This is a genomic window from Janthinobacterium sp. TB1-E2 (assembly GCF_036885605.1).
Lineage (GTDB): Bacteria > Pseudomonadota > Gammaproteobacteria > Burkholderiales > Burkholderiaceae_D > Janthinobacterium > Janthinobacterium aestuarii.
In genome coordinates this window covers 5,151,206-5,605,243 of record NZ_CP142523.1, presented here as the reverse complement: position 1 = coordinate 5,605,243, position 454,038 = coordinate 5,151,206, and the positions used below count along the sequence as shown (strand labels likewise).

Here is a 454,038-nt window from a genome sequence, read left to right as displayed (position 1 = left end):
TTTTCAATGCCGAAATGAATGCGCAAATCGTCGAGCGGGCCAGCCTGGAGCAAGGCTTGCGCGAGGCATTGGGCCGTGATGAATTCGTGCTCGAGTTCCAGCCCGCGCTCGATGTGGCCAGCGGGCAGATCCTCGGCGCGGAAGCGCTGCTGCGCTGGCGCCACCCGCAATTGGGCGTGCTGCCGCCCGAGCGCTTCATCGCCGTGGCCGAGGAATGCGGCTTGATGGTGTCGATCGGCAACTGGGTGCTGCGCCACGCCTGCCTGCGCGCACGCGCCTGGCACGATGCGGGCCATGCCTGGAGAGTGGCCGTGAATCTGTCGCCGGCGCAATGCATGCATAATAATTTATTGCTTAGCGTACAAGAAGCGCTGGCCGTGTCCGGTTTGCCTGCCGCCAGCCTGGAACTGGAAGTGACGGAGGCCTTGCTGATGAAGGGCGGCGCGCGCCTGGCCGGCGTGCTGGCGCAGTTGCGTGCGCTGGGCGCCAGACTGGCCATCGACGACTTCGGCACCGGCTATTCGCGCCTGGCCAATCTGCGCCATTACCCGGTGGACAAACTCAAGATCGACCCCTCGTTCCTGCCCGCCGCCGCGGACGGCGCGGCGGGCGAGTCCGACACGGCGGTCGCCGCCACCATCATCGCCATGGCGCGCGAGCTGCAATTGACGGTGATCGCCGAAGGCGTGGAAACGGCGCAGCAACTCGCGTATCTGCGGGGGCAGGGCTGCCAGCAATACCAGGGGCGCTTTGCCAGCGCGCAAGTCGAGGGCAGCGCGCTGGCGAGGTTGCTGCATTAGTTAATTAGTGGACATTTCCCAGCAGCCTGATGCGCGCCAGCACCTGGCCATGGTCGGATGCGTGCGGCAGGCCCAGCAGCAAATGATCGTTGAGATACGTCACTTCCTGCAGCACGCCGATGGCGCGCGGCGAGGCCGGATGAAAATGTTCGGACACGAGGATGTGGTCGATCGTCATGTAGGCGCTGTCGTGGATATTCGTGTAGCCCACGTGGCGCAAGGCATCCTGGCGCAGCTGGATGGCGTTGGCGTCGTACAGGCGCGCGCGCATTTCCGGCATGTCACCATGCGGTTCGCACGGCGCGCCCGCGCCCATGACGATGGCCGTGGTGACGGCATTGGCGATGTCGTTGAAGTCGCCCAGCACGATGCGGGGACGGCCGCTATGGCCCAGTTCGCTTGCCAGCACGCGCAGGGCCACGGCTTCCGCGCCGCGCCGCTGCAGCGAGCGCAGGTTGGCCAGCGCGTAAGCGGCCGCATCGTTGCCGTCGCCATGGCGGTAGTCGGGCCGGCGCGATTTCAAGTGCACGACGACCACGTCCGTGAGCTGTCCGCCAGGCAAGATGACCTGGACGTGCAGGGGCGCGCGGGCGAAGCGGCAGGCGTTGTCCTCGGCGGAGACGCTCACGCCGGCGGGAAAATCCGCCCAGGCCACACCGGCGCCCACCAGGGGCAAGCGCGACACGAGCGCCACCGTGGGCAGCATGCGTCCGGCAATATCCATTGCGTCGTAACCGGCCACGGTGGCTTCGCGGTAATGGCGCGTGCGCGACAGGACGTCACGCAGGGCCGCTTGCGAGAAAATTTCCTGGAATCCGATCACGTCGGCGTCGAGCAGGTCGATCTGCCGCGCCGTCCACTCCGCCTTGGCTGCGTATTGCGCCGGGCTCAACGGTTCTAGGTTGTCATACAATTTCGCCCCGGCGGGGGCAAGGTTGCAGACATTGAATGTGGCAAAGCGGATTTCTTCCTGCATAATTAGCACTCCTCACTGAACGATCAGCGTATCACGCATGGCTAAAAAAGAGCATATTTCCGAAACCCAGGCGACGCAGTTGCTGCGCAAGCATCAAGTTTCCTTCGAAGAACACCCGTATCCGTACGAAGAGCACGGCGGCACCAGCGTGTCGGCGCGCGAACTTGGCGTGCCCGAGCACGATGTGATCAAGACCCTGGTGATGCAGGACGAGGCGGCCAAGCCGCTGATCGTGCTCATGCATGGCGATTGCAAGGTGTCGACCAAGAACCTGGCGCGCGGCATCGGCTGCAAATCCGTCGAGCCGTGCAAGCCCGACGTGGCGCAGCGCCATTCCGGCTACATGATCGGCGGCACCTCGCCGTTCGGCACGAAGAAGACCATGCCCGTGTACGTGGAAGCGTCGATCCTGGACTTGCCGCGCATCTACATCAATGGCGGACGGCGCGGTTTCCTCGTCTCGTTGGCGCCACAGGTGCTTGTTGACTTGCTGCAAGCCAAGCCGGTGCAGTGCGCCTTGCAGGATTAAGAAAACCAGTCCCCGCCCTGTCCGTAGGCGGGGTGCTGGTGTATATTCTGCTGCGCCAGCCTCGATGCTGGTGTAATAAACACAATAAAGGGAAGAAATGAATCCAGTAATCACAACCGTGGCAATGACAGTGGCCGCTTACTTGCTCGGCTCGATATCGTTTGCCGTGGTGATGAGCAAGGTCTACGGCATTGCCGATCCGCGCACCTATGGCTCGAAAAATCCGGGCGCCACCAACGTGCTGCGCAGCGGCAACAAAGGCGCCGCCATCATGACCCTGCTGGGCGATGGTGCCAAGGGCTGGCTGGCCGTGTTCCTGGCCGACCACTTTGCCGGCGCGCTGGGCGTGGGCGACACGGCCGTGGCCCTGGTGGCCATCGCCGTCTTCCTCGGCCATCTGTGGCCCGTGTTCTTCCGCTTCGTCGGCGGCAAGGGCGTGGCGACGGCCCTCGGCGTGCTGCTGGGCATCAATCCATGGCTGGGCCTGGCGACTCTGGCCACCTGGCTGATCATCGCCTACGCGTTTCGCTATTCTTCGCTGGCAGCGCTGGTGGCGGCCCTGTTCGCGCCGTTTTACTATGGCTTGCTGTTCGGCGTCGATCCCATCTTGCTGTCCGTCATCGTCATGAGCGTGCTGCTCGCTTACCGCCACAGCCAGAATATCGCGAACTTGCTCTCTGGCAAGGAAAGCAAGATCGGCGGCAAGAAGGATGCGGCCAAGGCGCCCGTCAAGAAAAAGTAAAATGCCGGGGTCAGACCCGCCGGGTCTGACCCCAACCTTGCGGCGCCGCGCGGTGCGGCCGCCACCGACTCGCGCAAAGGCTGCCCACCATGACTGTTTCTACCTCCTCCGCCACACCCACTCCCGTCCGTATCGATTTCGTTTCCGACGTTTCCTGCCCCTGGTGCGTGGTCGGCCTGAAATCGCTGGAGCAGGCGCTGGACAAGCTGCAAGACACCGTCCAGGCCGACATCCACTTCCAGCCTTTCGAGCTGAACGCCAACATGCCGCCCGAAGGCGAGGATGTCGGCGAACACATCGCCCGCAAATACGGTTCCACCCCGGAACAGATGGCGCAGTCGCGCGAAGCGATCCGCGCGCGCGGCGAGCAGCTGGGCTTTACCTTCGCCATGGACAAGCGCGGCCGCATCTACAACACGTTTGACGCCCACCGTCTGCTGCACTGGGCCGCTCTGGAAGGGCGCCAGAAGGAACTCAAGATGGCGCTGTTCGATGCCTACTTCACCCAAGGCCAGGATCCATCCTCGCACGAGGTGCTGCTGGCCGTGGCCGGCAAAGTGGGGCTGGACACCGCGAAAGCGGCCGACGTCCTGGCATCCGGCGCCTATGCGGACGAGGTGCGCGCGCAGGAACAGTTCTACCAGCAGAACGGCATCAACTCGGTGCCGGCCGTCATCATCAACGAGCGCCATTTGATTTCCGGCGGCCAGCCGCCTGAGGTGTTCGAGCAAGCCTTGCGCCAGATCATCGCCGGCGCCTGAACCAGGCGCCAATGGCGCGCGCCATGACGGTTAATTTCGGCTACACTCCGCAGTGAAGGAGGATAGCCAAATGCCAACAGCCCGCTGGAATGGCGCCGTCATCGCGCAAGCGACCGATGCGCAGGTGCAAGTCGTTGAAAACAATATATATTTTCCTTTGTCGGCCGTGACGCAGGACTACCTGCGTCCCAGCAGCCACACGAGCATCTGCCCGTGGAAGGGCACGGCCAGCTATTACGACCTCGTCGTCGACGGCCAGGTCAATGCCAACGCGGCCTGGTATTACCCCCAGCCCAAGGATGCCGCCAAGCAAATTGCTGGCCACGTCGCCTTCTGGCGCGGCGTCAGCGTCGAGCGCTGACACTTTCTTTCCATACTAAAAATCAATAGAAAGCAGACGATGGATTTACGCCTCGCCGTGTACCAACTCGCCTCGGCCCATGCGCTCGATGCCCAACAAACCCGGCAGTTGCAGGAAGTGGCCGGTTTCCAGCGCGAACCGGCGCGCCTGGCCCACTGGCTGCCGCGCGGCGTGGCCGTGCTGGGGGCCGCCTTGCTGGGCATGGGCCTGATCTGCTGGGTGGCCGCCAATTGGGAAGACTTCGGCCGCATGGGCCGCTTTGCCCTGCTGCAAGGCATGTTTGCCGCCGCCTGCGTGGGCGCGTTTGCCGTGCCCAAGGCGCGCGTTCCCTTGTTGTTGCTGGCCTTGCTGGCCATCGGCGGCCTGTTCGCGTATTTCGGCCAGACCTACCAGACGGGCGCCGATCCATGGCAGCTGTTCGCCCTGTGGGCCGTGCTGGCCTTGCCCCTGTGTTTTGTCGCGCGCAGCGACGTGCTGTGGACGCCGTGGATGCTGGTACTGTCGACGGCCGTCACGCTGTGGATGCAGGCCCACGTGCGCCATAGCTGGCGCATCGATTCGTCCGACCTGAGCATTTTCCTCAGCGGCTGGCTGGCCGTGCTGCTTGCCTGTGCGTTTGTCTCGCCCCTGCTGGCGCGCTGGACGGGCGCGGGCAGCTGGGCCCTGCGCCTGGGCCTGGTGCTGGCCACCATCCTCATCACGGGCACGGCCGTCAGCGCCCTGTTCGGCAATGAGATCGAATCGCCGTACTGGGCCGGACTGGGCTTGCTGCTCGTCGCCGGCGTCCTGCTGGCCACCGGCCGGTTCTTTGACGTGTTCGGCCTGAGCGCCGTGGCGCTCGGTATCAACACCTTGCTGGTGGGCGGCCTGACGCACGTGCTGTTCAACGGCCATGGCGATGGCGTCGGCGCGCTGACCGTGCTGGGCTTGCTGGCCGCCGTGCTGCTGGCGCTGACCGTGCAAGGCATCCTGTGGCGCACGCGCCGGGAGGCGGCATGAGCAATATCAATACTCAACGAACCGATGCGCTCGCCACCCTGATCGACGACGCCACGCGCGCGGGCCTGTTGCCGCCCAACGCCACCCGCCCCGTGCAGGATGTTCGGCCGTGGCCGCTGGTGCTGATGACGGCATTCGGCGCCTGGCTGGCCGCCATTCCCCTGATGATTGCGCTGGGCGTGGGCCTGGAAAGCATCGTGCGCCACGGTCCCGGCGCGTATGTCGTGGCCGCCATCGTGCTGGTCGTGGCCGTGCTGCTGATCCGCACGCGCGGCGTGGCGCTGTTCGTCGAACAACTGGCCGTGCCCTGCCTGCTCGTGGGCGGCGGCTTGCTCGGCTATGCCCTGTACCGCGACTATTCCACGCAGACGGCGTCGCTGCTGCTGTGCCTGGCGTGCCTGGTGGTGGCCGCCGCCTTGCCGCGCGACTGGCTGCGCGTGCTGCTGGGACTGGTCGCCTGCGGCTTGCTGGGGCTGGGTATCGTCGATAGCACGCGCGACTGGATTTTCGAGAACGATCCCACACAACTGTATCTGGCCTGGATGCTGGCCCTGGCACTGTGGCTGGCCGCCCACTGGCTGCAGAAGCAAGCGTTCAATGATGGCCGCGGCGCGCCCGTCGCCGCCTTCCTGGAATCGCTGTCGACGGGGTGGGTATTGGCGATCTTGCTGGGGCTGGTCTTCTGGTCGGGCATGACCTTCATGCTGGGCGGTGCCTTGGGCGGTGGCTTTGCCGGCGAAGTGGCGCGCGAAGTGACCCGGCACCAGGGTATTGCCTGGTATGCGCAGGCCTTGAATGGCGTGTCGCTCGTGCTGGCCGCGGCGGCTGCTGCCTGGACGGGGTGGCGCTGGCCGGCGCTGCGCCAGTTGCCCGCCATCGGCGTGGCGCTGGTGCTGATCGTGCTGGCGTGGTTCATGCCGGGGCTGGGGCCCGTGCTGCTGATCCTTGCGTATTGCGTGACGAGCGGGCGCTCGCGCGTGGCCGTGGCGGCCGTGCTGGCGGCGGCGTGGATCATCGGCAGCTTTTATTACCAGCTGGCCTGGCCGCTGGCCAGCAAGGCGGCGCTGCTGGCGATCGCGGGCGCCGTGCTGTGCGCCCTGTCGTGGCTGGCCACGCGCGGCGCCGTGCTGCACCTGGTGGAAAGCAAACCGGCGGGCGTGGCGGTCGAACGCCGCTTCTTGCGCCTGGGCGTGCTGGGCGGATTGCTGCTGGTGTTGTTGGTCGCCAATGGCGGCATCTGGCAAAAAGAGCAGCTGATTGCCAAGGGGGAAGCAATCTTCGTGGCGCTGGAACCGGTCGATCCCCGCTCGCTGATGCAGGGCGACTACATGCGCCTCAATTTCGTCAACCTGGGTGTGCTGAGCACGTTGGCCAGCGTGGAGCGGGCGCCCGGCCGGCCTTTCGTCGTGGCCAGGCGCGATGCGCGCGGCGTGGCGGAACTGCTGCGCCCCTACACCAAAGAGGCGCTGGCGCCCGGCGAATTCCTGCTCGAGCTGACGCCGAAGGATGGGAACTGGGTGCTGGTCAGCGATGCCTGGTTCTTCAAGGAAGGCGAGGCGGCGCGCTGGGAAAAGGCGCGCTATGGCGAGTTCCGCGTGCTGCCCGATGGCCGCGCCTTGCTGGTGGGCATGCGCGGGGAAGATTTACAGGCGCTGTAGCCGCTTGATTGAACAAATCCAATGGCAGAATCCGGGGTCGTAACCTGAGGGTACGACCCCAGCCTTTGCTCTTGGGGTGGCCGCATCCTGTAAAATTGCCCGATGGATAATATTACGCATTCGGTCATCGGCCTCGGGGTCGGCGAACTGGTACACCGCAGCCTGCCGCCCGAGCCGCAACTACCCGCGCAGCGCACCCGGCGTGCGCTGTTTCTATTTTCGGCATGGTTTGCCAGCAACGCGCCCGACCTCGACCTGGTGCTGACCAAGTTGTTGCCGCGCCCGTTCGGCTACATGCTGCACCACCGTGGCCACACGCATACCTTGCTGCTGGCCTTGCCCCAGGCGCTGATCTTGCTGGCCTTGCTGTGGCTGCTATGGCCGGGCGCGCGCCGTCTGCTGAAGGAAAGCGTGCCCGCCCGCATCGGCCTGGCCGCCTGCCTGCTGCTGGGATTCTGCTTGCACATGAGCATGGATTTTCTCAATTCCTATGGCTTGCACCCGTTTTATCCGTTCGACAGCCGCTGGCTGTATGGCGACATGGTCTTCATTGTCGAGCCGATGTTCTGGGTGCTGCTGGGCGTGCCCGTGATCATGTCTGTGCCTTACGGCATCGTCAAAAGCGTGCTGCTGGCGGGGCTGGCGGCGGCCCTGTGTTTCTTCACCTATAAAACCTATCTGGCGCCCGCCTCGCTGGCCGTGCTGCTGGGGCTGGGCGTGATCCTGGCCGTGCTGCAGGGACGGGCTGGCGAGCGGGGGCGGGGACCACTGCTGCTGGCCTTTGCGCTGGCCGCCACCTTCATCGGTACGCAGGGCGTGGCTTCCGCCCTCGGCCGTACGCGCATCGAGGCGGCCGTGCAGCGCCTTGACCCCGGCACGCGCGTGTGGGACGTGGCGATGACGGCTTTCCCCAGCAATCCGCTGTGCTGGATCTATGTCTCGCTCGACAGCAAGACGGACGTGTACACCTTGCGGCGCGGCACCCTGAGCCTGCTGCCCGCATCGCTGGCGCCCGCCGCTTGTCCGGCCGGGCTGGCCGAGACGGGCAAGAAGGAGCAGCAACTGGCGCCCGGCATCGCCGTGTCCGCCCGGGCGGCGGGCAGCCTGGCCGCCTTGCGCGCCTTGCAGGAAGACAATTGCTATGTCGATGCCTGGTTCCGCTTTGCGCGCATGCCCAGATTGAATGCCGACAAGCTGACGGACGTGCGTTTCAATCCTGGCATGCAGCCCAATTTCACGACCGTCGAATTGCAACAGTTCCGCAGCCGGCCATGCCCCGCCTACGTGCCGGGCTGGGACCGTCCCCGCGCGGACATGCTGGCGCCGCCGAAATAGAGAACGGCTGTGTTGCTTTTAGGCAAAAAATATCGCGGGTGCGCCTGTTTTGCCACGACCCAGCATGCAATAATTGCCAATTCGGCATGGATATCATTAAGTTAGGACTATTTTGGAAGAGCAGCACGCCTTACCGTATTTGCGAGAAACCCTGCTGTTTCTCGCCCTGGCCGGGATTTTTATCCCGCTATTGCAACGCCTGAAGGTCAACCAGGTGCTGGGCTTCCTGGCCGTGGGCGCCCTGTTCGGCCCGTTCGGCTTCGGCCTGTGGGCCGGCGATTTTACGTGGCTGACGTATTTCTCGTTCGTGCGGGCCGAGCAGGTGAGCGGCCTGGCCGAGCTGGGCGTGATGTTCTTGATGTTCATGATCGGCCTGGAGCTGTCGACGGAACGGCTGTGGGCGCTGCGGCGCTGGGTGTTCGGCGCGGGCGTGGGGCAGGTGGCCGTCAGCGCCTGCCTGATCGGCGGCGTGGCCTACTACTTTGGCCTGTCGCTGGAAGCGTCCATCGTGCTGGGCCTGGTGCTGTCGCTGTCGTCGACGGCCGTCGTGATGCAGTTGCTGACCGATCAGCGTTCTTTGCAGACGCCGGCCGGCCAGGCGGGTTTTTCCATCTTGATGTTCCAGGATTTGATGGTGGTGCCGCTGTTCATCCTGATCGACGTCTTCGCCAGCGGGCGCAGCGACGACCTGGCCTACCTGCTCAGCTTTGCGGCCGTGAAATCGGCGGGCGCCATCCTGCTCATCTATCTGCTGGGCCGCCGCGTGATCCGCCCGCTGTTCCAGTTCTTTGTCAAGAAGCACCAGCCCGACGTGTTCATGGCCCTGACCTTGCTCAGTACCCTGGGCATCGCCGGCCTGACGTATCTGGCGGGCCTGTCGATGGCGCTGGGCGCCTTGCTGGCCGGCCTGCTGCTGGCGGAAACGGAATTTCGCCACGAAGTGGAAGTGACGATCGAGCCCTTCAAGGGCTTGCTGATGGGGCTGTTCTTCATGTCCGTGGGCATGCAGATCGACGTGCGTGAAATCCTCAAGTCGCCCGTGCTGATTCCCTTGGCCGTGCTGAGCCTGTTTGCGCTGAAGACCTTGGTCATCAGCGTGATTTTCCGCATCGGCGGCTTTCACTGGGGGCGCGCCGTGGAAACGGGCGTGCTGCTGGGTCAGGGCGGCGAATTCGCCTTCATCGTCGTCGCGTATGCGCTCGGCACCAAGCTGATCGGCCCGCAGGTGGCGCAGTTCGTCATGCTGGTGGTGGGCCTGAGCCTGTTTGCCACGCCGGCCTTGGCCAAGGCGGCGCGCGCGTTCGGCAACTGGTGGGAACAGCGCCACCACCATCAGCTGGCCGACCTGGCGCACGGCGCGCTGCCGCCGCAGGGCAGCACCGTCATCATCGCCGGTTTCGGCCGGGTGGGGCAGTTGCTGGCCAAGGTGCTGACGGAGCAGGATATCGCGTATGTGGCGATTGAAAACGACGCGCGCCTGGTGACGACCCTGCATCCGCGCGGTTTCCCCGTGTATTTCGGCGATGCGTCGCGCGCGGAACTGTTGCAAAAGGTGAATGCGGACCGGGCTGCCGCCGTCGTGCTGACGATGGACCATGCGGCCTCCGTGCTGCATGCCGTGAAATCGATCCGCCGCGAATATCCGCAGCTGCCCGTGTATGCGCGGGCCCGTGACGAGGCGCATGCCGTGGCCCTGATACTGGCGGGCGCCACCCTGGTCGTGCCCGAGGCGCTGGAGTCGGCGCTGCAGCTGACGGCCACGGTATTGCACGAGGTAGGCCTGTCGGAAGCGCGCACGACGGACATCGTGCAAGCCGAGCGCGACCGGCGCAATGCCGTGCTGCTGGCGAAAAAGCTGTCATAGTGCTGCCGTAGCGCAACAGTGCGTGTCGCCGTGCTTTGTCAATTATCTATACAATAATAGTATATGAGCACATCAACCACATGAAAGCCGCGACGAAAAGCGGAGCGGCGCCCCTGACGCCGCAGCAGCTGGCGGCGCAGGAAACGCAGCAAAAATTTGGCAAGCCCGAGCGGGGCTGGCGCGAGAAGGTGTACACCGTCATCTTCGAGGCGGAAACGCGCACGGGCCGCGCCTTCGATTTGCTGCTGATCGCCGCCATCCTGATCAGCGTGACGGTGGTCGTGCTCAGCAGTGTCGCCTCCGTGGCCGAGCGCTATGGCACCTGGCTGACGGCGCTCGAATGGTTTTTCACGATTTTATTCACCATCGAATACTTCGCCCGCCTGGCGTGCCTGCAGCATCCGGTGCGCTACGCCAAGAGTTTCTTTGGCGTTATCGACTTGCTGGCCATCGTGCCAACCTACATCGGCTTGCTGCTGCCGGGCGCGCACGTGCTGATCGACGTGCGCATTTTGCGCCTGCTGCGCATGTTCCGTATCCTCAAGCTCACGTCGTATGTGCATGAATACACGGTGCTGGGGCGGGCCTTGCTGGCCAGCCGGCGCAAGATCCTCATCTTTCTGTCATTCGTCATGATGGTGGTCTTTCTGCTGGGCACGGTGATGTACGTCGTGGAAGGGCCGGAAAACGGTTTCAGCAGTATCCCCACGTCGATATACTGGGCCATCAGCACCATGACCACGGTGGGTTTCGGCGATATCACGCCGAAGACCGACATCGGGCGCACCATCGCCTCGTTGATGATGTTGCTGGGCTGGGGCATCCTGGCAGTGCCTACCGGCATTATCAGCGCCGAGATGACGGTACAGCGCAGCTCCAAGCTGGTCACCACGCGTACCTGCCCCACGTGCCTGAAAGAAGGGCTCGACGACGATGCCAATTTCTGCAAGAACTGCGGAGTCGCATTGCCGCCGCTGGCCCGCGATTAGCGCCTGAACCCTTCATCCACCGTATTTACTTTACTTTTTTAAGGCCAACATGATTCCAGTTCGCCTGATCGCGACGGGCAAAGCCGTGCCGTCGCACAGCGTTACCTCCGCCAGCCTGGACCTGAAACTGGGCCATCCGGCCGGCTACACCTTGCGCAAGAGCGGCGTGCTGTCGCGCTTTGTCGCCGCGCCCGATGAGTCGCAAAGCCAGCTGGGCGCCGCCGCTCTGCTCGATGCGCTGAAGAATGCCAGCCTGCGCCCGGCCGACATCGATCTTCTGATCTGCGCCTGCGGCGTGCCCGAGCAGGCATTGCCGAATACGGCCTGCTTCGTGGCCGAACATGCGGGCTTGCCGCCTGGCACGCAAAGCTTCGACGTCAACGCCAGTTGCCTCAGTTTCATGGCCGCCTTCCGCGTGGCCGCGTCCATGCTGGCCGGCGGCGCCTATCGGCGCATCGCCATCGTTTCGTCCGACCTCGCGTCGCGCGGCGTGGACTGGAGCGAGCCGGAAGCGTCGATGATCTTTGGCGACGGCGCCGCCGCCGTCATCGTCGAGCGGGGCGACGGCAGCGCGGGCATCCGCGCCTACAAGATGGGCACGTATCCGGAAGGGCGGCGCTACTGCGAAATCCGCGGCGGCGGCACCGAGCGCAACCCACGCAACGGCTGCGAACCGGGCGACTACCTGTTCCGCATGGATGGCAAGGCCGTGTTTCGCCTGGCCGTCAAGGTGATGCCGGATTTCCTGGCGGAATTGATGCAGGAGTCGGGCGCGGGACTGGACAAGGTCGACGTCGTCGTGCCGCACCAGGCCAGCCCATTGGGGCTCGCGCATGCGGCGCGCATCCTCGACGTCCCCGATGCTAAAATCATCAAGATCTTTGAAACGCATGGCAACCAGGTGGCCGCGTCCTTGCCCACCGCCCTGCACGAGGCGGTGATGACGGGGCGTGCCGTGGCAGGCCAGCGTTTGCTGATGATGGGCACGGCCGCTGGCCTGACCATCGGCGGCATGATACTTGACCTGTGAAGGTGGGGCAATGAGGCGGATACTGGTCACGGGAGCGACGGGCGGGCTGGGACGCAATGCCGTGCGCACCCTGCTGGCGCAGGGCGTGGAAGTGCGCGCCACGGGCCGCAACGCCGCCGTGGGCCGCGAACTCGAACGCATGGGCGCGCAATTCGTCGCGCTCGACCTGGCGCAGGCCACGCCGCGCCAGGTCGACGAACTCGTGCGCGGCATGGACACCGTCTGGCACTGCGCCGCGCTGTCGTCGCCCTGGGGCGCGGAACGCGACTTCATCGCCGCCAATGTCACGGCCACGGCCCAGCTGCTGCGCGCGGCCGCCAGCCTGCACGTGGCGCGCTTCGTGCACATCTCCACCCCGGCCATCTATTTCGACTACCGCAACCGCTACGAGGTGCCGGAATCCTTCCGCCCCGACGCCTTCGTCAACGCCTACGCGCGCAGCAAGGCGATGGCGGAAAAACTGGTGCAGGAGTGCGTCGACCGCCAGCGCGGCATGACGTGCGTGATCCTGCGACCACGCGCCATCTTCGGCCCGCACGACCAGGTCCTGATTCCGCGCCTGGCGAGGGTGCTGCAGGAGCGCGGCGGCAAGCTGCCGTTGCCCAATGGCGGCGCGGCCACCATCGACGTCACCTATGTGGACAACGTCGTGCATGCGATGTGGCTGGCCACCGTACACAAGACCATCGCTTCGGGCGCCGCCTTCAACATCACGAATGGCGAACCGGCGCGCTTGTGCGACATCTTGCGCACCCTGTTCTGCGACCATCTGCAGCAGCCGTTCGAGATCGTCAGCGTGCCTTACCGCGTGCTGGCGGCGGTCGCGCGCCTGATGCAGTTCGCCTCGCGTTTTACCCGCCGCGAGCCATCGCTGACGCCCTACAGCATCGGCGCGCTCAGTTTCGACATGACGCTCGATAACGCCAAGGCGCGCAAGGTGCTCGGCTACCGTCCCATCGTCAGCCTGCAGGACGGCATTGCCCGCACGGCGCAGTGGGTGCGCCAGGAAGCGGCGGCGCACAAGGTGGGCAAGGAGCGCAATGGCTAGCATCACCGCGTTTCGCGTCGGCCATTGCACCCATCCTTCGTGCATGGTCCTGAAAGGCAGCGGGCTGTCCAGCCGCTGCTTCCCTTCGCGCGCCTACCTGATCGAGACGCGCGCGGGCCCGTACCTGTGGGACACGGGCTACGCCGAGCACTTCCGCGCCGCCACGTCGAAAGGCGTGTACCGCATGTATGCGTGGGTGACGCCGATTTTCTTCGACGAGAACGAGTCGCTGCAGGGCCAGCTGCGCGCGCATGGCGTATCGCCCGGCGACATCCACACCCTGCTGCTGTCGCACTTTCACGCCGACCATATCGCCGGCATGCGCGACTTTCCCGGCGCGCGGCTGATGGCGTCCAAAACCGGTTGGGACGCCGTGCGCGGCCTGTCCGGCGTGGCCGCCGTGCGCCAGGCCTTCGTGCCCGAGCTGCTGCCGAACGATATCGCCGACCGCCTCGCCTTTGTGGAAAGCGTGCCCGAAACGGCCCTGCCGGCGGCCCTGCTGCCATTCACGCACGGGCGCGACGTCAGCGGCACGGGCGAGATCTACATCGTTGACTTGCCCGGCCACGCCATCGGCCATCTGGGCGCCTTCGTGCTGCAGGAGGGCGGCTGGACCCTGCTGGCGTCGGACGCGGCCTGGGTGCCGGAAAGCTTCCAGCAGTTGCGCGGCCCATCGGAACTGTCGTTCATCATCCAGCACAAGCGCGCGCCGTACTACGCCACCCTGAACCGGCTGCACCAGTTGCACCAGTCGGGCAATGCGCAGATCCGCATCACGCACGAAGATACGGTCGACTACATTGCCGTGGCGGGCCGCCCGTGAAGCGTATCGTCTGGCTGTTGCTGTCGTACTGGCGCACGCGCCGCTTGCGTTTCGCGGACCGCGCGCAGCTGGACGCCTATCAGCAGCGGCAGCTGGCCCGTTTCATCGATGTGCTGTGCGCGCGCAGCCGCTACTTCGCCCCATACCGCAACTTGCCGCTGGCGCAGTGGCCGACCATGAACAAGGCGCTGATGCTCGAGCATTTCGACGCCATGAACACGGAAGGAGTAACTTTGGCGCAGGCGATGGATGCGGCCATGGCGGCCGAGCATAGCCGCGACTTCACGCCGGCCGTGGGCGACATCACGGTGGGCCTGTCGTCGGGTACCTCGTCGCGGCGCGCCGTGTTTACCGTCAGCCCCCGCGAAAAGGCGCAATGGGCGGGCGTGATGCTGGCCAAGGCGCTGCCCGACGGCCTGTTTTCCGGCGAACGGGTGGCGCTGTTCCTGCGCGCGAACAGCAATCTGTACACGGCCGTGCGTTCGCCGTGGCTGACCTTTGCGTTTTACGATCTGTTCGAACCGTTCGACGCACTGTGCGCGCGGCTGGCGCAATACCGGCCATCCGTCATCGTCGCGCCGGCCCAGGTACTGCGCCAGCTGGCCTTGCGCGTCATCGACGGCAGCCTGGCGCTGGCGCCGAAAAAAGTCATCTCCGTGGCCGAAGTGCTGGAAGCGCAGGACCGCGCGCTGATCGTGCAGGCGTTTGGCGCCGTGCATGAAATCTACCAGGCCACCGAGGGTTTCCTTGCCAGCAGCTGCGAACACGGCGTGCTGCATTTGAACGAAGAATACGTGCACATCGAGCCGCAGTGGCTCGATGCGGAACAACGCCGCTTCGTACCCGTGATTACGGACTTTACGCGCATCACGCAGCCCATCGTGCGCTACCGCCTGGACGATATCCTGATCGCGCGCGCCACGCCATGCCCGTGCGGCCGCGCCACGCGCGCCATCGATGGCATCGAAGGGCGCTGCGACGATATGTTGTTCTTGCCATCCTTGCCATCGGCGAACGGCGGTGAACCGGTCGCCGTGTTTGCCGACGTGCTGACGCGCGCGTTCGCGCAAGCCTTGCCGCCGGACGCCGATTACCGCCTGTTGCAGTCGGGCGATAGCGCCTTGCAGCTGCATGCGGCGCTGGACGATGCGGGCCTGGCCGCCCTGCGCGCGCACCTGGCAACGGTGCTGCAGGGCCTGGGCGTGGCTGTCGATAGCCTGGCCTGGACGACGAGCAGCGAACTGCCTCCTTTTGACCCCACCATGAAACGGCGCCGCATCCGGCGTCTTGCCACCGCATGAAATCTGTAGACACCATGACGCTGTATTCCCGCCTGCTGCACTTGCTGGCCGGCTGGGGCAGCGTCGGCCTCGTGTATTTTTCCAGCGATTTGCTGCAAGGGCAGGGGGTACTCTTGCCCGAAACGGCCATCGACCGCGCCATTCCCTACAGCGACTCTGCCATCTGGCTGTACCTGTCCTTCTTCATCCTGATCCCGTACACCTACCTGGCGGCCGATGCGGCCCGCGTGCGCTGGCTGGCGCGCGCCATGGCGCTTTCCGCCGTCCTGTGCGGCGTGGTCTTCCTGCTGTATCCGACCACGCTCGCCTACCCGCCCGTGGGCGAGGGCAACGCGTGGAGCACGCAGGCGCTGCGCATGCTGCAGGCGGCGGATTCCACGCAAAACTGCCTGCCGTCGCTGCACGGCGCCCTGACCCTGCTGTGCGCGTGGGCCCTGTGCGACAAACGCCACCTGGTTCGTTCCGCGCTGGCCCTGGTGCTGGGCGTGGCTATCTGCTACGCCATCATCGCGCTGCGCCGGCACGTGAGCATCGATCTGGCCGCCGGCCTGTTTGTCGGCATCGCTGGCGGCATGCTGGCGAAAATGCAGGTATCCTTGGCTGCCCGCCGCGCCGTTTCCATCAAAACCGCACCATGATGAATCCATTTGCCCTGTCGTTCCTGATCATGCTGGCCTTCGTGCTGGCCGAACTGCTGATACTCAAATGGGTACGCAAGACACCCGTGCCGTGGAAGGACGTGATCTTCAATCTCAATTCCGGCCACATCCTGATGTGGGTGTTCCGCGGCGTGGAAGTGGCGGCCTTCGCCCTGCTGCTGCGCCATGCGAACCTGCACGTCGTCGACCAGTGGCCCGTGGCGGCGCAATGGATATTCGCGTTTTTTGCCTGGGACTTGTGCTTTTACTGGATGCACCGGCTGCACCATAAAATTCCGCTGCTGTGGGCCGTGCACGTGGTGCACCACCAGGGCGAGCATTTCAACCTGTCGCTGGGCGTGCGCAATTCCTGGTATTCGTCGCTGACGAATTTCCCCTTCATCGCCATCCTGGCTGTGCTGGGCGTGCCCCTGGAAATCTTCCTTGTCGTCTCGTCGCTGCATTACACGGTACAGTTCTACAACCACAATGCGCTGGTGAACAAGTCCGGCATCCTCGATCGTTTCATGGTCACGCCGTCGCACCACCGCGTGCACCATGGCACGGATAAACGCTACATCAACCGCAATTTCGGCGGCACCCTGCTGCTGTGGGACAGGCTGTTCGGCAGCTTCCAGCCCGAACTCGAGGGCGTGGAAATGCGCTATGGCGTGAAGGGCATGACACCCACGCATAACCCGCTGCTGGCCAGCAACGGGAAATTGTTCAAATGGCTGCGCGCGCGCTTTCCCCACTGGCAGTCGCGCGGCACCTTCCACGTGCCCGAGCTGTTCATCGGCACGGGCGGCGTGATCCTGTTCGGCCTCGTGATCTATTACGTCAACCATGAAGCGGTGCTGGCCGGTGCGCAGCAGGCCATTCTGTTCGCGCTGATCTTCGGCGGCACCCTGGCGCTGGGCGGTCTGTCCGACGCGCGCCGCTGGGGCGCCATCGCCTGGGTCGCCATCGCGCTGGCCATGCCGGCCCTGTACCTGGGCTGGTATGGCGCGCGCGACGTGTGGGGCATGGTCTTCCTGGCCACGCTGCTGGCGCATGGCCTCGATGGCGCGCGCCGCCTGTGGTGGCCGGCGGCAGCGGGGACGCGCGCGTGACGCAGCCTGTGCCTTCGCTGCCGCCGCTGCGCTTCCAGCCCGCCCGCGATTCCGCCTTCCGCCGCGAATTGCGCGCACGCGCCGACGCCTATCTGGCGGATGAAGGAACGCACCGCTTTGGCGACGCGCGCCTGCATGCGAAAACCGTCTTCCTGGCCGCGCTGACGGTGGGCCTGTATGCGCTGGCGCTGAATGCCGGCAGTACCTGGCCGTTTGTCGCCAGCTATGTCGCTTGCCTGGTCGCGGCCATGGCGCTGGCCATGAATACCCTGCACGACGCGGCCCACAGCGCCGTCTTCCGCCGGGGATTCCTGAACCGCGTGCTGATCCGCCTGGTGGGCTTGCCCGTGGGCGTGGATACGGATTTCTGGACCATCCGCCACGTACACTTTCATCACACGTATGCGAACGTGGAAGGCTATGATCTCGACACGGAGCCGAACCCCTTCCTGCGCCAGACGCCGTTTCAACGCTGGTCGCCCCAGTACCGCTATCAATACCTGTACTGGCCCGTGGTGGCGGCCCTGTCGCTGCCGTACCTGAACTGGTATGGCGACTGGCTGGACCGCTTCGGCAAGACGCCGGTGGCCGCGCACAGCCGCTTGCAGGGCTGGCGCGGCTGGCTGTCGTTCCTCGGCTGGAAGCTGGGCCACGTGGCGCTGGTGCTGGCGCTGCCCATGTGGGTGCTGCAGCAGCATGGCATCGCCTGGAACGTGGTGCTGGGCGCGTATTTCCTGGGCCAGATGATCGCCTCGTGCGCGCTGGTGGCGCTGATCCTCGGCACCCACTGGGCCGAAGTGGAATTCTTCCAGCCGGGTCAGGACGGCACCTTGCCGCACGACTGGTACCAGCACACGTTTTATACGGCCTGCGACTGGACGCCGAAACCGCGCGTGCTGCGCTGGCTCGGTTATTGGCTGGGCGGCTTGAATCTGCACCTGACGCACCATTTGTTCCCCACCTGGAACCATCGCCACTATCCGGCGCTGGCGCGCATCCTGGCCGAACTGGCGCCGCGCCATGGCCTCGTCTACCGCGAACTCGGTTACGGCCAGCTGCAAGAGTCGCAGCAGCAATTCCTGCGCGCCATGGGCCAGCCGCCCACTCGCACCTGACGAATCGTGCTTGACTCGGTTTCCGTTCCGTCTTACATTTCTGTAACGACAGAAATTAGAGAAAATCATGGAACTGAGTCCGACCACGCAGAAGTACATTTTGCACTGGGGCGAAATGGGCACGCGCTGGGGCGTCAACCGCACGGTGGCGCAAATCCACGCGCTGCTGTTCCTGGCCAATGAACCGCTGACGGCGGAAGACATCGCGGCCAGCCTGAACGTGGCCCGCTCGAACGTCAGCAACAGCCTGAAGGAATTGCAAAGCTGGGGCCTGGCGCGCAGTACGCACGTGATGGGGGACCGGCGCGACCACTTCGTCGCCCTGCAGGATGTGTGGGAAATCTTCCGCGTCATCATGGAGGAGCGCAAGCGGCGCGAGATCGATCCCACCCTGACGGTGCTGCGCGAATGCGCGATCGAGGGCGAGCACGATGCGGCCATTCCACCGGCCACGCTCGAGCGCATGGGCGAAGTGCTGGCCTTTCTGGAAATGCTCAGCAGCACCTATAGCGACTATAAAAATCTGCCGCCGGCGACCCTGCAGCGCATGCTGTCGATGGGCGGCAAGGTGGCCAAGTTCCTCAGCCCGGAAGACAAACCTGGCAAGCGCGCAAAATCATGAACAGCCCCTCGGAAGGAGAACTGTTCAAGAAGGTGATGGGCGCACAGTGGCTGACCCTGCACCCCGATATCCGCCGCCGCTTCGAGAAAAATCCCGCGCCGGGCCAGCCCCTGTATTACCGGGGCGAGCTCAGTGAACTCACCAGCTCGCGCCTGGGAAAATTCCTCGGCTGGCTGACGCGCCCCTTCATCGATGGCGCCCTGATTCCGCATGACGATCACGATTTTCCCGTCGATATCGAAGTCTATTCGCGCCCCGGCTGCCCGTTCATTTTCAAGCAGCGCACCTACCGCTTGCATGGCCGCGCGCCGATCCGCTTCACCTCCTATATGGCGGAAAGCGCGAAGGGCGAAGTGCTCGAATACGTGGGCATGGGCCTGGGCATGAAGCTGGTGCTGCACGTCGAAGACGGCAATCTGCATTTCACCAGCGACGGCTATTTTTGGGATCTTTTCGGCTGGCGCCTGCCGCTGCCCGGCGTGCTCACGCCCGGAAAAACCTTTCTGTGCCACCGCAATGAAACGCCGCAGCAGTTCAACATCCGCATCGAGATTCGCCACGCGCTGTTCGGCACCACGTTCACGCAGGCGGGCGTGTTCCGCGAATCGGCCGCACCGGAAATGAAGGAGACACCATGAATACGCATCTGCTGGCCCTGCAACTGATGGCGGCGCAAGGCTGCCTGGGCGCCTTCGACACCATCTACCACCATGAAATTACGGAGGCGCTGCCGCAAAAGGCATCGGCGCGCCTGGAGCTGACGATCCACGCGACGCGCGCCCTGATCTACAGCCTGCTGTTCGTGGGCCTGGCGGCCTGGGAGTGGCATGGCGCCTGGGCCTGGGTGCTGGTGATCGTGTTTGGCGTGGAAATCGTATTGACCTTGTGGGACTTCGTCGTCGAAGACCGGACGCGCCTCTTGCCCGCCACGGAGCGGGTCACGCACACGGTGCTGGCGATTAACGCGGGCGCTTTCATCGCCCTGCTGGCCCTGAACAGCAGCGAATGGGCGAGCTTGCCGACGGCCCTCGTGTGGCAGCCGTATGGCTGGCTCAGCGTCTTCCTCGCCCTGTGCGGCGTGGGTGTGGGCTTGTCCGGACTGCGCGACGCGTATGCCGTGTGGCAGCTGGGACGGCGCAAGGTGCAAGAGACAGCAGAGCAAGAGGAACACCTGCGCTTTGCCAGCACGCCGCAGTCCGTACTGGTGACGGGCGCCACGGGTTTCATCGGCCAGCAGTTAGTCAGTGCCTTGCTGGCCGACGGCCATGCGGTGACGGTGCTGACGCGCCAGCCGAAGCAGGCCGCGTGGACCTTTGATGGCCAGGTGCGCTGTATCCAGTCGTTCGACGAATTGGCGGACGCGCAGCGCATCGACATGGTCGTCAATCTGGCCGGCGCGCGCATCGTCGGGCGGCGCTGGACGGAGGCGCGCAAGACCGCCTTGCGCCGCAGCCGCGTCGCGCTGACGCAGGCACTGGTGGCGTGGATCGCCCGCGCGCAGCACAAGCCGCGGGTGCTGCTGTCGGCGTCGGCCATCGGCTACTACGGCGTGCAGCTGCAGGGCGACGACACGGAATTGACGGAGGAGAGCACACCGCAAGCCATCTTCATGTCGCAGCTGTGCCAGGAGTGGGAAGCGGCCGCGCGCCAGGCGGAGAAATTTGGCGTGCAGGTGGGCTGCATGCGCTTTGGCCTCGTCTTCGGTCACCAGGGTTCGCTGCCGCAGATGCTCTTGCCGGTCCGCTTTGGCGTGGGCGGCCCGCTGGGCAGCGGCAGGCAATGGGTCACGTGGGTGCATGTGCGCGACGTGATCCGCGGCATCGCCCATCTGGCGCGCCGCAGCGAAGAGCAGGCGGTGAGCGGTGCGTATAACTTCTGCGCGCCGGAAGCCATAGCGCAGCGCCGTTTCGCCCAGGTGGCGGGCGCCGTGCTGCACCGCCCCAGCTTCATGCCCACGCCGGCCTTCGTCATGCAAGCCTTGCTGGGCGAGCAGGCCGATTTGCTGGTCGAAGGCCAAAGGGTCGCGCCGCGCCGCTTGCTGGCCGACGGCTTTGTCTTCCGTCATCCGCAGCTGGAAGGGGCGCTGCGCAGCCTGTAGCCGCCGTTCTGAGCGTAGAATGAGGCATGCTCCGGGGTCAGACCCGCCGGGTCTGACCCCATCAGGAGACGCCCATGCCCTCATTCAGCCATACGATAGACAGCCATACCTATACGTTCGCCAGCCTGAAGGAGCTGCTGGCCAAGGCCACGCCGCTGCGTTCGGGCGACGTGCTGGCCGGCGTGGCGGCTGCCAGCGCGCGGGAGCGGGTGGCGGCGCAGCTGGCGCTGGCCGACGTGCCGCTATCGCTGTTCCTCAGCGAGGCGCTGGTGCCGTACGACGAGGACGAGGTCACGCGCCTGATCATCGACAGCCACGAGCGCACCGCCCTTGCGCCGATTGCGCACCTGTGCGTGGGCGATTTTCGCGACTGGCTGCTCGATGACGCGACGGATACGCAAACGCTGGCGCGCGTCGCCGCCGGCATCACGCCGGAAATGGCGGCCGCCGTCTCAAAAATCATGCGCTTGCAGGACCTAGTGCTGGTGGCCCGCAAGTGCCGGATCGTGACGGCCTTTCGCAATACCCTGGGACTGGAAAACCGTTTGTCCACGCGGCTGCAGCCGAACCACCCGACGGATGACGCGACGGGGATTGCCGCCTCCATACTCGATGGCCTGCTGCTGGGTAGCGGCGACGCCGTGATCGGCATCAATCCCGCCACCGACAATGTGGCGCAGGTGGTCTCGCTGCTGCACCTGCTCGACGCCGTCATCGACCAGTACCGGATTCCCACGCAGTCATGCGTGCTCACGCACATCACCAATACCATCGAGGCGATACGCCGCGGCGCGCCCGTCGACCTCGTGTTCCAGTCGGTGGCGGGTACGCAGGCGGCCAACCGCAGCTTCGGCATCGACCTGGCGCTGCTGGCCGAAGGGCAGGCGGCGGCCCTGTCGCTGGGGCGCGGCACGGTGGGCAACAACGTCATGTACTTCGAGACGGGGCAGGGCAGCGCGCTGTCGGCCGGTGCGCACCACGGCATGGACCAGCAGACGTGCGAAGCGCGCGCGTATGCGGTGGCGCGCGCGTATCAGCCGCTGCTGGTCAATTCCGTCGTCGGCTTCATCGGCCCCGAATATCTGTACGACGGCAAGCAGATCATGCGCGCGGGGCTGGAAGACCATTTCTGCGCCAAGCTGCTTGGTCTGCCCATGGGCTGCGACGTGTGTTACACCAACCATGCGGAAGCGGACCAGGACGACATGGACGCCTTGCTGACCATGCTGGGCGTGGCCGGCTGCAATTTCATCATGGGCGTGCCGGGCGCGGACGACATCATGCTCGGCTACCAGAGCACCTCGTTCCACGACGCCCTGTATGCGCGCCGGGTGCTGGGCTTGCGCCCTGCGCCGGAATTCGCGGCCTGGCTGGCGCGCATGCGGATCACGGATGGGCAGGGCCGTTTGAACACGGCGCTGGCGCCGGCCTTCCAGGCAGCCCTGCTGCGCCTGGACGATTAGGGAGCACGCATGGATGAAAACTATCCTTGGCAGGCGCTGCGCGCGCATACGGCCGCCCGCATCGCGTTGGGACGCCGTGGCGTGAGCGTGCCGACCAAGGCGCAGCTGGCGTTCCAGCTGGCCCACGCGCAGGCGCGCGACGCCGTGCACCTGGCGCTCGATGGCGAGGGCCTGGCGCGCGTTCTCGCCGCGCAGGGGCAAGATTGCGTGCAGCTGCACAGCGCCGCCGCCACGCGCGCCGACTATCTGCAACGCCCCGACCTGGGGCGCCGGCTCGACGAAGGCTCACGGGCGCGGCTGGCCACCGCTGCTACGGGAGTCGACCTGGCGCTGGTGGCGGCCGATGGCCTGTCGGCGCTGGCCGTGCAGCGTCACGCGGCACCGTTCCTGGCCGCCCTGCGCGAAAGGCTGGCGCTGGAGACGTGGACGCTGTCGCCGCTGCACATCGTGGCGCAGGGACGGGTAGCTGTCGGCGACGAGGTGGGGGAATTATTGCAGGCGCGCGCCGTGCTGGTGCTGATCGGCGAGCGGCCCGGCTTGACTTCTCCGGACAGCCTGGGCCTGTACCTGACGTGGGCACCTGCAGTGGGCTTGCTGGACGAGCGCCGCAACTGCATTTCGAACGTGCGCCCCGAAGGGCTGGCGTATGCGCAGGCGGCGTACCGGCTGCATTATTTGCTGTCGCAGGCGTTCAGCCGGCAGCTATCGGGCGTGGGATTGAAGGATGAAACGGTGGCGGAAGGGAGCGTGGCTGCGGGGCGGAATTTTTTGCTGGCGAAGTAGGCGCTGGAGAAAAAGCGACAAACGGCAGGGGACAGGCCCGACGGGACTGTCCCCAAACGATTAAACTTCGCGGATTTCGTCCAGCGGCCAGCGCGGGCGCACGTTGAACGAGTAATCGTGCTTGGCGGCGTCGGGATTGATTTGCAGGCGCATGGCGCCCGCAAAAGCGATCATGGCGCCGTTGTCGGTACAGAATTCCAGCTCCGGGTAATACACCTTGAAACGCTTCTTGGCGGCGGCCGCGTTGAGCGAGGCGCGCAACTGCGCGTTGGCGCCCACGCCGCCGGCGATCACCAGGCGTTTCAAACCCGTGTGCTTGAGGGCCGACACGCATTTGGCCGTCAGCACGTCGACGATGGCGTCGACGAAGCCGCGCGCGATGTTCGCTTTGTCCTGTTCGCAGATATTCGCGATGACTTTTTCTTCATGGTTTTTCACCACCGTCAGCACGGCCGTCTTCAGGCCGGAAAAGCTGAAATTGAAATCCTTCGAATGCAGCATCGGGCGTGGCAGTTTATACGCGAGCGGGTCGCCAAATTCTGCCAGGCGCGAAATGGCGGGGCCGCCCGGATAACCGAGTCCCAGCAGCTTGGCCGACTTGTCGAACGCTTCGCCGGCCGCATCGTCGAGCGTTTCGCCCAGCATCGTGTACTGGCCCACGCCGTCGACGCGCATCAGCTGCGTGTGGCCGCCCGAGACCAGCAGGGCGATGAAGGGGAATTCCGGCGGTTCCGAAGCCAGCAAGGGCGACAGCAGATGGCCTTCCAGGTGGTGGATGCCCAGCACCGGCTTGTTGATGGCCAGGCCCAGGCTGCAGGCGACGGAGGAGCCGACCAGCAGCGCGCCGGCCAGGCCTGGACCTTGCGTGTAGGCGATGGCGTCGATCGCGGGCAGGGTGATGCCGGCCCTGGTCAGGGTTTCTTCGAGCAGCGGGATGGCGCGGCGGATATGGTCGCGCGACGCCAGTTCCGGCACCACGCCGCCATATTGCTCGTGCATGGCGACTTGCGAATAGAGGGCGTGCGACAGCAGGCCGCGTTGCGTGTCGTACAAGGCCAGGCCGGTTTCGTCACAGGAGGATTCGACGCCAAGAACAATCATGAAGGTGCTAAATAGGGAGGAGTAATCCGCCATTGTAATGGAAAGCCCAGCAGCAGGCTCCAGGGTGCAAGCGCCGCGTGGCATTTGCACCCATGCTCAAGCGTGATCAGGCAGCGCGCGCGCGTTGACGGCGGCTGACGACCCATGGCAGCAGCAGGCCGCCCAACAGCATCATCCAGGTCGACGGTTCTGGTACCGGCAGAGCGGTGGTATGGATAGTCAGGAAGGAATTTTCGGCGCCCAGCCAGCCACTCGATGATATTTTCCGTTCGTCGCCAAACTCATTGTAGTAGTAGCCATAGCCCAATTGGAGGAACAGGTTGCCTTCGAGGCTAAGGCTGACAGTATCAGGCAGATCCAGCAGGCCGGTATTAAAGCTGAGCAGGCCGCTTCCATTGATATTTTCCTCCTTCGCTCCCACGAGACTGAGCTGCTTGCCATCTGTGCCGCGCACAGACAGATAGGCCGTGGCGACGCTGGTGGCATGGCCAGGTTGTCCGCTGTAACCTGGCGGCGCCTCGCTGTCCTGCAATAGACCGGACAGTTGCGATGAATAGGAGAAGCCGGTGATCTTGTAGCCAGGCTTTGCCGTCAGTTGGAATGATTGCGTGCCTAGGAGGGGAACCGAGTTGTACTTGTTCAAGCCCGCGCCGAAATCCAGGGTAGCCGCTCCCGGTGTGCTGGAAACGAGCGTGGGACTTGCAGGTTTGTCGAACCAGTATTGAACTTCCGCCGGATAGTTGATGGTGATGGAGCCGAGATCGGCGGGAGGAGCCGCATGCGCGCCAGGCATCATCAGGAAGGCGGCGAAACCGATTGCGGCAAGTCGTGTGGAAGGATGCATATAAACCTCTTTGTTGGAGAAGTGGGAAGTTTTCAGTGAAAGTATTAAAAATGCATGCTAATAATACATGTAATTATCAAAATAACACTGGAATAGTCTTTCGTTTTTGGCATTGCATTTATTTCCATGCACCGCCGCCGACTATTTTTGCGCACTGATGGTGCATGCTGGTCTTGGGTAGCGGAATATCGCCTTGGAGTTTGCCCCTCCGGCACTGGCACCGCTCTTGCTTATGCAAGCGTGTACCTTTCTCGAGGGAGCTTGCGATGTCGGAACAATGGAAAATGATTTGCCGCCTGAAGGACATGCCGCTGGCGGGCGCGCGCATGGTGCAGCGGGGCCTGGCGTGGCAGGATTTACCGGGCGTGGCGCTGTTTCGCGCAGCTGACGATACGGTGTACGCGCTGCTCGACACGGTGCCTTGCCTGGGCGGCCCGCTCGCGCAGGGAGTGCTGATGGAGAAAAACCTGATGGGGCCGAAGAACAGCTGGATCATCGAGCTCGATTCGGGCCGCCTGGTGGCGCCCGTGCAGGGCTTGGCGCGTATGTACGCCGTGCGCATCCTGGACGGACGCATCTACCTGGACATGAATGAATTGAATATCCCGGCCAGCAAGGCGGAACAGGCGCTGGCGGGATCGTTTGCCGTGCTGCCGCATGTGCAGATGGCGTGATATGTCTCGTGGTGGTGTCGGCTTACGCGCTGTGCGCTAAGCCGACCTACGCATTGAAGCGGCCGGCCGGGTAGGTCGGATTAGCGCGCAAGCGCGTAATCCGACAATACTGTTGGCAGTAACTACGATAGTTACGCAGGGCGGTTCAGCAGGTGCGCATGCGCATCGCGCAGCATGGTCGCCGTCGTGTCCCAGTCGATGCAGCCGTCGGTGACGGAGCAGCCGTAGGTCAGTTGCGACAGGTCTTGCGGGATCTTCTGGTTGCCGCCAACGATGTTCGATTCGATCATCACACCCACCAGCGAGCGGTTGCCCTGGCGGATCTGGTTGATCACGTCGCCCATCACCAGCGGTTGCAGCTCCGGCTTTTTGTAGCTGTTCGCATGCGAGCAATCGACCACCAGGTTGGCCGGCAGCTTGGCCTTGGCCAGCGCCTGTTCGGCGATGGCGATCGACACCGAATCGTAGTTCGGACGGCCGTCGCCGCCGCGCAGCACGACGTGGCCATACGCGTTGCCGCGCGTGCGCACGATGGCGACGTTGCCTTCGCCATTGATGCCCAGGAAGGAGTGCGGATGCGCCGACGACAAGATCGCGTTTACCGCGATGCTGATGTCGCCATCGGTGCCGTTCTTGAAGCCGACTGGCGTCGACAGGCCCGACGACATTTCGCGGTGCGTCTGCGATTCCGTCGTGCGCGCGCCGATGGCAGTCCAGGCGATCAGGTCGCCCAGGTATTGCGGCGAGATCGGGTCCAGCGCCTCGGTGGCGGTGGGCAGGCCCAGTTCGCACACGTCGAGCAGGAACTGGCGCGCCTTTTCCATGCCTTCGTTGACCTTGAACGAATCGTCCATATACGGGTCGTTGATATAGCCTTTCCAGCCCGTGGTGGTACGCGGTTTTTCGAAATACACGCGCATCACCAGCAGCATCGTGTCCTTGACTTCCTCTTGCAGCGCTTTCAGGCGGCGCGCGTAATCGAGGCCGGCGACGGGGTCGTGGATCGAGCATGGGCCGACGACGACGAACAGGCGCTGGTCCTTGCGGTCGATGATGTTGCGCAGCGCTTCGCGGCCGCGGCTGACGGTGTCGAAGGCGCTCTCCGACAGGGGCAGCTTGGCGTGCAGTTCGGCCGGTGTCGGCATGGGCGCGAAAGAGGTGACGTTGATATTTTCGATGTCTGGCGTATTCATGATTCTGGCTCGGCTTTCGCGATTGCGTTCTTTAAGAGGCAATAGTGTAGCGGAAATGCGGCCTGGCGGCGGGGATGGAGCAAAAACGGCAATGCTTCAGTTGTTTTTATGGCAGGACCGGCACGCTGCCGGCCCCCGTGCGTTCAATGGCCGCCGGCCAGGCTGGCGCCAACGCTGTAGCGGGCGATGCGCTGGTAGTTGCCGGCCAGCTCGGGCGGCCGGGGCAGGCCGGGATGGCGCTTCACATGCTCGAGGATGGCGCCTTCGTGCTGGCGTATCTGCGCGTCGAGGCAGGCGATCTGCTGGCGCAGCAAGGCGTGCAGCGCATGCTGGCCAGCCTGCAGATGCACATTCAGGCGCGCCGATTCCTGCTGGCGCACGCCTTCGATGGCGTGCAGGCGGCGCAGCCACAGGCGCAGTTCCACGTAGGCGGGCGAGGGCGGCGTCCAGCGCGCGGGGCGCCTGTGCGCACAGTAGTTGGCCAGCACCACGGCGCTGTGCGCCGCGTCATCGGGCAAGCCCTGGCCGCGCAGATAGTCGTCCAGTTGCGCGGGCTGCGCATCGCAAACCACCATGCCCATGTCGGCCAGCATGCGGGCGGGCGCCTCGCTGTACGGCATATCAAGGCGCATGCAGACGCGCAAGCCGATGACGGGCACGTCGTTCCTTTGCAGCCAGCTGCGCAGCCAGCGGTAGCCGGCCACGTCGTTTTCAAGCACTTTGCACAGCACTTCGTTACCCGAGAGCAGCACGGCTTTCAGCAGCAGCTTGCTCGTTTCGATGCCGACGAAGGCCGTTTCCCGTTTGATCGCGTGTTCCATGATGAGTCCCCCTGTGCAGTCTTATACGTAGCGGTGGCGCGTTTGGATGCAGCCGCGATGCGGATTCATTCAAAAAAGAGCTTGAAAGACTGTTGCATACTCGCCTAAGCCGCCTGCCTGCCCGTCTGCAAGGGGAAAAATCCGTGTAAGCTGGCGCCATGACGACTGTTTCCATACCCCATACCGATGTGGCCGGTGAGCCATTCCCCGCAGCACGTTTCATCAAGGAAATAGGACGCGGCAAGAACGGCGCGCGCAGCATGACGCGCGACGACGCCCGCGCCCTGTACCGCGCCATGCTCGAGGGCCGCGTGTCGGACCTGGAGCTGGGCGGCATTTTATTGTCGATGCGCATCAAGGGCGAGTCCGTGGACGAGATCGCCGGCTTCCTCGACGCTGCCGAAGCCTCATTCGCCCCGCTGGCTGCGCCGGCCGGCGAATTTTCCCCGATCATCATTCCCAGCTACAACGGCGCGCGCAAGATGGCCAATCTGACGGCCTTGCTGGCGCTGCTGCTGGCGCGCGCGGGCGCACCCGTGCTCGTGCATGGCGTGACCAGCGATCCGGGCCGCATCACGACGGCCGAAGTGCTGGCCGCGCTGGGCGTGCCCGCTTCCAAGGACCATGCGCAAGCCGAGGCCACCATGGCGCGCGGGGAGGCCGCCTTCCTGCCCATCGAGGCCCTGGCGCCGGGCCTGGCCTGGATGCTGTCGCTGCGGCGCGTGCTGGGCGTGCGCAATTCCACGCATACCCTGGTGAAAATCATGCAGCCGTTCGCCGGTCCCGCCCTGCGGCTGGTGTCGTACACGCACCCGGAATACCTGGAAATGCTCGGTGAATATTTCCTCACCGCCTCAGATCCCACGCGCGGAGACGCTTTCCTGATGCGCGGCACGGAGGGCGAGACGGTGGCCAACGCCAACAAGGCGCAGCAGATCGACTGGTTCCATGGCGTGGAGCGCACGGTGCTGGTTGAAAAGCAGTTGCTGGTGGAAGAGTTGCCACATTTGCCCGCCGAGCGCGATGCGGCCACCACGGCGGCCTGGATCGCGGCCGTGCTGCGCGGCGAGGTGCCCGTGCCGCCGTCGATCGCCGAGCAGGTGACGCAATGCTTGACGGCATCGCGGCAGATTGCGGCACGGCCGCGCTAGCCGCGTCGCCGCAGTTTACAATGGCGTCTTTGTAATCAGCGGTGACCGGAATTCTTATGGCAAAACAATTTGATGTGGCAGTGATCGGCGCGGGCGCGGCCGGCATGATGTGTGCGGCGGTGGCCGCCCAGCAGGGCAAGCGCGTGGTGTTGATCGATCACGCGGCCAAGCTGGCCGAAAAGATCCGCATCTCCGGTGGTGGACGGTGCAATTTCACCAATATCAACGCCACCCCGCAGAACTTCCTCTCGGAAAACCCGCATTTCTGCAAGAGCGCGCTGTCGCGCTACACGCCGCAGGATTTCCTCGCGCTGGTGAAAAAATACCGGATCGGCTACCACGAGAAGCACAAGGGCCAGCTGTTTTGCAATGAATCGGCTGAGCAGATCATCGACATGCTCAAGGACGAGTGCGCCGCTGGCGGCGTGCATTGGCGCATGCCATGCAAGATCGACAACGTTGTTCAGCAAGCGGATGGCGGCTTCGTGCTGCAGACCGATAGCGGCGACATCGAGACGGCCAGCATCGTCATCGCCACGGGCGGCCTGTCGATCCCGAAGATCGGCGCCACGGATTTTGCCTACCGCATCGCCAAGCAATTCGACTTGACGATGGTCGAACCGCGTCCGGCCCTGGTGCCGCTGACGTTCGATGCAGCCAGCTGGGCGCCGTTCGCGGAATTGTCCGGCATCGCCTTGGAAGTGGATGTGGAAACGGGCAGTCTGAAAGGCCGCAAGGCGACGGGCGCGCGTTTCCGCGAAGACTTGCTGTTCACGCACCGCGGCCTGTCGGGCCCGGCGATCCTGCAGATTTCCAGCTACTGGCTGCCGGGCGAGCCCATCGTCATCAATCTGTTGCCGGAAGTGGACGTGGCGCAGACCTTGATCGAAGGCAAGGGCACCTTGAAGAAGCAGCTGGGCAATATCGTCGCCCAATGGCTGCCGCAGCGCCTGGCCGACTGCCTGCTGGCCGTCAACGGCTTGGCGCCGGACGCGCGCATCGCCGACATGCCCGACGCGCAGCTGCGCAAGCTGGGGCTGGCCATCAATGCCTGGTCCATCGTGCCGAACGGGTCCGAAGGTTACCGCAAGGCCGAAGTGACGCGTGGCGGCATCGACACGCGCGAACTGTCGCAGCAGACCATGATGGCCAATAAGGTGCCGGGCCTGTATTTCATCGGCGAATCGGTCGACGTGACGGGCTGGCTGGGCGGCTACAACTTCCAGTGGGCCTGGGCTTCCGGCGTGGCGGCAGGTATTGCCTTGCAGTAAGCAAGTCTGTAGGATGAGGTTCTGGCGCCCTGTGCGCCCACCCCGGTGCGTGGTTTACGCCACATTCCGGCAGCGACAGCAGGCTGCATGCCGCACGCAAGTGGGGGAGGGGCTTCCCTTTCCGAATAAAAGCTGCTACTATCTATCTCTTCCTATACACCACCTCAACGGTTTGAATTTTACATGACCACTATTCGCCTTAAAGAAAACGAGCCGTTCGAAGTCGCAATGCGTCGCTTCAAACGCACCATCGAAAAAACGGGTCTGCTGACCGAATTGCGCGCACGCGAATTCTACGAAAAGCCAACAGCTGAGCGCAAGCGCAAGCTGGCAGCTGCTGTCAAGCGTCATTACAAACGCATCCGCAGCCAACAACTGCCGAAAAAATTATTCTAAGACTGTTCAGTCAGAACCAACCCGGGTAGTTCGGCGCATTGTTCGCCACGGGTTTTGTTTTGATTCGCCTGGAGTGATACTTCAGATGAGTCGCATACCCGCTCCGGTTCGCCGCAGCGGGTTTTCGCTTTTGTGGCCCGCTGATGGTAGCCGCGCACGAGCACCCACCTACTGACCAACGAGGATTGCCATGAGCTTGAAAGAACAAATTACCGAAGACATGAAAAACGCCATGCGCGCCAAGGAAGCGGGCAAGCTGGGCACGATTCGCCTGTTGCTGGCGGAAATCAAGCGCAAGGAAGTCGACGAGCGCATCGAATTGACGGATGCCCACGTGACGGCCATCGTGGAAAAGATGATCAAGCAGCGCAAGGATTCGATCACCCAGTTCGAAGCCGGTGGCCGCGCCGACCTGGCCGACATCGAAAAAGCCGAGCTGGTGCACCTGACGGGCTATATGCCCGCCGGTCTGTCGGACGAAGAAGTGGCGGCCGAAGTGGCTGCCGCCGTGGCCGCCTCGGGCGCCGCCGGTCCGCAAGACATGGGCAAGGTCATGGCCATCGTCAAGCCGAAGCTGGCTGGCCGCGCCGACATGACGGTGGTATCCGCCCTGGTCAAGAAAGCCTTGACGCCGGCAGCGTAAGCAACAATAGTAGCAAGGGCTGCCCGCCGTCGCGCTGGCAGCCTGTTAACAGCCCACACGTTGACCTGGCTCAACCTCAGGCCACGTGCGGTAGTATAGTCTGACCTATAACAAGACCCGCCCTAGCCAGTGATACCTCAATCCTTCATTTCCGATTTGCTCAACCGCGTCGATATCGTCGATGTCGTGGGGCGCTATGTGCAACTGAAAAAAGGTGGCGCCAATTTCATGGGCTTGTGCCCGTTCCACAGTGAAAAATCGCCCAGCTTTACCGTCAGCCCCACCAAGCAGTTCTATCATTGCTTCGGCTGTGGCGCGCATGGCACCTCGATCGGCTTCCTGATCGAGTACTCGGGCATGGGCTTTGTCGACGCCGTCAAGGACCTGGCGCAGAACGTGGGCATGGTCGTGCCGGAAGCGGATGACAAGATTCCGCCGGCCCAGCGCGCGCAGATCCAGGCGCAAAGCCTGGCCCTGTCCGACGCCATGACGCAGGCGTGCGATTATTACCGGGGGCAATTGCGCCACGCGCCGGAAGCCATCGCCTACCTGAAGAACCGTGGCTTGACGGGCGAAGTGGCCGCTCGCTTCGGCATGGGTTTCGCGCCTGGCGGCTGGGATAATCTGCGCTCCGTCTTCCCCGAATACGACGTGGTGGCCCTGGCCGAGGCCGGCCTCGTGATCGACAAGGTCGATGAAGAGGGCAATAACCGCAAGCGCTATGACCGTTTCCGCGAACGTATCATGTTCCCGATCCGCAATACCAAGGGGCAAGTGATCGCCTTTGGCGGCCGCGTGCTCGACCATGGCGAACCGAAATACCTGAACTCGCCGGAAACCCCCTTGTTTTCCAAGGGTTTCGAACTATATGGGTTGTTCGAAGCGCGCCAAGCCATCCGCGACGCCGGCTACGTGCTGGTGACGGAAGGCTATATGGACGTAGTGGCGCTGGCGCAGATGGGTTTCCCGCAGGCAGTGGCGACCCTGGGTACGGCGTGCACGCCGACCCACGTGCAAAAACTGCTGCGCCAGACCGATAACGTGATTTTCAGCTTCGATGGTGACAAGGCCGGCCGCCGCGCCGCCCGCCGCGCGCTGGAAGCGAGCCTGGCCCACGTGTCGGACAATAAAACGATCAAATTCCTGTTCCTGCCCTCGGAACACGATCCGGACAGTTATATCCGCGAATTCGGCGCCGAAGGGTTTGAGCAGCAAGTGCATGAAGCCATGCCGCTGTCGCAATTTTTACTGAAAGAAGTGTCGGGCGAGCATGACCTGTCGGAACCGGAAGGGCGCGCCCGCGTGCAGTTCGATGCCAAGCCGCTGCTGCAGCTGATGGCGCCGTCGTCGCTGCGCCTGCAGATCGTGCGCGGCCTGGCACAGCTGACGCAGTCCACGCCGGCCGAGATCGAAGCCCTGTTCGAGCTGGCCAAGCCTGTTGCGGTGGCGCACCGGGCGCCGCCGAAATCGGGCCGCCCCGTGCCTGTCGGGCTGGAATTGAAGATCATGCGCATGCTGGTGGCGCATCCGCCGCTGACGATGCGCATCGACGAAGCCGCCCTGGCCGCCTTCCAGCACCTGGGGCCGGACGCGGCGCACAGCCTGGGGCAGCTGGTGGCCGTGGGCCAGGCCTTGGGCGAGCACGGCAGTTTTGCCGCGCTGGCGCAGCAGTTGAAGGAACTGGGCAGCGAGTACGACGAGATCATCGGCGAGATCGCGGCCGGCACGGAATCCGATTACGACAGCGAATTGTCGTGGCTGGTGAGCACCATCCGCGAGATCAAATTGAATGCCTTGAAGGCGGAATTGCAGCAATTGTTTGCCTCGGGTTTGCCATCGGAGAAAATTGGTGTACGCTACCGCGAAATCATGCAGGAGCAGGGGGCGCTGGAACGCGAGCGCGATGCCGAGTTGGTGAATCGCTAACCTTGCTCTGAGGGTATGGCGCGCACTGGAAAAACATTTTTCGCGTGCTATAATTAAATGCTAAGTATTGTGTGCTTTGGCAAGCTAGTTCTGTTTCGTAAATAGTATTTGTTTTCAGTAAGTTAGGCTCTTGATCGGCGCGGTGGATCGTGTCGGCAGCCAGGGCCAACAGGCGCTTTCGGCGTTGCGGGCAAGGCTCGCAGACGCTGGCAAGCCGCGCCAGGCTCTCGCTCCCAACGCGGTCGATGCAGGAATTTTTGCCGAGGCGGCTGGCAACAGCCGGTGGACAGGAATTGCTGCGCTTCCCGCGGATCGTGGCCGATGAGGTGTAAGTAACGTAACAGTGTCGAATTTGCGTAGTCGGCAGGTTCGAAGATGGTGGTTCCCGCAGGTAGACAGGGAACTGGCAGCAAACTTTATCCTAATCCACCGTAAAGCAAGTCGTTGTGTAATCGAAAGCGCCTGTGCCAATCAAGAAACCCGAATCCAAAGCGGCTGCAAAGCCCACTAAAGTTACCACGAAAGCCGAAAAGGCGCTCGACCGGCCAGAAGCGCGCGTCACCAGCGCGCCTGTGGTCAGCCAGACCACCGACGCCGCCACCCTGGCCGCGATCGATACGTCCGGTTATGTCTTGCCGTCGGTAAAAGTGCCAGGCCGCCGCGGCCGCAAGCCAAAAGAATTCCAACCAGAAAATGATGAAGTCGCCGCCCTGAATGCCGTCGAGCGGGCCGAACTGAAGGCCGTCGACAAGGCCAAGGCCAAGGACCGCAAGGCGAAAGAGCGCGCGCTGCTGAAAGATGCGTTCTCGTCCGATACGGAAGCGAGCGAGGAAGAACTTGAGCGCCGGCGCCAGAAACTCAAGACCCTGATCAAGTTCGGCAAGGAACGCGGTTTCCTGACCTACGCGGAAATCAACGATCACTTGCCCGAAAACATCGTCGACCCGGAAGCCATCGAAGGCATCATCGGTACCTTCAATGACATGGGCATCGCCGTCTACGAGCACGCGCCCGATGCGGAAACGTTGTTGCTGTCCGATAACGTTGCCGTCGTCACCAGCGACGACGAGGCGGAAGCAGCGGCCGAGGCCGCATTGTCGACCGTCGATTCCGACTTCGGCCGCACCACCGACCCCGTGCGCATGTACATGCGAGAGATGGGCTCGGTCGAGCTGCTGACGCGCGAAGGCGAGATCGAGATTGCCAAGCGCATCGAAGATGGCTTGAAAGACATGATCCAGGCTATTTCCGCCTGCCCCGTGACGATCGCCGAGATCATCGCCGCTGCCGACCGCATCGCCAACGAAGAGATCAAGATCGACGAAATCGTCGACGGCCTCGTCGATGAAAACGAACCGGTCGCCGCCGCCCCTGTCGTGGCCGCTCCCGTCGAAGAAGACGAGGAAGAAGGCGAAGCGGAAGAAGAGGAAGAAGAAGAGGAAGAAGAAGCGAGCGCTTCGGGCGCGGCCGGTTTCTCGGCCGAACAGCTGGAAACCCTGAAACGCACGGCGCTGGAAAAATTCGCCATCATTTCGCAGCAGTTCGACAAGATGCGCCGCGCCTTCGAAAAAGAAGGCTACAACTCGAAACCGTACGCCAAGGCACAGGAAGCTATTTCGCAAGAGTTGCTGGGCATCCGCTTCACGGCCAAGGTCGTGGAAAAGCTCTGCGACACCCTGCGCGGCCAGGTCGACGAAGTGCGCCATATCGAGAAGCAAATCCTCGACGTGGCCGTGAACCGCTGCGGCATGCCGCGCGCCCACTTCATCAAGGTTTTCCCGGGCAATGAAACCAACCTCGACTGGGTCGATGGCGAAGTCAACGCAGGACACGCGTACAGCGCCATCCTGGGCCGCAACATTCCGACCGTCAAGGAACTGCAGCAGCGCCTGATCGACCTGCAAGCGCGCGTTGTATTGCCGCTGCCGGATTTGCGCAACATCAACCGCCAGATGGCGGCCGGTGAAATGAAGGCGCGCAAGGCCAAGCGCGAAATGACGGAGGCCAACTTGCGCCTGGTCATTTCGATCGCCAAGAAATACACGAACCGCGGCCTGCAATTCCTCGACCTGATCCAGGAAGGCAATATCGGCCTGATGAAGGCCGTCGACAAGTTCGAGTACCGTCGAGGCTACAAGTTCTCCACGTATGCGACCTGGTGGATACGCCAGGCCATCACGCGCTCGATCGCCGACCAGGCGCGCACGATCCGTATTCCCGTGCACATGATCGAGACGATCAACAAGATGAACCGCATCTCCCGCCAGATCCTGCAAGAAACGGGCGCGGAACCCGATCCGGCCACCTTGGCGATCAAGATGGAAATGCCCGAGGACAAGATCCGCAAGATCATGAAAATCGCCAAGGAACCGATCTCGATGGAAACGCCGATCGGCGACGACGACGATTCCCACCTGGGCGACTTCATCGAGGACAACAACACCCTGGCGCCGGCGGACGCGGCCCTGCACGCGTCCATGCGCGGCGTCGTCAAGGACGTGCTCGACTCCCTGACGCCACGCGAAGCGAAAGTGCTGCGCATGCGCTTCGGCATCGAGATGTCCACCGACCACACGCTGGAAGAAGTGGGCAAGCAATTTGACGTGACGCGCGAGCGCATCCGCCAGATCGAAGCCAAGGCGCTGCGCAAGCTGCGCCACCCATCGCGCTCCGACAAGCTGAAAAGCTTCTTGGAAGGCAACTAGAAGCCAATAGGGCTTGACGTACGCCCCTGATACCCCTATCCTCGCGTGTCCGTTTCCAAAACGGCCGCACGAGGCGGGCATCAACAGCGCCGCCACGCCGCAGTCCCCTGGGCCTCTAGCTCATGCTTGGTTAGAGCAGCGGACTCATAATCCGTTGGTGCCGTGTTCGACTCACGGGAGGCCCACCAGAATTATGATTAAAATCAAGGAGTTGCGATTGTTCGCAACTCCTTTTTTTTATCCATTTTTAAAAAGGTTCAACGAAAGTTCAACGCGTAAGTTGCAGACTTCTCTGCTTAACTTAGCTGAGCCGAGAGAGTGGATTGAGGTGACGTGTTTCTTGTAAATGCTCTGGTGAAAGATGTGCATATCGCATCGTCATCGTGAGACTTTGATGCCCGAGCACTTTTTGCAACGCAAGTATATTTCCGCCATTCATCATGAAGTGGCTTGCAAACGTGTGCCTGAGAATGTGGTGTTCGTTTGCTGGCCGGATTGACCCTCTCAGTTTGACCCTCCCTCCATGTCCTCGCGAACGCCGCGACCCTGTCGTAAGACCCCTCAAATCCCAATTCCTTCAAGTCTTCATGGATCTGTTTCAGCGTGCGCCGCTGCTTGCGTGATCGCGCCGCCTCGGTTTTTAGGAGCGCAGAAAGCTGAAACGCGTATTTGTCGATGGCCCGGACGGAGCGCCGCTCAGAGTAGGCTGGCTCAATGGTTTCCGATCGCAGATAGCGTCGGACGGTGTTTCTAGAGATGCCCAAACGCCTGGCGATCTCTCTCAAAGGGACCTGGTCGCGAATGTGCCAGCGTCGAATAATGCCTAGTAATGCCACGTCGATCACTCCAATTCCCCACTCAATGTCATGAGCAGGATTGTGTCTTATACGTGGGTCAGTTTCGTGTGCAAATTATGCGGTGAAGTGGGTCAGATTTCGCTGCAAATCAACACGGAACCCTTTTTACTCCACGGTGGCATGTAGGAGCGTTTTGGCCGGTCGTCCCGGCCAGCGACGATGCCAGCCGGTTGTTGTCGCAAGTTTGGAACCCGGTAATATTTAGACGCTTTGTAAATTAGTCAATGCGACGTTTGCCGACAACTACAGCACCACGCGTAATTGAAAAGCCGACATCTCCGACGTAATTTCCATTAGATTGCGTACAATTTTCTGACTGCCCTATTGTGATAGGTATTACGTTTACAACGTCATAGCCGTTCTCGTCCAATTCTTCATATTTTTCTGCAATCAGGTGAGAAAATTGATCTAAGTCGACAAGGCGATGGTTTGAATATTCTACAACTTCTTTAAAAATAACCCCTTCTTTTTTCTGATAGGTGGATAGTGGAGCATAGAACCAGGTAGCAACGAACTTCTTAGTCATGAACACCTTTCGATAGTTGTTAATGAGGAATTCATGTTTCCCCAATGAAACTATATTTACATGAAATTACTTTTCTGTCAAGTAATTTGGTACTGCATTCGTATGATGGTTGAGGTGAGACACGCATCAGATTACTTAGGAATGTGGCTCTATACTGAAGTGGAGTACATCATGTTCAAGAGTGGTATGCGTCCTGTCCACCCAGGCGAGATCCTAGTAGAGGACGCTAGCGTTGGCTGCTTGATTCAAGGTAAATCGCCCATAGCAATATCTGGCATGCCTGATAAGCCAAGTGTAATGAGAAGGCCAGTATGGTGCCAGTTGGTAGTGGCGTATTACATCAAGTGGTTCTCGTATTGCTTGCCACCCCTGGTGCTAGCGTACCGAAAAAAGGGCGATTTGAGGCGCGTGAGGGCTGAAGCGAAGCGGAACCCTTTTTGCCCCACGGTTGCATGTAGGAGGGTTTTGGCCGGTCTTGCCGGCGAGCGACGATGCCAGCTGGTTTGCTATACGCAACCGCTAGACAACGAATGAAAATGACAGTAAAAACTACTGGTTTTTTAAACAGTAAAAAATTTTGCTTGTGTGTTGTATATTTGCGACGGTATTTGCAATTAGATGTGTGGTTATGTGTGAGTAATTGCTCTCGTGGAGCGTACGCGGCAGAGCAAGTTTGAGAAAGTCAAGCGGAAATGCTGTAAAAAAATCTACACGGGTATGACAACCAGAGAGAAGAATGGCCTACAATTAGGGTAATCGTTGGCTTTGGTACTACATCTAGTGGTGTGAGGCGAGGGAGGTTGGGGGAAGTTCCTTAGAACAACCCCCACAAAGAATACCCGTTTGGATATGCTTCGACGTGGAAATCAAAGTTTATCTAGCTGATGGCGCTTGTCAATCGCCAAATGAGAAGAACGGGACTATTTTATTGTTTCTATGTCATCAACTCAAAGGAGCTTTGATATGGCTGATTGCCAAATTACTTGTATTAACTTGTCTCATACCAATGGTCGCCATGAACATATCACTCATGTTGGAAACCCAGGGGTTTGGAGTTCGCGCCTTACTGTGGCACAAGCTGTCGCAATGATCAGAAACAAAGAGCATACGTTTTATGTGAAAGATGCTCGTGGCAACCGTGCTAACGTAGGTGTTGTTGATGGTCAGCCACCTTACCTGCGTACTTACGCTGATGGAGTTTGGTCGGATAACTTGCTTTCTCTGCAATTTTGTCCGATTTAAATTTTATAAGTTGAGTCAAGCCCGCACAAATGCGGGCTTTTTTTATCTGTAGGTGCAGTTGGCTGGTAGCTGTTCAGAAGTAACCGCATAAAGCTGGGTTCAACAAAGGTTCAACCACATAGTTGTGTAACGCAGTGGTAAAGTGCTACAAAGGATGCTAAGTCCTTGTAAAGTAACGTAAAGTTGGATATTGTTGTGCGTCAGTAGGGACTCATAATCCGTTGGTGCCGTGTTCGACTCACGGGAGGCCCACCAGAATTTAGCAAGAATAGAACGAGCCCCGACAGGTGACTGCCGGGGCTTTTTTCGTGCTGTCGTACAATCGCGGCATAGCGATTGATGAAGGATGAAACGAGATGACGGCTGAAGTGAAGATGGAAGATATCGTGGTGGGTGATGGCAAGGCGGCGGCGCGTGGTGCGCTGGTGACTGCTCACTACCGGGGCTGGCTGGAAGATGGGACGGAGTTTGACTCGTCGCACGAGCGGGGCGAGCCTTTCCGCTGTGTGTTGAGTAATAACAAGGTGATTCAGGGCTGGATTTTGGGTTTGCACGGCATGCAGGTGGGCGGCACGCGCAAGCTGTGGGTGCCGGCGGCGCTGGCATATGGTGAGCGGCAGGTGGGATTGATTCCGCCGCATTCCAATTTGATCTTCGAGATTGAATTGCTGGAAGTGCTGACGCGCGATTGATGCCTGGATGGTGTCATCAGGCAGATACGACGCCGGCCTTTTTCAGCAGCAGTTGCTCGATGTCGGCGCGCAGCGCCTGCTGGGTGGGGAAGGTGAGATAGCGCAAGGTCACATAGCCTGCCAGCCTGAGCATGGCGTCGCGCTCCCTGTCCTGGCGTTCGCGGCCGGCGTGGCTGCGGTCGTCGAGCTCGATGACGGCAATGACGTGCAGTTGCTGGCTGCACAGAACAAAATCGGCCACCTTGCGGTCAAAACGGTTTCTGTTTGCCCATCCCTTCGCCGTCACCAGCGCGGAAAATGCCACTTGTGCCAGTACCGTGCACTCCGGCAAGGCCGTATGCAGCAGGTGGTACATCTGTTGTTCGCGCGCCGTCATGACGGGTTTTCTTTGCAGCCTCAGCGGCTTGCGCGACTTGGCAGCCTGGCGCGTGGCCAGCATGGCAAAGAACAGGATCAATGCCGCGATGGCGAGCAGGACGGTGTAGGAAGGCATAAGCTGGCACCAATATGGACGAGTCCTGATGGTACGCGAGTAGCGGCGCGTTTTCGTGCCGCTGCCAGCGTATTTCAGGTGCTGCGCTTGTTGGCGATCAAGCCTGTTTCAAGTTCACCGGTATCACGTCCAGCGCCGGCACGATGTCATGCAGGCTGGCCACTTCATAGGTGGGAATGGCGGCCGAGGTATTGGCCATGCTGTCCGGGTTGAACCAGCAGCTGGCTATGCCGTAGCGGTTGGCGCCCAGGATGTCGGCGTCCAGGCGGTCGCCGATGATGATGGTCGTATCCTTGCTGAATGCGCGCGCCATGTTGGCGGCGTATTCGAAGAAGCGCACGTCCGGCTTGGCATGGCCGCACGCTTCGGAGGTGGCGACGAAGGAGATGTAGTCGCTCAGGCCGGAGGCGGCGATGCGGCGGTTCTGGATGGAGTCGACGCCGTTGGTGATGATGCCCACTTCGCCGATGCGCGACAGCGTTTCGCACACTTCTCTGGCGCCATCGATGAGCACGACCGTGTCCGGCAGGGAGTCCAGATATAAACGGCTGGCCAGTTCCGGATCGATGGCGATGCCGTTCAGCGCAAACGTCTTGCGGAAGCGCTCCACTTTCAGGAAATCTTTGGTCACGTCACCCGTTTCGAAACGTCTCCACAGGTCGACGTTGATCGCCTGGTATTGGGAAAACAGCGCGTCGATGTTGTCGCGCAAGCCCAGTTCGTGCATGGTGTGCAGGAACGAGCGTTTTTCGGAGGCCCGGAAGTCGAGCAGGGTATCGTCGAGGTCAAACAGGAATAGCTTGTATTTCATGGCGTGTCATTGAAAGGAACTTGTCTTGCATCGTAGCACGTAGCGATGAGTTCGGTTGGCCGTGCCCTGCGCGGGCGATCCGCTACTACTGCTGCCAGACTTGTCACATGCACTCCGTTTTTCCCATGAGCATGCATGAGAAATTCGGCCCAGCGCACTATTTGCACTGAAAACTTATTATCTTTGTTCGCTGTTGAATGGCTGCGGTGCACTGTTTGACTCCAGGCAAATCCATGCGCAGGTAGCGTTCGGTACCGGCATACAGGCAGTCCACTTGGAACAGATAGTGGGGAGCATCGAAATTGATATTCCAGCGTTGATACAAGGTGCCGGCACGTGTCCACTCCCTGATCGGGGCCAGGATAGGCAAGGCTCCGCCATCCACCGGAGGCTGATCCGCCGGATAGGACAGCACGCGCACGCTGTCGAGCCTGGTGACGGACAGGTTCCAGGTCGATGGAGCTGCTTGCGGGCAAGAAAGAGGGGCTGCTGCAGTTGGCTGCATCGTCGTGGCCGCGATAGCCAATGCCAGCAGTGCGAGCGGCTTCATTCGACCACCGAATAGAGCTCAGGGCGATTCGATGCTCCTGCCGCCGAACGGCCAAAGTGGATCACGCGGGCGCTCGGTTTGTGGTTGCGCCACTGGTCGAAAATTTCAATGCCGCCAGGCACCTGGCGAATGAAGAGCGCTGCATGGTTACCCTGCCGCAAATTCTGATAGCGGCCATTGACGAAGGTGGCAATCAGCGTGCCTTTCGCGATGCCACCTTTTTCCAACAGGTCCGGCACTTTGTCTCCTTCGCTCCAAAGCGATGAGGCACGGGCGCCAGTGAGGTGCCTGGCGAGGGTGACGCATTCGCCATTTCCTACGATCTCTTTTTGCTTTGCATAGTCGGCACGCGCAATGTAGGGCATAGCGTTTCTCTCTGTGGTTGACGGTAGAGAGAGCGTACGCAAGATGCGGGCCGGTATCTTGATGTGCGCCAGGGCAATACGACGCATTGACGTGTGTCATGGCCCCGCCTGGCGCACGGGCAACCTTACATATCCACCCACCAGTTGAGCAAGGTTTCATCATCGTCGTCATCGAGGTTGACGTAGATATTGGCGAAGTACCACTCCACGCCCGTCGCTTCGCGGAAGGCGTCGAAGGGACCGTTGATGCTGTAGATGCCGTGGTGTCCCGGCACGCTGAAGGTGAGGTTGCCCTTGTACTGGCCGTCCATGGTGCCGCCGAGCTGGCTTTGCACGTCGCGTTCGAGCTGGTCCACTGCCTCTTGCGACACGTCGTCGGCATAGATCTGGATGCAGAAGTTGCCGCCGCGTTTTAATACTTCGGCGGGGGCGAGCGGGTCGGCGATGCTGACGATGTCGCCGCGCGCCAGGTTCAGGGTCAGGCCGGGCGAGGCCAGCAGTTCGTAGACGTGCTCGTCGATCTGGCGCGCCGGCAGGGTCTCATACACGGGGCCGTCGGTGTTTTCGCCTGCCAGTACGCGGATGTGCGGCAAGCCTTCGCAATTGATGTCTTCCATTCATTCTTTCATGGTGCCGGCGCGCCGCGCTGTTGGGCGGGCCAGATAGGGGAATACCAATATTGTACCGGGTGCGTGCCTGCTGGGGCCGCACCTGCCGCAAGCAGTTCGCCCGGTGGTTCAGACTGGCGGCGTGGCCAGGAAGGAGGGCAGGGTTTCCGCCGAGCGCGTATAGGCGTGGATGGCCGGGTAGTCGGCCGGTTTGACGATATCGGGCGTTTCCAGCTGGGCGAAGCTCCAGCCGACGGCGATGGTCACGCCCACCTGGTCGATGGTGCCCGTCTCGCCAGGCAGAGGCAGGCGCGCGCATTCCTGTTCCAGCAGGTTCCACGCGGCGTGCAGTTGCATGCTGACCCGTTCCAGCCATGGCGCGTGCTGCTTGTCGAGCGGGCGCAACTTGCGTTCGTAGACGATTTGCACGGCCTTTTCATAGGCGGCCAGCGCCAAGCCTGTCAGGCGCAGTGCGCGCACGCTGTCGGCGAGTTCAGGGACGGAAGTGGCGGGGCGCAGCAGCGACAGATAGTGCAGGATCAAGGTGGAATCCATCAGCACTTGCCCGTCGTCCAGGACCAGGGTCGGCACCTTGATGACGGGGTTGATCTCACGCACGGCATCCATGTTGCGGAACACGGACAGCGGCAAGTGCTCGTAGTTAATGCTCTGCAGTTGCAAACAGATGGCGACCCTGCGCACATAGGGCGAGTCGAGCATGCCGATCAGTTTCATGGCTAGTCTCCGGGGAAGTCGGCGGGAATGCCTACGATACCCGCTTGCCTGCCCGTTTGCCAGCATGCTGCTTAATTGTGTGCGCTGATGCCGCTGCGGAATTGTTCGAAACCGGCGCGGGCTGCCTTGTAGCAATTGCCGGCGGCCGCTTCCAGGCCTTCGCGGTCGAGTACTTCGACCGTGCCGCGGCGGTACTGGATCAGGCCTTCGTCCTGCAGCTTGCGGGCCGTGACGGTGATGCTTTCGCGGCGCACGCCCAGCATGTTGGCCATGGTGTCTTGCGTCACCTTCAGCTCGTTCGACAGGGAACGGTCGAGGCGGTCCAGCAGCCAGCGGCACAGTTTTTGTTCGATGCTGCAATGGCGGCCCCCCACCACGTTCTGCGCCATTTGCGCAAACATGGCGCTGGTGTAGCGCATCAGCAATTGCGCCAGGGCGCCGCCTTCATTGAACACTTCGCGCAGGAAGGCCGTTTTCAGGCGGTAGCCGTAGCCGGCCGTTTGCACGATGGCGGTGCAGGTGGCGCGCTCGGCTTCGTACAGCACCACGCCAGCCACACCTTCGCGGCCGACGACGGCGATCTCGGTGGTGGCGCCGTCTTCCATCACATACAGCAGGGAAACGATGGCGTTGGTGGGGAAGTACGTGTATTCAATCTTGCCGCCGCAATCGAACAGGTGCTTGCCGGCAGGCAAAGCGACCAATTCCAATTGGCAAAACAGGCGCTCCAGATCGGCGCGCGACAAGGCGCGCAGCAATTCGTTCTGTTGCGCACCCGTGATGCTGATCATCGGTGTGGCGGGCGCGCTTTGCCAGTTGTGCTGGGCGGCTGCGTGGGCATTCGTTGCTGGTGTCAGGTTGCTATAAGCTTTGTACATGGTAGGGCCTCGTCTTCTGATTTTGTTGGATGGCGCTGCTTTTATGGCTTGCTAGCGTTGTGCTGAATCTTGTATCCACTATAGAACCAGGGGGCGCCGGCGGGCATCGGATGAGCCGACGTGCTTATGTAGGCTAGGAACATTGCCTCGTGTCATCCGACTCCTACGCCTGCTACTGCATTTTTCCTTGTGGAAACAAACGTGTTTGGGCAAAAAATGCCGTGCTGCCCGCTATGCGCGAACTTTGGCCGTATGTCGTGATCAAACCACTCTGCGCTGCAGTACGACGGTGATAAAATGTTGCATTGCGGAAATTCGATTTGTGTGCCGGTATGAACTTGCTCTCCATCACTGCTCACTTTGTCCCGTTTGTTTAATGAAGGAAAGCAACGCATGAAATGGTTTTTTGATTTGAAAATTGCCACCAAGCTGATCTTGTCGTTTGGCGGCGTGCTGTTATTGACGGCGGCCTTGGGCATGTCGGCGATCTTGTCCATGGCGCGCATCAATACCGCGTCGACCGACCTGTCCGACAACTGGATGCCCAGCGTGCTGACGGCCATGAATATGCGCAGCGATGTCAGCGATTTCCGCCGCTGGGAGCTGGCGCACATGCTGGCCGCGCAGGATGCCGACATGGTGCAGAACGAAACGCGCATGACGGAAACCCAGGCCAAGCTGAAGGCCGATGCCGACAAGTACCGCAGCCTGATTTCCGCAGCGGGCGAGAAGGAAGCGTTCGAGCGCTTCCTGGCGCTCAACGATGAATTCATGCGTCTGCATGCAACCATGCTGAGCCTGTCGCGCGAGATGAAAAAGGAAGAGGCGCGCGCGCTGGCTGTGGGGCCGTCGGCCAAGGTCATGACGGACATGATGGCGGCCCTCGATAAACTGGTGTCGGTTAACACGGACGGCGGCGTGCGCTCGAGCGCCAGCGCCGATGCAACCTATGCGGCCTCGCGCGCCAGCCTGATCGGCTTGGTGATAGGTATCGTCGTCATCGGCATGTTGCTGGCGCTGTGGGTGGCGCGCAGCGTGGCGCGTCCGCTGATCGAGGCCGTCGGCGTGGCGCGCCAGGTGGCGGCCGGCGATCTGACGGCGCATATCGTTGTGCAATCGCAAGACGAAACGGGGCAATTGATGCAGGCCCTGAAAGACATGAATGCCAGCCTGCAAAAGCTGGTGGGCCAGGTACGCAGCGGCACCGATACCATCGCCACGGCGTCGAGCCAGATCGCGGCCGGCAACCAGGATTTGTCGTCGCGCACGGAAGAGCAGGCCAGTTCGCTGGAAGAAACAGCTTCGTCGATGGAAGAGCTGACGTCGACCGTGAAGCAGAATGCGGACAATGCGCGCCAGGCCAACACCATGGCGCAGACCTCGTCGAGCATCGCCATCGAGGGCGGCAAGGTCGTCGGCGAAGTGGTGGGGACGATGGCGTCGATCAACGAATCGTCACGCAAGATCGTCGACATCATCGCCGTCATCGACGGCATTGCTTTCCAGACCAATATCCTGGCCCTGAATGCGGCCGTCGAGGCGGCGCGTGCGGGTGAGCAGGGGCGCGGCTTTGCCGTCGTGGCCACGGAAGTGCGCAACCTGGCGCAACGCTCGGCTGCGGCAGCCAAGGATATCAAGGTCCTGATCGGCGATTCGGTCGAGAAAGTCGAGGCGGGATCGAAACTGGTGGACCAGGCGGGCCGCACGATGGATGACATCGTTGCCAGCATCACCCGCGTGACGGACATCATGAGCGAGATCACGGCCGCCAGCAGCGAGCAGAGCGCCGGTATCGAGCAAGTTAACCAGGCCATCGCCCAGATGGACCAAGTGACGCAGCAAAATGCGGCCCTGGTGGAAGAGGCGGCCGCGGCAGCCGAATCGATGCAGGAACAGGCTGCCAGCCTGAGCGCCGTCGTCAGCGTCTTCAAGCTTGACGTGGCCAGCGCCGCCGCGAACCGGCCGCGCGCACCCATCACCGTCAAGACGCCGGCAGCCGTGACGCCGGTACCGGCGCCGCGTCAACTGGCCAGCACGGCGCGTCGCGCGGCACCAGTCGATGAGTGGGAAAGCTTTTAAGTGAATGAAGTCAAGCGCGCTTGCGCGGCTTCTTGACGCCTGCGGTAGCGGGCGCGGCAGCGGCTTGCTGGCGCTGTTGCCAGGCCTTCAGGGCTTCTTCGTAGGCGGCCAGGTCTTCCTGGTACATTTCCAGCACGCAAAAGGTACAACCGCTATGGCAGCACTCGTCATTGCCCGGTTTACTGGGTGGCTGCGGTTGCGGATCGTGGGCTAAGGGCGGGGTGGGCATGGTGAGGGCAGGGGATGGAGCGGCAGGGATCGGAGCAGGCATTGGAACGGCATCATACGGCATTCCCGCAGGGCATTGCTGGAATGCTTTTTGCTCAAAAATCACGGTTTCCGTGTACAGTTGCGGTGAATTAGGGTATCGTTTACAGCACTGATATTGTATCTTCTGCGCGCGATGTTCCGCCGGCGCGATCTCCGCCGCCATCGCAGCACATCTCTTCGACGCTCCCGCATACGCCTTCCAGCATGTCCCGGAGCACGGAGATGCCGCAAGAACAATGATCCATGGCTTGCAAGACGGAGCTGCCTGTGCCCCGAAATGTTGTTTATTGAGAAAGCATGGCTTCCGCAGTGCGGAGGCACACCAGAAAATTTATGTCTGAAACCGAATCGACTCCTACGCCAAGCCCGGCGATTGCCCCTGAAGCGGCGCCCGCCGCCGCTGCGCCTGCACCAGCACCTGCCGCATCCGCTGCTCCCAGCCTGACTTTTGCCGACTTCGGCCTCGCGCCTGAAATCCAGCGCGCACTGACCGACCAGGGCTACACCCATCCGACACCGATCCAGGAACAAGCGATTCCCGTCGTGCTGCAAGGCCGCGATGTGATGGGTGCCGCGCAAACGGGCACCGGCAAGACGGCCGGTTTTTCCTTGCCGATCATTCAGTTGCTGATGGCGCATGCCAGCAGCAGCATGTCGCCGGCACGCCACCCGGTGCGTGCGCTGATCCTCACGCCGACGCGTGAACTGGCGGTGCAGGTGGCCGAAAACGTCAAGGCTTACGCCAAGCACACGCCGCTGCGCTCGACCGTCGTCTTCGGCGGCATGGACATGAAGCCGCAAACCGTCATCCTGCGCGGCGGCGTGGAAATCGTCATCGCCACGCCGGGCCGCTTGCTCGACCATATCGAGCAAAAGAACATCAGCCTGAGCCAGGTGCAGATGCTGGTCATGGATGAGGCGGACCGCATGCTGGACATGGGCTTTTTGCCGGACTTGCAACGCATCATCAACTTGCTTCCGAAACAACGCCAGAACCTGATGTTCTCGGCCACGTTCTCGCCAGAGATCAAGAAGCTGGCGGCCACCTTCCTCAACGATCCGCTGACGATCGAAGTGGCGCGCAGCAACCAGACGGCCGACAAGGTCACGCAAGTGGTCTACAAGGTCACGGAAGACCAGAAGCATGCCCTGGTAGCCCATCTGCTACGCCAGCGCGACCTGAAGCAGGTTATCGTCTTCTCGAACACCAAGATCGGCGCCTCGCGCCTGGCCCGCGTGCTGGAACAGGAAGGCATGAGCGCCACGGCGATTCACGGCGACAAGAGCCAGCAGGAACGCATGGCGGCGCTGGAATCGTTCAAGAAGGGCGAGATCGACGTGCTGGTAGCCACCGACGTGGCGGCACGCGGCCTGGATATTTCGGACTTGCCTTGCGTCATCAACTTCGACTTGCCGTACAACGCGGAAGACTATGTGCACCGTATCGGCCGCACGGGCCGTGCCGGCGCCTCGGGCGACGCCATCTCGATCTACTCAGATAAAGACGAGCGCTTGCTGGCCGATATCGAGAAACTCATCAAGCAAAGCATCAAGCGCGGCGAATTGACGGGCTTCAATCCCGCTCCTGCCCGCAGCAGCGACAGCGAGCGCCGCCCACCGCGCCGCACCGAAGGTGGCGAGGCGCGTCCCGCACGCGCCCCGGAGAGCCGCCATGCCGGCGAGAGCCGCGACAGCCGCTCCGCCGAGCGCGGTGCGCGTCCCGCCTTTGGTCCCGGCGCCCGCCGCGAAAAGGCCGATCCCTGGTTCTTGAAGCCATATGAGCCCGCCAAAGCAGCCGCTCCCGCTGCCGCCAGCATGGCGCCTGCCGCGGCCAAGCCGAAGCAGAAGGTGGCGGCGTTGTTGGGTGGGTTGCTGAAGAGTTGATGCTTTTTTGTCGCGACTAACTATTGCATGTTGTAGTTCGGGTAGCAACAGTCCCTGAATTGATGAATGAAACCCAAAATGTCCAATGCTGACTTTTTGGGTTTTTTTATGAGCGGAAGCTAGCGTGCGCCGCGATATGGCTGTGGTGGCCGGACGCAAGGAAATTCAGACGCTGTGGCGGCGACGGCCGGTATTGACGGTTGTCAAACCAGTTAGTAGCGCTAGTGCCGCGTGTACTATCGTAATCAGCCTTGCAGTTGTTGACGATTATTCTGCCACCAGCGACGTCCCAGCACAAAAAAGATAGAGATACCCAAGCCTGCAAGCAGGCTGCCTAGCAGGGCGATTGACGTACGGGTTGTCCGATTCTTTGGCAGGCTAGGACCGGCAATAAACCGTGTTTTTTCCAGATAAAGACTAATTGCGGAACTATTATCGACACTGATCTTGTTATAGACTTCCTTGATCGTTTCGTCTTCCATATCCTTATTGCTAAAAACGGTTTTCTTGATTGGTTCCAGTCCTCGCAGAATGGCTTCGCCAGATTTTGTGCTCTCAGCCAATGCTTTTGCGCGATCATAATATTCTGCAAGAATCATGTACTGTTTTTGTTCCCGCTTTGCCTTGTAGATGGCTTCATTTGCTTCATTAATCTCGACTTCGCTAGTCATCAGTTGGCTAAGCGGCGAGAGGTAGCGTGCCGTATCTTCGGTGATTGATACAAGCTGGCGGGAAGCCTGACCGGCAGCGTCCGGATAGCGCGTAACGATCTGCTTCAGCTTGGCGCCTGTGCGCTGATACGAGTCGATTTTTTCCTTGTTTTCAATGATTTTATTATCCAACTTGGTAATGGCAGCGGAAATTTCGGAATTTTTAAAGCGTAAAATATCCGTATAAATCATGTAAACAATAGTGTCGACTGTGTATCGTCCAAGCAATCTCACCGCTTGTTGCGCGCTTTCCGGTGTCTTGGCCGCATAGTTGATGGAGACGGCGATGACATTGTTGTCGGAATCCTTGGTGCTACTCATCAATTCTTTTGCATCAAGCTTGGTGAACGGAAAGATCGGTTCGATCACCTTCGCAATCCCGCCGCGCGAGGCAAATGTCTGGCTCAAAGCGATAACAGTAGGGTCATTTTCTATATTGTTTTGCCTGGCAAATTCATTAAAACGTTCACTGGTGTTTAATGGTGAGGAATAGCGCTTGTAGTCAGCTAAAGCGATACCGGGTGCTTGTTCTTTTATTTCTTTTCCGTCTTTCTCTATTTTTTTCTCAGGAATAGCACCTCCAAATTGTAAAAAACCCTCACTTTGGTATCGGCTAAGAAATAAGGCGCTGGAAGTGCCAAGTAACGTCACTAAAGCAGTTCCCGCTAGGATAACGCCACGCGATTTCCATAAGATAGAGAGGAAATTTGTTAAGTTGAAGTCATCGTCTTCAACGTAAAATCCCACTTCATTTAATTCGTCATGTTTTTCCATAATTTCTCTTTTTTAATTTTCCAGCTTGCCATTTCTTAACGGTGAAGATGGCAAGGATGTTTCAAAGGGCTACCCTGTTATCTCGCTCAGTCTTGCCTGAAGATGTCGAACTGATATGCCTTCGCAGTATGCCGTATTTGATGGGCATCTGTTTTATACGGCTATTTCTGACGAATAAGTCAGTTGCTATTGAGTGAAAGTATTTGGTTTCAATTCAAGGGTAATACACGATGTTAATTTTTCTGTTTCGATGTTTTTTCGGAGAGCAGATTTTTTCACAAAATATTATAGGGAATAATGAGGGGCGTGAAATAGGCATTTGTTACAATTTGTGAGCTTCCTTGTCTCGCTGCCTGCATTTTTCCCCATTTTTATTCAGAGCAGTCTTCAGTTTCTCGTAGGCTTCATGTCAAAAAATTGGTATCCTGGAGCGATGGCGACTTATCTTGTGACGTAGCCTGTTGACGCTGCTGTTCCGTCCAGATAAGGTCTTCGATACCACATTGCGGTACATATTCGTGAACAGCCCGCAGCAGCAGATTCCGTAATGCCTCGAAATTGAAGTTGTTGCATGCAAGATCCATTTCCTCCAAGATATTTTTCAAATCTTGCCAAGGTACTTCCGACTCCTCTGCCCGCATGATGAGGGGATGTTCAGTGCCTTCTACATTGCCTCCAATCAACAACTCTTCATAAAGCTTTTCTCCTGGGCGCAGGCCTACATGCTGTATTTCGATACCATCCGGGGCTGACTTGCTCTTCACTTCCAGTCCACTCAAATGGATCATGCGTTCAGCCAGATCCATGATTTTCACGGGCTCGCCCATGTCAAGAACGAACACATCACCGCCGGTACCCATGGCGCCGGCCTGTAAGACAAGTTGGGCGGCCTCTGGAATGGTCATGAAATAGCGTGTGATTTCCGGATGCGTCAGGGTGATGGGACCACCGGCCTCGATCTGCCGACGGAACAAGGGAACAACAGAACCAGACGAGCCCAAGACATTGCCAAAACGCACCATACAAAAGCGCGTGTGGCTCTGTTCGCGTGTAAATGCCTGCAAAATGAGTTCCGCGAGGCGCTTGGTTGTGCCCATTACATTGGTTGGACGTACCGCTTTGTCCGTGGAAATCAGGACAAAATATTTGACATGGGCCGCCATCGCCGCCTTGGCAATGCTGAGCGTGCCGAATACATTGTTACGTACTCCCTCAATGGGGTTATGCTCTACTAACGGCACGTGTTTGTAGGCCGCCGCATGATATAGCGTCTCCACCGAGAAGGACTGCAAGATGCGCTGACATTTTTCGGTATCGAGCACGCTGCCGAGGAAGGGCAGTATATTGACTCCTAACTCATATCCTTCATTGATGCTCTTTAACTCCTGCTTGATCGAATACAAAGCAAATTCGGACATGTCCAGCAAGACGAGACGCGAGGGTTTCAATCGGATGATCTGGCGACACAATTCGGAACCGATTGAGCCGCCAGCGCCCGTTACCATGACGGACTTCCCGATAATGCAACTGGATATCAGCGACAGATCGGGCGACACCTGGTCACGGCCCAGCAAATCTTCAATTTCGATGTCGCGGACATCTTGCACGCGTAATTCACCACTGACCAGGCTTTCCACGGGCGGGGTAACCTTGATCTTCACTTTCAAGTGTTCAAGGCTATTGAGAATTTTTTTCTGTTCGCCTTTGTTCAAGGCCGGCATGGCCAGAAGTATCTCGTTCACCCCATATTTTTCGATCACGTCGGCAAGCGCATTGGATGGATGGACTTTGATGCCAGAAATAGTTGCATCGCGCAATTCCTTCATATCATCGATGAATGCCACTGGCATGTACTCGCGGCCTGCACGCAAGGCACTGGCCAATTGCACGCCCGCTTTGCCTGCTCCATAGATGGCGACGCGAGTATAGCGGCGTCCCATCTGGTGTAGCAGCACACCCCGTGCGAGAAAGCGACTGGCCACTACATAGGTCAAGGCACTCACCCAATAAATGCCAAATACGCCGCGTGAGACTCCTGCCATATGCGTCAATAACCCTGCCAATGCCAGTAAAACAGCAACCGACAGCGTGACACCGAAGATGACCACATACACGATTTTCTGATCGATGAAGCGGATGACGGCGCGGTACAGGCCGATTTTGATAAAGATGGGGATGGCGACGATGGGTGCCGCAACGATGATCCAAAAATAGCTGAGGAATAAGTTCAGGTTAACTACATCGTAACGCAAAATAATCGCCAGACAAAAGGTCAATGGCAAGAATATCAAATCAGCTGTAACAGCGATGAGCTGTTTTTTAAAGCGTGACAAATCAATAATTAATTTCATTTTGACGAATAATTACTTTAGAAAGGATAAGGGTTAGCATTGGTTTTACTGCATACTGTTGGGATATTGCAAGAACCATACTGGTTTCCAATGTAAAACTCATCAATGCGTGACGCCATCACGGCGTACAACCTTGAGTGCCGTCAGGATGATAATTTTCAAGTCGAATAAGAATGACTGCTGCTGCATATAGGCTAGATCAAGTTTGACCTTTTCTGGAATCGGCAATTCATCGCGCCCATTGATCTGTGCCCAGCCGGTCAGGCCGGGTAGTATGCGGTCGACGCCGTACTCCGTCCGCAGCGCGATCAAATCCTGTTGGTTGAACAGGGCAGGGCGAGGACCGACAAAACTCATGTCGCCGCGCAGAATACTCCACAATTGCGGTAACTCATCAAGGCTGGACTTGCGCAGGAAGGAGCCTATTGGCGTGAGGAACTGTCCAGGATTATTTAGCAAGTGCGTTGCCACAGCCGGTGTGTCTATACGCATCGTACGGAACTTTGGCATGCGGAAGATTCTGTTACGCACTCCAACCCGGTCCGACCAGTAAATGGCAGGCCCTGGGGAGGTCAGTTTGACAAGGATGGCGACAATCATAATAGGGACGGCAAAGGCCAGCAGCACTACGGCCGAAAGGGCGAAATCAAATAATCTTTTCATTGGAGTATTTTTATTGTTTTGAAATAAAAGAAGTCACCGTCTTATTGATGGCTTCCTGCATTGCATAGGGAGGCTGCCAGTTCAGTGTGCGTTTGGTCTCGCTAATATCAACCTGCAATGAGTCAAGCAGCCGGCTCGCATCCATCGATTTCCCTGCCAAGCACGCCAACGCCACAATCAGGGCGGGAGGAATGGGTATCAGCCAAATATATTTTTTCATGCCTTTTGCCAACATACGCAGTAATTGTGCAATGCTGACATCGTGGTCATCTGACACTAGGAATATTTTCCCCGGTGCCTGTGCATGCCATGTACTGAGTGCAATCAAATCAACAAAATTCTCTAGTGCAACCATACTGCGGACATTGTGTACGGCGCCGAATGGTAATGGTACACCGCGCTGTACCAAACGCATCAATCGTTCGAAATTAGCGCGTACACCAGGCCCATAGATTAGCGGTGGACGCAGAATAACGATTTCCATGCCCGTTTCGCGTCCAATGGCCAGTAGCGCCTGTTCGGCTTCGTGTTTGGAGATGCCGTAGGGGTCTTGTGGATTCGCAGCATCATTGGCTTGAAACGGGTGTCCTGGCCGCGTCTGCTCCCCATTCACCTTTAATGAACTGATGAAGATGAATCTGCGGGTACCGGCATCCGCTGCCTGGCGGGCCACATTGATGCTGCCTTGCACGTTGATACGACGAAATTCATCTGCTGGAGACGCTGCCGTGTCCTGCATGACGTGGACTCTGGCTGCAAGATGAATGACCACTTCCACACCGTTGAGCGCCGTGTGCCAATCCTGTGTTTCAAGCGCATCGTTGCATTGGAAGAACGTCATGTTTGGCGCCGTGCATGGGATGTGGCGACGGGCAGCGCACACCACGTGCGTTCCGGCTTGGGCGCCCAGATACTGTGTCAGTGCCCTGCCGACAAAACCTGAGGCACCTGTCACAAGAAAACTGTGGGGATTAAAAGATGTGTGCATAGCCGCTCGAAATTCTGTCCCATGTATACAATTGATCCGCCAATTGTTTCATCTGCTGTCCCAAGAGCATCAGCTTGGCCTCATCCAAGCTGTTCAGCAGTTCAGTTAATTCCACTGACGTGTCAAAAAAATAAGCCTGCTGATTGGTCGTTTCTCGGTTGAAGATGCAGCCATAGGCAAGCACTGGCAAGCCCAGGCTCATCGCTTCGACCAAGGATGGATTGGTTCCACCGGCGCTGTGGCCGTGGACATACACTTGGCAAGCAGTGCGCAACTGATTCAGGATGGTGTGATCGTAGATTGGGTCGAGTAAATGTAAATGGGCAATGCCGGCATATTTTTGTCGTAATTGCTTGCCATATTCGCTATTGTCCCAGTTTCCCACGATGACAAGATCCATCATGGGGGCACTGGCGAATGCCTCGATAATCATGTCGATATTGTTTTCAGGTTCGATACGGCATACTTTAAATGCGTATTTCACGCGATCGAGTTCATATTTTGCTAGTATTGCATCATCCCGCTGTGGGCGTACGGCATGGTCGCCACCATAGGCGATCAGTGCACTATCGCGTCCATATTGCGTTTTGACATAATCTTGAATCGCTTTATTGTCCGTCACGACCTGATCGGCATAGCGTACGGCGGCGGACTCCGATAGTTTCAGGAACCATTTTGCAAAGCCACTCCATTTGGCCCGGCGCCACTCAAGGCCATCAATATTAATAACAAATTTTTTGCGCGATATGAGCTTCAGCACAGGCATGAAGACGCAGCCGGATACCCCCAACACCACGATCGTATCGGCATAACGGACCGCTTTCAACATCGACCACAGGTCATAGATGATACTTTGCATGCCGTTGGCATCAAGGTTGATGTAGACCAGCTTGGCGCCATTATAGGTTGCCAGTTTCTCCGGATATTTTTCAGCGCAGCAATACACGGTGAACTCAAAGGAAGTGGACAAGCGCGTCGTCAGGTGGTCGACAAGTGTTTCCCATCCTCCATATTTGGCTGGTAATCCGACGGAACCTACGATAGCGATTTTTTTCATATTAATGTGAACCTGTTTTTTTTGTTGCAAGAAAGCTTGAGAAATAACCTAATACAATGTAAGAAAATACGGATTCATTGCTGAATATGCCGCAGATGACCATGTTGGACAGTAAAAGTCCCGCGATGCTGCCGAGTATCATGACTCTGCCACTGGTATCGACACAGTGCTTGGCCCGCCTGAATATTTTTACCAGGAAAGTGAGATAGCACAGCATGCCAATCAATCCACTCTTGATCAGAATGTAAAAATAACCATTGTGCATCCAGGGAATTTCCGAATACTCGCCACCACCCAGTACGACTGAAAAATCCAAATGCACCAAAGCGCCAAACCCACCACCAAGGATTTTATTGATAAAAGGATAGTTTTTAAATTCATTAAACGCGGCAAAAATCTCGTAGGCACGATAACTGGTGCCCATGTCTTCCTGAGTCCAATCGTCATTGAAATGCAATTCAGATATGGCTTTATGCAGAGTCTCGCCAATTAAATCATACAAGCCAAAAGCTCCCGCTATGAGCGCGGCGATGAAAAAAAAGGCGATGGCTCGCCACATTATTTTTCCGTCTACGATTTTCTTTCCGGATAGAAAGAAAAATGCCGCCAGAATAATTACATATGTGCGTGAAAATTGTGCGAGGAAGACGGCGTGCACGGCAATGAACCAGGGGTTATGCAAGAGATTTTGCCATGATTTTCGTTTTTCATACAGCAGCACGATACAGTAAACCAGCAAGAAGCTGCCAGGGCTGACAAAATCACGTATCTCCAATACACCTATGAATCCCATTTCATACCAGAAGAAACATAGAAGCAACAGGAAAATAACGCAGTATATTTTTGAGTAACCAAAAATCAACGCCCGAATATTTCCCCCTTGCTTGAAAAACCTTTTACCTGCCAAAAAATAAATGTATGGAATGAGAAAGAATAAAATATCCCGGACCGCATCGGCGAGATGGTTTTTCCACGCAAAAAAAATACCAATGACGCATGGTAAAAGCAAATAAAATTCGAGCCTTTCCCCACGGTAGCGCCGGATCTTTTTTACAGGCAGAAAAATATAAAGCCCCATCAGGAACAGGCTGCCCAGCTTGAGATAGTTGGAACTGAAAAAGAGGCCAAGCACAGACAGCAGGAGTCCCCAGAATAGGAATTGCGACGGCGCACCGATCTGACGTGGTGTATGGATTATTTTACTGATTAACAAACTATTTCCCGTTATATTGAAGGGCACGTCTTATAATTGGGCCGGTGTGTTGCGCTTTATTGTATTTTTTGTATGACGCTTCTGAGTGCCTGAGAAAATTTTTCTTTTGAAAAATTGTCCGCTCTGCGACGTGCGGCTTCCGACATGGATTTGCACAGGGCCGTATCGTCTGCCAGGGTGAGCGTTCTTTGCTTTAACATGGCGAAGTCACGTGAGTCGACTAGAAAACCTTCTTGCATATCGTGAACCAGTTCTGCAGGTCCGCCCACTGGCGGTACCAGTACCGGTATGCCAAATGCCATTCCTTCCAGAACCGTGAGGCCGAATGTTTCAATCCAGCTGTCGATGCGCGAGAGATTGAACAGGACGCCGGCGCGTTGGTAAAACATGGCTGGATTGTCGGTGCGAGGATAAATTCGCAGGTTAGCCGTGACGGGTTTATTGGCGAAATATTGATCGATGGCCGCCTGGTCATCATTGACAACCAGTTCAAATTGCACATCCGCGCGGTCGGTAAGCGCAGCGGCAAGCGCCACCATTTCTGGTACGCCCTTATAGTCGCGCAGCGAAGCCAGCATCAGCACAGTAAATATGTCGTCGTGTCGCGCCTGATAGACGGCTTGGGCAGCGATTGCCGTGAAGTCGTCGTCAAGCGCATTGTAGATTCGCACGGACTGCACGCCAGCGATGGGTAAGGCATCCGCATGTGAATTTGAGACATAAATGTTATAGGCAGAGCAGATTTGCGCGATAGTACATAAAAACACGCGCAACGGCTTCGGTTCTATCGAAATCTCATGCACGTGATAGATGACCTTACGTCCGGTGAGCTTGCCATACAGTGCGCCGCCGAATGGTAGCAGGGTATTCACATAGATAACGGCATCCTTGGCAATCTGTCGCTCGCATAGCAAGGAAAACAGCAGAAATAGCTGGCTGAGTATCAGATTGAACAGGGTAATGATACGAAACTGTGAGCGGTGGTACCAATAGCGGCGGATGGGAATGCCGCAGTTTTCCAGCACACCGCGGCCCTGGGAGCCGACAAACAGCATGGCGCGCGCAGGATCGTCCACCAATGCCTTGATCGTTCCACGCAGGACGCGTGGACTGCCCGACGCATCATTTAACAAATGACAAAAAACCAGGTCGATTTTTGCGTGGTCCGCGCGAGGGATGGGAGTAGTTTGTGTCATGCGATAAGTGATTTTAATTTACGCGCAGGAACACCGCCATATACGGCATTGCCTTCATATTCTCCCGCCGTGACGACCGCACCAGCGGCGATGACAGCGTGGTCGCCGATACGTGCGCCGTCAAGTATGGTGGCTTTGGCGCCGATCCAGCAGTTTTTCCCAATGTGTATGCCTTGCTGGGTGACGCCTTGCAGGCGTATAGGGATATCAAGGCGTTCGAAATTATGGTTTTCGGAATGCATGCTGACAAAATTTCCCAGTATCGTGTTATCGTCAATGCTGATGCCACCCGCACAACCCAGGAAACTGAAGGAACCAATGCCGACATTATTGCCCGCAGAAAAACCTATGCCTAAGGTGGCCAGCGAACCCGTACATTCAATGGAGGCACCCCGTCCCAGGGAAAAATTGTTACCCAGCCTGATGCCATCGCGCGACAGGGCATCTACATAGCATCCGGAAGCGAATTTAATGAAGCGACCCGTACTGATTTTCGATGCGCACAGAATCTCGACTTTCTTGCCGATAAAAATACGCGCATTCAGTCTCCGGAAGACGAGCACGCCCCGCAGGAGGTCAATGACCTTAGTCAAGAAAAAACGCAGCAAGTAGGAGCGAGGCACGTCCGGATCGATGGCGAATTTCTCCTTCCTCGCCCGTGAGGCCAGTGCCGAGAAAAAATCACTCATGTGATACCTTTTCGTAGAGGTCGCGCACCTGGCGAAGGCTGATATCCCAATGTAATTCCTTTTGGCGGAGTAGGACATTGGTCTTCATGAGGTCGACGGTGGCGTGGTTATCGAGACAGAACGTTATATGCTGTGCCAATTGTTCGACGATTTCTTCCAGCGTATTGACGCTCACTTTGAAGCCTGTTTCTGCCGTTATCAGGTCATGCGCGCCAAATTGGTCCAGAGCAATACTTGGCAAGCCCATTTCAAACGCTTCCAGCAAAACAGTCGGATTGCTGTCCATGATCGAGGGCATGATGTGCACATCTGCTTCGCGCATAATGCGCAGCACTTCCTCGCGCTGGACCTGGCCATGCCAGAGTATCTGCTTGTCCAGCTCGGATACCACGGCCCTGGCCTGCAGCATGGATTTGATCGGTCCGTCGCCGATCACGTGCAAGCACCAGTCTGAACGGGACGGCAATTGCTCGAGGGCACTAAACAGCAGATTCAATGCCTTGCGCTCGTCGACGCTGCCGGCCCAGACGAACTGCACCTGGGCACCTGTAGGCTTGATCGCGTCCTTCATGTTCAGCACCGAATTTTCGCGGATGACCTGGCAATCCACATTGAGAAACCGTCTGAAGTTGTCGCGGTCCGCCGAGGTGGCGCAAAAAACCGCCTTTGCAGTTATTGCTGCATTCCTGACGCGTGCTGAATGCCGCAGAAAATATCGGTTTGTCCAGTTACGCAGCTTATTTCGTAGGTAATTTCCTTTGCTGAGGATGGGGAAAAAGATATCGTTCAAATCCGAACTCCCGCCGACCGGGCCCCATACATATGGCAGGTCGAGTTTCCACAAAAATCCAGGATGACGAAAACCAATGGTGTTCAACTGATGCACCAGGCTGTAATCTTCATTTTTTTTCAACTTTTTTGCAGTTGCCAGTACTTGGCGTTGCCATAACATGTAAGAAAAGGAGAAAAACAGCGGCGTTACCGAACGGTTCATCCAGTCGAAGAGGCGCACCAGTGCATTCGGCTCGACGTAGACATACTTGACGCCATCCGCAGGCTGGGATTGCAGATAGGCGAGCATAGCATCGCGATTGCCCATGCAGACTCCAGAGGTGCCGTACATGACGGTAATGTCATAGAATTCGCTTAACTTGGAAACAAAATTCCATCCCACGCCGAATTCCGAGCCGGAATAAGGAGAAATAGCGTAGGCAGCAATCAGTATCTTTTTCTTCTGCGAAATTTGGGAAGTCATGAATTTATTTTTTATAAAAGTATTGCTGAACGTATTTCAATATGGCGACGATCCGGTTACCGGCAAACGAGCAGCCACAAACGCAATGCCAGCCGGCTAAAATGGTAAAAAGGAAATATTGGCAATTCCGTCAAGCCGTGTTCACGGCGCAGGCGGTCTAGGTCAAGCTCGACATTCCAGAAGCTTTTATATTGTTTTATCGTGGTCAACGCATAGAGTTGTGCATAAATGCGCAACAGCGAAGGCGGCGCCTTGACATGCTGTTCAAGGCTCCTGCGTAATTGTAGATTTTTTGCGATAAAACCTTCACCGGTACTCGGGTTGGCGGTTTCATTTTCATGAATGCGGTAATAAGCCAAGGTCTTGTTCAGCCTGCTAGCGCCAAAGCGAAGGAAATACATCGTAAAAAATACGTAGTCCGAACTGGGAAAGGCCGCCGCTTTATAACCACCTATCTCCATAGCATTGCTGCGTTTGAAAATGAGGCCGAGAGCGCTTGATGGCGAATCCATATACACGTGTGAAATCGGGATCGCGCTCAGGCGCGGCATCAGCCAGGTATTCTTGATATTTTTCAGGCCCTGTTTTACCGTGCTTTTGAGCTTTCTGGCAAAGTTTCCGCGATCATCCATGAAAATGGAACGACAATACAACATGCTAATTGCAGGTTTTTTCTCCAGCACTGAAAACATTTCGTCGACAAAGTTCGGATGTAATAAATCGTCGTCGTTGAGGATGGAAATCCACTCACTGCGCGCCAGTTCAATACAGCGGTTCCAATTGCCGAACATACCCAGATTTTCGCTGTTGCGGAACAGGCGCAGACGATCATCTGCAAATTGACGAATCAGTTCGTCAATTTGTTTGCTCATCGAATGGTCATTGTCCACCACGACGATTTCAAAGTCGATATCGCTTGCCTGGGCTAGTACCGAACGAATCGCCTGCGCCAGCATGTCTGGGCGGCGATAGGTCGGGATCATGATGGACAGTATTGGCATGATGTGCTTGCCGCCATCAATGATGAGTGACGAAGGACGATCTGCACAAATGGCAAATTGGTCTTCAATATCAAGAATATTCAAACGTTACACTTTCATTTGATGGTGCGAGGAGGCGGCAGGCGACGCTTTATTGCGGTACAGTTCGAGCCAGACCATGTATGGCCATTTCCAATTGTTATAGACGAGTTGTACTGTAAATTGACTTGCAATGAGCCACGTCAGGCCCATGCCCCCCAAACGCAAGCCTAGCCATGAGAGCGCCACAATAGCCACCCCGGAGACGAGTGCTGGTTTGACAAATGGCACACGGTTACCGGTAACAATGACGCTGGCGGCCAGCGAATGGTTCAATTCCAGCAACACCATGATTCCAACCCAAATCAGTAGCGGTAATGCCAGCAGCCCGGTTTGACCGCCGATCCATTCGATCATGGTCGGGCCAAAACACACCAGGACGATCGATCCACAGAGAAAGATCCCAATTGCACAGCCGATTCCGATCTGTATGGTATGACGCAGGCGCTCGGGTTCATTCGCCACACGGTATTGCGCAAGTTTAGGTTGCTGGATATTGAACAAAACCATCGACATGTTTTGCAAGACGGAATAGACCTGCAGCGTCAGCGCATAAGCGGCGGTGGTGGCCAGGCCTAGATAAGCTGACGATAGCAGCGTATTGGCCCTGAGTATCAGGAAGGCACCGATGACCCCCAGGCCCATGCGCCATGCGTTATGCCAGAGAATACCGAAGATATCGCGCGTGGAAATGCTGGAAGGCGGCGCTTGACGCAGGGCTGCCTGGAAAGACTGATCGTGGAAATAGTACCAGCTGAGCCAGCGTCCAATGAGCGCCGAAGCAAGATATCCTAATGCCACTGCCAGTAAGGTCAGGTCACATTGCAAAAGTACGGCCGTAACAATCACGAAACCGAGATTGGACAGGGCACTCGATTTGTAGAATGCGGCATACAGGCCGCGTCCTTGCAGCAGTGGCGTATAGTATTTGTAATACAGATTGATTACTGTAGCGACAACAAACACACCCCAGGCAAGCAATACTTCTTGCGCGGGGATCTGACCTTCCGATACATGCACGATGTACCAGCTTCCCAGAGTCGCCAGCAGCAGGAAGGCACAGCCGGCCAGCACCATGAAGATGCGCCGTGCTGCGTGAATGATGGCATTGAACAAGCTATAGTCGACAGCGGATGGCGTGGTTAATACCTCGAAACCATCCTTTAGCAAACGTTTCGCGCCGCCCAAGACATAACTGACATTGCGCGCCAGCGTGGGCGTGAAGCCGAGGTCGAGCATCGTCACCAGTGCCGATATCGTCATGAAGACATACCAGATGCCTAGCTCTGCACTACTCAGTTTTCTCAGTAATAATGGAAGGACCAGCAAAGCTGCGCCGTACTGCAAAAACTGAGACAGATAGCCCCAGAGCATGTCTTTTTTCATTTATTTTGTCCGACCAGCAAGCCCTCGATGAGCGTGTCGGCTTCCATGCGCGCAATTCCCTGCTGCAACGTAATGTGTGGCTGCCAACCTGGCAGACGAGGTTGACGCGTACACGGTTGCATGGTTTCACGTGGACGGTAAGGCAGGCCACCCCATTCGATCTGCAGGTTTTTGCCTACGACGGCACCATAGACTTGAACCAGATCTTTCAAGGTCAGACGGTCAGGGTTGCTGACGGCATAGCATTCCGCTACGCCAACTGAGGGGAGGCGGTGCATGGCCAAAAGGTAGGCATCGAGCACGTCATCGATGTACACGAGGTCGAGCAGTTGCTCTCCAGGTGACATGCGGAGGTTGACGCCGCTGCGGGCTGTCTTGCGCAACAGACTGAACAGTTTTGCACGGGTATCGCCGGGGCCGTAAGTGTCGAACAGCTTCAATGTGATGGCTTGAAAACCGTGTGCGGATACATAATAGGCCAGCAAATCCTCGAATGCTTGTTTGGTTGCCGCATACAGGTTAACGGGGTTGTATGCAGCACTTTCAAAGTGCTGCCAGGACGTGCCGGTATTAATCAGACGACGCAATCCCAACTGTTGCATGGCTTCAAGCAACTGTGTGGGCATGCCGAGATTTGACTCGATCAAGCGGTTCACATCTTCCGGCTTATGCTGTGCCAGGAACAAGGAGGCAACGTGGCAAACGACGTCTGGCTGAGTTTGCTCTAGTGCAGCATATACGGAGGGATAGCTGCCATCATGGATATGCACGCTAATCTTTGGTAAAGCATCTTGCAATACGCTGAGATCGGAATGCTGACGTACCAGGATTGCAACCTCGTGATTATCGGCAAGCAGACGTTTGACTAGCTGACTGCCTATAAAACCGGTAGCGCCGGTAAGGAAAACTTTCACGGAAGATATCCTATTAAAACGGAGAAATGAAATCGGCAAAGACGCTGTGTTGTTCATCGCGCACGGACAGGACCGGTGCCGTCACTTGCCAATCGAACCCGAAGCTGTCCCAATGTATGCCGCAGTCGGCAGACGGGGTGTGCACCGTGCTGGTCTTGTACAACATCAACGCTTCGTCTGTCAGCGCGACAAAACCATGGGCTATTCCCTTTGGAATAAAGACCATCAGGCCGTTTTCTCCAGACAGGTCCACAGAAGCCACTTTGCCGTAACTTGGTCCTTTTCGCAGGTCTAACAGTACATCGCGGACGGCACCGCGAGTACAGTAAACCAGCTTGTCATGATCGTGGGGTGGCAGCTGAAAATGCATGCCGCGAATTACGTCCTTGCGTGAAATAGAATAGAACTCCTCTTGTATATCCAGATTTGCGCCTAAATTTTTGCAGATGCCTTCATGATAGGTTTTAACAAAGGTACCTCGCGCATCTTCAAAGCGGCTAGGTTCAAGTAGAAAACAGGCGGGAAGGAGTTCTTTTACTAGTTTCATAATGTAATTTAGAAATTCACACCAAAGAATTCTTCAATCTTGCTGATCGAGAAGTCCATCATTTCCTTGGTCAGGCCAGGGAAGACGCCAATCCACAACGTGTCATGCATGATACGGTCGGTATTCGTCAGCTCGCCCGAGACGCGGTAGTTACGCCCGATCATGTACGGTTGGCGCGTCAAGTTGCCGGCAAACAACAAACGCGTACCGATCTTGTTTTGGTCCAGGAATGTCAGCAGGCTGACACGGTCGACGTTTGCTTCCGGACGGAGGGTGATGGGGAAACCGAACCACGATGGGTCCGAGTTCGGCGTCGCTTCCGGTAAGATCAGGAATTCCGCACAGCTTTGCAGGCCGTTTTTCATGTAGTGGAAATTGTCCTTGCGCGCCTGCACGAAGCCGGCCGCGCGGTCCATCTGTGCCAGGCCACAAGCGGCCTGCATGTCCGTGATTTTTAGGTTGTAACCGAGGTGGCTGTAGGTGTACTTGTGGTCGTAGCCGTCTGGCAGGGTACCGAGCTTGCAGCAGAAACGCTGGCCGCAGGTATTGTCCTTGCCCGGCGCACAATAGCAGTCGCGGCCCCAGTCGCGGAATGACTCGGCAATCGCTTTCAGTTCCGGATTGTTGGTAAACACCGCGCCGCCTTCGCCCATGGTGATGTGGTGCGCAGGGTAGAAGCTCATGGTGCCGATATCGCCAAAGGTGCCGCACATCTGGCCGTTGTAGGTGGCGCCCAGGGCGTCGCAGCAATCTTCCACTAGCCACAGATTGTATTTCTTGCACAGCGCGACGATGACTTCCAAGTTGAATGGATTGCCCAGGGTATGGGCCAGCATGATGGCCTTGGTCTTGTCCGTGATGGCCGCTTCAATTTTCGAGGCATCGATGTTATAGGTGCCCAGCTCGACGTCGACGAAGACGGGCACGGCGCCAAATTGCAAGATCGGGTTGACGGTGGTCGGGAAACCCGCCGCCACACCGATGACTTCGTCACCTGGCTGAATGGCACGCGCGCCCAGTTTTGGCGAGGTCAGCGCCGAAAAGGCCACCAGGTTGGCCGATGAGCCAGAATTGACGGTGATCAGGAATTCGACGCCGATGAACTTGGCCAGGCGTTTTTCAAATTCGTCATTGAAGCGACCGGTGGTTAGCCAGGCGTCGAGCGAGGCTTCGACCATCAGGCCCATTTCAGGCGCACCGACTACTTTGCCGGCCGGTGGAATCACCGTCACGCCCGGTTCGAATGGTTTCGGTACGCTGGCCAGTGCGCCGTATTGCGCTACCAGGGCAGCGATCTGTTCGCGGATTTGTTGTTGGGTCAGTTGTTCGCTCATGATACAGCCTTCAATTTGTTAAGTATTTTGATAAGTCGTGATTTGCGCCAGCGTCATTGCACGCATGTCGGCGCCCTGGTCGCAGGCTTTATGCCATTCGACGATGTTGGCGATGGTCTGGCCGATATCCCAACGCGGATGCCAGCCCAGCTGGCCGCGCGCCTTGGAACAATCGAGCTTCAGATAGGTAGCTTCGTGTGGATGGTCCTGGCCATCGAGCGACCAGGAGGCGCCGGCGCCCCACTCCTGCGTCATGCGCTCGATGATCCATTCGACGGGCTTGGCATCGGTATCGTGCGGGCCGAAGTTCCAGCCCTCGGCATGCACGGGGCCTTCCGTGTACAGTTTTTCCGCCAGCGTCAGATAACCGCTCAGCGGCTCGAGCACGTGTTGCCACGGACGGATGGCGTGAGGATTGCGGATCATCACCGGCTCGCCGGCGCCAATGGCGCGCAGCATGTCGGGAATCAATCGATCCAGCGCCCAGTCGCCACCACCGATGACGTTGCCGGCGCGGCCGCTGCCCAGGGCAATGCCGTGCTCGGCGTATTTGTCCGCATGGAAGAAGGAACTGCGATAGCCAGCCGTGACGAGTTCGGCGCAGCCCTTGCTGTTGCTGTAGGGATCGTAGCCGCCCATCGCTTCGTTTTCACGGTAGCCCCAGGGCCACTCGCGGTTTTCGTAACACTTGTCGCTGGTGACATTGACCACCGCGCGCACGCCAGGCGTGGCGCGCACGGCTTCAAGCACATTCACCACGCCCATGACGTTGGTGGCATACGTTTCCACCGGGTTCACGTACGAGTAGCGCACCAGTGGCTGTGCCGCCATGTGAATCACGATGTCCGGGCGCGCGATCGCCATGGCGCGCTTGACGGCTTCACCATCGCGCACGTCGCCGATGATCGATTGCATGCCGTGCGCGACATTGGCGACCTCAAACAGGCTGGGCGTGGTGGGCGCTTCCAGCGCGTAACCGGTCACGTCGGCGCCAAGCTGTTGCAGCCACAGGCTCAGCCAGCCACCCTTGAAGCCGGTATGGCCGGTGAGGAAAACGCGCTTCCCTTGCCAGAATGCGGGATTCATCAAACCGCCTTCCAGGGCGCCTTGCCCGATTGCCACAGCTCTTCCAGATGCACCTTGTCGCGCAAGGTATCCATCGGTTGCCAGAATCCGTGATGGAAGTAGGCATCGAGCTGGCCTTCTTGGGCGAGGCGCTCCAATGGCTGCTTTTCCCACACGGTGCTGTCCTCGGCAATATAGTCGATGACTTGCGGCGACAGCACGAAATAGCCGCCGTTGATCCAGGCGCCATCGCCCTGTGGTTTTTCCTGGAAACTGTTGATCTTGTTGCCATCCAGATTCAGCGCGCCAAAACGGCCTGGCGGCTGGGTCGCGGTCAAGGTGGCGAGTTTGCCGTGCGCTTTGTGGAAGGCGATCGATTCGGTAATATTAACATCGCTCACGCCATCGCCGTAGGTGAAGCAGAACGCCTCTTCGCCTTCCAGGTAGGGCTGAACGCGCTTCAGGCGCCCGCCGGTCATGGTTTCGTCGCCGGTATCGACCAGCGTAACCTTCCAGGGCTCAGCGTTGCGCGCATGCACTTCCATCTGATTATTCTCCATATCGAACGTCACGTCCGACGTGTGCAGGAAATAATTGGCGAAATATTCCTTGATGACATAGCCTTTGTAGCCGCAGCAAATCACAAAATCGTTGATGCCGTGGCTTGAATAACTTTTCATGATGTGCCACAAAATTGGCTTGCCACCGATTTCAATCATGGGCTTAGGTTTGGTGTGGGTCTCTTCTGAGATCCGGGTGCCGAGGCCACCCGCAAGAATGACTGCTTTCATTTTTATTATTCCTGTTGAACGAAGTAAATTTGCCTGCTTTATCGAGTTGCAGGCTAGCGCCCGTACAATTGACCGGCCAGCGTGCCTGGCGGAAAAGTATAAGTTCGGTGTGTAGGTCAGGCAACACGCCACCATGTCCGCTCATGTCCCTGCCTTCCCGCATCGCTCAATTTGATGCATTGGTCCTGCCATCATCCTGCAATGTGCGTAAGCGTGGCGCCCCTGAAGGCGTCGCGATAACAGGCGATTGTCTGCGTCTACCCGAGTGCTGTCCAGTGCCCAATCATGTGCCATGTAACTCTTCTGGTCCACGGCCTGCTCGTGTAGCCTTCTTTTTTCTTGTGGAAATTCTAGCAACGTGAGCATCACGAAACTGGTTGCTAAATAGCCAGATTGACTGAACGCCTGCTGTGCAACTTTTCTGCGTAAGCGTGCTTATCACATCAATTACAGATTCATCGTTCTGTGCAAGCCGATTCAGCATGAAGTGAAATCACAAAATAATAAACTTCGACGCGCCTGTTACCAAAATCATCTAAAATTTCCTGTGAGAAAAATACAATTAGCTCTTGATTATAATTCAGAATACATGGAATTGCCATGTATGCATTGCTTCAACGGGCGCCGCCCGGTTACAGGCTGATCGGAGAGAATACGAAATAAAGCACGAAATAATACCTGATATTAAAAAATATCCAAACGGCAATTATTATGGTGGAGACGAACAGTGTTTATTAAAATCCCAAGTAAATCCAATGTTGTTACATTTGCTTGCGTTTGAAGCGAGAGCAGGACGAGTATCTGGTGGAATATCTAACGATGTTGAAAAATCCACTATTTAATCATCGCGTGGGAGACATTGCAGTGCGCTCACTGCAATGTCTTGGAGCCCCAAGGCATGCGTGTTGCGCCTTTGTGGTCAACAAGTCACGCATCCCTTCGCCATGATTTGTGTTCACGTTACTCGGCGATTTTCTTACCGTAGCAATGCGGGCAAGACACCTCATACACATATTCCGGCGCCAGTTGCTGGCGCGGCGTGACGACGGCGCGGCAGACGAAACATTGCACGGTTTCCGTCGGTTCCAGTTTCGGGTTCAGGGCCGTGCGGTAGTCGAACACGAAGCAGTCGCCCGTGTAGTGCTCGCCGCCCACTTCTTCAAAATATTTCAGGATGCCACCGTCGAGCTGGTACACGCTGTCGTAGCCGATTTCCTTCATGTGGATCGCGGCCTTTTCGCAGCGGATGCCGCCCGTGCAGAAGGTGACGACGGTTTTGCCTTCCAGCTCGTCCTTGTGGGCGGCGGCCACGGCCGGGAATTCCGTAAACTTGTCGATCCGGTAATCGAGCGTGTTGTTGAACGTGCCCACGTCCACTTCAAAGGCGTTGCGCGTTTCCATCATGACCACGGGTTTGCCCGCATCGTCGACGCCGGCATCTAACCAGCGCTTGAGCGTGTGCGCGTCGACGGACGGGGCGCGGCCCAGTTCCGGCTTGATCAGCGGCATGCGCATGGTGATGATTTCTTTTTTCAGCTTGACCAGCATGCGCTTGTGCGATTGCTCGTTCGACAAGCTTTCCTTCCATTCCAGATCGGCCAGACGCTCATCGCTGCGCACCCAGGCGAGGAAGCTGTCGATATGCTCGCGCGTGCCCGACAGGAACATATTGATGCCTTCCGGTGTCAGCAGGATCGTGCCCTTCAGCTCCAGCGCCAGGCATTGCTCCTGATACAAGGGGCGCATGGCTTCCGTATCGTCGAGCGTGATGAATTTATACGCGGCGATATTGACAAACGTGGCGGCCAGCGGGCTGGCGGCGGTGGAAACGGCGGGTGTTGCTGGGGTGATGGCTTGCATGATGGCGATCGGCTTAGACTGAACAGCCGATATTATAAGCCCGACAGGCCAGGCAGGATACCCGGTCCGTACGCGCGACGCGGTAGAATAGACCCCATTGAATTTTGCACGAAACGGTACACAGGATGGAAATGGTAATGCAAGAGGCCGGCGCTCCGGCAGGTTCACAGCAAGCGATGCAGCCCGGTCCTGCTTTCGTCCATTTGCGCGTGCACTCGGAGTACTCGATCGTCGATGGCCTGGTGCGCATCGACGACGTCGTCAAGGCGGCGGCGAAGGACAAGCAGGTGGCGCTGGCCGTCACCGACCTGTCGAACCTGTTTGGCATGGTCAAGTTCTACAAGGAAGCGCGTGGCAAGGGCATCAAGCCCATCGTCGGCGTCGACGTGTGGATCACGAATGACGATAACCGCGAAAAACCATCGCGCTTGCTGTTGCTGGCGAAGAACCGCATGGGCTATCTGCAGCTGTGCGAACTGCTGTCGACGGCCTGGCTGACGAACCAGTACAAGGGCCGCGCCGAGTTGCGCATCGAGTGGCTGCAGGCGCTGGCGACGAATACCTACGACTTGTACCCGGGCGAAAGCGCGGCCAATGGCTTGATCGTGCTGTCCGGCGCGCACTTCGGCGATGTCGGTACCGCCATCGAGAATGGCAACCTGGCCCTGGCCGAGCGCAACGCGCAGCGCTGGGCCGAGATTTTCCCCGGGCATTTCTATATCGAAATCCAGCGCGGCGGCCAGGCCAACCAGGAAGCGCAGGTGCGCCATGCGGTGGCGCTGGCGGCCAAGCTGGGCTTGCCCGTGGTGGCCACGCATCCCGTGCAATTCATTTCCCCTGAAGAATTTATTGCCCACGAAGCCAGGACCTGTATCGCCGAAGGCGAAATGCTGGCCAACGCCAAGCGCGTGAAACGGTTTAATGACAGCCAGCGCTTCCTGTCGCAGGCTGACATGGCCGAACTGTTCGCCGACTTGCCGGCTGCGCTGGCCAATTCCGTGGAAATCGCCAAGCGCTGCAATTTGACCTTGACCCTGGGCAAGCCGCAGTTGCCGAACTTCCCCACGCCGGACGGCATGACGATCGACCAGTTCCTCGTCGCCGAATCGCAAGCGGGCCTGGAAAAGCGTTTGTTGCAGTTGTATCCCGATCCCGAGCGCCGTGAAAAGGAGCGTCCGCGCTACGAGTCGCGCCTGAAATTCGAGACGGATACGATTTGCAACATGAAATTCCCCGGCTACTTCCTCATTGTGGCCGAGTTTATCCAGTGGGCCAAAGAAAACGGCGTGCCCGTCGGTCCGGGCCGCGGTTCGGGCGCGGGTTCGCTGGTCGCGTATTCGCTGCTCATTACCGACCTTGATCCATTGCAGTACAACTTGCTGTTCGAGCGCTTTTTGAATCCCGAACGCGTCTCGATGCCCGACTTCGATATCGACTTTTGCCAGGAAGGGCGCGACCGGGTCATCCAGCACGTCAAGGATTTGTATGGCAAGGAGGCCGTCTCGCAGATCGCCACCTTCGGTACCATGGCGGCCAAGGGCGCGATCCGCGACGTGGGCCGCGTGATGGATTTCGGCTATAACTTCTGCGACGGCATCTCGAAGCTGATCCCGTTCAAGCCGGGCAAACCCGTGTCGATCGCCGACGCCATTGAAGAGGAACCGCTGCTCAAGGAGCGCCTGGAAAACGAGGAAGAGGTCAAGCAGCTGCTGGACCTGGCGCAGCAAGTCGAAGGCATCACGCGCAATATCGGCATGCACGCGGGGGGCGTGTTGATTGCTCCCGGCAAGCTGACGGATTTCTGCCCGCTGTACACGCAGGGCGGCGATTCCGGCGTTGTGTCGCAGTACGACAAGGATGACGTGGAGGCCGTCGGCCTCGTGAAGTTCGACTTTTTGGGTCTGACGACCCTCACCATCCTTGACCGCGCTGTGCGCTACATCAAGCAGCTCGATCCGGCGCAGGCCAATTTCGACCTGGCCACCTTGCCGCTGAATGACAAGCCGTCGTACGACTTGCTGACCAAGGCCAAGACCGTCGCCGTGTTCCAGCTCGAGTCGCGCGGCATGCAGGGCATGCTGAAAGACGCGCGTCCCGACCGTTTCGAAGACATTATCGCGCTGGTGGCCTTGTACCGTCCGGGCCCGATGGACCTGATTCCCGACTTCTGCAAGCGCAAGCACGGCGAACGTTTTGATTATCCCGATCCGCGCACGGAATCGATTCTGTCCGAAACCTACGGCATCATGGTGTATCAGGAGCAGGTGATGCAGATGGCGCAGATCGTCGGTGGCTACTCGCTGGGCGGCGCCGACATGCTGCGCCGCGCCATGGGTAAGAAGAAGGCCGAAGAGATGGCCGAGCACCGCGAGATCTTCCGCGCCGGTGCGGCGAAAGACGGCTTGACGGCGGAAAAGGCCGACGAGATCTTCGACTTGATGGAAAAGTTCGCCGGCTACGGTTTCAATAAATCGCACGCCGCCGCCTACGCCTTGCTGTCGTACCACACTGCTTACCTGAAAGCGCACCACACGGCCGCCTTCATGGCAGCCAACTTGTCGCTGGCCATGGATGACACGGACAAGATCAAGATTCTGGTGGAAGACTCGCTGGAAATCTGCAAGCTGACCTTGTTGCCGCCGGATATCAACGAATCCGATTACCGCTTCACGCCGAGCGGTGCGCCGCCGTCCGTGAGCGGCAAGAAAGTCACGCAGATCCGCTATGGCCTGGGCGCCGTGAAGGGTTCGGGCCAGAATGCCATCGAAGCCATCATCGCCGCGCGCGAAGCCGGCGGGCCGTTCACGAGTCTGTTCGATTTCTGCAAGCGCGTGGATAAAAAACAGATCAACCGCCGCACCATCGAGTCCCTGATCCGCAGCGGCGCCTTCGATTGCCTGAAGGTCGACCGCGCCATCCTGCTCGCATCCGTCGCGTTCGCCATGGAATGCGCCGACCAGGCCGCCAAGGCGGCCAACCAGGTGAGCCTGTTCGGCGGCGACGACAGCGACATGGTGGCGCCGCCCGAGTACGTCAAAGTGCCCCTGTGGACCGATAAACAGCGATTGACGGAAGAAAAGATCGCGCTGGGTTTCTATTTGTCCGGCCACCTGTTCGATTCGTATGCGCCCGAGGCGCGCCGTTTTGCTCGCACGAAATTGTCGGAACTGTCGCCGTCGCGCGAACCGCGCATGATGGCCGGCGTCATCACGGGCTTGCGCACGCAGATGACGCAGCGCGGCAAGATCCTCATCGTCACCCTGGACGACAAGAGCGGCACGGTGGAAGTGACGGTGTATGGCGAATTATTTGACTCCAACCGGAAAATCTTCAAGGAAGATGAATTCCTGGCCGTCGTGGGCAAGGTGTCGGAAGACCGTTTTTCGGGCGGCTTGCGTATCACGGCCGAGAGCGCCTTCGACATCATCGCCGCGCGCGTGCAGTATGGCCGCCAGCTGGGCCTGACCTTGCCGGCCACCCTGGATGCCAAGCGCATCCGCGACGTGATCATGCCGCACCGGGCCGAAACGGGCTTGCCGATTGCCGCGCGGGTCAGCCCGCAGGGCGTCAGTTGCGTGCTGCAGTTTGGTGATGAGTGGAAAGTGGCGCCATCGGATGAGTTGCAGATGGCGCTCGAGCAAATGCTGGGCGCACAAGAGGTGGCGGTCGAATACTGACCGGCACCGTCTGGCGCATACAACAAAGCCAAACCGCAGACATGCTGGTTTGGCTTTTTTCGTTTACATGTCTTTCAGGCCCGTGATCGCATAGCCTTTGGCGGCGATCTGCTGGTGCGGCTGTTCGATATGGTAGTCGGGCAAGATCTCGGCATCGTCGGCCACTTCGCTGGCGCGTGCTTCGAGCTGCCAGTCGGTATTGGTCACTTCTTCCGGAATGAGCTTTCCTTCCGGCACGGCGAGGTAGGAAAAAATGCCGTCGTGCTCGGCCCGGCGGTAGATGTCTACGCGCATGAATGCCTCCTAGTAAGCGTTGGGGGAACCGGTGCACCGCAGTGCATGCCGATAGCGCTAGCGTAACAGGATTGTGCCGTGCACGGGTTGTAGCGTGTGCCGCAGGAGCGGGGACGCTCAGGCGATGGCGGAAGCGTAGTCGTCGTCTTCGTCGAGCATGACCGATTGCCGCACCTCGCCGGCGGCGGCAACCGCGCCTGCGGTGGCGGCTTGCAGCGGGCTGCGATGGGCGTCGAGGCCGCTGCGCAGGCTGGCGATCATGGCAAGCGTCATTTCATGGCGCTTGCGTGCTTCCGAGCGTTTTTTGGAAGGAATTTCTTGTAGCGCCGGCAAGGGCAAGTTTTCGCACGCCAATTCAAAATCGCCATCCTGGCGCACTTGCGCGCCTAGTTCTTGCCATAGCGCATTGTAGTCGGCGAATAGACGGCCTTTCTTGGCGGAATGATGCACGGCGCGGTTGATATTGCCGACAAGCAGCATCTTGCGGCAGCCGTGTTCGTATCCCAGCTGGCGCACCAGGCGCACCATCAGGGTCTTCGGACGCATGCCGTGCAAGTCGCGCGTTGCCTCGCGCACGCGGTGCGCGCTGTCCTCGCCCTTCGGGCCTTGCAGGCAGCCGATGCGCATGCCCAGGGTGGCGCGCAGCTGGCTGCCGAAGAAGGAAAAGGCGATCGAATACAGCACGTCGTCGTCATGCATCAGCTGCAGCACCATCTCGCCTTCGCGGTCCATCGGGTGCAGCGAACACAGTTGCAAATGGTAGGGTGCACCCGACTTGCCCGCCACCGTGCTCAGGCGTACGGGCCCGTGCGCCGCTTGGCTCATCAGCTTGCCCCAGCCCTGCTGCAAGATGAAATGGTAGTGCTCGGTCAGCAATTCCACGCGCTGCTGGCAATTCAAGGTCAGGCTCAGGTACGGGCGGTAGACCTTGTGGATCATGTGCGGATAGGCTTGTACCAGATCATGAAACGCCGGATGCGAGTTCAGCAGTTGTAGCCAGCGGCGGGTCTGGCGCTGTTGCACGCGGGCGCGCAGATGCAGCTTGAGCAGTTCGCGCCAGCGGCGCATGCCACTCGGCATCGCCATCAAGCCGTCAGACAGGGTAATAGTTGGCATCATTGTGGCGTGGAGTTACAAGGCAAGGCGTGCCGCATGCATGGGAGGGATGGTCATGGTCGGAAAACCATGTCATCTTATGCACGCCATCTCCTCCTGTAAATTGGCGAAACAGCGTACGTGTTCCCCTTATGCCAGCCCTGTTTTAATAGCGGTAGGTGACATACACGGCGCCGATCGGCGAGGTCTTGCGCTGCACGATTGGGCTCTTGGCCGCGTCGCCCAAGCGGCTCTCGACGCCGACCAGGGTATTGATGCCCCAGCGCGCATCGAAGCGGTGCTCCCAGTTGACGGTGGCTTGCGCTTCATAGAAACCGGCCTTGGGCGTGTATTGCTTGAACGAGGTGTTCGCGGCCTGGGTGGCCGTGACGCCATACATGGTCTGCACGTATTTGCGCTCGCCCCAAGCCAACTGGCCGCCGATGGTCACGCTGTCCTTCTGCACGCCCTTGGCATCGGACCTGCCGTAGACCTGGCCCGTCGCTTCGAAATGCACGTTCGCACCGTTTTCGCGGTTCGACAGGGGAATGTCGCTCGACACGCTCAGCGACAGGCCCGGCAATGGCGAATAGCCCACGCTGAGCAGGGCGCTGGCGTTGCCCTTGACTTCGCCCATGCCTTTCAGATAATCGCTGCCGCCCCAGCCGTTGGCGCCATTGCGTTTGTGGTCTTCGCGGTTGCCTCGGTAGCCCAGCGCCGCGCTGTAGCTGAGGGGGCCTGCCTGGCCGCCATAGCCGATGCCGCGCGACGTGCTGAAGAACAGGCCATTGGCCATGGCGTAATCGAGAATGATCAGCGGCGAGGCCGACAGCTTGTCGGCGCCGGAATAGCTGGACACGGCGGCGACACCGCCGCCGATGGTGAAGACATTTTCCGCAGCCGGTTCGGCCGCCGCGGCAGCCAGGGGATTCAAGCTCAGGCCGCAGGCCAGCGCCAGCGAGGTCAACAAGGTTGTAGATGCGTGCATGGATTTTTCCGTCAGGTGGAGAACCGAGGCCGGAGTGGCTCGATTGACTGCGGACAGTATCTATCCTTGCCATGAAGGAAAAATGAGCCTTTTATTAAGATTTCATGAAGACCGCTTCTTTACCCTTTCTTCAGCTTGCGGTGGTTTAATACTGACCATGAAGATACTGCTGATTGAAGACGATATGGACCTGGGCAACGGCGTGCGGATCGCCTTGCGCGACCAGGGCATGCAAGTGGTCTGGGTGCGCAGCCTCGAGGATGCGGCGCGCAGCATCGAGCACGACAGTTGCGAGCTGGTGCTGCTGGACCTGGGCTTGCCCGATGGCGATGGCCTCGATTTGCTGGCCCGGCTGCGCGCGGCCCGTTTGCCGGTGCTGATCCTCAGCGCCCGCGACACGCTGGAACAGCGCTTGCGCGGCCTCGATGGGGGCGCCGACGATTACCTGGTCAAGCCCTTCGTGCTGGCCGAGCTGCTGTCGCGCGTGCGCGCGCTGGCGCGCCGCAGCTATGGCTTTGACGGCGACACCATCGAGTTGCGCGGCCTGCTGCTGCAGGTGCCCACGCGCCGTGTCAGCGTGCACGGCCGGCCTGTGGAACTTACCGCCAGTGAATATGCGCTGCTGAAGACCTTGCTGATGCGCGCCAACCGGGTCATCACGCGCCGCGTGCTGGAAGAACACATCCTGCCCGGCGGGCTGGCCAATGCCAGCAATACCCTCGATGTGCACATGGGCAACCTGCGCCGCAAGATAGGCGAAGGGTATATCCGTACCGTGCGCGGCGTCGGCTATGTCATCGACCAGCAGGGCGAACCGCCCACCGCGCCAGGTGCTGGCGCATGATGGGGCGTTTCTGGGCCATGCTGCGCCGGCCTACCCTGGTACGCCGCCTGATGATGGCGCAAATGCTGATGCTGACCATGGTGTGGAGCCTGGCCGTGGCGTATGTGATGGTCGAGGGAGCGGACGAAGCGAGCAATGTGAGCCGCGGCGTCCTGCACGCCATTATCAGCGTGGCCGATAACCTGGCCGAGCAGCCGCAGCGCCAGGAACAAAGCTTGCGCGCCATCGACGAAGCCTTGCGCGAAGAGTTTGAAACGGGACAGGTGCCGGAACTGGCGCCGCGCATCCTGGTCTGGCGCGAAGGCAAGCTGGTCTACAAGTCGCCCGATGCGCCCAGCGGTATCCGCAGCGCCGGCCCGGAGCAGATGGAAGTGGTGTACATCAAGGGCCAGGCCTGGCGCAGCCGCAGCCTGGCCGAGGGCAACACGCGCGTGACGGTGCTGGAAGCGGGAGGCGCATGGCAATTGTTCATCACGATCAATTCACGCGGTTACTACCTGCTGCCGTTGCTGATCAGTCTGCCGTTCCTGCTGGTGCCGGCCTGGCTCTCGATCCGCCTTGCCATGCGTCCGTGGCGCAAGCTGGCGCAGGAGGTGGCGGCGCGCGGGCCGCAGGATTTGCGGCCGCTGGCGTTCAAGCCGCCGCATGGCGAACTGGCGGCACTGGTCGACAATATCAATGCACTGCTGCAGCGGGTCGACGCCAGCGCCGCGCGCGAACGCAGCTTCATCGCCGATGCCACGCATGAGCTGCGCACGCCTCTGGCTGCCATGCGCGTGAATGTCGAGGCCTTGCAGGGCCAGGTACATGATGCGCGCCAGCAAGAGCTGCTGGACGGTATCTTGAATAGCGGCAACCGGGCCGCGCGCCTGGTGGGCCAGCTGCTGCAGCTGACGCGCAGCGAAGTGCAGGCGGGCGCGGGCGAGTTGCCGCGGCGGCAGGCGCTCGATACCTTGCTGCAAGACCGCCTGGCGGCCCTGTCCGGACTGGCCCAGGCGGGCGATATCGAGCTTGAGTTGCAAGCCAGCGTCTCGCTCAGCGTGCCAGGACAGCGCGAGAGCCTCGTTTCGCTGATCGACAACCTGGTGGAAAACGCCATCAAGTACAGCCCGCGCGGCAGCAGCGTGACGGTGTCGCTGCATGCGGAACGAGGCCAGGCCGTGTTGCATGTGGCGGACCAGGGACCGGGCATCGCGCCGGCCCTGTATGAGCGCGTGTTCGACCGCTTTTTCCGCGCGCCGCAGCAGGTGCAGCCAGGCAGTGGCCTGGGCTTGTCCATCGTCGCTTCCGTCGTGCGCCAGCATGGCGGCACGATTCAGCTGCACAGCGGTAACGGCGGCCTGGGCTTACTGGTGGAGGTGCGCTTGCCCTTGGCCGTGGCCTGACTGCGCTGATAGGTCTTGCGATATTGCATGAAAATTATTTCATGTGCATATAACGCAAGATGGCATGGCGTGGCGCACGCTTGCGATGCATAATGCGGGACAGTTAAAAAAACACCGTTATGCGTCCATTCCTGTCCCGCTACCTGCCGTATCCCGCCTTTGTCGGCCTGTATCTGCTGTTTGACTGGGCCACGTATATCGACCCGATGTACGGGCTGAACATTACCCCGTGGAATCCCGATCCCGCGCTGGGCCTCGTGTTTTGGCTGATCCATGGCCGCAAGGCGGCGCTGCCATGGTTCATCGCCCTGGTGGCCGGCGAGGTGCTGGTGCGCGGCATGCCGGCAGGCCTGCCCCTGACCTTGCTCTGTTCGGCGTGGCTGGTGCTCGGCTATGGTGGAATCGGCGCAGTCCTGCGCCGCAGTTTCAGCAGCAGCGACATCTTCGACAACCGGCGCCGCCTGAGCGCCTGGGTTCTCATCGTGCTGCTGGGCACCGCGCTCAATGCGCTCGGCTATATTTCATTGCTGTCGCTCACGGGGCGCATACCGGCCGGTGAATGGGGCACGGCCGTCTGGCGTTTCGGCATCGGCGACACGGTCGGCATGCTGGTGTCGATGCCGCTGATCTGGGTGCTGTTCAGCGAGCGCGGGCGCGAACGCCTGCATGCCGCCGTCTGGCGCTGGGAAACCCTGGCCTACCTGGCCCTGGCCAGCTTCGTGCTGTGGAGCCTCTTCGGCTCCATCGTGCGTTCCGAATACAAGCATTTCTACTTCCTGTTTCTTCCCGTCATCTGGGCCGCTTCGCGCCAGGGCTTGCACGGCGCCATGCTGGCCGTGTTTGTATTGCAGCTATGCATCATCACCCTGGTGAAATGGACGCATGCCGTCGATATCCAGTTTTATGAATTGCAGCTGCTCGATGCCGTGCTGGCGCTGGTGGGCTTTTTTATCGGCATCGTCGTCGATGAAATGCGGCAAGTGGCCGACGAACTGAAACACACGCTGCGCCTGGCTGCCGCCGGCGAAATGGCGGCCGCCCTGGCGCACGAGCTGAACCAGCCGCTGACGGCCTTGTCGACCTATGGCAAGGCGTGTGAATACCTGCTGGAACGGGGCGAGAGCGGCGCCTTGCTGCAAGGCGCCATCGGGCACATGATCGTCGAATCGGGACGCGCCGCGGACGTGGTGCGCCGCCTGCGCGACTTTTTCCGCACGGGCGCGATGCAGCTCGAGGCGGTGCGGGCGAGTGAGCTGATCGAGGGCCTGGCACGCCAGTTCACGCCGCTGTTCCATGAACACGGTATCGAGCTGGCGCTTGCGCCGCCGTCGCCGCTGGCCGTCAACGCGGACCGCCTGCAAATCGAACTGGTATTGCGTAACCTGCTGGCCAATGCACAGGATGCGGTGATGGGCCAGCCGCGCGGCCAGCGCCGCATCACGGTCTCGGCCGAGCCGCTAGAGGGCGGGCGGCTGCGCCTGTCCGTGGAATATAGCGGGCCCGGCATTTCCAACAGCCTGGCCGCGCGCCTGTTCGAACCGTTCGTCTCGACCAAGGCCAGCGGCCTGGGGCTGGGCCTGGTGCTCAGCCGCAGCATCGTCGAAGCGCATGGCGGCCAGCTCTGGGCCGAAGTGGGCAAGCATGGCATGTTTCGTTTTATCCTGCCCCTGGCACACGCCGGTGCAGGCGCTACGGGAGAGTATGGTGACAAGTAATTTGACGGTGTTTATCGTGGACGACGATCCCGCCGTGCGCGATGCGCTGGGTTTGCTGTTGGGCATACGCGGCTACCGCACGGCCCTGTTTTCCTGCGGCGAGGATTTCCTGCACAGCTGGCGGCCCGAGTGGGCCGGCTGTCTGCTGATCGATATCCGCATGTCGGGCATGGATGGCCTGAGCCTGCAGCGCCGCTTGCTGGAGCGCAAATGCCTGCTGCCCATCATCATCATTACGGGGCACGGCGACGTGGCGCTGGCACGCCAGGCCTTCAAGGCGCAAGCCAGCGATTTCCTGGAAAAACCATTTGATCACGACAAGCTGCTGGCCGCTATCGATGAAGCGTTTTCGCACGAGGCGCATGCGCGCGGCCAGTTGCAGCGCCAGGTGGACGGGCTGGCCTTGCTGCGCGCCTTGACGCCGCGCGAGCGCGAAGTGATGCAACTGGTGGTAACGGGCCAGCACAACCGCGATATCGCCCCGGCGCTGGGGATTTCCGTGCGCACAGTGGAAGTGCACAAGGCGCGCCTGATGGACAAGCTGGGCGTCGATAATGTGGCCGACCTGGTGCGCATCAGCATGCTGGGCACTGGTTAGCCACTGAAGCGTTCTCTAGGCGATGGTCTGCAATACCTGATCGCTTGAAATCGCTTTGACCCAGTCGCTGCGCCGCGCCACCGTGATGACGGTGCTGTTGGCGCTGTCAAAGGGAGCCCATTCCGGATTCTTCTTGCGCATCAATGCCACCACGGGCACATGCACGGCGTTCGCCAGATGCATGATCGATGTTTCCACCGAAATAATCAGGTCGCATTGCGCCAGCATGGCCGGCAACTGGAAAAAGTTGTCGACGGCACTGAAGGCCTGCGTGCGCGGCAAATTGTGCGCCTGCACGACGGCATTCACCTTGGCCAGTTCCTGCGGCATGGCATTGATCAGGAAGCAGGCATTTTTCCACTTCGGCATTGCTTGCATGCGCGCGATCAGCTCGGCAATGCGTTCCAGGGGCCAGCCACGCTTGTGCGACTTGGCAAACGGATTCAAGAGCACGAGCGGACCCTGGCGCGGGGCAAAGCCCCAGCTGGCCAGTTGCTCCTTTGCCTGCTGCAGCGCTTGCTCGGGAATGTGCACGAAGGGATAGCGTTCGGCCACGGGAATGTCGAGTCCCGTCAATTGATGGAACCAGTCCGCATACACGCTGCTGATATGGTGTTCGCCGGCATCCTGTCCCGCATACGAGGCCAGCACGGCATCGATCTTGCGGTACGCCAGATAATGCCAGGGGCGAAGCGGACTGAACGGCTTGCGCGTACCGATCACGAGCCCGTGCGGGCTGATTGCGCGGGCAAGGTCCGCATATTGCTGCGGCCGTACGTGGGCCAGCGACACGACCACAGGATAGTGCTCCGCCTTGGCTTCGCGCAGTGACTCTTCGTACAGCGCGGGGCTGTAGGTCTTGCGGTACACCTTGGAAAACAGGCCCGACTGTTCGACCCAGTCGTACAGCGAATAGGTGCGCAAGCTTTCCCATTGTTTGGCGTCTGACGTGCGCCGTACTTCGTCGACCCACAGATGGATCTGGATATGCGGGTAAGCCGCGGCAAAGGCGCGGAAACCGTTTTGCAGGTAGGTAAAGTCTCCCAGCGCCAGATGGGCGATGAACAGAATTTTCTCCGACTTTTGTAGAAGTTCGGCGGGAATCAAAGGCGTCATGTATCAGTACGATTTCAGGTATTCATTCGATGGTGTCATACCACTTGCTGGGAAAATTGCAGGCGATGGAGATTGGCATACGCGCCGTTGGCATCCAATAATTGCTGGTGACTGCCGGTTTCCCTTATTTTCCCATGTGACAATACCACGATACGGTCCGCACGTTCAATTGTTGATAGCCGATGAGCAATAACTAAGGTGGTTTTTCCTTGCATAAGGTGCTCCAGTGCCGCTTGCACGGCCCGTTCCGCCTCCGTATCCAGTGCCGAGGTGGCTTCATCGAGGATCAGGATGGGCGCATCCTTGTAGATCGCGCGGGCGATGGCCACGCGCTGGCGCTGGCCGCCGGACAGGCGCGAACCGTTATCGCCCAGGCGCGTTTCCAGGCCGTCGGGCAAACCGTCGATGACGTCCGACAGAAAGGCGGCCGCGGCGGCCGCTTCGACGCGCTGCCGGTCCGGGGCCGCATCGCCATACGCGATGTTGGCGGCCAGGGTATCGTCGAACAACACCACCTGCTGGCTGACCATGGCGATCTGGCTGCGCAGGCTGGTCAGGGCGATGGTATCGATATTCTGTCCATCGAGCAAGATTTCACCGCTGCTGGCCGAGTAAAAGCCGGGCAGGAGGCTGACCAGCGTCGATTTGCCGCCGCCGGACATGCCCACAAAGGCGACCGTTTGTCCGGGCGCGATACTCAGGTCGATATGTTGCAGGGCCGGCTCCGGATGTCCGGGGTAGGCGAAGCTCACGTCCTTGAACTCGATGCGGCCGTTGCTGCGGCCAGCGAGCGGCTTGCCGCCCGTGCGTTCCGGTGTCTTGTCGATCAGCTGGAAGACTTCCTCGGCGGCGGCCATGCCGCGCTGCAGGGGGCCGTTGACTTCGGCCAGCTGCTTTAAGGGCGTCAGCAGCATCAGCATGGCCGTGATGAAGGAAACGAAGCCGCCGACCGTGATCTGCCCCTGTTCCGACTGGAACAGGGCCATCACGATGACCAGGGCCACGGCCGCGGCCGTGATTACCTGCGTGATGGGCACGGTGGCGGAAAAGGTCGTCGTCATGCGCATGCTGTAGCGGCGCAATTGTTCGGCGCGCTCTTCAAAGCGCGCTTTCTCGTAGTTCTGGCCGCCGAAGATCTTGATCACTTGCTGGGCGCGCGTGGTTTCCTCGATGACCTGGGTCAGCTCGGCATTGACGGCCAGCGAGTCGCGGTTGAGTTTTTTCAGGCGCTTGCCCGTGGTGCGCACGACGATGGTCAGCAGGGGCAGCAGCACCAGGGTCACCAGGGTCAGCACCCAGTTCAGGTACAGCAGCCATGCCAGCAGGCCCAGCACCGTGAGCGAGGAGCGCACGATCGAGGTAAATACCTTGGTCACCATTTCGATGATCTGCTGCACTTCGAACATGATGGAGTTGATGACTTTGCCCACCGTGTGCGTGTTGTAGAAGTCGATGGGCAGATTCAGCATGCTGGCAAACATCCGGCGCCGCAATTCGTTGAGGATGCGCGTGGAGACATAGCTCATCAGGTAGCTGCTGGCAAACGTCGAGGCGCCGCGCATGGCAAAGATGCCGATGACGATCAGCGGCACGAGCCAGAAGGAAAAACTCACCTTGCCGCCAAAACCATTGTCGAGCAGCAACTTGAGCGCATACGGCAGCAGCGGCTCCGTGGCCGCCGTGACGACCATCGCCAGCAGGGCCAGAGCCAAATGTTTCTTATAGGGCGCGTGCAGCGCGGTGAGGCGCTTCAGGTCTGGCGTCAGCATCGGTATGGTTCCTTGCAGGGACAACAAAAACGGTCAGGCGGAAAACAAGCTCAAGCAGTGCGCTCTTGCTGGCGCAGCATGGCCCACAGTATCACCATCGGGAAGACCAGCATGATGATGCCGATATTCAGGGTAAGTGAGCTCGTCGTCAGACCGAAAATCATATAGCAAGTGCACAGCATCACGCCAGCCAGCGCAAATGGGTAGGCTGCAACGGTGCTGCGCAGCAAGGCGCACGCAAACAGGGTCAATGGCAGCAGGAATAGCAGCAGTAGGGCCAGCAAGCCGAAGATGCCACGTTTGACCAAGGAGTCTATGTAATCGTTATGCGCATTTGTGTAATGCAACACGATTTCGCTCATTTTTCCTTTTGTTGACAGCTCTTTCTTTGCATCTAAATAGCCGTTACGTCCCATGCCGAGCCATATATGGTCCTCCGATAAAGTTAGTGCGGTACGCCACATTTCCAGCCTTTGGCCGACGGATGTGCTGACGTTGTCACTCCCTTCAAATTTTTTCAAATCTTCTACGGCATCTGTCGTTCGCTCAAGTACAGGTGAATTGGGCACTGCATAGGACAATACAGCCACGGCCAGTAGCACTGCCAGCAGTCCAGTCATATAGCGCTTGCCGCGTGTTCTCGCATAGTGGACGACAAATATGCATCCGCAGACAGGCAGCGCCAGCCAGCCACCGCGGCTGCCGCTGATAACAGAACCGAAAATTCCGATGAGGCCGCCGACCAGCAGTAATACGCTCCAGGCGATTCGGTGACGCTGTTTGATGGCCCATTCGAGCCCACATAGCGATAGCATGCCAAACAGCATGCTGACATTGCCATAATGAATAGCGTTGCTGGTGGCGGCCTGTGGCCGGAAGGGGCTACTTGGAATAAATTGTGTGGCCGCTAAGGCCGCGCCCGCGATAGCACCGATTGCCAAACCGCTCCACCAAGCCTCTGGCCTCGGCGGATACGCAATCAGCAGCAGCAGCACGGGCACCGCCAGCAATGCCCGCAGGGGCATGTCGAGTTCGCGTGCCGGATCGCCGTGATACAGCATATTGGCGGTGAAGATGGCGAAGTACAGCAGCAGGGTGCCCAGCAGCAGATAATCGCGCCGCTGCAGATTCAGACGGGGGCGTTTCCATAACAGCCAGCTGCTGGCCAGCAGCAGCACCAGTGCGCCAAGGGAATATCCGCTGTTGACAGCCAGCGCCAATGCCGAAAAGAGAAAAACACAAACAGAGGTCAGGCCGAGCATGAATATCCTTGGTAACGCACGTATCGCCATTATGGCAACTGTAGCAACATAAAGTAGGCGTCATTGTAATCGAAGGTGGCTGCAAAAACGGCTCTCTGGAATTAACTCTTCGATAACTATGTAGACGGTCTCAAGGGGAAGAATGAAAAAAACCATGGTTTTTAGCCATGGTTTTTTTGTAAGCAATGGTAACTTGCTGTTATTTTGCCAAGGCCGCAAGGCCCGTCATGCGTCTCAGGCGGTGGCTGGCACGCGCGTGGCGACGCCGGTGGCGATGGCCGCTTGCGACACGGCAGGCGCGACCCAGCTGCGCAGGCGTTCATCGAACGGCGATGGAATCAGCTGCAGCGGCGTCAGCGCGCTGCTCTCGTGGCCCGGCAGCGGCTCCTTGGCCAGCGCGGCAATGGCGCGCACGCAAGCGAGCTTCATTTCTTCGTTGATGGTGGTGGCGCCCACGTCGAGCGCACCGCGGAAGATGTACGGGAAGCACAGCACGTTGTTGATCTGGTTCGGGTAGTCCGAGCGACCCGTGGCCACGATGGCGTCGTCACGCACGGCATGCACTTTTTCCGGGGCGATTTCCGGATGTGGATTGGCCAGGGCGAAGATCAACGGCTTGGCGGCCATCGATTCGACCATCTGCGCGCTGACCACGCCGCCCTTCGAGACGCCGATGAAGATGTCGGCGCCGGCCATGGCATCGGCCAGGTCGCGGTCGCTCGTATCGTTCGCGTAGCGCGCCTTGTTCTCTTCCATGTTGACATCGCGGCCCGGGTAGATCACGCCCTGGCTGTCGCATACTTTCAGCAGCGACTTGTTCAGGCCCAGCGAGACGAGCAGGTCCAGGCAGGCGATCGAGGCCGCGCCCGCACCCGAGACGGCGACCTTGACGTTGCCGATATCCTTGCCCACCAGTTCCAGGCCGTTCAGGATGCCGGCCGCGACGATGATGGCCGTGCCGTGCTGGTCGTCGTGGAAGACGGGAATGTTCATGCGCTTGCGCAATTGCTGTTCGATGTAGAAACAGTCTGGGGCCTTGATGTCTTCCAGGTTGATGCCGCCGAAGGTCGGCTCCATGCGCACCACGGTGTCGATGAACAGGTCGGGATCGTTCTCGGCCAATTCGATGTCGAACACATCGACGTCGGCGAACTGCTTGAACAGGCAAGCCTTGCCTTCCATCACCGGTTTGCTGGCCAGCGGACCGATATCGCCCAGGCCCAGCACGGCCGTGCCGTTGGTGATCACGGCCACCAGGTTGCTGCGCGACGTGTAGATGCCGGCCGTGCGCGGATCTTCCACGATGGCTTCGCAGGCAAACGCCACGCCCGGCGAGTACGCCAGGGTCAGGGCGCGGGCGTCGCCCAGCGGTTTGGTGGGCGTCACGGAAATCTTGCCTGCGCGGGGTTCCGCGTGATAGGCGAGGGCGGCTTCTTTCAGGTTGAAGGTTTCGCCGTTCTGTTCGGCGTGCTTGCTGTGCGAAGTAGACATAGGAATTCTGGGAAGGGCATGCATGGCCCGAGTGGTAAGTCCGAGCCATGGTATGCAAGCGTTTGCACGCTGTCAAGGCTGGATTGTACTTAAGCGTAACAAAACCGCTTTGGCCAGCGGCATTATTTCAATGCAAGCGTTTGCTCGGTTTTTGACGGAATGGGCATTTTTTGCGATAAAATCACGGTATTGCGATCCGGGAAGCCCATGACAAACAAGAACCCCACCTTAAGTGACGTTGCGCGGGCCAGCGGCGTACACTTTTCCACCGTATCGCGCGTGATGAACCCGGCAACGCGGCAAATGGTCAGCGCCGAGGTGGCCGCGCGCGTGCTGGCCGAGGCGGGCCGGCTCGGCTACCGGCCCAACCGCGCCGCCTCCACCTTGGTTACGCGCAAGTCGCGCATCATCGGCGTGGTCTTGCCCGACATTACCAACGCGGTTTTCCCGCCGATTCTGCTGGGCATCGAAGAAGGCTTGCGCAAACATGGCTACCTGGCCATCGTCGCCAATGTGGGCGCCGACGAGGAAGAACAGCTGTTCGTCATCAATCGCCTGCTGGGGCAGCAGGTCGATGGCCTGATCCTGGCCACGGCGCGCCGCGACGATCCCGTCATCAAGATGTGCATCGACCAGAACGTGCCTGTCGTGACCGTCAACCGCAGCGATGAAAACGGCGTGGCGTCCTGCGTCGTCAGCGACGACGTGGTCGGCATGCGCCTGGCCGTCGAGCACTTGCTGGCGCTGGGCCACCGTCATATCGCGCACATCGCGGGCCCGGAAAATTTGTCTACCGGCCACGTGCGCCGCCTCGGTTTTCTGGCCGCCATCCAGGCCAGCGAACTCGCTCCTTCGCAAGCGTTCGTCTTTGAAAGCAGCGGCTATTCGCGCGAATGCGGCAAGGCGGCCCTGCTGGAACTGCTGAGCCAGTCGCCGCAAACGACGGCCGTGGTGACGGGCAGCGACCTGGTGGCCCTCGGCTGCTACGACGCCATCCGCGAACTGGGCTTGAGCTGCCCCGAAGATATTTCCGTCGTGGGCCACAACGACATGCCGTACATGGACATGATCCGCCCGCCTCTCACCACCATCCGCATCCGCCACCACGGCATCGGCACGGAAGCGGCCCGGCTGATCCTGCAAACCATCGCCTCGCCCGATTCCCCGGTGCTCGACGTGCGCCTGAAACCCGAACTGGTGGTGCGCGAATCGACGGCCGCGCCACGCGCCTGACACCTTCTTGCCCTTCTTTCTGCCGAGTATGTTTAAATCTTGATATTGATAATGATCAAGGCAACGCCATGCAGACGAGAGCCAAGCAAGCACAGCAGGGAGGCCGCTGATGCCGAAGAATTTCGGCATGCCCGGCAACGCCTGGCGCTATGCGCTGGACAGCGACTATGGCTATTGCTCGCCCTTGCTTGACGGCATAGAGTTTGAAAACGAGTGGGTCACCATCCGCGAATCGGCGATCCGCATCCGCGCCGGCTATGCCTGGGATGGCTGTTCGCCCTGTATCAGCGTGCTCGGCCTGTTTTATGTGGGCACGCCCGATGGCGCGCAGCATCTGGGCTTGCCGGCCACCTATCACGCCAGCCTCGTGCATGACGTGCTGTGCCAGTGGCGCGCCGACATTCCCGTCACCCGTGCGCAGTCGATCGCCATTTTCCGGCAGTTGCTCAGGGAGGTGCGCTTCCCCTTGGCGGGACTGTATGCGGGCGCCGTCTTCCTGTTCGGGCCACGGCGTGGCTTCATACGGCCTGTCGCGCGCACCGCGGTGGCCGCCCCGCACCCGCCAGGCGCAACATTAAAGCGGCGCTAACGCCGCCGCCGATGCGCCATGATGTTAAACTGGCGCCCCTCATCGTTTCTCTTGCCCTCTACCGCCATGACCAAAACCAACACGCCTTCCCCAAAACGCCGCGAAGAGGGCGTCGCCAAGCTGACCGTCAATCCCTTCCTCGACGCCGAGTTTTACGCACGCATGCGCGACTACACGGAGCGCGATGCGGCCATCATCAAGGAATTGAAGGCGATCGCCGAGATCCGCGCCGGCAACAAGCAGCCCGATCCTCGCCTGGCGCCATCGCTGCAAGCATTGCGCGATACTGTCAAGAAAGGTTTGACCTTTGGCGAGATGCTCGACCGCATGGCCGCTGGCAAGGAAAAAGGCTTGTGGGAACCGTGGATGACCACGTTCGGCATCGAGATCCGCGCCGTCAACTACGGCGCCGGCCCGCGCAACGCCTGCCTGGTGCTGGACCTGGCCGCGAACGCGCCCGCGCATGCCATGTTCGCCAAGGCCGGCATCCAGAACTGGCGCAGCCTGGCCGCCGACGACTGCTCCGTCGTGCGCTCGGAAAAAGCCACGGAAACGACGCCCTTGAAGGTGTATGCCGTGTTTTACCTGGATCCGCTGCCGGCCTGAATCAGTAGCCCTATCGCCAACGCAATCAGCATCACGCCCGACAGCCGTTCCAGCAACGGCAGCGCGCGGGCAAAGCGCTGCCGCAGGACGCTGCTGCCGATGGCCAGCGCCACCGCCATATCCCACGCCAGCACGGCAAAGACCATCCACGCGCCATACGCCGCCATCGCGGCGGGGCTCGTTTGCCTGGCGGCTAGCACGGTGGCCAGGCTGACGTAGAACAGCGCATTCTTCGGGTTCAGGATGGCCGAGACAAACCCCATCACGACACCGCCGCGCCAGCGCGCCTTGCCGGTGGCGGGCGCGGCTTCCAGGCGGCTCTTGCCCGCATGGCGCAGGAACAGCCAGCCCAGGTACAGCAGATAGGCGCATCCCGCCAGTCGCACCACCATGAAGGCCGTACTGCCCGCCTTCAGCACCGACAGTCCGCCAAACGCCGCCACGATGAACACGGCATTGGCCACGGTAATGCCCACGCACGTGCCGGCGGCGCCGCGCCAGCCATGGGCCAGCGAAGTGCGCGCGATCAGGAAAAAATCGGGACCGGGCGACAGCAGGGAAAGAAAGTGGGCGGCGGCGATGAAGAGGAAATCCTGCATATAAGTCGGCTTCGGCAATGGCGATGCGCGAGTATGCAGGGGCAGGCGGCAGCCTGTATTGAAGAAAATTGCAGCTTAGCGGTAGCGTCCCGGCGTGATGCCCGTATGGGCTTTGAACACGCGCTGAAAATGGCTCTGGTCCGCAAAGCCCAGCTCATGCGCCAGTTGCGCCAACGCCGTCCCCGCCTGCAGGCTGCTGCGCGCGCGGTTGACGTGCGCGTTCAACTGGTAGGCATGCGGCGTCATGCCCGTGGCGGCGCGAAAGGCGCGGATCAATTGATACGGGCTCAAGCCCGCCGCTTGCGCCAGTTGCCGCAGGCTGGCCGAGGGCCGTGCCTGCAGCGTTGCGAGCACGGGCGCCAGCCGTTGCGGCACCGGCTTGCGTTCCGAGGGTAGCAAGTCTGCACGGGCGCTGGCGCAAGCGTCCAGGAACGCCAGCAGCGCCGCATCTTTCTCCGCCGCACCGGCCGTGGAAAACAGCAGCGCATTCATGGCGCAAAACTGCGCATACAGCAGCGGGCAGTGCAGCACCGTCGCCGTGTCGCCATCGAGCGCCGGCGCGTGTGCCTGCAGCCACTGTGCATCGAGATGCAGCATCTGGTAGCTCCACAGGGCGTCAGGCAGGGGATTGCAGGCATGTACGCAGCCGGCCGGCACCAGCACCAGGCTGCCATTGGCGAGCACGGCCTGGCCGTCCTGGCTGCCCGTAAAGACGCTGCCACCAGCGTCGACGGCGCCGATGGAAAACGTGGGATGGCTGTGCGGCTTGTAGCACGCCCGGCTGTGGCAGGCGCGCCGGCTTTCCACGTGGGGCAGAGCCGGGTCGCGCCAGAAGGCGGTGGTGCCCGGCATGGCTACATCAGGATGACGTCGTACTGCTCCTGGTGGTAGGCATTCTCCACCTGCAGCGAAATTTTCTTGCCGATGAAGTCACCAAGCATGGCCAGGTGCTGCGATTCTTCTTCGAGGAACAAATCCACCACTTCCTGCGACGCGAGGATGCGGAATTCGCGCGGGTTGAACTGTTTCGCTTCGCGCAGCAGTTCGCGCAGGATTTCATAGCAGATGGTGCGCGACGTCTTGACTTGTCCCTTGCCGGCGCAGGCGGGGCACGGTTCGCACAGGATGTGGGCCAGCGATTCACGCGTGCGCTTGCGCGTCATTTCCACCAGGCCCAGCGGCGAGAAGTTGCTCACCGAGACCTTGGTACGGTCGCGCGACAGCGTGCGCTTGAGTTCGGCCAGCACGGCGTTGCGGTGCTCGGCATTGTCCATGTCGATGAAGTCGAGGATGATGATGCCGCCCAGGTTGCGCAGGCGCAGCTGGCGCGCGATCGCGTGCGCCGCTTCCAGGTTGGTCTTGAAAATCGTGTCGGCGAAATTGCGCCCGCCGACGAAACCACCTGTGTTGACGTCGATGGTGGTCATCGCTTCCGTCTGGTCGACGATCAGGTAGCCGCCCGATTTCAGGTCGACCCGGCGGCCCAGCGCGCGCAGGATTTCCTCTTCCACGCCATACAGGTCGAACAGCGGGCGCTCGCCCGTGTAGTGCTGTAAGCGTGTCAGTTCGCTGGGCGTGTAGATCTCCGCGAATTCGCGCAATTTCACATAGTTTTCGCGCGAGTCGACCTGGATGGTGGCCGTTTCATCGCCGACGAAGTCGCGCAGCACGCGCTGCGCCAGGCTCAAATCCTGGTGCAGCAGGCTGGTGGCGGGACGCGTGCGCGCGCCGTGCGTGATGGTGCTCCAGGTTTTTCTCAGGTAGTCGACGTCCGCCTTCAGGTCCGCGTCGGACGCGTCCTCGGCCATGGTACGCACGATGTAGCCGCCCTTTTCATCGGGCGGCAGCAGGCTTTGCAGGCGCACGCGCAACTGCTCACGCTCCGCTTCCTTCTCGATCTTCTGCGAGATGCCGATGTGCTTGTCTTGCGGCAGGTACACGAGCATGCGCCCGGCGATGGAAATCTGCGTCGACAGGCGCGCGCCCTTGGTGCCGATCGGGTCCTTGATCACCTGCACCGTCAGCACCTGGCCGTCGAAGAGAATTTTTTCAATCGGCGCCGGCGTGGCGTTCTGGCCGTCGTGGCCGCGTGCTTCCCAGATGTCGGCCACGTGCAGGAAGGCGGCGCGCTCCAGGCCGATATCGATGAAGGCCGATTGCATGCCCGGCAACACCCGCACCACCTTGCCGGAATACACATTGCCGGCCAGGCCGCGCGTGAGCGTGCGCTCGATGTGCAATTCCTGCACGGCGCCCTGCAGGATGAGGGCGACGCGCGTTTCTTGCGGCGTGATATTGATCAGGATGTCTTCGTTCATGGAGGCGCGGGAGTGGAGGCAACGAATGACATCATACCCGGGATCAGGGCAGGGGCAAACCTGCTTCACGCAGCAATTGCGCCGTCTCGTACAGGGGCAGGCCCATGATGCCGGAATGGCTGCCTTCGATATGCTCGACGAACAGGGCGGCGCTGCCCTGGATGCCGTAGGCGCCGGCCTTGTCGTACGGTTCCGGCGTGGCGCAATACGCGGCGATCGAGGCGGGCGAGAGCACGCCGAAGCGCACTTGCGATACCTGCGTGCGCTGCTCGGCGAAGTTTTTGTAGTGCACGGCGATCGAGGTGAGTACCTCGTGCGTGCGGCCCGACAGCTGCTCCAGCATCGCCACGGCTTCGGCGCGGTCGGCCGGTTTGCCGAGGATGACGCCGTCGATGGTGACGGTGGTGTCGGCCGCCAGTACGGGACGCGGGGTCAGGTGGCGGCGGCGCACGAGGTCCCACGCGAAGGCGGCTTTTTCATTCGATACGCGGGCGACATAGTCGAGCGCCGATTCGCCGGGGAGGACTTCCTCGGTGACGTCGGCGCCGCGCGGGCCGTCGCTGCGCAGCAGCAGCAATTCGAAATCGACGCCGATCTGGCGCAGCAGTTCGCGCCGGCGCGGGCTTTTGGAAGCGAGGTAGATCTTGTGATCAGCCGTTTTCATGGGGGAGTTCAGACGCGGTGATAGGGGTGGTTTTGCGTGATCGACCACGCGCGGTAGAGCTGCTCGGCGAGGATCACGCGCACCACGCCGTGCGGCAGGGTCATGCTGGAAATGCGCAGCATGCCTTCGGCACGTGCCTTGAGTTGCGGATCGAGGCCGTCGGCGCCGCCGATCAGGAATGCGGTGTCGCGGCCATCCTGCTGCCACGCCATCAATTGCTGTGACAGGCCGACGCTGGTCAGGTCCTTGCCGCGTTCGTCGAGGGCGATGATGCGCACGCCCTTGGGCAGGACGGCTTCGATGCGTTCGCGTTCGAGCGCCATCGCCGTGGCGGCGGTCTTGCTGCCGGAACGCTCCACCGGCTTGATTTCTTTCAGCACGATGCGCAATTCCGGCGGCATGCGCTTCGCGTATTCTGCGAAGCCCGTCTCTATCCAGGCCGGCATTTTATGGCCGACCGCAGCGATGATGAGCTGCATCGAGGCTTACTCTTCGACTTTTTTGATACGCTTGATCACGGTTTTTGCCGGTGCAGCATCGGCTGCCGGCTTGGCCGCGCGTGGGGCGCGTACTTTTTTCTCTGGCAGTGCTTTCAGTGCTTTCACGGCAGCCGCTTCGGTCTTGGTTGGCGCGACTTTCACGGTCTTGCCGACGGCTTTGGAAGCGGTAGCTTTTTTCGCCGGGGCTTTCTTGGCGGCGGTGGCAGCCGTGGCTTTCTTGGCCGGTGTCTTTTTCTCGATCACGGGCGTCGCTTCCACATTGGCCTTGCTTGCCGCCAGATGGCCGCTGACCTTTTTCGGCTCGTCGCCGGCCGCTTTTTTCGGCGCGCGCTTGGCGGCGCCCAGCTTGACCGGCGTGTCGCCCCAGATTTCTTCCAGGCGGTAGTAGGCGCGGATAGGCGCTTGCATGATGTGGACGATCATGTCGCCCAGATCGACCAGCACCCATTCACCGGTTTCCTCGCCTTCCATGCCGATGATCTGGCCGCCGGCATCCTTGACCTTGTCGCGTACCGAGGCGGCCAGCGCCTTGGTTTGACGGTTCGAGGTGCCGGAGACGATCGCGATGCGGTCGAACAGGCTGGTCAGGTGACTCGTTTCGAAGACGGCGATGTCTTGGCCTTTGACGTCTTCAAGGGCGTCAACGACGAGGGTTTGCAGTTTTTTGATGTCCATTTAGCTTTTGTATAAATTATGTTGTTCAATATAGTCTAGCACTAGCGGGGAAACAAGCGAGTTTGCCCGATTCCCCCGTTGTAATGCCGCACGTATTTCGGTGGCGGAGATATCCACCGCGAAGTCCTGTGCCAGATAAGTCAGACCGTGCGGCGTGTTGCGGATGCTTTCCAGAGACCCCAGGCGGCGCGAAAATTCGTCGGCGACCACTTGCGGTACTGCTGTGTCATTCAGCGCGAAGCCGGGGCGGGCCGCGACGCAGATATGCGCGTATTCAAATAATTGCTGCCATTCGCGCCATGTCGCGAGCCGCTGCAGCTGGTCGGCGCCCATCAGGAAAACGATGGAAGCGCGCGGTCCCAGCTCGGCGCGTACCTGGCGCAAGGTATCGATGGTGTAGCTGGCCTGGCCATGTTCGCTGCGCTCGATTTCCTGGCGGTCGATCACCACGGGTAGGGGCAGCCCGGCAAAGGCCAGGCCGGCCATCTCGGCGCGCTGCTGGCCGGTGGCACCCAGGCTACCCTTTTGCCAGGGCGCGCCCGCCGGAATCACGCGCAGTTCATCGGCGTGCAGCAGGCTGGAAAAATGCGTGCCCAGCGCGACATGGCCCATATGCACCGGATCGTAGCTGCCGCCGAGCAGCGCCACGCACGCCGTACTACCGTCGGTCACGCCTGCAGCCAGTCGCGATGCACGAGGAAGTCAGTATACAACGCCGCTTCCGGACTGCCCGCTTCCGGGTGCCAGTCGTAGCGCCACTTGACCACGGGCGGCATCGACATCAGGATCGCCTCGGTGCGTCCGCCCGACTGCAGGCCGAACAGGGTGCCTCGGTCGAAGACCAGGTTGAACTCGACATAGCGTCCGCGCCGGTAGCACTGGAAATCGCGTTCGCGTTCACCGTAGGGCGTGTCCTTGCGGCGCGCCACGATCGGCACATAGGCCTCGATGAAGGCGTCGCCGGCGCTGCGCATCATGGCGAAACTGTCGTCAAAGCCCAGGGCGTTGAAGTCGTCGAAGAAGATCCCGCCGGCGCCGCGCGCTTCGCGCCGGTGCTTCAGGTAGAAATAATCGTCGCACCACTGCTTGAACTTCGGATGCAGCTCGTCGCCAAACGGCGCCAGCGCATCGTGGCACACCTGGTGGAAATGCTTCACGTCGTCCACGTCGCCGTAATACGGCGTCAAATCCATGCCGCCGCCGAACCACCATACGGGTGCGCCATCGGCATTCACGGTGCTGAAAAAGCGCACGTTCATGTGCACCGTGGGCGCGTAGGGATTGCGCGGATGCAGCACCAGCGACACGCCCATCGCTTCCCATGCCTTGCCACCCAGTTCAGGGCGCGCGGCCGCTGCCGATGGCGGCAGCGCGGCGCCGGTGACGTGCGAAAAATTCACGCCGCCACGCTCGAACACATTGCCTTCCTCGATCAGCCGCGAAATGCCGCCGCCGCCCTCGGGGCGCTGCCAGGCATCGGTCAGGAAGGGCTTGCCGTCCTGCGCTTCGAGCGCCTGCACGATACGGCTTTGCAAATCGAGCAAATAAGCCTTGACGGCCGAAGGGGAGGGAGTTGACGACATCGCGTGGGCCGACGAGGCCGAAATAAAAAAGTAAGGACGGATTGTACCCTGTTACGCGTTTTTGTGATAGGGCGGCGCTGGCGCTGTGGTTTTGCGGCCAGCGCCCCTTACAGCATGCGCAACTGCTGCAGCACAGGCAGTTTCTCACGCAGGAATTCCTCGATGGCTGCGTTGAGCAGCTGCTGGTGCGCCGCCTCGTCGTCGCATGCCGCGCCCTCATTGAGCAGGCGGCGCCCGCAGTGCGCCATGGCGCTGGCCGCCTGTGCCTGCAAGGTGGCCAGATCCGGCTGTTCCCCTTCCTGGATGAGCAGCGAAAACAGCAGCCGGTCGATGAATTCCGTGTCGATGCCGCTGCCTGCCAATGGCGAACACAGGACACGATTGCCGTCGCCGTAGCGCAGCTGCGCGCCGATGGCCTGGTTCAGGCGGCGCGCGGCCGCGTCGCCGCTGCCGTCCTGCGCCCCAGCCGGGAAATACATCACGACCTGGCTGCCGGTGACCAGCATGGCCGCCACCTCCGCCAGGCTTTGCACGCTCTGTCCGGGCAAGGAGGGCAGTGCGGCCAGGTCGGCCAGACTATGCGGGCCGGTCGCCAGCGCATCGCAGACGGCGCCGTAGACCTGCTCGTTTCCTGTCACGACGCCCGCCTTGGTCTGGAAGGTAAAGACCATTTTTTCACGCGGCACCAGCATGGCCAGGTGCACGCTGGCGAGGCACTCGGCCTGGCGCACGGCCCCCATGCGGCGCGCGCCCCGCACCAGCACATCCTTGCGGAAGCTGGTATTGAGAAAATAATCCTTCATCATTTCGCGCATGGCGGCGTCGGGCAGCAAGTCGATGGTGGCTTGCTGGTCGGCGTTCAGATACAGCGCGGGAAAGGCAAAAGGCAGGTCGGCGGAGCCGGCAAAATCGAGCTTGGCGCCCGCCACATCGCGCATCACGTCCGTGTGGTACAACGGCTCCCAGTTCTGGTTCAGGTATTCATGCACGCTGTAATGGGGATCGCTGTTGATGAGCGCATTGAGGCGCGGCGCGAGTGCGGGATTGTCTGCGATGTAGCCGGCCTGCAGGTTCTGCAGCTGCTGCACGTAGGCGATGCCAGCCTGCATCTGCAAGTCGCTGCGGCCGGGGAAGCTGGCGGCAAACTCCAGCAGCAGGCGCTGCAGGGGCAGGGCGGAACTCCATCCAGGCATGGCGTTATAGCTGAGCGAAACGATGCCGCCCGGTTTCAGGTAGCGTGCGATGAAGTCGACGATATGCTGGCGGTTCTCGCGGTTGACCCAGGTGTAGATGCCGTGCAGGGTAATGAAGTCGAACTGCGGCAGATCGGGCACGCGGCCCTGGGCCAATTCTTCAAAGCTGTTTTCCAGCAGGGTCAGATTGCTCGACTGGGCCTTGGCCGCCAGGGCGCGTGCGCCAGCGACATGGGCCGGGTTGAAATCGTTGCCGTAGAACCGGCCGTTGGCATTGGCGGCCGCCAGGACATGGAGCGTCTGGCCACGGCCGAAGCCCAGTTCAAAGTAGGTGTAGGGCTGGTCCAGGGGCACCGGTTCGACGCCGTTGAGGATGCAGCTGAAATTGAGGTGATGCGGACTCAGGTCGCTGTAAAAACCGTTGGTGTACTCGATATCCGACACGTATCCTTCATTCCAGGCCATGGCTTCCCCGCATTGGTGGCAAAACGGCAGTATGCCATCATGGCCGCCTGCGCGGGAAGTGCGTTGTGGTTCAAGGCGCCGGCGGCGTGGCGCCGTCCTGCACGACGGTGATGGACAGGTCCGGCCCGGCGCCGGGCAGGCGCGCGCTTTCGACGGCGTGCGCGGCGTTCTGCTGCAGCTCAGGCCGCTCGACGCCCTGCTCGGCGATGGTGGCGGGAGCGGGGGCCTGCCGGGACATGATGGCGCGGCCGGCAACGGCCAATACCACCACCAGCAGCAGCGCGGGCATTACCCATGTCACCGGGCGCGCATACGCGGGGCGATGGGCCCGCTGCGCGGCGCCATCGACGATGATGCGGCCCAGCTCCGAGCCGCGCTGGCGAGTGCGCAGGCGCAGCGCCTCGAATTGGGGCGCGGACAAGATACCTTGCCGTAGCATGTCGCGCAGGGCGGCGACCGGCGAGGCGAGCAGGCGGTCCGCCGGCAAGCGGGCGTGCGCGGCGTCGCGCTGCCACTGGTCGATCAGGTCTTCGTCGTACAGGGTGTCGATGGCCTGGCGGTTGACTTGCCGCAGCGCGTCGGCGGCCAGTTGCTGGCGTTCGAGTAGGGCCGCGCCGCCATGCTGGCGCGGCAGGTCGCGCACCCGCTGCAAAAAGTCGTCCTGTGGCAGCAGGTCCGTGAGCAGCAGCCATGCCAGGGTGTCGACAAGCCCCGCGCCAGCGGCCAGTTCCGGCACGTCGATGCCTTCTTCCTCGTTATGCTTGCGCTGCAGTTCGATGATCTCCAGTTCGGCGATGGCGTCGTCGAGTTCATCGTCCGTGATCAGACCGAGCTGGCGTACCTGGGCGAGTGAGGGATGAATGTGGCTGGGGTTGGGCATGGGCGGCAGTTTTGTCTGAAAGGCAAAATCTTAGCGCAAAGCCCGTTTTCCCGGCGCGCCAATTAAAACGGGGCCGGGGCGGATGACTTCCGCGCCGGCCCCGCCGTTTGCCGCTAAAGGGCTGATCAGTGTTTCAAACCGCGCCAGCCGATGTCGCGGCGGTATTGCGCGCCGTCGAAATGGATTTTTTCCACGGTTTCATACGCCTGCTTCTGCGCCATCTTGATGCTGTCGCCCAGGCCGACCACGCACAGCACGCGCCCGCCATTGGTGACCAGGCGTTCGCCGTCGATGCGGGTGCCCGCATGGAAGGTGACGGAGTCCGGCGTTTCGGCCGGGATGTCGCCGATCGCCGTACCCTTGACAGGATCGTCCGGGTAGCCGGCGGCGGCCATGACGACGCCGACGGCCGTGCGGCGGTCCCATTCCAGTTCCACGGCGTCCAAGGTGCCGTTGACGGCGTGTTCCATGACGGTGACCAGATCGGTCTTCAGGCGCGCCATGATCGGCTGCGTTTCCGGGTCGCCCATACGGCAGTTGAATTCCAGCGTCTTCGGCGTGCCCTTGTCGTCGATCATCAGGCCCGCGTACAGGAAGCCCGTGAACGTGATGCCATCCTTGGCCATGCCCTGGATGGTCGGCACGATGATTTCGCGCATGACGCGCGCATGCATGGCCGGCGTAACGATCGGCGCTGGCGAATACGCGCCCATGCCGCCCGTGTTCGGGCCCTGGTCGTGGTCCTTCAGGCGCTTGTGGTCCTGGCTGGTGGCCAGCGGCAGGATGTTCTTGCCGTCGCACATGACGATGAAGCTCGCTTCTTCGCCTGCCAGGAATTCCTCGATGACGATGCGCGCGCCGGCGTCGCCGAACTGGTTATCGGACAGCATCATGTCGACCGCCTGGTGCGCTTCTTCCAGGGTCATGGCAACGACGACGCCCTTGCCGGCGGCCAGGCCGTCGGCCTTGATGACGATGGGCGCGCCCATGGCGTCGATGTAGGCATGCGCGGGAGCGACGTCGGAGAACGTCTGGTAGGCGGCCGTCGGGATGCCGTGGCGCTGCATGAAGGCCTTGGCGAAGTCTTTCGACGATTCCAGCTGCGCCGCTTCCTTGGTCGGGCCGAAGATTTTCAGGCCGCGCGAGCGGAACAGGTTGACGATGCCCGCTGCCAGCGGCACTTCCGGGCCGACGACCGTCAGGCCGATGTGTTCCTGCTGAACGAAGTCGGCCAGCAATTGCGGGTCGCTGATGTCGAGATTGACCAGGCGCGCATCGCGCGCGGTGCCGCCGTTGCCCGGCGCGACATACACCATCTGTATGCGTTCGGACTGGGCCAGTTTCCAGGCCAGGGCGTGTTCGCGGCCGCCAGAGCCGACTACCAGAATTTTCATAGGGACCGTTCGTTCAATGTGGGTTGCAGGGCGGCGGTGCCGCCCTTGAGTACAGAGTGATTAATTCTCTATTAACGCGTTGGTAAACACTTCCTGCACGTCGTCCAGCAGTTCCAGCGCATCGATCAGCTTTTGCATCTTGATGGCGTCGTCGCCCGAGTACACGGTTTCCGTCGCCGGTTTCATGATGACTTCGGCCACTTCGGCCTTGAAGCCGGCCGCTTCCAGCGCTTCCTTGACGGTGGCGAAATCGTGCACGGGGGTCACTACTTCGAAGCCGCCTTCTTCATCGGCGATGACGTCGTCGGCGCCCGCTTCCAGGGCCGCTTCCATCAGCTTGTCTTCGTCGGTGCCCGGCGCGAACAGCAGCTGGCCGCAGTGCTGGAACATGAAGGCGACGGAACCTTCGTTGCCCATGTTGCCGCCGTTCTTGTTGAAGGCATTGCGGACTTCGGCCACCGTGCGCACCTTGTTGTCGGTCATGCATTCGACGATGACGGCCGCGCCGCCCACGCCATAGCCTTCGTAGCGCACTTCTTCGTAGTTGGCGCCATCGACGCCGCCGCTGCCGCGGTTGATCGCGCGCTGGACGTTGTCTTTCGGCATATTGGCGTCAGCCGCCTTGTCGACCGCCAGGCGCAGGCGCGGATTGGTGATGGCGTCGGCGCCGCCCATGCGGGCCGCGACCGTGATTTCCTTGATCAGGCGCGTCCAGATTTTGCCGCGCTTGGCATCGGTGGCAGCCTTTTTATGCTTGATATTGGCCCATTTGCTATGTCCTGCCATGTCGAATCTTCCTTAGACGGGTGTTCAATTGTGGCCGACATTTTAGCATATCGGCCCCTTGGCAAGCGGCATGGCCCCGTCATCAGGATGACATAATCTGTTGCTAAAGTGACGCGCTTTCACCATATCGAGGGCGCGACATCATGGCAAGTCAAATGGACAGACGGCAATTTCTGAAATTGGGCGGCTTTATCACGGTCTCCGTGGCCACCGCCGGCCTGGCCGCCTGCGGCAGCACCGATTACAGCGATCCTGGCGTACCGCTCGCTTCGGGCGGCGACTGGAAATTCCCGCAAAGCGTCGCGTCGGGCGACCCGCGCGCCGACAGCGCCATGCTGTGGACACGCGTCGTGCCCGCCAGTTTCGACGCCGTCGCGCCCGCCGTTGCCGGCAAGTCCGACGTTGCCGTGCGCCTGATCGTCAGCGCCAGCGACAATACGGCCGCCCTGGGCAGCAATACGGCCCTGGCGGGCACGCCCATCGTCGACGCGAAATTGCCCCTGAAAGCCGATTTCGACAATACCTTGCGCCACAAGGTGACGGGCTTGCAGCCGGGCCAGGTGTATTTTTACCAGTTCATCGCCGGCGACGTGCGCTCGAACGTGGGCCGCTTCAAGACGGCGCCCGCCGCCACGGCCGACGTGCCGCAGCTGCAGTTCGCCTACCTGACGTGCCAGGACTGGAGCATCAACCACTGGGGCGCGCTGTCGCACATCGCCGCCAATGAAAGCCTCGATTTCATCGTCCACCTGGGCGACTACATCTATGAAACGGTGGGCGAAGCGTTCCAGAGCGGCGCCGTGGAAAGCCGCCACGACCAGCTGAAACTGCCCGACGGCACCTTCAAAAGCGGCGCGTCCGGCGCCAAATACGCGACCACGGTGGCCGATTACCGCTACCTGTACAAGAAATACCGCACCGATGTGCGCCTGCAAGCCGTGCACGAGCGCTTTGCCTTCATCGCCGTCTGGGACGACCATGAATTCACGGACGACGCCTGGCAGGACGCGTCCACCTACGAAGGCATCGTGGCCGCCGACGGCTCCGATCTGCATCAGCCTGCCCGCCGCCGCAGCGCCAACCAGGCGTGGTTCGAATACATGCCGGCCGACGTCACGTTCGATAGCGCCGCGACCACGTTCCAGAATATCCAGATCTACCGCGATTTCCAGTTCGGCAAACTGATGCAGCTGGTGATGACGGACGAGCGCCTGTACCGCGCCGACCATGCGATCGCCGAGTCGACCATCAACCCGGCCACGGGCAAGCCGCTGGGCAGCATCGGCAGCCGCTACCTGGTGCCGCAAGCGCTGTTCGACAGCGTGGAAGGGCAGAAAATGGCGGCCGCCACCAAGGCTGGCGCCGACCCGCTGGCCGCTGTCGGCATGCTGGGCAGCACGCAGCGCGACTGGTGGAAAAGCAAGATGAAGGCGGCGACCTCGACCTGGAAACTGTGGGGCAATGAAGTGTCCTTGCTGCGCATGGGCTTGAATGGCACGGATGCGATCGCCACCTTGCTGGCGTTGAGCGCCATGAGCAAGGTGGGCCAGGCCATCGCCAGCACCCTTCCTTTGGTGGGCGGCAGCGTGCCGCTGGCGTCCGCCATCGTGGCAGCTTCCACGGCGGGCGCGGCGCAAAACGTGGCGCAGGCGGCGGCCATGGCCATTGCCGGCGCGGCAGCGAACGCCAGCGCCCAGGGCGCCGCTGCCGTGGGCGCCGGCTTGAGCGCGGTTCAGGCCGGCATCACGGTGGCCGCCTACAACAGCGCTTCGCCGGCCGCCGCCGCGCAAGTGATCGCCTTTGGCTGGATCAAGCCCGACGTGCAGGCCAAGGGCGCCGGATCGAGCTTTGTCGCCGCATCGGGCCAGCAAGCGGCGCTGGCGCCGTTCTTCACGCGCTTCCTGCTCAATTGCGACCAGTGGGATGGCTACAACAGCGAGCGCAAGAACCTGATGTCGCACCTGAAAACCAATGCCATCGGCAACGTGGTGGCGCTGACCGGCGATATCCACTCGTTTTTTGCGGGCACCGTCAGCGACGATTTCGACGCGGCAGGCGGCGGCACGCCCGTCATGGTGGACCTGGTGTCGGCCGGCGTCAGCTCGGACTCCTTCTTCAGCTACCTGAAGTCGGCCGCCGGCAGCATGGGCGATATCGGCACCCTCGTCAGCTACCCGCTGGCCATTCCCGTTACGGGCCTGGGCACGGTCAATCTCGACGTCAACCTGCTCGACTACACCATGGGCAAGGCAGCGCCCACCGTCGACAGCCTGCTCGAGCAATTGCGCGTGCAGTTGCGCGGCGCCCTGGCCGCCAAGGGCGTTCCGGAAGCGCAACTGGACGCGACGGTCGCTGCCGTGCAGGCTGGCTTGAAAGCGAGCACTGACTTCAGCACGACCCTGCTGGGCCTGGCGCAGCAATTGTCCGGCCTGGGCAACAACCCGTGGATCAAGCATCTGAACACGGATGCGCAAGGCTACACGGTGGTGACTTTGACACCAGGCAAGCTGGTGGCGCAGTTCAAGCAGGTGAATAAACTGATCGGCACGGCGGCGCCGGCGAACGTGATTGCACGGGTGACGACGGCGACCGTGACGGCGGGTGCGGCGGCGGTGGTGGTGGCGTAAAGGCGGGCAATGGTGGTGTTGTCGGGTTACGCCCTTTGGGCTAACCCGACCTACGCTTGAGCTGCGCGCTATTTGGGGGTCAGACCCGCCGGGTCTGACCCCAGCACTCAGCTTCCTTTCGCTTTTGCCATTACAATCTGGACATGAGCTCCAGTTCCCCGCAAGCAACCCCTGCATCGCTTCCCCGTTCCGTCTACCTCGGTGGCCTGGCCATCGCCGTGGGCGGGGCGGTGCTGTTTTCCACCAAGGCCATCGTCGCCAAGCTGCTGTACCGCTACCAGATCGACGCCGTCACCCTGATCGCCTTCAGGATGATCTTTTCGCTGCCCGTGTTCGCCGTCATCGCCTGGTGGAAGATGCGCACGGAGCCGCCGTTATCAAACAGCGACCGCCTGCGCCTCGTCGGGCTGGGCCTCGTCGGCTATTACCTGTCCAGCTATCTGGATTTCCTGGGCCTGCAATACATTTCCGTGGGACTCGAACGATTGATCCTGTTCCTCACGCCCACGTTCGTGCTCCTGATTACCACCGTGTACTTCAAGCAGAGCATCAGCCGCTTGCAGTGGCTGGCCTTGCTGACCTCGTACTGCGGCATCGTGCTGGTGTTCGTGCACGACTTGCAGGGCGGCGCCAGCAATGTGGCGCTGGGGTCGACCCTGGTGCTGGGCTCGGCCTGCTCGTATGCCGTGTATCTGCTGGGCTCTGGTGAATTGGTGAAACGCATCGGCTCGATGCGGCTGGTTTCCTACGCGATGTGCGTGGCCAGTTTTGCCTGCATCGCCCAATTCTTCATCCTGCGCCCCGTCGAGCTGCTGATCCAGCCCATGCCCGTGTATGGCTTGTCCTTGCTCAATGGTATCTTTTGCACGGTGATGCCCGTCTTCATGACGATGATCGCCGTCGAGCGCATCGGCGCGCCCGTCGCTTCGCAGGCGGGCATGATCGGCCCCGTGTCGACCCTGTTCTTGGGCGCCATGATCCTCGATGAACCGATCACCAACTGGCAATTGGCGGGCACCAGCCTGGTATTGGCCGGTATTTACTTGCTGTCGAAAAAGAAATAATTCCTCCACCCACTGAAAAGTCCTCACCATGAAAACACGCATCGCCCTGATTGCCCACGACAAGAAAAAAGATGACATGATTACCCTGGCGGGCGAATACCTGGATTTTTTGAAGGGCTGCGAACTGTCGGCCACGGGCACCACGGGCGGGCGCCTGATCAACGAGCTGGGGCTGGCAGTCGAGCGCAAGCATTCGGGCCCGTTCGGCGGCGACTTGCAGATCGGTTCCCTGCTGGTGGAAGGCTTGATCGATTGCGTGATCTTCCTGCGCGACCCGATGACGCCGCAGCCGCACGAGCCGGACATCAACGCCCTGGTGCGCGCCTGCGACGTGCACAACGTGGCGTGCGCGACAAATCTGTCGTCGGCGCACCTGGTGCTGTCGCAACTGCAGGCGCGGGCCAACGCGGCCGCCTGATTCACCCAGACAAGGAGATGAGCATGAGTGCAACGATTACCACCAAAGCTATCCGCGTACAGCGCACGGGCGGCCCGGAAGTGATGGAATATGTGGACGTGGAACTGCCGCCGCCCGGTCCCGGCGAGGCGCGCGTCAGGCACGAGGCCATCGGCCTCAATTTCATCGACGTGTATTTCCGTACGGGCTTGTACCCGCAGCCGCTGCCCAATGGCCTCGGCGTCGAGGGCGCGGGCATCGTCGAGGCGGTGGGCGAGGGTGTCACGGAAGTGAAGGTCGGCGACCGGGTGGCGTATGCGGCGCGCATCAATGGCGCGTATGCGCAGCAGCGCAACCTGCCGGCGGCCCTGCTGCTGGTGCTGCCCGAGCGCATCGCTTTCGACACGGCCGCCGCCATGATGCTGCAAGGCTTGACGGTGCAATACCTGTTCCACCGCACGGTGGCCCTGAAGGCGGGCGACACCATCCTGTTCCACGCGGCTGCGGGCGGCGTGGGCCTGATCGCCTGCCAGTGGGCGAAGGTACTGGGCGTGAACCTGATCGGCACGGCCGGCTCCGATGAAAAGGTGGCGCTGGCCAAGGCGCACGGTGCGGCCCACGTCATCAACTACAACACGGAAAACTTCGTCGAGCGCGTGCGCGAGATCACGGGCGGCAAGGGCGTCTCGGTGGTTTACGATTCCATCGGCAAGGATACGTTTACGGGCTCGCTCGACTGCCTGGCGCCGCTGGGAATGATGGTCAGCTTCGGCAACGCGTCCGGTCCCGTGCCCGCGTTTACCCTCGGCGAATTGGCCTCGCGCGGCTCGCTGTTCCTCACGCGCCCGGCTCTGTTCAGCTACGCGTCGAACCGCACGAACCTGGAAGAGATGGCGACCTCGCTGTTCGGGGTCGTCAGTAGCGGTGAAGTGCAGATCGAGATCAACCAGCGCTACAGCCTGGACAATATCGCCCAGGCGCACACGGACCTGGAAGCGCGCAAGACGACGGGCTCGACCATCATCGTGCCATGAGCGGCGGCAGTGACGGCACGCCGAAATTCGGCCGCCTGCTGATCGTGCTGTTATTGGCCGTCGCCCTGATCGGCGCGCTGACCTTTGCGGCCGAGGCGTATTATTCTTAGGTGAAAAAAAACCGGCTGGCGCATTGCTGCACCAGCCGGTTTTTGTATTGCCGCGTCATTATTCTATCTTGACTTCGACTTTCCTGGGTACGCCGCTTTGGCCGGGGAAGTCGGCAAAGGCGCTTGCCACCATGGCCGGCATCACTTGCGACGTGGCGCGCTTGTTGCTTGTCGATTGCACGGTCACGTCGTACAGTTTCTTGCCGTTGCGGTCATTGATCGTGATGCGCAATTCGCGTTCGTATTTATGGCGCACGCTTTCTTCGAGGTCCAGCGGACCATACCAGTAGGGGTTGTAGCCGAAGCGGCCATAGCCTGGCCAGGCGCCGTAACGGTAGCCGTAGCGGCCAGGCCAGTAGCCTGGACCATACCAGAATGGATCGGTGGCTTGCAGCACGCGCTCAGGATAGTCGACGGTCGAGAAATTCATCGCTACGCGCAAATTGGCTGCCGCAGGGCCGGAAGCTTCGCCAAAGCCGTGCTTGGCAAGTTCCGCGCGCACCAGGTTCTGGTAGCTGCGGTATTCCAGCGTATCGTTTTCCGCCGCTGGCGCTTCAAACGCATACGACTTGTCCTGTAATTGCGCAGGCCACTCATGGAAGACGGTGACATCGCTGCGTATGGTGGTGGCGCATCCGGTCAGCAACACGGTCAATGCGGCCATCATGATGGTGAGATAACGTTTCATTGCATGACCTCCTGATTAGTAGACACAATTCATCGCTTAGTATTATAAGAATAGTTCTATTTGTTTCTATTCATTATTACAGAATGTTACGGAGCATGTCGGCGTGTAAGGGAATCCAACATTCCTGAGCTGAATCGCGACTATCGGGGGCTGGTGTTGGTAAAATAGGCTTTTGCCTCCGCTCCCACCCAAATCCCTATGCGCACAGACAGCCCTCAGACGATTTACCGCAAAGATTACACGCCGCCCAGCTTCCTGGTCGACAGCGTCGAACTTGGTTTCGATCTTGATCCCGCCCGCACAGTGGTGGCGAGCCGGATCCATCTGCGCCACAACCCGGCCAGCGCCAGCCGCAGCATTGAATTGCACGGCGAACATATCGAACTGGTGATGGTACGCCTGAATGGCAAGGTGCTGAAGCCGTCGCAGTACAAGCTGACGGCCGGCATGCTGACCATCCCCAAGGCGCCGGACGAGGTGCTGCTCGATATCGAGACCGTGCTGGCGCCGCAGGACAACACGTCGCTGTCGGGCCTGTACGTATCGAACCATAATTTCTTCACGCAGTGCGAAGCGGAAGGCTTCCGCCGCATCACCTTCTTCCCGGACCGTCCGGACGTGATGGCCAAGTACACGGTCATGCTGCGCGCCGACAAGGAACAATATCCGGTGCTGCTATCGAATGGCAACCTGATCGAAGAGGGCGACCTGGGCGACGGCCGCCATTACGCCAAGTGGGAAGATCCGTTCAAGAAACCGTCCTACCTGTTCGCGCTGGTCGCCGCGCGCCTGGTGTGCCAGGAAGAGCGCTACACCTTGAAGTCGGGCCGCGAAGTGCTGCTGCAAGTGTGGGTGGAAGACGGCAACCTCGATAAGACCGACTACGCCATGCAGTCGCTGAAAAACTCGATCCGCTGGGACGAGGAGCGCTTCGGCCTGGAGCTGGACCTGGACCGCTTCATGATCGTCGCCGTGGGCGACTTCAACATGGGCGCCATGGAAAACAAGGGCCTGAATATTTTCAATACCAAGTACGTGCTGGCCAATTCGCGCGTTGCCACCGACGTCGATTACGCGGGCATCGAAGCGGTGGTGGGCCACGAATACTTCCACAACTGGACCGGCAACCGCGTGACGTGCCGCGACTGGTTCCAGCTGTCGCTGAAGGAAGGCTTGACGGTATTCCGCGACCAGGAATTCTCGGCCGACATGATCGGCACGGACACGGGCCGCGCCGTCACGCGCATCGACCAGGTGCGCACCTTGCGCCAGGCGCAGTTCCCCGAAGACGCGGGTCCGATGGCCCATCCCGTGCGTCCCGACTCCTTTGTCGAGATCAATAACTTTTATACGGTCACCATCTACGAGAAGGGCGCCGAAGTGGTGCGCATGTACCAGACCCTCGTGAGCCGCGACGGTTTCCGCAAGGGCATGGACCTGTATTTTGAGCGCCACGATGGCCAGGCCGTCCAGTGCGACGATTTCCGTGCCGCCATGGCCGATGCGAATGGCCGCGACTTCACGCAATTCGAGCGCTGGTACAGCCAGGCCGGCACGCCGATAGTAAAAGCCTCCACGCGCTATGACACGGCCAGCCGGACGTTCGAGCTGACCCTGGCGCAAAGCTGTCCCGCCACGCCGGGCCAGGCGAAGAAACTGCCGTTCCACATTCCCGTCACCGTCGGCTTGCTGGCTGCCGATGGCCGCGACCTGCCGCTGCACGTCGATGGCGTGGCAGCTGATGGCGCCACCAGCGTCGTGCTGGAATTGACGCAGGCGTCGCAGACTTTCCGCTTCACGAACGTGGCGGAAGCGCCCGTGCCGTCGCTGCTGCGCGATTTTTCCGCACCCGTGGTGCTCGAATACGGCTATACCGATGCCGAGTTGCTGCACCTGTTCCGCCACGACAGCGATCCCGTCAACCGATGGGAAGCGGGCCAGCGCCTGGCCATGGAGCGGCTGCTGAAACTGACGGGCGCCGTCGCCGCCGGCGAGACCCTGGCGCTGGACGACACCTTCATTGCAGCGCAGCGCGCCTTGCTGGCCGACGACACGCTCGATCCCGCCTTCCGCGAGCTGGCCCTGATCCTGCCGTCGGAAACCATCATCGCCGAGCGCATGGCGCAAGTCGACCCGCAAGCGATCCACGCGGCGCGCCAGTTCATGCGCCGCACGATTGCTGCGGCCCTGAAGCCTGAATGGCTGGCGCAGTACCACGCCAACCAGACGCCGGGCGAGTACAGCCCCGACGCCCTGTCGGCCGGCAAGCGCGCGCTGAAAAACCTGGCCCTGTCGTATCTGCTGATCGCGCCCGAAGCGGCGGAGCTGGACCTGGCGCGGCTGCAGTTCGACAATGCCGGCAACATGACGGACCGGGCAGCAGCGCTGGCGGCGCTGATTCATTCCGGCTCGCAGCCGCATGCGCAGGCGGCTTTGACCAGCTTCTATAGCGATTTCGAGAACGAAGCGCTGGTGGTCGACAAGTGGTTCGCCATGCAGGCGGCCGCGCCCACGACCGATGTGCAAGCCGTGCGCCAGCTGATGACGCATCCGGCCTTCACCTTGAAAAATCCGAACCGCGCGCGCAGCCTGATCTTCAATTTCACCAACGGCAATCCATCGCAGTTCCATGCACAGGATGGCAGCGGCTACGCCTTCTGGGCGGAACAGGTCATCGCGCTCGACGCCCTGAACCCGCAAGTGGCCGCGCGCCTGGCGCGCTCGATGGACCGCTGGCGCCGTTACGTGCCGGCGCTGCAAGGCTCCATGCGCGACGCGCTGGAAAAAGTCGCCGGCCAGGCCAGTTTGTCGAATGACGTGATGGAAGTGGTCAGCAAGGCATTGGCCAATTGATTGCACGTCGGATTACGCCCTGCGGGCTAATCCGACCTACGCGCATGCATGGGCATTCATCATTTTGTAGGTCGGCTTAGCGCCAGGGGCGCGTAAGCCGACAGGCACCGAACGAGACGTATTTAAAACTAACGAAGGGGTTTCATGAAACGCATCAGTCTTACGCAATACCTGGTTGAAGAGCAGCGCTCGAACAACAGCATTCCGGCCGAACTGCGCCTGCTGATCGAAGTCGTCGCGCGCGCCTGCAAGACCATCAGCCACGCCGTCGGCAAGGGTGCGCTGGGCGAAGTGCTGGGCACGGCCGACACGGAAAACGTGCAGGGCGAAGTACAGAAAAAACTCGACATCATCTCCAACGAGATCCTGCTCGAAGCGAACGAATGGGGCGGCCACCTGGCGGCCATGGCGTCAGAAGAGATGGAATCGATCCACCCGATCCCGAACCGCTATCCGAAGGGCGAATACATGCTGCTGTTCGATCCACTCGATGGTTCGTCGAACATCGACGTCAACGTCTCGATCGGCACCATCTTCTCCGTGCTGAAAGCGCCGGACGGCATGGGTCAGCCGACCGAGCAGGACTTCATGCAGGCAGGCAGCAAGCAAGTGGCGGCCGGCTACGCCGTGTACGGCCCGCAAACCATGCTGGTGCTGACCTTCGGCAATGGCGTGAACTGCTTCACCCTGGACCGCGAAATGGGTTCGTGGGTCCTCACGCAAAGCAATATGCAGATTCCGCCGACGACGAAGGAATTCGCCATCAACATGTCGAACGCGCGCCACTGGCATCCGCCCGTGAAGCGCTATGTCGACGAACTGCTGGCCGGCGACACTGGCCCGCGCGGCACCAATTTCAACATGCGCTGGATCGCCTCGATGGTGGCTGACGTGCACCGCATCCTGAACCGCGGCGGCATCTTCATGTACCCGGCCGACCTGCGTGACACGTCGATGCCGGGCAAGCTGCGCCTGATGTACGAAGCGAACCCGATGGCCTTCATCGTCGAGCAAGCGGGCGGCGCGGCCACCGACGGCCAGCAGCGCATCATGGACATCGCCCCGCACAAGCTGCACCAGCGCGTGCCCGTCTTCCTCGGTTCGAAAGACGAAGTGGCCCGCGTCACGGCCTACCACGCTGAGTAAAAAAACCGCACTTTTCCACGATTTTTAGCGGCGCGCAGCCAGGCCGCTAAAAAAATGCAAAAAAGTTCGCGTTGACACTAGCAAATTTTGTGCATTGTTTGTAGAATGTGGGTCTTCGCCGTTGTAGCTCAGTTGGTAGAGCAGCACATTCGTAATGTGAAGGTCGCCAGTTCGATTCCGGCCAACGGCACCAAGTTTCATCAGAAAACCCGCTTACTTGCAAAAGTCAGCGGGTTTTTTGTTATTTGTCGCTTTCCTGTTTCAGATCCACTGGTCGTTCTCCACCGTGCGTTCGCCCGCGCCGCCGTCGCCCGTGTTGACCACGCCGCGCGGTTCGATCAGCAGCAGCCTCGTTTCGGCAAGGGCGCACGGCTTGTGTTCGACACCCTTGGGCACCACGGCCAGCTGGCCGGCAGTCAGCACGATGGCGTGTCCTTCCGCATAGCCAGGGCCGCGCACGGCGATGCGCAATTCGCCGTCCAGCACGATGAAGGTTTCATCCGTGTCGGCGTGCCGGTGCCACTGGAATTCGCCCAGTACCTTGACGACCTTGAATTGGTAGTCGTTCATTTCGGCGATGACGCGCGGTTGCCAGTGCCCGTCGATCAGGTCGATCTTGCCTGCCAGGTCGATGGATTGGCCCTGGCCGCGCGTGGTGGTGGTAATGGTAGTGTCTGGCATGCTGTGCTCCGTTCAAGTGGCGATGCAGCCAGAATACGCAGGTGCTTGCCGGCCGTATTGAACGATCGTGGGTGTTTTCAGCGTGTGCTGGCGCCGCCAGCATAGCGCAGCCAGCGGCCGGGGGTGATTCCATGGGTTTTCAGGAAATGCCGCGTCATGTGGCTCTGGTCGGCAAAGCCTGCCGCCATGGCGGCCGAGGCGAGCGTGGCGCCACCCAAGAGCAGGCACCGCACCATCTCCAGACGCCGCATCGTCAGATAGCGGTATGGGCTGGTGCCATAAAACACGCGAAAGTCGTGCGACAGGCTCCAGCGGTCGCGTCCCGTTGCCGCTTCCAGTTCCTCCAGGGTGACGGCGCGCGTGCAGTGCGCCTGCAAGTAGTCGCGCGCGCGCCGCGCCGCCAGGAAGTCGCCTTTTGGACGCTGCGCCGGCGTGCCGGCCGCCGCCGCCAGCGCATGCGCCAGTTCGGCCAGCGCCTCGCTCTGCTCCAGCGCTTCGAGCGGATGGCCGTCGTGCGGCAGCAAGGCGCAGGTGGCTGTCGCCAGGCGGGGATCGGTCGACACGCCACCTTCGATGAAGGGCAGCGCGCGGCCGCCCAGCACGTCCTGGAACAACGCCGGTTCGATATACAGCATGCGGTAACGGAAGCCGGCGTCGGTACCCGCCTGGCCATCGTGCGCCTCGTCGGGATGCAGGATCATGGTATTGCCGGGCAGGCTGTCGCGCTGGCCGCGGCGGTAGCTGAAACGCTGCACGCCGGCCAGCGTGCGGCCGATGGCGTAGGTATCGTGGCGGTGCATGGCATAGGCCTTGCCCTGGAACCACGCCTCGATGCGTTCGATTCCCTGTACCGGTTCGGCGCACTTGACCCAGTCGCCAAGCGCCGGCGCTGATGCTCGCTTCATGGTGTCTGTTCGCAGATGCCTGCCCTGGTTGCGGAACGAAGACTGTACGCGCCGCGCGCAGGGCTGTCCATGAAAACCGTGCCTCAGAAGTTGTGCTTGATGCCCAGCGCCACGCCCGACAGGGTGGCGCCTGCAGCACCTGTTTCGCGTCCGAGGCTGTTGATGGCAAAGCCGGCGATGCCGTTGCGGCCGTTGGCCAGCCGCGTGTAGTAGGCAAACAGGCTGCTGCGTTTCGACAGCTGGTAGTCGTAGCCGATGGTGGCGTGGGTGGCGCCCGTGCCGGCTCCCGCGCGCACGGTGCCGATGGTTTCCAGCGCGCTGCCGGTGGCGCTTTGCGCGTGGGCCAGGCCGACACGCAAGCCATGGCGGCCGAACTGGCGCGTGGCGGAGGCATACACCGTGCGCCGGCGCAGCTCTCCCGTCGCTGTGGCATAGCGCAGGCTTTCCAAGGCTAACGCCAGTTGCGTGGCGCTGTCGATCCGCCACGCGATGGCCAGCTTGCTGCCACGGTCGCTCAAGCCCCGTCCCTGGTAGTCGTGGTGCTCTTCATGCGCCAGGCTGGCGTACAGGTCGCCACTGTCGTAGAGCAGGGCGGCCGACGTCAGTGACGGATGCGCACCGTTGGCCGGCCGTTCTTCCGCCATGCCGCGCGCCACGCGCAGCGACCAGCCCTGCCACTGCGGCGTCCAGTAATGGACGCTGTTCTGCTGGCGCCGGTCGAACGAATATGCGTTGCTGGTATTGTTTTCGGTGGCGCCCGCGCCATTGCCCATCAAGCTCATGTAGCCCGCCGTGGTGGGGTAGAACGGGTCGAGCGCCGAGGTGGCGCTGTTGTAGGGCAGGGTCCAGTTACCGGCAAACAGCGTGCCCCACGGGCCGGCAATGCCGACGCGCGTGTCGCGCGCGGCAATGGAACCCGCGCCCGTGTCAGGCGACAGGGTGCCCTCGACCTGGAACAGCGCCTGCCAGCCGCCGCCCAGGTCTTCGCTGCCGCGAACACCGAGTACCGAGCGGTTGTTGGACAGGCGCTGCACGCTGTCGCCGCTACCGGACGAGCGCAGCGCTTCGAGCGCCACGTTCAGGCGGCCGTACAGCTGCACATTTTCCTGTGCCGTAGCGGGCAGGGCCGCCGCCAGTGCCAAGGCACCGGCGGCGCATGAAAACACGCGCGCCATACGCACCTCAGAACGCAAAGCAGCTGCACCCCAGCGCGCCCCAGAAGCCGGAGTGGCTGGACACGGGTACGGAACTCTTGCGCGCCACGTCGTGGGCGTGGGCATGCACGCCGCAGGCGCCCTGGCACTGGTGCTGCTGTATGACGCTGGTTTTTTGCGGCGGCGCGGAGCGGTAGTGGCCGGCCACGTTTTTCACGGGCGACCAATCGGGCAGCACGGGAATGGCAGGCGGCGCCAGCTTGGTAAATTCCGCCTGGCCGTAGACGATCTTGCCGCCGACGATGGTGAGCACGGACTCAATCGACTTGATCGCCTCTTCATCGATGCTGAAGAAATCCGCGCTCAGCACGGCCAGGTCGGCCAGCATGCCTTCCTGGATGCGGCCCTTCTTGCCTTGCTCGCTGGAGAACCAGGCGCTGCCCGCCGTCCACAGTTCCAGCGCCGTGTCGCGCGACAAACGGCTGCCCGCGTCGTACAGGCGCAAGCCGCCCACCGTGCGGCCCGACACCAGCCAGTACAGCGCCGTCCACGGGTTGTAGCTGGCGACCCGGGTGGCGTCCGTGCCGCCGCCCACGGGCACGCCAGAGGCAAGCATGCGGGCGATGGGCGGCGTGGCCTTGGCCGCTTCCGCGCCGTAGCGGTCGACAAAATATTCGCCCTGGAAGGCCATGCGGTGCTGAATGGCGATGCCGCCGCCCAGCGCCTTGACCCGGTCGATGTTTTTCGGCGTGATGGTTTCGCAGTGGTCGAACATCCAGTGCAGGCCATCGAACGGGATATCGCGGTTGACCTTTTCAAACACCGTCAGCATGCGCTCGATTGATTCATCGTAGGTGGCGTGCAGGCGGAAGGGCCAGCGTTTCGACACCAGGTGGCGCACGACCTTTTCCAGTTCGTCGTCCATGCCGGGCGCCAGGTCCGGGCGCGGCTCTAGGAAATCCTCGAAGTCTGCGGCGGAAAACACGAGCATTTCGCCGGCGCCGTTATGACGGTAGTAATCGTCGCCCTGGCCCGGCGTGACCATCTCCGTCCACTTCTGGAAGTCTTGCAGTTCCGCGCCCTTGTTTTGCGTGAACAGGTTGTAGGCGATGCGTATCGTCAGCTGCTCTTTTTGCGCCAGTTCCTCGACCACCGCGTAGTCTTCCGGATAATTCTGGAAGCCGCCGCCCGCGTCGATGGCGCTGGTCAGGCCCAGGCGGTTCAGTTCGCGCATGAACTGGCGCGTGGAATTGACTTGCAATTCGCGCGGCAGGGTTGGACCCTTGGCCAGGGTCGCATATAAAATCATGGCGTTCGGACGCGCGATCAGCATGCCCGTGGGGTTGCCGGCCGCGTCGCGCACGATTTCGCCGCCGGGCGGGTTCGGCGTATTTTTATCGTAGCCGACCACGCGCAGGGCGGCGCGGTTGAGCAGGGCGCGGTCGTACAGGTGCAGGATGAAGACGGGGGTGTCCGGTGCGGCCGCGTTGATCTCGTCCAGAGTCGGCATGCGCTTTTCTGCGAACTGGAATTCGTTCCAGCCGCCGACGACGCGCACCCACTGCGGGTTCGGCGTGCGCAAGGCTTGCTCTTTCAGCATGCGCAGGGCGTCGGCCAGCGACGGCACGCCTTCCCAGCGCAATTCCAGGTTGTAGTTCAAGCCGCCGCGGATCAGGTGCAGGTGCGAGTCGTTCAGGCCGGGAATCACGGTGCGGCCACCGAGGTCGATCACGCGGCTGTCGGGCGCGCGGTGGCGCATGACGTCGTCTGCGTCGCCCACGGCGAGGAATTTGCCGTCGGCGATGGCCACCGCGCTCGCTTGCGGGCAGCTTTTGTCGACGGTATGGAAGCAGCCATTGAGCAGTATCAAGGGTGCGGCGGCGGGGAGGGTGTGTTCTGGCATGGTGCAGCTCCATGGTTGCGGTGCGGGGGAGGGCCGGCGTGCGCGGCGCGAAAGTCACGTCGGCCAGTGTAGCTGGCATTCCGCGCTTGAACACGGGCCAAAAGATCAGGTGAAGCGGGCCGCACTGGCCGAATGGCGGGGGCGCAGGCCGGCCGCATGGCTTACCATGCAGGCAGTGGCGCCGGGGCGCTTCCCTGGCGCGTTTTTTGTTTTTTAGTGCATTGCACGGTATCGGGAGTCATTCGATGGATCAGCCACCACACAGCCGCTTGTTCGGCACCAGCCTGGGATTTTTAGCCGGGTATGTCGATACCCTGGGTTTTATTGCCCTGTTTGGCCTGTTTACGGCCCATGTCACGGGCAACTTCGTGCTGATCGGCGCCGCCCTGGCGGACGCATCGCGCGCCTCCATCCTGCTGAAGTTTCTCGCTTTTCCCGCCTTTATCGCCGGCGTGGCCGTCACGCGCCTGATGGTGCTGGCCGTCGAGCGCCGCGCCGGCCCGTCGCTGACGCTGGCCATGCTGCTGCAGTGGGCCTTGCTGGCCGGCTTCATGGTGTTTGGCATCCTGGCCGAACCGATCGGCAAGGACGTCAGTTCCATGGCCATGGCGGCGGGCTTGCTGGGCACGGCCGCCATGGGCGTGCACAGCGCCACCAGCCGGCTGCTGCTGGCGCACCTGGCGCCCACTTCCATGATGACGGGGAACGTGACGCAGATCGTCATCGACACCGTCGACGTGCTGCGCGGCGCGGCCGATGCCGCCACCCATGCGCGCTGCGGCAAGTTCTTCTGGCCGCTGGCAGCCTTCGCCCTGGGCGCCATCGCGGCCGCCTTTGCCTACCTGGCTTTCGGCTTCGTGGCGCTGGCCGTGCCCTTGCTGCTGCTCGCCGGCCTGATCATCGTGCAGCACCGCAGCGGCCACGCGGCCGTGCCTGCCGCCTGACCGGCCGTGCGCCTGCCCGTCCTGGCCGCGCTGTGCTGGCTGCCCTTGCTGCTGCTGTTCAGCCCTCCCGGGCTGGCCATCGACGCGGCGCGCGGCATCCACCAGCTGCAGCACACCAGCTGGACGTCCAGGGATGGCGCACCGGACGATATCAGCGTCATCGCCCAAGGGGGCGACGGCTTCCTGTGGCTGGGCACCCATTCGGGCCTCGTGCGTTTTGACGGCCTGCGTTTCGCGCCCTTGCGCGCGCGCCAGGGCGCGTTTCCCGATACGGTGACCCTGGCCCTCAAGCGCGCGGCCGATGGCGGCATGTGGGTGGGCTGGCAAGTGGGTGGTATCAGCCATGTCAAGGATGGCTTGGTGCGCAATTACGGCGAGGCGCAGGGCGTGCGGCCCGGTTCCATCTGGGGTTTTGCCATCGACGGCACGGGTGCCGTGTGGGCCGCCGGCGTGGCCGGGGTGTCGCGCTTCGACGGCCGGCGCTGGCAGGCGATGGGGCCGGCGCAGGGCTACACGGCGCAAAAGGCCTCGGCGGTGTTCGCGGACCGCGACGGCAGGCTGGGCGTGTTCAGCGAACAGGGCCTGTTTATCTGGCAGCCGGGCCAGGCGCGCTTCGCGCCGCCCGTGGGCCGCCTCGACTTGCGCGCGCCGCCGCAGCAGGGACCGGACGGCCGCCTGTATCTGCTGGAGCTGCGCGGCATCCGCATCATCGACTCGCTCGAGCGCTACGACCAGCTCGACCATCGCTGGATCTACCGCGATACGAGCGGCACCAGCGGCAGCATGCTGGTCGACCGCCAAGGCACCTTGTGGTTCGACAGCCAGTTCGGCCTGCACCGCACGCGCAGCGCCGGCGCGCTGGAGCCGCAACAGCTGGGCATCAGCGGCGACACGGAATCGTTCCTGCCCCGCGACGGCTTGAGCAATGTGCTGATCGGTTCCCTGTGCGACGACAATGAAGGCAATGTCTGGGTTGCCACGTATGCTGGCCTGGACCGCTTCCGCCAGGCCGCGCCCGTGATCCTCAGCGCGCGCGCGGGACCCGAGGCGCCCGAAGCCTTCCGCGCGCAGCAGCTGTCGCCCGGCACGGGAGGGCGCATGTGGCTGTCGAAGGAGGGCGATACGCCGCTGATGCTGGCGGCGCCCGACGGCAAGGTGCTGCGCGCGCCCGCGCTGGGACCGATCACGGCCATCATGGCGGCGCCGGGCGGCATCCGCGTGGGCACCCGCGCCGGCCTGCTGCGGCTCGCTGGCGACGATGGCCGCGTGCTCGACACGATTGCCTATCCGCCGGAAGCGGCCGCCTTGAAACGGGTGCGCATGGCCGTGAACGCGCCCGACGGCAGCCTGTGGGCGATTTTCAGCGGCGCCGGCGTATTCCAGTACGCGGACGGTGCATGGCGGCGCGAACCAGCCTTGCCCGAGGGCGGGCGCAAGGTGCCGCTGGCGCTGCTGGCCGATGCGGCCGGCCGCCTGTGGCTGTCCTATCCGGACGGCAGCGTGGCCGTGCTTGAGGACGGGCGGCTGGCCAGCTATGGTCCCGCACAGGGCCTGGACCTGGGCAAGGTGCCCGCGCTGCTGGAGACCGGCGGCCAGCTGCTGGCGGGCGGCCAGCATGGCCTGGCGCTGTGGCGCGATGGGCGCTTCGTGCCGCTGCGCGCTGCGGCGCCCGGCGTTTTCGATGGCGTGGTTGGGATGCTGCGCGCGCGCGACGGCAGCCTGTGGCTCAATACGGGCAATGGCGCCGTGCGCGTGGCCGCGGCCGAAGTAGCCCAGGCCCTGCGCGATCCGTCGCATCCCATGCAGGCGCAGTTGTACGATGGCGCCGATGGCTTGAACGGCAAAATGAGTTTGCTGCATAACGACTCGATTGCCGAAGCGGATGATGGCAGGATCTGGTTTTCGCGCCAGAGCGCGACCTTCTGGATCGACCCGCGCCAGCCGGCGCCGCCACTGCCGGCGCCGCGGGCCGAGATCGGCGCATTGATGGTCGATGGCGAGAACGTTGCCGCCGCCGATTATGAGCGCCTGCCGGCCGGCACGCGCGACGTGCAGTTCGCCTACAACGCCAGCAGCCTGGGCGCGCCGTCGCGCCTGCGCTTCCGCTACCGGCTGGAAGGCTACGACAGGGACTGGCAGCATGCGGACGAGCGGCGCCAGGCGCAATACACGGGCCTGGGGCCGGGTGCCTACCGCTTCCAGGTGATGGCCATCAATGGTGACGGCGTGGCCAGCGCGGTGGCGCAATTGCCGTTCCGCGTGCTGCCCGTCTTCTACCAGACCTGGTGGTTCCGCAGCCTGTGCGCGGCGGCGCTGCTGGCGGCCGCGTATGGCGTTTGCCGCTGGCGGCTGGGCCAGCATGCCGCGCGCCTGCAGGCGCGGATGGAGGCGCAGCAGGCCGAGCGCGAACGCATCGCGCGCGAACTGCACGATACCCTGCTGCAGGGCACGCAGGCGATGATCCTGCACTTTCACAATGCCAGCATGGCCATCGCCGAGGATGATCCCGCGCGCGCCGCCATGCTGCGCGCGCTCGACGACGCCGACCGCATGCTGGGCGAGGGGCGCGACCACGTGCACGACTTGCGCGCCGGCGACGATGCCGGCGCCCGCTGGAGCGCCATCCTGCAGCGCGAAGGCGAACGGCTGGCGGCGCAGCACGGCATCGTCTTCCGCTATGCGGAGGAAGGCGAGCCGCGCATGCTGCATGCGCGCGCCGCGCATGAAATCTACCGCATCGCCAGCGAAGCGCTGCGCAATGCCTTCCAGCATGCGCGCGCGCAGGTGGTCGAGGTGGCGGTGCGCTATGCGTGCGGCGGCATTGAACTGCTCGTGCGCGATGATGGCCAGGGCTTGCCGCCCGTGGTGGCGGCCAATGGACATATTCCCGGACACTGGGGCATGCCCGGCATGCGCGAGCGCGCCGCCAGGCTCGGCGCGCGCCTGTCCGTGGGCGGGCGCGACGGAGGCGGCACGCAGTGGCACCTGCGGGTGCCGGCGCGCCGCGCCTGGCCGGTGGCGCACGGCCCGCTGCGCCGCTGGTGGCAGCGCTGGCGCCGCTCAGGCGTCGAGGATGCCGCGCCGTAGCGCGATGGTGACGGCATGGGTGCGGTCCCTGGCGCCCAGCTTGGCCAGGATGGTGCTCATGTGCGCCTTGACGGTTTCTTCCTTGATCTGCAGCAGAGCGCCCGTTTCGCGGTTGGAATTGCCTTGCGCCACCTGTTTGAGTACGTCCAGTTCGCGGTTCGACAGCACGTCGCTGCAGGCATACAGCGCCAGCTCCGCCTCGATCTCGGGCGTGATGTGGCGCCGCCCCGCGTGCACGTTCTGTATCGCCGCCAGCAATTCGTGGCGCAGCGCGCTTTTCAGCACATAGCCGCAGGCGCCCGCGCGGATGGCGCGCAGCACTTGCGTGTCGCCCTTGTAGGTGGTCAGCACGATGATGCGCGCCTGCGGATGGCGCGTGCGGATGGCGCCGATCGCGTCGAGTCCGCTCATGACCGGCATCTGCAAATCCATCAGCGTGACATCGGGCCGCAGCGCGTCAAATTGCTGTGCCGCCTGCTGACCATCGGTCGCCTGGCCCACCAGCACCACGCCGGGAAAGGCGCGCAGCAGGGCCGCGATGCCGTCGAGCAGCAACTGGTGGTCGTCGGCGATGAGGACGCGTATCGGTGCCGTATCGCTGCGCATGATGTTGTCTGGCAAAGAAGAGTTATCGATCAAGAGTCGTCGGAACATGGTAAGCAAAAGGTATTTTACCGCAGCGCCCGCCCTCCTGTAGGAGCTATTTCCCAGAGGCAATCAACATGCCAGCCTATATTTAGATAGTGGTGCGGGCGCGGCGCCAGGCATACGATGCACGGCAGTACCCACTCAACCCCAACCTTCATGGATGACATCATGACCAATCCGAAACTGGAAGTCCTTACCCCCGACAATTGCCAGATCATCTTCATCGACCAGCAGCCGCAAATGGCGTTCGGCGTGCAGTCGATGGACCGCCAGGCGCTGAAAAACAATACCGTGGGCCTGGCCAAGGCCGCCAAGGTGTTCAACATCCCCACCATCATCACCACGGTGGAAACGGAAAGCTTCTCCGGCCACACCTATCCGGAACTGCTCGACGTCTTCCCCGGCAAGGATATCCTTGAGCGCAGCTCGATGAATTCGTGGGATGACCAGAAGGTGCGCGATGCGCTGGCCGCCAACGGCAAGAAGAAAGTCGTCGTGTCGGGCCTGTGGACGGAAGTGTGCAACAACAGCTTCGCCCTGTGCGCGATGCTCGAAGGCGACTACGAAATCTACATGGTGGCCGATGCCTCGGGCGGCACGTCGAAGGAAGCGCACGACTACGCCATGCAGCGCATGATCCAGGCCGGCGTGGTGCCGGTGACGTGGCAGCAGGTGCTGCTGGAATGGCAGCGCGACTGGGCGCACAAGGCAACCTATGACGCCGTCATGGCCATCGTGCGCGAACACTCGGGCGCCTACGGCATGGGCGTCGACTACGCCTACACGATGGTGCACAAGGCGCCGCAGCGCATCCATGGCGAACACACGACCCTGGCGCCGGTGCCGGCCAAGTAATCGCCGCGCGGCTATGCCATGCGCCGCGCGCCTGACCGCGCGCGGCGTTTTTTTTCATCGAAAGGAATGCGCCATGAAGTTATATGTGATTTCGCTGGCTGTGGGCTTGTTGGTTGGCATCATCTACGCCGTCTTGCAGGTGCGCTCGCCGGCGCCGCCCGCGATAGCCCTGATCGGCCTGCTGGGCATGCTGATCGGCGAACAGATCGTCCCCAGCGTCAAGCGCCTGATGGCGGGTGAGCCTGTGACGGTATCGTGGCTGCGCAGTGAATGCGTGCCGAAGATCAGCGGCGTGGAAGCGAAGCCAACGCTGGCCAAGGCCGCGGCAAAGTTGGATGATGATGCAGCGTAAATGCTGGGGTCTGACCCCGGTTCCCGGCAGCTAGAACGCGCCCAGCAAGCCGCGCCGGGCGGCCACCGTGGCCGCCTCGGTGCGGCTTGATACGTTGAGCTTGGTCAAAATATTGTTCACGTGGAATTTGACGGTGCCCACCTCGATGCCGGCGCTGCGCGCGATCATCTTGTTGCTCTTGCCTGCGGACAGGTGCAGCAGAATGTCGTGTTCGCGTTTCGACAGGCGGTTCGCGTCAATGCGGCTGGCCTGTTGCGCCGCCAGTTCCGGCGGCAGGTAATGTCTGCCGGCGGCCACCTGGCGGATGCACTGCGTCAGTTGCAGGAAGCCGGAATCCTTCAGCAGGTAGCCGCGCGCGCCGGCGCCCAAGGCCCGGTGCACGCTGTCCTCGCCCTGGTAGCTGGTGAGGATGACGATCTTCGCTTGCGCGTCGTCCGCGCAGATGCGCTCGATCGCCTCGATGCCATGCATCTCCGGCATGTTCAAATCCATCAGCACCACGTCGGGCCGCAGCTCCCGGTACAGCTCCACGGCGGCGAGGCCCGTGCCGGCCTGGCCCAGCAGGCGCAGTCCAGGCAGTGATGCGATCAGCGAGGCCAGGCCGGCCAGGATCAGCGGGTGGTCGTCGGCGATCAAGAGGGTAATCGGCGGATCCGCCGGGGGCGTGGTCATGTCCATGGTTGTCCTCATAACGCTGGCAGGGTGAAGTGGAAGACGCTGCCGCGGGGCGCGCCGGGCGCATGCCACAGGCGGCCGCCATGCGCGTCGACGATGCGGCGGCAGATGGCCAGGCCCATGCCCATGCCGTCCGGCTTGCTGGAATACAGGGCGTCGTACAGGCGGCCGGCTGCCTGCGGCGCGATACCGGCGCCATTGTCGGCGATGCTGAAATGCTGCACGCCCCCATCGAGGCGCGAGGACAGCAGCACCGTGCGCGGCCTGCCGCTGGTGCCCTGCAGGGCTTCGATGGCGTTCATCAGCAGGTTCAGGAGGACTTGACGGAATTGCACCGGGTCGGCGTGCAGCAGTGGGCGGCCCGGTGCCAGTTGCGTTTCCAGGTGGATGGCGTGGCGTTGCAGTGGCGCGCGCAGCAGCGGCAGCAGGTCCTGCACGGCGTCGTCGGCCACAAAATGATCGTGGCTGCCCGGCGTCTTGCAGGCCAGGCCATGCACGCTGCGCAGCACGGCGCTGGCATGGCTGCCGGCGCTGGCGACCAGGGCCAGCGCCGCGCGCGCCTCGTCGAGGCGGGGCGGATCGTGGTCGAGCCAGCGCAAGGCGGCATCGGCATTGAGCGCGATGGCCGCCAGCGGCTGGCGCACCTCGTGCGCGACCGATGCGGCAAATTCGCCCATGCCGTCCATGCCGCCCATGTGCTGCGCGTGCGCCAGGCCGGCGTCTTGCTTCTGAGGGAAATAATGCATGCTCGCCATCGCCGTGCTCCTGTCGCTGTCGCGGCGTATGCCGCATTGCAACAAGTATGCACGCGCCGTCAGGCAAGGCAGTTATACGAATGGGGGAGGCGGGCGGGTTTTTTATGCGGCGGAGGCGATAAACACCGCCGGGCGGGCCGGCGGTGCGGGGAGCGAAGAACGATCAGGACTTGATAAAGGCCAGCAAATCTTCGTTCAGGCGGTCCTTGTGGGTAGCCGGCAAGCCGTGCGGCGCGCTTTCATAGATGACCAGCTTGGCGTTCTTGATGAGCTTGGCCGCGGCCTTGCCGGACGCGTCGATCGGCACGATCTGGTCGTCGCCGCCGTGCACGACCAGGGTCGGCACGGAGATTTTCTTCAGGTCGGCCGTGAAGTCCGTCTCGGAAAACTGCTTGATGCAATCGTAGGCGTTCTTGATGCCGCACTGCATGCCCTGCAGCCAGAAGGTGTCGCGCATGCCTTGCGACACTTTGTTGCCGGGACGGTTGGCGCCGAAGAACGGCACGGTCAGGTCCTTGAAGAATTGCGAACGGTCGGCCAGCACGCCGGCGCGGATGCCGTCAAACACCGACATCGGCAAGCCGCCGGGATTGGTGTCCGACTTGACCATCTGCGGCGGCACGGCGCCCACCAGCACGGCCTTGGCCACGCGTTTTTCGCCATGGCGGCCGATATAGCGCGCCACTTCGCCACCACCCGTCGAATGGCCGACCAGGGTCGCGCCCTTGATGTCGAGCGCGTCGAGCAGGGTGGCCAGGTCGTCGGCGTAGGTATCCATGTCGTTGCCCTGCCATGGCTGGCTCGACAGGCCGTGGCCGCGGCGGTCATGCGCGATCACGCGGTAGCCGTGGCTGGCCAGGAACATCATCTGGTCTTCCCAGGCGTCGCCCTGCAATGGCCAGCCGTGGCTGAAGACGACGGGCGTGCCCGTGCCCCAGTCCTTGAAGTGGATGACGGTGCCGTCCTTGACGGTGACGCTGTTGACGGTGAGCTTGCCCGGTGCGGCAGCGGCAGCGGCAGGCTTGGCGGCGGCGCTGGCGCCACCGGCGGCCAGCAGGCCCGCACCGGCGGCGACACCGGCGACGCTGACGAGCAGCTTGCGGCGGGAAGTGACTTCTTCGGCTTCGATTTTCTTCGACATGATGCATTTCCTTCGGGGATGGGGGAGGGAGGCCGGTTACGGCCTGGACCAGTGATGGCATCGGCCAGTCTAGGCCTTCGCGCGCGCCGGCGCCTCTGCCAAAAGACCAGTCGCGCCCACGTGTCCGCCTGCCTATGATGGCTGGCAGCGGCGCGCCGCGCCGACTGGCTTTCCCACTGGAGCGATCATGAAGAAAAACTGGATGGCGGCGCTGGCCGGCCCCTTTTTACCCGATGCGGGTATGCTGTTTGCGCGCCTGACGGGTGCGCTGCTGGTGCTGCACGTGCACGGTCTGCCCAAGCTGCTGCATTTTTCCGATGAACTGGCGCATATCGACGACCCGCTGCACCTGGGCCGCGCTGTCACCCTGTACTGCGCCCTGTTCGCGGAAATCGTCTGCCCGCTGCTGGTCGCCGCCGGCTTGCTGACGCGCCTGGCCTGTCTGCCATTGCTGTTCCTGCTGGGCGTGTCCATGCTGCTCGTGCACCCGGACTGGAGCATCGCCGACGGCCAGTTCGGCTGGCTGCTGATCATCGTCTTCGGCACCATTGCCATCAGCGGCGCTGGACGCTATTCGCTCGATGCGCGGTTGCGCCTGCGTGCTTGACTCAGGTATTGGCATGCATACCAGTTTCATGGTCCAAATATAATTTCTTATTTTTAATGCCACGATGCCGTTTATCTGGATACAATATTCAGGTGCCGTTGTCATTTCGTCGGGCTTTATTTCAATGAATGGGAGTTGGCGGACCATGAAGACATTTGTAATCACCACTTTGGGGACCGCCACGGGCAGCCTTCTCTATACAGGCCTGATGAGCGATACGCATGCATTCGACTGGCACCGTGCCGTCTTTGTAGGCGTGTTTTGTGGTATATGCTCGGCCATATGGCCAGGGAAGAAAACCGACCAAAAAACTCCCTGAAAGCCTGCCTGGCAAGTAACCGTTGTTGGTTACCAGGAGCAGATGGTGTGGTTTTTATCTTGATAAGAAGAGGTGCACCGTGTCGTCGAAATCCTTCTTTCCGATGGCCGCGGCGCTCTTTGCCGCCGCTGCAGCCGCTGGCGCAAGTCAGCCGTGCGCCCCTGTCGTATCCGTTCAGTACAACGTCAGCGAAAGTTTGCCCGAGCAGTTGATGACTCTCATCACGACTCCGCTTGAACAGTCTTTTTACAAGCTCGAGCGCGTAGCGCAAGTCAATTCCAGCACCAGCCATGGAAGCGTTGAGATAGAAATTCAATTCGATGGCGTAACATCCGAACAGGATTTAACGCGGGTCATTCGTCAAGTTGAACAGCTCAATTTTAGCGGCAGGGTCCACGTCATTTCTCGAGCCATCTTGCTTCGGCCACGTCGTCTGACGCACGCTGCCACTCCCCTGCAACCTTGACAGGCAAGGGTTTATATCAATGTCAACGCCATTTTTTAAAATTTTGCTAGCGGTGGTTTCCGGGGGCGCCTGCTGGGTCGTTAACCTGCCTGCAAATGCGCAATTTGTTAAAGACACAGGATTTGGCCAGCAGGCTTCCAGCATTGATGGCAGCATTGGCGCAAGTTGCCGGAAACCAGTTTACCCGCGTGCCGCGCAGCTTAAACAAGCAGAAGGCACAGTCACTTTGAGCTTTTTGATAGGCGTCAACGGAAAGGTTTTGGATGCCAAGGTGAAAAAATCAAGCGGCAATGCGGATTTGGATGATGCTGCGTTGATTTCCTTGTCTAAATGTCGATTTGAACCTGCCGTCATCGATGGAAAAACGGTTGAGGCTTGGTCCTATATCCAATATGTATGGAGTCTTGAAGAGACAGGTTTCTGATATCGGAACGCCTGGCCCATCGTCCTTGCTATAGAAGCAGCCGTTCGCGCCGTGGTTTCTTTCTTCGATGGATGCCGTCGTTGCGCGTGTGACTGGTGCCGGTGAGGACGATGCGGATCACAACACGCGTTCTCTTCGCTGCGCACGCCGGCCAGGCCTGCCAAACTCACCTCCATCCCCGTCCGCCCCACCAGGCCGGCGGGGATTGTTATTTCCAACAGGAATTTAAGTCTGTGTCTCAAGGTGTGGCAGCGCACGGTGGCGCGGGGTGGACGCAGTTAAGGTAGTGCCAACAGCTTGCTGCTGATCCACTGTTTGATATGGCTCAGCCCGGCAGCGTTTAGCCGCTTCTTTTTCCCCGAAGCGAGGAGAATCATGATTCGGTCACGGCATCGAGCATGGTTGAAATTATTCACTGTTAAAGGAAACCATCATGAACGCGATTGAAAAAACCAGCTCCGATATGAATGGCACCGCCCAGGATACTCGACAGGATTTGCACCGTACCATCGACAAGGTGGCAAGCCAGGCCCAGCCCCTGGCCGACAAGGTGGCCACGCGCGCCCATGACAGCGTGGACCAAGTGGGCGACCGCCTCGGCCAGGTCAGCGACAGCGTCAACAAGGCTTCCGAACGCCTGATGGCGCGCGGCAAGCAATTGGGCGCCGCCTGCCAGCGTGCCGGCGAAACGGGCCGCGGTTATGTGCGCGAACGCCCGGCCGTGTCCCTGCTGATCGCGGCAGCGGCTGGCTATGGCCTGTCGAAACTGCTGGGTTCGCGTAGATAAGTTCTGCGCCTTCCTGGAAGGTACTGTCGTGGGCGCTGTTCCCTCCGCCGTCATGGCGGGTGGGCCGGCGCCCATGCGCACAAGGTAGTAGCAAGCAGTAAAGGAGAGTGATGATGCGCTCCATTTTGTTGTGGTTGATCGGCATACCTATTCCCATCATTATTTTGATTGCCCTGTTCGTGCGCTGAATGAGGGAGTTGTAGCGTTACTTCCCGGGGCAAACTACTCACAGGAGATGTAATGGCTACCAACAAGAAAACGCCGTCCACGGACGGTGCGGGTTCCGTATTGAGCAGCATGTCCGGCCCATCCGATAGCAATGCGCCGCACAGCCTGGGCGCGGACAATGACGTAACCCGCGCGCTGCTGCAAAAGACGGCCGCCGGCCAGCAGTTGTCCGCCGCCATGGCCGTCAATCCCAAGGAAGATGGCCAGTATGGCGACGCGGCGCGCACGCCGGTCGAAGGCGTGCATGTGGCAACGGGCGAACCGCTGGCCACGGCCAGCACCACGGGCGAAACGACAGCGTCTCCTAAGACGGGCGACGGTCACCCGGCACTTGGCGAAAATGCGCGTAACGCCTCGCTCGACGGCGCCCGTGCCGACGACAGCGGCCGCGTGCTGACGACGAACCAGGGCGTGCCCGTGGGCGACAACCAGAATTCCTTGAAGGCGGGCTTGCGCGGCCCCACCCTGATGGAAGATTTCATCCTGCGTGAAAAGCTCACGCATTTCGACCATGAGCGCATCCCCGAGCGCGTCGTGCATGCGCGCGGTTCGGCCGCCCATGGCTATTTCGAATGCTACAAGGAACAAAGCAAGCTGACGCGCGCCGCGCCGTTCGCCAAGGCGGGCAAGCGCACGCCCGTCTTCGTGCGCTTTTCCACGGTGGCCGGCGAACGCGGTTCGACCGATACGGCGCGCGACGTGCGCGGCTTCGCCGTGAAGTTTTATACGGACGAGGGCAACTGGGATTTGGTCGGCAATAACATCCCCGTCTTCTTCATCCAGGATGCGATGAAATTCCCCGACGTGGTCCACGCCGTCAAGCCCGAGCCGCACCATGGCATGCCGCAGGCGGCCAGCGCGCACGACACCTTCTGGGATTTTGCGTCGCTGTCGCCGGAAATCACGCACATGCTGATGTGGGTCATGTCGGACCGCGCCATCCCGCGCAGTTATCGGATGATGCAGGGCTTCGGCGTGCACACCTTCCGCCTCGTCAATGCCAAGGGCCAGTCCGTGTTCTGCAAATTCCACTGGTCGCCGATGGCCGGCACGCATTCGCTCGTGTGGGACGAAGCCGTCAAAATCAGCGGCGCCGATTCCGACTTCCACCGGCGCGACCTGTGGGAAGCCATCGAGTGCGGCGAGTATCCCGAATACGAGCTGTCCTTCCAGGTTTTCACGGAAGCGCAGGCGGAAGCGTTTCCCTTCGACGTGCTCGACCCGACCAAGCTGATTCCCGAAGAAGTCGTCCCTCTGATCCCCGTCGGGAAAATGGTCCTGAACCGCAATCCCGACAATTTTTTTGCCGAGACGGAGCAGGTGGCCTTCTGTACGGCGCACATCGTGCCCGGCATCGATTTCAGTAACGACCCGCTGCTGCAGGGGCGCATCCACTCGTATGTCGATACCCAGCTGACGCGCCTGGGCGGCCCCAATTTCCATGAAATTCCCATCAATGCGCCACTGGCGCCCGTGCATAACAACCAGCGCGACGGCATGCACCGCCAGGCCATCAACCGGGGCCGGGTCGCGTATGAACCGAACTCGCTGGCGGGTGGCTGTCCGTTCCAGGCGGGCGTCAAGGGTTTCAACAGTTTTCCTGCTTCCGCCGAAGGCGACAAGGTACGCGGCAAGCCCGAGAAATTCGCCGAGCATTATGGCCAGGCGCGCCTGTTCTGGATCAGCCAGACGCCTGTCGAACAAGAGCACATTGTGCATGCGTTCCGCTTTGAACTGAGCAAGGTGCAGACGGTGGCCATCCGCCAGCGCATCGTCGCCATGCTGCGCAATGTCGACGAGACCCTGGCGCAGCGCCTGGCCGATGGCCTGGGCCTGGCGTTGCCGCCCGTCATGCCGCGCGCTTCCCTGGATCCGCTGCCCGCGTATCCGCCATCGCCAGCCCTGTCGCTCTTTTTCCGCCCTGGCAAGACGGGCATCCATACCCGGCGCGTGGCAATCCTGGTGGGGCCGGGCAGCGATGGCGCGCAGGTGCGCAGCATCTATGCCGCGCTGCTGGCCGATGGCGCCGCGCCGCGCCTGGTGGGCAGCCACCTGGGCAAAGTCGATACGAGCGGCGGCGCGCCGCTGGACGTGGAAATCTCGCTCGAAGCAGGGCCGGGGGTATTGTTCGACGCCGTCGTGGTGCCCGACGGCCAGGGCGCCGTGCAGCAGCTGGGCAGCGACGCCAACGCGCTCGACTTCCTGCGCCTGCAATACCGCCACTGCAAGCCGATGCTGGTCATCGGCGCAGGCAAGGACTTGCTGGACAAGGCGGGCGTGCCGGTGACCCTGCCCGACGGCAAACCCGATCCCGCCATCATCGTCGCGCCTTCCGGCGACCTAGCGAAAGCCGTGGCTGCGTTCAAGAAAGCGCTGGCCGCGCACCGGGCGTTTGCGCGCGAGACGGATCCGCCGCGGGTGTGAGTGACTGCGTCTGCACAGGGGCCGGATCCGCCGGCCCCGCTGCATACCCTGTTTGCGTTTCGTGCGCAACGCCCTGCAACAATGTAAACAATAAAAACGTCCCGCGGTGATATGCTGCTGACTAGAACTGTTCATTTGCAACTATTTCTATAACAGCAGCAAGGAACGGCTTCAGCAAACCGGATCGCGATTACCGCATGGACAAGTACACACCTCGCACCTGGGGGCCGGGCGAACGCCCGACCTTGCCCGGGTCGCCATCGATGCCCGAACATTCGACGCCCAAGCGTGTCGCGTATTTCATCGTCGGCCTGATCGTCGCGCTGACGGGGGGACTGGGCAACGGCCTGGTGACGGCCAATTTGCTGAACCTGCAAGGTTCGCTGGCCGCCTATGCCTATCAGATGCAGTGGCTGCCGGCCGCCTATGTGATGACCATCGTTTCCATGAATCTGCTGCTGGTGAAGTTCCGCCAGCAGTTCGGCCTGCGCCTGTTTACGGAAGCGTTCCTGGTGCTGTATGCGCTGGTGACGTTCGCCCACTTGTATGCCAATACCTTGCCGTCGGCGATTGCCGTGCGCGCCGCGCATGGCATGGTGGGCGGCGCGCTTGGGGTGCTGGGGCTGTACTACACCTTGCAGGCGTTTCCCGCACGGCACCGCCTGAAGGGCGTGGTACTGGGCCTGGGTTTTGCCCAGCTGGCGCTGCCCCTGGCGCGCATCTTCACCTCCGAACTGCTGCAGATCGGCGAATGGCACGGCTTGTACCTGTTCGAACTGGGACTGGCCCTGCTGGCGCTGGGCTGCGTGCTGGCCCTGAAACTGCCGCCCGGCGACCGGGTGCAGACGTTCGAGCCGCTCGATTTCCTCACCTTCATCCTGTTCGCACCCGGCGTGGCCCTGCTGTGCGCCGTGCTGGCTCAGGGGCGCACGGCGTGGTGGATGGAGTCGGAGTGGGTGGGCGTGTGCCTGGCGTGCTCCATCGTGCTGATCGCCGCCTCGCTGGCCATCGAGCATAACCGCGCGCGCCCGCTGCTCAACACGCGCTGGCTCACGACGGGCAAGATCGCCAAGCTGTTTTTATCGGTGCTGCTGTTTCGCATCGTGCTGTCCGAATCGACGGGCGCCGTCGGCTTTCTGCAGGCGCTGGGCCTGAACACGGACCAGATGCAGAACCTGTTCGTCGTGGTGCTGCTGGGCAGCGTGGCGGGCCTGGTGGTCAGCGCGCTGACGATCAATCCGGCGACCTTGAACCGCTCGCTGATGTTCGCGCTGCTGCTGATCGCCGCCGGCGCCCTGATCGACGCGCACGCCACCAGCCAGACGCGCCCCGTCAACATGTATGTGAGCCAGTTCCTGCTGGCCTTTGGCGGCACGTATTTCCTCGGTCCCACCATGGTGGCCGGCATGGGCGCCGTGATTGCCGAACCGCGCAACCTGGTGAGCTTTTCCGTGATGTTTACCATGACGCAGAACCTGGGCGGCCTGCTCGGTGCGGCCATCGTCGGCACCATCCAGACGGCGCGCGAAAAATACCATTCCAGCTACCTGGTCGAGCACCTGAGCATGCTGGATCCGCAGGTGGCTGCGCGCGTGCAGTCGGGCGCCGCAAGCTATGGCGGCGTACTGATGGACCCTGCGTTGCGCAGCGCCCAGGGCGTGGCGCGCCTGGGCGCCGTCGCCACGCGCGAAGCCAATGTGCTGGCCTATAACGACGTTTTTTTGATGATCGCCGGCGTTGCCATCGCCACCCTGATCTGGATGCTGGTCAGCCAGTCCTGGACCCGCATCACCACCGGCGCGCGCCGCCTGGTCGGGCCCGTGCGCGATGCGCAGACGGCCATGGCCATCGTCCCCATTACCAATTCGGAACCGAGCAATGACAGAAAATAATACTCCGCCACCAGCACCGACAACGCCCGCAGCCGCGACCACGCCGGCGCCAACCACTTCCACGGCGCAGCCGGACCGGCGCCACCAGTGGCTGTCCGCGCTGGCCTTTGCCGCCGTGGCCCTGGTGGGCGTGCTGATCGTGCTGTACGCGTGGCGTCTGCCGCCGTTCACGAGTCCCATCGTGACGACGGAAAACGCCACCGTGCGCGGACAGGTGACCATCATCGGCACACAGCTGTCGGGCTATGTGGTGGAAGTGACGGTGCAGGATTTCATGGACGTCAAGGAAGGCCAGCTGCTGGTGCGTATCGACGACCGCATCTACCAGCAGCGCTACGAGCAGGCGCAGGCCCAGCTGGCCGCGCAGCAGGCGGCGCTGTCGAACTGGGCGCAGCAAAAGGCCAGCGCACAGGCGGGCATTTCCGTCAGCGAGGCCGTGATGGCGAATGCGGAAGCGCAGGCGCGCAAGGCCAGCGCCGACCTCAATCGCGTGGAACAGCTGGTGGCCGATGGCTCGCTGTCGCAGCGCGAACATGACCAGTCGCGCGCCACGCAGGCGCAGATGGCGGCGGCGCTGGCGCAGGCGCGCGCCAATCTCGACATCGCCCAGCAAAGCGTGCATAGCGTGGTGGTCAACAAACAGGCGCTGGAAGCGGCCGTGGCCAATGCGCAGGCGGCCGTCAAGGCGGCCAAGATCGACCTCGATAACACGCGCATCGTGGCGCCATCCGATGGCCAACTGGGCCAGGTGACGGTGCGCCAGGGCGCATACGTGAATTCGGGCGCGCAGCTGATGGCGCTGGTGCCGCGACAGATGTGGGTGATCGCCAATTTCAAGGAAACGCAGATGAACGGCGTGCAGGAAGGGCAAAGCGCCACTTTCCACGTCGACGCGCTCGACGGCGCCGTGCTGACGGGCCAGGTGGAGCGCATTTCGCCGGCCACCGGTTCCGAGTTTTCCGTGCTGCCGGCCGATAACGCGACGGGCAACTACCTTAAAATCGCCCAGCGCATTCCCGTGCGCATCCGCATCGATCCGGGGCAGGCGAATGCGCGCCGGCTCGTGCCCGGCATGTCGGTGGTGGTCAGCGTCGATACGTCTGCCGTGCTGAACGACTCGGCGGACAATCCGGCGCCGCCACCGCCGCCGAAGAAGGCCAAGCCATGAAGCGCCGTTTCCTGCTGATGGCCGGCGCGCTGGCGCTGGCCGGTTGCGCCGCCAACGCGCCACCGCAGCCTGCGTCGGCACTGCAGCTGCCATCCGGCTGGCGCGCGCAAGCGGCCGGTGCGCCTGCGGCGACCGAGGCCCATGTCGAGCAGTTGTGGTGGCAAGCCTTTGGCGACCCGGTCTTGAGTGACCTGGTGGGCGAGGCGCTGGCGCGCAATGGCGACTTGCGCGTGGCGCGCGCCCGCTTGCAGGAATACCGCGCGCGCCTGGCGCAGGCCGACGCCAACCGCGCACCCAGCCTCGCCTTCGACGGTTCGCCCACGCGTACGCGCACCCTGGCGTCCAGCGGCAAGCCGTATGTGACGAATGTCTTCCAGGCGGAACTGCAGGCCAGTTATGAGATCGATGTGTGGGGCCGGCTGGCGAGCCTGAGCGATGCAGCGGGCGAGAGCTACCGCGCCGAGCAGGCGAGCCTCGATGCGGCGGCCCTGTCGATCGCCGCCAGCGTGGCGACCGCTTACCTGAATCTGCGGGGACTCGACGCGCAGCTGGCGCTCACGCAATCGACCCTGCAGCTGCGGGAACAGTCGCGCGAGCTGGCGCGCAAGCAGTTCGAAGTGGGCTACAGCTCGCGCCTGGAATGGCTGCAGGCGCAATCGGAATACCATGCGGCGGCCGAACAGGTGCCGCAGCTGCAGCGGCAGATCTTCGAACAGGAAAACGCGCTGGCCATCCTCGTCGGCGGCAATCCGGGCCCCATCGCGCGCGGCTTGCCGCTGGCCGAGCTGGCGGCGCCCGACGTGCCGGCCGGACTGCCATCCGAATTGCTGCGCCGGCGGCCCGACATCGCGCGTGCGGAACACAACCTGGCGGCCGCCAACGCCAGCCTGGCCGCCACGCGCGACCAGCTGCTGCCCTCGTTCAAGCTGACGGCCGTCGGCGGCGGGCAAGCCACGACCCTGACCGATTTTCTGCATGCACCGACCGCCCTGTGGCGCCTGACGGCGCTGGCGGCCGGCCCCCTGTTCGATGGCGGCCGGGTGCAGGCGCAGACGGATGCGGCGGGCGCCCAGCGCGACCAGCTCGTGTACACATATGAAAACGTGGTGCGCAATGCCTTCGCCGAAACGGAGAACAGCCTGGGCGCCATCTACCGGCTGCGGCAGCAAGCCGTGGAAAACGATGCGCGCCGCGCCACGGCGGCCGACACTTTGCGCATCGCGCACAACCGCTACCGCAACGGCTACGCCTCCTACCTGGAAGAACTCGACGCCCAGCGCACCCTGTACAGCGCCGACGTGGGGCTGCTGCAGCTGAAGACGCGCATCCTCGTCGCCTCGGTCGACCTGTACCGCGCCATGGGCGGCGGCTGGTCGGCCAAGGCGCAATAGGCGCGTGTGCACGGCGCGGCCAGTGTAATATTCTGAGCAGGGAAAGCGGCGGCATGGTGCCAGCTGCTCCCATCACGAACGAGGTCGCAGCATGACGATTTTTGGCATAGGCATCCACATCCTGATCGCGGTATTTTTTGCGATCCATGTGGTGCGCAACGGGCAGCAGCTGTACTGGCTGCTCATTTTATTCATGTTTCCGCTGCTGGGCAGCGTGGTGTATTTCTTCGCCATCTACCTGCCCAATTCGCGCCTGCCGCAAGGCGCGCGCAAGGTCGCTTCGGTGGCCGTGCAGGTGCTCGATCCGAACCGCGAATTGCGCGAGGCGAAAGCGGCCTTCGAGTATACGCCGACGGCGCAAAACCAGATGCGCCTGGCCAGCGCGCAGCTCGAGGCGGGCGATGCAAAGGAAGCGGCATCGACGTACGAAGCCTGCCTGCAGGGGGCGTTCGCATCGGACCTGGAAATTCGCCTCGGTGCGGCGCGCGCCTACCTGGAGTGCGAACGTGGCGCCGAGGCCTTGACGCACCTCGAATTCATCCGCCGCACGGATATGCATTTCCGTCCCGAGATGGTGTCCCTGCTGACGGCGCGCGCGCTGGCGCAAAGCGGGCGCCAGGTGGAAGCAAAGGCGGAATTCGACGATGCGCTGACGCGCTACAACAGTTTCGAGTGCCGCGCGGAGTGCGCGATCTGGGCGCTGCAGCAGGGCGACAAGGTATTGTCGGAACGCCTGCTGCTCGATATCGACAGCGCCATGGCCCGCTGGAGCAGCCATACGCGTGCCATGTATGCGCCGCTGCTGGCGCGCCTGGAAGCGGCGCGCAAGTAGCTGGCTTACGTGGGGTCAGACCCGGCGGGTCTGACCCCATTACACGCCAGGCACCGTGTTCTTCCCTTCAATCAGTTTATATCCCTTGCCATCGAAGCCGTAGCGCGCGTGGTTGTTCAGGGGCGTGGCGATGCGCGGCGGGTCTTCGTCGGGCTTGACCGTGACGCCGGGCTTGATCTTCTCGGAGGCGCCCTTGAAATCGATCAGCAAGTCATCATAGGCGCCGCCATTGCGCGCCGGCGCGAAGCGCCAGTTCCCCTTGACCATCCAGCACTCGTCCGTCTCGGGCCCGCAGGCGCCCATATTGTCCGAATACAGGTCGATGGCACCATCGAGTGAGGTGACCTTGCCGTCGCCGATTTCAAACAGGGCCAGTTGCGTGATGGTGTAGCCCTGGCCCGTATAGCCATGGCGGATCGCCAGTCCCGGCTTGTTCGCGCTCAGCATGACCCAGTGGACTTCGCCGAGCTGCCCCGACGAACCCAGGGCGGCGATGTTTTCCAGGCGTTTCACGACTTGCCACTGGCCGTCTTCCGGCTGGCCCTTGGGCGCCAGAAAAAAGACATTCAGCAGCCCCGGTGAAGCATGCGCCGATTCGGCCGTGCCTTCCGTGTTGGCCGTTTCCGCATTCGCCACCAGGATGGCGCTGCCATCGGGCAGCAGCTTGTGGCTGACGGCGCTGACCACGTAACTGAGCTTGTCGACGTGGTTATCGGGATCGGGCAGGTCGGCCAGCGCATCTTCGCTGTCGCTGCGGTAGTCCTTGCCGAAGACGGCGCGCATCATGCCCACTTCGCGCTCGCGCGCCTGGGGCGTGTTCATCGCTTCCGTCCGAGGGGCGGTGGCGGCCGGCGGCGGCACGTGTTCGGCCGATGCGGTGTCTGCTGCGGCAGCGGCAGCGGGGACTTCGGTGACCACGTCAGCTGCCAGGTCGGCGCTGGCGGGGGCGGTCTTGTCCGAGCAGGCGCCGAGCAGCGCGGATGCCATCAGCAGGACGAGCGGAGTGCGGTAATTCATAGGCAGGGCAGATTGCGTTCATGGAGAATGGGCGCAGTATGCCAGATAGATGAAAGCGAGGGAGCGCGGCCTGGCGGCCGGTCCCTCGTTTCCTTGCCCGCAGGGGGCGATTTTGCAATTGACCGTGGCGCTTATTTTTCCAGCGCCACCTTGTCATCGCGCCGCAGCGGCGCCTTCTGGCGGCGCAGTTTCGCCATGCCGCGCTTGAGCAGGTGCTCGAGGTCGTCGATGTAGGTGAACACGGCCGGCACCACCAGCAGGCTCAACAGGGTCGACGTGATCAGGCCGCCGATGACGGTAATGGCCATCGGCGAACGGAAGCTGGGGTCGGCGCCCCAGCCCAGCGCCAGCGGCATCATGCCGGCGCCCATGGCGATGGTCGTCATCAAAATCGGGCGGCTGCGCTTGTGGCAGGCGTCGACCAGCGCATCGAAGCGGTTCATGCCGGCCTGGCGCGCCAGGATCGCATAGTCGACCAGCAGGATCGAGTTCTTGGTGACGATCCCCATCAGCATGATCAGGCCGATCATCGAGGGCATCGACAGGGCGCTGCCCGTAATCAGGAGCGCCACGAAGGCGCCGCCGATCGACAGCGGCAGCGCCGCCAGGATGGTCACCGGCTGCATGAAGTCCTTGAACAGCAGCACCAGCACGCAGTAGATGCACAGCACGCCGATCAGCATGGCCAGGCCGAAGCTGGCGAACAGCGAGGCCATCTCCTGCGCGTCGCCCAGTTCGGCGATCTTCACGGACGGCGGCAAATTCTTCATCGACGGCAGCGCACGCGCCTCTTCATTCAGTTCGCCCAGGGTGCGCGAACCGAGTTCCACGTCGAGGGTCACGTTGCGGCTGCGGTTCAGGCGGTCGATCTGCGCCGGGCCGCTTTCCATCGTCACCGTGGCCACGTTCGCCAGGCGCACGGGGCCATTCTTGCCGGGCACGGTCAGGCGCTCGATGGCGGCCAGGTCGGCGCGCACGCTATTGGGCAGCTTGACGCGGATCGGTACTTGCCGCTCGGGCAGGTTCATTTTCGTCAGGTCCGTGTCGTAGTCGCCGGCCGTGGCCACGCGCACGGTTTCGCCGATGGCCGCCGCCGTCACGCCCAGGTCGGCCGCCTTGGCGAAATCGGGACGCACGATGATTTCCGGGCGCACCAGCGAGGCGCTGGAATTGACGTTGCCGATGCCCTTCAGGCTACGCAGTTCGCGCTCGACCTTTTGCGCCGCCGCCATCAGCGCCACCGGGTCTTCCGAGCGCAGCACCAGCTGCATCTTGACGCCCGTGTCGGGCGGTCCCACCGTGAAGCGGGCGCCGGGGATGGTATCGAGCTTCTGGCGCAGCTGCGTTTCCAGGTCCGCCATCGATTCCTTGCGCTCCGTGCGGTGCACGGTGGTCAGGGTCAGCACGGCGCGGCGCGCCTCGGCCGCAGCGCCGGGGGCGAAGGCGTCGCCGCTGGAGCCGCCGCCGATCGAACTGAAGACACCCTCGATGCCCGGCGTGCGCATGGCCGCATCGCGCGCCAGGGCCGCCACGGCCTGCGTTTCGCCCAGGGTGGAGCCGGGTGGCAGTTCCAGGTTGATCTGCGTCTGCGCACGGTCGGCGGCCGGCACGAAACCGGTCGGCAGCAGCGGCACGAGCGCGATGGCGCCGACAAAGAACAGGGCCGCGGCGATGGCCGTGATGCCGCGGTGGTTCAGGCACCAGCGCATGACCGTCAGGTAGCGCGTCATCAGCCAGCCATCCTGCTCTTCCTTGTGCGGCAGCGGTTTCAGGATATAGGCCGCCATCATCGGCGTGAGCAGCCGCGCCACCACCAAGGACGCCAGCACGGCCAGCACGGCCGTCCAGCCGAACTGCTTGAAGAACAGGCCGGGGATGCCGCTCATGAAGGCCGTCGGCAGGAACACGGCCACCAGCGCGAAGGTGGTGGCGATGACCGCCATGCCGATTTCGTCGGCCGCCTCCATGGCCGCTTCCATTGGCGACTTGCCCATGCGCAGATGGCGCTCGATGTTTTCGATTTCCACGATGGCGTCGTCGACCAGCACGCCGACGACGAGGGCCAGCGACAGCAGGGTGACGGTATTGAGCGTGTAGCCGAACCAGTAGATGCCGAGGAAGGCGGGCATCACGGACAGGGGCAGGGCGGCGGCGGCCACCAGGGTGGCGCGCCAGTCGCGCAGGAACCACCACACCACCAGCACGGCCAGCAGCGCGCCTTCGTACAGCAGCTCCATCGAGCCGTCGAAGTTTTCCTCGACGGGGAAGGCATTGTCGATCGACTGCTGCAGCACCACGTTCGGGTTTTCCTTCTGCAGGTCGGCGATGGCGTCGCGCGCGCCCTTGGCGACAGCCACTTCGCTGGCGCCCTTGGTGCGGAATACTTCAAAGGCGACGACCGTCTTGCCATCCTGCTCGGCCAGCGCGCGCGGTTCGGCGATGGTGTCGCGCACGGTGGCTACCTGGTCCAGGCGCACATGGCGCCCGTCCGGCAGCGGCACTTCCACGCGCGACAGTTCATCGGCCGTTTTCACTGTGGCGATGGTGCGCACCGACTGCTCGGCGCCGCTGATGTCGCCCCGCCCGCCAGGCGCTTCGCGCTGCACCAGGCGCAGCTGGCGCGACACGTCGAGGGCCGACACTTTCAATGCGGCCATGCGCGCCTCGTCGAGTTCGACCTGGATCTCGCGGTAGACGCCGCCGACTCTGGTGACGGCGCCCACGCCGGGCACCGTCAAGAGGCGCTTGGCCACCGTATTGTCGACGAACCAGGACAGGTCGGGAGAGTCGAGCGGGTTGTCCACGCCCGGTTTCGCCGTGGCGATAAAGGTCAGCACGACCCTGCCGGCCGTGGAAGCCTTGGTGACGGTGGGGTCGCGCAGCTCGGCCGGCATGTCCGCCTTGACGCGGGCGACGGCGTCGCGCACATCGTTGACGGCTTCGGCGATCTGCTTTTCCAGGATGAATTCGACGGTCACCGTGACGACGCCATCGAGCACCTTGGTGTAGATGTTTTTCACGCCTTGCAAGGTGGCGACGGAGTCTTCGATCTTGCGCGCCACTTCTGTTTCCAGCTGGGCTGGCGCGGCGCCGGGCAGCACCGCGCTGACGGTGACGATGGGCAGTTCGATGTCGGGGAAATCCTGCACCGGATTGGCCTTGTAGGCCAGCAGACCGGCCAGGGTCAGCAGCGCGAACAGCATGATGGCCGGGATCGGGTTCTTGATCGAGAGGGAGGAAAAATTCATGGCCTCTCCTTACTTTTTCGCTGCCGGTGCTACAGCAGCCTTGGCCGCTGCCGGAGCCGGTACATTCCGTACCAGATCGCCGTCATTGAGGAAGCCTGCGCCGCTGACGACGATGGTGGTGTCGGCCGTGATGCCGCCAAGGATTTCAATGCGGTCGCTCAGGCGCCGTCCGGCCTGCACCTTGATCTGGCTGACCCGCTGGTCGGGATTGAGGCGGAAGACATAGCTGAAGCCATCGCGCACGGCAATCGCCTGTTGCGGTACCGTCAGCGCGCCCGAGGTGCCCAGTTCGAATTCGCCGCTGGCGTACATGCCGGCCTTGAACGGCGCGTTGCTGCCCGTGCCGGCAGGCAGGTCGACATACACGAGGGCGGAACGCGTCTGCGGATCGACGGTAGGGGCGATCATGCGCACCTTGCCCGTCAAGACGCTGCCGTTGGCTGCCTTCACTTGCGCCAGGGTGCCCGGCTTCAGATTCAGCAGCTCGGTGGCCGTCACTTCGGCGCGCCATTCGAGGCGGCCCTGGCGGATCATGCGGAACAGTTCCGTGCCGGCGCCCACCACCGACCCCACGGTGGCCGAGCGCGAAGAGATGATGCCGCTGTCGGGCGCCACCACCTGCGTGTATTTCAGGCGCAGCTGCTGCGACGCCAGCTGCGCCTTGGCGGACGCGATGCGCGCGTTGGCCGTCTGTTCTGCCGTCAGGTACTGACTGATCTGCTGCGCGCTGATGGCGCCCGTGCTTTGCAGCGAGCGGGCGCGCTGCGCGTTGGCGGCCGCTTCCGCCGCATTGGCTTGCGCTTCCAGCACGGCGGCCTTCGTTTGCGCCACGTCGGCGTTCACCGTGTCGTTCGAGAACACGGCCAGCACCTGGCCGGCGCGCACGACGTCGCCCACGTTCACGCGCACGTCGGTCAGGCGCAAGCCGTTCGATTCGCTGCCGATGACGGCTTCCTGCCAGGCGGCCACGTTGCCGTTGGCCTTCAGCTTGATGGGCAGGCTGGCCGTCTGCGGCTTGGCCGTGGTGACGGTGAGCGCCGGTTTTTGCGTCGCGTTTTTATCCTTGGCGTCATCGGCCGCCGTAGAGGAAGGAGAGTACAGGGCCACGCCCGCACCCAGCATCACGCAAAGGGCGGCAAGGGCGAACGCCATCGGTTTCAAGGTCAGTTTTTTCATGTTGTGTATCCGTCAGGGGGCGTTGTTGGCGATGGCGCTGCTGGTCCAGCCGCCGCCGGCGGCGCGGTACAGCGCTACCCAGGCGGCACTGCGTTCGCGCTCGAGGTTGACCACCGTGTTTTCGGCGGCCAGGCGCGTGCGGCGCGCGTCTTCCAGTTCGATCAGGCTGGCCAGGCCATTCTTGTAGCGGTCTTCCGTGGCGACGAACGACACGCGGTAGCCTTCCAGTGCCGTTTTCGCATGGCCGCTGCGCTCGTCCGTGCTGGCCAGGTTGACCAGTGCTTCTTCCACTTCGCGCACGGCCTGGCGCACGCCGGCGCGGTATTTCACCACGGCTTCGTCGTAGCGCGCCGTGGCCGCATCGATCTGCGCGCGGCGCGTGCCGCCGTCGAAGATGGGCAGGCTGACGGCCAGCGGGCCGATGCTCCAGGTGCTGGCCGTGATGCTGGTGCCGCCGGCGCGGATATTGCCCTTGCCGATGGAGCCGGCCAGGCTCAGGCGGGGATAGCGCTGCGCCTGCGCGCCGCGCACTTCGAAGCTGGCCGCCGCCACTTCGCGTTCGGCGCTGTAGATGTCGGGACGCTGGCCCAGGGTTTGCGCCGGCAGTTCCGCAATCGCCACGGGCGAAGGCAGGATGGCGGGGCTGGCCGCCAGCTTCTGACGCAGCGACGCTTCCGGCATGGCCGACAGGGCCACCAGCGCCTTGATATTCACGTCGCAGGCGGCCCGCTGTTCGATGGCGCGGCTGGCGCCTTCGGCGGCGCTGGCGCGGGCCAGCGCGGCATTGGCGGGCGGCTGGAAGCCGGCGCCGGCGCTCAGTTCCGTCAGGCGCGCCGAGTCGCGGCGCGAGACGGCGTCCTGTTCGGACACGGCCTGCAATTGCTGGCAGGTGCGCAAGGCGTAATATTGGTTCGCCACTTCGGCGGCCACCGAGACGCGGGCTTCATGCCAGAGCGCGCGGGCGCTGTCGTAGCGCTCCTGGGCCGCGTCGCGCGTGGCGCGGTTGGCGCCGAACACGTCGATTTCCCACGACGCCTGCAGCGCGGCCTGCGAGGTGGTGCCGCTGGGCTGGGCCGATTGCTGGCTGGTGCGCACCACGCTGCCTGTCGCGTCCAAGGTGGGCGCCAGCGCGGCGCCGCTGGCGATGCGGTCCGCGCGCGCTTGCACGATGCGCGTGCCTGCGGCGGCGATGGTCGGGCTGACCTGCTGCGCGTCGTTGATCAATTCCACCAGCAGGCTGTCGCCCTGGCCCTGCCACCAGCTGGCCAAGTCCGTCAGCTTGCCGTTGTGCGGCAGCGGCGCCTGCCACTGCGCGGGCGCGCTGGCGGGCACCGCCGCGGGCGGCCCCTGCAGGGCGCAACCGCCCAGCGCCAGCACGATGCTGGCGGCCAGGGCGCGTTGAACGGTGCATCGAATAGTCGTCATGCTGGTCCTTCTGCTTGTTGTTGAGGTGTAGAGAGTGAGGGAGGAATTGCCAGGCGCCGGCGCTCGACGTCGGCCATGGCCAGCGCGTAGTCGGTCAGGCGCGCCAGCCAGGTGTCGATAGCATGCGGCGATTCCAGCAGTTGCGGGCGCAAGGTGTGCAGCACCTCGGTGCCCACCATGTGCTGCAGTGCCAGCGAAGCGATGGAAAACGCCAGCCGATGCATGTCGTCGCTGTTGTCGGGGGCGCCCAGGTGGCGCGCCAGCACGCGCGTGAGCGCTTCGTGTTCGGGGCGGATGTTCTGGTCGATTTCGCGCGCCCACAGGCCAGTCGGTTCGAGCATTTCGCGGCACCACAGGCGCATGCAGTCGCGCGCGATGTCGCCCTGCTGCATGGGAGCGAGCAATTGCGCATAGAAGCCTTCCAGGCTTTGGCGCAAGGTGAAATGCGGTTGCTCGTACAGGGCGATATTGTCTTGCGGGTCCGCTGACTGCTGCGCAAAGGCGGCGCGGTACAGTCCCGCCTTGTCGCCAAAATAGTAGCTGATGGCGGCCGCGTTGGTGCCGGCCGCCTGCGCCAGCTCGCGCGTGGACGTCTTGGCGTAGCCTTGCTCGGCAAACAGGCGGATGGCGCTATGCAGCAGCCGCTCGCGCGACTGCTCGCCGTCGGAACGGGGCTTGCGCCCGTCGTCGGCATGGGAAGTGGGGATGGCGTTTTTTTCAATCATGCCGGGGATTTAATCATATATCTCAAACGATTGATATAACTAAGCCGGTTGATTTAGTTAAGAAAGGATGAAGATAATGAAAAACGCAGGCAAAAAAAAGCCCGCGGTTGTATTCGCGGGCTGAATCCAATGTTCGGAGAACGAATTGGAGGAGACAGTTCTACTATAGCGCTGAAAATGGTGCGGTGCAATACCGTAGAACTACTGTATCGGCCTCTTTTCGATGGCAAAAAGCCCGTATTCCATGCTGCGGCGCACAGAAGCTCAGGTCTTGCTGCGCAGGGCCAAGGTAAACGTGCTGCCCGAGCCGTAGTCGCTGTTGAAGAACAGGGCGCCGCCGATGGCGTTGGCCAGGTTCTGGCACAGGTACAGGCCCAGTCCCGCGCCTTCCACGTGGCGCGTGGAGGTGGAATCGAGCTGCGAGAAGGCCTGGAACAGCTTGGCCTGGTCTTCTTCCTTGATGCCGGCGCCGCTGTCGGCGATGCTCATTTCCGTCACCAGCACGCCGTCTTCGTCGCGCTGGGACAGGCTGATGCGCACCGTGCCCTGTTCCGTGAACTTGATGGCGTTGTTGAGCAGGTTGATGAGGATCTGTGTCAGTGCGCGGCGGTCCGTCTCGATGATGGCGGGCGGCTGGCCTGGCTCGCCCAGTTCGAGTTCCAGCGCCAGGCCTTTTTGCTGGGCCAGCGGGCGCAGGGTGTCGGCCACGTCGGCCATCAGCTCCTGGCAGTGCACGGGCTCGATCGATAGCGTCAGCTTGCCCGCCTCGATCTTGGCCACGTCGAGGATGTCGTTGATCAGCGAGAGCAGATGGCGCGCGCTGGCGCGGATGGTGTTCAGCTGCTTGTCCTGGTCGGACGTCAGTGGGCCGGGCAGTTTCATCAGCAGCGCGCCCGTGAATCCGATGATGGCGTTGAGCGGCGTGCGCAGTTCATGCGACATATTGGCGATGAAGGCGGACTTCATGCGGCTCGCTTCGGCCAGTTCCAGGTTTTTCAGGGCGATTTCGCGGTTGATGGTTTCCAGTTCGGCCGCATGGTGCGCCAGGCGCATGTTCAGCTCGATCACCTGGCGTTCGCGCGCCTGCAGTTCGCCGTTGACCTGTACCGCCTGTTCATAGGTGGAGATCAGCAGGTCGAGGATTTGCTGGCGTTCCGCATTGATGAAATGCTTCTGGTCGCCCAGGTACAGGGCGATGCCGATTTCCACGTTCTGGTTCTTGCGCAGCTTCTGGTTCATCAGCATGTGGCTGATGCGGTTGAGCAGGTAGTCTTCCGCGTAGGGCTTGCGGATGAAATTGTCGGCACCGCACTCGATGCCGCGGATGATGTCCTTCGGATCGTTGAGCGAGGTGACGAGGATCACGGGGATGTCGCGCAGGGTCGGATCGGACTTGATGGCGCGGCACAGGTCGTAGCCATTCATTTCAGGCATGACGATATCGGACAGCACCAGGTGCGGCTTGCGCTCGCGGATGGCGGCCAGGGCCAGCTGGCCATTCGCCGCCACGCGCGCGTTGTAGTGCAGCGACTGGATCAGGCGGCGCAAGCGCTCCGCCTGGGTCGGGCTGTCCTCGACGATCAGGATCTCGATTTCGTCAGGCTTGATTTGGTTGTTGGAGTCCACAGACCTCTCCTAGGATTTCAGTGTGGTGATGCTGGGCGCCGTGAGCGCGCAATATCGACATCGTATGACTATATCGGATTTAGGTCTGCAAAAGTAACTTCCAAGTAACTATTTTGGCCACAGGCAATGCTGTGGCCGCCTGTCAGTTTTCGCCCTGGAACTGGCCTGCGCGATAGGTCAGCACGAGGGTGTCGCGGTGGCCGTGCTCGCCGACGGGCTGGATCGGCGTCGATTCGTGGATGACGGCAGCGTCGTCGAGCAGCAGCAGCGACCACGGCTCGGTCAGGGTAAAACGCTTGCCGTTGGGGCCGTCCGCTTCGAAGATGCGCGTCTCGCCGCCCTTGACCTGTTCGCGCCCGATCAGCAGCACGGCGACGAAATCGACGCCATCGCGGTGCGCGCCTTCCGGCGTGGGGCGGCCGATGCCGTCCGTCGTATCGATGCGGAACTGGTGCGCCTCGATGAACCACGGCTGGCTGCCCTTGACTTGGGAGCAGACGTCGCCCAGCGCGCGGATCAGCTGCTGCCAGGCCGCTTGCGCGACGATAGCCGCTTCGACCGGTTCGAACAGGCGGTGCATGCCCCCGTGCAGGGCGTTGTATTCCACCGGTTGCCAGTGCGGACGGTGCGCCGTCTGCGTCAGGCGCCCGCCATCCTGCACGAAGCACGAGTGGCGCCGGCGGCGATAGCGGCCGCCATCCTTCAGGTAATTGTCCAGCGCCAGGGTATTCCAGCTCCCTTCCAGCGCGCGCAATGCGTCCAGCGGGCAGCCGGCCAGCGCGGCCATGTCCTGCGGGCGCAGGACGGCATAGCCGTCATCGCGCAAGGCTTCCTTGACGTGGGACGGGTCGGTAAAGATCGGTGCGGAAGTGCTCATGGCAGTGCGGCCGCAACGCGGCCTGTCTCAGTTTATCCAGCCTGGCATTCTACGACTTCGCGGCGTTTCCTGTGCAGTCCGATAAGAATTATTCTTGTTTACTTAAAAATTCTTTACCAGGGTCAGGCGCAGCGAGCGCGATTCCACCGGATGGAAGTGGATGTCGTCGACGGGCTGCGCCTCGCCGGGCAGGCGCGAGGCATAGTAGTAATCGATGGCCGAGTCGCGCCGGTTGGCCAGGTTGTAGCCTTCGACCTCCACGCGCAAGGTCTTGTCGATCTGGTAGGCGATGCGCCCGTTCAAGCCCACGCTGGCCGACGAGCGCACGCTGTTGTCTTCCACCAGCGGGCGCGGACCGAAGTAGCGCAGGCGCAAGGAGCCCGACCACGGCCCTGGCGGCGTCACCGTCATGGCCAGCTGGGCCACGCCTTCGATGGCGCCGGGGATGAAGTCGCCCGCCGGGTCGCTGCCGCGCGAGCGTGCGCGCGCATACGCGAGGTCCAGGTCCAGCGACAGCCATCTGGCCGCCTTGTAGTAGCTGGAAAACTCGATGCCGTAGCGGCGGCTGGGGCGGCCCGCCTCGGTGGCGCCCGCGTCGCCGATGAACAGCAGTTCGGAATCGAAGTCCAGGCGGTACAGCGACAGCGACGTTTGCAGGCCGGCGATGGCGGCGCTGCGCAAGCCCAGTTCCAGTCCGCGCGAGCGCACCAGAGGCGTGACCTTGTCGGCAGCTTCGCCCGTTTTCGGGTCGACCGTGATCGTCGTGCCGCGAGCGTCGTTGCTGTGAAACCCATTGCCAATGTTGATATACGCTTCCGTATCGCGCCACGGTCCGGCGATCACGCTCAGGCTGGGACTGAACAAATGGTCGCTGGCCTTGCCTGAATTTTCCGGCCGGTCGCTGCGCACGTCGAAGCGGTAGGCGTCCGCGCGCAGGCCGGCCACGGTGCGCAGCCAGCGCGACCAGCGCGTGCTGTTTTCGCCATACACGCCGATGCTCGATTCAACGATATGGTCTTGCCGCGTGGTCGACACGGTCTGGCGCTGCCGCGTGTTGTACAGGCCATTGCGGATATTGTCGTTCTGGAGCTGCAGGCCGATGGTGGTGTCGCTGCTGCCCCTGTCCGTGTGGCGGTGCCAGGTGTGGCTGGCGTCGAGGCCGGCCGTCACGCGCCGGTCGGGCTGGGCGAACTGGTCGCCGTTATCGGGGGCGTCCATCGCATACGTAAAATTCGAGAACAGGGCCAGGCGGTTGGCGATCACATACGCGCTGACCCTGGACGACACGTCGTCCGTCGTCTGGCGCCAGGCGCCCGACAGGCTGTAGCGCTGCGCCTTGCCGCCGTCGCTGGCATCGATGGCGTCGAAGCGGCCCAGGGTGCCATCCTGCACGGCGCGCAGCGGAATCTGGTCGGTGGCGTTCCAGCTGGCGTCATACGCCATGGCCGTGACGTTGAAGCCGTTGTTGGCATAGCCTTCGCTGTAGCGCAGCACGCCATTGCGCTTGCGGTAGCGGTCCGGCTGCGTGAACGGGCCGTCGTTGTGCTGCGCTTCGAGCGCGTACAGCAGGCTGCCGTCACCCGCATCGAGCGAGTCGGCCAGCAGGGCGCGGCGAAAACCGTTTTGCCCGACGCCCACGCTGGCGATGCCCTGCGTCAGGCGGTTCGCGTAGACGACGGATGCCGCGCCGGCCGAGGAGAAATCGCCTTGGGCCGCCGAATACGGCCCCTTTTTGTAATCGAGGCGCATGGCCAGTTCGGGGATCAGAAAGTTCAGGTCCGTCCAGCCCTGCCCGTGGCCATGGCTGCGCTGGTTGACGGGCATTTCGTCGACCGTGGTGCGCAGGTCCGTGCCATGATCGAGGTTGAAGCCGCGCAGGTAGAACTGGTTGGCCTTGCCTTCGCCGCTATGCTGGCTGACGATCAGTCCCGGCACGGCTTCGAGCAATTCGCCGGGCCGGTAGCTGGTGCGCGCGTCGAGCTGCTGTTGCGTGACGCTGCCCGCGTTGGCCGAATCGGCCACGCCCAACTGGTTCAGGCGCGAACCGTCGATCAGCACGCGCTGGAAGATGTCGTCGGCACGGGCGGCGGTGGCTGAAAACAGGGCGGCAAGGAGCAAGGGAAGAGAGCGTGGCGTCATGGATGTAATAGGGGGCGGGCCTTAGCGGATCGGCAGTTCCGTGTTCTGGCGGTCGAAAATCAGCGTCTGGATGGCGCCGCTGTCCTGCACGTTGAGGGTATTGCGCTGGCTGGGCAGGAAGTCGATCAGCAACTGGTTGTGGATGCGCGTGGCAGGGGCCAGGCGCGTGCGTTCGAGCTCCTGGAAGATGACCACATTGTCGGCGTTGACCTTCATGCCGACCCAGTTCAGGCGCAAGCGCTTGCCATCCGGCCCTACGAGGTAAAACTGTTTTTCCACATAGCGGCGCAGCGCCGCTTCGCTGTCTTCCTGGCCCAGGTCGAACTGGCGCTGGTACAGGTTCGTCAGCAGCGCCTCGACGTCGTGGCCCGTGTAGGTGTGCACCACTTCCGTGCTGCCGCTGGCCGCGTTGTAGCTGATGTCGGCGATACCCATGTGGAAGTTGTGGGCGCCGGCCGCCATGCTGGCGCAGGCCAGCAAGGCAGCGCCCAGCGCGCGCCAGCAGTTCATGCCTCGTCGCCCTTGGACGCGCCGCCGTTGTGGCCTTTCAGCGGCGTATGGAAATCGCGCATCAGGTTATCCTTGGGCGACTTCTCGCTCTTGAACAGCTCCAGGCGCGATGGCGTGATCTTGCGCGGCCAGCTATTGTTGCTCGTGTCGATGTCGGCCGTTTCCCAGTACGGGTCTTGCACCAGGCCCACCATCGGCTCGTCCGTGATGACGACCTTGGTGATTTTCTTCGGCGAGTAGCGCCACACTTCGGCCGGCACGCGCTCGACGTATTTCTTGCCGCTTTTCAGTTCGATCTCGAGGATCAGGGGCATGACCATGCCGCCCACGTTCGACAGGTCGACCAGGTACAGGTGCTTGCCCTGTTTCAGCAAGTCCTTTTCCCACGGTTCCAGGCTGGCCAGCGCTTCGGCGTAGGCGTTGCGGTCCTTGTTGGTCACCGTGAAATCGTCGTGCTGGTTATAGAAATCCTTGAGCTCCGGATGCGCATCGACGCGGCGCGGCATGCCCTTGTTGGCGCGGCTCGTGACGGATTCCGGCTGGGCCTCTTTCTGCGTCTTTCTCCACGCTTTTTCCGTGGCCGGATCTTTCGAGCTCACGCCGTATTCGCTGATGCCGTCGATGCTGATGTCGACCGGGTCGGACGTATAGAACCAGCCGCGCCAGAACCAGTCGAGGTCCGTGCCGGAAGCGTCTTCCATAGTGCGGAAAAAGTCGGCGGGCGTGGGGCGCTTGAACTTCCAGCGTTGCGCATATTCCTTGAACGCGTAGTCGAACAGTTCGCGCCCGAGGATGGTCTCGCGCAGGATGTTCAGGCCCGCCGCCGGCTTGGCGTAGGCGTTGTTACCGAACTGCAGCAGGGACTCGGAATTGGTCATGATGGGCACCTGGTCGCGGCTGCGCATGTAGTCGACGATCTCGCGCGGCTCGCCCCGTGAGGCAGGATAGTTTTCTTCCCACGCCTGCTGCGCCAGGTATTGCACGAAGGTGTTGAGGCCTTCGTCCATCCACGTCCACTGGCGCTCGTCCGAGTTGATGATCATCGGATAGTAGTTGTGGCCCACCTCGTGGATGATCACGCCGATCAGGCCATACTTGGTGCGTTTCGAGTAGGTCAGCTCGCCCGTCTTCTTGTCTTTCACCGGACGGGGGCCGTTGAACGAGATCATCGGATACTCCATGCCGCCCACGGGGCCGTTGACGGAAATGGCCGTCGGGTACGGGTAGGCTATGCTGTACTTGTTGTACTGCTCGATCGTGTGCACGATGGCTTGCGTGCTGTACTTTTCCCACAGCGGATTGCCCTCTTTCGGATAGTAGGACATGGCCATCACATCGCTGCCGCCCTTCTTGTAGCCCTGCGCATCCCAGATGAACTTGCGGCTCGAGGCCCAGGCGAAGTCGCGCACGTTGGCCGCCTTGAAGTGCCACGTTTTTTGCGCGCGGCTGACGGATTTCTCGGCCGCTTCCGCTTCCTTTTGCGTGACGATGACGACAGGCTTGTCGCTGCCGCGGGCTTTTTCCAGGCGCTCGCGCTGCGGGGACGACAGCACGTCCTGCGGGTTTTGCAGCTGGCCCGTGGAGGCGACGATATGGTCGGCAGGCACCGTCAGTTGCACGTCGTAGTCGCCAAACTCCAGCGTGAATTCGCCCGAGCCGAGGAACTGCTTGTGCTGCCAGCCGGCCGCGTCGTAATAGGCGGCCATGCGGGGAAACCACTGCGCCACTTCGAACAGGGCGTTCTTGTCGTCGAAGACTTCATAGCCGGCGCGCCCGCCCAGCACCTTCTGTTCGTTGATGCGGTAGTCCCAGTCGACCTGGAAGACGAAATCCTGGCCCGGTTTCAAGGGCTGCGGCAGGTCGATGCGCATCATGGTGCGGTTGACAACGTACTTCAGGGGCTGGCCATCGGCGCTTTTCAATGCGCGGATATTGAAGCCGCCCTGGAAGTCGCCGCGCGCGAGGATGCCGCGCAAGCCTTCGAATTTCATCGTGTCTTCGCCCGTCGTCTTGGCCCACGCCTGGCGCGACGGCGCCGTGGCCATGCGGCGCGCGTCGGAATCGGGCTTGTAGATATTCTGGTCCAGCTGCACCCACAGGTAGCCGAGCGTGTCGGGCGACTGGTTGTGATAGGTGATGGTGCCGCTGCCGGCGATTTCGCGTTTGGCTTCATCGAGGGTGGCGCGGATCGTGTAGTCGGCGCGCTGCTGCCAGTAGGCGTGGCCTGGCGCGCCGGAGGCGGTGCGGTAGGTATTCGGGGTGGGCAGCACTTCTTCGAGCTGGCGGAACTTGTCGTCGAATGGCTCGGCGGCAAAGGCCGATACGGTAAAGCACAGAGCCAGCGAAGCGACGGAGCCGAAAGGTATGCGCATGATCACCCTGATGTTGTTGTAAGGAAATAGTGGCAACTATTCTATACGCAGGGTGGGGCCATCCATGTATCGATTTGTAATAAAGAAAGGCGGATTTCGCGCCAGCTTTTGCGTGGCGCTGTCAGGGCAATGCTTTGCCTGATTTTGCTCGGAAAAGCGGTGCTTTCACTCACTTTTCATCAGGCTGTCGCGCAACTGGTTCAGTTGTTGTTTCATGTCCACAACCTGCTCCACGCTGCAGTGGCTGGCCGCCAGGATGGCCTCTGGCAGCAGGGCCGCCTCGTGGCGCAGCTGGTCGCCCTGCTGCGTGAGGGAAATGATGACCTGGCGCTCGTCGCTGGCGGCGCGCGTGCGCGTGAGCAAGCCCGATTGCTCCATGCGCTTGAGCAAGGGCGTCAGGGTGGCCGAATCGAGGAACAGGCGCTCGCCCACTTCCGATACCGTCAAGCCGTCGCGCTCCCACAACACCATCATCACCAGGTATTGCGAATAGGTGAGGCCGAGCTTGCGCAGCAGCTTGCGGTACAGCTTGTTCATGGCAAGCGAGGTCGAGTACAGCGCAAAGCACAGCTGGCCGTCCAGGCGCGGCACCTGGTGCAAGGGGTTGGTAGTGGTAGTGGTATCCATGGGCACAGTATATATAGTGCGCTACTTAGTTGCAAGCGACCTCAATGCCGCCAGCGCCTGTGCATCGAGCCTGAGCGCGCCGGCCGCGACGTTTTCACGCAGATGCGCCACCGACGAGGTGCCGGGAATGACCAGCATGTTCGGCGCGCGCTGCAGCAGCCAGGCCAGCGCCACCTGCATCGGCGTGGCTTGCAGGGCGGCCGCCACCTGGTTCAAGGTATCGGACTGCAGCGGCGAAAAGCCGCCGAGGGGGAAGAAGGGCACATAGGCGATGCCTTGCGCAGCCAGGGAGTCGATCAGCGCATCGTCCGCGCGGTGCGCCAGGTTGTAGTGGTTCTGCACGCAGACGATGGGGCTGATGCGCTGTGCCTCGGCCACCTGGGCCGCATCGACATTGGACAGGCCGATATGGCGCACCAGGCCTTCGCGCTGCAGCTGCACCAGCGTGTCCAGCGGCCCGGCAAGCGACGAGCCGTCCGGGCCGGCCATGCCCGGCGCGCGCAGGTTGACCACGTCGAGCACGTCCAGTCCCAGATTGCGCAGGTTGTCGTGCACGGCGTCGCGCAGCTGCTGTGGCGATGCGGCCGGCAGCCAAGACTGGTCGGCGCCGCGCACGAAGCCGATCTTGGTGACGATGGTCAAGCCGTCGCGGTAGGGATGCAGCGCTTCGCGGATGATCTGGTTGGTGACGTGCGGGCCGTAAAAATCCGACGTGTCGATATGGTTGACGCCCAGTTCGATGGCCTCGCGCAGCACGGCGACGGCGGCGGTGCGGTCTTTCGGCGGTCCCCAGACGTGCGGGCCGGCCAGTTGCATGGCGCCGTAGCCGAGGTGGTTGAATACGATGTCGCAATGGGCGGGCGTGAATTGGTCGCGGGCGGGGGAAGGCGTGTGCATGGCAGCTCCTGTGTGGTGGTCGAGTAAGGGAGCAGCCATCGTAAGGCCGATTGCGCTGTATGATAATCGGGTCAATCCGGCACAGGCTGTACTCATTTACGCACAATGAAAGCTCTTCCCATGCATGCAGACAGCCCTTCCATGGCCGATTTGTCCGCCTTTGCCCTGGTGGCCCAACACCGGGGTTTCCGTCAGGCCGCGCGCGCCAGCGGCCAGTCCGCGTCCGCCATGAGCGAGGCGCTGCGGCGGCTGGAGCAGCAGCTGGGCATCCGCCTGCTGGAACGCACGACGCGCAGCGTGACGCCGACGGCGGCCGGTGCGCTGCTGCTGACGCGTTTGCGCCCGGCGCTCGATGAAGTGAGCAGCGCGCTCGATGTGCTGAACGACTTGCGCGATAGCCCGCGCGGCACCTTGCGCCTGAACGTGCCGGTCAACGCGGCGCGCTTCTTTTTGCAGCCCATGGTCGACCAGTTCCTGCGCGCCTATCCGCAGATCAGGGTCGAGCTGGTGGTCGATAATAATTTTGTCGATGTCGTCGCCAGCGGCTGCGACGCGGGCATCCGCTATGGCGAGCGGCTGGAGCAGGACATGATCGCCATCCCCATCGGCCCCCGCACGCAGCGCTTCGCGGTGGCCGGCTCACCGTCCTACCTGGCGCAGCGCGGCGTGCCCGTGCATCCGCGCGACCTGCTGCGGCACGCCTGCCTGCTGGGGAAATTCCTCAGCGGCGCGGTTCCACCGTGGGAGTTCGAGCGGGACGGGCAAAAAGTGAGCGTGGAGCCGGACGGCCCCGTGATCGTCACGCCGACGGCGGCCGATTTTGCGGTCAGCATGGCCATCGCCGGCCATGGCCTCGTCTATCTGTTTGAAGAGTGGCTGCAGCCATATATCGATGCGGGCCAGCTGCAGCCCGTGCTGGAAGACTGGGCGATGCCCTTTCCCGGCCCGTTTTTATACTATGCGGGCCGGCGCCATCTGCCAGCGCCGCTGCGCACCTTCATCGATTTCGTGCAGGCCAATTTTGCGCAGTTTCCTCAGTCCGTCGGATAGCGCTGGCGTAAAAGCTGCAGCATCGCGACGTTCTGTTCCCACGCGTCGCTCACGGGCTGCTGCGTCCACGGCAAGGTTTGCGTGTACGGCGCGGGGCCGAATTCCGGCGTGAACGTCATGCGTTCGGCGCCGGCCGCGCGGCGCAGGGCGACGATGGCGTCCCACCAGGCCAGGTGGGCGTCGAGCGCAGGTTTCGCTTCCGGTGCGCGGAAGTCGGCTACTTGCGGCCCCTGCGCATGGCCCACGCGCGCGTGCACGTGGCGCACCAGCGGCAGCACTTGTGCCAGCGTGTGCGGCTGGTCTTCCAGCAGCGATTCGCAGGCGCAGCACCAGTGCGACAGGTCGGCCGTCAAGGGCAGATCGGGATACTGCCGCAGATACGGCAGCAGCAGCATCGGGTGGCCGCTGAAACGGCTGCGGTGGATTTCATGCACGATGGGCACGCCGTGCCTGGCCGAGATGGCGGCGGCCAGGTCGAGCAGTTCTGCGTTTTGCACCTGCGTATAAAAATCCTTGCCCGTGTGCGTGTTGACCAGCACGGGGCGTGCCAGGCAGGCGTTTTCCAGCAGCTCGGCGAGAGCCGCGCGGTGCAGCGCGAAGTCGCTGTGGAACACGGTTTCCCACTGCGCGGCGATCAGTTGCAGTCCCGCCTTGGCGATGCGGTCCGTCCATTCCTCGCGCAGGGCGGCGTCCAGCGGTAGCGACATCTCGATGCCATCGAAGCCGGCATCGAGCACCTTGTCGATGAAGACCTCGGGCGGCAGCGCGTTATTGCCCCAGTGGGCGGCGAAGACGTCGATGCGCATCAGACGAAGCCCCGCACGGGGAAGGAGTCGTCGCGCTGGATCCAGTTGTGGGCCGCGTATTGTGTCCGGCCGTCGGTGGCGTGCAAGGTGTAGGCGTGGCGCGACACGGGCGAGCGGTTCGGCGCGCTGTAATGGGGCAGCAAGCCGTGGAAGCAGACGAGGGCGCCCGCCTTCACTTCCAGCGGCACGGCCGTGCTGTCGTCGGGCCACGGCATGGCATCGAGTTTTTCCACGCGCACCTGGTCGCCGTTGCGGATGAAGCGTTCGCGCAGGGGACCGCGGTGGCCGCCCGGTTCCGCCCACAGGCAGCCGTTGTCGAGGGTCGCGTCTTCCAGCGCGAACCAGAAGGTGGTCACGCTGATCGGCGTGGTCTCGAAATACGTGGCGTCCTGGTGCCAGCGCACTTCGCCGCCGATGCCGGGCTGCTTGAAGATGTACATCGATTGCCACACCTGCGCGTCCGCCAGGCCCAGGTCGCGTGCCACTTCAGCCAGTTTCGGATCGGCCGAAAAAGCGCGGAAGACGGGGTCCAGGTCGTGCATGGCGTGGCCGATCTTGTTGATCGACAGCGATTTGGCCTGCTTCAACTGGCCGTCCGGACCGAACGCTTCTTCCTCGAAGAAGCAGCGGATGGTGTTGTCGGACGCGAGGAAATAATCGTTGGTGTTCTTTGCCTGGTCGCGCGTGGTGAAGATGGATTGACTCAGGCTGGGATCGAATTCGTTGACAATCTGCTCGGCGCGCGCGCGCAGGGCGGCGATGTCGTCTGCACCCTTGAAACCGGGCAGGATGATGTAGCCGTCGCGTTGATACTGTTCTTGTTGTTCGATCGTTAGCATGGTGGCGGCTCCTGAAGTCAGTAGAAAGCGCCATTGTAGGATGGGCGAGGGCGGCAAACAATCGCCCAGCGGTTGACAGATTGTCGCCAAAACGCAGACAATCTTTGACATGGATCAATTAAAAGCGATGGAAATTTTTGTCGAAGTGGCGCGCCAGCGCAGCTTTACGGTGGCCGGGCAGCGCCTGGGCTTGACGCGGGCCATGGTCAGCAAGACCATCATGCAGCTGGAAGAACGCCTGCATGCGCGGCTGCTGCACCGCTCCACGCGCGAAGTGAGCTTGACGGACGCGGGCCGCGCCTATCTGGCGCCGTGCATGGCCACCGTCAGCCAGGCGCAGGAAGCGGCGCGCATGGTGGCGCACGTGGCGCAGGCGGGAGCGGGAGCGGAGCTGGCAGGGCCGCTGCGCATCCAGGCGCCGTCGAGTTTCGGCAGCGCGTGGCTGGCCGACGCCGTCGCCCGTTTCAGCCTGCGGCACCCGCAGGTGCAGGCCGAGTTGTTTGTCGACGATGCGCTGCTCGACCCGATACGCCACGGATTTGACTTGACGATACGCGTAGGCGGCATCCCGGACAGCAGCGCGCTGGCCATGCGGCCGCTGGCGCCGTGCCGCGCCGTGCTGTGCGCCAGCCCCGCCTACCTGGCGCAATGGGGCGTGCCGCAGACGCCGCAAGAGCTATTGCGGCACCAGTGCCTGCATTTCAGCCACCTGACTGATGGCACGAACTGGCATTTCCAGCGTGGAGAAGGCAAGTCGCGCGAAGACGTGAGCGTGCGCGTACAGGCGGGTTTTACAGCAAATAACGGGCTGGTGCTGCACCAGGCGGCGCAGCGGGGTCTCGGCATCGTCTACAGCACCACCTTCCTCGCCTGGCGTAATCTGCTCGATGGCAGTCTGGTGCCAGTGCTGACGGACTGGGAGCTGCCCCTGAATCACTTGAGCGCCCTGTATCCGGCCAGCCGCCAGCCGTCGCCCAAGGTGCGCGCGCTGATCGATTTCCTCGTGGCCGAATACCAGCCCGTGCCGCCATGGGACCGCGAGCTGGAAGCGGCGGGTTTTTTTAACTGAAGGCGACCGGCTCCACCGTCCACGCGCCATCGGCGTACACGCGCTCGTCGTCCAGATAAACTGCTTCGGTGACGGCGAAGATATCGACGTGGTAGCGCGCATCCTTGCGCTTGAATTGCGGTTTCGTGTAGACGCCGTGCTTGGCGCCCAGCGACAGATGGATGCCGCACATGCGTTCATACGTGCCGATGTCGTTGACCAGCTGTTCGCGCGAAAAGGCGCGGTTCATGCCGAAGCCCAGTTCGCGCACCCACACTTCGCCTTCGTGCGCGCGGATGATCTCCAGCATGGCGGTAAATTCCGGCGTGGCGTTTTCCGTCCCCGTCACTCTGCCCTTGTCGATAATCAGCGTGATCGGCGTGTCGGGGCGGTTGACCATGAAGTGCGTGTCGCCAAAAACAAAGATGCGCACGCGCCCGTTCACGGCTTCCAGGTCCTGCGCTTCCGTGAATACTTCGCCCAGCGGAAGCTGGCCGCCGATATTGTTCATGCCGCTGTAGTCGCCGATATTGAGCTTGGCGCCCTCGAATGGCGAAGCGAACACCAGCTGTTCGCCGCCGCTGTCGACCATGCCGTGGCGGGCCCCGTCGATGCGCGCTTTCAAGGCGTGGCCTACACCCCGGTAGTAGGCGGGGTCGTAGGCCAGCGAGGCGATGTAGTGCAGCCCCTGCACGCCGGGCATGCGCGACAGATGCACGTGCTCGATCACTTTCAGGCCGCGCTTGAACAACTCGATGCGGATGCGGAACGCTTCCAGGCGGAAGCTGGTCGACTGGATCAGCACGACGAGGCTGCCGGCCGGCAGGTCGGCAAACGCGGCCAGTACGGCCTCGGGCGTGACCTCGTCGAAATCGATGAAGGCCGCGTCCGGCAAGGCCTGGCGATACGCTTCCGTCAGCACGACGTTGAGCCAGCTGCGCTTGTCGCAGACGATCAGGGACGGTTCGTCCGGGCGGTGGCAGATGGCCATGGCCAGCAGGTCGGCCACGTTTTGCGCGGCCACTTCGGTGGCGGCGGCGCTGATGGCGTCGAGCCGGCTGGTGTCATTCTCGGGAAGCGTCATGGTGCGAAGGTGTCGGGCGTGAAGTAAACACGGCATTATAAGGCGATTGCCGCGGGCGCCGCCATTCGCCATCGGGCGTAGGGCCGCTTGCCTGTGGCGCTGGTGATCTTGTGTAGTGCCACACGGCAATGTATTATTGATAAACCGCTTGACGGCGAGCTTGGACAGAGCGGGGAGCAGCGGTAGAGCCCGTTTGCGCCCGGCGCGGTTCCACAGAATCATATCAATACAACAGGCTGACAAGCCAGAACTAAGAGTGTGATGCGATGAGCATAATCGGACAAGATATTCCCATGGAGCGGCCGGATACGGATGGGCGCGCCGCCGTCTTCGTTCCCGTCACGGGCGTCAAGGAAGATGTCCTGTTGACCATACGCAAGGGTGCGGCCATCGTCGGCTTTGCCAACCACGACCGCACCATCACCGTGTATTTTGAAAGCAACCGCTTTGACGACCCCGTGCTGGCCAAGTGGGAGCACAAGGCGCGCAAGGCCTACGACCGCCTGGTCGACAATGCGCCCACCGTGTCGAAACTGACCACCAGCCCCGCCAATTTCGAGCAGATCGGCTACATCAATGGCAAGGGCATCACGATTCGCCGCATGGAAAGCCTGCAACGCTGGCTTGCGTATTCGGATGCGATGGATACTTGCCCGGCGACGGATATTATTCCTCGTACCCTCATTGCCAAGGCTGAAAGCGTCAAGGTTTAAGAACGGCTGATACAAGGCCGGGGAGATGTTGCCTGCCCCAGGATACTTCCTCTGTTGCCTTTCGCGTGCGCGCGGTGCCAACAATGTTGTCGGATTACGCGGGGCTTTGCCCCGCTAATCCGACCTACGCGACCTACGCCTGACCTCGCTTCTTACTACACCACGACGATATTCGCCTGCGCCTTGAGCGGGCAGGGCAGGGTGTCGTCGAAGGTGATTTCGATGGCGCTGGCGACGAACATGCCGCCGATGTGCTGGGCGGCGATTTCGGGCGGCGTGCCGGGCTTGGTCAGGTTGACGTCCTGGGCGAAGACGAAGACTCTCCACGTGCCATAGACCTTTTGATCATATTGCAGCAGTGTGCGGTAAGCGCGCTTCAAGTCCAGGCTGCCTGCGTAGACGCCATCGTTGGCGCCCGGGTCGAAGCCCAGGCCGTTGTCGGTCAGCGATTCGACGAAATACAGGCCTTGCGGCGCCTGGAATAGCACGAAGGCATACAGTTCCGTGCCGCGGAAGACATTGCCATTGTCGCGCCTGAAGCTGGCGCGTATCCACAACGGTTCATAGGCCTGCACGACGGCGGGCGTATCCGTTTCCACTGGCCCCGCCACGTGGATGTTGACTTGCGTTTCGGTGACGGCATGCTGGTAGGTGGCGCCCGTCGTGAAACGCTGATATTCCCAGCTGATGTCGGCCGTGTAGGGCAAGCCCGCGTTCGGCGCTTCCGGCAACACCCATTTCGCCACCACGCGCTCGGCCAGGGTCAGTTCGCCGGCGGCCGGTGGTGTTGCTTCCTGGCCACGCCAGAACGGGTCCGCGATATCGGAGCAGGCGACGGCGATGGCGCCCGAGGCGATGGCCGAAGCCACGCCCGCCACCGTGAATTCGGGCTGGCCCGAGCCGGCCCCCTCGAGTGAGCAGCAATCGACGCTGGGATCGGTTTCCTCGAAGGTGCCGCCCACGCTGAAGCTGGCCTTGCCCGAACCGAGCGCGGCGGCAATGATGGCCACCAATGCGGCGATGATGGCAATGATGATGGCGAGCACTTTCCACCACGGGTCGGAAAACGGCAAGTCTCCGTGCGTGCCCGCATAAGCGGGGTTCGGCGTCCAGACGAGGGTCATGCCGGTCGGCACGATGGGACCCAGGCCGGGCGGGCAGCGGCACTCCTTCCCATCCGTGCCCGTGCTGCCCCAGCGCTTGCCCGGCAGGTGGCCTTGCGGTTTGGACAGTTCCAGCGTGCCTTCCTCGACCGTGCACGTGTAGGTGTTGGTGGCGCTGTCGAAGCGCGTCTGCGACACGAAGATTTGCTGGATCGAGCGGTGCGGCGTGTGGCCGTCCGCCTTGGCGACAAAGCTGACCAGGCGCTTGCCGGGCGCCGCATGCTGGAAGTCGGCATCCCACATGACCAGCATGGCCGCGCCGGCGGGAATGCTGGCAAAGAAAAAGGTGTGCGCCACGGGCACGATGCCGGGGTCGCCCACGCTTTCCAGGTACACGGTGACATTCGTCAGGGCGCTGCCGGACATATTGGTGACGTGGGCGGCGATGCGCAAGCCATAGATGGCATTGTCGAAGATGCCATCGGGCAGCATGATATTGGTGACGGGCTCGATCGCGAACGGCCGCGTCAGCACCTGCAGGGGGGTATCGCTCATGATGCTTGCTCCTCGGGGCTGTGCTGTTCTTGCGCGGGCTCTTGAGCTTGCTCGTTCTCGAGATCGGTGACGACATACGTAACGCCACCCATGACCTTGCCGTCGCGCGTTTCCAGCACGCGCAGCAGCGCATACTGGCGTGGCGGCAAGGCTTCGGCGCGCACGCTCAGGTACACGGCCTGCGCCTGGCCGCGCGGCACTTCCAGCACCAGCTTTTGCTCACCGGGCGCATCGCCATTGCAATGCGGCGTGCGCACCAGGCCCGCTACCAGGCGTGCGTCCCTGGCCGGCTGCCACCGCTCCAGCCCCAGGGTGGCCAGCAGGCGCTCGGGCAGCTCGCCGCCATATTCAATCTGCAGCTCCACTTTTTTCGTCGCACGGGGCAGGGCCGCCACCGCGATGCTCAGCAATTGCGCGCGTCTTGCCGCCAGCACGACGGTGACATTGCGCTGGGCGATCTGCTCGTGCTGCTTGGGCTGGAAGGGAAAGCCGTTGGGAAGGGGATCGGGCAGCGGGTTGACGTCGCCCGGGCCATGGGCCACGGCCAGCAGGCATTCGTGGCCGCCATTGACGATGACGGGGATCCACGGCACCAGACACAGCACTTCCTGCGTGGCGCCCGGCGGCAAGTCCGCAAACGCGGAACCGACCTGCGTGGCGGCGCCGACGGCGATCTGGCCGGAAGGATCGGCCCAGTAAAAATCCACGCGCACGCCGTTCGAGGCGCTGTTGCCCGTGTTGTGCACGCGGCCCCACAGGTAATTGCTGGTGCCGGCGATGGGCGCACCCGGCGGGCCATTCGGATCATTGCCCGGCACGACCCAGATATCGGCGCTGTCCCACCAGGGCTGGCCGTCTTCGATGATCAGGTGGGCTGGCATGGCGTTCTCCTTGTCCTTGGCCGGTGCTTCCAGCTTAGGCTGCGGCGGCCGATGCTTTTTGATCGGTATCAAGGCTGTGGAACACGGTGCGGGTGCGCCGTTGTGATGCTTGCGTAAGGTAATATTGCGGCAGAACGCAGTGGAATGACTCCAGGAAAAGGTTGGAATGTGCTTGAAACAGTGAATGACGTTTGCATCAACGCCGCTTGCGGCCAACCCTTGCCGCTGCGCGTGGCGCATTGCCCGTTTTGCGGCGCGCGCCAGGTGGCGCAAGCGCCTGTTCTGGAGAAAGCGGTAGCGCCACCCCCGGTACCCGTGGCTCCGCCCATTCCCGTGCCGCAGCCTGCACCGCAGCCCGCTGCCGCGCCTGCTCCCAAGCCTGACCCTCCAGTACCCTTGCCGCCAGCGCCTGCCGTGCCGGCCAAGGCGCCGCCCGCCAAGCCTGCCGGCAAGGGTTCGGTGCCGCCGCCGCGCCCGCCCGTGCGCTTGCGCACGTGGATTGCCGCGGCGGTGGTGCTGACCGGTATCTGGTTTTATAACAAGCCCGCCGACAAGCCGGCCAGCGTGGCGGAACAGGTCGAGGCCGCCACTGCGCTGGCGGCGCAGTGCGACCTCGATGGGGCGCGCAGCGCGCTGGCCGTGCTGAAAAGCGCCAAGGCGCCCGCCGCGCACATCAAGCGCTTGCAGGCGAGCATTACCAAGTCCGCCGCTACTTGCGAGAAGCAACAACAGCGGACGCAGGCGTGGACGGTGCTGCAGGACAGCGTCAACCAGGCGCTCGACGCGGGCAAGCCGGACCTGGCCGCCACGCGCCTGGCCATCTACGTGAAACGCTGGGGTGACGATCCCGACACCCTGGAACTCGACGCCAAGGTGAAAGTGGCGCAAGCGAGCGCCCAGCTCGACCTGGCCGACGCTTGCCTGGCCAGGGGCGACCGCATCTGCCTGGAAAACAGCCTGATCGCCGCCGAGCGCTACAAGCGGCCGGAACTGGCGGCACGCACGCAGGCGCTGCGCACGGCGCTGTCGCAATTGCTCGAACGCTCGCTGCTCGATGCGTCACCGGGGCAGTAGCGCCAACAGGTAAAACGCCCGCCGCGGCCAAGCCGGGCGGCAGAATTTTTTCAGCCTTACTCAGCCTTACTCTTGCGGCACCAGCGCCAGCGCGGCGCTGAAGTCGCCCATCGGCTTGCCGCCATTGGCCACCAGCGCCTTGTCGCGCGTGCTCAAGCCATCGAGCACGGGCAGGGCGAAGCGGTGCGTGATGGCGCGCAGGATCGAGGCTGAATCGTATTGCGTATGGTCGACCAAGCCCTTTTTCACGTATGGCGAGACGAGGATGGCCGGCACGCGCGTGCCCGGACCCCAGCGGTCGCCCTTCGGCGGCGCGGCGTGGTCATAAAAGCCGCCGTTCTCATCGTAGGTGACGATGACCAGCATGTTTTTCCATTGCGGACTTTTCTTCAGCTGGGCGATGACGCTGGCGATGTGCGCGTCGCCGTCGGCCACGCTGGCGTAGCCCGGGTGCTGGTTCAAATTGCCCTGCGGCTTGTAGAAGGTCACGGGCGGCAGCTTGCCGGCGCCCGCGTCGCTGAGGAACTGGCTGTCGAAGTCGCGCAGGTGGGCGGCGCGGTAGGCGGGCGCCTTTACGGGGTCCATGTTGGCAAAGTAATTGAACGGCTGGTGGTGGAACTGGAAGTTCGGCGGATTCGGGAAGCTGCCGGCGCGCGCGCTGGCCGTGGCCAGGGCCGACGTGTCCTTCCAGGCGCCCGCATACCAGGCCCAGTCGATGTTCTTGCCAGAGAGCAGGTCGCCGATATTCGTCTGCGTTTGCGGCGGCAGCGTATTGGCCTTGCCCGTGTCCGCAAACAGCTTGCTGCTGTCGCCCGAGGCGGGCGCGTTGCTGCTGGGCTGGAACGGCGGCTGCATGGTATTGACGGCGTAGAACATGCCCGTGCTGTCGGCCGGCGTCAGCGCTCCATCGTTGGCATAGGCGGGCGCACCGTTCAAGACCGTGCTCGGCGCCGTGGCGGATGGCGTCAGGCGCACGAAGTTGCCGTTGGCGTCGACGTCGATCTTGGCGATCGAACCCTTGGCCACCGAAGTGTCCGCGTTCGGATACGTGGGCGCGCACGCGCAGATCAGGTACTGGTGCGTGAGGAAGGAGCCGCCGAAGGCGCCGATGAACAGGTTGTCGGCCAGCGCATATTGTTTCGCGATGTCCCACAGCTGCATCTTGCTGCCGTCGTAATAGCCCATGCTCAAACCACCTGCATCGGAATAGGCGGCGAACTTGTCGTTGGCGCCGCCGTTGATCTGCATCTGGTTGTTGTAGAAGCGGTGCACCAGGTCGCGCGTGATCACCGATTGCGGCAGGTACAGCGGGCTGCTGGCGTCGTCGATCTGGAACGGCTTGTTCGGCAGGTTGGCCGATTGCGCCTGCGTGATGACGGTGCTCTGGCCGGCCGCCGTCATGCCGCCCCAGGTGGGTGGCAGCACGGGCAGGGTGCTGCCGTCGATGTCTTTCTGCGGCACATAGGCGGCGCTTGACGTGGGGTTGACGCCCGGTACGCCGTTCGCGCCCGGGAACAGGCCGTACAGATTGTCGAAGCCGCGGTTTTCCGCATAGATGACGACGATGGTCTGGATATTGTTCAGCGCCAAGCTGCTATTCAGTGCGGCCAGCGTATCGGCGGGCGCCGCCTGCGTGCTGGCGCTGGCGATCAAGGCCGTCACGCTGGCGTTTTCCGCCTTCAGTTTCGCCAGCTCGTCGCCGCTGGCCTTGTTGAAGTCCGACGCCAGGCCCGCTTCGGACACGCCGATGCGCGCGGCCAGCTTGCCGCTGGCGGATGCAAAGTCGCCGCCATTGCCATCCATGACTTGCGCCAGTTCCGTCGACAGGGCGCTGACGAAGGTGCTGTGGCCGGCAGGGGCGCGCAGCAGCAGTTTTTGCGTGACCTTGGTGCCTGCGTCGCCGACGACTTCATGGCGGATGGCGTCCGTGCCGATGGTCACCAGCACGGCGCCCTGGCCGTCGAGTGTGTAGCTGCCGTCGGCGGCCGTGCGCACGGGGCTGGAAGCGCTGTCGCACGTGAGCTTGGCGCTGGCGCTTTCGAGGCATACCTGCGCGTTTTCATAGTAGCTGCCGATCACCTGGCCCGTGGTGCTGGGCGTGATCGCATAGTTGCTGCCGCAGGCGGCCAGGCCCAGCGACAGCAGAATAGGCAGGGGACGTAAGACAGGGTGGGAGTGCGGTTTCATGTGCATGCCTTTTGGGTGGAAAACGTCGCATGCTAGGCAGCCAATATGTCAGCTGCGTGACATGTCAGCCCCTGTTACATGACGTAATGTACGGACTTGATACATTAGGTTTTGCAGGGTTTTGTCACGCAGCTGTCACATGCCGTTGCTACGCTGCCAGCCCATGATGAAAACGAACTCCACCTTGCTGCTTGCCGCCGTGGCCGCCTGTCTGCTGGCCGCCTGCCATCCTGCAGCGCAAAAAGAAGCCGTCGCCAAGCCCGCCTATCTGTCGGGCGCCTACGCGCCCACCCTGCAACGCCAGCCTTCCGTGGCCCAGATGACGGCCATGGGACGGGCCATGTTTTTCGAGCCCAGCCTGTCTGTCTCAGGAAAAATGTCGTGCGCCAGCTGCCACAGTCCCGAGCACGCGTATGGCCCGCCGAATGGGCTGGCGGTGCAGCTGGGGGGACCAGAGCTAAAAGATGCGGGCACGCGCGCCGCGCCCTCGCTGCGCTACCTGCAGACGGCGCCCGCCTTCACCGAGCACTATCACGACGACGATGGCGACGACAGCGTCGACGCGGGGCCCACGGGCGGGCGCAACTGGGATGGCCGCGCCCAGTCCGGCCACGAGCAGGCGCTGGCGCCCTTGCTCTCCAAACGCGAAATGGGCAACCGCGATGCGGCCGCCGTCGTCGCCAAATTGCAGGCCGGCCCCCTGGCGGCGCAGTTCCGCCAGACGTATGGCGCGGATATCTTCGCGCAGCCGGGCCAGGCGCTGCGCTGGGCGCTGATGTCGCTGGAAGTGTTCCAGGAAAGCCCGTTGGACTTCTATCCGTACACGAGCAAGTACGACGCCGTGCTGCGCAAGCAGGCCGTTTTGAGTCCGCAGGAAGCGCGCGGCCTGGCCCTGTTCAACGATGAACGCAAGGGCAATTGCGCGTCCTGCCATATCAGCCAGATTACTTCCGGCGGCGCCTTTCCCCAATTTACCGATTACGGCTTGATCAATATCGGTGTGCCGCGCAATGGCAAGCTGCCTGTCAACGCGGACCCCGCGTACTTCGACATGGGCTTGTGCGGTCCGGACCGCACCGACTTGATGGAACATAAAGAGTACTGCGGCAGCTTCAAGACGCCGTCCCTGCGCAACGTCGCCCTGCGCAAGGTGTTCTTCCACAACGGCAGCTTTACCAGCCTGGAGCAGGTGCTGCGCTTTTACGTGCAGCGCGATACGGCGCCGCAAAAATGGTATCCGATGGATAAAAACGGCAAGGTGCGCAAATACGACGACCTGCCGCTCGGCCTGGCGGCGAACGTGAACGTGGAAGCGCCGTTCGACCGCCAGCCGGGCCAGGCGCCAGCCCTGAACGACAGGGAGATCGCAGACGTGATCGCCTTCCTGCACACCCTGACGGATGGCTATCGGGAACCTCGCCCGGCACAGGGAAAACATGGCTAAAAGATATCAAGATACCATTGCTTACAACTACGCCACAAAAGCCTGTTTTTATGTGCGTTAGCGCACGCTAGAAAATTTTAGGCAGGTGTATATTGCGAACTGATCTGTGTCTTTTGATAACAATGAAAGGGAATACCATGAAAGCAAGCAAAAATTGGATGACCGTGTGCGCCGCCGGCATGATGGTTGTGGCACTGGCTGCCTGCCAGAAGAAGGATGATGTTGCCGCCGCCGGTCCTGCGGAACAGGCTGGCCAGAAGATCGATGCGGCCGCCGCCAAGGCTGAAGCCGACATCAAGGATGCCGCTACCAAGGCCGACGCTGCCGTGAGCCAGGCCGCTGCCGATACGGGCGCCAAGATGGACCAGGTCGCCGCTGACGCGGACAAGAAAATGAGCGAAGCGGCCGATGCCGTGGGCAAGAAAGTGGAAAAAGCCGGCGAAAAGATGCAGGACGCCGCGCACAAGTAAGCACGCCATCAGCGCGCCCCGCAGCTGCCGTCAGGTGATGGCGGCTGCGGCGACGCCTTCGCTGGCTTGGCCGTCTGATACGGCCGTCTCCGTCTTGTCCATCCCGTCCGCTCCCCCCAGTACCACGCTCAAATCGACAAAGCCGTCGCGCCACGCGCGTTCCAGGTCTTGCTCCACCGCTTCCAGTGTCGTTCTTTCCACCTGCCGAAAACCGCGCAAGCCATATGCCCGGTTGCGCCCGTGCGCCTTGGCCAGGTACAGCGCCATGTCGATCAGGTTGACGCTGCGTTCCCACGTGAGCGGCCGTCCCAACGGCGCCAGCGGATAGGGCGCAAAGCCGACGGACACATGCACCTGGATGGTTTGCCCCTGGTAATGGATGACTTGTGCTTCCATGCCGTTGAGGATGCGCCGCGCGATGTCGTCGAGCCCGTCACGGGCGACGGCCGGCAGGAAAGCGAGGAATTCCTCGCCGCCCCAGCGTACGATCATGTCCGTTTCGCGCAACACGTCGTGCAAGGTTTCGGCGATCGTCGTCAGCACGAGGTCGCCCGCAGCATGGCCGTAGCCGTCGTTGATGTGCTTGAAATGGTCGACGTCGAGCAGGAACAGCGCGCCCACGACATCGCCGCCGGCATAGGAAGGCTGCGGCTTGCCCGCATGGCTGCGCATGAATTCCTGGAAATGGCGGCGGTTGTACAGGGCCGTCAGCGGGTCGCGCGAGCTCTGGCGCTTGAGTTCCTGGTTTTTCACCTTCAGCTGCACGTTCGCATGGCGCACCTTGCGGTACAGCAAACCGACGATGGCGGACGCCATGGCCAGCACCAGCGCCAGCAGCCACCACACGCGCTGCTGCAGGCGGCGGTTGTCGATTTCCGTGCTCTTCAGCTGATTCTCCCTGCTCAGCAGTTCGATTTGGCGCTGTTTCTTTTCCGCCTCATACTTTTCTTGCAGCTCATACACGGCCTTTTGCCGCTGCTTTTCGAACAGCTGGTTGGAAATGCCGCGCTCGCGGTGGTACGCCGTGACGGCGCCGCGCAGGTCGCCCGCCTTTTCCAGCGCCATGCCGTATTCCAGCAGCACGGCCTGCATTTCCGGCTGGTTGGCCGTGCGTTCGTAGTAGGCCAGGCCCGTGTCCACGCTTTGCTTGCCTTCCTGCAACCGTCCCTGGCCGATCAGCGCCTGGCCGATATTGAGCCGCGCCGTCGCTTCCACCTGTTCGTCGTTGACGAGGCGCGCCGCCGTGATGGCTTCATTCGCGTAGCGCAAGGTTTGCCCGTAGCCTTCTTCCTTCAGGTAGCTGTCCGACAGATTGACGAGAGTGACGGCGACCATGCCGCGCGCCCCCAACTGGCGTTCCAGCGCCAGGGCCGCCAGCAGGGCGCGCTGGCCCCGCTGCGGCTGCTGCGCGTCGAGCGCCAGCCCGTACTCCGTATTCTTCGCCTGCGCCATGCGGCCCGGCGATGCCAGGGTGCTGGACACGGCCAGCAGTTCGTCGAGCACCTCGAAACCCTTGTCGTATTCGCGCATCTGCGTGTACAGCAGGGTGAGGGCGTTCAGGGCGGCGGCCAGGCTGGACGGGGATTTGCTCTGGCGCGCCAGGTCGACGGCCGCCTGCAGCTTGGCCAGCGCAAACGGGAAATTACCTTCCTCGGCCCACGACTGCCCTGCGCTGATGGCCGCCTGCACGCGCACGGGCAGGTCGTCCGTGCGGTTGGCGATCTTTTCCGCCTCAAAGGCCAGCAGGTGCGAGGCGCGGCGCTCGTTCCGGGCAAACGTGATGTAGGCCTTGTTGAGCATGCCTTTCGCCAGCGCCACGTCGCTCTTGTTCAGGCGGGCGTAGGCGATCAGCTCTTCGGCCAGCTGCATGGCGATATCATTCTGCCCCAGGCGCATGCGGGCGTGGCTCAGTTGGGTCAGGAATTCCGCGCGTACGGGCAAGGGAGCGCTGCGCGCCTGCGTCTCGACTTCTTGCAGGCGCTGCAGGGCGCGCGCGGGCACGAAGCGGCCATCGTCGCGCACGGCGGTCAGATACTCCTCGAGGTTGCTGCCGGCCTGGGCGTGCGCGGCAGGCGGCAGCATGCAGGCCAATACCAGCAGCCAATGCGCCTTTCGCCATGATGCCCGTCTCTGTCTGCCTGCCAACGTCCCGCTCCCGCAATGACCACCTGTCTGTAACAGATTATATTCTGTTGCAATCAAGAAATATCATGCGCACCGCAGAAATTTGCGAAAGTGCACACGGCCGGCATTGACAAGGCGCTACTACTGGGCCAACTGCTGCAGCAGGTACAGGCGCTGGTACAGGCCGCCTTCGATCTGCATCAGGGCGTCGTGCGGCCCCGCTTCCGTGATGCGGCCGTGATTGAGTACGATGATACGGTCGGCCTCGCGGATGGTCGACAGGCGGTGGGCGATGGCGATGATGGTGACCTTGCCGCGCAATTCGTTGAGGGCCAGCTGCACGATCTGCTCCGTCTGGCTATCGATGCGCGATGTCGCTTCGTCGAGCAGCAAGATGCGCGGCTGGCCGGCCAGCGCGCGGGCAATGGCGATCAGCTGCTTCTGCCCCGACGACAGGCGCGAGCCGCCTTCGCCCAGCGGCGTGTCGTAGCCGTGTTCCAGCGCCGCGATGAAGTCGTGCGCATGCGCGGCGCGCGCGGCCGTCTCGATCTGTGCCTGCGTGTGGCCGCGGCCCATGTCGATGTTTTCGCGTGCCGAGGCGGCCAGCAGGAACGGGTCTTGCGGCACCAGGCCCACGTCGGCGCGGAAGTGCTCGTTGTCGATGCTGTCGAGGGCCACGCCGTTGATGGCGATGCTGCCCTGCGTGACGGGGTAAAAGCGCAGCAGCAGCGACAGCAGGGTCGACTTGCCGCTGCCCGTGTGGCCGACGATGCCGAAGAAAGCACCTTGCGGTATCGTCAGCGACAGGTCGTGCAGCACGGGCTGGTTTTCCACGTAGGCGAACGTCAGCTTCCTGATGTCGACGGCGGGCAGTTCGCTGCCCGCTGTCGCATGCCGCAGGGCCGGTGTTTCCCTTCCCTGCGCATGTTCGAGCGCTTGTGCTTCGTCGAGCAGGGCCGAGACGCGCGCCGTGGCCACCACCGACTGCTGCAACTGGCTGAACTGCATGGTGATCTGGATCAGCGGCTCGATCACGCGCGCGATGTAGCTGATGAACGCATACAGCACGCCCACTTCCACGGCGCCCATCTCGCGCCGGCCGAAGCTGAAGATGACGACGGCCAGCAGCACGATATTGAGCATGTCGAGCGCGGGGCGCAGCAGCCAGGCGTTGGCGCGCAATTCCTGCATGCGCGCTGTGTAGTGGTCCTGGTTGATGCCCGTGAAGCGGGCACCGAAGCGCTTTTCCGCGTTATTCGCCTGCAGCACGCTCATGCCGCCGATCGATTCGGCGATCTGGCCGTTGATCTCGCTGCGCAGGGCGCGTGCGCGCGTGACGGCCGGCGCGCTCCAGCGCTGGTACAGGAAGACGATGACCAGCACGGCCGGCAGCAGGGCCAGCACGATCAGCATCAAACGCCAGTCGAGGAAAGCCATGGCGGCCATGGTGCCGACCAAAACGATGGAGCTGTCGAGGATGACGAACAGCACCTGCACGTACAGCGATTTCACGGCTTCCGTGTCGTTGGTGACGCGGCTGACCAGCTGCCCCGTGATGGCGCGGTCGAAAAAACTCATCGGCAGGCGCAGCACGTGCTGGTAGACAGTTTCGCGCAGGCGCTGCACCGAGCGCATGGCCAGGCCGGACAGGCGCACCAGCTGCAGATAGCGCAGGCCGGACGCGACCCAGCCCGTCAGCAGGCAGCCGCCCAGCAGCAGCGACATGCGCGTCCAGTCGAGGTGGCGCGGCAGCAGGTGCTGGTCGATCAGGGCCTTGCCCAGGATCGGTCCCGTCACTTCGAGCGCGGCGGCGATGATCAGCCAGAACGTGGCCCAATATAAATGGCGCAGGTCGGGCGCGGCGGCGCGGCGCAGCAGGCCGATCGCTTGCGCGGCCTGGCGGCGCACGGATTGGGTGGCTGTATCTGTTTGTACTGTCTTAGATGGCATCGAGGCTGGCCTCCAGTTGTTGATAGCGCCACTGGCTGGCATACCAGCCGTCGCGCTGCATCAGCGCGTCGTGGTTGCCCGTTTCCGTGACGTGGCCGTCGCGCAGGACCAGGATCAGGTCCGCGTTGACGACGGCGCTCAGGCGGTGGCTGGCGATGATGGCGCTGCGCTCGGGGCGGCGCGCGCGCAGTTCTTCCAGGTGCTGCAGGATGCGCGTTTCCGTGCCCGTATCGACGGCGGACAGCGCGTCATCGAGCAGCAGCAAGCCGTTGTCGGCCAGCAGGGCCCGTGCAATCGCCACGCGCTGGCGCTGGCCGCCGGACAGGGTGATGCCTTTCTCGCCCACGTGGGTGGCATAGCCTTCGGGAAATTGAAGGATATCGTCGTGGATGTCGGCCAGCTGCGCTGCCCGTTCCACTTCCTCGCGCGTGGCGCCGGGACGGGCCAGGGCGATATTGTCGGCGATGGTGGCGGAGAACAGGAACGACTCCTGCGGCACCCAGCTGATGGCAGCGCGCAGCGCGTGCAGGGTGTAGGCGTCGAGCGGCTGGCCATTCCACGTGGCCGTGCCCGATTGCGGCGTCACCTGGCGCAGCAGCACGCGCAGCAGGGTCGACTTGCCGCTGCCCGTCGGACCGACGAGGCCCAGGGTCTGGCCCGGTTGCAAACGCAGCGAGATGCCGGACAGCGCCGGCGCCGTCTGGCCCGCGTAGGCAAAGCCGACGTCCTGCAATTGCAGGGGGCCGGGCGTGAGCGTGGCGATAGTGCCGTGGTCGTCGATGGCCAGCGGCGCGTCCAGCATCGGCTGCAAGCGCTGCCAGGCGGCGCGGCCCCGTTCGATCAGGGACAGTACCCAGCCGGCGGCGAACATGGGCCAGATCAGCTGGCCCAGGTACATGGAAAAGCTTGTCAGCGCGCCGATGGTCAGCTGGTCTTGCCACACGAGGTAGCCGCCCAGGCCCAGGGTCAGAGCCGTGGCGGCCGTCAGGGTCAGGCCGACGGCCGGTTCGTACGCCGCTTCCCAGCGCTGCGCCGTCAGGCTGGCGTTGGCTGCGTGGCCGGCCAGCGTGGAAAACTGCTTGCTGCTGCGCTCTTCCAGGCCCAGCGCGCGCAAGGTGCGCACGCCCGACAGCGATTCCTGCACATGGTCGTTCAGCGCGGCAAAGCGCTTTAAGGAATCCGTCGACGCCGTGTGGATATGGCTCGAGATGCGCCAGAAGGCCAGTCCCATCAAGGGGAAGGGCAAGAGGGCGATGCAGGCCAGGCGCCAGTCCACGCCCAGCAGCATGATGCCGAGCACCATCAGCAGGGTCAGGGTGCCGTCGAAGCCGGCCAGCATGGCTTCGCCTGCGGCCATTTCGATGGCGTCGATGTCGTTCGTCGCCAGCGCCATCAGGTCGCCCGTGCGCTGGTTCTGGTAGAACGACGCGCCCTGCTGCGACATGCGCGTGTAGAAGCGCGTGCGCAGCATCACGCCCAGCTGGTAGGCGGCCTTGAACAGGGTGATGCGCCAGCCCACGCGCAGGAAGTAGATGACGACGCCGACGGCGAGCAGGGTCAGCAGCTCAAGCCACAGTTCGGCCGCCGTCATGCGGTGGGCGGCCAGCGCGTCGATGATGGCGCCCACGCGGCGCGGGATCCAGACGGTCAGTGTTGCCACGCCTGTCAGCATGACGGCAGCGGCGGCATACGCCGGCCAATGCTGACGCACGAAGCCGGCGATGAGCCTCGATAAACTCATGGTTACCTTTTGTTTTTAGTAATGGGGTGTCGCGGGGCGGAAGGACGGGCACGCGGACGGAAAGTACGCGTAGGATACAACAAGGCGGAAAAGCGCGCTGTGGACGGGCACGCAAAAAACGGGCCGTAGCCCGTTGTTTTGCTGCGTCAGTGCTGTGCGCGAGGCTTACTTGCGGCCGCTGCCTTTGGCGCCACCCAGCATGTCGAGCTGTTTCGATGGCGTGCCTTTGGGCGCTGCCTTGGCTGCCGGCTTGGCGGCTGGCGCAGGGGCGTGCTTCACGGCGGCCTTGGCCACGGTCTTGCCGGCGGCGCTGGCTGGCTTGGCGGCCGGTTTGCTCGAAGGAAATGGTTTTGCGGCAGGCTTGGCCGGTGCCGGCGCGGCGGCTTTCGCTGGCGCTGGTGCAGCGGCAGGTGCGGGCTTGGCCGCTTCCGGCTTGGCTGCCGGTTTGGCCGCCGGCTTGGCTTCCACCGCTTTCACGGCTGGCTTGTCGGCGGCTTTCTCGGCAGCCTTGGCAGGCGCTGCTTCTGGTTTGGCCGCCGGCGCGGCGGCAGGCTTGGCTACTTCGGCAGGCTTGGCGGCAACGGGCGCTGGTGCCGCTGCTGGCGCTGGCGATGGTGCAGGCACAGCGGCAGGCGCAGGTACAGCTGCCAGCGCAGGCTTGGCTGCGGCAGGAGCGGGTGCGGCGACAGGCGCGGCTTCGTCGAGGCGGGCCTTGGCCGAAGCCAGCAATTCCGCCTGGGTGCTCGAGGCGATGCCGAACAGCTGGCGGCTGTAGGCCAGCACGCTTTCGATGTTCGGTTGCGCCTGGCTGGTGCTGTAGCTGAAGAAGTCGCGCGGGTCCTGCGTTACCAGTAGCTGCTGCGCCGTTTCCGCCGTCTGCGAGATGGCGGCCTTGCCGGCGTTCAGGTTCAGCGCGATGATTTTCTCGGCGCTTTCAAAGACTTTGCTGGTGAGGGTGCTGAAGATTTGCAGCTGGCTTTCCAGTTGCGACTTGGCGGCGCTGGAAAATTGTTCAGGAAGCGGAAACATATTTACTCCTTTGTACGGATTAAAATGCTGGCAAAACGCTCTGCAAAATCCCGAAAACCAGAGTTGGCCGCGTTTTGTAAAGTAGGTAGCGTGCTAAACAGCTGATCATAGACTTTTTATGATGCAACGCAATATGAATATTCTAGCGGTGATTCGAGTTAGTTGAAAGCTATTTTCTCAAGGGCGTGTACCGCGTGCCGGCTTCATTCATGCGCCTGGCAGCATTTGCGGTAAGTTTGCGCGTGCGCAAAGCGTTGTCAGGGAATCTATGGCTACGCTTTTGCCAGTGACTGTATTCTTGCACTGCAGCATGCTTGAAAAGATACGATGACAATGCACTCGAAACACCAGGTATCGTAGTCAACCGAAGGAGTGTCCGCATGGACCTTGTCATCCGCAATGCCAGTCTGCCCGACGGGCGCCGCGCCATCGATATCGCCATCGAGGGCGGCCGCATCGCCGCCGTCGGCACCGCCTTGCCCGTGACGGGCGCGCAAGAGATCGACGCCGAGGGCGACCTCGTCACGCCGCCGTTCGTCGACGCCCACTTCCACATGGACGCCACGCTCAGCTATGGCTTGCCGCGCGTAAACGCCTCCGGCACCCTGCTCGAAGGCATCGCCCTGTGGGGCGAGCTGAAGCCGCAATTGACGCAGCAGGCGCTTGTGGATCGCGCCTTGCAGTATTGCGACTGGGCCGTGGCGCGCGGCTTGCTGGCCATCCGCTCGCACGTCGATATCTGCGACCCGCGCCTGCTGGCCGTCGAAGCGCTGCTCGACGTCAAGCGGCAAGTCGCGCCATATCTCGATTTGCAGCTGGTGGCCTTCCCGCAGGACGGCATCCTGCGCAGTCCCGGCGCCTTCGACAATCTGAAGCGCGCGATCGCCATGGGCGTCGACGTGGTGGGCGGCATCCCGCATTTCGAGCGCACCATGGCGGACGGCGCGGAATCCGTGCGCCTGCTGTGCGAATTCGCCTGCGAACGTGGCCTGATGGTCGACATGCATTGCGACGAGTCGGACGACCCGCTGTCGCGCCACATCGAAACCCTGGCCTTCCACAGCCAGCGCCTTGGCATGCAGGGCAGGGTGACGGGCTCGCACCTGACGTCCATGCATTCGATGGACAATTATTATGTGAGCAAACTGCTGCCCCTGATCCGCGAGGCGGGCGTGGCGGCCATCGCCAATCCGCTCATCAACATCACCTTGCAGGCGCGCCACGATACGTATCCGAAGCGGCGCGGCATGACGCGCGTGCCCGAGATGCTGGCCGCTGGCATCCCCGTCGCCTTTGGCCACGACTGCGTGATGGACCCGTGGTACAGCCTCGGTTCGGGCGACATGCTGGAAGTGGCGCACATGGGTTTGCACGTGGCGCAGATGACGGGCCAGCAAGCGATGCACGACTGCTTCCTGGCCGTGACGGAAACGCCGGCGCGCATCCTGGGCCTCGACGGCTACGGCATCGCGCCCGGCTGCCATGCGGACTTGCTGATCCTCGATTGTGGCAGTACCGTGGAAGCGCTGCGCCTGCGCGCGGCGCGGCGCCTGGTGCTGCGCCGCGGGAAAATCGTCAGCGAAGCGCCGCGCGCGCAATCGCGCCTGCACTTGCCGGGGCGTCCGGACAGCGTGAACTTCCGCCTGGGCCGCTGATACAATCAGCCATCACTTGTTATCGGGAGCACCGACTTGAAAGAAATTGATATCCGCCCGGCCAGCGAAGCCGATTTCGACGCCATGTGGCCGATCTTCCAGACCCTGGTGGCCGGCGGCGACACGTATTCCTTCCCCGCCGATACCACGCGCGAAGCATGCCACGCCTACTGGTTCGGCCCCGGCGTGCAAAGCTTTGTCGCCACCATGGGCACGGAGCGCCTGCTGGGCATGTACAAGCTGGTGGCGAACCAGCCTGGCCATGGATCGCATGTGGCCAATGCCTCGTTCATGGTCGACCCGGCCGCGCAGGGCGTCGGCGTGGGCCGCCTGCTGGGCGTGCACTGCATGGAAGAAGCGCGCCGCGCGGGCTATCTGGCGATGCAGTTCAACTTCGTCGTTAGCACCAATCTGGCCGCCGTCACCTTGTGGAAAAAACTGGGCTTCACGGTGGTCGCCACCTTGCCGCTGGCCTACCGCCACGCGCAGCTCGGCTATGTCGACGCCTACGTGATGTACCAGCTGCTGACCGACCCGATGCAGTGGCCGGCATGAGCGGCGCCGTCACCGTGATCGAGACGCCCCGTCTGCGTCTGCGCACCGCCAGCGTCGATGACGCGGCGTTTTTCCTCGGGCTGGTGAACGAGCCGACCTGGCTGGCCACCATCGGCGACCGCCAGATCCATACCGTGGACGCGGCGCGCGCGGCGCTGGAAACGGGGCCGATCGCGCAGCAGCAGGAACTCGGCTACTCTTTCTATATCGTCGAGCACCGCGCTGACAACGTGGCAATCGGCATGTGCGGCCTGATCAAGCGCGCCACCATGCCGGGCCCCGATATCGGCTACGCGCTGCTGCCCGCGTATTGCGGCCAAGGCCTGGCCTGGGAGGCTGCAGCTAGCGTGCTGCGCCATGCGCGCGACGTGCTATGCCTGCCGGCTGTGTATGGCCTCGTGTCGCCGCAGAACCAGCCTTCGATCAACTTGATCAACAAGCTCGGTTTGCGCTTCGAACGCTTTTCGCGCCAGCCCATCGTCGGCAAGGACATCAATATCTATCGCAAGAGTTTTTCTTAGTCCTTGTGTTGTGTGAACGAAAATATCAAATACTGAAGAGAATAAGGAATTAGATGGCCACAAGTAAAAAAGCAGTTCTCCCTCTCGAAAGCATGCTTGCCGAGTTGCAAACTCTGGCCCACCGCATCAGCAATGCCGATGCGGGGAATGATGCAAGGAGTCTTAAGAAAATTCGTTTGGAGCTGGAAAAGGTGGTCTCGGAGATCAAGGCTACTACGGAGAAGCTGGATCCCGTCTGGCGGCCGGAGTCAATTTTCGATCCATCCGATCCCAACACCGCCGGCAGGGTAGTGGCTTTGACCATGGTCGCGCAGGAACGGCATTCGCTGGCGGCCATCCCTGACTTTTATGGCGCGGGTGTGTATGCGATCTATTATCGAGGTGATTTCCCGCCGTACCTGCCGCTCAAGGACATGGATCATCCCATTTATGTGGGAAAGGCCGACCCTGATCGGCAAGGCGCGAAGGATGCGGTGACACAAGGAACCAAGCTGTCGGCGCGACTTAATGAGCATGCCAAAAGTATTCGAAAAGCGACCACGACGCTGAAGATTGAAGATTTTGAATGTCGCTTTTTGATTGTGCAAAGTGGCTATCAAAAATCGGCTGAGGACTATTTGATCAATTTTTTCAAACCGATCTGGAACTCGGAAACAAAGATTTGCTTTGGTTTGGGAAAGCACGGCGACAGTTCTGATACGCGTGTCAATAAACGATCCCCTTGGGATACTATGCACCCAGGGCGTGAGTGGGCCGACAAAACTTTTGAAAACCAGAAATCACCCGAGACGATTAATGACCAGATTGCCGGCCACCTGACACGTCACTTGCCTTACACGGACGTTCATCAGATTTTCGAGCGCATCATGAGCGATATGCGTCAGATTAACCGAGAGCGTTTCTTTACCCCTGCAAAAGGGGGTGTTTTGTTCGATCAGGTCGCAGCGGAAGTCAGCACGCCTTCGGATAAGTAACGAAGATTTTGCCTGATTTTACTCTTCAAATTGACAGGAAAATCGCATGTTCTTCATGCCTTTTTCTGCACTGTCAAAAACCAATTTCACTCTCTTAACAACTCACATACCCCACGAGCCATCGCTGCCGCCAATTTGACAGGCACGGCATTGCCAAGCTGGCGCATGGTCTCGGACCATGTCCCTTCAAATATAAAGTTGTCAGGGAAAGTCTGAATGCGTGCTGATTCCCTTACCGTAAAGTACCTCACCGAACCGTCGTTGTGGCGTAGCATGTTTTCTCCGCCAGGAACGCCGTGATCACCGGCCTTGAGCGCTTTGGCAGGTTCATCAATTGGGCTGCCGGTATGCCCCGCATAAGCCCTCGCACCGGGTTGGAATCGGTGCGCTTGGAAGAGCGTCTTCGCGGAGGATAGTTCTGGATCGGGCAAATCGGAGATGGCATCTCTAACGGTTTGCCAGGCAAGCATGTTGGCGCCATGATCCGCATCCAGTATTTTCTGGATCTTTTTATCGATGCCATCAGGTCGTGGCGGGCGGTGTTTGGATGCGATGCGGTGACGTTCCCAGTAGCTTCCACTTGCCCATTTTGTCAGTATTAGCGCATCACTGCTATGCGTTTCTGCAGGGAAATCCCAAGGTTGATGCACATCGGCTCTGAATCCTACGAAGAAGATCCGCATACGCTTTTGAGGAACACCATAGTTCGCCGCATTGACCAGGCGATGATAAACATGATATTCGCTTGCCGCGCCATTGGCCTTGTGTTTTTGTAGTCTTGCCAAGTGTTCCGTCCATAGCTCTTTCGCTTTGGCTACTTGGGAAGGAAATTCGAGTTGCAGCAGGATATAGCTGAAGTAATCGGCGAACGCGGCACGTTTGAGTCCCTGCACATTTTCAAAGGTGAAAGCTCGTGGCCTTGCCTCTCGGACAGCCCGTACCGCTTGCGGAAACATATCTCGTTCATCAAGAAAACCACCGTGCTTGCCGCCCATGGAAAAAGGTTGGCACGGTGGTCCACCGGTGATCAGATCGATGTTGTCATGATTCGCGTAGTTGAAATTGCGCACATCCCCTTCCGTCACGTCGGGCCAATAGCTGACTGGCGCCACCCGATGAAGCTTGTTATTGCGTAGGGTGTTGCAGGCATGGCTGTTCCATTCGACGACCGCACGATGTTGAACATCATTGCTGGAGAACCCAAGCGCCAAGCCACCCGCGCCTGCGAATAGCTCAATTGACTCGATGAGGCGAGTGTTTGCCACCGGCATTTCTGGTGGGACTAAAAGGGCGGGCGTGTTATACATGGTCATTTGGAATGGCTGAAACGATGCTACTTTTGCGCGAAATTATGAGTCGGTATTGTTTATTTAAAGATAATATTTCGATTTTGCAACTAGCAACTTCGCCAGCAGGCTTAGTTGCGAATGACACATTCATTTTGGATATACTTGAGCAGTGCAGCAGTATAAAGCAATGAACCAGAGAGCAGCGAATCGATGAAAAATTGTTCTATTTCATTGCAGTTGATGCAATGTCAAATTAGTTGATTCATTTTACTGTGTTTTTATACAGTACTCAATGACTTGACTTGTTTCGTCTCAAATTACCCTTGAAAAGCACAAAAAATGACCTTAGGTTTGGGGTTTCATGGGGGGCGTCATGGTCGATACGCTAGACCAGCCGTCGCGTAGCAGAGTGATGGCGAGGGTTAAAGGAAAAAATACCGGTCCCGAGCTGCTGGTTCGAAAAATGGTTTTTGCCGCAGGATATCGCTATCGGATTCACGTCAAAGACCTTCCTGGTTCGCCGGATTTGATATTTCCAGGCAAGAGGAAGGTCATCTTCGTGCACGGGTGTTTTTGGCATCGGCATGATGGATGTAAGTCGGCGCGCATGCCCAAGTCGCGTATCGATTTTTGGAGCGCGAAACTCAACGGCAATAAGCTGCGCGATACGCGAACATTCGATGCCTTGCGTCGGTCGGGATGGCAGGTCATGGTGGTATGGGAGTGCGAACTTCGCGACCTTGAAGGAGTGGCGAAAGCAATACAAATTTTCCTCGATGCACCTCTTAGCTCTTCACCGAATGCTACGTAAGTGATCCACCAACCCCAACCTTCTCCGTTGATCTTGTCAGCGGCTTGCTGTTGGCGTTGAAGTTGACGGCTCGCGAGCCGGACCAGCTTGTTTAGGTGGTTCTGTCGTATTGGCGCTCGTCGGCAGGCCGATCAGGTAAAGCGAGGTGTTCAAGATCAAGAGCGGCTGGGGAACAACGCGACAGAGTTTTTACTTGAGGAACAGATCGCGGTCCGGCGCGAAATGCGCGTACAGGGGCAGGAAGGCGCCGCCAACGGCGCGCGCGTCGGAGCCGACGGTGCCGCCGAGTACCTGCGGCCGGGCGATGCCCTCCCAGCTATAGCATTCCAGCGCGTGCTCGACCTGGGCCAGCAATTGTTCGAGCAGGCCGCGGTCGAAGGAGCCGTCGATAATCACCCCCTCCAGGTCGAGCAGGCAGGTGGCGCTGGTGATGCTCAGCGCGATGGCCCGCGCCGCGTCGTCGAGCCAGGCTGCGGTGTGCGTGACGAACGGTTCCTGCAGCGCCCGCCCGTCGTGGGCGGCGGCCGGGTCCAGCCCGGCCAGGGTGTACAACTGCTCGAGGTTGAACAGGGAAGCGTCGCCCAGCAGCTGGCCCGGCGGATGCCTGGCGCCGGCCGTGGCCATGCCGAGCGGCAAGGAGCCGACCGCGCCGGCGTTGCCGTGCAGGCCGCTGTGCAAATGGCTGTTGATGACCAGGCCGCCGCCGATGAAGATATCGACGAAGATGTACAGGAAGTTCTTGATGCTGCGCCCGCGCCCGAGCACCAGCTCGGCGACGCAGGCGGCGGCCGTGTCCTTGGCGAACTCGACCGGCAACGCCGTCATCGCCTGCACGCGCTGGCCGATGTCGATGCTGTCCCACGCGTTGGCCTGCTCCGGCGCCATCTCGAGCAGATTCTGCCAGCCGCCCAAGCCCAGCGGCGCGGCGATGCCGACGCCGCACAGGCGCGGCAGCAACTTCGGTCCCAGCAGCACGGCCATGCTTTTCAGCGCCGACTCGATCTGGCCGAACACGGTGTCGGGGACGGGAAAGGAGTAGGGGAACGACAGGCGCTCGCGCGTCTTGCCGACGAAATCGACCAGCAACACGTCGAGGCTGCGCCGGCCGATCTTGATGCCGATCGAGAAGGCGCCGTCCGGATTGAGCATGATGGGCACCGACGGCTGGCCGACCTTGCCGCGCACGGGCGCGCGCTTGCTGACCAGGCCGTCGTCCAGCAGGCGGTTGATGATCAGGGATATCGTTTGCGTGCTCAGATTGGTCAGCCGGGCCAGGTCGGCCTTCGGCATGCTGCCGTGCAAGCGTACGGCCTGCAGCACCACCCGCTCGTTGAACTGGCTCATGCCCATCTGGTTCGAGCCGCGCGGCTGCAACCATTGAACATCGTCGATGGCTGCTTGCGGCGCGCACGCCTCTTCGGTAAAGCTGTCTGACATGGCGGGGCGGGTCCGGTTTCTACAGGCGTAAAGAAGGACATTTTATTACATATCCACCGCCCCGCCAGTGAAGCTCCAGATGGCTGGAGCTCCCGTGCAGCTTTAGCGCTTGGCCCAGATCGACTTCAAAGGCCAGATGGTCAGCTCTTTCAGTGTTGCCGCGCCGCCCACGGCGAACAGCGCGACACCGTTGCTGGACGGTTGCGGGAAGATCTGGTCGGTCAACACCACCTCGTTGCCCGCAAATACCATCACCGACGAGGTGTCGACCACGATGCGCAGGTCCACCGTGCCGGTGCGCAGCGGCAGCGGGGCGGTATGGCGGGCGGCAAAGCTGGCGTTGAAGCTGGCGTCGCCCGATTTGCTGCGGTCGATGTAGACCTCGCCCGCTACCGCGTCATAGCCGATGACGGTTTCTTCGCCATTCGTGCCGGTGCGCACCTTCAGGCCAAAACCGGTGGCGCTGCCCGGTTGGAATTTGGCCACGATGTCCAGGGCCTGGCCCGGGGCGGGGGCGATAGCGAGCGTTTGCACGCCGGCGGCCACGGAACGGTCCTGGGCGCTGTACAGCGCTTTGCTGCGCAGTGTGCTGAAGTTGTCCACCGGCTGCTGCACCAGCCGCGCCTGGCCGGCTATGGTGCGCAGCGTGAATTCCCGGGCGAAGGTCTGCGCGCTGCGCCATGGGGTGGTGGGCGTGTTGCCGGCGTAGTCCCAGTTGCTCATCCAGCCCAGGCCGATGCGCTTGCCATCGGGTATGCCGTTCCAGGTCACGGCGGCATAGAAGTCGGCGCCGTAGTCGAGCCAGTTGGCCTCTTCCTTGGCGCTGTCCGAAAAGACGATATGGTCGACCAGGATATGGCCCCAGCCGCCCGTGTTGTTGTCCACCACCTGGATCTGTGCGCTCTTGCCCCGGTAGGCGTCCACGTTCCAGCTGCGCCAGTTCAGGGTTTCGGCATTGGCGCCGGTTGCGCTTTTGACCACCTGGCCGTTCACCAGCAGGTTGACCGTTGTTTCATCGCTCACGGGCTTGGCCGGTTGGTCCGATGCCTCGAACACGTCGGCAAGAATGTGTCCCCAGGCCCCGTCGTTGTCGTCGATGATGACGATCTGGGCCTGCTGTCCGGCGAACTCGCGCACGTCCCAGTTTGTCCAGTTCAGTTCGGAGTCCGCCCCGGTGGCGCTGCGCACCACCTTGCCGTTGACCTTGAGCACTACCGCCACAGGATTCGGGCTGTCATAGGGATGGTTTCCGCCCCCGACGAGGAAGTTGATATAGGCCCTGGAGATGGTGAAGGTGGGCGACGTCAGGCTGCCCTTGGGCGTGTCGCCGGCACCGAAGAAGGAATTGAACACACCCGCGCCCAGCTTGCCGGCTGCCGCTTGCCGGTCGGCGTCGCTTCCGGTGGCAACCTTTTGCCCCACGAGGTCGCCGGCGGGCGTCCAGCCCAGGTCGGCGTAGGTGGCATTGGCCGGGCCTTCAAAACCGGCGCCCGGGAACAGCAAGGTTCCCGCAGGCACCGTGCCATCGCCCGCACCGGCCAGACGCGGATGGCGCCCGCCGCCGACCATCAGATTGATGTACTTGCTGGTGACGGTAAAGGCGGGCGAGGTGAGCGTGCCCGTGGCGCCGTCATCCTTGCCCAGCCGGTAGGTGTCGAGCAACTGGCTGCCTTGGTTGTCGGCCACGCCATGCGAGGGGACCACGGGCGTCTTGCCTGCAAAGTCGCCCGTCGATGCCCAGCCGGTGGCATCGAAGCTGGCCGCTTCAAAGTCCTGGTAGACGGTGCCCGTGGGGGGCTTCTTGTCGATCACGCTGTTGGCGTCGGCCACAAAGCGCGTGCCGTCGAATTTCCCCACAAAATAATGCGCTCCGGAACCACCGGCCACCGAGCCAGGGTTGATGTTGATGTTCATCACCCATTTGCGTTTGCTTGCGTCGCCATCGACGGGCAGCTCGAACAGGTCGGGACATTCCCAGATGCCACCGACCGCGTTGGCGGGGCCAAAGGCGCTCATGTAGGTCCAGTCGCGCAGGTTTTTGGACGAGAACAGCAGCGCCTGGTGCTTCTCCGAGGCCACGGCAACCATGACCCATTTTTGCTCCGGTGCATACCAGAAGACTTTCGGATCGCGGAAATTTTGCCCTTCGGTTTCAAACGGCGCCGGTGGCGCGGCAATCACCGGGTTGGCGGCGTACTGCGTCCACGTGCGTCCCCGGTCCAGGCTGTAGGCGATGGACTGGGACTGGGTGTTGGGGGCGAGCACCTGTCCGTTGGCCAGCGTTTTTCCTTGCGGGTACACACTGGTATAGATGGCCACCATGGCAGGCTTGCCGGCGCTGCCAAGGCCGCTGGTATTGTTGGTGTCGACCACCACGCTGCCGGAGAAGAACATTTGCGTGAGCTTGCCGCCAGCGTCTTTTTCCGCCGTCAGGGCGACGGGCAGCTCGTTCCAGTGCAGCAGGTCGGTGCTGACGGCGTGGCCCCAGGACATGTCGCCCCAGGTATTGCCGTTCGGGTTGTACTGGTAGAACAGGTGGTATTCGCCGTCGTGGTAGACCAGTCCGTTGGGATCGTTCAGCCAGTTTTTTGCGGCGGTGTACGAGAGCTGGGGGCGGTAGGTTTCCAGGTAGCTGGACTGGGGCGGTCCGCTGGTGCTGTCGCTATCGCTGCCGCAGCCCACCAGCAGGGTGGCAAGGCAAGAGGCGAGAACAGGGAAGTACTTTGACATGGTTGTCTCCTTTATTTTATGTTTTATTCCAGCTGCACGTTTCTCAGCCCGCCAGCGGATCGCTGATCACACCCTTCTTGAACAGGAAATTGGCGTACGGCTGCATTTCGCCGGTCTGCACGATGGCGTAGGCGCCCTTGACGCGTTCGTAGAAGGCGAAGCGCTCGACCGCCTCGCATTGCTCGGGCGTGGCGGCGCCGGTGGCGGCGATCTGCTCGAGCATGGTGCGCTGCAGCGCAGACAGGTAGCCGTCGGCGGTGTTGCATACCTTCATGAAGGCGACCGGCTGGTCGACCATGGCGTCGAGCGGAAACACCGACAGCAGCGCCGCGCTGGCGCGCTGCAGGTCGATGCCGGGCAGGCGCACGAGCGGCTTGCCCTGGCCCAGGGTCTGGCTGGTGAAGTTGGCGTCGACCAGCACAACTTCCTCGCCATGGCCCATTTCGCACAGGATCTTCAGCAATTCCGGGCTGAGCAGCGGATCGATTCCCTTAAGCATGGGCTTCCTCCGGAAAGTCTTCGGCGCTCTTCGCGCCCGTCATCACTGCCACCGTGTCGGACATGCTGATGTGCTTCGGGTTCAGCACGGCGACGCGCTTGCCCAGGCGTTGCACGTGAATGCGGTCGGCGATCTCGAACACGTGCGGCATATTGTGGCTGATCAAAATTACCGGCAGGCCGCGGTCGCGTACATTGCGTATCAGTTCCAGTACCATATTGCCCTCCTTTACGCCGAGTGCGGCGGTTGGTTCATCGAGTATCACGACATGCCTGGCAAACGCCGTGCTGCGCGCCACGGCCACGCCCTGGCGCTGGCCGCCAGACAGGGTGCCGACGGCTTGCTTCATCGAACGGATGCCGATTTTCAGATCGCGCATATGGGCTTCCGCCTCGGCCAGCATCCGCTTCTTGTCGATGCAGCGCAGGAAGCGCGACAACATGCCCTTGCGCAGCAGTTCGCGGCCGAGGAACAGGTTCTCGGCGATCGTCATGGCCGGCGCCACGGCCAGGTCCTGGTACACCGTCTCGATGCCGTAGCGGCGGGCGTCGATCGGGGACTTCAGATGGATCGGCTTGCCGTCGAGCAACATCTCGCCCTCGTCGGGTACGAGGGCGCCCGACAGGGCCTTGATCAGCGAGGACTTGCCGGCGCCGTTGTCGCCGATCACGGCGAGTATTTCACCCGGCAACAAATCAAAATCGGTGCCGTCGAGCGCGGTCACGCTGCCGTAGCGCTTGACCAGGCCGCGGGCCTGGAATACCGGTTGCACATGCGTCGTCATGTTCATCAACCTTTCTTGTGTGTCAGTTGATCGGTGGCCACGGCCAGGATGACCAGGATGCCCGTCACCAGGATCTGGTACACCGAGGACACGCCCATCAAGGTCAGGCCGTTGCGGAACACGCCGACGATCAGCACGCCAACGAGGGTGCCCATGATCGAGCCGCGCCCGCCGAACAGGCTGGTGCCGCCGAGCACGACGGCGGTGATGCTGTCGAGGTTGTCGGTCTGGCCGCCCTGCGGGTCGCCCACGCCCATGCGCGCCACCGACATCAGCGCGGCGATGCCGTAGCACATCCCGGCGATCATGTAGACGCCCAGCAAGACTTTATTCGTGGCGATGCCGGTCAGGCGGGCCGCTTCCGGATTGTTGCCGACGGCGTACAGGTGGCGGCCGGGCGCGGTTTCGCGCAGGTACAGCCAGGTCAGCACATACATGCCCAGCATCAGCACGGTGCCGTAGGTAAAGGTGGCCTGGCCGAGCTGGAAGGTGTTGCCGAAATATCCCATTGCTTCCGGCAGGCCGGTGACCGTCTGGGCCTGCGAGTACAGCTGCGTGACGGCGAAGGCAATGTTCATCGTGCCCAGCGTGACGATAAACGCCGGCAGCTTGACCGAGGTCACCAGCGCGCCGTTGATAAAGCCGATCAGCACGGTGACGGCAATGCCGCACCCGATCGCGAGATAGGGGTTCATGCCGAGGTCGACGGCGAATTTGGTCATGATGACCGAGCCCAGGGCCATGGCCATGCCGCAGGACAGGTCGATGCCGGCGGTCAGGATGATCAGGGTCTGGCCGATGGCGATGATGCCGACGACCATGACTTGCTGCAAGATCAGGGAAAAATTCTGGCTGCTGAGGAAGCGGTCGCTTTGCGACGCAAAGAAGACGCAGGCGGCAAGCAGGGCAATGACCGGGCCCAGTTTAGAGAGCGGCGGCATAAATGTCGGAACGGTGGAACGCATCTGTTATCCATATTCAAGAGGGGAAAAAGGAGGCGCGCAGGCGGCCGCGCGCCGGCAAGGCAGATCGCCTTGCCGAACGTGGCCGCCTGCGTGGATTTATTTACCCCAGCAGGAGTTCAGGCCGAACGCCGTGTCGCGGCTCTCGACGCCCGCTTGCTGCTTGTCGCTGATCAGGGTGACGCCGGTATCGACGTAGCCGCTGGCCTTCTTCCCGTTCTTGGCGTACTCGACGCCGGCTTCGACGCCCAGGCCTGCCATGTTCAGCGGATACTGCTGCGAGGTCGCCGCGATGACGCCGGCCTTGACGTCGCGCACGCCGGCGCAGCCGCCGTCGACCGAAACGATCATCACGTTCTTTTCCTTGCCCAGGGCCTTGAGTGCCTTGTAGGCGCCGGCGGCGGCCGGCTCGTTGATGGTGTACACCAGATTGATGTCGGGATTTTTCTGCAGGCAGTTTTCCATCGCCGTCTGGCCCTTGCCCTGGTCGCCGAAACTGTCGGCCATGCACACCACGTCGGCGGTTTTCGCCGGCCCGACCGTCTTGGCGCTGATGCCCGGCGCGCCAAAGCCAGCCAGGAAACCGTTGTGGCGGGCTATGCCCACCGGATGGCCGGGGAACAAGTCCAGCATGGCGATCTTGACGGGCTTGCCGGCGAAGGCGGCTTTCGCATATTGGCCGATCAGCAAGCCAGCCTTGTAGTTGTCGGTGGCGAACAGCGCATCGGTGGCGTCCTGCGGCTCGGTCGGGCTGTCGAGGGCGATCACCAGCACGCCGGCCGCGCGCGCCTTCTTGATGGCGGGCACGATGGCTTTCGAATCGCTCGGGGTGATCATGATCGCCTTGGCACCGGCGGCCACCATGTTCTCGATCGCCGTCACCTGGCCGGCGTTGTCGCCGTCGGCGCGCCCGGCCGCCGTCAACAGCTTAGCGCCCTTCAGTTTCGCGCGTTGCTGCGCGCCTTCTTTCATCTTCACGAAGAAGGGGTTGGTATCGGTCTTGGTGATCAGGCCGACGATTGCTTCCTCGGCCATGGCGCCGCCGCCGGCTGCCGTCAGGACAGCCAGTGCGATGCATTGTTTGACGTTCATTGTGTTGTCTCCAGAATCTATTTATTTTTTACCGGGAGGCGATTGCCTCGGCCTGGGGGCGGCCGTCAATGCGGTGCCCGAGCCAAATATACGCCCGGCTAATTAATAAATCAAGCGGCTTTATATATTGTGTGTGGTAAAAAAGATCAGCCCATCGCGGCCGGCATGGAGGCCTTTTTGCTGAAAAATAGTATTTGAAAACTCGCCGCTTTTGCAGTGGTGGCAGATGGACTTTGTTTTTATAGTTGGCATACCGGTGGAAAACCGCCGGATTATAAAAATGGAGACGTGTTATGAAAATCATGACTGCTGTTGCATGGGGCACCCTCATGTCCGCCGGGTTTGCAGACGCCTCGGCGCAAAGCTGCTCGGTGCCCGTGATCAAGGTGCTGGCACAAAAAAGCCTGGGCTTGACGGTGATGGAAAAGACCCTCGCCGAGTATGAAAAGAAAAGCGGCACCAAGGTACAAATCAGCTATTTCGGCGAAAACGACCGCCGCTCGAAAGCCCGCCTCGACGCTTCCACCAAGGCCGGCTCCTACCAGATCTATTACATCGACGAAGCCAACGTGGCCGAATTCGCCACGGCCGGTTGGGTCGTCCCCCTGCTTAAATACCTGCCCAAGGACGCCGATTACGACGACTTCCTGCCGGGCCGCCGCGCCGTCGCCTCGTACAAGGGCGTAGCGTATTTCGCGCCCCTGATCGGCGGCAGCGACTTCCTGTTCTACCGCCGCGACCTGCTGGAAAAAGCCGGCATCGCCGTGCCGAAGACGCTCGATGAACTGGTCGCCGCCGTCAAGAAAATGAATAATCCGCCGAATGTGTATGGCTGGGCGGCGCGGGGCCAGCGCGGCTCGGGCATGAATGTGTGGCGCTGGGCGCCGTTTATGCTGGCCGCCGGCGGCAAGTGGGAAAACAATGGCGTGCCGGCCTTCAATTCGCCGCAGGCCGTCAAGGCCACCACCCTGTACCGCGAGCTGTTCAAGTATTCGCCGCCGGGCGGCGCCACCTACGACTGGAGCAATGCGCTCGAAGCGTTCAGGTCGGGCAAGGTGGCGTTCATGATCGAGTCGACGCCGTTTGCCGACTGGATGGAAGACCCGAAAAAATCCTCGGTGGTCGACAAGGTCGGCTATGTGCGCCCGCCAGCGCCGCTGCCATCGGCCGCGTATGGCCACGGCCTGGCCATCTCCGCCACCGGCGCGAAAGATGAATGCACGCGCCAGGCGGCCGGCAAGTTCATCGCCTTCGCCACGGGCAAGGAGCAGGAGCAGGCGCGCCTGAAGGACAACGTCTTCAGCGACTATAACCGCACCAGCACCATCAACAGCGACTACTTCCGCAAGCACGTCAAGCCGCAGATCCAGGCGGGCCTGACGGACACCACGCCCGTCTCGCGCGTCACCATCTGGCCCAGCCCCGAGTGGCCGGACATCGGCGACAACCTGGGCGTAGTTTTGGAGGAAGTGTTTACGGGCACGCGCGGCGACGTGCAAAGCGCGTTGGATGAGGCGAATGAGTATGCGACCGAGGTGGTTTCTCGGGCGAAGAAGCGCAAATAAGCCCCGGGGTCAGTCGCTTCGCGATCGGATTGCGCCCCACTGGTGCGCAATCCCCCGGCGGGTCTGACCCCAGCTCTTGCCTTGGGGCTAAAGCCAGCGCTTGCCCGTTCTCGTTTGAAAGCTGATTCCTATGCCACACTCCATCCATAAAAAACGCCACACCTGGCTGCCGGCCGTCTTCCTGACCTTGCCGCTGCTGGTCCTGCTGATACTGGGCCTGGTGCCCAGTATCGCCGCCATCAACCTGGCCCTGCAAAACCGCGTGCTGCGCTACAGCGACAGCGATTACGTCGGCTTTGCCAATTTTCTCCGCCTGTTCGGCGACCGCCGCTTCCTCAATGCCGTGCAGGTGTCGGCCATCTGGGAAGTGGTGACCGTGGCCGGCTCGCTGATCGTCGGCGTGCTGCTGGCCGTGTTCCTGTTCGAGAAGGTGAAGGGACGCACGCGTGACATCATCGCGCTGCTCTTGATCGTGCCCGTGCTGCTGCCGCGCGTGTCGGCCGCTTTCATCTGGAAGTTCATGTATTCGCCGCTGATGGGCATCCTCAACTGGATGCTCGAATGCGTGGGACTGGGCGGCACGGCCCTGCTGTCCGACCCTGCCACGGCCCTGTACGCGGTGGCGCTGGTCGATATCTGGCAGTGGGGCCTGTTCTTCGGCGCCGTCATCCTGAAGCTGCTGGAAACCCTGCCCGGCGAACCGTTGGAAGCGGCGCGCCTCGACTACGCCAGTACGCTCCAGGTGTATGCCTACATCGCGCTGCCCATGCTGAAGGTGCCCATCATGAGCCTCGTGTTCATCAAGATGGTCGAGTCGCTGCGTTCGTTCGACCTGATCTACGTGATGACCAAGGGCGGCCCCGGCATCTCCACCGAAACCCTGGACATGTACGCGTATGCGCAAGGCATCGGCCTGATGGGCAAGGTGTCGTACGCATCGAGCATGGCCGTGCTGATGATGCTGGCCACGACAGTAATATTCACCCTGCTCTGGAAGCGAGTCGCCAAATGGGAAAACTGACTATCCGGCGTGGCGTGGACCATGCCGCCACCACCGCCATTACCACCGTGATTATCTTGGTGGCGCTGTTCCCCATCCTGTGGGCCGTGCTCAATTCCTTCAAGGAGCTGATGGACATCGTCACGCCCGTGCCGCGCTTTTTCTTCAGCCCGACACTGGCCAACTACAAGCAGGTGCTGGCCAGCCCGGAAGTACTGACGGGGCTGGGCAACAGCGTGGCCATCGTCGGCGTGGCCGTGCTGCTGGGGGCCGTGCTGGGCGTGCCGGCCGCGTATGCGATCGCCCGCTATCCGATTCCCGCCAAGAAGGATATCCAGTTCTTCCTGCTGTCGCTGCGCTTTTTGCCGCCGGTGGCCGTCGCTATTCCCTTGATCTCGATCTGGATCGACCTGGGCCTGTACGACTCGCGCCTGTCGATGGTGGTGACGTATCTGCTGGTGACCCTGTCGACCATCATCTGGCTGTCGATTCCCGCGTTTGCCCGCATCCCGAAAGAGATCGAGGAAGCGGCCGCGCTCGATGGCTACGGCCCTTACCAGGTGTTCTGGTACGTGGCCCTGCCCGTGGCCTCCAAAACCCTGATGGGCGGCATCGTCTTCAGCTTCGTGCTGGTCTGGAATGAACTGATGATCGCGCTGGCGCTCACCTCGTCGAAAAGCATGACCCTGCCCGTGGTGGCGTCGGCATTCACGTCGATGGGCCAGGAAGTGCCGTGGGGCGTGGTGAACGCCTCCACCGTGCTGCTGGCGCTGCCGCCGCTGCTGTTCGTCGGCATCCTGGGACGGCTGCTCAACTCCATGCTCAAACATAAATAAGGAAACCCATCATGCAAGCACTCGTACTGGAACACGCGCATTCCATCACCCTGCGCGACATCGATTTGCCGCTTGCCGTCGGCCCGCGCGACGTGAAAATCAGGATCCATACCGTGGGCATCTGCGGCAGCGATGTGCATTACTTCAAACATGGCAAGATCGGCCCCTTCGCCGTCGAAGCGCCGATGGTGCTCGGCCACGAGGCGTCCGGCGTGGTGGCGGAAGTGGGCGCGGAAGTCACGCACCTGAAGGTGGGCGACCGCGTCTGCATGGAGCCGGGCGTGCCGCAGTTCGATTCGCCGGCCACCATGCGCGGCCTGTACAACCTCGATCCCGCCGTGCGCTTCTGGGCCACGCCGCCCATCCACGGCTGCCTCACGCCGTATGTCGTGCATCCGGCGGCCTTTACCTTCAAGCTGCCCGACAACGTCAGCTTCGGCGAAGGCGCCATCGTCGAACCGCTGGCCATCGGCCTGCAGGCGGCCAAGAAGGCGGCCATCAAGCCGGGCGACGTGGCCGTGGTGATCGGCGCCGGCACCATCGGCGCCATGAATGCGCTGGCTGCGCTGGCGGGCGGCTGCTCGCGCGTGATCCTGGCCGACCTGGTGCCGGAAAAGCTGGCCCTGTTCGCGGACAATCCCGCCGTGACCACGGTCGACGTGCGCCACGCCAGCCTGTTTGATACGGTGCGCGCACTGACGGACGGCTGGGGCGCCGACATCGTTTTCGAGGCCAGCGGCAGCATGCGCGCCTACGACAACATCGTCGACCTGCTGTGCCCGAACGGCTGCCTGGTGCTGGTCGGCATGCCGCCCGAAAATGTCCCTTTCGATATCGTTGCCATCCAGGCGAAGGAAGTGCGCATCGAATCCGTGTTCCGCTACGCGAACATCTTCCCGCGCGCGATCGCTTTGCTCGCCTCGGGCAAGATCGACGTCAAACCCTTCATTTCGCGCACCTTCGGCTTTGCCGACGGCGTGCGGGCGTTCGAGGAAGCGGCCAAGGGCCATCCGCGCGACGTCAAGATCCAGATCGAACTGGCAGGAGACTAACACCATGGCAAACATCGCTTGCAGGCAGTTGCACAAAACCTATGACGAGAAGACGGCCGTGCTGCAGCCGTTCGACCTGGAGATAGCTGACGGCGAATTCATCGTCCTGCTGGGGCCATCGGGCTGCGGCAAGTCGACCTTGCTGCGCATGATCGCGGGCCTGGAAGACATCAGCGGCGGCGAGCTGCACATCGGCGGCGCCATCGTCAACGATTTGCCGCCGCGCGCGCGCAACGTGGCGATGGTGTTCCAGAACTACGCGCTGTATCCGCACATGACGGTGTACGACAACATCGCCTTCGGCCTGCGCCGCCTGAAGGTGCCGAACGACGAGATCGAGCGCCGTGTGCGCGAGGTGGCGGCCATCCTCAGCCTGGACAGCCTGTTGGAACGCAAGCCGCGCGCCATGTCGGGCGGCCAGCAGCAGCGCACGGCCATTGCGCGCGCCATGATCAAGACGCCGCAAGTGTTCCTGTTCGACGAACCGCTGTCGAACCTGGACGCCAAGCTGCGCGCGCAGCTGCGCGCCGACATCAAGCGCCTGCACCGCCGCCTGCGCACCACCACCCTGTACGTCACGCACGACCAGCTGGAAGCCATGACCCTGGCCGACAGGGTGGTGCTGATGAAGGGCGGCCATATCGAGCAGATCGGCACGCCGGCGGAACTGTACAACCATCCGCGCACCCTGTTCGCGGCCGGGTTCATTGGCACCCCTGCCATGAACTTCATCGATGGCGTCGTCGAAAAAGAGAGCGGGCAAACGGTGCTCGTGTGCGCCGGCTACCGCTGGCCATTGATATCGCCCCGCTTTACCGCGCTGGCCGAGGGCACGCGCGTGGTGTTCGGCTTGCGGCCGAATCACTTGCGCGCGGCGCTGCCGCAGGAGCAGGCAGGCACGCATGGCCTGGCGTGCGTGATCGACCTGGTCGAGCTGCTGGGCGCCGAAGCGCTGATCAGCTTCCAGTGCGGCGCCCTGACCTTGTCGGCGCTGCTGCCGGCGAACGCGGCCAACAGCGCGGCGCAGGTGGGCCAGACCCTGGCGCTGGCCTTCGACGAAGAGCACATGCACCTGTTCGACGCCGACAGCGGTCTGGCTTTGGCGCTCAATGCCCAGGTAAGTGGTTAGAATAGCTGGCAACGAGACCGCGCAAGGAACTGCCGTGACGCCTGACCTGGAACTGATCCACAAACCGATCCATGAATCGTTTCGCGCGTGGGCGCACGGCTTTCCGCACACGGTGGCGAAATGGCATTTTCATCCCGAGTACGAACTGCACTTCATCATCACGTCAAACGGCAAATTTTTCATCGGCGACCATATCGGCAGCTACGGGGCGGGCAATCTGATCCTGACGGGGCCGAACCTGCCGCACAACTGGGTCAGCGAACTGCCGGAAGGCGTGGTCTTGCCCGAGCGCGACCTGGTGCTGCAGTTTTCCGGCGACTTCATCGAACGCTGCGCGCTGCTGTTCCCGGAAATGGCGCCCCTGAAAGCCCTGCTGGGCGAGGCTGCCAGGGGCTTGCAATTTCCCGATGCGCTGGGCCTGCGCCTGGTGCCGCTGATGAAGGAATTGACGACGGCGCAGGGCTTGCGCCGGGTCGAACTGTTTACGCGCCTGTTTGGCGAGCTGTGCGACTGCCGCGAGCGGCGGCCCCTGGCCAGCGTCACCTATCTGGCGCAGGCGGGCCGCTACATGTCGTCGACCATCAACCTGGTGCTGGCGTATATCAAGCAAAACATCACGCTCGATTTTTGCGAGCAGGACGTGGCCGACGTGGCGGAAATGAATACCTTGAAATTCACGCGTTTCTTCCGCAAGCATACGGGCACCTCGTTCATTCAATATGTGAACCAGGAGCGCATCGCGCTGGCCTGCGAACTGCTGATGAACACGGACATGAAGGTCACCGATATCTGCTACCGCACGGGCTTCAACAACCTTTCCAATTTCAACCGCCAGTTTTTGGCGCACAAGCACATGTCGCCGTCGAAATTCCGCTCCTGCCTGCTGATGAACATGCCCGATCCATCCGGCGACGGCCATTCTTAACTTTATTCTGGAATCAAATGACTTATCTCGGTATCGATATCGGCACTTCCGAAGTCAAGGCCATCCTCACCGATGACGCGCAAACCATCGTTGCCAGCGCCGGCGTGACCCTGCGCGTGTCCAGCCCCCATCCCGGCTGGTCGGAACAGAATCCCGAAGACTGGTGGCACGCCACCCTGGACGTCATCGCCGCCATCCGCGCCGCCCAGCCGGTGGCGTTTTCCGGATTGCGCGGCATCGCCCTGTCGGGCCAGATGCATGGCGCCACCCTGCTCGACAAGCAGCAGCACGTGCTGCGCGCAGCCATCCTGTGGAACGACACGCGTGCGTTTGCCGAATGCGTGGAACTCGAGGCGCTGGTGCCCGAGTCGCGCGCCATCACGGGCAACCAGGCCATGCCCGGCTTCACGGCGCCCAAGCTGCTGTGGCTGCAAAAATACGAGCCATCGCTGTTCCGCGCCACGGCCAAGGTCTTGCTGCCCAAGGATTACGTGGCCCTGCGCCTGACGGGCGAGTATGTGTCCGACATGTCCGACGCTTCCGGCACCCTGTGGCTGGACGTGGCCAAACGCGACTGGTCCGAGCGCATGCTGGCCGCCACCGGTTTGACGCGCGAGCACATGCCGCGCCTGGTCGAAGGCAGCGCCGCCGCCGCGCAGGTGCGGCCCTCGCTGTGCCAGGAATGGGGCATCGCGCACCCGGTGCTGCTGGCCGGCGGCGCGGGCGACAATGCGGCGGCGGCTGTCGGCCTGGGCGTGGTGGAGCCGGGCGCCGGCCTGCTGTCGCTGGGGACGTCCGGCGTACTGTTCGCCGGCAGCGACGGCTTTGCACCGAATCCCGGCCAAGGCGTGCACGCGTTCTGCCATTGCCTGCCCGAGCGCTGGCACCAGATGAGCGTGATCCTCAGCGCCGCGTCCAGCCTCAGCTGGGTGGCGCGGCTGACGCAGTCGAGCGACATCGGCGAATTGGCCAGCCTGGCGGAAAACGTCGAGGCGCGCACGGCGCCCGTCTTCCTGCCTTACCTGAGCGGCGAACGCACGCCGCATAACGACGCTTGCGCGCGCGGCGTGTTTTTCGGCCTGTCGACGGAACACGGGCGCGCCGAGCTGGCATACAGCGTGATGGAAGGCGTGGCCTTTGCCATGGCCGACGGCAATGCGGCCCTGCGCAGCGCCGGCACACAGCTGGAAGAAGCGTCGTTCGTGGGCGGCGGTTCGCGCAGCCGCTTCTGGGCGCAGCTGTGCGCGAATGCCTCGGGCTTGAACGTGCTGCGCCACGACCACGGCGCGGCTGGCGGCACCATGGGCGCGGCGCGCCTGGCGCAGATGGCCGTGACGGGCTTGCCGCCCGCGCAGGTGTGCACGCGGCCAGCCGCGCAGGAGACAATCGCACCGCAAGCGTCGGCCGTGCTGGACGAACGGCTGGCGCGCTACCGGCGTTTGTATCCGCTGCTGCGCGCGGAGTTTGCGGGAGCGGCTGCGGTGTAGCGCTGAAGCGACCGGCAAGATTGCCGGCCTGACCATGCTGCGAGCGTGTCACTATGGCCAGGCAGTCAACCTTTCCTTGTAATTTGTTGTTTCTATGTTGAAAGTGTTTCTCTAGCGAAAGCGTTGCTTGGTTTTTCATGGGGCGCGCCTCATGATTTCCCCATTTGGTGAGAATTGGATAGTTTTGGCGGCGCCTTTGTTGCCATCCTGTTCTTGCCGCCGGGAGAAACCCATGCAACTCGCGAATCTTAAAATCTCCATCCGCCTCGGTCTGTTGGGCGCCTTCTTCTTTCTTGCGCTGGTGTTCGTCGGTGCGCGTGGCTGGAGCGCGCTCGACGCGGCCAGCGCGCGCAGCGCGGACGCCATGCAGCGTTCCGTGGCCCTGACGGAAGCCGTCGATGCGGCGCGCAGCGCGCAGGTGGAATTCAAGATCCAGGTGCAGGAGTGGAAAAATATTTTGCTGCGCGGCGGCGATGCGGCCGCCTTCCAGCGTTACCGCGAAGCGTTTGTCGCCAGCGGCGCGCAGACGCGCAAGGAATTGAAAAGCCTGCAATCGATGATGGCGGCGCTGGGGCTCGACACGGCGCCCGTGGCGCAGGCGCTGCAGGCGCACGATGCGCTGGGCGTGAGCTACCTGGAGGCCCTGCAAAAATTCGATGGCGCGCGCGCCGACAGCGCCCACGTGGTCGATGCACTGGTCAAGGGCATGGACCGCGAACCGACGCGCCAGATCGATGCCATCGTGACGACCATCGGCAAACAGTCGCACAGCCTGATGGCGCAGATGAAGGAGCAGGACGCGGCCGCGCACCGCAGCGCCAGCATCGCCATGCTGGCCACCGTGCTGGTGACCCTGGTCGTCGGCAGCGTCACCGTGTGGTGGCTGATCCGCAGCATCACGGTGCCGCTGGGCGCGGCTGTCGGCATCGCCCAGCAAGTGGCGGCCGGCGACCTGCGTGCCGTGGTGGCCGATGGCAGCCGCGATGAAATCGGCGATCTGCTGCGAGCCCTGAAAGCGATGAGCGGCAACCTGGCCGCCATCGTGGGACGTGTGCGCACCGGTACGGACGCCATCGCCACGGCCTCGGCGGAAATCGCCAGCGGCAATATGGACCTGTCCTCGCGCACGGAAGAACAAGCCAGCTCGCTGGAAGAAACGGCCGCCTCGATGATCGAGCTGACGTCCACCGTGCGGCAGAATAACGACAACGCCGACCAGGCGCGCCAGCTGGCTGGCGGCGCGTCCGACGTGGCGCAGCGCGGCGGCGCAGCCGTGGCGCAGGTGGTGCAGACCATGAGCCATATCAATGCTTCGTCCAAGCGTATCGTCGACATCATCGCCGTCATCGACGGCATCGCCTTCCAGACGAATATCCTGGCCCTGAATGCGGCTGTGGAAGCGGCGCGCGCGGGCGAACAGGGGCGTGGTTTCGCCGTCGTGGCGACGGAAGTGCGCAGCCTGGCGCACCGCTCGGCCGCGGCGGCCATGGAAATCAAGCAGCTGATCGGCGAATCCGTGCGCACGGTGGAAGAGGGCAGCGTGCTGGCCGGCCAGGCGGGGCGCACGATGGATGACGTGGTGAGCAGCGTGCAGCGCGTAAACGCCATCATCGGCGAGATCGCCGTGGCCAGCGTGGAGCAGCGCGACGGCATCGAGCAGATCAGCATCGCCATCAGCCAGATGGATGGCGTGACGCAGCAGAACGCGGCCCTGGTGGAGCAGGCCGCCGCCGCCGCGGACGCGCTGCAGCAGCAGGCGGCCAGCCTGGCCGACGCCGTCAGCATCTTCAAGCTGCACGGCACGCCCGGCGTGGCCGCAGCGGCGGGCGCCGCCCCGGCCCGGACGCTGTCGCTGGCCTGAAGCGGGCGTGCCACGCGCCGCTTGATGCCAGTCAAGCGGCGCCCGATCAGGCAAATATCGCGCCAAAATTCTTATATTATTTCCTTTCAGCATGTATCTGCGCCCGGCCGCATGGCGCACGTTGCAAAGGAAAACCATGTTCCGTACTTTCCGCCTGCCGGGTGACGCATGACGGCGCTGCTGCTGGCGCTGTGCCTGGCCCTGGCCATGGTGCTCGCCGTGCTGCTGGCCTGCCAGTGGCGGGCGGCGCGCATGTGGCGCATGCGCCATGCGACGGGCGTGGTGCTGCAGGCGGCGCAGGCGCAACGCATGGCAGATGCGCTGGCGCTGCTGCATGCGCTGCCGGCGGCCGTCATCGGCACCGACCACGATGGCGTGGTGCGGTACCTGAATCCCCGCGCCAGCGCCATGGGCGGCTTGCAGAGCGACGATGGCCCGGGCCAGGCCGTGACGCAGCTGCTGCCGCTTTTTCATGATGGCACGCCCATCGATGCGGCGCGCCAGGTGCGCGACTGCGTGGCGCGGCAGGAAGTGCTGGAAGTGGCGCGCGGCGCCGTGCTGCTGCGCCATCTCGACGGCAAGCGCATCGACGTGCAGTACAGCTGCGCGCCGCTGGCGCAGGGCGGCGCGGTGCTGCTGCTGCACGATGTGTCGGCCCGCCGGCGCGCCGAGCAGCAGCTGGAATTCATCGCCCACCACGACGGCTTGACGGGTTTGCCGAACCGTTTGCATTTCCAGATCCGCTTCGAGCACGGCATCGCCTACGCGCGCCGCCACCAGGGGCTGCTGGCCGTGCTGTTCGTCGACATCGACCGCTTCAAATCCATCAACGACAGCCTGGGGCACGACGTGGGCGACCAGGTGCTGACGGAGTTCGCGCGCCGGATCCAGCAGTGCGTGCGCAAGGTCGATACGGTGGCGCGCCAGGGCGGCGACGAATTCATCATCCTGCTGACGGAACTGCGCACGGCACACGATGCCGAGCGGGTGGCCGAGAAAATCGTCCGCGCCATCGCCGCCCCCTTCGTCATCGGCGAATACAGCCTGTCGGTGGCGGCCAGCGTGGGCGTGGCCCTGTACCCGGACGACGATGACGACGTCAATGCGCTGATTGAAAAGGCCGACCTGGCCATGTATGCGGCCAAGCGCCACGCGCCCGGTACCTGCCAGCGCTATGCGCCGCGCATGCAGACGCAGTCGTATTCGCGCACCATCCTCGAGACGGCCCTGCGCCACGCGCTCGAACGCAATGAATTCGTGCTGTACTACCAGCCGCGCATGGACTTGAAGACGCGCAGGATCACGGGCGTGAAGGCGCTGCTGCGCTGGAAGCATCCGGAACTGGGCCTGATGATGCCGCTCGACTTTTTGCCGGTGCTCGAGGAAAGCGCCTTGATTCTGCCGGTCGGTGCCTGGGTGCTGGCCACGGCCGTGGAGCAGGCGCGCAGCTGGATCGCGCAGGGGCAGATGCTGACCGTGTCCGTCAGTCTGTCCGCGCGCCAGTTCTACCAGCGCGATATCGCGCGCAATTTCGCCGCCGCGCTCGAGGCGGCCGGCGTGCCGGGCCATTGCATCGAACTGGAAATCGCCGCCGGCATCCTGATCGACAGCAACCAGAACTGCGAACTGATACTGCGCCAGTTCCGGCAGTTGGGCATGGCGATCGCCATCAGCGATTTCGGCACGGGCGACGCTTCGCTCACTTACCTGAAACGCTTTCCCACGGATGCTGTGAAGATCGAAAAGTGCTTCGTCGACGACCTGGGCAAGCCGGGCGGCGATAGCGCCGTGGTGCGCGCCATCGTGGCGATGGCGCCCACGCTCGGACTGCGCACCATCGCCGGCGGCGTGGAAAGCGGCGAGCAGCTGGAACTGCTGGCCGAGATGGGCTGCGACGAAGCATTCGGCTATTTTCTCGGCCGCGCCGTGGCGCCCGAGGACATCGAGGCGCTGCTCAAAAGTAGCGAAGCCATTCAGAACTGATAGCGCAGCGCCAGCATCGCGTTGCGCGGATCGCCGTAGTAGCCGCCCATGCCCGTCGAATAGTACTTCTTGTCGAAGACGTTATTGACGTTCAGGGTCGCCACCAGCTGCCTGCTGACCTGGTACTGCGCCATCAGTCCCGCCACCGCATACGCCTTCTGCGTGAAGCGTTCGCCATTCGGTCCGCGGTCATCCATGTAGATATCGCTCTGCCAGTTCACGCCGCCGCCCAGCACCAGGCCCGGCACGCCTTGCGCCAGGCGCCAGGTGCTCCACAGCTTGACCATGTTTTGCGGCTGGTTGGTCTGGATGCGTGCGCCGGCCGCATTGCGGATGCGGCTATGCGCATAGCTGGCCGTCAGCTGCCAGTCGGGGCGCAACTGGCCCGATACTTCCGCCTCGAAGCCGCGCGTGGTGGCGCCCTTGACCGTGTGATAGGCGTAGGAGCCGCCGCCCGTGCCGATGATCCAGACATTGCCCGGATCGGCTTCGGCCAGGTTTTCCTGCTTCAGCTGGAAGAGGGCGGCGCTGGTGGTGAGTTTGCCGCCGAAGAATTCGCCCTTGGCGCCCACTTCGTAGTTCTTGCCTTCCAGCGGCGCCAGGAAGCGGCTGTTGACGTCGCGCTGGCTTTGTGGCGTGAAGATGCTCGTGTAGCTGGCATAGGCCGACCAGTTTCGGCCCAGATCGTAGACGAGGCCCGCATACGGCGTGACCTTGCCGTTTTCGCGCATCGCGTCGTACAGGTCCGTGTCGGCATCGTAATCGCTGCGGATGTCGCGCTTCCAGTACGACAGGCGCGCACCCAAAATCACCGACAGCGCATCCGTCGGGCGCAGGCGCAGCGTCGAATACAGGCCGCTTTCGCGTTCCTTGTCGTACGAGCTGCCCAGGCGCGTGCCGCTGTAGTCGGGCACCGGCATATCGCCATTCCAGGCGTGGATATTCGGCACCGCATGATCATAGCCGGCGAGGCGCCAGCCCGGATAGATGGGGCTATTCGTCTCGAGTTCCGAGGCGCTCACGCCCAGCACCAGTTCGTGCTGGCGGCCGAAGGCCCGGAACGGTCCGCTGACGTACGCGTCGAGCGAGGTCTGTTGCGGCTTGCTGTGCCAGTTGGCCAGCCACAGCCGCATGCCGCCGCCCGTCATGCGGTCCGGGTAGCCATTGCCGGAAAAACCCTGCAAGGCGTCGTACCGGTTGCTGCTGCGGCTGACGGCCAGCTTGGCGATCCAGTCGTTGTCGAAATAATGGTCGAGCGTGGCAAACAGCATGTTCTGCTCGCGGTCATACGTGCTCCACGCGGCCGTGCCGTTCATCGAGCGGGGGAAGCGGGTCTGCGAGCCGTCGGCATAGAACATGGGAAAGTCGCGGCCCGCGCCCTTGAGCTTTTCCTGCTGGTAGTTGATGCCGGCGCTGAGCACCGTCGACGGCGTCAGGTCCGCTTCGACGATGGCGTACAGCACGTCCTTTTTCTGCCGGTAGCGGTCGATGAACGAGCGCTGGTCTTCATGCGCGGCGACGAGGCGCGCGCGTACCTTGCCGTCCGCCGTCAACGGCGTCGAGACGTCGCCTTCGATGCGGTAGCGGTCCCATGATCCCAGCTGCGCGCCGGCCGTGGCGGCAAAAGCGCGGCCCGGGCGCTTGCGCACCAGGTTGACGGCGGCCGACGGGCTGCCCGTGCCGCTGATCAGGCCCGTGGCGCCGCGGATGATTTCGATGCGGTCGTAGATGGCCATGTCGTAGGTGCGCGCTTCCAGGTTCTTGCTGGTCGGGATGCCGTCGAACATGTACGACGTCACTTCGAAGCCGCGTGAAAATACCTGGTCGTATTCGCGCGTGCTCGACGAATGGTCGACCGTGATGCCGGGTGCCTGCACCAGCACATCCTGCAAGGTGCGCAAGCCCTGGTCGTCGATCTGCTGGCGCGTGATGACGCTGACGGCCTGCGGCGTTTCGCGCAGCGACAGGTTCAGGCGCGTGGCGCTGGTCAGGCCCGCGTAGCCGCGCTTGCCTTCCGTGGTGCCGTCGCGCAGGGCGCTGGAACTGACGGCCACTTCGTCCAGGGTGGCGGCAATCGGCGCGCCGGTCGATGCGGCACCGGCCTTGCGCAGCACGTAGCTGCGTTCCCCGCTGGGCAGCGCCTCGAGGCCCGTGCCGGCCAGCAGGCGGGCCAGTGCCTGCGGCACCGTGTAGCTGCCGCTCAGGCCCGGCGTGCGCACGCCTTGCAGCAGTTCGGCCGCCGCGCCCACGCTCACTTTTGCTTCGATGGCAAAGCTGGCGATGGCGGCGGACAGTTCGCCGGCCGGCACGTGGAAGACCGTTTGCGCTGCGGCTGGCGTGGTGGCATCGGCCGCCATGGCCGGCGCCTGCGCCAGCGACAGCAGGATCAAGGCGCTGCCGATGGCGCGCGCGAGGGGAGTCAAACGGGGTGGGTGCATGGTGTGGCCTTTCCGGTGGGTGTCGTTGTCGTACTTACAGGACAGGCCATGCCGAAAAAAGGGGCCAACTTTTAACAATTATTTTTTGCGGGCCGCGATGGTGACCCAGTACGGGGTGCGATACAGCACGTCGACGGGCAGCATGCGCGCCAGGCTGTCCAGCACGGCGCCCGTGTCGTCGAGCTGGAAGGCGCCCGACAGGCGCAAGCCCGCCACTTGCGGCTCCACGCGCAGCAGACCCGGGCGGTAGCGTGACAATTCGGCAGCGAAGGTATCGAGTCGCATGTCCTGCACCGCCAGCATGCCGCGCGCCCACGCATCGGCTTGCAGCGGCGCCGGCGTGGGCAGGCCCGCGTGATTGGCGTCGAAGCGGCTGTGCTGGCCCGCCACGAGCGTGCGGACGGTGGCCGATGCCGCGCGCGGCGTGATTTCCACCGCGTGTTCGAGCACCGTCACGCGGCTGTCGTCGTCGTCGACGCGCACGGTAAAGCGCGTGCCCAGCGCGCGGATGCGGCCATGGCAGGTGGCGACGATGAAAGGGCGGCTGCCCGCATGGTCAGGGCGCGTCTGCACGAGCACTTCGCCGCGGCGCAGCGTCAGCCGTCGTTCGCCGGCGCCATACGCCACATCGACGGCGCTGTCCGTATTGAGCACCACGGTGCCCCCATCGGGCAGCGAGACTTCGCGCCGTTCGCCCACGCCGCTGCGGTAATCGGCCAGCATGTCGTGGCGTACCAGCAGCCAGGCGGCGGGCGCCGCCATCAGCGCCAGCAGCACTTGCACTGCCACGCGGCGCTGCGGCCGGCGCAGCACGGGCACGGCCAGGTCCGGCGGCAGCAGGCCTGCCGTCTGGCTCACCTGCTGCACCCTGTTCCAGGCGCGCGCGTGTTGCGGGTCGCGTGCACGCCACTGGGCGCTGGCGGCCAGGTCGTCCGGCGTGGCCTGGCCCGACTGCTCCAATAAATACCATTCGACGGCCTGGCGCGCCACCTTGCGCGACAACGGTGGATATGGCGAAGTGGCCGCGCTCATGCCGGCAAGTCCTGCGCCAGCAGCACGCATTCGGTCAGCGCCTCGGCCATGTAGCGTTTCACGGAGCGCTCGCCGATGCCCAGCTGTGCGGCGATGTCCGCATAGGCATGGCCTTCGATCTGCGCCATGATGAAGACGGCGCGCACCTTCGGTTTCAGGCCGTCGAGCATCGTGTCGACCGCTTGCAGCGCCTGCAGGATTTCCGCGCGCTGCTCGGTCGATGGCACGTGCTGTTCGGGCAGGGCGGCCAGCGCGGCCAGCCACGCGCGTTCCAGCGACTGGCGGCGCAAGTGGTTGATCAGCAGGTGTTTGGCGACGGTCGCCAGGTAAGCCTTGGGCGCGCGCAGGGCCGGCGTGTGCGACTGCATGGGCGCGCCGGCCAGCAGGCGCGCGAAGGTGTCGTGCATCAGGTCGGCCGCCTCGGCAGCATTGCCCAGGCGCCGCTGCAGCCAGTGCGCCAGCCAGCCGTGGTGCGCGCGGTAATGGCTTTCCAGCTGCGTGGGCAGCAGGGGTGGCATGGCCATGATAATTACAGTACTGCCAGCGCGACGGCGGCCAGCAAGGCCGCCACGCCGATGATGCGCGCCAGGCGCATGGCCTGGTGGGGCGCATACGGCAGCAGCCAGATCAGCAGCAAGCCGCAGCCCGTCAGGCTGCCGACCCAGTAGACGAGGCCATAGCCGCCGCCCGCGACGTGCATGGCCCAGGCCAGGGCCGCCGCCAGCGCCAGCCAGCCTGCCCATTGCAGGCGGCGGCGCAGCGGTGCGGGCGGTTCGGCGCCGCGTCCGTGCAGGTCGGCGTAATGGCGGTCCATGGCCAGACACAGCGAAGACAGGCCCGCATAGCACAAGGCGAAGACGAGGAAGTTCGACAGCAGCTCCATCACGCGGCCTCCATCGTCTGCGCCGGTTGTACTGGCGCCGCCTTGGCCGCTTTCACGGGCAGCGGCTTCAACTTGAACGCCGCATACGCGAGGCCCAGGCCCAGTACCAGCACCACCAGGTCGAAGGCGGCCACCGCCACCGGGCCACGGCCCAGGAACAGTGTGACGCCCAGGTGCGAATTGGTGGTAAAGACGTTCAGCACAGGGAGCGACGCCAGCAGGAAGGCGCCGGCGGCCAGCTGCATGCGCCACATGGCGCGTGACGGGCGCAGCTGGGCGATGATGGCGGCCAGGGCCCAGGCGCCGAAGAAGCAGGCGATTTCCTCTTGCGGCCGGTCTTCCATCGCCACCGGCAGCAGGCGGTTGGCCCAGAAGTAGGCGCCGAAGGCGATCGGGATGCCGGCGATGGCGCCGATGTTGAGCGCCTCGACCAGGCGCAGGCCGAAGCTGGCGCGCTTGCCGGCGGCCAGCGCCTTGGCCTGCTTCTGGCGCGTCTTGACGGCCCATAGCAGGGCGCCCGTGGCGACCATGGCGCAGCCGGCCAGGCCGGACAGGAAGAACAGGGCGCGCAGCAGCGGGCCGCCGAAATGCGCGACGTGCAGTCCCACCATCACGCCTTGCGTGGCGGCCGCGCCGGGCTGTGCGTCGCCGTCGGTCGACAGCAGCTTGCCGGAAACGCCATCGAATTCCATCGATGGCTGCTTCGACGACATGTCGCGCCCGCCCGCGCGCGTCAGTGAAATGGTGGCGTTGGCGTCACCCGGATGGCTGACGGAAATGCGTTCGACCTTGCCGCCGCCCCAGTGCTGTTCCGCCTGGCGCACGAGGGGCGCGAGCGCCGTCAACGGCGCGGCCACGCCGGCCGGCTTGCTGTCGCCCGAGCGGCCGGGAAATGCCTCGGCGAAGAACGCGTCCTTGTCGCCCTTGTAGGCGGCCGTGGCGCCCGATGGCATGTACAGGAACATCAGCGTGACGAGGCCCGTGTAGGTGATCATGATGTGGTAGGGCAGGGCCAGCACGGCCGTCACGTTGTGCGCATCGAGCCATGAGCGCTGGCCCTTTTTCGGCCGGAAGGTAAACAGGTCCTTGAAGATGCGCTTGTGCGTGACGATGCCGCTGATGATGGAAACGAACATGAACATGGCGCAGAAACCCACGATCCAGCGGGCCCAGATGGCCGGCATGTAGTGCAGGTCGAAGTGCAGGCGGTAGAGGAATTCGCCGCCCCGCGTCTCGCGCGGCTTGGACAGCACCTCGCCCGTGGCCGGATCGGCTTTTTCGCTATGAAAATTGCCGCGCCGTCCGCGTTTCTTTTCGCCCGGTTGCGACGGCTTGCTCCAGCCCAGCTGCGTGGCGGCGCTGCGCTCGCCGGGCAGGCTGATGAACCAGCGCGTGGCGCCCGTGGCCCGCTCTTCCATCGCTTTTTGCGCGACCTTGGCCGCTTCCTCGGTGCTCACTTCGCTGGCGGCGGCGCCATGCAGTTCGGGCTGCATCCACAAGGTGATTTCATTGCGGTAGTAGCTGGCCGTGCCGGCGCAAAACACCAGCAGCAAGATCCAGCAGACGAGCAGGCCGGACCAGGTGTGCAGCCATGCCATCGACTGGCGGAAACCTTCTTTCATGCGAGACTCCAGGATAGTGCGTCCATCCACTGCAGGATGGCGGCGATGACGGCGGCAGGCATCAGAAGGCCAAGCCAGGCGCGCAGCGCGCTGCGCGTGGCGAAGACCCACATCACGGCGCAGGTGTAGATGGCAAACGACAGCAGGGTGGCTGTCATGACGGCTTCGGAACGGGCCATGGGCAGGCTCACCGACAGCAGCATGGTGACCAGCGCGGCCAGCACATAGCCGCCGACGATGGCCGCCACGCTGCGCGAGGCCACGCCGAGCCGGTACACGGCGCCGGCGGAGAGCCGCAGGCGCGCGATTTTAGTGATGGCTGGCGCTGGCATGGTCAGTCGTGATCCTTGCTGGGCGGCAGGGCCGTGCCGGCCGGCAGCGGCGTCACGCCTTGCGGCTGCACCAGGCTCAGGGTGGTCACGAACATCGCCTTGTCATAGGCTTGCGCGCCGCGCTGGCCGGCCGTCTTGTCCGTGTGCTGCACTTCCAGCACATAGGTGCCTTTCCAGGGCAGCGGGAAGCTGACCAGGCCTTGCGCATCGCTCCACGCTTCCTTGCCCCAGCCCGACTGCACCACGGCGTTGACCTTGGCTTGCGCCAGCGGCTTGCCCTGGTAGCTGACCTGGAACTGGCCTGGTTTGCCGGTCGGCACCAGGTCCAGGGTCAACGCTGGCGTCTGCGCCTTGCCGTCGGCGATCAGGCGCGCGGCCGGGACCCACACGGTGCGTGTGGCCTTGCCATCCTTTTTCTCTTCCCACGACGGGTAGTTGTCTTCCTCGACGATGATGCTTTCTCCGGCGCCCACTTTGCCATTGAGGAGGAACGCGCCGGCCGTCTTGCTTGCCTGCAGCGGTTGTGCGCCCTTGGCCGATACCCACGTCACGTTCTTGATGCTGAACTTGTCGAGCAGGCCGGGCGACGCTTCGCGCAGGTTGTCGCCGAATTCGCCGAAGTACACGCTGGCCGCCTTGCCGTCCTGCTGCAGCCAGATCTGGTGCGCGCTGGCGCTGCCGGATGCGATGGCCGCGCCCAGCAGGGCGGTGGCGAGGGCGCCGAGGCGCGCGGTGGAAGTGATGTGCATGGTGTATCCCTTATCTTGTTATGTGAATGGAAAATCGGCTCGTATCGTGCGTCAGTACTGGTAGCGCAGGTTCAGCGCCACGTTGCGCGGCTCGCCGTAATAGCCGCCGTTATAGAAGCCCACGCGGCGGAAATTCGTCTTGTCGAACAGGTTGTTGACATTCAGGCTGGCAGACAGTTTCGGGCTGATCTGGTAGCGCGCCATCAGGTTGGCCAGCACGTAGCTGCCCTGGCTGACCCGGATCTTGCTTTTGTTCGGCAGGGTGGCTGTCGTGTAGATCTCGTTCTGCCAGTTCAAGCCGCCGCCGACGGTGACGTTTTGCAGCTCGCCCGGCAGGCGGTAGGTGGTCGAGACGCGCAGCATATTGGTCGGCTGGATGGTGTTGGTCACCACGCCCTTGCCCGTCTTCGATTTGTTGTGCGTGTAGCCGGCGAACAGCTGCCAGCCGCTCAAGGGGCTGCCCGACACTTCCGCTTCGTAGCCTTTGCTTTTCGTGCCCTTGCCCGAAGAGACATAGGGACGGCTGCCATCGGGCAGCACGAAGGTCAGCGGCACCGATTTGTCTTCCTCGCCCAGGTTGTCCTGCTTGGCTTCATACACGGCGAACGAAGCATTCACGGCGCCGTCGAAGAATTCGCTCTTCACGCCCGCTTCCACGTTGCTGCCCGTGATCGGGTCGAGGAAGGCGTTGTTCTTGTCCTTCAGGTTTTGCGGCTTGAACAGGTCCGTGTAGCTGGCGTACAGCGAGGTGCTCTTGCTGACGTCGAGCACCAGGCCCGCATACGGCGTGACGACGTCGTCCGTCTTGTAGGCGGAGCTGCGCTTCACGAAACGGCCCTGGGTGTCGATGCGGTCGTTATATGTTTCCCAGCGCGAGACGCGCGCGCCGGCCAGCACCTTGAAGTTGTCCGTGACGTTGATGCGCGTGGCGATGAAAGCGCCCGACTGCTTGGTGGTGGCGATGTCGCGCGCGCCCGTGCGCGTCAGTACCGGCTCGGGCACGTCGCCCGTCCAGTGGCGGAAGTCGGGGATGGTGGTGGCGTAGGGCAGCGGATCGGGCAGCAGGGTTTCATTCGTCGTGCCGGTGCGCTTCCAGCCGTTCACGCCCAGCACCAGATCGTGCTGGCGGCCGAGCAGGGTGAAGGCGCCATTGGCCGACAGGTCGAAGTTGTCCTGTTTTTCATCGTAGGGGAAGGCGCCGCTCCAGACTTCCAGGCCGCTGCCATCGCGGTTGGGAAAGCCGCTGCCGCCGTAGAACAGCTTGCCGTTCGAGGAGCTGTCCAGGCGCCCGTAGGCAGCCTTGATCTTCCAGTCGTTGGCGAAGCGGTGCTCGAGGTAGACGTATTTGTTTTCGAATTCACGCTCCCAGCTGCTCCACTTGGCCGCCATGTTGAACGAGCGGGGCATGTTGGCCGAGGTGCCGTCCGAGAAGAACAGGGGCGTGGTGCCCCAGCTCGTGCCTTTCGGCGTGTTCCTTTGATAGTCGATGCCGGCCGTCAGCAGAGTGTCCGGCGTCAGGTCCGCCTCGACGATGACGGCGCCCACCAGCTTGCGTTCCTTGTACAGGTCCATATAGGAATGGCGGTTCTGGCCTGCCACGACGACTCTTCCGCGGATGCTGCCGTCGGCATTCAGCGGCGCGCTGATGTCGCCTTCGAGGCGGACTTTGTTCCACGAACCGACGGTCAGGCCGGCCGAGGCGGCGAACTCCTTGCCTGGACGCTTGTGCAGCATGTTGATGGTGGCCGACGGGTCGCCATTGCCGCTGACCAGGCCCGTGGCGCCGCGCACGATTTCGATGCGGTCATAGATGGCCGTGTCGAACAGCGCATTGCTGCCGGAATTGACGGCCACGCCGTCGATCTGGTAATTGCCGATGGAAAAGCCGCGCGCCGAAAAGCTCGTGCGTTCGCTGTCGTTTTCCTGCACCGTCACGCCCGTCGACTGCACCAGCACCTCGGCCAGGCTGTTCAGCCCCATGTCGTCCATGCGCTGGCGCGTCACCACGGAAATCGATTGCGGCGTTTCGCGGATGGAAAGACCCATGCGCGTGGCCGTGGCCATCTGCTTGGTGGTGTAGGAACCCGTGTGCTCGGTCGACGCCTTGTCTTGCTGGGCTTGCACCTTGATTTCGCTCAAGGTGGCTTCTTCGGGCTTGGCGGGCGCTTCCGCTGCCAGGGCCGCGCCCGCGCCCAGCGCCGCCGTCAGCAAGGCCGAATGCACGGCGATGGCCAGCGGGCGCATGGCAACCTTGGAAATCGGTGGGGAAAACGGGCCGGCAACCATGCCGGCCAGCGAACGTGCTCGCGCCATGAAACATCCTTCTTCTCGTGCGCCTGCCTTTGTGCGGCACACAGGTATTGATAGGGGAAGGCTTGCTTGGCGTAGTGCCTGGCTGGCGCAGCGTGTCATCCAGCTGCGCACCAGCCGGTGACTGCGTGCAGACTCTGGTGAGAGCCTAAATGTGAATGAGAACTATTCTTATTATAGTGCGGGGTTGCGAGACATGCAAGAGTGAGGAGCGGCATTGCCGCAGCCAGCGTAAGCGGTTTACCGCACCGTGGCAGACGTACAACGCTTTGCCGCCAGCCGCGCATGCGTTAACATGCAAAGTTAACATGGAGGCAAGATGGCTATTCAAATCATCAATACGGCGCCGATAGCCGGCCAGCGGCCAGGCACGTCGGGCCTGCGCAAGAAAGTGGGCGTGTTCAGCCAGCCGCAATACCTGGAAAATTTCGTGCAGAGCGTTTTTGACACGCTCGGCGACTGCCGCGGCCAGACCCTGGTGCTGGGCGGCGACGGGCGTTACTACAACCGTGCGGCCATCCAGACGGTGCTGCGCATGGCGGCCGCGCACGGCTATGCGCGCGTGCTGCTGGGGCAGGGCGGCATCCTGTCGACGCCGGCCGTCAGCTGCGTGATCCGCAAGCAGGGCGCCAGTGGCGGCATCATCCTGTCGGCCAGCCATAACCCGGGCGGCCCCGATGGCGATTTCGGCATCAAGTACAACATCGCCAGTGGCGGCCCGGCGCCCGAAAAGGTCACCGAAGCCATGTTTGCGCGCACGCAGGCTATCACCGAATACCGGATCAGCGACGCTGCCGATATCGACCTCGATACCCTGGGCACCGTGCGCATCGAGCAGATGACGGTCGAAGTGATCGATTCCGTCGCGGACTACGCGGAACTGATGCAGCAGCTGTTCGATTTCGACGCCATCCGCGTCCTGTTCGCGGGCGGCTTGCGCATCTGCTTTGACGGCATGCACGCCGTCTCCGGCCCGTATGCGACGGCCATCCTGGAAGGCATGCTGGGCGCGCCGAAGGGCAGCGTCATCAACGGTCTGCCCCTGGAAGACTTTGGCGGCGGCCATCCGGACCCGAATCCCGTCAACGCGCAGCAGCTGATCGCCATCATGGCCGGCGCTGATGCGCCGGACTTCGGCGCCGCCTCCGATGGTGACGGCGACCGCAACATGATCGTCGGCCGACGCTTCGACGTGACACCCTCGGACAGCCTGGCCATCCTGGCCGCCAACGCCAGCGTGGCGCCCGGCTACCGCGCCGGTTTGTCCGGCATCGCCCGCTCCATGCCGACGTCGGGCGCGGCCGACCGGGTCGCTGGCGCGCTGGGCATACCGTGCTACGAGACGCCGACGGGCTGGAAGTTCTTCGGCACCCTGCTCGACGCCGGCATGGCCACCTTGTGCGGCGAAGAAAGCTACGGCACGGGCTCGAACCACGTGCGCGAAAAAGATGGCCTGTGGGCCGTGCTGTTCTGGCTCAACCTGCTGGCAGAGAAGAAGCAATCGGTGGAAGACATCGTGCGCGCGCACTGGGCCATGTATGGCCGCAACTACTATTCGCGCCACGACTACGACGACATCGACAGCGCTTGCGCGGCGCAGCTGATGGAGGCCGTGCGCGGCCAGCTGGCCGCCTTGCCGGGCCAGGTCGTCAATGGCTACACGGTGGCGCTGGCCGACGACTTCAGCTACACGGACCCCGTCGACGGCTCCGTGGCCACGCAGCAGGGCATCCGCATCATCATGACGGACGGCGCGCGTATCGTGCTGCGCCTGTCCGGCACGGGCACCGAAGGCGCCACCCTGCGTTTGTACCTGGAGCGCTACGAAGCCGATCCGGCACGGCACGCCATCCCGACCCAGGAAGCGCTGGCGGGGCTGATCGCGGTGGCCGAGCAACTGGCGCAGATCCGCGAGCGCACGGGGCGCGATGCGCCCACGGTGACGACGTAAAAAAGAAGAATGCGTAGGTCGGATTAGCGTGGCATCGCCACGCGTAATCCGACGACATTGTCAGCAGCGTTGTCGGATTACGCCCTTCGGGCTAATCCGACCTACTTGTATGATTACGCTTTGCCCGGCACCACCGCCTGGCGGTAGTTGTCGACCATCTTGTAGCGCTTCGCATACAGGCCGAAGGCCAGCATGGCCACGGCGGCGAAGGCGGCGAAGAAGAACATCTGGAAGGCCGTCACACTGATGCCGCTTTCGGCGATCTTGCCGATCACGCCTTCGTTCATGACGCTGCGGTTGACGATCAGCACCCACAGGTTGCCCACCGTCGTCGACAGATTCCAGAAGCTCATGATGGCGCCCTTCATCGAGACGGGCGCCTGGCTGTACGCAAACTCCAGTCCCGTCGCCGAGACCAGCACTTCGCCGAACGTCAGCAGTGCGTACGGCAGGATCTGCCACATGATGGAGACGGCGCTGCCGCTGTCGAGGGCCAGCTGCAAGAGGCCAATGACGATCCATGCCAGCGAGGAAAAGCCGATACCTGCCGTCATGCGGCGCAGGGCCGTCGCTTCCCAGCCGAAGCGGTTCAGCATCGGGTACAGCACCAGGTTGTTGAACGGGATCAGGAGCATCACCAGCATCGGGTTCAGCGCCTGCATCTGCGCCGGCAGGAACCAGCTTGGTTTTTCCATGGTGTTCGCTTGCACGATCCACGTCGAGGCCTTCTGGTCGAACAGCGAGAAGAACGGCGTGACGAGGGCGAAGATGACGAGGATGCGCAGCACGGCGCGCACGCCTTCGACGGCTTCGTCAGGATGGATGCCGCGCGCGCGTTCCAGCTGCATTGCCGTGCCGATGCTGCCGAAGGCCAGCAGCAAGACCAGCGCGGTACATGCGGAAATCACGAAGCCCCATTCGGGAATGCTGTAGAACGCATACAGGGCGCCGATCACGCCGACGTAGGCCACGTACAAGCCGGGACGCGAACCGCCATCGACACGCGCCAACAGGGCCGTGCGGGCCACGCGGGTAAACGAATCGGGGTTCGGCGGTGCTGGCGGCACGTGCACGTATTTCTTGGCGCCCATCCAAAAGACGATGGTGGCGGCCAGCATCATCAGGCCGGGAATGCCGAAGGCGATCGAGGGACCGTAGTCGCGCAGGAACATCGGCATCAGCAGCGACGCGAAGAAGGAGCCGAAGTTGATGATCCAGTAGAACAGGTCGAAGACCAGCTTGGCCTTGTGCTTGTTGGTCTGGTCGAACTGGTCGCCGACAAACGAAGCCACGAGCGGCTTGATGCCGCCGGAACCGAAGGCGATCAGGAACAGGCCGAAATAAAAGCCGTTGACGCTGTTTTCAAACAGGGCCAGGCAGGCATGGCCGGCGCAATACACGAGGCTGAGCCAGAAGATGGTGTTGTACTTGCCGAAGAAGCGGTCGGCCAGCCAGCCGCCCAGCAGCGGGAAGAAATACACGCCGATGACGAAGGTATGGAACACGTGCTTGGCTTCGCCCGTGCGCTGGTCGATCGGGATCATCAGCAGCAAGGTGCTGATGAGGAATGGCGTCAGGATGTTGCGCATGCCGTAAAAGCTGAAGCGTTCGCAGCCTTCGTTGGCGATGATGTACGGTATTTGCCGGGGCATTTTGCCCGTGGCGGTTTGTGTCTCGGCCGATGACATTGGCTCTCCCCAAGTTTTTTTTGTAAGCCGCGATGCTAAGGCCTGCCGCGTTTGCTTGCAACAGAAAAAACGGCCTGTCCGCTATTTCGCAGGGATTTGTAAGGTATTGATTTTCATAAAGACATTACTTTCGGCACTTGCACGGGCAGGGCGGGGCAGCAACAGTTGCATTTGCAGCATGCCGTCCGATGCGGGACCGTCCGCCAGGGTAAAACCGCAGCCCAGGTACAGGGTCAATGCCGCTTGGTTGTCCTGCGCCACGGCCAGGCGCACGCGGGCCAGTTCGGGTACGCCGCAGGCGTGCGCGATGGCGGCCCGCACCAGTTGTCGCGCCGCGCCGTGCCCGCGCGCCTGCGGCGCCACGTACACGCTCCACAGGCTGGCCTTGTCATGCACGACGGCGATCGGTTCGCGGCGCAGGCCGGCAATGCCGATCAATTGTTCCTTGTCGAAAGCGCCAAATATTATTTGGTGAGATGTGGCGCGCAAGCGCTCGGCTATCCGTGCCAGCGGCAAGCCGCTTTCCGCCGCATGCGTGGTGCAGAAGGCGGCAGGCAGTTCGGCGATGCCGGCCAGGCGCAGCGCGCGGTAGGCGCTGGCGTCGTCTGGCGTGAGGGGGCGGACAGTGATGGCGGGCATGTGGGGGAGTATCGGTCTTCGATGCCAGAAAGTAAAGCTTGCGCTGCAACGCCAGCGTCCCGCCGCAAGGCTCGCCGGTGTAGGGCGTTACTGCGTGGCGATGCGCTGCATGGGCGCGTTGTCCTTGCGCCATTGTTCCAGGCTGATCAGGTCGCCGCTGACGGTGTCGTCGACGAGGATGCGCTTGCCGTCGGGCGTGACGACGAAACTTTCCCAGCGGTGCGCCGCATCGGGCGTGCTTTCGAAAAAGCTCAGCTGATAGCAGGCGACACCATCGACGAGGCGCGTCTCGGGCGACGTTTCCATCACGGCGCCGTGTGCGCGGCCGCCCGAGGCCTTTTCGATATGCGCCGACCAGGCCTTGATTTCCGGCAAAGCCAGCAAGGCATCGACGGCGCGCGCGTTCTGCTCTTGCGCCGTCGTCTGGCTGCGCGCGGCAGGGGCATGGTCACCATGCGGCGCGGATTGCTGGTGCAGGTAGAAAGCGCCGAGCCCGGCGGCCAGCAAGCCGGCCAGGATGCCGGCGATGATGGTGGTTTTGGAAGACGAGGCGCGTGGCGGCATGATGGTGGGATAAGAAAGAACGACGATGGCGGCCATGCTAAAGCAAAACGGGCAGGCGGGCAATCGCCGGGTTTGCCAACGGGTTTGCGAAACGGGTTTGCCAAATCCATAGACGAAAAAAAGCCACCTTCCGTAGAAGGTGGCTTTCGGGGCCGCCGGGGAGGCGCTGGCAGCTTTTGGTCTGCCAGCCCTGTCCCGGCGTATGCGGCCAGTCGCGCCGTCGCCTGCGCGACTGGCCGCCGGACATTACATCATGCCGTCCATGCCGCCCATGCCGCCCATACCACCCATGCCGCCGCCCATGCCGCCGCCTGCTTTGTCGTCAGCGATTTCGCAGACCATGCAGTCGGTCGTCAGCATCAGCGAAGCGATCGAAGCGGCGTTTTGCAGTGCCGAACGGGTCACTTTGGCTGGGTCCAGAACGCCCATCTCAACCATGTCGCCATACGTGCCGTTGGCAGCGTTGTAGCCGTAGTTGCCCGTGCCAGCCAGTACGGCTGCCACGACGACCGAAGCTTCTTCCCCAGCGTTTTGCACGATCATGCGCAGTGGCTCTTCCATTGCGCGCAGGACGATCTTGATACCAGCGTCTTGATCAGGATTGTCGCCCTTGACCGTGATGTTGGCGCGTGCGCGCAGCAGGGCTACGCCGCCGCCTGGCACGATGCCTTCTTCCACGGCAGCGCGGGTAGCGTGCAGTGCATCTTCAACGCGTGCTTTTTTCTCTTTCATTTCGACTTCGGTGGCTGCGCCAACCTTGATCACGGCAACGCCGCCAGCCAGTTTGGCGACGCGCTCTTGCAGTTTTTCACGGTCGTAGTCCGAGGTCGCTTCTTCGATCTGTACACGCACTTGTTTCACGCGTGCTTCGATCGAGGCAGCTTCGCCGGCGCCATCGATGACGATGGTGTTTTCTTTGCCCACTTCGATGCGTTTCGCTTGGCCCAGTTCGGCCAGGGTCACTTTTTCCAGGGTCAGGCCGACTTCTTCAGCGATCACTTGGCCGCCGGTCAGGACAGCGATGTCCTCCAGCATGGCTTTGCGGCGGTCGCCGAAGCCAGGGGCTTTCACTGCGCAAGTTTTCAGGATGCCGCGGATGTTGTTCACAACCAGGGTCGCCAGCGCTTCGCCTTCGATGTCTTCCGCGATGATCAGCAGTGGACGGCCAGCTTTTGCGACTTGTTCCAGTACCGGCAGCAGGTCACGGATGTTCGAGATTTTCTTGTCGCACAGCAGGACGAATGGGCTGTCCAGTACGGCAACTTGTTTCTCTGGGTTGTTGATGAAGTATGGCGACAGGTAGCCGCGGTCGAACTGCATGCCTTCAACGATGTCCAGCTCGTCGTTCAGCGACTTGCCGTCTTCCACGGTGATGACGCCTTCTTTACCGACTTTTTCCATCGCTTCAGCGATACGCTCGCCGATCGAGTAGTCCGAGTTCGCCGAGATCGCGCCAACTTGGGCGATTTCTTTGGTCGTGGTGCAAGGACGGGCGATTTTCGCCAGCTCTTCGACGGTCGCAGCAACTGCCTTGTCGATACCGCGCTTCAGGTCCATCGGGTTCATGCCGGCGGCAACGAACTTCATGCCTTCGCGCACGATGGCTTGTGCCAGCACGGTTGCGGTGGTGGTGCCGTCGCCGGCGTTGTCGCTGGTGCGGGAAGCAACTTCCTTGACCATTTGCGCGCCCATGTTCATGAGCTTGTCTTTGAGTTCAACTTCTTTCGCTACCGACACACCATCCTTGGTGACGGTAGGGGCGCCGAACGAGCGCTCCAGAACGACGTTGCGGCCTTTCGGGCCCAAGGTGACTTTGACTGCGTTGGCGAGGATATTGACGCCTTCGACCATCTTGGCGCGCGCTGCGTCGCCGAATACTACTTCTTTAGCTGCCATGTTCAATTCTCCTGAGTTTCGGGATGTATCTGTCTACAACGTGGAAACAATTACTTGACGACGATCGCCATGATGTCTTCTTCGCGCATGACCAGCAGCTCATCGCCGTCAACTTTGACGGTTTGGCCAGCGTATTTGCCGAACAGGACGCGGTCGCCTACTTTGACATCCAGAGGACGGACTTTGCCGTCGTCGAGAATCTTGCCATTGCCTACGGCAAGGACTTCGCCTTGATCCGGTTTTTCAGCAGCTGCATCAGGAATGATGAGGCCGGACGCAGTTTTGGTTTCCTGGTCGAGGCGTTTGACGATGACGCGATCGTTCAATGGGCGCAGATTCATACAAAACTCCTTAAAGTTCAATGGATAGGTGTTGCTAAATGAATACATGCCTGGCACAGCGCCAGGCGTGCTTTCAGTGACCGCCGTTGAAAGCAGCCCGCAACGGTCAAGCAAACCCCATGTCATCGGGTGCGTGCCAGCTAGGCAGTGGTGGCATCGCGGCGTCGCCCGCCGCGTAGCGTTCCCTGCTGTTGCCCGGCAGACACCATCATGTCCTGAGGATTGCTACGAAAGAGTTTGTTAGCACTCTCTACTAACGAGTGCTAATTATAGGGACGGTAGGGGGCTTATTCAAGGGCTTATTCTCCGGGAAGATAAGCTTAGACGTTCTGCGCAGCCTGCATTTACGCAGGGTTTGCGCAAACGCAAGCCTCGTTCCCGGGCGTCAGCAACAGGCGCGACTCTAGCATGCCCGTCAGGCGAACGGCGTTCCTGTACGCACAGGAAACAGAGTTTTGCTATGGACTTTGATAAGATGATTGTAATTGCATATCAATATCACCATATATCGCCACCTGCACGAGAAAGCACGCCATGCCATCGACCACTTCCCGTACCGCCCTGCGCCTGTTGGGCGCCACCGTCATCGGCCTCGCCTGCCTGGGCAATGCCGCCGCGCAAACGCCCACCATCGCCGACGAGATCACCGTAGCCGCCCTGACGCCGCAGCAAAAGGAAATGCTGCTGGGCGACCTGTTCAACGATCTGAACAAGGATGACGACGACCAGGAAGCGCACGTGTGGGACAACGGCGGCGACCGCAGCGTGCTGGTCAAAGTCACATATAACTTCAGCAACTCCGGCATGACGGAACACAGCCTGAAGGCGCACATCTGCCGCGACCTGAAATTCGTCGTCACGGCGGGCGGCAAGTCGCAGGACCTGAGCCGCCGCACCTGTTCGCAGAGCAGCGGCCGCTGGGATGTGCAGGGCAAGGATCCGGCGCCCGTCGTGTATCCGCCTTTCCTGTCCGACGTCACCATCGCCAAACTGAATGCCAAGGAAAAGCAAGCCCTGTTGACGGCCGCCGTGCGCACCTTGAAAGATGAAGAGGATGGCAAGACGCGCCAGTGGAGCAACAAGGGACTGGGCAATGCGGTACCGCTGGCAGTGCGCCTGACGCCCTCGGGCACGGACGCCAAACCTGGCAGCTACGGCCGTACTTGCCGCGATTTGACGATGGTGCTTGACGGCAAGAGCGGACAACAGACGCTGACGCGCCGCTCTTGTGAAAACCGCTATGGCGGACTCGATATCGAACCCGATTACGTCGACGAGTAAAACGCTGCCATCACGGCGCTGGCAGATGCGCGCACTTGGCGAAAAGCGCCGGAAAAAGCGTGTATTTCACGGCAACTGACCTGCATTGATGTAAATATGTGTGACAGCGGCGTGATTCGATTGACGCCCATGGAGCGTCCGCCCTATAGTGGCGGGATGATTTCCGAATTCAACGAATTATCCGACAAAATAGGCCTGCTGGCCGAAATGACCCATGCGCTGCGCCGTGAAAACGCGCAACTGCGCAAGGATAACGCCGCGCTGGCCGCCGAGAACGCCCTGTACGTGCAGCGCATGCGCGAGGCGCAGGAGCGGGTCGAAGCCTTGCTGGAAAAAATTCCCGAACTGGTGCAAGCCGGCCTGGAGCAAGCCGCTTCGGAAGCGGGCGCCTATATTGCCGAGAACGAGAAGGAAGCGTGATGCCGCGTGTCGATGTCAATATCATGGGCCAGTCCTACAGCATGGTGTGCCGCGACGGCGAAGAGCGCGCGCTGCGCGAAGCGGCGATCTATCTCGATAGCAAAATGAAAGCCATCCGCGACGCGGGCAAGGTCAAGGGCAACGACCGCATCGCCGTACTGGCCGCCCTGGGCGTGGCCGCGGAGTTCCTCTCCGTGAAGTCGCCGCAAGGTCCGCTGTCGGAATTGACGATCCTGGAAGTGAAGCAGAAAATCTCGGCCATGCATACTGTCCTTGATAGCGCTCTGACGCCCCAGGAAAACCTTTTTTAAGCGTGCACGCGACGATTTGTCTTTGCGATGCGCGATCAAAGGAGTAAACTTGGGTCTACCCTGCGGTGTTCGCGATTGCCATATATTCCTTGAACCATTTATGCGCATCGGTTGCGAATTTTGTTTGATGGGAGTGAGCGTCGCTCGTTCGACGAACCCGAAATTGAACTAACGTGACCACCTTGAACCGTTTGGTTCGGGATGCCGGCATAGCGGCACAGGCGGGGCCCAATTCGCAGTAACTTGGTAGTACAACTGAAAACGGTTGCAGCATTGATGCGCAACCGTTTTTTTACGCCTGTCGCTTTGATACGGAGTCTGCATGAAACAATACTGGCTGATGAAATCCGAACCCGATGAAGTGAGCATCGACGACCTGATGGCGGCGCCCCAGCACACCATGCCGTGGTTCGGCGTGCGCAACTACCAGGCGCGCAATTTCATGCGCGATGGCATGCAGCCAGGCGATGGCGTGCTGTTCTATCACTCGAGCTGCCCGCAGCCGGGCGTGGCGGGCGTGGCCGAAGTGGCCAGCGGCGCGTATCCCGATCACAGCCAGTTTGAAGAGGGTGGCAAATATTTCGACCCGAAGGCCACACAGGAGCAGCCGCGCTGGATCAGTGTCGACGTGCGCGGCGTAAAGAAGACAGCATTGCTGCCCTTGTCCGAGATGCGCCAGATGCCGGAACTGGAAGACATGCTGCTGCTCAAGAAAGGCAGCCGGCTGTCGATCACGCCCGTGACGCCGGCGCAATGGAAAGTGATTACCAATAAGCTGAAAGGCTAGCTTTCGACCCGGTTGCGGCCATTCTGCTTGGCCCGGTACAGGGCCTGGTCGGCGGCGGCCAGCAATTGTTCCGGCGTCTGGCCGCCGTCACTCAGTGCCAGGCCGATGCTGGCCGTCACCAGGCCGCCGCGCGACGGCGCGTGGACGATGGCGGCCGCGGCGATCGCTTCCTGCATCTTGTGCGCCACGGCCAGCGCGCCGTCGCCATCGGTGGCGGGCAGGATGGCGGCAAACTCCTCGCCGCCGAAGCGTGCCGCCAGGTCGCTGGCGCGCGGCAGCGCCGAGTGCAGGGCGGCCGCGATCCGCACCAGGCAGGCGTCGCCATACGGGTGGCCGAAAGTATCGTTGAGGCTTTTGAAGAAATCGATATCGATGATCAGCAGCGCCAGCCCTTGATGGTTGCGCGCCGCGCGCTGCCACTCCAGCTGCAATGTCTGGTCGAAGCAGCGCCGGTTGGCGATGCCCGTCAAGCCATCTGTCAGCGACAGCTTTTCCAGTTTGTCATGCGCGGCGCGCAAGGCCAGTTCGCTTTGCATGTAGCGGCTTTGCAGGGTGGCCGAGCGCAGCGCGTGGACCAGCAGCGCGACGAACAGCGACGCCGCCGCCAGGTAGAAATGCGCGCGCATGACGGCAAAGCCCAGGCCCAGCAGGGCGGCCGTAAAGAAGATGGGACTGAAATTGTCGATCAGCAGGGTCAGCTTTTGCAGGGCTTGCTGCGCCTGCGTATTTTCGGCTGCCGACTGCGCCGCCGTGACGCGCGTGGCCAGCAGCACCAGCAGCAGGAACGGCAGGCTGGGCAGCACTTCGCTCCATGCTTGCGTCACGCCATGCAGGGTCAGATAGTTATACGCGGCCGCGCAGCCCGCATAGCACCACAAAAACACCGTCAGCAGCAGGTAAAAGCGGCCTTGCCCGCCATCGCGGCGGTGCGCCAGCAGGCGCAGCGAAGCGCAACAGGCCAGGACCAGGTTTTCCACGTTGTAGGTCAGCACCAGCAGGCTGGCGGGAATCGGCGCGATCGAGCGCTGGTCGAATGGCGACACGGAAAAGATGGCCGTATAGGCCAGGTAGGCCGCCAGCAGCACCTGCACGGCGTCGAGCCATTGCAAGGTGCGCGAGGGATGGTTGTGCGTCACTGACGAGATGGCCAGCAGCAGGGGCGCGCCATACATGAAATAGGCGAAATCGGAAAAATACGTGGCGTCGGATGCCACTTGTCCGCTCAGATCCTGCCAGGCCGACAATATCATGCCCGTGCTCCAGAACAGCATGGCCACGGCGAACAGGGCCCAGCCTGTCCTGGCGGCGCCCGCCGCGTTGACGTAGGCGCAGCGGCAACAGGCCGCCAGCGCCAGCAGGGGCGCGACAATGTTGAACGCATAGCTGACGTACGGCGCGTGCGTGCCGGCCCAGGCCGTCAAGGCCAGCTGCGCCAGCACATAGCTGGCGCCCAGCGCAATCGAGTACGTCAGTTGTTGTCCGGCAGGCGGCATGGCAAGGCACTCCCCGGTGGCGGCATGAAAACGATGATGCCGAGATGTCAACAGCAAGTCTATTCCGCGAGGAAATTTAATTGTGTTGAGGGAAATGTTGCCGGGAGGCGGGGGAGGGAAAGTGGCGCGCCTGCCTGGCGCGCCACCTGGGAACAGCGGTTTTACGTGTTTGCCGGGCGGACCTTGGTGGGCGGCGTGCCCATCACCTGGCTTTTATATGCCCACACCAGCAGCGCGATGGCGCCGACGATCATCGGCAGGGACAGCATCTGGCCCGAGGTGATCGGCACGCCCAGCCACACGACTTCCCAGTCCGGCGTGCGGAAGTATTCCGTGAAGAAGCGCGCGCAGCCGTACAGCAGGGTGAACATGGCGCCCACGGCCATGCGCGGGCGCTGCTTGCGCGCAAACAGCCACAGGATGATGAACACTAAAATGCCGTCGACCAGCATCTGGTAGATCGGCGACGGGTGCACGGGATAGGGAATGCCCGGCCACTGCATGGCCCACGGCAGGGTGTCCGGCGCGATGCGGCCCGGCAGTTCGGCATTGATGAAGTTGCCAAGGCGGCCGGCCGCGTAGCCGAGCGGCACCAGCGGGGCGATGAAGTCGAGCACGTCGAACAGGTTGCGGCCTGCCTTGCGGCTCCACAGATACATGGCCACGATGACGCCGAGGAAGCCGCCATGGAAGGACATGCCGCCATGCCAGACCATGAAGATCTCGAGCGGATTGTGCATGAAGTATTCAGGACGGTAGAACAGCACTTCGCCCAGGCGCCCGCCGATCACCACGCCCAGCATGCCGTAGAACAGCATGTCATCGAGGTCTTCCTTCTTCCAGCCCAGTACGGCGATGTGCGGCTGCTTGATGCGCACTCTGCCCAGGATAATGAACAGGGCAAAGGCCAGCACATACATCAGGCCGTACCAGTGCACGGCGAGCGGGCCGATCTGGATGGCTATCGGGTCGGGCATCGGGTGTATCAGCATGGGGTTTCTTTCTTTGTTTAAAGCCAAGGTTGCGTAGTATGGGGGCGCTGGCCGTTTTTTGTCTTAGCGGCCACTTAATTTTAATCGGCGGTAGCGCCGATCTGCTTGCGCAGCAGCGCCAAAAAACCTTGCAGCACGGCGGACGGATTGTCGCGGCGCCAGGCCAGGCCTGTTTCCACCAGCGGCGTGGCGTCCTGCAGCGGCCTGTATTCTACGCCCGGGCGCATCAGATTCGATACCGATTGTGGCACAAGCGCGATGCCCATGCCAGCCGAGACGAGGCTGACGATGGTCTGCATCTGGATCGCTTCCTGGCCGATCTGCGGCGTGATGCCGGCCGCGCGGAAGACGCCCAGGATCGCGTCATGCAGGGCGGGAGAAATGGCGCGCGGGAAAACGATCAAGGGCAGGGGCGGCACGTCGCGCAGGCGCACGGGTCCCGGCGTATTCAATATGTCGAGGCCGGACGGCGCGGCCAGCACCAGCCCTTCGGCCAGCACGGGCAGGTAATCGAGTTCCCCTTTCGCTTTTTCGGGCAGGGGCGGGATCAACAGGCCCGCATCCGTGCGCCCGGCCAGCAATTCATCGAGCTGCAGGTCCGACGTGGCTTCCTGCAGGGCGATCTGCACTTGCGGATAGGCCGCCTGGTAAGCGCGCAGCAGGGGCGGCAGCACGCTGTAGTCGGCCGACGAGACAAACGCCAGGCTCAGACGTCCCGCCTCGCCCTGCGCGGCCCGCAGCACCAGCGCGGATAAATCCTGCGCCTGCGCCAGCAGCCGGCGCGCCTCGGGCAGCAGGGCCGTGCCGGCCGGCGTCAGCTGCACTTCGCGCCGCGTGCGCACGAACAGCGGGGCGCCCAGCAGTTCTTCCAGCGCCATGATGGTTTGCGACAAAGGCGGCTGCGTCATGTGCAGGCGCGCGGCGGCGCGGCCGAAGTGCAATTCCTCGGCGACGGTGACAAAGTAGCGCAGCTGGCGCAGTTCCAGGTTCATATGTGTTTCCATGCGGATTGATTGCTGTGATATGTAAAACGACTCACAGACACGTGCATCATATATTTGACAGTGGGGCGCGCGCAAGGCAATCTGGCGTACCCCCACTGCATGCAGGGTTTTGTTGAAAATCCGGGCAGTCAGGCATTATTCATTTCTCGGAAGGTCCCCATCATGCCGCAATACCGCTCACGCACCACCACCCACGGCCGCAACATGGCTGGCGCCCGCGCCCTGTGGCGCGCCACCGGCATGAAGGACGGCGACTTCGACAAGCCGATCATCGCCGTCGTCAACTCGTTCACCCAGTTCGTGCCCGGCCACGTGCACCTGAAGGACCTGGGCCAGATGGTGGCGCGCGAAATCGAAAAGGCTGGCGGCGTGGCCAAGGAATTCAATACCATCGCCGTCGATGACGGCATCGCCATGGGCCACGGCGGCATGCTGTATTCACTGCCGTCGCGCGACCTGATCGCCGACTCCGTCGAATACATGGTCAACGCCCACTGCGCCGACGCCATGGTCTGCATCTCGAACTGCGACAAGATCACGCCGGGCATGCTGATGGCCGCCATGCGCATCAATATCCCCGTCGTCTTCATCTCGGGCGGGCCGATGGAAGCGGGCAAGGTCGTCAAGGTCGTCAACGGCACGCAGAAGATCATCAAGCTGGACCTGGTCGACGCCATGATCAAAGCGGGCGACAGCACCGTGTCCGACGCCGACGTGGCGGAAATCGAACGTTCGGCCTGTCCGACCTGCGGTTCCTGCTCCGGCATGTTTACGGCCAACTCGATGAACTGTTTGACCGAGGCGCTGGGCCTGGCCCTGCCCGGCAACGGCACCATCCTGGCCACGCACTCGGACCGCCAGCAGCTGTTCCTGCGCGCGGGCCGCCTGATCGTCGAACTGGCCAAGCGCCATTATGAACAGGACGATTATTCCGTGCTGCCACGCTCGATCGCCACCAAGGCCGCGTTTGAAAACGCGATGGCGCTCGACGTTTCCATGGGCGGCTCGACGAATACCGTGCTGCACTTGCTGGCCGCCGCGCACGAGGCGGAAGTGGAATTTACGATGGCCGACATCGACCGCATCTCGCGCAAGGTGCCGTGCCTGTGCAAGGTCGCGCCAATGACGGACAAATACCATATCGAAGACGTGCACCGCGCGGGCGGCATCGTGGGCATCCTGGGCGAACTGGCGCGCGCCGGCCTGCTCAACACGACTCTGCCGACCATCCACGCGCCGACCCTGGCCGACGCCATCGCGCAAAACGACATCAAGTGCACGGACGATCCTGCCGTGCATGAACTGTTCCGCGCCGCGCCGGGCGGCGTGCCGACGCAGACGGCGTTCTCGCAGTCGGAGCGTTTTGCCGCCGTCGACACTGACCGCAGCACGGGCTGCATCCGCGACAAGGCCCACGCCTATTCGCAGGATGGCGGCCTGGCCGTCTTGTACGGCAACCTGGCTGAAAAGGGCTGCATCGTCAAGACGGCCGGCGTCGATGAAAGCATCTTGAAATTCTCGGGCAAGGCGCGCGTGTTCGAAAGCCAGGACGCGGCCGTCGCTGCCATCCTGGAAGACACTGTGCATGAAGGCGACGTCGTCATCATCCGCTACGAAGGCCCGAAAGGCGGCCCCGGCATGCAGGAAATGCTGTACCCGACCTCGTACATCAAATCGAAGGGCCTGGGCAAGGCGTGCGCGCTGTTCACGGACGGACGCTTCTCGGGCGGTTCCTCGGGCCTGGTGATCGGCCACGCCTCGCCGGAAGCGGCCGAAGGCGGCGCCATCGGCCTGGTGGAAGAGGGTGACTTCATCGACATCGACATCCCCGAGCGCACCATCAACCTGCGCGTGACGGATGCCGAGCTGGCCGCGCGCCGCGCCGCCATGGAAGCGAAGGGCGACGCGGCCTGGCTGCCCGTCAACCGCGACCGCTACGTGTCGCAGGCGCTGCAGGCGTATGCGGCGCTGACGACGTCGGCCGACCGCGGCGCCGTGCGCGACCTGTCCCAACTGAAGAAGCGCTGATCTGTTGCGCAGGTAAGACAAGCGGCCCCGATCCACTGCGCGGGGCCGCTTGTCGTTACATCGCCTTACAAACAACATGGTCATGGACGCGCAGATGGGGCAGAATATGAATGCCTAATCGCTACTACACTGCGTTACTACATTGAAACGCTTGATCTGGGCTCGTAGTGCATCTGCGGAAACACAGTAAAATGCCGCAGGAAGTAACTTTGGAGAAAAGACAATGAAACGTTTTATGTTGGTGAGTGTATTGACCGTGTCGGCTCTGGCATCGCAAGCAGCGTTGGCCAATCCGGACCTGGCGAAAGCAAAAAACTGCATGGCTTGCCATGCGGTGAGCACGAAACTGGTGGGCCCTGCGTTCAAGGACGTGGCTGCCAAGTACGCTGGCCAGAAAGACGCTGAAAACAAGCTCGTGGCGAAAGTCATGAAGGGCGGCTCCGGCACCTGGGGCGCGATCCCGATGCCAGCGAACCCGCAAGTGAGCGATGCTGAAGCCCACACCCTGGTCAAATGGGTACTGGCACAGAAATAATCTGTGCCGCAGTACTAGCAATTAGCGCGCCGGCAATCCCGGCGCGTTTTTTTTGCCCGCTGCCTTTTGCAGATTGCCCATGCCTTCCAATGTCGCCCGCACCGCCTCGTCGAGCGGCGTATGCGGCTCCCGGCCCAGCACGGCCAGCAGCCGCGCATTCTCCATGGACAAGGGCGTTTGCCACAGATAGCGCATCTCGCGCATTTCACGCATGGTTGCCACGAACGGCGATGCCAGCGCCACCAGCCACCACGGGAAACGCCGGATGGCGGGCGCAGTTCCCGTCGTTTGTTCCACCACGCGCGCAATCGCCCCCGTCATTTGCCGGCCGTCGTGGTCCCAGTGGCCGGCCATGTGAAAGCGGGAGAACGCGGGCAAGGTGGCGCGCATGGCCAGCAATTGCAGCATCGTGCGCGCCACGTCGGGCAGGTAGGACCACTGGTGGCCGATGCCGGGCGCGCCCGGATACAGCACGCTGCGCACGCGCTGGCCCGGTTTCACGAGGCCCTGCGAAAACCAGTTATTGCCGGCGCGGGGACCGAAGAAGTCGCCCGCGCGCACGATGATGACCTTGGCTCCCTGCGTGGCGGCCCATTCCAGCCGCGCTTCCAGTTCCACGCGGATGGCGCCCTTGCGCGTCTGCGGGCGCTGCGGCGCGTCTTCCGCCAGTACGGGAAAGGCGTCGGGGCCGAAGTTGTACACGGTGCCCGGCAGCACAATGGTGGCTCCCTCGGCAATCGCCGCTGAAATCGTGTTGTCGAGCATGGGCAGCACGAGCTGGCCCCAGTTGCGGTAACCGGGCGGGTTGACGGCGTGTACGATGACGGCGCAGCCTTTGGCGGCCGCCAGCACGTCCGCGCGCGACAGCGCATCGCCGCGCAGCCATTCAATGCCGTCGCCGCGTGGCGATGGCGTCGCTCCCCGCGTCAAGGCGCGCACCTGCCAGCCCGCCGCCAATAGCTGGCGCACCATCTCGCCGCCGATGCCGCCCGTGGCGCCCAGTACCAATGCTGTTTTGTCCATTCTGACCTCCGTGTGGTTGATGAGGCCAGTATCTGCCGCGCAGGGCTAATTGGGAATTGACGAGCATCGACCACAGGCTATACATTTATGTATGACTACCTCGATTGCCTGGGAATACTACCGTTCGCTGCTGGCCGTGCTCAAGCATGGCTCCCTGTCCGGCGCGGCCCGCGCGCTGGCCATCACGCAACCGACCGTCGGCCGGCATATCGCCGCGCTCGAACAGGCGCTGGGCGCGACCCTGTTCACGCGTTCCCAGCTGGGCTTGCTACCCACGGAAGTGGCGCTGGCGCTGCGGCCCCATGCGGAAACCATGGAGCATACTGCCGCCCTGATGGAGCGCGCCGCCAGCAGCCAGGGGCAGGGCGTGGCCGGTGTCGTGCGCATCGCGGCCAGCGAAGTGGTAGGCGTGGAAGTGCTGCCGCCCATCCTGGCCAGCTTGCGCGCGCGCCATCCGGAGCTCGTCATTGAATTGGTATTGAGCAACAAGGTGCAGGATTTGCTGCGCCGGGAAGCGGACATCGCCGTGCGCATGCTGCGGCCCCGCCAGGAGCAACTGGTGGCGCGCAAGGTGGGGGAAATCGAACTGGGCCTGCACGCGCACGGGGACTACCTGGCCCGGCATGGCACGCCGCTGGCACTGGCCGATCTGGCGCGCCATGCCGTCATCGGCTACGACGAGGCGAGCCCCTTCGTGCGCAACGCGGGCGCGGCTTTCAACGAATTTACGCGGGAAAATTTTGCCTGGCGCAGTGACAGCGACCTGGCACAACTGGCCCTGATACGGGCAGGCGCCGGCATCGGCGTGTGCCAGGCGGGGCTGGCGGCGCGCGATCCGGCCCTGCGGCGCGTGTTGCCGCAGGCGTTTGCGCTACCGATGGAAACCTGGATTACCATGCATGAAGACTTGCGCGGCAGCCTGCGCTGCCGCGCCACCTTCGACGCGCTGGCCGAAGGCTTGCAGGCTTACGTGGCGACGCAGCCGCTTACTTGACCACTTCCATTTTTGTCTTCTTGCCATCACGATACGTGAACAAGGTCAGCGCGCCATCCTTGATGTCGCCGTTGGCATCGAACGAGATCGGTCCCGTCACGCCTTGGTAGTGCACCTTGGCCAGGAACGGCAGGTAGACGGATGGTTTCGACGATTTGGCGTCGGCCATGGCGGTGGCCATGGTCATCACGGCATCGTAGACGTACGGCGCATACAGTTGCACTTCCATGTTGTACTTTTGCTTGTAGCGGGCGCGGAAATCGTCCATGCCTTTTTGCTGCGCGCCCGTCACGCCGCCCGCTTCCGCGCAGGTGACCATGTCTTCGCCCACGGCATCGCCGGCCAGCTTACCCAGCGGTTCCGTGCACAGGCCGTCGCCACCCATGAACTTGGCCTTGATGCCCAGCGCCTTCATCTGGCGCAGCATGGGGCCGCCCACGGAATCCATGCCGCCAAAGAAGATCAGGTCGGGATTTTTCGACTTGATGCTGGTCAGGATGGCATTGAAGTCCGTCGCGTTGGCATTCGTAAATTCCTTGCCGACGATTTGCACGCCTGGTGCCGCCTTCTTGGCACCCTTGACGAACTGTTCCGCCACGCCCTGGCCGTAGGCCGTGCGGTCATCGATGACGGCGATTTTCTTCGCCTGCAGCTTGCCCACGGCATACGCGCCCAAAGTTCCCCCCAGCTTGTTGTCATTGGCGACGACGCGGAAGGCCGTGTTGAATTTCTGCTGGGTGTACGTCGGGTTGGTGGCTGCCGGTGAAATCTGCGGAATGCCGGCATTGAAGTAAATGCGCGAGGCGGGAATCGTCGTGCCCGAGTTCAGGTGGCCGACGACGCCGTTGACCTTGGCGTCGACCAGTTTTTGCGCGACGGCCGTGCCTTGCTTGGGATCGGCTGCGTCATCTTCGGGTACCAGCACGAATTTCACGGCTTTGCCGTCGATCTTGAAGCCTTTGGCGTTCAAGTCCTCGATGGCCATCTTGGCCGCGTTCTCGTTATCCTTGCCCAGGTGGGAGCTGGCGCCAGAGACCGGGGCGACGTGGCCTATCTTGATGATTTCCTGTGCGCCCGCATGGCCGGCAAAAGCGAGGGCAAGGGCGAGAGGAAGGACTTTGGTCTTGAGCAGCATAAACATTCTCCAATGGATAAAGATACGGCGGCGTCTCGTGAAAACCGCTTCGACAGGCGGTACGTGTGAAGAAAGGTACAACAAAAAACAGGCGGCGCAAAGCCGCATTTCGGGCTTTTTACATTTTGTCGCAACAATCACCAAAGTGAGGCGCGATGCACCGATTTCGCAGGCGCGAGCGCACCAAAGAATGGCGTTGGAGGGAAGAATAGGGTAGGTCGGGTAGGTCGGGTAGGTCGGGTTAGCGCAAAGCGCGTAACCCGACATTGCGCAGCATGCTCAGGCTTGCGCGGGTGGGTGCAAATGCCCCAGTTCATGACTGACGGCATGCGCCACGATCTGTTCCAGCGACTGCTGCAAGTCTTCGCGCAAAGCCCCCCGCATGCCGATCAGGGCGTTTTGCAGGGCCGTCTGCAGCACGTGGGCGATGCGCTCTTCCAGCAGATGGTCGATCTTGCCCTGCACCTGGTGCAGGATGCGCTGTGTCAGCCGCTGTTCGATGGCGTCCCAGTCGGGCTGCGCCACCGTTGGCGGCAATGCCGGCGCTTCCTCGACGGCAGGCGGAGCCGCAACTGGCGCGACGACCTCCGCCACTTCCGGCCCCAGCAGCACCTCCGTCAGCAGGGGGATGCCCTGGTCGAATGGCTGCTGGCTCATGTCTTCCCTGCCACGAAGTGGGTCGGCTGTACGTTCTGCTGGCGGTAGTGCAGGAAGCGCTGGCGGCCCGCCTGCGCATCTTGCTCATCCATGGAAACGATCTCGAAGACGCGCTGGAACTGCGCGTAATTGGCGGGCGGCAGCTGCGACAGGTTGACGAGGATGTCGTGGTGCGGCAGCTCGGCCGCTTCGTCATCGGTCAGGATGATCGGCGTTTGCGCCGCCAGCGGATCGCCGGCCAGCACGTGCGGCAGGAAATCCGTGGCGGAAATGGTCCACATGGCGCTGTTCAAGGCGTCGAGCTGGGCGCTGTCGGCCACCAGCACGACGACCTTGTTGCCGGCCATATAGGCCTTGCGCGCCAGACGGCAGGCATACGCCAGCTTGTCCGGCACGTTGCTGTGAAAATCGACGCGGCTCATGGCGATCAAGCGGCCATGCCGCTATGGCGCAGCAGGGCATCGATGCTCGGCTCGCGGCCGCGGAAGGCGGTAAACGATTCCAGCGCGGGGCGCGATCCGCCGACGGACAGGATTTCCTGCAAATAACGCTTGCCTGCCGCCGTGGTGGCGTCCGGTCCCAGCGCCTTGGCTTCTTCAAACGCCGCATACGCATCGGCGGACAGTACCTCGGCCCACTTGTAGCTGTAGTAGCCGGCCGCGTAGCCGCCGGAAAAGATATGCCCAAAGGCATTCTGGAAGCGGTTGAACGGGGGCGGGATGAGCAGCGAAAACTTGGCGCGCACGCCGTCGATCAGTTGCTGCACGCTCTGGCCCGTGCTGGCATCGTAGTCATAGTGCAGATGCATGTCGAGCAAGGAGAACTCCACCTGGCGCAGGGTTTGCAAGCCGGACTGGAAATTCTTGGCCGCCAGCATCTTGTCGTACAGCGCGCGCGGCAGCGGCTCGCCCGTGACGGCATGCGCCGTCATGTGTTCGAGCACCTCCCATTCCCAGCAGAAGTTTTCCATGAATTGCGATGGCAGTTCCACGGCATCCCATTCGACGCCGGCGATGCCCGACACGCCCAGTTCGTCGACGACGGTGAGCATATGGTGCAGGCCGTGGCCGAATTCGTGGAACAGGGTGATCACCTCATCGTGCGTGAACAGGGCAGGCTGAGCCTTGCCGTCGATCACGGCCGGTTCCGTGAAATTGCATGTCAGGTAGGCGATCGGCGTTTGCACGTGTTGTGCGTCGGCGCGGCGGCCGCGCGCGTCGTCCATCCAGGCGCCGCCGCTTTTACCGGCGCGCGCATACAGATCCAGGTAGAACTGGCCGACCAGCTTGCCGTCGCGCTCGATGCGGTAAAAACGCACGTCCGGGTGCCAGACGGGCGCCGTATCGGGCTTGATCTCGACCGCAAACAGGTTCTGGATCTGGCGGAACAGGCCGTCGATCACCTTGTGTTCAGGGAAGTACTGTTTGACTTCCTGGGCCGAGAACGCGTAGCGGCGCTCCTGCAGCTTTTCGGAGGCGTAAGGCACGTCCCACGCCTGCAGCTCGGCGATGCCCAATTCTTCGCGGGCGAATTGTTTCAGTTCTGCCAGGTCCTTCTCGGCGAACGGACGCGCGCGCTTGGCCAGGTGTTCCAGGAAAGCGATGACTTGCGCGGGCGAGGTGGCCATTTTAGGGACGAGCGACACTTCGGCGAAATTGGCGTAACCGAGCAGTTTTGCCTCTTCGTCGCGCAATTGCAACAGAGTGACGATATTCTGGGTATTGTCCCAGTCCTCTTTTTTGCTGAAGACGTCGCCCTGGTCCGACGCCTTGGTGGCGTTGGCGCGGTAGATGGTTTCACGCAGCGCGCGATTGTCGGCAAATTGCAGGATCGGGTAATAAGACGGGAAGTGCAGCGAGAATTCGTAGCCTTGCTTCCCTGCTTTTTCGGCGGCGGCGCGCGCGGCGGCCTTCACGTCGTCGGGCAGGCCGGCCAGGTCAAGCTCGTTCTCGACCAGCAACTTGTAGTCATTGGTGGCGTCGAGCACGTTTTCGGAAAAACGCGTCGAGACGGCCGCGTGTTCTTCCTGGATGGCGCCAAAGCGCTCTTTCTTGTCTTCGGGTAACTCGGCGCCGCCCAGGCGGAAGTCGCGCACGGCATTGTCGACGATGCGGCGGCGCGCCGGCGACAGGCTGGCGAAATCGGCGCGGGCCTGCAACTGCTTGTATTTGCCGAAGAGGATTTCGTTCTGGCCCAGCTCGGTCCAGAATTCCGTCACCTTGGGCAGGTTGGCATTGTAGGCGGCGCGCAGTTCAGGCGTATCGACCACGCTATTCAAGTGGTTGACGATGCTCCAGGCGCGGCCCAGGGTTTCGGCGATCTGGTCCTGGGGCGCGACGAAGTTTTCCCAGCTCACTTCTTCCATGGGCGCTTCCAGCTGCGCCACCGTGGCGCGCGCCTGTTCCAAGAGGGTATCGATGGCGGGCGTGACATGCTCGTGCGTGATCGCGTCGAAGCGTGGCAGGCCGGAAAAATCAAGCAGGGGGTTGGTATTCATCGTCGGTTCCATCCATATATAAAAGGGCGGTCATGCCGCCCCGGTGATTCTTAAATGCGCTCGGCGGCCTCTACCGTGTTCATGAGAAGCATCGTGATCGTCATCGGACCCACGCCACCCGGTACGGGGGTGATGTGGGAGGCGACTTCTTTCACGCCGGCAAAATCCACGTCGCCGCACAGCTTGCCTTCATCGTCGCGGTTCATGCCCACGTCGATGACGATGGCACCTGGCTTGACCATGTCGGCCGTCAAGGTATTGCGGCGACCGACGGCGGCCACGACCACGTCCGCCTGGCGCGTGTACAGGCCCAGGTCCGGGGTCGCACTATGGCAGATGGTGACGGTAGCGTTCGCTTGCAAGAGCAGCAGGGCCATCGGCTTGCCGACAGTGTTGCTGCGGCCGATGACGACGGCGTGCTTGCCGCGCAAGTCCACGCCCGTGCTTTCGATCAGTTTCATGCAGCCGTACGGCGTGCACGGGCGGAAGCCGGGCAAGCCCGTCATCAGTTCGCCGGCGCTCAGGACCGAATAGCCGTCCACGTCTTTCGTCGTGGCGATCGCTTCGATGACCTTGTGCGGGTTGATGTGCTTGGGCAAGGGCATTTGCACGAGGATGCCGTGGATGGCCGGGTCGGTGTTCAGGCTGGCGATACGCGCCAGCAAGTCAGCTTCGGACAGGTCCGCTTCATATTTTTCCAGCACCGAGTGGAAACCCACGTCGCCGCATGCCTTGACCTTGTTGCGGACGTACACCTGGCTGGCCGGGTCTTCGCCGACGAGGATCACGGCCAGGCCGGGCTGGGTGCCCTTGGCCGTGAGGGCGGCGGCGCGCGTGGCGATCTCGCTGCGCAGTTTTTGGGAGAGGGCGATTCCGTCGATCAGTTGTGCTGGCATGGTAGGAGGCTGTGTGGGAGGGAAAAGACAGATTATAAAGCCGGCCGGTGCAAAGGGGCGGTTTTGGCTATGCAAAGGCGTGACAACAGCGGGCCAGAGACGCGGGCCTGAGAAAATGCCGATGGCGGCGTTGCAGCTCCTTGCCGTACTGGCGTACTGTCTGCGTCGCTGCGCCTTGCCCTCGACATTTTTCAGGCTCGTTTGGCCCGGCATAAAAGCGGGCCAGAGACGCGGGCCTGAGAAAATGCCGATGGCGGCGTTGCAGCTCCTTGCCGTACTGGCGTACTGTCTGCGTCGCTGCGCCTTGCCCTCGACATTTTTCAGGCCCGCTTGGCCCGGTATGCCTGTGCGGACGACCGGGGTGTACATTCGTTTTTGGCACTTTGATCACGCTAATTTCCGGACAGAATTTGCGGCAGTGCAGCATAAATTTCATAGGGTAATTTCACAATACGAAATGCTATATCGTAATTTGAAAAATAGTAAATACGCTGTTAGAATCCCCACACTAAACCGACTTAATAGTAAATAATCAGCGAAATACCGTCCGACAGCGATCCGGAAAATCGGGGTGGGGCGTTCACAAAGGAGACTCAACAGATGTCAGCTCAACTGAACCAGGTAACGACACAGATCGGCACCGACCCGGATATGCAGGAAACCAAGGAGTGGCTGGACGCGCTCGAAGCCGTTCTGGAAAATGAAGGTCCGGAACGCGCGCATTACCTGATGGAGCGCATGGTTGACCTGGCCCGCCGCCGCGGCGCCCAGATCCCGTTCTCCAGCACCACCGCCTACGTCAATACCATCCCCACCAAGCAAGAAGCCCACTGTCCCGGCAACCTCGAATACGAAGAGCGCCTGCGCTCGTGGATGCGCTGGAACGCCATGGCCATGGTCGTCAAGGCCAACCGCGCCGACGGCGACCTGGGCGGCCACTTGTCCTCGTTCGCTTCGCTGGCGAACATGCTGGGCATCGGTTTCAACCATTTCTGGCACGCGCCTACGGCCGACCACGGCGGCGACCTGCTGTACATCCAGGGCCACTCGTCGCCCGGCGTCTACGCGCGCGCCTTCCTCGAAGGCCGCTTGACGGAAGAGCAAATGCTGAACTTCCGCAAGGAAGTCGACGGCAAGGGCCTGTCCTCGTACCCGCATCCGAAGCTGATGCCTGACTTCTGGCAGTTCCCGACCGTGTCGATGGGCCTGGGCCCGCACATGGCGATCTACCAGGCGCGCTTCCTGAAATACCTGCACGCACGCGGCATCGCGAAAACCGACAACCGCAAGATCTGGGCCTTCTGCGGCGACGGCGAGATGGACGAGCCGGAATCGCTGGGCGCGATCGGTCTGGCCGCACGCGACATGCTCGACAACCTGGTCATCGTGGTCAACTGCAACCTGCAGCGCCTGGACGGCCCGGTACGCGGCAACACCAAGATCATCCAGGAACTGGAAGGCGAATTCCGTGGCGCCGGCTGGAACGTCGTCAAGGTCATCTGGGGCCCGGGCTGGGACGCCCTGCTGGCACAAGACAAGGAAGGCATCCTGCAGCGCGTGATGATGGAAACCGTCGACGGCGAATACCAGAACTACAAGGCGAAAGATGGCGCCTACGTGCGCAAGCACTTCTTCGGCAAGCATCCGAAGCTGCTGGAAATGGTTGCCAACATGACGGACGACGACATCTGGCGCCTGACCCGTGGCGGTCACGATCCGCACAAGATCTACGCGGCATTCAAGATCGCCCAGGAACACAAGGGCCAGCCGACCGTCCTGCTGGTGAAAACCATCAAGGGCTACGGCATGGGCAAGTCCGGCGAAGCGCGCAACACGGCACACCAGACGAAAAAACTCGACGACGAAGCCATCCGCGAAATGCGCGACCGCTTCTCGCTGCCTATCCCTGACGACAAGCTGGCCGACATCCCGTTCTTCAAGCCAGCCGACGACGCGCCGGAAATGGTCTACCTGCACGAGCGCCGCAAGGCCCTCGGTGGCTACCTGCCGCAGCGCCGCCAGAAGTCGGAAGAAACCCTGCCGGTGCCTGGCCTGGACGCGTTCAAGAACGTGCTGGAAGCGACGCCTGAAGGCCGCGAAATCTCGACCACGCAAGCGTTCGTGCGCGTCATTTCGACCCTGCTGAAAGACCCGAACCTGGGCCAGCGCGTCGTGCCTATCCTGGTCGATGAATCGCGTACCTTCGGCATGGAAGGCCTGTTCCGCCAGATCGGCATCTACAACCCGAAAGGCCAGTTGTACGAGCCGGTCGACAAAGACCAGGTCATGTACTACCGCGAAGACAAGGCTGGCCAGATCCTGCAAGAGGGCATCAACGAAGCGGGCGGCATGAGCTCGTGGATCGCCGCGGCGACGTCGTACTCGACCAACGACCGCATTATGATCCCGTTCTACACCTTCTACTCGATGTTCGGCTTCCAGCGCATCGGCGACCAGGTATGGGCTTCGGCCGACATGCGCGCCCGTGGCTTCCTGATGGGCGGCACGGCTGGCCGTACGACGCTGAACGGCGAAGGCTTGCAGCACGAAGATGGCCACAGCCATATCTTTGCCGCGACCATCCCGACCTGCATGCCGTACGATCCGACCTTCAGCCATGAAGTCGCCGTCATCATCCAGGACGGCCTGCGCCGCATGATCGCCAACCAGGAAGATGTGTTCTACTACATCACGATCATGAACGAGAACTACGCCCAGCCAGGCATCAAGCCAGGCCAGGAAGAAGGCATCCTGAAGGGCATGTACAAGCTGCAGGAAGGCCAGGCTGACGCCAAGCTGCGCGTACAGCTGATCGGTTGCGGCACCATCCTGCGCGAATCGATCTTCGCCGCCGAGCTGTTGCAGAACGACTGGGGCGTGGCTGCGGACGTGTGGTCGGCGCCATCGCTGACCCTGGTGGCCCGCGATGGCCAGGATGCGGAACGCTGGAACATGGTCAACCCGTCGAAAGAGCAGCGCGTGCCATACGTGACGTCGCTGATGCAGGACACGGACGGCCCGATCGTCGCCACGACCGACTACATGCGCGCGTTTGCAGAACAGATCCGCGCCTTCATGCCGAAGGGCCGCACTTATAAAGTGCTCGGTACCGATGGCTTTGGCCGCTCGGACAGCCGCGCCAAGCTGCGCGAGTTCTTCGAAGTGAACCGTTATTATGTCACCGTGGCCGCGCTCAAATCGCTGGCTGACGAAGGCAAGATCGACGTGTCGGTGGTGGAGCAGGCGATTGCCAAGTACGGCATCGACGCGAACAAACCGAATCCGGTGACCCAGTAATCGTTGTGCGGACCCGATGATGCCAGGGCGGTGCGAAAGCGCCGCCCTGGCGTGTGTGCGGGTCCATCTGACAAATAAAATAACGGAGCAAGCTATGAGCATTGTGGAAGTCAAAGTCCCGGATATCGGCGATTTCAAGGAAGTCGAGATCATTGAACTGATGGTCAAGCCAGGCGATACGGTCAAGGTCGACCAGTCCCTGATCACGGTCGAATCGGACAAGGCCAGCATGGAAATTCCATCGAGCCACGCCGGTGTCGTCAAGGAATTGAAAGTCAACGTGGGCGACAAGATCGCCGAAGGTTCGCTGGTCCTGCTGCTGGAAGTGGCGGACGCCGCCTCGGCCCCTGCGCCTGCCGCTGCCGCCCCGGCCGCAGCACCTGCCGCTGAAACCCCCGCCGCCGCTCCTGCGGCCGCGCCAGCACCTGCCGCCCCAGCCGGCGCGCCAGCCCTGGTCGAAGTGACCGTGCCCGATATCGGCGACTTCAAGGAAGTCGAAGTCATCGAACTGATGGTCAAGGTCGGCGACAGCATCAAGGTCGACCAGTCGCTGCTGACAGTCGAATCGGACAAGGCCAGCATGGAAATCCCATCGAGCCATGCCGGTATCGTCAAGGAATTGAAAGTCAAGGTCGGCGACAAGGTTGCCAAGGGCAGCCTGGTGCTGGTCGTGGAAACGACCGGTGGCGCTGCTCCTGCCGCACCTGCCGCTGCTGCACCTGCACCCGCTGCGCAAGCTGCCGCCGCGCCAGCCGCCGCCGTCGCTTCGGCGCCGCTCGCTGCACCAGCTCCTGCCGCCGCTCCTGCAGCGAACGGCAAGCTGGCGCACGCGTCGCCATCGATCCGCAAGTTCGCGCGCGAACTGGGCGTGGACCTGACCCGCGTGGGCGGTTCCGGTCCGAAGGGCCGCATCACCCAGGAAGACGTGCAGAACTTCGTCAAGGGCGTGATGTCGGGCGCCGTCGCCGCGCCGAATGCGCCGGTCGCCGCCAAAGGCGGTTCGGGCGTGGGCCTGGATCTGCTGCCATGGCCGTCGCTGGACTTCAGCAAGTTCGGCACGACCGAATTGCTGCCGCTGTCGCGCATCAAGAAAATCTCGGGCCCGAATTTGCACCGCAACTGGGTCATGATCCCGCACGTCACGCAGTTCGACGAAGCGGACGTGACGGATCTGGAAGCGTTCCGCGTCGACACCAACGCGGCCAATGCGAAAAACAAGGATGCGGCCAAGCTGACCATGCTCGCTTTCGTCATCAAGGCTTCCGTTGCCGCGCTGAAGAAATTCCCCGCGTTTAACGCTTCCTTGGATGCCAAGGGCGAGAACCTGATCCTCAAGCAGTACTACAACATCGGCTTCGCGGCCGACACGCCGAATGGCCTGGTGGTCCCCGTGATCAAGGGCGCGGACCAGAAGTCGGTCTCGCAGATCGCCCGCGAAATGACGGAACTGTCGCTGCAGGCGCGCGAAGGCAAGCTGAAACCGGCCGACATGCAGGGTGCCAGCTTCACGATCTCGTCCCTGGGCGGCATCGGCGGCACGCACTTCACGCCTATCGTCAATGCGCCGGAAGTCGCGATCCTGGGCCTGTCGAAAGCATCGATCAAGCCGGTATGGGATGGCAAGGCCTTCCAGCCACGTTTGATGATGGGCACTTCGCTGTCCTACGACCACCGCGTGGTCGACGGCGCGATGGGCGCGCGATTCTCCGTGTACCTCGGCGAAGTCCTGGCCGACATGCGCAAAATTCTGCTGTAAGGAGCGATTGATGAGCACAGTAGAGGTAAAAGTACCGAATATCGGCGATTTCAAGGAAGTCGAAGTCATCGAGCTGATGGTCAAGGTCGGCGACACCATCAAGGTGGACCAGTCCCTGGTCACGGTCGAATCGGACAAGGCCAGTATGGAGATTCCATCGACCCACGCCGGCGTCGTCAAGGAAGTCAAGGTCAAGGTCGGCGACAAGATCGCCGAAGGCAGCGCGCTGCTGGTGGTGGAAGCGTCGGAAGGCGTTGCCGCTCCCGCAGCCGCACCGGCGGCCGCTCCTGCGCCTGCAGCGGCTCCGGCTCCTGCAGCGGCGGCACCAGCTGCAGCCGTTGCCGCCATCCCGGCCGGCAATTACAGCGGCCAGGTCGACATCGACGTCGACATGATGGTGCTGGGCGGCGGTCCTGGCGGCTATTCGGCGGCGTTCCGCGCGGCCGACCTGGGCATGTCGACGGTCATCGTCGAGCGCTACGCGACCCTGGGCGGCGTGTGCCTGAACGTGGGCTGCATCCCGTCGAAGGCGCTGTTGCACGTCGCCTCCGTCATCGATGAAACGGCGCACATGTCCAACACGGGCGTGACGTTTGCCAAGCCGACGATCGACATCGACCAGGTACGCAAGTACAAGGAAGGCGTGATCTCGAACATGACGGGCGGTCTGGCCGGCATGGCCAAGGCGCGCAAGACGCAAGTGGTGACGGGCGTGGGCCAGTTCCTGTCCGCGAACCACATCGAAGTGACGGCAGGCGACGGCTCGAAAAAAGTCGTGCAGTTCAAGCAAGCCATCATCGCCGCCGGTTCGTCCGTGGTGAAGCTGCCCTTCGTGCCGGAAGACCCGCGCATCGTCGATTCGACGGGCGCGCTGGAATTGCGCCAGATCCCGAAGCGCATGCTGGTCATCGGCGGCGGCATCATCGGCCTGGAAATGGCGACTGTTTATTCGACCTTCGGTGCGCGCATCGACGTGGTCGAAATGATGGATGGCCTGATGCAGGGCGCGGACCGCGACGCCGTCAAGGTGTGGCAGAAGTTCAACGAGAAGCGCTTCAACAACATCATGACCAAGACCAAGACGGTCGCGGTGGAAGCGCTGCCGGAAGGCATCAAGGTCACGTTCGAAGCAGCTGAAGCAGGTGCTACCGCACCGCCGCCACAGATCTACGACCTGGTGCTGGTGGCCGTGGGCCGCAGCCCGAACGGCAAGAAGCTGGCCGCCGACAAGGCGGGCGTGCAAGTGACGGACCGCGGTTTCATCAACGTCGACAGCCAGATGCGCACCAACGTGCCGAACATCTTCGCCATCGGCGACCTGGTGGGCCAGCCGATGCTGGCGCACAAGGCCGTGCATGAAGCCCACGTGGCAGCGGAAGCCGCTTCCGGCCAGAAGTCGCACTTCGACGTCAAGGTGATCCCGTCGGTCGCCTACACGGATCCGGAAGTGGCATGGGCCGGCATCACGGAAGACGAAGCGAAAGCCAAGGGCATCAAGGTCGAGAAGGGCCACTTCCCATGGGCAGCTTCGGGCCGCGCCGTGGCCAACGGCCGCGCCGAAGGCTTCACCAAGCTGCTGTTCGACGCTGAAACGCACCGCATCATCGGCGGCACCATCGTCGGCACGCATGCGGGCGATATGATCGGCGAGATCGCGCTGGCCATCGAAATGGGCTGCGACGGCACCGACATCGGCAAGACCATCCATCCGCACCCGACCTTGGGCGAATCGATCGGTATGGCCGCCGAAGTGTACGAAGGCGTGTGCACGGACTTGCCGCCGCCGCGCAAGCGCTGATGTTGTAGCGCTGTGTCGTAACACTAAAAACCCCGCAAGCGATTGCGGGGTTTTTTATTATCCGGCCATCGTCGGCACGCACGCGGGCGACAGGGGAGCGATGAGGCGGCGAAATCGCGCTGGCCATCGAAATGGGCTGCGACGGCACCGACATCGGCAAGACCATCCATCCGCATCCAACCCTGGGCGAATCGATCGGTATGGCCGCTGAAGTGTACGAAGGCGTGTGCACGGACTTGCCGCCACCGCGCAAGCGCTGATAAAGCGTTAACTTTCAGTACAAAAAAACCGGGACATGTTCCCGGTTTTTTTTATTTCCCTTGACCTGCGGCATAGTAAAACGTGACGCAGCGGTGCCTTGTGAAAATTGGTGAGTATTGCCGTGCGGAAAAAGTGGCAGAATGGAGGTCTGTAACCATGTTTTTCTTTTGCTTCGACGGAAGCGTGTGATTTTTCCAGGAATGTTGCCAGCGTGGGATACGGTCAAATTCCGCTGTACTGAGAGAGCTTTGCAACGATGAAAAAATTTACCGCCCTTCATATTGCCGACGTCCGTTTGCGCCGGGCTGACGAGCAAGAGCAAGCCGTGATGCTGCATGCCTTGTACCAGGATGTGGCCGCTATCCTGGCGGCGGGCAAGCGGATCGATGCGATTTTCTTCACAGGCCAGCTGGTGGCGCCCGACGCCTGTGCCGGCACGACACCCGTGTATGTCTACGAATACTTCCTGCGCCCCTTGCTGCAGGCGGCCAGCTTGCCTGGCGCGCGTTTCTACCTGGTGCCGGGCAGCCGCGCGCAGGGTGTCGCCGCTGCGGCGCTGGGCAATGCCGGCTTCAGTTTTTTCTCCGCCGATGAGCACGCCAGTGCCGAGCAGCGCGCGCACTACAAGAATATCCATGCCGTGTTCCATGGCCACCAGCATACGGGCGATGCCAGTTCGCTGATGAAATCGCTGGGCATCTTGTTCAAGAGCAATCCCGGCAGCCTGTACGATACCAGTGGCCAGATGGCGGCGTTTGCCGTGCTCGAGTTCGGCACTGGCGAGGCAGCGGCCGATGGCGGCGCGCCAGGCACGCGGTGGACGGTGTCCCTGCGCGAGTTCGATGACGTGAGCAAGAACTTCGCGCTGTCGGTGCTGTACACGCCGAATGGCCAGGAAACGGGGCAGGTGGATGCCGAGTATGTGTTTGCCACCTTGCTTCCGCAGCTGGCAGGCGAACGCGATTATCTCGACGGCTTGCTGGGCAAGGCGGGCGCGCAGCGGCGCGTGGACGCCGGCGCGGCTGCCGATGCGCGTGAATTCCTGATCGAACTGGCGTTCGTGATGTTCGAAGCCAAGAGCGTTTTCCTCAACGAGGCGGAACTGGAACGCTTTGCCAGCGATTATTGCGGCGTGAAGGGCTGGAGCATGGCGGCCGGGGATTGGCTGGCGCCGCTGTATGCGCATGGCTTGCTGCTGCGGGAAGATGGCCAGGTGGCGTTTTCCTTCGATTACTTCCGCACGTATTTCCTGGCGCAGCGCTTTGAAACCTCGTTCGACCTGATGCGCTATGGCCCGGACCGCTACGATGGAAGCGAGTCTTCACTCACTGTCGATGGCGCGTCGGCGGTCCAGCCTTTCCTGCGCGCGCTGGGTTTGAACGATGAACACGCCGAAGCGGCGTTGCCGGAAGGCTGCAGCCGCCCTGGCTGACCTCCCCGGTCAGCCTTCCCGCGTCAGTCCGCCAGCGGCTGGCGCAGGGTGCCGCGCAGGAACAGGTCGAGACTGACGGCCACCTTGGCGCGTAATTGCGCCACGTCCGGTTGCGTCTGCGGCGGAAACAGCAGGCGCGACATCTGGTCGCCCAGCAGGCAATTGAGCAAGTGCAGCGACAGCATGGCCGGCGCCAGTTCCGCGCGGAACAGCGGCGCGATGTCGGGGCGGCTGAAAAACCTCGTCAGCATCTCGCGCGTCTGTCCCGGTCCCACCTTGTAAAACGTTTCCGCCAGTTCAGGATGCGTGGCCGCTTCGGCCACCACCATGCGATTGAGGTGGATGGCCGCCGGCATGGTGACCAGTTGCACGAACAGCAGGCCGAACTCGCCCAGGATGGTGGGCAGGGGACGCATATCCGTTTCCAGGGCCGGCATGGTCGAGAAGTAGGCGGCGCGGCGCAATTCCACCACGGCATTGAACAAGCCCGACTTGCCGCCAAACTTCACATAAATCGTGCGCACGGCCACATGGGCTTCGCGGGCGATCATTTCCAGGCTCACCTTTCCATATCCTTTTTCCAGAAACAGGCAGCCGGCCGTGTGCAGGAGGTTGTCCATGCGCGCTTCCATGTCGGCCGCGCGCGGGCGGCCGGCTGGTTTGCCGCAGCAGGAAAGCTCCTGGGCGGTGTCGCCCGATTCTTTATCGGTAGGCAAGGTATCGCTGAGGCCGGGATCGGACATGGTCTGGGTCTCTTTATAAGTTGGAAGGTAAGTGATGGCTCACACTGTAGTGCAAATTAAAATGAAATGCAATCGTTTCATTTCTTGACTTTGGCTTTTCTTTGCCCAATAATGAACCTATATCATTTCATTTCCGGAGCGAGTATGTCCAACCAGCCAGGCCAAGCAGAGCACAAAGTGCTGAGCGCCGTCCCACCCGCGGCCCCGGCCGCCCCTTCCGCGCCCGCCGCCTCCGCCAGCTCCGCACCACCGAACAACCGCGTCAAAATCATCGCCGGCCTGATCGTCCTCGTGGCCCTGGGCGCCGGCGCGCGCATGTGGTACCGCAGCCACTATTTCGTGGAAACGGAAAACGCCTATGTGGCTGGCCACGTGCATCCTGTCTCGGCGCGCATTTCCGGCGTCGTCACCAAGGTCTTCATCGACGACAATCAAATGGTGAAAGAGGGCGACGTGATCGCCGAACTCGACCCGTTCGACCAGCGCGTGAAGACCGAGCAGATCGCCGCGCAGATCGCCAGCGCCGAGCAGCAAGTGCTGCAAGCGGACGCGCAGATCGCGCAAGTGCAGGCGCAAGCCAGTGGCGCCCAGGCGCAAGTGGCGCAAGCCGATGCGCAACTGCTGCGCGCAAAACAGGATGCGGACCGTTATGGCCAGCTGTACACGAGCCAGATGAAAGCCGTCTCGAAAGCGGAACTCGACGCGGCCAATGCGGCCCGCTCGAGCGCCGTGGCCGACCTGGCCGCCCGCCGCGACAGCGCGTCGGCCGCCAAGGCGCAGATCGGTGCGGCGCAAGCTGCGCGCGACGTGGCCAAGGCGCAAGTGGCCGTGCTGCGCGTGCAATTGAAGGACGCGGAACAGCAGCTGCAATACAACCGCATCCTGGCCCCTGTCGCCGGCCGTATCGGCAAGCGCAACGTGGAAACGGGCATGCGTGTGCAGCCTGGCCAGCAATTGACGGCCATCGTGCAGGACAACGTCTGGGTCACCGCCAACTTCAAGGAAACGCAATTGGCCGACCTGCACCGCGGCCAGAGCGTGCACGTGACCATCGACGCCATGCCGGGCAAGAAACTGGTCGGTACCGTGGACAGCTTCGCTCCTGCCTCGGGCGCGCAATTCGCGCTGCTGCCAGCCGATAACGCCACCGGCAACTTCACCAAGATCGTCCAGCGCGTGCCGGTGAAAATCGTCTTCCAGCCGGAAGACATCAAGGCCATGAATGGCCGCCTGGTGCCGGGCATGTCGGTGATCGCCGAAGTGGAAGTGAATCAGCCTGAAACGCAGCCGGCCGCGCGCCACGCTGCTGCTCCAGCCGCCCAGTCCACCACCCATTAAGCTTCCATGAGCAGCCCCTCCACCACGCTGGCGAAGCCGCCAGCGTTTCCCGTGATCGACGAGAAAGTCTCCGGGCGCACCTGGCTGGCGGTCGCCGCCGGCATGCTGGGCGCCTTCATGGCGGTGCTCGACATCCAGATCACCAATTCCTCGCTCAAGGATATCCTTGGCTCGCTGTCGGCCACCCAGGAAGAGGGCTCGTGGATTTCCACGGCCTACCTGGTGGCCGAAATTATCGTCATTCCCCTCACCGCGCTGCTGGCGCGCGTGTTCGGTCTGCGTACCTACATGATCGGCACCACCGCTTTCTTCCTGCTGTTCTCCACCCTGTGCGGCACGGCGTGGAACCTGGAAAGCATGATCGTCTTCCGCATGCTGCAAGGGTTCACTGGCGGCGCCCTGATCCCGATGGCGTTCACGCTGGTGATGCTCAAGCTGCCGCCGTCGAAGCGCGCCGTCGGCATGGCGATTTTCGGCCTGACGGCCACCCTGGCGCCAGCCATGGGCCCGACCCTGGGCGGGTATCTGAGCGAGCTGTATGGCTGGCCTTCGATCTTCTACATCAACTGGGTGCCGGGCGTGCTGCTGATCGCCGGCATGATCTATGGCCTCGACAAGGAGCCGATGAAGCTCGAGATGTTCTGGAAGGCCGACTGGCTGGGCATCTTCTTCATGGCCCTGGGCCTCGGCTGCCTGACCATCTTCCTGGAAGAAGGCAACTCGAAGGACTGGTTCGACTCCGGTTTCATCATCGCCTTCGCCTCGATGGCCCTGGTGGGCATCCTGGGCTGGGTCGTCACCAGTGCCACGCGCGCCGAACCGTTCGTCAACCTGGCGCTGTATGGCCAGCGCAATTTTTTAGTGGCCACCGTGCTGTCGGCCGTGACGGGCATGGGCCTGTATGGCTCGGCCTTTTTGCTGCCGCTGTTCCTGGGCCAGATCGCGGGCTACTCGCCGATGCAGATCGGTGAAGTCATCATGTGGGTAGGCTTGCCGCAGCTGTTCATCATGCCGTTTGTCGCCAAGCTGTCGTCCGTGGTGGACAACCGCATCCTGTGTTCGTTCGGCCTGTTGCTGTTTGGCGGTTCGTGCATGATGAATGCCTACATGGATGCATCCACCGGCTACGACCAGCTGCTGTGGTCGCAGGTGGTGCGCGCGCTGGGCCAGCCCTTCGTCATGCTGACCCTGTCGAACTTCGCCATGAAGGGCATCGCGCCGAAGGACATGCCGTCCGCATCGAGCCTGTTCAACATGACGCGCAACCTGGGCGGCTCGATCGGCATCGCCCTGCTGGCCACGGCCCTGAGCACCCGCGAGCATTTCCATTCGCAGCGCCTGGGCGAAGCGATCAATGCGTATTCCAGCGCCACGCAGCTGCGCATCGACCAGCTGACGTCGTCGTTCATGGCCAAGGGCTATGACGCCGTCACGGCCGGCAACCAGGCCTTGCAGGCAATCGACGGCATCGTGCGCCGCGAAGCGTATGTGATGGCTTACAACGATGGCTTCTTCCTGATCGGCGCCATCCTGCTCGCCTGCATCGTGCCTCTGTGGCTGGCCGACAAACTCAAAGCTCCCGGTGGCGGTGGCGGCGGTCATTGACCGCGCACAGTCCGCACGTGCAGCACCTCAAGAACAAGAAGGTACACATCATGCAAACAGTATTGACGAAAATCGCGCTGGCCGCTTCCCTTGCCGTGGCGCTGTCCGCCTGCGGCACCGTGGGCCAGGATTTCACCGCGCCGGGCAATGTCGCCGGCGCCGACACCTTCCGCCATGGCGCGGCCGCGGCGGACGCCGCGCAACTGCCCAAGGAGTGGTGGAGCATCTACGGCGATGCGACCCTGAACCGCCTCGAGCAGAGCGCGCTGCAGGACAACCCGAGCGTGAAAGCGGCTGGCGAGCGCTTGCTGCAGGCGCTGGCGCAAAGCGGCACGGCGCGCGCCAACCAGGGCCCGAGCGTGAACGTCAGCACGGGGATCTCGAACTCGCGCACCTCGGCCAACACTTCGCAGGGCCTGGCCCTGGGCAACCGCTCCATCAGCGGGAATAACTTCTCCGTGGGCGCCACGCTGTCGTATGAAGTCGACTTGCTGGGCCGTGTAAAACGCATGGTCGAAGCGGCCGATTCCCAAGCCTTGGCGGCGCAAGCGGACCGCGACGGCGTGCTGCTGATGCTGTCGTCGCAAGTGGCCAGCAATTACTGGCAGCTGCGCGGACTCGATGCGGAAATGGCCATTTTGAATGGCGCGCTGGACACACGCCGCGAATCGGCGCAGCTGGTCGAAGCGCGCTTCAACGCGGGCTTGACGAATGAGCTGGACCTGGCGCGCGCGAAAGTCGAGCTGTCGAACGCACAGGCCGACCTGCATGAAGTCAAGCGCCAGCGCAACCAGCTGGAAAACAGCCTGGCCACCCTGACGGGCAAGCCGCCGTCGGCGCTGCAATTGCCGGTGGCCGCCGATCCGTCCGTCCTGCCGCTGCCGCCTGCCATTCCTGTCGGCTTGCCGGCCAGCCTGCTGGCGCACCGCCCGGACCTCGTTTCCAGCGTGGCGGGCTTGCGCGCGGCGAACGCGCAAGTGGGCGTGGCCGAAGGCGCGTTTTATCCGACGCTGCAACTGACGGGCAATTTCGGCTATGCGTCGGAAAAGCTGCGCGACCTGGCGCAGGGCGGTTCGCGCCAGTTCAGCTTTGGTCCGCTGGCCTTGTCCCTGCCGATCTTCGACGGCGGCCGCAACCAGGCCAATCTTGACCTGTCCAAGGCGCGCTATGCGGAAGCCGTGGCGAACCATGAAACGAAGCTGTTGACGGCCTTGCGCGAAGTGGAAGATGCGCTGTCCGACGTGGAGCAGCGCCAGTTGCAGGGCGATGCCCAGGCCCTGTCGCAGGAAGCGGCGGCGCGCGCTTACCTGGTGGCGCGCACGCGCTACGAGCGCGGCATCTCGACCTATCTGGATGTGACGGACGCGCAGCGCAGCTCGCTGGCAGCGGACCGCGCCGCCGCGCAGATCAAGACCCAGCGCCTGCTGGCGACGGTGGCCGTGGCCCGCTCGCTGGGTGCTGGCTGGCAGCCGGACGGCGAGCTGGCCAAGCTGGCTTCCGCGCCTGCCGCGAAGGTGAACTAGGCACGACGATTACGTGAGCGTGGCCGGTGGCGGTGTCGCCGCCGGCCCGTAGCGTTCCAGCAGAAAATCGATGAAGGTTGTCAGCTTCGGCGTAGGCTGGCGGTCGCGCGGATACAGCACATGCATCAGGCGCGGCGCCGGCACGTAGTCGGCCAGCAGCGGCACCAGCCGTCCCGCCGCGATATCGTCGGCCAGTAAAATCTCCGCCTGCATGACGATGCCGAAGCCGTGCAGGGCCGCCATGCGCAGCGCCTGGCCATTGTTCGAGAGGAAGCGGCTCTCGGCCGCAGCGCCATCGTGGCGCGCTGTCTTGCCGCTCAGACGCCAGCGCATGTGGCGCGACCACTGCATGAAATCCACGCATTCGTGCCGCGCCAGGTCGTCCGGCGTGCGCGGCGTGCCGTGCTTTGCCAGGTAGGCGGGCGAGGCGCAGATCACCATCGCATAGGGCCGCAAGGGCCGCGCCACCATGCCGGAATCTTCCAGCTTGCCGATGCGGATGGCCGCATCGAATCCTTCCTCCACCAGGTCGACCATCCTGTCATTCAAATTGAGCTCCAGGCTCACGTCCGCATAGGCCGTCAGATAGTCGGCCATCAGCGGCGCGATGCATTCGCTGCCGAAGGACACGGGCGCCGTGATCTTCAGCTTGCCGCGCGGCGTGGCGCGCATCGCTTCCGCGCCCGTTTCGGCCGCCGCGATCTGCGCCAGGATCTGGCGGCATTGCTCCACGTATTGCCGGCCGATTTCCGTCAGGCTTTGCCGGCGCGTCGTGCGCGCCAGCAGGCGCGTGCCCAGCCGCTCTTCCAGCTGTTTGATGTGCTTGCCCACCATCACGGGCGAGATGCGGAAGGTGTCGGCGGCCGCCGTGAAACTGCCCTGGTCGACGACGGACACAAAGATCTCCATGCTGCGCAATTTATCCATGGCGCCTTGATTGCAAACTGTGGGTTGGTAATCTTGTAAATTCTAGCGCATTTATTCCTTTCTGGAAGCGGCGCATACTGGCTCCATCGTTCAACCCACACAAGGAAGCAGCATGAAAATCGTCATCATCGGCGCCAGCGGCACCATCGGCAAGGCCGTCACCGCGCAACTGGCGCAACGCCATGAAATCATCGAAGTGGGCAGCCGCACGGGCACGCACCAGGCCGACATGGGCGACATCGCGCAAGTGCGCGCCCTGTTCCAGCGCATCGGCAAGGTCGACGCCGTCGTCGTCACGGCCGGCAAGCTGCATTTCGGCCCCCTGGCAGAATTCACGCCCGAGCAGTTCCAGCTGGGCCTGGACAGCAAGCTGATGGGCCAGGTCAACGTGGCGCTGGTGGCGCAGGAATACCTGAACGACGGCGGCTCGATTACCTTGACCAGCGGCATCGTGGCCGAGCAGCCGATCCGCTTCGGCGCGGCCGCCAGCATGACGAATGCGGCCGTGGAAGGCTTTGTACGGGGCGCCGCCATCGAACTGGCGCGCGGCGTGCGCATCAATGTCGTCAGCCCGACGGTGCTGGAAGAGTCGCTGGAAGCGTATGGCCCGTTCTTCTATGGCTTCGAGCCGGCCGCCGCCAGCCGCGTAGCGCTGGCCTACAGCCGCAGCGTGGAAGGGGCGCAGACGGGGCAAGTCTACCGCGTGTGGTAGGTCTAAAGGCCTCAAAAAGGCTGCTTTTGACCGGCCTCAGGCAGCCTGCTTCCATTCATGATAAATTAACTTTTATTTCCAAATGTCAACATCATGGTGATGAAGAATTTGGACATTTTCATGAATGAATGGATGAGACGGATATGCAAAGCACCAAAATCAGCACACGGCTTTATACGGGATTCGGCCTGGTCCTGTTGCTGCTGATCATCGTTACCGCACTCGGCATCAACCGCGTGCAAAAGATCGACGCCATCCTCACCAGTATCAGCGACGTCAACAACGTCAAGCAGCGCCATGCGATCAATTTCCGTGGCAGCGTGCATGACCGCGCGATCGCCCTGCGCGACGTGGTGCTGGCGGCCGACGCGGCGTCGGCCAAGCCGGAAATCGCGCGCATCGAAACGCTGGCCGCCAATTACGCGCAGGCCGCCGCACCGCTCGACCAGATCATCGGCAGCGGCAAGGGCGTGACCGAAGCGGAACGCACGGCCCTGGCCGCCATCAAGGCCAGTGAAGCGAAGGCCCAGCCGATCATCGCCAAGGTGATTCAATTGCGCCTGGCCGATGATGTGGCCGGCGCCACCGCCTTGCTGCAGCAGCAGGGCGCCGCCGCCTTCACGGGCTGGCTTGCGTCCGTCAACCAGCTGATCGACCTCGAAGAAAAGATGAGCCGCGAACAGGCCGACAGCGCAAGCACGGTGGCGCGCAGCTTTTTCTTCTTCATGGTGCTGCTGTGCCTGGGCGCGATCGCCATCGGTACCATCGCGGCCTGGCGCATCAGCCACGGCTTGCTGCGCCAGCTCGGCGGCGAGCCCGACTACGCGGCCGCCATCGCCGGTGAAATTGCCGCTGGTAACCTGGCAGTGACCATCACTACCGGGCCGAACGACCGCAACAGTTTGCTGTACGCCATGCGCGGCATGCGCGACAGCCTGGTGGCCATCGTCAGCCAGGTGCGCGCCGGCACGCAGACCATCGCCACCAATTCGCGCGAAATCGCGGCCGGCAACCTGGACCTGTCGAACCGCACGGAACAGCAGGCTGGCTCGATCGAGGAAACCGCCACGTCGATGGAGCAATTGACGGGCACCGTCAAGCAGAACGCCGAGCACGCGATCGAAGCGAATCAGCTGGCCGTATCGGCCTCGGGTGTGGCCGTCAAGGGCGGCGCCGTCGTGGCGCAGGTGGTGCAGACCATGGCCGCCATCAACGAGTCGTCGAAAAAGATAGTCGACATTATCGGCGTGATCGACGGCATCGCTTTCCAGACGAATATTCTGGCGCTCAATGCCGCCGTGGAAGCGGCGCGCGCCGGCGAGCAGGGCCGCGGCTTTGCCGTCGTCGCCACCGAAGTGCGCAGCCTGGCCCAGCGTTCCAGCCAGGCCGCCAAGGAAATCAAGTCGCTGATCGACGACTCGGTCGAGCGCGTCGGCACGGGCGCGCGCCTGGTCGATGAAGCAGGCACGACCATGCAAGATATTGTCGACAGCGTCAAGCGCGTGACCGACATCATGGGCGAAATCAGTGTGGCCACGCGCGAGCAGTCGTCCGGCATCGAACAGGTCAACCAGGCCGTCGGCCTGATGGACCAGGTGGTGCAGCAGAATGCGGCGCTGGTGGAGCAGTCGGCCTCGGCCGCCGCGTCGCTGGAAGCGCAGGCCGGCAGCCTGTCGCAGGTGGTCAGCATCTTCAAGCTCGACAACTCGCAAGTGCCGCTGCAGGCGCCGCGGCCGGCGCGTGCGCGTCCGGCCGCCGTGACTGCTGCCAGGCCGGTCCTCAAGGCCGCAGCGAAGCCGGCACCGAAAAAGCTGGCCTCCAAGGTGCCCGCCGATGACGCATGGGAAGAGTTTTAAGCGGCGCTCGTTTACAATCGGGACCTTACATTGTTTGCTGAGGTCCCCATGAAACGTATCCTGTTCCCCCTGCTGATGGCTGCCGCCGTCGGCAGCGCTTGCGCCGCAACGCCGGCCACCCCGGCCACCGCGCAACAACTGGCGGCCATGAGCGCCCGCTACGCGCCCGTCGCGCTGACGGCCGATGTCACGCATCTGTCTGCCGGCGACCGCCAGGCCATCGCCAAGCTGGTCGAGGCGGCCAAGCTGGTCGACGTGCTGCAGCTGCGCCAGCGCTGGTCCGGCAATGAAGCGCTGTGGGCGGCATTGAAGAAGGACACATCAAAGCTGGGACAGGCCCGTTTGAACTATTTCTGGATCAATAAAGGTCCCTGGTCGGTGCTCGACGCGCACGCCTCGTTCATGCCGGCCAGCTATGCCGGTATCGCCATTCCCGCGCACAAGCCGGAAGCGGGCAATTTCTATCCACAGGGCGCCACCAAGGCCAGCCTGGAAACGTGGATGAATGGCTTGTCGCCAGAGGACAAGCAGCAGGCGCAATGGTTCTTCACGACGATTCGCGCGGGCAAGGATGGAAAATACCAGACCGTCAAGTATTCGAATGAATACAAGGTGGAACTCAAGCAGCTGGCCAAGCTTCTGGATGAAGCTGCCGCCGCCACGGACAACGCGTCGTTGAAGAAATTTTTGACCCTGCGCGCCAAGGCTTTCCTCGACAACGACTATCTGCCGTCCGATTTCGCCTGGATGGACCTCGATTCGCCCGTCGACATCACCATCGGCCCGTACGAGACGTATAACGATGAGCTGTTCGGCTACAAGGCCGCGTTCGAAGCGTACGTGAACATCCGCGACCAGGCGGAAACGCAGAAGCTGAACTTCTTCGCCAAGCACATGCAGGAGCTGGAAGACAACCTGCCGCTCGACGCCCGGTACCGCAACCCGAAGGTGGGCGCGCTGGCGCCGATGGTGGTGGTCAACCAGGTGTATGGCGCCGGCGACGGCAACATGGCCGTGCAGACGGCCGCCTACAACTTGCCCAACGACGAGCGCATCATCAGCGCGCGCGGCTCCAAGCGCGTCATGTTGAAAAACGTGCAGGAAGCCAAGTTCAAGGCCACCCTGACGCCGATCTCGAAACTGGTGCTCACGCCCGAAGCGCAGCAGGACGTCGATTTCAATTCCTTCTTCACGCACATCCTCGCGCATGAAATCATGCACGGCCTGGGCCCGCACGCGACCGTCGTCGACGGCAAGCCATCGACGCCGCGCCAGGACTTGAAGGAAGCGTATTCGACCATTGAGGAAGCCAAGGCCGATATCACGGGATTGTTCGCGCTGCGCTACATGATGGACAAGGGGCAGCTCAAGGATACCCTGGGCCAGGGCGACGCGGCTGAGCGCAAGCTGTACAACACGTTCCTCGCCTCGGGTTTCCGCACCCTGCATTTCGGCCTGACGGATTCGCATGCGCGCGGCATGGCCATCCAGATGAATTACATCCTCGACAAGGGCGGCTTTGTCTCGCTGGGCGACGGCAAGTTCGGCGTCGATTTTGGCAAGATCAAGCAGGCCGTGATCGACCTGGACCGTGAGTTCTTGACCATCGAGGCGACGGGCGACTATGCGCGTGCGAAAGACATGATGAGCAAGTACGTGGTCATCCGCCCTGAAGTGCAGGTGGCGCTCGACAAGATGAAAGCCGTGCCCAACGATATCCGCCCGGAATTCGTCACGGCCCGCGCGCTGGACCAGGCGGCGAAGAAATAAGCTGACTTTGATTATTATCAGTCTGAAAAGCCGGCGCCTCTGCGCCGGTTTTTTTTGTCTTTATTTATGAAAAGTTGCCAGTTTTTCCTTGTGGAAATATTTTCACCGCTTACTCTGCATTAGTAAATCCCCATTTCTCCTGTTGATCCCATGTTGAAACTGTTCCCGCTGTTAAGTGTGTCCCTTGCCTTGCCCGCCGTGGCTGCCGCTCAGCTTACCGATCTGGAAACCCGCTGGCTGCAGGCGGGCCAACCCGTCATCGCGTTTGCACGTGCGCAAGGCTTGCCCATCGATATCATCGTGCAGCCGCAGGATGCGCCCGGCGCCGTGCCGCTGGCGCTGGGCTACGAGGCAGGGCGCTGCAAGCTGGTGCTGTCCTTGCGCGGCAATGCGCAGGCGGACAGTGTCTTGCAGGGCGTGCCGGCCAAGCGCCACGGCCTGATGATGGAAGCGATGACGGCGCATGAGATCGGCCATTGCCAGCGCTATGCGCAGGGCGACTGGCATGCCTTGCCACGCGGCTTTGTCGAGCCGCGCAGCACGCAGCGCGGCAAGTTGACACCGCTGGCGCAGGAGTTGCGCGAGACGCGCCGCGAAGAGGGCTATGCGGACCTCGTGGCTCTGGCCTGGATGCAGGGGCGCCACCCGGGGCAGTACCGGCATGTGCTGGCCTGGATGCGCAGCGTGCGCGATGGCGGCGAGGCTGCGGGCGGCGGTGCAGGCGGTTCCCACGCCACGCAGGCATGGCTGGCGCTGGCCGATGGCGCCGGTGTATTTGATGGGCCCGCTTCAATATTTGAACAGGCGCAAGTATTGTGGCGAAAAGGCTTGAGCGGCGACAAATAAACGATGATTTTTAAGTGAATGGACGGTCAGCGTGTGCTGTCGCACGGAGCTTTGCTTCCGGCAGGGGTCTAATCTGGGCATCAACTAACCAGAGAGGAACCATCATGAACAAAATGATCGCACTCATGCTGGCCGCCAGTGCCAGCGCCCTGCTTGCCGCCACGCCAGCGTATGCGCAGGATGCCTCGTACAAGAGTTTGACGGACAAGGCAACGGCCGACTACAAGCAGGCCAAGGCCGCCTGTGACGCCCAGAGCGGCAACGCGAAAAAGGTCTGCGTGGAAGAAGCCAAGGTGGCGCGCGCCAAGGCCGAATCGGACGCCGTGGCGCAATACCGCAACACGCCGCGCGAACTGGGCAAGGCCCGCAAGGACGTCGCCAATGCCGAGTATGACCTGGCCAAGGCCAAATGCGGCGACCACACAGGCGCCGACAAGACATCGTGCATGAACGATGCCAAGGCAGCGAAAACGGCGGCGCTGGCCGATGCCAACACGGGCGCCCGGGATGGCACCAACGTGGCGCAAAATCCGCCCGCCACGACGAAGGAAAACTGCGACGCCATGGATGCGACGGCCAAGGCCGCCTGCGTGACGCGCAACGCGGCCGGCAGTACCAAGACGGCCGTGGCCGACTCCGTCATCACCACGAAAATCAAGGCTGACCTCGTCAAGGACAATGACTTGAAAGCGCTCGACGTGCACGTGGAAACGGTCAACGGTGTCGTCATGCTCAGCGGCTTCGTGCCTTCGCAGGCGCAAGTACAGAAAGCCGCCGACCTGGCCCGTGGCGTGGAAGGCGTGACGGATGTGAAGAATGGCTTGAAGGTGAAATAAGCCCATTCCGCACATGTCTCAAAACGAGGACTGGAGCCGCACGCAGCAGTGTGGCTTCAGTTTTTTTTGATTGTATAAATTACGATCATAATATAACATGAGAAAAATCCCGTCGGCTGGCACTGATCGGCATCTACTTTTTCTCATGAGGACTGCATGCTTTCCTATCCCTTTTCGCAATGGCTGGAGCGGCGCGGCGTGCACTTTGCCTGGGTCATCGTCGCCATCACTTTCCTCACGGCATTAACCTCGTCCGCCGCGCTGGGCTTGCCGGGCGCGTTGATGCAGCCTCTGAGCCGCGAGTTGGGATGGGATGCCGAGCAGATTTCCTCGGCCCTGGCCGTGCGCTTCGTGCTGTTCGGTTTGATGGGGCCGTTTGCCGCCATCCTGATGGAACGCTTCGGCTTGCGCAATGTCATCTGCGTGGCCCTGGGCTTGATCGCTGCCGGCATGCTGCTGGCCACGCACATGACGCAGTTCTGGCATCTGGTGGCCTTGTGGGGCATCCTGCTGGGGCTCGGCTCGGGCATGACGGCGCTGGTCTTGAGCGCCGTGGTGGCGAACCGCTGGTTCGAGACGCACCGCGGCCTGGTGGTGGGCGTGCTGACGGCCAGCTCGGCCACGGGCCAGCTGCTGTTCCTGCCCGTGGGCGCCTGGCTGATCGAACATTACGGCTGGCGCACGGCCGTCATGCCCGTGTTCGTCGCCTGCGCCATCGTCGCCGTGCTGGCCTTCCTGTGCATGCGCAACCGTCCGCAGGATATTGCCTTGCGTCCGTATGGCGCCGACCCGGCCACGCCCCTGGTGGTGGCGCCGGCAGTAAAAATGACGTTTGCCACGCCGTTCGTGATACTGCGCAGCGTGGCGGGGAACCGCACTTTCTGGATACTCTTCGGCACCTTCTTCATCTGCGGCCTCAGCACCAATGGTTTGATCCAGACGCACTTCATTTCCCTGTGCGGCGATTCGGGCTTGTCCGCCGTGCCGGCCGCGTCCGTGCTGGCCATGATGGGCGCGTTCGACCTGTTCGGCACGATCTTGTCCGGCTGGCTGTCGGACCGCTATGACAACCGCAAACTGCTGTTCTGGTATTACGGCTTGCGGGGCTTGTCGCTGTTCTGGCTGCCGTATTCGGAATTCACCTTGTACGGCCTGTCGCTGTTCGCCATGTTCTATGGCCTCGACTGGATCGCCACCGTGCCGCCGACCGTGAAACTGGTGGGGGGCACGTTCGGCCGGGAGCGGGCGGGCATGGTGTTCGGCTGGATCTTCGCCGGCCACCAGCTGGGCGCCGCCGTGGCCGCGTATGGGGCGGGCCGCATCCGCACCTTGATGCTGACCTACAACCCGGCCCTGTTCGCGGCCGGCGCCGCCTGCCTCGTGGCCGCGCTGCTGGTGCTGGCGATCCAGCGGCAGAAGGCGGCCGCGCCCGCCGTGCAAGCGGCATGAAAAAAGCCAGGCCCGCATGCGCGGAGCCTGGCTTCTGTTTATCAAGAACGTTTCAGGATTTATTTGAGGTATTTAGCCAGCCATCCCTCGACTTCGCTATAGAAGAAGCGGCTGTTCTCGCCCTTCAAGATCCAGTGGTTTTCGTCCGGGAACACCAGCAATTTCGCCGGCACGTTCAGGCGCTGTTGCACGGCAAAGTTCATCAGCGCATTGTTGGCCGGCACGCGGTAATCGAGCTCGCCCACGGTGATCAGGATCGGGGTCGTGAACCCCGTGCCTTTTTCGTGGTTGCCCGCTTGCATGATGGGGCTTTGGTCGCGCCACACGGGCAGGTTCGACCAGACGGGGCCGCCCGCATTCGTTTCACGGCCGAAGCCGCCATCGCTGGTGCCCCACTGCATGATCAGGTCCATTTCGCCCGCGTGCGAGACGATGGCCTTGTAGCGCGTGGTGGTTGCCTGCAGCCAGTTGGCCAGGTGGCCGCCATAGCTGGCGCCGCCGGCGGCCAGTTTCGTGCCGTCGATGAATGGGTATTTCTTGATGGCTTCATCGACGCCCTGGTTGACTTCATCGCCCGGGCCCTTCAAGGGGTCGAATTGAATCGAGCGCGAGAATTCCTCGCCATAGCCGGTGGAACCCTTGTAGTCGGTCAGCAGCACGACATAGCCTGGCTTGGCCAGCAAGTGATAGTTCCAGCGCAGCACGAACTGGTCGCGCCACATGCTGGCCGCACCACCGTGGATGACGGTAAACAGCGGGTATTTCTTGCTCGGATCGAAGTTGGCGGGCTTGACAAGCATATTGTGGATCTTGCGGCCGTCCGCCGTCGTGAACCAGAAGTGCTCGGGAGCCTGCCAGTCGATTTTATCGGCCTTGTCCGTGTTGAATGACGTCAGGCGCTTCGGCTGCTTACCGTTGAAGGCATAGATTTCCGGCGGGTTGATGGACGACTCCCACACACCGACCAGGGCCTTGCCGCCGCTGCTCAGCGAGTTGATGGTACCCGTCGGCAAGGATGGCTCCTCGCGCACGTCGCCACCCCTGGCGTCGATCGAGTACAGCTTTTCCAGGCCCGCATGTTCATAGCTGAAGAGGACGCGCTTGCCGCCTTCGGGCAGCACGAAGCGGGAGATTGAACGGTCCAGCTTGGCTGTAAGGATGGTCGGGACAGGGTTGCTCATCGGCCAGGCGAAACTGGCCAGGCGCTTCACGTCATACACCTTGCCTGGCGTTTCCGCGTCGCTCAGGGCGAACAGGGTCTTGCCGTCGGCCGCGAATTTCAGGCTGCCATAGCTGTGCTTGTCTTGCGTCAAGCGCTGCGCTTCGCCACCGGCCACGGGCAGCAGATACAGTTGCGAGACGACGGCTTCGCGCTGGGCCGCGTCGCGGTTGGTGGCAGCGTTGAAGACGACAGCCTTGCCGTCCGGCGTCCAGACGGCGTCCAGTGATTGTCCTTCGTCGCCCTGGCCGCCGCCAAAGCCCGGCAGGGTGACCAGTTGCGTGCCCGACAGGATGTCGCGCGGCTTGGCGTCCGCTTGCGCATCAACGACGAACAGGCGCACCTGCTTGTCGGTCAGCCATTTGTCGAAATAGCGCGGTGCCGTCGTTTCATACGAGCGGGCGCTGACTTTGCGCTCCTTGCGTTCTTTCGCGCTTTGCTTGACGTCGGCTTCCGTCTTGTTGCCTGGATAGATATCGCTGATGAACAGCAACTGCTTGCCGTCCGGGCTCCATTTCGGCATGCGCGCGCCCAGGGTGAGCGAGGTCAGGCGTTGCGCTTCGCCGCCGGCTGCCACGTCGAGGCGGTAGATTTGGCCCGCGTCATCGCCGTCGCGCTTGGCAACGAAGACCAGCTGGCGGCTGTCCGGCGACCAGGCCACGGCGCTTTCGCCGCCCTTGGAATAGCTCAGGCGGCGTGCGGGGCTGTCGTCAAGCAGCGACTTGATCCACAGGTCCGACCATTGCTCTTGGCTAGAGTAGGCGCTGTCGACCACGGAAAACACGGCCCACTTTCCATCGGGGCTGGCGACGGGCGCGCCCACCCGTTTCATCAGCCACACGTCTTCATGCGTGATGGCGTGCTTGGCTTGTGTTTGCATAGCGGCAACTGGGGTGGTGGCCTTAGTATCGGCGGCCTGGGCCAGCGAGGCACAGGCCGCTGCGATCAGCAGGGAGCCGAGGGAACGGCGAAGACGGGGTGAGGTCATGGGCGTGGTCCGGAGTAGTGAAAAAAGTACAGCGGGCAACATTATTGCCCATGCTTTCCTGCACTGCCAAGGCTGGGTACCGTTACTTACCAAGAGGGATGGTCACGTATCGGGCGGACGCGCCATGGCTGATCAGTTAAACTTGTTCTTTTACTGACGCTACCTGTGGCCGGCCATGAAAATTAGTCTACCCTTATTGAAAACGATATTGCTGGGCGCGAGCTGCCTTCTGGCGGCCCCGGTTTTTGCCGCCGCACCCGTTCCCTACCCGAACACGAGCGCCATGGGCGTCGGTCACGCGGAAAGCACGGCCTGGTATGCAGGCTGCCTGAAGGTCAAGGATGCGGCGCCGCCGCCCGCCGACCTGCCGGCGCCATCGGCCGTGGCGTCCCTGCAGCAATGCCAGGCAACGGACCTGTATTACGATACCAAGAGTATGTCCTCGCCCAAGCCGGCCGACTGGCGTCCCGTGCGCCATTGCGCCATGGCCACGCAAAACAGCGCCGTCCTGATGATGCTGTACCAGAATGGACAGGGCGTGCAAAAAGACCCGTTGCTGGCGCTCAAGTATGCGTGCAGCATCGATGCGGCGCCCGCCGAGATGCGGGGCCGCATTGAACACTTGCAGCAGATCAATGCCAGCGGTCGCGGCATGATCGACCTGTGCGACGACATCACGAGCGGCTACATGATGGGCGTGTGCAGCGCCATCGATGCGCGCCAGAAACAAAGAGTGCGCGGGCAGGCGACAGCCAAAGTCAGCGAAGCAATGCCGGCCGTGGCGCAAGCGTCGCTGCAAAAGCTGCAGGCGGCGGCAAGCAAGTTTGCCGATGCGCGTGCGGCCAATGAAACGGACTTGAGCGGCACGGCGCGCGCCGCCCTGAGCATCGCCGCCCGTACGGCCGAGCTCGATTTGCTGGCGCACGATCTGCGCGAATACGAAGCGGGCAAGCTGCCGGCCAGCATGTCAAAGGAACAGGCTGCAGCGCTGGACAAGGAGCTCAACGCCATCTACGGCAAGCTGATGAAAAAGCCGGCGCAAACCCATGCGGGCGCCGTGAGCAAGGATGGCATCCGCGCCACCCAGCGCCTGTGGCTCGCGTACCGCGATGCCTGGATGAACTTTGGCGCCGTGCGCTATCCATCCGTGACGAGCGAGACCTGGGCCGGCCGGCTGACGTCGCGGCGCAATGTACAACTGCAAGACTTGCTGGAGAACTAAAACATGCGGGAAGCGTACTACCACGAAGACGATTTTTGCATGATCGAACTGCTGCCGCTCGATAACTTGCAGCACTGTCTGACGCAGATGGGCGAGGAAGAGGCGTTTGCCGACGCGCACCGCAGCGGCGCCGGCTGGACGCAGATGTACGTGCCCGAGGCGCCGCCGTCGCAGATGGGCGCGCTGGGCCTCACGATGGAACAGCTGCGGCTGGCGCTGGCGGACGCCTTGCCGCCGTATGACGCCGTCTACACGGGCTACAGCACTTACCGCGTGGAATGCAAGAACGTGCTGGCCTTTGGCGGCGAGAACACGGAGACCCTGTTTGCCGGCCTGGACGACAAGGGCATCGTGTGCGACCTGTGGTGCAGCGACGCCATGCCCGAGCTGTTGCTGCTGCCCTTGAAAGAGCAATTGCTGCTGGCCGACTGGGGCGCGGGGTTTGCGTGTCCGCTATCCGATGGGGAATTGTTTGCCCGTTATCTGCAGGAGTATGAACTGGACTGATCGAACTGAACTGATTACTCGCAGGCGATGGCGTTCGGCTGCGCCACTTTGACCACCGATGCCAGGCGCGCCATGTCGTTGCCGTCGCCTTGCTCCACATACGGTTGATAGCTGTCGATGACGATGCGCGCACGCGCCTGCCAGCCGCAATTGTCGGCCTGGCCTGCGGGCACGCGCAGCAGCCGGCGCGCCTCGCCATCGTTGGAAAAACAGAACCACGCATCGTGTGTGGCGGCAGGCCGGGGCAAACGGCCCCACTGCGCCTTGTCGGGCGCGAAGCAGACGCGCTTGCCGATGATCTCCAAGCTCATCTCGTCCGTGCGCGCACTGTACTGGCCGTCGAGCACGATCGGTGTTTGCGTTTGCGCGTGGGCGGACAGGCAGGCGGTGGCCAGGAGGAGGGTGGCAGCAAGTTTCATGCGTTTCTTTCAGGGCTGGCAAGACGATGAGCCAGTATAACCGCGAGGGCCGGAAACGAAAAAAGCCCATCCGTGAGGATGGGCTTTTTAGTACTGCGCATTCGTGGTAGGCCGTGCGGGATTCGAACCTGCGACCAACGGATTAAAAGTCCGCTGCTCTACCAGCTGAGCTAACGACCCGAAAGAGGCCGCATTATATATCAGTTGAAAAAGAATGCAAAGCATTCCTGTGAGAAAGTGCTGGTCGGCTAGTGCAGGGCAGCCGTGAGTTTCAGCACTTCGTCGATGCTGGTCGTGCCATCGATGATTTTGCGTGCGCCGGCGATGCGCAGCGGCGTCATGCCGTCGAGGATGCTCTGGCGGCGCAGCGCGTGCAGGTCGGCGCCGGCCTTGACCAGCTGGCCGAACGTTTCCGTCACGCTCAGCAGTTCATAAATGCCGGCACGCCCCAGGTAGCCGCTGTGCCGGCACAGGGTGCAACCGACGGGGCGGTACCCGGCGGCCGGCCGCTCCAGCTGGCCGCCCGTCAGGCGTTGCCATGTCGCGGCGTCGGGGGCGTCGTCCAGCTGTTTGCAGCCCGCGCACAGGCAGCGCAGCAATCGCTGCGCCAGCACGCCGATCAGGCACGCTTCCAGCAGATAGGCGGGCACGCCCAGTTCCAGCAGGCGCATGACGGCCGAGGGCGCGTCGTTGGTGTGCAGGGTCGACAGTACCAGGTGGCCCGTCAGCGCTGCCTGGATGGCCATCTCGGCCGTGGCCAGGTCACGGATTTCTCCCACCATGATGATGTCGGGATCTTGCCGCATCAGTGCCCGCACGCCATCGGCAAACGACAGTTCGATGCCGGCCTGGGTTTGCACCTGCATCTGGTTGAAGGCCGGTTCGACCATTTCGATGGGGTCTTCCACCGTGCACACATTGACTTCGCTGCTGGCCAGCGCCTTCAAGGTGCTGTACAGCGTGCAGGTCTTGCCCGAACCGGTAGGGCCCGTTACCAGCACGATGCCGTGCGTGCGCGCCGTCAGCTGGCGCCAGCGTTCGGCATCCGCCGGCGGAAAGCCCAGGTCAAACAGGCTCTTGACGGCCACTTCCGGGTCGAAGATGCGCATGACGAGCTTTTCGCCGAAGGCCGTGGGCAAGGTCGACAGCCGCAGTTCGACTTCCTGGCCCTGCGCATTGCGCGTCTTGATGCGGCCATCTTGCGGGCGGCGCTTTTCCACCACGTCCATGCGTCCGAGTAACTTGATGCGCGCCGTCATGGCCAGCAGTACGACGGGCGGCAATTGATAGGCCTGGTGCAGGCGGCCGTCGATGCGCAGGCGCACGAGGCCCGCGTCGCGCTTCGGTTCCAGATGGATGTCGGAAGCGCGCTGGGCAAACGCGTATTGCCACAGCCAGTCGACGATGCGTACGACGTGCTGGTCGTTGGCGTCGAGGCTGGTCTTGTTGCGCCCCAGTTCCACCAGTTGTTCGAAATTGTGGCGCAGCGCCAGGTCTTGCGTGGACGCTTGCCTGGCTACCTTGACGGAACTGGCCAGGCTGAAAAATTGCGCGATGGCGTCGGCGATGTGCAGCGGGTTGGCGATGACCAGGCTCAGCTTGCGTGGCGCAAGATTCCCCAGCTGCGCCTGCCAGGCGAGCGCATACGGCTGGGCCGTGGCGATGACGATGCGCTCGGGCGTGCTTTCCACGGGCAGGATGTTGAAACGGGCCGCATAGCCGGCCGTCATGACGTCGGCCACCTGGCTGAAATCGATGTGCAGGGGATCGATGCGCACATACGGCAGGGTCGAGCGTTGCGCCAGCCACGCGCACAGGGTGTCGAGCGTGAGTGCGCCGTGGGCGATGCTGCACAGAGGATGCAAGGCCGGCGCCGGCAGCAGGGAGGCCTGGGTGCCGATGGCGGCCGCCTGCACCGCATCGAGCAAGCCGTCTTCCTGCAGCCAGGCCAGCAGTTGCGGCAGTTCCAGCGGCGTGTCGGGCGAGGTGGAAGAGGGGGGAGGGGAAGCGGGCATGGCCGGCGCCTTTCCAGGCTGCCGGCCTTGCCTGGACAGGCCGGCGGTTACAGGGTGCTGACGATGCCCTTGACCCAGGATTTGGCGGGCAGCTTGGTCTCGGCGACGATCTGCTTGGCGCGCTCGAGCAGGGCGGCTTGCGCTTCGGCATCGAGCGCCACTTTCGTCTTGAACGCGATCGCCACCACGTTCCCATCATGGACTTCCGGCAGGCAGATCACCTGTTCAAACGCAAACTTCATCGCCTTGATGTTTTTCGCGTAGCTGGGATGGTCGCCAAACAGGTTGACCGTCATGATGCCGTGCGGCGCCAGGCAGGCGCAGCAGGCGGTATAGAAATCGGCGCTGTCGAGCACGGGACCGCGCGCCGTGGCGTCATACAAGTCCACCTGCAGGGCGTCCAGGGTGCCGTGATTGGCGTCGTCGTTGACGTAGTCGAGCGCATCCATCTCGCGCACGTGCAGGCGCTCGTCGTTGGGCGGCAGCTTGAACATCGATTCGCAGATGGTGATGACGGACGGATTCAGTTCGATGGCCTCGACTTGCGCCTGCGGGAACTGGCGGTAGCAGAACTTGGTCAGCGCGGCCGTGCCCAGACCCAGCTGGGCGATACGCTGCGGCTGCTCGATCCACAGCATCCACGCCATCATCTGCTGCGCGTATTCGAGTTCCGGCCAGTCCGGCTTGCGGATGCGCATGGCGCCCTGCACCCATTCCGTGCCGAAATGCAGATAGCGCACGCCATCCATTTCCGACAGGGTGACAGGGGCGTAGCGGGGCTTGCGCGCGGGGCGCGAGGATTCGACTTGTTCGATGGATTTTCGTTTGATAAGCATAAGGCGGCCTGAAAGTGTGCCGCATTATAGCCCGTGCCGGAGCGCCATAAAAAATGCCAGCCGCTAGGGCTGGCATGGTATGGGCCGGTTGCTACTCTTACTGTTGTGCGGGCTCGATCGATACACGCAGACGGATGCGCTCGCCCGGATCGTAGGACATGATGCTCGTGTAGTTGCGGCCGCGGTAGTCGTAGGTGACCTGGTAGCCATTGTTGCGCGATTCCCAGTGGTCGACCTGGCGGCATTGCTTGACGGCTTGTTCCTGCACGCCGCCCTGGTAATTGTTCTGGTTGTCGACACGGTCGCCGACGACGGCGCCGGCAATCGCGCCAGCGGCTGCCGCGGCCGTACGGCCATTGCCGCCACCGACCTGGCTACCGAGCAGGGCGCCAGCGATACCGCCGACGATGGAGCCGCCAGCGCTGCGCTGTTGCGGCGGCGCCTGGACTTGCACGTATTCTGTACGGCATTCCTGGCGTGGACGGTTGATCTGTTCCACTTGCGGCACGACGCGCACGACCTTGCCGAAATCTTCAAAGTCGGCGGCCTGGGCGAGTGGCAATGCACCGATACAAAGGGCTGACATCATCAATTTGGCTTGCAAGTTCATTTGTAACCTCGTTATCTAGAGAATCTTTCAGGGTATTTTTTACAACTTGGGACTATAGTAATCCCGCCAGACCGGGACAAGTGTTTCGGCTGGCAACAAAATGTAACAGCCCAAGTCCCTTGCCCCACAGTCTGTAACATGCACTTTCAATCGATACAAGATGTTGAAATGACTTGAAACCAGCGGTTTGTAACAAATCTTGCGTTTGACATCATATTCGGGTTGATTCATGCAGGACAACACGTTACCCTAATACGCGTATGGCTTATATAAAATCGCACTGAATCGCATAAAAGTTGATACAGATCGAATCACCGCGTGCGCATTGACCCGCGTGCGGGGATGCAATAAGAAGAGCAGCTAGAAGAGATCCATACATAACAGGTCGATTTGAGGGAAAAATGAGTTTGTTACTAACCGTGCCGCCCAACCTTGTCCAGTCCATCCGTGCCTTTCGCGTGACCGAATTACAAGACGAGGCGATCCGTCTCGGGCAGCACTTTTTATATGCGCATTGCAACGCTGGACAGACCAAACAACAAGTCATCGGCATTATTGCAGAAGCATTCCTGTTTCCGAAAAACCTGGCGAAGAATTTCGATGCCCTGCGCCTGTGCCTGACGGACACCATGTTCAAGGCGGGCACGCAGACGGGCTTCCTGGTGGTGCTCGAGCAATTGCCAAATACGCAAAAATTCGACAAGGAAGCGCGCGAGATCCTGCTCGACGTGTTCCGCGACGCGGCCGACTACTGGGCCGAGAAAAAAGTCCCGTTCCGCGTCTTCTATTCGTTCGAGTAAACACTTACTCACGTTGTGATAGCGTAAAATCAGCCTTTTTCCGGCTTGGCAGGCAGCATTGTCCGGCGAAAGCGCTTGTTGTGTGATCATGTTGCGGCGCAACAATATCGCCGGCCTTTCTTGGTTCGCATCGCCATAGCGGGTACAATGCGCGCTATGAAAAATATCGTTATCCTCATTTCCGGACGCGGCAGCAACATGGAAGCGGTCGTACGCGCGGCGCAAGCCGAGCAATGGTCAGCCCGTATTGCCGCCGTCATCAGTAACCGGGCCGATGCCCAGGGATTGGTTTTTGCCGCGGAACATGGGATAGCGACCGCAGTCGTTGCCAACAAGGATTATGCCAGCCGCGAACAGTTCGATGCGGCGCTGCAAGCCGTGATCGACGGTTTTGCCCCCGACCTGGTCGTGCTGGCCGGTTTCATGCGCATCCTGACGCCGCCCTTCGTCGAGCATTACGCGGGGCGCATGCTCAATATCCACCCGTCGCTGCTGCCGCTGTTCCCGGGCATGGCGACACACCGCCAAGCGCTCGAGGCTCGTGTAACGGAACACGGCGCGACCGTGCATTTCGTGACTGCCGAGCTCGATCATGGCCCGGCCGTGGCAAGCGCGAAAGTCCCCGTCTTGCCAGGCGACACAGAAGAGAGCTTATCGGCGCGCGTGCTGGTACAGGAACATCTGCTTTACCCGCGCGCCATCCGCCTGTTCATTGACGATAAACTGTCAGTCGAGCATGGCCAGGTCCGCGTGGACCCTCAATAAAATATTACAGAAAGAATAACAATGAGATTGCCACCAGCGATACTTGCCAATGCTGAAGAAGTATTGCGCGAAATTTTACGTTTCACGGCCCCGGCCGACACCACCCTGTCGCGCTATTTCCGCGACCATCCGCGCCTCGGTTCGCGCGAACGCGGCGCCATCGCCGAAGGCATTTATGCCGTGCTGCGCAACAAATCGTTCTTCACGGACTTCGCCGAAGCGGGCAGTGGCCCGACCATGCGCCGCTTGACCATCCTTGGCCTGGCCGAAGCCGTCGGTGCGGACTCCTTGGGCGGCCTGACGGAAGAAGAAGTGGAGTGGCTGGAACGCATCACGCAGATCGACCGCAGCCTGATGCCGTCGAACATGCGTGCCAACATGCCGACCTGGCTGTTCGACAAGCTGATCGCCCAGTTCGGCGAAGCGGAAACCATGAAGCTGGCCGATGCGCTGAACGCGCCGGCGCCGCTGGACTTGCGCGTGAACTCGCTCAAGGCCACGCGTGACGACGTGATGCTGGCCCTGGCCGAAGCGCCGATCCTCAGCACGCCGACGCCGTTCGCGCCGCTGGGTTTACGCGTGATCAAGAAGCCATCGTTGCAAAACCTGCCATTGTTCCAGAGCGGCGCCATCGAAGTGCAGGATGAAGGCAGCCAGATCCTGTCGCAAATCGTCGGCGCCAAGCGCGGCGAGATGGTCGTCGATTTCTGTGCCGGCGCGGGCGGCAAGACGCTCGCATTGGGCGCGCTGATGCGCAACACGGGCCGTTTGTACGCATTCGACGTGTCGGAAAAACGCCTGGCCAAGCTGAAGCCGCGCATGGCCCGCAGCGGCCTGTCGAACGTGCATCCGGTGCAGATCGCGCATGAGCGCGATGCCAAGATCAAGCGCCTGGCCGGTAAGATCGACCGCGTGCTGGTCGATGCCCCATGTAGCGGCCTGGGCACCCTGCGCCGCAATCCGGACGTGAAATGGCGCCAGCAGCCGAACTCGATCGTCGAGCTGCAAGCCAAGCAGGCAGCCATCCTGGCCGGCGCGGCGCGCCTCGTCAAGGGCGGCGGCCGTCTGGTGTACGCCACCTGCAGCTTCCTGAATGAAGAAAACGATTTTATCGCTGAGCAATTCCTGGCGGCCCATCCGGACTTCACCCTGGTGCCGATGAACAAGGTGCTGGCCGAACAGAAGATCGAGCTGGAAATGGGCGACTACCTGAAATTGTTACCGCACTTGCACCAGACCGACGGTTTCTTCGCCGCCGTGTTCGAGCGCAAGGTCATGCCGAAAAAAGTCTACGCCGATGAAAAACCGGCCGACGACGTTGACGCTGAGCAAGCTGAATAAGTTTGTCACGGGCCATCGCTGCAGCATCGCAGCGGTGGCCATGCACTTGCGCCAGCCAGTCTGGCGCAGGCTGTGGGCACCCCGCCCGTTTGTTTTCCCGCACCACCTTCCAGATTCCATCCGCCATGAATGAAACCCCGCTGCTCAACCTGATCACTGACTTTGTCGACGATTTCCGTCAACCGGCCATCCTGTGGCAGGCGCTGGTCATCGTTGCCTGCCTGGCCCTGAGCTGGCTGCTGGTGCGGCAGTTGCGCGTGTTCCTGCACCAGCGGGCCGAGGCGGCCGCCACGCCGGCCACGCCGGAAACCCTGCAGCGCACCGATAGCTTTATCCGCATCCTGACGCCCGTGCTGGCGGCCATGCTGCTGGGCATTGCGCAGCATTTCCTGGCCAAGTTCCAGTCGGTGAATCTGCTCAGCATCGCCATCCCCCTGTGCACGTCGATGGCGCTGGTGCGCTTCGGTTTTTACGTGCTGCGCCGCATTTTTGCCCGCCATGGCGATATCAGCCCCACCATGTTGCTGCTGGAAAAGATCTTCACGATCGTTGTATGGGCCGGCATGGCCCTGTACATCACGGGCCTGTGGCCGGAGCTGCATACTTTCCTGGAAAGCATCGTCGTGCCGCTGGGACGCAACAAGGTGTCCGTGGCTGCTATCTTGCAAGCCGCTATTTCCGTGGCCGTGCTGCTGGTGCTGGCCATGTGGGCCGGCACTTCGCTCGACGAGCGCCTGATGAAAATGCAGGGCCTGCACACCTCCTTGCGCGTGGTGCTGTCGCGCATGGGCCGCGCCGTGCTGATCCTTGTTTCCGTGCTGGTCAGCCTGTCGCTGGTGGGCATCGACCTGACGGTGCTGTCCGTGTTTGGCGGCGCCTTCGGCGTGGCGCTGGGCTTTGGCTTGCAAAAGATCGCCGCGAACTTCGTCTCCGGTTTCATCATCCTGCTCGACCGCAGCCTTACCATCGGCGACATGATCACGGTCGGTCAATTTACGGGCAAGGTCACGCAGATCAATACGCGCTATACTGTGTTATTGGGTGGCGATGGGGTTGAATCCATCGTGCCCAATGAAATGCTGATTTCCGGCGGCGTGCAGAACATGTCGCTGAGCAACCGCATGGTCTGGCTGTCGACGGCCGTGTCGGTGGGTTACGAAACGGACCTGGACGTCATCTTCCCCTTGCTGGAAGAGGCGACCGCCAAGGTGCCGCGTGTGTCGCAAAGCAATCCGCCATCGGCTACCCTCGTGCGTTTCGGCGCCGACGGCCTCGATGTGCAGATCGGCTTCTGGATCGCGGATCCGGAAAACGGCACGGGCGGCGTGAAGTCGAATGTGAACCGCGCCATCTGGCGCACCTTGCAGGAACATAAGGTCACTGTACCGTTTCCGCAACGCGAATTGCGTATTGTTGGTACGCCTCCTGCCCCGCTCGCCAGCGCGGCAGACGGTGAGTCCGCGCCATCCGGCACCCAGCCTTAACCTCGCTGCCTGCCTCCGATTTTGCCTGATAGCACCCATTAGGGCGTACAATCACGCCTAAAATTAACTCTGCCGGACCTCCAGAGTCACTGGAGCGACCGTGCGCACGCCCTGTCCACTTGGAGTAGTAGTAATGACATTGAGTTCCGTTTTACACGACGTTTTGCAGTTCATGGCAACTGGCATTACCGATCTGTCCGCATGGCAAGTTTTCCTGTACACCATGGTGGTCACCCACATCACGATCGCCAGCGTCACGATTTACCTGCACCGCCACCAGGCCCACCGGGCGCTGGAATTGCATGCGCTGCCCAGCCATTTCTTCCGTTTCTGGCTGTGGCTGACGACGGGCCAGGTCACCAAGGAGTGGGCCGCCATCCACCGCAAGCACCATGCCAAGTGTGATACGGAAGAAGATCCGCACAGCCCCGTGACGCGCGGCATCAAGAAAGTGTTCTGGGAAGGCGCCGAGCTGTACCGCGCTGAATCGAAGAACATGGAAACCATGGCCAAGTACGGCCACGGCACGCCGACGGACTGGATCGAGCGCAATCTGTACACCAAATACAGCTGGCTGGGCGTGGTCATCCTGTTCTTCGTGAACTTCGCCCTGTTCGGCGTGATCGGCATTTCCGTGTGGGCCGTGCAAATGATGTGGATCCCGATCACGGCGGCAGGCATCATCAACGGCATCGGCCACTACTGGGGCTACCGCAACTACGACTGCGCCGACGCGGCCACCAATATCATTCCCTTCGGCATCTTGATCGGCGGCGAAGAGTTGCACAACAACCACCATACGTATGCGACGTCGGCCAAGCTGTCGTCGAAATGGTATGAAATCGATATCGGCTGGGCATATATCCGCGCGCTGGAAATGCTGGGCCTGGCCAAGGTGAAAAAACTGGCGCCGGAACCGAAGTTCTCGCACGGCAAGCTGGAAGCGGACTTCGAGACCTTGCAGTCCGTCATCGCCAACCGCTATGACGTGATGGCCAAGTATGCGAAATCGATCAAGCATGCCTGGAAAGAAGAACTGGAACACCTGAAGCACAAGGCCGAGCTGGAAAAGCGCTTCCTGAAATCGTCACGCAAGCTGATGCAGCGCGAACCGGGCAAACTGGCCGATGCGCATCACGAACAGTTGTCGGAACTGTTCCAGCACAGCAAGGCGCTGGAAACCATGCACCACATGCGCGTGGAGCTGGGCGCCATCTGGGAGCGTTCGCACTTTACGCGCGAGCAATTGCTGCAAAAGCTGCAAGACTGGTGCACGCGCGCCGAAGCGTCGGGCATCAAGTCGCTGCAAGACTTTTCCTTGCGCCTGCGCAGCTATGCATAAGTAAGCTGCAGCAGCAAATAAAAGCCCTGGTTTCCAGGGCTTTTTTTTCGTCGCGACAAAGGTGAAGAGAGTCGGCCGAAAATCAGGGCGAAAAAAAACCGCTCATCGGAGCGGCTCTTTTTACAGAACACAATATCAATTACTTGATTTTGGTTTCTTTGTACGTGACGTGCTTGCGTGCTTTAGGATCGAATTTCATGATCTCCATTTTCGCAGGCGTCGTACGCTTGTTTTTGGTGGTCGTGTAGAAGTGACCCGTACCGGCGGTCGATTCTAACTTGATTTTGTCGCGGCCTGATTTTGCCATGATAGCTCCCTTATTCTGCTAATTAGACTTTTTCGCCACGAGCGCGCATATCGACCAATACGGCGTCGATGCCGACTTTATCGATGACGCGCAGACCGGCGTTGGACAAACGCAGGGAGACCCAGCGGTTTTCAGATTCAACAAAAATACGACGATTCTGCAAGTTAGGCAAAAAACGACGTTTGGTTTTGTTGTTTGCATGGGAAACATTGTTGCCGACCATCGGCTTCTTCCCAGTGACTTGGCAAACACGTGCCATGGCGCACTCCTTAAAGATATTCCAAATTGGAAAAACGAGAGTATATCCAAAATAAGCAGATTTATCAATGACTTGCGAAAAACAATTGTGTCATGTTGTATTGAAATAATTTAACAATTTGACTTTTACCCTTCCTCATAGGGAAAAGCACTGGTAAACAGCGCTGTTTACTGTTAGACAAGCCTGCTGCCCTTGTCACGTATGTCCTTGTTTACACATGGTTAACTGCGGTGGAGCGGGCTCTGGCCTAGATTTGCCCATGTTCCGCAAACGAATGCACTTGCCGCCCGGCCACGATGAAATGGTCGAGGATGCGCACATCCACCAGCGACAAGGCTTGCACCAGCGCGCGCGTGAGCAGCAGATCCGATTCGCTGGGCTCCGGTGTGCCGGACGGGTGGTTGTGCGCCAGCATGACGGTGGCCGCGTTGTGCAGCAGCGCCTGCTTGACCACTTCGCGCGGATACACGCTGGTGTGGGTGAGGGTGCCGCGAAACATTTCCTGGATCGTGATCAGCCGGTTCTTGACGTCCAAAAACAACACGTGAAACGCTTCATGCGCCAGGTTGCCCAGAGTCAGGCGTAAATAGTCTTTGACCGCGTGCGGCGAATTGAGGGCCTGGCCCGCCTGCAAGTCTTCGATGATGGCGCGCCGCGCCAGTTCCAGCACCGCTTGCAGCTGGGCGAACTTGGCGCTGCCCATGCCGTGCACGGCGGAAAAACTCACGAGGCTGGCGCCAAACAGGCCCCGCAAGGAGCCGAAGTGCTCGACCGTATCGCGCGCCAGCTCCACGGCGCTCTTGCCGCGCACGCCAGTGCGCAGGAAGACGGCCAGCAATTCAGCGTCCGACAGCGATTGTGCGCCATCCTCGATCAGGCGTTCGCGCGGCCGTTCGCCGGCTGGCCAATCCTTGATGCCCATGTTGCCTCCCCGGTGCGCCCAGCTGGTCGTGGCGCCTGCCGATGATTGTCGCGCCTTCCCCGGGCGGCCATGCTGCGCTAGCTCGTCTTTATGTCAGGTCGTGCTAAAAAAACAAAAGCCAAGATGCCCGGAGCGGGTATTTTCAGGCGCTATCATTTGCCTGTCGTTGCATTCCATGCAAGTTGCAGCGACGGGGAGTCAGGGCCCTGAACTCAATGTCTTCCACTTGTTTTACAGGAGTCGTCATGCCGTACATCAAAGTTATCAATGGAGTCATGCAAGAGTTCAACGCCGCCGGCGTCAATACGGGCAAGGTCAGCGGCATCGGCCTCAATGCGCATGCGTATCTGGAACACCGTAACTGGAGCGTTACCGCACCGCTCGCTCCGGACCCGAAGTATCCCGATTACAGCACCGATTTTCCGTATCTTGCCGCCAACGGCTTCAAGTACCTTCAGGTGATGCTGGCGCCTTTCAAGGGCAAGGATGGCTATTGGAACTGGGGCGAAGTTGTTGGTGAGCCAAAGTTCGCAAGCGACAACACGCTAACCGATGTGAATATCAAAGATTCGTACTGGCTTGCCATAACGGCGCTGCTCGATTGCGCGCTGGCCAATGGCATCGGCATCATCGCCTGCCCATTCTGGAATCCCTACGCCGTGCCGCAGTTGGTGGGGGAGGCGGGCGCTGCGGGCGCTACAAAAGACGAGCAGGCCGCGGCTGCGCGGGTCGCACTGGTCAATCCACAGTCGAAAACGCGCCGCTACATGCGTGCCTTTGCGCAGGCTTTTGCGCAGCACTACAGCAACCACGCCGGCATCGCCGCCTGGATGGCCGCACAGGAACTGATGGGCGTGACCGGGATCAGCTTGACCGCTACGCGGGAAATCATCCAGGAGACGGCGCAATTGCTGCGCGCCAACGATGGTCTGGCGCGCATGATTTCTTCCGGTAATGCCGGCATTGCCCATACTTCGCCTCGTCAAGGTTCCTTGCAGCAATATATTGCGGAAACCCTGCCATTCGTGAATCCGGACCCGGTCGACTGTCTTTGTGAAAACCTGTTCCCGGGTAATGAATATGTGAGCAGCGCCCTGGGTGACAGCGCGGATTTGCCGGCCGACTTCGTCTCGTCTTCGCTCTCTTACCTGCAAGTGATGCAGCGTGCCGCACATACCTTGGGCAAGCCGTATTACCTTGGCAGCTTTTGCCTGTCGAAAAAACAGGAGCTGGCGTTGCAAGATACCGAACGGCAAGACAACTTGCATGCGTTGCTGAGCGCCATACGCCGTACGGGCGTGCAATTGGCATGCTATTGGGACTGGAATGGGGGAAAACCCATGGAGGACGACGGACTGAACCTGGTCGAGACGCCGGCCTACAGCAACGGACGCAAGGCTGTCTGGGACGCCTTGCGCGGCGAAGATGCCATGCGTCCGGCGCCGCCCAAGCCCTGCTTCGGCGTGACGAAGACCTTGCAATTTCAGCCTGGTCTGATGCTCACCGTGCCTTCGTCCGTGCGCTACGAGAGTGCGGATTTTTCACTGTCGTATTGTATCCGGCAGCAGGCTTTCTCCTCGACCGTTGGTCAGGCGCAGGCTTTTGTCGCGCATCAGGCGGACAAGAAAGGATGGGCGCTGTTCAAGCAGGATATCAAGACGTTCCTGTCCATGTGGAACAGTGTTGGTACGGGCGTCAATAGCCATGGCCACGGCCTGCAGGTGGATATTGCCAACCGCTGGTTTCGCTGCACCTATACTGTCAAGCATGACGGGAGCATCAGCCTGTACGTCGATGATTTCCTGATGTACCAGAGCAACAAGATGACAAATCCATTCGTGCAGGCCGCCGGCACCCCCCTTGTGATCGGCCACCCCGTGCATGCGCTGGAGCAGGGCACGCCCGCCTGGCAGTTGTCGGACGTCATCCTGTACGACCGCGTGCTGACGCCCAAGGAAGTGTATGACTATGGCCAGTACGGCATCGTGAACCGGCCTGTGGGGCGCTGGAAGCTGGACGGCAACCTGGAAGACAGCTCGGGCTTCGGCAATCACGCGAGCACGCCTGGCGGGTTGACGTACGTCAACGTCGGATAAGTGACAGGGCGCGCGGTCATGTTTTTTGACAAAAGCATGGCCGCGCCGAGATGGCATGGGGCGCGCTGGCTCAGGGTGGCTTACAATATCGTTTTGCACCAGTTACTTGAAAACTACTATGTCCAACGAGCAACCAGCAGTCGTCACCGAAGCGGCTTACCTCACCCTGCATTATCGTCTTGCTACTGTTGACGGTACTGACATTGTCACGACCTTCAGCGGCAATCCCGCGACCTTGATGCTGGGACAGGGCCAACTGGCGCCATTCCTCGAGCAGCGTCTGCTGGGCTTGCCTGAAGGCACGCACCAGACGTTCGAGCTGGCTGCGGGCGAAGGCTTTGGCGAGCGCAATCCGGAGCTGGTGCAGTCCGTCTCGCGCGCGACCCTGGACGAAAACTCCGTGCCGGGCGCCGACTACAAGATCGGCGACCTGGTCGACTTCGCCGCGCCGGGCGGCGGCCGCTTTGCCGGCGTGCTGCGCGAAATGCGTGACGATTCGGCCCTGTTCGACTTCAACCATCCGCTGGCCGGCCAGCCGCTGCGTTTTGAAGTCAAGCTCATTTCGGTCCTGTAAGGAGTAGCGATGGATAAAGAACTGTTACTGGCCCAGCCCCGCGGTTTTTGCGCTGGCGTCGACCGGGCGATTGAAATCGTCGAACGCGCCTTGCAGCAATTTGGCGCACCGATCTATGTGCGCCATGAAATCGTCCACAACGCCTATGTGGTGGCCGATTTGCGCAACAAGGGCGCCATTTTCATCGACGACCTCGATGACGTGCCTGCCGGCAATACGCTCGTGTTTTCCGCCCATGGCGTGTCGAAAGCCGTGCGGGCCGAGGCGGAATCGCGCGGCCTGAGCATTTTTGATGCGACTTGCCCGCTGGTCACCAAGGTGCACATGGAAGTGGGCAAGATGCGCCGCGAAGGCCGCGAGATCATCATGATCGGCCACGATGGCCATCCCGAGGTCGAGGGCACGATGGGCCAGGCCGATATGGGCATGCATCTGGTGGAAACGCTCGACGATGTGGCGAAATTGCAGGTCGCCAATCCGGAGAGCCTGGCCTATGTTTCGCAAACAACGTTGTCAGTTGACGACACCAGCGACATTATTGCGGCTTTGAAAGCGAAATATCCGAATATCGCCGAGCCGAAAAAAGGCGACATCTGCTACGCCACCACGAACCGCCAGGAAGCCGTGAAATTCATGGCGCCGCTGGTGGAAGTGGTGATCGTCGTGGGCAGCCCGAACAGCTCGAATTCGAACCGCCTGCGCGAAGTGGCAGACAAGATGGGCACGCCTGCCTACATGGTCGACAATGCCTCGCAGATCGACCCGGCGTGGCTGGAAGGCAAGCTGCGCGTGGGTGTCACGGCTGGCGCCTCGGCGCCCGAGGTGCTGGTGCAGGCCGTCATCGACCGCTTGAAAGAGTGCGGCGTGAAGAGCGTGCGCCCGCTTGACGGCGTGCAGGAAGCCGTCACGTTCCCGATGCCGAAAGGCCTCGACGGCATCAAGCGCGACGTCGCCTGAGGCTGTACGGCTGCTGAGTATCGATGAAATAGTTACCTCAAAACCGAATTTAATTCGGAAATGATTGATTTATTCCAAGCTTAGTTTTTGCAAAAGATCGTTATGATTGCCTCAAGCTTGAATATGTTGTCGTTATGACTAAGCAAGGTCACGCCCGTTTTCAGTGCGTGCACCATGCTGGTGAGAACGGTCCAGGGATGGCACTGCAGGAATTCTTCCTCCGGTGCCGTTTTTGTATCAGCGGCATGTTCTGGCGGAAGTTGTTCCCGAAAAATGCATATTTGATAGGGCAATCATGGATACATTCATCCAGCAGATCATTAACGGCTTGGTGTTGGGCAGCATGTATGCCTTAGTCGCCCTCGGTTACACCATGGTGTACGGCGTGCTGAACCTGATCAACTTCGCCCACGGCGACGTGCTCATGATCGGCGCCATGGTGGGCTTGACCATTCTCAAGCTGCTGGGCATCTATGTGCCCGACTGGCCCGGCTATCTGAAGCTGGCCACCGCCATCCTCGGCGCCATTCCCATCTGTATTCTGGTGAACATCATCATTGAGCGGGTCGCCTACCGCCGCCTGCGCAACGCCCCCCGCCTCGCCCCCCTGATTACCGCCATCGGCGTCTCCATCCTGCTGCAAACCTTCGCCATGATGATCTGGACGCGCAATCCCTTGCCCTTCCCGCAATTGCTGTCGACCGACCCCATCAACATAGGCGGCGCCGTGATTTCGCAAACGCAAGTGTTGCTGCTGGCCCTGGCCGCGCTGTCGATGGGCGGACTGGTGTTGCTGGTGGAAAAAACCCGCATGGGCCGCGCCATGCGCGCCACGGCGGAAAACCCCCGCGTGGCAGGGCTGATGGGCGTCGATTCCGACAAGGTCATCGTGGCCACCTTTGCCATCGGCGCCGCGCTGGCGGCCGTGGCCGGCGTGATGTGGGGCGCCAACTATGCCTCCATTCAATTTTCCATGGGCGCCATCCCCGGCCTGAAAGCGTTTTGCGCGGCGGTGCTGGGCGGCATCGGTAATATCTACGGCGCCATGCTGGGTGGTATCTTGCTGGGCATTATCGAGAGCCTGGGCGCCGGCTATATCGGCGACATCACGGGCGGCTTCCTGGGCAGCCACTACCAGGATATCTTTGCCTTCGTCGTGCTGATCATCGTGCTGACCCTGCGCCCGTCCGGCATCATGGGCGAACGCGTGGCCGACCGTGCCTGATGTGAAACTGGGAGATTAAATCATGGCACTACTCGATTTCGACGCAAAAAAGAATCCCGCCAAGGCCTACGCCGGCATGCTGGGCCTGGCCGCGCTGCTGATGGTGTTCCCGTTTTTTGCCGCCCAGTTCGGCAACTCGTGGGTACGCATCATCGACATGGCCTTGCTGTACATCATGCTGGCCCTGGGCTTGAACATCGTCGTCGGCTTTGCCGGCCTGCTCGACCTCGGCTACATCGCCTTCTACGCCGTGGGCGCCTACCTGACGGCCCTGCTGGCGTCGCCCCAGTTCGCCATCCTGCTCGAATCGGTGGTGAATCAATATCCGGTGCTGGGCGAAGCCCTGGTGCAGCTGATGGGGCCGGAAATCCGCGAAAACGGCATCCATTTGTCGATCTGGATCATCGTGCCCTTGGCCGCAGCGGTGGCTGGCCTGTTCGGCGCCCTGCTGGGCGCGCCCACCTTGAAGCTGCGCGGCGACTACCTGGCCATCGTGACCCTGGGCTTTGGCGAGATCATCCGCATCTTCATGAATAACTTGAACGACCCGATCAATTTCACGAACGGGCCGCAAGGCATCAATCTGATCGACCCGATCCGCATCTTTGGCGTCAACCTGGCGGGCGAGGCGGGCACCAACAGCACCGTGACGGTGGCCGGTTTTTCCATGCCGTCCGTGAACGCCTATTACTTTTTGTTCCTCTTCCTGTGCATCGCCGTCGTGTTCGTCACCAAGCGGCTCCAGCATTCGCGCCTGGGCCGCGCCTGGGTCGCCATCCGCGAAGACGAGATCGCCGCCAAGGCCATGGGCATCAATACGCGCAACGTGAAATTGCTGGCCTTTTCCATGGGTGCCTCGTTCGGCGGCGTGGCGGGCGCCATGTTTGCCTCCTTCCAGGGTTTTGTCTCGCCGGAATCGTTTTCCCTGACGGAATCGATCGCCGTGCTGGCCATGGTGGTGCTGGGCGGCATCGGCCATATCCCCGGCGTGATCCTCGGCGGCGTGATCCTCGCCTCGATACCGGAAGTGCTGCGCCACGTGGTGGAACCGGCCCAGCAGGCGCTGTTCGGCCACGTGGTGATCGAGGCGGAAGTGCTGCGCCAGTTGCTGTATGGCCTGGCCATGGTGTTGATCATGCTCAACCGTCCTGCCGGCCTGTGGCCATCGCCGAAGCACGAAGACCGGCCCGACCACGACGTCGACCAGCCGAACAAATCCACCGGCGTCGTGTCCGCTTAAGGGAGGGATAGCATGAGCGAACAGATCATTCTCAATATTGCCGGCGTGAATAAACGTTTTGGCGGCTTGCAGGCGCTCACCGACGTGGGCATCACCATCCGGCAAGGGCAAATCTATGGCTTGATCGGCCCGAACGGCGCCGGCAAGACGACGTTTTTCAACGTGATCACAGGCCTCTACCAGCCCGACACGGGCACTTTCGAGCTGGCCGGCAAACCATATTCGCCATCCGCGCCGCACAAGGTGGCCAAGGCGGGCATTGCGCGCACCTTCCAGAACATCCGTTTGTTTGGCGACATGACGGCGCTGGAAAACGTCATGGTGGGGCGCCATGTGCGCTCGCATCAGGGCGTGTTCGGCGCCATCTTCCGCCACAAGGCGGCGCGCGAGGAAGAGGCGTCCATCCGCAAGCGGGCCATGGAGTTGCTCGACTTCGTCGGCATCGCCCAGTTCGCCAGCCGCACGGCGCGCTTCTTGTCGTATGGCGACCAGCGGCGCCTGGAAATCGCCCGCGCGCTGGCCACGGACCCGCAACTGCTGGCGCTCGACGAGCCGGCGGCGGGCATGAATGCGACGGAAAAGCTGGCCCTGCGCGAGTTGCTGGTGAAAATCAAGGCCGAAGGCAAGACCGTGCTGTTGATCGAGCACGACGTGAAACTGATGATGGGACTGTGCGACCGCATCACCGTGCTCGAGTATGGCAAGCGCATCGCGGAAGGCTTGCCGGCCGAAATACAACAAAACCCGGCCGTCATCGAGGCTTATCTGGGAGGGTCGCACGCATGAGTAACGCTGGCTTGAACAAGAATGTATTGAAGGTATCGGGCCTGCACGTGGCCTACGGCGGCATCAAGGCCGTCAAGGGTATCGACCTGGAAGTCAACCAGGGCGAGCTGATCGCCCTGATCGGTGCGAACGGCGCCGGCAAGACGACGACCTTGAAAGCCATCACGGGCACTTTGCCGGCCTGCAAGGTCGAAGGCACGATCAGCTACCTGGGTGAGTCGCTCAAGGGCACGAAATCGTTCCACTTGGTGGAAAGGAAACTGGCCATGGTGCCGGAAGGGCGGGGCGTATTTACCCGCATGTCGATCCGGGAAAACCTCATGATGGGCGCCTACACGCGCACGGACAAGGCCGGTGTCGAGGACGATATCGCCCGCTGGTTCGACGTCTTTCCACGCCTCAAGGAACGGGCGGCGCAGATGGCCGGCACCCTGTCCGGTGGCGAGCAGCAGATGCTGGCCATGGCGCGGGCACTGATGAGTCATCCGAAACTGCTGCTGCTCGACGAGCCGTCGATGGGCCTGTCGCCCATCATGGTCGAGAAAATTTTCGAGGTGATCCGCAAGGTGTCGTCCGAAGGCATCACGATCTTGCTGGTCGAACAGAATGCCCGTTTGGCCCTGCAAGCGGCACACCGCGGCTATGTGATGGATTCCGGCCTCGTCACCATGGGCGGCAATGCGGCTGCCATGCTCGACGATCCGCGCGTGAAGGCGGCGTATCTGGGAGAGTAACCGTGCATAAAAAATGCCCCAGCTGGGCTGGGGCATAATGGCATCCGTCGGGGAAGTACGGGATGGATGCCTGGAGGAGCTTGTACTAGCGGACCGCCGGAGCGGTCGCGCAAGAATTACTTGGCGGCAGCGCGTGGCACGACTTTTTCAGCAGCTTGCGTGAACTGGTTCACGGCCGAGGTCAAGTTCGCTTCGATGGCTTCGACGGCTTGCTTGCTGGTTTTCGAGAATTGCTCGTAGCCTGCATTGGCGTTGCCGATGGCGCTTTTCAGGATGGCGACGGCGTTTTCCGAACCGGCTGGCGCGTTCTTGGTGACTTCTTCCACCAGGGACAGGACTTTGCGGTTGGTTTCAGCGATTTGCGATTCAGCAGCTTTGCTGAACTCGGCTTGGGTGCCCGACGTGATGGCAGCCAGGTGACGACCGTAAGCGATGGCTTTTTCGGCGCTAGGCTGGGCTTGAGCAGCGCTCAGCGAGAAGAATTCTTGTGGATCTTTTGCCGACAGCAATTGCTTGGCGGCGGCGGTCGATTCTTCCAGGGTCGCTTTGGCAGCGGTCAGGTTCAGTTCGACGATCTTTTCGATGCCTTCGAAGGCTTTGCCCGTCAGCGACGAGAACAGGGCGAATTGGGCTTCCAGGTTGGCTTTGGTAGCGGACGAAAATTGCTCAGGAATTGAAAACATATAAATCTCCAAAAAATCGAAATCTGGTTAATTTGATGCTGCGTGTACCGTTTGGGAAAGCAGGTGAATCTAAATTTTTCAAGCTGAACAAGAATTGTGCAACGCAACAAACCCTATTCTACGGTGAAAAAAAACGAAGTCAAGCGTTTCTTGTGCGATGCAACAATTGAATAGATTTGGATCAAAAGTCATTGTTTCTAAAGAGAAATATTTGATTTCTGGGTGTCAATGGTTTATGCCTAAACTACCGTTTCCAGCGGCTACGGGGACGATTGCGGCGCAGCATGCTAGACTTTGCCTCCCGCACTGGCGCAGCATCTGGTGCCGATCCTGTTTCCCGAGTTGATACCATGTCCAATCTTCCCGCCGCGGCTGGCGCCAGCGGCAAAGCCTCTCTTCTGACCACTCTGACGCCGATGGCCTTGCCTGGCTTCTTCGTGTTGTTATGGAGCACAGGCTTTATCGTGGCCAAGTTCGGCCTGCCGTACGCGCCTCCGCTGACCTTTTTGCTGCTGCGCTTCCTGGGCGTGCTGGTGATCCTGTTGCCGCTCGTGCTGCTGTTGCGCGCGCCATGGCCCGTGGGACAGTTCCGTCAGATCGCCGTCGCCGGCATCTTGATGCAGGCCGGGTACCTGGCCGGCGTCTGGTGCGCGATCAAGCTTGGCATGCCGGCCGGCCTGTCCGCGCTGATCGTGGGCATGCAGCCCGTGCTGACGGCCTGCGCCGCGCCGCTGATCGGCGAATCCGTGCGCCCGCGCCAGTGGCTGGGCCTGTTCTTTGGCTTGCTGGGCGTGGCCCTCGTCGTGTATGCGAAGATCAATCTCGTGGGCCTGACCGTGGAAAGCGTGCTGCTGTGCGTGTTCGCGCTGCTGTCGATGACGGCCGGCACCATGTACCAAAAACGCCACTGCCCGCAATTCGACTTGCGCACGGGCACGGTGGTGCAGTTTGCCGCCTCCATCGTCGTGGTCTTGCCATTCGCCCTGTACTACGAAGGGCTGGACCTGCATTTCAGCAATGTGCAATGGACGGCGAATTTCATCGGCGCCTTGCTGTGGTCGGTACTCGTGCTGTCCATCGGCGCCATCTTTCTGCTGTTCGCCCTGATCCGCCGTAGCGACGCGACGAAAGTGACGGGCTTGCTGTACCTGACGCCGCCCACGACGGCCGTGATGGCCTGGCTGATGTTCGGCGAAGCGTTCAATATGCTGGGCATCGCCGGCATGCTGGTGGCCGTGGTCGGCGTGGTGTTTGTCGTCAAGAAGTAGAGATAGCGGGAGAGCAGGGCAGTGAACAAGCAAGCATCTGAAACACAGGCGGCGCAGCAAGCCGTCGACGCCGTCATCCTGTCGCGCCGTTCGATCCGCGCCTTTTTGCCCATGCCGGTGGCGCAGGACGATATCGCGCGCATCCTGGAAGTGGCGGCGCGCGCGCCTTCGGGCGCCAACATGCAGCCGTGGAAAGTGTATGTGCTGTCGGGCGAGGCGCGCGCGCGGCTGTCGCGCCGCATCCTCGACGTCTATGCCGCACCGAAGGCGCCCGATGCGCCCGCGCGCACGGCGTCGTATATCTATTACCCGCGCCAGTGGACGGCGCCGTTCATCGAGCGCCGCCGCAAGATCGGCCTGGACCTGTACCAGCTGCTGGGCCTGGAGCGGAGCGACACGGCCGGCATGGCGGCTCAGCATGGACGCAATTTCCAGTTTTTCGATGCACCCGTCGGGCTGATCTTTACCATCGAACGGGTGCTGGAGCAGGGTTCCTGGCTCGACTACGGCATGTTCTTGCAAAATATCATGCTGGCGGCGCGCGCGCGGGGACTCGACACGTGCCCGCAAGCGGCCTTCATCCACTACCATGACATCATCCGTGACGAGCTGGGCGTGCCAGCCAGCGAAATGGTGGTGTGCGGCATGGCCCTCGGCTATGCCGACCCGGACAAGGTCGAGAACCGCTTGAGCACGGAACGCGAGCCGCTGGCCGGTTTTGTTAAATTCATGGACAAATAGACATCCCGGCGATGTGCACCAGCAAATAGCCGTCAAGGATGAGCTTGTTTGCTGATCGCTAACGATTTGTATTTCAGTACTGCAATAAATACTGTCCTAACTGTTAAATAGGCTTGCGAATACTCTGCATTTCGCTACACTGCAATAAGGCAACAGCTTCACGGGGAATTATCGAATGGCTAAGTTTAAACTTGCGCTGGGTATCCTGGCTTCCCTGCTGTTTGCACTGGCGCCGGCTGCGGCCGTGCACGCCAAGGAAGCGAACGGCAAATCCTCAGCCTCCAAGAAACAGAACACCAAGAAAGTCAAAGTCGTGCTGCGCAAGAGCGCGACGGCCGCGCCGCGCGAAAAGAGCGTGCGCCGGGTCGTCATGGTGCGCGGCAAACGCAAGGTCATCTATCAAAAAATCAGCAGCGTGGCCGTGCCCATGGCCGCACCGATGCCGACCATGGGCGACCTGGCCGGCCTGAACCTCACGCGCGATCCGCTCGACCTCAAGTCGAGCGTGGCGCTGGTGCTGGACCAGGCCAATTCGGAAGTGCTGTTTGAAAAGAATTCGAATGTGGCCTTGCCCATCGCCTCCATCACCAAGATGATGACGGGCCTGGTGGTGGTCGAAGCGCACCAGGACATGGAGGAACTGCTGACGATCACGGACGAGGACGTCGACCGGGCCAAGTTCAGCAGCTCGCGCCTGAAAGTGGGTTCGCAATTGACGCGGGCGAATATGCTGCACATCGCCTTGATGAGCTCGGAAAACCGTGCCGCCTCGGCGCTGGGCCGCAATTATCCGGGCGGTTTGTCGGCGTTTGTCGACGCGATGAACAGCAAGGCGCGGCAGCTGGGCATGATGGATACGCATTACGTCGATTCCAGTGGCTTGTCAAAGATGAACGTGGCCAGCGCGCGCGACCTGGGCAAGCTGGCCATGGCCGCCTTCCGCCATCCGCTGTTGCGCGAGTACTCGACGGACCCGAAAGCCATCGTCGAAGCCAGCGGCCAGCCCATGCAGTTTGGCAATACGAATCACCTGGTGGCGAATCCCGGCTGGGAAATCGGCTTGCAAAAGACGGGCTTTATCAATGAGGCGGGACGTTGCCTGATGATGCAGGCTGTCATCGAAGGACGGGCCGTGATCATGGTCTTCCTCGATTCCAAGGGAAAACAGTCGCGCACGGCCGATGCGGGGCGCATGCGCAAGTGGCTGGAAGCCCTCAAGCCTGCCAACATGAGCTTGCCTGGCGGCTAAAAGAAACAGGGCAGCGTTGCTGCTCTGTTTCTTTAGTCTTGGGGTATAAAACCCAAAGTCACTGAAATCTGGTTCGCCGTTTCCACCAGGTCCACCAGCCACTCATCCTGCAGGCGGTCGGCTGGCGCCGAGATCGACAGGCCGGCGATCAGCTTGCCTGTATCGTCGCGGATGCCGGCGGCCATGCAGCGCACGCCCAGTTCCAGCTCTTCATTGTCGCGCGCATAGCCGCGCTCGCGCACCAGGCTCAGTTCGCGCTCAAGCTTTTGCAGATCCGTGATGGAATTCTTGTTGTGTCCGGCCAGGCCCGTGCGCGTGGCGTACGCGCGGATGGCTTTCGGCTCGTCCACGGAGAGGAACAGCTTGCCGGTCGAGGTCAGGTGCAGCGGGCCGCGGCCGCCGATGGCGCGCACCACCTGCATGCCCGAGCGTTCGGAAAAGGCACGGTCGATGTAGACGATCTCGTCGCCCTGGCGCACGGACAGGTTGATCGTTTGCTGGGTTTTCTTGTGCAACTGGCGCATGAAGTCCAGCGCCGCTTCGCGCACGCTGAGGCGGCTTTTCACCACATTGCCCAGTTCCAACAGGCGCATGCCCAGCCGGTACGTGCCCGGTTCGATGCGGTCGACAAAGCGCGTCAGCACCATGTCGTTGAGGATGCGGTGCGCCGTCGAGGGGTGCAGGCCCGATACTTTGGACAATTCCTTCAGGCTGACCGGGTCGGAATATTTGGCCAGGGCATCGAGCAGGGCGACCATGCGTTCGATGACCTGGATCGTCGTCTTCGGGGCAGCGACCGGTTCAATTTTCATGATGGATTTGGTGCAATGCAGTATTCATCCTTCTTTATACCATGATGTGAAAAAATAGTGAAATGTTCCGAGATAGATAGCGAATAAATTGTCACAATCCCTATTGTGCCCGTCATAATGCGTGGATAGCATGTGCTTTGAACCATGGAAAACTATGCAACCTGTAAATGAATTCAAGAGCAAAAGCGGCTTGAAACGGATTTTCTCCGCCTTTTTCTACTCGCTCGATGGCTTGAAAGCGGCCTGGCGCCACGAACATGCGTTCCGGCAGGAACTGGGCCTGTTCGTCGTCGGCACGGTGATCGCCTTGCTGCTGCGCGTTTCCGCGTTTGAAAAGCTGGTGCTGATCGGCGTGCTGCTGCTGGTGCTGATCGTCGAACTGATCAATTCGGCAATTGAAGCCGTGGTTGACCGCATTTCGCTCGAACGTCATCCGCTGTCGAAAAACGCCAAGGACTTTGGTAGCGCCGCCGTGCTGCTGACCTGCATCCTGGCCTTCGCCACCTGGGCCGTCATTTTGTTTAACCGTTTTTATTAACTGCTAAATCCCCGTTGCGCGCCGTCCATATGTGAAAAACGCATATCAAACGGCGAAACGCTTCGTTCTCTTTGCGGCCATGGCGCCGTAATCTGGTGGCTCTGCAAGTTCAACCACACGGGGATCTTAGATGCTGTCGAAAAAAATCATCATTGCCGCCGCCATCAGCGCGTTTGCCATTCTGCAAACGGCGCAGGCTGCCGATATCACCCTGCTCAACGTGTCGTACGACCCGACGCGCGAGCTGTATCAGGATGTGAATACGGCGTTTGCCAAGGAGTGGAAAGGCAAGACGGGCGACAACGTCAAGATCAAGCAATCGCACGGTGGTTCGGGCAAGCAGGCGCGCGCCGTCATCGACGGCCTGGAGGCGGATATCGTCACCCTGGCCCTGGCCTATGACATCGATGCGCTGGCCGAGCACAAGCTGCTGGCCGGCGACTGGCAAAAGCGCTTGGCGCACAACAGCTCGCCTTACACCTCGACCATCGTCTTCCTGGTGCGCAAGGGCAACCCGAAAGGCATCAAGGATTGGAACGACCTGATCAAGCCAGGCGTCTCCGTCATCACGCCGAATCCGAAAACCTCGGGCGGCGCCCGCTGGAACCATCTGGCTGCGTGGGGTTACGCGCTGCGCCAGCCGGGCGGCAACGAAGCGAAGGCCAAGGATTTCCTCGGCAAGCTGTATAAAAACGTGCCCGTGCTCGATTCCGGCGCGCGCGGCGCCACCACCACTTTTGTTGAGCGCGGCATCGGCGACGTGCTGATCGCCTGGGAAAACGAGGCTTACCTGGCCGTCAAGGAACTGGGCCCGACCAAGTTCGACATCATCACGCCATCCGTCAGCATCCTGGCCGAGCCGCCCGTCGCCGTCGTCGACAAGTTTGCCGACAAGCATGGCACGCGCAAGGTGGCCGAGGCTTACCTGAACTACCTGTACACGGATGAAGCGCAAGACATCATCGCGAAGAATTACTACCGTCCGGCAACGGACAAGGCGGCGAAGAAATACGCGTCGCAGTTCGCCAAGGTCAACCTGTTCACCATCGAGCAAGTGGCGGGCGGCTGGACGGCTGCACAGAAGGCGCACTTTGCCGACGGCGGCATCTTCGACCAGATCTACCAGCCTAAGTAATACCGGATGGCACGATTGCCAGACCGTTACTAAAAGGACACATCATGGCGCTGCGCAGCTTTTCCGATTACCGGGTACTGATCGTGCCGGGCTTGCATAACAGCGGTCCCGAGCATTGGCAGAGCCGCTGGCAGCGCCTGTATCCGCAATTCGAGCGGGTCGAGCAGGACGACTGGAACGCACCCGACCTGGCCAACTGGTCGGCGCGGCTGGACCAGGTGCGGCGGCAGGATGCGCGCCCGACCCTGATCGTCGCCCACAGCTTCGGCTGCCTGACGACGGCGCACAGCCTGGCGCGCGATCCGCAGGGCGTGGCCGGCGTGCTGCTGGTGGGACCAGCCGATCCCGACAAGTTTGGCGTGGCGAAGGCATTGCCGCAAAAGCGGCTGCCTTGCCCCGGCATCCTGATCGCCAGCCAGACCGATCCGTGGATGACGGCCGAACACGCGGCGCAGTGGGCACGGCGCTGGAATTGCAAGTATATTGATGGCGGTGCGCTGGGCCATATCAACGCCGAGTCGCGCCTTGGCGACTGGGTCTACGGCCAGGCGCAATTGCAAACGCTGTTTGATCTGGCGCAAAGCGACAAGCGCCACCGTCAGGCAGCCTGATTCGACCAACATCCCGATACACAACCTCACAGGAGATCACGATGACTTTACGCCTGGGCGATGTCGCCCCTGATTTTGAACAAGACAGCTCGATAGGCCCGCTCAAGTTCCACGAGTGGGCGGGCAATTCCTGGGTGGTGCTGTTTTCCCATCCGGCCGACTTTACCCCCGTATGCACGACGGAACTGGGCTTGACGGCCAAGCTCAAGCCGGAATTCGACAAGCGCAACGTAAAGGCCATCGCCCTGTCCGTGGACGCGGCCGAGTCGCACAAGAGCTGGATCAAGGATATCGAAGAGACGCAAAATACGGTCGTGGGCTTCCCCATCATCGCCGACGTCGACAAGAAAGTGTCGGTGCTGTACGACATGATCCACCCGGAACAGTCCGTCACGGCCACCGTGCGCTCCGTCTTCATCATCGACCCGAACAAAAAGGTGCGGCTGATCCTCACGTACCCGCTGAGCACGGGCCGCAACTTCAATGAAATCCTGCGCGTCATCGACGCCCTGCAACTGACGGACGGCTACACTGTAGCCACGCCAGGCAACTGGAAAGACGGCGACGACGTCATCATTCCATTGACAGTGCAAGACCCGGACGTGATCAAGCAGAAGTATCCGAAGGGGTTTACGGCCGCCAAGCCATACCTACGTCTGACGCCGCAGCCGAACAAGTAAGAACGGGGTCCGTTGCTTCGCAATCGGAATGCGTCCCATTGGGACGCATTCCCCCTCAGGGGCTGACCCCAGCCGTCAAGGTGTTGGGTTAAGTGTGTGCCCACCCCAACCCCACCCCAAAAGCCGGGGTCGGACCCGCAGGGTCCGACCCCTTTTTTTCGCCCATAGATTCCGCCAGCAAGTATGCAAAATCCATCTAAGCAAATGAGAAATGGTTAGTTCTTTTTATAACGGTTGCATGTGATTATTGCGCCCTATAACTCAAAAATGTAATAAGAAGGGGTTTCTATGTCTGCAGCATCAGCAGCACCGCTCAAGGCGCGCGGAGCGCCGTTTCGGGTCATGCCGGGGTTTAAGCTGTCTCTGGGCTTCACGCTCTTTTACCTGGCCCTGATCGTTCTCATTCCGCTGTCGTCGGTGTTCCTGAAGACCTTCACCATGACGTGGGACGCCTTCTTCAGCGCCGTCACGTCCGACCGCGTGATGGCGTCCTACCGCCTGACGTTTGGCGCTTCGCTGATCGCGGCCCTGTTGAACGTGGTGTTTGGCGGCATCCTGGCCTGGGTGCTGGTGCGCTATAAATTTCCCGGCAAGCGCATCATCGATGCGCTGGTCGACTTGCCGTTCGCCTTGCCGACGGCCGTGGCCGGCATCACCCTGACGGCCCTGTATTCGTCGAACGGCTGGTTCGGCCAGTTCATCGAAGGCGTGCTGGGCATCAAGGTGGCGTTTACGCCGCTGGGCGTGGTGGTGGCGCTGACCTTCATCGGCTTGCCTTTCGTCGTGCGCACGGTGCAACCGGTGCTGGAAGACGCGGAAAAGGAACTGGAAGAAGCGGCCGCCAGCCTGGGCGCCAATTCCCTGCAAACGTTTATCCGCGTCATCTTCCCCACGATCTTGCCGTCCTTGCTGACGGGCTTTGCGCTGGCCTTCGCCCGCGCCACGGGCGAGTACGGTTCCGTGATCTTTATCGCCGGCAATATGCCGATGGTGTCGGAAATCACGCCGCTGTTCATTATTACCAAGCTGGAACAATACGATTACGCAGGCGCCACGGCCATCGCCGTGGTGATGCTGGTGGTCTCCTTTTTGCTGTTGTTGACGATTAACCTGCTGCAAGCATGGACGCGCGGAAAGGCGAAGAAATCATGAGTACGAATACGACTGCCGCCGCTGGCGTGGACAAGGCGCTGCCGACTGCGCGCCGCTTCGAACCGAATGTCGGCCCCGTCGTACTGGAACCATTGTGGGTACGCACGGTATTGATCACCATCGCCTTGCTGTTCCTGACAGCCTTCCTCATCGTGCCCCTGGTGGCCGTGTTTGCGGAAGCGTTCAAGAAGGGCTGGGAAGCGTATATCGCCGCCATCATCGATCCGGACGCGATTTCCGCGATTAAATTGACCCTGATCACGGCCGCCATCGCCGTGCCGCTGAACTTGGTATTCGGCGTGGCCGCTTCCTGGTGCATCGCCAAGTTCGAGTTCCGCGGCAAGAGCATCTTGCTGACCCTGATCGACTTGCCGTTTTCCGTCTCGCCCGTCATTTCCGGCCTGATCTACGTGCTGATGTTTGGTGCCCAAGGCTGGTTCGGCCCGTGGCTGCAGGCGCACGACATCAAGATTTTGTTTGCCGTGCCCGGCATCGTGCTGGCCACCATCTTCATCACTTTCCCGTTCGTGGCGCGTGAATTGATCCCGCTGATGCAGTCGCAGGGCAGCGAAGAGGAAGAGGCTGCCATCGTGCTGGGCGCGTCGGGCTGGAACACTTTCCGCCGAGTCACCTTGCCGAATATCAAGTGGGGTCTGCTGTATGGCGTGATCCTGTGTAACGCCCGCGCCATGGGCGAGTTCGGCGCCGTGTCCGTGGTCTCCGGCCATATCCGCGGCGAAACCAACACCATGCCGCTGCAGGTGGAGATTCTGTACAACGAGTACAACTTCGCCGCCGCATTTGCCGTCGCCTCCCTGCTGGCCTTGCTGGCCTTGGTGACCCTGGCCTTGAAAGCTTTCATTGAGTGGCGTTTGAACGAGAGCGACGCCGACGATTCCGCCTTACGTTCTACGGAGCACTGACATGACCATCGCAGTTAAAAACATCCACAAGCGTTTTGGCGATTTCGTCGCCCTCGACAATATCTCGCTGGACTTTCCCGCCGGCGAATTGACGGCCCTGCTGGGCCCTTCGGGTTGCGGCAAGACCACCTTGCTGCGCATCATTGCCGGCCTCGAACATCCGGACAGCGGGCAAGTGCTGCTGGACGCGGAAGATGCGTCGAACCGCCACGTGCGCGAGCGGCAAGTCGGTTTCGTTTTTCAACACTATGCGCTGTTCAAGCACATGACCGTGTTTGAAAACGTGGCCTTCGGCTTGCGCGTGAAGTCGCGCAGCGAGCGCCCGTCGGAAGACCAGATCCGCCGCAAGGTCAAAGATTTGCTGGAACTGGTACAGCTCGACTGGCTGGCCGACCGCTATCCGCCGCAGTTGTCGGGCGGACAACGCCAGCGCATCGCCCTGGCGCGTGCCCTGGCCGTCGAGCCGCGCGTGCTGCTGCTCGATGAACCGTTCGGCGCCTTGGATGCCAAGGTGCGCAAGGAATTGCGCCGCTGGCTGCGCCGCCTGCATGACGACTTGCACGTGACCAGTATTTTCGTCACGCATGACCAGGAAGAAGCGTTGGAAGTGGCCGACCAGGTCGTGCTGATGAACAAGGGCACCGTCGAGCAACTGGGTTCCCCGGAGCAAGTCTACAACCACCCGGCCTCGCCCTTCGTCTACGGCTTCCTCGGCAACGTCAACCTGTTCCACGGGCGCGTGCATGACGGCGTGATGGCGACGGGTGACGCCAGCTTCGAGGTGCCCGATTACGCGGGCGTGAGCGACAGCAAGGGCACGGCCTATGTGCGTCCGCATGACCTGGAAATCGACCGCTACACACAGGGCGCCGAAGGCATCGTCGTCAAGCTGAGTCGCGCGCATGCGATCGGCCCGCTGGCCCAGCTGGACTTGCAGCGCGTCGATAACAGCGAGCTGATCGAAGCGGTGATGTCGAACGAGCGTTTTACGCATCTGCAACTGAAGGAAGGCGAGACGTTAGTTGTCCGCCCGAAACGCCTGCACGTATTCGTTGAACCGACAAGAACCTGAGAGGCTGGAACACTATGAATTTTCAACAACTGCGTTCGATCCGCGAAGCGGCCCGCCGCGGCTATAACCTGACGGAAGTGGCCAACGCCCTGTTCACGTCGCAGCCGGGCGTAAGCCGGCAAATCCGCGAACTGGAAGATGAGCTGGGCGTGGTGATTTTCGAGCGTAACGGCAAGCGATTGACGGGCTTGACGGAGCCGGGCAAGGGCATCCTGAAGATCGTCGACCGCCTCTTGATCGAGGCGGAAAACCTGCAGCAGGCCAGTCTCGAATACAGCGGCCAGACCAGCGGGACGTTATCCGTGGCGGCCACGCACACGCAGGCGCGCTATGCGCTGCCGAAAGTGGTGCAGGGCTTCCGCGCCGCTTTCCCTGAGGTCCGCATCGCGCTGCAGCAAAGCGCGCCCGAACACATCGCGGAATGGGTGCTGTCGGGTAAGACCGATATCGGCATCGCCACGGAAGGCTTGAGCCAGTTTCCCGACCTCGTGTCGTTTCCGTGCTACCGCTGGAGCCATCTGATCGTCGTGCCGGACGGCCACCCGCTGCTCGAGCACTCGCCGATCCGCCTGGAAGACCTGGCGAAATACCCGTTGATCACCTACGACAAGGGGTTCACGGGACGCGGCCATATCGACGATGCATTCGCCAAGGCGGGCGTAATGACCGACATCATTTTGACGGCCATGGATTCGGACGTCATCAAGCAATACGTGGCGCTGGGCCTGGGCGTGGGCATCGTGGCTTCGATGGCCTTCGACCATGGCCGCGACAAGGGGCTAAGGGCCGTGGAAGCGTCGCACCTGTTCGCCACCAACACGACGCGCCTGGCCGTGCGCCGCGGCGCCTACCTGCGCGCCTACGCCTACGAGTTCATCCTGCAGCTGGCGCCGGACTTGACGCGCGAAGACATCGACCGCGCCATGGCGGGAGAGGAAGCGCTCTAGGCGATGGCCGCCCGCTGCGCGCGCGTCAGGCTGGCCACGGCGCGCGCGTAGCTATCTTGCACCAGTTCCGCCAGGTAATCGGCGGGGAAGCGCGCCACGTCGACGATGGTCACCCAGTGAAAGCGGCCCATGTAGCGGGCCGGTTTCACGCCCGGCATGTCCGTCAGTTCGATAAAGCGCTCGGCGCTGACCCGCAGGCTGAAGCGCCACTGCTCGGGCGCGCTGGTCTTGAAATAGGCAAATTTCTTGCCGCTCACTTCACACAAGAGGATGTTCGACGGCGGGCCATACAGCACAGCTTGCGCGCCGGGCAGGGCCGCGCAAAATTGCTTCAGTTCATCTGTTGTCATTCGTCCACCGCCATGAATTGTTGCGTGTTGTGGTCGAAGGCATAGGCCGATCCGGCGGGAGAATCCAGCAGCGCAATACAACGATCATCCACGCTGAGCAAGGCGCCCAGCGATACGAGGGCCACGTTGGCGCTGTCGTTCATGTAGTCGTCGCTTTCGTCGTTGGCCGTGAAGCGCCAGCCGCTGTCGTCGTCGTTGTCCGGTTCCTCGCGGTACAGATAGCCGACGGGCGCGCCGTCTTCCAGCACTTTTTTCGTCACGAAGCACAGGCCCGCGTAGCGGTTGACGAGGTTATCATCATCGTCGTGCTGGGTATTGATGATGTGACGCGCCGCGAAGGCGATGGGGTCTTTCGCCTGCAAATCGGTGATGTAGCCGGGCATGTTGTCGAGCTTGCCGGTGAAGTGCCCATGCGGCTCGACCGTATCGACCAGCACCCACATGCGCTCGGCACCCGGCGCTTGCGGGTCGTCGCTGTGGAAGGCGAAGATCAGCTTGACCACTTCGCCGGGGCGCACCTGGGCGATGGCCTCGGGCGGTGATTTATAAAAAGTATAGGGATGGCGCGCCGCCAGTTCGGCGGCGTCGGCCAGGTGCCAGCTGGGCATGGTGGTCCGTCATCGGAGTCGAAGAGCTCCCATGGTAGCTGATTGCCCGCCGGCCTGGCTACTCCCTACGCCAGTTCAGGCTGCCTTGCGGGCAAACAGCCTAGCCGCCAGCAGTACGCCGGCCGCGCCCATGACCCAGGCCGTGGTGCTGCTGGAAAAACCGACCAGCGTATTGGCTGCGATCTTGCCCGCTTGGGGCTTGACCAGGGCCATGCGGCGCTGCGTCATCTGTGCGCCCAGCTCGCTCAAGCGCCTTGTTGTCAGCTGCGTCTCGGCTTCCGGCAGCAGCACGGTTTCTTCATCGGCGACATGGTGCAGCACGCCGCGCATCATTTCCAGCAGCAGGGTGTCATGGCGCGTGGTCGCCGCATCGGTCGCGCGCAATTCGGCGATCAGGCGGCGCATTTCCTGGTGCTCGGGCACGCTTTTCTGGCGTACCGCGGCGTCGCCGTCCAGCTGGCGCATCTGCGGATAGAAAATTTCCTCTTCCAGCTGCGCGTGGATGTCCAGTGCGCTACAGATGGTTTCTGCCAGGGCTTTTTTGACGGCAGGCTTTTTGCTGGTGGTGTACTGATGGAAGGCCAGCAGCACGTGGCTATGGTCAAAGCGGATCATGTCGGTGATGGAGGGACTCAATTTGCTTAAAGTCAGCATGGCGTGCTCCGTGATGGATGTCGGCAGGAACATGCATGATAGGACGCGGCGACGGGCCGTCCGGCAAGAAGAACGGCGTTTGTCTGCGCTGGCGCAAGACGGCGTGCGATAACGCCGGCCGGGCTTGCCTGAACGGCGCATGCGTCTGTGTGAATTAACAACACTTCCATCCAGTCAGCAGGTTTCGTTGCCCCGGTTGTACGAAGCATGACACTACGCAAAGCAGGCTCATGCATTCAATGCATGAGACCGATTGAAATTTTCAATGACTCAAGATGTTTCTTTTATTGCATTTTGATTTCCTGAATGATATCTTTTGTCCAATCGCAAAGAAGTGTAATAAAAATATAAACAACATTGTAATTTTTGAAATTTATTAATAGGGGAAACTATGAACATGACTAAACGTGCTGTGCTGGGTCTCTGCCTTGCTGTCTCGGCTTGCCTGGCGCCATTGGCCCAAGCGGCGAGCTGGGTGGAAATTACCGATCCTGCCATGAGCGGCTTTGCTGTGGGCAGCAAGACCGTCACCTACGGCAGCGTGGCAGCGGACTCGGTCTGGGTCTTTGACGGCGCCAACCCGTCGGGCGCGCAAAGTGCGGCCGCCATCAAGAGCTTGGTCAGCAGCAAATTTGGTCTGCCATCGAGCGGCACCGGTTCGCTGGTCTTGGCCGCCCAAGGCGACCTGGTCAGCAGCAAGTCCGGTTCGTTCACCGTCAACTCCAGCTTCGACTACCTGGCCGTGCATTATGGCCGTGGCGAACTGTTGTTCCACTGGGACACGCCGCTGGCCGCCAATACGGTTTTCAGCCTGGGCAACCTGCCGCGTGGCCTGAGCAATTTCCGCGCGTTCAATTCGGTCTCGGCAGTGCCTGAGCCAGCGACCTACGGCATGATGCTACTGGGCCTGGGCCTGGTCGGTTTTGCCGCGCGCCGCCGCCGCTCCTGAGCCTGCAGCGCCTGCGGGCGCAAGACATGAAAAAGCCCGGAAACGCGTTATGCGTTCCGGGCTTTTTACATGGCAGAGCGTTATTTACCAGCTATAGCCAGCCTTGGCGTAGTAGTAGCGGCCGTTGAAACCGTTCGGCGCGAAGATGCTGTAGGGCTGGGTGCCGTTGACGTTCAGGTTGCCCGCGCTCGTCACTTGCGCCGGGTAGCGGTTGGTCACGTTGTCGATGCCGGCCACGAGGCGCCAGTTCTTGCCCAGTTTCACGGAACCGGACACGTCCAGCACCCATTGCGGGTCATACGTCTGGTCCAGCTTGACGTCGTTCTGCGGCACGGTGAAGCTGCCGTAGCGCGTCACGACGCCATGCGCATTCCAGATGCCGAAGCCATAGTCGGCGGCCAGGCTGAACTTGTCCTTCGGCGACGCCACCGTGATGCGGTCGATGCTCTGGCGGTCGATCAGTTTCAGGTTGTTGGCCGTCAGGATGGCCGGATTGTCGGCGATTTTCTGAACCTTGCTCTTGTTGTGGTTGTACGCCACGGTGAGGTCGAGGCGGTCCTTGTCCTGCAGGTCGATGCGGTAGGTGCTGACGATGTCGACGCCTTCCGTGCGCGTGTCGACGGCGTTGGTGAAATAGCGTCCCGAGCCCACAGGCGTGCCTTGCGCGGCCAGGACGCTTTTCAAGGCATTGTTGAGGACCAGATTGGCAGAGAACAGGATGCGGTTGTCGATGTCGATGCGGTAGGCATCCACCGTCGTCGTGAAGTTGCGGTTAGGCTGGAACTGCAGGCCCAGGCTGTAGTTGCGGGCCTTTTCCGGTTTCAGATCCTGTGCACCGAGGGCGCGCGCCTGCGGCGTGTTGACGGCGAAGGTACCCGTTTCGATCGGCGTGTTGACGCCGTTGACGACCTGGAAGTTGGTCGTGGTGATGGTGTAGTACTGCTGCGCCAGCGATGGCGCGCGGAAGCCGCTCGACACCGTGCCGCGCAGGGACAGGGCGTCCGTGAACGCATAGCGCGCGGAACCCTTGGCTGAGGTGGTGCTGCCGAAATCGCTGTAGCGCTCATGGCGCAGGGCCACGCCGCCCGACAGTTTCTTCGTCGCTTCCGCTTCCAGGTTGACATAGATCGACTCGTTGTGGCGCGAGTGGCTGCCCGCGTTGGCAGGACGGAAGCCGGCAAAGCCTTGCGAGCCGCCGCCCGTGTACGACGCTTCGTCGCCGGCGCCGATGCTGTACTTTTCATGGCGCGCTTCGGCGCCCACGGCTACCGTCAGCGGACCCGTAAAGTAAGAGACGGGAAATTCGCGCGCTGCATCGAGGTTGAATACGGTCTGTTCGTTTTTCAGCGAGCCGGCATAGAAATGCGTGGGGCTGTTCGCGCCCAGCGACTGGTTGACCGTGTTGTCGAGGTCCAGTTCGAACTTGTTGCTGCCGTAGTTCAGGCTGGCATCCCAGCGCCAGCCGGCCGCCTCGCCGCGCAAGCCCGTGACGATGGACTGGTCCGTCAGGGTGCTGTTTTGCAGCGGCAAGAAGCCTTCCGGGAACAGCGGCGTGCGCTGGATGAACTGCTTCGAATTATTCGGGTCCGCGATCAGCGCCGTGCGCCAGGTGGCGGCGGCCGACGTATCGCGCTTGCCATAGTTGCCGAAGGCGTACCAGTCGATATTGTCGTTGATGCGGTATTCGCTGTTGAGGAAAATCGTCGCCGGCTTGCTTTCCGGATCGCCATAGCGCTGGTTGACCTTGCCGTAGCGCGGCTCCAGCGGATTGCGGAAGTCGGCGCCGGCGCGGTTGGTCGGATCGCGTTCCGCCACTTCCGCCGAGACGCGCACCCAGCCGTCGTCGCCGAGCGCGAAGCCGGCCGAACCCTTGATGGATTTTTGCTTGCCGTCGCGTTCCTGCGTCTGGCCGTAACCCACTTCGACGTCGCCGCCTGCCGCGCCTTTTTTCAGGATGATGTTGATTACGCCGGCAATCGCGTCGGAACCGTACTGGGCCGCCGCGCCATCGCGCAATACTTCCACATGGTCGATGGCGGCCAGCGGGATGGCGTTCAGGTCGACGGGCGCCGAGCCGCGGCCCAGCGAACCGTTGACGTTGACGACGGCCGACGTGTAGCGGCGCTTGCCGTTTACCAGCACCAGGGTCTGGTCGGGCGACAGGCCGCGCAGCTGGGCCGGACGCACGGCGTCGCTGGCGTCGGCGCCCGTGGCGCGGGCAAAGTTCAGCGATGGCAGCAGGCGCGCCAGCACGGTGGCCAGTTCAGCGGAACCCGTGCTTTGCAGGTCGCGCGAGGTGAGGATGTCGATCGGCGATTCGGAATCGATGGTGCGGCGGTTCTTGGCGAAGGTGCCGGTCACCACCACCGATTGCAATTCGCCTTCGGCCGGCAGCTCTTGCTGCGCTTGCGCCTGCATCGGCAGGCTGAAGCAGGCGACCAGGCTGGCGGCGATAACGGTTTTGACGGGGAGGGCGGGAAGCTGGGAGCGGGCGGTGCTTGAACTCATCGACGATATCTCTTCGGTTGGTGGTTGCGCGGACCATGGCGGTCCGATGATGCAATCAGATTAACAGTGGGCACGCGGCGTGCTTACGAATCGTTCTGTCTATCGATATGCAATAAATATCTGAAAGACGTCAACATGGCGCGAGTAGCGCATATGGCCTCGTTTCCAGCATACGACCGGGCAAGGCAAGGCCGCAATGCTGCACAGCAGTAAATTGCCAGCTGTTGTATAAATACGACTATCTGCGATGAGGGGGGAGCCTGGCGGCGGCCTGCGCCGCCAGGAGGGGCGCGCTTACTGCCCAGGGTTGGGCAGGCTGGCGTGGATGGCGTCGACGGCCGCCACGAGGTCCGGCGACAGGCTGACTTGATGGGCATCGATATTTTGCTGCAACTGCGCCACGCTGGTGGCGCCGATGATGGTCGAGGCCACGAACCAGCGCGAGTAGCACCAGGCCAGCGCCAACTGCGCCGGCGTCAAGCCGTGCGCGCGGGCCAGCGCCGCATACTGGGCGGCTGCCGCTATGGTAGCGGGGCGCACGTAGCGGGGACTCCAGCCGGGCGGGAAAATCGTCAGGCGGCCCCTGGCTTGCGGATTGTCGAGGTATTTCGCCGTCAGCTGGCCGAACGCCAGCGGGCTGTAGGCCAGCAAGCTGACATTTTCCCGGTGGCAGGTCTCGTCGAGCAAGCTCGTCTCGAAATGGCGCGCCGTCAGGTTGTACAGGTTCTGGATCGAGGCGATGCGCGGCAAGCCTTTCAGCTCGGCCTGCTTGATGTATTCGCACACGCCCCACGACGATTCGTTCGACACGCCGATGTGGCCGATCTTGCCCTCGTCGACCAGCTTGCCCAGCACGGCCAGCGTGTCTTCGATGGCGACCGACGCGTGTTCCTTGCGCGGGTTGTACACGCTGGCGCCGAAGATGGGCAGGTTGCGGCTGGGCCAATGCAACTGGTACAGGTCGATGTGCTCCGTCTGCAGCCGGCGCAGGCTGTCCTCGACGGCGGCGCGGATGTTGACGGCGTCGTGGTCCGTCTTGCCATTGCGTATCCAGTGCATGCGCGAGTTCGGCCCGGCCACCTTGCTGGCCAGCACGATCTGGCTGCGCTTGCCGCTTTTCTTCAGCCAGCTGCCGATGTAGCGCTCGGTGCTGCCCTGCGTTTGCGCGCTGGCCATCACCGGATACATCTCGGCCGTGTCGATGAAGTTGATACCGCGTTCGAGCGCGTAATCGAGCTGGCTGTGCGCTTCGGCTTCGCTATTCTGCTCGCCGAAGGTCATCGTGCCCAGGCAGATCGTGCTCACTTCCAGGCTGCTGGAGCCCAGCTTGACCTTGTCGATCATTTCGCCTGCTTGCCGCGCAGCGCGCGGGCGCAATCCTTGATCAGGGCGGGGCCCGCGTAGATCAGGCCGCTGTACAACTGCACCAGCTGCGCGCCCGCCTCGAGCTTGGCCAAAGCATCCTTGCCCTGCATGATGCCGCCCACGCCGATGATGGGCAGCGCGTCGCCCAGTTCCGCTTTCAGCAAACGGATGACATTGTTCGACAGTTCGAACACGGGCGCGCCGGAAAGGCCGCCCGCTTCCGCGCCGTGCGGCATGCCTTCGACGGCGCTGCGCGACAGGGTCGTGTTGGTGGCGATGACGCCGTCGATCTGGTGGCGCGTGAGCGACTCGGCGATGCTTTTCACCTGTTCGCCATCCATGTCCGGCGCGATTTTCAGGGCCAGCGGCACGTAGCGCTTGTGCTTGTCCGCCAGGCGCGCCTGGGCTTCCTTGAGTTGCGACAGCAGGGCGTCGAGTTCGGACGCGCCCTGCAACTGGCGCAGGTTTTTCGTGTTCGGCGACGAGATGTTCACCGTCACATAGCTGGCATACGGGTAGACTTTTTCCAGGCACAGCAGGTAATCGTCGGCCGCGCGCTCGATGGGCGTGTCGGCATTCTTGCCGATGTTCAGGCCCAGCACGCCCGCGCGGTTCTGGTAGAACTTCGACGCCTGCACGTTGGCGACGAAGGCGTCCACGCCGCCATTATTGAAACCCATGCGGTTGATGATGCCCTGCGCCTGCGGCAGGCGGAACATGCGCGGTTTCGGATTGCCCGCCTGCGCGCGCGGCGTGACGGTGCCCACTTCGATGGAACCAAAACCCAGGTCGGCCAGCGCGTCGATATAGGCGCCATCCTTGTCCAGACCGGCGGCCAGGCCGACCGGGTTGGGGAAGGTGATGCCCATCACCGTGCGCGGGTCCGCCGCCGGTTTGCCGGCCAGCTTCGTCAGGCCCAGCGCGCTGGCGCGTTTCAGGGCGGGCAGGGTCAGATGGTGGGCCGCTTCGGCATCCATCGAGAACAGCAGCGGGCGGGCGAGGGAGTACAGGAATTTTTCAGACATGGGGCGCTTTGAGTAGGTGTGCGGACCGCCGGGAAGGGCTGGCGGCGCGCGAAATAAGTGCCGTATTTTACCGTGTTCCGCGCGGCTGCCGGGTGTATAGTTCTCTTTGGTCTAAAGCAACATTAATTCATTCATAATTTGCATTGGGCCGTGGACCTTCCTGTTTTTTCTCTGTTCTGTTGACTTCATAAGCGAGACATCGATTGAAAAAGACACGCATCTTGACGGCCATCGCGGCCGCCAGCGCACTGCTGCTGAGCCACCCGGCCCTGGCCCTGCCCAATACGCAAGACACCCGCATGCTGAGCGAACCGGCCGTCTCCAGCCGCCACATCGCCTTCATCTATGCCGGCGACCTGTGGCTGTCGAACCTCGATGGCGGCGGCGCGCGGCGCCTGACGTCCGACCTGGGCGACAAGTCCAACCCCGTGTTTTCGCCCGACGGCAGCCTGATCGCGTATAGCGCGAATATCGACGGCAATATCGACGTGTATGTGATCGCGGCGGCCGGTGGCGTGCCGCGCCGCCTGACCTTCCACCCGGGCGCGGACCTGGCGCAGTCGTTCACGCCCGATAGCCAGTCCGTAATGTTTACCTCGCCCCGCGCCGCCTTCAACAACCGCTTCCAGAAGCTGTTTACGGTGCCGGTGGCGGGCGGCGTGGAAACGCAGCTGGAAATCCCGAACGCGTCGCGCGCCACGTATTCGCCCGATGGCAAGCGCATCGCATACAACCCGCTGGCGCCCGCCTTCAAGCAGTGGAAGCGCTACCGGGGCGGCACCAATTCCTGGCTGTGGCTATTCTCGTCGTCCGATAAATCGATTGAAAAAATCCCCCAGCCGACGACGCGCTCGAACGACGTCGACCCGATGTGGATAGGCGACACCGTGTACTTCCGCTCCGACCGCAACGGCGAATTCAACCTCTTTGCGTATGACGTGAAAACGAAGGCCGTGCGCCAGCTGACGCGGCATGCGGATTTCCCCGTGCTGAACGCGTCGGCCGCGAACGGTAAGATAGTCTACGAGCAGGCCGGCTATCTGCACGCGTTCGACATCGCCAGCGGCCAGGCGCACAAGCTGACCATCGCCGTGGCCAGCGACCTGGGGCAAACGCGTCCACGCTGGGTCAAGAACGCGAAATACATCCGCGACGCGTCGATTTCGCCATCGGGCGCGAGGGTCGCCTTCGAGTACCGGGGCGAGATCGTCACCATCCCCGCGGACAAGGGCGACGTGCGCAATCTGACGCAGACGGCCGGCGCCCACGAACGCACGCCGATCTGGTCGCCCGATGGCCGCTCGGTCGCATATTTCTCGGACGAGTCGGGCGAATATGAATTGCATGTGCGGGCGCAGGATGGCAAGGGCGCCGTGCGCAAGTTCAAGCTCAATGGCAGCGGCTTCTATGACAACGCCGTCTGGTCGCCCGACAGCAAAAAGATCGCGTTTGCCGATAATGGCTGGAGCATGTACGTGATCGACGTCGGCACGGGCAAGGTGCAGAAGGTCGCCACGGAGCCGATGTATGGCGTCGACAAGAGCATGCGCGCCTCGTGGGCGCCCGACTCGCGCTGGCTGGCCTACACGCTCAACTCGCCCACCTACACGCGCAGCGCCTACATCTATTCCGTCGAGCAGAACAAGTCGATGCCGGTGACCGACGGCCTGTCCGACGTGGCCGAACCTGTGTTCGACAAGAGCGGCAAGTACCTGTACTTCTTCGCGTCCACGAATGCGGGCCCCAGCAACAACTGGTTTTCGCAGCAGAACGAAGACAATCTGGTGACGCGCACCGTGTGGATGGCCGTGCTGCGGCGCGACCTGCCGTCGCCCCTGATCAAGGAAAGCGACGAGGAAAAGGCCGCCAGCACGGACGCGAAAAAAGACACGGCCAAGGCGGAAGCGGAGCCGAAGAACGAACCGAAGGTCGATCCGAAGACGGGCCGCGACGACCCGAAAGTGGCCGTGGCGCCTGTGGCGCCGATCAGCATCGATTTCGACGGCATCGCCACGCGCATCGTCGACTTGCCGCTGCCGGCTGCGCAGTTTTCCAGCCTCGCCGCCGGTGCCGCGGGGCAGATCTTTTTGCTGCGCGAAAGCGATGGCAAGAAGGCCGTGCAGCGCTTCGATCTGAAGGAGCGCAAGGCGGAAACCGTGGTGGCCGAAGCCGATGATTTCGAAGTGTCGGCCGACGGCAAGAAGCTGCTGTACCGCCAGAAGGACAACTGGGCCATGGGGTCCGCCACGGGCAAGCTGCTGATGCCGGGCGAAGGCAAGATCAAGGTCGACGCCATCGAAGTAAAAGCCGACCCGCGCGCCGAATGGGCGCAGATTTTCAATGAAGTGTGGCGCATCAACCGCGATTATTTCTATGACCCGGGCATGCATGGCGTGGACTGGAAAGCCATGCGCGACAAGTACGCCGTGTTCCTGCCTGAGCTGTCGAGCCGCGCCGACCTGAACCGCCTGATCCAGTGGATGTGCAGCGAACTGGCCGTGGGCCATCACCGCGGTGGTGGCGGTGACGATTTTATCGAGGCGAAGAAGGTGCCGGGGGGGCTCCTGGGCGCCGACTATGAAGTAAGCGACGGCCATTACCGCTTCAAGAAAGTGTATGGCGGCTTGAACTGGAACCCGGCCCTGCGCGCGCCGCTGACGGAGCCTGGCCTGAACGTCAAGGCGGGCGAATACCTGCTGGCCGTCGACAGCCGTCCGCTGGCGCCGCCGACGAATATCTACAGCGCCTTCGAGAACACGGCCGGCAAGGCCATCGACCTGACCGTGGGGCCCTCGGCCGACGGCAAGGGTGCGCGCACGATCACCGTGGTGCCCGTGCCCACCGAGGATGCCTTGCGCAACCGCGACTGGATCGAAGGCAATATGCGCAAGGTCAATGCCGCTACGGGCGGCAAGGTCGCGTACGTGTACGTGCCGAATACGGCGGGCCTGGGCCACACCTACTTCAAGCGCTATTTCTTCCCGCAGGCGGACAGGCAGGCCATCATCGTCGACGAGCGTTTCAATGGCGGCGGCAGCGTGGCCGATTACTATATCGAGATCCTGCAGAAGAAGGAAATCGCCTGGTGGACCATGCGCTACGGCGCCGACATGAAGACGCCGTCCGCGTCGATCCAGGGCCCGCGCGCCATGCTGATCGACGAGACGGCCGGTTCGGGCGGCGATCTGCTGCCGTGGATGTTCCGCAAAAATAACTTGGGCCCGCTGATCGGCAAGGCCACGTGGGGCGGCCTGGTGGGCATCCTCGGCTTCCCCGTGCTGATGGATGGCGGCACCATCACGGCGCCGAACCTGGCGTTCTGGACGCGAGAGAACGGCTGGGGCGTGGAAAACGAAGGCGTGCCGCCCGATATCGAAGTCGAGCAAACGCCGGCCGACGTCATCGCCGGCCGCGATCCGCAGCTGGAAAAAGCGATTGAAGTGATCCAGGCCGAGCTGGCGAAGAATCCGCCCGTGCTGCCCAAGCGTCCGGCGTTTCCGGATAAAAGTAAATAAAAGGCGTAGGTCGGATTAGCGGAGCGTAATCCGACAATATTGTTGGCGCCGCCGGTGGTGTCGGATTACGCGCTTGCGCGCTAATCCGACCTACCAACTGCCCCCACCGACATGCGCTTGGTTTTACATCACCACCCACTGCCCCTTGATGCGCGCTTCCAGCGGCTTGAAGTTGATTTTATAGGCCATCTTCGGGCTCTGCGCGATCCAGTAGCCGAGATACACATACGGCAGCCCCAGCTCGCGTGCCTGGGCGATTTGCCACAGCACGTTGTAGGTGCCGTATGAGGCGCCCGGCACGTCCGGGTCAAAAAAAGTGTAGACGGACGACAGGCCATCGGCCAGCACGTCGATGATGCTGACCATGCGCAGGATGCCGTCGGCATCGCGGAACTCCACCAGGCGCGTGTTGACCCGGCTTTGCAGCAGGAATTGCGCGTACTGGTCGCGGCTGTCCTGGTCCATGCCGCCGCCCGCGTGGCGCGTGCTCTGGTAGCGCAGATACAGTTCGTAGTGTTCGTCGAGGAAGGACAGGGTGGCCACGCCCGCCTGCAGGCCGGCGTGCCGGCTCCAGGCGCGGCGCTGGTTGCGGTTGGGCGTGAAATCGCCCGTCACCACGCGCACGGGGATGCAGGCCTGGCAGCCGTCGCAATACGGGCGGTAGGTAAAAATGCCGCTGCGGCGAAAGCCGTTGCGCACCAGTTCTGAATACACGTCGCTGTTGATCAGGTGCGAAGGCGTGGCCACCTGCGAGCGGGCCTGGCGGTCGTCCAGGTAGCTGCACGGGTACGGTGCCGTCGTGTAGAACTGCAGGGTGGCAAACGGTAGTTCGTTCAGGTGCGTCATGCTGATCCTGTCTGGTCTGTCCGCGGCGGTGTGCCTTGAGCTATCATAGCTTTTTTACGCCGGTGGCGCAGCATGCCAATCGGTGATTTGCGCTGCTTCAATGGCGATCCGTACATGGGCCAGGAAGCGCGCGCGCGAAATGGGCGCCGCGCCCAGCGAGGCCAGGTGTTTCGTTTCTTGCTGGCAGTCAATCATGGCCACGCCGCGCGCCTGCAAAAACCGTACGAGGTGGGCCAGCGCGATCTTCGAGCCATCGGAAACACGGGCGAACATCGATTCGCCATAGAACATGCGGCCGATCGACACGCCATACGCGCCGCCCACCAGTTCACCGTCAAACCATAGTTCCGACGAATGCGCGTAGCCCAGCTTGTGCAAGCCCGTATAGCCGGCGATGATTTCGTCCGAAATCCAGGTGCCCGGGCCATCCTTGCGCGGTGCCGCGCAGGCGCGCATGACGGCCTCGAAATCGCCGTCGAAGCGCAGCTGCCAGCGCCCATCCGTGGCGGCGCTGCGCTCGACCTTGCGGATCGCCTTGGCCAGGCTGTCGGACACCTTGAAGTCTTCCGTCATCAGCACCATGCGCGGATCGGTGCTCCACCACAGTATGGGCTGGCCTTCGGAAAACCAGGGGAAGATGCCGCGCCGGTAAGCGTCGAGCAGGCGCGCGGGCGACAGGTCGGCGCCGGCCGCCAGCAGGCCGGGCGCCTCGTCGGTCAGGGCGTGCGAGACGTCGGGGAACGGGGTGTGGATGTCGAGCCAGGGAATCATGCGGCGGTTGCTTATTCTGCGTCCGCGCGCGCCATCGGGCGCGTGATGTCGCCCGTATGGACGCCATAGCTGCCGCCTTCGCGGATTTTCACGCGGTCGGCAAAGAACAGTTCCAGGGTGGCGCGGATGGTGGGGAAGGCCAGGTCATCCCAGGGAATCTGCGCTTCCGTAAACAGCTGCACGTCCAGGCTTTCGATGCCGGGCGCGAAATCGAGGTCGCGCAAACGCGCCAGGTAGAACAGGTGCACCTGGTGCACGCGCTGCACGTTGAGCAGCGAAAACAGGGGGCCCAGTTCGATATTCGCGCCCGCTTCCTCCACCGTTTCGCGTTCGGCCGCGTCGGACGTCGTTTCATCGTTTTCCATGAAGCCGGCCGGCAGCGTCCAGTAACCGAGGCGCGGCTCGATGGCCCGCTTGCACAGCAAGACCTGCAGCTGCCCATCTTCTTCCCAGACGGGAATCGAGCCGACCACCATTTTCGGGTTCTGGTAATGGATGGCGTCGCAGTTGGCGCACACATAGCGGGGACGGTTGTCGCCTTCCGGAATGGACAGGCTGACAGGATGGGCGCATTCGGAGCAGAATTTCATGGGCAGCTTAGGATAAGAGATGTCTCGTGTAACGCTTACTGTACACCGATTGCGTGCCGCGTGGCGAGCAGCGCAGGCACGATTGGCTGCCGCTCGTGCCGCCTGCGTATTCATTAGATTGGTCTATTACGGTTGAATTTGAGATAGCTATTGCCTAAGCCACCCGTTTGCCCTTATAATTCTTGTGCGGGGTGGAGCAGTCTGGCAGCTCGTCGGGCTCATAACCCGAAGGTCACAGGTTCAAATCCTGTCCCCGCAACCAATACCGGAAAGCCGCTGATTCTTGCAAAAGATCAGCGGCTTTTTTCATTCTCAAGCCGCCCACGCAGCTCTTCCAGCCCGCTGCCGCGATTAGGTCCCCGCAGTGCAGCAAACTGGTATATAATTCGCCTGCGGGGTGGAGCAGTCTGGCAGCTCGTCGGGCTCATAACCCGAAGGTCACAGGTTCAAATCCTGTCCCCGCAACCAATTCGAAGCCGCTGGTTCCTCGCAAGAGGGCCAGCGGTTTTTTCGTTGTGCGCCCCGTTTACTCCGGCGCCTGGCGCGCATACACGACCAGCCGCAAGTGGCGGTCCGCATCGATGGTCAGCGAGGTGTGCTCATACGCGACCTGCTCGCCGTCGATTGTCAGCTGGCGCACGCCTGCACACGGCGCATGCACGTCGTGGCGGCGCCACCACAGCTTGAATTCGGGTGACACTTTTTCCAGTTCCTGCACCAGCGCGTGGATATCGGCTTCCTGCGTGGCGCGCGCGTAGTCGCGGCGAAAGCTCGACAGCATCAGCGGCGCCTGTTCTTCCCAGGCCGTGAAGCGTGCGCGCAGCAGCGGGTCCGTAAACAGCAGCCACAGCAGATTGCGGCGCGAGGCGGCATGCGTGGCGAAGCCGAACAGCGCGTCCGCGTCCGCATTGAACGCCAGTACGTCCCAGCGCAAGTTGAGCACATAGGCCGGATGCGCCAGCTCGTGCATCAGGCGGCGCACGAGCGGCGGCACCACGCAAAACGTCTTGCCTTCTTCGGCCGGCGGGCGCGCATGCGCGAGCAGGAACAGGTGGCGGCGTTCTGCCGCGTCCAGTTTCAGCACTTCGGCCAGCTTGTCGAGGAAGGCGCTCGAGACGCCGATGTCGCGCCCTTGCTCGAGCCACGTGTACCAGGTCAGTCCCACGCCGGCCAGCGCCGCCACTTCTTCGCGGCGCAAGCCGGGCGTGCGCCGCCGTCCTCCGCCGGGCAAGCCCACGTCTTCCGGCGACAGGCGCGCACGCCGCGCCTGCAGGTAGGCGGCCAGTTCGTGGCGGGTGCGGGCTAAAGTGCGCATGTTGCGGTCTTTCCGGTGAGCCTGTTGCTATCAGTAATAGCATAAACAGTTAAATTGTAATTGTTTATATTGTATTCCAGAATGCCTGCTTTCTTTCCGAAGGCTTGCCCATGTCTGACTCTTTCCACAGCGCCCCCGCAGTTGGCACTACCGCGCTTCCCGCCACCGTCTACCTGATCGCCATTGGCGCGTTTGCGCTGGGCATGGCGTCGTATGTGACGGCGGGCCTGATGCCGATGATCGCCGGGGCGTTTTCCGTTTCCCTGGCGATGGCCGCGCAACTGGTGACGGCGTTCACCCTGGCCTATGGCCTCGGCTCGCCCTTGGCCGTGGCCTTGCTGCCGGCGCGCGCGCAGCGCTCCGGCCTCTTGATCGCCTTGGGTGTGTTCGTGCTGGCGAATGGGGCCAGCGCGCTGGCGTCCGGTTTCAGCGGTTTGCTCGCATGGCGCGCCATTGCGGGCATCGGTGCCGGCGTCTACCTGGCGCTCGGTATCGCGGCGGCGGCGTGCGTGTCGGCGCCGCAGCAGCGGGGCAAGGCCATCGGCGTGATCATGGGCGGCATGGCGGGCGGCACGGTGCTGGGCGTGCCATTGAGCTTGCTGCTGGCGCAGCAGCTGGGCTGGACGGCGGCCCTCTGGCTGGTGACTCTTTTGGGCGGGCTGGCGCTGGCGGGCTTGCTGTGGCAGCTGCCCGCGCTGCCGGCGGCACCGGCGATTTCTCTGCGCCGCAAGCTGGCCTTGCTGGCCGATGGGCAGGTGCTGGCCATCTTGCTCGTGTCCTTGCTGGCGGCCATCGCCAGCCTGGGCATGTACACGTTTATCGCGCCGCTGCTGGCGTGGTCCGCGAACGGTATGGCGATGTCCGCCACGCCCTTCCTGTGGGCGTGGGGCGTGGGAGGGATCGTGGGCAGTGTGCTGGTCGGACCATGGGCGGACAAGGTGGCGGCGCCGAAGCTGACCTGCATCATCTTGCTGCTGCTGGCGCTGGCCTTGTGCGCGCTGCCGCTGGCGGCCGGCTGGTCGGCCTGGCTGATGCTGGCGCCGATCGCGCTGTGGGGCGCGGCTGGCTGGGCCCTGCAAGTGCCGCAAAACCAGCGGCTGCTGGCCGTGCGTGCGCGGCAGGGCGACGGCAATCTGGCCATCGCCCTCAACGAATCGGCGCTGTACCTGGGCAGCGCCATCGGCGCCGCCATGGGCGGCCTGTTGCTCCTGCTCAACTGGCCGATGTGGCTGCTGGCGGCAGGCGCCGCCTTGGTCGCCACTGCGGCGTTGCTGCTGCAGTGGCCTGCCGCGCGGCGGACTTAAGCCTTTTTCGCCAGCTGCATGCCCACGGGCAGGGCGCGGATGCGCTTGCCCGTGGCGGCGAAAATGGCGTTGCACAGGGCCGGGGCGATGGGCGGCGTGGCCGGTTCGCCCACGCCGCCCAGCTCCATGTCCAGGGTGCCCGGCACCAGATGCGTGTGGATCACGCGCGGCGCGTCGGCGGCGCGCAGCACGGCGTAGTCGTGGAAATTGCTTTGCTCCACCCGGCCATTTTTAAAGCTGATCTCGCCGCTCATGGCCAAGGACAGGCCCATGATGCAGGCGCCCTCGATCTGCGAGCGCACGCGGTCCGGGTTGATCTGCGGGCCGCAATCCATGGCGATGTCGACTCTCGGCACGATGACTTCGCCGGCCGCATTGATCTCCACTTCGATCACGGCCGCCACATAGGTGACGAAACTGTAGGACACGGCCAGGCCCAGTCCCCGTCCCTTGGGCAGCTTGCGGCCCCAGCCCGCCTTGGCCGTCGCCAGCTCGATCACGTGGCGCATGCGGCCGATATCGACCGGATACTTCGCCGGGTCTTCGCCATAGTTCCAGCCGTCGGACAGGTCGGCCGGGTTGATCTTGCGCGCGGGGCCCAAGAGCGCCAGCAGGTAGTCGCGGTGGTCCTTCTTTGCCGCGTGGGCCAGTTCGGCCGTGAACGACTGGATGGCAAACGCGTGCGGGATGTTCGACACGGAACGGAACCAGCCGATGCGCGTGTGGGCCGGCACTTCGGGCACTTCCACGCGGACGTTTGGAATAGCGAACGGCACGTTGATGGCCGACATGCCCAGTTCGAACGGCGCCTGCTTGTTCGCGCCGGCGGCAAAGGTCGAGGTGATGGTGGGCGCGGCTGTGCGGTGCAGCCAGGCCGTCGGCATGCCTTTCGCGTCCAGCGACGCTTCCAGCCGTTCGACGGACACCGTGTGCAGATAGTCGTGCTGCAGGTCGTCGTCGCGCGTCCACGTCAGCTTGACGGGCGCACCATCCATGGCCTTCGACAGCAGCGCCGCCTCGACGGCGAAATCGGGTTTCGATTTGCGCCCGAAGCCCCCGCCCAGCAAGGTCACGTGGACGGTGACGTCGTCGTACGACAAGCCCAGGGCCTTGGCCACGTTGCTGCGCGTCGCTTGCGGCGCCTGCACGCAGGCCCACACTTCGGCCTTGCCGCCGGCGATGCGCACGGTGGCGGCGGGCGGCTCCATGGTGGCGTGGGCCAGGTGGGGCAGATAGTATTCGGCGCTCAGTTTGCGCGCGGCGGGAGCGGCGGCCAGCGTGGCCACCGTCTTGCCCTGGTCGCGCGCCGGGCTGGCCGGCTGGCGCACGGCCGCTTCCAGCGTCTTGCGGAAGGCTTTTGAGTCGTAATCGCCGTTCGGGCCATCTTCCCATTCCAGCACCAGCGCTTCGCGGCCCTTGATGGCGGCCCAGGTGTTACGCGCGATGACGGCCACGCCGCCCAGCGGATTGAACATGGCCGGCGGCGGGCTGCCCGCCAGTTCGACGATGCGCAGCACGCCAGGCACCTTCAGGGCCGCCTTCTTGTCCACGCTTTTCAGCTTGCCGCCGAAGACGGGCGGACGGGCGATGACGGCATACGCCATGCCATCGAGGCGCGTGTCGATGCCGAAGTGGGTATTGCCCGTGACGATGTCGCGCAGGTCGATACCGCGCGTGCTGGTCTGGCCGATGTAGCGCAGCTCGTCCGCCGTTTTCAGGCTGATGCGCGCGCGTGGCGGCACCGGCAATTTGGCCGCTTCTTCGGCCAGGGCGCCGAACGACAGCGAGCGTCCGCTGGCCGCATGCACGACCGCATGGTTGACGGCTTTCACCTCGGTGACGGGCACGTCCCAGCGCACGGCGGCCGCCGTTTCCAGCATCAGGCGCGCCGTGGCGCCCACGTGGCGCATGGCGCGGAACGAGTGGCGCATGCTGCGCGAACCGTCCGTATCCTGGCTGCCGTAGCGCGCTTCGTCGGCGGGCGCCTGCTGTACACGCACCTGCGCCCAGTCGGCGCCCAGTTCGTCGGCCGCCACCATGGGCAGGCTGGTGCGGATGCCCTGGCCCATTTCGGAACGGTGCACCACGATCGTGACGATGCCGTCGGCGGCGATCGACAGGAAGACGAGGGTGTCGTCGACCACGCCGCCAGCCATCTTGTCGCCGCCGTACTTGACGGCTTCAGCCGCCATCACGAGGCCGGAAGGACCAGCCACCAAAGTCAAACCGGCCAGCGCGCCGGCCGCCTTGAGCCAGTTGCGCCGCGCGGGCGAATGTGCTGCAGGAGTGTCATGGATGCTCATTTGGCCGCTCCTTTTGCGTTGATGCTGGCCGAGGCCTGCTTGATGGCCGCGTGGATGCGCGTGTAGGTGCCGCAGCGGCAGATATTGCCGCTCATCGCTTCGCGGATTTGCTGGTCGTTCGGCTTGGGCGTCTTGTGCAGCAGGGCCGTGGCCGACATGATCTGCCCGGCCTGGCAGTAGCCGCATTGGGGCACGCCGTGTTCCTGCCACGCTTGTTGCAAGGCCAGGCCGACCTTGTCTTCGCCCACGGCTTCGATGGTGGTGATCTTCTTGCCGGCGGCGGCCGACAACGGCGTCACGCAGGAGCGGATGGCTACACCATCGAGGTGCACGGTGCAGGCGCCGCACAGGGCCATGCCGCAGCCGAACTTGGTGCCGGTCATGCCCAGTTCGTCGCGCAGGGCCCACAGCAGGGGCGTGTCTTCAGGCAGGGCAAGGTCGTGCTGTTTGCCATTGATGGTCAGGGTCGTCATGTGTATTCCTCTGTGGGGGCTGGTACGGAAAGCGCGACGGCCATCCGCCATACGGATTAGCTCATCAGTAGGGGATGGTAGCACCAGCCGCCATGCGCTGCAGGGAGTGGGGCCCGGTGGCATACTGCGGCTTCTGATATTGGAGTTCTCCATGACATACATCGCAGCGGCGCAAGGCTTGCCCGATATCCTCGCTCCCGGCTTGCAGGTGGTCTTTTGCGGCCTCAATCCCGGCGTGGACGCGGCGGCGGCCGGCCACCATTTTCTCGGCCGCGGCAACCGCTTCTGGCCCGTGCTGCACCTGGCTGGATTCACGCCGCATCTGGTGGCGCCGCAGGACGATGCCAGCGTGCTCGATTTCGGACTGGGCTTGACGGCGGCCGTCGGCCGCCCGACCAGCCGCGCGGACCAGGTGGGGGCGGACGAATTCGCGCAAGCGGCGGCGGGCCTGCAACATAAACTGGTATTGATGCGGCCGCAGTGGATCGCCTTCCTGGGCAAGGCCGCCTACGCGGCGATGACGGGCAAGCGCCAGCTGGAGTGGGGCGAACAGGCAGAGCGCTTCGGCGGCGCGCGTGTGTGGATCTTGCCCAATCCCAGTGGGCTCAATCGCGGCTATTCGAAGGAGCGGCTGGTCGACGCGTATGCGGAACTCCAACGCGCGCTGGGCTGACGTCCAGTGCCACCGCGCGCAACAGCGGTGTGACGAAATCGAGGAAGGCGCGCAATTTCAATGGCAGCGGCGCTTGTCCCTTGTGCAGCAGGCTGACGGGCAAGGGCGCCGCTTCGAACGGTGCGAGCACGATGCGCAGCCTGTCGCCGCGCAGGGCGTCCATGACCTGATACGACAGCACGCGGATCACGCCCGCATCCAGGGTGGCGGCGGCGATCGCCGCGTCCACCGTATTGACGGCCAGGCGCGAGTGCACGGGCACGGACTGCGCAGCCTTGCCCGTGCCGAAGACCCAGGCGCGCCGCGATTCCAGCACCTCGAAACTGATGCAGGCATGCGCGGCCAGATCGCCCGGCGCAGTTGGCGTGCCATGCGCGGCCAGGTAGCCGGGGCTGGCGCAGACGACCCGGCGCACCGTGCCGACCCGCGTCGCCACGAAGCTGCTGTCGGGCAGGTCGCCGATGCGCACGGCCACGTCGACCTGCTCGTCCATCAGGTGCAGGACGCGGTCCGTCAGTACCAGCTTGATCTCGATGTCCGGATAGCGGGCGAGGAACGCCGCCACCACGGGCACGATGTGCAGGCGTCCGAACATGACGGGCGCCGTGATCGTCAGTTCGCCTTTCGGCACCGCATATTCGCCCGTCGCAATACGCTCCGCTTCGCCGATCTCTTCGAGGATGCGGCGGCACGCGGCCACGTAGGAGTGGCCCGCCTCCGTCAGCGACAGCTGGCGCGTCGTGCGGTGCAGCAGGCGCGTGTTGAGGTGCGCTTCCAGCGCCGCCACCTTGCGGCTGACGTTGGCCAGCGGCATGCCGAGATGGCGTGCGGCGGCCGACAGGCTGCCCGCGTCCACCACGGCCAGCAGGATGGTCATGGATTCCAGTCTATCCATCGCTTGCTCTCATGTGATCCTGTCAAATATTGGAAGAATGATTCTCAATCTTATGGGATTCTCTTTGTTGGTGCAAGTAAGTAAGCTGGTCTCCTTCGCTGCGGCACGTCGCCGCGGCAACTTGAAAGGAGAGCGCCATGCGCCCCACACCCATTCCCCCGCCCGATGCACACACCGTGGCGTCCGCGCCGCGCGGCAAGATCCTCATGATGGCGGTAATCGCTGGTGCGGTCATCACCAACATCTATTGCACCCAGCCTATCCTGCCCCTGATCCAGTCCGGCCTCGGTGTCGATCTGGCGGCCGTCAACCTGGTCGCCGGCGCGGCGCTGCTGGGCTTTGCCACGGGGCTGGCGCTGCTGCTGCCGCTGGGCGACCGCGTCGACCGGCGCACCCTGGTGCTGGGGCAGATCGCGCTGGCTTTCGTTTGCGCCCTGGCGGCGGCGCTGGCACCGGGCATCTGGCCGCTGATCGGCGCTTCGTTTGGCCTGGGCATCGTCAGCTGCGTGCCGCAGCAACTGGTGCCGCTCGCCGCGAGCATGTCGCCGCCCGCTGAGCGCGGCCGTTCCGTCGGCACGGTGGTCAGCGGCATCATGGTGGGCATCCTGCTCGGGCGCACGGTGGCCGGCGTGGTGGGCGAGGCCTGGGGCTGGCGCGCCGTGTACGCCATGGAAGCGGCATTCATGGTGCCCGTGTGGATCGCGGCGGCGGCCTTGCTGCCACGCGGGAAACCGGGTAGCCAGCTCTCCTACCTTGGCTTGCTGGCGTCGTTGTGGCCACTGGCGCGCGACCATCGTCCCCTGCGCGAATCGATGCTGATCCAGGCGCTGTTGTGGGCGTGCTTCAATGCGTTCTGGGTCAACCTGGCCTCGCTGCTGGCCAACGGCCCATGGCATCTGGGCAGCGCCTGGGCCGGCGCCTTCGGCATCATCGGCGCGGCCGGCGCGCTGGCCGCCACTGTGGGCGGCAGGGCCACCGACAGACTCGGTTCGCGCACGGTCATTGGATTGAGCATCGCCATCGTGACCTTGTCCTACCTGCTGCTGGCGGGCGCCGCCTCGTCGCTGGCCTTGCTGGTGATCGGCGTCATCGTGCTCGACATCGGCGTGCAGGCTGCCCTGGTGGCCAACCAGACGCGCGCCTTTGCCGTCGATCCGGCCGCCCAGGGCCGCATCAACAGCCTGTACATGACGGCGACCTTCATCGGCGGCGCCGCCGGCGTGGCGGTGAGCGGCTGGCTGATGCAGCGTTTCGGCTGGACGGGCGTGGCGGTGTTTGGCGTTGTATTGGGCTTGCTGGCCGGAGCGATCCACCTCGCCGGATTACGCGCACAGCGGCGCGCGCCAACCTTAACTTAACGCGGCTGTTCCAGCTGCGCGTACACGGCGCCGGCGATCTTGCCCAGTTCCTGCTTGGGCAGGTTCGCCGAGAGGGCATAACCGAGCTGGCCGTCGATCCAGTAAAACACGCTCAATTCCTTTTCCTGCGTGTAGCGGAAGGCCGTTTCCTGCCTGCCGGCCCGCTCTTTCGCCACGTACAGGGTCAGGCGCTTGCCGCCGCCATCTTCATACATGAATTGCGCCACGGGGCCGTCGCCATCGCCGGGCAGCAAGCGTCCGCCGATCAAGCGATAACCGAGCGGCGACAGCGCGGGCGGCTGCAATTTCGTACCCAGGCGTTTCGACAGCCATTGCACCAGGTGCGCCTCCTGTTCCGCGCCCACCTCGACGGGGTGGCGCACTTCGGGCGTGTAGACGGCATGGGCGATGGCGGCGCTGCGCGCCAGGGCAAGGGGGCTGGCGCTGGTGGTGATGCTGTCGCCGGCATCGCCGCGCAGCAGCCAGCCGCCCATGCCGCCAGCAAGCACCAGCACGACGGCCGCTGCCGCCTGCATGGCGGGGCGCTGCCAGGTGCCGTTCGCCGCCGCTGGCGATGTCGCTTGCAGCAGCGTCGGCGGCACGGCTTCGTCCAGCACGGGATCGAACAGGGCGCGCAGTTGCCGGTTCTGTTCGCGCCAGGCGCCGACTCTGGCGGCATCGTCGGGATGCGCGCGCAGGTGGTCATCGATGGCCGCGCGCTGTTCCTCGGGCAGGACGCCGTCGGCCAGGGCGTGCAATTGCGCTTCGCTGATGGCTTGCGTTGTCATTTCACGACTTTCAGGGTGGGGGCGCCATGGCTGCCAACGGGGCGGCCGTCGAGCAGTTCGCGCAGCCGCTCGCGCCCGCGCGATAAACGCGACATCACGGTGCCGACGGGGATGTCCAGGGTGGCCGCCACCTGCTCGTACGGCATCTGTTCCAGCGCGACGAGCAGGATCACTTCGCGCTGCCCCAGCGGCAAGCGGGCCAGCGCCGCATCCATTTCGCCGATGGCGATGGACTGCCCCGGCGTACGCTCGGGCGCGGGCAGCAGGGCGTCGTCGTCGAGCTCCTGCAGCGCCAGGCCGGGACGGCGCAATTGATCCACGTGCAGGTTGTGCATGATGGAGAACAGCCAGGGCCGCATCTCGCCGCCGCGCTGCCGCTGATCGAGCTTGCGCCAGGCCCGCTCCACGGTGTCCTGCACCAGGTCGTCCGCGTGCGCGGCACCCGCCAGCGCGCGCGCATAGCGGCGCAGGCCGGGCAGGCACGCTTGCAGCTGGCGGCTATCGTCTTGCGTGGCCATCGTGGCGGCGGGAAGGGCTGCTTACGGCTTGACGACGTGCCACACGTTCTTGAAATTGTCGCCGGCCACGTCGCCCGGCTTCTTGTCTTCCTTGTACAGGTACAGAGGCTTGCCCTTGTAGGTCAGCTGCATGGCGCCGTTGTCTTCGCGCTTGATGCTGCCATACGGGGCGGCGGGCGCCGCTTCGGTGGCGATGACGGCGGGCCAGGCCACCAGGCAGCCGCCGCTGCAGGCGCTCTTGCCGCTGTCGGCGACATCCTTGTCGAACACGTAGACGGTCATGCCGCTGGCGTTGACCAGCATGCCGTTGGCGGGCATGACGTCGGCGGCGAACGCCAGCGGGGCGGACAAGGCGGTGAACAGGGCGGTGGCGGCGAAAGTGGTAAAGCGCATGATGGTCTCCTTGAGGTTTTGGGGGCTTGCAAGGGATAGACGCGTGTCGCCCGCCGTTTATTCCCGCGCTGGCGGATTATTTTTTGGATGCAGGCTGGCCCACAGGTGGGCCGCCGCCATGGTGCGGTGCGGGGCGTACTGGCGCAGCCACTGTTCCGTGCGCGCCATGTCCGGTTTCGTTACTTCGCCGAGCAGCTTTTGCAGGGCGGCGCGGATGGCCACGTCGCCATGCAGCGAGCAGTCGGCATAGCCGTAGCCGCGCAGCAGCGCGTAGTTGACGGTCCACGGGCCGATGCCCTTCACGGCCAGCAGCGCTTGCGATATCGCCGCCACGTCACCGGAAGGCGGCAGCTCCAGCGACAGTTCTCCCTCATCGACGAGGCGTGCCAGGCGCAGCACGGTTTCCGCCTTGGCGCGCGAGAATTTGCGGCTGGTCAGATCCTCGATTTCCAGCCTGGCTACGTCGCGCGCCTCGGGATAGCACCACAGGCCGCTGCCGTGCCGGTGTCCCGCCTGCAGAATGAAAGTACGGCGCAGGGAAATGGCGAACGGCAGGTTGATCTGCTGGCCGATGATGGCCCAGGTCAGCGCCTCGAACGGGCTGGCCGATTGCACGATGCGCAGGCCCGGATTGACGCTGACCAAGGGCGCCAGCAGCGGGTCGCCGGCGGCCAGTTGCGCGAACGGTTGCGGGTCGATGCGCAGGCCGAGGATGTTCAACAAGGCGCCGTGCAGCGGCGTTTGAAGGTCCGCATCGCCATCGATGTCTGCCTGGCAGATGGCCGCAGCGTCCGTGAAGGCCACGTCCAGCACGACCGGCACGCCTTGCAGCAGGATGCCCTTGCGCAGGCCAGTCTCGGTGACCTGTTCGGCCACGGCTTCGCCATCGCGGCTGTGGAAGGCGATGACGTCGTCGCGGCGGTAGCCGGCGGGCAGGGGGAGGGTCCAGTGCAGCAGGGTCATGGTGGGGGGCAAAGTCAGGGACGGTATCAGGGAGGCGATGCGGGCGCACCGCGTTTCTTGCTTTTTACCTTAGCGCGCAGATGTCCGTGGTGGGCGGGCTCAGGGCCGCCGCGTGCTGGATCTGCAGGGCGTCGGGCACGCCATTTTTCACGGCCGTCAGTTCGGCCAGGATGGAAATGGCGATTTCGGCCGGCGTCTTGCTGCCGATGTACAGGCCGATGGGTCCATGCAGGCGCGCCAGCTGTTCTGCGCTGACGTCGAACTGCAGCAGCCGTTCGCGGCGCTTGGCGTTATTCGCGCGCGAGCCGATCGCGCCCACGTAGAACGCCGGCGATTTCAACGCTTCCATCAGGGCCAGGTCGTCGAGCTTGGGGTCGTGCGTGAGGGCGACGACGGCGCTGCGGCTATCGAGCTTGAGTTCGAGCACGAGGTCGTCCGGCATGGCGTGCAGCAGGGGCACGCCGGGCACGTTCCAGCCGCCCCGGTATTCCTCGCGCGGGTCGCAGACGATGACGTGGTAGTCCATGGCCGTGGCGATCTGCGCCACAAAGCGCGACAGCTGGCTGGCGCCGATGATCAGCAAGCGCCAGCGGGGGCCGTGCTGGGTGGTGAGCATGCCATCTTCCAGGGCCAGCACGGCCCCCGGCGTGGCGCGCCGCAGGGTGACGGCGCCGGTATCGAGATCCAGGCGGCGTTCGACCAGTTCATGCGCTTCCAGGCGCGCCAGCAGTTCGGCCACCTTGCTGTCCGCATGCAGCGGTTCGATGGCCAGTTCGATGGTGCCGCCGCAGGGCAGGCCGAAGCGGTGTGCCTCGTCCGCGCTGATGCCGTAGCTGACGATTTCCGGCTGCGTGCGCACGATGCCGTGCACGCGCACGGTATCGATCAAATCATCTTCGATGCAGCCGCCGGAAACGGAACCGACCACCGTGCCATCGTCGCAGATAGCCAGGGTGGCGCCCACGGGGCGGGGGCTGGAACCCCACGTCTTGATGACGGTGACGAGTTCGCAGCGGTGGCCGGCGGCCAGCCAGGCGGCGCTGGTTTTCAGAACTTCAAGGTCGATGCTGTCCATGGGGCGCGGAAGGAAAGCCGCAGGTAGGCGGCAAAGTATGGAATATTTTTTAATATTGTGGCTATACTACGCTCTCCAACAGCCTGCGGAGAGTTTCATGTCGAACGACCAAAAGACGCAAGATGACGGCATCCCCAAGTTTGGCAAACTGCTCATCGCCCTTTTCCTGGCGGTGGTGTTTTGCGGTGCCCTGACCTGGGTTATGGGCACCTACTTCCCGAATTTCCCCGGCGCCTGAGCAAACCTGCTGCATCAGGCGCCTTTGGCGTTTAAGGCTTCAACGGCTTCTTCGCCGCCTGCTTTGCGCGTACGTCGATGACGGCGCGGTTGACGGCCGCCATGCGCGAGTTGGTGCCCGGGTGCAGGGCCGTGTAGCCGTTGGCGACCGTCGCCGGCACTTGCGCGGCCAGGCGCTGCCAGAAGCGCGCGGCGTTGTCGACGTTGTAGCCGGCGCGCGCCAGCAGGTAGATGGCCAGGGTGTCGGCTTGCACGTCGAGTTCCTGCGGCATGGCCTTGATGCCGGCGGCGCCCGTCAGCATCGACACGTCGGGCTGCACAGCGCCCAGGCTGTCGATGATGCTGCCTGCCGTGCCTGCCGTGCGCTGGCTGCGCGCGTGGTCGAGGATGTTGTGCGCCATTTCGCGGGCGATCACGAAGGCGATGCCTTCGTCGTTTTGCGCCGCGTTGACCATGCCGCGCGTGAGCATGATGCGTCCGCCGTCTGAATACGCGTTGATATTGTCCGCATTGCCCAGGGCGACGCGGAAGGCGCAGGCGCGCGTGACGGGAATTTTGAGGTCCTGCTGCTGGCCGTCGCGGGCGATGGTCATGTTCAGGCTCGCGCTTTTCGAGGCCAGCGGGCCGACGATGGCGCCGAACGGGCCTTCCGCTTTCGGGCCGGCCGGCAGCGGCTTGCCTTCGGCGGCCAGCAAGCCGTCGCCCTTGCGCAAGCCGGCGCGCGCGGCGCCGCTGCCCGGCAAGACGCCGGACACCTGCATCTGTTCGCCGTAGCCGAGGGCCGCCTGCGCCGCGTCGGCATAGATGCCAGGGTAGGAATACTTGTTCTGCGCCGTGAAGCCCAGCAGGTTGCGCGCATACGTCTTGCACAGATCCGCATTGTTGATCAGCAGGGGCGCCGAGACTTTCGACAGGCGGTCCTGCAGCGCCACCATCTTCACCAGTTCTTCCTGCGCCGCCTTTTGCTGCGCCGTCGGCGCGGGCGCATCGGGCGCCGGCACGACGTTGAACGGGCCGCTGACATTCGTCATCGGGGTGGTGCAACCAGCGAGGATGGCCGCACTGGCCAACAGGAGAGGAGTGGCCAATCGGCGCAGCGAAGTTGGGGCTGGGATCAGATGGCGGAAACCTGGCATGGACTATTCCTTCGTGTAGCTCCTGACAAAACCTACTGCGCGGCGCGATTTGCGGCCTCCGATGCTCACTGTGCATTCGCACAGCTCCGCTTCTCAGCCACAACTCACATCCGCTCGCTACGGTTTGTCAGTCGCTGTTAATGTTTGCCGGTGCTGCCGAAACCGCCAACACCGCGTTCGCTGTCGCCGAATTCCTCGACGACGTTAAAGCCCACTTGCAGCACCGGCACGATAATCAGTTGCGCCAGGCGTTCCATGGGATTGAGCGTGAAAGCGCTCTGGCCCCGGTTCCAGGTCGATACCATCAGCTGGCCCTGGTAATCGGAGTCGATCAAGCCTACCAGATTCCCCAATACGATGCCGTTTTTGTGGCCCATGCCGCTGCGCGGCAGGATCATGGCCGCATACGACGGGTCGCCGATGTGGATGGCCAGGCCGGTGGGAATGAGCACGGTCTGGCCGGCTTCGATGGTGATCGCTGAGGCTATGCAGGCGCGCAGGTCCAGACCGGCGCTGCCGGGCGTGGCGTAGGCCGGAAGCAGTTCTTTCATGCGGGCGTCGAGGATCTTGATGTCGATATTTTTCATGAATCTAACTAACTAAGCTAAGTCGTTTAATGGGATTATTTGAGCAGCGAATTCTTGGCAATGCGCTTCGAGATTTCCGAAATCAGCTGGCGCGCCAGGTTCAGTTTCGAGGCGCGCGGCAGCACGGTATGGCCTTCTTCGTCGAACAGGATGATGGTGTTGTCGTCCTGGCCAAACGTGTTGTGGCCGATATTGCCGACCAGGAGGGGAATGCCCTTTTTTTCACGCTTGGTCGAGCCGAATTCCACGAGGTTTTCCGATTCGGCGGCAAAGCCCACGCAGTACGGATAGCCGGCCAGGTTGGTGCGTGCCGCCACGGTGGCCAGGATGTCGGGGTTTTGCGCGAACTGCAGTTCGGGCACGGAGCCGTCGGCCTGCTTTTTCATCTTCTGGTCGCTGGCGTTGGCCACGCGCCAGTCGGCGACGGCGGCCACGGCGACGAAGACATGCTGGCCGTCGACGTGGGCCAGTACGGCATCATGCATCTGCTGCGCGCTTTGCACGTCGATGCGGCGCACGCCGAATGGCGCGTCCAGGGCCGTCGGGCCGGAAATGAGCAGCACCTCGGCGCCCGCTTCGCGCGCCGCGCGCGCCACCGCATAGCCCATCTTGCCCGAGGACAGATTGGTAATGCCGCGCACGGGGTCGATGGCTTCGAACGTGGGGCCGGCCGTGACCAGCACGCGCTTGCCCGCCAGGACTTTCGGCTGGAAGGAAGCGATCAGTTCCGTCAGCAATTGCTCCGGTTCCAGCATGCGGCCCAGGCCAACTTCGCCGCATGCCTGTTCGCCGGCGGCCGGGCCGAACAGCTTGATGCCGTCGTCGCGCAGCTGCTGCACATTGCGTTGCGTGGCGGGGTTCTGCCACATTTCCACGTTCATGGCCGGCGCCACCAGCAGGGGCAGGTGGGATGGGCGGGCCAGGCACAGGGTCGACAGCAGGTCGTCGCACACGCCATGCGCGAGCTTGCGCATGAAGTCTGCCGAACACGGCGCGATCAGGATGGCGTCCGCATGGCGCGTCAAATCGATATGCGCCATGTTGTTGGCTATGCGCGCATCCCACTGGCTCGTGTGCACGGGGTGGCCGGACAGCGCCTGCATCGTGACGGCCGTGATGAAGTGGCTGGCCGCATCCGTCATCACCACTTGCACCGAGGCGCCGGCCTTGGTCAGCGCGCGGCACAGTTCCGCCGCCTTGTAGCAGGCGACGCCGCCTGACAGTCCCAGGACGATTTTTTTGCCGGACAATTCCATGCCGTTCTCCCGCGTGTCTATTTGTTTACCCGGCGCAGTTCATCGATGATGAACAGGGCCGCGCCGATGCAGATGGCGCTGTCGGCGATATTGAAAGCGGGGAAATGGCCCCAGCTTTTCCAGTGGAAGTCGAGGAAGTCGACCACGTGGCCGTACATCAGGCGGTCGATGGCGTTGCCCAGCGCGCCGCCGAGTATCAGCGCCAGGGCCCAGCAGAACATGCGCTGGCCCGCGTGCTTTTTCAGCAGATAGATGATGTAGATGGCGGCCGCCAGGGCGATGCCGGTGAAGAAATAGCGCTGCCAGCCGCCTTGGTCGGACAGGAAGCTGAACGCGGCGCCCTTGTTATACGCGAGCACCAGGTTGAAATACGAGGTGATGACCATCTCCTGCGCATAACGGAAGGTCTTCAGGATTGTGATCTTGGTGATCTGGTCGAACAGGATGACGATGGCGGCAATGCCCAGCCATGGCACGAGCGACGCAGACGATGACGATTTCGATGAAAAACGGTTTTTAGTGGCCATATTTTTCCAGGGAAGATAAAGCCGCCGCTACCCTTGGGGCAGCGGCGGTGGGAGCGGGGCGGAAGTCATCCAGCCCCGGCTTGCTGTTTTAGGCGAAGCGGCGTTTCTCGCCCGCGCCAAACAGATTGCTGACGCAGCGGCCGCACAGGGTAGCATGCGCGGCGTCCGTACCCACGTCCGCACGGTAGTGCCAGCAGCGCTCGCACTTCGGCGCCGTCGACGCGGCCACGACCACCTCTTCTGCCGCTTCGTCGGCCACTTCAGCCACGGTTGCCTGCGAGGTGATGAAGACGAACTTCAAGTCTTCGCCCAGGGTGGTCAGCAGCTTGTACTTCATCGGCGCGGCCTTGATCGTCAGTTCCGCCTGCAGCGACGAACCGATGGCGCCCGAGGTGCGCAAGTCTTCCAGCTGTTTCGTCACATCCGTGCGCACGGCGCGCAGTGCCGTGTATTTCTCCAGCAGGCCGGCGGCATCCGCCACTTCCGGCAGCTGCCACCACGTTTGCGTGAAGATGGTTTCATCGCTGGCGGCATAGGCTTCGCTTCCTGCGAAGACAGCCCATGCTTCTTCGGCCGTGAACGACAGGGCCGGAGCCATCAGGCGCAGCAGGCTTTGCGTGATGTGCCACAGGGCCGTCTGCGCCGAACGGCGCGCATGCGACGTCAGGCCCGAGGTGTACAAACGGTCCTTCAAGATGTCCAGGTAGAAGCCGCCCAGGTCTTCCGAGCAGTACGTCTGCAGCTTCGACACGACCGGGTGGAACTCGTAGCGCGCGTAATTGTTCTCGATCTGCGTTTGCAGCGATGCCATGTTGGCCAGCGCATAGCGGTCGATTTCGAACATGTCCGCCACCGGCACGGCGTCCGTGGCCGGATTGAAGTCCGACGTATTGGCCAGCAGGAAGCGCAGGGTGTTGCGGATGCGGCGGTACGATTCCGTCACGCGTTTGAGGATCTCGTCGGAGATCGACAGCTCGCCCGTGTAGTCGGTCGAGGCGATCCACAGGCGCAGGATGTCCGCGCCCAGGGTGTCCGAGATCTTTTGCGGCGCCAGCGTGTTGCCCAGCGACTTAGACATCTTCTTGCCTTCGCCATCGACCGTGAAGCCGTGCGTCAGCAGGGCCTTGTACGGCGGACGGCCGTTCAGCATCGACGACACGAGCAGCGACGAGTGGAACCAGCCGCGATGCTGGTCCGAGCCTTCCAGGTACAGGTCGGCCGGGAATTGCAGCTGCGTCGAGTGCGAACCGTGGCCTTGCGGGCCGCCCAGCACCGTCTGGTGCGTGGCGCCGGAATCGAACCACACGTCCAGCGTGTCCTTGTTCTTGGCGTAGATGGCCGCTTCGTCGCCGATCAGGTCTTTCAGATCGAGCGCCTGCCATGCCTCGATGCCGTTCTTTTCGATCAGCTTGGCCACTTGCTCCAGCAGTTCCGGCGTGCGCGGATGCAGGTCGCCCGTTTCCTTGTGCACGATGAAGGCCATCGGCACACCCCACTGGCGCTGGCGCGACAGGGTCCAGTCGGGACGGTTGGCGATCATGCCGTGCAGGCGCGCCTGGCCCCAGTCCGGGAAGAACTCGGTGTCGGCGATGCCTTTCAGGGCCGTCTCGCGCAGGGTCGCGCCGCCGTCTTTCGGCGTCACGTCCATGCCGGCGAACCACTGCGAGGTGGCGCGGTAGATGATCGGCGTCTTATGGCGCCAGCAATGCATGTAGCTGTGGTCGAACATCTTGACTTCGAACAGCGCGCCCGCTTCGCGCAAGGCGTTGCAGATCGGCTTCGACGCTTCCCAGATGGTCATGCCGCCGAACAGGGGCAGTGTCGAGGCGAACTTGCCGTCGCCCATGACGGGCTTGATGATGTCGTCGTCCTTCATGCCGTGCGCCTTGCACGAGATGAAGTCGTCCAGGCCGTAGGCTGGCGCCGAGTGCACCACGCCCGTGCCGCTTTCCGTGGTCACGTATTCGGCCAGGTACAAGGGCGACAGGCGGTCATAGAAAGCGTCGCTCGCATGCAGCGGGTGGCGGAAGCTGATGCCGGCCAGGGCCGCGCCGTCGCAGGTGGCGATCGTCGTGCCTTCGAGCTTGAAGCGCGCCAGGCTGGCCACGACCAGGTCTTGCGCCAGGATCAGCAGCAATGGCTGGCCATCGCGCTCGGCTTTCACCAGCGCGTATTTGACTTCCGGGTGCACGTTCAGCGCCTGGTTCGACGGGATGGTCCACGGCGTCGTGGTCCAGATGACGATGAAACCGTTATCGGTCGGCAGCGATGGCAGGCCGAAGGCGGCCGCCAGTTTGGCCGGCTCGGCGAACTTGAAGCCGACATCGATGGCGGGATCGCGTTTTTCCGCGTATTCCACTTCCGCTTCGGCCAGCGCCGACTGGCAGTCGAAGCACCAGTTGACCGGTTTCAGGCCGCGGTAGACATAGCCTTTTTCCAGCAGCTTGCCCAGCGCGCGCAATTCGTCCGCTTCATTGCCGTGCGCCATCGTCAGGTAGGGGTTGTCCCACTCGCCCAGCACGCCCAGGCGGATAAAGTCTTTCTTCTGGCGCTCGACCTGCACGTTGGCGTAGGCGCGCGCTTTTTCCAGCACTTCGGCCGTAGGCAGGTTCTTGCCGTGCAGTTTTTCGATCTGGATCTCGATCGGCATGCCGTGGCAATCCCAGCCCGGTACATAGGGCGCGTCGAAGCCGGCCAGCGAGCGCGATTTGACGACCATGTCCTTGAGGATCTTGTTGACGGCGTGGCCCAGGTGGATATCGCCATTCGCGTACGGCGGGCCGTCATGCAGGATGAATTTCGGACGGCCGGCGGCGGCCTTACGCACGCGTTCGTAGATTTTCTTGTCTTGCCATTGCTGTACCCATTGCGGCTCGCGCTTGGCCATGTCGCCGCGCATCGGGAACGGGGTTTCCGTCATGTTGACCGGGTATTTGCTTTCAGGCTTCTTGTTTTGCTTGGGCGTGGCTGGCTTGTTTTGATCGGACATAATCTTCTTTAATGATATTGAATGGTTTGCGGCGGCAGGTGCCGCCAGTCGGCGGAGTTGGCCGGCGTCAAATTCGGTCGGTGGCGGTAATGGCGCCGCTGCGCTGCTCGAAGTAGGCGCGCGCCTGGTTCGAGTCGCGCTCGATGGCGGCCGTCAGGGTGGGCAAGTCGTCGTACTTTTCTTCGTCGCGCAGCTTTTCCAGGAATTCCACGCGTACCAGCTTGCCGTAGCAGGACTGGGCGAAATCGAACAAATGCACTTCCAGCAAGACGCGGCCGCTGTCGTCGACGGTGGGGCGCACGCCCAGGCTGGCCACGGCGGGCAGCGGTGCCGGTCCCAGGCCGTGCACCTGCACGATAAAGATGCCGGACAGGGCGGGGCGGTGCGCCACGCGCAGGTTCAGGGTGGGGAAACCGAGCGTGCGGCCCAGCTTCTGGCCGTGGATGACGTGGCCGGAAATGGCGTACGGATGGCCGAGCAGTTGCGTGGCCAGCGGGAAATCGCCGGCGGCCAGGGCCAGGCGCACGGCCGACGAGGAGATGCGCGTGCTGCCATTCATCACCGTCGGTAAAGTTTCTACGTGGAAACCGTATTGGCGGCCCGCTTCCTGCAGCATGGCGACGTCGCCGGCGCGCCGGGCGCCATAGCAGAAGTCGTCGCCGACCATCAGCCATTTCACGTGCAAGCCGTCGACGAGGACTTTTTCAGTGAATTCCTGCGGCGTCAGGGCGGCAAACTGGGCGCTGAAGTGCTCGACGACGACACGGTCGATGCCGGCGTCGTCCAGCGATTGCAGCTTGTCGCGCAGGTTGGCGATGCGCTGCGGCGCCTTCGACAGGTCGCCCGCGCGCTGCGCGAAGAATTCGCGCGGGTGCGGCTCGAACGTCATCACGGCCGCTTCGATGCCGAGTTCGGTTGCAGCTTCGCGCACGCGCGCCAGCAAGGCCTGATGGCCGATGTGGACACCGTCAAAATTGCCGATGGTCAGAGCGCAAGGCGCTCGTGCCTGGGCATTGGGAAGTCCGCGGAATACCTTCATAGGAATCTGATGAAAAACTGTGCCAAAAGGGGGATTATACGGACTGTTTCAGGGATGCACACCCGGCAGGGCGGGCGCAGGGGCAATTTCCCTGCTGAAATGATAAAAAGCGTTGCCGGCGGGTGTGCTGGCAACGCTTTTCGCGAACTAAGGACTTGACAACATGTTCAGGGCTAGGCGCCGCGTCGAAGACAGTACGAATGTACGGCGAGACGCGGCAACAACGCCCTGGACGTGTTGTCTTATTTGTTCATCAATGCCCAGTAACGGGCGAGGTCCGCAGCGCCATCCGTGCCCTTGACGGCTTTCAGCGCGGTCGATGCATTGGATTTCTTGCCGGCGTGGATGTAGGCGATGCCCAGATGCAGCTTGGCTTCTTCCGGATACTTGGCGGTGCCCATTTTCACGGCGTCATTCATCAGGCCCAGGCCTTTGTCGGCCTGGCCATCGTAGACCAGGGCGAAGCCCAGCTTGCTCAAGCTGTCGGCGTCCTTGTTCTTGACGTATTCCGCTTCCGACTTGGCGGCGTTGGCCTTCAGGTCAGCCTGGGTTTTCAGGGCCAGATCTTTCAGGCGCTGGTGACGGGCGGCATCGGTGCCGGTGCCCAGCACGCCTTTTTTGTAGCCTTGCTCGATGATGGCCAGCGCTTCGCCAGGATTGCCTGCTTGCAGGGCCAGCTGGCTGATTTCCATGTATTCGGACGGCTTGGTGAATAGGCCGTTGGCCAGGCGCAGGCGCTGGACGTCCAGGCCCAGGCGCTGCGAGAAGCCAGGTTTGCCGGAAACGCGGTTCAGCAGGTCGGCCCAGTAGCTGGTTTTCGGATAGCTCGATGCCAGTTTTTCCAGGGTGGCGACGTAGCCGGCCTTGTCGTTCTGTTTCAACTGGATGTTGGCCAGCATTTGCAGGCTCGCTTCCGAGTTGCCGCCGCGCGATTGCAGTTCCTTCGCCGCTTCGGCGTAGTTGCCGCTGACGTAGTAGGTCTGGATCAGCAGTTCGCGCATCTGTGGATCTTCGCGGTCTTTCAGCGAACGTTTGATCCAGGTGATGGTGTTCGGCCAGTCCTTGGCGCGGTAGTACATGCCTGCCAGCGCTTGCGTGAATTTGGGGGCTTCGGCGGCGCTCAGGCGGCCGGAATTGATGACGGCTTCAAACGCCTTGATGGCGGTGCCGTTATCGCCGGCGGCAGCAGCGGCCGAGGCGCGCACGCGCTCGATCTGGTAGCTTTCAAAGGCGGTCTTGCCGCCGACGCTGTCAGCTTCGCGCAGCTTGGCCAGCGCTTCCTTGTTTTTGCCGCTGCTAGCGAGTTTTTGCGCTTCTTGCAGTGGCTTGCCCACTTCGGCACGCACGGTGTCCGCGGCGTATGCCAGCGAGCCCAGGCCGATTACGGGAGTTGCTGCGGTAAAACCGATAGCGGCCATGACGAGGCCGAGATGAGCGAGACGAAACTTGGACATAAGAAAGTCTTTCAGTAAAAAGCGAATAGGCAGGAAGTCCTGCCTATTCGGATGTAAAGAGAACCTGATTGCTGCAGCTTACTGGAATTGCTCGTTGCCGACCAGACCGATTTTGGTCACGCCCAGACGCTGCGCCGACGCCATCACACCGGCGACGACTTTGTATTCCACCAGCTTGTTCGGACGCAGATGCACTTCCGGCTGGTCTGCTTGCGCAGCGACGTTGCTCAGCTTGGCTTCCAGCGAAGCGCGGTCAGGAACGACCTGATTGTCCCACAAGATCGTACCGTCAAAATCGACATCGATCGTGACGACCACTGGTTCGGTTGTCGGTGGCGGCGGGGTGCCGACCGGCATGTTCAAGTTCACCGAGTGGTTTTGCTTAGGAATCGTGATGATCAACATGATAATCAGCACCAGCATCACGTCGATGAGGGGCGTCATGTTCAGTTCCATCATTGGTTCCGGATCCGCGCCTGGAGCGCTTCCCGAACCGACATTCATACTCATAGTGTTTCCTTTAAGAAGTCCAACGAAGCACCGGGCGAAACTGCCGCCCGGTCAGCTTCCGGCAGTGGCGCGCCCTTGTTGCCGGGGCGCCGCTGCCAGTCGCTATCAGCCCTTGTCAGGTGGTTCGGTGATGAAGCCGACCTTCTGGATCCCGGCACGTTGGGTCGTGTAAATAACCCGGCCGATCGATTCGTAGCGTGTTTCTTGGTCGCCACGAACGTGTACTTCCGGCTGCGGTACTTTCACTGCTTCAACTTTCAGATAATCGAACAGTTCGCTCGTATCTTTCAGTTTCTTCTGGCCCAGATAAATCTCGCCATCCTTGTTGACAACGATGTTGACGTTTTCTGGCTTGCTTTGAAGGGCTTGGTTGGCCTCGATCGGCAGATCGATTTTCTGCAATTTGAGGACAACCGGACTGGTGATCAAGAAAATGATCAGCAAAACCAACATGATGTCGACGAGCGGCGTCGTGTTGATTTCTGACATTACTTGATCTTCATCTCCGCTGTCGGAGCCGACGGACATCGACATGATTCTTATCCGATCTTTTTAGCGCCGGCAGCACGGCCAGCTTCGCTGGTCGACATTGCGCCGGAGATCAGTACCGAGTGAACGTCGGCGCTGAACGAGCGTACGTCTTCCATTGCGGTTTTGTTACGACGCACCAGCCAGTTGTAACCCAGAACGGCAGGAACGGCGACCAGCAGACCGAAAGCGGTCATGATCAGTGCTTCACCAACTGGACCTGCAACTTTATCGATCGAAGCGTTACCGGTCATGCCGATGTTGGTCAGCGCGCCATAAATACCCCAAACGGTACCGAACAGACCGATAAACGGTGCGGTCGAACCAACGGTTGCCAGGAACGACAGGCCATCTTGCAGACGCGATTGGACTTTGTCCGAAGCGCGCTGGATCGACATCGTCACCCAGGTCGACAGATCGATTTGTTCCAGCAGGGCGCCGTCATGGTGAGCCGTTGCCTTGGTGCCCGATTCAGCGATGAAGCGGAATGGCGAGCCTTCGGTCAGCGTTGCCGAACCAGCAGCGATCGAAGGTGCTTTCCAGAATTTGGCAGCGGTTTCTTTAGCTTGCTTGAAGATCTTCATTTGATCCATCAGCTTGGTGATGATGATGTACCAGCTGCCGATCGACATGATGGCCAGAATGATCAGGGTGGCGCGTGGCACGAAGCCGCCGTCCCACACTGCTTGCAGGCCGAACGGGTTGTGGACTTCTTCGGTTTTGGCTGGAGCTGCTGCGTCAGCGGCTGGAGCGGCTGCGTCTGCTGCTGGAGCTGCTGCGTCAGCAGCTGGTGCTGGTGCTGCTGCAGCGTCTGCCGCTGGAGCCGTAGCTGCTGCCGATGCTGGCGCGTCAGCGAATGCCGGAGCTGCTACCAGAGCGGTAGTAGCGGTAACGGACAACAGAACCGCGGCAAAAAATGCGGACAAACGGGTATTCTTAAACATGCTTCCTCCAAAATTAAAAATAACAGATCGCTGAACGTAATGACAACGAAATCATAGTGTGAGACAGGGGATAACTGTCTCGGGTTTTAATCCAGCGACCAAACGTATTGCATTTGCTGCCAGCCTTGTTCCGGCTTGCCGTCAACTGTTGCCGGCTTAAATGTACAGCGGCTGATACCTTGCACCGCGGCTTTGTCCAGGTCTCTGAAGCCGCTGGACTTCACGATCTTCGAATCAGCGACCTTGCCGTCTACACCGATCAGGAACGACAGTGTCACCACACCGGTTTCCTCATTGCGCTGCGACGACTTTGGATAAGCCGGCTTTTCGCAGACACTGAAGTCAACCACGGCCGGTGTACGCACCGATTTGGCTGGTCCAGGAGTTGGCGCAGGCTGTGCAGGCGGTGCTGGCGGTGCCAATACATTCGTGGCTGGCTTCACAGCAGTCGTATTTGCAATCACGTTTTGCTGTGGTGGCGGCTGCTGCACGTTCACCTCGACTGGCGGAATGAATGGCGGCGGTGGCGCTTTCATTTCTGGCGGCGGTGGTGGCGGTGGAAGATCCTTCGGTGGAGGCGGTTTGACTTCCTCGATAATCTTGGTTTCAACCGGTTCCATCATTTTGGTGACCAACCGCTTGCCCAAGCCCGTCACGATCCCGTAAGCCGCGAGAACGTGCAGCAGGACAACGATAGTGATGCCTGTGTAGTTCTTGGGACTTTTCTCGTTCGAAAAATTCATGCCTGCTTTCTCCAAATACCATCTCTTGTCTTGCAACTGAACCCCAAAATGACGACACAAAGCTCCAGCCGTATCCGGGACGTCGCCGAATTATACATACGAATTCTTTATTTTACACAGATTTTTAACGCCTAAAACCGGTTAAATTTTCGGCGCTTTTGCGCCCTGAAAACGTACTTGCTTATGTCATCTTTGCACGCTTTCGGACAGAAAAAAAGGCGGTCTTATCGGTTTTTTACAGCCGTTTTGGGCTACCACTGCTAAGTTCTCCGATGTGCCCATATGGCGGAATTATATTTCGTGATATTCAATATGGAAACTGCTAAATTTGGAGGAAAATCTTTCCTTTTGGAAATGTTTTACCTCGGAACCAGACCACTTAGCGGCACGCGCGCACCAAACGGGTGCGGAAGCCACTTCACCCAGGTCAAAAAAGGCGGTCCTGGCGGCCCATTTGAGGCCGCCAGGCCATACTGAATTCCTATGTAGGCATAGGAAACGCTTATATTCTTGCCATTGATTATTATCAACAAATCATTTCATGGCCGGACAACGGGGTCGTCGCGCCGGTTGCGTTTTTCCCGTCGGCAATTCAGGGTGCCCAGGACGACGCCCTGCGGGTCGACCGTATCGAGGTGCACATCGAAGCCCCACAGCCGCGCCACGTGCTTGAGCACCTCGGCCGCCTGCTGGTTCAGCGGGCGGCGCTGGAATTGCGTGTGGCGCAGGGTCAATGCACGGTCGTCGCGCGTATTGACGGACCAGACCTGGATATTCGGCTCGCGGTTGCCCAGGTTGTACTGCTCGGCCAGCTGCTGGCGCACGTAGCGGTAGCCGGCATCGTCGTGGATGGCGGAAATGGCCAGCTTTTCATTCTTGTCGTCGTCGAGCACGGCAAAGAAATGGAATTCGCGGATCAGCCGCGGCGACAGATACTGGGCGATGAAGCTTTCATCCTTGAAATTGCGCATCGCAAAGTCCAGGCTCTTGCGCCAGTCGCTGCCGGCCATGTCGGGGAACCAGGCGCGGTCTTCGTCCGTCGGGTGCTCGCAGATGCGGCGGATGTCGCTCATCATGGCAAAACCCAGCGCATACGGATTGATGCCGCTGTAATACGGGCTGTCGATGGGCGGCTGGTAGACGACGTTGGTATGGCTTTTGAGGAATTCCATCATGAAGCCGTCGCCCACCACGCCTTCGTCGTACAGCTGGTTCAATATCGTGTAGTGCCAGAAGGTGGCCCAGCCCTCGTTCATGACCTGGGTTTGGCGCTGCGGATAGAAATACTGGGAAATCTTGCGCACGATGCGCACCATCTCGCGCTGCCACGGTTCCAGCAGCGGCGCATACTTCTCGATGAAGTACAGCAGGTTTTCCTCGGGTTCGGGCGGAAAGCGGGGGGCGGCCTTGCGCTGGTCGTCCTCATCCTCGTCTTCGTCGCGCCGGGGCAGGGTGCGCCACAGCTGGTTGATCTGCGACTGCACATAGGCTTCGCGCTCTTTCTGGCGCGCATATTCCTTCGCCATCGACAGTTTCGCCGGGCGCTTGTAGCGGTCCACGCCATAGTTCTGGATGGCGTGGCACGAATCGAGCAGCAGTTCCACGGCGTCGACGCCATGGCGCTGTTCGCATTCGGCGATGTAATTCTTGGCAAACACCATATAGTCGATGATGGCGTCCGCATCCGTCCAGGCGCGGAACAGGTAATTGCCCTTGAAGAAGGAGTTATGCCCGTAGGCCGCATGCGCGATCACCAGCGACTGCATGGTCAGGCTGTTTTCCTCCATTAAATAGGCGATGCACGGGTTCGAGTTGATGACGATCTCGTAGGCCAGGCCCATCTGGCCCCGCTTGTAGCTTTTCTCGGTGGACAGAAAATGCTTGCCGAACGACCAATGGTTGTACGAGACGGGCATGCCCACCGACGTGTAGGCATCCATCATCTGTTCGGCCGTGATGATTTCCAGCTGGTTCGGATAGGTGTCGAGGCCAAATTGTTTCGCCACCCGGCGGATTTCCTCGTGGATTTGCTCGATCAGTTCGAACGTCCATTCCGACTGCTCGGGCAGGGCGTTCGGGTGGCGCAGGCGCACGAACGGTTCGCCCGGAGTATTGCTGGCGCGGTCAAAGGCTGCACTCATCATTTCACCTGTTTCTTGAACAGTTCGCGGAAGACCGGATAGATATCGGCCGGCGTGACGATCTTTTGCATGGCGAAATGGGCGTGGTGGTCGAGCACGCCCGCATATTGCTCCCACAGGTTTTGCTGCGGGCCGTCGGTGATCTCGACATAGGTGTAGTACTGCACCTTGGGCATGATGGTATTGATCAGCAACTGGCGGCACAGCATGGAATCGTTGTCCCAGTTGTCGCCGTCGGATGCCTGCGCTACATAGCTGTTCCATTGCCCGGCGCCATAGCGTTCGTCGATGATGGTGTTGAGCAAGTGCAGCGCGGACGACACGACGGTGCCGCCCGATTCGCGCGAATTGAAGAATTCATGCTCGTCCACTTCGGCCGCCGCCGTATGGTGGCGGATGAAGACCACCTCGATCTTGTCGTAGACGCGCTTGAGGAAAAGATATAACAGGATGAAGAAGCGCTTGGCCGTGTCCTTGCGCGACTCGTCCATGGAGCCGGAGACGTCCATGATGCAGAACATGACGGCTTGCGTCATCGGCTTCGGTACCTTGATGCGGTTGCTGTAGCGCAAGTCGAACGGATCGATGAAGGGAATCGCCAGCAGGCGCGTGTGCAGGTGGTGGATCAGGCGGCGCAGTTCCGTGACGAGCGGGTCGCTGTCGGGCGCCCCTTCGTGCAGCAGTGTTGCCAGGTCTTCCTCGGCCTGCGCCAGCTGCTTGCGGGCGCCACCGCCGACGGCGATGCGCCGGCCCAGCGCGCCGCGTAAGGAACGCAGCACGTGGATGTTCGATGGCGTGCCCGACATATTGTAGCCGGCGCGCTGGTTCTTGAATTCCGTGGTGGCCGTCAGCTGGGTTTTCACCATGTGTGGCAATTCCAGGTCTTCGAAGAAATAATTCATGAATTCTTCGCGCGACAATTCAAAGATGAAATCGTCTTCCGTCGTCTCGTCGCTATTGCCCGCCTTGCCCCGCCCGCTACCGCCGCCGCCTTTCGGCCGGGCGATCTGGTCGCCTTTCAGGTATTCCTTGTTGCCGGGATTGACCACTTCCCATACGCCGCCATGCGCGTGGCCAAACGACGGTTCGCCCACGTCCTTGACGGGGATGCTGACCTTCTCGCCATTCTCGACGTCCGTGATCGAGCGCCCCTTGATGGCGCGCCCCACGGCATCCTTGATCTGGCCCTTGTAACGCCGCAGGAAACGCTCGCGGTTGACGGCGGATTTATTCTTGCTTTGCAAGCGCCTGTCGATAAGGTATGTCAAAGGGTGCCTCCTTGCCTCTCGTCTCGCGCGCCCCGCCGGTCGTCAGGCGGGAACGCGCCTCCGCTGTCCGCGCTATGACGACTTGCGTACGCGCAAGTACCATTCGCATAACAGGCGTACCTGCTTGGCCGTATAGCCTTTTTCCACCATGCGGGCCACGAAGTCGGCGTGCTTGTTGGCATCGTCGGCGCTGGCCTTGGCATTGAAGGAAATCACGGGCAGCAATTCCTCCGTATTCGAAAACATTTTCTTTTCAATCACGGTGCGGAACTTTTCATAACTGGTCCAGGCGGGATTCTTGCCACCGTTCGAAGCCCGGGCGCGCAAGCCGAAGTTCACGATTTCGTTGCGGAAATCCTTCGGATTGGAAATGCCCGCCGGTTTCTCGATCTTTTCCAGTTCATTATTCAGCGACTCGCGGTCAAAACTTTCGCCCGTGTCCGGATCGCGGTATTCCTGGTCCTGTATCCAGAAATCGGCGAACGTCACGTAGCGGTCGAAAATATTCTGCCCGTATTCCGAATAGCTTTCCAGGTAAGCCGTCTGGATCTCCTTGCCGATGAATTCCACATAGCGCTGCGCCAGGTGCTCCTTAATATACGAGAAGTAGCGCTGCTCGAGTTCCGGCGCGAACTGCTCGCGCTCGACCTGCTGTTCCAGTACATATAATAGATGCACGGGATTGGCGGCCACTTCGGAATTGTCAAAGTTGAACACCTTAGACAGGATCTTGAAGGCAAAGCGCGTCGACAGGCCGTTCATGCCCTCGTCCACGCCCGCGTAATCGACGTATTCGTGCATGGACTTGGCTTTCGGGTCCGTATCCTTGAGGTTTTCGCCATCGTAGACGAGCATCTTCGAAAAGATGCTCGAGTTTTCCGGATCCTTCAGGCGCGACAGGATGGCGAACTGCGCCATCATGCGCAGGGTGCCGGGCGCGCACGGGGCCTTGACGAGCGAGGAATTGGCCACCAGCTTGTCGTAGATCTTGATTTCATCGGACACGCGCAGGCAATACGGCACCTTGACTATATAGATACGGTCAAGAAACGCCTCGTTGTTGCGGTTGTTCTTGAACGTCTTCCATTCCGACTCATTCGAGTGGGCGAGGATGATGCCGTCGAACGGAATCGCGCCGAAGCCTTCCGTGCCCTTGTAGTTGCCTTCCTGCGTGGCCGTCAGCAAGGGGTGCAAGACCTTGATCGGCGCCTTGAACATTTCCACGAATTCCATCAAGCCCTGGTTGGCCAGGCACAGGCCGCCCGAATAGCTGTAGGCGTCCGGATCGTCCTGGGCGTAATCTTCCAGCTTGCGGATGTCGACCTTGCCCACCAGCGAGGAAATATCCTGGTTGTTCTCGTCGCCCGGCTCCGTTTTCGAAATGGCGATCTGTTTCAGCACGGAAGGATAGCGCTTGACGACGCGGAACTGGTTGATATCGCCATTGTATTCATGCAGGCGTTTCACGGCCCACGGGCTGGGGATGTTGCGCAGGTAGCGGCGCGGGATGCCGTAATCCTCTTCCAGGATGGTGCCGTCCTCTTCCTCGTTGAACAGGCCCAGCGGCGATTCGTTGACGGGCGAGCCTTTCAGGCAATAGAAGGGCACGTGTTCCATCAGCGACTTGAGTTTTTCCGCGATGGATGACTTGCCGCCGCCGACAGGCCCCAGCAAGTACAGGATCTGCTTGCGTTCTTCCAGGCCTTGCGCCGCGTGGCGGAAATACGAGACGACTTGCTCGATCACTTCCTCGGTGCCGTAGAACTCGCGGAAGGCGGGATAGATCTTGATCACCTTGTTGGCGAAGATGCGCGACAAGCGCGTGTCGTTGCGCGTGTCGACCAGCTGCGGCTCGCCGATGGCGGCCAGCATGCGTTCGGGCGCGCTGGCATACGTCAGCTTGTCCTTCTTGCACAGGGCCAGGTATTCGGTGAGCGACATTTCCTCTTCGCGGGTGCGCTCGTAGCGTGCTGCATAGTTATCAAAAATGGTCATGTCAATGTCCTTTAATGTAAACCTGAACTGCCAGTCACCATGGCCGCCCGCCTGGCACTCGCCTGGGCTTGCCGTCTGAATTTTTTCTGTACCCCGTACCGATTTTTATTGTTGTTTCAAGCCCGGCTGTCTTTGCGAGTCCGGATTGCCCGGACCAAAAAACTGGCGCTTGATGCCGTGTGCTGACGTGGCCAGCCGGCTTATTTTTTCACTGTTGATAGCGCTTGTTGCACTTACCTTTACCCCATGAAATTAATTATTGCTCTAAAGGATCAGGAAGTCAAAAGATATGTCAGCATATCCTTAATACTTGTTTGTAAATTGTTGATTTAATTGGATAAATCATCAAATTTTTCCTCAATTTCAATGAACCTTTGTAGGCCTTTTAAACCATCATACGACAATTCGCCAGCGCGTGCCGATGCCGGCCGTGGCGCTGCCGCAGCCGGCGCCATGGCGGCCGGTCGCCGGTGAGGCTGGCCATCTTGCGCTAAGATGCCTGCATGTCTGATGGCCCTGCGCGCCGCGCGTGCGCGTGCGCGAGCCAGCATTTTTATCGTCACCCTATAAGGAACACCTATGATGAACCCCCAATTGCGCGCGATCGTCCGCGGCATGCCGAAGGCCGAACTGCATATCCATATCGAAGGCTCGCTGGAGCCGGAACTGATTTTCGCACTGGCAGCGCGCAATGGCGTGCCGCTTGGCTATGAATCCGTGGAACACTTGCGCAGCGCCTATGCTTTTACGGATTTGCAGTCTTTTCTCGACATTTATTACGCTGGCGCAAGCGTGCTCTTGAAAGAGCAGGATTTCTACGACATGACGCAAGCCTACCTGCAGCGCGCCGAGGCCGATAACGTCTTGCACACGGAAATCTTCTTCGATCCGCAAACCCACACGGCGCGCGGCGTGGCCATGGCCGACGTGATCAACGGCATCCACCGCGCCTGCCAGGACAGCCCCGTCAGCGCGGCCCTGATCCTGTGCTTCCTGCGCCACCTGAGCGAGGAAGAAGCGTTCGAGACCCTGGAAGACGCCTTGCCGCACCGCGACAAATTCATCGGCATCGGCCTCGACTCGTCGGAAGTGGGCAACCCGCCCGAGAAATTCTCGCGCGTATTCGCCCGTTGCCGCGAGCTGGGCCTGCACCTGGTGGCCCACGCGGGCGAGGAAGGTCCGCCAGCCTACATCCGCACGGCGCTCGACGACTTGCAGGTCGAACGCATCGACCATGGCGTGCGCTGCCTGGAAGACGCGGAACTGACGGCCCGTTTGGCGCGCGAACAGATCGCCCTGACCGTCTGTCCGCTGTCGAACACCAAGCTGCGCGTGTTCGACCAGATGCATGACCATAACCTGGTGCAACTGCTCGACGCCGGCCTGCTGGTGACGGTGAACTCGGACGATCCCGCGTATTTCGGCGGCTACATGAACGACAATTTCGACGCCATCTTCGACGCGCTGCCACTGGGCTTGTCCCACGCGCATCGCCTGGCGCGCAACGGTTTCATCGCCGCCTTCCTGCCGCAGGCACAGAAAGACGCCTTCCTCGCCACCGTCGATGCGTATTTCGCCCAGCACGCGGCTGCCCACGGCATCGCGCAATAACGCATCACAACCAATTCGCATAAAGACCCGCCGCCCATGTTCCGCCTCTCCCTGAAAATGACCGGCCGCGACTGGCGCGCCGGGCAACTGCGTTTCCTGCTCGTCGCGCTGATCGTCGCCGTGGCGGCCCTGTCGGCCGTCGGCTTCTTCGTCGACCGCCTGCGCGCGGGCTTGAACCGCGACGCGCACCAGCTGCTGGGGGCCGATCTCGTCATCAACGCCGACCAGCCCGTCAATGCGGCCTGGCGCGCCGAAGCGCAACAGCGCGGCTTCATCCTGGCCGACACGGTGACGTTTCCCAGCATGGCGCAGGCGGGCGAGGGCGAGCAGTCGCTGTCGCAGCTGGCGTCCATCAAGGCCGTCTCGCCCGGCTATCCGCAGCGGGGCAAGCTGAAAATCACGACCACACTGAGCGAAGCGCAGGATGCCGTGGGACGGCCCACGGACCAGGTGCCGGCGCCCGGCACCCTGTGGGTCGATGCGGCGATCCTGTCCAGCCTGAACGCCAAGCTGGGCGACACATTGACCCTCGGTGACAAGGCATTTACGGTCACGCAACTGATCGCCAGCGAACCGGACCGCGGCGCGTCCTTCTTGAACTTCGCCCCGAGAGTCATGCTGCCCCTGGGCGACCTGGCCGCCACGGCGCTGGTGCAGAACGGCTCGCGCGTGTCGTACCGGCTGCTGCTGTCGGCGCCACCCGCCAAGGCCGCCGAGCTTGCGCAATATCAAGCCAGGCTGGAAAGCCAGATCAAGACGCAGGCCATCAAGGGCGTGCGCATCGAATCGCTGGAATCGGGCAGCCCGCAGATGCAGTCGACCCTGGACCGCGCCGACCGTTTTCTTTCCCTCGTCGGCTTGCTGTCGGCCATGCTGGCGGCCGTCGCCGTGGCCATGGCCGCGCGCCGCTTCATGCTGCGCCACCTGGACGCGTGCGCCATGCTGCGTTGCCTGGGCTTGACGCAAAACCAGGTCACGGCCATGTACGTGATCGAATTCCTGCTCGTCGGCCTGGCCGGCAGCGTCGTTGGCGTGATAGTGGGTTTCGGCGGCCACCTGGTGCTGCTCGAACTCTTGGGCAAACTGGTGCAGAACGACTTGCCGCCCGTGTCCATGCTGCCCGCGCTGCAAGGCGTGGCCACCGGCATGCTGCTCTTGCTGGGTTTTGCCCTGCCGCCGATTTTGCAGTTGCGCAATGTCCCGCACAACCGCGTGATTCGCCGCGAGCAGGAGCCGCCGCAGGCGCTGGCCGTGGCCACGTATGGCCTGGGCATCGCCGCCTTCGTCGTGCTGCTGTTGTGGCAGGCGGGCGACGTGAAACTGGCGCTGCTGACGGCGGCCGGCTTTCTCGGCGGCTTCGCCCTGTTCGGCCTGGCCGGCTGGCTGGGTATCAAGTCGCTGAAAACCCTGCGCGGCGTTTTCAACCACCAGGGCTGGCGCTTTGCCGTCACGTCCTTGCAGCGCCGCCCGGGCGCCACCGTCATCCAGGTGGTGTCGCTGGCCCTGGGCTTGATGGCCTTGCTGCTGCTGACGGTGGTGCGCGGCGACCTGATGGTGGCCTGGCGTAATGCCACGCCGCCGGACGCGCCGAACCGCTTCATGATCAATATCCTGCCGGAACAGAAAGAGCCGATCGCCACGCGCCTGGCGCAAGCGGGCGTGGCCAACGCGCCCTTGTATCCGATGATACGCGGGCGCCTGGTGGCCGTGAACGGCAACGCCATCACGGAAAGCACCTACGAGGATGACCGCGCCAAGGGCCTGGCCGACCGCGAATTCAACTTGTCGACGATGTCCACCATGCAGGAAGAAAACAAGCTGGTGGCCGGCAAGTGGTTCGCCAATGCGCCCGGCGCGCCTGCCGAAGCGTCGGTGGAAGAGGGCATCGCCAAGACCCTGAAGCTGAAACTGGGCGACAAGCTGCGCTTCGACATCGCCGGCCAGCCCGTGGAGGCGGCCATCACGAGTTTGCGCAAGCTGGAATGGGGCTCGATGCGCGTCAATTTCTTCGTCATCATCAACCCTGCCGCCATGGCGGACACGCCGCAGACGTGGATCACGGCGTTTCACCTGCCGCCCGCGCAGGCGGACCTGGGGAATGCTCTGCTGCGCGACTACCCGAACCTGACGGTGGTCGACGTGGGCGGCGTGCTCAAACAAATCCAGAGCGTGCTGGACCAGGTGGTGACGGCCGTTGAATTCCTCTTCGCCTTCACCCTGGCCTCGGGCTTGCTGGTGCTGTATGCGGCCCTGATGGGTTCGCAGGATGAGCGCACGCGCGAAGCGGGCTTGCTGCGCGCCTTGGGCGCCACGCGGCGGCAGCTGGCGCAGGCGCAGCTGATCGAGTTTTCCCTCGTCGGCGCGCTGGCCGGCTTGCTGGCCGCATCGGGCGCGGCCGCCATGGGCTGGGCCCTGGCCACGTACCAGTTCAAGTTCGCCTGGAGCTTTGCGCCCGGCGTGTGGGCGTTCGGCCTGCTGGCCGGCGCCCTGTGCGCGATCGCCGGCGGCTGGCTGGGCTTGCGCAATGTGCTCAAACATCCGCCGCTGCAGACCCTGCGCGAAGGCTAGTCCTAAGCGCTGACGCTGTCGCCCGCGCCCGCGCCCGCGCGCAAAAATTGCGAGTAGGACATGACCGGTTGCCCCAGCTGGTGCGCCGGCACGTCGAACAGGGCCCAGAAATACGTCACGCGGCCCAGGCAGATGGTGGGCGCGGCGCAGTAGCGGAACCAGTTTTCGCCGATCTGCGCCGCGTACATGCCGTCGCTGTCGGCGTCGGAGAAATACGGGATCACGCGCATTTCCAGCAGCGCCAGCAGCAATGACTCGGGCGCGTCGCTGTCGCGCGCCATTTCATATTGCGTGTGCAGGCTGCGTTCCGTCTCGATGATCATCAGCTTGGCGTGGCCGTCGCGCGTGAAGAACAGGATGCCGCTGGGATTGGGGAAAATATAGTATTCGACAAAGCCATGGCGCTGGCACAGCTCGTGCACGACGGCGGCCAGCGCCTCGTCTTGCAGGAAAGTGTAATCGTGCAGCATCAGCAAGTCGCGCACGGTCTCCGTTTGCTGCAGGAAGAATTCGCGCTGCAAGGCCACGATTTCCTGTTCCAGGATGTCGAGCGCATCGTCGTCGCTTTTCTTGATGTAGCGGTCAATCAAGCCCCGGTTGAAGGCCGTCACGGCCACTTTTTCATCGGCCGCCCCCGTAAATAAAATCTTCTTGCACGGCAGATCGCGCACGGCCTCGCAAAATTCCAGGCCATTCATCTGCGGCATCGAATAATCGACCACCAGCACGGAGGGCACGGCAAAGCGCTGCGCCTGGCCGCTGATGCGCCAGATGCGTTCGATATCGAGCGCCACGTTGCATTGGTCGGGCGGCAGGTTTTGCGTGTCGAAGTTCACGTGCAGCGGCGTTTCGCCCGGTTGCGCACTCTGGCGCAGCCAGTGCAGGGCGCTGCTGGTGTCGTGAAAAGTCTTGCGCGCCAGGCCGGGATCGAGCTGGAACGCCAGGCTTTTCAGGAAGGAATCGCTGTCGTCGATCAGTACGGTCAGGGTCGGATGGGTGTAGACGGGCAGTTGCATGCGTCACCTCGCGCGGTGGATGGATGGAAAACGGTTGTGCGTGGGCACGGGCAGGGGCTGGGGAAATTCCAGCACGAAGATGGCGTAGGCGCCTTCGCGCGCGACGCAGCGGATGCGCGCCTGCCAGGCTTGCATGATTTGCCGGCACAGGGCCAGGCCGATGCCGCTGCCGTTGTGCGAGGGATAGGAATAGAAGCGGTCGAAGATCAGCGGCAGGCGGCTGGTGGCGATGCCGCAGCCCGTGTCGATGAACAGCAGGCGCGGCACGGGATGGGCGCCATCGATGATGATGCGCACGCGGCCCTTGCCCGCGCGGTGGATGCTTTTCAAGGCATTGCGCAGCAGGTTGAGCAGGATCACCACGCACAGTTCCGACTGGCCGGGAAACGTGAAATCGGCGCGCACATCGACCTTGACGATGTCGCGCTGGGCCGTGCTGGTAAACGGATAGCGGCGCAGTACGGCCGCCACGCTGTCGTGCATGGCCACCGCTTCATTCGCTTCGAGCTTGCGGTTGACGGCGCTGGCACTGAGCAGGAACAGATCGATCATGTGGTGCATATGGCGCACTTCGAACTGGATGCGCGCCAGCGCTTCCAGGCTGGCCGCGTCGGGTGGCTGGTCTTGCATGTTTTGCTGTAGCCCGCGCTGCAGCCCGCGCACGTTCGCCTCGACGCTGACGAGGGGCGTGCGCAATTCGTGCGCCACGCTGCCCAGGCCAGCCGCCAGCCCGGCCAGTTTCTCTTGCGCGCCCACGTTGCGCCCCACCTTGACCACGGACAGCACGGCAATCGTGAACCAGTGCACGGGCAATTGCTGCAAGACGCCGCCGCTGAGCAGGAAGGCGGGATCGCCGGCCACGGCAAACGCCAGGCAGGCCAGCAGGGTGCCGCTCAGGTAGGCGAGTATGGCGATGCGTGTATCGAAGTGAAACAGCACGACCAGCGCCACCAGCAGCGAATGCACCCACATGGTCGAGGCATGGTTCATCAGGAACATATACGTGAAGAAAAACGGCAGTTCGAAGGTCAGACCCAGGAACAGGTAGACGCTGAACCAGGTATTGCTGAAGCGGTCGGGCCATAGCGCGGGCAGGAACAGCAGCGCCGCCACGATGCGCAGCAGCGGCGATTCATATTCCTGCGGAAAAAAATAATGCCACAGCGCGTAGTACAGGGGCATGCCCAGCGCACCGATGAGCGCCAGCTTACGCACCTGTGCGCGCCGCACAGGCGTGTGTTCGATGGCGTCGTGGAAATGCAGGAAAGGCTGGAGCAGCTTGCCTTGCCATCGTTTTCCGGAAGGGGACTGCGCATGCTTCATGATCAGGGGGCGCGTTCGTTGAGGCGTGTCAATGCAACATGATCGGCGGGTTCCCTCTGTATCAGCAGGATATCGGCATAACTGTTGAGCTGTATCAAACTCTTGCCCGATGGCTCGCGCATGTTGGATGCGGTAGTTCCCTCGCAACCAATCAGGAGTTCCTATGTTAAACGCCATTTCCCCCCTGTCGTCCCGCGCCATCCACGCCGAACAACGGATGCCCGCCTTCGTGCATGCGCGCATGGATGAACACTACGTCGAGCGCATCGAGAAGCTGCTTGGCGGCCAGCATTTGCATGAATGGCAAGCCATGCCGGCCAGTGCGGTCATGCTGGCAGGTAATGATTACCTGAACATCGCCGGCGAGGCGGCGCTGCTGGCGGCCCAGGCGCGCGTCTTGCAGGGCGGCGGCGCCATGCTGATGTCGTCCGTCTTCCTGCAGGAAGGCAGCCGCCAGCACCGGCTGGAACAAAAATTCGCGGACTATCTGGGCAGCGAAGCGTGCGTGCTGGCGCAGTCGGGCTGGGCCGCCAATGTGGGCTTGCTGCAAAGCCTGGCCGGGCCCGGCATCCCCGTGTACCTCGATATGCAGGCGCACGCTTCGCTGTGGGAGGGCGTGCAATCGGCGCAAGCCGTGCCTGTTGCTTTTCTGCACAACGATGGCACCCACCTGCAGCGCCAGATCGACAAGCATGGCCCCGGCATCATCATCGTCGATGCGCTGTACAGTACGAATGGCAGCGTGGCGCCGCTGCTGGAGATGGTGGAAATCGCCGAGCGCAGCGGCAGCATGCTGATCGTCGACGAGTCGCACTCGCTGGGCACGCATGGCCCGCAGGGCGCGGGGCTGGTGGTGGAGCTGGGCCTGGCCGAGCGCGTGCATTTCCGCACGGCGTCGCTGGCCAAGGCGTTTGCGGGCCGGGCCGGGCTGATTACCTGTTCGGGCCGTTTCAAAGGATATTTTTTGTCCGCTTCGCGGCCCGCCATCTTCAGCTCCTGCCTGCTCGAACACGAGCTGGCGTGGTTCGATGCGGCGCTTGATTTCATCCGCGCCGCCGATGGCCGCCGCGCCGCGCTGCACCGCCACAGCGTGCAGTTGCGCCAGGGGCTGATGGATCTGGGCTACAACGTCAGCGACGGCACCGAGCAGATCATCGCGCTGGAAGCGGGCAGCGAACCCGATACCCTGATCCTGCGCAAGGCGCTGGAACGGCATGGCATCTTTGGCGCAGTCTTCTGCGCGCCGGCCACGCCGAAGAACCGCTCGCTGGTGCGCCTGACCCTGAATGCGGGCTTGCGCGAGGACGAGTGCGCCAGGGTGCTGGCCGCCTGCGCCGCCATCCGCGACGAGACGGGCATGGCGCGCTGGCCATCGACGCGGCGCCTGCGCAAGCTGGCGCTGGTGTAGACCTCAGCCTTGCCCGGGCTGGTTGCCGGCGATGCCGTTCAATAGCAGGGACAGGGGCGCCAGCTGTTCCGCGCTGGCATTACCCAGCAATTCCTGGCCCAGCGTCTGCGCCGTCGTATTCGCATGCGTCAGCAATTCCAGTCCCGCGGCCGTGATGGCGGCGTAGCCGACGCGGGCATCGCGCGCATCGGCCTGGCGCGCCACCAGACCGATTTTTTCCAGCGGCATCAGCGAGCGCGTGATGCCGGACGCCGTCAGCGCCAGGCGCTCGGCCAGGTCGATGCGGCGCAGGCGTCCGCCGGGTGCCCGCTGCAAGTGGTACAGCAATTGATAATCGCCAAAGCTCAAGCCATGCAGATTGCCCAGGGTGCTGTCGAAGCGGCGCACGAGCATGGCCTGGGCGCGCGCCAGGCGCAGGCAAAAGTCCAGCGCGCTGCCGCCGTCCGGCGGCGGGGGAGTGAGATCGGTCATGACATCCTTTTCATTTGCTGCATGGTGCGTAGTGCGTGAGTGCGCAAGTGTAAAGCATGGCCGCTCAATAGCGTGATTGCCCTTGATCGAGCAGCTGCGCCTGGTGCAGCGCCAGCAGGGCGTCCAGCTCGGCGTCCGCATCGAAACCGGGATCGGCCGATGCCTTGACGGTGTCGATGATGTCGAAGCGGAAAACCGCCTCGCCGTCGCGCCGCCAGTCCGCCTGCAGGCGCGCATTGCGGTGCGAGCCCAGCGCGAGTTCGAAACGGTGGCGGTTCAGCGCGCCGGGCGCGTTGCGGCTGCGTTCGAGCAGGGTGCGGCCGCTGGGCAGGTGGCGCAGCGCGATGATGCCCAGTGCGGGTGCTTGTTGCCGGTAAGCTGCTTTCAAGGCAGCTTGCTGTGTTTTATCCATGGTGAGACGTCCTCAAGCTTGGGTGATGTAATCGGTGCTTGCGATGCGCGCAATATCCGTGAGCAGGGCGGCGGCGATGGCGGCGGCCAGCAGCAGGGCGCCTCCGGCGCAGAACAGTTCGCCCACGCTCAGGTGGCGCAGCAGCGCGCCCGTGGCCGCAGCGGACAGCGGCGCCAGTCCCAGGAAGATACCCATGAACAGCGCCATCGCCCGGCCCAGCATGGCGGGCGCCACGCGCCGCTGTATCCAGGTAAAGATCGCCACCTGCACATAGCCGCCCAGCAATCCCGTGACGGCCAGCAAGGCCGCGCCTTGCCAGGCTGTATCGATTTGCCCCAGCGCCATCAGCAGGATGGCGACGATGGCGTCAACGGCGAGCAGGGTGGCGCCGAAGCGGCGGCGCAGCCAGGCGCCGCCCAGGCTGGACGCCAGCATGCCGGCCAGGGTACCGGCGCCGTGCGCGCCCATCAGCAAACCGAGCGCCGGGGCGCCGTGCAGACGCTCGCTGGCCAGTACGGGCAGGGCCACTTGCAGCGGTCCCATGACGAAGAACGCCACCACGGCCCAGTAGGCATAGCAGCTGCGCAAGGCCATGTCGCGCCACACCATGGACAGGCCCGCCGCCATGTCGCGCCACATACCTTGCGCCGCTGTGGCCGCTGCCAGTGGCCGCAGGCTGACTTGCCGCAAGGTCCAGGCCGAGAACAGAAACGTCAGCGCATCGATGGCAAAGGCGGCGGCCAGCGCCGCCATGCCGGTTTGCTGCCCGCCATCGTGGGCGCCGAGCACGAGCGCCGCCAGCAGCGGGCCGGCCAGCAAGGACAACTGGCGCGCGCCCATCTGCAGGCTGTTGGCCGTTTGCAGCACTTGCGGCGGCACGGCTTGCGGCAGGATGGCGGTGCCGGCGGGAATGCCGAAGGCGGAGGCGACGCCCAGCGCCAGCGCGGCTGCATACGCGAGCGCCACACTGGCCTGGTCCAGCATCAGCAGGCCGGACAGTGCCAGCAGGATGGCGGCGTTTGCATATTTGCTCAGCAGCAGCACGCGCCGGGGCGAGTAACGGTCGGCGATGGTGCCGCCGAACAAGATGAGCACGGCGCGCGGCGCGCCCATCAGGGCCACGGCGATGCCCAGGCTGAGGCTATCGTTTGTCAGGCTCAGCACCAGCCAGGGCAGGGCCAGCATGCTGAACTGGTCACCGAGCATGGACACGAGGCCGCCGCCGAGCAGCCAGCGGAAGTTGATATTGCGTAGCAAAGGAGGTTGGACGGTGGTTGACATGCTGTTTTTATCTCTCGTTAAAAATTGCATGGTATTTGATAAAAGCTTGATCAGTCAAGTATATTGCCATTTATTGTGGCAGAGGGCGCTGGCGCCGCATGGGCCGCCAGCGCTTGCGCTATCATGGCGGCCATGACTGATACCACTGCCCCCACCCTGTACGAGACCATCGGCGGCGCCCCCGTGCTGCGCGAAATGGTCGACCGTTTTTATGACTTGATGGAACTCGAGCCCGAGTTCGCCGGCATCCGCGTCATGCATCCGCCGTCGACGGACGGCTCGCGCGACAAGCTGTATTTTTTCCTCACGGGCTGGATGGGCGGACCGGATTTGTATATCGAGAAATTCGGCCACCCGCGCCTGCGCGCCCGTCATTTGCCGTATGCCATCGGTACCAGCGAGCGCGACCAGTGGCTGCGCGCCATGGCCTGGGCCATGGAAGACACGGGCATCGAAGAATCCTTGCGCGTGCGCCTGATGGAATCGTTCTATCAGACGGCCGACTGGATGCGTAACAAACCTGACTGACACCCATGAGCCCAATCGAGTTCTACAGCCTGCTGGGCGCCGCCGTCGTCGCCATCGTCTTGTTGCTATTGATCTTGCTGCGCCCGCGTGGCGCGGCCGGCGATGGCGCCACCACCCTGGCCCTGGTGCAGCAGCACCAGCAGCAAAGCCTGGAACGCATCGACCGGGTCGAGCGCGAAGTGCGGCTGCAGCTGCAGGCGTCGGCACAGGCCACGCGGCAAGACCTGGCCGCGGGCCTGGCGCAATTCCAGGCGGCGACCCTGCAACAGCTCGACAGCCTGCGCACGCAGATGCAGGCGCAGGGCAAAGTCGGACGCGAAGAACAGGCGCAAAGCCTGGCGCGCTTTGCCGAGAGTACCAATCAAACTTTGGCGCAGCTGACGGAATCGAATGCCCAGCGCATGCTGGAAGTGCGTGCCACGTTGGAAAACAAGATCCGCGATTTGCAGGCCGACAATGGCGCGCGTCTGGAAGAGATGCGCAAGACGGTCGACGAGAAACTGCACGCGACCTTGGAAACGCGCCTGTCCGCCTCGTTCCAGCAAGTGTCGGAGCGGCTGGAAAAAGTTCATCAGGGACTCGGCGAGATGCAGCAGCTGGCGCTGGGCGTGGGCGATCTGAAGCGGGTGCTTACCAACGTCAAGACGCGGGGAACGTGGGGCGAAGTGCAGCTGGAAATGCTGCTGGAGCAGGTACTCACTGTCGACCAGTACGCGAAGAATGTGGAAACCTTGCCGGGCAGCGGCGCGCGCGTGGAATTCGCCTTGAAACTGCCGGGCATGGTCGACGGCGGGCCGCCAGTGTGGATGCCGATTGACGCGAAATTCCCCAAGGAACAATACGAGCGCCTGGTCGAGGCGGCCGAGCGGGCCGATGCCGACGGCGTGGCCCTGGCCGGACGCGAACTGGAGCGGGCCGTGCGGGGCGAAGCGAAAACCATCGCCGAGAAATACCTGGCGCCGCCGCTGACCACCGACTTTGCCATCCTGTTCCTGCCTACCGAGGGGCTGTATGCGGAAGTGCTGCGCCGCCCGGGACTGGCCGACGAATTGCAGCGCGTGCACCGGGTCAGCATCGCCGGGCCGTCCACCCTGACGGCCTTGCTCAACAGCTTGCAGATGGGTTTCCGCACCCTGGCGCTGGAAAAGCGCTCGTCCGAAGTGTGGCAGGTGCTGGGCGCCGTCAAGACGGAATTCGGCAAGTTCGGCGAGGTGCTGTCGCAAACCCGGCTGACCTTGGAAAAGGCGGCGAAGAATATCGAAAGCGCGGAAGTGCGCAGCCGGCAGATGGCGCGCAAATTGAAATCGGTGGAAGCCTTGCCGGGCGAGGCAGCCGCCTTGCTGCTGGGTAAGGCGGATGCCGAATAGCGCCGTTTCGTTCGCCGCAGCGGCTGGCTAAGTCTGCTGGTCTTGCTGTTCTTGCGCCATCTGATGGTTGACTAGTTCAGCGGTGATGCTGCCCGGCGCATCGAGTTCGCGCTGTGCCAGTGTGCGCATGGCGTCATTCGCCAGGCCGGCAAGCAAGGCAGCGCCCAGTGCGTCCGCCTCGGCGCTTTGCCCTTGTCCACGCAGTATGGCAGCGGCGATCCGCACGTCTTTTGCCAGATTCATCAACTCCGCCGCCAGGCGCGGCGGCGTGCCCGGCGCAGGAAACAAGGGCAGGCTGGCGGACAGGGCATTGACCATATCGAGGTGCTCCAGCGGGGCGCGGTGATAGCGGTCCGCGAGCGCGAAATTGCCCGCCTCGACAACAGCTTGCAGGGCTTGCCAAGCGTATTGGCGCGCCAGTTCGGGGGCGCTGGCGTCCAGCTGGGCGAACAGGTCGGCGGTGGAGCGGGCATCGCCCAGCGTGTCGTTCATCTCGGCGATGAGAGAGAAGCGCGACCTGCGGCCAAACGTGCTGCCTGCCTGTGGCGCGCGGCTGTCGTGGTGGCCGAAATCATGCTGGCCCGACAGCAGCAACTGGATTTGCGCATCACGCTCCGCCTGCAGGGCGGCGTACGCTGGCGCGTATGCCTCGGCCAAAAACTTCCACTCCAGCATGACAATGAAATAGCTCGACCTTGCCGGATTCAGGGTTTGCCCGGCCTCGGCGAACAGCTGTTGCAGCAGCGGCAGCGCTTCCGCGTGCCGGCCTTCGTTGCGCAGTGCAACGAGACGTGTCGAACGGCTATCGATGTCGGGCATGGCGGTCCTTGTCTGGAATGCACCATAGTAACAAGTCCGCATACGGCTGGCTACGCCTCAAGCGGCATGCTTGCTGGCAAGGCGTTTTCTGGCGCCGAAGGCTGTCAGCGCCAGTCCCGCCAGCAGCATGGCCCAGGTTTGCGGTTCCGGCACGGCCGGCAAAACGGTCGGCACGGTCGGTGGCAAGGTAGGGATGATCACGGTGGGCGGCACGATGATGCTGCTGCCCTGGTCCGGCGGCCGGCCGCTGCCGCCACCACCACCACCACCTCCGCCGCCCATGCCGGCCGGCGACGTGATGCCGCCGACGGTACGCACATAATCGAAGGGTAGGAAAGGAATGCTGGCCACCTCGGGCGGCATGGCGCCGCCCGTGAAGGAACCGCCGCGCAAGGCGTCGGGGTTGTCGATCAGTGGTACGCCTGCCGCTGCCGGGGCGGCGGGCGCGGCGGCAACGGGTGCCGCACCGCCGGGAGCGGCACCGGCCGCTGGCGGCGCTGATGCGGGCGCTTGCGTGATACGGCTGACGTTGCGGCAGATCGTCGGCACCAGGATGCACTGGCCCTGCACGCAATACACGAGTCCCCGTTCCTGCATCTGCTCGTTCCAGCCCGCGCGCGTGACGTTGCGGCAAACGCGACCCGGGCCGAAATGCATGTCGCTGATGCGCGCGTTGTAATTGCCCTTGCCGCGGATGGCGTCGCGGCTGATCACGACGATCTCATCGTACTGGCGCGCACGCATGCGCTCCTTCAATTGTTCGCGTACGGGCGGCGCGATATCCGTATAGCGGTCCACGGCCGCCACCACGTCACCCATGAACGGGTCGACGCCGGGACGATTCCAGTTGCAGTTATCGAGCACATCGGCGCGCGCGATGCCTTTTGCGCTGGCGGGCAAGGGCGCCAGGGACAAGGTGGCAAGCAGGCAGGCCGTACCCAGCAAGCTGGCTCCCGCGATCCATGAGCTGTGTCTCATTGTTGTTCCTCGTGAAAACAATATCAAAATTGAACTTTTTTGTATGAGTTCGAATGTTATCACCGAAGAAACTTCAATATCAACTAATAAATAAAATTATTGCAATTAGTGTTGTGTTTATTGATTTGTTTTAAGGAGAAATGATTGATATTTTTATCTCGATAGGCGAACATCGGCCGCGCAGGGGAATTGATTGCAATGGGGAAATGCAAACGGCCCGCGCAGGGCGGGCCGTTCAGGAGAAGGGAAGGGGGAGCTGCTTAGATCAGCCCATGGAACAGCACGACGTCGACGAGGTCGCCCGCCGCCACGTGGCCTTGCGCTTCATGCAGCACGATCATGCAATTGGCTTGCGTCATCGAACGCAGGATGCCCGAGCCTTGCGCACCTGTCACGCGCACGTGCTGGCGCCCGTCCGCGCCCCGCTCGACGATGCCGCGCTGGTATTCCGTGCGGCCCCGTTTCTTGCGGATGGGCGCTTGCGCCGCCACTTGCAGCAGTGGCAGGGTGGACGTGTCCGCATCGGCGCCCATCAGGCGCAGCAGGGTGGGGCGGGCGAGGAAATAAAACGCCGCCATCACGGCCACGGGATTGCCGGGCAGGCCCAGCAGCAAGGCCGTGTCGCCTTCGCTGGCAATCCGGCCAAAGGCCATGGGGCGGCCCGGGCGCATGTTGATGTGCCAGAAGGCCACGTCACCGAGGCGGGCGAGTATCTCGCGCGTAAAATCGGCCGCGCCGCTGGACACGCCGCCCGAGGTGATGATGACGTCAGCCTTGGCGCAGGCACCGCGCAGGGCAGCTTCCAGCGCTTGCGGATTGTCCTTGACGATGCCCATGTCGAGCACGTCGCAGCCCAAGCGGGTCAGCATGCCCAGCAGGGTGTAGCGGTTGCTGTCGTAGATGCAGCCCGCGTCGAGCAGCTCGCCGATCGAGCGCAATTCGTCGCCGGTGGAAAAGAAGGCCACGCGCAGGCGCCGGCGCACGGGCACCGTGGCGATGCCCAGCGAGGCCAGCAGCCCCAGTTCTGCCGGTCCGAGTAGCTTGCCTTGCAGCAGCGCAGGCTGGCCTTGCATCAAGTCTTCGCCCTTGAAACGGCGGTTGTCGCCGGGGCGGATGCAGTCCGGCGCCATGGTGATGCTGTGCTCGCTGGCGTGCCGCACCAGTTCCTGCGGCACCACGCTGTCGCAGCCGTCCGGCATGACGGCGCCCGTCATGATGCGCGCGCATTGCCCGCGCCCGACGTTGACCGTGCCGGGACGCCCGGCCAGGATGGTGTCGACCACGGCCAGGGTCACGGGCGTGTCGCCACCGAGGTCGGCCCCATGCAGGGCATAGCCATCCATGGCGGAATTGTCGTGCGCGGGCACGCTGATGGGCGAGATGATGTCGGCCGCCAGGATGCGTTCGAACGCTTGCGGCAGCGCCAGTTCCTCGATCTCGGCGACGGGCGCGACGGTGTCGGCCAGGATGGCTTGCGCCATCGGCACGGACAAGCCCTGCGCTTGCAGGGCGGCCAGCTCGTCCGGGGTATTGATGTTGCCGAACGCGCCATGGTTCTCGAAGAGCACCTCAGCCAGTTTCAAGGGGCCATGCCAGGTGCGCATGCGGCGCTCGCCGCTGCGCAGATAAGCGTCTAACTGGGGCAGGGCCGAGGTTTTCACCAGGCAAAAAACCGGGTGCGGGCGGCGCACGGCCGCTCCCGTCGCCGGGTCGGTCTCCTCGGTGACGGCGATGGCCAGGTCGGCATCGTTGTCGATCAAACCGGCCGCCAGGCGCGCTGCCAGGTCGGGCGGCAACAGGGGAGAATCGCACGGCACGGTCAGCAGATACGGCGTGCCGGCGTGCCGCATGCCGCTGTGCAGGCCGGCCAGGGGCCCCAGCTGGCCCGGCAGCGCATCGGGCCACACGGGCAGGCCGAAGCGCGCGTAATCGCCGGCATCGGCGTGGACACTGATGGCCAATTCGCCCACTTGCGGCGCCAGGCGCTGCAGCACATGGCGGGCCAGGGGCTGGCCATGCAGGGGCAGCATGCCCTTGTCGCGCTGGCCCATGCGCGTGCCGAGGCCTCCGGCCAGGATCAGGCCGGTAATGTCGTGTTTGTTGATCATGTCAGGTAGGGAAATTGGTGCATGCGCCATGGTAGCAGCGCGGGGCGTGCGCCGCCCCGGATTCAGCCGCCGATGTACGACATTTCCACTTTCTTTTTACCGTGCTCAAGTGTGCCGCCCGTCAAATCCGTCTGGCTGGTGCGCAATTGCGAATAGCGGTCGCCGCGGCCGCGCCACAGCTGCGCCACGGCCGATGATATTTCCGCGTCGCTATGGCCGCCGCGCAGCAGGCTGCGCAGGTCGTGGCCGCTGCTGGCGAACAGGCACGTGTACAGCTTGCCCTCGGTCGAGAGGCGGGCACGGCTGCAGTCGGCGCAGAACGCTTGCGTGACGCTGGAAATGAGGCCGATTTCGCCGCCGCCATCCGCATAGCGCCAGCGCGCCGCCGTCTCGCCCGTGTAGTTCGGGTTAATGGGCAGCAAGGGCATGTGTGAGGCTATGCGGCGCACGACTTCGGCCGAAGGGATGACTTCCTGCAAATTCCAGCCGTTCGAGGCGCCCACGTCCATGTATTCGATGAAGCGCAGGATATATGGCGTGCCCTTGAAGTGGCGCGCCATGGGCACGATTTCCTGCTCGTTCATGCCGGCCTTGACGACCATATTGATCTTGATGGGACCCAGGCCGGCCGCGTGCGCCGCATCGATGCCGTGCAGCACGTCGGCGACGGCGAAATCGACGTCGTTCATGCGCTTGAAGGTGGCGTCGTCGAGCGAGTCGAGCGACACGGTCACGCGGTTCAGGCCCGCATCCTTGAGCGCTTGCGCTTTTCTGGCCAGCAAGGAGCCGTTGGTCGTCAGGGTCAGGTCCAGCGGCTGGCCCGACGGCGTGCGCAGCGCGGCCAGCATGGCGATGAGCTTTTCGATATTCTTGCGCAGCAGCGGCTCGCCGCCCGTCAGGCGGATCTTTTCCACGCCGTGCGCGACGAACAGGCGCGCGATGCGCGTGATTTCCTCGAACGACAGCAAATCCGTGTGCGGCAGATACACGTGGTTCTTGTCGAACACGTCCTTCGGCATGCAATACACGCAACGGAAATTGCAGCGGTCGGTAATCGAGATGCGCAAGTCGTGCAGGGGCCGGCCCAGGCTGTCGGCCACGTTGCCGCTGGGACTTTCCAGTCGTGCGGGGATCGCCGGTGCCCCATTGCGGGCTTCGGCGAGGTAGATAATCTTGTCAGCCATGAAAGGTCATGCCACTTACGTAAAATCGGTCAAGGCAGATACGATAGCACGAGGCCGAGGATGGCACAGGCGAGCAGCAATTTGATGGTGCCCACTTGAAACTTGATCAGCGCCACGCCGGCCGCCAGCGCGATGGCAATCGCTACCCAGTCCCAGTGCGGCAGCGGGCTTGTTTGCCAGAAGACATGGTGACCAAAGAACAGGGCCAGGCTGGCGATGACGCCGACCACGGCCGCCGAGATGGCAGTCAGCGGCGCGCTCAGGCGCAGATTGCCGCGCGACGCTTCCACGAGGGGCGCGCCGGCCAGGATGAAGATGAACGAGGGCAGGAAAGTAAACCAGCTGGCAACGAGCGCGCCGCACACGCCGGCCAGCCACAGCTGCTCACCCGTTACGGCATGGCTCCAGCCGCCGACAAAACCGATGAAGGCGACGATCATGATCAGCGGGCCGGGCGTCGTTTCGCCCAGCGCCAGGCCATCCATCATTTGCGCGCTCGTGATCCAGTGGTAGTGGTCGGCGGCGCCCTGCACCAGGTAGGGCAGCACGGCATACGCGCCGCCGAACGTGAGCAGGGCCGCCTTGCTGAAAAACACGCCCATCTGCGCCAGCGGCTGGTCCGTGCCGCCCGCCAGCGCCAGGCCCAGCCAGACGAAGAAGGCCAGCGCCAGGCCCACGGCAGCCGTGCCAAGCAGGCGCGGCCAGCGGAAGCGCGCGTGGTCCGGCGTCGGCGTGTCGTCATCGATCAGGGCGGCGCCGTAGCGGGCCGCGCCGCCATGCGACGCGCCGTTGGCATGAAAGTGGTCCGGCAGCCAGCGCCCGCCCGCCATGCCGAGCAAGGCGGCGGCGAGCACGATCAGCGGAAATGGCAGCTGTAGCGCGGCGATGGCGACAAATGCGGCCGCCGCGATGGCGATCAGGGCGGGGCTGCGCAAGGTGCGCCGGCCCAGGCGCCAGGCGGCCGCCAGCACGATGGCGACGACGGCCGGCTTGATGCCGTACAGGACGCCGGCGATGGCGCCCACGTGGCCATACGCCATGTACAGCCAGGACAGGGCGATCAGCACCAGCAGCGAGGGCAGCAAAAACAGCAGGCCCGCCACCAGGGCGCCGCGCGTGCGATGCATCAGCCAGCCGATGTAGATGGCCAGCTGGGTCGCTTCCGGCCCCGGCAGCAGCATGCAGTAATTGAGCGCGTGCAGGAAACGCTGCTCGGAAATCCAGCGCCGCTTTTCCACCAGCTCCGCATGCATCATGGCGATTTGCCCGGCCGGGCCGCCAAAGCTGACGCAGCCCAGCTTGAGCCAGTACCAGAAGGCGCTGCGCAGGCTGACGGGGGCGGGAGGCAGGTTGGCGTTCTCGTGCATGGCGGGTGGAAGGCAGCAAAAAAGTGGACATAAAAAAGGGGAAGCCTGAGCTTCCCCTTTCATCATTGGCGGCTGGGCGAACCCGGCGCGCTTATGGACGTTGCGTGTTGACCTGGATCAACGGCTCATCCGATTGCGGCGGCAATGGCTTGCGTTCGCGCGGCTTGCGGACCGGAGCGACTGCCTTCGCGGCCGCTTCCTGCGCCAGGCGCAGTTTTTCCGGATCGGTGGCAGCCAGGGTCAGGCCGGCCGAACCGAGCACCGCGCTCAAGTCCAGCGGCGCGGCAGGAGCAGGAGCAGGAGCAACGACAGGCGCTGGTGCTGGTGCCGGAGCAGGGGCGGGAGCCGCTTCGGCAACCACCGGGGCAGCTTCCACCACGGCTGGTGCCGCTTCGGCAACTGGCGCTGCTGCTGGAACTTCTTCAGCCACGGCGACGGTTTCCACGGCAGCTGCCGTTTCCACGACTGGCGCCGCTTCGACGATGACTTCCGCTGGAGCAGGCGCAGGCGCCGGTGCGACTTCCGCTTTCTCGGCAAAGCTGTACTCGGCAGCTGGTGCTGGTTCGGCAGCGGCTGGTTCAGCTTGCGCTGCAGCAACGGCGGCTTCGACAGGGGCCGGCGGCACGATCACTTCAGCCGCTGGTGCGGCTTCTTCAACCTTGACCACTTCCACCACTTCGACCACTTCCACGACTTCAGCCACGACGGCAGGAGCGGCATCCAATGCAGCTTCCACTGGTGCGGCGACGGCGACGACAGCGGCGGCAGCCACGACGGCGACTGGAGCGGCATCCGTTGCAGCTTCCGGCGCCGGAGCGACCGTAAAGCTGATCACTGGTGCGTCCTGGCCTTCGTTGTCACCGTTTGCCGATTCGATCAGCTCGCCCGTTTCGCGGTCACGGCGGTTGCGATTACGGCCACCACGACGACGACGGCGGCGCGGTTCTTCGCCTTCCACGTCGGTTTCCGTCTCTTCGCCTTCAGGACCGGCATTTGCCGGCGCCTTCAGCAGGTTCGCCGGTGCGGCGTCGGATTCAGGACCGTTTGACGGCACGACGACGCTGACTGCGCTGGCGGTGGCGCCAACCAGTGCCAGCTCTTCAGCTTTCACTTCAGCAACAACAGCCTTGTCGGCGCGTGGTTCGCGCGCTTCGCGTGGCTGGCGTGGCGGACGCTCGGCGCGCTCTGGACGTTCCGCGCGTTCCGGACGCTCGGCGCGTTCAGGGCGTTCACCGCGTTCGCGCGGTGCTGCCGCCGTATCGCCGTTCTCGCGCGCTTCACGCGGTTCGCGTGGCGGACGCGGTGGACGTGGCGGACGGGCCGCTTTTTCCAGTGCTTCCGCTTCTTTCGCTGCATCGTCCTGGGCTGGACGGCCCTGGCCTGGTTCGCGTTCTTCGCGGCCAGGCTTGCCATTGCGGCCACGGCCACGCGGGCCACGGCTGTTGCGGTCGCCACGGTCGGCGCCGGCCGGCTTGGCTGGTACGACAGGAGCAGGTGCGGGCGCCACCGGTGCCGGAGCGCCGGTGAAGAAGCTGATGATCTTGGCGATCAGGCCTTGCGGCGCGGCGGGTGCAGGCGCCGGGGCGGCCTTCACTTCCACCGGCTTGCGCTCGACCAGCGGTGCCGGCTGGTCAGGGGTGATCGTCTTGACGACGGCTTCCTGGCGCGGCTTGGCTTCTTCCTTCTGGCGCTTGCTGTACGCCATGTCGGTTTCAGCGCTTTCAGCCAGGTTGTAGCTGGCCTGGCTGTCTTCCAGACGCGGGTCGTCGTGCTTGATGCGTTCCAGTTTGTAGTGTGGCGTTTCCAGATGCTTGTTCGGGATCAGGATCACGGCGATGCGGTGGCGGTTCTCGATCTTCAGTACTTCGCCGCGCTTTTCGTTGAGCAGGAAGGCGCCCACGTCCACGGGCACTTGCACGTGGATGGTGGCCGAGTTTTCCTTCATCGCCTCTTCCTGGATGATGCGCAGCACCTGCAGGGCAGACGATTCCGTATCGCGGATGTGGCCGGTGCCGGAGCAGCGCGGGCACGTCACGTGCGAACCTTCGGACAGCGAAGGGCGCAGGCGCTGGCGCGACAGTTCCATCAGGCCGAAGCGCGAGATCTTGCCCATTTGTACGCGGGCCCGGTCATGGTGCAGCGCATCTTTCAGACGCTGTTCCACTTCGCGCTGGTTTTTCGCCACTTCCATGTCGATGAAGTCGATGACGATCAAGCCGCCCAAGTCGCGCAGACGCAGCTGGCGGGCCACTTCTTCGGCCGCTTCGCAGTTGGTGTTGAAGGCGGTCGTCTCGATGTCCGAGCCGCGCGTGGCGCGGGCCGAGTTGACGTCGACGGAGACCAGCGCTTCGGTATGGTCGATAACGATGGCGCCACCCGATGGCAGCGGCACGGTGCGGCTGTACGCCGTTTCGATCTGGTGTTCGATCTGGAAGCGCGAGAACAGCGGCACGTCGTCGCTGTAGCGTTTTACGCGGTGCACCATGTCGGGCATCACGTGGCTCATGAACTGGTGCGCCTGGTCGTAGATCTCGTCGGTATCGATCAGGATCTCGCCGATGTCGGGCTGGAAGTAGTCGCGGATGGCGCGGATAACCAGGGACGATTCCTGGTAGATCAGGAAAGCGCCGTTGGCCGACTTGCCGGCGCCTTCGATGGCGCGCCACAGTTGCATCAGGTAATTCAAGTCCCACTGCAGTTCATCGACGTTGCGGCCGATGCCTGCCGTGCGGGCAATCACGGACATGCCAGCAGGCAAGTCCAGTTTATCCATGGTTTCGCGCAATTCCTGGCGCTCTTCACCTTCCACGCGGCGCGATACGCCACCGCCACGCGGGTTGTTCGGCATCAGGACCAGGTAACGGCCGGCCAGCGAGACGAACGAGGTCAGGGCGGCGCCCTTGTTGCCGCGCTCTTCCTTCTCCACCTGGACCATGATTTCCTGGCCTTCGCGCAGCGCTTCCTTGACGGAAGCGTTACGCACGTCGACGCCTTCACGGAAATACGTGCGGGCAACTTCCTTGAAAGGCAGGAAGCCGTGGCGGTCTTCGCCATAGCTGACGAAGCACGCTTCGAGCGATGGCTCGATGCGCGTGATCACGCCCTTGTAGATGTTGGATTTGCGCTGTTCGCGCCCGGCTGTCTCGATATCGATGTCGATCAGTTTTTGTCCGTCGACAATCGCTACGCGCAGTTCTTCTTGCTGCGTGGCATTAAACAACATGCGTTTCATTTTTATAACTCCGCGACCCGTAGGCCATCTCAAAGCCGCTTCCGGGGAAGCGGCGAAGTACAGGGATATATGCGAGAACGGGAGTGCTGGCGGGGGAAATGCCCAGGCGTGCGGAGCAACAACGCGTACGAGGTATACGTTACGGCCGCAACAGGCGCGGTGAGGTCGATCGTCATGCCGAGTGCACAGGACACTTGCAACTCATCTGAAACAGCCCGGATGAGAATGAACTGCATCGGGGGCAGAGAATGCAAGTGGTCAGCAAATTCAGAGCCAAAATCGTTAGCCGGCTCATTACAGGGATCGCGATGGCGAGGCTTGGCCTCAGCCTATCATCGACAACCCTCAGTATTTGGCCACATACGGGGTTTGGCGAAAACGGCAAGCGTTATCAACTTCATCAACCCGCGAGCCCGACTCGATAAGTCGCGCTAACGGGTACTTATCCTTATAATCCCACACTCACTTCAGCATCTCCACGCGTTATCCGATTACAACTACGGTGCAACCTTGATTCGCGCAGGGATGGTGCATATACATTTTTTTCCACCGAATTTGCAATTTGGCGAGGCCGGTGGAGACGCCCCTGTGTAAAATGTGCTTTTATTCTTACACTCGCAGCAGCCAGGGCCGCAGCAAAAACAATTATATATTCAAAATGAAGGACTTAGAGAGATTTCTGGGAAGACATAGTAAATGAAGAGTCAAAATGATGTTGTTCCCCCTTCAACACCCCCGGTTCAGCCGCAAGCCCAATTCGTAACGATCGCCGAGGAAGAAGCAGGCCAGCGCATCGACAACTACTTATTAAGAGTGTGCAAGGGAGTGCCTAAAAGCCACATCTACCGGATCTTGCGATCGGGAGAAGTGCGGGTTAATAAAGGCCGTATCGATCAGCTGTACCGTCTCGCCGCCGGCGACGTGGTGCGCATTCCACCCGTGCGCGTGGCCGAAAAGGCCCCTACGGGCGCGCCGGCCGCCGAATTCAAGATCATCTTCGAAGATGCGCAGCTGCTCGTCATCGACAAGCCGGCCGGCGTGGCCGTGCATGGCGGCTCGGGCGTGTCGTTCGGCGTGATCGAGCAATTGCGCGCTTCGCGCCCCGACGCCAAGTTTTTGGAACTGGTGCACCGCCTGGACCGCGACACGTCCGGCCTGCTGTTGCTGGCAAAGAAACGCACGGCGCTGACCAACCTGCACGAGCAGATGCGCGACGGCGTCACCGACAAGCGCTACCTGGTGCTGGTGGCCGGCGACTGGAAGAATGCGCGCCAGCATATCAAGTTGCCGCTGCATAAATATACGACGGCCGAAGGCGAGCGCCGGGTGGCCGTGCAGGCCGATGGCCTGGCGTCGCACACGGTGTTTTCACTGTTGCATAAATATCACAACTTCGCCTTGCTGGAAGCGGAATTGAAGACGGGACGCACGCACCAGATCCGCGTGCACCTGTCTTCGTCCGGTTTCCCCATCGCCGGCGACGATAAATATGGCGACTTTGCCCTCAACCGTGCCCTGTTGAAGGCCGACAGCACGCGCGGTGCCCTGAAACGCATGTTCCTGCACGCGCACCAGATCACGTTTACGCATCCGGAAACGGGCAAGACGATGACCCTGAACGCACCGCTGGCTGCCGAATGCGAGCGTTTCTTGGTAAGCTTGGGCAAACCATTGGCCGTTGCCGCACGATAAGTATGCAGCGCGTGCGCGCGACACTACTCATAAGGTAGTCAGTCGCCATCATTCATTCTCAAGGAGCCGGCGGCTATGCTGTCGGGAAACATGGCAAGAAAGCAATTTGATCTGATCGTCTTCGATTGGGACGGTACCCTGATAGACAGTACCTCGACCATCGTCAAGTGCATCCAGGCATCGGCCAAAGACCTCGGCTTGCCCATTCCCACCGAGTTGCTCGCTTCGCACGTGATCGGCCTGGGCTTGCAGGAAGCGATGCAGCTGGTGATGCCGGACGTGGAGCCGAAATTCCATGCGCGCATGGCCGAACGCTACCGCTATCACTACCTGTCGCGCGACCATGAGTTGACCTTGTTTCCTGGCGTACACGAGATGCTGCAGGAACTGTCGCAGCAGGCGTATTTCCTGGCGGTGGCCACGGGCAAGAGCCGTGTCGGCCTGAACCGCTCCCTGAATGCCGTCAAGCTGCTGTCCCTGTTCGATGCGACGCGCTGCGCCGATGAAACGTTTTCCAAGCCCCATCCGGCCATGCTGCAGGAACTGACGCGCGAGTTGGGGCAGGACATGCGCCGTACCGTGATGATCGGCGACACCAGCCATGATTTATTGATGGCAAGCAATGCAGGCGCGGCAGGTATTGCCGTAGAGTATGGAGCGCATCCGGTGGCGCAGTTGCAAGCTTGCAATCCCCTGTATTCGGCCGCCACGGTGGCCGACCTGCATCAATGGCTGAGCGAGCACGCATGATGACTGATGTTGCGGAAGTGTTGATTTGTGCGGCCGACGCCGTGGCCGATGGTGGCAAGGGCGTGCGCTTTCCCGTCGCTGCCGGCGGCGAAGCGACAACGGGCTTTGTCGTGCGCCATGGCGGCAAGGCGTATGGCTACCTGAACCGCTGTGCCCACGTGCCGATCGAACTGGACTGGGCCGAAGGCGAGTTTTTCGAGTCCAGCGGCTTGTACCTGATGTGTTCGACGCATGGCGCCATCTATGTGCCGGAAAGCGGTTTGTGCGCGGGCGGCCCCTGCAAGGGCGGGCGCCTGCGTCCGATCGCCGTGGCCGAACGCGATGGCCAGCTGTACTGGCAACCCGACGAGTATGTCCAGCCGCTGCCGGCCTGAGGCCGGGGCAGGCTTTATTGCAATTTAAACAAAGTGAATCATGAGCGATAACACGAATGACAAGCTGGACAGTAGCGCGCCAGCCGCCGGCCACGGCGTCCCTGCGGGGCACTGGGAGCGCGACGTGCTGGAAAAGCTGGTATTTGCTACTTTGCAAGAACAACGCGCGCACCGCCGCTGGAGCATCTTTTTCAAGATATTCGGCCTGCTGATCGTGCTGTTCGCCCTGTGGGTGTTTTATGACTACAACACGGCCGACGACAGCGAAACCCTGGGCCGCCACACGGCCCTGATCGACATCAACGGCGCCATCGAGTCCGAAGGCAGCGGCTCGGCCGCCGTCGTCATCCCCGCGCTGGACAAGGCGTTTTCCGATAGCGGCTCCGTGGCCGTGGTGCTACATATTAATAGTCCGGGCGGCAGTCCCGTGCAGGCCGGCATGATCGTCGACGAGATGCAGCGCCTGCGCAAGGGCTATCCGGACAAGCCTTTATATGTGGTGGTCGATGAAATGTGCGCTTCGGGCGGCTATTACATCGCGGCGGCCGCCGACCGCATCTATGTCAACAAGGCCAGCGTGGTCGGCTCCATCGGCGTGCTGATGGATGGCTTCGGCTTTACGGGCGTGATGGAAAAGGTCGGCGTCGAGCGCCGTTTGCTGACGGCGGGCGAGAACAAGGGCTTCATGGACCCGTTCAGCCCCCTGACGGAAAAGCACAAGGCGTATGCCCAAGGCATGCTCAATGAAATCCACCAGCAGTTCATCGAGGTGGTGCGGGCGGGACGGGGCAAGCGCCTGAAGGAAACGGCTGATACCTTCTCCGGTTTGTACTGGACGGGCGCGAAAGCCGTGGAAATGGGCCTGGCCGACGATTTCGGCACGGTCGACAGCGTGGCGCGCGACGTCGTCAAGGCGGAAGACATCGTCGACTACACGCAGCATGAAGGCTTGCCGGAACGGGTGCTGAAAAAGTTTGGCGCCGCCATGGGCGCGGGTGCCATGAAAGCGGCCGTGCAGCAGTCACAACCCGCGTTGCGCTGAGGACATCACTCTTGGCTGGCAGGCAAGCCAATCGAGAATGATTTTCAATAAGGTGGTAAATTGGCTTGAAAATGGAGCTGCTTGGGCTATAGTGAAAGGGTAGTTCTTTTCAAGGAGGGGCGATATATCAACTATGTTGTCAGTACTAACTTGATTGGCAGGTCATGGAACTACTCGCCGCATCGCAGATGTGGTTTTGAGTGAATTTACATTCCTCACTAAAGTCCCGATGGGGCTTGGGAACGGCGGCGCAATGCCGCCGTTTCCTTTTGTGCGTCGTTCGTGCCGGACGGGTGAGTGTTGCTCGATGTTGTAGCTGGGCGTGCTGGCAAGGCAGGCATGCGAGGGCGGGGCATGGCCGGTGGTTGGATGGGGGGCGCTCAGACGGCGCAGCCGTTGCAGTGCGCGGGCAGGGCGGCTGCCTGCCGGGCCGGCGCTACGCCGGTACTGGCGCCGGAACTGATCTCGGGCACTGTGTCCACCATGGCGGGCGCCGTCACGTTGTCGGTTTCCGCGTTTGCGTCCGCATCCGCGTGGGCAAAACCGCCGAGTTCCAGCCAGCACATGAAATGGCATTGCGCCTCGGCATGCCAATGCGTCTGGCTCGCTGGCGATGGCGTTGCGTCCGCATCCTGCGGCGCCGGGGCGCTGCTCCAGCGCGCCACGCCGAGTCTGACCTTGTGCATGGCCGCCTGTTCCGTAGCGATGCGCAGGCGCATGTCGGCGATGCTGCCTTGTAAGGCGATGGTATCGGTATGCTTCATACAATGTCCTTGTGAATCGTTGCTTGGTTATTATTCCTAAAGCTCGTTAGGCGGATTCCTAACGAAGTTTCAGTCTATCAATGCGATATTCCGAGCGCTTGATATTGCTCAAAGGAATTGGTCATTTATATCGAAATCTCACCTTGTACTTCAGCTCATCTGTGCATGCGCAAGGCTGGTGCGCGCCCGGCGGCCTGGCGCAGGCCGCGCGCGCGGCCGCTTCACGCTGCCAGCCGCTTCTGGTAAAGTCACGCCCATGAGTAAATTATCCCTAGACCGCATCCTGCAATCGCAGGGTTTTGGCACCCGTAAATATTGCCGTTCCCTTATCGAAGATGGCGATGTCGTTATCGATGGCGTCACCCAGACCAATTACCGCACCACCGTCGAGACCGAAGGCCTGGTGCTGCACGTGTTCGAAGAAGAGTGGGTCTACCGCGCGCACCTGTACCTGGCGCTGAACAAGCCCGCCAACTTCGAATGCTCGCGCAAGCCCAGCCATCATCCTGGCGTGCTGACCCTGCTGCCGGAGCAGTTCACCTGGCGCGAAGTCCAGCCCGTCGGCCGGCTCGACCACGATACGACCGGCATGCTGCTGATGTCGGACGATGGGCCGTTTATCCATGCACAATCGTCGCCGAAGCGCCACGTTCCCAAGATTTACCAGGCTACCACGCAAGAGCCCGTGACCGATGAACTGGTGGCCCTGCTGCTGGCAGGCGTGCAATTGCACGACGAGCCGGCCCCGCTGGCGGCCCTCGTCTGCGTCAAGCGCGGCGAACACCAGCTGGAAATCGTGCTCGAGCAAGGCAAGTACCACCAGGTCAAGCGCATGCTGGCCGCCGCCGGCAACCATTGCAGCGCGCTGCACCGTTCCGCCATCGGCAGCCTGACCCTGGAATCGCTGGGCATCGCCGAAGGCGAGTGGTGTTACCTGACTCCCGAGCAGGTCGCGCTGCTGGCGTAAATCCCTCCAGACCGTCAAAGCCGGGGATATCCCGGCTTTTTGGCGTCTTTAGCCCCCTATTGCCTGCATTTGACGAAATTTCCCGCACATGAAATTAGCTACCCTGAACGATGGCACGCGCGATGGCCAGCTCGCTGTCGTCTCGCGCGACCTGAAAACGGCCCACCTGGCCGATGGCATCGCCTCGACCCTGCAAAAGGCGCTCGACGACTGGAGCTTCATCGCGCCCCAGCTCGACTTGCTGTACCAGACCATCAATAGCGGCCGCGGCCATCGCGCCTTCGAGTTCGACCCGGCCAACTGCATGGCGCCCTTGCCGCGCAGCAGCCTGCGCGTGGCGGGCGCGTCCTACCTGCAGCAGATCGAGCGCGCCTGCAAGGCGGCGGGAATTGAGGCACCCGCCAATCTGCGCGATGCGCCAAGGATGTACCAGGGCGCCAGCGACGATTTCCTCGGCGCCCACGATGCCATCACCCTGGCGCACGAGCAGTGGGGCATCGATTACGAGGCCGGCATCGCCGCCATCACGGACGACGTGGCCATGGGCTCGACGCCGGACCAGGCCCACCTGAACATCAAGCTGTTGATGCTGGTCAACGACATCACCCTGCGCAATCTGGCACCCGACGAACAGGCCAGCGGCTACGGCTTCCTGCAGGCGAAGCCGGCCATGGCTTGCTCGCCTGTCGCCATCACGCCCGACGAACTCGGTGACGCCTGGCGCGGCGGCAAGGTGCATTACGCCCTGCGCTGCAGCCTGAACGGCAAGTTGACGGGCCAGCCCCACGCGGGTGCCGACATGGCGTTCAATTACCCGCAATTGCTGGCCCATCTGTGCCAGACGCGCAATGCGCGCGCCGGCAGCGTGGTCAGTGCGGGCGGCGTCGCCAACAAGGAAGTCAAGAAGGGATTTTCCAGTATCGTTGAGCGACGTAACCAGGAGATGATCGCCGATGGCGTCGCCAGCACGCCGTATCTGCTGTTTGGTGATATTGTTCGCCTGGAAATGCTGGGTGACGACGGCAAGTCCCTGTTTGGCGCGATCGAACAGACCGTGAAGCAGGCGGAAGCCAGGAAGTCCCGCTAAGGTTTCTGAAGAGCAAAGGAAATGCAGGGGATTTGCCCCCCTGTTCCTCCGATGGCAACAAGGTACTTGACTCGATAATGCTCCATGCCCAGTCCGTATTGCGCCTAGCCAGGCCGCAGGACTTCACCGGAGTTGATTGATGTCGGAAGACAGCGACGCAGAAAAGACCGAAGCCGCGTCACCGAAGCGCCTCGAGCAGGCGCGTGAGGAAGGTGACGTTCCGCGATCGCGTGAAGTGGCCACGTTTACGGTGTTGATGGCGTCCGGCTGCTGCCTGTGGTTTGCCGGCGACGCCATCGTGCGGCGGCTGACGGCTGTCATGGTTTCCGGGCTGACGCTGGACCGGGAGCAGATACTCAATCCCGACGCGATGATGTTGCGCATCGGCTATGACGTGGGCTCGGTCTTGCTGACCTGCCTGCCGTACGCCGCGGCCATCATGCTTGTCGCCCTGGCCTCGCCCGTGCTGGTGGGCGGCTGGCTGTTCAGCTCCAAGGCGTTCACCCCCAATTTTGGCAAGCTCAACCCGATTCGTGGCCTGGGCAATATGTTTTCGAAGAATGCGCTGGTGGAGCTGCTCAAGGCCATTGCCAAGACCCTCGTCGTCGGCGTCGTCGCCTGGATGGTGATGCAGCATCAAAAGGATGCCGTGCTGGGCCTGTCGGTGGAATCCTTGCGCGCCGGTTCGGCCCATTTGATCAGCCTGCTGATCACGGCCTTTTTGCTGATCGTCGGCGCCCTGGGCCTGATCGCCGCCATCGACGGTCCGTACCAGATGTGGCACTACGCCAACAAGATGAAAATGACCTTGCAGGAAGTCAAGCAAGAGTCGAAGGAGTCGGACGGCAATCCGCAGATCAAGGCGAAGATACGCCAGATGCAACATGAAATGTCGCGCCGCCGCATGATGGCCGACGTGCCGACGGCCGACGTGGTGGTAACCAATCCTACGCACTACGCCGTGGCCTTGAAGTATGGCGAGAATTCGCGCGGCGCACCGCAGGTGGTGGCCAAGGGCATCGACGAAGTGGCGGCGAAGATCCGCGAACTGGCCGGCGAACACAAGGTCGCCATCCTCGAAGCGCCGGCCCTGGCGCGCGCGCTGTACAAGCACACGGACATCGGCGACGAGATTCCCGAGGCGCTGTACGGCGCCGTGGCCGAAGTGCTGGCCTACGTGTTCCAGCTGCGCAGCTACGGCAGCGGCCACGGCGAGCGCCCCGACAAGCCGAAAAAACTCGATGTCCCGCCCGAGCTCGACCCGCTCGACCCCGCATCGCAGACCAAACCCGCAGCAGACGCGGCAGACAAGAATAAAGGAAGCACACCATGAACGGCCTGACCATGCCAGCCTGGCTCAGCGGATTGAAAGGCAACGCCAGCAAGGGCCTCGCCGCGCCGATCATCATCATCATGCTGCTGGCGATGATGGTGCTGCCGCTGCCCGCCTTCATCCTCGACATCTTCTTCAGCTTCAATATCGCGCTGTCCATCATCGTGCTGCTGACGGCGCTGTACACGGTCAAGCCGCTCGACTTCATGGCGTTCCCGACCATTTTGCTCGTGTCGACCATGCTGCGCCTGTCGCTGAACGTGGCGTCCACGCGCGTGGTGCTGACGGAAGGCCATACGGGTGCCGACGCGGCCGGTAAAGTGATTGAAGCGTTCGGTCACTTCCTGATCGGCGGCAACTTCACGGTCGGTATCGTGGTCTTCATTATTTTGACGATCATTAACTTTACCGTCGTGACCAAGGGTGCGGGCCGTATCGCCGAGGTGGGCGCCCGCTTCGCGCTGGACGCGATGCCTGGTAAACAGATGGCCATCGATGCCGACCTGAACGCCGGCCTGATCGGCGAAGACGAAGCGCGCCGCCGCCGCACGGAAGTGGCGCAGGAAGCGGAATTCTATGGCGCCATGGACGGTGCCAGCAAATACGTGCGCGGCGACGCCATCGCCGGCATCATGGTGACCGTCATCAATATCGTCGGCGGCTTGCTGGTGGGCTTGCTGCAGCATGACATGGGCTTTGCCGACGCACTCAAGAACTACACCTTGCTGGCCATCGGTGACGGCCTGGTGGCGCAGATTCCTTCGCTGATCATTTCCACGGCGGCCGGTATCGTTGTCTCGCGCGTGGCCAGCGAACAGGACATCGGCACCCAGCTGGTGGGCCAGCTGTTTGCGAAACCGCAAGTGCTGTATATTACCGCCGGCATCATCGGCGGCATGGGCTTGATCCCCGGCATGCCGAACATGGTCTTCATCCTGCTGGCCTCGCTGCTGGCCGGCTCCGCCTATTTGATCAGCAAGAAGCGCACGCAGGAAAAAGAAGCGGCCGAGAAACCGGCCGAAGCGCCGCAGGCGACCGTGGCGCCCGAGCAGGAAGAAGCCAGCTGGCAAGACATCATGCCCGTCGACACCCTGGGCCTGGAAGTCGGCTACCGCCTGATTCCCCTGGTCGACAAGACGCAGGGCGGCGAGTTGCTCAAGCGTATCAAGGGCATCCGCAAGAAATTCGCCCAGGAAGTGGGCTTCCTGGCGCCGCCCGTGCATATCCGCGACAACCTGGAATTGAAGCCGTCCGCCTACCGCATCACCTTGAAGGGCGTGGAAGTGGGCGTGGGCGAAGCGTTCAACGGCCAGTTCCTGGCCATCAACCCCGGCATGGCCAGCGGCACCTTGCCGGGCCTGGCCACGAGCGACCCCGCTTTCGGCTTGCCCGCCACCTGGATCGACGCCAGCTTGCGCGACCAGGCCCAATCGATGGGCTACACGGTCGTCGATGCGGGCACCGTAGTGGCCACGCACTTGAACCATTTGATCACCTCGCACGCTTCCGAGCTGCTGGGCCGCGCGGAAGTGCAGTCGCTGCTCGACCACCTGGGCAAGGATGCGCCGCGCCTGGTGGAAGACCTGGTGCCGAAGATGCTGTCGCTGTCGGCCCTGCAAAAAGTGCTGCAGAACCTGCTGGCCGAGGGCGTGCACATCCGCGACATGCGCACCATCATCGAAACCCTGGCCGAGTACACGGTCAGCACGCAAGACCCGAACGAGCTGACGGCGCTGGTGCGCGTCTCTCTGGGGCGCGCCATCGTGCAGCAACTGTTCCCCGGCGCGGCCGAACTGTCCGTGATGACCCTCGACAGCCGCCTGGAGCGTTTGCTGATGCAGGCGATGGGCAATGGCGGCGACGGCGCCGGCATCGAGCCGGGCCTGGCCGATACCATCGCGCACCAGGCGGGCCTGGCTGCCCAGCAGCAGGAAGCGCTGGGCCTGACACCGGTGCTGCTGGTGCCGGCGCCGCTGCGCGCCCTGCTGTCGCGCTTCCTGCGCCGCGCCTTGCCACAACTCAAAGTACTGTCGCATGCGGAAGTGCCGGAAACCAAGACGATCCGCGTCACGGCGCTGGTGGGTGCGCAGTAGTTATCTTCAATAGCATCGGGGTCAGACCCCCGCCGGCGTTAGCGCTGAGCTTTGCGTTAGCGCCAGTGGGGGTCTGACCCCAGCAGTTGCTTTTGGTCAAATAACCATCAATTTCCTCCCGGCAAACTGAATAACGGGTACTTTCCCGTCCTGTTCCTTCGATCGTTTCCTGCAAGCATCGCTAATAATGGAAACTGTCCGAGTGATCTGTGTCCATGTGGAAGACAGCACTCAAGCAACAGGAGTCGATGATGGTCACACAGTTCAGCCAATATTGCGCCACCCCCGCCTTGGGAGGCCGGTCATGAATGTGAAGAAATTTACGGGCGCCTCGTCGCGCGATGCGTTGCGCAAGGTGCGCGAAGCGCTGGGCCCCGATGCCGTGATTCTGTCGAACCGCCAGGCCGATGGCGTGGTGGAAATCCTCGCGCTGGCCAATGATGATGCCGCTTCGCTCGCTTCGCCGCCGGCCGCGTCCGAAATGGCCCAGCCCCGTCCCCAGTTGCAGACCCAGTTCGCCACACCGCAGCGTCCGGCCGCCCCGGCCCAGCGCCCGGCTGCGCCACGTCCTGCCGCGCCGCGCCAGGCTGCTTCCGAGCCAGTGGACATGGCCCGCATGCAGCAGATGATGGCCAGCGCGCTGGCGCACGTCAAAGAGAACGCCGCCGCCGAGATGAGCGGCATGATGAATGAAATCCGCGCCATGCGCGGCATGATGGAAACCCAGCTGGCGGAAATTTCGTGGGGGTCGACGCAGCAGCGCGAGCCGCAAAAAGCCGTCGTGCTGCGCGAAATGCTGGCCGCCGGCTTTTCCGCCAGCCTGGCGCGCTACCTGATCGACAAGCTGCCCGCCGGCCTCGACGGTGCGCAAAGCATGCGCTGGATCAAGACCGTCCTCAGCCGCAACCTGAATACGGTGGCCAATGAAGACGCCATGCTCGAGCAGGGCGGCGTGTTTGCCCTGGTGGGCCCGACCGGTGTCGGCAAGACCACCAGTACGGCCAAGCTGGCGGCCCGCTGCGTGATGCGCCACGGCCCGGAAAAGCTGGCCCTGATCACCACGGACGCCTACCGTATCGGTGCGCATGAGCAGCTGCGCATCTACGGCAAGATCCTCGGCGTGATGGTGCATTCCGTGAAAGATGAAGCGGATTTGCGCATCGCCCTGAAAGAATTGAAGAACAAGCACACGGTGCTGATCGATACGGTGGGCGTGAGCCAGCGCGACCAGATGGTGACGGAGCAGGTGGCCATGCTGTCGGGTGCCGGCGCCGACGTGAAACGTTTGCTGTGCCTGAATTCCACGGCAACCCAGGAAACCCTCAACGAAGTGGTGCGCGCCTATCAGGGCAGCGGCCTGGCCGGCTGCATCATGACCAAGCTCGATGAAGCGGCGTCGATCGGCAACGTGCTTGACGTGGTGATCCGCCAGAAGCTGAACCTGTTCTATGTGTCGAACGGCCAGCGCGTGCCGGAAGACCTGTACCTGGCCGACCGTGGCTACCTGATCGACCGCGCCTTCAAGCTCAAGCGCGACTCGGCGGCCACGCAGTTTTCCGACGCTGAACTGCCGCTCCTGATGGCGCAGGCGGCCGCCCGCAACAATGAAGCGCGCGGGGTGCACCTTGGCTAATTTCGATTTCGACCAGGCTGAAGGCTTGCGCCGCATGCTGGCCGGCCCGCAGCCGCGCGTCATGACGTTTCTCTCGGCCACGCCGCAGGACGACAAGGGCGCCATGCTGGTCAACCTGGGTGCTTCGCTCGTCTACGGCGGCAATGACGTGCTGTTGCTTGACGCCAGCGGCGGCAGCGATGGCGTGGCCGCGCGCCTGGGACTGGCGCACGGCGCCAGCCTGCGCGACGTGGCGCGCCAGCAGTGCGGCTTGAACCAGGTCATCCACCAGGTGCCGCAAGGCTTTGGCGTGGCGAGCCTGGGCGCGCGCAACCATTTGATGGACAGCATGGACTATGCGGGCGAGGAGGAATTGCGCCGCCTGGGCAAGACTTTCGACGTGCTGGCGCGCCGGAGCGGCATCGTGCTGGTCGACGGCGTCGTGGCAGACGAGGGCGCCTGCTTCCCCGTGCCCTTGATGGCGTCGTCCGATATCGTCGTGCAAGTCTCCACCAGCGCCACCTCGATCAAGGCGGCGTACTGCCTGATCAAGCGCCTGAGCCAGGAACTGGGACGCCGTCCGTTCGGTATTCTCGTCACCGGCGCTTCCGAATCCGAAGCAAAAGTGGTATACGATAATATGGCACAGGCGGCGAGCCGTTACCTGGCCGTGAAGCTGACGTCGATGGGTTCGGTGCCTGCCGATGAGTATCTGCACCGCGCGGCGCGCCTGGGCCGCAGCGTGGTCGATGCGTTTCCGCTGGCCGGCGCCTCGGTGGCGTTTCGCGGACTGGCCGAGCGGCTGGCCCGTTCGGCGGCGCCCGTGCTCGGCGGCACCTTGTACCAGACGGGGAGCCCGCACCAGTTCAGCGCCTGAAGCCAACCGTAGCACCAGATAAGATGAGAAAACAATAAGCAGCCTATGTACACGGTCAAAGGGAAATCGAACAAGGACTATTTGCTGACGGAGCATATTCCGCTGGTGAAGCGTCTGGCGCACCATATGAAGGCGAAATTGCCGCCTTCGGTCGAGGTCGATGACCTGATCCAGGCCGGCATGATCGGCCTGCTCGATGCCATCAGCCGCTATGAAGAGACGCATGGCGCGCAGTTCGAGACGTATGCCGTGCTGCGCATCCGCGGCGCCATGCTCGACGAATTGCGCACCAGCGACTGGCTGCCGCGCAGCATGCGCCAGAACATGCGCAAGATCGAAGAGGCGATGAGCACCTTGCAGCAGCGCCTCGGCCATCCGCCGACAGAGTCGGAAGTGGCGAAACTGCTCAAGATGTCGCTGGCCGACTACCAGGAAATGCTGGGCGACGGCGGCGGCCACCAGCTCGTGTACTACGAAGACTTTCATGACCCGGACGGCAATGACAGCTTCCTCGACCGCCATTGCGTGGACGAGGACAGCGACCCCTTGCGTTCCCTGCTCGATACCGATTTCCGGCAATCCGTGATCGATGCCATCGACGCGCTGCCACCACGCGAGAAAATACTCATGGGCCTGTATTACGAAGAAGAGCTGAACCTGAAGGAGATCGGCGCGGTGATGGGCGTATCCGAATCGCGCGTCTCGCAGCTGCATACCCAGGCCGTCGCGCGCCTGCGCGCAACCTTGAGGGAGCAGGCGTGGACTGGTCCAGCGTAATCGGGCTGGCGCTGGCGCTGGCGGGCCTCTTGGTCGGCCAGGCACTGGAAGGCGGCAAGATGGCCTCCCTGCTGCAGCCGGCCGCCTTTGCCATCGTGGTCATCGGCACTTTCGGCGCCGTGCTGCTGCAAACGCGGCTGCGCACTTTCGTGCGCGGCCTGGAAATGCTGCGCTGGGTCTTCCTGCCGCCAGCCGACACGCGCGCCGCGCTGGCGCGCGACATCGGGCAATGGAGCTTGACGGCGCGCCGCGACGGCCCGCTGGCGCTCGAGCGCCTGATGGAAAACACGGCCGACCGCTTCAACGCCAAGGGCTTGCGGATGATCGTCGACGGCATCGCGCCCGACAAGCTGCGCCAGCTGCTCGACGTGGAAATCTCCGCCTACGAAATGGCCGAGCGCCAGGCCGTCAAGGTGTGGGAATCGGCGGCCGGCTATTCGCCCACCATCGGTATTCTGGGCGCCGTGCTGGGCCTGATACACGTGATGGAAAATCTCACCGACCCAAGTAAATTAGGCAGCGGCATCGCCGTGGCGTTTGTCTCGACCATCTACGGCGTCGGCCTGGCCAACCTGCTGTTCCTGCCGGTGGCGAATAAACTCAAGGCCATCGTCTCGCGCCGCGTGCTGCAGTACGAAATCACGGCCGCCGTGCTGTACGACATCGCCACGGGCGACCACACGCGCATCATCGAAGAGCGCGTGTCCAGCCTGCTGCACGAGCACTGACCATGATGCGGCGCGCGCGCAGGAAGTATGACGAGGAACCGGACAACCAGGACCGCTGGCTGATCTCGTACGCCGACTTCATCACCCTGCTGTTCGCGTTCTTTGTCGTCATGTACGCCATTTCGCAAGTCAACGAAGGCAAGTACCGCGTCTTCCAGAACGCCATCGGCCAGGCCTTCAGCCTGGAAAAGGGCGCGCCGCCCATCATCATGGAAGCGCCGCAAGCGATCCCGCTGCCGAACCCTGCTCTGAAACGCCGCACGGAAGCCATCCGCCGCGAGCGTGAACACATGACGCGCCTGGCGCAGGACTTGACGTCGACCCTGGCGCCGCTGGTCAAGGAAGGCAAGGTGCGGGTCACGCAGACGAGCCGCGGCGTGAGCGTGGAAATCAATGCCAGCGTGCTGTTCGACCCGGGCGCGGCGCGCCTGACGGCTGAGTCGGACCAGGCCCTGCGCGCCGTCGCCGTGCTGCTCAAGGACGATACGCACGACGTGCAGGTGGAAGGGCATACGGACGTGCAGCCGATCAGCAATTCCAACTTTGCCTCGAACTGGGAATTGTCGGCCGCGCGCGCCAGCGCCGTGGTGCGCCTGTTCATTGCCAGCGGCGTCAAGGCGTCGCGCCTGACGGCCGTCGGTCACGCCGACAATATCCCCGTGGCGCCCAATGAAACGGCGGAAGGGCGCGCGCGCAACCGCCGGGTCGCCGTGACGATCCTCTCGGGCATCCCGGAAACGGTGACGGAAGTGCCGACAGCGCCCGTGGCGCCGGCACCGGCACCTGCTCCGGCCAACTGACGGTCGTCAACTGCGGGCCGCCGCTTGGTACAATCGCGGCCTTCTTTCTTTTTATTTCTCCATCATGAAAAGCAGCTCCCAGGGCGGTCTCGTCTATTCCACTGAAACGGGCCGCATGTGTCCGGCCTGCCGCCAGCCGCTGGCGCAATGCGCGTGCAAGGCGCAAGCCAAGGCGGCGCCGGCGGGCGACGGCGTGGTGCGCGTGTCGCGCCAGACCAAGGGCCGCGGTGGCAAGAGCGTCACCGTGGTCAAGGGCTTGCCGCTGGACGCCATCGCGCTGGCCCTGCTGGGCAAGCAGCTGCGCACGCAGTGCGGCTCGGGCGGCACGGTCAAGGATGGCGTGATCGAAGTGCAGGGCGACCATGTCGACACCATTCTTGCCGCGCTGACCAGGCTGGGCCACCAGCCGAAAAAGGCGGGCGGCTAGCCGGGGCGCGTGCGTGCGGAGGCGTGCGGCCCGCTGCCGTGCGCCTGTGGTAACGTGCATTTCCTTTTATGCGCCACCTCATATGAATAACAAACTGACCGGTATCGCCATCGCCGCTGCCATCGCGGCAGTGCTGGCGGTCGTGTACTGGCCCGCGCCCGATGGCGGCGCACCGGACACTGCCGCTACCGCTGCCGCCAGCGCGCCGCCGGGACGCAGCCTGGCATCGTATTTGAATATCGACGCCACCCCGGCCGCCGATGCGGCGCCCGTTGTCGTGTCCCTGGCGCAGCGGCTCGAGCGCCTGGCCTCCAGCGGCAAGCCGGAAGACGCGTATGCGGCCTATAACCTGATCGACGACTGCATCGTTTTCCAGCGCGAAAGCCGCTTGCCGGGGATGGAATTCGAGCTGGGACGCGAGATGACGGCGGAAGAAAAAGCAGCCCAGCAGCAGTTGTGCGCGGGCATGACGCAGCGCCAGCGCGAGGATCGCCTCGGCTACCTGGCCACTGCCGCGCAAGGCGGCGTGCCGGGCGCGGCCACGCTGTTCCTGTCGGAAGGTCCGTTCGGCGACCGCAGCGCGCTGCGCAACCGTCCCGACGATCCGCTGGTGCAGGCCTGGAAGCGGCAAGCGATCGCCCAGCTGACAACACAGGCGGACGCGGCGGAACTGAGCAGCGTGTCGACCCTGATGATGGCCTATCTGCGCGATGGCGACGTGGTGCAGAAGGACGCGCCGCAAGCGTATGGCTACCTGCTGGCCCTGCGCATGGTCTACAACGACATCCTCACGCCAGGCACGACGAACCCTTACCAGGATGAATACTGGCACTGGCTGCAAAACGAGCTGACGCCGGAACAGCAGGCCGCCGCCCTCACCAAGGCGAATGGCATCGCCGCGAAATTCCGCCAGCATACGGGCCGGCCCGCGCACGGTTGAGTGCGTAGGCCTGCCCCTGCCTGGGCTGGCCCGTGCAGAGGCCAGCCCGTGCGTGGAACCGCTGCGCCTGCCCCGTGTCTGCCAGCTACGGCAGTGCTTGCAGGCGCCCCGATGCCGATCAGGCAGCCATCTTGCGGCGCCGTATGCTATACCCGATCAGGCCCAGTCCCGCCAGCAGCATGCCATAGGTTTCCGGTTCCGGTACGGCCGTGGTGATGGAAATGTCCAGCACGGAATCACGCACGCCGATGCCGCTTGCCACCAAGGTGTAGGTGCCAGGTCCCAGCAGGCCGTCGAAGGTCGAATGGGCAAACGCGCCCAGCACGCCGGTGAAGGTATCCGATTGCACCAGGTTATTGCTGGAGTCGAACAGGTCAATGTTGACGCCAGTCAGGCGGGGACCGAAGTCGTTGGCGCCCGTGACCAGCCAGGCCGCGTTGCCCGTGAACGACTGCACGCCGGCGCCGACCGTAAACGTGGTCGTTTGCAGCAGCGAGCCGCGCTCCGTCGTGAAGGTGTCGACGAACAAGGTGTCTTGCGCCAGCAGCGGCGTGGCCACCACGGCGGTCGATACGAGGTGGCTATAGAACACGGCTTGCGTTTCGGCCTGCGCGACCGGCGCCAGCAGGGTGCAGCCGAGCAGCAGCGCCGCGCCAGCCTTGCTTACTGAGAGAGAGTTCATATCATGCTCCTGTGTACTTGCGATTGAGGTGGTGTGCGTCGTGGCGCAGCGCAAAAGCGCAGGCTGGGGCGTGAAATGGATCAGCTATGCCTGCGGGAACGAAGTTCGTGTCGGCGAGGAAAGTCCCACCTGGAGATGTACGGCGTACGCCAGGGATTAGCATATAGTCATCACCTGTCTCAAGTTTGAGCATGCTCAAACGTGCGGCGTCAAAAAGGGCTTGTGTTGTTTCTGCGTGCGGTGTTGTGGGGGGAATGCGGACGCGCTGGCACCGCCGCAGTCTCCCTGGAGGGAGCGACACGGCGATGATGTTCTCGATGGCAGCCGTATGGGTGCCGCTGCTCGGGACGGCGTCAGGCGTGCAGCAATGGCTTCTTGCTGGGGTGAAACGGGAAGACGCTTAGCCGATGACGACGCGCCGGCTGGCCGGGTTCGACATCGGTTGGCCACTGGGGCCGTAGAAATTGCCGCTTTGGGCCGTGGGGCGCATGGCGTTCAGGGCGCCTTGCGTGTGCAGCATGTGTTTGTTGACCAGCAGGCTGTTCAGCCGGTTCTGTTCCTTCGCTTCGCGCGTCGTCTCGAGCAGGGCTTTCCACAGGGGCGCCGCCTCGGCTTCGCTGGCGCTGACCAGCCAGTCTTCCATGCCCGCTTCGGCGGCGGTAAAACCTGCTGCCGCCAGCGCCTGGTGGCGTTGCGCCGCCAATTGGCTCAATTGTCCTACGAGTGCCGTCTTGCGCACCGTGAGCTCCGTGATTGCATCGATGTCAGCGGCAACCAGATGCCGCTGTTCTTCTTTCATCAATGCCAGCAATGTGGTCATGAGCTGTTGCTCGTCGCGCAGGCTGGAAAACGGAGTCACTGATTGCATGAGGGAACCTATCTATTTCGTGAGTGCAGCAAGTCCTTGACTGTGTCGAGGAGACCGTCCGCCACTTTTTCAGAGTTGACCTGGAACTGGCCGTCGGCGATCGCCAGCTTGATGCGTTCGACTTTTTTCGTGTCGAACACGGCGCCGCTGCCGGCAGTTGCACTGGCCGCTAATGCCTGTCCTTGTGGCGACAGGCGTACATTGTCCGACGTCGTCGGTGTTGCCTGGGCTTTCTCGGCATTCCGGGCGCCGGAGGTATTCGCGGGCGCCACCGGCAGGCCGGGATTGCTTTTAATGGTGTTATCGGTAATTTTCACAGCGTGATCCTCGTCTGGTCGAAGTCAAAAAACTCCGGGATATGTGTCATTATCGGCACCTTCTTCCGAAACTTTAGTGCGCCAGACCACAATATCGCTGTCCATCCGGGTTTAAAAGGCGACCTCCACCAAGCCGCCCGCGCGCGCCACGCCGCTGATCTGCTGCCCGCTCTGCGTGCGCACCTGCACCGTCTGGCCATCGCCTGCGCTGCCGATGGCGCGTCCTTCTGATGCCACCTGGAAACCGTTGCCACTGGAAACTACACGTACCAGCTGGCCCTGCATCACCACCGGCTTGCGGCGCAGGGTGTCGAGGCGCATCGGCGTGCCTGGTGGCAAGGAAATATTCGTGCTCGCCCCTACTACCTGGGCCATGTCCGTGGCGATACCTGCCGGCAATGCGGCCAGGTCGCCCTGCATCGTCACCAGCTGGCTGGCGTCGATGGCTTGTCCTTGCGCCAGCGGCACGGCGCTGGCCACGTAGTCGCCCACGACGGCCACGTTCGCCTGCAAATAGATAGTCCAGCTGGAGGGCGCCGTGCAGCGCACGCCGACGGTGGTCTTGCCCCAGGCGCGCGCGCCCGGCGCCATGAACGCTTGCGGCGCGGGGCAGGCAGCCAGGTTCAGGCGCGGATCGACGGCGCCGACGGTGATGGTTACCTTGCCCGGCAAGCCATTGCTTTGCACTTGCAGGAATTGTTCCACGCTGTTGCGCAGCGCTTCCGGCGTTTGCCGGCCGGCGTTTTGCGCCTGGGCCAGCAGTGGCAGGGCGGCAAGAGCGAAGAGGAAAGCAAGCGGTGTTTTCATGGTGATAGGCCTCTGGAATACTGCCATGATAGTGGGCGAGGCCCCGTTCGAAGCGCCGATTAAGGGGTAAAAGTACGGTCTGATCCGGCGATGGTCTTGCTGGTGGGCACCGTACTATGTTTCCTGTCATCACTATACCGCCATCCTTCCGCCATCTCGGGCGCCAGTGGCAGATCTTTCCGGAGCCTGACATGATAGGGAAACTCGACGATTACATGCGCTTCAACGAGACGGCGCTGAGCCTGCGCTCGACGCGCCAGGAATTGCTCGCCTCGAATATCGCCAATGCCGACACGCCCAACTACAAGGCGCGCGATGTCGATTTCGCCGCCGCCCTGAAGGGCGCGATGGCGCGCAAGGATGGCGTGCCGCCGGCCCTGAAGGGCACGGCGCCACAGCATATGCCGGGCAAGGGCGTGGCCGCGGCAGCGGGCGCGGCCGGCGGCGGCAAGGTCGAGACCCTGGCCGACGGTACGCCGCTGCTGTACCGCGCGCCTGCCCAGGGCGCCGTCGATGGCAACACGGTCGACATGGATCTCGAGCGCAATGCCTTTGCCGACAACGCCATCCGTTACGAGGCGGCCGTGACGTTCCTCAACTCGCAGATCAAGGGCATGCTGACGGCCATCCAGGGAGGACAATAATCATGTCGCTATTTAATATCTTCAATGTTTCCGGTTCAGCCATGAGCGCCCAGGCGCAGCGCCTGAACACGGTGGCCAGCAACCTGGCCAATGCCGACAGCGCCACCAGCGCCACGGGCGAAGCCTACCGCGCCAAGCAGGTGGTGTTCGAAGCCGTGCCCATGGCCAACGGCGCCACGGCCGTCAAGGTGCAGAAGGTGATCGAAGACCCGTCGCCGATGAAGCTGGTCTACGACCCGAAGAACCCGCTGGCCGATGAAAAGGGCTACGTCACCATGCCCAACGTGAATACGGTCGACGAGATGGTCAACATGCTGTCGGCTTCGCGTTCGTACCAGACCAACGTGGAAACCATGAACGCGGCCAAGTCGCTGCTCCTGAAAACCCTTACCATCGGCCAATAAGGCTGACTGACCATTATGGCAACCATCGATACCAGCACCGCCACCGTCACCGACCTGATGGCGACGATGAATCCGAAGAAGAACACGGCCGCGAAAGGCAGCGTCGAGGAAGAAACGAACAAATTCCTGACCCTGCTGGTGACCCAGCTGCAAAACCAGGATCCGATGAACCCGCTGGACAATGCACAGCTGACGAGCCAGCTCGCCCAGCTGTCCACGGTGACGGGCGTCAACAAGCTCAATACCACCCTGGAAACGCTCAAGACCAGCTACCAGCAAGCCGAATCCATGCAGGCGGCCAATATCATCGGCCATGGCGTGTTGACGGCAGGCAAGAACATCAACTTAACCAAGAGCGCGGCCCTGCTGGGCGTGGACCTGGCGACGCCGGCCGACAAGGTCAAGGTCATCATCTACAACAGCACGGGCAAGGAAGTCCATTCCATCGACCTGGGGCCGCAGGACGCGGGTACCTTGCCGCTGGGCTGGAACGGCTCCACGGCCGAGCTCGACAAGGATGGCAAGAACATCGTGCTGCCTGACGGCGCCTACACGTTTTCGGTGGAAGCCACGCGCGGCGGCGCCAAGCTGACCGATGCGGCGGCGTTGATGTTCGGCTCGGTTGCCAGCGTGTCGACGGGCGCGGGCGGCGTGAAATTGAACGTGCCGGGCGTGGGCAGCATCACCATGGCCGACGTGAAACAGATTTTGTAAGCAAGCCGCTCATTTGTAGCGTAGACCCTCTACCCCTAATTTCTACCAGGAGAACACAATGTCTTTCCAACAAGGCCTGAGCGGCTTGAATGGCGCCGCCAAATCGCTGGACGTCATCGGCAACAACATCGCCAATTCGGCCACCGTGGGTTTCAAGCAATCGCAGGCGCAGTTCGCCGACATCTATGCCAACTCGCTGTATGGCGTGGGCGGCAACCAGCCCGGTATCGGGGTATCCGTGTCGCAAGTGGCGCAGCTGTTCAACCAGGGTAACCTGGAGAGCTCGTCCAATCCGCTCGACATCGCCATCAATGGCGGCGGTTTCTTCCGCACCAGCGTGAACGGCGCCATCCAGTATTCGCGCAACGGCCAGTTCCAGGTCGACAAGAGCGGCTTCATCATCAATGCGCAGAAAGCCCAGCTGACCGGCTATCCGGCCGATGCGAACGGCAAGATCCTGGCCGGCGCCACCGTGCCGCTGCAGATCGACCCGTCCGACATGGCACCGCAGGCGACCACCAAGGTCGATACCCAGGTCAACCTCGATTCCAACTCGGCCATGCCGACCGTGGTGCCGTTCAGCGTGGGCGAGCAAAAATCGTGGACCAAGCAATTCCCCGTGCCCGTCTTCGATTCACTGGGCAATGCCCACACCATGTCCAATTTCTACGTCAAGACGGGCACCAATACGTGGGATGTCTACACGGCCACTGACGGCAAGGAAATCACCAGCGCGAAAGTAGCGTCCGCGGCGCAGACCGATGCCGCCTCGCTGGCTGCGCGCGCCGCCTACCAGGCCGCCGTCACGGCCGTGCCGCTGGTACCGGCCAATATCACGGCCGCCGCCGTCGCCTACGGCAATGCGGCCGGCGCCGCCGTGCGCACCGCCGCCGCCGCGGCCGGCGCCAGCCCCGCCCAGCTGGCCGCCATCAGCGCCACCTTTGGCAGCGCCGTGCCCAATGGCGTCAATTCCAGCCTGACGCCAGATCAGATCGACACCAATATTTCCTCGGTGACGGAGGTGCCCGCCGTGAAGTCGGCTTCGCTGGTGTTCAACAGCGTCGGCAGCCTGGACAAGGCCGCCATGCTGGGCCTGACGCCGCCGCAAACCTTGCCGGTGACGGTAAACCTGCCTGTCTTCCCCGCCACGGGCGCGAACGCGAACCTGGCGATCAAGGTCGACTTCACCAATTCCACCCAGCTCAGCTCTTCCACCAGCGAAAAGCGCACCGTGGCCGATGGCTACGCGGCCGGCCAGCTGAGCCGTTTCGTCGTGGGTTCCGATGGCGTGATCCAGGGCCAGTACAACAATGGCAAGACGCGCGACCTGGGCCAGGTGGTGCTGACCAACTTTTCCAATCCGAATGGCCTCGAACCGCTGGGTAACAATGCGTGGGCGGAAAGTTCGACCTCGGGCAGCCCCATGACAGGCGAGCCGAGCTCGGGCAACCTGGGCGACTTGCGCGCCTCGGCCGTGGAAGTGTCGAACGTGGACTTGACGGCGGAACTGGTCAACATGATCACGGCCCAGCGCGCCTACCAGGCGAATGCGCAAACCATCAAGACGCAGGATTCCGTTTTACAGACCCTCGTCAACCTGCGTTAAGAGTAAGGGGAGCCGTCCTTCGGATGGCTCCCCGCTTTCGTTTTGCACGGAGAAAACACATGGACCGTCTCATCTACACCGCCGGCTCGGGCGCCAAGCATATCCTCGACAAGCAGGCGACCACGGCGAACAACCTGGCGAACGCCACCAGCACGGGTTTCCGTGCCCAGCTCGACTCGTTCCGCGCCGTGCCCGTGGTGGCCGACGGCATGATGCCGACGCGCGCCTTTGTCGTCGATTCGACGGTCGGTTCCGATTTCACGCAAGGGCCGATGCAGCACACGGGCCGCGCGCTCGACGTGGCCGTGGAAAACAGCGGCTGGATCGCGGTGCAGTCGGCCGACGGTTCCGAAGCCTACACGCGCAACGGCGCCTTGAAGCTCAATGAAAACGGCATGCTGCAAACGCAGTCGGGCCTGATGGTGCAGGGCGATACGGGTCCCATGGCCATTCCGCCCGGCGTGACGGTGGCCATCGCCAGCGACGGCACGGTGGGCACGATTTCCACGGACGTGCCGCCAGGCCCGTCGACGGTGCTGGGACGCATCAAGCTGGTCAACCCGCCCGAGCAGCAGCTGGTGCGCGGCGACGACGGCCTGTTCCGCCTGAAGGATGGCACGGTGGCGCAGGCCGACCAGGCCGTCAAGCTGACCACCGGTGCGCTCGAGGGCAGCAATGTCAGTCCCGTCGACTCCATGGTCAGCATGATTGCCCTGGCGCGCCAGTTCGAAACGCAAATGAGCTTGTTGAAGAATGCCGAGAATAACGCGGCGAAAGCCACCCAGATCCTCGCTTTGAATTGATGGGGCCCACCGCATAATGGTCACATAGAAATAGTCTACAGAGCTGACTAGCGCTGTTATTGGAGAAAAATCATGATTCGTTCCCTTTGGATTGCCAAAACCGGCCTGGAAGCGCAGCAGACGCAGATGGACGTGATCGCCAATAACCTGGCCAACGTCAGCACCACGGGCTTCAAGAAGTCGCGCGCCGTGTTTGAAGACTTGCTGTATCAAAATGTGCGCCAGCCGGGCGCGCAATCGTCGCAGCAAACCCAGCTGCCATCGGGCTTGCAGATCGGCACGGGCGTACGCACCGTGGCCACCGAACGCATCCATACGCAGGGCAATCCCCAGGCATCGGGCAATTCGCGCGACGTGATGGTCAACGGCACGGGCTTTTTCCAGGTGCTGATGCCGGACGGCGCCACCGCCTACACGCGCGACGGCTCGTTCCAGACGGACGCCAACGGCCAGCTCGTCACCTCCGAAGGTTTCGTCATCCAGCCCGCCATCACCGTGCCGACCAATGCGCTGAGCCTGACCGTGGCGCGCGACGGCACCGTGTCCGTCACCTTGCCCGACACCGTGGCGCCATCGCAGATCGGCTCGCTGCAGCTGACCACCTTCGTCAACCCGGCCGGTCTGGAATCGAAGGGCGAAAACCTGTACATGGAAACGGGCGCCTCGGGCGTGGCGCAAACCAACACCCCGGGCACCAATGGTGCCGGCGTGCTGATGCAGGGCTATATCGAGACGTCGAACGTCAACGTGGCCGAGGAAATGGTCAACATGATCCAGACGCAGCGCGCCTACGAGATCAACAGCAAGGCCATCACCACATCCGATCAAATGCTGCAGAAATTGTCGCAACTTTAATTTTCATAGTCGTCATGCCATCCGCCGCCGGATGGCAGCGGAGGTTCGCCATGCAATACCCCATCATCGCTTTGTTGTCCGCAGTCCTGCTGTCCGGCTGCGCCATCACGCCTACGTCCATCGTGCAATATCCGACCACCACGCGCGCGCCGATGCCGGAACCCGTGGTCGCCAACAATGGCTCCATCTACCAGCCGTCGACCTACCGCCCCGCCTTCGAAGACCGCCGCGCGCGCCACGTGGGCGACACCATGACGATCGCCATCACCGAGCGCACGAATGCCGTCAAGGCGGGCGCCAGTTCCGGCAACAAGTCGGGCAGCGTGGGCTTCAGCACGCCGGGCATGCTGCAGGGCCGCCTGGGCGGCACCGTCTCGGCGAGTGGCGCGACGAAATTTGCCGATGGCGACAACCAGTCCGCCAGCAACACGTTTTCCGGCGTGATCGGCGTGACGGTGATTGAAGTGCTGCCGAACGGCAATCTGATCGTCGCTGGCGAAAAACAGATCGCCATGAACAAGGGCACGGAATTCATCCGCTTCTCGGGCATGGTCAATCCGGACACCATCGGCACGGGCAACGTCGTGCCGTCGACCCAGGTGGCCGACGCGCGCGTCGAATACCGCACCAACAGCCAGATCGACCGCGCTGAAATGGCGTCGATGGCGTCGCGCTTCTTCCTCAGCCTGCTGCCGTTCTGATCATGGCAACGATTACTTTCCCCCGCTTTTTAGTCATCTGCGGCCTGGCTGCTTCCCTGCTGGCGCCCGTGGCGCAGGCCGAGCGTATCAAGGACCTGGCCAGCATCGCCGGCGTGCGCCAGAATCAGCTGATGGGCTATGGCCTCGTCGTCGGCCTCGACGGCAGCGGCGACCAGACCACGCAAACCCCATTTACCATCCAGAGCGTGGCGGCCATGCTGCAGCAGCAAGGCATCAACTTGCCGCAAGGCACGAGCTTGCAATTGAAAAACGTGGCCGCCGTGATGGTGACGACGGCCTTGCCCGCGTTTGCCCAGCCGGGCCAGCTGCTCGACGTGACGGTGTCGTCGATGGGCAATGCGAAAAGCTTGCGCGGCGGCACCTTGCTGATGACCCCGTTGAAGGGCGCCGACGGCCAGGTGTACGGCATGGCGCAGGGCAATGTGCTGGTGGGCGGCGTGGGCGCGCAGGCGGCCGGCAGCTCCGTTGTCATCAATCACCTGAGCGTGGGACGCATCTCGGGCGGCGCCACCGTCGAGCGCACCGTGCCTTCGGCGCTGGGCGCCAACAATACGATCCGCCTGGAATTGAACGCCACCGATTTCGCCACCGCCAGCCGCGTGGTCGACGCCATCAACAGCCGCTACGGCGCCGGCACGGCCGCCGCGCTCGATGGCCGCGTGATCCAGGTGCAGTCGCCGGGCGGCAGCGACCAGCGCGTGTCCTTCCTGGGCCAGCTGGAAAGCATCGAAGTCAATCCGGCCCGCCTGGCGGCCAAGGTCATCATGAATGCGCGCACCGGTTCCGTCGTGATGAACCAGTCCGTCACCCTGGAAACGTGCGCCATTTCGCACGGCAACCTGTCCGTCACCATCAATGTCGAGCCGCAGGTGAGCCAGCCGGCCCCCTTGTCGGGCGGGCGCACGGTGGTCACGCAGACGGCGCAGATCGATATCAAGAAGGAACCGGGCAAGGTCATGCTGGTCAAGGGCGGCGCCTCGCTGTCCGAGGTGGTGAAAGCCCTGAACGCCATCGGCGCCTCGCCGCAAGACTTGCTGGCCATCCTGCAGGCGATGAAGGCGGCCGGTTCGCTGCGCGCCGAACTTGAAATCATTTGATGGATACGCCATGATCAGCCAAACCGACCTCAACAATACCGCCGCCTATGACGTCAAGGGCATGGATGGCTTGCGCCAGTCCGCCAAGGCGAAGGACCCCGCCGCCCTGAAAGAGGCGGCCACGCAATTCGAAGCCATGTTCATCAACATGATGATGAAAAGCATGCGCGAAGCGACGCCGCAGGACGGCATCATGGATAGCCAGCAAAGCAAGATGTACACCTCGATGCTGGACCAGCAGACGAGCCAGAACCTGGCCAAGCGCGGCACGGGCCTGGCGGACGTGCTGATCCGCCAGTTGTCGTCGTCGAACCAGGCGCTGGCCGCCGATGGCGCCGAAGCGCCATCGCCCCGCTCGTCGAGCATGGCGCAGGCGCTGGCCGCCTTCCGCCAGCAGCAGGGCGCACTCACCGAGGGCGCAGCCAGCGCCACCGGCACCGGCAAGACCCTGAGCGACAAGGCCAACGCCACGCAGGCGCCGCACGTGCGCGCCTTCCAGGAAAAGCTCGGCGTGCATGCGGAAGAAGCGAGCCGCGCCACCGGCATCCCGGCCAAGTTCATGCTGGGCCAGGCGGCGCTGGAAACGGGCTGGGGCAAGCGCGAAATCATCGCCCGCGACGGCAGCAGCAGCCACAACCTGTTCGGCATCAAGGCGTCCAGCGACTGGAAGGGCAAGGTCACGGAAGCCGTCACCACGGAATATGTGAATGGCAAGGCGCAGCGCAAGGTGGAGAAATTCCGCGCCTACGACAGCTATGCGGACAGCTTCAAGGATTATGCGCAGCTGATTACCAACAATAAGCGCTACGAAAAAGTACTGGCCAGCGCGGGCGACGCCAGTACGTTCGCCCACGGCTTGCAGAAAGCCGGCTACGCGACGGACCCGAATTACGCTGCCAAATTGACAAAAATTATCAAGAATTCGCTGGTCGGCTAGCAACCCGCCGTGCTCCCGTGCAGGCCGCGCGCTTCAAGTTTTCGCCGCGGCTGCCGTAAATACATTTGACGGTAACCAATAAGACACCATGACTTCGAATCTACTCAGCATCGGTAAGAGCGGTTTGCTTGCAGCGCAGGTGGGCCTGTCGACGACCGGGCATAACATCACCAATGCCAACGTGGCCGGCTACAACCGCCAGGTGGTGCTGCAGCAGACTTCGCAGTCCAACTATGCTGGCTATGGCTTCGTTGGCACGGGCACGGAAGTGTCGCAGATCAAGCGCCAGTACGACAGCTTCATGGCCACCCAGGTCAATGCCGCGCAAAGCGCGACCAGCTCACTCGACGCCTATTACACGCAGATCAGCCAGATCGATAACTTGCTGGCCGATCCCACGGCGGGCCTGTCGCCAGCCATGCAGGATTTCTTCAAGGGCGTGCAGGATTTCAGCGCCAATCCTTCGTCGGTGGCGTCGCGCCAGGCGCTGCTGTCGAGCGCCGGCTCGCTCGCTTCGCGTTTCCAGGGGCTGAGCGCGCGCCTGACGGAGATCGGCGACGGCGTCAATTCGCAGATCACGTCGAATGTGACGGTCATCAATACCTACGCCAAGCAGCTCGCCGAGTTGAACAAGTCGATTTCCCAGTTGTCGGTCGACGCCAGCAACCAGCCCAACGATCTGCTCGACCAGCGCGACCAGCTGATCACGGAATTGAACAAATACGTGAAGGCGACGGTGCAGCCCGCTGCCAACAATACCGTCACCATTTCCATCGGCGCTGGGCAGCCCCTGGTGGTGGCCGACCGCAGCTTCGAGCTGGCGGCCACGCCTTCGCGCACGGACCCGAACCGCATCGAGGTGGGCTATGTCACGGGTAATACCGTGACCGTGCTGCCGGACAACTCCCTGACCGGTGGCTCGCTGGGCGGCTTGCTGGAATTTCGTAGCGGCACCTTGGACAATGTCCAGAACTCGCTGGGCAAGGTGGCCATCGCGCTGGCCAGCACCTTCAACGACCAGCACAAGCTGGGCCAGGATCTGAATGGCGCCATGGGCGGCGATTTTTTCAAGATTCCCGATCCCGTGATCGGCGCTGACCGCGGCAACAACACCAGCAGCACCACCGTGCTGTCGGCCAAGGTCAGCGACCCGACCAAGCTGACGGCCAGCGATTACAGCCTGAAATACGATGGCAGCAACTATGTGGTGACGCGCGAGTCCGACGGCGCACACACCATCATCAATCCGTATCCGCAAACGGGGCCGCAAACCATCGACGGCGTCGATTTCTCGATCTCGGGCACGGCCGCCCAGGGCGACAACTACGTCATCCGGCCGACGGCGAATGGCGCGGCCGGTCTGAACGTGCTGATCACCGACCGCAACAAGATCGCCGCCGCCGCGCCGATCGCCACGTCGGCGCCCGTGGCCAATACGGGTTCGGGCAAGCTCAGCGCCGGCTCCGTCGACAAGGCCTACCTGACCCCGGGCAATGCCCTGACGGGTCCCGTGACCTTGACGTATGACAAGGCGACCACCTCGCTGACGGGTTTCCCGGCGGGCCAGGCGGTGACGGTCAAGGGTTTGAACGGCGCCACCACGACGTATCCGGCCGGCACGGCGAACATCCCGTATACGGAAGGCGACAACTTCAGCTTTGGCGGCATCAATGTCAGCATGACGGGCGCGCCGGCGCAGGGCGACACCTTTACCATCAAGCCCAATACGGGCGGCGTGGGCGACAACCGCAACGCCGCGCTGCTGGCGGGCTTGCAGACGAAGAACATCCTCGATGGCGGCAATGCCACGTTCCAGGGTTCGTATGCGCAAACCGTCAGCTTCGTGGGCAACAAGACGCGCGAAGTGCAGGTCAGCGGCCTGGCCAGTCTGGCGTTGCTGCAGCAGGTTAGCACCCAGCAGCAGGCTGTCTCCGGCGTCAACCTCGACGAAGAGGCGGCCAACCTGCTGCGTTATCAGCAGTCCTACCAGGCGTGCGGCAAGGTCATGCAGATTGCCAGTACCCTGTTCGACGTGGTGATCGGCCTGGGACGTTAATCAATTTTTGCCGCGACGTAGCGCGCGGCGGCTTTCTGGAAGGGCAGCATCATGCGCATCAGCACACGAATGATTTATGACCAGGGCAGCTCGCAGCTGAACAATCTGCAGGGCGCCTTGAACCGTACGCAGATGCAGCTGTCGTCGAACCGCCGCAATCTGACGCCGGCCGACGATCCGATCGCCTCGGCGCGCGCGCTGGAAGTGACGCAGTCGCAATCGATCAATACCCAGTTCGTGACGAACCGTTCGAACGCGAAGAACTTCCTGTCGCAGGAAGAGCTGGCGCTGGGCAGCACCACCTCGCTGATCGCCGACGTCAAGGACCTGGTCCTGAAAGCCGGTAATCCGGCCCTGAAGGACGTCGACCGCGATACCCTGGCCAGGGAACTGGAAGGCCGGCTGACCGACTTGCTGGGCATCGCGAACACGGCCGATGGCGCGGGCGGCTACCTGTTCTCCGGCTATAAATCCACGACCCAGCCATTCAGCCAGACGCCGACGGGCGCCAGCTACGTGGGCGACCAGGGCCAGCGCGAACTGCAGGTGGGTTCGGCGCGCTACCTGGCCACCAGCGATTCCGGCGCCACCGTGTTTGAAAACAACCTGACGGGCAACGGCAAGTTCACCACGGCCGCCGCCGCCGCCAACTTCACGCGCGGCGGCTCGGGCGTGGTCTCGGGCGGCACGGTGACGGATCCGTCGGCATTGACGGGGCATAAATATTCGATCGACTTCAAGGTCACGGGCACGGGGACGGACGCCGTCACCACCTATACCGTCACCGACGCCACCCTGGGCCAGACGGTGCCCAATCCTGCCGTGCCCATCCCCTACAAGGCGGGCGACGCCATCACCTTCGACGGCCAGCAAGTGAACATCACGGGCAAGCCGGCCGACCAGGACAGCTTTACCCTGGAGCCGAGCGCCAAGGAGTCGTTGTTTACCACCGTGAAAAACCTGATCGGCGTACTGCGCCAGACGGGCAGTGGCGATGCTGCCCAGGCGCGCCTGACGAACGGCTTGAACGCCGCGCACAATATTCTCGACACGGCCTACGATAACGTGCTGTCCGTGCGCGCCGACGTCGGTTCCCGCATGAAGGAACTCGATTACCTCGACAGCGCCGGTGATGACCTCGACATCCAGTACGCCACCACCCTGTCGGACCTGCAGGACCTGGACATGGTGAAAGCCATTTCCACCTTCAGCCAGCAACAGGTAACCCTGCAGGCGGCGCAAAAAACGTTCACTTCGATCTCGGGCTTGTCGCTGTTTAACTACATCAGCTAAGAACGGGCATCGGCAGGATGACCGGCAAGCCGGGGCAGGGAGGATATCTCCCGCCCCGGCTTTTTTGCGTCCACATTCTGGTCACTTAGGCAAGATATGCAGGCAAACTGTGCAGTCTACCTGCATATCTGTTATAGTAGGGGCCGTTGATCCACTTTCGCTCCCATGCACACGACACAAGAAGACCACGAACAAGTCCTGCAACTGGCCGGCGAATTGCGCATCCTGATCGGCAAGTTGCGCCGCCGCCTGCGCGAAGAGGCGCACCTGGGGGATGTCAGCATGTCGCAGGCATCCGTGCTGAGCCGTCTCGAGCGCGACGGCCCCGCCACCGCCAGCAGCCTGGCCCGCGCCGAAGGCATGCGGCCCCAGTCGATGGCCGCCACCGTGCAAGCCTTGACGGAAGCGCGGATGGTGACGGGTTCGCCCGATCCGGCTGACGGACGGCAAACGATCCTGACCCTGACGGACAGCTGCCGCGTCTGGATCGCGGCCAGCCGCGCCGCGCGAGAAGACTGGCTGGCGCGCACCATCGAAACCCGGCTCACGCCGGACGAAGTCACCGAACTGGACAAGGCGGTGGCATTACTCAAACGCTTGGCGGAATGATCCGCTGCTAGACCTTAACACCCGGCAAGGAGCCCGCACGCCCAGATGAACAACACATTCCGTTCGCTACGCATTCCCAATTACCGTATCTGGGCCGGCGGCGCCCTCGTGTCGAATATCGGCACCTGGATGCAGCGCACGGCGCAGGATTGGCTGGTGCTCAGCGAATTGACGCAGCACAATGCCAGCGCCGTCGGCATCGTCATGGCCTTGCAATTCGGCCCGCAGCTGCTGTTGCTGCCCCTGACGGGCATGGCGGCCGACTTGCTCGACCGGCGCAAGCTGCTGCTGTGCACGCAGGCGGCCATGGGATTGCTGGCGCTGGGACTGGGCTTGCTGTGCATCAGCGGCCTCGTGCAACTGTGGCACGTGTATGTGTTTGCTTTCCTGCTCGGCTGCGTGACGGCCTTCGATTCGCCCGTGCGCCAGACCTTCGTTGCCGAAATCGTCGGCGAGGAAGACTTGACCAATGCCGTGGCGCTCAATTCCACGTCGTTCAATGCGGCGCGCATGCTGGGCCCGGCCGTGGCCGGCTTGCTCATCAGCAGCGTCGGCAGCGGCTGGGTCTTCATCATCAACGCCGTCTCGTTTGCCGCCGTGATCGGTTCGCTGTTGCTGCTGCGCGTGGAATTGCTGCGCCGCGCGCCGCGCCTGAAGGCCACACGCGCCAGCCTGGGCGAGGGTTTCCGCTACGTGCGCCAGCGGCCCGACCTGATGGCCATCCTGCTGATGCTGTTCCTGATCGGCACCTTCGGCCTGAATTTTCCGATTTTCCTGTCGACCATGTCCGTCACGGCCTTCCATGCGGGTGCGGGCCAGTATGGCGTGCTCAGTTCGATTATGGCTTGCGGCTCCGTGGCCGGCGCCTTGCTGGCGGCGGGGCGCGGCCAGCCCACGCTGGCCTTGCTGCTGGGCGCGGCCGCACTGTTCGGCCTGGCGTGCGCGCTGGCCGCCGTGATGCCCAATTACTGGCTGTTCGGCATGATGCTGGTGGTCATCGGCATTGCCGCGCAAACCTTTACCACCAGCGTCAACAGCAGCGTGCAACTGTCGACGGCGCCCGCCATGCGGGGCCGCGTGATGGCCATCGTGCTGGCCATTTCGGCGGGCGGCACGCCGCTGGGCGCACCCATCGTGGGCTGGGTGGCCGACACCTTCGGCCCGCGCTGGGCGCTGGGCATCGGCGCTTTGTCCGGTCTGGCGGCGGCCCTCGTCGGCGTGCGCTATCTGGTCAAGCATCACCAGTTGCGCTTGAACGTCGACCTGCGGCGCTGGCGCTTCGCACTCAGCAGCGACCAGCGCTGACGCTGGCAATCAGGGCGGCAGCAGGCCCGTGCGGGCGGCGGCCAGGATGGCGGCGCTCAAGCCATCGAGCAGGCTGGAGGCTGCGCGCGCCGTATGCCAGTGCAGGGGCACGTCCAATGGCGCATCGGGCAGCAGTTCGACCAGGCTGCCATTATCGAGATGGGACTGGATCAGCGCCTGCGGATGCAAGCCCCAGCCCATGCCGGCCAGGGCGGCCGTGACGAAAGCATGCGACGAGGGCAGGGTGTGGCGCGGCAACTCCACGTGCCGGTGGCACAGGCGCCGCACCCAGCGCGCCTGCAGCTCATCCTTGGCATTGAACACGAGGCTGGGCGCCAGCGCCAGGCTGGCGGCGCCGACGCCGTGGGCAAAATGCCGCTGCAGGAAGGCGGGACTGGCGGCCGCCAGGTAGCGCATGGCGCCCAGCGGACGGCTGTTGCAGCCGGAAGCGGGCCGGGCCGTGGCGCTGACGGCGGCCAGCACGGCGCCGCTGCGCAGCCACTCGGCCGTATGGTCCTGATCGTCGACGGCCACTTGCAGCAGCACCGGATGCGCGGCCCCGAAGGCGGCGATGGCGGGCGCCAGCCAGGTGGCCAGGCTGTCGGCGTTCACGGCGATGGGCACGCTGGCGCGCGACATGCCCTGCGCTGCCAGCGCCGGCAAGGTGCCCTGCAAATCCTGTTCCAGCAATTGCACCTGGTCCACATGCTGGCACAAGCGCCGGCCCGTTTCCGTCGCGCGGCAGGGCTGGTCGCGGATGACCAGCGCGCAACCGACGCGCTCTTCCAGCAGGCGGATGCGCTGCGAAATGGCTGATGGCGTCACGTGCAAGGCGCGCGCCGCGCGCTCGAAACTGCCTTCGCGGATGACGGCGGCCAGGGCGGCGAGGGCGGCATAATCGAGCATGAATGAAGTTCTCCTTAACTGACTGTAGAAAAGGTAGTTTGCCTTCATTCCATGCGGCTGGCAAGATCGCCGCATGACACTCCCGACCGCCACCACACCACTCGTTTTTTCCGTCTTTCTCCAGGGCTTGACCCTGGGTCTGGGACTCATCGTTGCCATCGGCTCGCAAAATGCCTTTGTCTTGCGGCAAGGCTTGCGCCGCGAACACGTGGGCGCCATCGTGCTGTTCTGTGCCTTGGCCGACGCGGCGCTGATTGCCGCCGGCGTCCTGGGCATGTCCCGGGCGCTGGGGCAGCGTCCCATGCTGGCCAGCGCGCTGGCGCTGGGCGGTGCCATTTTTCTGGCCGTCTATGGTTGGCAAGCCCTGCGGCGCGCCCGCCGTCCCCAGCAGCTGCACGCCGCCGAGGGCGGTGCAGGTCTCGGCCTGGCTGCCATCCTGGCGCAGGCAGCCGCCTTTACCTTGCTCAACCCTCATGTCTATCTGGATACGGTATTGCTGGTGGGAAGTATCGGCGCCCAGCAGCCGGGCGCGCTGCGCGCCTGGTTTATTGCTGGCGCCAGCGCGGCCAGCCTGCTGTGGTTTGCTTCGCTCGGCTATGGCGCGCGCTGGCTGGCGCCGTGGTTTGCGCGGCCGCGGGCCTGGCAAGTGCTCGATGGCTTGATCGGTGTGACCATGTTCGTGCTGTCGGCGCTGCTGCTGCGCCACGCGCTGGGCTGATAGGTCTGATCAGCGCGTGGGCGGCAGCGGCGCCGGCGCAGGCAGTGCGGGGCGCAAGGGATTCGGCGGCACCGGCGGCGGCGGCCGGTCGCGGGTGGCAAAGCCGCGCGGCAGCAAACGCGCCGTTTCTATGCCGCGCAGGAACATGTTCTGGAAGGGCGTGGCCAGGTAGGGCAGGACCATGCCGATCACCAGCAAGCCTACGCCCAGGGTGACGGGAAAGCCGATACCGAAAATGTTCAGCTGCGGCGCGGCCCGCGTCAAGATGCCCAGGGCCACGTTGGTCAGCAGCAGGGCGGCGATGATGGGCAGCGAAATTTGCAGGCCGGAACGGAAGATTTCCCCGCCCCAGGCAGCCAATTGCTGGAAACCGCCGCCGCTGATGGGGCTAGCCGAAATGGGCAGGCTGACAAAGCTTTCCGCCAGCGCCGCCAGCAAGACCAGGTGGCCATTGACGGTCAAAAACATCAAGGTAGCCAGCATCACGAGGAACTGGCTGATGGCGGACGACCTGCCCTTGGTTTGCGGGTCGAAGAACGAGGCAAAGCCCAGGCCCATGGTGAGACTGCTGAGTTCGCCGGCCATTTCGATGGCGGAAAACACGATGCGGATGGAAAACCCCATGGCCAGGCCCACCAGCATTTCCTGCGTGAGGATCAGCAAACCGGGCAGGGACATCGGGTTGACGGCCGGCAAGGCCGGCACGGTGGGGGCGATGATCATGGCCAGCAGCGCGCCCAGGGTCACCTTGACGGTGGCCGGCAGGGCCGCATTGCCGAACAGGGGGGCGGCCGCGATCAGGCCGAGGATACGGCTAAGCGGCCACAGCAATGCTGCGATCCACGTATTGAGTTCGATGCTGGACAGGGTCAGCATGGCAACAGTGGCTGCACTAACCCACCAGGTTCGGGATGCCCGTAAACACCTGGCGCATGTAGTCGAGCATGACGGACAGCATCCACGGACCGGCCACGACGATGGCGACAAAGATGCCGACCAGCTTGGGGATGAAGGAGAGGGTCGCCTCGTTGATCTGCGTGGCCGCCTGGAAGATACTGACGATCAAGCCGATGATGAGGGCGACGAGCAGCATGGGCGCGGCCACCATCAGCGTGATTTCCATCGCATGGCGGCCCAGGGTCATGACGCTTTCGGGTGTCATCTGCTTCCCCTAGTAAAAACTCTGAGACAACGAGCCCAGCAGCAACTGCCAGCCATCGACGAGCACGAACAGCATCAGCTTGAACGGCAGCGAGATCGTGGCGGGCGACATCATCATCATACCCATCGACATCAGCACGCTGGCGACCACCATGTCGATGATCAAAAACGGGATGAAGATGGCAAAGCCGATCTGGAACGCCGTCTTCAGTTCACTGGTGACGAAGGCGGGCACGAGGATGCGCAGCGGCACGTCTTCCGGACCTTGCAGGGCCGGTGAGCGCGACATCTTGGCAAACAGGGCCAGGTCGGCCTGGCGCGTCTGCTTGAGCATGAAGGTTTTCAGGGGATCGACGCCCTTGTCCATCGCCTGCTGCATGGTGATCTTGTTTTCCTGGTAGGGCTGGTAGGCATCCGTATAGATCTTGTCGAACACGGGGCCCATGACGAACAGGGTCAGGAACAGGGCCAGGCCCACCAGCACCTGGTTCGGCGGTGCCGATTGCGTGCCGATGGCCTGGCGCAGCAGGGACAGCACGATGATGATGCGCGTAAAGCAGGTCATCATCAACAGGGCCGCCGGCAAAAAGGTGAGCGACGTCATCAGGATGAGCGTCTGCACAGGCAGCGAGTAATTCTGGCCGCCGCCCGGCGCCGGCGTGCTGTTGAAGGCAGGGATGCCAGGCTGGGCCATCGCCCACAGCGGCAAGGCCAGGGCAACGGCCGCCAGCAGCCAGGTCAGGGGAGTCTTCAAGGTGGACCACGCCATCTGCTGCTTATTTCCCATTGCGTTTTTCGATGGTCTGTTTCAGCCACTCGGAAAAATTGGCGGCCGCGGGGCCGTTTTGTGCCGTGGCCAGTTGCGGCAGGTCGCCTTCCTGGCGCGGCATGGTGGCCAGCGCGTTGATCCGGCCTGGCGAGGCGCCGACGACGATCCACTGGTCGGCCACTTCGACGAGGACGATGCGTTCGCGTCCGCCCAGGTTGAGCGAGCTGACGACGCGCATCTTGTTGTTGCCGCCCATGACCTTGGGGCCATAGCGTTTCATGAACCAGGCCAGGCCGATCAAGAGGGCCAGCACGAACATCAGCGCGAAGATGGTTTGCAGCAAGCTGCCGGCCGAGCTTGCCGGCGCCATCGTCGCCGGTGCGCCAGGCGGCATGGCGGGCAGGGCGGCGGCAGGCGAGGCAGCCGGAGAAGCTGCTGGCGCCGCTACGGCGGCAGGCGGTGTCTCGCTTGCCACGGCGACGGAAGCGCTGGCGGCGCTGGCCGCTGGTGCGGACGCGGCTGGCGCTTCAGCCAGCGCAATGCTGCATGCCGCCATCAGCGGCAGCATGGTGGAAATCAACAGGCCAGGCTTCATTTATTCAATTTTCGGATGCGTTCGGAAGGCGTGATGATGTCGGTCAGGCGGATGCCGAACTTGTCATTGACCACCACCACTTCGCCCTGGGCGATCAGGCAGCCGTTGACCAGCACGTCCATCGGTTCGCCGGCCAGGCCGTCGAGCTCGACCACGGAGCCCTGCGCCAGTTGCAGCAGGTTCTTGATGGCGATCTTGGTGCGGCCCAGTTCGACCGTCAGCTGCACGGGGATATCGAGGATGAAATCGATATCGTTGTGCGTTTCCGACTTCGACGCCTGCTTGGAAAAGTCCTTGAACACGGCGGCGCTGGCGGCGCTGGCCGTATTGGCGGCCTGGTTCTGCAGCGCTTCGGCTTCCGCCTTGGCCTGCTCGGCAATGGCCGCGCCCCAATCGTCTTCCGCGCTTTGGTCGTCTTGGTTGTCAGACATGTGTTTCTCCTGTTGTACAGAGTTGGCCGCCAAGCGGCCAGTGTATATATTAATTGTAACGCCTGGCAAAATCGTAGCGAGCGGCAGTGATTTGTGGCTAAGAAGCGCAACCGTGCTGGAACACGGTGAGCATCGCAGGCCGCACAAAGCGCGACGCGCAGCAGGTTTGGTCAGGTGTTTAGTGGTTGTTCATGTTATCGGCATTAGCGAGGAGTTTCTCCACCTTCAATGCATATTGTCCGTTCAGCACGCCGTACGTGCAATCCATCACGGGCACGCCGTCGACGGTGGCGGCGATCAGTTCCGGAATATTCAGGGGGATGATGTCGCCCACCTTCATGTTCAGGATTTCATCGAACGAGACGCGCGCCGTGCCCAGCGAGGCCACCAGCTCGACTTCGGCGATCTGGATCTGCTGCGTCATCAGGCGGATCCAGCGCTTGTCCACTTCCAGCGCCTCGCCCTGCAGGCTCGAGGTCAGCGAATCGCGGATCGGCTCGATCATCGAATACGGCATGCAGAAATGGATTTGTCCGGAAACGGAGCCCAGTTCCACCGTAAACGTGGAAGCCACCACCACCTCGTTCGGCGTGGCGATGTTGGCGAACTGCGTGTTCATTTCCGAACGGATATATTCGAACTCGACGGGGAAGACCGGCTCCCACGACTTGGTATAGGCTTCAAAGACGATGTCGAGGATGCGCAGGATGATGCGCTGCTCCGTCTGCGTAAAGTCGCGTCCTTCGACGCGCGTATGGAAGCGCCCGTCGCCACCGAACAGGTTGTCGACCAGCAGGAAGACGAGTCCCGGGTCGAACACCATCAGGGCCGTGCCGCGCAGCGGCTTCATGTGCACCAGGTTCAGATTGGTCGGCACCACCAGGTTGCGGATGAACTCGCTGTATTTCGAGACGCGCACGGAACCGACCGACACTTCGGCGCTGCGGCGCAGGAAGTTGAACAGGCCCACGCGCAGCAGCCGGGCGAAACGCTCGTTGATAATTTCCAACGTTGGCATCCGGCCGCGCACGATGCGCTCCTGGGTTGCCAGGTTGTAGGTACGAACTCCCGTGACATCTTCCGGCGCCTGCGCGTCGTCCTGGTCTCCGTTGACGCCCTTCAGAAGGGCATCGACTTCTTCCTGGGAGAGGAAATTATCGGCCATGGCTGCTTATTGAATGATGAATGCGGTAAATAATACGTCCGTCACGTCCTGCTCCGGCCCTTTGTCCTCGAACGGCTGGTTCACCTGATTGATGATTTCGGCCGCCAGCTGCTGCTTGCCTTCCACGGTATTGAGTTCGGACGCCTTCTTGCCCGACAGCAGCAACAGCAAGCGGCTGCGCACTTTCGGCATGTTCAGCTTGATGGAATCCATTTCTTCCGGGCTGCCCACTTGCAGGGTAAACGCGATCTGCAGGTATTGCTCGCCATTTTCCGGCTGCAAGTTGACGGTGAACGCATCGACGGGCACGAATACGGGTGGACCTGCCTTGGAAGCGGCATGTTTTTTCTTGCTCGGTGCCGATTCTTCTTTATCGGCCTTGCCATGCAGGAAGTACCAGGCGGCACCGCCACCGATGCCGCCGGCCACCAGCACCGAGGCCAGCACAATGATCAGAAGCTTCTTTTTCGAGGCGCCGGCGGGAGCCAGGCCTGCATCTGCTTTCGGATCTGCTTTCATTTTTGGATTTGCTTTCAATGGTACTCGGGTGCATGGAAGTGGATCACGACGCCATTATGTCATTATCGGCAAATTCTGCGCAGAAGGATGCAGTGAAAAGAGGGCGGAAGCGCCCTCAACTCGCTGTTTTTATACGAAAAGTTATGCCGTGGGGGGCGCCTGTGGCCTGCGGACGACGAATTGTCCTCAGGCAAAGGTATCCACGGCACTCAGGCTGGCCCGGCTGCGCCCGCCCGTCGCCGGCGCGATGGCGATCTCGCCACCGGAAGTGCCGCCGCCCTGGCCATTGCCACGGCGTTCGCCCGAGGCGGCGCGTTCGCCATTGTTTTGCTGTTCCGGCGTGCCGGCCGAGACGGTGGCGCTGCCGAAGGCGATGCCCGCTTCGCTCATCATTTCGCGCAGGCGCGGCATGGCCGCTTCCAGCGCCTGGCGTACTTCCGGCTGGGCCGACATGAAGGCGGCATCGGCCTGGTCATTGGTCACCGTCAAGACCACTTGCACGGGACCCAGATCGGGCGGATTCAGGGTCAGGGTGGCGCTCTGATCGCCACCGGCCGCCATCCACACGACTTTCTGCCCCAGTTGCTGGTCCCAGGCTGGCGAGCCGACCCGGCCCGTCAGCTTGTCGGCCGGCACGGCCAAGGCGGCGGCAGCCTGCTGCAGCGCGCTTGGCTGTAACTGGGCCGCCAGGCGGCCCAGCTCGGCTGGTGTTTCCTTGAGGATCGGTTCGGCCACGGCGGCGCCCGCCTTGGCGGTGGCTGCCAGCTGGGCGTCGATGGCCAGCTTGCCCGGTTCGGCCTTGCCTGCCGGCACGCCGGTGCCTGGTGTGGCGGCCGCCTTGCCCTGGGCCTGGCCCAGGCTGTCGGCAAAGTCGCCGCTGTCCGCTTGCGCAATGACAGTGGCGGCGGCCTTGCCGCTGCCCTGGCCGGCTGCCAGCAATGGCCCCGTTGCCAGGCCTTTGCCGTCAGCCTTGACGCTGGAACGCGCGGGCAGTTCCGGCATGGCCTTGGCCGCTGGCGGCTGGATGGCCAGCTGGATGTTGCCCACGAGGGCCAGCATCGCGGCGGCCGGATCGGCTGGCGGCGCTGTTTCGGCGGGAACGTTGGCCTCGGCGACGGTGCTGTCGGTGGCGGGGGGGGCCGCCGCTTCGGTGGACTGTGCTGGCGGTTGTTCGCTGCTGGCGGCCTGTTCTGTGCCCGCTTGCGCCGGCTTCGCTTCATTGGCGGGCGCTGGCGTGGCGGCGGGGCTGGCAGGACGCGCCGCCGGTGCTGCCGCTTGCGTTTGCGCCATATTTCGGCTGGCCTGGCGTTGCTCGATCTGGCGGTTCAGGGTGCGCTGGAAGTCGCCCGCCGTGCCGCTGGTGGACGGCTGGCTGCGGTTGGCGGCACCCGGCGTGGCGTTCGGCGAGATAATCTGGGAAATCGGGGTTGGCTGGGTTTGCATGATGCTGCCTTAGTGTTGCTTAGCGTTTGTAATAGGCTTGTCGCGCCGCGTGCTCATCCATTGCTTTCTGGTCGCGCTTGTTTTCCAGCTTCAGCGCCTGTTCCTGCACCCGGTTGTTCAGGGTGGTGTACGACATGCGCTTGCGTTCGGCCAGCTGCCAGCGCATCTTTTCATTGTCGCTGCGCGCTTGCGCATGCTCGACCACTTGCTGCTGGCCCATGATGGCGCTGTCGAGCTTGCCCATGAAAGCCTGGAAATTGCGGTAAGCCATCGGCGTGATGCCGCTGCTCATGCTCGCCTCGAAGCGCTTGGCATAGTCGTCGCGGTAGCCGGACAGCATGTCGAGCTTCTGGCGGCAATCGTCGAGCGCCTTCAGGGCCGCGCCCAGGCGCTTGGCGCAGTCGTCCGTTTCGCGCTGGGCAAGGTCGATCAGGGTTGCAAGTTGGGAAGGAGAAGCCATGGCTGATTATATTCCCGCTATGCAAGTCCTAATCAGTCGAATAGAGCGGTAAGTTGCCCCAAGCTCTCGTCCATGCTGACCCGCTCCGTGATTTGCTGTTGCAAAAACGCCTCGATCTTTTCATGCAGGGCGATGGCCTGGTCCAGCACGGGGTCGGTGCCGGCGCTGTAGGCGCCCACGCTGATCAGGTCGCGGCTGCGCTCATAGCGCGAATACAGCTGTTTCAGCTTGCGCGCCTGCTGCTGGTGCTCGTGCGTGGTGATCGAGTGGGCCGCGCGCGAAATCGATTGTTCGATGTCGATGGCCGGATAATGGCCCGCCTCGGCCAGGCGGCGGTTCAGCACGATATGGCCGTCCAGGATGGCGCGCGCCGAGTCGGCGATCGGATCCTGCTGGTCGTCGCCTTCGGTCAGCACGGTGTAGAAGGCCGTGATCGAGCCGCCGCCTTCCTCGCCATTGCCGGCCCGCTCCACCAGCACGGGCAGCTTGGCGAAGACGGACGGCGGATAGCCCTTGGTGGCGGGCGGTTCGCCGATGGCCAGGGCGATTTCGCGCTGCGCCATGGCGTAGCGGGTCAGCGAATCCATGATCAACAGCACGTTCTGCCCCTGGTCGCGGAAATACTCGGCAATGGCCGTCGCATATGCGGCCCCTTGCAGGCGCATCAGCGGCGGCGTGTCGGCCGGCGCGGCCACGACGACGGAGCGGGCCAGGCCTTCGGCGCCCAGGATTTGCTCGATGAATTCCTTCACCTCGCGGCCCCGTTCGCCGATCAGGCCGACGACGATCACGTCCGCTTCCGTGTAGCGGGCCATCATGCCCAGCAGCACGCTTTTACCGACGCCGGAACCGGCGAACAGGCCCATGCGCTGGCCACGGCCCACAGTCAGCATGGCGTTGATCGAGCGCACGCCCACGTCCAATGTGTCGACGATGGGCGCGCGGCCCAGCGGATTGGCGGGACGTACATTGATGGGGGCGCTGTCGACCGTGTGCAGGGGACCGAGCTGGTCGAGCGGGCGGCCAGCGCCGTCGAGCACGCGGCCCAGCAGTTGCGGCCCCACGGGCAAGTGGCGCGCGCGGTCGCTGGGGCGGCGGCGCGGGTGCGCCACGCTGCCGGGGCGGGGGATGGCCGGTTCGACGGAAAACACGCGCGTGCCGGGCACGATGCCCTCGACGTCGCTTTGCGGCATCAGAAACAGGCGCTCGCCTTCAAAGCCCACCACTTCCGCCTCGACCCGGCCGCCATTTGGCAGCGGCACGGTACAGGCGGCGCCGACGGCCAGGCGCAAGCCCACGGCTTCCATCACGAGACCGGCCACGCGCGTGACCCGGCCTGAAATTTGCATCGGTTCGACAAAGCCGACGACGGCCGAACAGTCGCTCAGGTAGGCGCGCCAGCGCGCCGCATGGGCAGTGGGGCCTTTGACGGGCTCGCTCACGGCGCCAGCCAGTCCAGGTCTTTGCCCAGCGCATGCGTCAGGCGGTGCCAGCGGGTAGACGCCTGCGCGTCGATCTGGTTGCTGGCCGTGTCGATCTTGCAACCGCCGCGTTCCACGCTGGGGTCTTCGATGACACGCCAGCCGCCCTTGTCGAGCTCATCGCCGATGCCGTCGCGCACCACTTGCGCGTCTTCCGGGTTGAGCATCAGCAAGGCCGGTTGTTGCAGCACTGGCAAGTATTCGATGGCTTCGCGCACGATCGGCAGCATCAGCTCGGGGCGCACGGGCAAGGCCGTCTTGAGCATACCCTTGGCCAGCTGCAGCGCCAGTTCCATCACGTCGTTGGCGATCAGTTCGTCTGCCTGGTGCACGGCCGTGCCGAAGTCGACGGCGATGGTTTGCAGGTGCGCCAGTTCCACGCTAGACGCCGCCTTGCCTTGCGCATACGATTCGGCATGGCCATCGGCATGTCCGGCCGCATGGCCTTCCGCATAGCCGGCCGCGCGGCCTTCCTCGAAGGCCGTGGCGCGCGCTTCCTCGCGGATGGCGTCGAGCTCTTCCTGTGTCGGGTATTCGAGCGGCGGGGCCAGCTCTTCCTCGTGCAGTTCGGCAAACGGATCAAGTTCCGGTTCCGGATCAGGTTCCAGCAGCTTGCGCGCCGCCACCACGCTGGGACGCTCGTCGCCAAACGAGGTCATTTCCCAGCGCTGGTAGGCGGTTTGCTGCTCTTTGGGAATCAAATTAGACAAACGAATCCTCGCCTTTTCCGCCTAGGACAATCTGCCCTTCGTCCGCCAGGCGGCGCACGATCTGCAGGATCTGTTTCTGCTGCGATTCCACTTCCGACAGGCGCACGGGGCCTTTCGACTCGAGGTCTTCGCGCATCATCTCGCCGGCGCGCTGCGACATGTTCTTGAAGATCTTGTCGCGCAGCTCTTGCGAGGCGCCTTTCAGGGCGATGATCAGCATTTCCGACTGCACTTCGCGCAACAGCAACTGGATGCCGCGGTCGTCGATGTCGATCACGTTGTCGAACACGAACATTTCGTCCATGATCTTTTGCGCCATGTCGTTGTCGTAGTTCTTGATGTTGTCCATGACGGAGCCTTCTTGCTCGCCGCTCATGAAGTTCAGGATCTCGGCTGCCGCGCGCACGCCGCCCAGCGACGATTTCTTGATATTTTCGTTACCCGACAGCAGTTTCGTCAGCACGTCGTTAAGTTCGCGCAAGGCGGCCGGCTGCACGCCGTCCAGGGTGGCGATGCGCAGCACCACGTCGTTGCGCAAACGGTCCGTGAAGTGGCCGAGGATTTCGCAAGCCTGGTCGCGCTCCAGGTGGACGAGGATGGTGGCGATGATCTGCGGGTGCTCGTTGCGGATCAGCTCGGACACAGATTGCGAATCCATCCATTTCAGCGATTCGATGCCGGACGCATCCTTGCCGCCCAGGATGCGCGACAGCAGCACGGACGCCTTGTCGTCGCCCAGCGCCTTGGTCAGCACCTGGCGGATATATTCGTCCGAATCGAGGCCGACCGTGGAATTGAGTTCCGTCTGCGCGCGGAAGTCGCCGAGCACCTCGACCACCTGCTCGTGCGCGATACCCTTCATGGTGGCCATGGCGGCGCCCAGTTTCAGCACTTCGCGCGGGCCGAGGAATTTCATCACTTCGGCCGCTTCGCTTTCGCCCAGTGCCAGCATCAGGATCGATGCTTTTTGCAGTCCCGTTGTCTCAGTCATTATTGCCTATCCATGCTTTGATCACGTTGGCCACCACGCGCGGGTCTTCCTGCGCCAGTTTTCTGGCCATCGCCAGGTTTTCGCGATAACCGCGGGCAGTGTCTTCTTCCAGTTCTTCCAGTTCCGCTTCGCTGAGCAGGACTTCGTTTTCTTCGTCCATCTTCTCCAGTTCCGGCTCGATGACGGGCGGCGGTGCGCCGAAATCGTCGATCTTGCGCATCACGGGGCGCAGCATCGGGCGCACGATCTTGATGAAGATATACAGCAGGATCAGGGCCGTGATGAGGAATTTCGCCAATTCCTTGGCCAGCGGCAAGTTGGCCGGGTCGCGCCACCACTCGAGCTTGCCTTCCGGCGCACGGTCGATGCCGTCGAACGGCGAGTTGGCCACGCTGAAGCTGTCGCCGCGCTCCTTGTTATAGCCCATCGCTTCCTTGACCAGATTATTGATCTGGACCATTTCGGCAGGGGAAATCGGCTTGACCGTGACCTTGCCATCCTTGTCGAAAGTACGGCGATAGTTGACGACGACGGCCACCGACAGGCGGCGCAGGCCGCCCATGGACTTCTGCTCGTAGCGCACGGTCTTGTCGACTTCATAATTCGTCGTCGATTCCTTCTGTGTCGGCGCCGTCGGCGCGCCGCCCGGAGCGCCCGGCGCCTCGGCCGTCAATGGCGCCGTCGCCACGCCAGGCGGCTGGTTCGACAGCGCACCCGGCACGCCGGATGGGTTGGCATTGCCGGCGCCCGTCGACTCGCTCGTTTGCTGGCTGCGGATGGTGGACGCTTCCGGCGGCGAATTCGGCTTGTAGGTTTCGGCCGCCTGCTCGCTTTGCGAGAAATCGACATCGGCCGTCGCTTCGGCGCGCACATTGCCTTCGCCGACGATGGGCAGCAAGATCGATTCGACCTGCTTGATCACGCTTTGCTGCAACTGCTGCACGTACTTCAGCTGGTTCGGGTCCAGGCTCTTGATGCCGTTGGCGCGGTCCTTATCCTTTTCCTGGTTCGACAGCAAGGTGCCGGCCTGGTCGACCACGGTGACATTGATCGGCAGCAATTCCGGTACGCTGGACGCCACCAGGTGGACGATGGCGCTCACCTGCAGCTGATCGAGGCCGCGGCCCGGATGCAGGTTCAGCAGCACGGAAGCCGTCGGTTTTTGCTGTTCGCGCACGAAGACGGACGGTTTCGGCAGGGCCAGGTGGACACGCGCCGTGTCGACGGCGGAGACGGATTCGATCGATTTCGCCAGTTCGCCTTCCAGCGCGCGCTGGAAATTGACCTGTTCCAGGAATTGCGACACACCCAGCTTCTGGTTTTCCATCAGCTCGAAGCCCACGTTGCCGCCCTTCGGCAAGCCTTGCGCGGCCAGTTTCAGGCGCGCGTCGTGGACTTGTTCGGATGGCACGAGAATGGCGCCGCCGCCTTCGGAAAACTTGTGCTTGATGCCCAGCTGGTCCAGCGAAGCGGTGATGGCGCCGCCGTCGCGGTCCGTGTAATTGGAGAACAGGACTTTGTATTCAGGCGGCTGGTTCCACATGTACAGTGCCACGCCGATGGCGATCAGTGCCGCCACGCCCAGGCCGCGCAGGAAATTCTTGCCCATCGGCGTCTTGGCGAACGCTTGCACGGACTCCACGGGCGAGCGGGCAGGCGCCGGTTCCGGCGGTATGCGGTTCACATCGATTTCTTCGGCTACAGCCATGATTGCCTTCCGGGGCGCGTATGTTTGCTAATGAGTGGGGGCCGCTTCCACTGGAGGAGGGGGCGATATGCAGAATTATCCGCCACTGTCACGCGCTTCAATCGTCCAAATAGAAGGCGCTTTTGCCGCCTGCTCGGCCGAGCGGCTGGCGTTGGCGCTGGTATTGTGGAACCCTGGCAACATGTGACGGAAGTTATTGTACCCGTCGTTGCCTTGCAAGCCAGGGTTTTGTTCTCTGGGTGCAACAGGCATGGAACAGATATGAAGCAGACCAGAATCGGGAGGCAAAGTGAAAACAGGCGGTATCGATAGCAGCAGGATCGAGGCGATGATCGCGCAACTGAAGTCGGCGGCCACGCGGCCGGAGGCGAAAATACCGGCGATCCAGACCGAGATGCCGGCGGCGAAGGTGAATTTTGCCGATGCCTTCAAGAGCGCGCTCGACTCCGTGAGCGGCGCGCAAAAGGCTTCGTCGGCGCTGGGCCAGCGCTTTACCATGGGCGACGAAAAGGTCAGCCTGTCGGACGTGATGGTAGCGATGCAAAAGTCGAGCATCGAATTCCAGGCGACGGTGCAGGTGCGCAATAAGTTAGTCTCGGCATATCATGAGATCATGAATATGCAGGTTTGATACAGACAAGTGTATTGGTACGTCACGAACGCCTTACAAACCGTAGCGAGCGGAAGCCAGTTGTGGCCGAGAAGCGGAACTGTACTCTAGTACAGTGAGCATCGCAGGCCGCAAATGGCGACGCGCAGTAGGTTTGTAAGGTGTTAACCTAACCCAGCCATGCGGGCGTTGCGCTCGCGTTCAAGACGCGTGATATAGCGCTGCACGTGCGCCAGCATGCTGCGCGGCAGGTCGACGAACTGGCAGCCGAGGCGGCGGTTCAGTTTGTTGTTCAGCAGGGTCATGTCCAGCGAATTGCGAATTTGCAAAGTCGCGGTGACGATGCCGACGTCGGGCAAGTCGATGCGGCAACCGGGATAGTCCCTGCCGATCGTTTCGCCCAGCATCAGTTTATTGTCGAGGATGGCGATGCCGCCGCAGCTGATGTCGGCCAGCGGGAACAGGGTATCGGCGCCACCGAGCGAGGGCGGCAGGGGAATCGAGACGCGCACGGGATTGCTCACGGGCGTCGTCATGCGGTAGTACTCGCGCCGCTGCAAACGGATCAGTGTTTCTGGAATGGCAATTTTCAAGGCGGGCGTGCCGCCGTAATTGCACTCTTCCACCTGGGCGCTGGCAAACAGGATGCGGATCTTGTCGAGCGAGGTTTCAAATGAAATGCCCGTGGCGGCCAGCATGCGCCGGTTCTGGTCGGCGTTCACGGAACGGTCGAGGATGACGGTATTGTGGTCGGCATCGACTTCCAGGATGGACGTGACGCACACATCGGATTCACCGTGGATCAGCATGCGGATCAGCTGGTTTTTTTCGCTGATGCCGCGCAGCAAGGCAATGATTTCCCGCCGCGATTCCACTTCAAAATCATGCCAGTTTTCGAGGCCGGAATCCATAATATGTGCTTGCATTGATGCCTGTCTATGTATCGGTGAGGTTGACGCTGGTGTCGGGCGGCGGCGGGATCGGCCCGCCATTCGCAGATTCAATATGATATAACCAGGCCAGCAGTTCCGCAATCGCCCGATACAGGCCGGGCGGAATCTGGCGGTCCAGGTCGACATCCATCAGCAGCGCCACCAATTCCTTCGATTCATGCACGAACACGCCGTGTTCGCGCGCCGTGCTGATGATCTGGTCCGCGATCAGGCCGCTGCCCTTTGCCACCACCTTGGGCGCCGGCGTGCCGCTCTGGTAGGCCAGCGCGACGGCCGTCTGCGGCACCTTGCGTCTGCTGTCGTCAAGCATCGTTTTCTCCAGCCGCCTCCGGCTTGCCGGCGATCGTCAACGACGATAATGGCCAGCCGGCCGCGTCCAGCGACGCTTCCAGCCGCGCCGCATGCTGGCGCAAGGTGTCGGCGCTGCCTTCGCTGCCCGCCTGCAACTGGATGGATACGCGGCCGCCCTGCAGGACCACATGCGCGGCCAGGTCGCCCAGAAGGGGGAACTGGAAGCGCACATTGCTGCGCCAGGCCGTCGCTTCCTCGTCGCCATCGCGTCCTTCGTGCTGCTGCCCTTCCGGCGCATCCTTGCTGATATCCCACTGCATCTTCTGGCCGGGCCAGGCTTCGCCCTGCCACTGCACGCGCGCCTGTTCGTGCGTATGCAGCTGCAAATTGATCAGTTGCGCCGAAGCGAGGTCGGTGCCCGTTCTGGCCATGTCGCCCTGTGCCGCCTTCTGCATTTGCGGCTCCAGCAGCAGCGAGGCCAGCGGCCGCTTGCCTTCGGCCCATTCGGCCACGTGCGATTCATAGAACAGGCCGCTGCTGCCGACGGCATCGCGCAGGTTCTGGGCCACCTGGGCCGGAGCGGCGCCGGGCGTGGCCATCAGCGGCGTCTTGCCGACCAGCGACAGGGGCGCGCCGGGCACGCTTTCGGCCTGGCTGAGCACCGTGCTGATGGCGCGCGCGGTGGTGCTCAGCTCTGGCGCGGGCGTGTCGCCGGCCAGGGCGGGCAGCAGATTGGCGGGTGTCAGGGGTGCACGGCTGAGCAGGGTGGCGGCCGTGCTGCTGGCGCGCGTGCCCGCCTGGGCGGCACCGGCCTGGGGGCCGCGCAGGTCGGCTGCCTCGGGCTCGGCTTCCGCGTCCGCATATGTCAGCAGGGCGCTGGCGGGCTGGTCGCGGTTATTGCCGATTTGAAAAGAGGGGCGGGGATTGATGCCGATCAGGGTCAGCGGGATTTCCGTGCCCGGCTGGGCGCCGGCGGGCAGCTGCATGCGGGCCGGCGTGCCGGCCACGCGCACGAGGAAGCTGCCGTCGCCCATGCGGGCCAGCACCTGTCCCTGCATGGATTTGCCGATCAGTCCCTGCAGCGAGCGCTGGAACTCGGCCTGGCGCGGGTCGGCGACGCTGTCGGCCGTCCGCGTGGCCTTGACCGGGGTCAGGGGCGTCATGCCGATCGCATCCATCTTCGGCAACATGATAGCTGACCTTGCCCCGTGGGCGTTTAGACGCCGTAGGCGTTGGCCAGGCGCCGCTCGGTGCCGGTGCTGTTGATCAGCTTGGACAAGTGGGCCATCCACGGCATGGTCAAATCGCGGATCTTGCGGTCGTCTTCGAGGATCTGCTTGATCAGGGCGACCTTGCGCTGGCGGCCGGCGCTTTCCAGCACGACTTTTTCTTCATTCGCCTTCAGCGCGGCCACATGCGCGCTCACTTGCTGTTCCAGCGCTTCGAGCTCGTCCCAGTCGGCATTGCTGGCGGCGGTCACCATCCGGCCCGTCAGGGTCTGCATGGCTTCGTAGGTGGTCAATACTTCTTGATTCGTCATCATGGGTCAGGCGCTCGCAAGGCTGGGCATACGTTTCAAATCGGCGCCGGGAATGGCGGCCGGCGTGGCGCCGATGGCGTTCCAGGTTTCGCGCAGGTCGGTCAGCAGGCGCTGCACTTCTTCCAACAGGCTGATGTCGTTTTTCAGGTTGGCCATCAGCAGGCGCGCGCTCATGTATTCGTACAGGGCGTCGAGGCCTTCGGCGATCTGGCCGCCAGCGTCCTTGTCCAGGCTGGCGCGCAAGCCATTGTCGATGATCTGGATGGCTTTCGAGATGGACTTGCCTTTTTCCGGCACATTGCCCGATTTCATGTGCATCTGCGCGCTGAGCACTGCCACCAGGGCGCCGTCGTACAGCATCACGATCAGCTTGTGCGGCGAGGCCGAGACGATGCCCGTCTCCAGGCCGACCTTGGCATAGGCGTTGACGCCGCGTTGTTGGGTTCCAAACATGTAATTCTCCTGATGATAGCGCTTAACGGTTGGCGGCGATGGCGGCCAGCTGCTGGGTCAGATAGGTCTGCGTAGTCTGCATGGCACTCAGCGACACGTCGAGGCGCGAGAACTGGGCGCGATAGCGCGCTTCGATGGCGGTCAGTTTTTCGCTGAACTTGTCGCGCTGCGCCGCCACCGATTTCAGGGTTTCGTTGATGCCATTCGTGCGGCCGGTGATCATGCCGTCCGTCCCCAGGAAGGAGGTGGCCAGATTGTTCAGCTGGTAGGCATAGCCTTGCGAGAAGCTGACGGTGCCGCGCGGGCCGATCGTGCCGCCAGTTACCTCGATTTTCAAGCCTTCCGACGATGAACCGGGCGCGCCCGTCAGCGTCTGACCGGAGCCGATGACCGGTTGTCCGCCCAGGGTGCCAGCCACGTCGGCGCCCTTGACGGGCTTGGCCGTGCCAAACAAGGTTTCAATGGTGGTTCCCGTGCCGTTGCTCAGGGCCAGGTTCGACACGGAACCATAGCGGCTCGAGGCCAGCACCAGCTTGCCCGTGCCATCGATCGAAGCGGACACGGTGGCGCCATTGTCCGAGAAGGCTTTCACGCCATTGATCGACGATTGCACCAGCGCCGCCAGCTGGGCCGGTGTGTAGGTGCCGGCCGGTATCGTCACCTGGGCCGTGTTCTTGGCGGATGAAGGATCCGTATCGTTCAGGGTCACGTTCCAGGTGGTATCGCTGGCGATGGTCGTGCTGGCGCCCAGCACGCCGGTCGAGGTGAGCGAACCCTGGCTGGCCATGGTGGTGATGCTCAGTTCATACGTGCCGGGCTTGGTTGCCGCCGTCGAGCTGGTAAAGGAGACGTTGCTGTCGCTGGTCTTGCCGATGGCCGAGAACAGGCCAGCGATATCGCTGAAATTGGCACTGATGGCCTTGTCGAGTTTGCTGGAATCCAGCGCCAGGCTGCCGTCTTTCTGGAAAGAAATACCCACCTGGCTGAGGGTACTCATAGTGCTGTTCAAGCCGGTGATCGGCGCGCCCAGCTGTCGGCGCAGCTGGCTCTGGATCGATTGCACGGTCGAGTCGCCCAGCAGCACGCCGCCAGTCTTGGTGTCGGGATTGTACGCCGTCATTTTACCGATCGCCGTGTTCAGTTCGTTGTATGCCTTGACGAAGGAGTTGATGCTGGTCTTGACGGTGGTGGTATCTTTGGCAACGGACAGGCTGCTGCTGCCGACCTTGGCGATGTTCAGGGTAATGCCTTCGATTGCCGTATCGACGCTGTTCGAGCTGCTGGTGATGGGAATGCCGTTAACACTGAACATGGTGTTCTGTGCCGCGCTGTTCTGCTTCAGATTCTGCGCGCCGCCAACGTCGTAGGCCAGCAAGGATTCCAGGGCACTGTCCGCAGGCTGGCCGTCACTGCCGCTCAGCGAGATTTTCATGGCCGAATTGGCGCCCGTCTTGCTTGAGCTGAGTACCAGGTGGAACGGTTTATCCGTGCCGTCGGAAACGATGCTGGCCGTGACGCCCAGGCCGGCGTTGTTGATGGCGTCGCGTATGCCTTGCAAGGTATTGTTTGTCGAATCAATGACGACCGACCCCGTTGCCTGCGTCGCATCCTGGGTAAAACCGGCACCCATGTAGCTGCCGACGGTGCCCGCCGTCAGGCCGGCGGCGGCCGGATTGCTGCCAGCGATGATGATGGGGCTGGCATTGCCCGATGTCAGGGTGATGGCGCTGGCAATTGTCACATTCGAGCCATCGTTGCTTGCGCCCGCTGCCTTGCCGATGCCACCGCTGACGCCACCCGTGACGACCTCTTCAATATTGATGTTGGAGCCATCGGCGCGCGTAAATTGCAAGGTGCCATCGGCAGCCTTGCCCGTGACCGTGATATTGGCCGCGGCCAGCGCATTCGAGACGGCATTCGGCCCTTCCAGCTTCGCATCGAGGCTGGCGGCGGTGATACCGGCGCCGGCGGCCACGTTCTCGCCTTGCGAGACGATTTCAATGCCGCCAACGGACAGGGAATAGCTGCTGCCCGCGCCGCTGGTGGCGACATTGCCATACGTGCCGAACATGGCGGCATCACTGCTTGCTGGCTGGGCCGTTGCCGTGACGCCCGTGGTGCTGCTCTTGGCATTGATGGCATCGGCCAGCGCGCGTGCGCTTTTCGTGCTGGCGTCCGTCGGGATGGCCGTGCCGTTGAGGCTCAGCGAACCGTTGCTCACGCCGTTCAGCAGTGTGCTGCCGCTCAGGGCCGTGCCTTTGGTGCCAAAGGTGCCGCCGCTTGCCGAGCCGAGCTGGAAGGAAATCGTCGTCTTGGCGCCCAGGCCGATGGTCGACAGCTTGCTGGCCATGCCACCTGACGTCAGGGTCTGCGCCTGCGCCAGCTGCGAGACATTGATATTGTAAGTGCCGGCCACGGCCTTGGCGCCAGCGCTGGCGGACAGCACCAGCGGATCCGATGGCGTGGCGCTGACGGCGCGAAAATTGTTCGAGTTGGTCAGTGACGACAGCGAGCTCTGGAAGGTGCTGATCGAACCGCCCAGTGTACCCAGGGCGCTGAGCTTGGCCTGGTAGGAAGCCGTTTTCTTGTCGTAGAGATTCAGCGGCGCCGACTCAGCCGTCATCAGCTTCTCGATGATGGCATTGACGTCCAGCATGCTATTGCCGATGCCCGGAGAGGATAAGGTTGGTGTGATGGCCACTGCATGCTCCTAGGAAAACACTAATATAAGCTGTTATCGGCAGAATCAATCAGGACTTGAGAGGGGGATTTACCGCGCTGTTTTCATTTCGGGGAAAAAAGCGGCCTGGTGTGCGTAAAGGGTTGCTCTTGTGGTAATAAGAATACGGGGGCCGGCAGGCTGGCTGGCGGACCCCGGTGTCGTGCTGATGCATGGCGAAACATGGCAGCGCGGACGGTTTTGCATGGCATCCGTCAGGCGCTTTGGCTGATGAGCGCGCCTTTGGCTGACTCAAAGGCCTTGGCCAGCGCCAGGGCTTCCTTGGTCGGGATCTGCCGCAAGACTTCCTTGGTTTCCTGGTCGATCACCATGACGACTGTGCGCTGGCTGTCCTCATCGACGGAAAATTCCAGGCCCTGGGTCTTGATTTGTGACGACTGGTTCAGTTCCGATACCGCCTGGTCCAATTGGGCGCGGCTGGGTTCCTGCTCATTTTGCTGCGTTGTCACGGCGTCAGTGGTGCTGCGAGATGCCGCGGCACGTGCCGGCGCGATGTCTGCCGGAGTGTAACTCTTCTCGATCCGGCTGGCCGAGGCGGCTGATATCGTGTCTATAGTCATGGTGCTCTCCTAGTGAAAATTCCCCTGCCGAAAAAATCCGGCAGGGGAACCTGGGTCTGGCGATGTGACGAGACTAATCGAAGATTAGCCGCGCAGCAGGCTCAGCACGCCGTTAGGCAGCGAGTTTGCTTGCGCCAGCATGGCGGTACCAGCTTGTTGCAGGATCTGGCCGCGGGTCAGGCTGGCCGTTTCTGCTGCGAAGTCGGTATCGACGATGCGGCTGCGCGATGCGGACAGGTTTTCCGTCGTCGATTGCAGGTTCGAAATCGCCGAGGAGAAGCGCGATTGCAAAGCACCGTACTGGGCGCGTTGGCTGTTGACCGTCGACAGTGCCGCATCGGTGATCTTCAGGGCCAATTGCGCGCCCGCAAACGTCGTGACGTCCAGCGATGCAACCGATTTCAGCTGCGAACCAGCATTCGTGGTTCCAGCGGCCGCCGCACCCAGGCCCAGGCCGGAACCCGCATCGGTCACGGAGAAGCTGCTGTCCGAATCGAACGTCACGCTGCCGTTGGCGATACCAACTGCAGCTGCACCTTTGGTATCAGCAGCCGCCGACAACGTGTTATCCAAGTTGTAGGTTTTGACGTCCAGCTTGACAGCAGCCGTGGCGCCATTCGTCACCTGGATGTCGGCACCATTGGCATTACTCAGCTTGATGCCAGGATTTTTGGCGTCAAAACTTGCCGTGATGCCCGTTTTGGCGGTTTGTGCATTGATCGCGTTGATGCCGGCGGCAAAGTCGGCCGCCTGGTTGGCGGCGCCGGTGACGGTGAACGAAACAGTCACGGCATCAGCAGGTGCAGAATTATCGCCGTTCAATTTGAACGAGTACGATTCCGCACCCAAGCCCAGGTTGGCTTCGGTTTTTGCCGTGGCGGTGACGCCGGTGCTTGCCGTTTTGGCATTCAATGCGGCAGCGATCGACTTGGCGGTGTCGCCTGCAACGGTGGTGTACTTGTCGGTACCCAGCTTGCCGTTGACGGTGACATCTTTGGCTGCAACGACGTTGGTCGTGGTCAGTTTGGCTGCAACAGCGTTGTTTTCAACGCGGTTGTTGCCATATGTGTTCGTCAGGAAGTTCGCGCCGTTGGCGGAAATCAGCTGGTTCGCATCGGCGCCGACCTGGAAGTTGGCCGTACCCATGGTGCCATCGAGCAGTGCCTGGCCGTTGAACGAGGTGGTCGTGGCGATACGGTTCAGTTCCGAGTTCAGCTGCGTCACCTCGGTTTGCAGCGCCTGGCGGTCGCTCGACGAGTTGGTCGAGTTCGACGACTGTACGGCCAGTTCGCGGATACGTTGCAGGATGTCGCCCGAGCTCGACAGTGCACCTTCGGCCGTTTGGGCCAGCGAGACGCCGTCGTTTGCATTGCGGGTTGCTTGGGTCATGCCGCGGATTTGCGACGTCATACGGTCGGAAATCGCCAGACCAGCAGCATCATCCTTGGCGCTGTTGATGCGCAAGCCAGAGGACAAGCGTTGCAGCGAGGTGCTCAGGGATGCTTGCGAGGAGCCCAGGTTGCGTTGCGAGTTCAGGGAAGCGATGTTGGTGTTAATTACTGCAGCCATGTTAATTCTCCAGACAGGTACTACATTGCGCTATGTGCTAGTCACTTTGGCCTGCCCCGCTGTTCCGGGACAATCAAGCCGCTGTTGTTTAGGGTAACGGTTGCTCTGCGGGAAAATTTATGGCGAAAAGTGCTTTAAATTTTAATTTTTAGCCCTTCAGTTTGTCGCAGGCCGCGCGCTAGACGACATGCTTTTTGGAAACTTTAGGGTGAAAATAATTTTATTTTGTTGGGCAGGCGAGGGCCATGAGCAAATGATATCTCTTGAGGTGTTGTGAATGAGACATTTTTTGGTGTCAATGTTAAGGATGCCAGCTTCCTACGGTTACAGCGTACCTGTTTCAAGACAGGGTAGGAATTGTTCTTGTTCGGGCCTCAGCTACTATCCAATTTATCGGTTCTCCCACCTAATTTTAGTATTCTTGATTTTGATTATTTTAAAATTATATTTTTTGCATTATTGTTGTGTTTTTATTGTTATTGACGTGGCCTATTGCTTTTAAAGGCGTTAAGCATTATTGGGTTCAATTTTTCATCTTATAGGTGATGTGTTTCGGTATAGTCAAGGGAAGGAAGCTGGTATGACATGTAAGAGGATTATTTTTTCTGTGCTGTTATTGTTGGGGATTGCATCCTATGCACAGCAAAGTTTTGCGAAAGCAGTTGTTATTGCTCCTATGGAAGATATTTCGGTCTACGGCAATGGACGTAACGGTAACACCTATTTTTATAGTGGAATTTATGCGGGGAACGTGTTTAATGGCGGCGTAGCCAGGATGTATGAAAAGTTCAGCTTGCCTGCATATGTTGCCGGAAATTCCGTGACATCTGCACTGTTCGAGATATCGTACTCACCAAGGCAGAGCTATATGAATGGAGCTCCCCTGCAAATATGGGCTATGTCAAATGACTGGGATGGCGGTACGCTCACCCGTGGTAGAACGCCGGTTATCGATTACACTGCATCGCTGGGAAAAATCAAGGCCGGCATCAATTCCACCATATATATCGATATGACTGACTTTGCCAATCAGCAGTATCAAAAAAATGCCGGAGCGATGAGCTTTGTGATCATGTCGAAGAATGAAGGGCGAATAGCGGATGATTTTACCTATTTTGACGAGAAGAAGTCCCTGAATGTAACGTTAACATCGGCGGTCCCGGAACCATCAACATATGCGATGATGTTAATGGGGCTGTTAACATTGCTCTCGCGGAAAACCATTTTCTCTCAGGCGCGTGGTTCGTGGCGTAGCCGTCAGCGCGGTTAGTTATTGTCAGTCAATGATGAGAAGGTGCCGCTGCCGCGGCACTAACGGAGTTAATTGGTTCACTCCGCCACCACCACCCGGTTCTTGCCCGTCTGCTTGGCCTGGTACATGGCGCGGTCGGCGCGCTTGACCAGCTCGGCCTGGTCTTCGTTGGGCAGGCGCAGGGCGACGCCGGCGGAGAAGGTGATCAAGACCTTTTCGTTGTCGTGCAGGAAGAAATGCCGGGTCAGCTCGCGCTGCAGGCGCGTCATCGTCGATGAGGCGGCCTCGACCGTGGTTTCCGGCAGCAGGATGAGGAATTCCTCGCCGCCGAAGCGGGCGATGACGTCCATCGAGCGCAGGGTTTCCTTGACGATCTTCACCAGGTGTTTCAAGGCGGCATCTCCGGCCAGGTGGCCGTAGGTATCGTTCAGGCGCTTGAAGTCGTCGAGGTCCAGCATGGCGATGCACAGCGGCGTGCCGCGGCGGTCGGAACGGGCCGTCTCGCGTTCGAACACGTCGTCCAGGCCACGGCGGTTCAGGCTGCCCGTCAGCTGATCTTCCCGCACCAGTTCGCTCATATGCTGGAGTTTCGCTTCCAGGGTGTGGATGCGTTGCTCGGCATCCTGCACTTCCTGGCGCGCCAGTACCATCTTGTCACGTGCGCGCAAGGCCTCGTTCTGCACCATGCGCGTTTCGCGCAGGACTTCGTCGAGAACGCTGTTCAGTTCGCTGATATTTTCCGCCTGGCTGATCTTTTCCGAATAGCCGCCGATCTTTTCATGGAAGTCGCCCGTACTGGCCGCCACTTGGCCCAGGCGGTCGATGAAGGTCATCATCATGTTCTTGACCGTCAGCTTGACGTCGGACAGGCTGTGCTTGAGCTGGCTTTGCTTGTAGATGACTTCCTTCAGGCTGCGCGTGGCGTCTTCCAGCGCGCGCTGGTCGAGCGGGCCAGCGATCAGGTTTTGCACGGCATCGACCTGGCCGCGTAGCCAGCTGTCGTCGTCGAGCAACTGGCTGACGTTGTCGAGCAGCAGCTTGAACAGGCGCAGCAGCAATTCCTGCTGCTCGGCCGTGTCGCCGCTTTTCAATTCGATCTGGTAGCACAGCTGTTTCAGGCGCAGGGCCGCTTCGTTCAGCGCTTCTTCCGTATGGGCTTGCTTGATGGCCGCGCCCAGCGATTCGGCCTCTTCCACCAGCGCGGGCGTGCCCGTCAGCAAGGTGGCGACGGCAAAGCCCAAGGTACGGCTGAGCAATTCACGCAGGGTGCGCGTCTGTTCGCCGTCCGGCAAGGGCGGCAATTCGATGCCGCCGCCTTTCTTGACCTGTTTCTCCGCCAGCTGCGCCAGGGTGCGCGCATAGCTGTCCCAGTCGCGCGCTTTCAGTGCGCGCTGGAAACGCTTGCCAAAGTCGCCCAGTTCGCCCGCCGATTCGCTCATCTTGGCGGCAAATTGCGTCAGGACGTTTTCCGCGCCGCTCTCCGTCGGTGCGCTGGCGGCCAGCACGGCACCAGGCGCCGCAGGGCTGTCCGCCGGTTCGCTGATGCCGGCGATTTCATTGTAGATATCGCGGTAGGCGCTCGGCGTGGGGGCGATGCGGCGCGTGGCCAGGCGGCGAAACGCTTCGCGGGCGATATCGGCCGGGTTCATCGCCGCGGCGGCGGTATTCGTGGCGCCAGCGGGAGCGCTTGCTGGTGAAGATGGCAATTTACTGGACATGTAGGCACAGCCTTTTCAGATATTTCTCATTATCCCCATGATATGCGAGTTGGCAAAGAACTTATTGTGCGAGAAGCAAGGAGAAGTCCTGTCAATTCGCCCGATGCCAGCGGGCATGCCGCTTTGCCGTCAATCCACCAGCTGGTTGCGGATCGCGTAGTGCGTCAGTTCCGCGCTATTCTTGAGTTTCATCTTGACCAGCAAGCGGGCGCGGTATTCGCTGACGGTTTTCACGGACAATTTCAGCTCTTCGGCGATGGCGCCCACGGCCTTGCCCGAGGCAATCATCACCAGGGTCTGGTATTCGCGGTCCGACAAGGTGTCGTGCAAGGCCGTTTCGTGGTCTTCACCCACCGTGTTGGCCAGTTCCTGCGCCAGCGAGGCGCTGATGTATTTCAAGCCCTGCGCCACCTGGCGGATGGCCGTGACCAGCTCGCGCGGCGCGCTCTGTTTCGTCAGGTAGCCTGCCGCGCCCGCCTTGAGCGAACGGATGGCGTACTGGTCTTCGCGGTGCATGGACAGCATCAGCACGGCCAGTTCCGGCTTTTCCTTCTTGATCTGCTTGAGTACCTCGATGCCGCTGCGGTCGGGCAGGGATATGTCGAGCAGCAACACCTGGCATTTGGAGCCACGGAACAGCTTGATGGCGTCGTGGCCATTTTCGGCTTCGCCGGCCACGATGATGTCCTTGGTATCGGCGAGGATTTGCTTCAAGCCTTCGCGCACGATCGCGTGATCGTCGGCGATGAATACCCGGATGGTGGCTTTTTCTTTCATGACTGCATTGTTTCCTATCTGATTCACCCACTAGGCCGCGTCTGGCGGCGGCCCGCTGTGCGCTGGCGCACTGGCTGCAGCCGCTATTATCGCCTCTCGCGCGGTGGTCAGCCGGATTTTTATGCTCAGGATGGTGCCGCCGCCCGGCCCATCCATCAGGCTCAGGGTACCGCCCAGCGCGCTGGCCCGTTCGGCCATGCCGCGGATGCCGAACGACTGCGGCTTGGCGCGGTCGGACAGGCGCATGCCGACGCCATTGTCGGCGATCGACAGGCTGATATGCTGGCGCTGCCGGGCCAGGCGCACGCTGACCTTGCTCGCCTGCGCATGCTTGGCGATATTCGTCAGCGCCTCCTGGGCGATGCGGAACAGGCTCGTCGCCTGGTCCAGCTCGAGGTCGATGTGCTGGCGGTTCGAAATGAACTGGCATTCGATGCCTGCCTGGCGCGCGAATTCCTTGACTTGCCAGTCCAGCGCGGCGACCAGGCCCAGGTCCAGCATGGACGGGCGCAAGTCCAGCGAAATGCGGTGCACGGCGTCGATGCTGCGGTCGACCAGGGCGTCGACATAGTCGGCCTTTTCCTGCAGCTGGGTATCGTCGGGTGGCAGGCGGCGCGCCAGCATGGCCAAGGCCATCTTGATCGCCGTCAAGTTGCCGCCCAGGTCATCGTGCAGTTCGCGCGCCAGGCGCGTGCGTTCGTGTTCCTTGACCTTGTCGATATGCGCAGTCAGCTCGGCCAGACGGGCGCGCGACTGGCGCACTTCGATCTGTTCGAGCCGGCTTTCCGTGATGTTCGTCATGATGCCTTCCCACTGCACCGTGCCGTCGGCCAGCGCGCGCGGCGTGGAGCGCAGGTTGATCCATTTGACGTCCTTCCAGGCGTCGATCCAGATGCGGCCTTCCCAGTTCCAGCTCCACAAGGCCGTCTTTGACGTCTGCATCGATTCCAGATACGAGGCGCGGTCGTCGGCGAGGATCAACTGGTAAAACAGTTCAGGGCGCGCGTGCAGCAGTGCCGGGCTCAGGCCCAGCAGGGCCTGGCAACCGTCGCTCAGGTAGGCAAAGGACGCCCGTCCATCCGCATGCAGGCAGAACTGGTACACGAGGCCCGGCGTATTCGAGACGATGGCGTTGAAGCGCGACTGCACCTGCGCCAGCGCGGCGGCCGTCGCCTGCGGCGTGCGCAAGTCTTCGCCTTCGGCCAGCAGCAGGGCGCGGCCGTGGCGGTGGGCGCGCGACAACTGCAGGCTGAGCGAATACAGGCTGCCGTCGCGGCGGCGCTGCTGCACGTGCAGCCGGGCTTGCGCGCCGATGCTGTCGTCCAGGGTGGCCAGCACGGCGGCCAGTTGCTGCGCATCGAGCTGCGGCGCCAGCGTGAAGGGCGTCATCGCCAGCAATTCCTTGCGCGCGTACTGCAAGTTGTCGCAGGCGGCATCGTTGGCGTCCAGCAATTGCAAGCTGGCCGCGTCGTACAGGTAGATTTCCGGCGCCGCCGCGCGCATGGCGGGGGCCAGCCGGGGAGTGTCGTGCATGGAGTTGGCTTTCTTCATCAGCGGCGGGCGCGCCAGAAGGCGGCGAAGCGGCGCAGGACCCGGGCAGGGCGGGAATTATGGCGTCCTGGCGTACCTTTGCGCAAGCGCTGCCACCAGGCACGGCGGGCGCGGCCCAGCGCGGCCGACAGCCGGCTGACTCGGCGCCATGGACGCGTGGCGCGCAGGCGGGCGATCCAGCGGTCCTTGGTTTCCATGAACAGGCCATGCCAGTGCGCAAACCATGGCAAACTCAACAGGGTAGGGCGCGTCAGGCTGTACAGGCGCGCGACGGCGGCCGCGCCGCCCAGCTTGGCGATGACAATCACGCCGATGCCGGAAAACGCATGGCCGCGCGCGATCGCCAGCAGGGCCAGCAGCTTGACGGGAAACAGCAGCACGGCCGGCAGCACGAAGATGGCCAGCGCCCAGTACGGCGGCAGGCGCTTGATCCACGCTTCGAGCGCATGCAGGGGCGGAAATTGCGCGATCACCTGCATGATGCGTGCCCCGGTCGCCCACAGCCATTCCTCGATCAGCAGGAAGATGGCGGCCAGGTAGACCAGCGGCGCGAACAGCCAGCGCCTGACTCTGTAGAATTTTTTCATCCGTCTCCGTGTGCGGCGCAGGTTTGCCGCGATTGCCACGATGATACGTCAAAAAAGCCCGCTTGCCCCCGCATCCCGTGTGCCCGTGGCTCCCTGGCGGGGCTACAATAGACAGATGAATAAAGCCTTTGTAAAAGAATCCGACAACGACGACGATGAAGAAGCGGCCGCGCTGGCGCTGGCCATTCCCGCCGGTGCCAAGAACTACATCACGCCCGCCGGTTACCAGCGCATCAAGGAAGAGCTGCTGCAGCTGATCGACGTCGACCGTCCGGAAGTGGTGCGCATCGTCCATTGGGCGGCGTCGAATGGCGACCGTTCGGAAAATGGCGACTATATCTACGGCAAACGCCGCCTGCGCGAAATCGACCGCCGCATCCGCTTCCTCACCAAGCGCATGGACCTGGCCGCCATCGTCGACCCCAGCGTGCACCATGGCAACGACCAGGTGTTCTTTGGCGCCACCGTCAAATATCGCACGGAAGATGGCGAAACGCACACCATCACCATCGTCGGCATCGACGAGTTCGATCCCCTGAACGGCAAGATCAGCTGGGTCTCACCCATGGCCCGCACCATCACCAAGGCGCGCGAAGGCGACGTGATCACCCTCACCACGCCGCTGGGCGAGCAGGAACTGGAGTTGCTGGAAGTGACGTATCCGGCGCCGGGGGAAGGGTAGTTTGCGGTGACGCAGGGTGGCAAGCGGCGTGTTCCGCCAAAATGAAAGCTCCTTTTTTGTGAGGAGCTGCCATGGCTCGCACCGCGCGCTTGTTTTTGCCTGGAATGCCCTTGCATGTGGTGCAGCGAGGGGCGGACAGGCAAGCATGTTTCCTTGATGCCGATGATTACCTGCGATATTTGTCTTATTTGAGCCAGGCGTTGCAAGCGAATCCATGCAGAATCCATGCTTATGTACTCATGACAAATCATGTGCATTTGCTGTTGTCAGCAGACACTTCCACTATTCCCTCTGGTTTAATGAAATCGCTTGCGCAATACTTCAATTGGCGTTACGGAAGGACTGGAAGCATATGGGATGGCCGTTATAAGTCTTGCCTGGTGCAAGATGAGTTATACCTACTGGTTTGTCAGCGTTATATCGAACTCAATCCGGTTCGTGCTGGGATGGTTGACTTGCCAGGAGCGTATCGTTGGTCCAGCTATCGCTGTAACGCGTGTGGCGAGCTTGATAGCCTGGTAACTGCACATCCGCTGTATTGGCGTTTGGGGAGAAGTCAGGTGGAAGCACAGGCTGCCTATCGTGAACTTTTTCAACGGGATTGGTCGTTGAGAGATTTGAGTCAGTTGCGCGCCAGTATCAATGCCGAATTTGCACTTGGTGATCAGGATTTTTTGCGACATGTTGCAGAACGCGGAGATCAGCCGCAGGCGTAAGCTTGGGGTCAGACCCGGCGGGTCTGACCCCAGGGCTAGTTACGTTCGCGCAGGATGCGGTTCACGCCGGCCACTCTGCGCACATTGCGCAGCAGGGCGGCCAGGTGGACCCTGTCCTTGACTTGCACGGTGAAGCGCAGCTGGTCGAGGACGTTGTCCTTGTCTTCGTCCATGCCGACATAGATGATGTTGGCGTCGGATTCGCCGATTTCGGCGGCCACGCGGGCCAGGATGCCCCGTTCGCTGTTGATCAGCACCTTGATGCGGCAGTCGAAACGGCGGTTCAGTTCGGTTCCCCAGCGCACGGCGATCCAGCGGTCCGGTTCCTTGGCGCGCTGGCGTTTCGCTTGCGAGCAGTCGCTCGTGTGCACGAGCAAGCCCTGGTCGCGGCGCAGCTGGCCGATGATCTGGTCGCCCGGAATCGGCAAACAGCATGGCGCCAGTTGCACGGAGACGCCTTCGCTGCCGCAGATGGTGACGGGGTCGAGCTCGCTGCCGCTGTTGTGTTCCACGGGCATGCTGGCCGCTTCGCCGCCGATCAAACCGAAGATGTGGCGCGCCACCAGGGTGGCCATGCGCTTGCCGATGCCGATGTCCGCGTACAGCTCGTCCATGGAATTGGCGCTCGATTCGTTGAGCAGGCGTTCGACCAGCGGTGCTTGCAGGTCGGCGTCGATGTTCAGGGTGTGCAGCGCCTGCGACAGCAGTTGCTGGCCCAGGGCGATCGATTCGGGCAGGTTGATCGTGCGCAGATGGTGGCGGATGGCCGAACGGGCCTTGCCGGTGCGCACGAACGACAGCCACGTCGGGCTGGGGCGCGACGAGGAATCGGTGATGATTTCCACGATGTCGCCATTGTGCAGCTCGGTGCGCAGGGGCGAGGTTTCGTTGTTGATCTTGACGGCCACGGTCTGGTCGCCGATGCCCGTGTGGATCGAATAGGCGAAGTCGATGGCCGTGGCGCCGCGCGGCAGGGCGATGATCTTCGACTTTGGCGTAAACACGTAGACGGAATCGGGGAACAGGTCGACCTTGACGTGTTCGAGGAATTCGGCCGAGTCGCCCGTCTGCTGCTGGATGTCGAGCAGGGATTGCAGCCACGCATGGGTGCGCTGCTGCAAGTCGGACGGGTTCGATTCGCCGCTCTTGTAGAGCCAGTGCGCGGCCACGCCGGACTCGGCCGTGCGGTGCATTTCCTGCGTGCGGATCTGGAATTCCACGGGTGTGCCGTAGGGGCCGATGACGGTCGTGTGCAGCGACTGGTAGCCGTTCAGCTTGCGGATCGCGATGTAATCCTTGAACTTGCCCGGCATGGGCTTGTACAGGCTGTGCAGGGTGCCGAGGGTCACGTAACAGTCGGCAAAACTGCCCACCACCACGCGGAAGCCGTACACGTCCAGCACTTGCGAGAACGACAAATGCTTGCTGCGCATCTTTTTATAGATGTCGTACAGGGTCTTTTCGCGGCCCGTGACGTCGGCCTCGAGCTCGGCCATGGACAAGGTGCTTTTCACCGCTTCCATGATCTTGTTGACCACTTCACGCCGGTTGCCGCGCGCCGCCTTGACGGCTTTCGCCAGGGTGCGGTAGCGCATCGGGTACAGGTGCGAGAACGACAGGTCCTGCAGCTCGTGGTAGATGTTGTTCAGGCCGAGGCGGTGCGCGATCGGCACGTACACTTCCATGGTCTCGCTGGCGATGCGGCGCTTTTTCGCCGCCGTCATGAAGTCCAGCGTGCGCATATTGTGCAGGCGGTCGGCCAGCTTGATCAGGATCACGCGCACGTCGGACGCCATGGCCAGCAGCATCTTGCGGAAGTTTTCCGCCTGTGCTTCGATCTGGCTCTGGAATTCGATCTTTTCCAGTTTCGACAGGCCATCGACCAGGTGCGCCACCGGTGCGCCGAAGCGCTCGATCAATTCATCCTTCTTGACGTCCTGGTCTTCCATCACGTCATGCAGCAGGGCGGCCATGATGGCTTGCGCGTCGAGCTTCCAGTCGGCGCAGATTTCGGCGACGGCGATCGGATGCGAGATATACGGCTCGCCCGAGCGGCGCATCTGGCCCAGGTGCATTTCGTCGGAGAAGCGGTAGGCTTCCTTGACTTTCTTCAGGTCGGCGGGAGACAGGTATTCGGCCAGCTTGTCGGCCAGATGGCTGACGGAGGCCACGCCGAGGGCGGGCGCTGGCGGTGCTGCGGGGGTGTTGCTGCCGGACGTGCCGGTGCCGGGCGCGGAAGCGCCCTGCGGTTTTGCCGCCTGGCGCGGGGCCAGGGGCGGCAGTGCTGCGGAAGTCGTGTCGGCTGGGGTCAGACTCATAAAACGTCGCGTTGCTTCACAGTGTGAATAAAGGATACGGTAGAACCAGGGGTCAGCACTGTTCCGGCACGCGGGTTCCCAATTACATCGGGACCTTTTTCAGCATTTCGATGCCGACTTTACCGGCAGCGATTTCACGCAGTGCGACAACGGTAGGCTTGTCCTTGGCTTCCACCTTAGGGGTGTGGCCTTGCAACAACTGACGTGCGCGATAGGTCGCAGCCAGGGTCAGCTGGAAACGGTTAGGGATCTGCTTCAGGCAATCTTCGATTGTGATACGGGCCATAGTAACTCCTAAATTTGTGTGCGTGGTGCTGTGTGAACTGGCGTGCAGAGACGATTATTCTGCGTGCAGGCCCAGCTGGGCGAATAGCGATGCGTTGCGGGCCGCTTGTTGCGCAAACCGGCAACGGGCCGCTCTCACGATCGCGCTCAGTTCGGACAAAGCGACCGTAAACTCTTCATTGATAATAACATACTCGAACTCGGGAGCGTGTGCGATTTCGCCGCCGGCCGCCAGCAGGCGGCGCGTGATCACGTGCGGCTCGTCCTGGCCGCGCTTGTTCAAGCGTTCTTCCAGCGCATCGATCGACGGCGGCAGGATGAAAATGCCGGCCGCGCGGGGGAATTGCTTGCGCACTTGGCGCGCGCCCTGCCAGTCGATTTCCAGCAGGATGTCGGTGCCGGCGGCCATTTGCTGTTCCACCATGATGCGCGAGGTGCCGTAGTAATTGCCATGCACTTCCGCCCATTCCAGGAATTCGCCCTGGTCGGCGCGCGCGACAAAGTCTTCCGCCGTCGTGAAATAGTACTCGCGGCCATGCTGCTCGCCCGGACGGGGCGCGCGCGTGGTGGTTGAGATCGACAATTTGATGCCGGGCTCTTGCGCCAGCAATGCATTGACCAGTGTCGATTTGCCGGCGCCCGATGGCGCGGCAACCACGAACAGGCTGCCGGAGAAGGCGGTAGGGTGGCTCATGCGGATCTTTCAATAATCGTGTTGTTGGCGCCGGTGCTCGCGCAAGCGGCGCCCAATCCGCTATTTTACCAAGAGGCAAGGCGGCGAGCCAGTCCCAAAGCGGCCGGCACGGAGGATGCCTGGCCAGGCTGGCCCTTATTCCAGGTTCTGCACCTGTTCGCGCATCTGCTCGATCAGCAGCTTCAAGTCCATCGAGGCGTCGGCCAGTTCCTTGACGGACGCCTTGGCGCCCAGGGTATTGGCTTCGCGGTTCAGTTCCTGCATCATGAAGTCGAGGCGCTTGCCCACTTGCCCGCCCTTGGTGAGGATGTGGCGCGTTTCGCCCAGGTGGGCCGACAGGCGCGCCAGTTCTTCCGATACGTCGATGCGGATGCCGTACAAGATCACTTCCTGGCGGATGCGCTCCATGGCGTCCTGGCGCGACAGGGCCGAATTCGAACCCTGGCTGGCCAGACCCAGCGCGTCCTGCATGCGTTCGATGGCTTTTTGCTGGAAGGCCGCCACCACTTGCGGTATCAATGGCGTGATGCGCTTGACGATGGCTTCCATCGCTTCGATGCGCGACACGAGCACGGCTTCGAGCGCCGCGCCTTCGCGCTTGCGGCTGTCGACGAAGGCGGCCACGGTGCGCTTGGTCAGCGCGCCCACGTCCGCCTGCAAGGATTCCTGCCCCACTTGCGCTTCTTCGATGACGCCTGGCCAGCGCAGCAGTTCGGCCACCGTCATGACGGGCGCGGAGACAAAATGCTGGCCCACTTCGTTTTGCAGGCGCGCCAGTTCGGTCAGCAGGGGCAGGTTCAGCGCCTGCGTGCCGGCCGTTGCGGCCTTGCGGCCAAAGCTCAGGCGTACCTCGACTTTGCCGCGCGTGATGGCGGACATGACGGCGGCGCGCAAATCAGGCTCCAGGGCCCGCAGATCGTCGTTGATCCGGAATTGCAGGTCGAGAAAGCGTGAGTTGACGCTCTTGATTTCAATTGTCAGTGTGCCTGCAGCACCTTCGCTGGTGGCAACCGCGTAGCCTGTCATGCTTGAAATGCTCAAAGGATTCCCCGATTTGGTCTTGTATACAGTCACTTATACACTTAATCAGCCAGCGCAGGCAATACCGCCCGCGCCGCAAAACAGGACCGAAGTGCTCGATGGCCTGGAAATTGCTGAATAGTGTGCGTTTTACGGCATTGTAAAGAAAATTGTGTTTGGCGGGGCAGGATTGTATGGATCATGTGTGCGCCGCCCGCCATTGCGCCTTGCGCTGTTGCATGGCCGCAAATAGACGGGCGCGCGGTGGTAGAATCGCTGCCGCAACCCCAATCACACAGGACATCCCCATGACATTCGAATCCCGCCCGAGCGGCCGCGCCGTCGACGCGCTGCGCGCCATCCGCATCACCCGCCAGTACACCAAGCATGCCGAAGGCTCGGTGCTGATCGAGTGCGGCGACACCAAGGTCATCTGCACGGCCAGCATCGAAGACAAGGTGCCGGGTTTCCTGAAGGGCAAGGGCCAGGGCTGGTTGACGGCCGAGTACGGCATGCTGCCCCGCTCGACGCACACGCGCATGGACCGCGAAGCGGCGCGCGGCAAGCAGTCGGGCCGCACGCAGGAAATCCAGCGCCTGATCGGCCGCTCGCTGCGCGCCGCCTTCGATCTGCAGGCATTCGGCGAACGCACCCTGCACCTCGATTGCGACGTGATCCAGGCTGACGGCGGCACGCGCACGGCCTCGATCACGGGCGCCATGGTGGCAGCGTATGATGCGTTTTCCCAACTGCAGGCACGCGGCGCGATCACCGCCATCCCCGTGAAAAGCTTTGTCGCCGCTATCTCGGTAGGCGTCTACCAGGGCATGCCGGTGCTGGACCTCGACTACGTGGAAGACTCGGGCTGCGACACGGACATGAATGTGGTGATGACGGAAGCGGGCCACTTCATCGAAGTGCAGGGCACGGCAGAAGGCGCCGCTTTCGACCGCGCCGGCATGAACCGCTTGCTGGACCTGGCACAGGGCGGCATCGCCGATCTGATCGCCATGCAGAAGCAAGCCCTCGGCATTTAATCTTTACACAGATTTACACATCGCCGCCCGCCGCGCCGGGCAACAAGCCCGCTTTTGCCGCCGTTGAGCGCGGCGGTGGGCCAAGGTGAGGGGAGCGCAAAAGGTTTACAATGTCGGCACTTCAACCGGACTACTGACATGACCCAACGCCTCATCCTCGCCTCCAACAACGCCGGCAAGCTCAAGGAATTCAACGAGCTGCTCTCGACCATCGGTTTTTCCGTCCACGCCCAGGGCGAGTATGACGTGCCGGAAAGCGACGAGCCGTTCCACACCTTCGTTGAAAACGCTCTGCAGAAGGCGCGCCACGCATCGCGCCTGACGGGCTTGCCGGCGCTGGCCGACGATTCCGGCGTGTGCGTCAATGCGCTCGGCGGCGCGCCGGGCGTGTACTCGGCGCGCTATGCGGGCGAGCCGAAGTCGGACGCGGCCAACAGCGCCAAGCTGATCTCCGACCTCGAGGCGCATGCCGACAAATCCGCGTATTACTACTGCGTGCTGGTGTACGTGCGCCATGCGGACGACCCGCAGCCCGTGATCGCCGACGGCCGTTGGAATGGCGAGATGATCGCCACGCCGCGCGGTAACGGCGGCTTCGGCTACGATCCGCATTTCTTCCTTCCCGCGCTGGGCAAGTGCGCGGCCGAACTGACGTCCGATGAAAAGAACGCGCTGTCGCACCGTGGCCAGGCCCTGCGCGCGCTGGTGGAAAAGCTGCGATGATCCCGATCAAACTGGTGGGCGCCGTTGCCAAGTCGGCAGCCAAGCCCGGCGCCGCTCCCGCGCCGCAGGAAGGCATTTCCGGCGCGGCCGGGGCGGCCCTGAAATACCTGCAGCCGGGCGCGCTGAACCTGACGGCCCTGCCGCCGCTGTCGCTGTACATCCATTTCCCGTGGTGCGTGAAAAAATGCCCGTATTGCGACTTCAATTCGCACGAGGTGCGCGGCGACTTGCCGGAAGCCGAATACCTGGCGGCCCTGCGGCTGGACCTGGAAATGGCGCTGCCGCTGATCTGGGGCCGCAAGATCCACACGATTTTCATCGGCGGCGGCACGCCCAGCCTGATGTCGGCGGCGGGCCTGGACCGGCTGATGTCGGATGTGCGCACCCTGCTGCCACTGGAGCCCGATTGCGAAATCACCATGGAAGCCAATCCGGGCACCTTCGAAGCGGAAAAATTCAAGTCCTACCGGGCCAGCGGCATCAACCGTTTGTCGATCGGCATCCAGAGCTTCAATGGCCGCCATTTGCAGGCGCTGGGCCGCATCCACGACGACAACGAGGCGCGCCGCGCGGTGGAGATCGCGCACGCCAATTTCGACAATTTCAACCTCGACCTGATGTACGCGCTGCCCACGCAGACGCTGGACGAGGCGCGGCAGGACCTGGAAACGGCGCTGTCGTTCGCGCCGCCGCACCTGTCGCTGTACCACCTGACGCTGGAGCCGAACACCCTGTTCGCCAAGTATCCGCCCGTGCTGCCGGACGACGACGAGAGCGCCGACATTGCCGACATGGTGGCCGCGCGCGCGGCGCAGGCCGGTTATGGCCGCTACGAAGTGTCGGCCTATGCGCAGCCGGGCCGCCAGGCAAAGCACAACCGCAATTACTGGGAATTCGGCGATTATCTCGGCATCGGCGCGGGTGCGCATTCGAAGATATCGTTCCCGCACCGCGTGCTGCGCCAGGCCCGCTACAAGCAGCCGCGCGCCTACATGGACGCGGTGCTGGCCGGCAACCCGGTGCAGGAAGAGCGCGAACTGGCGCGCGAGGAAATGGGTTTTGAATTCATGCTCAATACCCTGCGCCTGACGCAGGGCTTTACACCGAACCTGTTCGCCGAGCGCACGGGCCTGGCCCTCAACGCCATCGAGCAGCCGCTCAATGCGGCCGAAGCGAAAGGCTTGCTGTACCGCGACCACCAGGTCATCCGTCCGACGGAACGGGGATTGTGCTTCCTGAACGACCTGCAGCAGATGTTCCTGGAAGATTAATGCGTGGTGACGGCGCGCAGTCGCTGCAGCTTGGCCGCATAGAGCGTGTGGTCGCCGCGCGTGGTGCTGCTGCTCATCGCCAGTTCCAGCTGCTTGCCGGCCTGCTCCAGCTGGCCCAGGCGCGCATAGGCTTGCGCCAGCCAGAAGTGGAACTCGTGGTAGTACGGGTCGCGCGCGATTTCGCGTGAAAACAGCTGTATCGCCCTCACGTAATCGTTTTGCTGCATGGCCGCCTTGCCCAGGTTGAAATAGTGGAAGGGCGGCTGCGGCTGCAGCGCCAGCAGGCGCCGGCGCAGCGGCAGCGCTTCATTCTGCAAGCCGGACGCTTCCAGCGCCTGCGCCAGGTTCGACAGCAGCACCGTGTTGTCCGGCGCGCGCGTCAGCGCATGGGCGAACGTGCGCCGCGCTTGCGCCAGGTTGCCATGGCGGAACTGGACCACGCCCAGGGTGTTGTAGGCGCCGGTGAACGAGGGGTCCTGCAGCAGCGCTGCCCGGGCCCACCAATACGCCTGGTCCAGCTGGCCTTCGCTCATGCTTTCGGCGGCTCGGTTGTTCATGTACATGGCGAGCACGGTTGCTTCGTCGAGTTCCCGCGTGCGATAGCTGCCCATCTCCACGGACGGCAGGAAATCGATCACCATCATGCCCTTGGCATCGTACCTGCCGGATTTGTCGTCCAGCCGCTGGCCCAGTACGAGGTTGACGTGGCCGGCGACAAAATACATGTCGCCGCTGCGGCTCCAGCTTTCTTCACCGAGCACCTCCTGGTAGCGCACCTGCAAGCCCATTTCATGCGCCAGCGCCGCCGTCATGATCACCAGCGACAGGCAGTTGCCCTGGCGCGCCGCGAACGTTTCGCGCGCATTGCGCGTCATGGCCGCATCGTATTCGAGTTTCAGCCTGCTCTTGTCGTACAGGGCGTCATACAGGGCCGCGCGGTCGTTCTTGTTGCGCGCCTCGCGCCGCACTTGTGTGCGCACATACTGGCGCATGGGCTCGTCGATAGCAAAGACCTGGCTGGCGTCGATGGCGGCGGCCGGGGCGAAATCGCTGTCGTTGAAGATGGGGGGCAGGCTGGCAGGCGGTGTGACGCTGCAGGCCGCCAAAACACAGCAGAGCAGGGCGGCGCCCAGGTGCTTGAAGCAAGGGGCGGAAACAAGATAGGGGCGCATGGTCTCTCCCTGGAGGCGCCGGCTGTCTCATGTCGCGGTGGCGCGCCAGTCCCACCTGAAACCAGTATCGGCGCGCCTGGCGCCGCTGTCAAATAGTTTCAAGCGCCTTGCCGCCGCCGGCACGGCGCTTGAAACTGTGCTTGAAAACCGGGCTTGAACCCCCTGGCTTAAAATTCCTCCCAGTCGTCGCCGGCGATGTGCGATGGCGTTTTGTGCGCCGCCGCACCGGCCGCCTTGGGTGCTGCCGGCTTGCCGGCCGTGGCCTGGGACTGGCGTGGCGCGAGTTTTTGCGTGCTGGCAATGGCGGCCTTGGCTGGCCGCGCGGCGCGCACGGGCGCCGCCGCGACGACGTGTTCGAGCTGGAAGCCGGCCGCCACTTGCGCCAGGCGCGCGGCCTGGTCCTGCATGCTTTCGGCCGCGGCGGCCGCTTCTTCCACCAGGGCCGCATTTTGCTGCGTTACCTGGTCCATCTGCGCGATGGCCTGGTTGACCTGGTCGATGCCCAGGCTTTGTTCGGCACTGGCGGCGGTGATCTCGGCCATGATGTCGGTCACCCTGCGCACGCTGTCGACCACTTCACCCATGGTGCTGCCCGCCTGCTGCACCAGCCGCGTGCCATTGTTGACCTGTTCCACCGAGTCGCCGATCAGGGTCTTGATTTCGCGCGCCGCCGCGGCCGAGCGCTGCGCCAGGCTGCGCACTTCCGTGGCGACGACGGCAAAGCCGCGTCCCTGCTCGCCGGCGCGCGCCGCTTCGACGGCCGCGTTCAAGGCCAGGATATTCGTCTGGAAGGCGATGCCGTCGATGACGCCGATGATGTCGACGATTTTCGTCGATGCCGTATCGATGGCGCCCATGGTGTCGACCACCTGGCTGACGATGCTGCCGCCCCGTTCGGCCACGCCGGACGCGGCCACCGCCATCTGGTTGGCCTGGCGCGCATTGTCCGCATTCTGCTTGACGGTGCTGGTCAGTTCTTCCATCGACGACGCCGTCTCTTCCAGCGAGCTGGCCTGCTGCTCCGTGCGGGCCGACAAATCCTGGTTGCCGGCGGCGATTTCGCCCGATGCCGTGGCGATCGCGTTGGTGCCCGTCTGCACTTCCGACACCACCTTGCGCAGCGCCTCGTTCATGCCGTGCAGCGCGCGCATCAGGTCGCCGATTTCATCGCTGGCGGCCTTGCCGAAATGCGTGCGCAAGTCGCCGTCGGCCACCGTTTCCGCCACTTTCACGGCAGCCTTCAACGGCTGCGTGATCGAGCGCGTGATCAGCCAGGCGCAGATGCTGCCCAGCGCCACCACCAGCACGCACAAGGTCAGCAGCAGGGTGAAGCTGCGCCCGTTGGCCGCCTCGATCGCGTGCGCCGTGGCGTCGATGGCCTGGCGCTGCTGCGACAGCAGGGCCTTGACGTTGTTCTGGTATTTGGTGGCGGCCGGCGCGAAGCTGTCGCGGTAGGTGCTTTCCGCCTGCGCCGCGTCGCCTGCCTTGCGCGCATTCATCACCAGGGTCTTGGCATCCTGGTACTTGACGCGCTCGGCGATGGACGATTTGAAGATGGCTTTTTCTTCGTCGCTGTCGAGCAGCGCCTCGATTTTCTTCAGCAGTTCGCTGCCCTGTTTGGTGCTGTCGGCGATGGTGTCGGCAAACACGCTGGACAGGGTTTCATCCGTGCTTTTGGCGATCATCGAGGTGCGCGCGATGGCCGAATAGATCAGCACGTACCAGTCCGATACGAGGCGTTCCTTGGCCAGCGGTTTTTCCATCATTTGCCGCGTCGCTTCGGCATTCACGTGGGCGCTGTACAGCGCGTACGAGGTGGAGATCACGGACAGCAGCAGCACCAGCGCGAAGCCTGCAGCCAGGCGCGTGCCGATACGAAGGTGGGAGAGGGCGTGCATGGTTGGAGCTCCTGTCGCAGAGGGGATTTAATTGCCTGTGCGACATAGTATGCACTGAGAAGTGACCAAGAGGCGAGCGAAACGCGCGCTTGTTTTGGCGTCTGTTGCAGCCACGCCCGTGCTACAGATCGCCCGCCTGGCGCAAGTCCGGCTGCTCGGCCCAGCGGGCGAAGGCGGCCGCCATGCGCTCGCTTTCCGCGATGGCGCGGCGCCAGTCGCGCATGCGCGCCGCGTGGTCTTGCCCGTAATGGGGGAAGTCGCGCCGGTCCGGCAGTTTGCCGTTGGGCAGGCTGGCCACGAAGGCGGGCGACGGCGAGACGAGGATCATGTTGTCGAGTGCGCTATCGCCGCTGCGCGCGCGGCGCCAGGGCATGGCCTTGTCCAGCCAGCCCGGTACGATATGGTCGGCAAAATGCGGATACAGCACGAGGTCCGGTTCGCGCTGGTAGGGCAGGTGCAAATGGTAGTCGACCAGGCCGCCGTCCCAGTAGCGCCCGGGCGGCGCGCCGGCGATGTCCGTGACCGCATCGAGCACCAGCGGAATGGAGCCGGAGGCCAGCAGCGCGTCGCGCAGGTTGTCTTGCGCCAGCGGCACGAAGTGGGAATGGAAGGCGTCGAAGCGCGAGCGCAGCCAGCTGGCGCCATCCGGTCCGGCATGGAACACGGCGCGTTCCAGCGAGGCGGCCAGGCGCGCGCGCGCCACGGCGTTGCCGGCGGCCGCCATCAGGAAGCCGCGCCGGTCGCGCCATTTGCCCGGCTGCGCCAGCGCGCCGATGCCGCGTACGGCCAGCACCGACAGGCTGTGGCGCTCGTGCCGCAGCAGCTGCGCATCCTGGCCATCGAGGACGGCGTCGAGCAGGGCGCGGCAGGTGCGGCTGACGTGCGCCGCCTCGGGTTTGTCGGGATAACGCTGGCCCACGTATTCGCGCACCAGGCGGCGCTGCGCGGCGACAGGGTCGGGGAACACGGCGGCGGCCATGCGCCAGGCGCCGATCGAAGCGCCGACGAACTGGCGCGGACGCGGCGCTTGTGGCAGGAAGTGGCCGAACAGCCAGCAATCGAGCTGGTGCAGGATCAAGCCTTTCGGCCCGCCTGCGGCGGCAGGAACGATGGCGATATCGCTGGCGCGCACCCCGTTGTCGGCGATGCGCGCCCGGGCGCGGCGGCCCAGGCGGATAGTGATCGGTGATTGCATGAGTAGTCGTTGGCGGCCTGTAGCCAGGTATTTTACCGCCAGCGTGGCGCCATGACACAGTCGCGCTCGCTATAGTCCCATTGTTAGTATTAATAAATTTCTTTAAGGCAACCATTCTCTTGAGAAATGTTGCATAATATTGGACGTTGAATTTTTGGCATGTGCCAAGGATTCCTTATGTCTTGCTTTTTTTATTGGAATCGTATGCAACTGAATCACGCTTTTGTTCTGACCCTGATCGCCGCTTCGCTTGCCGCTTGCGGTGGTGGCGGTTCCTCTTCCCCATCCGACACGTCGGTTGCCGTGAACACGGCCAAGCCTGCCGATCCGGTGGCGCCCGTCGTTCCTGTCGTTCCTGTCGTTCCCACGGTGCCAGCGGCCACCGGCGAAAACACGGGTAGTGTCAGCGCCCGTTTCGTCAATGGCGACAATAGCCGCTTCATCTTTACGGCTATCGGCTTGCAGAGCAGTGGCAAGGCCAGCCTGCTGGTCCAGGATACCTCCGGCGCCTTGAGCAATATCGGCAGCATCGTGCTGACGGGCAACCCGTCCGTGACGCGCGAAATCAGCGGCGACGCGGCTTTTGCGCAGGGACGCTGGTTCAAGGGCTCATTCAGCAACAGTACTGGTGCCACGACGTTGACCGGTAACAATGCCAGCGCGCATTACGTCGCCTACAACGTGCTCGCCGCATTGCCAGCGACCGGCACGTTCACCTGCGATGCCGGCACGTTCACGGCGCCAAGCTATACAGGCGGTACGAACATCTCGTCGAGCGGCTACTTCGGCACTGCCAGCGGCACTGGCAGCATGTCCTTCGATGCCTCCGGCGCGAAAATAGCGCTGGCCATCGACGCCAGCGCTGGCGGCAGCACGGGCAAAGTATCGGCTTCGACGACCATCGCTTCGCCAGGTTCCAGCAGCATCACCGGCGGCTACCTGTCGAATGGCACGGGCGCGCAGCTGATGCTGGGCGACGGCGGCGCCGGCCGCTATCTGCTGATCGCCGCCTACAAGGCGCAGCTGGCGAATGGCGCCAATTACCAGGGCGTGGCCACGTTCCGCTGCTCCTGATCGCACGGGCATGAAAAAAGCGGCGCCGTGCAATGCACGGCGCCGCTCTTTTTCGTCCGTCGCGATTGCCGCGATTAACGCAGCGCCGCGATCATCTGTTTCAGCTTGCCGGAATCGATGCAGAAGGCGCGGATGCCTTCGGCCAGTTTTTCCGTCGCCATCGCGTCTTCATTCATCATGAAGCGGAAGGCTTCTTCGTTCAGCGACATTTGCACGATGCTGGTCGATGGCGCCGCTTCGGCGCTCAGCTTGCGTTCCACCGGCGCATCGCTGTCGGCCAGTTTTTGCAGCAGGTCGGGGCTGATGGTGAGCAGGTCGCAGCCGGCCAGTTCGAGGATTTGCGACGTGTTGCGGAAGCTCGCGCCCATCACCTCGGTCTTGTAGCCGAATTTGCGGTAGTAGTTGTAGATGCGGCGGACCGATTGCACGCCCGGGTCTTCCGCGCCCATGTAATCGATACCCGTCGATTTCTTGTACCAGTCGTAGATGCGGCCGACGAACGGCGAAATGAGCTGGGCGCCCGCTTCGGCGCAGGCAATCGCCTGGGCCAGCGAGAACAGCAGGGTCATGTTGCAGCGGATGCCTTCCTTTTCCAGGATGGCGGCGGCGCGGATGCCTTCCCAGGTGGAGGCGATCTTGATCAGCACGCGCTCGCGCGGAATGCCGGCATTCGAATACAGGGCGATCAGGTCGCGGCCCTTGGCGACCGTGCCTTCCGTGTCGAACGACAGGCGCGCATCGACTTCGGTGGAGACGCGGCCGGGGATGGTTTGCAGGATTTCCACGCCAAAGGCGATCAGCAGGCGGTCGATGATTTCGGCGGTCGAGGCGTTCGGATGGTCGCGCACGGCCTTTTCCAGCAGCGGCTTGTATTCATCCTTTTGCACGGCCTTCAGGATCAGCGACGGATTCGTCGTCGCATCGCGCGGCGTGTATGCCTGGATCGATTGGAAGTCGCCGGTGTCGGCCACCACGGTAGTAAATTGCTTCAGTTGTTCGAGTTGGTTCATGGCTGCACGGGAAAGAGTGAATGGGCTTGCCGGGCTATTGTACCGAATTCACTGCCTGAAGCATCGACTATTGGTTTGCCCGCGCACTACTTACTCAATTGAATCTTGCTTTTTTGAGAACTCGCGCATAATTGCCTGGACTTGTTTATTTTGTACATTGTTTTAATAAGCAATGTGCGATGCCACTCTCCAGATGAAGAGCATCTTTTGACACAAGATATCGTTAGCGCGGTAGCCGCCTTCAACGGCGCGACACGCCTGTATGCATTGTCCATCGGCGACGATGGACAGGACAGCGGCTTGCTGGTCGAAGCCTTTGCCGCCGACGAACGGCTGCAGGAGGTGGGCGCGCGCGACATCATCGCCTTGTCCACCAGCGCCCATGTGGCGCTGGCGTCCCTGCTGGGCCAGCCGGCCAGCCTGCATATCAGCCTGGCGGACGGCACGCGCACCCCATTTTCCGGCTATATCAGCGCCGCCGCCACGCTGGGCAGCAATGGCGGCCTGGCGCGCTACCGGCTGCGCATCACGCCATGGCTGTGGCTGCTGACCCAGGCGCGTAACAGCCGCGTCTGGCAAGACAGGAGCGTGAGCGCCATCGTCGACGAGGTCTTGCAGGCGTATGCGCCGTACGCGCTGTGGCGCTGGAGCGACGAGGTGGCGTCATTCATGCAGGAGGCGGGCGAGCGCAGCTATTGCTGCCAGTACCGCGAATCGGACTACGATTTCGTGCGCCGGCTGCTGACGGAAGAAGGGCTGGCCTGGCGGTTTGACGGTCAGACCATGATCGTCTTTGCCGACAGCAGCCAGGTGTGCGCCACGCCCGAGGACGCCAGCAGCGCGCAGGGCGGCGGCTTGCGCTTTCATGGCGCGCGCGTCGGCGAGCCGGGCGACAGCGTGCAGGCCTTGAGCGCGCGGCGCAGCCTGCAGGTGGGCCTGAGCAGCGTACTCAGCTATGACTACAAGGCGAAAAAGGCCGTGGCCGCCAGCGTGCCGACCAACACGGCGCTCGGCGGCAAGAATGCGCCGGTGCTGGAAAGCTACGATACGCCGGGCCAGTACTGGTACGCCAGCGCCGCCCAGGCGCAGCGCTATGCGCAGTTGCAGATGCAGGCGCATGAAGCGCGCGCCCAGCTGTGGCAAGCCCGCTCGACCGTGCGAACCCTGCGCGCCGGCACGCGTTTTACCCTGACGCAGGGACCATTGCCGCCCGCCGATGGCGCCGCACCCGAGTATGTCGTGCTGCGCGTGGCCAGCATCGGCGTCAACAACCTGCCGGTGCCGGCACTGGAGGGATTGGCGGAACTGTTCGGCCCGATACCGGAATTGCTGGAGGAAACCGTGGCGCAGTGGGGCGACGGTTTTCCCGATGCCGCCGCCGCGATCGCGCAGGCGCAAGCCAGCGGTTACGCCAACTGCATCGAGATGATCACAGCAAGCACGCCGTGGCGTCCGCTGCAGGATGGCAACGATGCGCGCCAGCATGCCACGCCGACGGCCCTGGGCAGCCAGAGCGCCATCGTCGTGGGCGCCGATGGCAATGACGCGGCCAGCGGCGCCGATGAAATCTATTGCGACAGGCTGGGCCGGGTGCGCATCCGCTTTCACTGGCAACAGGAAACGGCCGCGACCTGCTGGGTGCGCGTGGCGCAGCGCGCGGCTGGCGGCGGCATGGGCAGCCAGTTCCTGCCGCGCATCGGCCAGGAAGTGCTGGTGCAATTTTTGGAAAACGATATCGACCGGCCCGTCATCGTCGGCGCGCTGTACAACGGCCAGGGCGAGGGCGGAAGCAAACCGACCCCGGGCGGTGTTGGCGGCGAGTCGGGCGACGCCGGCGTTTTCCAGCCGTCACACGATCACGCTGTGGCGGGCCAGGGCAATCTGGCGGGCGGCAACAGTCCCTTGTGGCATGGCGCCGCCGGAGCCAGTGCGGCGCACCGCAATGCCGGCGCGCAATGGGGCATCCGCAGCAAGGAGTTCGGCAAGGCGGGAGGAGCGGCGGGCTACAACCAGCTGTTGTTCGACGACACGGACAGCCAGGGCCGGGTACAGCTGAAAAGCAGCCATGCGGCCAGCGAACTCACTCTTGGCCACTTGATCCACGGCGCCGACAATTACCGGGGCAGCCTGCGCGGCGCCGGCGCCGAGCTGCGCACCGATGCGTATGGCGCGGTGCGGGCGGGCGCCGGGCTCCTGATTTCCAGCTACCTCGTCAACCACGACGCGCGGGCACGCGACCCGGCCGGCGACAATGCGCCCGGCATGGCGCTGCTCAAGCAGGCGGCCAAGCTGGGCGAGACTTTCAGCGAGGCGGCCGTCACGCATCAGGGGGTGGCCTATGCGGCGCACTTGGGGGCGACGGCGCCCGGCAGCAGTGCGCTCGATGCCAAGGCCGCGCCGTTGCCGGCATTCTTGACCAGTGCCTCGGGCATGCTGAGCCGCGACAGCGCGGACGCCGCCAGGAGCGACGCGGCCGGTAAACCCACGGCGCCGGCCGACGACAAGCTGCCGCACAGCAGCGACGCCATCATCGCGGTGGCGGCCAAGGCGGGCCTGGGCGTGGTGGCGGGCCAGGATATGCAACTGGCCAACGGCGAAACGGCAACACTGATGAGCGGGCTCGATACACAGTTCGCCAGCGGCGGCCAATGGCGATTGCACACGGGCCAGGCGATCGGCATGCTGGGCGGTGTCGTCAAGCCGGGCGAGGGCGAGCTGGGCGTCCAGCTGGTGGCGGCCAGCCAGCCCATCGAGGTGCAGGCCCAGTCCGACGAGATCAAGGTGCAGGCGCGCGAAGAGGTCAATGTCACCAGCGCCAACGCGCACATCGACTGGGCGGCGGCGAAAAGCATCCGCCTGTCGACGGCGGGCGGCGCCAACATCACGATCGAGGGCGGCAACATCACGATCCAGTGCCCGGGCAAGATTACCGTGTTTGCAGGCAAGAAAAGTTTTATCGGGCCGGAGCGGCTGACTTATCCGTTGCCCAGATTCTCCCGTTCCATATGTAAACGATGCAGGCGTAGCGCAGCCGAATCAGGTTCGCCTTTTTCCATGGTGGAAGAGTGAATAGCCAAAAACAACAGTTAGAGGAGCATGACTAAGTGGATATTAATATGTTTCCTTCTGACTGGAAAGTGTCATTGCACACGCGCTTGCAGGCGTTTCGCCGTCAGTTTCCCGAGGCGCACATTTATGCGTTGATCGATGGTGTTTTTGACGAGTCGTGTTATCCATTGCTTAAGCGCACGCAGCATCTGCGATATGAGGCGTTGTTTTCCGGTGCGCCAGGTGCGAATGAAGAAACTTTGTCCATCTCGCCGCTGCTTGTTGAATTTGACGATACAGCTCGTTTTACTTGGGAACGACTACTTGAAAAAACCAATGGTCATCCGGCGCTCAGCCTGATTGTCACGCCGGAGCCGTTGCAACAACTGGCTGCCCGTTTGGCATCATGGTGCATCGTCGATGCCGCAGACTATACGGTGGCGTTGTCGTTTGCCGATACCCGCATTTTGCCGCCGCTTTTCAATATATTGACGGCGCAGCAGTTGGGCCAGTTTTGCGGGCCGGCACACCGTTGGCAATACGTCACGCGCAAAGCCGACTGGAGTGATTTGACCTTGCCTGGTGAAGCGCTACCGGCGGCGCTTGGTATATCGTTAAGTGAGCAGCAATGCGCTCAACTGATGCGGGCGGCGGAAGGCGACGGCATCTTGTTTCAAGTGCGCGCAACCAGTCCTCGCTTGCTGGAACCACATACTGCCGAACATGCCCATGCCCTGATCGAATATTGGCTGGGTTGTGCCGATCATGCGCGGCTCGAAACACCGCCAGATCGATTTGACGTATGCATATTTGGCCTCGAAAACCCAGGTCTGCAAACACGGCCGCAAATTGCGTCCTGGCTAGCAGAGCCTGCTAGGGCGCAAACACCCGATTCATTGTTTGAACTCTGGATGGCAGAGCAATCCTCTGCTGATGTGCCGACCTTATCAGTGGAGGCAAAGTCATGATTATCTTGTTCAGGCAGTGGCTGTGGCGAGGTATCTTGCTGGCCGCATGTTTGCCCGGCGTTGCCATGGCCGCGAGCATTCAGGCGCTGAATTATTCTTCGCGCGAAGTCAATTACATCGCGGTTGAAAATCCGGGCAATACCAACAGCGGCGGCGGTGGCGATGCGATCGATCCTTATGGCCAAGGCGGCACGATATGCTGTTTCAGCGTGCCGGAAAAATGGCATGCGGATTTGAAGGTCGTGGTGGTCTATCAGTTTTATCCAGACCCGACCCTGCATCGCGAGACAGTCAGCATCCCGCCGTATCCGGATGGGAAGGCGGGCGATATCTGGCTGATCGTCTATGAAGATGGCAGCGTGGGGGCCGTGGTATCGCATTACGGACCAAGTCGGCCGGAATGGCCGGGGAAAATCAAGGGGTATCCGGTACCGACGAAGGAGTATCGGGATGAGCGTCGCAAGGATAAACTAAAGAGAGAGAGAAATACGCTCGATTTTTTGGAGAAAAGATTACTGCGTGACTTTTATACATTATCAGATGAAAAGATAAAAGAGAAAAAAGAAATTATTGAATTTCAAAAAAAAATTGTCCAGAGTTTAGAGGGAGATGTGAGATGACAGCTTTTTTAGCCGAAAACTATTCTGTTGATAAAACTGATCCATCTGACAAAGACCGTTTTTTTGACGGCGCTAATGAAATGGATGAAATTATAGAATTTATAAAGAAGCGTGAATGCCCACTTCCAGGTTTTCCTCCACCATGTGATGTCAATCTGTTTTTCGGTTTCTTCTTTGACGGCACCAACAATAATATGAAGCGGGATGTGCCGCTTCATTGTCACAGCAACGTGGCGCGCTTGTACCGTGCATTTCCCGGCGGTAAAGATACGCATGGCAGCGAGGCCTGGCCGGACTTGGAAACAAAATACCACAACAGTTACTTTCGCACCTATGTTCCCGGAGTGGGAACACGTTTCGACGAGGTTGGCGATACGGGCGAGGGATTTAGCGCTCTCACCAGCGACCGGGCGCGCGGCCTGGCCTTCGCTTACAAGGGAGAAAATCGCATCATCTGGGCATTGGTGGAGGCACTCAATAATGTGCACAGATATTATACGGATGCTCCCTTGGTGGATGACAAGACGTTTAAACAAGACTTCAATACGCTCAGTTTACCCAGTAAAGTGCGGCCTTCACAGGCGCTGGTGAACGCTTTTACGCAGGCCTTGCAAAAGTTGCACAGCAATTTGCGATCATTTGTGCCAACCGATGGGCCTGCGAAAAGCGTTAATAAAGGCAGGGTGCTCAATATCTTCGTGTCGATGTTCGGTTTCTCGCGTGGCGCGGCCGAAGCGCGCTCGTTTGCCAACTGGTTTATCTGGTTATGCAAGCTCGATGCGCAACTGACCGTTAGCAAAGGCGTCAAGGCTCGCCAGTTAAGTATGGGCACTATCGAGGTGACGTTTGACTTTATGGGCCTGTTCGATACCGTCGCTTCGGTTGGCTTGGCGGCTTCAGTGCCCCTCCCGAACAGGATGGTGGACGGACATGGTGGCTGGGCCGACACCGAAGTGTCGCTCAGAATACCCACATCACCGGGGCCAACCAAGTGCCTGCATCTGGTGTCGGCGCATGAAGTACGCCGGTCTTTTCCCTTGGACTCCGTTGCTCACCTGGGCAATATTCCCCCTAATTGCACTGAAATTGTTTTCCCCGGTGTTCATTCGGACATCGGAGGCGGCTATTTACCGCAAGAACAAGGGCGCGGTACAGATCCAAGCGGAGGTGACTTGATGTCGCGCATTACCTTGGCCACGATGTACCGGGCGGCGCGCCTGGCTGGGGTGCCGCTGAAGCTGGAAGAGGCCAGTGAAGCGACGAAGCGGGCCTTTCGCATCGATCCGCGCACAATAGCCACCTTCAATGCCTATATCGGCTTTTGCCATGCGCAGCAAGGAGCTGAGCCATCATTGCGGCTACATAGGATTATGGAATTCCAGCACATGCTGTACATACAGTGGCGCAAGAAAATGCTTGGCAAGATGGGAGATTTGCCGAATGTCAAGAATTTGGCAGCCACCTATAAAAGCGGGAAATTCGATTTTACTGATCTCACGATGGCGGACAAGGAGTTGGAGGAAGAGGTTGCGAGCTTTGAAAAATGGCGCACCGATCAGCGCACGACTGGCAGTAGAGGGCGGCCCCGTAATCCCGAATGGGAACCTATCGCCGAATTTTGGGATAAGCCGGTACCACCCGCCGAAGTAAACAACTTTTTTGAACAGTTCGTGCATGACTCGCGTGCGTGGTTCAAACCGTTGGGGAAAGACATTCCTGACTTGTGGTACGCGCTGGAATTGCTTGTGGCTCAGGAAGAGCGAGCCCGTGAATGGGAGAACGGTCCGGAGGCAGACCCTGGGAAGCCCAATCCCTATAGTTTGAGCAAGAAGGAAAAAGAGCAATTGCTGCGATACAAAGCTGTCAAAGGTACCGAAAACGAAATGGATGCGATCGAGCCGGACAAGGGCGGACGCGAGAACAGACTTTTGGGAGGTGGCTATTTGCGTTTCCGGTCAATTTACATGGGATCGGATACCTTCAAGCCGTCAGGCGCTCAGTATGCGGGCATGCTGCCTGTTTTGCACAAGGAACAGCGCATTATCGCGATGGCCCATCATATATCTGCCGATGCCGTGGAGTCGCTGAAGATGGTGTAAGTCAAATGCCAATCCATTGAGCTACCCGTGCACCGGGTCGATAGCCGCACATTGCCGGCCTTGGCGGCAGCCTTGACTAACGCAGTCCGTGCATTTGCTGAGCCCGATCTATTTCATTCCGCCACCCTGGCTAAGGAGCTGCCCCAGCAGGGCTGGGGCCGGCAGGGGATCAGCCGGATCAGCCGATGAAGGAATCGAACTGCATGTCGAATTCCTGCAGCGCTTTCTGCGCATTCTGCATCTTCTTGCGGAATTCAGGTCCCCGCTGCAGGGCCAGGCCCACGGCCAGCACGTCGATTACGACCAGGTAGGCCAGGCGCGCGGAAATCGGGGTGTAGGGGTCGGTGTTGAAGACCAGGTCGATCGGGATCAGGACGGTCGCCAGGTCGGCCAGCGGCGTGCCCGATGGGGCCAGCACGACGACGTCGGCGCCGCCGCGGCGCGCCAGTTTCACGGAGCGGACCAGAGCGGGGCTGTTGCCGCGCTGCGAGATGGCCACCAGGCAGTCGCCGCCGCGCAGCAGGGCCGCGGCGATGCTGTGGATGTTCGGATCGCTGTAGGCGACCGTCGGCACGCCCGAGCGGAAGAACTTGTGCTGCGCGTCTGCCGCCACGATGCCCGACGTGCCCTGGCCATAGAATTCGATCTTGCTGGCGCGCGACAGGATGTCGAGCGCGCGCTGGATCGCTTCCGGATTCAGGTTGTTGCGCAGGTCGAGCAGAGTGTTGATCGAGCGGCTGCAGATTTTATTCACCAGGTCGGCCGCCAGGTCGTCCTGCGCCGGCTGCTCGTTCGCGCCCGGCATGGCCAGGGCCAAGCCCTGCGCCAGTTTCAGCTTGAATTCATGCCAGCCGTCATAGCCCAGGGTGCGGCAAAAGCGCACCACGGTCGGTTCCGACACCTGCGCGCTTTTCGCCAGCGCCGTGATGTTCTGGCTGACCGTCTGGTTAGGCTGGTCAAGCACGGCCAGCGCGACCTTCTTCTCCGATTTGGAGAGCGAATCGAGCTGGGTACGAATGGAATCAAGCAGCATCAGGGTAGTCTTCTGGTAGGTGTTCAGGAGTGTGGGGATAATAGGTAAAGGGCCTGCCCATCTGCGGGCAGGCCCCTGTTTTGCCTGTTAATCCTCGGGTAATGCCTCTTCACGCCACTGCAAGCCATCGCGGCCGATCAGGGCGCTGGCGGCCGCGGGGCCCCAGGTGCCAGCCGTGTACGGAATCGGCGCGCTGTCGTTCTGTTCCCAGTTGTCGAGAATCGGCTCGACCCATTCCCAGGCCGCTTCCAGTTCGTCGCCGCGCATGAACAGGGTCAGCTGGCCGCGCAGGACGTCGAGCAGCAAACGCTCGTAGGCGTCCATGCGCGGGGTCTTGAACGATTCGCGGAAATCGAGTTCCAGTTCCGCCGGTTTCAAGCGCATGCCGTCGCCCGGGGTTTTTGCCATCAGGTTCATGCGCAAGCCTTCGTCCGGCTGCAGACGGATCACCAGGCAGTTCGGCTGGAAGCTGGAGGTCGGCTGGTTGAAGATCGAGTGCGGGATCTGCTTGAAGCGCACGACGATCTCGGCCAGGCTGTCGGCCATGCGCTTGCCCGTGCGCAGGTAGAACGGCACGCCGGCCCAGCGCCAGGTATCGATTTCCGCCTTCAGGGCCACGAAGGTTTCGGTGCGCGAATGTTCCGGCGCATCCGGCTCGTCGCGGTAGCTCGGCACGGTGGCGCCGTCGACGTGGCCCGCGCGGTACTGGCCGCGCACGATGTTTTGCGCCAGGGTGGTGGGCGTGAATTTTTTCAGCGAGCGCAGCACTTGCAGCTTTTCATCGCGCACGGCGTCCGGCGCGATCGAGGTCGGCGGTTCCATGGCGACGATGCACAGCAGTTGCAGCAAGTGGTTTTGCAGCATGTCGCGCAGCGCGCCCGACGTGTCGTAGTAACCCATGCGGTTGCCCACGCCCAGCTTTTCGGCGATGGTGATCTGCACGTCGGAAATCCATTCGCGGCGCCACAGCGGTTCGAACAGGATATTGCCGAAGCGCAGGGCCAGCAAGTTCTGCACGGTTTCCTTGCCCAGGTAGTGGTCGATACGGTAGATCTGCGATTCCTGGAAGACCTTGCCCACTTCGGCATTGATCTGCTTGGCGCTGGCCAGGTCGCGGCCCAGCGGTTTTTCCAGCACCACGCGCGAATTCGGCGTCACCAGGCCGTTGTCTTCCAGGTTGTCGCAGATCAGCGCGAACAAGTGCGGCGGCGTCGCCAGGTAGTACACGCGCGTCAGGTCGGCATCGCCGCGCAGCGCTTCGACCAGCGGCGCGTACGTGGCCGCATCGCTGGCGTTGAGCGACACATACACGATGCGCGCGCAGAATTTGCTCCAGGTGGCGGCATTCAGGGTGCTGGCCTTGATATGCGGGCGCGAGTTGGTTTCCACCATTTTCAGGAAGGCATCCTGGCCGCTGTCCTGGCGGCCCACACAGATGATGCGCGCCGTCGGCGGCAAATCGTTCGCGACGTCGCGCGCATACATTGCAGGCAGCAACTTGCGCATTGCTAAATCGCCGCTGCCGCCAAACAGGACCAGGTCAAAATCGGTAAGTGCCATAAGTGAGTGTCGTCGCAAAAGTAAAAGGGCCGGAGCGGGGAGGAAGCCGACCGGAAGTGCCAGTCTGTCGCTACTATAATCGGTGGTGTAAATTTACTACGTAGAACAGGCAATTGCAAGAAATTTTACTACATTCCAACGGCTGCCGTCGCCATTTTGCCCTGTATGCCTGCCAGCGGTGCCGGCATGGCCATTATATGCCGTTCGCTGGCCTGGGTAGGCTATCGCGATTTGCACGCGGCGTTTCAAAGTAACCATGGTTGCCAGGGAAATTTCTAGTTCTCCACGTCATCATTTGCGCTGTAGCAACAGGCAAAGCAAGAAATGCTGTCAGGATCGCCGTTGGCAGCGTAAAGTAGCTTTGGAGAAAGTAAAAAACCGTATAATTCAAGCTCGAATCGATAGCAACTATTGGTTGTAAGAAATTGTACGATACATACTGCACCGCTAGCGCCGGCCATGCCCCGAACCCGCCATCCGACGTCCATGCGACGTGCAGTCCGCACTGTCCGCAGCATCAGGGGCAGGCGACTTAACTTTACAAGACGGCTCAAGGGGACACAATGAATTCAATGCAGCAAGATGTCGATGAACGCACCAGCCTGACAGGTAATAACAAATTCGAACTGTTCCTGTTCAAGCTCGGTACCAGTGATCACTCGACCAGCCGCGAACTGTTCGGCATCAATGTGTTCAAAGTCCGTGAAATCATGGAAATGCCTGCCATCACGGCGGTGGCCGGTTCGCACCCGCACATGCTGGGCGTGGTCAACATCCGTGGCCAGATCGTGCCCGTGATCGACTTGCCGATGGCGGTCGGCTGCAAGAGCAGCGGCTTGAAGATCCTGATGGTGACCGAATTTGCCCGCTCGACACAGGCGTTTGCCGTGGAAGAGGTCGATGAAATCGTGCGCCTGGAATGGAATCAGGTGCTGTCGGCCGAGTCGAGCGTTGGCGGCGGCCTCGTTACCAGCATTGCCCGCCTCGATGGCGATACGGACAAGACACGCCTGGCGCAAGTGCTGGACGTGGAGCAAATCCTGCGCAACGTGCTGCCGTCGGGCGACCCGGACGTGGACGAGAACAGCATCGGCCCGCAAGTGCGCTTGCCGGCCGGCGCCGTGATCCTTGCGGCCGACGATTCCTCGCTGGCCCGCTCGCTGATCGAAAAAGGCCTCGAAGCGATGGGCGTGCCTTTCATCATGACCAAGACGGGCAAGGAAGCGTGGGAACGCCTGCAGGCCATCTCGGCCCAGGCGGCCACGGAAGGCAAGACGGCGAAAGACAAGGTCGCGCTGGTGCTGACCGACCTGGAAATGCCGGAAATGGATGGCTTTACCTTGACGCGCAACATCAAGAACGATGGCCGTTTCTCCAACATCCCCGTGGTGATCCACTCGTCGCTGACGGGCTCGACCAACGAAGACCACGTCAAGGGCGTGGGCGCCGATGGCTATGTGGCGAAGTTTGTGGCGGCTGAATTGGCCGAGACGATCCGCAAGGTATTGTCGCGGTAATCCGACGCGGCCACGGTCAACACTGTTGTCGGATTACACGGGCCTTCGTCCCGCTAATCCGACCTACGCCGTTGCGCAAGAAAAAGCGCCGGACCCTCGCGGGTGCCGGCGCTTTTTCTTGCTGGCAAACGATTACGGCTGGTCCGCCACGCCTCTGGGCACGTGGCAGTCCGGTAGGTCGGATTGGCGCAGCGAAGCTGCGCGTAATCCGACGCCGCCACGGTCAACAATGGTGTCGGATTACGCCTGGTAAGCTGTTTCCGGCTGGCCCGCCACGTCCACGCGCACGGACAGCACGTGGCCCGTCAACGGGTAGTCGGCGATTTCGGCGGCGGAGCGGTTGTGGCTGGCGCTGGTGATGTACAGGGTGCGCAGGTCGGGGCCGCCGAATGTCACCATGGTGGGGCAGCGCACGGGCACGGTGATTTCGCCCAGCAAATGGCCATCGGGGGCGAAGCGCAAGATCTTGCCGCCTTCAAACATGGCCGACCAGTAATTGCCTTCGCTGTCGACGGCCGCGCCATCGGGGCGCCCGCCGTAATCAAACGCTTTCTTGTCCGTGGAAAAACGCTGGAACGGTTGCGGCGCGGAAATGGCACCCGTGGCTGCATCGAAATCGAAGCGGTCGATGCGGTGCGTGGTGGTATCCGAGTGGTACATGGTGCGCTTGTCCGGGCTGAAGCCCAGGCCGTTCGACACGGTCATGCCGCCCGACCAGACCTTGCGTACTTGTCCCTTGTCCAGCACGAACATTTCCGCCGCGTCGGCGCTGCGCGGCTCGAAAATCGTGCCGACCCAGAAACGGCCTGCCGGATCGACCTTGCCATCGTTGAAGCGCGTGGTGCTCATGTCGAACGGCGCCGCAGCGATTTCCGCCAGGCTGCCCGTCTTTGTGTCGAGGTGGGCGAAACCGCTGCGCAAGGCCACGATCAGGCCGCCGCCGGCGTTGATCGCCAGCGCCGACGGTTCCGTCGGCATGCTCCATTGCTCATGCTTGCCGCTGGCCGGATGCAAGCGGTGCACGGCGCGGCCATCGATGTCGACCCAGTACAGGGCCGCTTCCTTGCCATGCCATAGCGGGCATTCGCCCACTTGCATGGGCTTGTCGCTGACTACTTTGATTTCGTAAATATTCATAAACCTCAAATAAGTTAGTACGCCGCCTTGGCGGCTTTCGCCAAGGCAATCAAGCCATTGGTCGAGCTGTCGTGGTGGTCGGGACGGGCTTCGCCCGTCAGTTCGGCCTGGATTTTCTTGGCCAGCACCTTGCCCAGTTCCACGCCCCACTGGTCGAAACTGTTGACGTTCCACAAGACGCCCTGCACGAAGGTCTTGTGTTCGTACAGCGCGATCAGGGCGCCCAGGGTGGTCGGGGTCAGCTGGTCCATCAGGATGGTGTTGCTGGGGCGGTTGCCTGGGAAGGTCTTGTGCGGCACCAGCGCCTCGATCTCGTTTTCCGGCAATCCTTGCGCCTGCAAATCAAGACGCACCTCGTCGCCCGTCTTGCCCGTCATGAAGGCTTCCGACTGGGCGAAGCAGTTGGCCAGCAGGGCGTCGTGGTGGCCCGGCAAATCGTGCGTGGCGCGCAGGGCGGCGATGAAGTCGATGGGCGTGATGTCCGTGCCCTGGTGCAGCAGCTGGAAATATGCGTGTTGCGCATTCGTGCCGCAATCGCCCCAGATGACGGGACCGGTGGGTACGTCGACGGGCATGCCATCCTTGGTGACGCGCTTGCCGTTGCTTTCCATGTCCAGCTGTTGCAGATAGGCGGCAAAGCGGCTCAAGTCCTGGTGATACGGCGCGATGGAAACGGAGCCGCAGTCGAGGAACTGGCGGTTCCAGAAACCGACCATGGCCAGCACGACGGGCATGTTCTGTTCCAGGGGCGCCTGGCGGAAATGCTGGTCCATCGCATGCGCGCCGGCGAGGAAATCGCTGAAGTATTCAAAGCCGACGGACAGGGCCACGGCCAGGCCGATCGACGACCAGACGGAATAGCGGCCGCCGACCCAGTCCCAGAACGGGAACATATTGTCCGGCGAAATGCCGAAGTCGACGATGGCTTGCGTATTGGTCGAGACGGCCACAAAATGCTGGGCCAGATCCTTTTCTTCGCCTTCGAGCAGGAACCAGGCGCGCGCCGTGTTGGCGTTGAGCATGGTTTCTGCCGTAACAAAAGTTTTCGAAGCCACGATGAACAGGGTCGTTTCCGGATCGACCTTGGACAAGGTCGCTTCCATGTCGTGACCGTCGACGTTGGAAACAAAGTGCATTTCCAGGCCCGGGTTGGCGTAGGAGCGCAGGGCCAGGCACGCCATTTTCGGGCCCAGGTCCGAGCCGCCGATGCCGATGTTGACGATGTCGCAAATCGGCTTGCCCGTGTAGCCGAGCCAGCTGCCATTGCGCACCTTGTCTGTAAATGCCTTGACGCGTTGCAGCACATCTTGCACGTCGGCATCGATATCCTGGCCATCGACGACCAGCCTGGTGCCGCGTGGCGCGCGCAAAGCCGTATGCAGAACGGCCCGATGTTCGGTAAGATTGATTTTCTCGCCAGTGAACATGGCTTCGCGCTGCGTTTCCACGCCGCGTTCGCGGGCCAGGTCCATCAGCAGGCCCATGGCGGTGGCGTCGACACGGTTCTTCGAGTAATCGAGCAGCAGGCCGGCCGCATCGACGGTCATGCTGGAAAAGCGGGCGGGGTCGGCCGCGAACAGCTGGCGCAGATGCACGTCGCGCAGGCTGGCGCTATGCGCTTGCAGGGACTGGAAACTGGCGGTGGCGGTGATGGCAGGAGTAGGTGCTGGCTGGCGCATGGCGGTCGGCTTGGGTGCTTGTCTCGGTTGAAAGGAGCGCGGCGCGTTCGTCGTGGCGAACAGCGGATCCGGCATTGGTATGAGAATAATACATCAGAAAAACGTAATTTCACTACAGTTTGTGACGCGAAGCGGATTTTGTTGTGCTTTTTTTAGCGATGGCGCCTGCGACATATAAGAGCCATGTTGGCACGTGCCGGTATGCGATATTTGCCGGGTTTGCCTTGATACGCCGCAATCTGTCGCTTATTTGTGTTGCTGGCCCATGCAAGAGCGCTTCTTCTTCACCATTTTGTAGTAAAATTTCACGAAATACTCATTTTTAAGGAAATCCATATGGCGCTGCATCCAGTAGTCGAATCCGTAACAGCGCGCATCATCGCGCGCAGCCGGCCATCGCGCGGCGCCTACCTGGCGCATCTGGATGCGGCCCGCATCCAGGGCGTGCAGCGCGGCGCCCTGTCGTGCACCAACCTGGCGCACGGCTTTGCCGCCTTTCCCGCCAACGACAAGCTGTCGCTGAAGGAATACAAGAAGCCGTCCGTGGCCATCGTGTCCTCGTACAACGACATGCTGTCGGCGCACCAGCCTTTCGAAGGCTTCCCGCAGATCATCAAGCAAGCCGTGCGCGAAGTGGGCGCCGTCGCCCAGTTCGCCGGTGGCGTGCCCGCCATGTGCGATGGCGTGACGCAAGGCCAGCCGGGCATGGAACTGTCGCTGTTCTCGCGCGACACCATCGCCATGTCGACGGCCGTGGCGCTGTCGCACAATATGTTCGACGCCGCCCTGTACCTGGGCGTGTGCGACAAGATCGTGCCGGGCCTGTTGATCGGCGCGCTGCACTTCGGCCACTTGCCGGCCGTATTCGTGCCGGCCGGCCCGATGACGTCGGGCCTGTCGAACAAGGAAAAAGCCCAGGTGCGCCAGTTGTATGCGCAAGGCAAGGCCACGCGTGAAGACTTGCTCGAAGGCGAATCGAAAGCCTACCACGGCGCCGGCACCTGTACCTTCTACGGCACGGCGAACAGCAACCAGATGCTGATGGAAGTGATGGGCTTGCACATGCCGGGCGCCGCCTTCATCACGCCGAACACGCCGCTGCGCGATGCGCTGACTGTGGCCGCCTCCCAGCGCGCCGCCGCCATCACGGCGCAAAGCGCCAGCTATTTGCCGGTTGGCCATATCGTCGACGAAAAATGTATCGTCAACGCCGTCGTGGGCTTGCTGGCCACGGGCGGCTCGACCAACCACACCCTGCACCTGGTGGCGATTGCCAAGGCGGCCGGCATCGTCATCGACTGGAACGATTTCAATGAACTGTCGGCCATCGTGCCGATGCTCACGCGCATCTACCCGAACGGCGACGCCGACGTGAACCATTTCCACGCGGCCGGTGGCACCGGTTACCTGATCCGCGAATTGCTGGACGCGGGCTTGCTGCACGAAGACGTCAACACCATCCTGGGCCACGGCTTGCGCGCGCACTGCATGGAGCCGTTCCTCGGCGAAGACGGCAAGGTCTTCTGGAAAGATGCTCCAGCCGCCAGCGCCGATGAAAACGTGCTGCGCCCCGCCTCGAATCCGTTCGCGCCGGACGGCGGCATGGTCCTGGTCGCAGGTAACCTGGGCCGCGCCGTGATGAAGGTCTCGGCCGTCAAGCCGGAGCACCGCACGGTCGAAGCGCCTGCCCTCGTGTTCAATTCGCAGGAAGATTTCATGGCCGCCTACAAGGCGGGATCGCTGGACCGCGACTTTGTCGCCGTGCTGCGCTTCCAGGGCCCGCGCGCCAACGGCATGCCGGAACTGCATGCGCTGACGCCGGCGCTGGCCAACCTTCAGGATGCGGGCCGCCACGTGGCGCTCGTTACCGATGGCCGCATGTCGGGCGCGTCGGGCAAGGTGCCGGCCGCCATCCACGTGTCGCCAGAGATTCTCGCCGGCGGCCCGCTGGGCCTCGTGCGCGACGGCGACATCATCCGTCTCGACGCCTTTACCGGCGTGCTTGAGGCGCTGGTGCCGGCCGACGTCTGGCACGCGCGTTCGCTGGTCACGGCCGACCTGTCGCCGAACCACATCGGCATGGGCCGCGAGCTGTTTTCCATGTTCCGTTCCACCGTCAGCGCGGCGGAAGAAGGTGCAACCACCTTCGGCCTGCCGTCGCCGATTCCCACCACCGTCGCCTTGCACGACGCCGACAATGTCGGTGACACCGTACCGGGTTCCGATGAAGACTTTTTGGCTAGGAAATAAGAGATGACCATGACACTACTGGAAATTATGCGCACCTCGAGCGTGATCCCCGTGATTGCGATCGACGATCCTGAACACGCCGTACCGCTGGCGCGCGCGCTGGTGGCGGGCGGCATCCGCGTGCTGGAAGTAACCTTGCGCACCAAGCATGGCCTGGAAGCGATCCGCGCCATGTCGGAAGTACCGGGCGCCATCGTCGGCGTGGGCACCTTGACGCGTCCCGAGGAATTCGTGCAGGCGCGCGATGCGGGCGCCGTCTTCGGCGTCTCGCCAGGCCTGACGTCGGCCCTGGTGGCGGCGGCGAAAAGCAGCGGCTTGCCCTTGCTGCCAGGCGTGATGACGCCAGGCGAAGTGATGGCGGCGCGTGAAAACGGCTTCCAGCAGCTGAAACTGTTCCCGGCCGTGCCGGCCGGCGGCATCGGCATGCTCAACGCGATCTACGGCCCGCTGCCAGACGTGACGTTCTGCCCGACGGGCGGCATCTCGCAAGAGACGGCGTCGCAGTTCCTGGCGCTGAAAAACGTCGCCTGCGTGGGCGGCTCCTGGCTGACACCGAAAGACGCGATCGCGGCCGGCAACTGGGACCGCATCACTGAAATCGCCAAGGCTGCCAGCGGCTTACGTTCGGTTTAATCGGTACCTGTGCGGCAAGCTCCCATGCTTGCCGCTTCTTTCTTCTGACGGAGTGCCATGCGCGTCTTGCGCCGCCCCTTCACCATCGGCGAAACCGCCATGGCCCGCAGCGTCTTCCAGGGCGCCATCGACTACGCGCGCGTGCGCGTCGTGCGCGGCTCCTTTCTACCGTTTGGCTTGCAGGACCAGAACACGGCGATGACGCCGCGCGGCAGCCTGCACTTCATGCCGGCCCAGTACCGCGACGATTTCTCGCGCGAAGGCAACAGCGGCAAGCTGTTCTTCATCCACGAAATGGTGCACGTGTGGCAGTACCAGCTTGGCTACAGCGTGCTGCTGCATGGCGTGCTGCTGGCGCTGCGCGGCGGCTACATCGGCCAACGCGCCTACCGCTACGATGCGCAAGCGGGCGGCGTCCTGTCCGACTTCAACATGGAGCAGCAGGGCGACATCATCGCCCACTACTTCGGCGCGCGCCAGCTGGGCATTCCCGCCTACGTGGCCAAGCTGCCGCAGCTGCAGGATATCCTGCAAGGCTTCCTGATCAACCCCGCCGACCGCCGCCTGCTGCCGCGCTGATTTCACCGTTACTGCGCCAGGTTAGACGCCAGGCGCACGTTCGGCGCGCGCAGGCTGGCTGCCGCATCCTTGCCCAGCAAGATACGCAGGTCGGCGCCCGCGCCCACGCCGCCGTCGTCCGCCGCCTGCAGCTGCGGCATGCCGCCCAAGGCCAGGGCCAGGGCGGCCGCTGCCTCGGCGTGACCGGGGCGGTAGACGATGCTGCTGGCCTGGACGCCATACGGCCGCTGGTTGCCCAGCCGCAGCACGCTGATGCCCATGCCGCCCAGCATGCCGCGCATGCGCGCCGCCATCCCCGTTGCGCCATTGCCGTTGATGACTTCCAGCCGTGGCAGGGTTGCCACCGGTGCCACCTGTTTTGCCGGCGCTGGCAAGGCGGCGTGCGCCGCCACGGGAGTGTCGCGCCAGCTCAGCGTGAAGATATTCGGCTGCGATTGCGTCAGCTGCAGGCGGCTGGCAGGCGCCGCTGGCGCGGGCGCCGGTGCCAGGTCGGGCACGATGGTCTCCGCGGTGGCATCGACTGTGACTATGCTGCGCGCCAGCGCCGCGATGGTGAGATCCAGATTGGCGCGCGCCGGCTGCTGGCCGTTGTCGAGCTGCAGCGACTGGCGCAGCACGCTGGCCGCCTGGGCATAGTCTCCCTGCAGGTACAGCACGTAGCCGAGGTTGTTGTAGGTCCTCGCCGTCGGCGCCTCTTGCGCCAGCGCCTGCAGCATGCTGCGCGCCGTTTCCAGCTGGCCCAGCTGCGCGTGCAGCACGGCGGCGCCATTGCGCGCGTCGGCCGAGTCGGGCGTCAATAGCAGGGCTTCGCTGTACGCTGCCATCGCCGCGCGCGGGTCGCCCAGTTCCTGCATGCGCTTGCCCAGCTTGCAGAAAGCGGCGCTGCGGGTGGCGGGGCTGTCGTCGATGCGCGCCTGGGGCGGCGCAGCATGGTTGCTCTGAGTGGCCGGACCGGGCAGGTGGCCGCAGGCGGGCAACAGGCCGGTGCAGGCGAACATAAGCATCAGGGTGGTGTGCTGTGACATGGCGGTTCTCCGGTCAGCTGCCGCTGCCCATGCTGGGCAGGAGCACGCGGTAGATTTGCAGGAAGGCTGGTCCCATCAGGACGACCAGCAGCGAAGGGAAGATGAAAAAGATCAGCGGGAACAGCAGCTTGAGGGCGATCTTCGCCGCTTCTTCCTCGGCCAGCTGGCGGCGCTTCGTGCGCAGCTGGTCCGACTGCACGCGCAGCGAGGAGGCGATGCTGGTGCCGAAGCGCTCGGCCTGGATCAGCATGGCCACCAGCGCGTCGACATCCTCGACCCCCGTGCGCAGGGCCAGGTTGCGCAGCGCCCGTTCCTTGGTGTTGCCGGCGCGCAGTTCCAGCATCACCAGGTGCAATTCCTCGGCCAGCACGGCGCTTTTCAGGGCGATTTCGGCCGCCACCCTGGCCAGCGCCGCATCCATGGCCAGGCCCGCTTCCACGCACACCGTCATCAAGTCCAGCGCATCGGGAAAGCTTTCGAAGATATCGCGCTGGCGCCGCTTGATCATTTGCGCCAGCACGATATTGGGCAGGTAGTAGCCGATGGCGGCCACGATCAGCAGCCAGAACAAGAGAGCTTTGCCCGCCATCTGGCTGCCTGACGCGCTCAGTCCCAGGAACAGCAGCAGCGGCAGGCCGATGGCCAGCATGGTCTTGGCGGAAAAGAACAGGATGGGCGCCGATACCTGGCGCAGGCCGGCATTCATGAAGCGCCGGCGCATCACGGAGCCTTCCCAGCCCTGGTCGGGCAGCGACAGCTTGGCCAGCGGGCCGCTCAGGCGCACCATGCGCGCCAGCCAGGGGCTGGGCGCGGAGGCGCCAGGCGCCGCCGCGCTCTTGCCGGTGGCGTTGTCCATGCGCTGGCGCAGGGGATCGGGGGCAAAGCTGCGCATGGCCACCAGCACGGTGCCGAAGACGGCGATGAAGAGCAGGGCGAGAAAGGCGAAATGGACGGGATTCATGAGGATTCTCCTTGCGGGCTCAGACACGGATGCGGATGATATTGCGCATGACCAGGATGCCGCACACCATCATCACCAGTGCGCCGGCGAGCATCTTGCGTCCGCCTGGATCGACGAACAGCATTTCCAGGAATTGCGGATTGGTCAGCTGGATCATGGCCGCCGCGCCGAAAGGCAGCAGCGACAAAATCCAGGCCGACAGCTTGCCTTCGGCCGACAGCACGCGCACCTGTCCCAGCAGCTTGATGCGCTCGCGGATGATGCGGCTGATGCTGTCGAGCAGCTCGGCCAGGTTGCCGCCCGTTTCGCGCTGGATCAGCACGGCGATGACGAAGTAGCGCAAGTCCGTGCTGGGCACGCGCGTGGCCAGGTTCATCAGCGCATCCTGCATGGCGATGCCGAAATTGACTTCGTCGAAAGTGGCGCGAAATTCCACGGCCAGCGGCGCGTTCATTTCATCGCCGACCATCTTCAGGGCGGTGGGGAAGGCGTGGCCGGCGCGCAGGGCACGCGCCATCAGATCGAGCGCATCGGGCAATTGCTGCTCGATGCGCTGCAGGCGCTTGGCCTTGGCGCGCAAGACCACCAGCAGCGGCAGCAGGGCCGCGCCGGCCACCAGCGGCAGGAGCAGCAGCCACGGCACGCTGAAGTAGCTGAGCAGCAAAAACGCGGCGCCGGCCGCAGCCAGCATCAGGCCGGCGAAGCTGGCCACGCTCCAGGTCAGGCCCGACTGTTCCAGCAGGCGGTCGAGCGCATGCACGCGGGGCACGCTGAGCAGCACGCGCTGCAGGGCCGGGGTGTCGCTCAGCAGGCGTTTCTTGATCATCGAGCTGCCCGTGTCGCCATGCGCGCCGGCCGACATGATGCGCAGGCGGCGCGCGACCCTTTCCGCTTCCGGGCCGCGCGAGGTGTTCCACGCCAGGTACACGCCCTCGATCAGCAGTACCACGGCGATGAAGGTGAGGATGGCGAATACGTAATAGAGATAGTCCATGATGCTCCCCTTAATGGTACTGGCGGGCGGGATCGAACAGGGTTTCCGGCAGGCTGATGCCGAAGGCGCGCAGGCGTTCCAGGAAACGCGGCCGCACGCCGCTGGCATGGAAATGCCCCTGCACCGTGCCGTCCTCGCCGATGCCCGTCTGGCGGAAGGTGAAGATTTCCTGCATGGTGATCATCTCGCCTTCCATGCCCGTGATTTCCTGGATCGACGTGACCTTGCGCTTGCCGTCCGTCAGGCGCGACACCTGCACCACCACGCTGATGGCCGAACTGATCTGCTGGCGCATGGCTTTCACGGGCAGGGCCGCGGAAGCCATGCTGATCATGTTTTCCAGCCGCGTCAGCGCGTCGCGCGGGGTGTTCGCGTGGATGGTGGCCATCGAGCCTTCATGGCCCGTGTTCATGGCGCCCAGCATGTCGAGCGCCTCGGCGCCGCGCACCTCGCCCAGGATGATGCGGTCGGGGCGCATGCGCAGCGCGTTGCGCACCAGCGCCCGCTGCGTCACTTCGCCCTTGCCCTCGATATTCGGCGGGCGCGTTTCCAGGCGCACCACGTGCGGCTGCTGCATCTGCAGTTCGGCCGCGTCCTCGATGGTGACGATGCGTTCGGCCGTGCTGATGAAACCGGAAATCGCATTGAGCATGGTGGTCTTGCCGCTGCCCGTGCCGCCCGAGATCAGGATGTTGACCTTGGCCTTGCCCAGCGCCTGCAGGGTGGTGCTCATTTCCTCCGTGAGGCTGTGCTTGAGCAACAGGTCGGCCAGGCGCAGGGGCTGGGCCGAAAAGCGCCGGATCGACATCACGGGGCCGTCGATGGCCAGCGGCGGGATGATGGCGTTGACGCGCGAACCGTCGGGCAGGCGCGCATCGACCATGGGGCTCGATTCGTCGATGCGGCGGCCCACGCGCGAGACGATCTTGTCGATGATTTTCATCAAATGCGCATCGTCGGTGAAGCAGACGTCGCTCAGCTCCAGGCGGCCATGGCGCTCGACATACACCTGGCGGTAGGTGTTGACGAGGATATCGGACACGCCGGGATCTGCCAGCAGCGGTTCGAGCGGGCCGAAGCCGAGCACCTCGTCCTGGATGTCGCGGATCAGCGAGCGCCGTTCCAGCTCGTTGATCACCACATTGTCTTCCGTGAGCACGTCGCTGACGAGGATTTTCAGCTCTTCGCGGATCTGCTCGCGCGACAGGCGCTGCATGCCTTCCAGGTCGACACGGTCGAGCAGCGCCTGGTGGGTGCGGTGCTTGAGCTGCTGGTAGCTCTGGCTCGATGCGCCCTGGTGCGCGGCATCGTCATTCAGGCTGGCGTCGTCCTGGGCATAGCCCAGGCGGTCCCGCAGGGTGAGTTTTTCGACAGTCATGATCGGTCTCCGGTAAATGTAGGGGATCAGGCGCGCTGTAGGGAATCAGGCGCGCGCCAGCAGCCGCGAAACCCAGCCTTGCGCGGCGGGCGGGGTTTCGCCGGCCATGCTGGCGGCCAGCTCCTGCAGGGCGCGCGAAACGGCGTTGTGCGGCGTCAGCTTGAGGATGGGCACGCCCTGGCTGACGGAGGCCGCCACCGCTTCGTAGTGGTTGGGGATGGATTTGTAGACGTGCTTGCCATATGCCGCTTCCAGGTCGGCCACGCGGATGCTGTCGCTGCTCGCATAGCGGTTCAGGATCAGGCGGATCTTGTCTTCGCGGTAGCCGAGGCCGCGGAACACATCGAGCAGGCGCTTGCCGTCGCGCACATACGGCAACGTTGCCTGCAGCACGGGGAAGATCAGGTCGGCCCGGTCCAGCGCGCGCACGCTGACGGGGTCGAGTCCGCGCCCCACGTCGAGCAGGATATAGTCGTACTGGCTGCGCGCCAGGGTCAGCAGGCGGTCGATATGGTCGGCTTCGACGTCGGCCGCGTGGGCCGGGTCGTCGGCGGCGGCCAGCACGCTGTAGGCGGGCGTGATCTGGATCATGCTGGCGCTCAGCAGCGAAGCGTCGAGGCGCACGATCTGCTGCGACAGCTGCGACAGGGTGGTGGCCGGCTTGTGGTCCGAGACGAACAGGGCGGCGTCGCCGAATTGCAGGTTCAGGTCGAACAGCGCCACCTTGCGCTGTTCGCCGGCGGCCAGCGCGTAGCCGAGGTTGGCGGCGATGAAGGTGGCGCCGCTGCCGCCCTTGCACGAGACAAAGGCCAGCACCTGGCCCTTGCGCGTGACCTGCTTCTGCAGTTTTTCCTCGATGCGGCGCAAGGCGGCGCACAGGGCCGCGTCGTCGTCCGGCTGCAGCACTTCGCGCACGCCGGCGCGCATCGAGCGCAGCAGGAATTGCGGACTTTGCTGCGGGCATTGCACGATGATGGCCAGGCTCGGATGGCGTCCGCCCAGCAGCTCGAGCTGTTCCAGCTCCGCCTCGCCCGTCTGCTCCTGCTCCAGCAGCAGCAAGTCCGGCGTGACGCCGTTGTCGAATACATCGGGTATGCTCGCCAGCAGGGTCACGCGGTCGGCCGTGCTGCGTTCGCGCAGCAAGCGGGTCAGCCGTTTGAGCTGGGCTTCATTCTTCGAGACGATGACGATATTCACTTGGTACTCCCCGGTAAAAGTGTTCGGTAAAGGCGTTCAGTTGATCTGGAAGCCCAGGCTTTCGGCGTGCATGACCACGACCGAGGCTGGTACGGCGATATTGAGAAAACCGAACAGGCTGACCATCGGCGTGTAGCTGACGTTGTCGATCGAGACGCGCACGCTGTCGATGCAGCTGGCCGTGCGCGTGATGTCGCCGCAGGCCGACAGGTTGTCGCCCGGGTCCGTCGGCGGCAAGGTCACTTCGGCGCCGCTCTTGTTCAGGTAGCGGATGGTGATGTTGGCGGCCGTCAGTTCCGGCGCGGCCGGCAGTGCCGTGCCGCCGAACAGGGCCAGGGTCTTGATGGCGTCGGTCTCGTCGACCCAGCGCACCACGGCTTCGCGCGCGGCGCGGCGGCTCACTTCCTGCACCGTGTTGTACAGGTACAGCATGCGGCCAAATTCGAGGATGCCGAACAGCAAGGTGAAAAACAGCAGCGACACCAGGGCGAATTCGACGGCGGCTGCGCCGCGCTGGCGCCCGGCTGGAGGAGAAGATGAAAGGCGGTGGCGCATGGCGTTCTCCTTACAGCATGTAGCGCATGGTGGTGCGCGGCGAGAGCGGCGTGGCATAGCTGCTGGCCGCGCCGATCACGAAGGGCAGGTACTGGCCCACGGACAGCGTGTAGTTGACGACTTCGACGCGGATGCCGCCCGGCGCCGTGCCATCGTTGCAGTTGCTGTCGTTGAACGCCGCGTCCAGGCAGGTGACCGTCACGTTGGCCGTGGTGAAGTCGCTGATGCCGGCGCTGAGGGCCGCATCGACCACGGTCTGTCTGGCCGCCGGCACGCCCTGCGAGGCGATGCCGGCCTTGGCCTTGACGGACATGTTGCGCGCCGCGTCGCGCGTGGCCTTGGTCAGCGCGTCGTAGTACCAGAAGGCGCGGCCGAAGCCGAAGATGCCTGCCAGCAGTGTGATCAGCAGGGCCAGCACGATGCCGAATTCGACGGCGGCGCCGCCGCGCTGCCTGAGGGGGGAGTGGTGGATACGCATGGCCGCCTCACTTGTAGAGTTTGATTTCGGAATTCGGCACGGGCTCGATCAGGCCCGCGAATTCGACGTCGAGGCGCTTGGTGCCGCCGCTGAAATCGGCCTTCATCGTCATGAAGAATTTGCCGATGCCGACCGCGTTCATGGTGCCGCACGAAGCGGGCCCCACGGGCGCCGTACGGCAGTCGACCAGCACCACGTTGAGGATACGCCGGTTGCGCTGGCCCGGATGGGCCGGCGAAGGCGCCTGGAACGTGGGCCCGCTGGTCTGGTTGTACGGCGAAGGCGGCGTACTGGCAGGAAAGCCCGCGCCGGGGCTGACGGGGTAGCTGGCCGTGTCGAAGTAATTCGCCTTGGCCGTGCTGTACATGGGGTTGGCGTTGCCGTCCGCGACGCTGTAGGCCGTGCCGGCCTTGGCCGGGGTGGCGCCATTGCTTTGGTAGGCGGGGCCGTAGGACCACAGCACGCCGTAGCCCGAGAACTGGGCGAACGTGGCCGATGGCGCGGGAACCGTGCCGGCCGACGGCAGCTGGTAATTCGGCTTGTTGCCGGCCAGGCTGACGGGCTGCTGGCTGGGCAGGGTGCTGGCGCCCGGTTCCATCCAGCTGGCGGGCGGCGAATTGGCGGCGGTGGCGGCGCAGGGCGACGCGGCGCCCACGCATGGATATTCCTTGATGTTGGTGTCGGGCGGCGCCGTCGCGGGGTCGCACACGGAGGGGCCGCCGTAATCGTCGAAGCGGGAATTGAGCGAGGCGGCCAGCGACGCCGTCAGCCCTGTGTTCGTGTAGACCTGGCCCGTGCCGCTGGTGATGACGGCGCTGCTGCCCGTGCACATGAATGGCGCGGTGGAGGCGGCGCTCGCGTGCGAGGCGCTGCAGGTGCCGGGCGGGGCGTCGACGGGATTGATCAGGTAGGGATCGGAAGGGCCGCCCAGCGGATTGAGACCGAACAGGTTGTAGGTGACGCCGCGGCGGAAACCGAATTCCACCAGTTCCGTCAGGCCCGTGCCGGCCGGCGCGGCCGGATACGTGTATTGCGCCGTCTTGTTGGCCGGATCGACGGCGCACACGCCGATCGGCGTGACGTCGTTGACGAAGCGGCCCGCCACTGCCACGCCCGAGGTGCTGGTGCTGGCGATGCCGGCGATGCCCATCAGGTAGGTGGCGAAGGTCTTGCTGCCCGTGTCGACGCGGATGAAGGTCTGGCCCTGGGGGCTGGTGCGGGCGCTGGCGCCGGACGACCAGGGACCGTCCGGGCTGGGGCCGAACTCGATGTTGGCGGCCGTGATGGTCAGCGCGGTGGAAAAGTCGTAGCGGTTCTTTTGCGCGATGGCGATGGCCTTGGCCTGCGCGTTGTCGATGCCGTCCGCGCTTTGATTGAGTTCCACGGCGCCGGCCAGGGCGGCGCTGTCGGCGCCGTTCTGCAGTTCCGCCTTGGCGATGTACAGGTGGCCCAGGTCCAGCACCAGGCCGCCCATGGCAAACAGCACCACCAGGGTCAGCCCCAGCACGATGGCGATCGCGCCCTGCTGCTTGTCGTGCCTGCGAAATGCGGTGTTCATGGCTGTCTCCTGGTGGCCTGGGGGAAGTGCATCGCGGGACAGGCGCCTACTGGCGTCCGCCCACGCCGATGGTGAAGACATTCGGTTGCGGTTCCGGCGCCGCAAACGATTTCTGGTAGCGCTGGTAGGCGCTGACGCCGGCCTTGCCGTCGATGCCGCTGACGGGGTTGGCATTGCGGTAGGCGTCCGGATACATGATCTGTTGCGCCTTGAGCAGGGCCACCGATTCGCCGAAGTGCGAATCGAGCACGGGCGTGGTGGTGGCGGCGCAGCCGGCCAGCAGGACCAGCAGCGACAGCAGGGTGGCGCAAGGCAGGCGATGTGCGGTTTTCATGGTGTTCTCCTATTTGAGGTCGAAGCCGGCGGCAGGCTGGGGCGCGGCCGCTTGCGGCTGCATGGGCGCTGGTGCCGGTGTCTGTGCCGCTGCGGGCGCGCGCGCCGGTGCGCTGCCTTCCATTTTTCCCTGCATGAACATGTCGCCGCGCGTCGGCTGGATGTAGCCGTCGGTGGGCAGCTTGTAGTCGGGCGGCAGCGGCTTGACCAGGTGCGGCGTGATGATGAAGACCAGTTCCGAACGGTCCGTCTGGAAGTCCGTGCTGCGGAACAGGGCGCCCAGCACGGGCACTTCGCCCAGGCCTGGCAGGGCCTTGATATTGCTGGTCACATTGTTCTTGATCAGGCCGCCGATGGCGAAGCTCTGGCCGTCGAACAGCTGCACCGTGGTGGTGGCGCGCCGCGTCGTAAACGATGGCAGGATGGCCGTGGCCGAGATGCCGGTGGCCGTGATGCCGATGCCGTCCTTGTTCAGGTCCGACACTTCCGGCGCCACCTTCAGGTTGATGCGTCCCCCTTCGAGCACGGTGGGCGTGAATTTCACGGCCACGCCGAACTCCTTCTCTTCCAGGGTGATGGTGGGCACGCCGTTATTGTTGCTCTGGCTGACGGGGATGAATATCTTGCCACCGGCCAGGAAGCTGGCCTCCTGGCCGCTGATGGCCATGATGTTCGGTTCGGCCAGCACCTTGATCAGGCCATCGCGTTTTTGCGCGTCGAGGTTGAAGAAGTTGTTCTTGCTGGCGCCGCTCAAGCCGCTGGGATTGTTGCTGAGCAGGCTCGACAGCAGCGAATACGACCAGCTGCCGATGGTCTTGTTGATGCCCAGGCTGGCGCCCAGCTGGTCGACCAGCACCTTCGACACTTCGGCCACTTTCACTTCCAGCATCACCTGCTGCGGCGCGGCGATCGACAGCAGGTTGATCACGCGCGGCATGTTCGCATCGGGCGTGGCGGCGGGGGCCGGAGCGGCGGCGCCTGCGGCTGCGGCGGGTGCTGCGCCCGAGGCGGCGCCGCCGCTGCGGGCGCTGCGCTGCACATAGGCGTTGGCCAGCGACAGGGCCTGGTCGGCCTTGACGACATCGCTGACCATGCCCGACAGGATCAGGGTGTCGCCCGCCACCGTGACGTTGATCTTTTCGTTCGGCAGCAGTTCGGCCATGCGCGCCTGCAGGCTGCTGCTGTCGATGCCGACGGCCAGGTCGATGATGGTGGCGTCATTGCTCTTGTTCCACAGGATCAGGTTGGTGGTGCCGACGGAACGCCCCAGCAGGTAGACCTCGTTGGGGTTAAGCAGGATGACGTCGGCGATGCGCGGGTCGCCGACGGACATGCGGCTGGCGGCGAACGGCAGGCGCATCAGGGTCGACTTGCCTTCGGCCAGGCTCATTTGCGGCGCCATCTCGGTGCGGCCGGCGCGCGATTCGCTTTGCGGCGGCGTGGCCTTGGGCCGGGTGGTGGCGCGGCTGCTTTTGGCTGTCCCGGTGTCGGCGGCGGTGGCGGTGGCGGCGACGGGTTCACCGCGTGCCTGGGGCGCCAGGGCGCCGATCATGGCGAGGGCAAGCGCCAGGCTGAGTACCCGGCTTCCGCTTGCTGTGCAATATGTGCTCATGGCGTGACTCCTCTGGTGCAGGTTAGAATTGTTGGGAGCTGCGTTCCAGCCCCTTGATGACATCGACCTTTGGACCGGCCGTTGGCGCGGGTGCGGCGGCGGGACGGCGGCGTGGCAGCGGCTTGGCTTGCACCATGGCGGCGGGGGCTGCCATGGCGACCTTTTCATCGAGCAGGCTGGACTTGGTGGCGCCTTCCGTGTTGACGGGCTTGTCCTCGATCTGGTTGCGCAGCACCAGCGACAGGGTGCCCACGCTGCGTGCCAGGTCGAGTTTTTCCGCCTGGTCCGGCGTCAGCTCCAGGGTCACGGCGTTGACCACCTTGGGCTTGGTGTCGTCGCGGCTCGATTCCTGGGCGATGGCCAGCACGAGGATGCGTTCGAGCACGATCTTGGAAATGTTCGGATCGCGGTCCGGCGTCTTGCGGGCCCCTTCGCCCTGGGTGTTGACGAGGATGTCGACGAAGTTGCCGGGCAGGGCGAAGCCGGCCACGCCCACCACATCGTTGACGCGCACGGTCATGGCGCGCTTGCCCTCGGCGACGACGGCCGACAGGCCGCCCTGCGTGCCGGGAGGCGCCAGCTTGCCTTCCATGATCGGTTCGCCGTGCTGGATGCTGGTGCGCGTGACGCGCGTTTCCAGCAGTTTCGGATCGTTGATGGCGCCGGGCGGCAGCGCGTTCGACGGCCAGTCCACCATGCGCACCATGTCGGGCGTCAGGCGCGCGCCCAGGCTGATGTCGACCTGGGCCACGGCCACCTTGTTGATGTTGCCCGAGGCTTGGGCATTGATCCAGCGCGCGGCCACGATGACCGCGGCGAACGCCAGGATGACCGCAATGGCCATCATCGTCAGAGCGCGTGCGTTTCTCATTTTGCTTCCCCTTTGTGCTGGACCGCTTCCGGTCCGTTATGTGTGCTTGCAAGGTCGTCATCGCTGCCGAAATAGTTTTTCCATGCCCACAGCAGCCCTTCCGGCGACAGCTGCGCCGCGTGGTCTTCATAGCGCGCCTGGTCGCAGATCTGCGCGAGGATGTCGCGCGGATAGCAGGCCAGCAAGGGCCGCCCGTACTGGCTGTGCAGGTGCAGCAGATAGGTGTAGGAGGCTTCGTCGAAATTGATGCCCAGCTGGGCGCAGGTGCTGCGGAACACGGCCAGGTAGTGGTAGGCGCTCAGGGGTCCCACATGGATCTTGTAGCCGATGCGGCGCAGGAAGGAGTCGTCGGCCAGGTGCTGCGGCGCCAGGTTCGACGAGAACACGACGATGACGTCGAAGGGCACGGGGAACTTGTAGCCCGTGTGCAGCGACAGGTAATCGATGTGGCGCGCCATCGGCACGATCCAGCGGTTCATCAGCTCCACGGGCGAGCAGCGCTGGCGGCCCAGGTCGTCGATGATGAAGATGCCGTTGTTGGCCTTCAGGTGCGGCGGCGCCTGGTACAAACGCGTTCCCTGGTCGAATTGCAGGTCCAGCATGTCGAGCGTCAGCTCGCCGCCCGTCAGCACGGCGGGGCGTTCGGCGCGCACCCAGCGCGGGTCGGATGGCACGGGGCCGCCGTGCGACACGGTGTGCAGCATGGGGTCGAGGAAGGGCAGCACTTCGCCGTCGACCATCACGGCATGGGGCAGGGCGATGGCGCCGCTGAGCAGGCCGTTCAGGCGCTCGGCCAGGTAGCTCTTGCCGCTGCCGGCGGGGCCGTGGAAGAACAGGGCGCGTCCGGAATTCATGGCCGCGCCCAGTTGGTCGAGCACGGCCGAACTGGCCACCACGTTGCGAAATTCGCGCTGCACGTCGTCGCGGGTGACCTGCATGTCCGCCACGCTTTGCGCCAGCACCTGGTTGCTGTAATCGGCCAGGGTGACGGGAGCGGGACCGCTGTAGGCATTGCGGCGCATGTATTCGGCGGCGCGCAGGCGGCCCTGGTCGCCCAGCAGATAAGACAGGTCGGCGTCGGTGCCGCTGCCGCCGTTGCGGCGCGCTTCGCACAGTTTTTCGGCGCGCATGAAAGTGAGCAGCGGCTCGAGCACGCCGGCGCCCAGTTTCACGTGCGTCGACAGGGCGGGCAGGCCGATCTGGCCGCGCTGGAAGAGTATCTTGACCAGCAGTTCGACCAGGAACAGGAAGGGCAATCCCGTTTCCTCGACCGTGCGTGGCGCGCGCTTGGCGGCCGGTTCGACGCCGCCGCCGTCGCTGCGTTCTGGATAGGTGTCAGGCATGATGGATGCTCCTCGCTCGGGTGGCCGGATATCAGAAAATGAAGGGCAGCAGGCGGTACTTCACCTGGCGCATGTAGACGCGATAGCGCACGTCGGTGGACAGGAAGCGCTCTTCGCGCAGCAGGCGCATCACCATCATCGTCATCGTCGCCACATAGATGATGGTGTTGGCGAGCGAGGTATTGGCCAGCAGGTAGCCGCTCAGGGAAATCAGGTAGCTGGCATACAGCGGATGGCGTACCACGCGGTAGACGCCGCCCGTCTTGATCTCGCGCTGCGCCGCCACCAGGCCGAAGCTGCGGTTCAGCGACAGCAGGCCGGCGATCTGCAGCAGGCTGCCGACGGCCAGCAGGTAGCGCGCGCCTGGCCAGATGGCCATGTCGGCTGGCGCGAAGAGGAAGGGAGCGAAGGTGGCGCCGATGGCCAGCAGCCAGTCGCCCGCATCGGTCGAGACGCTGACGGGGGCCGAACGCACGATGAAGAACAGGGCGGCCAGGGTTTCGGCGACGCAGAACAGCAGATAGCTCCAGTCGCCGCTGTGCAGATAACCGACCACGTGGGCGCTGGCGAAGAACGCCCACAGGCAAGCCATGGCGATGCTGGTGAGCAGGCTGGCGTGGCGCGAGTGGCAGAAGGTGGCGAGGGTGTCCATGGTCAGTTCCTATGGTGGCGGGTCGTCGGAGCGGCGCGTTTCAGCGCAAGCTCCACAGGTGGGTGTAGTGCAGGAATACCTGCAGCAGGGTGCCGCTGGCAATGGCGAAGGCGTAGGCCAGTTTGCCGGTGGTGGGCGGCGGTTCGGCGATCGTGGCGGCGCCGCCGGCAAGGCTGTGCAGCAGCGCGCCCAGCATCATGTGATAGGTGTTTTTCAGCACCTGGCGCAGGCGCTGTCCCACCAGTGCGGCGGCCAGGGCCAGCACGCCGCCGCACAGGAAGGTCAGCAGGGCCGCTTCGAGCACGGCGTCGGGGCCGAGGAAGGCGCCGCACATGGCCATCAGCTTGACGTCGCCTGCGCCCAGGGCGCGCAGCAGATACATGGGCAGCAGCAGGGCCAGTCCGGCGGCGGCGCCGGCCAGCGCCTGCAGCAGTCCCAGGCCGCCGAAGGCCGCGTCGAACAGGCCGGCGCCCGATGGCACGAAGCTGTTCAGGATCAGTCCCGCCAGGGTGCCCCACAGCACCAGCCGGTTCGGGATGCGGCGCGTGCGCAGGTCGTGCCACAGGGCGGCAGCGAGCAGGGTGGCCAGCACGGCCAGGCACAGCAGCATGGGCAGGTGGGCGTTCATGATGTCAGTCCTTCCTTGCCCATGCAGGGCGCCGTGGCCATGTGCACGGCCGGCGCCGCGGCCTGGCTGCCCAGCAGCCATCCCACCAGGTGCCACACGAGCGCCGCGCCGGCCGCGCCGACATAGCCGTCGAGCGCATAGTGCCAGCCCAGGTGGATGGAGCCGAGCAGGATCAGCACGGCGAAGGCGGACAGGGCGATGCCGGCGGCGCGGTTGACGCTCCAGCCCACGATGGCCATCAGCACGGCCGTGGCCACATGCATGCTGGGCATGGCGGAGATGCCCAGCTCGCCGTTCGCGCCCTTGCTTTGATAGCCTTGCCACAGCATCTCCTGCACCTGCAGAGCCCAGACGGGGACGTGCCCGTTGGCCTCATGCAGGTAAGCCATCAGCGGCGCATACGGATCGCTGGCGTGCAGGTGGCCGTAGTAGCAGGGGCCGACCGAGGCAAACAGCACGGCCATGACGCTGCCCAGGACGATCCACGTCAGTGCAAAGCTGAGCAGGAACTGCATGCGCAGCAGCGGGCGCCGGGTGTCGAGGATGAGCCAGTACAGGATGGCGTAGAACAGGAAGAACCAGAAGTGGTAGCTGAAGTTGAGCAAGCCCGTGACGAGCGGGTGGCCCAGCAGCGGCTGCAGCCTTTCCCATGGGGCCTTGCCGCCATGCAGCGCGATGTCCCAGGCGGACAGGGTGGCATCCCAGGTGTAGGGATGCAGGCGCGGGATGGCGCCCTTGATGACGGTGAAGCTGGAGGCGAAGACGGGGATCAGCAGCATGGCCGGCAGCGCGTGCAGCAGGCGCTCGTTGCTCAGGTAGCGGCGCAGATCGTGGTACAGATAATGGCACAGGCGGTGCGGGCGTTTCATCACCATGACGTGGATGGTGTAGCCGCACAGGATGAAGACGGGACCGGTGAGGATGGCCACGAGGAAGCCGGCCAGCACGTTGAGTATGTCCGCTGCGCTGGGCAGGCCGCCGGCCAGCAGCATCGCCACGGCGGCGTACGGCAGCACGATCAGCAGCAGGGCGCGGTGGGTGCGCAGCGAGAGGCGCAGGGTATTCATGACAGGGCCAGGACCACTTGGTCCTTGACGTAGACAAACAGCAGCTTGACCTGGTCGCCAAGCACGGTGATCGTGATGACCAGCACGACCGCGATCAGGCCCGCCAGCAGCGCGTATTCGATCGCTGTGACGGCGGACTCGTCGGATACACGGCTGAAGAGAGATTTCACGATGGGCCTCGCTATGCGTCGTCAAGGTGGGGGTGCCGGGGGAGACTGGAAAGCGTAGTCCGGGCCGGCGCAGGGCCGGTCCGGACAGCACCGCATCAGTTCGCAGCGGTGAGCTTGGTGCCGATGGTGCTGAAGGTTTTTTTCAGCTGCGTGCCGACGATGGTGATGGCGGCGATGATCACGACGGCAATCAGGGCAGCGATCAGGCCGTACTCGATTGCGGTGACGCCATCTTCTTCGCGGATAAAGTTTTTGATGAGGTTCATGACAACTCCTGGTGTGGTTAAGGTACGGCGGTGGATGAAACGGCATGACGGTGTTGCTTCCTGCTGCTACGACTAGGCGTTCTCATGGGCTTTCGCCCAGTGCCAGCAGTCCGATGATGCATACCACCGCCATGAGGGCCGCCACCAGGGCATAGCGGTAGAACGCAGCCTTTTCCTTGCCCTGCAAATAGGTGATCAGGGCGGTCGGAAGAAACTTGTCAAGGCGCATGCTGTGCTCCGTGTCGTGGTGGGCCGTGCGGTGATTTGCACTCCGGTAAATCCACTATAGAAGTTGGCACCTTGATCTACATCAGAAGAACATCCTTTTATTGCAAGGAGGAACTGCTTGTTTTTTTCGTGACAATTGTCATGGTCGAGTCTGGCGCGCAGACGCAACGGCCGTGCCGCTGGCTGGCGAAGGGGAGGCGGGGAAGAAATACGCGGCCGTGGCCGCGCGGGGATGCAGCAGGATCAGGCGCCGGGCGGCAACTGGCCCAGCTGGTGCTTGGTGGCGTAGGCGTACAGTTCCAGGCGGTTGTACACGCCAAGCTTGCGGTAGATCGACGTCAGGTGATTGCGCAAGGTGTGTTCGGAGATGAACAGCTGGTCCGCCAGCAGCTTGGCCGGCGTGCCGCTGCCGTGCACCAGCGCGGCGATGATCTTTCTTTCCTTGAGGGTCAGGCTGGCGATGGCGATCGCTTGCGCCGAGCCGCCACCGGGCTGGGTCAGCTGCGTCAGCATGCGTCCCAGCATCGCGTGTTCCAGCCACAGCTCGCCCTGGTAGACCTTTTCGATGGCCTTCAGGACCATCTCCGCCGGCGCATCCTTGCTGACGATGCCGCGCGCGCCCTTGAGCACCGTCTGGTCCAGGACGGCCTGGTCGTGGCTGGCCGTCAGCACCAGCACGCGCGTGCCCCCGCTCTGCG

Annotated in this window: 410 protein-coding genes, 5 tRNA genes, 1 other RNA gene and 3 pseudogenes (2 of these 419 only partly in view); 188 read left to right on the top strand and 231 right to left on the bottom strand. The window is 62.6% G+C overall.

What is annotated here, in order from left to right; translation table 11 throughout:
* A protein-coding gene (locus tag OPV09_RS25240) for a sensor domain-containing protein (protein ID WP_338679673.1) crosses the window boundary here: on the top strand, positions 1–800 show its final stretch. The gene continues 1,735 nt to the left of window position 1, outside the view; only the last 800 of its 2,535 coding nucleotides appear in the window; the start codon falls outside the window, past its left edge; its stop codon occupies positions 798–800.
* Between the two features lie 4 nt (positions 801–804).
* Here OPV09_RS25240 and OPV09_RS25235 read toward each other — a convergent pair whose 3' ends face one another.
* Positions 805–1,776, bottom strand: coding sequence for an endonuclease/exonuclease/phosphatase family protein (locus OPV09_RS25235; protein WP_338679672.1), 972 nt, complete (start codon positions 1,774–1,776; stop codon positions 805–807).
* A 37-nt stretch (positions 1,777–1,813) separates the two neighbouring features.
* Here OPV09_RS25235 and ybaK point away from each other — a divergent pair, with 37 nt between their 5' ends.
* The 21 genes from ybaK (at position 1,814) to eutC (ending at position 23,047) form a co-directional block, all read left to right on the top strand.
* Positions 1,814–2,305, top strand: a complete 492-nt coding sequence (gene ybaK / locus OPV09_RS25230; protein WP_338679671.1) for a Cys-tRNA(Pro) deacylase — start codon at positions 1,814–1,816, stop codon at positions 2,303–2,305.
* Positions 2,306–2,402: 97 nt separating this feature from the next.
* Positions 2,403–3,047: a glycerol-3-phosphate 1-O-acyltransferase PlsY gene (gene plsY, locus OPV09_RS25225; RefSeq protein ID WP_235194155.1), complete on the top strand. Its 645-nt coding sequence runs from the start codon at positions 2,403–2,405 to the stop codon at positions 3,045–3,047.
* Positions 3,048–3,136: 89 nt separating this feature from the next.
* Positions 3,137–3,808: a DsbA family oxidoreductase gene (locus OPV09_RS25220; protein WP_338679670.1), complete on the top strand. Its 672-nt coding sequence runs from the start codon at positions 3,137–3,139 to the stop codon at positions 3,806–3,808.
* A gap of 70 nt (positions 3,809–3,878) precedes the next feature.
* Positions 3,879–4,169, top strand: a complete 291-nt coding sequence (locus tag OPV09_RS25215) for a DUF427 domain-containing protein (RefSeq protein ID WP_219327862.1) — start codon at positions 3,879–3,881, stop codon at positions 4,167–4,169.
* Between the two features lie 39 nt (positions 4,170–4,208).
* Positions 4,209–5,168 carry a DUF2157 domain-containing protein gene (locus tag OPV09_RS25210; protein WP_219327861.1) on the top strand — a complete coding sequence of 320 codons (960 nt, stop codon included), beginning with the start codon at positions 4,209–4,211 and terminating at the stop codon, positions 5,166–5,168.
* The gene (locus OPV09_RS25205; protein WP_338679669.1) at positions 5,165–6,826 is read left to right on the top strand and encodes a GDYXXLXY domain-containing protein; all 1,662 of its coding nucleotides are present in this window, start codon (positions 5,165–5,167) and stop codon (positions 6,824–6,826) included. Before OPV09_RS25210 ends, OPV09_RS25205 begins: the two co-directional genes overlap by 4 nt.
* A gap of 102 nt (positions 6,827–6,928) precedes the next feature.
* Positions 6,929–8,161: a metal-dependent hydrolase gene (locus OPV09_RS25200; protein ID WP_338679668.1), complete on the top strand. Its 1,233-nt coding sequence runs from the start codon at positions 6,929–6,931 to the stop codon at positions 8,159–8,161.
* 112 nt (positions 8,162–8,273) lie between these two features.
* Positions 8,274–10,025 (top strand): cation:proton antiporter, encoded by a 1,752-nt coding sequence (locus OPV09_RS25195; RefSeq protein WP_034746925.1) that lies wholly within the window; start codon positions 8,274–8,276, stop codon positions 10,023–10,025.
* 80 nt (positions 10,026–10,105) lie between these two features.
* A complete protein-coding gene (locus OPV09_RS25190; RefSeq protein WP_070301274.1) occupies positions 10,106–11,014 on the top strand; it encodes an ion transporter in 909 nt (302 codons plus the stop codon).
* Positions 11,015–11,063: 49 nt separating this feature from the next.
* Positions 11,064–12,044, top strand: coding sequence for a 3-oxoacyl-[acyl-carrier-protein] synthase III C-terminal domain-containing protein (locus OPV09_RS25185; RefSeq protein ID WP_034746931.1), 981 nt, complete (start codon positions 11,064–11,066; stop codon positions 12,042–12,044).
* A 10-nt stretch (positions 12,045–12,054) separates the two neighbouring features.
* Complete coding sequence (locus tag OPV09_RS25180) at positions 12,055–13,092, top strand: NAD-dependent epimerase/dehydratase family protein (RefSeq protein WP_338679667.1); 1,038 nt, start codon at positions 12,055–12,057, stop codon at positions 13,090–13,092.
* Positions 13,085–13,915: an MBL fold metallo-hydrolase gene (locus tag OPV09_RS25175; RefSeq protein WP_338679666.1), complete on the top strand. Its 831-nt coding sequence runs from the start codon at positions 13,085–13,087 to the stop codon at positions 13,913–13,915. Before OPV09_RS25180 ends, OPV09_RS25175 begins: the two co-directional genes overlap by 8 nt.
* Positions 13,912–15,216, top strand: a complete 1,305-nt coding sequence (locus tag OPV09_RS25170; RefSeq protein ID WP_338679665.1) for a F390 synthetase-related protein — start codon at positions 13,912–13,914, stop codon at positions 15,214–15,216. Before OPV09_RS25175 ends, OPV09_RS25170 begins: the two co-directional genes overlap by 4 nt.
* A 14-nt stretch (positions 15,217–15,230) precedes the next feature.
* Positions 15,231–15,854 (top strand): phosphatase PAP2 family protein, encoded by a 624-nt coding sequence (locus OPV09_RS25165; RefSeq protein WP_338679664.1) that lies wholly within the window; start codon positions 15,231–15,233, stop codon positions 15,852–15,854.
* Positions 15,851–16,966, top strand: a complete 1,116-nt coding sequence (locus OPV09_RS25160; protein ID WP_338679663.1) for a sterol desaturase family protein — start codon at positions 15,851–15,853, stop codon at positions 16,964–16,966. The genes OPV09_RS25165 and OPV09_RS25160 overlap by 4 nt, the downstream gene beginning before the upstream one ends.
* The gene (locus tag OPV09_RS25155; protein WP_338679662.1) at positions 16,963–18,081 is read left to right on the top strand and encodes an acyl-CoA desaturase; all 1,119 of its coding nucleotides are present in this window, start codon (positions 16,963–16,965) and stop codon (positions 18,079–18,081) included. Before OPV09_RS25160 ends, OPV09_RS25155 begins: the two co-directional genes overlap by 4 nt.
* Before the next feature lie 67 nt (positions 18,082–18,148).
* Positions 18,149–18,703: a GbsR/MarR family transcriptional regulator gene (locus OPV09_RS25150; protein ID WP_034746943.1), complete on the top strand. Its 555-nt coding sequence runs from the start codon at positions 18,149–18,151 to the stop codon at positions 18,701–18,703.
* Positions 18,700–19,341 carry a DUF4166 domain-containing protein gene (locus OPV09_RS25145; protein ID WP_338679661.1) on the top strand — a complete coding sequence of 214 codons (642 nt, stop codon included), beginning with the start codon at positions 18,700–18,702 and terminating at the stop codon, positions 19,339–19,341. Before OPV09_RS25150 ends, OPV09_RS25145 begins: the two co-directional genes overlap by 4 nt.
* A complete protein-coding gene (locus tag OPV09_RS25140; protein ID WP_338679660.1) occupies positions 19,338–20,801 on the top strand; it encodes a TIGR01777 family oxidoreductase in 1,464 nt (487 codons plus the stop codon). Before OPV09_RS25145 ends, OPV09_RS25140 begins: the two co-directional genes overlap by 4 nt.
* A gap of 74 nt (positions 20,802–20,875) precedes the next feature.
* Complete coding sequence (locus tag OPV09_RS25135; protein ID WP_338679659.1) at positions 20,876–22,264, top strand: ethanolamine ammonia-lyase subunit EutB; 1,389 nt, start codon at positions 20,876–20,878, stop codon at positions 22,262–22,264.
* 9 nt (positions 22,265–22,273) lie between these two features.
* Positions 22,274–23,047: an ethanolamine ammonia-lyase subunit EutC gene (eutC, locus tag OPV09_RS25130; protein ID WP_338679658.1), complete on the top strand. Its 774-nt coding sequence runs from the start codon at positions 22,274–22,276 to the stop codon at positions 23,045–23,047.
* Positions 23,048–23,107: 60 nt separating this feature from the next.
* On the opposite strand, the gene tsaD is transcribed toward eutC, so the two are convergent.
* Positions 23,108–24,148, bottom strand: coding sequence for a tRNA (adenosine(37)-N6)-threonylcarbamoyltransferase complex transferase subunit TsaD (gene tsaD / locus OPV09_RS25125; protein ID WP_338679657.1), 1,041 nt, complete (start codon positions 24,146–24,148; stop codon positions 23,108–23,110).
* A gap of 106 nt (positions 24,149–24,254) precedes the next feature.
* Positions 24,255–24,992: a PEP-CTERM sorting domain-containing protein gene (locus tag OPV09_RS25120; protein ID WP_338679656.1), complete on the bottom strand. Its 738-nt coding sequence runs from the start codon at positions 24,990–24,992 to the stop codon at positions 24,255–24,257.
* A 266-nt stretch (positions 24,993–25,258) separates the two neighbouring features.
* Between OPV09_RS25120 and OPV09_RS25115 the strand changes: the two genes are divergently transcribed.
* A complete protein-coding gene (locus OPV09_RS25115; protein ID WP_338679655.1) occupies positions 25,259–25,666 on the top strand; it encodes a nitrite reductase (NAD(P)H) small subunit in 408 nt (135 codons plus the stop codon).
* A 131-nt stretch (positions 25,667–25,797) separates the two neighbouring features.
* On the opposite strand, the gene OPV09_RS25110 is transcribed toward OPV09_RS25115, so the two are convergent.
* Together OPV09_RS25110 and OPV09_RS25105 are read right to left on the bottom strand one after the other, a co-directional pair.
* Entirely contained in the window at positions 25,798–26,859 is a 1,062-nt protein-coding gene (locus OPV09_RS25110) for a 3-deoxy-7-phosphoheptulonate synthase (RefSeq protein ID WP_290603517.1), read from the bottom strand.
* Between the two features lie 143 nt (positions 26,860–27,002).
* Complete coding sequence (locus OPV09_RS25105; protein ID WP_338679654.1) at positions 27,003–27,680, bottom strand: hypothetical protein; 678 nt, start codon at positions 27,678–27,680, stop codon at positions 27,003–27,005.
* 158 nt (positions 27,681–27,838) lie between these two features.
* Between OPV09_RS25105 and ybiB the strand changes: the two genes are divergently transcribed.
* The 7 genes from ybiB (at position 27,839) to OPV09_RS25070 (ending at position 35,960) form a co-directional block, all read left to right on the top strand.
* Positions 27,839–28,831, top strand: a complete 993-nt coding sequence (gene ybiB / locus OPV09_RS25100; RefSeq protein ID WP_338679653.1) for a DNA-binding protein YbiB — start codon at positions 27,839–27,841, stop codon at positions 28,829–28,831.
* Positions 28,832–28,887: 56 nt separating this feature from the next.
* On the top strand, positions 28,888–30,102 hold the full coding sequence (locus OPV09_RS25095; RefSeq protein WP_338679652.1) for an NAD(P)/FAD-dependent oxidoreductase: 1,215 nt from the start codon (positions 28,888–28,890) through the stop codon (positions 30,100–30,102).
* Positions 30,103–30,285: 183 nt separating this feature from the next.
* A complete protein-coding gene (rpsU, locus tag OPV09_RS25090) occupies positions 30,286–30,498 on the top strand; it encodes a 30S ribosomal protein S21 (protein WP_008451879.1) in 213 nt (70 codons plus the stop codon).
* A 190-nt stretch (positions 30,499–30,688) separates the two neighbouring features.
* Positions 30,689–31,141, top strand: a complete 453-nt coding sequence (locus OPV09_RS25085) for a GatB/YqeY domain-containing protein (RefSeq protein ID WP_034746974.1) — start codon at positions 30,689–30,691, stop codon at positions 31,139–31,141.
* A gap of 129 nt (positions 31,142–31,270) precedes the next feature.
* Positions 31,271–33,067, top strand: coding sequence for a DNA primase (dnaG, locus tag OPV09_RS25080; protein ID WP_034746977.1), 1,797 nt, complete (start codon positions 31,271–31,273; stop codon positions 33,065–33,067).
* Positions 33,068–33,531: 464 nt separating this feature from the next.
* Positions 33,532–35,772 (top strand): RNA polymerase sigma factor RpoD, encoded by a 2,241-nt coding sequence (rpoD, locus tag OPV09_RS25075; RefSeq protein WP_034746980.1) that lies wholly within the window; start codon positions 33,532–33,534, stop codon positions 35,770–35,772.
* Between the two features lie 109 nt (positions 35,773–35,881).
* A tRNA-Ile gene (locus tag OPV09_RS25070) sits at positions 35,882–35,960 on the top strand.
* 113 nt (positions 35,961–36,073) lie between these two features.
* Here the strand turns inward: OPV09_RS25070 and OPV09_RS25065 are convergent.
* From OPV09_RS25065 to OPV09_RS25055, 3 genes and pseudogenes are all read right to left on the bottom strand, one after another.
* Positions 36,074–36,211: a hypothetical protein gene (locus OPV09_RS25065; protein WP_425324064.1), complete on the bottom strand. Its 138-nt coding sequence runs from the start codon at positions 36,209–36,211 to the stop codon at positions 36,074–36,076.
* 76 nt (positions 36,212–36,287) lie between these two features.
* Positions 36,288–36,617: pseudogene (locus OPV09_RS25060) on the bottom strand (helix-turn-helix domain-containing protein); the annotation flags it as partial.
* Positions 36,618–36,846: 229 nt separating this feature from the next.
* Positions 36,847–37,155, bottom strand: a complete 309-nt coding sequence (locus OPV09_RS25055; protein WP_338679651.1) for a hypothetical protein — start codon at positions 37,153–37,155, stop codon at positions 36,847–36,849.
* 963 nt (positions 37,156–38,118) lie between these two features.
* Here OPV09_RS25055 and OPV09_RS25050 point away from each other — a divergent pair.
* Positions 38,119–38,397, top strand: a complete 279-nt coding sequence (locus OPV09_RS25050; RefSeq protein ID WP_338679650.1) for a DUF3892 domain-containing protein — start codon at positions 38,119–38,121, stop codon at positions 38,395–38,397.
* Positions 38,398–38,753: 356 nt separating this feature from the next.
* The gene (locus OPV09_RS25045; RefSeq protein ID WP_331777012.1) at positions 38,754–39,089 is read left to right on the top strand and encodes an FKBP-type peptidyl-prolyl cis-trans isomerase; all 336 of its coding nucleotides are present in this window, start codon (positions 38,754–38,756) and stop codon (positions 39,087–39,089) included.
* 16 nt (positions 39,090–39,105) lie between these two features.
* Here OPV09_RS25045 and OPV09_RS25040 read toward each other — a convergent pair whose 3' ends face one another.
* The 7 genes from OPV09_RS25040 to OPV09_RS25010 all read right to left on the bottom strand — a co-directional run bounded on the left by OPV09_RS25040 (position 39,106) and on the right by OPV09_RS25010 (position 43,442).
* Positions 39,106–39,582, bottom strand: a complete 477-nt coding sequence (locus OPV09_RS25040) for a DUF2726 domain-containing protein (RefSeq protein WP_338679649.1) — start codon at positions 39,580–39,582, stop codon at positions 39,106–39,108.
* A 97-nt stretch (positions 39,583–39,679) separates the two neighbouring features.
* A complete protein-coding gene (locus OPV09_RS25035) occupies positions 39,680–40,393 on the bottom strand; it encodes a YjjG family noncanonical pyrimidine nucleotidase (RefSeq protein ID WP_331777010.1) in 714 nt (237 codons plus the stop codon).
* A 157-nt stretch (positions 40,394–40,550) separates the two neighbouring features.
* Complete coding sequence (locus OPV09_RS25030; RefSeq protein ID WP_034746993.1) at positions 40,551–40,943, bottom strand: STY0301 family protein; 393 nt, start codon at positions 40,941–40,943, stop codon at positions 40,551–40,553.
* On the bottom strand, positions 40,940–41,395 hold the full coding sequence (locus OPV09_RS25025) for a BPSL0067 family protein (RefSeq protein WP_235194157.1): 456 nt from the start codon (positions 41,393–41,395) through the stop codon (positions 40,940–40,942). Before OPV09_RS25025 ends, OPV09_RS25030 begins: the two co-directional genes overlap by 4 nt.
* A 38-nt stretch (positions 41,396–41,433) precedes the next feature.
* Entirely contained in the window at positions 41,434–41,925 is a 492-nt protein-coding gene (locus OPV09_RS25020; protein WP_034746999.1) for a DUF4265 domain-containing protein, read from the bottom strand.
* Positions 41,926–42,045: 120 nt separating this feature from the next.
* Positions 42,046–42,651: a glutathione S-transferase N-terminal domain-containing protein gene (locus tag OPV09_RS25015; RefSeq protein ID WP_338679648.1), complete on the bottom strand. Its 606-nt coding sequence runs from the start codon at positions 42,649–42,651 to the stop codon at positions 42,046–42,048.
* Positions 42,652–42,722: 71 nt separating this feature from the next.
* Entirely contained in the window at positions 42,723–43,442 is a 720-nt protein-coding gene (locus OPV09_RS25010) for a Crp/Fnr family transcriptional regulator (protein WP_034747863.1), read from the bottom strand.
* Positions 43,443–43,922: 480 nt separating this feature from the next.
* On the opposite strand from OPV09_RS25010, the gene OPV09_RS25005 reads away from it, so the two are divergent.
* Entirely contained in the window at positions 43,923–45,608 is a 1,686-nt protein-coding gene (locus OPV09_RS25005) for a methyl-accepting chemotaxis protein (RefSeq protein ID WP_338679647.1), read from the top strand.
* A 10-nt stretch (positions 45,609–45,618) separates the two neighbouring features.
* Here the strand turns inward: OPV09_RS25005 and OPV09_RS25000 are convergent, their stop codons facing one another.
* Entirely contained in the window at positions 45,619–45,879 is a 261-nt protein-coding gene (locus OPV09_RS25000) for an oxidoreductase-like domain-containing protein (protein ID WP_338679646.1), read from the bottom strand.
* A gap of 332 nt (positions 45,880–46,211) precedes the next feature.
* On the opposite strand from OPV09_RS25000, the gene OPV09_RS24995 reads away from it, so the two are divergent.
* Positions 46,212–47,762, top strand: coding sequence for a DEAD/DEAH box helicase (locus OPV09_RS24995; RefSeq protein ID WP_338679645.1), 1,551 nt, complete (start codon positions 46,212–46,214; stop codon positions 47,760–47,762).
* Positions 47,763–48,007: 245 nt separating this feature from the next.
* Here OPV09_RS24995 and OPV09_RS24990 read toward each other — a convergent pair whose 3' ends face one another.
* From OPV09_RS24990 to OPV09_RS24910, 17 genes are all read right to left on the bottom strand, one after another.
* A complete protein-coding gene (locus tag OPV09_RS24990; RefSeq protein WP_072455148.1) occupies positions 48,008–49,246 on the bottom strand; it encodes a lipopolysaccharide biosynthesis protein in 1,239 nt (412 codons plus the stop codon).
* 404 nt (positions 49,247–49,650) lie between these two features.
* Positions 49,651–51,597, bottom strand: a complete 1,947-nt coding sequence (locus OPV09_RS24985; protein WP_072455149.1) for a polysaccharide biosynthesis protein — start codon at positions 51,595–51,597, stop codon at positions 49,651–49,653.
* Positions 51,598–51,699: 102 nt separating this feature from the next.
* On the bottom strand, positions 51,700–52,260 hold the full coding sequence (locus OPV09_RS24980; protein ID WP_072455150.1) for a sugar transferase: 561 nt from the start codon (positions 52,258–52,260) through the stop codon (positions 51,700–51,702).
* 10 nt (positions 52,261–52,270) lie between these two features.
* Positions 52,271–53,248 carry a UDP-glucose 4-epimerase family protein gene (locus OPV09_RS24975; protein ID WP_072455151.1) on the bottom strand — a complete coding sequence of 326 codons (978 nt, stop codon included), beginning with the start codon at positions 53,246–53,248 and terminating at the stop codon, positions 52,271–52,273.
* Entirely contained in the window at positions 53,232–54,305 is a 1,074-nt protein-coding gene (locus tag OPV09_RS24970) for a DUF1972 domain-containing protein (RefSeq protein ID WP_338679644.1), read from the bottom strand. The genes OPV09_RS24975 and OPV09_RS24970 overlap by 17 nt, the downstream gene beginning before the upstream one ends.
* 1 nt (position 54,306) lies before the next feature.
* A complete protein-coding gene (locus tag OPV09_RS24965) occupies positions 54,307–55,518 on the bottom strand; it encodes an O-antigen ligase family protein (protein WP_072455153.1) in 1,212 nt (403 codons plus the stop codon).
* A gap of 56 nt (positions 55,519–55,574) precedes the next feature.
* Positions 55,575–56,714, bottom strand: coding sequence for a glycosyltransferase family 4 protein (locus OPV09_RS24960; RefSeq protein WP_338679643.1), 1,140 nt, complete (start codon positions 56,712–56,714; stop codon positions 55,575–55,577).
* Positions 56,711–57,403: an acyltransferase gene (locus OPV09_RS24955; protein WP_072455155.1), complete on the bottom strand. Its 693-nt coding sequence runs from the start codon at positions 57,401–57,403 to the stop codon at positions 56,711–56,713. The genes OPV09_RS24960 and OPV09_RS24955 overlap by 4 nt, the downstream gene beginning before the upstream one ends.
* Positions 57,396–58,658: a glycosyltransferase family 4 protein gene (locus OPV09_RS24950; protein WP_338679642.1), complete on the bottom strand. Its 1,263-nt coding sequence runs from the start codon at positions 58,656–58,658 to the stop codon at positions 57,396–57,398. The genes OPV09_RS24955 and OPV09_RS24950 overlap by 8 nt, the downstream gene beginning before the upstream one ends.
* A gap of 56 nt (positions 58,659–58,714) precedes the next feature.
* A complete protein-coding gene (locus OPV09_RS24945; RefSeq protein WP_338679641.1) occupies positions 58,715–59,743 on the bottom strand; it encodes a glycosyltransferase family 2 protein in 1,029 nt (342 codons plus the stop codon).
* Between the two features lie 3 nt (positions 59,744–59,746).
* Positions 59,747–61,123 carry an O-unit flippase-like protein gene (wzx, locus tag OPV09_RS24940; RefSeq protein ID WP_338679640.1) on the bottom strand — a complete coding sequence of 459 codons (1,377 nt, stop codon included), beginning with the start codon at positions 61,121–61,123 and terminating at the stop codon, positions 59,747–59,749.
* Positions 61,120–62,037 carry an NAD-dependent epimerase/dehydratase family protein gene (locus OPV09_RS24935; RefSeq protein WP_072455159.1) on the bottom strand — a complete coding sequence of 306 codons (918 nt, stop codon included), beginning with the start codon at positions 62,035–62,037 and terminating at the stop codon, positions 61,120–61,122. The genes wzx and OPV09_RS24935 overlap by 4 nt, the downstream gene beginning before the upstream one ends.
* 13 nt (positions 62,038–62,050) lie before the next feature.
* Positions 62,051–62,584: a dTDP-4-dehydrorhamnose 3,5-epimerase family protein gene (locus tag OPV09_RS24930; RefSeq protein ID WP_338679639.1), complete on the bottom strand. Its 534-nt coding sequence runs from the start codon at positions 62,582–62,584 to the stop codon at positions 62,051–62,053.
* An 8-nt stretch (positions 62,585–62,592) separates the two neighbouring features.
* The gene (gene rfbH, locus OPV09_RS24925; RefSeq protein WP_338679638.1) at positions 62,593–63,918 is read right to left on the bottom strand and encodes a lipopolysaccharide biosynthesis protein RfbH; all 1,326 of its coding nucleotides are present in this window, start codon (positions 63,916–63,918) and stop codon (positions 62,593–62,595) included.
* 18 nt (positions 63,919–63,936) lie between these two features.
* Positions 63,937–65,004 (bottom strand): CDP-glucose 4,6-dehydratase, encoded by a 1,068-nt coding sequence (gene rfbG, locus OPV09_RS24920; RefSeq protein ID WP_072455201.1) that lies wholly within the window; start codon positions 65,002–65,004, stop codon positions 63,937–63,939.
* Positions 65,004–65,774: a glucose-1-phosphate cytidylyltransferase gene (gene rfbF / locus OPV09_RS24915; protein ID WP_072455706.1), complete on the bottom strand. Its 771-nt coding sequence runs from the start codon at positions 65,772–65,774 to the stop codon at positions 65,004–65,006. The genes rfbG and rfbF overlap by 1 nt, the downstream gene beginning before the upstream one ends.
* A 960-nt stretch (positions 65,775–66,734) precedes the next feature.
* Positions 66,735–67,634: a sulfurtransferase gene (locus OPV09_RS24910; protein WP_338679637.1), complete on the bottom strand. Its 900-nt coding sequence runs from the start codon at positions 67,632–67,634 to the stop codon at positions 66,735–66,737.
* Positions 67,635–67,771: 137 nt separating this feature from the next.
* On the opposite strand from OPV09_RS24910, the gene dnaE reads away from it, so the two are divergent.
* The gene (gene dnaE, locus OPV09_RS24905) at positions 67,772–71,311 is read left to right on the top strand and encodes a DNA polymerase III subunit alpha (RefSeq protein ID WP_338679636.1); all 3,540 of its coding nucleotides are present in this window, start codon (positions 67,772–67,774) and stop codon (positions 71,309–71,311) included.
* A 63-nt stretch (positions 71,312–71,374) separates the two neighbouring features.
* Here dnaE and OPV09_RS24900 read toward each other — a convergent pair whose 3' ends face one another.
* From OPV09_RS24900 to OPV09_RS24890, 3 genes are all read right to left on the bottom strand, one after another.
* Positions 71,375–71,605 (bottom strand): DUF6139 family protein, encoded by a 231-nt coding sequence (locus OPV09_RS24900; protein ID WP_338679635.1) that lies wholly within the window; start codon positions 71,603–71,605, stop codon positions 71,375–71,377.
* Between the two features lie 117 nt (positions 71,606–71,722).
* Positions 71,723–72,724, bottom strand: a complete 1,002-nt coding sequence (locus OPV09_RS24895) for a VirK/YbjX family protein (RefSeq protein WP_338679634.1) — start codon at positions 72,722–72,724, stop codon at positions 71,723–71,725.
* Between the two features lie 142 nt (positions 72,725–72,866).
* Positions 72,867–73,688, bottom strand: a complete 822-nt coding sequence (locus tag OPV09_RS24890) for a MipA/OmpV family protein (protein WP_331776989.1) — start codon at positions 73,686–73,688, stop codon at positions 72,867–72,869.
* 157 nt (positions 73,689–73,845) lie between these two features.
* Between OPV09_RS24890 and OPV09_RS24885 the strand changes: the two genes are divergently transcribed.
* From OPV09_RS24885 to OPV09_RS24870, 4 genes are all read left to right on the top strand, one after another.
* A complete protein-coding gene (locus tag OPV09_RS24885) occupies positions 73,846–74,532 on the top strand; it encodes a response regulator (RefSeq protein WP_072455697.1) in 687 nt (228 codons plus the stop codon).
* Positions 74,529–75,917: a sensor histidine kinase gene (locus tag OPV09_RS24880; RefSeq protein WP_219327812.1), complete on the top strand. Its 1,389-nt coding sequence runs from the start codon at positions 74,529–74,531 to the stop codon at positions 75,915–75,917. Before OPV09_RS24885 ends, OPV09_RS24880 begins: the two co-directional genes overlap by 4 nt.
* 119 nt (positions 75,918–76,036) lie before the next feature.
* Entirely contained in the window at positions 76,037–77,632 is a 1,596-nt protein-coding gene (locus OPV09_RS24875) for an ATP-binding protein (protein ID WP_338679633.1), read from the top strand.
* A complete protein-coding gene (locus OPV09_RS24870; RefSeq protein ID WP_070301321.1) occupies positions 77,619–78,230 on the top strand; it encodes a response regulator transcription factor in 612 nt (203 codons plus the stop codon). The genes OPV09_RS24875 and OPV09_RS24870 overlap by 14 nt, the downstream gene beginning before the upstream one ends.
* A 15-nt stretch (positions 78,231–78,245) precedes the next feature.
* On the opposite strand, the gene OPV09_RS24865 is transcribed toward OPV09_RS24870, so the two are convergent.
* The 4 genes and pseudogenes from OPV09_RS24865 to OPV09_RS24850 form a co-directional block, all read right to left on the bottom strand.
* Positions 78,246–79,346: a glycosyltransferase family 9 protein gene (locus OPV09_RS24865; protein WP_338679632.1), complete on the bottom strand. Its 1,101-nt coding sequence runs from the start codon at positions 79,344–79,346 to the stop codon at positions 78,246–78,248.
* A gap of 35 nt (positions 79,347–79,381) precedes the next feature.
* Positions 79,382–81,115, bottom strand: a complete 1,734-nt coding sequence (gene msbA, locus OPV09_RS24860; protein WP_338679631.1) for a lipid A export permease/ATP-binding protein MsbA — start codon at positions 81,113–81,115, stop codon at positions 79,382–79,384.
* A 50-nt stretch (positions 81,116–81,165) separates the two neighbouring features.
* Positions 81,166–82,377, bottom strand: a complete 1,212-nt coding sequence (locus tag OPV09_RS24855; RefSeq protein ID WP_338679630.1) for an O-antigen ligase family protein — start codon at positions 82,375–82,377, stop codon at positions 81,166–81,168.
* Positions 82,378–82,629: 252 nt separating this feature from the next.
* Positions 82,630–83,868 (bottom strand): annotated as a pseudogene (locus OPV09_RS24850) (malic enzyme-like NAD(P)-binding protein); the annotation flags it as partial.
* A 207-nt stretch (positions 83,869–84,075) separates the two neighbouring features.
* On the opposite strand from OPV09_RS24850, the gene OPV09_RS24845 reads away from it, so the two are divergent.
* The 3 genes from OPV09_RS24845 to OPV09_RS24835 all read left to right on the top strand — a co-directional run bounded on the left by OPV09_RS24845 (position 84,076) and on the right by OPV09_RS24835 (position 86,296).
* Positions 84,076–85,101 (top strand): LacI family DNA-binding transcriptional regulator, encoded by a 1,026-nt coding sequence (locus OPV09_RS24845; RefSeq protein ID WP_051990818.1) that lies wholly within the window; start codon positions 84,076–84,078, stop codon positions 85,099–85,101.
* A gap of 109 nt (positions 85,102–85,210) precedes the next feature.
* On the top strand, positions 85,211–85,690 hold the full coding sequence (locus OPV09_RS24840; protein ID WP_338679629.1) for a hypothetical protein: 480 nt from the start codon (positions 85,211–85,213) through the stop codon (positions 85,688–85,690).
* Positions 85,691–85,756: 66 nt separating this feature from the next.
* Positions 85,757–86,296, top strand: coding sequence for a hypothetical protein (locus OPV09_RS24835; protein WP_230518487.1), 540 nt, complete (start codon positions 85,757–85,759; stop codon positions 86,294–86,296).
* Here OPV09_RS24835 and OPV09_RS24830 read toward each other — a convergent pair.
* From OPV09_RS24830 to OPV09_RS24775, 12 genes are all read right to left on the bottom strand, one after another.
* A complete protein-coding gene (locus OPV09_RS24830) occupies positions 86,272–86,895 on the bottom strand; it encodes a LysE family translocator (RefSeq protein WP_338679628.1) in 624 nt (207 codons plus the stop codon). The two genes, OPV09_RS24835 and OPV09_RS24830, sit on opposite strands and share 25 nt — an antisense overlap.
* Before the next feature lie 75 nt (positions 86,896–86,970).
* Entirely contained in the window at positions 86,971–87,747 is a 777-nt protein-coding gene (locus tag OPV09_RS24825) for an AraC family transcriptional regulator (RefSeq protein WP_338679627.1), read from the bottom strand.
* Positions 87,748–87,749: 2 nt separating this feature from the next.
* Complete coding sequence (gene rng, locus OPV09_RS24820) at positions 87,750–89,213, bottom strand: ribonuclease G (RefSeq protein ID WP_034747098.1); 1,464 nt, start codon at positions 89,211–89,213, stop codon at positions 87,750–87,752.
* A 43-nt stretch (positions 89,214–89,256) separates the two neighbouring features.
* The gene (locus OPV09_RS24815) at positions 89,257–89,877 is read right to left on the bottom strand and encodes a Maf family protein (RefSeq protein ID WP_034747106.1); all 621 of its coding nucleotides are present in this window, start codon (positions 89,875–89,877) and stop codon (positions 89,257–89,259) included.
* 8 nt (positions 89,878–89,885) lie between these two features.
* On the bottom strand, positions 89,886–90,356 hold the full coding sequence (gene rlmH / locus OPV09_RS24810; RefSeq protein WP_034747108.1) for a 23S rRNA (pseudouridine(1915)-N(3))-methyltransferase RlmH: 471 nt from the start codon (positions 90,354–90,356) through the stop codon (positions 89,886–89,888).
* A gap of 6 nt (positions 90,357–90,362) precedes the next feature.
* Entirely contained in the window at positions 90,363–91,052 is a 690-nt protein-coding gene (gene rsfS, locus OPV09_RS24805) for a ribosome silencing factor (protein WP_070301341.1), read from the bottom strand.
* A complete protein-coding gene (gene nadD, locus OPV09_RS24800; protein ID WP_319990806.1) occupies positions 91,053–91,700 on the bottom strand; it encodes a nicotinate (nicotinamide) nucleotide adenylyltransferase in 648 nt (215 codons plus the stop codon).
* Positions 91,701–91,720: 20 nt separating this feature from the next.
* A complete protein-coding gene (hemF, locus tag OPV09_RS24795; protein WP_338679626.1) occupies positions 91,721–92,635 on the bottom strand; it encodes an oxygen-dependent coproporphyrinogen oxidase in 915 nt (304 codons plus the stop codon).
* A 107-nt stretch (positions 92,636–92,742) separates the two neighbouring features.
* A complete protein-coding gene (locus OPV09_RS24790; RefSeq protein WP_338679625.1) occupies positions 92,743–94,293 on the bottom strand; it encodes a class I SAM-dependent methyltransferase in 1,551 nt (516 codons plus the stop codon).
* A gap of 70 nt (positions 94,294–94,363) precedes the next feature.
* A complete protein-coding gene (locus tag OPV09_RS24785) occupies positions 94,364–95,173 on the bottom strand; it encodes a hypothetical protein (protein ID WP_338679624.1) in 810 nt (269 codons plus the stop codon).
* Positions 95,174–95,298: 125 nt separating this feature from the next.
* A complete protein-coding gene (gene purD, locus OPV09_RS24780; RefSeq protein WP_046686096.1) occupies positions 95,299–96,567 on the bottom strand; it encodes a phosphoribosylamine--glycine ligase in 1,269 nt (422 codons plus the stop codon).
* 60 nt (positions 96,568–96,627) lie between these two features.
* Entirely contained in the window at positions 96,628–97,353 is a 726-nt protein-coding gene (locus OPV09_RS24775; protein WP_034747129.1) for a YebC/PmpR family DNA-binding transcriptional regulator, read from the bottom strand.
* Between the two features lie 155 nt (positions 97,354–97,508).
* Here OPV09_RS24775 and OPV09_RS24770 point away from each other — a divergent pair, with 155 nt between their 5' ends.
* The 4 genes from OPV09_RS24770 (at position 97,509) to OPV09_RS24755 (ending at position 102,475) form a co-directional block, all read left to right on the top strand.
* Positions 97,509–99,980, top strand: a complete 2,472-nt coding sequence (locus OPV09_RS24770) for an alkaline phosphatase D family protein (RefSeq protein ID WP_338679623.1) — start codon at positions 97,509–97,511, stop codon at positions 99,978–99,980.
* Between the two features lie 143 nt (positions 99,981–100,123).
* Positions 100,124–101,044 carry a DMT family transporter gene (locus tag OPV09_RS24765; protein ID WP_128142048.1) on the top strand — a complete coding sequence of 307 codons (921 nt, stop codon included), beginning with the start codon at positions 100,124–100,126 and terminating at the stop codon, positions 101,042–101,044.
* 28 nt (positions 101,045–101,072) lie between these two features.
* Entirely contained in the window at positions 101,073–101,462 is a 390-nt protein-coding gene (locus OPV09_RS24760; RefSeq protein ID WP_092608131.1) for a methylglyoxal synthase, read from the top strand.
* 23 nt (positions 101,463–101,485) lie between these two features.
* Complete coding sequence (locus OPV09_RS24755; protein ID WP_034747141.1) at positions 101,486–102,475, top strand: quinone oxidoreductase family protein; 990 nt, start codon at positions 101,486–101,488, stop codon at positions 102,473–102,475.
* Positions 102,476–102,643: 168 nt separating this feature from the next.
* Here the strand turns inward: OPV09_RS24755 and OPV09_RS24750 are convergent, their stop codons facing one another.
* Complete coding sequence (locus OPV09_RS24750; protein ID WP_338679622.1) at positions 102,644–103,273, bottom strand: DUF4136 domain-containing protein; 630 nt, start codon at positions 103,271–103,273, stop codon at positions 102,644–102,646.
* A gap of 198 nt (positions 103,274–103,471) precedes the next feature.
* Between OPV09_RS24750 and pepN the strand changes: the two genes are divergently transcribed.
* From pepN to OPV09_RS24735, 3 genes are all read left to right on the top strand, one after another.
* Complete coding sequence (gene pepN, locus OPV09_RS24745) at positions 103,472–106,126, top strand: aminopeptidase N (RefSeq protein ID WP_338679621.1); 2,655 nt, start codon at positions 103,472–103,474, stop codon at positions 106,124–106,126.
* Between the two features lie 144 nt (positions 106,127–106,270).
* Complete coding sequence (locus OPV09_RS24740) at positions 106,271–107,272, top strand: class 1 fructose-bisphosphatase (protein ID WP_034747152.1); 1,002 nt, start codon at positions 106,271–106,273, stop codon at positions 107,270–107,272.
* Positions 107,273–107,389: 117 nt separating this feature from the next.
* A tRNA-Thr gene (locus OPV09_RS24735) sits at positions 107,390–107,465 on the top strand.
* A gap of 68 nt (positions 107,466–107,533) precedes the next feature.
* Here the strand turns inward: OPV09_RS24735 and OPV09_RS24730 are convergent.
* The 4 genes from OPV09_RS24730 to OPV09_RS24715 all read right to left on the bottom strand — a co-directional run bounded on the left by OPV09_RS24730 (position 107,534) and on the right by OPV09_RS24715 (position 111,915).
* The gene (locus OPV09_RS24730) at positions 107,534–107,953 is read right to left on the bottom strand and encodes a cupin domain-containing protein (RefSeq protein WP_219327798.1); all 420 of its coding nucleotides are present in this window, start codon (positions 107,951–107,953) and stop codon (positions 107,534–107,536) included.
* Between the two features lie 77 nt (positions 107,954–108,030).
* Positions 108,031–108,858 (bottom strand): AraC family transcriptional regulator, encoded by an 828-nt coding sequence (locus tag OPV09_RS24725; protein ID WP_219327797.1) that lies wholly within the window; start codon positions 108,856–108,858, stop codon positions 108,031–108,033.
* An 83-nt stretch (positions 108,859–108,941) separates the two neighbouring features.
* On the bottom strand, positions 108,942–110,033 hold the full coding sequence (locus OPV09_RS24720; protein ID WP_219327796.1) for a porin: 1,092 nt from the start codon (positions 110,031–110,033) through the stop codon (positions 108,942–108,944).
* A gap of 7 nt (positions 110,034–110,040) precedes the next feature.
* Positions 110,041–111,915, bottom strand: coding sequence for an amidohydrolase (locus OPV09_RS24715; protein ID WP_338679620.1), 1,875 nt, complete (start codon positions 111,913–111,915; stop codon positions 110,041–110,043).
* Positions 111,916–112,160: 245 nt separating this feature from the next.
* Between OPV09_RS24715 and OPV09_RS24710 the strand changes: the two genes are divergently transcribed.
* Together OPV09_RS24710 and OPV09_RS24705 are read left to right on the top strand one after the other, a co-directional pair.
* Complete coding sequence (locus tag OPV09_RS24710; RefSeq protein WP_070301353.1) at positions 112,161–112,859, top strand: YoaK family protein; 699 nt, start codon at positions 112,161–112,163, stop codon at positions 112,857–112,859.
* 6 nt (positions 112,860–112,865) lie between these two features.
* Positions 112,866–115,946, top strand: coding sequence for a sensor histidine kinase (locus OPV09_RS24705; RefSeq protein WP_338679619.1), 3,081 nt, complete (start codon positions 112,866–112,868; stop codon positions 115,944–115,946).
* Here the strand turns inward: OPV09_RS24705 and OPV09_RS24700 are convergent.
* A complete protein-coding gene (locus tag OPV09_RS24700) occupies positions 115,920–116,552 on the bottom strand; it encodes a response regulator transcription factor (protein ID WP_338679618.1) in 633 nt (210 codons plus the stop codon). The genes OPV09_RS24705 and OPV09_RS24700 overlap by 27 nt on opposite strands.
* A gap of 210 nt (positions 116,553–116,762) precedes the next feature.
* Here OPV09_RS24700 and OPV09_RS24695 point away from each other — a divergent pair, with 210 nt between their 5' ends.
* On the top strand, positions 116,763–117,449 hold the full coding sequence (locus tag OPV09_RS24695; RefSeq protein WP_034747885.1) for a hydrolase: 687 nt from the start codon (positions 116,763–116,765) through the stop codon (positions 117,447–117,449).
* A 73-nt stretch (positions 117,450–117,522) separates the two neighbouring features.
* Positions 117,523–117,801, top strand: coding sequence for a XapX domain-containing protein (locus OPV09_RS24690; protein ID WP_072455644.1), 279 nt, complete (start codon positions 117,523–117,525; stop codon positions 117,799–117,801).
* A gap of 30 nt (positions 117,802–117,831) precedes the next feature.
* On the opposite strand, the gene OPV09_RS24685 is transcribed toward OPV09_RS24690, so the two are convergent.
* The 3 genes from OPV09_RS24685 to OPV09_RS24675 all read right to left on the bottom strand — a co-directional run bounded on the left by OPV09_RS24685 (position 117,832) and on the right by OPV09_RS24675 (position 120,372).
* Positions 117,832–118,473, bottom strand: a complete 642-nt coding sequence (locus OPV09_RS24685) for a response regulator transcription factor (RefSeq protein WP_338679617.1) — start codon at positions 118,471–118,473, stop codon at positions 117,832–117,834.
* A gap of 14 nt (positions 118,474–118,487) precedes the next feature.
* Positions 118,488–119,231, bottom strand: a complete 744-nt coding sequence (locus OPV09_RS24680; protein ID WP_338679616.1) for a sensor histidine kinase — start codon at positions 119,229–119,231, stop codon at positions 118,488–118,490.
* 163 nt (positions 119,232–119,394) lie between these two features.
* Positions 119,395–120,372 (bottom strand): alpha/beta hydrolase, encoded by a 978-nt coding sequence (locus tag OPV09_RS24675; protein ID WP_338679615.1) that lies wholly within the window; start codon positions 120,370–120,372, stop codon positions 119,395–119,397.
* Positions 120,373–120,559: 187 nt separating this feature from the next.
* On the opposite strand from OPV09_RS24675, the gene OPV09_RS24670 reads away from it, so the two are divergent.
* From OPV09_RS24670 to OPV09_RS24630, 9 genes are all read left to right on the top strand, one after another.
* Positions 120,560–120,979 carry a DoxX family protein gene (locus tag OPV09_RS24670; protein ID WP_217653682.1) on the top strand — a complete coding sequence of 140 codons (420 nt, stop codon included), beginning with the start codon at positions 120,560–120,562 and terminating at the stop codon, positions 120,977–120,979.
* A 398-nt stretch (positions 120,980–121,377) separates the two neighbouring features.
* Positions 121,378–121,764, top strand: coding sequence for a hypothetical protein (locus OPV09_RS24665; protein ID WP_219327789.1), 387 nt, complete (start codon positions 121,378–121,380; stop codon positions 121,762–121,764).
* A 19-nt stretch (positions 121,765–121,783) separates the two neighbouring features.
* Positions 121,784–122,188, top strand: a complete 405-nt coding sequence (locus OPV09_RS24660) for an energy transducer TonB (protein ID WP_338679614.1) — start codon at positions 121,784–121,786, stop codon at positions 122,186–122,188.
* A 433-nt stretch (positions 122,189–122,621) separates the two neighbouring features.
* Positions 122,622–122,975, top strand: coding sequence for a DUF883 family protein (locus OPV09_RS24655; protein ID WP_072455638.1), 354 nt, complete (start codon positions 122,622–122,624; stop codon positions 122,973–122,975).
* A gap of 240 nt (positions 122,976–123,215) precedes the next feature.
* Positions 123,216–125,627 (top strand): catalase, encoded by a 2,412-nt coding sequence (locus tag OPV09_RS24650; RefSeq protein WP_338679613.1) that lies wholly within the window; start codon positions 123,216–123,218, stop codon positions 125,625–125,627.
* Between the two features lie 197 nt (positions 125,628–125,824).
* Positions 125,825–127,519: an MFS transporter gene (locus tag OPV09_RS24645; protein ID WP_034747197.1), complete on the top strand. Its 1,695-nt coding sequence runs from the start codon at positions 125,825–125,827 to the stop codon at positions 127,517–127,519.
* Complete coding sequence (locus OPV09_RS24640; protein ID WP_070301358.1) at positions 127,506–128,687, top strand: HlyD family secretion protein; 1,182 nt, start codon at positions 127,506–127,508, stop codon at positions 128,685–128,687. The genes OPV09_RS24645 and OPV09_RS24640 overlap by 14 nt, the downstream gene beginning before the upstream one ends.
* Positions 128,684–130,078: an efflux transporter outer membrane subunit gene (locus tag OPV09_RS24635; protein ID WP_219327785.1), complete on the top strand. Its 1,395-nt coding sequence runs from the start codon at positions 128,684–128,686 to the stop codon at positions 130,076–130,078. The genes OPV09_RS24640 and OPV09_RS24635 overlap by 4 nt, the downstream gene beginning before the upstream one ends.
* A 91-nt stretch (positions 130,079–130,169) precedes the next feature.
* Positions 130,170–130,910, top strand: coding sequence for a tetratricopeptide repeat protein (locus OPV09_RS24630; protein ID WP_070301360.1), 741 nt, complete (start codon positions 130,170–130,172; stop codon positions 130,908–130,910).
* A 39-nt stretch (positions 130,911–130,949) separates the two neighbouring features.
* Here OPV09_RS24630 and OPV09_RS24625 read toward each other — a convergent pair whose 3' ends face one another.
* From OPV09_RS24625 to OPV09_RS24570, 12 genes are all read right to left on the bottom strand, one after another.
* The gene (locus OPV09_RS24625) at positions 130,950–131,927 is read right to left on the bottom strand and encodes a hypothetical protein (protein WP_070301361.1); all 978 of its coding nucleotides are present in this window, start codon (positions 131,925–131,927) and stop codon (positions 130,950–130,952) included.
* A gap of 131 nt (positions 131,928–132,058) precedes the next feature.
* Entirely contained in the window at positions 132,059–135,175 is a 3,117-nt protein-coding gene (locus OPV09_RS24620) for an efflux RND transporter permease subunit (RefSeq protein WP_070301362.1), read from the bottom strand.
* 9 nt (positions 135,176–135,184) lie between these two features.
* Positions 135,185–136,351: an efflux RND transporter periplasmic adaptor subunit gene (locus OPV09_RS24615; protein ID WP_331776956.1), complete on the bottom strand. Its 1,167-nt coding sequence runs from the start codon at positions 136,349–136,351 to the stop codon at positions 135,185–135,187.
* Positions 136,352–136,363: 12 nt separating this feature from the next.
* Entirely contained in the window at positions 136,364–137,776 is a 1,413-nt protein-coding gene (locus OPV09_RS24610) for an efflux transporter outer membrane subunit (RefSeq protein ID WP_338679612.1), read from the bottom strand.
* On the bottom strand, positions 137,773–138,501 hold the full coding sequence (locus OPV09_RS24605) for a CerR family C-terminal domain-containing protein (RefSeq protein WP_338679611.1): 729 nt from the start codon (positions 138,499–138,501) through the stop codon (positions 137,773–137,775). The genes OPV09_RS24610 and OPV09_RS24605 overlap by 4 nt, the downstream gene beginning before the upstream one ends.
* A gap of 264 nt (positions 138,502–138,765) precedes the next feature.
* The gene (locus OPV09_RS24600; RefSeq protein ID WP_072455624.1) at positions 138,766–140,127 is read right to left on the bottom strand and encodes a hybrid sensor histidine kinase/response regulator; all 1,362 of its coding nucleotides are present in this window, start codon (positions 140,125–140,127) and stop codon (positions 138,766–138,768) included.
* 142 nt (positions 140,128–140,269) lie between these two features.
* The gene (locus tag OPV09_RS24595) at positions 140,270–141,004 is read right to left on the bottom strand and encodes a 2OG-Fe dioxygenase family protein (protein WP_338679610.1); all 735 of its coding nucleotides are present in this window, start codon (positions 141,002–141,004) and stop codon (positions 140,270–140,272) included.
* A gap of 102 nt (positions 141,005–141,106) precedes the next feature.
* Positions 141,107–143,143, bottom strand: coding sequence for a TonB-dependent receptor (locus OPV09_RS24590; protein ID WP_338679609.1), 2,037 nt, complete (start codon positions 143,141–143,143; stop codon positions 141,107–141,109).
* 21 nt (positions 143,144–143,164) lie between these two features.
* Positions 143,165–143,653, bottom strand: a complete 489-nt coding sequence (locus tag OPV09_RS24585; RefSeq protein WP_338679608.1) for a DUF6702 family protein — start codon at positions 143,651–143,653, stop codon at positions 143,165–143,167.
* The gene (locus OPV09_RS24580; protein ID WP_338679607.1) at positions 143,650–146,025 is read right to left on the bottom strand and encodes a M1 family metallopeptidase; all 2,376 of its coding nucleotides are present in this window, start codon (positions 146,023–146,025) and stop codon (positions 143,650–143,652) included. The genes OPV09_RS24585 and OPV09_RS24580 overlap by 4 nt, the downstream gene beginning before the upstream one ends.
* A 165-nt stretch (positions 146,026–146,190) precedes the next feature.
* Positions 146,191–146,652, bottom strand: a complete 462-nt coding sequence (locus tag OPV09_RS24575) for a MarR family transcriptional regulator (RefSeq protein ID WP_338679606.1) — start codon at positions 146,650–146,652, stop codon at positions 146,191–146,193.
* Positions 146,653–146,673: 21 nt separating this feature from the next.
* Entirely contained in the window at positions 146,674–147,549 is an 876-nt protein-coding gene (locus OPV09_RS24570; protein ID WP_338679605.1) for an aldo/keto reductase family oxidoreductase, read from the bottom strand.
* 120 nt (positions 147,550–147,669) lie between these two features.
* Between OPV09_RS24570 and OPV09_RS24565 the strand changes: the two genes are divergently transcribed.
* The gene (locus OPV09_RS24565) at positions 147,670–148,599 is read left to right on the top strand and encodes a LysR family transcriptional regulator (protein ID WP_034747244.1); all 930 of its coding nucleotides are present in this window, start codon (positions 147,670–147,672) and stop codon (positions 148,597–148,599) included.
* Here the strand turns inward: OPV09_RS24565 and OPV09_RS24560 are convergent.
* Together OPV09_RS24560 and OPV09_RS24555 are read right to left on the bottom strand one after the other, a co-directional pair.
* Complete coding sequence (locus tag OPV09_RS24560) at positions 148,584–149,405, bottom strand: sugar phosphate isomerase/epimerase (RefSeq protein ID WP_338679604.1); 822 nt, start codon at positions 149,403–149,405, stop codon at positions 148,584–148,586. The genes OPV09_RS24565 and OPV09_RS24560 overlap by 16 nt on opposite strands.
* Positions 149,405–150,244, bottom strand: coding sequence for a phytanoyl-CoA dioxygenase family protein (locus OPV09_RS24555; RefSeq protein ID WP_338679603.1), 840 nt, complete (start codon positions 150,242–150,244; stop codon positions 149,405–149,407). The genes OPV09_RS24560 and OPV09_RS24555 overlap by 1 nt, the downstream gene beginning before the upstream one ends.
* A 109-nt stretch (positions 150,245–150,353) precedes the next feature.
* Between OPV09_RS24555 and OPV09_RS24550 the strand changes: the two genes are divergently transcribed.
* On the top strand, positions 150,354–151,313 hold the full coding sequence (locus OPV09_RS24550) for a LysR family transcriptional regulator (RefSeq protein WP_338679602.1): 960 nt from the start codon (positions 150,354–150,356) through the stop codon (positions 151,311–151,313).
* Here OPV09_RS24550 and OPV09_RS24545 read toward each other — a convergent pair.
* Positions 151,306–152,376: a hypothetical protein gene (locus tag OPV09_RS24545; protein ID WP_338679601.1), complete on the bottom strand. Its 1,071-nt coding sequence runs from the start codon at positions 152,374–152,376 to the stop codon at positions 151,306–151,308. The two genes, OPV09_RS24550 and OPV09_RS24545, sit on opposite strands and share 8 nt — an antisense overlap.
* Positions 152,377–152,669: 293 nt before the next feature.
* Between OPV09_RS24545 and OPV09_RS24540 the strand changes: the two genes are divergently transcribed.
* Positions 152,670–153,089, top strand: a complete 420-nt coding sequence (locus OPV09_RS24540) for a hypothetical protein (protein WP_081368300.1) — start codon at positions 152,670–152,672, stop codon at positions 153,087–153,089.
* 155 nt (positions 153,090–153,244) lie between these two features.
* Here the strand turns inward: OPV09_RS24540 and OPV09_RS24535 are convergent, their stop codons facing one another.
* Positions 153,245–154,747: a hypothetical protein gene (locus OPV09_RS24535; RefSeq protein WP_338679600.1), complete on the bottom strand. Its 1,503-nt coding sequence runs from the start codon at positions 154,745–154,747 to the stop codon at positions 153,245–153,247.
* On the bottom strand, positions 154,744–155,628 hold the full coding sequence (locus OPV09_RS24530; RefSeq protein WP_072455598.1) for a hypothetical protein: 885 nt from the start codon (positions 155,626–155,628) through the stop codon (positions 154,744–154,746). The genes OPV09_RS24535 and OPV09_RS24530 overlap by 4 nt, the downstream gene beginning before the upstream one ends.
* Before the next feature lie 168 nt (positions 155,629–155,796).
* On the opposite strand from OPV09_RS24530, the gene OPV09_RS24525 reads away from it, so the two are divergent.
* On the top strand, positions 155,797–156,702 hold the full coding sequence (locus OPV09_RS24525; RefSeq protein WP_338679599.1) for a hypothetical protein: 906 nt from the start codon (positions 155,797–155,799) through the stop codon (positions 156,700–156,702).
* Between the two features lie 66 nt (positions 156,703–156,768).
* Here OPV09_RS24525 and acpA read toward each other — a convergent pair whose 3' ends face one another.
* Positions 156,769–158,889: an acid phosphatase gene (gene acpA, locus OPV09_RS24520; RefSeq protein ID WP_338679598.1), complete on the bottom strand. Its 2,121-nt coding sequence runs from the start codon at positions 158,887–158,889 to the stop codon at positions 156,769–156,771.
* A 163-nt stretch (positions 158,890–159,052) separates the two neighbouring features.
* On the opposite strand from acpA, the gene OPV09_RS24515 reads away from it, so the two are divergent.
* Together OPV09_RS24515 and OPV09_RS24510 are read left to right on the top strand one after the other, a co-directional pair.
* The gene (locus OPV09_RS24515) at positions 159,053–160,333 is read left to right on the top strand and encodes a cytochrome-c peroxidase (protein WP_338679597.1); all 1,281 of its coding nucleotides are present in this window, start codon (positions 159,053–159,055) and stop codon (positions 160,331–160,333) included.
* 137 nt (positions 160,334–160,470) lie between these two features.
* Positions 160,471–160,803, top strand: coding sequence for a hypothetical protein (locus OPV09_RS24510; RefSeq protein ID WP_034747273.1), 333 nt, complete (start codon positions 160,471–160,473; stop codon positions 160,801–160,803).
* A 30-nt stretch (positions 160,804–160,833) separates the two neighbouring features.
* Here OPV09_RS24510 and OPV09_RS24505 read toward each other — a convergent pair whose 3' ends face one another.
* From OPV09_RS24505 to OPV09_RS24490, 4 genes are all read right to left on the bottom strand, one after another.
* Positions 160,834–162,885, bottom strand: a complete 2,052-nt coding sequence (locus tag OPV09_RS24505; RefSeq protein WP_338679596.1) for a GGDEF domain-containing protein — start codon at positions 162,883–162,885, stop codon at positions 160,834–160,836.
* A 183-nt stretch (positions 162,886–163,068) separates the two neighbouring features.
* Positions 163,069–164,877: an ABC transporter ATP-binding protein gene (locus OPV09_RS24500; protein WP_338679595.1), complete on the bottom strand. Its 1,809-nt coding sequence runs from the start codon at positions 164,875–164,877 to the stop codon at positions 163,069–163,071.
* Entirely contained in the window at positions 164,867–166,618 is a 1,752-nt protein-coding gene (locus OPV09_RS24495; protein WP_338679594.1) for an ABC transporter ATP-binding protein, read from the bottom strand. The genes OPV09_RS24500 and OPV09_RS24495 overlap by 11 nt, the downstream gene beginning before the upstream one ends.
* Positions 166,619–166,783: 165 nt before the next feature.
* Positions 166,784–167,647: a phasin family protein gene (locus OPV09_RS24490; protein WP_338679593.1), complete on the bottom strand. Its 864-nt coding sequence runs from the start codon at positions 167,645–167,647 to the stop codon at positions 166,784–166,786.
* Between the two features lie 380 nt (positions 167,648–168,027).
* Between OPV09_RS24490 and OPV09_RS24485 the strand changes: the two genes are divergently transcribed.
* Genes OPV09_RS24485 through OPV09_RS24470 form a run of 4 tightly spaced genes read left to right on the top strand, consistent with a single transcriptional unit; the run spans position 168,028 to position 171,352 of the window.
* Entirely contained in the window at positions 168,028–169,302 is a 1,275-nt protein-coding gene (locus tag OPV09_RS24485) for an amidohydrolase family protein (RefSeq protein WP_034747281.1), read from the top strand.
* A gap of 36 nt (positions 169,303–169,338) precedes the next feature.
* Positions 169,339–169,857, top strand: a complete 519-nt coding sequence (locus tag OPV09_RS24480; protein WP_034747283.1) for a GNAT family N-acetyltransferase — start codon at positions 169,339–169,341, stop codon at positions 169,855–169,857.
* Positions 169,854–170,378, top strand: a complete 525-nt coding sequence (locus OPV09_RS24475; RefSeq protein WP_070301383.1) for a GNAT family N-acetyltransferase — start codon at positions 169,854–169,856, stop codon at positions 170,376–170,378. The genes OPV09_RS24480 and OPV09_RS24475 overlap by 4 nt, the downstream gene beginning before the upstream one ends.
* Before the next feature lie 53 nt (positions 170,379–170,431).
* The gene (locus OPV09_RS24470) at positions 170,432–171,352 is read left to right on the top strand and encodes an Eco29kI family restriction endonuclease (protein ID WP_338679592.1); all 921 of its coding nucleotides are present in this window, start codon (positions 170,432–170,434) and stop codon (positions 171,350–171,352) included.
* Positions 171,353–171,438: 86 nt separating this feature from the next.
* On the opposite strand, the gene OPV09_RS24465 is transcribed toward OPV09_RS24470, so the two are convergent.
* Positions 171,439–172,665, bottom strand: a complete 1,227-nt coding sequence (locus OPV09_RS24465; protein WP_338679591.1) for a DNA cytosine methyltransferase — start codon at positions 172,663–172,665, stop codon at positions 171,439–171,441.
* A gap of 349 nt (positions 172,666–173,014) precedes the next feature.
* On the opposite strand from OPV09_RS24465, the gene OPV09_RS24460 reads away from it, so the two are divergent.
* Complete coding sequence (locus OPV09_RS24460) at positions 173,015–173,452, top strand: very short patch repair endonuclease (RefSeq protein WP_338679590.1); 438 nt, start codon at positions 173,015–173,017, stop codon at positions 173,450–173,452.
* A gap of 189 nt (positions 173,453–173,641) precedes the next feature.
* On the opposite strand, the gene OPV09_RS24455 is transcribed toward OPV09_RS24460, so the two are convergent.
* From OPV09_RS24455 to OPV09_RS24430, 6 genes are all read right to left on the bottom strand, one after another.
* The gene (locus OPV09_RS24455) at positions 173,642–174,889 is read right to left on the bottom strand and encodes an ROK family transcriptional regulator (protein WP_338679589.1); all 1,248 of its coding nucleotides are present in this window, start codon (positions 174,887–174,889) and stop codon (positions 173,642–173,644) included.
* A gap of 102 nt (positions 174,890–174,991) precedes the next feature.
* Positions 174,992–177,619, bottom strand: a complete 2,628-nt coding sequence (locus OPV09_RS24450; protein WP_338679588.1) for a GH32 C-terminal domain-containing protein — start codon at positions 177,617–177,619, stop codon at positions 174,992–174,994.
* 43 nt (positions 177,620–177,662) lie between these two features.
* Complete coding sequence (locus OPV09_RS24445; protein WP_319990857.1) at positions 177,663–178,118, bottom strand: RbsD/FucU family protein; 456 nt, start codon at positions 178,116–178,118, stop codon at positions 177,663–177,665.
* Positions 178,111–178,908 (bottom strand): ATP-binding cassette domain-containing protein, encoded by a 798-nt coding sequence (locus OPV09_RS24440; protein WP_034747296.1) that lies wholly within the window; start codon positions 178,906–178,908, stop codon positions 178,111–178,113. Before OPV09_RS24440 ends, OPV09_RS24445 begins: the two co-directional genes overlap by 8 nt.
* On the bottom strand, positions 178,908–179,843 hold the full coding sequence (locus tag OPV09_RS24435; RefSeq protein WP_338679587.1) for an ABC transporter permease: 936 nt from the start codon (positions 179,841–179,843) through the stop codon (positions 178,908–178,910). The genes OPV09_RS24440 and OPV09_RS24435 overlap by 1 nt, the downstream gene beginning before the upstream one ends.
* A gap of 120 nt (positions 179,844–179,963) precedes the next feature.
* Entirely contained in the window at positions 179,964–180,956 is a 993-nt protein-coding gene (locus tag OPV09_RS24430) for a sugar ABC transporter substrate-binding protein (RefSeq protein ID WP_338679586.1), read from the bottom strand.
* Positions 180,957–181,249: 293 nt separating this feature from the next.
* Here OPV09_RS24430 and OPV09_RS24425 point away from each other — a divergent pair, with 293 nt between their 5' ends.
* The 9 genes from OPV09_RS24425 to OPV09_RS24385 all read left to right on the top strand — a co-directional run bounded on the left by OPV09_RS24425 (position 181,250) and on the right by OPV09_RS24385 (position 192,794).
* Positions 181,250–182,521 carry an ABC transporter substrate-binding protein gene (locus OPV09_RS24425; protein WP_072455567.1) on the top strand — a complete coding sequence of 424 codons (1,272 nt, stop codon included), beginning with the start codon at positions 181,250–181,252 and terminating at the stop codon, positions 182,519–182,521.
* Positions 182,522–182,651: 130 nt separating this feature from the next.
* Positions 182,652–183,542, top strand: a complete 891-nt coding sequence (locus OPV09_RS24420; RefSeq protein ID WP_338679585.1) for a sugar ABC transporter permease — start codon at positions 182,652–182,654, stop codon at positions 183,540–183,542.
* Complete coding sequence (locus OPV09_RS24415) at positions 183,530–184,357, top strand: carbohydrate ABC transporter permease (RefSeq protein ID WP_338679584.1); 828 nt, start codon at positions 183,530–183,532, stop codon at positions 184,355–184,357. Before OPV09_RS24420 ends, OPV09_RS24415 begins: the two co-directional genes overlap by 13 nt.
* Positions 184,358–184,368: 11 nt before the next feature.
* Positions 184,369–185,409 (top strand): NAD(P)-dependent alcohol dehydrogenase, encoded by a 1,041-nt coding sequence (locus tag OPV09_RS24410; RefSeq protein WP_338679583.1) that lies wholly within the window; start codon positions 184,369–184,371, stop codon positions 185,407–185,409.
* Positions 185,410–185,413: 4 nt separating this feature from the next.
* A complete protein-coding gene (locus OPV09_RS24405) occupies positions 185,414–186,538 on the top strand; it encodes a sn-glycerol-3-phosphate ABC transporter ATP-binding protein UgpC (RefSeq protein WP_338679582.1) in 1,125 nt (374 codons plus the stop codon).
* A gap of 34 nt (positions 186,539–186,572) precedes the next feature.
* Positions 186,573–187,463 (top strand): AraC family transcriptional regulator, encoded by an 891-nt coding sequence (locus OPV09_RS24400; protein WP_331776930.1) that lies wholly within the window; start codon positions 186,573–186,575, stop codon positions 187,461–187,463.
* Between the two features lie 17 nt (positions 187,464–187,480).
* Positions 187,481–188,950, top strand: coding sequence for a xylulokinase (xylB, locus tag OPV09_RS24395; RefSeq protein ID WP_072455557.1), 1,470 nt, complete (start codon positions 187,481–187,483; stop codon positions 188,948–188,950).
* 232 nt (positions 188,951–189,182) lie between these two features.
* Positions 189,183–190,811 (top strand): methyl-accepting chemotaxis protein, encoded by a 1,629-nt coding sequence (locus OPV09_RS24390; protein ID WP_072455555.1) that lies wholly within the window; start codon positions 189,183–189,185, stop codon positions 190,809–190,811.
* 168 nt (positions 190,812–190,979) lie between these two features.
* Positions 190,980–192,794: a putative bifunctional diguanylate cyclase/phosphodiesterase gene (locus OPV09_RS24385; RefSeq protein WP_338679581.1), complete on the top strand. Its 1,815-nt coding sequence runs from the start codon at positions 190,980–190,982 to the stop codon at positions 192,792–192,794.
* On the opposite strand, the gene OPV09_RS24380 is transcribed toward OPV09_RS24385, so the two are convergent.
* From OPV09_RS24380 to OPV09_RS24345, 8 genes are all read right to left on the bottom strand, one after another.
* Positions 192,785–195,232 (bottom strand): TonB-dependent siderophore receptor, encoded by a 2,448-nt coding sequence (locus tag OPV09_RS24380; RefSeq protein WP_338679580.1) that lies wholly within the window; start codon positions 195,230–195,232, stop codon positions 192,785–192,787. The genes OPV09_RS24385 and OPV09_RS24380 overlap by 10 nt on opposite strands.
* Positions 195,233–195,310: 78 nt before the next feature.
* A complete protein-coding gene (locus OPV09_RS24375; protein ID WP_338679579.1) occupies positions 195,311–196,264 on the bottom strand; it encodes a FecR domain-containing protein in 954 nt (317 codons plus the stop codon).
* The gene (locus OPV09_RS24370; protein WP_338679578.1) at positions 196,261–196,788 is read right to left on the bottom strand and encodes a sigma-70 family RNA polymerase sigma factor; all 528 of its coding nucleotides are present in this window, start codon (positions 196,786–196,788) and stop codon (positions 196,261–196,263) included. The genes OPV09_RS24375 and OPV09_RS24370 overlap by 4 nt, the downstream gene beginning before the upstream one ends.
* Before the next feature lie 5 nt (positions 196,789–196,793).
* Entirely contained in the window at positions 196,794–197,147 is a 354-nt protein-coding gene (locus OPV09_RS24365; RefSeq protein ID WP_338682367.1) for a DUF3325 domain-containing protein, read from the bottom strand.
* Entirely contained in the window at positions 197,147–198,769 is a 1,623-nt protein-coding gene (locus OPV09_RS24360; RefSeq protein WP_338679577.1) for a PepSY-associated TM helix domain-containing protein, read from the bottom strand. The genes OPV09_RS24365 and OPV09_RS24360 overlap by 1 nt, the downstream gene beginning before the upstream one ends.
* Complete coding sequence (locus OPV09_RS24355; RefSeq protein WP_338679576.1) at positions 198,766–199,101, bottom strand: DUF3649 domain-containing protein; 336 nt, start codon at positions 199,099–199,101, stop codon at positions 198,766–198,768. Before OPV09_RS24355 ends, OPV09_RS24360 begins: the two co-directional genes overlap by 4 nt.
* A 2-nt stretch (positions 199,102–199,103) precedes the next feature.
* The gene (locus OPV09_RS24350) at positions 199,104–199,850 is read right to left on the bottom strand and encodes a DUF4198 domain-containing protein (RefSeq protein WP_338679575.1); all 747 of its coding nucleotides are present in this window, start codon (positions 199,848–199,850) and stop codon (positions 199,104–199,106) included.
* Positions 199,851–199,901: 51 nt separating this feature from the next.
* Positions 199,902–202,163: a TonB-dependent siderophore receptor gene (locus tag OPV09_RS24345; RefSeq protein ID WP_338679574.1), complete on the bottom strand. Its 2,262-nt coding sequence runs from the start codon at positions 202,161–202,163 to the stop codon at positions 199,902–199,904.
* A 316-nt stretch (positions 202,164–202,479) separates the two neighbouring features.
* On the opposite strand from OPV09_RS24345, the gene OPV09_RS24340 reads away from it, so the two are divergent.
* The gene (locus OPV09_RS24340) at positions 202,480–204,111 is read left to right on the top strand and encodes an alpha-D-glucose phosphate-specific phosphoglucomutase (RefSeq protein ID WP_338679573.1); all 1,632 of its coding nucleotides are present in this window, start codon (positions 202,480–202,482) and stop codon (positions 204,109–204,111) included.
* A 113-nt stretch (positions 204,112–204,224) separates the two neighbouring features.
* On the opposite strand, the gene OPV09_RS24335 is transcribed toward OPV09_RS24340, so the two are convergent.
* From OPV09_RS24335 to groES, 5 genes are all read right to left on the bottom strand, one after another.
* Entirely contained in the window at positions 204,225–205,799 is a 1,575-nt protein-coding gene (locus OPV09_RS24335; protein WP_128142106.1) for an oligopeptide:H+ symporter, read from the bottom strand.
* Positions 205,800–205,880: 81 nt separating this feature from the next.
* Positions 205,881–206,438 carry a GNAT family N-acetyltransferase gene (locus OPV09_RS24330; RefSeq protein WP_338679572.1) on the bottom strand — a complete coding sequence of 186 codons (558 nt, stop codon included), beginning with the start codon at positions 206,436–206,438 and terminating at the stop codon, positions 205,881–205,883.
* 87 nt (positions 206,439–206,525) lie between these two features.
* The gene (locus OPV09_RS24325; RefSeq protein ID WP_338679571.1) at positions 206,526–207,038 is read right to left on the bottom strand and encodes a hypothetical protein; all 513 of its coding nucleotides are present in this window, start codon (positions 207,036–207,038) and stop codon (positions 206,526–206,528) included.
* 210 nt (positions 207,039–207,248) lie between these two features.
* Entirely contained in the window at positions 207,249–208,898 is a 1,650-nt protein-coding gene (gene groL / locus OPV09_RS24320; protein WP_010400981.1) for a chaperonin GroEL, read from the bottom strand.
* A 50-nt stretch (positions 208,899–208,948) separates the two neighbouring features.
* Positions 208,949–209,239, bottom strand: a complete 291-nt coding sequence (groES, locus tag OPV09_RS24315; protein ID WP_010400979.1) for a co-chaperone GroES — start codon at positions 209,237–209,239, stop codon at positions 208,949–208,951.
* A 534-nt stretch (positions 209,240–209,773) separates the two neighbouring features.
* On the opposite strand from groES, the gene OPV09_RS24310 reads away from it, so the two are divergent.
* The 5 genes from OPV09_RS24310 to OPV09_RS24290 all read left to right on the top strand — a co-directional run bounded on the left by OPV09_RS24310 (position 209,774) and on the right by OPV09_RS24290 (position 212,038).
* Positions 209,774–210,520 carry a hypothetical protein gene (locus OPV09_RS24310; RefSeq protein ID WP_338679570.1) on the top strand — a complete coding sequence of 249 codons (747 nt, stop codon included), beginning with the start codon at positions 209,774–209,776 and terminating at the stop codon, positions 210,518–210,520.
* Between the two features lie 156 nt (positions 210,521–210,676).
* Complete coding sequence (locus tag OPV09_RS24305; protein ID WP_034747342.1) at positions 210,677–210,940, top strand: hypothetical protein; 264 nt, start codon at positions 210,677–210,679, stop codon at positions 210,938–210,940.
* Entirely contained in the window at positions 210,940–211,251 is a 312-nt protein-coding gene (locus OPV09_RS24300; RefSeq protein ID WP_034747344.1) for a cell division protein ZapA, read from the top strand. Before OPV09_RS24305 ends, OPV09_RS24300 begins: the two co-directional genes overlap by 1 nt.
* A 54-nt stretch (positions 211,252–211,305) precedes the next feature.
* A non-coding RNA gene (ssrS, locus tag OPV09_RS24295) (6S RNA) lies at positions 211,306–211,483 on the top strand.
* Between the two features lie 90 nt (positions 211,484–211,573).
* On the top strand, positions 211,574–212,038 hold the full coding sequence (locus OPV09_RS24290) for an EVE domain-containing protein (RefSeq protein WP_219327689.1): 465 nt from the start codon (positions 211,574–211,576) through the stop codon (positions 212,036–212,038).
* Here OPV09_RS24290 and OPV09_RS24285 read toward each other — a convergent pair.
* The 3 genes from OPV09_RS24285 to OPV09_RS24275 form a co-directional block, all read right to left on the bottom strand.
* Positions 212,035–213,531 (bottom strand): GGDEF domain-containing protein, encoded by a 1,497-nt coding sequence (locus OPV09_RS24285; protein WP_338679569.1) that lies wholly within the window; start codon positions 213,529–213,531, stop codon positions 212,035–212,037. The two genes, OPV09_RS24290 and OPV09_RS24285, sit on opposite strands and share 4 nt — an antisense overlap.
* A 161-nt stretch (positions 213,532–213,692) precedes the next feature.
* Positions 213,693–214,523: a prolipoprotein diacylglyceryl transferase gene (gene lgt / locus OPV09_RS24280; protein ID WP_331776914.1), complete on the bottom strand. Its 831-nt coding sequence runs from the start codon at positions 214,521–214,523 to the stop codon at positions 213,693–213,695.
* An 80-nt stretch (positions 214,524–214,603) separates the two neighbouring features.
* Positions 214,604–215,515: a LysR family transcriptional regulator gene (locus OPV09_RS24275; protein ID WP_338682365.1), complete on the bottom strand. Its 912-nt coding sequence runs from the start codon at positions 215,513–215,515 to the stop codon at positions 214,604–214,606.
* Positions 215,516–215,689: 174 nt separating this feature from the next.
* On the opposite strand from OPV09_RS24275, the gene ilvD reads away from it, so the two are divergent.
* Positions 215,690–217,555: a dihydroxy-acid dehydratase gene (gene ilvD, locus OPV09_RS24270; protein WP_139091057.1), complete on the top strand. Its 1,866-nt coding sequence runs from the start codon at positions 215,690–215,692 to the stop codon at positions 217,553–217,555.
* 223 nt (positions 217,556–217,778) lie between these two features.
* A complete protein-coding gene (locus OPV09_RS24265; RefSeq protein WP_034747381.1) occupies positions 217,779–218,090 on the top strand; it encodes a c-type cytochrome in 312 nt (103 codons plus the stop codon).
* Positions 218,091–218,111: 21 nt separating this feature from the next.
* Here OPV09_RS24265 and OPV09_RS24260 read toward each other — a convergent pair whose 3' ends face one another.
* The gene (locus tag OPV09_RS24260) at positions 218,112–219,113 is read right to left on the bottom strand and encodes an NAD-dependent epimerase/dehydratase family protein (RefSeq protein WP_338679568.1); all 1,002 of its coding nucleotides are present in this window, start codon (positions 219,111–219,113) and stop codon (positions 218,112–218,114) included.
* A gap of 91 nt (positions 219,114–219,204) precedes the next feature.
* Here OPV09_RS24260 and OPV09_RS24255 point away from each other — a divergent pair, with 91 nt between their 5' ends.
* Complete coding sequence (locus OPV09_RS24255; protein ID WP_338679567.1) at positions 219,205–220,107, top strand: LysR family transcriptional regulator; 903 nt, start codon at positions 219,205–219,207, stop codon at positions 220,105–220,107.
* On the opposite strand, the gene OPV09_RS24250 is transcribed toward OPV09_RS24255, so the two are convergent.
* The 5 genes from OPV09_RS24250 to folD all read right to left on the bottom strand — a co-directional run bounded on the left by OPV09_RS24250 (position 220,100) and on the right by folD (position 225,292).
* Positions 220,100–221,242 (bottom strand): branched-chain amino acid ABC transporter substrate-binding protein, encoded by a 1,143-nt coding sequence (locus OPV09_RS24250; protein ID WP_070301412.1) that lies wholly within the window; start codon positions 221,240–221,242, stop codon positions 220,100–220,102. The two genes, OPV09_RS24255 and OPV09_RS24250, sit on opposite strands and share 8 nt — an antisense overlap.
* A gap of 279 nt (positions 221,243–221,521) precedes the next feature.
* Positions 221,522–221,899 carry a hypothetical protein gene (locus tag OPV09_RS24245; protein WP_219327683.1) on the bottom strand — a complete coding sequence of 126 codons (378 nt, stop codon included), beginning with the start codon at positions 221,897–221,899 and terminating at the stop codon, positions 221,522–221,524.
* Entirely contained in the window at positions 221,896–222,321 is a 426-nt protein-coding gene (locus tag OPV09_RS24240) for a DNA polymerase III subunit chi (RefSeq protein WP_034747952.1), read from the bottom strand. The genes OPV09_RS24245 and OPV09_RS24240 overlap by 4 nt, the downstream gene beginning before the upstream one ends.
* Positions 222,322–222,326: 5 nt before the next feature.
* Positions 222,327–224,396 carry a M3 family metallopeptidase gene (locus OPV09_RS24235; protein WP_425324009.1) on the bottom strand — a complete coding sequence of 690 codons (2,070 nt, stop codon included), beginning with the start codon at positions 224,394–224,396 and terminating at the stop codon, positions 222,327–222,329.
* Between the two features lie 50 nt (positions 224,397–224,446).
* Complete coding sequence (gene folD / locus OPV09_RS24230) at positions 224,447–225,292, bottom strand: bifunctional methylenetetrahydrofolate dehydrogenase/methenyltetrahydrofolate cyclohydrolase FolD (protein WP_034747393.1); 846 nt, start codon at positions 225,290–225,292, stop codon at positions 224,447–224,449.
* A 600-nt stretch (positions 225,293–225,892) separates the two neighbouring features.
* Between folD and aceE the strand changes: the two genes are divergently transcribed.
* The 4 genes and pseudogenes from aceE to OPV09_RS24210 form a co-directional block, all read left to right on the top strand.
* A complete protein-coding gene (aceE, locus tag OPV09_RS24225) occupies positions 225,893–228,589 on the top strand; it encodes a pyruvate dehydrogenase (acetyl-transferring), homodimeric type (RefSeq protein WP_101482508.1) in 2,697 nt (898 codons plus the stop codon).
* A 94-nt stretch (positions 228,590–228,683) separates the two neighbouring features.
* Entirely contained in the window at positions 228,684–230,345 is a 1,662-nt protein-coding gene (aceF, locus tag OPV09_RS24220) for a dihydrolipoyllysine-residue acetyltransferase (protein WP_338679565.1), read from the top strand.
* Between the two features lie 10 nt (positions 230,346–230,355).
* Positions 230,356–232,143 (top strand): dihydrolipoyl dehydrogenase, encoded by a 1,788-nt coding sequence (gene lpdA, locus OPV09_RS24215; protein WP_338679564.1) that lies wholly within the window; start codon positions 230,356–230,358, stop codon positions 232,141–232,143.
* Positions 232,144–232,210: 67 nt separating this feature from the next.
* A pseudogene (locus OPV09_RS24210) lies at positions 232,211–232,403 on the top strand (dihydrolipoyl dehydrogenase); the annotation flags it as partial.
* 14 nt (positions 232,404–232,417) lie between these two features.
* On the opposite strand, the gene OPV09_RS24205 reads toward OPV09_RS24210, so the two are convergent.
* The gene (locus tag OPV09_RS24205; RefSeq protein WP_338679563.1) at positions 232,418–232,741 is read right to left on the bottom strand and encodes a hypothetical protein; all 324 of its coding nucleotides are present in this window, start codon (positions 232,739–232,741) and stop codon (positions 232,418–232,420) included.
* Between OPV09_RS24205 and OPV09_RS24200 the strand changes: the two genes are divergently transcribed.
* Positions 232,733–233,836, top strand: a complete 1,104-nt coding sequence (locus OPV09_RS24200) for a hypothetical protein (RefSeq protein WP_338679562.1) — start codon at positions 232,733–232,735, stop codon at positions 233,834–233,836. The two genes, OPV09_RS24205 and OPV09_RS24200, sit on opposite strands and share 9 nt — an antisense overlap.
* A 23-nt stretch (positions 233,837–233,859) precedes the next feature.
* Here OPV09_RS24200 and OPV09_RS24195 read toward each other — a convergent pair whose 3' ends face one another.
* Positions 233,860–234,579 (bottom strand): TetR/AcrR family transcriptional regulator, encoded by a 720-nt coding sequence (locus OPV09_RS24195; RefSeq protein ID WP_034747405.1) that lies wholly within the window; start codon positions 234,577–234,579, stop codon positions 233,860–233,862.
* A gap of 144 nt (positions 234,580–234,723) precedes the next feature.
* On the opposite strand from OPV09_RS24195, the gene OPV09_RS24190 reads away from it, so the two are divergent.
* The 3 genes from OPV09_RS24190 to OPV09_RS24180 are packed head-to-tail and all read left to right on the top strand — an operon-like array spanning position 234,724 to position 239,045.
* Positions 234,724–235,917 (top strand): HlyD family secretion protein, encoded by a 1,194-nt coding sequence (locus tag OPV09_RS24190; protein WP_034747407.1) that lies wholly within the window; start codon positions 234,724–234,726, stop codon positions 235,915–235,917.
* A gap of 6 nt (positions 235,918–235,923) precedes the next feature.
* Entirely contained in the window at positions 235,924–237,522 is a 1,599-nt protein-coding gene (locus OPV09_RS24185) for a DHA2 family efflux MFS transporter permease subunit (RefSeq protein ID WP_070301420.1), read from the top strand.
* Between the two features lie 50 nt (positions 237,523–237,572).
* On the top strand, positions 237,573–239,045 hold the full coding sequence (locus OPV09_RS24180; protein WP_219327678.1) for an efflux transporter outer membrane subunit: 1,473 nt from the start codon (positions 237,573–237,575) through the stop codon (positions 239,043–239,045).
* Between the two features lie 9 nt (positions 239,046–239,054).
* On the opposite strand, the gene OPV09_RS24175 is transcribed toward OPV09_RS24180, so the two are convergent.
* Positions 239,055–239,972, bottom strand: coding sequence for a LysR family transcriptional regulator (locus OPV09_RS24175; RefSeq protein ID WP_219327677.1), 918 nt, complete (start codon positions 239,970–239,972; stop codon positions 239,055–239,057).
* 112 nt (positions 239,973–240,084) lie between these two features.
* On the opposite strand from OPV09_RS24175, the gene OPV09_RS24170 reads away from it, so the two are divergent.
* The 6 genes from OPV09_RS24170 to OPV09_RS24145 all read left to right on the top strand — a co-directional run bounded on the left by OPV09_RS24170 (position 240,085) and on the right by OPV09_RS24145 (position 247,441).
* On the top strand, positions 240,085–240,684 hold the full coding sequence (locus tag OPV09_RS24170; RefSeq protein WP_034747417.1) for a short chain dehydrogenase: 600 nt from the start codon (positions 240,085–240,087) through the stop codon (positions 240,682–240,684).
* Between the two features lie 143 nt (positions 240,685–240,827).
* Entirely contained in the window at positions 240,828–242,540 is a 1,713-nt protein-coding gene (locus OPV09_RS24165) for a methyl-accepting chemotaxis protein (protein ID WP_338679561.1), read from the top strand.
* A 48-nt stretch (positions 242,541–242,588) separates the two neighbouring features.
* Positions 242,589–244,310, top strand: a complete 1,722-nt coding sequence (locus tag OPV09_RS24160) for a dipeptidyl-peptidase 3 family protein (RefSeq protein WP_338679560.1) — start codon at positions 242,589–242,591, stop codon at positions 244,308–244,310.
* A gap of 150 nt (positions 244,311–244,460) precedes the next feature.
* Positions 244,461–245,156, top strand: a complete 696-nt coding sequence (locus tag OPV09_RS24155) for a hypothetical protein (RefSeq protein ID WP_338679559.1) — start codon at positions 244,461–244,463, stop codon at positions 245,154–245,156.
* Between the two features lie 104 nt (positions 245,157–245,260).
* Positions 245,261–245,992: a BON domain-containing protein gene (locus tag OPV09_RS24150; RefSeq protein WP_034747429.1), complete on the top strand. Its 732-nt coding sequence runs from the start codon at positions 245,261–245,263 to the stop codon at positions 245,990–245,992.
* A gap of 156 nt (positions 245,993–246,148) precedes the next feature.
* Positions 246,149–247,441 (top strand): MFS transporter, encoded by a 1,293-nt coding sequence (locus tag OPV09_RS24145; RefSeq protein ID WP_338679558.1) that lies wholly within the window; start codon positions 246,149–246,151, stop codon positions 247,439–247,441.
* 59 nt (positions 247,442–247,500) lie between these two features.
* Here the strand turns inward: OPV09_RS24145 and OPV09_RS24140 are convergent, their stop codons facing one another.
* Positions 247,501–249,648 (bottom strand): S9 family peptidase, encoded by a 2,148-nt coding sequence (locus OPV09_RS24140; RefSeq protein ID WP_338679557.1) that lies wholly within the window; start codon positions 249,646–249,648, stop codon positions 247,501–247,503.
* 175 nt (positions 249,649–249,823) lie between these two features.
* On the opposite strand from OPV09_RS24140, the gene OPV09_RS24135 reads away from it, so the two are divergent.
* Together OPV09_RS24135 and OPV09_RS24130 are read left to right on the top strand one after the other, a co-directional pair.
* On the top strand, positions 249,824–250,870 hold the full coding sequence (locus tag OPV09_RS24135) for a lysozyme inhibitor LprI family protein (RefSeq protein ID WP_338679556.1): 1,047 nt from the start codon (positions 249,824–249,826) through the stop codon (positions 250,868–250,870).
* A gap of 3 nt (positions 250,871–250,873) precedes the next feature.
* Positions 250,874–251,377 carry a hypothetical protein gene (locus tag OPV09_RS24130; RefSeq protein ID WP_338679555.1) on the top strand — a complete coding sequence of 168 codons (504 nt, stop codon included), beginning with the start codon at positions 250,874–250,876 and terminating at the stop codon, positions 251,375–251,377.
* A gap of 14 nt (positions 251,378–251,391) precedes the next feature.
* Here OPV09_RS24130 and OPV09_RS24125 read toward each other — a convergent pair whose 3' ends face one another.
* From OPV09_RS24125 to OPV09_RS24105, 5 genes are all read right to left on the bottom strand, one after another.
* Positions 251,392–251,796, bottom strand: a complete 405-nt coding sequence (locus OPV09_RS24125; RefSeq protein ID WP_070301429.1) for a hypothetical protein — start codon at positions 251,794–251,796, stop codon at positions 251,392–251,394.
* A 104-nt stretch (positions 251,797–251,900) separates the two neighbouring features.
* Positions 251,901–251,976 (bottom strand) — tRNA-Lys (locus OPV09_RS24120).
* Positions 251,977–252,044: 68 nt separating this feature from the next.
* Positions 252,045–253,811, bottom strand: coding sequence for a GspE/PulE family protein (locus OPV09_RS24115; RefSeq protein ID WP_338679554.1), 1,767 nt, complete (start codon positions 253,809–253,811; stop codon positions 252,045–252,047).
* Between the two features lie 47 nt (positions 253,812–253,858).
* Positions 253,859–254,647, bottom strand: coding sequence for a spermidine synthase (locus OPV09_RS24110; RefSeq protein ID WP_034747444.1), 789 nt, complete (start codon positions 254,645–254,647; stop codon positions 253,859–253,861).
* Between the two features lie 97 nt (positions 254,648–254,744).
* On the bottom strand, positions 254,745–255,257 hold the full coding sequence (locus tag OPV09_RS24105; protein ID WP_034747447.1) for a glycine zipper 2TM domain-containing protein: 513 nt from the start codon (positions 255,255–255,257) through the stop codon (positions 254,745–254,747).
* Between the two features lie 401 nt (positions 255,258–255,658).
* On the opposite strand from OPV09_RS24105, the gene OPV09_RS24100 reads away from it, so the two are divergent.
* From OPV09_RS24100 to OPV09_RS24080, 5 genes are all read left to right on the top strand, one after another.
* Positions 255,659–256,057: a barstar family protein gene (locus tag OPV09_RS24100; protein ID WP_034747450.1), complete on the top strand. Its 399-nt coding sequence runs from the start codon at positions 255,659–255,661 to the stop codon at positions 256,055–256,057.
* 156 nt (positions 256,058–256,213) lie between these two features.
* The gene (gene purN / locus OPV09_RS24095; RefSeq protein ID WP_338679553.1) at positions 256,214–256,822 is read left to right on the top strand and encodes a phosphoribosylglycinamide formyltransferase; all 609 of its coding nucleotides are present in this window, start codon (positions 256,214–256,216) and stop codon (positions 256,820–256,822) included.
* 21 nt (positions 256,823–256,843) lie between these two features.
* Positions 256,844–258,163 carry an RsmB/NOP family class I SAM-dependent RNA methyltransferase gene (locus tag OPV09_RS24090; RefSeq protein ID WP_338679552.1) on the top strand — a complete coding sequence of 440 codons (1,320 nt, stop codon included), beginning with the start codon at positions 256,844–256,846 and terminating at the stop codon, positions 258,161–258,163.
* A 125-nt stretch (positions 258,164–258,288) separates the two neighbouring features.
* On the top strand, positions 258,289–259,647 hold the full coding sequence (locus OPV09_RS24085) for a mechanosensitive ion channel family protein (RefSeq protein WP_219327667.1): 1,359 nt from the start codon (positions 258,289–258,291) through the stop codon (positions 259,645–259,647).
* Between the two features lie 172 nt (positions 259,648–259,819).
* The gene (locus OPV09_RS24080; protein ID WP_413774528.1) at positions 259,820–260,989 is read left to right on the top strand and encodes a DesA family fatty acid desaturase; all 1,170 of its coding nucleotides are present in this window, start codon (positions 259,820–259,822) and stop codon (positions 260,987–260,989) included.
* Between the two features lie 139 nt (positions 260,990–261,128).
* On the opposite strand, the gene rpmG is transcribed toward OPV09_RS24080, so the two are convergent.
* The 3 genes from rpmG to radC form a co-directional block, all read right to left on the bottom strand.
* Positions 261,129–261,296, bottom strand: a complete 168-nt coding sequence (gene rpmG, locus OPV09_RS24075; RefSeq protein ID WP_010400929.1) for a 50S ribosomal protein L33 — start codon at positions 261,294–261,296, stop codon at positions 261,129–261,131.
* Positions 261,297–261,318: 22 nt separating this feature from the next.
* Entirely contained in the window at positions 261,319–261,555 is a 237-nt protein-coding gene (gene rpmB, locus OPV09_RS24070) for a 50S ribosomal protein L28 (RefSeq protein WP_010400928.1), read from the bottom strand.
* A 247-nt stretch (positions 261,556–261,802) separates the two neighbouring features.
* The gene (gene radC, locus OPV09_RS24065) at positions 261,803–262,477 is read right to left on the bottom strand and encodes a RadC family protein (protein ID WP_338679551.1); all 675 of its coding nucleotides are present in this window, start codon (positions 262,475–262,477) and stop codon (positions 261,803–261,805) included.
* A gap of 182 nt (positions 262,478–262,659) precedes the next feature.
* On the opposite strand from radC, the gene OPV09_RS24060 reads away from it, so the two are divergent.
* The 7 genes from OPV09_RS24060 to OPV09_RS24030 all read left to right on the top strand — a co-directional run bounded on the left by OPV09_RS24060 (position 262,660) and on the right by OPV09_RS24030 (position 270,089).
* Entirely contained in the window at positions 262,660–264,573 is a 1,914-nt protein-coding gene (locus OPV09_RS24060) for a LamG-like jellyroll fold domain-containing protein (RefSeq protein WP_338679550.1), read from the top strand.
* Positions 264,574–264,691: 118 nt separating this feature from the next.
* Positions 264,692–265,147, top strand: a complete 456-nt coding sequence (locus OPV09_RS24055; RefSeq protein ID WP_034785165.1) for an FKBP-type peptidyl-prolyl cis-trans isomerase — start codon at positions 264,692–264,694, stop codon at positions 265,145–265,147.
* 9 nt (positions 265,148–265,156) lie between these two features.
* Entirely contained in the window at positions 265,157–266,104 is a 948-nt protein-coding gene (gene ispH, locus OPV09_RS24050; protein ID WP_034747471.1) for a 4-hydroxy-3-methylbut-2-enyl diphosphate reductase, read from the top strand.
* A 295-nt stretch (positions 266,105–266,399) separates the two neighbouring features.
* Positions 266,400–267,329: a branched-chain amino acid ABC transporter permease gene (locus OPV09_RS24045; protein ID WP_034747477.1), complete on the top strand. Its 930-nt coding sequence runs from the start codon at positions 266,400–266,402 to the stop codon at positions 267,327–267,329.
* 22 nt (positions 267,330–267,351) lie between these two features.
* Complete coding sequence (locus OPV09_RS24040; protein WP_338679549.1) at positions 267,352–268,569, top strand: ABC transporter permease subunit; 1,218 nt, start codon at positions 267,352–267,354, stop codon at positions 268,567–268,569.
* 12 nt (positions 268,570–268,581) lie between these two features.
* Complete coding sequence (locus OPV09_RS24035; protein ID WP_034747484.1) at positions 268,582–269,355, top strand: ABC transporter ATP-binding protein; 774 nt, start codon at positions 268,582–268,584, stop codon at positions 269,353–269,355.
* An 11-nt stretch (positions 269,356–269,366) separates the two neighbouring features.
* Complete coding sequence (locus tag OPV09_RS24030; protein WP_139248441.1) at positions 269,367–270,089, top strand: ABC transporter ATP-binding protein; 723 nt, start codon at positions 269,367–269,369, stop codon at positions 270,087–270,089.
* Between the two features lie 116 nt (positions 270,090–270,205).
* Here OPV09_RS24030 and OPV09_RS24025 read toward each other — a convergent pair whose 3' ends face one another.
* Positions 270,206–270,772, bottom strand: coding sequence for a phasin family protein (locus tag OPV09_RS24025; RefSeq protein WP_034747490.1), 567 nt, complete (start codon positions 270,770–270,772; stop codon positions 270,206–270,208).
* Between the two features lie 350 nt (positions 270,773–271,122).
* Between OPV09_RS24025 and OPV09_RS24020 the strand changes: the two genes are divergently transcribed.
* From OPV09_RS24020 to OPV09_RS24010, 3 genes are all read left to right on the top strand, one after another.
* Positions 271,123–272,040, top strand: a complete 918-nt coding sequence (locus tag OPV09_RS24020) for a DMT family transporter (protein ID WP_034747493.1) — start codon at positions 271,123–271,125, stop codon at positions 272,038–272,040.
* A gap of 21 nt (positions 272,041–272,061) precedes the next feature.
* On the top strand, positions 272,062–272,781 hold the full coding sequence (locus tag OPV09_RS24015) for a nitroreductase (protein WP_338679548.1): 720 nt from the start codon (positions 272,062–272,064) through the stop codon (positions 272,779–272,781).
* A 175-nt stretch (positions 272,782–272,956) separates the two neighbouring features.
* Positions 272,957–274,030, top strand: a complete 1,074-nt coding sequence (locus tag OPV09_RS24010; RefSeq protein WP_338679547.1) for a serine hydrolase — start codon at positions 272,957–272,959, stop codon at positions 274,028–274,030.
* 32 nt (positions 274,031–274,062) lie between these two features.
* Here OPV09_RS24010 and OPV09_RS24005 read toward each other — a convergent pair whose 3' ends face one another.
* Positions 274,063–274,842 carry an IclR family transcriptional regulator gene (locus OPV09_RS24005; protein ID WP_034747499.1) on the bottom strand — a complete coding sequence of 260 codons (780 nt, stop codon included), beginning with the start codon at positions 274,840–274,842 and terminating at the stop codon, positions 274,063–274,065.
* Positions 274,843–274,996: 154 nt separating this feature from the next.
* Between OPV09_RS24005 and OPV09_RS24000 the strand changes: the two genes are divergently transcribed.
* The 8 genes from OPV09_RS24000 (at position 274,997) to OPV09_RS23965 (ending at position 281,900) form a co-directional block, all read left to right on the top strand.
* Positions 274,997–275,380, top strand: a complete 384-nt coding sequence (locus tag OPV09_RS24000; protein ID WP_034747502.1) for a diacylglycerol kinase — start codon at positions 274,997–274,999, stop codon at positions 275,378–275,380.
* Positions 275,381–275,510: 130 nt separating this feature from the next.
* Positions 275,511–276,515, top strand: a complete 1,005-nt coding sequence (locus OPV09_RS23995; protein ID WP_338679546.1) for a sulfate ABC transporter substrate-binding protein — start codon at positions 275,511–275,513, stop codon at positions 276,513–276,515.
* Positions 276,516–276,559: 44 nt separating this feature from the next.
* Complete coding sequence (locus OPV09_RS23990; protein WP_338679545.1) at positions 276,560–277,126, top strand: alpha/beta hydrolase; 567 nt, start codon at positions 276,560–276,562, stop codon at positions 277,124–277,126.
* A gap of 41 nt (positions 277,127–277,167) precedes the next feature.
* Positions 277,168–277,806 carry a peroxiredoxin gene (locus OPV09_RS23985; protein WP_034747512.1) on the top strand — a complete coding sequence of 213 codons (639 nt, stop codon included), beginning with the start codon at positions 277,168–277,170 and terminating at the stop codon, positions 277,804–277,806.
* Positions 277,807–278,148: 342 nt separating this feature from the next.
* On the top strand, positions 278,149–278,958 hold the full coding sequence (gene cysT, locus OPV09_RS23980) for a sulfate ABC transporter permease subunit CysT (RefSeq protein WP_099408869.1): 810 nt from the start codon (positions 278,149–278,151) through the stop codon (positions 278,956–278,958).
* Entirely contained in the window at positions 278,955–279,881 is a 927-nt protein-coding gene (gene cysW / locus OPV09_RS23975) for a sulfate ABC transporter permease subunit CysW (RefSeq protein WP_070301500.1), read from the top strand. Before cysT ends, cysW begins: the two co-directional genes overlap by 4 nt.
* Position 279,882: 1 nt before the next feature.
* Positions 279,883–280,953: a sulfate/molybdate ABC transporter ATP-binding protein gene (locus OPV09_RS23970; RefSeq protein WP_034747519.1), complete on the top strand. Its 1,071-nt coding sequence runs from the start codon at positions 279,883–279,885 to the stop codon at positions 280,951–280,953.
* Positions 280,954–280,967: 14 nt separating this feature from the next.
* Entirely contained in the window at positions 280,968–281,900 is a 933-nt protein-coding gene (locus OPV09_RS23965) for a CysB family HTH-type transcriptional regulator (protein WP_338679544.1), read from the top strand.
* Here the strand turns inward: OPV09_RS23965 and OPV09_RS23960 are convergent.
* The 3 genes from OPV09_RS23960 to OPV09_RS23950 form a co-directional block, all read right to left on the bottom strand.
* Entirely contained in the window at positions 281,897–282,250 is a 354-nt protein-coding gene (locus OPV09_RS23960; protein WP_338679543.1) for an MmcQ/YjbR family DNA-binding protein, read from the bottom strand. The genes OPV09_RS23965 and OPV09_RS23960 overlap by 4 nt on opposite strands.
* On the bottom strand, positions 282,247–282,858 hold the full coding sequence (locus OPV09_RS23955; protein ID WP_338679542.1) for an immunity protein Imm33 domain-containing protein: 612 nt from the start codon (positions 282,856–282,858) through the stop codon (positions 282,247–282,249). The genes OPV09_RS23960 and OPV09_RS23955 overlap by 4 nt, the downstream gene beginning before the upstream one ends.
* Before the next feature lie 75 nt (positions 282,859–282,933).
* Positions 282,934–283,512: a hemerythrin domain-containing protein gene (locus tag OPV09_RS23950; protein WP_338679541.1), complete on the bottom strand. Its 579-nt coding sequence runs from the start codon at positions 283,510–283,512 to the stop codon at positions 282,934–282,936.
* A gap of 397 nt (positions 283,513–283,909) precedes the next feature.
* Between OPV09_RS23950 and OPV09_RS23945 the strand changes: the two genes are divergently transcribed.
* Positions 283,910–284,461, top strand: a complete 552-nt coding sequence (locus OPV09_RS23945) for an FxDxF family PEP-CTERM protein (RefSeq protein ID WP_338679540.1) — start codon at positions 283,910–283,912, stop codon at positions 284,459–284,461.
* A gap of 84 nt (positions 284,462–284,545) precedes the next feature.
* Here OPV09_RS23945 and OPV09_RS23940 read toward each other — a convergent pair whose 3' ends face one another.
* From OPV09_RS23940 to OPV09_RS23930, 3 genes are all read right to left on the bottom strand, one after another.
* Positions 284,546–286,969 (bottom strand): TonB-dependent receptor, encoded by a 2,424-nt coding sequence (locus OPV09_RS23940; protein ID WP_338679539.1) that lies wholly within the window; start codon positions 286,967–286,969, stop codon positions 284,546–284,548.
* 294 nt (positions 286,970–287,263) lie between these two features.
* Positions 287,264–288,310 carry an aldo/keto reductase gene (locus OPV09_RS23935; RefSeq protein WP_338682361.1) on the bottom strand — a complete coding sequence of 349 codons (1,047 nt, stop codon included), beginning with the start codon at positions 288,308–288,310 and terminating at the stop codon, positions 287,264–287,266.
* A complete protein-coding gene (locus tag OPV09_RS23930) occupies positions 288,310–289,359 on the bottom strand; it encodes a quinone-dependent dihydroorotate dehydrogenase (RefSeq protein ID WP_338679538.1) in 1,050 nt (349 codons plus the stop codon). Before OPV09_RS23930 ends, OPV09_RS23935 begins: the two co-directional genes overlap by 1 nt.
* A gap of 203 nt (positions 289,360–289,562) precedes the next feature.
* Between OPV09_RS23930 and OPV09_RS23925 the strand changes: the two genes are divergently transcribed.
* Positions 289,563–292,874, top strand: a complete 3,312-nt coding sequence (locus tag OPV09_RS23925) for a S41 family peptidase (RefSeq protein WP_338679537.1) — start codon at positions 289,563–289,565, stop codon at positions 292,872–292,874.
* Between the two features lie 123 nt (positions 292,875–292,997).
* Here OPV09_RS23925 and OPV09_RS23920 read toward each other — a convergent pair whose 3' ends face one another.
* The 3 genes from OPV09_RS23920 to OPV09_RS23910 are packed head-to-tail and all read right to left on the bottom strand — an operon-like array spanning position 292,998 to position 295,081.
* Complete coding sequence (locus tag OPV09_RS23920; RefSeq protein ID WP_034747551.1) at positions 292,998–293,720, bottom strand: arginyltransferase; 723 nt, start codon at positions 293,718–293,720, stop codon at positions 292,998–293,000.
* Positions 293,721–293,774: 54 nt separating this feature from the next.
* On the bottom strand, positions 293,775–294,491 hold the full coding sequence (gene aat / locus OPV09_RS23915; RefSeq protein ID WP_338679536.1) for a leucyl/phenylalanyl-tRNA--protein transferase: 717 nt from the start codon (positions 294,489–294,491) through the stop codon (positions 293,775–293,777).
* A gap of 11 nt (positions 294,492–294,502) precedes the next feature.
* Positions 294,503–295,081 (bottom strand): NUDIX hydrolase, encoded by a 579-nt coding sequence (locus OPV09_RS23910; protein ID WP_034747557.1) that lies wholly within the window; start codon positions 295,079–295,081, stop codon positions 294,503–294,505.
* A 185-nt stretch (positions 295,082–295,266) separates the two neighbouring features.
* On the opposite strand from OPV09_RS23910, the gene OPV09_RS23905 reads away from it, so the two are divergent.
* Together OPV09_RS23905 and OPV09_RS23900 are read left to right on the top strand one after the other, a co-directional pair.
* Positions 295,267–295,343 (top strand) — tRNA-Met (locus OPV09_RS23905).
* A gap of 129 nt (positions 295,344–295,472) precedes the next feature.
* Positions 295,473–295,549: transfer RNA gene (locus OPV09_RS23900), tRNA-Met, on the top strand.
* Positions 295,550–295,607: 58 nt separating this feature from the next.
* Here OPV09_RS23900 and OPV09_RS23895 read toward each other — a convergent pair.
* On the bottom strand, positions 295,608–296,396 hold the full coding sequence (locus tag OPV09_RS23895) for a helix-turn-helix transcriptional regulator (protein ID WP_338679535.1): 789 nt from the start codon (positions 296,394–296,396) through the stop codon (positions 295,608–295,610).
* A 110-nt stretch (positions 296,397–296,506) separates the two neighbouring features.
* Between OPV09_RS23895 and OPV09_RS23890 the strand changes: the two genes are divergently transcribed.
* Positions 296,507–297,700, top strand: coding sequence for an MFS transporter (locus OPV09_RS23890; RefSeq protein WP_338679534.1), 1,194 nt, complete (start codon positions 296,507–296,509; stop codon positions 297,698–297,700).
* Here the strand turns inward: OPV09_RS23890 and OPV09_RS23885 are convergent.
* Together OPV09_RS23885 and OPV09_RS23880 are read right to left on the bottom strand one after the other, a co-directional pair.
* Entirely contained in the window at positions 297,697–300,003 is a 2,307-nt protein-coding gene (locus tag OPV09_RS23885; protein ID WP_338679533.1) for a xanthine dehydrogenase family protein molybdopterin-binding subunit, read from the bottom strand. The two genes, OPV09_RS23890 and OPV09_RS23885, sit on opposite strands and share 4 nt — an antisense overlap.
* On the bottom strand, positions 300,000–300,476 hold the full coding sequence (locus OPV09_RS23880) for a (2Fe-2S)-binding protein (RefSeq protein WP_072455450.1): 477 nt from the start codon (positions 300,474–300,476) through the stop codon (positions 300,000–300,002). The genes OPV09_RS23885 and OPV09_RS23880 overlap by 4 nt, the downstream gene beginning before the upstream one ends.
* 151 nt (positions 300,477–300,627) lie before the next feature.
* Here OPV09_RS23880 and mug point away from each other — a divergent pair, with 151 nt between their 5' ends.
* The gene (mug, locus tag OPV09_RS23875; RefSeq protein ID WP_338679532.1) at positions 300,628–301,149 is read left to right on the top strand and encodes a G/U mismatch-specific DNA glycosylase; all 522 of its coding nucleotides are present in this window, start codon (positions 300,628–300,630) and stop codon (positions 301,147–301,149) included.
* Here mug and OPV09_RS23870 read toward each other — a convergent pair.
* Positions 301,082–302,044, bottom strand: coding sequence for a LysR family transcriptional regulator (locus tag OPV09_RS23870; RefSeq protein ID WP_319990911.1), 963 nt, complete (start codon positions 302,042–302,044; stop codon positions 301,082–301,084). The two genes, mug and OPV09_RS23870, sit on opposite strands and share 68 nt — an antisense overlap.
* 137 nt (positions 302,045–302,181) lie before the next feature.
* On the opposite strand from OPV09_RS23870, the gene OPV09_RS23865 reads away from it, so the two are divergent.
* Positions 302,182–303,402 carry an MFS transporter gene (locus tag OPV09_RS23865; RefSeq protein ID WP_338679531.1) on the top strand — a complete coding sequence of 407 codons (1,221 nt, stop codon included), beginning with the start codon at positions 302,182–302,184 and terminating at the stop codon, positions 303,400–303,402.
* Here OPV09_RS23865 and OPV09_RS23860 read toward each other — a convergent pair.
* The 5 genes from OPV09_RS23860 to OPV09_RS23840 all read right to left on the bottom strand — a co-directional run bounded on the left by OPV09_RS23860 (position 303,399) and on the right by OPV09_RS23840 (position 307,139).
* Positions 303,399–304,190, bottom strand: a complete 792-nt coding sequence (locus tag OPV09_RS23860) for an anti-sigma factor (protein ID WP_338679530.1) — start codon at positions 304,188–304,190, stop codon at positions 303,399–303,401. The two genes, OPV09_RS23865 and OPV09_RS23860, sit on opposite strands and share 4 nt — an antisense overlap.
* Positions 304,187–304,708, bottom strand: a complete 522-nt coding sequence (locus OPV09_RS23855; protein WP_072455442.1) for an RNA polymerase sigma factor — start codon at positions 304,706–304,708, stop codon at positions 304,187–304,189. The genes OPV09_RS23860 and OPV09_RS23855 overlap by 4 nt, the downstream gene beginning before the upstream one ends.
* A gap of 21 nt (positions 304,709–304,729) precedes the next feature.
* Positions 304,730–305,101, bottom strand: a complete 372-nt coding sequence (locus tag OPV09_RS23850) for a COG4315 family predicted lipoprotein (RefSeq protein WP_058050557.1) — start codon at positions 305,099–305,101, stop codon at positions 304,730–304,732.
* A 57-nt stretch (positions 305,102–305,158) separates the two neighbouring features.
* Complete coding sequence (locus OPV09_RS23845; RefSeq protein WP_338679529.1) at positions 305,159–306,064, bottom strand: DNA-3-methyladenine glycosylase 2; 906 nt, start codon at positions 306,062–306,064, stop codon at positions 305,159–305,161.
* A gap of 64 nt (positions 306,065–306,128) precedes the next feature.
* Positions 306,129–307,139 carry an XdhC family protein gene (locus OPV09_RS23840; RefSeq protein ID WP_338679528.1) on the bottom strand — a complete coding sequence of 337 codons (1,011 nt, stop codon included), beginning with the start codon at positions 307,137–307,139 and terminating at the stop codon, positions 306,129–306,131.
* Between the two features lie 97 nt (positions 307,140–307,236).
* Here OPV09_RS23840 and OPV09_RS23835 point away from each other — a divergent pair, with 97 nt between their 5' ends.
* Entirely contained in the window at positions 307,237–307,377 is a 141-nt protein-coding gene (locus OPV09_RS23835) for a hypothetical protein (RefSeq protein ID WP_162995759.1), read from the top strand.
* Positions 307,378–307,408: 31 nt separating this feature from the next.
* Here the strand turns inward: OPV09_RS23835 and OPV09_RS23830 are convergent, their stop codons facing one another.
* The 14 genes from OPV09_RS23830 to OPV09_RS23765 form a co-directional block, all read right to left on the bottom strand.
* On the bottom strand, positions 307,409–308,512 hold the full coding sequence (locus tag OPV09_RS23830; RefSeq protein ID WP_070303583.1) for a M48 family metallopeptidase: 1,104 nt from the start codon (positions 308,510–308,512) through the stop codon (positions 307,409–307,411).
* A 137-nt stretch (positions 308,513–308,649) separates the two neighbouring features.
* Positions 308,650–309,099 carry a dUTP diphosphatase gene (gene dut, locus OPV09_RS23825; protein WP_034754180.1) on the bottom strand — a complete coding sequence of 150 codons (450 nt, stop codon included), beginning with the start codon at positions 309,097–309,099 and terminating at the stop codon, positions 308,650–308,652.
* 35 nt (positions 309,100–309,134) lie between these two features.
* A complete protein-coding gene (gene coaBC, locus OPV09_RS23820; RefSeq protein WP_338679527.1) occupies positions 309,135–310,355 on the bottom strand; it encodes a bifunctional phosphopantothenoylcysteine decarboxylase/phosphopantothenate--cysteine ligase CoaBC in 1,221 nt (406 codons plus the stop codon).
* 17 nt (positions 310,356–310,372) lie between these two features.
* Complete coding sequence (gene lspA / locus OPV09_RS23815) at positions 310,373–310,882, bottom strand: signal peptidase II (RefSeq protein ID WP_034754175.1); 510 nt, start codon at positions 310,880–310,882, stop codon at positions 310,373–310,375.
* Positions 310,883–310,970: 88 nt separating this feature from the next.
* A complete protein-coding gene (gene ileS / locus OPV09_RS23810; protein WP_338679526.1) occupies positions 310,971–313,871 on the bottom strand; it encodes an isoleucine--tRNA ligase in 2,901 nt (966 codons plus the stop codon).
* 67 nt (positions 313,872–313,938) lie between these two features.
* Positions 313,939–314,910, bottom strand: a complete 972-nt coding sequence (locus OPV09_RS23805; protein WP_034754171.1) for a bifunctional riboflavin kinase/FAD synthetase — start codon at positions 314,908–314,910, stop codon at positions 313,939–313,941.
* A gap of 242 nt (positions 314,911–315,152) precedes the next feature.
* On the bottom strand, positions 315,153–316,364 hold the full coding sequence (locus tag OPV09_RS23800; protein ID WP_034754169.1) for a tetratricopeptide repeat protein: 1,212 nt from the start codon (positions 316,362–316,364) through the stop codon (positions 315,153–315,155).
* A gap of 78 nt (positions 316,365–316,442) precedes the next feature.
* Positions 316,443–316,874, bottom strand: a complete 432-nt coding sequence (locus tag OPV09_RS23795; protein ID WP_176741207.1) for an ExbD/TolR family protein — start codon at positions 316,872–316,874, stop codon at positions 316,443–316,445.
* Between the two features lie 105 nt (positions 316,875–316,979).
* On the bottom strand, positions 316,980–317,408 hold the full coding sequence (locus OPV09_RS23790) for an ExbD/TolR family protein (RefSeq protein ID WP_034754165.1): 429 nt from the start codon (positions 317,406–317,408) through the stop codon (positions 316,980–316,982).
* 5 nt (positions 317,409–317,413) lie between these two features.
* Positions 317,414–318,346 carry a MotA/TolQ/ExbB proton channel family protein gene (locus tag OPV09_RS23785; RefSeq protein WP_181878028.1) on the bottom strand — a complete coding sequence of 311 codons (933 nt, stop codon included), beginning with the start codon at positions 318,344–318,346 and terminating at the stop codon, positions 317,414–317,416.
* An 86-nt stretch (positions 318,347–318,432) separates the two neighbouring features.
* Entirely contained in the window at positions 318,433–319,089 is a 657-nt protein-coding gene (locus tag OPV09_RS23780) for an energy transducer TonB (RefSeq protein ID WP_034754161.1), read from the bottom strand.
* Between the two features lie 539 nt (positions 319,090–319,628).
* Positions 319,629–321,230, bottom strand: a complete 1,602-nt coding sequence (locus OPV09_RS23775; RefSeq protein ID WP_046686270.1) for a SpoVR family protein — start codon at positions 321,228–321,230, stop codon at positions 319,629–319,631.
* Positions 321,230–322,498, bottom strand: a complete 1,269-nt coding sequence (locus OPV09_RS23770) for a YeaH/YhbH family protein (RefSeq protein WP_128142175.1) — start codon at positions 322,496–322,498, stop codon at positions 321,230–321,232. The genes OPV09_RS23775 and OPV09_RS23770 overlap by 1 nt, the downstream gene beginning before the upstream one ends.
* Positions 322,499–322,570: 72 nt before the next feature.
* Positions 322,571–324,493 carry a PrkA family serine protein kinase gene (locus OPV09_RS23765; protein ID WP_034754154.1) on the bottom strand — a complete coding sequence of 641 codons (1,923 nt, stop codon included), beginning with the start codon at positions 324,491–324,493 and terminating at the stop codon, positions 322,571–322,573.
* Between the two features lie 579 nt (positions 324,494–325,072).
* On the opposite strand from OPV09_RS23765, the gene OPV09_RS23760 reads away from it, so the two are divergent.
* Both OPV09_RS23760 and OPV09_RS23755 read left to right on the top strand, forming a co-directional pair.
* A complete protein-coding gene (locus tag OPV09_RS23760; protein WP_034754153.1) occupies positions 325,073–326,104 on the top strand; it encodes an adenosine deaminase in 1,032 nt (343 codons plus the stop codon).
* Positions 326,105–326,140: 36 nt separating this feature from the next.
* Positions 326,141–328,672, top strand: a complete 2,532-nt coding sequence (locus OPV09_RS23755) for an ABC transporter permease (RefSeq protein ID WP_338679525.1) — start codon at positions 326,141–326,143, stop codon at positions 328,670–328,672.
* Between the two features lie 2 nt (positions 328,673–328,674).
* Here OPV09_RS23755 and OPV09_RS23750 read toward each other — a convergent pair whose 3' ends face one another.
* Together OPV09_RS23750 and OPV09_RS23745 are read right to left on the bottom strand one after the other, a co-directional pair.
* Positions 328,675–329,688: a response regulator gene (locus OPV09_RS23750; RefSeq protein ID WP_338679524.1), complete on the bottom strand. Its 1,014-nt coding sequence runs from the start codon at positions 329,686–329,688 to the stop codon at positions 328,675–328,677.
* 3 nt (positions 329,689–329,691) lie between these two features.
* Complete coding sequence (locus OPV09_RS23745) at positions 329,692–331,011, bottom strand: HAMP domain-containing sensor histidine kinase (RefSeq protein WP_338679523.1); 1,320 nt, start codon at positions 331,009–331,011, stop codon at positions 329,692–329,694.
* Positions 331,012–331,174: 163 nt separating this feature from the next.
* Between OPV09_RS23745 and cqsA the strand changes: the two genes are divergently transcribed.
* Positions 331,175–332,419, top strand: coding sequence for an alpha-hydroxyketone-type quorum-sensing autoinducer synthase (gene cqsA / locus OPV09_RS23740; protein ID WP_338679522.1), 1,245 nt, complete (start codon positions 331,175–331,177; stop codon positions 332,417–332,419).
* A gap of 3 nt (positions 332,420–332,422) precedes the next feature.
* Here cqsA and OPV09_RS23735 read toward each other — a convergent pair whose 3' ends face one another.
* The 3 genes from OPV09_RS23735 to OPV09_RS23725 all read right to left on the bottom strand — a co-directional run bounded on the left by OPV09_RS23735 (position 332,423) and on the right by OPV09_RS23725 (position 334,583).
* Positions 332,423–332,890: a MarR family winged helix-turn-helix transcriptional regulator gene (locus tag OPV09_RS23735; protein ID WP_338679521.1), complete on the bottom strand. Its 468-nt coding sequence runs from the start codon at positions 332,888–332,890 to the stop codon at positions 332,423–332,425.
* Between the two features lie 64 nt (positions 332,891–332,954).
* A complete protein-coding gene (locus OPV09_RS23730) occupies positions 332,955–333,302 on the bottom strand; it encodes a GIY-YIG nuclease family protein (protein WP_338679520.1) in 348 nt (115 codons plus the stop codon).
* Positions 333,303–333,314: 12 nt separating this feature from the next.
* On the bottom strand, positions 333,315–334,583 hold the full coding sequence (locus tag OPV09_RS23725) for an MFS transporter (RefSeq protein WP_338679519.1): 1,269 nt from the start codon (positions 334,581–334,583) through the stop codon (positions 333,315–333,317).
* A gap of 132 nt (positions 334,584–334,715) precedes the next feature.
* Between OPV09_RS23725 and OPV09_RS23720 the strand changes: the two genes are divergently transcribed.
* Together OPV09_RS23720 and rmuC are read left to right on the top strand one after the other, a co-directional pair.
* Positions 334,716–335,111 carry a group II truncated hemoglobin gene (locus OPV09_RS23720; RefSeq protein ID WP_034754244.1) on the top strand — a complete coding sequence of 132 codons (396 nt, stop codon included), beginning with the start codon at positions 334,716–334,718 and terminating at the stop codon, positions 335,109–335,111.
* A gap of 5 nt (positions 335,112–335,116) precedes the next feature.
* Complete coding sequence (gene rmuC / locus OPV09_RS23715) at positions 335,117–336,478, top strand: DNA recombination protein RmuC (RefSeq protein WP_338679518.1); 1,362 nt, start codon at positions 335,117–335,119, stop codon at positions 336,476–336,478.
* 27 nt (positions 336,479–336,505) lie between these two features.
* Here the strand turns inward: rmuC and OPV09_RS23710 are convergent, their stop codons facing one another.
* The 6 genes from OPV09_RS23710 to OPV09_RS23685 form a co-directional block, all read right to left on the bottom strand.
* Positions 336,506–337,297: a hypothetical protein gene (locus OPV09_RS23710; protein WP_072455414.1), complete on the bottom strand. Its 792-nt coding sequence runs from the start codon at positions 337,295–337,297 to the stop codon at positions 336,506–336,508.
* Positions 337,298–337,354: 57 nt separating this feature from the next.
* Complete coding sequence (locus OPV09_RS23705) at positions 337,355–338,275, bottom strand: MHFG family PEP-CTERM protein (RefSeq protein WP_338679517.1); 921 nt, start codon at positions 338,273–338,275, stop codon at positions 337,355–337,357.
* A 260-nt stretch (positions 338,276–338,535) separates the two neighbouring features.
* Positions 338,536–340,383 carry a gephyrin-like molybdotransferase Glp gene (glp, locus tag OPV09_RS23700; RefSeq protein ID WP_338679516.1) on the bottom strand — a complete coding sequence of 616 codons (1,848 nt, stop codon included), beginning with the start codon at positions 340,381–340,383 and terminating at the stop codon, positions 338,536–338,538.
* 62 nt (positions 340,384–340,445) lie between these two features.
* Positions 340,446–341,567 carry a GTP 3',8-cyclase MoaA gene (gene moaA / locus OPV09_RS23695; RefSeq protein WP_338679515.1) on the bottom strand — a complete coding sequence of 374 codons (1,122 nt, stop codon included), beginning with the start codon at positions 341,565–341,567 and terminating at the stop codon, positions 340,446–340,448.
* Positions 341,568–341,596: 29 nt separating this feature from the next.
* On the bottom strand, positions 341,597–342,934 hold the full coding sequence (chrA, locus tag OPV09_RS23690) for a chromate efflux transporter (RefSeq protein ID WP_338679514.1): 1,338 nt from the start codon (positions 342,932–342,934) through the stop codon (positions 341,597–341,599).
* 91 nt (positions 342,935–343,025) lie between these two features.
* On the bottom strand, positions 343,026–346,166 hold the full coding sequence (locus OPV09_RS23685) for an Rne/Rng family ribonuclease (protein WP_338679513.1): 3,141 nt from the start codon (positions 346,164–346,166) through the stop codon (positions 343,026–343,028).
* A 696-nt stretch (positions 346,167–346,862) separates the two neighbouring features.
* On the opposite strand from OPV09_RS23685, the gene OPV09_RS23680 reads away from it, so the two are divergent.
* The 4 genes from OPV09_RS23680 (at position 346,863) to OPV09_RS23665 (ending at position 350,024) form a co-directional block, all read left to right on the top strand.
* Positions 346,863–347,858: an RluA family pseudouridine synthase gene (locus OPV09_RS23680; protein ID WP_034754116.1), complete on the top strand. Its 996-nt coding sequence runs from the start codon at positions 346,863–346,865 to the stop codon at positions 347,856–347,858.
* Positions 347,859–347,948: 90 nt separating this feature from the next.
* Positions 347,949–348,608 (top strand): HAD-IIIA family hydrolase, encoded by a 660-nt coding sequence (locus OPV09_RS23675; protein WP_046685951.1) that lies wholly within the window; start codon positions 347,949–347,951, stop codon positions 348,606–348,608.
* Positions 348,605–348,982 carry a Rieske (2Fe-2S) protein gene (locus OPV09_RS23670; RefSeq protein WP_175560532.1) on the top strand — a complete coding sequence of 126 codons (378 nt, stop codon included), beginning with the start codon at positions 348,605–348,607 and terminating at the stop codon, positions 348,980–348,982. The genes OPV09_RS23675 and OPV09_RS23670 overlap by 4 nt, the downstream gene beginning before the upstream one ends.
* Before the next feature lie 40 nt (positions 348,983–349,022).
* A complete protein-coding gene (locus OPV09_RS23665) occupies positions 349,023–350,024 on the top strand; it encodes a S49 family peptidase (protein ID WP_338679512.1) in 1,002 nt (333 codons plus the stop codon).
* A 380-nt stretch (positions 350,025–350,404) separates the two neighbouring features.
* Here OPV09_RS23665 and OPV09_RS23660 read toward each other — a convergent pair whose 3' ends face one another.
* Entirely contained in the window at positions 350,405–350,788 is a 384-nt protein-coding gene (locus tag OPV09_RS23660; protein WP_051991492.1) for a hypothetical protein, read from the bottom strand.
* Positions 350,789–351,044: 256 nt separating this feature from the next.
* On the opposite strand from OPV09_RS23660, the gene OPV09_RS23655 reads away from it, so the two are divergent.
* The 11 genes from OPV09_RS23655 (at position 351,045) to OPV09_RS23605 (ending at position 362,429) form a co-directional block, all read left to right on the top strand.
* The gene (locus OPV09_RS23655; RefSeq protein WP_319990934.1) at positions 351,045–351,755 is read left to right on the top strand and encodes a 16S rRNA pseudouridine(516) synthase; all 711 of its coding nucleotides are present in this window, start codon (positions 351,045–351,047) and stop codon (positions 351,753–351,755) included.
* A gap of 88 nt (positions 351,756–351,843) precedes the next feature.
* Positions 351,844–352,842 (top strand): fumarylacetoacetate hydrolase family protein, encoded by a 999-nt coding sequence (locus tag OPV09_RS23650; protein ID WP_338679511.1) that lies wholly within the window; start codon positions 351,844–351,846, stop codon positions 352,840–352,842.
* A 139-nt stretch (positions 352,843–352,981) separates the two neighbouring features.
* Complete coding sequence (gene flhB, locus OPV09_RS23645; protein ID WP_034754106.1) at positions 352,982–354,175, top strand: flagellar biosynthesis protein FlhB; 1,194 nt, start codon at positions 352,982–352,984, stop codon at positions 354,173–354,175.
* On the top strand, positions 354,172–356,268 hold the full coding sequence (gene flhA, locus OPV09_RS23640; protein WP_070303618.1) for a flagellar biosynthesis protein FlhA: 2,097 nt from the start codon (positions 354,172–354,174) through the stop codon (positions 356,266–356,268). Before flhB ends, flhA begins: the two co-directional genes overlap by 4 nt.
* Positions 356,269–356,572: 304 nt before the next feature.
* A complete protein-coding gene (gene flhF / locus OPV09_RS23635; RefSeq protein WP_034754102.1) occupies positions 356,573–357,901 on the top strand; it encodes a flagellar biosynthesis protein FlhF in 1,329 nt (442 codons plus the stop codon).
* Positions 357,894–358,757 (top strand): MinD/ParA family ATP-binding protein, encoded by an 864-nt coding sequence (locus OPV09_RS23630; protein ID WP_034754231.1) that lies wholly within the window; start codon positions 357,894–357,896, stop codon positions 358,755–358,757. The genes flhF and OPV09_RS23630 overlap by 8 nt, the downstream gene beginning before the upstream one ends.
* Positions 358,758–358,802: 45 nt before the next feature.
* On the top strand, positions 358,803–359,534 hold the full coding sequence (locus OPV09_RS23625; RefSeq protein WP_010400804.1) for an RNA polymerase sigma factor FliA: 732 nt from the start codon (positions 358,803–358,805) through the stop codon (positions 359,532–359,534).
* Complete coding sequence (locus OPV09_RS23620; RefSeq protein ID WP_034754098.1) at positions 359,516–360,262, top strand: flagellar motor protein; 747 nt, start codon at positions 359,516–359,518, stop codon at positions 360,260–360,262. The genes OPV09_RS23625 and OPV09_RS23620 overlap by 19 nt, the downstream gene beginning before the upstream one ends.
* Positions 360,263–360,267: 5 nt before the next feature.
* On the top strand, positions 360,268–361,062 hold the full coding sequence (gene motD, locus OPV09_RS23615; protein WP_072455728.1) for a flagellar motor protein MotD: 795 nt from the start codon (positions 360,268–360,270) through the stop codon (positions 361,060–361,062).
* Positions 361,063–361,126: 64 nt separating this feature from the next.
* A complete protein-coding gene (locus tag OPV09_RS23610; protein WP_034754096.1) occupies positions 361,127–361,489 on the top strand; it encodes a translation initiation factor Sui1 in 363 nt (120 codons plus the stop codon).
* 82 nt (positions 361,490–361,571) lie between these two features.
* The gene (locus tag OPV09_RS23605) at positions 361,572–362,429 is read left to right on the top strand and encodes a hypothetical protein (protein ID WP_338679510.1); all 858 of its coding nucleotides are present in this window, start codon (positions 361,572–361,574) and stop codon (positions 362,427–362,429) included.
* 118 nt (positions 362,430–362,547) lie between these two features.
* On the opposite strand, the gene OPV09_RS23600 is transcribed toward OPV09_RS23605, so the two are convergent.
* The 4 genes from OPV09_RS23600 to flgA form a co-directional block, all read right to left on the bottom strand.
* Entirely contained in the window at positions 362,548–363,111 is a 564-nt protein-coding gene (locus tag OPV09_RS23600; RefSeq protein WP_338679509.1) for an FxDxF family PEP-CTERM protein, read from the bottom strand.
* Positions 363,112–363,511: 400 nt separating this feature from the next.
* Positions 363,512–363,979, bottom strand: coding sequence for a flagella synthesis protein FlgN (locus OPV09_RS23595; protein WP_070303619.1), 468 nt, complete (start codon positions 363,977–363,979; stop codon positions 363,512–363,514).
* 8 nt (positions 363,980–363,987) lie between these two features.
* Positions 363,988–364,296 carry a flagellar biosynthesis anti-sigma factor FlgM gene (gene flgM / locus OPV09_RS23590; protein WP_034754089.1) on the bottom strand — a complete coding sequence of 103 codons (309 nt, stop codon included), beginning with the start codon at positions 364,294–364,296 and terminating at the stop codon, positions 363,988–363,990.
* A gap of 111 nt (positions 364,297–364,407) precedes the next feature.
* A complete protein-coding gene (gene flgA / locus OPV09_RS23585) occupies positions 364,408–365,103 on the bottom strand; it encodes a flagellar basal body P-ring formation chaperone FlgA (protein WP_034754087.1) in 696 nt (231 codons plus the stop codon).
* A 191-nt stretch (positions 365,104–365,294) separates the two neighbouring features.
* Here flgA and flgB point away from each other — a divergent pair, with 191 nt between their 5' ends.
* The 13 genes from flgB (at position 365,295) to OPV09_RS23520 (ending at position 378,148) form a co-directional block, all read left to right on the top strand.
* Entirely contained in the window at positions 365,295–365,747 is a 453-nt protein-coding gene (gene flgB, locus OPV09_RS23580; protein ID WP_034754084.1) for a flagellar basal body rod protein FlgB, read from the top strand.
* A gap of 2 nt (positions 365,748–365,749) precedes the next feature.
* Positions 365,750–366,151, top strand: coding sequence for a flagellar basal body rod protein FlgC (flgC, locus tag OPV09_RS23575; RefSeq protein WP_034754081.1), 402 nt, complete (start codon positions 365,750–365,752; stop codon positions 366,149–366,151).
* Between the two features lie 15 nt (positions 366,152–366,166).
* Positions 366,167–366,865 carry a flagellar hook assembly protein FlgD gene (locus OPV09_RS23570; RefSeq protein ID WP_034754078.1) on the top strand — a complete coding sequence of 233 codons (699 nt, stop codon included), beginning with the start codon at positions 366,167–366,169 and terminating at the stop codon, positions 366,863–366,865.
* Positions 366,866–366,923: 58 nt separating this feature from the next.
* Positions 366,924–368,471 (top strand): flagellar hook protein FlgE, encoded by a 1,548-nt coding sequence (locus OPV09_RS23565; protein ID WP_034754076.1) that lies wholly within the window; start codon positions 366,924–366,926, stop codon positions 368,469–368,471.
* A gap of 59 nt (positions 368,472–368,530) precedes the next feature.
* Positions 368,531–369,274 (top strand): flagellar basal body rod protein FlgF, encoded by a 744-nt coding sequence (locus OPV09_RS23560; protein WP_034754073.1) that lies wholly within the window; start codon positions 368,531–368,533, stop codon positions 369,272–369,274.
* Between the two features lie 72 nt (positions 369,275–369,346).
* The gene (flgG, locus tag OPV09_RS23555) at positions 369,347–370,129 is read left to right on the top strand and encodes a flagellar basal-body rod protein FlgG (protein ID WP_034754070.1); all 783 of its coding nucleotides are present in this window, start codon (positions 369,347–369,349) and stop codon (positions 370,127–370,129) included.
* A gap of 50 nt (positions 370,130–370,179) precedes the next feature.
* The gene (locus OPV09_RS23550; protein ID WP_034754066.1) at positions 370,180–370,830 is read left to right on the top strand and encodes a flagellar basal body L-ring protein FlgH; all 651 of its coding nucleotides are present in this window, start codon (positions 370,180–370,182) and stop codon (positions 370,828–370,830) included.
* Positions 370,831–370,832: 2 nt separating this feature from the next.
* The gene (locus OPV09_RS23545) at positions 370,833–371,948 is read left to right on the top strand and encodes a flagellar basal body P-ring protein FlgI (RefSeq protein ID WP_034754065.1); all 1,116 of its coding nucleotides are present in this window, start codon (positions 370,833–370,835) and stop codon (positions 371,946–371,948) included.
* 10 nt (positions 371,949–371,958) lie between these two features.
* On the top strand, positions 371,959–372,885 hold the full coding sequence (gene flgJ / locus OPV09_RS23540; RefSeq protein WP_338679508.1) for a flagellar assembly peptidoglycan hydrolase FlgJ: 927 nt from the start codon (positions 371,959–371,961) through the stop codon (positions 372,883–372,885).
* An 88-nt stretch (positions 372,886–372,973) separates the two neighbouring features.
* On the top strand, positions 372,974–374,941 hold the full coding sequence (gene flgK, locus OPV09_RS23535; RefSeq protein ID WP_051991489.1) for a flagellar hook-associated protein FlgK: 1,968 nt from the start codon (positions 372,974–372,976) through the stop codon (positions 374,939–374,941).
* 51 nt (positions 374,942–374,992) lie between these two features.
* Positions 374,993–376,234, top strand: coding sequence for a flagellar hook-associated protein FlgL (gene flgL / locus OPV09_RS23530; RefSeq protein ID WP_034754058.1), 1,242 nt, complete (start codon positions 374,993–374,995; stop codon positions 376,232–376,234).
* A 165-nt stretch (positions 376,235–376,399) separates the two neighbouring features.
* On the top strand, positions 376,400–376,843 hold the full coding sequence (locus tag OPV09_RS23525; RefSeq protein WP_072455380.1) for a MarR family winged helix-turn-helix transcriptional regulator: 444 nt from the start codon (positions 376,400–376,402) through the stop codon (positions 376,841–376,843).
* A gap of 45 nt (positions 376,844–376,888) precedes the next feature.
* Positions 376,889–378,148, top strand: a complete 1,260-nt coding sequence (locus OPV09_RS23520; RefSeq protein WP_070303626.1) for an MFS transporter — start codon at positions 376,889–376,891, stop codon at positions 378,146–378,148.
* A gap of 9 nt (positions 378,149–378,157) precedes the next feature.
* Here OPV09_RS23520 and OPV09_RS23515 read toward each other — a convergent pair whose 3' ends face one another.
* Entirely contained in the window at positions 378,158–379,054 is an 897-nt protein-coding gene (locus tag OPV09_RS23515; RefSeq protein ID WP_219327628.1) for a LysR family transcriptional regulator ArgP, read from the bottom strand.
* 73 nt (positions 379,055–379,127) lie between these two features.
* On the opposite strand from OPV09_RS23515, the gene OPV09_RS23510 reads away from it, so the two are divergent.
* A complete protein-coding gene (locus OPV09_RS23510) occupies positions 379,128–379,772 on the top strand; it encodes a LysE/ArgO family amino acid transporter (protein ID WP_072455374.1) in 645 nt (214 codons plus the stop codon).
* Between the two features lie 9 nt (positions 379,773–379,781).
* Here the strand turns inward: OPV09_RS23510 and fliR are convergent, their stop codons facing one another.
* The 13 genes from fliR to fliF form a co-directional block, all read right to left on the bottom strand.
* Positions 379,782–380,648, bottom strand: a complete 867-nt coding sequence (gene fliR / locus OPV09_RS23505) for a flagellar biosynthetic protein FliR (RefSeq protein ID WP_034754046.1) — start codon at positions 380,646–380,648, stop codon at positions 379,782–379,784.
* Between the two features lie 16 nt (positions 380,649–380,664).
* Positions 380,665–380,934, bottom strand: a complete 270-nt coding sequence (gene fliQ, locus OPV09_RS23500; protein ID WP_034754044.1) for a flagellar biosynthesis protein FliQ — start codon at positions 380,932–380,934, stop codon at positions 380,665–380,667.
* Positions 380,935–380,943: 9 nt separating this feature from the next.
* Positions 380,944–381,720, bottom strand: a complete 777-nt coding sequence (gene fliP, locus OPV09_RS23495; RefSeq protein ID WP_034754042.1) for a flagellar type III secretion system pore protein FliP — start codon at positions 381,718–381,720, stop codon at positions 380,944–380,946.
* Positions 381,710–382,297, bottom strand: coding sequence for a flagellar biosynthetic protein FliO (fliO, locus tag OPV09_RS23490; protein WP_338679507.1), 588 nt, complete (start codon positions 382,295–382,297; stop codon positions 381,710–381,712). Before fliO ends, fliP begins: the two co-directional genes overlap by 11 nt.
* A complete protein-coding gene (fliN, locus tag OPV09_RS23485) occupies positions 382,294–382,728 on the bottom strand; it encodes a flagellar motor switch protein FliN (protein WP_034754038.1) in 435 nt (144 codons plus the stop codon). The genes fliO and fliN overlap by 4 nt, the downstream gene beginning before the upstream one ends.
* Positions 382,729–382,906: 178 nt before the next feature.
* A complete protein-coding gene (gene fliM, locus OPV09_RS23480) occupies positions 382,907–383,893 on the bottom strand; it encodes a flagellar motor switch protein FliM (RefSeq protein WP_034754035.1) in 987 nt (328 codons plus the stop codon).
* 6 nt (positions 383,894–383,899) lie between these two features.
* Positions 383,900–384,412: a flagellar basal body-associated protein FliL gene (gene fliL, locus OPV09_RS23475; RefSeq protein WP_034754032.1), complete on the bottom strand. Its 513-nt coding sequence runs from the start codon at positions 384,410–384,412 to the stop codon at positions 383,900–383,902.
* 186 nt (positions 384,413–384,598) lie between these two features.
* Entirely contained in the window at positions 384,599–385,855 is a 1,257-nt protein-coding gene (locus tag OPV09_RS23470) for a flagellar hook-length control protein FliK (protein WP_338679506.1), read from the bottom strand.
* 19 nt (positions 385,856–385,874) lie between these two features.
* The gene (gene fliJ, locus OPV09_RS23465) at positions 385,875–386,315 is read right to left on the bottom strand and encodes a flagellar export protein FliJ (RefSeq protein WP_338679505.1); all 441 of its coding nucleotides are present in this window, start codon (positions 386,313–386,315) and stop codon (positions 385,875–385,877) included.
* A 32-nt stretch (positions 386,316–386,347) separates the two neighbouring features.
* Positions 386,348–387,664 carry a flagellar protein export ATPase FliI gene (gene fliI / locus OPV09_RS23460; RefSeq protein WP_235194273.1) on the bottom strand — a complete coding sequence of 439 codons (1,317 nt, stop codon included), beginning with the start codon at positions 387,662–387,664 and terminating at the stop codon, positions 386,348–386,350.
* A gap of 89 nt (positions 387,665–387,753) precedes the next feature.
* On the bottom strand, positions 387,754–388,455 hold the full coding sequence (locus OPV09_RS23455; RefSeq protein WP_139092333.1) for a flagellar assembly protein FliH: 702 nt from the start codon (positions 388,453–388,455) through the stop codon (positions 387,754–387,756).
* A gap of 43 nt (positions 388,456–388,498) precedes the next feature.
* Complete coding sequence (fliG, locus tag OPV09_RS23450) at positions 388,499–389,497, bottom strand: flagellar motor switch protein FliG (protein WP_034754023.1); 999 nt, start codon at positions 389,495–389,497, stop codon at positions 388,499–388,501.
* Entirely contained in the window at positions 389,490–391,205 is a 1,716-nt protein-coding gene (gene fliF, locus OPV09_RS23445) for a flagellar basal-body MS-ring/collar protein FliF (RefSeq protein ID WP_338679503.1), read from the bottom strand. The genes fliG and fliF overlap by 8 nt, the downstream gene beginning before the upstream one ends.
* A 328-nt stretch (positions 391,206–391,533) precedes the next feature.
* Here fliF and fliE point away from each other — a divergent pair, with 328 nt between their 5' ends.
* Positions 391,534–391,836 (top strand): flagellar hook-basal body complex protein FliE, encoded by a 303-nt coding sequence (gene fliE, locus OPV09_RS23440; RefSeq protein ID WP_254798560.1) that lies wholly within the window; start codon positions 391,534–391,536, stop codon positions 391,834–391,836.
* 143 nt (positions 391,837–391,979) lie between these two features.
* Here fliE and OPV09_RS23435 read toward each other — a convergent pair whose 3' ends face one another.
* From OPV09_RS23435 to OPV09_RS23400, 8 genes are all read right to left on the bottom strand, one after another.
* The gene (locus OPV09_RS23435; RefSeq protein ID WP_080698661.1) at positions 391,980–392,726 is read right to left on the bottom strand and encodes a flagellar brake protein; all 747 of its coding nucleotides are present in this window, start codon (positions 392,724–392,726) and stop codon (positions 391,980–391,982) included.
* A gap of 25 nt (positions 392,727–392,751) precedes the next feature.
* Positions 392,752–393,078, bottom strand: a complete 327-nt coding sequence (locus OPV09_RS23430; protein ID WP_034754014.1) for an EscU/YscU/HrcU family type III secretion system export apparatus switch protein — start codon at positions 393,076–393,078, stop codon at positions 392,752–392,754.
* Positions 393,071–394,249 carry a flagellar hook-length control protein FliK gene (locus tag OPV09_RS23425; protein ID WP_338679502.1) on the bottom strand — a complete coding sequence of 393 codons (1,179 nt, stop codon included), beginning with the start codon at positions 394,247–394,249 and terminating at the stop codon, positions 393,071–393,073. Before OPV09_RS23425 ends, OPV09_RS23430 begins: the two co-directional genes overlap by 8 nt.
* 26 nt (positions 394,250–394,275) lie before the next feature.
* The gene (locus tag OPV09_RS23420; RefSeq protein ID WP_070303636.1) at positions 394,276–394,602 is read right to left on the bottom strand and encodes a flagellar protein FliT; all 327 of its coding nucleotides are present in this window, start codon (positions 394,600–394,602) and stop codon (positions 394,276–394,278) included.
* Positions 394,603–394,605: 3 nt separating this feature from the next.
* Entirely contained in the window at positions 394,606–395,052 is a 447-nt protein-coding gene (gene fliS / locus OPV09_RS23415; RefSeq protein ID WP_034754008.1) for a flagellar export chaperone FliS, read from the bottom strand.
* A 22-nt stretch (positions 395,053–395,074) separates the two neighbouring features.
* Positions 395,075–397,753 (bottom strand): flagellar filament capping protein FliD, encoded by a 2,679-nt coding sequence (gene fliD, locus OPV09_RS23410; protein ID WP_252867337.1) that lies wholly within the window; start codon positions 397,751–397,753, stop codon positions 395,075–395,077.
* 233 nt (positions 397,754–397,986) lie between these two features.
* Complete coding sequence (locus tag OPV09_RS23405) at positions 397,987–398,352, bottom strand: flagellar protein FlaG (protein ID WP_070303638.1); 366 nt, start codon at positions 398,350–398,352, stop codon at positions 397,987–397,989.
* An 84-nt stretch (positions 398,353–398,436) separates the two neighbouring features.
* Positions 398,437–399,921, bottom strand: coding sequence for a flagellin (locus OPV09_RS23400; protein WP_072455362.1), 1,485 nt, complete (start codon positions 399,919–399,921; stop codon positions 398,437–398,439).
* 607 nt (positions 399,922–400,528) lie between these two features.
* On the opposite strand from OPV09_RS23400, the gene OPV09_RS23395 reads away from it, so the two are divergent.
* Complete coding sequence (locus OPV09_RS23395) at positions 400,529–401,191, top strand: DNRLRE domain-containing protein (protein WP_338679501.1); 663 nt, start codon at positions 400,529–400,531, stop codon at positions 401,189–401,191.
* 59 nt (positions 401,192–401,250) lie between these two features.
* Here OPV09_RS23395 and OPV09_RS23390 read toward each other — a convergent pair whose 3' ends face one another.
* From OPV09_RS23390 to OPV09_RS23375, 4 genes are all read right to left on the bottom strand, one after another.
* Positions 401,251–402,822 carry a diguanylate cyclase gene (locus OPV09_RS23390; RefSeq protein ID WP_070303640.1) on the bottom strand — a complete coding sequence of 524 codons (1,572 nt, stop codon included), beginning with the start codon at positions 402,820–402,822 and terminating at the stop codon, positions 401,251–401,253.
* Positions 402,823–403,020: 198 nt separating this feature from the next.
* Complete coding sequence (locus tag OPV09_RS23385) at positions 403,021–403,668, bottom strand: response regulator (RefSeq protein WP_034753998.1); 648 nt, start codon at positions 403,666–403,668, stop codon at positions 403,021–403,023.
* A 30-nt stretch (positions 403,669–403,698) separates the two neighbouring features.
* Positions 403,699–405,201 carry a sensor histidine kinase gene (locus tag OPV09_RS23380; protein ID WP_338679500.1) on the bottom strand — a complete coding sequence of 501 codons (1,503 nt, stop codon included), beginning with the start codon at positions 405,199–405,201 and terminating at the stop codon, positions 403,699–403,701.
* Between the two features lie 17 nt (positions 405,202–405,218).
* A complete protein-coding gene (locus tag OPV09_RS23375) occupies positions 405,219–405,806 on the bottom strand; it encodes a hypothetical protein (protein ID WP_338679499.1) in 588 nt (195 codons plus the stop codon).
* A 115-nt stretch (positions 405,807–405,921) separates the two neighbouring features.
* Here OPV09_RS23375 and greB point away from each other — a divergent pair, with 115 nt between their 5' ends.
* The gene (gene greB / locus OPV09_RS23370; protein ID WP_034753993.1) at positions 405,922–406,488 is read left to right on the top strand and encodes a transcription elongation factor GreB; all 567 of its coding nucleotides are present in this window, start codon (positions 405,922–405,924) and stop codon (positions 406,486–406,488) included.
* Positions 406,489–406,559: 71 nt separating this feature from the next.
* Positions 406,560–407,204: a transposase gene (locus tag OPV09_RS23365; RefSeq protein WP_338679498.1), complete on the top strand. Its 645-nt coding sequence runs from the start codon at positions 406,560–406,562 to the stop codon at positions 407,202–407,204.
* A 35-nt stretch (positions 407,205–407,239) separates the two neighbouring features.
* On the opposite strand, the gene OPV09_RS23360 is transcribed toward OPV09_RS23365, so the two are convergent.
* From OPV09_RS23360 to OPV09_RS23345, 4 genes are all read right to left on the bottom strand, one after another.
* Positions 407,240–409,522 (bottom strand): RelA/SpoT family protein, encoded by a 2,283-nt coding sequence (locus OPV09_RS23360; protein WP_070303641.1) that lies wholly within the window; start codon positions 409,520–409,522, stop codon positions 407,240–407,242.
* 82 nt (positions 409,523–409,604) lie between these two features.
* The gene (gene rpoZ, locus OPV09_RS23355) at positions 409,605–409,808 is read right to left on the bottom strand and encodes a DNA-directed RNA polymerase subunit omega (protein WP_010400723.1); all 204 of its coding nucleotides are present in this window, start codon (positions 409,806–409,808) and stop codon (positions 409,605–409,607) included.
* Between the two features lie 54 nt (positions 409,809–409,862).
* A complete protein-coding gene (gmk, locus tag OPV09_RS23350) occupies positions 409,863–410,501 on the bottom strand; it encodes a guanylate kinase (protein ID WP_080753685.1) in 639 nt (212 codons plus the stop codon).
* Between the two features lie 135 nt (positions 410,502–410,636).
* Entirely contained in the window at positions 410,637–411,527 is an 891-nt protein-coding gene (locus tag OPV09_RS23345) for a YicC/YloC family endoribonuclease (RefSeq protein ID WP_034753986.1), read from the bottom strand.
* A gap of 302 nt (positions 411,528–411,829) precedes the next feature.
* On the opposite strand from OPV09_RS23345, the gene rph reads away from it, so the two are divergent.
* From rph to hemW, 3 genes are all read left to right on the top strand, one after another.
* Positions 411,830–412,558: a ribonuclease PH gene (rph, locus tag OPV09_RS23340; RefSeq protein ID WP_070303642.1), complete on the top strand. Its 729-nt coding sequence runs from the start codon at positions 411,830–411,832 to the stop codon at positions 412,556–412,558.
* Between the two features lie 138 nt (positions 412,559–412,696).
* Positions 412,697–413,281, top strand: coding sequence for an RdgB/HAM1 family non-canonical purine NTP pyrophosphatase (rdgB, locus tag OPV09_RS23335; RefSeq protein ID WP_338679497.1), 585 nt, complete (start codon positions 412,697–412,699; stop codon positions 413,279–413,281).
* Positions 413,278–414,552, top strand: a complete 1,275-nt coding sequence (hemW, locus tag OPV09_RS23330; protein ID WP_072455352.1) for a radical SAM family heme chaperone HemW — start codon at positions 413,278–413,280, stop codon at positions 414,550–414,552. Before rdgB ends, hemW begins: the two co-directional genes overlap by 4 nt.
* On the opposite strand, the gene OPV09_RS23325 is transcribed toward hemW, so the two are convergent.
* From OPV09_RS23325 to OPV09_RS23315, 3 genes are all read right to left on the bottom strand, one after another.
* Positions 414,549–415,724 carry a tetratricopeptide repeat protein gene (locus tag OPV09_RS23325; RefSeq protein WP_338679496.1) on the bottom strand — a complete coding sequence of 392 codons (1,176 nt, stop codon included), beginning with the start codon at positions 415,722–415,724 and terminating at the stop codon, positions 414,549–414,551. The genes hemW and OPV09_RS23325 overlap by 4 nt on opposite strands.
* Positions 415,725–415,891: 167 nt before the next feature.
* Positions 415,892–417,622 carry a methyl-accepting chemotaxis protein gene (locus OPV09_RS23320; RefSeq protein WP_338679495.1) on the bottom strand — a complete coding sequence of 577 codons (1,731 nt, stop codon included), beginning with the start codon at positions 417,620–417,622 and terminating at the stop codon, positions 415,892–415,894.
* A gap of 121 nt (positions 417,623–417,743) precedes the next feature.
* Positions 417,744–418,817, bottom strand: coding sequence for a patatin-like phospholipase family protein (locus OPV09_RS23315; RefSeq protein ID WP_338679494.1), 1,074 nt, complete (start codon positions 418,815–418,817; stop codon positions 417,744–417,746).
* A gap of 204 nt (positions 418,818–419,021) precedes the next feature.
* Between OPV09_RS23315 and OPV09_RS23310 the strand changes: the two genes are divergently transcribed.
* The gene (locus OPV09_RS23310; protein WP_338679493.1) at positions 419,022–419,891 is read left to right on the top strand and encodes a hypothetical protein; all 870 of its coding nucleotides are present in this window, start codon (positions 419,022–419,024) and stop codon (positions 419,889–419,891) included.
* 74 nt (positions 419,892–419,965) lie between these two features.
* Here the strand turns inward: OPV09_RS23310 and tal are convergent, their stop codons facing one another.
* Positions 419,966–420,901 carry a transaldolase gene (gene tal / locus OPV09_RS23305; RefSeq protein WP_219327617.1) on the bottom strand — a complete coding sequence of 312 codons (936 nt, stop codon included), beginning with the start codon at positions 420,899–420,901 and terminating at the stop codon, positions 419,966–419,968.
* 207 nt (positions 420,902–421,108) lie between these two features.
* Between tal and OPV09_RS23300 the strand changes: the two genes are divergently transcribed.
* Genes OPV09_RS23300 through OPV09_RS23285 form a run of 4 tightly spaced genes read left to right on the top strand, consistent with a single transcriptional unit; the run spans position 421,109 to position 427,636 of the window.
* The gene (locus OPV09_RS23300; protein WP_338679492.1) at positions 421,109–423,970 is read left to right on the top strand and encodes a type VI secretion system Vgr family protein; all 2,862 of its coding nucleotides are present in this window, start codon (positions 421,109–421,111) and stop codon (positions 423,968–423,970) included.
* 47 nt (positions 423,971–424,017) lie between these two features.
* The gene (locus OPV09_RS23295) at positions 424,018–424,917 is read left to right on the top strand and encodes a DUF4123 domain-containing protein (RefSeq protein WP_338679491.1); all 900 of its coding nucleotides are present in this window, start codon (positions 424,018–424,020) and stop codon (positions 424,915–424,917) included.
* Complete coding sequence (locus tag OPV09_RS23290) at positions 424,914–425,537, top strand: DUF3304 domain-containing protein (protein WP_219327614.1); 624 nt, start codon at positions 424,914–424,916, stop codon at positions 425,535–425,537. The genes OPV09_RS23295 and OPV09_RS23290 overlap by 4 nt, the downstream gene beginning before the upstream one ends.
* Positions 425,534–427,636 carry a T6SS phospholipase effector Tle1-like catalytic domain-containing protein gene (locus tag OPV09_RS23285; RefSeq protein ID WP_219327613.1) on the top strand — a complete coding sequence of 701 codons (2,103 nt, stop codon included), beginning with the start codon at positions 425,534–425,536 and terminating at the stop codon, positions 427,634–427,636. Before OPV09_RS23290 ends, OPV09_RS23285 begins: the two co-directional genes overlap by 4 nt.
* Positions 427,637–427,814: 178 nt before the next feature.
* Here OPV09_RS23285 and OPV09_RS23280 read toward each other — a convergent pair whose 3' ends face one another.
* Together OPV09_RS23280 and zwf are read right to left on the bottom strand one after the other, a co-directional pair.
* On the bottom strand, positions 427,815–428,669 hold the full coding sequence (locus OPV09_RS23280; RefSeq protein WP_034750862.1) for an SIS domain-containing protein: 855 nt from the start codon (positions 428,667–428,669) through the stop codon (positions 427,815–427,817).
* A gap of 87 nt (positions 428,670–428,756) precedes the next feature.
* Complete coding sequence (gene zwf, locus OPV09_RS23275) at positions 428,757–430,229, bottom strand: glucose-6-phosphate dehydrogenase (RefSeq protein ID WP_034750861.1); 1,473 nt, start codon at positions 430,227–430,229, stop codon at positions 428,757–428,759.
* Between the two features lie 563 nt (positions 430,230–430,792).
* On the opposite strand from zwf, the gene OPV09_RS23270 reads away from it, so the two are divergent.
* Positions 430,793–431,746, top strand: a complete 954-nt coding sequence (locus tag OPV09_RS23270; protein WP_034750860.1) for a chemotaxis protein — start codon at positions 430,793–430,795, stop codon at positions 431,744–431,746.
* Between the two features lie 240 nt (positions 431,747–431,986).
* On the opposite strand, the gene OPV09_RS23265 is transcribed toward OPV09_RS23270, so the two are convergent.
* Both OPV09_RS23265 and pgi read right to left on the bottom strand, forming a co-directional pair.
* On the bottom strand, positions 431,987–432,883 hold the full coding sequence (locus tag OPV09_RS23265) for an SMP-30/gluconolactonase/LRE family protein (protein WP_338679490.1): 897 nt from the start codon (positions 432,881–432,883) through the stop codon (positions 431,987–431,989).
* 14 nt (positions 432,884–432,897) lie between these two features.
* The gene (gene pgi / locus OPV09_RS23260; RefSeq protein WP_338679489.1) at positions 432,898–434,562 is read right to left on the bottom strand and encodes a glucose-6-phosphate isomerase; all 1,665 of its coding nucleotides are present in this window, start codon (positions 434,560–434,562) and stop codon (positions 432,898–432,900) included.
* A gap of 336 nt (positions 434,563–434,898) precedes the next feature.
* On the opposite strand from pgi, the gene edd reads away from it, so the two are divergent.
* From edd to OPV09_RS23245, 3 genes are read left to right on the top strand one after another with little or no spacing between them, the layout of a single operon-like run.
* Positions 434,899–436,812, top strand: coding sequence for a phosphogluconate dehydratase (gene edd / locus OPV09_RS23255; RefSeq protein ID WP_338679488.1), 1,914 nt, complete (start codon positions 434,899–434,901; stop codon positions 436,810–436,812).
* A gap of 3 nt (positions 436,813–436,815) precedes the next feature.
* On the top strand, positions 436,816–437,445 hold the full coding sequence (locus OPV09_RS23250; RefSeq protein WP_070303463.1) for a bifunctional 4-hydroxy-2-oxoglutarate aldolase/2-dehydro-3-deoxy-phosphogluconate aldolase: 630 nt from the start codon (positions 436,816–436,818) through the stop codon (positions 437,443–437,445).
* A 57-nt stretch (positions 437,446–437,502) separates the two neighbouring features.
* The gene (locus OPV09_RS23245; RefSeq protein WP_338679487.1) at positions 437,503–438,024 is read left to right on the top strand and encodes a Rhs element Vgr protein; all 522 of its coding nucleotides are present in this window, start codon (positions 437,503–437,505) and stop codon (positions 438,022–438,024) included.
* Between the two features lie 8 nt (positions 438,025–438,032).
* Here the strand turns inward: OPV09_RS23245 and OPV09_RS23240 are convergent, their stop codons facing one another.
* From OPV09_RS23240 to OPV09_RS23150, 19 genes are all read right to left on the bottom strand, one after another.
* Positions 438,033–439,049, bottom strand: coding sequence for a LytR C-terminal domain-containing protein (locus OPV09_RS23240; RefSeq protein ID WP_338679486.1), 1,017 nt, complete (start codon positions 439,047–439,049; stop codon positions 438,033–438,035).
* Between the two features lie 13 nt (positions 439,050–439,062).
* Positions 439,063–440,010, bottom strand: a complete 948-nt coding sequence (locus tag OPV09_RS23235; protein WP_338679485.1) for a type II secretion system F family protein — start codon at positions 440,008–440,010, stop codon at positions 439,063–439,065.
* Between the two features lie 19 nt (positions 440,011–440,029).
* Positions 440,030–441,004 (bottom strand): type II secretion system F family protein, encoded by a 975-nt coding sequence (locus OPV09_RS23230; RefSeq protein WP_338679484.1) that lies wholly within the window; start codon positions 441,002–441,004, stop codon positions 440,030–440,032.
* A 10-nt stretch (positions 441,005–441,014) separates the two neighbouring features.
* A complete protein-coding gene (locus tag OPV09_RS23225; protein WP_034750845.1) occupies positions 441,015–442,382 on the bottom strand; it encodes a CpaF family protein in 1,368 nt (455 codons plus the stop codon).
* Positions 442,383–442,427: 45 nt separating this feature from the next.
* Positions 442,428–443,579 carry an AAA family ATPase gene (locus tag OPV09_RS23220; protein ID WP_034750836.1) on the bottom strand — a complete coding sequence of 384 codons (1,152 nt, stop codon included), beginning with the start codon at positions 443,577–443,579 and terminating at the stop codon, positions 442,428–442,430.
* Positions 443,580–443,615: 36 nt separating this feature from the next.
* Complete coding sequence (locus OPV09_RS23215) at positions 443,616–444,134, bottom strand: TadE/TadG family type IV pilus assembly protein (RefSeq protein ID WP_051991109.1); 519 nt, start codon at positions 444,132–444,134, stop codon at positions 443,616–443,618.
* 10 nt (positions 444,135–444,144) lie between these two features.
* On the bottom strand, positions 444,145–444,612 hold the full coding sequence (locus OPV09_RS23210; RefSeq protein ID WP_034750833.1) for a TadE/TadG family type IV pilus assembly protein: 468 nt from the start codon (positions 444,610–444,612) through the stop codon (positions 444,145–444,147).
* A 7-nt stretch (positions 444,613–444,619) separates the two neighbouring features.
* Complete coding sequence (locus tag OPV09_RS23205; RefSeq protein WP_072455313.1) at positions 444,620–446,170, bottom strand: Tad domain-containing protein; 1,551 nt, start codon at positions 446,168–446,170, stop codon at positions 444,620–444,622.
* A gap of 46 nt (positions 446,171–446,216) precedes the next feature.
* Positions 446,217–446,504 (bottom strand): hypothetical protein, encoded by a 288-nt coding sequence (locus tag OPV09_RS23200; RefSeq protein WP_034750828.1) that lies wholly within the window; start codon positions 446,502–446,504, stop codon positions 446,217–446,219.
* A 9-nt stretch (positions 446,505–446,513) separates the two neighbouring features.
* Entirely contained in the window at positions 446,514–448,115 is a 1,602-nt protein-coding gene (locus OPV09_RS23195; RefSeq protein WP_338679483.1) for a type II and III secretion system protein family protein, read from the bottom strand.
* A 22-nt stretch (positions 448,116–448,137) separates the two neighbouring features.
* Positions 448,138–448,986 (bottom strand): Flp pilus assembly protein CpaB, encoded by an 849-nt coding sequence (cpaB, locus tag OPV09_RS23190; protein ID WP_034750816.1) that lies wholly within the window; start codon positions 448,984–448,986, stop codon positions 448,138–448,140.
* On the bottom strand, positions 448,983–450,329 hold the full coding sequence (locus OPV09_RS23185; RefSeq protein WP_338679482.1) for an ATP-binding protein: 1,347 nt from the start codon (positions 450,327–450,329) through the stop codon (positions 448,983–448,985). Before OPV09_RS23185 ends, cpaB begins: the two co-directional genes overlap by 4 nt.
* 31 nt (positions 450,330–450,360) lie before the next feature.
* A complete protein-coding gene (locus OPV09_RS23180; RefSeq protein WP_034750813.1) occupies positions 450,361–450,981 on the bottom strand; it encodes a methyltransferase family protein in 621 nt (206 codons plus the stop codon).
* Between the two features lie 40 nt (positions 450,982–451,021).
* The gene (locus OPV09_RS23175) at positions 451,022–451,609 is read right to left on the bottom strand and encodes an A24 family peptidase (protein ID WP_338679481.1); all 588 of its coding nucleotides are present in this window, start codon (positions 451,607–451,609) and stop codon (positions 451,022–451,024) included.
* Positions 451,606–452,676: a phosphatase PAP2 family protein gene (locus OPV09_RS23170; RefSeq protein WP_338679480.1), complete on the bottom strand. Its 1,071-nt coding sequence runs from the start codon at positions 452,674–452,676 to the stop codon at positions 451,606–451,608. The genes OPV09_RS23175 and OPV09_RS23170 overlap by 4 nt, the downstream gene beginning before the upstream one ends.
* A complete protein-coding gene (locus tag OPV09_RS23165) occupies positions 452,673–452,846 on the bottom strand; it encodes a Flp family type IVb pilin (RefSeq protein WP_080698528.1) in 174 nt (57 codons plus the stop codon). Before OPV09_RS23165 ends, OPV09_RS23170 begins: the two co-directional genes overlap by 4 nt.
* A 95-nt stretch (positions 452,847–452,941) precedes the next feature.
* Entirely contained in the window at positions 452,942–453,112 is a 171-nt protein-coding gene (locus OPV09_RS23160; protein ID WP_070303472.1) for a Flp family type IVb pilin, read from the bottom strand.
* An 82-nt stretch (positions 453,113–453,194) separates the two neighbouring features.
* The gene (locus OPV09_RS23155; RefSeq protein ID WP_157814672.1) at positions 453,195–453,341 is read right to left on the bottom strand and encodes a hypothetical protein; all 147 of its coding nucleotides are present in this window, start codon (positions 453,339–453,341) and stop codon (positions 453,195–453,197) included.
* Between the two features lie 242 nt (positions 453,342–453,583).
* A protein-coding gene (locus OPV09_RS23150) for a response regulator (protein WP_254671641.1) crosses the window boundary here: on the bottom strand, positions 453,584–454,038 show its 3' portion. Its footprint extends 247 nt past the window's final position; the window shows 455 of its 702 coding nt (coding positions 248–702); the start codon falls outside the window, past its right edge; the stop codon is at positions 453,584–453,586.

What these genes read in the sequence shown, in the direction of transcription:
- OPV09_RS25235 (WP_338679672.1), bottom strand. Translation starts at nt 1,776, where the DNA reads ATGCAGGAAGAAATCCGCTTTGCCACATTCAATGTCTGCAACCTTGCC.
- ybaK (WP_338679671.1), top strand. Translation starts at nt 1,814, where the DNA reads ATGGCTAAAAAAGAGCATATTTCCGAAACCCAGGCGACGCAGTTGCTG.
- plsY (WP_235194155.1), top strand. Translation starts at nt 2,403, where the DNA reads ATGAATCCAGTAATCACAACCGTGGCAATGACAGTGGCCGCTTACTTG.
- OPV09_RS25220 (WP_338679670.1), top strand. Translation starts at nt 3,137, where the DNA reads ATGACTGTTTCTACCTCCTCCGCCACACCCACTCCCGTCCGTATCGAT.
- OPV09_RS25215 (WP_219327862.1), top strand. Translation starts at nt 3,879, where the DNA reads ATGCCAACAGCCCGCTGGAATGGCGCCGTCATCGCGCAAGCGACCGAT.
- OPV09_RS25210 (WP_219327861.1), top strand. Translation starts at nt 4,209, where the DNA reads ATGGATTTACGCCTCGCCGTGTACCAACTCGCCTCGGCCCATGCGCTC.
- OPV09_RS25205 (WP_338679669.1), top strand. Translation starts at nt 5,165, where the DNA reads ATGAGCAATATCAATACTCAACGAACCGATGCGCTCGCCACCCTGATC.
- OPV09_RS25200 (WP_338679668.1), top strand. Translation starts at nt 6,929, where the DNA reads ATGGATAATATTACGCATTCGGTCATCGGCCTCGGGGTCGGCGAACTG.
- OPV09_RS25190 (WP_070301274.1), top strand. Translation starts at nt 10,106, where the DNA reads ATGAAAGCCGCGACGAAAAGCGGAGCGGCGCCCCTGACGCCGCAGCAG.
- OPV09_RS25185 (WP_034746931.1), top strand. Translation starts at nt 11,064, where the DNA reads ATGATTCCAGTTCGCCTGATCGCGACGGGCAAAGCCGTGCCGTCGCAC.
- OPV09_RS25180 (WP_338679667.1), top strand. Translation starts at nt 12,055, where the DNA reads ATGAGGCGGATACTGGTCACGGGAGCGACGGGCGGGCTGGGACGCAAT.
- OPV09_RS25175 (WP_338679666.1), top strand. Translation starts at nt 13,085, where the DNA reads ATGGCTAGCATCACCGCGTTTCGCGTCGGCCATTGCACCCATCCTTCG.
- OPV09_RS25165 (WP_338679664.1), top strand. Translation starts at nt 15,231, where the DNA reads ATGACGCTGTATTCCCGCCTGCTGCACTTGCTGGCCGGCTGGGGCAGC.
- OPV09_RS25160 (WP_338679663.1), top strand. Translation starts at nt 15,851, where the DNA reads ATGATGAATCCATTTGCCCTGTCGTTCCTGATCATGCTGGCCTTCGTG.
- OPV09_RS25150 (WP_034746943.1), top strand. Translation starts at nt 18,149, where the DNA reads ATGGAACTGAGTCCGACCACGCAGAAGTACATTTTGCACTGGGGCGAA.
- OPV09_RS25145 (WP_338679661.1), top strand. Translation starts at nt 18,700, where the DNA reads ATGAACAGCCCCTCGGAAGGAGAACTGTTCAAGAAGGTGATGGGCGCA.
- OPV09_RS25140 (WP_338679660.1), top strand. Translation starts at nt 19,338, where the DNA reads ATGAATACGCATCTGCTGGCCCTGCAACTGATGGCGGCGCAAGGCTGC.
- OPV09_RS25135 (WP_338679659.1), top strand. Translation starts at nt 20,876, where the DNA reads ATGCCCTCATTCAGCCATACGATAGACAGCCATACCTATACGTTCGCC.
- eutC (WP_338679658.1), top strand. Translation starts at nt 22,274, where the DNA reads ATGGATGAAAACTATCCTTGGCAGGCGCTGCGCGCGCATACGGCCGCC.
- tsaD (WP_338679657.1), bottom strand. Translation starts at nt 24,148, where the DNA reads ATGATTGTTCTTGGCGTCGAATCCTCCTGTGACGAAACCGGCCTGGCC.
- OPV09_RS25120 (WP_338679656.1), bottom strand. Translation starts at nt 24,992, where the DNA reads ATGCATCCTTCCACACGACTTGCCGCAATCGGTTTCGCCGCCTTCCTG.
- OPV09_RS25115 (WP_338679655.1), top strand. Translation starts at nt 25,259, where the DNA reads ATGTCGGAACAATGGAAAATGATTTGCCGCCTGAAGGACATGCCGCTG.
- OPV09_RS25110 (WP_290603517.1), bottom strand. Translation starts at nt 26,859, where the DNA reads ATGAATACGCCAGACATCGAAAATATCAACGTCACCTCTTTCGCGCCC.
- OPV09_RS25105 (WP_338679654.1), bottom strand. Translation starts at nt 27,680, where the DNA reads ATGGAACACGCGATCAAACGGGAAACGGCCTTCGTCGGCATCGAAACG.
- ybiB (WP_338679653.1), top strand. Translation starts at nt 27,839, where the DNA reads ATGACGACTGTTTCCATACCCCATACCGATGTGGCCGGTGAGCCATTC.
- OPV09_RS25095 (WP_338679652.1), top strand. Translation starts at nt 28,888, where the DNA reads ATGGCAAAACAATTTGATGTGGCAGTGATCGGCGCGGGCGCGGCCGGC.
- rpsU (WP_008451879.1), top strand. Translation starts at nt 30,286, where the DNA reads ATGACCACTATTCGCCTTAAAGAAAACGAGCCGTTCGAAGTCGCAATG.
- OPV09_RS25085 (WP_034746974.1), top strand. Translation starts at nt 30,689, where the DNA reads ATGAGCTTGAAAGAACAAATTACCGAAGACATGAAAAACGCCATGCGC.
- OPV09_RS25065 (WP_425324064.1), bottom strand. Translation starts at nt 36,211, where the DNA reads ATGAATGGCGGAAATATACTTGCGTTGCAAAAAGTGCTCGGGCATCAA.
- OPV09_RS25055 (WP_338679651.1), bottom strand. Translation starts at nt 37,155, where the DNA reads ATGACTAAGAAGTTCGTTGCTACCTGGTTCTATGCTCCACTATCCACC.
- OPV09_RS25050 (WP_338679650.1), top strand. Translation starts at nt 38,119, where the DNA reads ATGGCTGATTGCCAAATTACTTGTATTAACTTGTCTCATACCAATGGT.
- OPV09_RS25045 (WP_331777012.1), top strand. Translation starts at nt 38,754, where the DNA reads ATGACGGCTGAAGTGAAGATGGAAGATATCGTGGTGGGTGATGGCAAG.
- OPV09_RS25040 (WP_338679649.1), bottom strand. Translation starts at nt 39,582, where the DNA reads ATGCCTTCCTACACCGTCCTGCTCGCCATCGCGGCATTGATCCTGTTC.
- OPV09_RS25035 (WP_331777010.1), bottom strand. Translation starts at nt 40,393, where the DNA reads ATGAAATACAAGCTATTCCTGTTTGACCTCGACGATACCCTGCTCGAC.
- OPV09_RS25030 (WP_034746993.1), bottom strand. Translation starts at nt 40,943, where the DNA reads ATGAAGCCGCTCGCACTGCTGGCATTGGCTATCGCGGCCACGACGATG.
- OPV09_RS25025 (WP_235194157.1), bottom strand. Translation starts at nt 41,395, where the DNA reads ATGCGTCGTATTGCCCTGGCGCACATCAAGATACCGGCCCGCATCTTG.
- OPV09_RS25020 (WP_034746999.1), bottom strand. Translation starts at nt 41,925, where the DNA reads ATGGAAGACATCAATTGCGAAGGCTTGCCGCACATCCGCGTACTGGCA.
- OPV09_RS25015 (WP_338679648.1), bottom strand. Translation starts at nt 42,651, where the DNA reads ATGAAACTGATCGGCATGCTCGACTCGCCCTATGTGCGCAGGGTCGCC.
- OPV09_RS25010 (WP_034747863.1), bottom strand. Translation starts at nt 43,442, where the DNA reads ATGATCAGCATCACGGGTGCGCAACAGAACGAATTGCTGCGCGCCTTG.
- OPV09_RS25005 (WP_338679647.1), top strand. Translation starts at nt 43,923, where the DNA reads ATGAAATGGTTTTTTGATTTGAAAATTGCCACCAAGCTGATCTTGTCG.
- OPV09_RS25000 (WP_338679646.1), bottom strand. Translation starts at nt 45,879, where the DNA reads ATGCCTGCTCCGATCCCTGCCGCTCCATCCCCTGCCCTCACCATGCCC.
- OPV09_RS24995 (WP_338679645.1), top strand. Translation starts at nt 46,212, where the DNA reads ATGTCTGAAACCGAATCGACTCCTACGCCAAGCCCGGCGATTGCCCCT.
- OPV09_RS24990 (WP_072455148.1), bottom strand. Translation starts at nt 49,246, where the DNA reads ATGGAAAAACATGACGAATTAAATGAAGTGGGATTTTACGTTGAAGAC.
- OPV09_RS24985 (WP_072455149.1), bottom strand. Translation starts at nt 51,597, where the DNA reads ATGAAATTAATTATTGATTTGTCACGCTTTAAAAAACAGCTCATCGCT.
- OPV09_RS24980 (WP_072455150.1), bottom strand. Translation starts at nt 52,260, where the DNA reads ATGAAAAGATTATTTGATTTCGCCCTTTCGGCCGTAGTGCTGCTGGCC.
- OPV09_RS24975 (WP_072455151.1), bottom strand. Translation starts at nt 53,248, where the DNA reads ATGCACACATCTTTTAATCCCCACAGTTTTCTTGTGACAGGTGCCTCA.
- OPV09_RS24970 (WP_338679644.1), bottom strand. Translation starts at nt 54,305, where the DNA reads ATGAAAAAAATCGCTATCGTAGGTTCCGTCGGATTACCAGCCAAATAT.
- OPV09_RS24960 (WP_338679643.1), bottom strand. Translation starts at nt 56,714, where the DNA reads ATGACACAAACTACTCCCATCCCTCGCGCGGACCACGCAAAAATCGAC.
- OPV09_RS24955 (WP_072455155.1), bottom strand. Translation starts at nt 57,403, where the DNA reads ATGAGTGATTTTTTCTCGGCACTGGCCTCACGGGCGAGGAAGGAGAAA.
- OPV09_RS24950 (WP_338679642.1), bottom strand. Translation starts at nt 58,658, where the DNA reads ATGACTTCCCAAATTTCGCAGAAGAAAAAGATACTGATTGCTGCCTAC.
- wzx (WP_338679640.1), bottom strand. Translation starts at nt 61,123, where the DNA reads ATGAAAAAAGACATGCTCTGGGGCTATCTGTCTCAGTTTTTGCAGTAC.
- OPV09_RS24930 (WP_338679639.1), bottom strand. Translation starts at nt 62,584, where the DNA reads ATGAAACTAGTAAAAGAACTCCTTCCCGCCTGTTTTCTACTTGAACCT.
- rfbH (WP_338679638.1), bottom strand. Translation starts at nt 63,918, where the DNA reads ATGAGCGAACAACTGACCCAACAACAAATCCGCGAACAGATCGCTGCC.
- rfbG (WP_072455201.1), bottom strand. Translation starts at nt 65,004, where the DNA reads ATGAATCCCGCATTCTGGCAAGGGAAGCGCGTTTTCCTCACCGGCCAT.
- rfbF (WP_072455706.1), bottom strand. Translation starts at nt 65,774, where the DNA reads ATGAAAGCAGTCATTCTTGCGGGTGGCCTCGGCACCCGGATCTCAGAA.
- OPV09_RS24910 (WP_338679637.1), bottom strand. Translation starts at nt 67,634, where the DNA reads ATGCAAGCCATCACCCCAGCAACACCCGCCGTTTCCACCGCCGCCAGC.
- dnaE (WP_338679636.1), top strand. Translation starts at nt 67,772, where the DNA reads ATGCAAGAGGCCGGCGCTCCGGCAGGTTCACAGCAAGCGATGCAGCCC.
- OPV09_RS24900 (WP_338679635.1), bottom strand. Translation starts at nt 71,605, where the DNA reads ATGCGCGTAGACATCTACCGCCGGGCCGAGCACGACGGCATTTTTTCC.
- OPV09_RS24895 (WP_338679634.1), bottom strand. Translation starts at nt 72,724, where the DNA reads ATGATGCCAACTATTACCCTGTCTGACGGCTTGATGGCGATGCCGAGT.
- OPV09_RS24890 (WP_331776989.1), bottom strand. Translation starts at nt 73,688, where the DNA reads ATGCACGCATCTACAACCTTGTTGACCTCGCTGGCGCTGGCCTGCGGC.
- OPV09_RS24885 (WP_072455697.1), top strand. Translation starts at nt 73,846, where the DNA reads ATGAAGATACTGCTGATTGAAGACGATATGGACCTGGGCAACGGCGTG.
- OPV09_RS24880 (WP_219327812.1), top strand. Translation starts at nt 74,529, where the DNA reads ATGATGGGGCGTTTCTGGGCCATGCTGCGCCGGCCTACCCTGGTACGC.
- OPV09_RS24875 (WP_338679633.1), top strand. Translation starts at nt 76,037, where the DNA reads ATGCGTCCATTCCTGTCCCGCTACCTGCCGTATCCCGCCTTTGTCGGC.
- OPV09_RS24870 (WP_070301321.1), top strand. Translation starts at nt 77,619, where the DNA reads ATGGTGACAAGTAATTTGACGGTGTTTATCGTGGACGACGATCCCGCC.
- OPV09_RS24865 (WP_338679632.1), bottom strand. Translation starts at nt 79,346, where the DNA reads ATGACGCCTTTGATTCCCGCCGAACTTCTACAAAAGTCGGAGAAAATT.
- msbA (WP_338679631.1), bottom strand. Translation starts at nt 81,115, where the DNA reads ATGCTGACGCCAGACCTGAAGCGCCTCACCGCGCTGCACGCGCCCTAT.
- OPV09_RS24855 (WP_338679630.1), bottom strand. Translation starts at nt 82,377, where the DNA reads ATGCTCGGCCTGACCTCTGTTTGTGTTTTTCTCTTTTCGGCATTGGCG.
- OPV09_RS24845 (WP_051990818.1), top strand. Translation starts at nt 84,076, where the DNA reads ATGACAAACAAGAACCCCACCTTAAGTGACGTTGCGCGGGCCAGCGGC.
- OPV09_RS24840 (WP_338679629.1), top strand. Translation starts at nt 85,211, where the DNA reads ATGCCGAAGAATTTCGGCATGCCCGGCAACGCCTGGCGCTATGCGCTG.
- OPV09_RS24835 (WP_230518487.1), top strand. Translation starts at nt 85,757, where the DNA reads ATGACCAAAACCAACACGCCTTCCCCAAAACGCCGCGAAGAGGGCGTC.
- OPV09_RS24830 (WP_338679628.1), bottom strand. Translation starts at nt 86,895, where the DNA reads ATGCAGGATTTCCTCTTCATCGCCGCCGCCCACTTTCTTTCCCTGCTG.
- OPV09_RS24825 (WP_338679627.1), bottom strand. Translation starts at nt 87,747, where the DNA reads ATGCCGGGCACCACCGCCTTCTGGCGCGACCCGGCTCTGCCCCACGTG.
- rng (WP_034747098.1), bottom strand. Translation starts at nt 89,213, where the DNA reads ATGAACGAAGACATCCTGATCAATATCACGCCGCAAGAAACGCGCGTC.
- OPV09_RS24815 (WP_034747106.1), bottom strand. Translation starts at nt 89,877, where the DNA reads ATGAAAACGGCTGATCACAAGATCTACCTCGCTTCCAAAAGCCCGCGC.
- rlmH (WP_034747108.1), bottom strand. Translation starts at nt 90,356, where the DNA reads ATGCAGCTCATCATCGCTGCGGTCGGCCATAAAATGCCGGCCTGGATA.
- rsfS (WP_070301341.1), bottom strand. Translation starts at nt 91,052, where the DNA reads ATGGACATCAAAAAACTGCAAACCCTCGTCGTTGACGCCCTTGAAGAC.
- hemF (WP_338679626.1), bottom strand. Translation starts at nt 92,635, where the DNA reads ATGTCGTCAACTCCCTCCCCTTCGGCCGTCAAGGCTTATTTGCTCGAT.
- OPV09_RS24790 (WP_338679625.1), bottom strand. Translation starts at nt 94,293, where the DNA reads ATGGCCTGGAATGAAGGATACGTGTCGGATATCGAGTACACCAACGGT.
- OPV09_RS24785 (WP_338679624.1), bottom strand. Translation starts at nt 95,173, where the DNA reads ATGCCCAACCCCAGCCACATTCATCCCTCACTCGCCCAGGTACGCCAG.
- purD (WP_046686096.1), bottom strand. Translation starts at nt 96,567, where the DNA reads ATGAAAATTCTGGTAGTCGGCTCTGGCGGCCGCGAACACGCCCTGGCC.
- OPV09_RS24775 (WP_034747129.1), bottom strand. Translation starts at nt 97,353, where the DNA reads ATGGCAGGACATAGCAAATGGGCCAATATCAAGCATAAAAAGGCTGCC.
- OPV09_RS24770 (WP_338679623.1), top strand. Translation starts at nt 97,509, where the DNA reads ATGGACAGACGGCAATTTCTGAAATTGGGCGGCTTTATCACGGTCTCC.
- OPV09_RS24765 (WP_128142048.1), top strand. Translation starts at nt 100,124, where the DNA reads ATGAGCTCCAGTTCCCCGCAAGCAACCCCTGCATCGCTTCCCCGTTCC.
- OPV09_RS24760 (WP_092608131.1), top strand. Translation starts at nt 101,073, where the DNA reads ATGAAAACACGCATCGCCCTGATTGCCCACGACAAGAAAAAAGATGAC.
- OPV09_RS24755 (WP_034747141.1), top strand. Translation starts at nt 101,486, where the DNA reads ATGAGTGCAACGATTACCACCAAAGCTATCCGCGTACAGCGCACGGGC.
- OPV09_RS24750 (WP_338679622.1), bottom strand. Translation starts at nt 103,273, where the DNA reads ATGAAACGTTATCTCACCATCATGATGGCCGCATTGACCGTGTTGCTG.
- pepN (WP_338679621.1), top strand. Translation starts at nt 103,472, where the DNA reads ATGCGCACAGACAGCCCTCAGACGATTTACCGCAAAGATTACACGCCG.
- OPV09_RS24740 (WP_034747152.1), top strand. Translation starts at nt 106,271, where the DNA reads ATGAAACGCATCAGTCTTACGCAATACCTGGTTGAAGAGCAGCGCTCG.
- OPV09_RS24730 (WP_219327798.1), bottom strand. Translation starts at nt 107,953, where the DNA reads ATGCCAGACACTACCATTACCACCACCACGCGCGGCCAGGGCCAATCC.
- OPV09_RS24725 (WP_219327797.1), bottom strand. Translation starts at nt 108,858, where the DNA reads ATGAAGCGAGCATCAGCGCCGGCGCTTGGCGACTGGGTCAAGTGCGCC.
- OPV09_RS24720 (WP_219327796.1), bottom strand. Translation starts at nt 110,033, where the DNA reads ATGGCGCGCGTGTTTTCATGCGCCGCCGGTGCCTTGGCACTGGCGGCG.
- OPV09_RS24715 (WP_338679620.1), bottom strand. Translation starts at nt 111,915, where the DNA reads ATGCCAGAACACACCCTCCCCGCCGCCGCACCCTTGATACTGCTCAAT.
- OPV09_RS24710 (WP_070301353.1), top strand. Translation starts at nt 112,161, where the DNA reads ATGGATCAGCCACCACACAGCCGCTTGTTCGGCACCAGCCTGGGATTT.
- OPV09_RS24700 (WP_338679618.1), bottom strand. Translation starts at nt 116,552, where the DNA reads ATGCGCAGCGATACGGCACCGATACGCGTCCTCATCGCCGACGACCAC.
- OPV09_RS24695 (WP_034747885.1), top strand. Translation starts at nt 116,763, where the DNA reads ATGACCAATCCGAAACTGGAAGTCCTTACCCCCGACAATTGCCAGATC.
- OPV09_RS24690 (WP_072455644.1), top strand. Translation starts at nt 117,523, where the DNA reads ATGAAGTTATATGTGATTTCGCTGGCTGTGGGCTTGTTGGTTGGCATC.
- OPV09_RS24685 (WP_338679617.1), bottom strand. Translation starts at nt 118,473, where the DNA reads ATGACCACGCCCCCGGCGGATCCGCCGATTACCCTCTTGATCGCCGAC.
- OPV09_RS24680 (WP_338679616.1), bottom strand. Translation starts at nt 119,231, where the DNA reads ATGGCGAGCATGCATTATTTCCCTCAGAAGCAAGACGCCGGCCTGGCG.
- OPV09_RS24675 (WP_338679615.1), bottom strand. Translation starts at nt 120,372, where the DNA reads ATGTCGAAGAAAATCGAAGCCGAAGAAGTCACTTCCCGCCGCAAGCTG.
- OPV09_RS24670 (WP_217653682.1), top strand. Translation starts at nt 120,560, where the DNA reads ATGAAGAAAAACTGGATGGCGGCGCTGGCCGGCCCCTTTTTACCCGAT.
- OPV09_RS24660 (WP_338679614.1), top strand. Translation starts at nt 121,784, where the DNA reads ATGTCAACGCCATTTTTTAAAATTTTGCTAGCGGTGGTTTCCGGGGGC.
- OPV09_RS24655 (WP_072455638.1), top strand. Translation starts at nt 122,622, where the DNA reads ATGAACGCGATTGAAAAAACCAGCTCCGATATGAATGGCACCGCCCAG.
- OPV09_RS24650 (WP_338679613.1), top strand. Translation starts at nt 123,216, where the DNA reads ATGGCTACCAACAAGAAAACGCCGTCCACGGACGGTGCGGGTTCCGTA.
- OPV09_RS24645 (WP_034747197.1), top strand. Translation starts at nt 125,825, where the DNA reads ATGGACAAGTACACACCTCGCACCTGGGGGCCGGGCGAACGCCCGACC.
- OPV09_RS24640 (WP_070301358.1), top strand. Translation starts at nt 127,506, where the DNA reads ATGACAGAAAATAATACTCCGCCACCAGCACCGACAACGCCCGCAGCC.
- OPV09_RS24635 (WP_219327785.1), top strand. Translation starts at nt 128,684, where the DNA reads ATGAAGCGCCGTTTCCTGCTGATGGCCGGCGCGCTGGCGCTGGCCGGT.
- OPV09_RS24630 (WP_070301360.1), top strand. Translation starts at nt 130,170, where the DNA reads ATGACGATTTTTGGCATAGGCATCCACATCCTGATCGCGGTATTTTTT.
- OPV09_RS24625 (WP_070301361.1), bottom strand. Translation starts at nt 131,927, where the DNA reads ATGAATTACCGCACTCCGCTCGTCCTGCTGATGGCATCCGCGCTGCTC.
- OPV09_RS24620 (WP_070301362.1), bottom strand. Translation starts at nt 135,175, where the DNA reads ATGAATTTTTCCTCCCTCTCGATCAAGAACCCGATCCCGGCCATCATG.
- OPV09_RS24615 (WP_331776956.1), bottom strand. Translation starts at nt 136,351, where the DNA reads ATGAAAAAACTGACCTTGAAACCGATGGCGTTCGCCCTTGCCGCCCTT.
- OPV09_RS24610 (WP_338679612.1), bottom strand. Translation starts at nt 137,776, where the DNA reads ATGACGACTATTCGATGCACCGTTCAACGCGCCCTGGCCGCCAGCATC.
- OPV09_RS24605 (WP_338679611.1), bottom strand. Translation starts at nt 138,501, where the DNA reads ATGATTGAAAAAAACGCCATCCCCACTTCCCATGCCGACGACGGGCGC.
- OPV09_RS24595 (WP_338679610.1), bottom strand. Translation starts at nt 141,004, where the DNA reads ATGAGCACTTCCGCACCGATCTTTACCGACCCGTCCCACGTCAAGGAA.
- OPV09_RS24590 (WP_338679609.1), bottom strand. Translation starts at nt 143,143, where the DNA reads ATGACGCCACGCTCTCTTCCCTTGCTCCTTGCCGCCCTGTTTTCAGCC.
- OPV09_RS24585 (WP_338679608.1), bottom strand. Translation starts at nt 143,653, where the DNA reads ATGAACTGCTGGCGCGCGCTGGGCGCTGCCTTGCTGGCCTGCGCCAGC.
- OPV09_RS24580 (WP_338679607.1), bottom strand. Translation starts at nt 146,025, where the DNA reads ATGCGCATACCTTTCGGCTCCGTCGCTTCGCTGGCTCTGTGCTTTACC.
- OPV09_RS24575 (WP_338679606.1), bottom strand. Translation starts at nt 146,652, where the DNA reads ATGGATACCACTACCACTACCAACCCCTTGCACCAGGTGCCGCGCCTG.
- OPV09_RS24570 (WP_338679605.1), bottom strand. Translation starts at nt 147,549, where the DNA reads ATGCACACGCCTTCCCCCGCCCGCGACCAATTCACGCCCGCCCATTGC.
- OPV09_RS24565 (WP_034747244.1), top strand. Translation starts at nt 147,670, where the DNA reads ATGCATGCAGACAGCCCTTCCATGGCCGATTTGTCCGCCTTTGCCCTG.
- OPV09_RS24560 (WP_338679604.1), bottom strand. Translation starts at nt 149,405, where the DNA reads ATGCGCATCGACGTCTTCGCCGCCCACTGGGGCAATAACGCGCTGCCG.
- OPV09_RS24555 (WP_338679603.1), bottom strand. Translation starts at nt 150,244, where the DNA reads ATGCTAACGATCGAACAACAAGAACAGTATCAACGCGACGGCTACATC.
- OPV09_RS24550 (WP_338679602.1), top strand. Translation starts at nt 150,354, where the DNA reads ATGGATCAATTAAAAGCGATGGAAATTTTTGTCGAAGTGGCGCGCCAG.
- OPV09_RS24545 (WP_338679601.1), bottom strand. Translation starts at nt 152,376, where the DNA reads ATGACGCTTCCCGAGAATGACACCAGCCGGCTCGACGCCATCAGCGCC.
- OPV09_RS24540 (WP_081368300.1), top strand. Translation starts at nt 152,670, where the DNA reads ATGGAGCGGCCGGATACGGATGGGCGCGCCGCCGTCTTCGTTCCCGTC.
- OPV09_RS24535 (WP_338679600.1), bottom strand. Translation starts at nt 154,747, where the DNA reads ATGAGCGATACCCCCCTGCAGGTGCTGACGCGGCCGTTCGCGATCGAG.
- OPV09_RS24530 (WP_072455598.1), bottom strand. Translation starts at nt 155,628, where the DNA reads ATGCCAGCCCACCTGATCATCGAAGACGGCCAGCCCTGGTGGGACAGC.
- acpA (WP_338679598.1), bottom strand. Translation starts at nt 158,889, where the DNA reads ATGAAACCGCACTCCCACCCTGTCTTACGTCCCCTGCCTATTCTGCTG.
- OPV09_RS24515 (WP_338679597.1), top strand. Translation starts at nt 159,053, where the DNA reads ATGATGAAAACGAACTCCACCTTGCTGCTTGCCGCCGTGGCCGCCTGT.
- OPV09_RS24510 (WP_034747273.1), top strand. Translation starts at nt 160,471, where the DNA reads ATGAAAGCAAGCAAAAATTGGATGACCGTGTGCGCCGCCGGCATGATG.
- OPV09_RS24505 (WP_338679596.1), bottom strand. Translation starts at nt 162,885, where the DNA reads ATGCTGCCGCCTGCCGCGCACGCCCAGGCCGGCAGCAACCTCGAGGAG.
- OPV09_RS24500 (WP_338679595.1), bottom strand. Translation starts at nt 164,877, where the DNA reads ATGCCATCTAAGACAGTACAAACAGATACAGCCACCCAATCCGTGCGC.
- OPV09_RS24495 (WP_338679594.1), bottom strand. Translation starts at nt 166,618, where the DNA reads ATGAGTTTATCGAGGCTCATCGCCGGCTTCGTGCGTCAGCATTGGCCG.
- OPV09_RS24490 (WP_338679593.1), bottom strand. Translation starts at nt 167,647, where the DNA reads ATGTTTCCGCTTCCTGAACAATTTTCCAGCGCCGCCAAGTCGCAACTG.
- OPV09_RS24485 (WP_034747281.1), top strand. Translation starts at nt 168,028, where the DNA reads ATGGACCTTGTCATCCGCAATGCCAGTCTGCCCGACGGGCGCCGCGCC.
- OPV09_RS24475 (WP_070301383.1), top strand. Translation starts at nt 169,854, where the DNA reads ATGAGCGGCGCCGTCACCGTGATCGAGACGCCCCGTCTGCGTCTGCGC.
- OPV09_RS24470 (WP_338679592.1), top strand. Translation starts at nt 170,432, where the DNA reads ATGGCCACAAGTAAAAAAGCAGTTCTCCCTCTCGAAAGCATGCTTGCC.
- OPV09_RS24465 (WP_338679591.1), bottom strand. Translation starts at nt 172,665, where the DNA reads ATGACCATGTATAACACGCCCGCCCTTTTAGTCCCACCAGAAATGCCG.
- OPV09_RS24460 (WP_338679590.1), top strand. Translation starts at nt 173,015, where the DNA reads ATGGTCGATACGCTAGACCAGCCGTCGCGTAGCAGAGTGATGGCGAGG.
- OPV09_RS24455 (WP_338679589.1), bottom strand. Translation starts at nt 174,889, where the DNA reads ATGTCAGACAGCTTTACCGAAGAGGCGTGCGCGCCGCAAGCAGCCATC.
- OPV09_RS24450 (WP_338679588.1), bottom strand. Translation starts at nt 177,619, where the DNA reads ATGTCAAAGTACTTCCCTGTTCTCGCCTCTTGCCTTGCCACCCTGCTG.
- OPV09_RS24445 (WP_319990857.1), bottom strand. Translation starts at nt 178,118, where the DNA reads ATGCTTAAGGGAATCGATCCGCTGCTCAGCCCGGAATTGCTGAAGATC.
- OPV09_RS24440 (WP_034747296.1), bottom strand. Translation starts at nt 178,908, where the DNA reads ATGAACATGACGACGCATGTGCAACCGGTATTCCAGGCCCGCGGCCTG.
- OPV09_RS24435 (WP_338679587.1), bottom strand. Translation starts at nt 179,843, where the DNA reads ATGCCGCCGCTCTCTAAACTGGGCCCGGTCATTGCCCTGCTTGCCGCC.
- OPV09_RS24430 (WP_338679586.1), bottom strand. Translation starts at nt 180,956, where the DNA reads ATGAACGTCAAACAATGCATCGCACTGGCTGTCCTGACGGCAGCCGGC.
- OPV09_RS24425 (WP_072455567.1), top strand. Translation starts at nt 181,250, where the DNA reads ATGAAAATCATGACTGCTGTTGCATGGGGCACCCTCATGTCCGCCGGG.
- OPV09_RS24420 (WP_338679585.1), top strand. Translation starts at nt 182,652, where the DNA reads ATGCCACACTCCATCCATAAAAAACGCCACACCTGGCTGCCGGCCGTC.
- OPV09_RS24415 (WP_338679584.1), top strand. Translation starts at nt 183,530, where the DNA reads ATGGGAAAACTGACTATCCGGCGTGGCGTGGACCATGCCGCCACCACC.
- OPV09_RS24410 (WP_338679583.1), top strand. Translation starts at nt 184,369, where the DNA reads ATGCAAGCACTCGTACTGGAACACGCGCATTCCATCACCCTGCGCGAC.
- OPV09_RS24405 (WP_338679582.1), top strand. Translation starts at nt 185,414, where the DNA reads ATGGCAAACATCGCTTGCAGGCAGTTGCACAAAACCTATGACGAGAAG.
- xylB (WP_072455557.1), top strand. Translation starts at nt 187,481, where the DNA reads ATGACTTATCTCGGTATCGATATCGGCACTTCCGAAGTCAAGGCCATC.
- OPV09_RS24390 (WP_072455555.1), top strand. Translation starts at nt 189,183, where the DNA reads ATGCAACTCGCGAATCTTAAAATCTCCATCCGCCTCGGTCTGTTGGGC.
- OPV09_RS24385 (WP_338679581.1), top strand. Translation starts at nt 190,980, where the DNA reads ATGACGGCGCTGCTGCTGGCGCTGTGCCTGGCCCTGGCCATGGTGCTC.
- OPV09_RS24380 (WP_338679580.1), bottom strand. Translation starts at nt 195,232, where the DNA reads ATGCACCCACCCCGTTTGACTCCCCTCGCGCGCGCCATCGGCAGCGCC.
- OPV09_RS24375 (WP_338679579.1), bottom strand. Translation starts at nt 196,264, where the DNA reads ATGAGCGCGGCCACTTCGCCATATCCACCGTTGTCGCGCAAGGTGGCG.
- OPV09_RS24370 (WP_338679578.1), bottom strand. Translation starts at nt 196,788, where the DNA reads ATGGCCATGCCACCCCTGCTGCCCACGCAGCTGGAAAGCCATTACCGC.
- OPV09_RS24365 (WP_338682367.1), bottom strand. Translation starts at nt 197,147, where the DNA reads ATGGAGCTGCTGTCGAACTTCCTCGTCTTCGCCTTGTGCTATGCGGGC.
- OPV09_RS24360 (WP_338679577.1), bottom strand. Translation starts at nt 198,769, where the DNA reads ATGAAAGAAGGTTTCCGCCAGTCGATGGCATGGCTGCACACCTGGTCC.
- OPV09_RS24355 (WP_338679576.1), bottom strand. Translation starts at nt 199,101, where the DNA reads ATGCCAGCGCCAGCCATCACTAAAATCGCGCGCCTGCGGCTCTCCGCC.
- OPV09_RS24350 (WP_338679575.1), bottom strand. Translation starts at nt 199,850, where the DNA reads ATGCACATCACTTCCACCGCGCGCCTCGGCGCCCTCGCCACCGCCCTG.
- OPV09_RS24345 (WP_338679574.1), bottom strand. Translation starts at nt 202,163, where the DNA reads ATGGCGCGAGCACGTTCGCTGGCCGGCATGGTTGCCGGCCCGTTTTCC.
- OPV09_RS24340 (WP_338679573.1), top strand. Translation starts at nt 202,480, where the DNA reads ATGGCTATTCAAATCATCAATACGGCGCCGATAGCCGGCCAGCGGCCA.
- OPV09_RS24335 (WP_128142106.1), bottom strand. Translation starts at nt 205,799, where the DNA reads ATGTCATCGGCCGAGACACAAACCGCCACGGGCAAAATGCCCCGGCAA.
- OPV09_RS24330 (WP_338679572.1), bottom strand. Translation starts at nt 206,438, where the DNA reads ATGCCCGCCATCACTGTCCGCCCCCTCACGCCAGACGACGCCAGCGCC.
- OPV09_RS24325 (WP_338679571.1), bottom strand. Translation starts at nt 207,038, where the DNA reads ATGGCCGCCATCGTCGTTCTTTCTTATCCCACCATCATGCCGCCACGC.
- groL (WP_010400981.1), bottom strand. Translation starts at nt 208,898, where the DNA reads ATGGCAGCTAAAGAAGTAGTATTCGGCGACGCAGCGCGCGCCAAGATG.
- groES (WP_010400979.1), bottom strand. Translation starts at nt 209,239, where the DNA reads ATGAATCTGCGCCCATTGAACGATCGCGTCATCGTCAAACGCCTCGAC.
- OPV09_RS24310 (WP_338679570.1), top strand. Translation starts at nt 209,774, where the DNA reads ATGCCATCGACCACTTCCCGTACCGCCCTGCGCCTGTTGGGCGCCACC.
- OPV09_RS24305 (WP_034747342.1), top strand. Translation starts at nt 210,677, where the DNA reads ATGATTTCCGAATTCAACGAATTATCCGACAAAATAGGCCTGCTGGCC.
- OPV09_RS24300 (WP_034747344.1), top strand. Translation starts at nt 210,940, where the DNA reads ATGCCGCGTGTCGATGTCAATATCATGGGCCAGTCCTACAGCATGGTG.
- OPV09_RS24290 (WP_219327689.1), top strand. Translation starts at nt 211,574, where the DNA reads ATGAAACAATACTGGCTGATGAAATCCGAACCCGATGAAGTGAGCATC.
- OPV09_RS24285 (WP_338679569.1), bottom strand. Translation starts at nt 213,531, where the DNA reads ATGCCGCCTGCCGGACAACAACTGACGTACTCGATTGCGCTGGGCGCC.
- lgt (WP_331776914.1), bottom strand. Translation starts at nt 214,523, where the DNA reads ATGCTGATACACCCGATGCCCGACCCGATAGCCATCCAGATCGGCCCG.
- OPV09_RS24275 (WP_338682365.1), bottom strand. Translation starts at nt 215,515, where the DNA reads ATGAACCTGGAACTGCGCCAGCTGCGCTACTTTGTCACCGTCGCCGAG.
- ilvD (WP_139091057.1), top strand. Translation starts at nt 215,690, where the DNA reads ATGCCGCAATACCGCTCACGCACCACCACCCACGGCCGCAACATGGCT.
- OPV09_RS24265 (WP_034747381.1), top strand. Translation starts at nt 217,779, where the DNA reads ATGAAACGTTTTATGTTGGTGAGTGTATTGACCGTGTCGGCTCTGGCA.
- OPV09_RS24260 (WP_338679568.1), bottom strand. Translation starts at nt 219,113, where the DNA reads ATGGACAAAACAGCATTGGTACTGGGCGCCACGGGCGGCATCGGCGGC.
- OPV09_RS24255 (WP_338679567.1), top strand. Translation starts at nt 219,205, where the DNA reads ATGACTACCTCGATTGCCTGGGAATACTACCGTTCGCTGCTGGCCGTG.
- OPV09_RS24250 (WP_070301412.1), bottom strand. Translation starts at nt 221,242, where the DNA reads ATGCTGCTCAAGACCAAAGTCCTTCCTCTCGCCCTTGCCCTCGCTTTT.
- OPV09_RS24245 (WP_219327683.1), bottom strand. Translation starts at nt 221,899, where the DNA reads ATGAGCCAGCAGCCATTCGACCAGGGCATCCCCCTGCTGACGGAGGTG.
- OPV09_RS24240 (WP_034747952.1), bottom strand. Translation starts at nt 222,321, where the DNA reads ATGAGCCGCGTCGATTTTCACAGCAACGTGCCGGACAAGCTGGCGTAT.
- OPV09_RS24235 (WP_425324009.1), bottom strand. Translation starts at nt 224,396, where the DNA reads ATGAATACCAACCCCCTGCTTGATTTTTCCGGCCTGCCACGCTTCGAC.
- folD (WP_034747393.1), bottom strand. Translation starts at nt 225,292, where the DNA reads ATGCCAGCACAACTGATCGACGGAATCGCCCTCTCCCAAAAACTGCGC.
- aceE (WP_101482508.1), top strand. Translation starts at nt 225,893, where the DNA reads ATGTCAGCTCAACTGAACCAGGTAACGACACAGATCGGCACCGACCCG.
- aceF (WP_338679565.1), top strand. Translation starts at nt 228,684, where the DNA reads ATGAGCATTGTGGAAGTCAAAGTCCCGGATATCGGCGATTTCAAGGAA.
- lpdA (WP_338679564.1), top strand. Translation starts at nt 230,356, where the DNA reads ATGAGCACAGTAGAGGTAAAAGTACCGAATATCGGCGATTTCAAGGAA.
- OPV09_RS24200 (WP_338679562.1), top strand. Translation starts at nt 232,733, where the DNA reads ATGCTGCATGCCTTGTACCAGGATGTGGCCGCTATCCTGGCGGCGGGC.
- OPV09_RS24205 (WP_338679563.1), bottom strand. Translation starts at nt 232,741, where the DNA reads ATGCAGCATCACGGCTTGCTCTTGCTCGTCAGCCCGGCGCAAACGGAC.
- OPV09_RS24195 (WP_034747405.1), bottom strand. Translation starts at nt 234,579, where the DNA reads ATGTCCGATCCCGGCCTCAGCGATACCTTGCCTACCGATAAAGAATCG.
- OPV09_RS24190 (WP_034747407.1), top strand. Translation starts at nt 234,724, where the DNA reads ATGTCCAACCAGCCAGGCCAAGCAGAGCACAAAGTGCTGAGCGCCGTC.
- OPV09_RS24185 (WP_070301420.1), top strand. Translation starts at nt 235,924, where the DNA reads ATGAGCAGCCCCTCCACCACGCTGGCGAAGCCGCCAGCGTTTCCCGTG.
- OPV09_RS24180 (WP_219327678.1), top strand. Translation starts at nt 237,573, where the DNA reads ATGCAAACAGTATTGACGAAAATCGCGCTGGCCGCTTCCCTTGCCGTG.
- OPV09_RS24175 (WP_219327677.1), bottom strand. Translation starts at nt 239,972, where the DNA reads ATGGATAAATTGCGCAGCATGGAGATCTTTGTGTCCGTCGTCGACCAG.
- OPV09_RS24170 (WP_034747417.1), top strand. Translation starts at nt 240,085, where the DNA reads ATGAAAATCGTCATCATCGGCGCCAGCGGCACCATCGGCAAGGCCGTC.
- OPV09_RS24165 (WP_338679561.1), top strand. Translation starts at nt 240,828, where the DNA reads ATGCAAAGCACCAAAATCAGCACACGGCTTTATACGGGATTCGGCCTG.
- OPV09_RS24160 (WP_338679560.1), top strand. Translation starts at nt 242,589, where the DNA reads ATGAAACGTATCCTGTTCCCCCTGCTGATGGCTGCCGCCGTCGGCAGC.
- OPV09_RS24155 (WP_338679559.1), top strand. Translation starts at nt 244,461, where the DNA reads ATGTTGAAACTGTTCCCGCTGTTAAGTGTGTCCCTTGCCTTGCCCGCC.
- OPV09_RS24150 (WP_034747429.1), top strand. Translation starts at nt 245,261, where the DNA reads ATGAACAAAATGATCGCACTCATGCTGGCCGCCAGTGCCAGCGCCCTG.
- OPV09_RS24145 (WP_338679558.1), top strand. Translation starts at nt 246,149, where the DNA reads ATGCTTTCCTATCCCTTTTCGCAATGGCTGGAGCGGCGCGGCGTGCAC.
- OPV09_RS24140 (WP_338679557.1), bottom strand. Translation starts at nt 249,648, where the DNA reads ATGACCTCACCCCGTCTTCGCCGTTCCCTCGGCTCCCTGCTGATCGCA.
- OPV09_RS24135 (WP_338679556.1), top strand. Translation starts at nt 249,824, where the DNA reads ATGAAAATTAGTCTACCCTTATTGAAAACGATATTGCTGGGCGCGAGC.
- OPV09_RS24130 (WP_338679555.1), top strand. Translation starts at nt 250,874, where the DNA reads ATGCGGGAAGCGTACTACCACGAAGACGATTTTTGCATGATCGAACTG.
- OPV09_RS24125 (WP_070301429.1), bottom strand. Translation starts at nt 251,796, where the DNA reads ATGAAACTTGCTGCCACCCTCCTCCTGGCCACCGCCTGCCTGTCCGCC.
- OPV09_RS24115 (WP_338679554.1), bottom strand. Translation starts at nt 253,811, where the DNA reads ATGCCCGCTTCCCCTCCCCCCTCTTCCACCTCGCCCGACACGCCGCTG.
- OPV09_RS24110 (WP_034747444.1), bottom strand. Translation starts at nt 254,647, where the DNA reads ATGCTTATCAAACGAAAATCCATCGAACAAGTCGAATCCTCGCGCCCC.
- OPV09_RS24105 (WP_034747447.1), bottom strand. Translation starts at nt 255,257, where the DNA reads ATGAACTTGCAAGCCAAATTGATGATGTCAGCCCTTTGTATCGGTGCA.
- OPV09_RS24100 (WP_034747450.1), top strand. Translation starts at nt 255,659, where the DNA reads ATGAGTTTGTTACTAACCGTGCCGCCCAACCTTGTCCAGTCCATCCGT.
- purN (WP_338679553.1), top strand. Translation starts at nt 256,214, where the DNA reads ATGAAAAATATCGTTATCCTCATTTCCGGACGCGGCAGCAACATGGAA.
- OPV09_RS24090 (WP_338679552.1), top strand. Translation starts at nt 256,844, where the DNA reads ATGAGATTGCCACCAGCGATACTTGCCAATGCTGAAGAAGTATTGCGC.
- OPV09_RS24085 (WP_219327667.1), top strand. Translation starts at nt 258,289, where the DNA reads ATGAATGAAACCCCGCTGCTCAACCTGATCACTGACTTTGTCGACGAT.
- OPV09_RS24080 (WP_413774528.1), top strand. Translation starts at nt 259,820, where the DNA reads ATGGCAACTGGCATTACCGATCTGTCCGCATGGCAAGTTTTCCTGTAC.
- rpmG (WP_010400929.1), bottom strand. Translation starts at nt 261,296, where the DNA reads ATGGCAAAATCAGGCCGCGACAAAATCAAGTTAGAATCGACCGCCGGT.
- rpmB (WP_010400928.1), bottom strand. Translation starts at nt 261,555, where the DNA reads ATGGCACGTGTTTGCCAAGTCACTGGGAAGAAGCCGATGGTCGGCAAC.
- radC (WP_338679551.1), bottom strand. Translation starts at nt 262,477, where the DNA reads ATGGGCATCAAGGATTGGCCAGCCGGCGAACGGCCGCGCGAACGCCTG.
- OPV09_RS24055 (WP_034785165.1), top strand. Translation starts at nt 264,692, where the DNA reads ATGTCCAACGAGCAACCAGCAGTCGTCACCGAAGCGGCTTACCTCACC.
- ispH (WP_034747471.1), top strand. Translation starts at nt 265,157, where the DNA reads ATGGATAAAGAACTGTTACTGGCCCAGCCCCGCGGTTTTTGCGCTGGC.
- OPV09_RS24045 (WP_034747477.1), top strand. Translation starts at nt 266,400, where the DNA reads ATGGATACATTCATCCAGCAGATCATTAACGGCTTGGTGTTGGGCAGC.
- OPV09_RS24040 (WP_338679549.1), top strand. Translation starts at nt 267,352, where the DNA reads ATGGCACTACTCGATTTCGACGCAAAAAAGAATCCCGCCAAGGCCTAC.
- OPV09_RS24035 (WP_034747484.1), top strand. Translation starts at nt 268,582, where the DNA reads ATGAGCGAACAGATCATTCTCAATATTGCCGGCGTGAATAAACGTTTT.
- OPV09_RS24025 (WP_034747490.1), bottom strand. Translation starts at nt 270,772, where the DNA reads ATGTTTTCAATTCCTGAGCAATTTTCGTCCGCTACCAAAGCCAACCTG.
- OPV09_RS24020 (WP_034747493.1), top strand. Translation starts at nt 271,123, where the DNA reads ATGTCCAATCTTCCCGCCGCGGCTGGCGCCAGCGGCAAAGCCTCTCTT.
- OPV09_RS24010 (WP_338679547.1), top strand. Translation starts at nt 272,957, where the DNA reads ATGGCTAAGTTTAAACTTGCGCTGGGTATCCTGGCTTCCCTGCTGTTT.
- OPV09_RS24005 (WP_034747499.1), bottom strand. Translation starts at nt 274,842, where the DNA reads ATGAAAATTGAACCGGTCGCTGCCCCGAAGACGACGATCCAGGTCATC.
- OPV09_RS24000 (WP_034747502.1), top strand. Translation starts at nt 274,997, where the DNA reads ATGCAACCTGTAAATGAATTCAAGAGCAAAAGCGGCTTGAAACGGATT.
- OPV09_RS23995 (WP_338679546.1), top strand. Translation starts at nt 275,511, where the DNA reads ATGCTGTCGAAAAAAATCATCATTGCCGCCGCCATCAGCGCGTTTGCC.
- OPV09_RS23990 (WP_338679545.1), top strand. Translation starts at nt 276,560, where the DNA reads ATGGCGCTGCGCAGCTTTTCCGATTACCGGGTACTGATCGTGCCGGGC.
- OPV09_RS23985 (WP_034747512.1), top strand. Translation starts at nt 277,168, where the DNA reads ATGACTTTACGCCTGGGCGATGTCGCCCCTGATTTTGAACAAGACAGC.
- cysT (WP_099408869.1), top strand. Translation starts at nt 278,149, where the DNA reads ATGCCGGGGTTTAAGCTGTCTCTGGGCTTCACGCTCTTTTACCTGGCC.
- cysW (WP_070301500.1), top strand. Translation starts at nt 278,955, where the DNA reads ATGAGTACGAATACGACTGCCGCCGCTGGCGTGGACAAGGCGCTGCCG.
- OPV09_RS23970 (WP_034747519.1), top strand. Translation starts at nt 279,883, where the DNA reads ATGACCATCGCAGTTAAAAACATCCACAAGCGTTTTGGCGATTTCGTC.
- OPV09_RS23965 (WP_338679544.1), top strand. Translation starts at nt 280,968, where the DNA reads ATGAATTTTCAACAACTGCGTTCGATCCGCGAAGCGGCCCGCCGCGGC.
- OPV09_RS23960 (WP_338679543.1), bottom strand. Translation starts at nt 282,250, where the DNA reads ATGACAACAGATGAACTGAAGCAATTTTGCGCGGCCCTGCCCGGCGCG.
- OPV09_RS23955 (WP_338679542.1), bottom strand. Translation starts at nt 282,858, where the DNA reads ATGCCCAGCTGGCACCTGGCCGACGCCGCCGAACTGGCGGCGCGCCAT.
- OPV09_RS23950 (WP_338679541.1), bottom strand. Translation starts at nt 283,512, where the DNA reads ATGCTGACTTTAAGCAAATTGAGTCCCTCCATCACCGACATGATCCGC.
- OPV09_RS23945 (WP_338679540.1), top strand. Translation starts at nt 283,910, where the DNA reads ATGACTAAACGTGCTGTGCTGGGTCTCTGCCTTGCTGTCTCGGCTTGC.
- OPV09_RS23940 (WP_338679539.1), bottom strand. Translation starts at nt 286,969, where the DNA reads ATGAGTTCAAGCACCGCCCGCTCCCAGCTTCCCGCCCTCCCCGTCAAA.
- OPV09_RS23930 (WP_338679538.1), bottom strand. Translation starts at nt 289,359, where the DNA reads ATGTCTGAAAAATTCCTGTACTCCCTCGCCCGCCCGCTGCTGTTCTCG.
- OPV09_RS23920 (WP_034747551.1), bottom strand. Translation starts at nt 293,720, where the DNA reads ATGACGCACCTGAACGAACTACCGTTTGCCACCCTGCAGTTCTACACG.
- aat (WP_338679536.1), bottom strand. Translation starts at nt 294,491, where the DNA reads ATGATTCCCTGGCTCGACATCCACACCCCGTTCCCCGACGTCTCGCAC.
- OPV09_RS23910 (WP_034747557.1), bottom strand. Translation starts at nt 295,081, where the DNA reads ATGAAATTCTGCTCCGAATGCGCCCATCCTGTCAGCCTGTCCATTCCG.
- OPV09_RS23895 (WP_338679535.1), bottom strand. Translation starts at nt 296,396, where the DNA reads ATGCGCACTTTAGCCCGCACCCGCCACGAACTGGCCGCCTACCTGCAG.
- OPV09_RS23890 (WP_338679534.1), top strand. Translation starts at nt 296,507, where the DNA reads ATGTCTGACTCTTTCCACAGCGCCCCCGCAGTTGGCACTACCGCGCTT.
- OPV09_RS23885 (WP_338679533.1), bottom strand. Translation starts at nt 300,003, where the DNA reads ATGAGCATCCATGACACTCCTGCAGCACATTCGCCCGCGCGGCGCAAC.
- OPV09_RS23880 (WP_072455450.1), bottom strand. Translation starts at nt 300,476, where the DNA reads ATGACGACCCTGACCATCAATGGCAAACAGCACGACCTTGCCCTGCCT.
- mug (WP_338679532.1), top strand. Translation starts at nt 300,628, where the DNA reads ATGACATACATCGCAGCGGCGCAAGGCTTGCCCGATATCCTCGCTCCC.
- OPV09_RS23870 (WP_319990911.1), bottom strand. Translation starts at nt 302,044, where the DNA reads ATGGATAGACTGGAATCCATGACCATCCTGCTGGCCGTGGTGGACGCG.
- OPV09_RS23865 (WP_338679531.1), top strand. Translation starts at nt 302,182, where the DNA reads ATGCGCCCCACACCCATTCCCCCGCCCGATGCACACACCGTGGCGTCC.
- OPV09_RS23860 (WP_338679530.1), bottom strand. Translation starts at nt 304,190, where the DNA reads ATGACAACGCAAGCCATCAGCGAAGCGCAATTGCACGCCCTGGCCGAC.
- OPV09_RS23855 (WP_072455442.1), bottom strand. Translation starts at nt 304,708, where the DNA reads ATGGCCACGCAAGACGATAGCCGCCAGCTGCAAGCGTGCCTGCCCGGC.
- OPV09_RS23850 (WP_058050557.1), bottom strand. Translation starts at nt 305,101, where the DNA reads ATGCGCTTTACCACTTTCGCCGCCACCGCCCTGTTCACCGCCTTGTCC.
- OPV09_RS23845 (WP_338679529.1), bottom strand. Translation starts at nt 306,064, where the DNA reads ATGACCCTGCTGCACTGGACCCTCCCCCTGCCCGCCGGCTACCGCCGC.
- OPV09_RS23840 (WP_338679528.1), bottom strand. Translation starts at nt 307,139, where the DNA reads ATGGACAGCATCGACCTTGAAGTTCTGAAAACCAGCGCCGCCTGGCTG.
- OPV09_RS23835 (WP_162995759.1), top strand. Translation starts at nt 307,237, where the DNA reads ATGTCGAACGACCAAAAGACGCAAGATGACGGCATCCCCAAGTTTGGC.
- OPV09_RS23830 (WP_070303583.1), bottom strand. Translation starts at nt 308,512, where the DNA reads ATGCCAGGTTTCCGCCATCTGATCCCAGCCCCAACTTCGCTGCGCCGA.
- dut (WP_034754180.1), bottom strand. Translation starts at nt 309,099, where the DNA reads ATGAAAAATATCGACATCAAGATCCTCGACGCCCGCATGAAAGAACTG.
- coaBC (WP_338679527.1), bottom strand. Translation starts at nt 310,355, where the DNA reads ATGGAATTGTCCGGCAAAAAAATCGTCCTGGGACTGTCAGGCGGCGTC.
- lspA (WP_034754175.1), bottom strand. Translation starts at nt 310,882, where the DNA reads ATGGCCACTAAAAACCGTTTTTCATCGAAATCGTCATCGTCTGCGTCG.
- ileS (WP_338679526.1), bottom strand. Translation starts at nt 313,871, where the DNA reads ATGTCCGATCAAAACAAGCCAGCCACGCCCAAGCAAAACAAGAAGCCT.
- OPV09_RS23805 (WP_034754171.1), bottom strand. Translation starts at nt 314,910, where the DNA reads ATGAAGGTATTCCGCGGACTTCCCAATGCCCAGGCACGAGCGCCTTGC.
- OPV09_RS23800 (WP_034754169.1), bottom strand. Translation starts at nt 316,364, where the DNA reads ATGTCCAAGTTTCGTCTCGCTCATCTCGGCCTCGTCATGGCCGCTATC.
- OPV09_RS23795 (WP_176741207.1), bottom strand. Translation starts at nt 316,874, where the DNA reads ATGAGTATGAATGTCGGTTCGGGAAGCGCTCCAGGCGCGGATCCGGAA.
- OPV09_RS23790 (WP_034754165.1), bottom strand. Translation starts at nt 317,408, where the DNA reads ATGTCGATGTCCGTCGGCTCCGACAGCGGAGATGAAGATCAAGTAATG.
- OPV09_RS23785 (WP_181878028.1), bottom strand. Translation starts at nt 318,346, where the DNA reads ATGTTTAAGAATACCCGTTTGTCCGCATTTTTTGCCGCGGTTCTGTTG.
- OPV09_RS23780 (WP_034754161.1), bottom strand. Translation starts at nt 319,089, where the DNA reads ATGAATTTTTCGAACGAGAAAAGTCCCAAGAACTACACAGGCATCACT.
- OPV09_RS23775 (WP_046686270.1), bottom strand. Translation starts at nt 321,230, where the DNA reads ATGAGTGCAGCCTTTGACCGCGCCAGCAATACTCCGGGCGAACCGTTC.
- OPV09_RS23765 (WP_034754154.1), bottom strand. Translation starts at nt 324,493, where the DNA reads ATGACCATTTTTGATAACTATGCAGCACGCTACGAGCGCACCCGCGAA.
- OPV09_RS23760 (WP_034754153.1), top strand. Translation starts at nt 325,073, where the DNA reads ATGATGAACCCCCAATTGCGCGCGATCGTCCGCGGCATGCCGAAGGCC.
- OPV09_RS23755 (WP_338679525.1), top strand. Translation starts at nt 326,141, where the DNA reads ATGTTCCGCCTCTCCCTGAAAATGACCGGCCGCGACTGGCGCGCCGGG.
- OPV09_RS23750 (WP_338679524.1), bottom strand. Translation starts at nt 329,688, where the DNA reads ATGCAACTGCCCGTCTACACCCATCCGACCCTGACCGTACTGATCGAC.
- OPV09_RS23745 (WP_338679523.1), bottom strand. Translation starts at nt 331,011, where the DNA reads ATGAAGCATGCGCAGTCCCCTTCCGGAAAACGATGGCAAGGCAAGCTG.
- cqsA (WP_338679522.1), top strand. Translation starts at nt 331,175, where the DNA reads ATGTTAAACGCCATTTCCCCCCTGTCGTCCCGCGCCATCCACGCCGAA.
- OPV09_RS23735 (WP_338679521.1), bottom strand. Translation starts at nt 332,890, where the DNA reads ATGACCGATCTCACTCCCCCGCCGCCGGACGGCGGCAGCGCGCTGGAC.
- OPV09_RS23730 (WP_338679520.1), bottom strand. Translation starts at nt 333,302, where the DNA reads ATGGATAAAACACAGCAAGCTGCCTTGAAAGCAGCTTACCGGCAACAA.
- OPV09_RS23725 (WP_338679519.1), bottom strand. Translation starts at nt 334,583, where the DNA reads ATGTCAACCACCGTCCAACCTCCTTTGCTACGCAATATCAACTTCCGC.
- OPV09_RS23720 (WP_034754244.1), top strand. Translation starts at nt 334,716, where the DNA reads ATGACTGATACCACTGCCCCCACCCTGTACGAGACCATCGGCGGCGCC.
- rmuC (WP_338679518.1), top strand. Translation starts at nt 335,117, where the DNA reads ATGAGCCCAATCGAGTTCTACAGCCTGCTGGGCGCCGCCGTCGTCGCC.
- OPV09_RS23710 (WP_072455414.1), bottom strand. Translation starts at nt 337,297, where the DNA reads ATGCCCGACATCGATAGCCGTTCGACACGTCTCGTTGCACTGCGCAAC.
- OPV09_RS23705 (WP_338679517.1), bottom strand. Translation starts at nt 338,275, where the DNA reads ATGAGACACAGCTCATGGATCGCGGGAGCCAGCTTGCTGGGTACGGCC.
- glp (WP_338679516.1), bottom strand. Translation starts at nt 340,383, where the DNA reads ATGATCAACAAACACGACATTACCGGCCTGATCCTGGCCGGAGGCCTC.
- moaA (WP_338679515.1), bottom strand. Translation starts at nt 341,567, where the DNA reads ATGGCTGACAAGATTATCTACCTCGCCGAAGCCCGCAATGGGGCACCG.
- chrA (WP_338679514.1), bottom strand. Translation starts at nt 342,934, where the DNA reads ATGCACGAGAACGCCAACCTGCCTCCCGCCCCCGTCAGCCTGCGCAGC.
- OPV09_RS23685 (WP_338679513.1), bottom strand. Translation starts at nt 346,166, where the DNA reads ATGAAACGCATGTTGTTTAATGCCACGCAGCAAGAAGAACTGCGCGTA.
- OPV09_RS23680 (WP_034754116.1), top strand. Translation starts at nt 346,863, where the DNA reads ATGAAGAGTCAAAATGATGTTGTTCCCCCTTCAACACCCCCGGTTCAG.
- OPV09_RS23675 (WP_046685951.1), top strand. Translation starts at nt 347,949, where the DNA reads ATGGCAAGAAAGCAATTTGATCTGATCGTCTTCGATTGGGACGGTACC.
- OPV09_RS23670 (WP_175560532.1), top strand. Translation starts at nt 348,605, where the DNA reads ATGATGACTGATGTTGCGGAAGTGTTGATTTGTGCGGCCGACGCCGTG.
- OPV09_RS23665 (WP_338679512.1), top strand. Translation starts at nt 349,023, where the DNA reads ATGAGCGATAACACGAATGACAAGCTGGACAGTAGCGCGCCAGCCGCC.
- OPV09_RS23660 (WP_051991492.1), bottom strand. Translation starts at nt 350,788, where the DNA reads ATGAAGCATACCGATACCATCGCCTTACAAGGCAGCATCGCCGACATG.
- OPV09_RS23655 (WP_319990934.1), top strand. Translation starts at nt 351,045, where the DNA reads ATGAGTAAATTATCCCTAGACCGCATCCTGCAATCGCAGGGTTTTGGC.
- OPV09_RS23650 (WP_338679511.1), top strand. Translation starts at nt 351,844, where the DNA reads ATGAAATTAGCTACCCTGAACGATGGCACGCGCGATGGCCAGCTCGCT.
- flhB (WP_034754106.1), top strand. Translation starts at nt 352,982, where the DNA reads ATGTCGGAAGACAGCGACGCAGAAAAGACCGAAGCCGCGTCACCGAAG.
- flhA (WP_070303618.1), top strand. Translation starts at nt 354,172, where the DNA reads ATGAACGGCCTGACCATGCCAGCCTGGCTCAGCGGATTGAAAGGCAAC.
- flhF (WP_034754102.1), top strand. Translation starts at nt 356,573, where the DNA reads ATGAATGTGAAGAAATTTACGGGCGCCTCGTCGCGCGATGCGTTGCGC.
- OPV09_RS23625 (WP_010400804.1), top strand. Translation starts at nt 358,803, where the DNA reads ATGTACACGGTCAAAGGGAAATCGAACAAGGACTATTTGCTGACGGAG.
- motD (WP_072455728.1), top strand. Translation starts at nt 360,268, where the DNA reads ATGCGGCGCGCGCGCAGGAAGTATGACGAGGAACCGGACAACCAGGAC.
- OPV09_RS23610 (WP_034754096.1), top strand. Translation starts at nt 361,127, where the DNA reads ATGAAAAGCAGCTCCCAGGGCGGTCTCGTCTATTCCACTGAAACGGGC.
- OPV09_RS23605 (WP_338679510.1), top strand. Translation starts at nt 361,572, where the DNA reads ATGAATAACAAACTGACCGGTATCGCCATCGCCGCTGCCATCGCGGCA.
- OPV09_RS23600 (WP_338679509.1), bottom strand. Translation starts at nt 363,111, where the DNA reads ATGAACTCTCTCTCAGTAAGCAAGGCTGGCGCGGCGCTGCTGCTCGGC.
- OPV09_RS23595 (WP_070303619.1), bottom strand. Translation starts at nt 363,979, where the DNA reads ATGCAATCAGTGACTCCGTTTTCCAGCCTGCGCGACGAGCAACAGCTC.
- flgA (WP_034754087.1), bottom strand. Translation starts at nt 365,103, where the DNA reads ATGAAAACACCGCTTGCTTTCCTCTTCGCTCTTGCCGCCCTGCCACTG.
- flgB (WP_034754084.1), top strand. Translation starts at nt 365,295, where the DNA reads ATGATAGGGAAACTCGACGATTACATGCGCTTCAACGAGACGGCGCTG.
- flgC (WP_034754081.1), top strand. Translation starts at nt 365,750, where the DNA reads ATGTCGCTATTTAATATCTTCAATGTTTCCGGTTCAGCCATGAGCGCC.
- OPV09_RS23570 (WP_034754078.1), top strand. Translation starts at nt 366,167, where the DNA reads ATGGCAACCATCGATACCAGCACCGCCACCGTCACCGACCTGATGGCG.
- OPV09_RS23565 (WP_034754076.1), top strand. Translation starts at nt 366,924, where the DNA reads ATGTCTTTCCAACAAGGCCTGAGCGGCTTGAATGGCGCCGCCAAATCG.
- OPV09_RS23560 (WP_034754073.1), top strand. Translation starts at nt 368,531, where the DNA reads ATGGACCGTCTCATCTACACCGCCGGCTCGGGCGCCAAGCATATCCTC.
- flgG (WP_034754070.1), top strand. Translation starts at nt 369,347, where the DNA reads ATGATTCGTTCCCTTTGGATTGCCAAAACCGGCCTGGAAGCGCAGCAG.
- OPV09_RS23550 (WP_034754066.1), top strand. Translation starts at nt 370,180, where the DNA reads ATGCAATACCCCATCATCGCTTTGTTGTCCGCAGTCCTGCTGTCCGGC.
- OPV09_RS23545 (WP_034754065.1), top strand. Translation starts at nt 370,833, where the DNA reads ATGGCAACGATTACTTTCCCCCGCTTTTTAGTCATCTGCGGCCTGGCT.
- flgJ (WP_338679508.1), top strand. Translation starts at nt 371,959, where the DNA reads ATGATCAGCCAAACCGACCTCAACAATACCGCCGCCTATGACGTCAAG.
- flgK (WP_051991489.1), top strand. Translation starts at nt 372,974, where the DNA reads ATGACTTCGAATCTACTCAGCATCGGTAAGAGCGGTTTGCTTGCAGCG.
- flgL (WP_034754058.1), top strand. Translation starts at nt 374,993, where the DNA reads ATGCGCATCAGCACACGAATGATTTATGACCAGGGCAGCTCGCAGCTG.
- OPV09_RS23525 (WP_072455380.1), top strand. Translation starts at nt 376,400, where the DNA reads ATGCACACGACACAAGAAGACCACGAACAAGTCCTGCAACTGGCCGGC.
- OPV09_RS23520 (WP_070303626.1), top strand. Translation starts at nt 376,889, where the DNA reads ATGAACAACACATTCCGTTCGCTACGCATTCCCAATTACCGTATCTGG.
- OPV09_RS23515 (WP_219327628.1), bottom strand. Translation starts at nt 379,054, where the DNA reads ATGCTCGATTATGCCGCCCTCGCCGCCCTGGCCGCCGTCATCCGCGAA.
- OPV09_RS23510 (WP_072455374.1), top strand. Translation starts at nt 379,128, where the DNA reads ATGACACTCCCGACCGCCACCACACCACTCGTTTTTTCCGTCTTTCTC.
- fliR (WP_034754046.1), bottom strand. Translation starts at nt 380,648, where the DNA reads ATGCTGACCCTGTCCAGCATCGAACTCAATACGTGGATCGCAGCATTG.
- fliQ (WP_034754044.1), bottom strand. Translation starts at nt 380,934, where the DNA reads ATGACACCCGAAAGCGTCATGACCCTGGGCCGCCATGCGATGGAAATC.
- fliP (WP_034754042.1), bottom strand. Translation starts at nt 381,720, where the DNA reads ATGGGAAATAAGCAGCAGATGGCGTGGTCCACCTTGAAGACTCCCCTG.
- fliO (WP_338679507.1), bottom strand. Translation starts at nt 382,297, where the DNA reads ATGAAGCCTGGCCTGTTGATTTCCACCATGCTGCCGCTGATGGCGGCA.
- fliN (WP_034754038.1), bottom strand. Translation starts at nt 382,728, where the DNA reads ATGTCTGACAACCAAGACGACCAAAGCGCGGAAGACGATTGGGGCGCG.
- fliM (WP_034754035.1), bottom strand. Translation starts at nt 383,893, where the DNA reads ATGGCCGATAATTTCCTCTCCCAGGAAGAAGTCGATGCCCTTCTGAAG.
- fliL (WP_034754032.1), bottom strand. Translation starts at nt 384,412, where the DNA reads ATGAAAGCAGATCCGAAAGCAGATGCAGGCCTGGCTCCCGCCGGCGCC.
- OPV09_RS23470 (WP_338679506.1), bottom strand. Translation starts at nt 385,855, where the DNA reads ATGCAAACCCAGCCAACCCCGATTTCCCAGATTATCTCGCCGAACGCC.
- fliJ (WP_338679505.1), bottom strand. Translation starts at nt 386,315, where the DNA reads ATGGCTTCTCCTTCCCAACTTGCAACCCTGATCGACCTTGCCCAGCGC.
- fliI (WP_235194273.1), bottom strand. Translation starts at nt 387,664, where the DNA reads ATGCAAATTTCAGGCCGGGTCACGCGCGTGGCCGGTCTCGTGATGGAA.
- OPV09_RS23455 (WP_139092333.1), bottom strand. Translation starts at nt 388,455, where the DNA reads ATGACCTCGTTTGGCGACGAGCGTCCCAGCGTGGTGGCGGCGCGCAAG.
- fliG (WP_034754023.1), bottom strand. Translation starts at nt 389,497, where the DNA reads ATGACTGAGACAACGGGACTGCAAAAAGCATCGATCCTGATGCTGGCA.
- fliF (WP_338679503.1), bottom strand. Translation starts at nt 391,205, where the DNA reads ATGGCTGTAGCCGAAGAAATCGATGTGAACCGCATACCGCCGGAACCG.
- fliE (WP_254798560.1), top strand. Translation starts at nt 391,534, where the DNA reads ATGATCGCGCAACTGAAGTCGGCGGCCACGCGGCCGGAGGCGAAAATA.
- OPV09_RS23435 (WP_080698661.1), bottom strand. Translation starts at nt 392,726, where the DNA reads ATGGATTCCGGCCTCGAAAACTGGCATGATTTTGAAGTGGAATCGCGG.
- OPV09_RS23430 (WP_034754014.1), bottom strand. Translation starts at nt 393,078, where the DNA reads ATGCTTGACGACAGCAGACGCAAGGTGCCGCAGACGGCCGTCGCGCTG.
- OPV09_RS23425 (WP_338679502.1), bottom strand. Translation starts at nt 394,249, where the DNA reads ATGTTGCCGAAGATGGATGCGATCGGCATGACGCCCCTGACCCCGGTC.
- OPV09_RS23420 (WP_070303636.1), bottom strand. Translation starts at nt 394,602, where the DNA reads ATGATGACGAATCAAGAAGTATTGACCACCTACGAAGCCATGCAGACC.
- fliS (WP_034754008.1), bottom strand. Translation starts at nt 395,052, where the DNA reads ATGTTTGGAACCCAACAACGCGGCGTCAACGCCTATGCCAAGGTCGGC.
- OPV09_RS23405 (WP_070303638.1), bottom strand. Translation starts at nt 398,352, where the DNA reads ATGACTATAGACACGATATCAGCCGCCTCGGCCAGCCGGATCGAGAAG.
- OPV09_RS23400 (WP_072455362.1), bottom strand. Translation starts at nt 399,921, where the DNA reads ATGGCTGCAGTAATTAACACCAACATCGCTTCCCTGAACTCGCAACGC.
- OPV09_RS23390 (WP_070303640.1), bottom strand. Translation starts at nt 402,822, where the DNA reads ATGAACCCGGCCGATATCGCCCGCGAAGCGTTTCGCCGCCTGGCCACG.
- OPV09_RS23385 (WP_034753998.1), bottom strand. Translation starts at nt 403,668, where the DNA reads ATGAAAGAAAAAGCCACCATCCGGGTATTCATCGCCGACGATCACGCG.
- OPV09_RS23380 (WP_338679500.1), bottom strand. Translation starts at nt 405,201, where the DNA reads ATGCACGACACTCCCCGGCTGGCCCCCGCCATGCGCGCGGCGGCGCCG.
- OPV09_RS23375 (WP_338679499.1), bottom strand. Translation starts at nt 405,806, where the DNA reads ATGAAAAAATTCTACAGAGTCAGGCGCTGGCTGTTCGCGCCGCTGGTC.
- greB (WP_034753993.1), top strand. Translation starts at nt 405,922, where the DNA reads ATGAATAAAGCCTTTGTAAAAGAATCCGACAACGACGACGATGAAGAA.
- OPV09_RS23365 (WP_338679498.1), top strand. Translation starts at nt 406,560, where the DNA reads ATGGCTCGCACCGCGCGCTTGTTTTTGCCTGGAATGCCCTTGCATGTG.
- OPV09_RS23360 (WP_070303641.1), bottom strand. Translation starts at nt 409,522, where the DNA reads ATGAGTCTGACCCCAGCCGACACGACTTCCGCAGCACTGCCGCCCCTG.
- rpoZ (WP_010400723.1), bottom strand. Translation starts at nt 409,808, where the DNA reads ATGGCCCGTATCACAATCGAAGATTGCCTGAAGCAGATCCCTAACCGT.
- gmk (WP_080753685.1), bottom strand. Translation starts at nt 410,501, where the DNA reads ATGAGCCACCCTACCGCCTTCTCCGGCAGCCTGTTCGTGGTTGCCGCG.
- OPV09_RS23345 (WP_034753986.1), bottom strand. Translation starts at nt 411,527, where the DNA reads ATGACAGGCTACGCGGTTGCCACCAGCGAAGGTGCTGCAGGCACACTG.
- rph (WP_070303642.1), top strand. Translation starts at nt 411,830, where the DNA reads ATGACATTCGAATCCCGCCCGAGCGGCCGCGCCGTCGACGCGCTGCGC.
- rdgB (WP_338679497.1), top strand. Translation starts at nt 412,697, where the DNA reads ATGACCCAACGCCTCATCCTCGCCTCCAACAACGCCGGCAAGCTCAAG.
- hemW (WP_072455352.1), top strand. Translation starts at nt 413,278, where the DNA reads ATGATCCCGATCAAACTGGTGGGCGCCGTTGCCAAGTCGGCAGCCAAG.
- OPV09_RS23325 (WP_338679496.1), bottom strand. Translation starts at nt 415,724, where the DNA reads ATGCGCCCCTATCTTGTTTCCGCCCCTTGCTTCAAGCACCTGGGCGCC.
- OPV09_RS23320 (WP_338679495.1), bottom strand. Translation starts at nt 417,622, where the DNA reads ATGCACGCCCTCTCCCACCTTCGTATCGGCACGCGCCTGGCTGCAGGC.
- OPV09_RS23315 (WP_338679494.1), bottom strand. Translation starts at nt 418,817, where the DNA reads ATGCAATCACCGATCACTATCCGCCTGGGCCGCCGCGCCCGGGCGCGC.
- OPV09_RS23310 (WP_338679493.1), top strand. Translation starts at nt 419,022, where the DNA reads ATGCAACTGAATCACGCTTTTGTTCTGACCCTGATCGCCGCTTCGCTT.
- tal (WP_219327617.1), bottom strand. Translation starts at nt 420,901, where the DNA reads ATGAACCAACTCGAACAACTGAAGCAATTTACTACCGTGGTGGCCGAC.
- OPV09_RS23295 (WP_338679491.1), top strand. Translation starts at nt 424,018, where the DNA reads ATGTTTCCTTCTGACTGGAAAGTGTCATTGCACACGCGCTTGCAGGCG.
- OPV09_RS23290 (WP_219327614.1), top strand. Translation starts at nt 424,914, where the DNA reads ATGATTATCTTGTTCAGGCAGTGGCTGTGGCGAGGTATCTTGCTGGCC.
- OPV09_RS23285 (WP_219327613.1), top strand. Translation starts at nt 425,534, where the DNA reads ATGACAGCTTTTTTAGCCGAAAACTATTCTGTTGATAAAACTGATCCA.
- OPV09_RS23280 (WP_034750862.1), bottom strand. Translation starts at nt 428,669, where the DNA reads ATGCTGCTTGATTCCATTCGTACCCAGCTCGATTCGCTCTCCAAATCG.
- zwf (WP_034750861.1), bottom strand. Translation starts at nt 430,229, where the DNA reads ATGGCACTTACCGATTTTGACCTGGTCCTGTTTGGCGGCAGCGGCGAT.
- OPV09_RS23270 (WP_034750860.1), top strand. Translation starts at nt 430,793, where the DNA reads ATGAATTCAATGCAGCAAGATGTCGATGAACGCACCAGCCTGACAGGT.
- OPV09_RS23265 (WP_338679490.1), bottom strand. Translation starts at nt 432,883, where the DNA reads ATGAATATTTACGAAATCAAAGTAGTCAGCGACAAGCCCATGCAAGTG.
- pgi (WP_338679489.1), bottom strand. Translation starts at nt 434,562, where the DNA reads ATGCGCCAGCCAGCACCTACTCCTGCCATCACCGCCACCGCCAGTTTC.
- edd (WP_338679488.1), top strand. Translation starts at nt 434,899, where the DNA reads ATGGCGCTGCATCCAGTAGTCGAATCCGTAACAGCGCGCATCATCGCG.
- OPV09_RS23250 (WP_070303463.1), top strand. Translation starts at nt 436,816, where the DNA reads ATGACCATGACACTACTGGAAATTATGCGCACCTCGAGCGTGATCCCC.
- OPV09_RS23245 (WP_338679487.1), top strand. Translation starts at nt 437,503, where the DNA reads ATGCGCGTCTTGCGCCGCCCCTTCACCATCGGCGAAACCGCCATGGCC.
- OPV09_RS23240 (WP_338679486.1), bottom strand. Translation starts at nt 439,049, where the DNA reads ATGTCACAGCACACCACCCTGATGCTTATGTTCGCCTGCACCGGCCTG.
- OPV09_RS23235 (WP_338679485.1), bottom strand. Translation starts at nt 440,010, where the DNA reads ATGAATCCCGTCCATTTCGCCTTTCTCGCCCTGCTCTTCATCGCCGTC.
- OPV09_RS23230 (WP_338679484.1), bottom strand. Translation starts at nt 441,004, where the DNA reads ATGGACTATCTCTATTACGTATTCGCCATCCTCACCTTCATCGCCGTG.
- OPV09_RS23225 (WP_034750845.1), bottom strand. Translation starts at nt 442,382, where the DNA reads ATGACTGTCGAAAAACTCACCCTGCGGGACCGCCTGGGCTATGCCCAG.
- OPV09_RS23215 (WP_051991109.1), bottom strand. Translation starts at nt 444,134, where the DNA reads ATGCGCCACCGCCTTTCATCTTCTCCTCCAGCCGGGCGCCAGCGCGGC.
- OPV09_RS23210 (WP_034750833.1), bottom strand. Translation starts at nt 444,612, where the DNA reads ATGCGTATCCACCACTCCCCCCTCAGGCAGCGCGGCGGCGCCGCCGTC.
- OPV09_RS23205 (WP_072455313.1), bottom strand. Translation starts at nt 446,170, where the DNA reads ATGAACACCGCATTTCGCAGGCACGACAAGCAGCAGGGCGCGATCGCC.
- OPV09_RS23200 (WP_034750828.1), bottom strand. Translation starts at nt 446,504, where the DNA reads ATGAAAACCGCACATCGCCTGCCTTGCGCCACCCTGCTGTCGCTGCTG.
- OPV09_RS23195 (WP_338679483.1), bottom strand. Translation starts at nt 448,115, where the DNA reads ATGAGCACATATTGCACAGCAAGCGGAAGCCGGGTACTCAGCCTGGCG.
- cpaB (WP_034750816.1), bottom strand. Translation starts at nt 448,986, where the DNA reads ATGAGAAACGCACGCGCTCTGACGATGATGGCCATTGCGGTCATCCTG.
- OPV09_RS23185 (WP_338679482.1), bottom strand. Translation starts at nt 450,329, where the DNA reads ATGCCTGACACCTATCCAGAACGCAGCGACGGCGGCGGCGTCGAACCG.
- OPV09_RS23180 (WP_034750813.1), bottom strand. Translation starts at nt 450,981, where the DNA reads ATGGACACCCTCGCCACCTTCTGCCACTCGCGCCACGCCAGCCTGCTC.
- OPV09_RS23175 (WP_338679481.1), bottom strand. Translation starts at nt 451,609, where the DNA reads ATGAACGCCCACCTGCCCATGCTGCTGTGCCTGGCCGTGCTGGCCACC.
- OPV09_RS23170 (WP_338679480.1), bottom strand. Translation starts at nt 452,676, where the DNA reads ATGAATACCCTGCGCCTCTCGCTGCGCACCCACCGCGCCCTGCTGCTG.
- OPV09_RS23160 (WP_070303472.1), bottom strand. Translation starts at nt 453,112, where the DNA reads ATGAACCTCATCAAAAACTTTATCCGCGAAGAAGATGGCGTCACCGCA.
- OPV09_RS23155 (WP_157814672.1), bottom strand. Translation starts at nt 453,341, where the DNA reads ATGCGCCTTGACAAGTTTCTTCCGACCGCCCTGATCACCTATTTGCAG.